This window comes from Exiguobacterium acetylicum (genome assembly GCF_019890935.1).
Classification (GTDB): Bacteria; Bacillota; Bacilli; order Exiguobacteriales; family Exiguobacteriaceae; genus Exiguobacterium_A; species Exiguobacterium_A abrahamii.
In genome coordinates, this window is record NZ_CP082333.1 from 1,585,801 (window position 1) to 2,041,918 (window position 456,118).

The following is a 456,118-nucleotide window of genomic DNA, read 5'->3' on the forward strand; positions in this document are numbered from 1 at the left end:
AAGACTGGGAACGACTGATTTTAATTGGTGAGCGGAGCCAGGCGAGCTATTTGGAACAAGCGTTGAAGGCAAAACCTGATCAAGTCATTCACAAAAACTTATCGCAAGCGAGTGATCAACAGTTACTGCAACATGTATTTTGAACAAAAACTCCCTTAGTGAACCGTTCACTAAGGGAGTTCGTGTATTAACGCCACGTCTGTAATGTATTCGCGAACTGAATGTTCGTCTCCAGTTCACCTGTGATCTCGCTTGCTGTGAAGTCATTGCCAGCGAGCCAGTCGGCAAAGTCGAACGTGACCGGTTCCTGATCACCACCAAGCGCGAACCAGACCTTCAACTCTTCCGGGAAGTAGGCAGACGTATGAATCGTTCCTGCCCACTGTGCATATAAATCAGCGAAGACGCCTTTATCAGTATCGTTGAGCAGTCGGAAAGCGGACTCCGCATCTTGAATCATATGTTGATGCGTCTTTAGCTCCATCATCCGACGTTTCGAGTCATCCAGGTGATAGCGGTTTTCGTGTTGCAGCAAATCGAAGTGATTGGTGCACATGTTCGATTCCCGCACTTGGACGTCGCGTGCCGTCGCCTCGATGACGAACGAACGCGCGGATTTATCATGGACGACGTACGTGAACGATCCGCGATGTGGAATCTCCTTGACGAGTGAGATCGCATCATCGACCGACGTGCACATCTCGAGGATGATCCGCCCGATCATGAAACTGACGAACCCATCGCCCGGGCGGCGACGGTTGATGAAGTTATAGCCCATCGCAAGCCCATGTTCATTCATCCCGTCCATCCGACCGGTCACCCGTGAAGCGGGACCGATAATTGCTGATCCGCCATCATTCGGTTGAAAGACGGAAAATCGACCATCGTATGTCATCGGATGATAGTCGTAATTGCGGACGAGGAAATTATCACCGGTCATGATCGAACAACCACTTTTCGGTCCTTCGACCCGGTAGTGCCCAAAATGCAGTAACGTATCCGGCAGCGATAGTTCAAGTTCGTCTTGAAGTCCGAGTAGCTCGTCCCAAATATGCGGGGCGTAGCGGAGGAACATCTCCTTCGTCTCGACCGGATCGACTTGAAAGCGCGGAACACGGATCTTCCAGTTGTCCTCCCGGTTATGGAGCAACTGGTTTCGTTTGACGTAACGCCCTTGTTCGCGACCGAATTCATAATGACTGCCGCGGAATTGTGTGATTTCATTGGCTACACGTTGCATACGATTCATCCTTTCTTCAACTGCTGTATGCTGATTATATCGAACGCGAGCGAGAAAGTCGTATGGCAAGTCTTTATGAAGCACATCTAAAGTATGGGAATATTGAAAAAATAGTCAACTTTTTCATTCTTGAACCGATAACAAAAACGGGAGGGGATGGAATGAAACACATGTCAGTCAGACGGAAGATACAAGCTTTGATCGCAACAGCCGTCGTTGCGATGCTTTTGATTGCGGGGGCAGGACTCTATTTCTTGAATCAGATGTCGAATGCTTCCCGAGCGATGTATCAGGAAAACTTATTACCGATCCAGGAAGTGGCTCAAATCCGGATTGATACACGCGCGCTCGATTCGTTTTTAGTCGAGATGATGTTAACGAAGGACGAGGCACGGGTCACGGAACTGCAAGCTGACATCGATACGCGTCAGGAACAGATTCGCGCATCCGTCACGAAAATCGAAAAAGCAGGACACTTTAATGCGCAAGAGAAGAAACAGCTCGAAGAATTAAAGGATAATGTCCTCGCCTATGATAATTCGATGACGATCGTCCAGGATGCGGCGACGCGCAACGAAACCGAAGAAGCCTATACGGCATACACGCAAGGTCTAGAACAAGTCCGGGATAACGTCGCAAATTCTGCGAAGTCATTGATGGCTTCGATGACAAAACAAGCAAAGACGCTAGATGCTCAGAATCAAGCAGAAAAACAAACGGCCTTTTACTTAATGCTCGGTATTTTTTTACTCGCGGTCCTCTTGTTTGCAGGACTTGCCATGTACATTACACGTCTCATCACGCGTCCGATTCGTCAATTGCAGGGATGGATGGATCAATCGGGGAACGGGGATTTGACCGTCCGTGGAACATACGACTCAAAAGACGAGCTTGGACAGTTGACGACGTCCTTCAATGAAATGATTGCGTCACAGCAACAAGTCGTGCTTGAACTAACCGGTACGGCTGACCGTGTCGCTGTTGCGTCGGACGAGTTGAGCGTCAATGCGGAATCGACGACGAAAGCGACGGAAATGGTCGCCGTGACGATGGAAGAGATGGCAAGCGGTGCAAGTCAACAATTGCATCAAGTATCGGATGCCTCACGGACGATTGAAGAGTTGACGACGTCGGTCCGTTACGTCGCCGGTAATGCGCAACAAATGACGGAACGCACAGCGGATGCGATGGAAAAAGTCGCACTCGGTGGTCAAGTCGTTGGAACTCTCGGGACCCAAATGGAACGAATTCAAGAAGATGTCTCTCGACTGAGCCGTGTTATTGATGGTCTTGGTAACCGATCGCAGGAAATCGGTCAAATCACGGATTCCATCAAAGGTGTCGCGGCACAAACGAACTTGCTCGCATTAAACGCAGCAATCGAGGCAGCTCGCGCCGGTGAACAAGGGCGCGGATTCGCCGTCGTCGCAGCGGAAGTCAAGACGCTCGCGGAGCAGTCGGCGGTCTCGGCAAAACAGATCGAGTCGTTGATACGGGTCATTCAACAAGAGACGGAAGCATCGGTCGCCTCGATGGAGAAAGTCTCAACCGAGATGACGAGCGGGATTGCCGTTGCCGATCAAGCCGGTGCCTCATTCTCAGAAATCGAGACAGCGATCACCGACGTGACAGGGCACGTCGAAGAAGTGTCTGGTGCCGTACAGGAAATGGCGGCAGCAAGTGAGCAGATTGCCTCTGTCATGCGAACGATTCAAGCAGTGACGGAAGGGACTGCTGCCGGAACACAAAACATCTCCGCTTCGACCGAGGAGCAGATGGCGTCGATGGAAGAAATCTCATCCGCGTCCCAATCACTCGCGACGATGGCAGATGATTTAAAACAAGTCACAGGTAGATTCACTGTGTAAGATATTGAACGACGACCATGTGGGTAATCCATCATGGTCGTTTTTTTTATTTGTGGTAATGAATGGAAAACAAGCAGGGGAGTAAGCGTGTGGCGTCGTATGTACAGGTTAAGTAAGAATGATACAAAGCAGCAGATAGATGTTATGAAAGTGATTGAAGAAACTGTTTGACAGCACGGCGGGACGTCAAATGAATGACCTGTTTATCGGACGTCGCTGTAAGCGTTGAGAGGATATTCGGTCGTTTATCAATCGGAAAACGCCAAATCCATTTCAGAAAATCGAACGATAGTTTCTCCGGGCAGTCTGCTGCCATATCCGGTCGACCGGTTTTGCGGTAGCGCCAGGTCCGTTTCAGCGCCCGGTACAGACAGAGTGTCCGCGGTAAATCAAGGAAAATGATCGTATCCGCGGCATTGATTCGTAAGTCAAGCGTTCCACCGTAGTTGCCGTCAATGATCCACGTGTCGCGCGACGTGAGCGTATGTTGAATCTGGCGTTGCTCCTCACGCGAAACCGCCTCCCAGTTCGGGCGCCATAATAAGGTGTCGAGGTGATCGACGGGATAACCGAGTTTTTTGCCCATCTTGCGGGCAAGCGTCGATTTACCGGATCCACCGGAACCAATCAGGATGATCTTTCGCATGCAATACCTCCTATTTTTTGTCATAGGAATCGATCATACCACGGTTTTCTAGTCGAGGATAGAACGAAAGGAGTGAAAAAGATGGTACCAAATTTCATAATCGAAGGGATGACGATCGTTTTTACACTACTCGTAATCGGTTGCGGCGTGATATTCCTGCCGCAGCGATGGAAGCGGTATGGTTTGATTTTACTTGGTTTGGTGGCAATCGGGTGCAGTTCCTTTTGGTACATCCGACCGACGCTCGTCAATCAACAGATTGCTGAGAATACGAAGCGCGCAAAAGTAGAACTGGCACGCCAGTTTCCAGGTGAAGCATATACGATGAGACCACAGAAGTTTTCATACGAATCGTCAGCAAATCCGTATACGATTGAAGTCGAATTCGCGAATGAACCGAACATGATTTATATGTTGCAATTTCGTGAAAAAGATATCGAGTTAGCGGGTTATGTCATCAAAAATGAAGACATTTCTTATGAACAACAACATCAATTCAAATAAAGACCGGATGTTTTGAGCATCCGGTCTTTTGATTAAGTGGATTTCAATTTTTGTGTTGCGGACATCGTCTTGACGGCGAAGAAAGCAATCAGACCGAATCCTACCTTGTTGATCAAGTCCGCAAAGTTATAGATCAATTCGCGGACGAGCTGCACTTCGATGCCGGGTGCAAACAAGGTGACCGCGTAACCGACTGGATAAATCGCCCATCCAATCAAGATGAACAAGCGCATTTGCAGCAAGGCTTTGCGAATTGGGGCAGGCTTATCTTCAGCGGCTTTCGTGACATTCGTGAACAAGAGATAAATGATATAGAACCATGCGACACAACCGACGACGTATGCCCAAAGACCGAGTTGCGTGAAGCCACCCGCCAGATTAATCGACGACTCGCCGATATACCCACCGATGATCATGATGATGTCGGCGATGACGAGTTTCGTTAGAAGGGAACGTCCTTTTCCACCTTTTAAACCGAGCAACAGCGGAAACTTGATCAGCAAGAGAGGCGTCGTCACAAGCCAGTCGATGTAGCGGATTTCAGTCGGAAAGCCATCGATCTCCGACAACAAACCCGATTCCCCGACAGCTTGCTTCATGAAATAATAATGAATCGCAGCGACGAACGTGACGAGTGCAGCGACTGTTGCGGTCGAGCGGTATTCCGGGGCGAGGGAATTTCGTTCGATGAGAAAATAGAGCGTACCGGCGGCCATTCCGACGAATCCGACCCAGAACATATACTGGGTCGCAAGAACGAGAAGGTTGACGTCTTCCATGTTGTTTCGACTCCTTTTCGTAAGTGGACACGACCTTTCATACTTTTATTTTACTGACGATACAGTCTTCAGACACCATGTCGAAACGCTCTTGATGTGTGGTCTATCAACGGTTTGACAACATTTTGACACACTTGAGGAGGAGTGACGGATGCCGAGTAAACGAATGGATCATATCAGCCTGAACGTCGTGAATTTAGAAGAAGCGATTCACTTTTTTTCGCTTTGTGGTCTCGAAGTACGCGGACGATGGGAGATGAAAGGAGAAATACTCGATCGTTTATTAAATTTAGAGGGAGCGGAGACGGAGTGTGTTGCACTCGGATTACCAGGTGAAGCAATCTGGCTTGAACTCGTTCGATTTAAACACCCGCGTGACACGCCTTCCGTGATCCAATCCGTCCACGCAGGTGGATTGCGTCATCTCTGTTTTGAAGTAACGGCACTCGCCGCGATCGTCGAACGTTTAGCGGACAATGGATATCAGTCGATTGGCGACGTCGCGAATTACGAAAATGAGTATCGCCTATGTTACGTAAGAGGACCAGAAGGCGTGATCATTGAGTTGGCAGAAAAAATCGGACCTGTCTAAGACTGGTCCGATGTATATTGTTAAGAACAACAGGAAGTCGATGATTGTGGCAGGGAAACGTTGCACACACCCGTCTCTGGTAATGATAACTTGACCTGCTTCGCACGTGCCTCGTCTCCGACAAGAAAAGCAACGATTGATCGAACTTGTTCATAACCGGTCGCAAGCAGGAAAGTCGGAGCACGACCGTAACTTTTTGCACCGACTAGATAAAGTCCGAGATCTGGATGACGTAACTCTGCTTCTCCATGTGGACGGACAGTTCCGCAACTATGAAGGTTCGGATCAATCAGAGGAGCAAGTATTCGACTACTCTCGGTGACAGGGTCGATGTCAAGCCGTACTTCCTCGAGGAACGAAAAGTCGGGTCGACTTCCTGCGTTGACGATCAACTGATCGATGTGATGCAGGGACCGGCCATCTTGAGCAGTGATGTCAAACGACTTCCCTTTCGATTCAATGGATTGGGTCTTGAAGCTGGAGTGAACCCTAATCTGATCTCGTTCAACGAGCTGACGGATACGCGAACCGAGTGCTCCGCGACCTTCCAATGCATCCTTGTCTTCTCCGCCGTAGGCTTGAACGGGGTCCGATTTGCGAAGAATCCAATGAATCTCCGTTTCAGGGTGTTGCGCTTTAATGGAAACGAGTTCAAGGAGCGAGTTCAAAGCCGAGTGCCCGCTACCGATGACAGCGACGGATTGATTCGCGAAAACAACAGTATCACGTTTCGCATCTACGATCGAATACCGGACAGATAAGTTCTGCTCGATTTCGACTCGATGTCCGGAACTGATTGCAGGGTTTGGTCGCCCGAGGACGCCAGACGCATCGATGACCGCGCGAGCGAGAATATGTTTACGACCATTCGGCGTATCTATAACTAATTCGAACGGCGTTACTTCACGTGAGGCATTTGTCATCTTGTCTAGGCCTGCCCGTGAAATCGAGAGAATCTTATGTTGGAAATGTAGAGAGGGAGCAATTTCCGGTAATGCAGCAAGTGGGGCAAGGTATTGTTTGATCAATTCAGTTCCGGTCGGCACAGCATCGTTTGCTGGTGCGATCCATTCCGTCAGCTCGAGCAAGTGACGTGCTGCGTCACTAATATTGTATTGCCACGTCGAAAACATCCGGACGTGCTCCCATTGTTTGATATGATGGGCAATCGAAGGACCTTTCTCAAATAGTAAAAACGATTGACCTTCCACTACAAGTTGAGCTGCAGCTGCAAGACCGATCGGACCGGCACCGATAATGACGATGGGGTGGGAAGAAGCGTATGACATGAATAAAACCTCCTTTTTATTTGTAAGTTGCAAGTATTAGAGACATGGTTTACAGCAGACGTCACTCTCGCCCATCTTCGTATTCAGCAAGTCGATTGCCTGGAGGACATGTGCTTTTTCGAAGGAAGTCATTGATGAGAAGATGGAATCAAGATACGTGTTCATCTCTTCGTCAATGGCTTGAGCAACACGTAACCCTTTCTCGGACAGGCGAAGTAGGTGAATTCGCCGATCGTTGATCGCGGGACGCTTTACGAGTAGGTCCCGCTTAATCAATGTTTGCACTTGTCGGCTGAACGTAGTGATATCAAGAGCGAGTTGGTCCGCAATTTCTTGCATTGCGGAGTCAGGATGTTTGGCAACCTGATACAGCAGATGACTTTGAACGAGAGAAATTTCTTCTTCTAGGACGGCACAACAATTCTTATTCAATAATCCGAAGCGCCGGGTGAACGTTTGAAATAATTCACGCGTTTCATTCATGTATAGCTCTCCTTTCGTTATTTTGCTTATGAATCAGTTATACGATATAAAGTTGCAAATTGCAAATAATAAATATATGATTTTCTCATATTCAATTGTAAATCAGGGAGGGGGAATTCGATGCTTGTTCGTTCGATGGAAGAGAAAGATCGTAGCACTGTGATAGCTATCTATCGTCAAGGAGTAGAAGAAGGAAACGCGACGTTCGAAACGATGATTCATGAGCAAGAGTGGTGGACAACGCTGATGCAATCTGAACGATTCGTTCTAGAGCAAGGTGGAAAAGTGATTGGCTGGGCTAAACTGGGATGTGTTTCTGAACGTCATGTCTACCGTGGCGTTCGAGAAGTCAGTATATATCTAGAGCGTTCCGCTCGAGGACTCGGTGGTGGACGATTCTTAATGGAGGCATTGATCACCTATGCGGACGCCAACGGGATATGGACGCTTCAATCACACATGTTCCCAGAAAACATCGCAAGCAGACGGCTGCATGAGCGACTTGGGTTCGAGCTAGTCGGTCGACGACGTGCCATCGCACAGCATCATGGTGTCTGGCGAGACACGTTGTTGTTGGAGCGACGAAATGACCTCCGGTAATGTAGTGATGTTTCCGCGTTTGATTGTTCAATTCAATTTTTCTACCATGACCTACCTTCGCTGAAGCGAGGGTTTTTTAGTTTATCCGTCGATGGAAGAAGGAAAGTACTAAAGACGAATGATGCTACTTAAAATGACGGAGGAGGATGGACGGATGTTGCACGCTTTATTTTTAAACTGCACCTTAAAAGCATCACGTGAACCATCGAATACGGAGGCACTGATCCGTGACGTGATCGCATATTGGAAACAGGAGGACGTCACTTCAGAAATTGTCCGCATCGTCGATCACCAAGTCGCGTTCGGCGTCACGGAAGACGAAGGCAACGGGGATGAATGGCCCGTGATTTTCGAAAAGGTGAAACGAGCGGATATCGTCGTCATCGGAACACCGCTCTGGCTGGGGGAAAAAAGTAGTGTTGCGACGCAAGTCATTGAACGATTATACGGAGGAAGCGGCTTGACGAACGATCTCGGACAAGCGATCTACTACAACAAGGTCGGTGGCGTCATCGTCACGGGGAATGAAGATGGAGCTAAACATGCGTCCGCTTCCATCTTGTACGGTCTGTCGCATATCGGCTTTACGATTCCGCCGAACGTCGATGCTTACTGGGTCGGTGAAGCGGGACCAGGACCATCGTACATCGAAGCAGGACGGAACAACGACTTTACGAAGCGACACGCACAGTTTTTAGCTGCCAACCTATACCATTTTGCGAAGATGTTAAAGGAACATCCGATTCCAGCAGAAGGGAATGTGATGGAATGAAAAAACAACGTTTAACAGGGTACGGTGTCGCGACATTGTTCGCGATGAGTTTAATGCTTGCAGGTTGCGGAAATGACGAAACGTCGACGGACAAGGTCGAAGAAGGATCAACGAATTCGAACACAACCGACGATACGATGCAAGACAAGGATACGGTAACGAAAAATGCCGACACGGATTATGGCTTCAACAGTTTGTCGATTGAAGCGGACGTTGAAGGGGATAACGATGCCATTGATATCAGCTATGATCGGGATAATGACGGAACGGAAGCGGAATATCGCTATAAAGGGGGGCAAAAGCAAGGAGACGACGCGATGGCGGAACTCGACGCAAAGTTCAAGAACTTAAAGATTGATGCGGATACATCTGAAAAAGAGGTCATCAGTGAGGTTGAGCGTGTGTTTGCGATTCAAGATGCTTCCCGCTTAGAGGTTGAAATCGAATTCTCAGACGGAACCGAAAAAGAATATAAAAAATAAGCAACAGGTCTGCGCCCGTAAGGGGTGTAGACCTGTTGTCTTAGTGTAGCGTCACATGAGCGAGGACACCGTAATGATCGCTCGGTACAAGGTGATGCGGCAGTCTATGATTTCCGATCAGCTGGACGTTCTGTAAGGTCACCTGTGAAAGCGAACGCTGACAGAGTAACCAATCATATCGAACGGGGCTTGTGATGCCGTCGTTCTTCCTTGCGTACGGATTCGTCACAGAATCAAGCGTTGCGGCGGCAATTTGTCCTGTACGAGCGGCAAAACTACCGGCGAGATCGACCCATTCCTTAAGCGCGGCGTGATGCAGAGCGGAGTGTGGACCATCATTAAAGTCACCGCCTAAGAACTCGATCGTCGTGTCATCCGTCTGCGAGGCAATCCATTCGTTGACGAATCGAAGTTGATCGAGTCGAATGTCTGAAGCACGCCAGTTGAAATGAATGTTCGTCACGGCAAAACGAACACCCTCAATCGAAAACGGGATCCGAATCGCACAGTGGTGGTTGATGTTTGCTGTCGCAGCGGCACTCGAATCGGTTCGTTCAAACGGTAATTTCGTCAGAATGGCAAGTCCTTCGTCCGGTGAATCCATGTAAGGATCCATCATCATATACGGATAACCGGTCGCCTCTGCGAGGTGCTCAGCGATCGAGACGAATGGTTCATCCGGATGAAACGTCGACATGACTTCTTGCAGGAGGAGAATATCCGGTTGGTGTTGCTTGATCTCCGCGCATAACGCCTCGAACCGTTCTTGTCGTTTGTGCGGGTGATGCCAGATGTTATATGTCGCAATCGATAACGAAAGACTCATAGCTGTAAGCCCATCAGAACCGTATCGTAAAAGCAACCGTCCGATAGTAACCGGTCATGACGCAGTCGTCCTTCTTCTTGAAATCCATGTCGCTGATAGAGACGAATGGCGCCGAGGTTCGTCTCGACGACCTCGAGCTGAATTTTTTGCAGGGATTGCGCTTTTGCCCAAGCAATCATTCGTTCCAGCAGTTGGGTACCGATTCCTTGCCCCCAGTCGGATTGAAGTACACCGAGTCCAAATGATGCCTTGTGCGCGAAACGTTTTAAATGAAAACCACGACATCGGGCGTAGGCGATGAGTCGTCCATCGCGCTCGACGACGAGGATACGATCCGGAACCGAGGAAGCGCGTAACTGATCTGCGAAATCCGTCGCGGTCATCACGTCCTCACCAGGCATTCGGTCGAAGTATTCCGTTTCCGCATCGAGTGTTTGGCGGAGTTCAGCGAGGGCTTCAGCGTCACTGAGTCGAGCCGGTCGAATCTGGTACCGTTGTGTATCGAACGAGTGGTGCATCGTCTGCATATGTAATCCTCCGATCTAAATGGAATATGCTATCATTATGGCAGGAATGGTATCATTTGTAAATTTAAGGAGAGAAGAAATGAAATCAATTAGGGTCAGAACAATACGAAGGAATAACTCAAAAAAGAATGATTCGTCTTTTTGCATTTTTTCTATCGGAGATTCGTGTGACGCGCCATTTTTTACAAAGATAAGGGTGACAGATGATTATTCTGCCACCCTTATCTTTGTAGAGAATAATTTATGAATCACCCTCCATGATGTGTTCAACAAATGTTGTTAACGCCGGACGTGCACGATCCAAGCCGACATGTACGTCAGTGTTCCGATCGATAAGACAAGAGCAATCGCAAAAAACGGAAACGCTGGATACAGTTGAAGTAACGGTTGCTCGAACAAAAAGGCAATCATCAGGACGGGAAGACTGATCATAAAAGCAACGTACGCTGCTCGAGTCGCTTTACCGGTGATCAGTGCCTCACGTTCGTCGGAGTCGGAAAATTCTGCTGTTGCGAACGAACGCGATCGGTCTTCTCGTAAGAAATAGCTGACGATCGAGAGGACAATCGCAATCACTAGCACTGGAAGGACACCCATTACATCTAATTTCAGCGACAATCCCGTACCGGATACAGGATCATCTTGAAATAACTGCAGATTAGCATGAATGACACTAATGAGATAAGCAGCTAAAAAGTAGAGACAACAATTAAGTAAAGATTGAGTGACGACACGTTTCATCGGGATTCCTCCTCTAATTGAAATAGTTCTTCGATCGGGCAATCAAAGACGCGGGCAATCTGCATCGCGAGTAAGAGCGACGGCGTATAGCTCCCTTTTTCAAGCGAGATGACGGTCTGGCGAGTCACACCGATTCGTTCCGCGAACTGCTCTTGTGTCCACTTGTGCTGTTGACGATAGAGGCGGACATGGTTCGTCAGTTTCATCTGACGACCTCCTTTCCAGTTGTTTACATTGTAAAGTCAGTTTTACATTTTGTAAAGTAGACTTTACGTCATGTATGTAAAAAATGGAGCTGACTCAAAAGTCAACTCCAGTCATGTGATGATCATCTAAGTCATTCCAGAGGATCAGTCCTTCGAAGCCTAAGTGAATATTAAAATACGTAAGGTGTCAAAATGACAGCCGTGAGACAAGCGAACGTCGTCCATCCCTGATGATGATGTAAGGATAAGAAAAGCGTGACCAGCCCAGTGATCGTCATACCGGATAAAATCCATCCTAGCCCAAACTCCGTGCTATTCGAAGCAATCGGGATGCTTAATAAGTAAGCTGTCGCGTGTGGAAAGAAACCGATGGTATCTAACAGGATACCGCCAAAGACACCAGTTAGCAGCAAGCCGATCGACAGACGAAATAGTGCGTTGCGTTTAATCATATGCATACTCCTATTCTGTTTGGTTGACGCAAGAAATCCTACTTTGCGCCTATTCAATATGTTTCTACAAAAAGCGATGAATTCCTTTCTGTTATCTATCCCTGAACTTTATCAAAAATCCTCGCTTCTGCACATCAATCGGAATATTCAGATAATTATCGGGTATTCTGTTGAAAACGCCATCGCCGATTCAGTGGAAAGGAGAAGAGAAGATGATGCCTGAACTGATACCGGATGACCGGGAGCTCGAACGAAGGATTCGGATCGTCCATCTATTGCGAAAACTGGGGAAGACGGACGAAGCGATTGCCCGATCCTTGTATGTTTCGATTGAATGGGTTCAATCGATTTATGAAGAAGACGACTGGCAGCAAATGCAATCATCCTAAGGCAAGGACGTCTCGTCCTTGTTTTTTCGCGTGTTCCGGTATACTAAAACAAGCATCTTAAATCGAGAGGATGAAGTGAAATGAACGTTGCCATCATTGGAGCAGGAATCAGTGGTTTGTATCTCGCGACGCGTATGCAGGAGCTTGGACACGACGTGACGATCTATGAAGCACGCGACCGAATCGGCGGGAGAATTGAGACGGTCGATTTCAACTTAGCAGGACAAGCATATGCGTTTGACCTTGGACCGACTTGGTTTTGGCCGGACAGCGAACCACTGATGGTTGATTTGATCCATCGATTCGATTTACCGACACTGGAACAATATACGACGGGTGCGCTTCGACTTGAACGGGCTAACGGCATCGAGGCGCATGTGGTTGCGAATCAACCGACGGCGCTTCGCCTTCGTGACGGAATCCGCTCCGTTGCTACGGCACTTGCTGCACGACTCACACCGGGAACGATTCGACTCAAGTCTCCCGTCAGTCAGATTGATGTCACGAACCGGAGGGTCATCAGTTCAGGAAGGAAGAGTCAACCGTTCGATGAGATCGTTCTCGCACTCCCACCACGTTTAGCGGCAAGACTATCGTATGTGCCAGCTTTACCTGAAGCAGTCCTGGATGAACTCGAAGCATTACCGACCTGGATGGCGCAGCAAGCGAAATGTCTGATTTTTTACGAGAATCCGTTTTGGCGTGATTCGGGCTTGTCCGGTCAGGCAATCAGCTGGACTGGGATGGTGCAAGAGATTCATGACGCTTCCCCACAAGACGGACCGGGAGCGTTGTTCGGTTTTTTCCGGACGCCGGCACGTGAACGACGGTTATTGACCGAGGCGGAAATCAAGGAAACGGTACTCGCGCAGCTGGTTCGTCTGTTCGGTGAACAAGCGCGTCAGTCGATTGGTTGGGCATATAAAGACTGGTCGACGGATAGTTGGACAGCAACACGAGCCGATGCAGCACCGCTCGTGGATTTCCCGGCATATCATGCCGTTAATATCGGAGTGGAGCATGCAGCGATTTCACTGATTGGGACAGAGACCGATCCAAGTTATGGTGGACACTTAGAAGGCGCCTTACGATCCGTTGAACGCTATTTAGAAAAGAGAGGAGCAGAAAAATGATCGAGACGCTACATTATGATGTGTTCACAACGACGCCAGGTAGCGGTAATCCAGCTGGGGTCGTCTTAGACGCCGATCAATTGACTGAGGCGGAAATGCAACGAATCGCTCGTACGAATGGCTTTACCGAGACGACGTTCGTCCTGTCATCCGAGCAAGCGGACTACCGCATGCGCTACTTTGCACCGGAACGGGAAATGGACTTATGCGGACATGGCACGATCGCTGCATTGACGGCACTTGATTCAAAAATCAGTTTATCTACGGCATGTCAGATCGAGACAAAGTCAGGCATCTTGCCAGTGATGCGTTTAGCGAACGGCATGTTACGCTTGCAACAGGGACAACCACGATTACATCAGTTTGACGGTGACATAAAGCACGTTCTAGCCGCGATTGGTCTTGAATTGACACATCTCGATGACCGATGGCCAATCGTATACGGCAGTACTGGGAACTGGACACTGCTCCTCCCGATTCGTCGACTTGAGGACTTCCACCGGATGATACCGGATAACCAAAGCTTTGCCACCGTGTTGACCGATCTCCCACAAGCCTCGATTCATCCGATTTGTTTCGATACATATGACCGACAAGCGACGATCCACGGACGTCACTTCTCGGCAACAGGAGCAGGGAGCATCGAAGATCCGGTTACGGGAACAGCGAGTGGTGTGATGGGTGTCTATTATCGAAAATTCATCCAGCCACTTGAAACGGAAACAGCGATCATCGTCGAACAAGGACACGAGATGGGACGACCCGGACAGGTCGGAATCCGTATTTCTGGCGAAGGTCTTGATCACAGCCAATGGAAAGTCGAGATGGACGGGCAAGCCGTCTTTGTCGACGTCAAGAGAGTGGGAGAGGAAGAGGCAGATGTTGAAACATTTCATTTGGGATTTTGACGGCACCTTGTTTGATACGTATCCGGTGTTAGTCGATGTGTTCGTGGAATTACTCGAGCGAGAGGGGCGAACGGTCGAACGTGAGCAAGTAGCAGAGTTGATGGCGATTTCAGCAAAAACGGCGTATGAGACGTTTGATGTGTCTGAAGCATTCATTCTGAACTACAAGCAACAAAAGATGATGATCGAACAAGAACGATCTGAACCGTTTCCCGGAATTTGTGAACTGCTAGAGGCGTTATCGACGAGAGGTGCGACGCATCATATCGTCACCCATCGCGGAACATCGATTCATGCGTTGCTTGCAAAACACGGGTTGACCCATCATTTTCAAGACGTGTTGACGGCACCGGATGGATTCGCCCGGAAGCCAGATCCGGAAGCTGTCACGTATTTAGTCAATCGGCATCAGATGGCACGAGACGAGACGGTCATGATTGGAGACCGGGAACTCGATGTCTTAGCCGGACATCGTGGCGGTATCAAGACGTGTTTGATAAGCGAACATACGAGTCAGACCGTTGCGACGTATACCGTAACGTCGCCTGGTCGATTAAAGGAATTGTTACTGACATAACGACAGCCCCGCTTCCAGTGATGGAAACGGGGCTGTTTTTTAAGAAGACATTCGATCTGCTTCGGTGGCTTCAGCGCGTGGTGCACGCCAGAAATACGTCAGTAAAATGCCGACTGCGAGCATGACTGTCGCGAAATAGAACGGATAGTTCAAATTGACGTCAAAGAGTAGTCCACCAACGATCGGTCCGAGGATGTTGCCGATGCTCGTAAACATCGAGTTCATTCCGCCGACGAATCCCTGTTCATCTCCGGCAATTTTCGAAAGATAAGTCGTGACAGCGGGGCGCATCAAGTCAAAACCGACGAAGACGACCATCGTCACGAGAATGATCGAGAGATAGTTCGTCACGAACGTCATCAAGACGACGAGCAGTGTCGAACCGATCAAACTGTACCGGATTAAACGAATCTCACCGAACCAGCGTGTCAAACGATCGAACAGTCCCACTTGGACGATGACGCCGACGATCGCACCGAGAGAAATTGCGAGCGCAATGTCCTTCGCTGTGAAGCCGAACTTCCGGTCGACGAACAAGGCGAATAACGACTCGAACGAGGCGAGACCGAACGACGAAATCAACAGGACAAGAAAAGCGATGAAATAGAGCGGACTGAAAACTTTCCGGAAACCGGTCTGCTGTTTGACCGTCGTTGTCTCGTAGTGACGTTTCGGTTCTTTAAGCGTAAAGACGGATAACACCATCGCTGTTAAACCGAACGCAGCAGCAAAGAAGAACGGCGTCCGCGAGCCGAGGTCAGCGAGAAATCCACCAATCCCCGGTCCGATGATGAAACCGGTCGAGATGGCAGCAGACATATACCCGAGCGCTTTCGGACGAGTCTCGTTCGTCGTGATGTCAGCGATGAATGCCGTGACGGCTGGCATGATGAAAGCCGCACTGACACCACCGAGAATCCTTGACGCGAACAGGACTTCGACGCTTTGACCGAGACCGAATAAGAGCTCGGACATGCTGAAGATGAACAAACCGATGATGATCATCGGTTTACGACCGTACTTGTCAACGGCGCGTCCCGCGAGTGGTGAAAGAATCAGTTGCGCAAAGGCGAAGGCGGAAACCATGTAACCGACTGTCGCCCCGGAGATGTTCAACTCGTTCATGATCGTCGGTGTGACGGGAATGACGAGTCCGATACCTAAAAAGGCGATGAATAAGTTGAGCAGGAGTGTACTTAAAATCAATGTATTGTTTTGCATAGTTCACCTCAATAGAATTAAATCGTTTTTGACATACCGCGCCAGACGATCGGCCAGACAGCTTGCTGTCGAGCGTGAAACGCGTCGACACCGTTGTAGACGAGTTCCGTCAGCGTACCTTCCGCAACCGTCAGATAGGCGAGAGCGGCACTTTTGTAATCCGTCGAATAGAGAATCTGTTCCGTTCGGTCTCGTTCGCGTAGTAATCGCGTCAATAGATCGTGCAGTGAATCAAAAAACGGATTGAAACGGTCCGTCATTTCTTGTTCGAGCTTCTCCGGTGGAAAATAGGCAGCCCGAAGGATGAATCGCATCAGGATATCGTCTTGCTGTTCCGAAATGAACCAATCGAAGAAGCCGTGCAGCGATTGCTCGAGCGGCTGCTGCCGCGTACTCGTGAAATACGTCGCAAAGCGGCGCTTTTGTTCTTGCAAGGCATACGTCGTCGCTTGCAGGAACAAGTCGTCCTTCCCTTTATAATGCGCATAGATCGATGGCTTTTTAATACCGACCTCTGTCGCGATCTCTTGCAGTGATGCCCCTTCATAGCCATGCGCGGCAAAATGATGGATGCTCGTCTGTAACAATTGTTGAGCTTTCAGATGAATCACCTTCCTAACGGTCGTTAGGTAACACTGTAACAGTAAATTTCAAATAGAGTCAATCAGATTGTCTTACCGCACAAAAAAACTGACTCCGCGAAGGCGGAATCAGTTAAGGAAGAATCATTATTTATTCATGACACGACCGCGTGTTGCGACGCGTGAGCCGACGATTCCTGCGAATGACGTAAAGATGAGTGTCAGAAGCAGTCCGACGAACGCCCAGATCGAAACTTTTGACGCTGTTTGTGTCGCTTGTTCCGTTTGCTCGCGGACATCTTGGACCGTTTTCTTGAGGTCAGCCGATGTCTCATCAAGCGTTTGTTTGGCGTTTTCGATTTGTTGCGTCGTTTCTTTTGTTGCCGTGTTGAGACCATCGACGATATTTTGTGTCGCTTCTTCCGCTTCAGCACCTGTCAAATCGGTGTTTTTTGCGACTGCATCAGCGATTTTATCTTCATCGACCGATTTCTCGATTTTTTCAGCTCGTGCTGTCAACGAATCACCAAGATCCTGGACGATCGTATCGAAATTTTCTGGTTTCGTGATTGCTTCCTTACCAGCAGCCGTGACGTCTTCTTGTACAGCGTCAAGTTCGTTCTGCAAGTAACCTGGCTGCAATTCTTTGATGTCCGTGTCTTTTAAGATTTCGTCGACGTTTCCTTCAAGTTCTTTCGTATCAACTTGAGACACGTTTTTCGTAATCGAATCGAATCCTTTCGTCGCAGCGTCTTGTGCTGTTGAAGCAACGGATCCGATACCGTTACCAGCCGCACCACCGACTGTCCCGAGTAGTGAGCCGACCGATTGTAACGTATTGACCGTCGTGAACGTCAAGAGAGCGAACAAGAGGATGACGCTCGTCGACCATGTCAAGAAACCGTGGACGAGACCGGCACGTGCCGACGTCACACCGGAGACGAATCCGGCAACGAACAGCGAGATGAGCAATGAAAGGATTGCCCAAATGATCAAGCCCGTTCCAACACCATCGAATGGGTTATTCGACGTGACGTCCGTGACGCCGAGTCCGATCGCTGAACCGATTAAACTAAATAAGATCAATAAAGATAGAAATGATACCACACCTGCAAAAATCGAGCTCCATGAGATGTTACGACCTGCTCCGTCCGCTTCCGCTCGGAAATGCGACGAAAAGCCTCTGTTTGTCTTTTCCATAATAAGCACTACCTCTCCCCAAATTGGTCTTTCAAGTTCGAGATGTTCATGAATGTAAAAGCTTCATCTCAAGTTTCTTACGCGCATAGCTCTTATATAGCCGGTAACTAAATAAGAGAAACCTAGTATTACAGGTACATGATTAATGGTCGTCTGAACTTCAACGAAGTGATATTGGTTGCGTTTGAAGAAAAAGCATCGTACACTCTTATCAAGTGTCACGTTATACTGTACAGTTTAAAATTAAAAGGAGGTGATCCCCCGCTTTTAGGGGGATACAAGTTGGACATCGTCTTAACACTGAATTTGTTGTTGCTCGTCGTATTGATTGGTTTGACCGCGTTTTTCGTCGGTTCGGAATTTGCTGTCGTCAAAGTCCGGATGTCACGTCTCGACCAGATGGTGCAAGAAGGAAAAAAGGGAGCAGTACTTGCGAAGAAGGTCGCAGGAGATCTCGATTATTACTTGTCGGCCTGTCAGCTCGGTATCACGATCACTGCACTTGGTCTGGGTGCACTCGGGAAACCGACGGTCGAGAAATTGTTGACACCGGTCTTTGATGAACTCGGTGTCGCGGTTGCGCTGTCAACGATTCTCTCATACAGTATCGCTTTCATTTTCGTGACGTTTCTCCACGTCGTCATCGGAGAGCTCGCACCGAAGACGCTCGCGATCCAGTATGCGGAACGGATGACGTTACTGCTAGCTCCTTCACTCTATGTATTCGGTAAGATCATGTATCCGTTCATCTGGATCATGAATGGTTCGGCCCGTGTCCTCTTGCGGACGTTCGGTGTGAAACCAGCCGGTCACGAACAAGCCCATTCGGAAGAAGAGTTGAAGATCATCATGGCACAAAGTTTTCAAAGTGGTGAGATCAATCAATCGGAACTCGCTTTGATGCAAAACGTCTTTGCGTTTGATGAGCGTGTTACGCGCGACATCATGGTGCCACGGATGAACATGATGGTCATTTCGGACGAGATGAGTTGGGAAAATCTATTACAGACGATGTCTGACAATCCGTATACGCGTTACCCGGTCAGTGAAGGAACGGATAAGGACCGGATTAGTGGTTATATCAACGTCAAGGAAGTGCTCGCCCATCACGCGGTACAAGACGAACGAGAACTTGCATCGTTCCTTAAACCGTTGCCGGTCGTCTCGGAATTGACACCGCTGCAAGAAACACTCTTGAAGATGAAGCAGACACGGTCACACATCGCTCTCGTCATCGACGAGTATGGTGGGACGTCCGGTTTGATCACGATGGAGGATATTTTGGAGGAAATCGTCGGTGACATCCGCGATGAATTCGATGAAGCGGAGCAAGCCGAAATCGAACAGTTGCCGGACGGCTCGTACCGCTTAGCGGGTACTGTCCTATTAGTTGAAATTGAAGAACGATTTGGTCTTCGGTTCACTGAAGCAGAGGCGGTCGACACGATTGGTGGGTATATTCAATCACGGACGGCTGCTTTTCAAGAGGGAACGATCGTCACAGATGAGGCGTTTACGCTTGAGATCTTGCGTTCTGCTCAATATCAGATTCAGGATGTCAAGTTGACCTTGCCGTCAAGCTAACAGAAAGACCCGTTTTGCTTAGTAGTTCAATCTACTAAGCAGACGGGTCTTCTTTATTGAGCGGAGGGGAGATTGGATTCGGTTGACGGTAACTGTTCCTTCAAATACAGAGAAAAAGCTTCTTCCGATAAAGGACGCGCATAGTAATACCCCTGACCGATGTGACAGCCGACGGATTTAAGATACGAGTGCTGCGCCTCGTTTTCGACACCTTCTGCGATCATCGTCAGACCAATCGTTTGTCCCATTGCGATGATATGTGGGAGTAAAGCAGCTCCACCAGTTGTTTCCGGACAATCGTCGACGAATGATTTATCAATCTTCAGCGCATGAACTGGCAGTTGATGCAGGATGGATAAAGAAGAGAAACCGGTTCCGAAGTCATCGATGGCACAGTGAATTCCCTGATCGCGCAACGAATGTAACATCTTGCTGCTATCTGTGACGTCTTGTAAGACGCTCTCGGTAATTTCGAGTTCCAGATAAGCTGGAGATAAGTTCGTCTCAGACAAGGTCTCTTCAATCATGTTTAGGAAATGTTGATCCTTGAACTGGGGAACGGAGATGTTGACGGCGACGATTAGCGGATAGCCTTGCTCATGCCAGTCAAATGTCCTGCGGCATGCCGTCTTTAGAATCCAGCGTCCAAGAGCGATGATGTGACCGCTCTCTTCAGCGATCGAGATGAATTCGACGGGAGAAATCAAACCAAAGACTGGATGATGCCAGCGAACGAGTGCTTCCATACCGATCGGACGGTTTGTCATCAAATCGACTTTTGGCTGATAGACCAGTTGGAATTGATCGTTCTCGATCGCTGCCGGCAGATCCATTTCTAGCTGGATCTTCCGATTGAACCATTGGTGGAGTCGTTCATCATACCGGACGCAGTGCATCGGTCCTTGTTGTTTCGCTTGAAGAAGTGCCGTATCAAGACAAGGAAGAATGTTCTGGTGCAAGGAAGTGTCTTCGACGAGACAACTACCAGCATGGACGGTGACTTGAATCGAATAACCGCGAATTCGGAACGGGCGCTCGAATTGGTGTATTATAGACTGTTCCAGAGCGGTCAACGAATCGTTTGTCGCGTATGGAAGGATGAGCGCGAACTCGTCCCCACCGACCCGGTAGATCTCCAGGTCATCGTGGCGCAGGAGGCGAAGTCGATTCGCCGTCTCAATCAAGACATGGTCACCCGTCGCATGCCCCATCGTATCATTGACGATCGTCAAACGATGTAAATCCAGCGAGACGGCCGCAAAAGAACGCGGTAAGTCGTTCGTAAGCCGTTCGATGAAGTGTTGCCGATTCGCGAGCTGTGTCAGCGAATCGTGGTAAGCGATGAATGAGACTTCGTTTAGCAAGCGGTTGTTGCTCCGTAACGTAAAGATTTGCCGACCGAGAACAAGAAAGAACAAGAGCAGCCAACCGCTCGATAGAATATTGAGGTACCAGTCATAAGTCGATAAGACGAACCCTGTCAGTAAACCGATGCTGACATAAGGCAAGATGAAATCGCGTTCCGTTACCGTTCGCTGAGAACGAAAGAGCCGTTCTTGTTGCGGATGCTGTCTTCCTTCTAAATGACCACTCCACCCGATGGACAGAAGCGCAATGATCCAGAAAACATCGACGAGATGTTCAAGAAACGGACTATTGTTAAACGTAAAGACGGTAAGTATGACATCGCCGCACACTTGGAACAAAAAACCAACGACGAGAAAACGGTGATGCGGTTTTCCTTGATTATGACGAATATGGTAATACAAAATCGTACTGAAAAAGAGGAGTAACACATCAGCAATGAGAAATCCGAAGGTGGAGATCGTTCGCTCGAGCGAGGGATTCAGGATCTCAAAATAGGGTTGCAATAAATAATAGTCGCTCATGACGAAAGCCGTCGTCATGAACACGACCAAATTGAAGATGTAGTTCTTATTCGTGAAGTTCAATCCGATGCTACGCATCTTCGTGATTAGCGCTAAAACATAGCTGAAATAAGACGAACACCAAAGAATGGTCGAAACAATCGGTGCATCGACCCGTCCGTCTGTCAATTGGAGGAACAGCCATAGACCACTCCCAAGAACGTGTAATAAAAGACCCGCGAACAAAAAACTTAAAAAACGGAGGTGTGGATTGCGCTGTTCAATGCGTGCGCGAATCATCCAATAGGCGGCAATCAGACCCGCCATCATATGAAAGATGTTGATTCCGATCAGGTGTGCCCACTCTTCAGCAGGTCCAAAACGAATCCAACCATAGAAAACGAGGAATACAGGAAAGACGATGAAAGAGAAGTAACGCCACATGAGTTGAACGGACCTCCTTAAGTTAAAAAGCGAGAAGTGTTATATAGGTATCGGTCAAATTTTCCATTTTTTGAAGGGTGCTTATCTAGAAGGCCTGAAGAAATTAAGGAGTGTCGCACATTAAAAATATCAATCATGACGGGATGTTCCACATGAAATTGTTGGATTTTCGATTGATAGCCATTCAAATGTCATTTATAGATGACGATAAAGAGAATGAAGTCCATCTATGAATGAGGGAGAGAAGCATATGAAATGGTTCGCGAAATCAGCATCACCGTCCTTCGATGCGCGCATCGAAGGCGAACGCGCTCATGTCGTGTTGAATGTTCCGACATCCTTACATGAACAATTACGTTTAATCGGTCTAGAAGCAGTCGATTTACAAATTGTCCGGGTCATCCGCGAAGATGTATCCCGTTGGATGCCGAGCATGGTCGACGCGTTCTACGAGGAGCTGGTTCGTGTTCCATCTCTCCGACATTTGATTGAACAGCATTCGACGCTCGAACGATTGAAAGGCACTCTCGCTCGGCACATCCTACAAATGTTCGATGGTCAGGTGACGATGGACTACATCGAAGCCCGGCGTCGGATTGCTGAACGGCATGTTCAAATCGGGTTGCATAATAAATGGTATATCGCTGCCTTCCAGAAAGTCTGGAACGTCCTCAGTGAACAGATTGATAGCAGTGACTGGCCGGAAGTCGAACGTGTCCGGATCATGCGGGCAGCGGGGAAACTCTTCAACCTCGAACAACAGATCGTCATGACGATGTATGAGGATCAAGTCGATGAGGAGCGTCAAGCGATCGCGACAGCCAAACGGCACGTCGGAGATGGCGTTCAAAAATCAACGGAAGAACTTGCCGCGATGAGTGAGGAGTCGTCAGCGAACTTCCAAGAAATCGAACGGCACGCGAAACACGTCTCGACGACGACAGACGCGATTTCGATTCAGTTGACAGAAGCGGTCGGTGAAGCAGAAGCCGGTGTTGTGCTTGTCGAAGAGGAGACACGACGCTTCCAGGAGGTTGTCGCAGATTTATCACGAACGACCGAACAAGTCGCTGAACTGTCTCGTCTGTCGCAGGAAATCGAGCGAATCGCCGGGATGGTGACGACGATTTCTGATCAGACGAACCTTCTTAGTTTGAACGCCTCGATCGAAGCGGCACGTGCCGGGGAGATGGGGCGCGGGTTTACCGTCGTTGCGCAAGAAATTCGGAAACTCGCTGAAGAGAGTAAACAGTCGGCAGCCGAGACGTCGCGGATCGCCCAAGAAATCACGCAAAAGATGCTCGTCGTCTCAGAGCGGATGGGAACGACGGAGACGGCGGTTGTCCGAACGACGACGGAGATGCAACAAGTCGTCCGTGCCTTCTCACGGATTTCGGAACAGACGGATGCGGTCTCGCGGCAAATTCATGAACTATCGACCGATACGAAGGATGTCGCCGGAACGATCGAAGGCATGCGTAAGATTGCAGAAGCGATTGCTGAGACGGCGGATGACTTACAAGAAGTCGCAGCAACCCTATAAGTTATTCCTCCTTTCTACGGGAAAGGAGGAATTTTTTGTCGCTTTATGGAAAAATGAAAGTGGAGGTGTGAATGGTTTATGGTTCAGAGTCTACTACTGATTGTTTTATGTTTTTTCGCATTGATTGGATATTATTTGATGACAGGTGAACTCGCTCCACGTGAGTTGTACGGATTACTCGGTGTAGCAGGCGTCGCTTTCGTGATTGGTGGAGTCGAATGGTGGCAAATCCGGCGTGATTTACGCTATCGCGGACTAGATGAAGGAGTGTCCGTTCGCTTAGCGGACCGGGCGAGCCGAAAGACGAATACGGTCTTTCTCGCGCATGAACGATGGCTAACGTTCTCACGACGTTACGCCACATGGTGGCAGGCAATCCTTGCGCGCTTCGAAAAGTTCGAATCATTTTTTCTCGACGTGACGTTCGAAGGAGACGGGGAACAATTACAAATTAAAGAGACGAAGACGGAGTGGCTCCGTAATACGACACATTTTGTGATTCGCAAAGACGGACGCGATATCGGAACGATTCGCACCGATGCGGCACTGCGTCAACAACTGCAGCTGCAAGAGGTCTTACTCGTCTCGTATGCCGATCAGGAGTATCAGATTCGGTCCTCGACGCTTACGCGAAAAATCGGCGTTTATCAAAACGGCGATTGCATCGCAACAGGGTCACGGCATGGGGCGCAACTCGTCTTTGACTGTGACACGAATGAACGTCTCTTAGCCGTCGCCAGTATGATCGTTTTTCGACTTGTTTATTCGAAGTGATTTTATTTCACTGACCGTATAAATAATTTTATTGTTTACAAACCAAAAATCACTAAGACAGGTCATTTGCCTATTAGATTCTATGGCTACATACAAAAAGCGCGCTGATTCTCTTTTGTAGAGATCCAGCGCGTCTTTTCGTTAACCGGTCTTTCGGATCGATTCGAATAATCGTCCCTTATAGACGTCGGCAATCGTATTAAGGAACGTCTCGCTCAACTTTTTCGGGAAGAACGGTTTTGCATATACATAATGATACGCCTTCTTCAAATCATCCCATTGTGTACACGGTTCCGTTTGACGGAACCGAGCGACGTCGATGATCCGTGTTCCGTTAGCGGTCAAAAGAATATTGCGTAAATGGATGTCTGACGGGTTCAGACCGACGGATCGTGCTTGTGCTAAAGCCGTATCGACTGTCGTTAAGACGGATTCCGGGATGAACGTCCCGCTGACGAGACATTCGAATAACGTTTGACCTTCAATGTATTCGAGCACGATATAATCGGCACCATATTCATAGACTTGCGCGTACGTCGGAAAATCAGTCAGCTGTGCGTAGATGCTCCCTTCGAGATCTGCAAGCGTTCGAAACGACGGGTAAAATTTCTTGATGACGCGATCCGTGCCGCGGATGCGAAAGACGAACGCACTTCGTCCTGTCCCGATTAAGTCAAGTTCACTTGGAAGATGCTCGATCGTACAAACGAAGCCTGTTTCTTTCAATTGGATCAATTGCGCTAACTCAGCGTCAGTTTTCAATGGTGTCACTTCCTTTCCTCCTTCATTTCTTATACCCATTATACGCTCATCTGACAGGAAAAGTTTCAAAAATCGCTTGTGTGTGAAAGTTTTGAACATTATGTGATATGCTAAAAATGCTACACTGTTACATACTTTAAGGGGGTTTTTAATCATGTCAACGACACAACAATGGCGCGACCATTTCGATGGTCTTCGCGCATACGAAGAAGCCGTCGCATTACTTTACTGGGATATGCGGACATACATGCCGGATCAAGGCGCAGCTAACCGTTCCGCGTCGATCGGATTCCTCTCGACGGAGAGCTTCCGTCGTCGGACGGGCGAAACATATCAACAATTACTAGCAGCAATGGAGCAAGAGACGCTGACGGGCATCGAAGCGATCTCGTTCGCAAAAGCAAAAGAAGCATTCGATCGCGACTCGAAGATTCCAGAAGCCGAGTATCAAACGTTCATCACGTTGATCTCTGAAGCAGAGAGCGTCTGGGAAAAAGCGAAGGACGCAAACGATTGGTCGATGTTCGAACCATACCTCGAGAAAATCGTCGCGATGGAGCGCCAGTTCGTCGAGTACTGGGGCTATGACGCGCATCCATATGACGCACTACTCCATGATTATGAACCGGGGATGACGGTCGCGACACTTGATCCGTTGTTCGCAGAACTCCGCCAAGCGATCATCGGTCTGCTCGGTCAACTCGAAGGAAAAGACTTCCCGACGCTTGATTGGTCAGCGGACCGCGAGACACAGATCGCCTTGAACCAAGAATGGCTCCGCGATATCGGGTATGACTTCACGTCTGGTCGTTTAGATGAGACGGTCCATCCGTTCCAGACGACGATCAACCGGAAGGACGCACGCATCACGACGAAATACGATGAGAACGACTACCGAAACTCTGTCTTCGGCACGATGCATGAAGCCGGACACGCGACGTATGAGCAAGGCATCGAACCGGAACTCGATTCACTCGGTCTCGGTGACGGCGCTTCGATGGGGATTCACGAATCACAATCGTTGTTCTTTGAGAACTTCATCGGACGTAACCAAGGTTTCCTCGAAGCACGCTATCATGGCTTACAACAAGCGATCCCATCACTGGCTGACGTTCCGTTCGAACGATTCTATGCCGCGGTCAATGAAGTCAAACCGTCACTGATTCGGATCGAAGCCGATGAATTGACGTATGCGCTTCATATCATCATCCGCTATGAGCTCGAAAAACGCTTGATGACGAAAGAGCTCGAAGTCAAGGATCTCCCGCAAGAATGGAACCGTCTCTATAAAGAGTATCTCGGTGTGGATGTGCCGAGTGACGCAAAAGGCGTCTTACAGGACGTCCATTGGTCAGGTGGCTCGTTCGGTTACTTCCCAAGTTACGCGCTCGGTCTCGTCTATGCGGCACAGCTAAACGAAGCGCTTCGTCGTGACGTCGACAACGTCGATGGTCTGATCGCAGCGGGAACACTTGCCCCAATCAAAGGCTGGCTGAAAGAAAATATCCACCGTCACGGGAAATCGAAGACACCGGCTGAACTGATCGAAGCAGCAACGGGGCAATCGATCTCGGTTGCACCACTCGTCAACTACTTGACGAAGAAATACACGCGTGTCGTCGAGGCACTCTGATGTTGTGGTTCGCACACCGCGGTGTCAGTGACCGTTTTCCGGAGAATACGCTTGAAGCCATCGCTGCTGCGATCGAAGACGACGTCGATGGGGTCGAATTCGATGTCCATTTCTCAAAGGACGGCGTCGGTGTCATCATTCACGATGAGACCGTCAACCGGACGACGAACGGGAAGGGGCGCGTCATCGACATGACGGTTGCCGAATTGCAGGCGCTGGATGCTGGAGCACGATTCAAAGGGGAACCGATCAAGACGAAGATTCCGACGCTTGACGAAGTCCTCGCAATCCTCGCACCAGCGACGCTCCGGCTCAACATCGAGCTGAAGACGGATACGATTCGCTATGACGGGATTGAGGCGTATGTCCTGGAACGTTGCGCTGCACACGGCATCGCGACTGACCGGCTGTTATTCAGTTCGTTCAACCATTATTCGGTTGCCTTGATCCGGAAGCTCGACCCAAGCGTCGAGACGGCGATTCTCTATCCGTATCCGATCTATCATCCGGAAGAACAAGCCCTCCGAATTGGGGCGACCGGTATCCATCCCGATTATCGACGGGTGACGGAAGCGGACGTCGCGTTCGCTCACGCGCAAGATGTCACGGTCCGGGTTTACACTCCGAAGACAGTCGAGGATGTCCGGCAGATGCAGCGGATCGGCGTCGACGCCGTCATCGTTAATGATCCAAAAGGGATGCGCGATACACTCGAAGGATGAGGAGGAGGAAGGGATGCGCAAGGAATACGTATTCGTCATCAGTTTGTCGCTCGTCGCTTTATTCGTCGGACTTCAGCTTGGCTTTGCCCGCTTGCCGGAACCAAAACCGAAGCAAGTGACGACGACACCGATGCGCCCTGCCGATTATCAGGCAGGACTTGCGTCAGCGAAACGGGAACTGAAGCAGATTCAGCGCTTCACCTTGAAAAGCACCCTTCCTGCGGATGGAACGACGGTGACCTGGATTTATGAGACCCCATCCGATGAACGAATTGCGGTCGATTGGTATTACGTCGAGAGTTATCCGGAAGAACAAGTCCAGATGACACGAAACGAGACATCCCGGATCATCTCGTACGAACGCTATTTAATCGTCATCCGACCGATTTACGGAACGGTCGTCGATAGTGAACTGGAACAGTTCGCTCTTCGCTTTACAGGTTACTTCACGACACAACAACAGGGGGAAAACGATGTCAGGTAAAATCATTCTCTTGATTGGTGGATCGGGCAGCGGAAAGTCCTCCCTGATCAAACGTCTGCGGACGGAATACGCGCACGTCCGGTTCATCCCGTCGGTCACGACCCGACCGAAACGACCGACGGAGATTGATGGAGCAAGCTATCATTTCGTCGACGTCAAGACGTTCCAACAATTGATCCAAGACGACGGCTTCATCGAATACGCCCACGTCCACCGAGCGTGGTACGGGACACCGCGTCAAGCGTATGTCGATGTCCTCGAACAGGATCAAATCGTCATCAAGGACATTGATCCGAAAGGGGCGGCGAACTTCAAGCGTTTGTTTGGCGACCAAGTGATCACGATTTTCGTCTCGGTTCCACCCGACTTGATGAAGGAACGACTGTTGATGCGCGGGGATACACCGGAGTTTGAAGCGCGACTCGTCGATTACGAGGAAGCGTGGAAAGACCGCGATCATTATGATTATATGATTGAAAACATCGATTTTGAGACAGCGTATGCCGATCTGCTTGAGATCATTGCTGGCTACATTCCACAGGCATGACGAAGAGGACGCAAGATGCGTCCTCTTTTTGATGTCAGAAAGGAGTCTTCATGCTACCTTTGCATCCCTTACTCACGCACGTTGAGAGCGAAAGAAAGTTATCTGGTCGATCGCGCCAAGCCGTCTGGTCCGTCAAGACGACAACAGCGCACTACATCGTCAAGGTCGTGACGGATCCGTCTAGTCGTCAATTTGAACGAGAAGCCGCTTTAGCGATTCCAAAACAAGCGGGATTGTCTCATGCCTTACCGCTAGCGACCGGCCGGACCTCAACGACTGCTTACGGCATCTATCCGTACCTACCCGGACAAACCGTTCGAAGCGTACTCGAGGAGTCACCGGAATTAGCACCCCGACTCGGTCAGGAGACAGGGCGAGCGTTGAGACGCATTCATGACGTCACCGCACCGAGCGAAATGACGTCTTGGAGCGAACGTTGCCAGGCGAAACATGACCGCTACCGCGCAGCGATTGATGGGTTGCTTGAGCCAACATGGATTGAGCGTCTTGATCGATTCATTAGCGAGCGGATTCCGTTACTTCAGACACGTCCCAACCGGTTGCAACATGATGACGTTCATCTCGATAATCTCCTTGTCGAGGATGGGCATCTTTCCGCCTTCCTTGATTACGGGAACCATGATTATGGCGATCCGTGGCATGACTTCGTCAAATGTGGTCTGTTTCAGGTCGAGACGAGTCCGCTATTTGCTCGTCACATGATTGAAGGGTATTTCGAGAACGAAGTACCGTCCGACTTTTGGCGAATGTATAGTCTTTACATGGCGATGGTCGTCTTTTCAGCACTCGTCTGGGCGAAGTGGTTCGATGTAGACGGAATGCAAGCAATGCAACGACGCGTTCAGCGAATCATGCAGGATCATGCTGGCTTTCAGCGGGACATCCCGCTTTGGTATGAAGGGCAAATTCATGATTAAAAAACAACGGGTTCGTTTCTTTTTAAGAAGAGACGAACCCGTTGTTTTTATCGGTGAATCTTAAGATGAAATTAGAGATTACCACTCGAAGCCTTCTTCACTATACTTGCCGTTCGAATTGAAGAATCGTTCTTCTGTTTTACCGTTTACCGTACTCGTATAAATGACGTAGACGTCGAGATGATCATTCTGATCCGCCATCTTTTTAGCAGCTTTCTTAGCATCGGCTTCATTCGTATAGGTCTCTGACTTGCTTGCCTTGCCGTGTTTTTCTTGTCCTTGTTCTTCGTAACCTTCTACTGTCCATACTTTTTTTGATGACATCCTTAACTTCCTTTCCTGCCAAAAGCGAGTCCGCTTGGCTGTTACATTATGCTGTGCAAAACGAGCACTCGTCAACCGTTGCCGTTCATTCTTTGACGATCTCGTCCAAATGATCGGCATAATAACGGATTGCCCGGTCAAAAGTCTGGATCGAGGCGTCCGACGACGTCGTAGCAAGACTCTTCAGCAACCGACCGACTGCCTGATCGGCTTGACCGAGATTGTACTCCGTCATCGCGAGGAAGGCTTGCAGGGCATGGGCGTCCGGAAACTCACGGAGCGCACGATGAAACACGTCTGATGCTGCCTCGAACTGACCGATGACACGGTACGTACTGCCGAGTCCGATATATGCCTGTAAGCGGTCCTCACCTGCAAGACCGAGCGCTAGGGCTTGTTCGTAATAGGGAACAGCAGCCTGCTCCTCACCGAGACTATCATGACACCACGCCATCTGATAGAGAACGGTCGGGTCGTTAGGTGCCGTCTCGACATACTGATGAACGACAGCCTTCGCTGCTTCATATTGCCCCGTCTGTCGTAACTGTTGCACCGATTCGAAATCAAACATCGTGTTTCCTCCTCCTGAATAAATTAAAAAACGGACCCGGTCGTCCTGACCGGATCCGTTCGATTGAACAGATTAGATTGTTTTTTCAAGCTTCGTCAAGAGCGTCCGGAACAGTTCGAGTTCCTGATCCGAGAAGTCCTCGAAGACGTCTGCGAGGTAATCCATCTTCATCGATTCGAGTTTTTCATAGAGCTCGATGCCTTTTGGAGTGGCGCGGAGTTCGACGACACGACGATCGAGTTCGCTTCGCTCACGCGAGATCAACTCTTTTTTCGTCAATTCGTCTGCTAATGCCGTGATCATGCTCGCTGAGAATTGGAACTCCTGCGAGAGGGCAGAGGCGATTTGCGGACTGTTCGCACAAAGGGACTTCAAGATGAAGAACTCATTGCGTGTCAAGTACGTCGTGAACATGCTACGCACGTCCTTCTTGATCGCGCGGTAGTTCATCCGTAATCCTTTTTCTGTATCAACGATCAACTGATCGCGTTGTGCTACTTCTAGTGTAGTTGCCATGTATCGTTCACTCTTTCTATACCGTAGTTTCTTTCACTCGTGATTTAGTATAGTGAAAAATTTTAGTTTAATCAATATTTTTCTCTTGAATCATCTGTTTCGACGACGCGGGCGACTTGGGCGACGATCTCTTCGACGTTGCGCAGTTCCGGGTAGAAGCGGCGGAAGAAGTAGTCGATTCGGTGTGTATCTTCGCCAGCGATCGTCAGCGCCATGCAGATATAGGCGATGCCGATTCCTTGACGAGGCAGGAACGGATTCGGCATGACCTTCGCACAGCGTAAGGCGAGCGGACTGTGCGTCGTCACAGCTTCAATCAACTCTCCGTACGTCCGGATATCGACATAATGGAACATCCGAATCAGTTCGTTGATCAGTTGTTGATCGGAATCGAGCATCATCTGCGATGTGACGAGTCGTTTATCGAGCTCGTTGATGACCGGGGAGTGATCGATGAAGTAGTTCAAGTTATCTGCCGTGATTCGGACTTGATGGGGGTCAGACAAGATTTGTTGAACGGTCTCGTCTTCAAATTGTTTCAACTGTTTCTTGATGTTAACGAACTCCTGATCGGCGATCTCGAGTAATCCTGCGACCCGACTGAAGCTGCGCCGGACTTCTGCCGGGACACTGTTCGGGTTTTTATATCCAAGATCATGTTCGATCTCCGCCCACGCGTGTTGCAGGATCGAGCGGATCTGGATCTCAGCCGTGTAGTCCTTAAAACGTCCATACTCGCTCAGTGCAAGCCGCTGATCGCTCAGTGAAGCGACGAAGTGGACCGAAAGATAACCGAATTCCGTCGTATCGAGCAAGGTCGACTTATCGACCGATTGATCGCGATCGATCGCGAACTCATTCTCGATGATGCGTGCCGCTTCCCGGACGTCGTCATGGAAATAAGTGACGATCCGGATTCCGGTCAAGTCATGGACGTCCTTGAGTGAACGGTATTTGTTCGGTTGCCGTAAGACTTTTTGATACAGACTCTCGGAGTCCTTCGTCCGGGCGACGATCGAGTGGTATTTGATGCCTGCCGCGTCGAGCAACTCGGACAAGAGCATCTTCAACTTGTCGGCGTAGGCATCATATTCTTCCTTATCGTTGACATATTCGAGCATCATCGTATTTAAATCTTGTGATTGCACCGTTTCGCACCTTCCTCATCCTGTAGTCATCTAGCCATATTGTAGCACTCTGCTTCGTTAAACGCACAGCAAGACCCTGTTTGAAGCAGTACGATTCGTGGGAAAAAGACAAGTAGTACGTGTCCGGGAGGAGATTAATCATGGAAATAGTGGATGCCCGTGCTTTACCCGCCGATCATATGGATGTCTTGCATGTCACCCCATCGTCGATCTATTTTCGACGTCGTCTCGATGACGCCCGTTATCACATCAGCCGGTATGATCTTGAAGATCAAGAACAGGTCGATCTAACGCCAGAAGCCTTGACGGATCACGGACCAACCCGACCGTTCGTGCGGCACGGAAGGGTCTATTGTTTGAATGAACATACGCAAGAGCAGGGCGGGGAGACGGAAGTGCTCGTCATCGATCTCTTGTCCGGTAAACGGGAGCAGATTGCGTCGTTTTATGTCGAAGGGGATTTGACGCTCTACTGGGTGCTCAACGAGAACTATCTCGTATTCTTGCAGACGACGGATACGACGTCCGCGTTTTTGTATGACGTCAAGGATGAATCGCGGCAGACGATTCGCGATCCACGACTCTACGGGATGACGGAGAATTACCGGGAACTCTATTTCTTTCTCGTCACGCTCGAAGACAAGGAATACATCGTCTGTAACGCCCGGCTCGATGAGTTCTCGTTCTATGACGCCCTTGAAAGTGGTGTCATCTCACCGGAAGATCCGATCGACCACTCGGAAAGTCTGTTGATCGCTCCACTGCCGACCTTGATTGAAGAAATCGAACGCGGTGTTGAACACTTATCGTTTGCAACCTTATTGAAGTTAGAAGGGGAAGGGGATACCGTCCAGTATCTCGGGGAACAGGAAGGGCATCTGATCTTTAGTGCCTATACCGATCGTCTAAACGAAGAAATCTTTTACCGGATTGATACGGAAGCGAGTGTCGAAGAGGTTGCCCGGATTCAGTGGAGTGACTATGAACCGCTCGACTTCACGTACGATGACGTTGAGTCGACGATCTTCATCGTCAATGACCGGTCCGAGCACCATCATGAAGTGATCAACTTACGCAACGGTGCCCGATTCCTCGATAAAGAGCCGTTCGAACGTGTCTTACGTGGACGCTTTTATCTACACGAAGCGATCGGAGACGATGCGGAACCGATGGTAACCGTCTATGACGCAGAACACAATGAACGCTATCGGTTCGAGGATGCCTATTATGTCACCGTATCCGGGGAACTCGTCATCTTATCGGTTCATCAACTATGAAAAAAGAGCGGTTGTTCTTTTCGTGAGAGCAACCGTTCATAATCAAGAATAAAATTATTTCAACTACCGAAATTTATTATAAAAAATAAAAACCAGCCAAGAGTAAACCTCAGGCTGGCTAGAAATGCTACACTTATTCTGCGTCAGTCGTACGTGTATAGACGTCGACTTGGATGTTTCCAGCAGTTGCACGCGAGTAAGGGCAGACCGTATGCGCGACTTTCGCGAGTTCAGCTGCCGCTTCTTCCGAGATTCCGCGGACGAGAACATCGAGTTCGACAGAAAGCATGAATCCGTCAGCTGCTTCGTTTAATGTCACGTGTGCTGTGACTTCACTGCCATCATGTTTGATGCCTTGTTTACGTGCGACCATGTTTAAAGCAGAGTCGAAGCAAGCAGAATATCCTGCAGCAAAGAGTTGTTCTGGGTTCGTTGCTTGTTTTTTCGATCCTGGTACCGGCATTGCGAGAGCGACGTCAAGGATTCCGTCCTCCGATACGACGCGTCCGTCGCGACCTCCGACAGCTGTTGCAGATGATGTGAACATTGGTTTCATGTGTGTAACTCCCTTTCGTTGTTAGATTCAAATAAGTAGCTTACAATTAGATTGTATACAATTTAAATCGAAATGCAACTCGTTTGCTCACGATAGGAGGAATTTTTTTATGAACCCATTAGCCTTAGATGAACAACTCTGTTTTCCGTTTTATGCGATATCGCGTGAGATCACGCGTCGTTATCGTCCGTTACTTGAACCACTTGGTCTGACGTATCCGCAATATCTCGTCATGCTCGTCGTCTGGGAAGAGGAGGGACAATCGCTGAAAGCCATCGGTGAACGGCTCCATCTTGATTCGGGAACGTTGACGCCGTTACTGAAGAAACTCGAAGCAGCAGATCTGTTGCGACGCGTCCGTAAGCCGGAAGACGAACGGCACATTCAGATCTTTTTGACGGATGCCGGTCGTGCGTTACGGAAACAAGCAGAGACCGTTCCGCTTGATCTCGTCCGGACACTCGACGTCGACGAAGAAGACTTACGCGTCGTTAAAGCGGCACTGAATCGTCTCGTCATGAAAATGAGCGACCCGGATTAACCGGATCGCTCATTGTCTTATTTACGGCGGAAACCTTCTTCTTCAAGATAGTTCGCTGCTTCCTTATACGAGTTGAATGCACCGTCTAAAAGGTCACCAGCATAGACGAGCCACGTGTCGATGTCTTCATTGAGCAACGTCAATTCAAACTGATTATCGTTGACCCATGTTTCTTCGAGTGTTTCGACCGATTGGACCGTCGAGAGTGCTTTGATTGCATCTTCTAATAAGAGAATTAAAGCAGGCTCTGAGAATTCACGGATGTTGACGAATCCTTTTTCGTCCGTTTCATAACCTGGTAGACCAGCGGCATAGACGAAGCCGTTTCCGTTCGGATGCAAATGATAGACGAGATTCTTCTTCTCATACTGACTGTCCGGGAATTGGAAATTGACGCGCTTTAGCGAGACATCTTTGCGGACGAGCTGTGGGAAAGTCTCGATAATTCGTAGTTTTTCTTCAAAAGTTAACATGGTTCCTCCTTGGTGTTACAGTTCTTCACTTCTATATATGCGATGAAATCAAACAAAATGTCAACCGCTGTCTGAAACCAAGCGACGTTTTTAACCGTAAATGGAAACGAAAGGAAGTGTTTTTGATGTCTACTGTACAATGGCATACATTGCCTGAACGATCGATTCGAGCAGAACGGCTCGGATTGTTGCCGTTACACGGCTTGATCGCCGTCATTTTAATCGGAACGACAATCACCCAAGTCATGTGGCTCGACCTGACACCCTGGTGGATGGGTATCGTCGGTCTGCTTTGGCTGATCTATTTCATTCCCCGTATCGTCTACATACCCGTTCTTCGCTTGAAGTATATGCGTTATCGCATTGATGAGGAATTTCTCGTCGTCCGCAACGGGATCTTTTTCCGCCGCGAAGTCACCGTGCCGCTCGTCAAGGTGCAATTGATCGATAGCCAAACGGGACCGATCCTGCGTCGCTATGATTTGATCACACTGGATATTCGAACGGCATCCGGCTTCGTCACGTTGTCACGACTCGATCGTGCGCAAGGAGACGCGCTACGCACACAAGTCGAACGCTTCGCGAAACTCGAGGAGCGGGAGGAGGAATCGTTATGACCCGGCGTGTTCACCCGCTGTTCATCGTGATGTCGAGTATCTCGATCATCCGCTCGCTCCTGATTCCATTCGCCGCCTTGATTTTTAATGCAATCCGCAAAGGCGAGATCAACACCTATACGTGGATCGGGATCAGTGTCGGGATTGTGTTCGTTCTCTTATACGGGATCGCCTCCTGGTATTTCTATACGTTCACGATTGATGCCGAGACGATCCGGGTCCGCAAAGGGATTTTCCAAAAAAGTGAACGGACGACGCAACGTAAACGGATCGAGTCGATCGGCATCCAGCAAAACGTCATCGAACGACTGTTGCGTCTTGCGACGTTGACCGTTGAGACGTCGTCCGAGAGCGGAACACCGGAAGTCGAACTGAAGGGGATCCGTCTTGATTTTGCGAAAGAACTGAAGTCGTCGATCAAAAACGAAGGACAGCCCGTCGTCGAAGAACAACAGGCGGAAGTCGCCTATACGATCCCGGTCCGCGATTTAGCATTAGCCGGTGCCTTGTCAGGACGCGTCGGACTAGCGCTCGTCGGGATCGGGACCGCCTATCAATTCATCGATCAGTTCATTGAACGTTATGTCGACCGTCTGTTCTCGGAGCTCGCGCATTTATCGTTATTCGTCTTGACGGGGCTTGGCGTAATCGTCTTACTCGTCATCTATATCGGCTCGATCATCGTCTATATCTTGAAATACGGTTCCTACCGTGCTGTCTTGCAACACAACCGATTATTGATCGGGTACGGAATGTTGAACCGGACCGAGGTCGCGTTTCATGCCGATAAGATTCAAGCCCTCGTCATTCAGGAAAGCTGGATTCAGCGGTTGATTGGACGAGCGAGCCTGTCTCTGCACATCATCTCGGCGACTGGAGAAAAGGAGCGACTGTTGCTCCATCCGTTCATCCGGACGAACGAGATTGATCCGTTCCTAGCGACATATCTGCCGCGCTTTCGTCAGTTCCATCCGCAGCACGAAGTCGCACCGATCGGCTTTCGCTACCGGGTTCGTTGGCCGTTACTCGGTTATGCGCTGTTGTTTACGGCACTAAGCAGTGTCGTCATCATCGTCCTTGATTCTTCCTGGCGCTTCTTGATCTTACTTCTGTTCATTTGGTTACCGTTCTATTATCTCGCTGTGCGCAGCGGATACCGAAAGACCCGTTTCGGCACCGGCCACGATCTCTTGATGTTACGCAAACAATGGGTTCAAAAAGAGACCGTCTATACGCCGCGACTGAAAATTGAGGAATTGACCTGGTCCGTCTCCCGCTGGCTCGAAGCAAAGGAGATTGCCCGGATTGAGATTCAACTGCGGGGCAATACTGCCTTTAACGCACTCTATTTTGAACGAACGGATATCGATACCTTACAGCGCTGGTATAAACAATCGTTCCTTTCGACCCCGTTAGCAGGGGAAGTGAAAACCGACGACGAATAAGGAAAGACTCACTGTCGGAAAGGAAGCGAAGCACATGCGCAAATGGGGAATCGGCATCGTGTTGCTCGTCACGTGTCTGCTATTGTTCATCGTCTATGATGGATACCGGATGCAAGAAACATTGATCGGTCAGTCGGACGCTTCTCCGATTCTGAAGACGACAAGAACGGACGGACAGGTGACGAACGACGAGACATGGTTTAAACAAACGAGCGAGACGCAGCAATGGTCGAAGGACGGGATCGTCCGCTTCGGGCGTTATCTACCGGTTGACGGTAGTAAACAAACAGTCCTCCTCGTCCCGGATGAGATGATGTTTTCACAGACCGGTGTTTATGCGCTTGCCCGCTATTACCATGAGGCTGATTTCAATGTCTTACTCATCGAACGGCGTGGGCAGGATCGAAGCGGTGGCGTCCGAAACTACGGTTGGCTCGATCGACTGGATGTCTTGGAATGGACGAAACGCCTGCTTGCTGAAAACGGAGACGATATACGGATCGTCTATCACGGACTTGGTGTCGGCGCAGCGACCGTCTTACTTGCTTCTGGCGAGACCGTACCAACCCAAGTCCGGGCGATCGTCGCTGAAGGAGCTTACGCCCGACTCGACGACTGGTTCAGTCTACTCGCGGACGAACAGATCCGTTACCCGGCACTGCCGTCTCTGACGGTCGCGAGCATGTGGAACAAGGGCGAGCAAGATTTCTTTTATGGCGACGTCTCGGTGACCCGTCAAGCAACGAAGAGTCGGGTTCCGACGATGTTCATTCACGGAATGAAGGACGAACTCGTCCCAATCCGGATGATGTATGAACTGTATCAAGCAAAAACGGGATTAAAACAATTGTATCCGGTTCGTGATGCCGTTCATGACGAGACGTATACGATGGACCCGGATAACTACGAAAAACGATTACGCTTATTCTTGCAACCGTACTTGCGGGAGATGTAAAGAAGGGAAGACTGATGCATGCAGACGACACATCCATCCTACTTCTGGGTCGGATCCGACGAATCATTCGTCGACACGAAGCAGATTGACCAGATTGGTCGGATAACGCTCGGGCGATTCGGAGGCTGCTCAAGAAGCGGTCAATATAAAAACGAAGACGGGGCTGCCATCTTGATCGGCGACGATTGGGAGATGATCGTCGTCTTAGACGCTCATAAGACAGCGGATAGTGCGGCACTTGTCTTACAGCAGTTGGCACAACACGAGTCGCGCATTCGGACTGATCTTGATGCCCCACTTACGGACGCATTCCGACGGATCGAGACGACCGTGCTGGATCTATTTCAAGATCCGGACTTTTTAGCGGCGTGTGCGACGTTGCAAGGGGAGACGGCGTGTCTGATTGCGGTCCGCAAAGGACGGTTCATCTGGTGGTTCTCGGTCGGTGACGTCGTCTTGTATCTGTTTCACCCAGATTTGATGAAGATGGGACAAGCCGCTTTGAACCAGCGGCAGTTTTATGAATGGATTGGACGCGCGAACACCTTTGCGTTACCGGTCCCGAGTTATACGCGTGGCGTCCGCGAGTTGCGACAAGGCGAGAATCAGTTGTTCGTGACGACGGATGGTTTGCTTGAGTGCCCGGGAACCCCATATGCTGACGCGAGACAGTTGGAGGAATCTTTACGATCAGGTGGTGTCAAAGAACTTCTCTCGACAATCGAGGCACAGGGTGTTCGTGACAGCACGACGGTCGTTACATGGACCGTCACGATTGACGAACGCGTCACCCAACCTAGTGATACATGAAATAACCCGCGCTCAAGCATGAGCGCGGGTTATTATTATTATTATTATTCTGTTTCAGGCGTTTGTTCCTGTTGCTGATCGAGTTCGACCGGTTCTTGGTCCACGGGTGGCTTCGCTTCAGCCAATGGGAAGGCGATACCCGCACTTGTCAACAAGGTGATCAAGGCGGCGCTCGTCAATGTTTGACGCATGGTCCGACACGTCCTTTCTGTCTGATTCCGACACTATATTTTAATAATTCTGAACATTCTTCATCGTTTCGTCAAGCAATCTTTTACTTCCACTACGTATTTTTCCCAAAAACCCAGTATACTTAAACATGAAAAAGGGGGAAATCGATTGAAATTAACGAAAGCCAACACACGTCTATTAGAAACCGTTTTACCACGCTTGAATCTGAATGTCGCAGAACCGGACCGGACGGAAATTGAAGACCGTCTGCGGGCAGATATCTATGAAGCCCAGCGGAAACAACGACCGTTCGAAGAGATTCACGGTCTATCCGTCGAAGCACGCCTCGATCAGATGATCGCTGAATTACCACAGCGACACCGGATGGAGACGCAAAAGCGTTGGACGCGAAACTATGTCTCGTCAATCCTGATGTTCATCTTCATCGAAGGGATCGACGGATTGTTCCAATTCGCCCTGATTGATTACTTATTCTTCTCGATCATCGCTCTATTCTTGATCGACGCGATGTCACAAGTCATCACGGCACCGAAGCTTAAACAAGTCAAACCGCGGGTGTGGATTCAATTCGTCATCAGCTTCATTTTGTTTTCAACCTACAAGGCACTGCTCGTGACGGTCTTCCCGGCACCGGACGTCTTGATTCAAGTCAGCGGAACGCCGTCTTATCTCATCGGCATCGCGGGACTCGTTGGTCTTTACATCTACTGGTCAAAGAATCCGTTACGAAAGCGCGGCGCATAATTCGCGAGAGGAGAGGGTTGCGTGGAGTTTACACATTGGAAACGACGGCTGCAAGATCATTTCGAACGAATGGGCTTTTCTCTACTGACGGAACGATTAGCATCGCAGGACATGGTCAAGCTCGAAGCGACACATGGTGCCTTCTTGTTCTTTCCGGTGACGATCCATCTGTATGAGCGGTCCGGCTGGAAGATGATCGCCTTCGAGGCAAAGACGGAGGAGGAGCCGCAACTCGTCGAGCAGCAGATTGCCTCGTTATTCCAACTCTTAATGGTGACGTTTCAAGAAGAAGAGCGCGAGTTCCTGCTCGGATTTCACGCGAATACCGGTCGTTACCTGACGGACCGTAATGCACCCGTTGGCCGGCTCGTCCGTCTGATCGAAGAGTGCTGGTATGACGGTGACGTCCTGCGAGTCGACACATTCGATCCGTTTCCGGGACTGTTCGTCGCGCCACCTTTCGCCCATCAAAGTTATGCCTTCATGCCGGAAGAACGGACGTGGCGCTTATCTGTTGGGCGTACTGGACGTCCGGCGAACGATTATCGATTTGACGGAACGATTTTATCGCCACACCGCTTACCGGAATCGGAATTATTCACCGTGACACCAAAGACGGTCCCGTTAGAGGATGAAGAAACGATCCGAACCTTACTGGAAACGGAACGACGGACGATCACTAAATTCCATGATCGCGCCATGGCGACGATTCGGGCGTACGACCCATCATTTGGTTTTGCTTGGCGCGGTACACAGACGTTTTTCCACGGTGTTCCGGTCAACCCATTCGCACAGCGCCTGTGGCTCGAGAACGGTGTGACGCGATACCGGATTCTACAACAAGGATCGACGAGATTGCTTGCCTCAGGTGAGACTTGTGACGCTGTCATCGAGATGCTCGACGATGCCGTCAGCAGTGAAGAACCGGATGGTCAATCGGTCAGTCCGATTGGTCAACTGATCCTCGGGATTTGGCAACAGATCGAGTCGGACGAAGCGACGTATATCACGAACGTCGATTGCCGCGGCATCTCGCGCACACAAGCCGATAATCGGATTCGTCACGCGCTAGCACGACAAGAGACGATTGAGTGGGTACACCGGGCACCGAACGAAGATGATAGTTGTCGCTTTGCCGGTCTGACGTTGACCTTCCCGCATCGTCCGCCGGGTGTCGTCACGATTGAACGAACGGAAGCAGAATAAAACGAACAGGCACGTCCGCGAGTAAGCAGACGTGCCTGTTCGTTTTTTAGTGCGCGTGCTGTGACAATCGATTAAAGACGACGGATAGACTGTAATAAATCATTGCCGTCAGAGCAGCGATCGTAAAAGAGAGCGGCAGATCAAATGCGTCCTTCGTCGTAAAAAGAATCAGAAGACTCGCAATCACGATGCCGTACACTCCGTAACCGAGGACTGTCGGCACATACGCTAATGTCGTCGATGACCGGTTGATGATCATGCCGATGATGAAGTCGAGTAAGAAGCCGGACAGCAAGATGATGGGTAACGCGAATAAGGTGTAGGAAATGAACGTCGAACCAAGCGATTCATACATCGTATTTGCTTCCCTCTCAGTAATCGGCGTATAGGATATGTATGCTAGGACAGTGCAAACGAGCGTGGTGGTCATAATGACGGCAAGTAATCGTTTCAACATCAAGGTTCCTCCTTTATTTTCCTTTTTGAGTATACCAATCCACACCAAAAAACACACCCTCCTGGAGGATGTGTCAAATGATCTATATTCCGAGCGACGCGATCAACCGTCGCACGTCCTGATCCGCTTGTTTAGGTGTTAAAATCAACAGTTGATCGTCTACGAGGACACGTGTCTGACCACGCGGCGTCAGAATTTCATCTTCACGAATGATTGCAACGACGAGCACATCCTGGGGCATCTCGATATCCTGTAGTGTCTTCCCCGCAATATGACTGTCTTGCGAAACGCGGACCTCGATGATCTCCGCTTGTGGATGGGTGACAGTCATGAATTTCAGGAACGGTTCGACCGTCGTGTCGTGCTGTGTCTCAAGCCCCATTCGCCGGACGATCCACGGCAAGGCCGTTCCTTGCAAAAGGGCAGACGTCATGACGGTGAAGAAGACGATATTGAAAAGAAGCGGCGCTTCCGCGAGACCACTTGAAAGCGGATAGGTCGCGAGAATGATCGGAACGGCGCCCCGTAATCCGGCTGCCGTGATGACACTCTGTTCTTTGATCGTGTATCGAAACGGCAGCAACGACAAGACGACCGCAAGTGGACGAGCGAGCAGGATCAACGTCAAGACGATGACAGCCGATACGAACAATGTCCGGGGATCGAGCAATTGTTTTGGAAAGACGAGCAATCCGAGCATGATGAACATGCCGATCTCTGCTAAATGCGACAAGCTGCCACTAAATCGTTTGAGCGTCTCGCGGTAGACCATGTCATGGTTGTTGATCCAGATTCCGGTCAAGTAAACCGCAAGGAATCCACTCGCATGTAATATCGTCGCGAGACCATACGAGAAGAGCGCTCCACTGAACAGGAGCGTTGGATACAAGGCGGACGATGGCAACTCGATCCGGTTCAGCAGTTGCGTGACGAGATACCCGATCGCAAGACCAACTAGTGTCCCGAGTCCCATCTCGTAGATGAAGGAAAGAATACCCGCACCGATCGAGAACGATTCCGGCGCTAACGCAAACGATGTGAACAAGATCGTCAGGAAGACGGCCATCGGATCATTCGTTCCGGACTCCGCTTCAAGCGTATGTTTGACTTTGGCATCAACCGGTCGTCCACTGAGCAGGGAAAAGACAGCCGCCGCATCAGTCGAGCCGACGAGCGCGCCGATCAACAGCGCGACCGGCCAAGAAAAATCAAGCAATAGATACGCAACGATGGCAATGATTCCGGTCGTTGCAAGGACCCCGACGGTCGCAAGCGACAGGGCAGCGGGGAGAATTTTCCGGAAGTGTGCCCATTTCGTATGCAAGCCACCGTCAAACAGAATCAGAACGAGCGCCATCGTCCCAAAGAGACGGGCTTGTTCAAAATCACCAAAGTTGATCCACCCGGTGACATCTGACCCTGCCACGATCCCGACGACGACGAACAGGATCAACGTCGGTACATTTAACCGGACGGCAAACTTCGTCGTGATGATCGCAATCAATAATAACGTTCCTGCGACGAATAAGATCGTCCCTTCTTCCATCCGACCACCTCTTTCGTGATAACATGTTCTCCTATTAGTATACGTTACTTTTTGAAAATTTCGAAAAATAACGTCAAAACGAGGTGTACAAACGAAAAGAAAAAGGAAAACTAGAAACAGAACTAGTTGCGTTCAAAATGGAACACAAGGAGGAAAAGGGATGAACATCTGTATCGTCACAGGTGCCAACTCCGGTATGGGGATGGTCACGATTCAAGAATTATTGGAGCGGGGAGATCGGGTCATCGCTACCGTCCGTTCGCAAAAAAAAGCGACGGCACTCGTGCAACTACTACGGGAGCATGGTGTATCGCATACGCATCTCGAAATCGAGATCGTTCAACTCGATCAACTGGACTCCGTCCGTCGCTTCGCGGATCGTCTGTTTGATTTAGTCGGTCGGATAGACCGCTTGATTTTAAACGCCGGTGTCATGGTACCGCCGTATCATGTCACGAAGGACGGCTTCGAATCACAATTCCAGGTCAACTACTTGAGTCATTTCTATTTGATCGAGCGCTTATTGCCGTTACTTGAGAAAGGGAACGACCCGCGCGTCATCTCGATTTCGTCACTTGCTGGTGAAGGCGGCTTGATTCGGACCGACGTTGAACTCGAAGCGATTGCCCACGTCAAAAAAGAACACTATAGCCCGATGCGTTCCTACCGCGAATCCAAGCTCCTGCAAATGATTCATATGCGTGAACTGGCTGAAAAACACGGTGACCGGATCACGTTCGTCAGCGTCCACCCAGGGATCGTCAATACGGATCTGTTCTATCGCGGCAAGTACGGGAAAGTGATGAAGACGTTACTCAAGCCAGTCGCGCAAGTCGGATACTGGACCGGAAAACTCTATACACCGGAATACGGCGCAAAGACGGCACTCTATCTCGCAACGACCGAAGATCCGCTCGATAACGGCGGCTACTATGCGGACTCTGCTCCACGACTCAGTAATCCGATCGTCGAAGACGACGAGTACCGGGCGCAAGCACGGAATTTGTCGCGTCGCTGGGTCGAACTCGCCTGAACGACAAAAAACGACCGGCTCGTGGGAAGCCGGTCGTTTATCCGTTGTGACGACTGGGGGTCAGATCACTCCTAAAGGATACGTTACATTGAAATAAAATTGTGGAATATGAAAAAAATCACAAAATAATGGGCAAACGTGAAATCTTGAAGCAAAAAGGTTTTCTTCTCGCTGTACATTCGTTAGGATAGAGAAGAATTTTTTGTAACAGGAGGAATAACATGATACGACAAGCTACATCAAAAGACGTTCGAAACATCGCAACCCTACTTGAGCAAAAAGCGCTCTCCCTCAAAGCCAGTGGCAGTAGCCAGTGGTCTGCTTATCTCAATCAAGACATCGAGCAACTCGTCACGCGAGATTTAGAAGCCGGCCGCTTGTATGTCTTTGAGGATCAGAACGAGCTGCTTGGTTCCGTTGCCCTGCTTCCTTCGCTCGAATGGGATCAATCCTTGTGGGATGATGTAGAAGGTCTGTATATCCATCGAATCGTCGTCAGCGACCGCGCCAAAGGACGTGGTGTCGGTCGGAAACTGCTGGAACACACGATTGCTGTGACAGAGGATGAAGGAGAAATCCTACGACTCGACTGTGTCGCTTCAAACGAGTTTCTCAATGCGTATTACACGTCATTCGGATTCGTCCATCAAGGAACACGAGACGGCTTCTCGATTTATGAGTATGAACGTATCGAAGCGACGGCCTGAAGCGGTTCAATCAAGACAACGGTCGTTTCGTTTGGTATGGTAAGAGAAAAAGAACGGTTCAAGGAGTGATCGGATGCGATTGAATATCGGCTTCATCGGCTTTGGCAAAAGTACGACCCGTTACCATTTACCGTACGTGATGATCGAGGACAACTATCACGTCACCTGGATTTACAATCGGAAGGAAAAACCGGAGCTGTTCGCCTCCTATCAGGATCGACTGCCGGATGCCCGTTTCACGACGGATCTGTCCGAAATGCTTGCTGACCCGGCACTTGATGTCGTTGTCATCAATACACCACCGGCGACACATTTTGAATACGCATTGCTTGCGCTGCAACATCAAAAGCACGTGCTCGTCGAAAAACCATTCACGGTGACGGAAGAGGAGACAAAGCGTCTATTTGCGGAAGCACACGCGCAAGGCGTCAAGATTCTCGCCTATCAAAACCGACGTTACGACAGCGACTTCCAAGTCGTCGCGCAAATCATCCGTTCCGGAAAACTTGGTCGTCTCGTCGAGGTCGTCTCGCAGTTTGATTTATTCCGCCCAGAAGCGGCGTCAGCTGACGCCCGTCACGAAAACGGCGCGCTCTACGGACTCGGCGTCCATACGCTCGACCAAATCATCGCCTTGTTCGGAAAACCGGACAAGGTCGCCTTTGACGTGCGCAGTGTTCGACTGCCGCACAATCCAGACGACGCGTTTGCGATCGATCTCTATTATCCGGAGCTGAAGGTCAGCGTCCGGACGAGTCACGTCGCACTTGCCCCGGCACCACGATGGATGTTACACGGCACGAACGGCACGTTCATTAAGCAACACGTCGACCGGCAAGAGCTCGATTTGAAAGCGAACTACTTCCCAGGTGAAGAGGGGTTCGGTGAGGATTCAGAAGACGATTATGGTCGTTTGATCTATCATGATGAACACGGTCATCTGCAAGACGTCCGGATTCCGAGTCCTGTTGGTGATTATGGTAAAATGTATCGCGCCTTTTACCGCAGTATCGTCGAAGATGCACCGCTTCCAGTGAAAGAAGAGGATACCTTGTTCGTTGCCCACCTGCTCGAACAGGCTTTTGCGCAACCGTCTCCTTATATCTTGACGATCCAAAATTAAATTTTAATTTGATTGCAGGTTGATGACAACTCGACTGTGCCCATAGGCATGTTCGGGTTTTTTTGATATAAAGAACAGGTGCATTCCTTATTTTTCAGATTTTTCTAAAGAAATGTTGATTATTTTTTCAAAAAGTTGGGAATAAGGGAATGTCTCACCAAATCAAATCATAGGGGGTCTATCATGAAACGATTCTTATCCGCATTGCTCGTAGCGGCTGTCGTCGTTGGGGTACTCAGCCCTTCGTTGATCGCTGAGGCCGCGACGAAGTTGACCGTGACGACGGATGTCTTGCGCGTCCGCGAAAAACCGTCGACATCGAGTAAGATTCTCGGTAACGTCTACAAAGGGAATGTCTACACATCAAAGGGAACGTCCGGCAGCTGGTATAAAATCAGCTACAAATCCCGCACAGGCTACATACACAAGAACTACGTCAAATCGTCCTCGTCGAAATACACATCGACTGGGACGAAGTATACGACGGTCGGTACGCTCAACGTCCGGACAGGTGCTGGAACGAAGTATAAAGTCGTAGGGCAGCTGAACAAAGGGGTTGCCGTTTCGACATATGGCACATCAGGGAGCTGGACACGGATTCTTTACAAGGGAAGCTACCGCTATATCTCGACACAATACGTCTCGAAGTCGAAACCATCGACGACGACGAAGAAGCTGAACGTCCCGTACTACAACCAATATTCACTCGGGTATCCATCTGGCTGTGAGTTCGTCTCGTTGAAGATGGCACTTGAATACAAGAAAAAAGCCGTCTCTGCTGCGTCACTCTACAATCAAATGCCGAAAAGCATGAAGAACGCGACGTATAAGAACGGGAAGTATTACTGGGCAGATCCAGAAAAAATGTTCACGGGGAATCCAGCCGGAACGCTTGATTACTACAAGAACTGGGGCATCTATCCGAAAGGGATCTTACCACTTGCGAAAAAATACCGCAGTGGTGCCGTTGATATCTCGAAAATGGGCGTCTCGAAGATTGAACGTGAAATCCGCAGCGGTAACCCGGTCATCGTCTGGGCAACGGTCGATTTCAAGAATCCATATGGCTACTTCTCTTGGATTAAACCGGACGGTAAAACATTCACAGGTTACCGGAACTATCACGTCATGCTCGTGACAGGTGTCTCAAGTGGTTCGTTCTACGTCTCGGACCCATACCGCGGCAAGTACAGTGTCAGTCGCTCGCAGTTCACATCCGTTTTCAATCAAACGGGACAATATGCGTTATCTGTTCGTTAAACTCTTATCCGGTCGCTCCCACGCGACCGGATTTTTGTCATTTTCAGGCATATCGATACGAAATCTACTGTAAAATGAAGGAGTTCACCTGCTAGGTGTGTAAAAGAATGACAATGTATCCATGAAAGGAAGTGAAGAGATGGAAGATCCACGGATCACGCGTCTCGAGCAGGAGATTGCGGCGTTACGACAACGAGTAGCTGCCCTTGAAGGACAGAACACTTCGCCTGTCGCACCTGAACCGAGCGAACCAGAAGTAAGTACAGTCGCTCGCCCAGCTCCGCGCCCTGCTTATACGAAACGAAAGCCGGTTGTTCCTCCACCAACATTTAAAGAAAAACGCTCCCGCGAAGAATGGGAACAGGTCATCGCGACCGTCTGGTTACCTCGGATTGGAGCGATATTCGCTGCACTCGGGGCTTTATTCCTTTTCTCCTACGCCTCGGTTGCCGGTCTGATCAGTCCGCCTGTCCGCATCGGAAGTGGGGTCTTGATTGGTCTGCTCGTCATCGCTCTCGGAGAATACCAGTATGAGAAGAAACGACGTGAGCTCGGGGTCGGACTCGTTGCGACCGGTACGATCGTCGCCTTGGCGGCACTGTTCGCCGGGATGGCCTTATATCAATTCTATCCACCGTCTTTAGCTTTCTTACTTGAGCTCGTCGTCGTCTTCATCGCGTACGGTTTGATGCTCTGGATGCGATCGCAAGCCTTGCTCGTCCTTGTATCCATCACCGGTTTCTTATTACCATATCTACAATTATCAGACGAACCGAACTTACCGCTCTTCTTATTATACGAAGTCGTCCTGTTCGCAGCGATCTTCTTTGCGGTTGACCGACTGAAGGCCAAAAAAGCGTTCGTCTTCGCTTGGGTAATCTTGACGATCGCACTCGCGTTCGGATTGTTGTCATTGACGCTTTCCTGGTACGACTATGACAATGATGCGCGACGACTTGATGAGTGGTCGGTCTTACTTGCGGCACTCTTTGGTTACGGCGCGACGTCGTTCGTCGGACGACGGATTCAGTTCCAGCAGAATGTTCCAAGCTGGCTTGCTGGAGGTGTCGTATTACTGACGTTACTGATTCTCGATTGGTCGTTCGGAGCATTTGCCGCAATTCTATTCGCAGGCATTTCTTATGTGCTTGCTGATCGATTAAAGGATCCCGCTCAAAACGGCGTCGGTCACGTTGCCTTACTCGTCGCCGTTCTCTTGATTCCGGCAGATGCCCTCAGCTGGACCTATCAACTACGTTACTTTTTGATTGCCGGGTTGATCGCCGCATTTTGGTTCGTTCCACAGGCACGCATGCCGCATCAACGGTTGTTTAACGTCGGCTTGTATGTCGTCTTTATCTTTTCAGCCGTCGTTGATTATGAATCTTATCAAAGCCTAGGTCTCTCCTACGCCTTGACGGTGCTCGCGATGGTCATCGCTTCGACGGCATTCGTCTTGCTCCTCGTTCAGACACATCGTGATCCGGTCTGGAAAGGGTCATGGCAACTTGTCCTCGTCTTAGCCGCAATCGGTGTCTTTACGACATACACGTTGATCATCATGGAGTTACCATTCTACCGCGGTCTTGAAGAGACGGCGCGTAGTACGACGTTGTCCGCTGCCTATATCGTCCTCGCACTCGTCCTTGTCGCGATTGGTCGGATGCGGACGTCGTCGACGTGGCGATTATCCGGTTTGTTGCTACTGACGATCAGTGCCGTCAAGCTTTTACTATTCGATTTGTCGTTCCTGAGCTTATTCCAAAAAGCATTCGTCTTCATTGGCTTCGGAATCGTCACGTTCATCATTTCACGGACGTACTTCAAAAAACGCAAAGAACAAGCCTGACACAGCGCTTGAATCGGTTGAAATGAACCGGTTCAAGCTTTTTTATTGCGCAAAAGTTTTTATTGATAACGATTATCATTGTCGTCTATACTATTTAAGGAACTGACTTAATTAGTAACAGGGGGAACCATACATGAAACAAGCATTATTGATGACAGGGGCGCTCGCCGTCGTTTTAGCAGGTTGCAGTGAAGCGAAACAAGCGGAGACACCGGCACCAAAAAAGACGAATTTTGACCAGGTCGTTGCGGATTACCGGACGTACGCGATCAACGAAATTGATACGTTCGTCCGCGAGACAGAAAAATTCACCGATGCCGTACAGGCTGGCAAGCTTGAAGAAGCGAAAGCATTATACGCACCGACACGGATGTATTACGAACGCGCAGAACCAATCGCAGAAGTGTTCGGTGACCTTGATCCGAAGATCGATGCGCGAGCAGGCGACGTTAAAGCGTCGGAGTGGGGTGGCTATCACCGGATCGAGCAAGGGTTATTTGAAAAGGGAACGACAAAAGGTTATGAAGATTACGCGAAACAATTGATGAAGGACGTCCACTTACTGCGGGCAAAGGTCGAGACGGTCGAGGTGACACCGGAATTACTCGTCACGGGGGCGACTGATCTATTGAACGAGGTCTCGACGTCAAAAGTGACAGGGGAAGAAGACCGTTATTCGCATACTGATTTATATGACTTCGCGGCAAACGTCGAAGGGGCTGAAAAAATTTACGAATTGTTGAACCCGGCGCTGAAAAAACAAGATGCGGCGTTATCAAAAGAGATTGCGGCTCGCTTCAAGGATGTCCACGCGTTACTCGATGCGAAGAAACAGGGTGACGGCTATGTCCTCTATACGAGTCTCTCGAAACAAGACGTCAAACAGATGAGTGTCGCCATTAATGAACTCGCGGAACCGCTCTCGAAGATGGGCATCGTACTGGAGGGATAAGCATGAAACCAATCCAAGAAGGTGTCACGCGGCGTGACGTCCTGAAGGTCGCGGGTTTGACGAGTCTCGGAGCTGCCCTTTATGCCAGTGGTCTTGAAAAGTTCCTTCCACGGACATTGACTGTTGAAGCCAGTGACCAAGAGCCGTTCTACGGGACGTATCAAGCGGGAATTCTGACACCCCCACAAAATCATGTCCAAGTCGTGGCGTTTGATATCAAGACGGAGCGACGCGATGAGTTGGTCGATTTATTAAAACGCTGGACGCGGTTATGTGCCAGACTTGCTGCCGGATTACCATACGGTGATTCCGACTCCCGCTACGTCCCACCGGAAGATACGGGGGAAGCGGATGGTCTATCGGCGGGTCACTTGACGTTTACGTTCGGATGCGGTCCAAGTCTGTTTGACGGTCGCTTCGGCATCCGTCATAAACGACCGGATGCTCTTAAAGCGTTACCAACGTTCGATCTCGATCGTCTCGACGAAAAATGGAGCGGAGGCGACCTCGTCGTCCAAGTGTGCGGTGATGATGCCCAAGTCGTCTTCCATGCAATCCGTAACCTCGTCCGTGTCGGACGTGGGACGGTCGCGATGCGTTGGTCCCAAGCTGGTTTCCAGCGCAGTAAAGCAGCAGATGCCTCTGGCGGGACGCCGCGTAATCTATTCGGCTTCAAGGACGGTACGGGGAATCCTGACGTCTCGAAGAAGCAGGTCCGGAAAGAAGCACTCTTTTGTCAGTGGCAAGACGGAACACCATGGTTGACGAACGGCTCGTTCCTCGTCGTCCGTCGCATCCAGATGCACCTTGAAGTCTGGGACCGGACGATTCTAAAAGAGCAAGAACGGACCTTCGGGCGCGAACGCGCTTCCGGGGCTCCGCTTGGTTCAACAGACGAGTTTGCTTCCGTCACACCAGCGAAACGACAAGCTCGTGGCGAAGCCGCCTTACCGGTTGACTCGCATACCGCTGTCGCGCACGGGGACGGGAAGACAGCGATCTTACGCCGTTCCTACTCGTATCAGGATGGTATCGATGAAAAGACAGGTGCCCTTGATGCTGGACTACTCTTTTTATCGTATCAGCGTTCACCGAAACAATTCATCGAGATTCAGCGTCGTCTTGCCGCACAGGACCGATTGAATGAATACATCACGCACCGTGGAAGTGCCGTCTTCGCCTGCTTCGGTGGAATCTCGAAAGGAGGCTACATCGGTGATGCGTTATTTGCGTAATCTCGTCCTTGTACTTGTATTCCTTATAGCCGGTCAACACGCGGTGCCTGTCCATGCTGCATCGACGGATGATCTCTATGTCGCAATCGGACAAGCACTGTCTGCCGTCGCAAGTGAAGATCGCACAGCACTGAATCAAGCGATTGATGAACTAGGACAAGCTGCTCAAGATTTACCTGATCAACAAGCGGCAATCACGAAAGCTGTCAAACAGGTCGATGCGAAACGGGAGGCAACGTTTCCAAAAGTCCGCGAGCAACTGACAGCACTCTCTGCTGCCGTCCGCAAGCAAGAAGAAGCAACGAAACCGAAGACGGATCCGGTCGCGAAAGCAAAGGTGAAACAATTGCTTTCGTTGACGAAAGAGATGCGGCAAGTCAAAGCGAGCGACCGTCCGGCAGCGGAGCAACGGTTGTTGACCGCTTGGGCGACGCACGAGAGTCTTGTTCGTAATGACAGTGTCGGTCACTATGGCAACATCGAGATGGCACTTGCGTCGATCCGAATCGCGGCAGCGCGAAAACCTTCGGATACGAAGGAATGGAAAGCCGCACTTGATCAGTTCGATACGGCTGTCCAGTCCTTCCTCGACGGAAAGCAGGTCCAGGCGAAGAAAACGGGACTGCAGTCACTTCTGACGCCACTTGAAAAGGCGCAAACCGCACTTGCGGCAAATGATTTATCGCAAGCGAAAGAAGCGCTTGAAGCGTTTCTGAAGACTTGGCCACGTGCGGAAGGTGAGGTTCGGACACGTAATGAAGGTCTCTATTCCCAGCTTGAATCCGATGTACCACTGTTACTTGCCCGCCTGAAGCCGGAAACGAGGGAAGAGACGGCAAAAGAACTCCAGTCGTTTGAGAATGCTATCGCACAATTACAAACGAAGACGCATTATACGTTTGTTGATGCAATGCTCGTCATGTTGCGGGAAGGTCTCGAAGCGTTATTAATCGTCAGCGCGCTTGTTGCTTTCGCGCGGAAAAGTCGATCGAAACAAGAAGGAAAGGTTTGGGCAGGCGCTGGGCTTGGTCTGATCGCAAGCGGTCTGTTAGCGCTTATCTTGCAGACGGTCTTTCAGGCCTCGTTCGCAGCGACAGGTCGGGAACAAATTGAAGGATACACGGGCATCGTCGCCGTCGTCGTCATGTTGTTCGTCGGCTACTGGTTGCACTCGAAAAGCGCCGTCGCCAAACGAAAACACTTTTTGTCGACGCTTTCGACGACGTCTTTGTTCTTCGTCAGTTTCTTGACGATCTTCCGAGAAGGCGCCGAGACGTTGTTGTTCTATATCGGAATGGCACCAGCGATGACGAAAACTGCCTTGTTATCCGGAATCGGTCTTGCAATCGTCATCATCGGTCTCGTCTCGTACGCAGTCATTCAGATCGGTGTTCGTTTACCGATCCATCGTCTGTTCCAAGTCGCATCGTGGTTGATCTATCTGATGGCGTTCAAGATTCTTGGTACGAGTCTGCACGCGTTGCAGCTGACGAACATCTTACCGATTCATCCATTAAATGGACTCGGAACTGCCGGGTGGCTTGGCTTTTATCCGACGCTCGAGACGCTTATCCCGCAAGTCGTCCTGATGATTCTAATTGCCTTGTTTACGATCTGGCAAAAGCGGCGTGCGTCTTCAATCCAGACTGCTGCTTAATCCATTTTTCAATTTCAGGTTTCAACTATTATGTTTCGGGTATAACTTCTTATCAGCAGCTTGCTGCATGAAGGAGAGGGATTTTTATGCTTGAAACACGCATCGTACGAAACATGACCGCTGTCGACGCAGAAGTGACGAGCCTCAAATCAAGTGGCTATTCGAATAAACAGATTTACATCTTTGCGAAAGACGAAGAACTCGCGGAACGGATCGCGAATGACACGCAGACGTTACCGTACCGTGTCACGAAGAAGTCGTTCTTCGAGACATTACTGTCAGCCGTCCGGAGCAATCGGAAAGACCGGATCGCTCAGTTGTCCGAGCTCGGCATGACGAAGGATGTCGCCGAGGACTTAGAAGATGAAGTCCGGCACGGTCGGATCGTCATCGTCGGTTCGAAGTCCGATTTACTGAATCCAGCGTTCGCAGCGTCGTACGTGACGGATGAAGCAACCGATTATGGTGCCGGTGTTCCGAAACTCGAAGATGAGGAAACGACGACGACGTTACCAGCGGACCAAAACGTGAAGTTAAAAGATGAATGATACGTAAACCTCCTGTTTCTTAGTTTAGAGACAGGAGGTTTTTGTTTAGCCTTCTCTTGGAAGGGAATGGGAAAGTGGAGAGGAGGAAAGACGATGCAATTCTTATATACCGGCTATTATGACGCAGAACGGATGGATGCCTTATCGAAGGAAGAAATTGACGCCTTAATGTCACGTTGTGATGAATTGATGAACACGTTCAATGAGCGAGTCAACGTCTTATCAGACTGGTATCCCGGTCTTGCAACACAAGCATTCTACTGGCAGGATGGGGTCGTACAGAAGAAAGTAGAGCCGGATCGAACGCATGGAGAACAGATTGGCAGTTTGATCGTCTTTGAAGCACGTGATTTGGATCAAGCGATGGAACTGGCTTCTCTTCATCCGACGACTCAAGTCGCAGAAGGGGAAACATACGGGTGGCGCGCAGAAGTCCGTCCGTTAAGTACTTCTTGATGTACGGATTATGGACGACGTTTACGACTCAATCCGGACAACGCGACAACGTCATTGCCCTGTTACTTGAAGCTGCGGCTTCTTTTGCGACTCATCCGGGTTGTCTGCACTACATCATCAGTAGTTCTGACGAGCCGGATGTGCTACATGTCCGCAAAATTTGGACGGATGCCGCCGCCCATCGTGCATCCTTAACGTTACCGTCGACGAGACAGTTGATTGCTCAAGCGCGCCCGTTGCTCGAGCATGTTGAACGTGTACTCGAAGACCAACCACTTGGTGGCAAAGGGCTCATGTAAACCAAAACCCCTCCTCTAGTCGAGAAGGGGTTACATGCTGTTAAGTTGTTTTCCACTCAATATCGATGACGTCTGACGCTCGTACCATCCGGCGCATACCTGTCGATGTGACGAGTTCGATCGTTCCGCGATCATGAAAAATCGCTTGGATCGAACCGGATACCGTATCGAGTTGTTTCAATCGGACGTGGACCGTCTGTCCGGTCCGGACGGCACGTTCCATGATGTGTTGTAAGGAGAGGCGATCACGAACGATCGTCTCTTCGCGTGATTGATACAGATGCTCAAGATGAAGGATATGCTGGCGTGAAGTCAGTTGTTTCCACTTGCGATTCGATCGTTTTTTAGATGCGAACATGGCTGACCACCTCCTGAATTGAGTCGTACGCTAGATAGTCGTGCGCTCTGCTTCAGTTATTTCCCTTCACGAACAGTGCTTAAACACGTGCTCCTGACATTTTTTCACGAAACGCCGCGATTGCCGCAATCGCTTCTTGATCGTGTTCGACCTCTCCCGGTGCATTCCCTTCGGCAAGAATCGCTGTCTCAAGCGTCGCGCCAAGGAACGATGCGATATGCTCGAACTGCGTGACGAGCGCTTGTCCTTTAACGCGTGGATTATCTCCTCCGACTGCGATCAAGTGGAATCGTTTCCCCGCCATCCGGCTTTTGAAGTCAAGCTCTTCGTCGCGCAGGGACTCGCTGAATCGGTCGATGAATAATTTCATCTTCGTCGACATCGAGTACCAATAAATCGGAGTGATGAACAGGATGTCATCGTGTTCAAGCATTTCTTCGACGATCCGGCGATAGTCATCACCGATCGGCAAAAAGCCTCCATGATGACGGCGGTCTTCAATCGGCTGAATCGAGACGTTTGCCAAATCGACAGCAACATGAGGAATTCCTTTCAATGCTTGTTCCCCGAGCCATTCACTGTTTCCTTTACGTGAGCTACCAAAAATCGTATACATATCGTGCATCTCCTTTTGAATTCGATTGTTCTATTCTATTCCAAACTGCACTGTCAATACACCGATATGCTCACAATTGGTTTTGAATAGGGGTTTTGCGGAAAAAGACAAGAAGACGAAAAACAAATAGGGGAGGAACGGTCGAATGGAGAGAAGCACGCTCATTGCGCTAGAAAAACACTTATATGCCATCCACCTCGAGATGGATGGACTGGCGCGACTCATTACGAAACAATTGATTCATTTGAGCCAAGTGGCTGCATCCGTCGAACATTTTCGACGGATGAGCTTTGATATCTATAAACATCGGACGTCACTCGAACAGATTCCGTCACAAGTCTTGTATGAGACGGCACTCGATTACGAAGACTGGCTCGAGGAAGAGTTTGATGAGATTCCTGCTAGCTGGCAACTGGCAACGAAAGAAGAAGAGGCACTCGAACAGCTGTGGTGGTTCGAATTCTCACGAATTCAAGCGGAGCTCGAAGAATGGCTCAGTCTCTATCTGATTCGCCGGATTCGAGAAGACGTTCGTTACATGCCGCCGGTGATCGAGAAAAATGCCTATGCTTTATCAGAGGATGCCCGCCATGTCTTTTGGCGTCTCTTACAACGTTCCGTCGCGAAACCTTCATCAAAGATCAAAGCGAATCAATTGTCATGTCGAATGGGCATCGCTGAGATTGCCCGCTGTGCCCGACTTAATCAAGACCGGACACGTCGTGCGATTGGTGAACTGACGCGTCGTGGTCTGATTGCAATCGAAGAGGATGATGAGAAGCTAAAAATGCGGCTTCGCCTTCAAGTCATCTGATTGAAGGCGATGAACCGTTCGATCATCCGTTCATCCCGACGCGCGGATGGACCGATCCAAATCAGGTGACCGGGACTTTTCGATTCAATGAACTGCGCGTGAGGAATACTTTGTCGTGCATGTTCCGAATGCTCGAACGGAACAGCACGGTCTGACTTCGAATGGACGATCAAGACGGGACACGTGACGGCTTCAAGCCGTTCTCGTTCGATGTCTTGTGTGATATCAAACAAGACACCTCGCCCAGGACCATTTTGAAGACCAACCTCATATAATAACGACGCATCCGTCTCACTAATGTGGGTACGGATCGTTTCGCGTGGTAAAAGACTCGTCATCTCGACCATCCGAACCGCTGCTTCTTCAGGAAACTTGCGAATCTTATCCTTCACATACGTCCAAAGCCCCCACTGGATGAACTGCAGGGGACGTTGTAAGACCGGTTGGATCAGAAGACGATGATACGGCAGGGAGATCCGGTGCGTCATCGCACATGCTAAGACGAGGGCACGGACGCCTGGATCCATTCCCGCAAGCGCGATTGCCGTCGGTCCGCCGGCAGAGATGCCGTAAACGGTGTACTGTTTAATCTGGCGGGATGCCAGCCAGCCAGCGTAAAACGTCGCAAGCGTCTCTGGACTATCCGCAAGCTGAAGTGGCGTTCTTCCGTATCCCGGACGTGACGGTACGATGACGCGATATCCTGCCGTGATTAACTTCTCGACATGATAGACTTCTCGGTAATCCGACTGCGTGCCATGAATTAAAAGAATGACGGGACCGCTCCCGCTATCCCGGTAATCAAAGCGCTGACCATTCCATTCTGCGATATAATGCATCCAAATTCTCCTATCTCTTAATTTTTACCATTTTATTGTTAATCTCATATTCATTTTCATGTATACTGTAAAGTATAACCAAACCATTGTGACTTAGGAAATGAGGATGCGTAGTGTCTAACGAAAAGTTAACGAACCGTGACCGCTTACTTGCTGTACGAGAAATCTTCGAACGTCAGTCGGATGAAGACCATACGTTGACGCTTGAAGAATTGAGCATGGAACTCTCGAAACGAGGACTGATCGAGAAGCTATCCCGAAAATCGTTGAAGGATGATATTGCGGCACTTGCCAAATCAGGGTTTGACGTCGTGGCGGAAGAGACGAAGAATGGACTTGCCATTCCGTATCATCTCGTCAGTCGTCCCTTTGAGCATCATCAGCTCCGATTGCTCGTCGATGCCATTGCCAGTGCAAAGTTCATCTCGGAAAGTGAGACGACGTCGCTCGTTAAGACGATTCAGTCGTTGACGAGTGATAAGATGGCCGAGTCACTCCAACCGGTGCTACATACTGTCAAAAAACCAAAAGGAATGACGTCGCGCTCGATCGATACGATCCAGAAAGCCATCAGCGATGGTTTCGTCATTAGTTTCCAGTATCAAGGAAAGTTCAATGAACGGACGCGGAAGTTCGAGTTACGGAAGGATGGCGAGCATTATCTCGTTTCTCCGGCTCACCTGTTGATGGATAACGGAAATTACTATTTGATTGGTCGCGATGAGCGGATCAAAGAGATCCGTACTTACCGGGTCGACCGAATCGTCGATTGTAAAGCGTTCGAACCGATGGAAGAACCGGTTCATGTCGAGCCGAGTTACCTAAGTAACATGTTCAACATGTATGGGGGAGAAAACGAGCAATTGACGCTTAAATTTCAGGAGAGTCTGATGCCAACCGTCGTCGACCGGTTCGGAACGGATATCCGTTGCCGTCGCCTCGATGATCTCTGGTTCGAGGTCAAGGTCGATGCGCTCTTTTCCGACGGATTCATGATGTGGCTGATTCAATTCGGCAATCAGGCGGAAATCATCGCGCCTGTCGAACGTCGGGAGACATTCAAGAACAAGGTGGCAGGTCTTGCGACGATGTACCAAATTGAAACACCTGCTCTTTAAGGGCTGAAGCAAGGTTCACTTGACCGTGGATCTTGCTTTTTTTAATTGTCGAGTAAAAAACTTTTTGTCGTTTTTTGTCGGATATTCATATTTGAATATTTTAAGCGAATAGTTCCAGTTACTATTAAGGATATCTGATACTTATGTAGGAGGAACGACATGCAACAGATGCAAAAAAGCCGATCAAACGGGATGCGGAAACTAGGTGCTTTCCTCTTCTTCGTTTGTTTATCCTATACATCTTGGTACTTATTCTCACTTTTTGTCTTTCATCTCGTGTTTCCAGAGGATGTCGTGACATCATTAGATATCGTTGTGTTCGGATTCAGTCCGGTCATCGCTCTTGTGGTCACCATTGGCTCGTTACGCTTGATTGAACGACGCATGAAGCCTAAGTTCACACCACTATTATTCATTGGCTACACGCTCTCGACGAGTATCTTAATCTATTACTCAGTTGCCAACGCGCTTCTGCCCCGACTGTGACTTGCAACTCCTAAGCAATTGGCATATGCTACGCTTATAGCTTGCTAGGTAAGGGGGGATACGATGAACGCACAGTATATCCTCGACTGGATGCCGCTCGTGATTCCTGTCGGTGCCATCGTCTTTATTGTCGTCATTGCACGCAAGGCTTCAAAAATCGATGCTGAAAAGTAAGAAGACTCCAATCAGGGAGTCTTTTTTTATTGGATTCTGTTGATACTTTATTCGCACGATTTCCCTATTGTACAAAAACATAACGTCACCCATTTTTATGGTATAAAGGAACTAGGTGAAAGACCTAATATCAGGAAATCATGGAGGGACAGATGAAACAGAGAACCGTCATGACTTTACTCGCACTCAGTCTATTGCTTACCGTATCTATGATGAAAAAACCGACGTTGACGCCAAAAGCCAGTACCATCGATCTTACCATCGCCGTCGTCGGAACGCCTCCAGTACTTACGCAATCTCCGGACTTCCACTCGATTGATCTGCACGAGATCAAAGGAGATTTACGACGCTACGATGCCGTCATGATCATGCCGGAGTACTTACATCAGGCATCGGGACGCGACTATGCCACCGTCTACCGGAAGGCACATATTCCGTTTTTCTTCATCGGCTCTCAAAAATCCGTCGAACCGTTTCTTGATCCGAGTCTCTCCTATGAGGAAAGCATCTCGGTGCCGAATCCGACGTTTGCGGCTGGTATGCTCTATGACGATACACAAGAGACGACCTGGTTGTTCGGTGAGGGGATCGAACGACCGAATCGGTCAGAGCAACTGCAGATCTATCAATCGATCTTTCAAACGATTGAACAGAGTCGCTTCGCAAAGTAACACTTACATGAAAACAGATCGAAGCGCTCGGAAGTACATCTACTTCCAAACACTTCGATCTGTTTTTTTTCGTCAATCGAGTTGCTTCGTCGGAGCTAAGACGATTTCCCGGATGTTGACATGTTGTGGTTGCTCGAAGGCGAATAAGACGGTATCCGCGACGACTTGCGGATCGAGTCCACCATCAATCGATTGTTTCCATTCGTTGTAGCCGTCCTTGATCGCGTCACTTGTCGTATGACCGAGTAATTCCGTCTCGACGACTCCTGGTGCGATCGTCATGACGCGGACACCGTGAGACGCGACTTCACTTCGGACGTTCTCACTCATCGCGTGGACGGCGAATTTCGTACCGACGTACGCGGCGTGGTCGGCGAACGTCTTTTTACCGGCAATCGAGCTTATGTTGATGATTGTGCCGGTCTTGCGCTCCACCATCGACGGAAGGACGGCTTGCATGCCGTGTAAGACACCGAGCGCGTTGACATCAAACATCTCTTCCCATTCTTCCGCGTCTTGTGTCTCGATTTGACCGAGTAACATCCGTCCTGCATTATTGATGATGGCTTCGACCGGTCCGAACGCTTCCGTCGCGTCTGCTAAAGCAGCATCGAGGGCTGCTCGGTCGGTGGCTGCGACTTGGCGAATCAAGACATCGTCTGAAGCAAGGCTTTCAAGACGGTCAATCCGGCGTCCGAGCAATAAGACGCGGTACCCTTTCTGAATGAACGTTCGCGCAATCGCATGCCCGATTCCTGACGTAGCACCTGTGATGGCAATGAATCCTGTTTTCATGATATCGTCTCCTTATTATTTGGTATGATAGAGTGAAGATAACAGAGGGAAACCAATCCGAGAAGTACGCACTTTTAGGTCAGTCGGTTACCTTTTGGTAAGGGAGGGGACGGTATGCCGTATTTAAATGAGTTCGATGCGACGATGCGTCAGATTCAAGGCAAGTGGAAAGTGATGATCTTGTACGAGCTGCATGAGGAAGGTGCGGTGCGGTTTAATACACTCGAGCGTTATATCCAGGACGTCTCACCGAAGACGCTGACACAGCAATTGAAGCAACTCGAACAAGATGGCTTGATTACGCGGACCATCTACCCAGAGATCCCACCCCGCGTCGAATATGCCTTGAGCGAAAAAGGAATCTCCTTGATTCCCTTACTTGATGCGATTTGCGACTGGGGACTCGCGACGACACCACGCAACCAATTGCTCCGCACATTATGCGACGAGGAAGCCCCCGCTCCATGAGCAGGGGCTTTTCGTTAGCGTTCGATTTGTTCCCGTACTTGACGGCGGAACGTCTGAATGTCGTAAGCCGGTTCACTTGGACTGAACTCGATTCCGTCAATCAGACGCGCGTTTGATGACGCATCCGGGAACTCGATCCGTGTCAGCCATTCAAGCGTCGTCTCTTCATGGCGTCTTGGGAAGGCTTGCTCGAGTTGAGAGGCAATCTTCAGAAACGGATGATGACTATGCCGCTTTGGCACATGCGCCCGTGCCGGCTTGGAGTGCTTGACGGTTTGCTCTCTTTCGATGGCTATGACTTTCCGCTTCCGGATGACATAAAGTGTAACTGCAACTAAGATGACAGTCAGAAGCGTCGTCGCAATCCAAATCCAATCCGGTGTTCCTGCCTGGACCGTTGCTTGCTTCACTTCTTTGACGCCTTTAATGTTTTCAAGTCCCATTGCCCGGTTCGTCATCGTGTCCGCTTCCCGACCAAGTGGCTCCGTCCAAAGGAACAACGAACCAAATGCTTCAAATAGTGGACGAATCGCACTCGTGACGGATCCGATGAGCGCTTCTTTCGTAAGCCGGAAGACGACAGCGATGATCAACCCCGCGCTAAGTACGAGCGCGACCGTCGGGAAGATACGCCGCCATTCTGTCATGTACGTGACGACGAATGGATACGCGACGACGAAGAGCAGAAGTAAAAAGGCGCCAATCGGTGGTGTCACTCCCGGGAACAATACCATTACGACGCCGATGACCATCGCACTCGTAGCGTATCGCCACGCCGAATCGACCGTATCAAGAAACGCGGACCAGGCGACGAAGACGAGCGCTAAGACGCTAGCTACGGGAGAGAGGAAATATAAGGATCCCGCTACGAGTAGCTGTAATCCGATGCGAAGCGAACGATGTGGGACGAAGGCAAGTGCCGGAAGAGCGACCGCGAGATAGAACGGAACCGGTAATAGACTCGCAAGGAATATCCACCAGAGAATCATGCGCTCACTCCTTTCTGCCGGTGACCGAGATGGATCTCCGCCGTCGTCGACGGTACACTACGTTGCAATCGCTTCGTGAAGTACCGGCGTTCGAGCGGTAGATCGTATTCGGAAATCCGAGCAAGGCATTCCATCGTCCGTAGGAATTGATGTTTTCCCGTCCCAGACGGAACATGATACCACTGCCCGGATCGGTTGACCATCGAAATCCAGAGGCTGTAGGAAGCCCCTTGTTTCTCGAGTTCACGGATGATCGTCGCGGCACGCGATAACAGTTTCTCGAAGTCCGCGCGGAGGGCGAGTCCGTCTGCGGACAAGCCATCAACGATGACGGCATAATCATGGTTACGTTTCCGGTCATATTGATACGAGTACAGCTCATTCGTCTTCGCATAAGCGGACCAGTAGATCGACTTCGCATCTCCGGAGTAAGGAACGACGGAGTGGAAACTCGAGCGATCGGTGAACGGACTCGAGCGATCAATCGTCTCACCGGGAATCATCCGCTCATTCCACTCGACCGACGCTGGTGCAAAGTCAGGGAAGACATGACCCAGCTCTTGGATATCAAGCGTCACATAGATTGTGATCAAATGAAACGGATCCGAGATCATGACGTCAAACGACTGAATGCGAATCGTTCCCCGGTGAGCAGCAATGACATCGATTGAAAATGGCACAATCGTCTGTTTGCTGACATATAAGTGTTGACGCCAAAATTGACTACTCGCATCAGGAAGCTTGATCTGATCCCCGAGCAACCCAGAGATCGTGATGCGACCGAGTGGTAACTTCGTTGGGTTCGATAACTCGAACGGTATCTGGATCGTTTCCTCTCGAAAAGCGCGAACGGTCTCAAGGAGGCGGACGCGAAGCCGCTTCGCAACGTATTCGAGATAATACGGCATCACCCAGCCATATAATGTATAGGCGAGTAGTAAAGCCGCGATCCAGACAGGACCATAGAGCCCGACGATGACGCCACTTGCACCTGTCATCGTAAGAATGATGAGGTTAAAGCCTTTTGGTATGATCAATTGCATGATTACACCTCAGTCGGAACAGTGAGTGAATCGAGAACCTGCTCGACGAGACGTTCGTTCGATAGCTTCAGCGTCGCTTCGAGCGTCAAGACGAGACGGTGGGCAAGCAATGGCGGTGCCAAGTGCTTGACGTCCTCTGGTGTGACGTACGTCCGCTCCTGCATCCAGGCCCGTGCTTTTGCTGCTTTTAAGAGTGCGAGCGTCGCTCGTGGACTCGGTCCGATCTCAACGTCACGATGGGCGCGGAGTGCGTCACAGACGTCAAGTAAGTAGTTTTCGACGCTATCGTCGATCGAGACGGCGGTGACTTCCTCTTTCCAGTCATTGAGTTGTTCGAGCGGAATCTGTAATTCGGCTGCTGTTAAGTGTGCTCCACGTAATAATGCTTTTTCTGCTTGACGTGTTAGCGGAGCGAACGACAACTTGAACAAGAAACGGTCGAGTTGGGCATGCGGCAGTGGGAATGTGCCGTGTCCATCAAACGGATTTTGTGTCGCGATGACAAGAAAGTGTTGCGGTAACGTATAAGACGTATCCCCGATTGTCACTTGTCCTTCCGCCATTGCCTCGAGCAATGCTGATTGTGTTCGTGGCGTCGTCCGGTTAATTTCATCGACGAGGACGATATTCGCGAACAGCGGACCAAACCGTTGTTCAAACGATCCTGTCAGCGGGTTGAACAGTTCCATCCCAAGCAGATCGGTCGGTAACGTATCCGCTGTACATTGAATACGTGAGAACTTCGCTTCGAGTGTCTGCGCCAGTGCTTTTGCTAGTGTCGTCTTACCAGTCCCCGGACGGTCTTCGAGCAACACATGGCCTTCCGCGAGCAAGCCCATCAATAAATGATCAATCACATCGTCCTGACCAAGAACAGATTGTTTGAGTGATGTACGTAACGTTTGAAACATAGATGATTCCCCCTTTAAGATGCATCGTATTTCTAAAGTGTACGAAAATTCAGAAAAAACCGCTAGTGATTTTCCAGGAATCACGCATAAAGAAATACGTCTATCTTTTATACTACCAGTTTCATCCAAAAGTTTCGTGAAATATCAAAAAATTTAAAGAAGGATTAGTGAAGTCACTTAGCGAATAAAATATATAAGGTTGTTAAGAGAAGGGGGAATGGACTCATGAAACACCATACTACGGAATCCGCTACTACTCCAATCAATCGACATGACATCGCCCATAGTCCGCTCGATGATTACCAACGTATCGTCGCTGGAGGACCCCCGAATCGCCGAGCCTTTGCCGCGATTCGTCGGCTCCCATTCGGATTACGTTTGCTGACGTATACGATCGGTTCCTTATTCACAGCAGGCATCATCGCTGGACTCGTCATCAGTTTACTGGGTTAAAAAAGACTCCCTCAGCGTACCGAGGGAGTCCCATCATTCTTCAAAGAGGTCATCCATCAATGCGGTGATCTCTTTTTTACGTGCGTTCGTCTCGTCGCGTAAGATCCGAATCGAGCGTCCGGTCCAGTCAAGTCGGTCGCCGATCGTTGCCTGGCGCGGCAAACGACTTTTCGGTAATGTGATCGTCTCACGGTCGTCGGTTTCGCAAATCGCTAGATCGTCTTCAAAATCAGCTAGGGTCAATCGCATCTGATGCACCTCCACGTCTCGTTATTCCGGTCGTAAATCGGTCCGGTTCGATTCCTTGATACCGTCACCGGTCGAGATATACTGAATCGTTCCACTTTGATCGGTTCGGTCAATCGTGATCTGTTCTGCTTTCAGTTCCTGTAAGACGGAGGGACGCGGGTGACGGTAAGCATTATCCTTTCCGGCTGAGATCAACGCTCGCTTCGGATCAACGGCTTGCAGGAAGGGCAGGGAGGACGATGTGTCTGCTCCGTGATGCCCAAGCTTCAAGACATCGGCGCTAAGATCGGCATTTGACTCAAGCAATTGTCGTTCCGTCCGGATCGGTGCGTCGCCCATGAAGAGGAACCGATCCTGTCCATGTTCGACCCGCAGGACGGCACTCCAACTGTTAAGATCCTGTGTCCCGTCCGTTAGGGGTGCAAGGAACGTAAAGCGTGCGGCTTCACTCGGTATCTTAAGACCCGCCTTGACCGACTTGATCGTCACTCCTTCGCGTTTGACGGCTAGAAGGAAATCGCGGTACGTCTCCGTCGTATGCGTGACACGCGGGGCATAGACGCTGTCGACTGGAAAGGCATCGAGGACGGTATCGAGTCCACCGATATGATCGGCGTCCGGATGTGTCGCGATGATCGCTGTTAAGCGTTTAACTCCCAATTCTTGCAGGTAGCGGACGACATCCTCGCCTTTACCGTTATTCCCACCGTCAATCAAGATCGCGTCTTCCTTCGTCCGGATGAACGTGCTATCTCCTTGACCGACGTCAAAACCATAGACCTCCATCTGTCCTGCCGTTGGGGCAGGGGGCTCTTCATCCCGGGTCGTGTAGAAGATGACGATCAGGCAGAGTGCTAACAGAATCGTTGAGCCCCATTTCAGCATGTCGGTTCCTCTTTCTCGAACAGATAGAGCATACCGTTGCGCGGATGACCGAACCGGGGTCCACGATAACCGCGACGCTTCAAGGCAGCCCGCATCAGAATCATCATGCCGCCGTGCCCAACAAGTAAGACCCGTTCGTCATCCTCGAACATCAATTGATTCAACAGGACCTCGATCCGTTCATTCGCATCCTTGATTTCCGCTTGAATCCGTTTGCTGAACGGGGCTGCCAGTCGACCGAGGACCGCCCAGCCAAGAAACGGTAACCGGAGATTCGAGCGAATCGTCGGGAACGGTACTTCCCGCAGTAAATCCGTCACGATGATCTCTTGATCGTAGACGCTCTTCGCCGTCTGGACAGCGCGTGGCATGCTACTGGCATAACAGACCGTCCAGTCGATCTGACCGAGCTCGACCGGTTGAATATCGATGTCTGACGTATCATAGCGTTCAATCCATTTTTCAATATCGCTGGCGCTGATCCAGCCTTTCGTCGGGTATCCTTCCGTCACCCGGTGATGTCTCACTAATCCAATTTGTTTCATACTTCGTGCGACGGTCCAAACCGTCTCCCTCACTTTCATTCATCGTTTAGAATGCGACGCGAATCGCCAGTCCACATAAAATCGCACCTAAGATACTGAGCAAACTCCCGATGATGTAATATTCCGCAAAGCGGCGATCTTCAAACTGTTTAAAACGAGCCAGCGCCTTCAAAGCAATGATGAAGCCGATGGCTCCGGTTGCGTTCGTGACGACGAGCAGGGTGATGATCGCCCGTTCGACGAGACCGATATAACGCCCGATCCCATTCAATTCCGTCGTATAACTGCGGGCAGAATCTTCGACTTCATGTGTGACAGTCCGCGAAACGCCGTCGAGTTGCTCCTTACGTGTCACTTTCCGCTCGAAATGCGCTTCGATCAAGCGTGGAGCGAATGGTGCGAGCATCAAAGCAATCCCGTGACCGAGTAACTCCGTCGTCACTAAACTAAAACATAGAATCCACAGAATTTGTTCCGGTCGCGAGAACGACAACGACCAATCGATCGGAACAAACACCCATGTCAAGGCAATGATGGCAGCGATATGTAACGCTTGATCGATCCAGTACGCCGCTGCTTGCTTGACGCGACGCTTGAGCGGGGAGGCATCGAGTAGGCCGTGAAACACGAGAATGCTCCCTCCAAGCCATCCGGCGATGTCGAGGGTCAACTGTCCTCGGATGACGAAGAACGCAAGGACAAGTAGCATCAGAGCCACATGGACGGCAAGATGTTGGACCAAGATGCGTCGGTGTCGATGTTTCAGTTGCGCCATCCGTCTCGTCTGTAATGGAAAATCAGCAAGTAGGTGGACAAGGATAAGGCTAAGTAAGACAGTCACCGAATCGCCTCCCAGACTTGGAATTGCTCCAGTGCCTGTGCCAAGGCAGCTTCAAGTCGCTTGCGTTGCTTACGCTGCGAGCGAGAGACGAGTTTTGCGACATTCGCGCGGGCATCTTGTTCCTTAAAGCCCATCTTTAGACCAATCTCTTCATACGTATCATCCGGATATTGATCCATCAACCGGTGCAGTTCAATCTGACGGTCCGTCTTTCCAAAATACGCCGGATAAAGCATCTCGAGATAGCCATTTAGCAGGGCGGTCGGTAAGTAGGGCGGTCCAGCAAAGGCGATCCGTGACGGAAGTGTCTTCGCGTGTTCCTGTGCTTCAAAGGCATGAATAATCGCACTACCGTTAGCTTCTTCGGCTTGTGTCGTTGAAATCGTCTCATATTGACCAAATCCGATCCCGATGTAACCCGGCAATTCTTGATTCAATAAGTGCAGCATGACCGGATAACTAACCGGATAATCCGCAAATACCGCTAGTAAGCTATCACCAGATTTGATTTGGAACGGAACGATACTCGTAGGAAATGCCGTATTCAGATCGTTCGCGAGTTCTCGGAGCGCTTGAAGTAATGCTTCTTTGCTCGGATAATCGCGGGAGCCTTTGACATCAAACGACAAGGCAACAGCTTGCATGACGATTCCTCCTGTTTATTTGTTGCCACAATCATGGAAACATTTTATTTGTTACCGATAAAAAGGTAACATTCACGATGTTACTGTTATTAGAGTAACAAAGAATGAAGAGGAAGACCAACAGGACGATAGACCGATTTTTAGATGACAGGGGGATGAATGCATCTAGATAAAATATCATTTTTTTATTCAAGTTAACATAACATATATTATCAATAGTTATAAGATTTTGTCTCATAATCAAGGTAAACTTAAGATAGTGAGACAAAACAAAAAAACACGGGATTAGCCGTGTTTTCGACAATCATACGGACGTGTCCGTTCCAATCGATGAATCAAACGATCCAAGAAAATATGATGGCGGCGTTCGAGTTGCGTGATCCGTTCAAGTGGCAACCACGCGAAATCAAAGAAATCACCGCAATCCTGACCGTCACCAGCCACACAATGCGTCCAGCGGTTCTCTTGGCATTCGATGTGCGCATGGTAGAAATACGTGTAATGGACCCGCATTCGCTCTGGGTACCGCATCTCTTCTTCGCCGATATACTGGACGGATGCTAACGAGAGACCACTTTCCTCAAGCGTCTCACGGACAGCCGCTTCCTTAGCGATTTCAGCATCTTCGATCGTACCTGCGGGGATCTGCCAATCACTCTCAGGAGCCGATTGTGGATGAAAAACAAGTAGTTCCCATCCGTTAGGTTTTTCCCGAGTGATATAGATTGCTACTTTTTCGCGACGTCTGAATTTCATCTTCATCACCTCTCCAAGGTCGGCAGATTGCACAACAAGCAGCTAAAGGGACGGTCCCGTAGCTGCTTGATCAATTGACGCTATAAGCAAAGCTGCGGAGACGCGTGACCCGACGCTTGTTCGTGACGAATCGTGACCTGACTATTTCTTATATTGTAGCCGTTATTGGTCAGTGTTTCAATTTGTAAACGATATTTATAGCGATAAATCTCAAAATTCGGAGCGTTCGTCTCAAAATCACCCTCTCCTGCCCCGCTAGATCTAAAAAAGCTCCCCCGTTATCCGGAGGAGCCTCGTCTTATCGTGTATACCAGTCGAGTAAGGGACCAAATTTCTCTTCATCGTAGGCAAATGAACCGTTCGATAAGCGGTCGAGGAACGATAACGAACCGATTTGGATCGTTTTCTCCTGTTCTTTGCCGCTAAGGACTAATTCTTTCGCCTGCGTGACATCGATCAATGCTGCGACTTGGTGTGGTTTCGATTTCAAATCACGCAGCAACTGTAAGCCACGGAGCGCACGGCTCGAGACTTGGAACTGATCCGCGAGACGCATCTTCTTCAAGGCACCCCGTTGCGTCAAGAGGACGATCTGTGGCGCTTCCTTGAAGCCGATCGCGCCCGCGACGACGTCCTGATCCTTGAGGTTGATCGCTTTAACACCAGCAGCCCGAACACCAACGACCGGAACGTCATCTTCCGTAAACCAGAGCCCGAAACCGTTCTGTGTCGCAAGGAACAGCTCTGTTTGACCCGTTGAGACCTGGGCGTACAAGACTTCATCGTCTGCCTTCAAACGGACACCTTGAAGTGGTTTTGACTTCCGCTGGGCGTTGTAGTCACTCAGTTTCGAGCGTTTGACCATCCCTTGACGAGTCACGAACAAGCAATGGTGCGATTCGTCGAACGAACGAACGATATCTGCGGAGAGGACCCGGTCACCCGGTTCGAGTGGGACGAGGTTCGCGACGTGTTGACCGCCATCCTTCCATTTCGTATCCGGTAATTGGTGGACCGGAATCAGCAAGTAATTCCCGCGAACGGTCCAGACGATCAAGTGGTCGGTCGTCATCGCTTGCCCTTGGAGCAACGGACGATCCTGTTCCTTCAAGTCCGGCAAGTCGTTCGAGGCACCGAATGAACGGAGTGACGAGCGTTTGACGTAACCGTTTTTCGACAGGAAGACCATTGTTTCCTCGACAGCGATCATGACTTCCGTCTTCAGCTTCAGTTCTTCAACTTCCGCTTCGATCGTCGAGCGACGTTTGTCCGCGACTTGTTCCTTCAAGACTGTCAATTCCTTGATGATGAGACGATTCCGTGTCTTTTCATCGTTGAGGATCTTCTCGAGACGCGCGATTTCCTTCTCGAGTTTCGCAGCTTCTTCCTGCAACTCGACGATATCGGTATTCGTTAACCGGTATAGCTGGAGCATGACGACGGCTTCCGCTTGACGGTCCGTGAAGTTGAAACGCGTGATCAGCTTGTCTTTCGCGTCCGCTTTGTTCGACGCAGAACGAATCAAGGCAAGCGTCTCATCGAGGACAGAGATTGCTGTCATCAAGGCAGAAACGACTTCCTGACGGCGTTTCGCTTGTTCGAGGTCAAATGCTGTCCGGCGGATGACGACTTCCTTGACGTGTGCAAGATAGGCATCAAGCAACGTCAAGACGCCCATTTGCCGCGGTGTCCGCTCATGGATCGCGACCATGTTGTAGTTATAAGCAATTTGTAAGTCAGTCTGTTTGAGGTAGAAGTGTAAGACACCTTCTGCGTCCGCTTCCTTCTTCAACTCGATGACGACGCGTAAGCCGTCGCGGTCGGTCTCATCACGAACTTCCGCAACCCCTTCGACCTTTTTATCGAGACGGAGTTCTTCCATCCGTTTGACGAGATTCGCTTTGTTGACCTCATACGGGAGTTCCGTGATGACGATTTGCTGACGACCGCCACGCAGTGTCTCAATCGTTGAACGCGAGCGGATGATGACTTTCCCGCGTCCTGTCTCGAACGCCTTCTTGATGCCATCAAGCCCTTGAACGACACCACCAGTCGGGAAATCCGGACCTTGCATGTGCGTCAATAAGTCATCGACGTTCTGGACCGTCCCTGAGATCCGACCAATCGCAGCATCGAGGACTTCTCCCGCGTGGTGCGGTGGAATCTCGGTTGCGTAACCGGCGGAAATCCCCGTCGAACCGTTCATCAGCAAGTTCGGCAGAAGTGATGGTAAGACGAGTGGTTCCTCTGTCGTATCATCGAAGTTCAGCGTGTAATCGACGGTCTGTTTGTTGATCCCGTCGAGAATCAGACTTGAAACTTTCGATAAACGGGCTTCCGTATACCGCATCGCTGCCGCGCTATCACCGTCGATTGACCCGTTGTTCCCTTGCATATCAATCAGCGGGTAACGAAGCTTCCACTCTTGGCTCAAACGGACCATTGCTTCATAGACCGACGAATCACCGTGTGGGTGATAGTTACCGATGACGACACCGACTGTCTTCGCTGATTTCCGGTAGGCCCGGTCGAACAAGTTGCCTTCCGTATGCATCGCATACAAGATTCGGCGTTGAACCGGTTTCAGACCATCCCGGGCATCCGGTAAGGCACGATCTTGGATGATATATTTCGAATAACGACCAAACCGGTCGCCGACGACTTGCTCGAGCGACAGGTTCAGGATGTTTTGTAGATTAGACATGTTCGTTCACACTCTCTTTCGTCACGTGCTCGTTCTCGATGATCGAGAGGTCTTCCGCGAGACCGAAGGCGACATTGTCCTCGATCCACGTCCGGCGGTGCCCGACGTTATCGCCCATCAGGACTGAAACGCGTTTTTCCGCTACGGCAGCATCGTCGATCGTGACCCGAATCAACGTCCGTGTCTCAGGATCCATCGTCGTTTCCCAGAGCTGTGGTGCATTCATCTCCCCAAGTCCTTTGTAACGCTGGATCATATAACCTTTACCGAATTTCTTCGTCGTTTTCTTGAGTGTTTCTTCGTCCCAGACATATTCGAACTTCTCCGATTTGCCTTTCCCTTTGGAGACACGATAGAGCGGTGGTAAGGCAACGAAGACCTTCCCAGCGTCGATCAACGGGCGCATGTAGCGGAAGAAGAACGTCAACAGCAAGACTTGGATGTGCGCGCCGTCGGTATCGGCATCGGTCATGATGATGACTTTGTCGAAATTACAATCCGACAAGTCGAAATCGGCTCCGACACCGCCACCAATCGCGTGAATGATCGTGTTAATCTCTTCATTCTTCATGATGTCAGCGAGTTTCGCTTTTTCCGTGTTCAAGACCTTCCCACGGAGTGGAAGAATCGCTTGGAACGTCCGGTTTCGTCCTTGTTTCGCAGAACCACCGGCAGAATCACCCTCGACGAGGAACAATTCATTCTTGTCCGCGTTTTTCGAAGCAGCAGGTGTCAGTTTTCCGTTCAAGATGCTCGAACGTTTCTTCTTTTTCCCGTTTCGTGCTTCTTCGCGGGCTTTACGTGCTGCTTCACGCGCTTGTGCTGCGCGAATCGCTTTTTTGATCAACAGCGTCGCCGTTTGTGGGTTCTCTTCCAAGTACATCGAGAGACGACGGCTGATGACAGCATCACAGCTTGTCCGTGCTTCCGGCGAACCGAGTTTCGACTTCGTTTGCCCTTCGAATTGGAGGAACTCTTCCGGAATCCGGATTGAGACGATCATCGTCAACCCTTCGCGGATATCATTTCCGTCAAGGTTCTTATCCTTTTCCTTCAAGAGCGTGTTTTTCCGGGCATATTCATTCATGACCCGTGTCATTGCCGTTTTTGCACCGACTTCGTGTGTTCCACCGTCGCGTGTCCGGACGTTGTTGACGAACGACAGGACGTTTTCCGAGTAGGCATCTGTGAACTGGAAGGCGATATCGACTTCGATCTCGTTTTCCGTACCTTCGAACGCGACCGTCGGATGCAGTGTATCTTTATCGTCGTTCAAGTACTGGACGAATTCACTGACACCGTCTTGGTACTGGAAAATGTCCTGTTTATCGGACCGTTCGTCCGTCAGCGTAATCTTCAGACCTTTCAGCAAGAATGCAGATTCGCGTAAGCGTTCTGCGAGCGTATCGTAGTTGTATGTCAACGTACTGAAGATCGAGCCATCTGGTTTAAAGTAAACGCTCGTTCCTTTTTGACGCGTCGTACCCGTCTCAAGCAACGTCGTCTTCGGCATCCCACCGTTTTCAAACGTTTGCTCATATTGTTTCCCGTCACGGAAGATCGTTACTTTCAGATCCGTTGACAAGGCGTTAACGACCGACGCCCCGACGCCGTGTAAGCCACCGGACGTCTTATAGCCACCTTGACCGAACTTACCGCCAGCGTGAAGGACTGTGAAGATGACTTCAGCAGTCGGTTTTCCAGACGCATGCATCCCCGTTGGCATCCCACGTCCATGGTCACGGACCGTGATTGAATTATCTTTATGGATCGTAACGTCAATTTGTTCCCCGAACCCTGCGAGCGCCTCATCGATCGCGTTATCGACGATCTCGTAGACGAGATGGTGAAGTCCACGGTGATCGGTTGAACCGATATACATACCTGGGCGCTTCCGGACTGCTTCGAGTCCTTCGAGCACCTGTATGGCATCATCATTGTAGTTATTTAAGTCTGTCGCCATTCATTTCACCTCAAAATTCGAAAGTACGACGTCGTTTTTACAAACGTTCGTTCGTTATTTCGAGTAGTCTGTCTCTAATTGTAGGCATCTTCTTGCTTCCTGACAAGCATAACCTGTAAAGCGCATGAAAAAAGACACCTTCACGAACGGGTGAAGATGCCTGAAATCGTGCGATGACTCACAGATATTGATGCTCGATTTTGATGCAACGATTCTCAATATATGGAATACCAGCACCAAGTGCGAGACTTTCTGCTTCGACACTCGAGAGACCAAGCTGATTCCAAATCATCCCGACGTCACCGTGAGCAACAGCATCTTTGGCGACATCCGCTAAAAACTCAGACCGACGGAAGACGTCAACGATATCGATGTGTCCTGGAATGCTCGCGACACTCGGATAGACTTTCTGACCGTTCCACTCATTTAATGTCGGATTGACTGGAATGACTTCGTATCCATGTTGGACTAAGTAATCCGCAATCCAGTTTGCCGTTTTTCCGGAATCACTCGAGACACCGACGACGGCAATCCGTTTCGCATCCTTCAAATATTGACGTGCTTGTTGATCGGTAATCATCTAGAACTCCCCCTTATGAAAATAACTCTTACCTAACACTCTATACCCGAACCGAGATGAAGTATGCGAAATCGAGCACGTTTTCGACGTTTTTCAGAAATCGTCTTGAAATCAAATGAGTCGAACGATGACCCGTCGAACGACTTCTCGATGCAACTGAGAGCGAAATTGAATATTCATTCTTTTTCGATGATTTAGGTGACATAATACTATTATTGTCATTAAAGAGAATGTCGTATCTCAAAAACGATAAAAATAGGTTAAATTCTCACGTGCATCGAGTTGACCAACGACCCGTCTGATGCGTTGTCGATGCAACTGAGCGCTCCCTGTCTGACAATTTATCGTTGCGTGAAATAACTATTTCACGCAAACAAGTGTCTGATGTACCAACGTTTGGTATACTACCACTAGAGGGGTGATTGTCGGATGAGTTTATTTAAAAACCTAGGAAAAACGATACATAAAACGACCGTTTCAGCTACAGCACCAGCGATTCCCGGTTATGAGCGGATGCCACGCTTCATTCAGTCCTATTTGGATCAGTTAGCAGCAAAACATTTCTCATTAGCAACGATGCGCCGCTACGTCTACGACTACGAAGCGTTCTTTCAATTTGTTGCTACAGCGTCAGGTGAAGAAGTGACGGCGCGGGATATTCCGCTCGAAGCATTCGTCGAGATCGATGCAGCGGGGATCGAAGCTTACGCTGAATACCTTGCCTTAACTAAACAAAATGCATCAAGTGTCATCAACCGAAAGTTATCAGCATTACAGTCGTTGTTCCGTTATTTGGTCGATACGGGTCAGTTGTCGGAAAACCCGGTCGCCAAAGTCAATCGACCAAAACAAGCGAAGCGAGAACCCGTTTACCTGACGAAACGCGAATGGGATGAATTGATTCAGTTGTTACCGTCGAACGTTGAGATGAATGCCCGGGAAGCGTCGCATTATGAACGGGACCGTGTCCGCGACGTGACGTTATTCCAACTACTCGGCTATAGCGGGATGCGCCTCAGTGAGATGACTCAACTCGTCTGGAACGATGTCGATTTTCACGAAAACACGCTCCGCGTCATCGGAAAAGGCAACAAAGAGCGGCTGATTCCGCTCGCAAAACCAGCTCGGATTGCCTTACGAAAATATGCGATTCATTATCAGATGCCAACGAGCGGCGCCGTGCCTGTCTTCCAAAAACACGGGAAACCACTCAGTCCACGTGCAGTCCAGCATATTTTGCAGCGGCACACGGAACGATTGAAACCAGTCCTGCCCTTTTTAGAGCGCAAAAAAATTACACCGCATAAATTGCGGCATACGTTTGCAACACGCCTTGCGACCGGTGGGGTCGACGTTCTGACGATCCAGCAGCTACTCGGTCACGAATCCGTCGCGACAACACAAGTCTATGCCCATATCGGTGATTCCGAGAAAAAACGCGCCGTCGATTTATTTGATGGTGAACGATAATCATATTATGTTAACTAAAGGAGGGATAGTATGAATTACGGGCTCAGTGAACGCAAAATCAAACAGATGTCTGATGCTTATGCCTTTCGACGGGGAAAGAAGTATGTCGCCGCCCGTAAGGTCACGTTGCACAATTACCGGATGGGTGACGAACTGATCGAAGCGAGCGTCGACGGTGAGGAACGATTCACGGTCACCGTCCGCGTCAAAGCGCACGGTGTCGACGCTGGATGCAACTGTCCGTCGCTTGCGATGGATACATCGTTTTGTGGACATATCGTCGCTGTTTTACTGGCGATGCATCATGTACAGGCACATGGCACACCGACGCCGCTATCGCCGCAGATCCGTCCGTTCACGGCGATTCAAGTCGATGACGCTGGCGCGCGCCATTATTTACGCAGTCTCACACCAGATCGTCGGGTAGCGATTCATTTCGAACTGACCGGACCCGTCGTGACGCTCAAACGACTGACGGACAATCAACAGCATCAACTGTCTCTGCCCTACTTCGATCGTTTGCTTGGACAGACGGAGTATTTGCAGCGAGTCGCCGATGTTTCGTTCAGTCCTGATTTGCAAGAACGAATCGTTTCCGGGACACCAATCGTCAAGTTGCATCTTGACCGAACGGCTCAGGAAGTCGAAGTCCGCGTGTCGTTTGATTATCAAGGGATTCAGCTGAATCCGCTCGACGAGACGATTTACGCTGGTCGCGATCAAGTAACGGAACAAAGTGTCTTACGCTTCTTACGTGAATTCCAAGCAACGCCACGTGACACGCGCTACATCATCACGCGTGACGCCGCGCAATATGCCTTTCTGCGGAGCCTGCTTGACGAACGGGTCGAGCTCGGTCAACTGGAGTTATTTGCAACACAAGCGATCCGGACGACGTTACCAAAAGGACCGTTTCATCCGCGGATCGAAGTCGACGTGACGGACCGCCTCGACTGGCTCATCTTCAACTTTTCAATGGACGGAATTCCAGAAGATGAGCTGAAACGTGTCCTGAAGTCGCTCGTCTTACAAAAACGGTATCACCGCTTGAAATCCGGACAGTTCGTTTCTTTAGAAACACGAGCTTTCCAGCAGTTGCAACGGGTTCTCGCCCAGATGGAAGCAAGTGAACGCGACTTACGCGATGGACGAATCGTCTTACCTGCCGTCCGGAACATGAAGCATCTGATCGGCGCCTCCGTCCTCCATCTTCACGCTGATTTGCTCGAGAAATGGCTTGAATTAAAATCCGGACAAGGATTCCGGCTCGACTTGCCGAATTCGTTAGAGTCACGACTCTATCCGTATCAACGGACGGGCATCCAGTTTCTGAAGAATCTGGACGCACAAGGATGTCACGGGATCCTAGCCGATGAGATGGGGCTCGGGAAGACGATTCAAGCGATTGGTTATATCGCGACGATTCCTGACCGTCGTGCGCTCATCGTTGCGCCGGCGTCACTGCTCCGCAACTGGGAAGCGGAACTGAAGCGCTTTTTACCCGATCGACCGGTTCATGTCGTCACCGGTTCTCAAACTAGCCGACTCCGCGAACTGGAGCACTTACCTGACGATACGGTAACGATCGTCTCCTATACGACGCTTCGGACCGACGTCCGTCGCCACCCTGTATATGACGTCGTCTTCTTTGATGAAGCACAGCACTTGAAGAATCCGCGGTCGCAAACAGTCAGTCAACTGCGACACCTGCAAGCAAAACGACGGTTCGCCTTATCAGGAACACCGCTCGAGAATCGACCGCGTGATATCTGGTCGATTTTCCATGTCCTGTTTCCGGAATTACTGCCGGATTTAGCGACGTTTGAGAAATGGTCGTTTGATGATATGCAACAGTTCATCCAACCGTTCTTATTACGGCGTGAGAAACAAGATGTCTTACAGGATTTACCGAAGAAACAGATCGAACATCATTATGTCGAGCTCGGTCCGAACCAAAAACGATTATATGCGTCGTATCTTGCCAAACTGCAACTGGAGACGTTGCAACACTTAGACGAGACGAAACGCGAAGATCGTTTGAAGTTACTGGCTGGGTTAACGCGTTTGCGGCAAATTTGCAACGATCCAGGGTTATTCGTTGAGGGATATACAGCGGAAGCAACAAAACGAACGCGTCTACTCACATTGATTGCCGAAAAACGGACCGCCGGAAAGCGGATCTTGATTTTCTCGCAGTATACACAAATGCTCGAACGCATTCGCTCGGATCTCGCGCAACGTCACCTCCCCCACTTCCTGTTGACGGGTGAGACACCACTCGAAGACCGAGTGGCATTATGCGACCGGTTCAATGACGGTGAAGTCGATCTCTTCTTGATTTCCCTGAAAGCCGGCGGAACGGGATTGAATCTCGCAACTGCTGATACCGTCATCCTCTTTGACAGCTGGTGGAATCCGGCCGTCGAACAGCAAGCTACCGATCGTGCCCACCGACTTGGACAACAATCCGACGTTACGGTCATCAAACTGCTGACACGCGGGACGATCGAAGAAAAGATGACGGAATTACAAGATCGAAAAGCCCAGATGGTCGATGCCGTCCTGACGGCTCCAGACAGTGATGCCTTGACCGTCAAAGAACTCGTTCATCTCGTAGAAACAAAGGAGGAACATCGGTGATCCTTGATCTCCTGCTTGGTTACCTTATCGGCAGTATTCTTGGCGGTACGCTCTGGAAGTACGTCAGTCGTACCGATTTGGCTCAGGTCGGTTCCGGAAACATCGGTGCCCGCAACGCCCATCGTGCCGGTGGGCTCCCGGCCTTTTTATTCGTGTATCTGTTTGATGCCGCGAAGACGGTTCTTGCACTACAGATCACAGACGCATTTTATCCCGTTGCTCTTGCCGTGCTCATCGGTCACTTGTTTCCATTGTTTCATCCGCGACGCGGCGGTAAAGGGTATGCCGTATTTTCCGGCATCGTCTTCGCCATCACGCCGTGGGCATATCTTGTCGGACTAGGCATACTCGGTCTGTCTTATCTCGTAACGAAAGATAGCGTCAAAGCGGGGCTGATTCCGGTTGTTCTGCTCCCGTTACTCCCCGTCTACTTTGACGCGGGACCCATCAATATCTTGTGTACCGTTGCCGTAAGTCTACTTGTCCTGTGGGCTCATGATGCACTTCACAAGCCAGTCATTACATAAGGAGGACGTCTCATGATCGACTTTTCCATTGCCACCGCTTCGGACGCGGAAGCAATCCATGAACTGAACTACCTCACCTTCACGGAAGAGATTCCGCAACATCAACCGAATATCGAACGGAAACGGATTGACCGGTTTCATGATCAAAATACCTATCTGATCGGCAAGGAAGACGATCGACTCGTCGCGATGATCGCCATTCGGAAGCATCGCCCTTTTTCACTTGAAGAAAAAGGCGTGACGTTAGATGAGACACTGACGGACCCAGCGGAAATCCGTTTACTCAGCGTTCGTCCCGAATACCGCAATAGTCGTACGTTCATGCAATTGATGCGCTTTCTGATGGTCTACTTGGAGCGGGAAATGATTGATCATGTCTATATCAGTGGTACGACACGGGAAGCTAAACTATATGCGCGGTTCGGCTTCACACCAATCGCAGCAACGCTCGGTAGTGGCGATGCCCAGTTCGTACCGATGTTGTTGTCACGCGCAACATACGAACGATCCGTCATCGCGGACGTTTTACGTCCTCTGCATTTTCTAGCCGGTCCGGTCGAGGTTGCACCAACAGTCCGCCAAGCGGCGCAACAAGCACCGCGCCCGCATCGGACGGCTTCGATGCGACAGCTCGATCAAGATTTACGTGGTCGGATGTGTCAGTTGCTGGATTTGCCACATGTCTCGATGGCTGTCGGTAGTGGCACCCTCGCCAACGATATCGTCGCACAACAACTGAGTGGACATGGGTTGATCCTAAACGGTGGTGAGTTCGGTCAACGCTTGATTGATCACGCGGCACGAGCTGGGAGGTCCTTTGATGTCCACTCGCTTCCACCCGGTCATCCGATCGACTTGGAACAACTCGCGAGTCAACTGCATCAAACGGAATACGACTGGATCTGGTTGACGCACTGTGAGACATCAACGGGCGTCCTCTACGATCTCGATGCGGTAAAAGCGCTGTTAGAACAACGAACCGCACTCATCGTCGATGCGATCAGCGCCGTCGGAACCGGGCGTTTCTCGTATGCCGGCTGCAGATTCGTCACGACCGTCTCCGGAAAAGCAATTGGTGGTTTACCGGGTCTTGCGTTCATCGGTCACATAGATCGCGTCTTACCTTCTCCACGTATTCCACGTTATCTGGATCTCGGACTCTATGCGGAAGGCGTCGCCTTTTCCGGCTCATCAAACTTGTTGCTTGCTTGTCAGGCAGCGCTCGATGCCCTTGATCTCGATCAAGCCGCCATCAAGATGACTTATCTCGAACAGGCCGTTCGCGCGACTGGTTTTAACCTGCTTGCGACGCAAGAAGCACAAGCGCCGGGAATTCTGACGATCGTCCATCCGTCGGCAACCACTTTAGGAGACGCTCTCCGGATCCAGGGCTATCATGTTCAATATGAAAGCGACTATCTCGTCCATCATCAATGGCTCCAAATCTCAACGATGGGACAGACGACGATGCGGCACATCGAACGTCTTATCCGAGTATTAGTCCGTGAAAATCAACGCATTATCATAAAAAAAGAAAAAAATGAAAGACCTCTTAACCCTTGATTTCAAGCGGTTTGGAGGTCTTTCGACTTTAAAAAAATAAAAAAAGAGGTTTAAGGATTTAAAACATAGGGGTATAAACTCACTAGCACCGCATCAAACGGTGACTTACTCACACATGTTTCTCAATATCAGCGTAATGACCTGGGAGAGAAATGCAAAGTCACGAAAGCGTCAGATTTCAAAAGAGTCTGAAACCGATTGTCTTAGCATATTTAAATTGTTCAGGACTTGTCCTGCTCCTACATTCATTACCTTTTGAGGGCTATACCAAATTCAAGGGGGAAATGAACATGTCAGTTAAATTAACAGTCGAAAAACGCGAGGTACGTCCACGCTCACTCCGTAAACAATTACGTCATGAAGGAAAAGCTCTTGGTGTCGTGTATGGTTACAAAGTGGAAAGTACGCCAATCGCATTCGAAGAAAAAGAACTCATCAAGATCATCCGTGAAAACGGTGAAAACGTCTTGATTTCACTAAAATTAGATGGTAAGAACGTTAACGTTCTGATCAACCGTCGTGATATGGATGTCTTCACACCAACAATCGACCACGTCGAATTCATCGCCGTCAAAATGGATGAAGAGACAGAAGTCGAAGCAGACGTCGTACTCGTCGGTGAAGCAGCTGGCGCGAAAGTCGGTGGATTCCTATCACAGACACTCTTTAAAGTAACAGTCGCAGCAACACCAGATAAATTACCAGAGAACGTCGAAGTCGACGTCACGAACCTCGAAATCGGCGATTCGATTTCTGTAGCTGATCTTCCGGAACAAAAAGATTTCCGTATCGTCACAGAAGGCGACATTCAAGTCGCAGCTGTCGTTGAATCAACGCTTGAACAAGAGCTTGAGGAAATCGAAGAAGCAGAAGCTGAGGCACAAGCGCAAGCTGGTGAAGACAACGAAGCGGAAGCTACGGAAGAGTCTTCAGAAGAATCAAAAGAAGAGAACGAAGACAACAAATAAGTCGTTTATCGATACGCCCTTCGTGGCGTATCGTTTTTTTGTGTCTTGACAATAGACAGAAGATTGCCTAAAGTGAACAGCGTATCATCTATTACCATATCCACTAGGGGAGCCCATTGGCTGAGACGATTCACTTCGGACCCTTCGAACCTGATCTAGTTCATACTAGCGTAGGAAAGTGGAGCGATCACATCCAATGACTCCTGCTGCGCGCAGTTTTTCTGAGGACCGCTCTCTTTTTTACGGAGGGCGGTCCTTTTTGGTGTCTCCCCCACTTAAAGGAGGACGAACACGATGCAACACTGGAAAATGAAAGAAATCATGGTCATGATGATGCTCGCCGTCGCTTGCGGCGTCATCTATCTCGGTTGGTCAACACTCTGGTTACCGATGTCTGCAATCTTCGGACCAGTCGGTGCCAACTGGATGTTTGGGATCTGGATCATCGCGAGCCCGCTCGTCGCAGCAATCATTCAAAAACCAGGTGCCGCCCTCATCGCGGAAATCGTCGCGGCAGCTGTCGAGCTGTTCACGGGTAGTCATTTTGGTTTATCGGCTCTACTAATCGGGGTCTGCCAAGGGCTTGGTGCGGAACTCGTCTTTGCGATGACGCGTTATCGCCGCTATGACACCTGGACATTGATGTTATCAGGTGTCGGAGCCGCGATTGGTAGCATCGTCTATAGTCTGATCGCAAACGGATTTGGTTACTATACGACGACGACGTTGCTTGCGACGACTGGCTTACAATTGATCAGTGGTGCATTACTCGGCGGCTTGCTCGCAGCGATTCTTGTCCGTCGACTTGTTGCGACCGGTGTCTTGAACGGATTTGCGGCAGGACGTGCGAAACGGGAAGTCGCATGATTACTGTCGACGATCTCAGCATCCGCTATCCGGGTCAGACGAAATCCTTGCTCGATCATGTATCGCTGACGATCGAGCAAGGAACGACCCTTCTGCTCGGACGAAGCGGGAGTGGCAAGACGACACTGCTTCATGCCCTAGCCGGACTGACACCAGAGACGATTGAAGTCGAACAGACGGGAACCGTTACCCGGTCCGGTTCGGTCGGAGTGCTGTTCCAAAATCCAGAAGAACAGTTCTGCATGGAAACGATCGGACGCGAAATCGCTTTTAGTTTAGAAAACCGGTCGATTCCACGCGCAGAGATGGAGGAACGCATTGAACGCTTACTCACACTTGTTGGTCTCCCTCTCCCCTTCTCGACACCAATCGCGAGTCTATCCGGGGGGATGAAACAACGCCTCGCACTCGCCGCGGTCCTGGCACTTGAGCCGACGATCTTATTACTCGATGAACCAACAGCTCAGATTGACCCGATCGGGCAACACGAGCTGATGGCGTTGATCTTTCGGATTCAGAAAGAACATGATTTAACGATCGTCTTGATCGAACACCAACTCGATGTCTGTTTACCTTACATCGACAAAATCGTCTTACTTGAGAACGGATCGGTGACTGCGACGGCGCATCCGCAGGATTTGTTCCCGCAGGGGTATACGGAGCTTCAATCGAAAGGGATCGCTGTTCCCTCTTTGTATCCGTACACGTTAGAGACGTTACCCATAGATGGACCACAAGCGGCGCGACTTCACGTGCTTCCCTCAGTCGCTACAGCAGGCACTGCCTTGTTACACGTCGCTACATTATCGACGAAAGCACCTTACCCGCTGACCGATGCGACATTTTCCCTAATGACGGGAGAATGGGTGATGCTGCTCGGGGCAAACGGCTCCGGGAAAAGTACGTTGCTTGCAACACTCGGTCGGTTGCTCTCGCATCGTGGAACATATCGGTTCCAGGAACGTCCGGCTCAGCGTTACTCCCGGCGACGCTTTTATGAGCACGTCGGCTATGTCTTCCAACAACCGGATCTGCAGTTTCTCAAACTGACAGTCGAAGCGGAAATCGACTGGAGTCACCGGGCAGCGACGAGTGACGAGCGCATAACATTACTCGAACGGCTGGAACTCGCATCCGTCAAACAGCAGTCACCGCTTGCGCTTAGTACGGGGCAACAACGACGGCTCAGCGTTGCGACGATGCTCGGACAGACGAAGGATTTATTGTTGCTCGATGAACCGACGTTCGGACAGGATGGATTGACGACGCGGCGGCTCATGGAACAGTTGTTGACGGAACAACAAAACGGAACGACACTCGTCATGGCAACACACGATATGGAACTCGTCGCCCGATACGCGGATCGTGTCCTCGTCATGGAGCAAGGGCGGATTGCTTTTGACGGGTGTCCGAACGAGTTGTTTGCTGACATTCCGTTACTCGAACGCTGTCAGCTACAACGTCCACTTTCGTATCAATTCCAGGAGGTGAAGCGCAATGCAGACAAACGCGTCACCGTTCGCTAAACTCAATCCTGTCATCAAGGGGAGCGGATTGTTTTTGATCATGTTTGCCTTAATTGCAACGAATGACTGGATCAAGACGTTGGTGTTCCTGAGTTTTGCCATCGCCTTGCTACTCCTCTCCGGATGGGGTCCCGTCGATTTCTTGAAACGGCTCGCACCTTACAGTCTATTATTCTTATTGACGTTCTGGATGATGGCGGCGTTTGGCAAAGGTACGAACACGCTCTGGTCGTTCGGTTGGTTTCATGTCACGTCGGAAAGTGTCGTACATGGCTGGTTACTTGCCTTACGGATGGCAACGTTCGTCTGCTTAAGTTTCGCTTTCGTCACGACGACCGATGCGACCCGGTTCGTGATGAGCTTGATTCACCAGGCAAAGGTGTCGCCTCGCTTCGCGTATGGGTTCCTTGCCGGGATCCGCTTTCTGCCACAACTGGTCGAAGAAGTCCGCGTCTTGCGGCAAGTACGGATGATTCGAAACGTGCACAGTCGCTTTCCTGGTGATGCGTTCCTATCGATCGGCTTACCGCTCTTCTCGCGATCGATCCAGCGGGCAGAACGGATGGCAATCGCTTTCGAAGCCCGTCATTTTTCAGCAGAGCGGACATATTATGAAGTGCCAGTCGTTCAGCGCCAGGATATTATCTACCTCGTGGTCATCCTCCTGTTCATCAGTCTTGTCTTTTGGCTATGATTACCGCCACCCGTATCCGGGTACATTCTAGCAAGACAGATTGAAGGAGAACGACATGAAACGAATCCTCTTGATTGGTGCAGGACACGCTCACCTGCATTGCATTACACACGGACCAACAGAAGACGTCGAGTGGCTGATTTTAAACGCCTCGACGTACCAATATTACTCGGGCATGTACTCCGGACTTGCTGACGGAACATACGACATTGATGAGATCCGTATTGACGTCGCCGCACTATGTCGCGCCTATGATAAACAATTCATCGAGGAGACCGTCATCAAAATCGACCCCGTTGAAAAAGTCGTCTTCGGTGCATCCGGCAGACACTATACTTATGACGTCGTCTCGACGAATATCGGCTCGTTCGATTGGTCGGAAGATACGATACGATTATCGATCAAACCGAACTACCGGTTACCGGATACATTAAAGCGTCTGCAACAAGCAAAGCGTCCAGTCGTGATTGGAAGCGGTGCAGCGGCCGTCGAGATGGCCGCGTCCTTAAAAGCAGCGGGTGTGCCGATCACACTGATCACGGATCCAGAGTTGCTTTCAGGACACCCCGCAGCGGAAGCCATTAAACGACGCTTACAAGAACTCGATGTTCATTGGATTCGAGAACGACCACTGAATGAGTCGTCTCCTCTTCGCTTTTCACATCACCCACCAATCGAGTCAGATGCCATCATCCGCTTGACGGGTGCGAAAGCACCGGTATTGTTTGCAGACAGTAAGCTCTTCACGGAAGACGGGTTCCTACTCGTCAATGAGCAGTTGCAAGCGCTCAATCATCCAAGTCTGTTTGCTGCGGGTGACGCAGCGACCCTCGTCGCTTATCCCGATATTCCAAAGAACGGCGTCACAGCTGTCCGGCAAGCACCGATCTTACTGGAAAACCTCTTGCGGTACGTCCAGGAAGAGGCACTACAAACGTATCGTCCGCAAACGAACTACTTGACGATTTTATCGATTGGCCCCCGTCATGCGGTTTCCCTGTATGGTAAATCGTACTCAACTAATCGACTTGGTTGGTACCTGAAACGCTGGATCGATCAACGGTTCATGCGGAGGTATCGTCCTTAAAAGTATGCGCCGGCGCATACTTTTTTTGTACACAAAAACAAGCCATGGACAGGTGTCCATGGCTTGTTGGATTAGACGGTTTGATTTCCTTTAACATACGACAGTAACGTTTCGTTGAACTTCTCTTGTTCATCAAGCAACATACCGTGCCCACTCTCTTCGAAGACTTCAAGTCGTGCATGTGGGATTCCCTTTTGCATTTCTTCCGCGAACTCGAACGGACAGACTTGGTCTTTTTTACCGTGGATGATTAACGTATCGACTTTGATGTTCTCGAGTTTTCCACGCAAGTCCTCATCACGTAAGGCAATTGCTGACTGAATCGTACCGTGGGACGAAGCGGCGATACTAAGTCCATGGAACCATTGTTGAAGTGGTTCTGGATGTTCCTTCGCAAAGAAGATTTCCCCGAATCCTTTGAGCATTGACGGACGATCCTGTTTCGTGTCGGCAATCAACGCATCGACTTCTTCTTTTGTCATCCCGTATGGATAGCCGTCGCGTTGTGTAAAGACAGGGGCTGCGGCTCCAGCGAGGACAAGTTTACTGACTTTTGAATCCCCGTATTGCAAGAGATAGGACAAGGCGATTCCTCCTCCCATCGAGAAGCCAAGCAACGTGACGTTCGTTAATTTCAACTGTTCGATGACTTCATTAATGTCGGACGCCATCGTCTTATAATCGTATCCCGTTGCCGGCGCATCTGATTTGCCATAACCGCGATAATCGATCCCGACGTAACGGTACCCTTCTTCGACGAGCAGATTCTTTTGATACTCGAACATGTTGTTGTTTGCCGGCCAGCCGTGTAAAAAGACGACCGGTTGACCCGACCCGACATCCTCGACGTAAATCTTCGTGCCATCAACTGCTTGAATGAATGTACCCATCATAAAACCCCCATAGTAATAGATTGACCGTGCATGCATCTATTATTCCCGAGTCAAGAGATGTCAAACATCTTGATGTTAAAGTGTTATAGAAAATTCTGTCTATTATTGAAATTATGGTAAAATATAGTCATTAAGATGAAGGAGGTTTTTCATGAGACGCTATATACATACCGGTATTCTCGCAGGTGCAGTTCTACTTGCAGGATGTGGTAAAGAACAATACTTAGATCTTACATATGACGCCAATTACTGGGGCGGTATTTCGACTACCTTTGATGGGCAAGAGATACCGGATCTCCCGAAAAAACAAATCGCTGCTTTGTTGAAGGTTTGTCAGCAAAAACCAGATATGAAGCGCTTGCCTGATCGGTATGTGCAACACGAAGGATTTGACTTATACTTCCTGCCCCAGAGTGTTCAAGGACGCGAGTTCCAACACGTCCGTTTCCTGTCAGACGAAAAAAAGGACTATCTGGCCTGTCAGCCGATTCGCCACGCAGATTATACGGTTCATCAGATCAAGCGAAGTGATTATCCATTCGTCGATTGGTCAAAACAACCGGTTAAAGCTAAATCGACAGTCATTCGCTTTAAACCTGTTCCAAAAGAAATCACGGATCAACAAAAACAGGAAAACGAAGATCAGAAAGAATTAAAAACGCTCGGACGTTATCTCTTCCCGTCCTATCAACTGTCCTTACCACCGGAAGGTCAATTCATTATTTTTGGAGAAGAAGACGGAAAAGAACGCACATTCTTCGAGACGACCGAATCGCTGTCCAGATCCGACTTGAATATCTCTTTCCGTCACAGCCCAAAAAACGGGATGCAGTCCGCCATAATTGATCTCACAGTAAGCGGAACACGCGAGGGAAACTCTTCAGTCATTCAAGAGTATGCGCAAGGGCAATCCTACCAGATTGAACGTAAAGAATTACCTGATGTCCTCTCACCCGATCAAATGATTCACTTTGCTACCGTTCAAAAACTAGAAAAAGATAAAGTTGTCCAGGAAACGCCAATCTATATGCGTCTCAATAAGTCATATAAAAAACCTTCAAATTTCAAATATGCTTTTATCAATATAAATCAACCCGGTTATGTCGGTTTCATTCATCAATCACCGAAACAGCTCATTGATAGCGATTATAAGTTCGTCTCGGCAATACCGGATAAACTAGCCAAAAAAATCGCTCAGGAATTAAAAGAGACCGAAGTGATGGAGCCGCAAGGCACAAAACTAAAGCAGAAAAAAATGACGTTGATGCGCGAAGGGAAAAGCCAGATGTTTGAGTTGTATGAACGCAAACGCGCCAAAAAACTTGAAATCTATGTCGTTAAACCAGGATCAAAGAATGGTGCGAAGCTGTCGGGTACGACCAGTGAAGCACTCAGTGAGGTGCTTAATCAATGAACAAACGTTACTGGATCGGACTCACACTCGGTGCAACGCTAGCCTTAAGCGGTTGTCAAAGCGATGCGCCGAATTTCAAATGGGGTTACTTATCGCAAATGTATGACGGAGGGCAATTCAACGAAAAAGAATCTCGCACCTTGTCAGCTAAAGAACGAACTGTCATCCAAAAAACGTGCGCCTCTAAAGTGAGCGATGCACCTACCGATTACGCTGTCGGCGATATCTATTCCGTCATGATGACGAATCCGTTCGAGGATTATGAAGGTCAAACCGTTCGTTACGTGAAAGCTGGAAAAAAGACGTATTTATATTGTCAGACATCGTTTAAAGGCGGGTACTATCCGTTAGCAAAGAAAGACGATGTCTTCAAGAAGACTGCTCTGACTCCACAACGGAAGAACTTTAATGTGAAGCCTACTGTAATAAAAAAAGACGACTGGTTCAATCCTGATGAGAAGATCGCCGATCATTCTGCTCGAACATTAGAACTTCCGGGATCAGGTTACCTCGTCATCGAGGCGACGGATGTCACAAAAAAAGATACACGTACGACGTCTTTCGTATATACGAATTCTCTGACACCGTTCACCCGTGATGTCGATCTCTATCTCGTCTACAATCAACAATTCGGTTCGACATACGACGTTTCGGTTCGAATACCACAGTTGTATGGTGGACGGCGTGCGGAACACCCGATCCATTCAATGAAACATCCAGGAAAGGTCCGGTTCATTCCGGGTGACGGAACACCCGAGCATTATGGAACGGTCATCGCAACGGAGAAAAACGGACGCGAATTCCGCTACGAATTATCGATTCGCCACACGACTGAACAACCAACTGAACTCCAAGAACCGAATCAAACAACAGATGATCTTGTTGTGGATAATGAAGAAATGACGTTGATCCATCAAAGACAGTTCTCACATGTCCGTTTTGAAGAAGATGATCAAGGAAATCGTATTTCGGAGAAAGGTCTCGATTGGGACCATATGATCATGATGACCAGTGATGAATCCGGGAAATTAAAAAAAGCAATCAAGACAAGTGAACAGGCTGACGTACGAGGAAAACGGGCGAAGTGGAAATACTTGACGTTCCGAGATGGAGTGAAAGGACAGCAATACGAAGTTTATCTCGATAAGCGTGTCAAAAAGACCGATGTTTATTTAAAAGATCCGAAGCGTGACGTGTCGATTCACCTATCAGCGACAGGTCGTGACATCCTCCTTCCTTTGTTCGAGCAGTACGAAAAATGACTCACGCCATGAAGACGAGATGTTGCAACAAATAAATCAAGGAACACAAGAAGATGAAAGCAATCCCCTCGCGTAACCACTCTTTACGCGTCAACGGTTCACGTAAGAAGGACACGCAAGCGAATAGTAAGACGAAGAAGTAGAGATAAATGAAGCCACCGCTCGTCAAGAAACCAAAGAGCAGGATCATACCACCGAGGACGGACAGGCTAGAGACGACAGGTTTACGATAGACCATGCGGTGTCACCTCGTTTCATCTAGTTTGTTAAAGTATACCCAGATTACGGAAAAACAATCTATTTTATTGTACTAGACAACACCCCTTGAGAGGCATCCTCCCAAGGGGTGTTGTTGTTTATTCCACGACGGCACTGTGATCAGCGACGATCGCATATTCCGTAACGGTATTCGACGTCACAAGCGGTTTGACTTCGGACGTTCCGTTATCCCGCTTATGGTGCACGCCTTTGTACGCTTGACTCTCTTGCCATGCATGAAATGCTGCTTGATTCGACCATGTCGTCATAATCGTGACGATGTCTTCTTCTTCCTGACTGATATCGACGAGGACTTGCATCCGGTGGAACCCTTCCATCCGTTCAATTCCTTTCGTCGTCTTAAAACGCGCTGCGACCTGATCTGCTGCACCTTTGACGACGTGTAACTGGTTCATGACGATCCACATGTTCTTCTCCCCCTTTTTCGTCTTCAGTATACTAGAAGTCACGGGTCGTAGAAAACACGGATGCGTTGTCGCTTGGTAACGTCAAGCGTTGGATCGTCTCTTTCCCGTCTACGCTCGTCGCGATCATCTCGAAATAGAGCGAATGCGGGAAGGCATCCGGTAACGGTTGGACGGTATGGAAACGTTCCTGATCTGCTACCGGCAATGAGCGTTGCATCGGACGAAGGGGCGCTTCGCCTTCAGCCGTCGTCTTATACGGCTCGAACCGGATCGATTTCATTTGTTTCGAACCATTCATGCCGTAGGCGACAAGGTATCGACCTTCGTCCGTCGTCAACAAACGACCTTCAAACCAATCCGACTCCCTCGTCTGTTTCGAGCGAATGATTCGGTCGATTCGTTGTGACTCATCGGTTTGTTGCAGGAGCAAAAACAAGCGGTCGTGCTTCGCTTCAAGATACGCGACGGCATAATGGTCAGATAGTCGTTCGACGAAGTAGACATCACGTGCTTCGACTGGTGTGCTTGTCATCTCTGTATATAACTGGGCGACTTGCTTCGCCGTAAAGGAAACGGTCTCTTGACGTGGATGCATTCCCGTCAGCGTTCCGAGCACGAGACCGAACAATAAGATGAGGAAAAGACGCCGTTTCATCAGTCAACCTGTTTGACGAGCAGATGATAGCTCATCCCTGGTGGATAGTCATCGATTCGTCCGACTTCGACGAATCCCTGCCGCTCATAAAACGGAAGCGCTTGAAACGAGAACGTCTCGACGCGAATTCGCTGAACATCCGCTGCTCGTGCCCATTCCTCCAGTTGACGGAATAACTGAGTACCGAGCCCACTTCCCCGTTCTTCTTCGACGATGAAGAACCACTCAATATGTAACCAGCCCCAGTACATTTCCCCTGAGATGCCGCCGATCGGTTGATCACTACGCGTCGCAAGTAATGTGACGGCTTGTGTTCCCTCGGAGCGTTTCGTCGCATGAAGCGGTGAACGTTCGACATTATATTGACGCACTTGCTGCCTAAGCCAGTCCTGTCCGTCCTCATTTTCATTGAGTTGAAATTTCAACATTTCCGAATCCCCTTTCTTGTTATAGTAGTAGTGGAGGTGAATCCGATGGAACCTACATTCCAGATTGATTGTACGAAGTGTTTTGGTTTATGTTGTACCGCACTCGCTTTTTCGAAATCCAGTGATTTTGGTCATGACAAACCGGAAGCAACACCGTGTCGTAATCTTGACGCGGATTACAGCTGTCGCATCCATGACCGGTTACGCGATAGCGGCTACAAAGGCTGTACCGTCTATGATTGTTTTGGTGCCGGACAGCATCTGTCACAGCAGACATTCGAAGGCGATGATGCACCTAAGCGACGCCAAGCGATCTATGCTGCCTTCCCGAAGATGGTTCATTTGTTTGAAATGATGTGGTACATAACCGACGGGAAACGTGATGTCACGCGTGACATCCACGATCAACTCGATGAGACGCTTGCCGCACTGACTCGGTACGCGGCATTACCAGCCGATCAATTTGAACGACTTGACTTGATACCGGTTCGTCAAACCGTCCGACCACTCCTTGAAATGATTGCATCGCGTGTTCAAGCTCAGTATAGCGGAAGACGCGACCAGACACCACGCGACTGGGTCGGAAAACAGCTACCAGGACGTAATTTCTCAGGTGCCAGTGTTCAGAATCAGTGGTTGCTCGCGACGAACTTGTCGCACAGTAACCTGCGCGGAGTCAACTTTCTCGGGGCTGATTTGCGAGACTGTAACGTCAAGGACGCCGATCTGACGGACGCGCTCTTTTTGACACAGGCACAAATCAATGCGGCAATCGGTAATGCCGCGACACAGTTACCGCGTCGCTTACTCCGTCCGTCCCATTGGCGTTAAACAAAAGCGAACGATAAGGAGGCACGTTTTCGGTCGATTGATCCGAAAGCGTACCTCCTTTTGCTTGTTATCGTTTACCGAGCGTAAAGCCGTCAAAATAACGCCCGCCGAATGGGGCAAGATAATCATCGACTAACGCGACGACTTCTCGTCGGTCATCTGATTGATAATACGACTCGAATGCCAGCGTATGTCGACTGGCATAGTCTCCGTCAAACTCCGCAAGAGCACGAATCGCCCACTTCCCTTGTCCGATATAGCGACGATTGGCACGAAGGACGAACTCGATGCTCTGTTCATATAAACGTGACGCAATCGCTAAACCTTCCGCGCGGTTCGTCACACTCTCGAAGTCGTTGAGCATATCACTTAAAAAGTAACGTGCGCGCTCTTGTTCCGAAGTCGTCCACGCGATAGGTCCGTCCGCTAGTTGTTGAGCCGCTTCCTGACGGATAGATGCAAGTCGCGGATGATCCTCGATCGTCCAACTGTCAGCAATCATTCGTTGCAGGGACGGGCGACCACGTTCCCGGTCACTCTCGAAAAACGACTGAATCGTCTCAAAGGAATGGACGAATGCTTCGACCGGGACACCATCATGAATGAACGATTCCCGGTATGCCTGACCTCGACTCACTTCAAAGATGATCACATCGACATCTGATTGAGCGGTCGCTTGCTCACGCGTATGACTGCCGGCAAGTAAAATGGCACAGTGATCCGGGTAACGTGACGCAACGAGCGGCATGATCCAGTCGCACCACTCCATGCGTGTCTTAGTCTTCAACTTGTTCACCGATTCCGGAGAAGACGGCCAGTTCGTCACCCGGTACAGCAACGATCGTTGCGTCGGCTCGGTGTGGTGCGAGACCGATATCGATCGCCCACGATTCATAATATGTATCCGATCCGTTCAAGACGAGCGTTTGTCCGTTGCTAAACGTTAGGAATAAGTGGGGTGCCGTCTTTCCGATCCGGACACCGGTGATGCGTTCCGCGTGAAGCGAGACGATCAAGTGTAACATCTCTTCCTTCGTCGCATGGCGGACGACCCAGTCCTGTGTCGTCTCGACATCGCCATAAAACAGACGATCCGTCTCGATCCGAAGTCGTAGTTCAGGCGCAGTCGTATCGAACAAATTGATGAATTCGAGCGTGACGTAGCCTGCGACATGGACCGTCGCTAACTGTGTGCCGATGAAATAGGTCGTCAAAAGCTGACGGGCGAGTTGATGATCTTCTTTGTTCATGATGAGCACCTCATTTAAAAAGAATGAATGGTATCGGGATGAGTCCGAGAAACTTACTTCCACTCAATTTACCACAAATTAGTCGATACGAACATGAGAAGAAAGGCTTGTTTTCGGTTTTCTGCGGCACGGAGGTGAGAATACGGTATACTGATGAGGAACTGACGTCGATCGTGATCGACAGAGAGGAGCTCCATCCATGCAATATTTCTACATGAGACCCTATCCGGATGATCCAGACTGTTCTACGCAACAAGCGGAAGCCGACAAGATGAATGTGACGACACGTGTCATCGAGACGCATGATTCAGCGAAACGACGGACGGAATTAGAACAGATGCTCGAGACCCTTCAGACGGGAGACGAAGTCATCGTCACGCATCTCTACATCTTAGCAGACTCGACGCGGCACTTGATCGAGATGCTCGAGCAGATGGAGACGCGCGGTGCGACGCTGTGGTCACTCCGCGAACAGATTCGGACGAGCGAGCGTGCCTCCTTGTCGTTTCTTGAAACGGCACGCCACCTCGTTCAGCTGCAAAGTGATGTCATCAGCATGTCGACGCGTGCCGGACTCTCAAAAGCAAAAGAACAAGGAAAGCAGACCGGTCGACCGCGGAAGCCGGATGAAAATGTCCGCCGCGCGATCGCGATGTATCAAAGTAAAAATTATTCGCTCGCTGATATCCGCGAACAGACCGGTATTAGTAAAAGTACGTTGTACCGATATCTCGAAAGCGAGACAATCGATGCAACGGATAAAGGCTGACTCCATCATGGAATCAGCCTTTTTTTCAGCTATTTTGCTTTAAGGTGTTGCCGAGCCATTTTTGGAGGGCTTTTCCGCCTTCATAGAATGAGCTGTCTCGTAATTCATACGTATGACCGCCTTGTTCGATCAAGTCGAGGAACGTATTCCCGACGTCCCGGTTTTCCCATTTCCGCTGATCCGTCAAATACTTGAAACCGAAGTTACATTCGACGTTGAAGATGATGTGGAACGGTTCCTTGAACGATTGGACGGCACGAATCATCTCGATCAAGATCATTCGTTTCGGTGATGACGCTTCGAACGTATCGAACAGCGTCGTCCGGCGTCCGTGAAACTCGATGACGCGGATCGCGCGACCGGTATCCGCTTTAAAATCATAACTCGTCCGAATCGAGACGATGATCTCGCGCTGGTCTGGTTGTACTGGCATGGTGTATCGCTTCCTTTCTCTCGGTCGATTATAGCATGGACTTGCTCGATTTTAATAGCTGTCAACGACTCAGTCTCAAGAAGGATTGTCGTAACCTAAAATTTGTCTTATACTAAAATTACCAAATACATAAAGGAGCGTTTTCGTGAAACATCTATTTTCGATACTCCTCTCGGCGAGTCTTTTGTTCACGGGTTGCTACTGCACTCTCGACGAACGGACGGACGAGCCACACTTCAAATCGCGTGCCCGCTCTATCTCCTCGTACCATACCTTCGACATCGAATATGCGAAAGGATTACGGAAGGAGCAAGTCTCGAACCGAACAGTCACCGTGACGGATTCGAACGGTGAGCGGATGCAAACGGAAATTGAAGTCCTTGACGGCAAAGAAATCCGAATCAAACCACCGCGCTCTGGATACAAAAAAGGACGCCGCTACATCATCCACATTCGGGATTCGATCGACGCCCGCAAACAAGTCCATACGAATACGATTCGGGAACGAACCTTCACTGTCGACCGCTGACAGACAAGGTTCGTTTTTCATTTGGATCGAGCCGGAAAAATCGTATAACTCATCGAGATGACCCCATCGATCACGAGGACGAGTCCCCACAATTGTAACGTCCGTAAGAGACTCTTCGTCTGCTCAGCATCTCCCAGCCACAGGATCATGGCACCGAGTAACGCCCCACCAATCAAAAAGGCCAGCACATGCCGATAGAACCCATTTCGCTCTTTGCGCGCCTTTGAAATTCGCTCCCGCGATACTTGTTCTCGCAGGATGAACCGGCGATACCTCTCGTCCGCCCAGGCAATCATCTGCTTGCCGAAGGCAAGTGAGACACCGATATAGATCGCAGCAAGTCCGTGCGCGATCGTTGCAGTACTGCCGCGACTTAAATCAAACACTGTTAAGAGCAGTAAGACGATATCAATGACCGGCGACATCGCCATCAATCGAAAACCGAGTCTTTCTCGCCTGAATCCATAACGCACGATCAGTCCGGCGACGATGAATACCCAAAATAAAATCTCACAACAGACGATTGCCCACGCGACGAGTTGCATATCAATCCTCTCCTTTTTAATACGACTGTATCATAAAGATAACACCTCTCCCATAGTTTGACTAGTCTTTTTAATACATTTGTGCTAAAAAAGATGATATACTCAATGTATGCCAAAACAAGTCAATCACGAAGAACGCAAACGCCTCATCGCGGAAGCGACGTGGCGCACGATTTCTCAAGTCGGTATTGAACAAGCCAGTGTTCGGACGATCGCCAAGGAAGCGGGACTCTCGCTGGGTGCTTTGCGGTATTACTTCACGACCCAGGACGAGTTGCTCCGCTTCTCGATGGACCTCGTTCAAGAGCGAGTCCAAGCACGCATCACAACCATTTTTGAGAAAGGAGGAACTCCGGAAGAAACGTTATGTGACGTCTTACTTGAGGTCTTACCTTATGCACCCGAGCATCAGCTCGAGATGCAGGTCTGGTTTCAATTCATGATGTCCGCGTATACATCGCAAGCGGTGGAAAATCCGGATGATATCTACCATATGGTTCAAATACTGTTGACACAGATCCCGGACGGTACACTCCGAGCAGGTTTAGACATTGAGCTTGAGAGTGAACGGCTCGCAGCACTCGTTGACGGGTTAGCCTTTCATGCTCTGTTTCGACCAGAACGATTACCAAAAGAACGCCTGCGTCATGTGCTCGTCCATCACTTGAACGCCCTCTTCGTCCGTCCTTTAGCGATCGACGACAAATAACCCGCTGTTCCCTTTGCGCGCGAGGGAAACAGCGGGTTTTTCATCGTCTTGCCTCTACGAGAATCAACGAGACGGAGCGAATCAAGAAGAACGTCAAAAACGCTGCCCAGACGCCCTGATTTCCAAAAGTCGGTGTCAGCAGGAGGACGACCGCAAAACCAATGCCTGCTTGAATCATCGAATTTCGGACGGGTGTTGCTTCAACCCGTCCGGCAAAGATGCCTTCATAAATCATCGCCCAACCGGCGAGAAGCGGTAGGATGATGATCCAGAAGTAATAATCGCGCGCTGCGTCTAAGATCGCCTCTTCTGAAGTGAACAACTGAAGGAGCGGTGTTTCAAGGAATAGGAGCACTAGTGACCAGAAGACGACCGAGTAAAATCCGAACGTCCGTGCCAAACGGACACTCGTCCGGTATCCTGCCTGATCTTGATGCCCTCTCGCCCGACCAACGAGAACCGTTGACGCATGACCGAGTCCACCGAACCAGTACGAAATCAAATACTGGATTTGTAGCAGGATCGCGTTGGCTGCGAGGACATCCGGTCCGAATTGTCCTCCAGCACGTGTGAACCAGCCAGTGACGAGTAGAAGGAAAATCGTACGAATGAACAAGTCACGATTGACTTGAAAGAATTGACGGTACGCGTGCCACGCCGTCAAGGCACGCCATTCATCACGCGTCATCGCCAAATGACCACGGATCAGATACAGAGCACAGACGACGATGCTGATCTCCGCGATGACGGTCGCAACCGCAATTCCAGCAACACCGGCATCCAATCCGTAGACGAATCCGATATCGAGAACGACATTGACTCCTGTACTGAACAATTGGACGAACAAGGCGTGCTTGACCTGACCGGTACCAATCAACCAGCCGAGTAACGCATAACCCATCAACACGAACGGTGCGCCGATCATCCGGTATGAGATATACGTTTTGACTGCACCGAGCAAGTCAGCGGGTGGTGCAAGTAAGTACAGTCCGATTTGCTCGAGCGGCTGTCGGAATAACAGGATGAGCAGACCGATACAAGCTGCTAGAAACAGCGGTCGGTAGAGGGACGTCCGTAAGGCGTGCCCGTCATTCGCCCCACTTGCTTGGGCGCTGAATCCTGTCGTACTCACTTTTAAGAAACCGAACAACCAGTAAATCGTATTGAAGAAGACGGCTCCGACGGCGATGCCGCCGATCGCCCGCGGATCACCGGATTGACCGATGACGACGGTATCGGTCACACCAAGCAAGGGTGTCGCAATACTTGAGAGAATCAGCGGATACGCGAGTAACCAGTACGTTTTGTGCGTCGGTTGTGCGTTCACCATGTTCCGGCCTCGACGAATCGTTGGGTATACGCACCACCTGATTCCAATCGATCAATCAAATCAACAGCACGACCGTCACGTAAGACGAGTGTTTCCGAACAGAGACGCCGGATGAAGTCGATATCATGCGAGATCAATACAAGACTGACACCAAGTGTCTGTTGCAAGCGTTCTAGTAGTTCGATGATCTGTGAGCGGGAGACGACATCAAGCCCCGTCGTCGGCTCATCCATCACAATGATGTCGGGTTCAATCGAAATCGCGCGGGCAATCGCGGCACGCTGAATTTGTCCCCCGCTCAATTGATAGGGCAATCGATCGAATAACTGTTCCTCGACCCCGACCGCAAGTGCGAGGGCAGTCATGAGATCCTCTTCTGACGTCGCTGGGAAATGCCGCAAGATCGGACGATGCTGACGAAACGGTTCAAGAATCGATTCCCGCACCGTCCATTCTGGATTAAAGGAAGCGAGAGGATGTTGAAAGACGGCTTGAATAGCTCGTCGCTCGTTTCGTTGCCCACTCGGAAATACCTTTCCATGTAAGGAAATCAAACCATGTGTAGGTTTAAGCAGACCGAGGATCAATCGTCCAAGTGTCGTCTTGCCACTCCCACTTTCCCCGATGATGCCAATTGACGCCTTTTTCCTAATGTGAAACGAGATATTCGACAAGAGGGACTGATCCTTTATCTGATAAGTAAGATCTGTTACGGATAAGACTGGTGACATGAACTCTTCCTTTCTTCCAGTGACGTACGATGTGCTTGCATCAAGGCAAGCGTAAACGGATGACGACTTTGCTCGATCATCTGTGGTGTTCCCGTCTCGATGATTCGTCCATCCTGCATCAAGACGAGTTGCTGACCATAATGTAAGGCAGGTCCTAATTCGTGGGTGACGAACACAATCGTTGCCCCGTACTGGTGTTGGTACTCAGTCAACCAGTCGAGTAAACGACGTGTCAAGACGGGATCGAGTGCCGTCGTTAATTCATCCGCTAAAATCAACCGTGGTTTTAAGGCGACAGCAAACAGAATCGCAAACCGTTGTAATTGCCCACCGCTCAACTCTGCCGGATACCGATCCAACCAGGTCGGGTCCAACTCAAGTGTTCGCAAGACGTCATCGATATAAGGATGATCGATCTTGCGCCCATGTGCGCGATATGTATCCCGTAACATCTGACGCATCGTTAAAAACGGAAGAAACGCATCGGTATACTGCTGCGGTATGTAACCGATATCGAGACCACGTCGCAGGGGTTCGTCCGAAATGACTTCTCCCCTCGACGACATCCCGTCCGGCAATCGATCCAGTAACCGTTTCAGCAAGAGCGTCTTACCACTCCCGCTCGCTCCGACGAGACAAATGAATTGGTGAGATGGTAGCGATAGATTCACGTCATGCAGAAGGACGTGTTTCGCCCGAACGTGTAAGCTCCGAATCTGAATCATTTACGTGTCCTCCTTTTTTCTTCATCCATCGCGTCCATCCCATCGTCGCGACGACGGTCAAGACGATGCACGCACCTGGCAAAAGCATGAGCCGGGGTGCCGAACTGAAATAGGGACGTCCTTCATTCAACATCGCTCCCCACTCTGGCAGTGGTGCTTGGACACCAAGCCCGATATAAGAGAACGCTGATAAGAATAAGATGACTTTGCCGACATCCAAACTCATTAACACGACGACTTGCCGGATGATGGGCGGTAAGATGTGGCGTCGTAAGATCATCCGGTCTGTTAACCCGTTGATGCGTGCCATGCTGATGTATGGCTTTTGCATCGTCTCGGTCACGAGTGTCTCACTTAATCGCGCGTAGGAAATCCATTTGATGAGTAAAATCGCAAAGATCAAACTTTGAGGACTGGCACCAAATAATCCGGCGATGACAAGTGCTAGAACGGTGTCCGGAAAAATCACGAGACCATCTTCTAATCGATGAATCAAGCGCTTAAGACGTCCATCATAAAAACCGGCTAGACAACCAAGACAGGTACCGATGCATGCTGTGAGCAATACCGTAAGTAGGCTGAAACCTAAGGATATCAAACCAGCTAAAAAAAGACGAGCTGCGAAATCTCGTCCTAAACCGTCTGTTCCGAGCCAATATTCGAATGAAACAGGCTCAAGTCTTTTAGCTACGTTTGTATTAAATGGATTAATATATACGGTATATGAAATAAATATCAGTAGACATCCTCCGAAAATGAGCCATTTTTTTTTCATCTCGTTGTTCCTTTCTGCCAATCTGGTCGTAACGCCCGGTTTAACGACCGGATACCTTGATGCAAGACAAGAATGATGCCTGTCGTCAGCAAGATGTAGCCTTGGATCAGTGGGTAATCGCGTTGTAGAATCGCATCGACCATTAATTTTCCGACACCTGGATACGCGAACAGAACTTCGAGGACGACGACACCCCCGGCAAGACTGCCCAGCGTCAGACCGAACACGGACAGGACCGGTGGCACACTGCCACGTAACGCATAACGCCAAAGGATCGTTCGCTCGGATATCCCACGCATCCGTGCCAACTCGATGTACGGTTGGTTCAGTTCACGGCGTAGATTCAGTCGAATCAATGGAATATAAACGCTCGCAAGTGGAAAGCCGAGCGATAGAGCCGGGAGGACGAGTGACGTCATCCCTTCCCGTCCCATCACAGGTAACCACCCGAGACGGATGGCAAACAGATCGACGAGCAACAGACCGATCCAAAAACCGGGCACGGCCGCTCCGCTCATGCTGACAAGGTGCGCGAGACGGACGACGCTTCGGCGCGTCGTCAAGGCGCTACCAATTCCTAGGGGTAAGGCGATCAATAAGGCAACCAAAATACCGCCAAGTGCCAGTTCCGCTGTCACGAGATAACTCTCTAACAACATCTCGATGACCGGTCGCCCCGTCTGTAACGAGTTTCCGAGACGGAAGGTAAGGATGTCTTGTAGCCAACGGACGTACTGGACGAGCATCGGCTGATCGTATCCTAATTCACGGCGCGCGGCCTCGATTTGTTCGGGCGTTGCTGATAATTCATCAATATTCAATAACGTCAAGACCGGATCACCCGGCAGTAACCGTAACAAGACAAAACAACTGAACGTGATGAGTAGAGTGAATAGACTCAGCGATAGCAGTCGTTTGACGATCGAACGCATCAATCGGTCACCTGCAACGTGTTCGTGATCATGTAGTATTCACTCTTTTCCGTTTTCCATCCTTTGACGCGTTTGCTGTCATAGGCGACGAGTGTTGAAGGATAGAGCAAGAAGCTATTATAGCGTTTCTCATCGACATATCGCGCGATTTGCTCCGCAAGCCGTGAACGTTCCTCGATCTGAATCGTTTCATTCAACGTCTCGATCTGTTTCGTCAACTTCGGATCCGCGACACGACTGAAGTTCAGTCCCCCGTTCGGATGATAGGTCGCGTTCAAATAATATCCAGCATCCCCACGCGGAGCTGTCAAATTGCTGTACGTCGCGATATCCCAGTCCCGGTTACTCGCCATGTATTCTTCTGGGACATCGATCTGTTTAATCGTGATCGCGACACCAATCTTTTTCGCGTCATCTTGAATGACTTGAGCGATCAACGGCAGGTCTGGTCGAGCCGCATACGTCAATAACGTCAGCTTTAAAGGACGACCGTCCTTTTGCATCCGTCCGTTTTGTTTTGTATAACCAGCTTGTTTGAGCCATTCCTCAGGCGTCTTCTGCTCTTGTTGCGGATAATTCGGAGCAAATGGGAATGACGATAGGAATGGACCACGTGCTGGCACCGCATATCCTTGGAGGACGTGATCGACGAGTTGCTGTCGATTGATTAAAGCATCCATTGCCTGTCGGACTTCAAGCGATTGCATCGGACCGTTCGCGACATTCATTGTCAACTGATGGACACGGAACGTATCCGTCGCTTGGACTGTCAACCCTTCAGACTTCAACTGCTTGATACTCTCGATTTCCGGTCGATAGACGATGTCCGCCTGTCCGGCACGCAAAGCGTTCGTCCGTGCGCCAGCATCTTCGTTGAAGACAAAATCAACGGAATCAAGTTTCGCTTGTTCTTGCCAATAGGACTTGAAACGTTTTAACTCGACTTTTGTTCCCGGAGCGAACCGCTCGACTTGGAACGGACCGGTTCCCATTGGTTCCTTCGTCACCCCGCTCGCCTTCGTGTCGATGATTGCTGTGTTCGGATTGACGAGTTCCGAGATGAACTCTGGATATGTCGTCTTCGTTTGAATGAGCAGATCCGGTCCGTCCGTTTTAATCGTCTCGATGTTCAAGGCATTCTTGACACCGGGATTTTCGTCAATCGAGCGTTCGAGAGACGATTTGACGGCTGCCGCATCAAGTTTTTTCCCGTTATGGAACGTCACGTCTTCCTGTAAGACGATCCGCCATGTTCGCTTTCCTTCGTACGACCATTTTTTCGCAAGCCACGGTTCGACCGTCAATCGTTCGTCATCAAGACGGACGAGCGTCTCCGTCACGCCTGCTCGAAGCGGAACATAACTGCTGTCGCGATGCGGATCGAGCGATTGTGTCGCGAAGTTATAGACGAACGTCAAATGGTTTTGCTCTTGTGGCGTATCAGAAGCAGCACAACCGGCAAGTGTCAAACCGAGGAAGACACTGCCGATGAGGCTCGCAGTTTTATATGTAGACATTGTTCTCCACCTTTAATTCGGAGTAATTACGTTTTACATCATATCGTAATGATTCCGATTTAACAAGCGTCTTTTCTATTTCTCTATATTGAATTCGCCATCAAAAAAATACCGAATCAACTACAAGCGAACAGCTCGTGTGATCCGGTATCGATGTGTGTCATAAGACATGGACGAATTGTTTTGCCTGACGCTCGAGTTGTTTCGCTGAATCAGCCAATTGATCGAACTCACTGACCGTATGCTCGAGTTGACCCGTACTGTCCTTGACCTTAGACGAAATGCGCTCGATGCTGTGCGAAACATCTTCAATCCGCTCAACGATCCCTTCAATGTTGTTCTTGATCTCCCCGATTGAGTGGGACACTTTGTTCGACAGGTTTCGGACTTCGGTCGCGACGACATCGAACCCGCGCCCATGTTCACCAGCACGTGCCGCCTCGATCGCCGCATTCAAGGCGAGTAGATTCGTCTGCGCCGCAATATCACGGATCGTCTTGACGATATCGGTGATCGAATTCGCATCCTTCCGTAAGGCAACAAGGCTCGACAGATTCTCGACGGACTCCGCCTCGACTTGTTGGACGGTCGCCAGTACGTTTAGACCGTCCTGACGACCACTCTCCGATTTGACCGTCAAGAACGCGGATGTCTCGTTGAGTTCAGCTGCCATCCGTAAGACGTCCTGTTGGCGAATCGTAATGTCCGATGCAATTTTCGAGACACCGACGACCCGGCGCCCGTCATCCGAGTAGATTGGCATATACGTCGCTTCGAGCCATTTTTGTTGCCCATCGGCAGCCCGGCGTTCAATCTTGTCCTGATAGGTGATGCCTTGCATCAATTTGCGCCAAAACAACTCGTAATCTGGACTATTGACGTACGCTGGAAAGCAAAGGTCACGGTGGTATTTACCAATTAGCTCTTCCACTTCATACCCCATCGTCCGGGCAAACAACTCGTTGACATATGCGACTTTCCGTCGATCGTCGAAGCGAATGATTGCCAGATTTTGCTCGATTGCTCGAATGACTTGTGTGTCGGTGACGTGTGCTGCCTGTTCTTGCATCGACATGCCGATTCCTCCCCGGATTCAAACTCAAGGTCATAATGCTCCTATTGTCATATTATCCCTTATATCGACAAGTTCCTGCCATTTTAAACTGTAATCTAGTAAATAGGATATGATTTTTAATACGCACTCCATCCACCATCGGCGACGACGATCGCCCCGTTAATAAAGCTCGCCTCGTCAGACACGAGGAACAATGCCAACTTTGCGATCTCATCCGGCTGACCGGCACGTGGATTGAGTCCCATGCCAAGCATCGCGCGGCCCATCCCGAATTCATTCAGGTTCGTCATTGATTGGCCGATGTTCGTCTCGACGGCTCCAGGTGCGATCCCGTTACAGCGGATTCCCTCTCCGGCGTAAAAGAAGGCGGTATTCTTCGTCAGACCAATGACGGCATGTTTGGAAGCGGTATAGGCTGCTCCTGCCCGGGCACCGTTCAGACCACCGATCGAGATGTTATTCAAAATGACTCCACCTTTTACTTGCTTGAAGTGCTTGACCGCTTCGCGCATCAGACGCATCGTTCCTGTCGTATTGACGGCGAGAACGTGATCCCAGCGCTCATCGGAGATGTCTTCCACTCCCTCCATTCCGTCCATGATACCGGCATTGTTGACGAGAACGTCCAGTTCGCCGTAAGCCTCAAGCGCTTGTTGGACGAGTTCTGTTGCTGCGTTAGGTTTGGCGACATCACTCGCAACAGCGATCGATTCTCCACCCGCTTCCTTGATGTCAGAGACGACCCGTTCGACGGTATCCAACCGAATGTCGGCTGCGACGATCCGTGCGCCTTCTTGTGCAAACAATTTGGCCATGGCTTCACCCATTCCTGAGCCAGCTCCCGTGACGATGATCGTTTTACCTGTTAGTCGCATCTTGAATCATCCTTTCGTTTATCGTGATACTAATCTATTCCCGAAAAAGGCTCTAGTTTAGTCAAACGTCGTGTCGATTCCATGAAAAAAGACCCGACGAGTTCGTCGGATCTTTGGACTTCCTTATTGCAGTTCGCGGCTCTTTTCTTCTTGTTCGTTGTTCGATTTATTTTTCGCTTCAAATTCAGCGCGTGTCATGACGTCCTCGACGTGCATGTTGACCTCGACGACTTCAAGTCCTGTCATATCGCTGATTGATTTTTTGATTTTAGCGACCGTCTCTTGGAAGATCGACGGAATATTTTTACCGTATTCGACGATGACTTTCAAATCGAGTGCGACTTGGCGTTCGCCGACTTCCGCACCAATTCCTTTCGTGATGTCTTCTGAACTCCGGAGACGATCCGTCAGTCCACTCATGAATCCACCACTCATTGACAAGATACCTGTCACTTCATTCGACGCGATCCCTGCGATTTTTTTGATGACTTGATCTTCGAACGTCAATTTATTCTCGCGTACCACTTCGTTTTCAGTTGTTGTGTTTACTTCGTTTGCCATTTGAAATCTCTCCTTTTGAATGTGTAGTTAGATATATATGAATCAGTCCCGTTGAAAGAACTGAATCCACCCTTCGATATCGAGCGCACCATCGCGCCACTTCCCAATCAAGAATCCGATCGCTGCGAAGGCAACGATGAGAATTGTCGGACCAAAGCCAATCGTCAAAAATAAGATGGCGAGGATTAGACCGACAAGTCCTCCGATCAGTCGGAACCGATACGGGTAAAGTGCTTCCCTTGTCTTCATGTTCCCTCTCCTCTCTTAGACGACACGTTCCGATGTTTTTGTTTTCGTGTCACTAATCGTGACCTTCGTACTCGTGACTGGTAACTCGAGTAAGGATTCGACGGCTTGTTTAGTGCGTTCTTGAATATCCTTTGCGATCGTCGGCAGTCCCTCTTGTCCGAAGACCGAGCAGTCGACTTTTAAAGCAACTGTCTCTTTTTTCGAATGGATGTCGGCATGGACACGAGGTGTCCGTACGCCACCAATCCCACGAATCGACTCCAGTGCCGTCCGTTCGATTGTTTCCTTCGAAATCGTGATCGTTCCGTCGCCCGTTTGAATCAACAAACGTTGACCTTTTGAGCGGCTGAATAATCCTGTGAATAATAGAATGACGAATACGAATGCTAAAAATCCTCCGATGGATAGAACGGTATAGCTATACCATTGCTGATCCTGCCACTGCTCGATTAACGAACTGAGCCGTGGAACATCATACACACCGAGCACAAGCAGCCCGACACTGACGAGTCCGAGTATGCCTATGATGACGAGTAAGAATCGATTGAACCCATTCATCTGCACCTCTCCTTTACGATTGTTAGCTTCTTTCACCTAGGTGATTCAACACATGAACTATTATGTGTATGATGTGTTTATTCCCGTTCATTCGAACCCGAAACATTTACATACACTTTTGTTAAAATGTTCATATATTCTGATTATTCGGACTATGATTAACGAAACCAATAGATTATTTACTATATTTAACGAAAAAAGACCTCTTTTAATAAAAGAAGAGGTCAACGATTCATTTATTTATCACTAAACATACATCCTGTCAATATGTTTTTATCTTGCCGTTCATTTCACTTCAATCGGAAAGGCGAAATCGCCAGCACCTTCTTTCCAGTCGGCTGTGATCTGGTAGACGTATCGTCCGGGAGTCGAGGGAACTGTAATCTGCCCAGTCTTCTTATATGTTTTAATTTCTTTTTTATCCTCGACCGACCATAGAACAATCGTGACAGACTTCGGAGTTGGTCCCTCTTCAAAACGAATCGTCAAGCGATCTTCAGGCTTTGCTAGCGTACTCGGATCGTCTTTTACTAAATCGATGGCTTCGGCCTTCGCATCCGCTGTTTCTCCGCGAAACATTCCTGACCAATCGTAGGTACCGATAGACACCTTCACGTCGCGATCCTCGATGGTTACAGTAGGTTCTGGTGGTTGATGCCGAAATGGATCAAGCGATAAAAACCATCCGATTGCCATTGCAATCACGATCAACCCGATCCATACATAGCGTTTCATAAATAAACCTCCTATACGATGTTTTTAAATCAACAAAAGCGGCAATACCTCTCAAGGAGTACGTTATTCAAAAGGAGGAGTTCAGATGATTCAGGATAAAGTCGTCATCATTACAGGTGCATCAAGCGGGATTGGGGAAGCAACCGCTAAAGAACTTGCAAAACAAGGCGCAAAACTTGTTCTTGCTGCACGCCGGGAAGATCGTTTGCAAGAACTCGTCAAAGCCGTTGAAGCAGAAGGTGGTCAAGCCGTCTATCAAGTGACGGACGTGACTGATCGCGAGCAAGTCGATGCACTCGCTAAACTTGCGAAAGACAAGTTCGGCTCAGTTGATGTCATCGTCAATAACGCTGGATTGATGCCACTATCACACCTCCACAAGAATCAACAGGATGAATGGAATACGATGGTCGACGTCAATATCAAAGGTGTTCTCCACGGAATCGGAGCCGTCTTGCCGTACATGCGCGAACAAAAAAGCGGACATGTCATCAACATCTCGTCCGTCGCAGGTCACGAAGTCATGCCGTCGAGCGCTGTCTATAGCGGTACGAAATTCGCCGTTCGCGCGATCACGGAAGGTCTCCGCAAGGAAGAATCGGTCGACAATCACATCCGTGCAACGATCATCTCACCGGGAGCGGTCGATACAGAACTGAAGGACCATATCTCGGATGAAGAAATCAAACAAGGGATTGGTGACTTGAAAGCGATCGATGCGAGCGCGATTGCGCGTGCCATCGCTTACGCCGTCAACGAACCAGAAGATGTCGCGATCAACGAGATCTTGATTCGTCCAACGGCTCAACGTTAATTGAATGTAGAATTTATTAACAGGACCCCTCATTAGCCAAACAGCTAACGAGGGGTCCTGTTCTGTTTAGAGTAGTCGTTCCGCGATGAGCTGGTACGACTGTAATCGTTTTTCTTGATCAAAGGCATTGTTGATCAGTAAAAATTGATCCGTTTGATAACGCGTTGCTAATACCTCTAGCTCACGCTCAACGACATCCGGTGTCCCAACAATTGCTCGTCGGCGATCTTTGCGGATCCGTTCTATTTGCACGTCATTCCAGACCTTTGCTTCTGTCGTCGTAAACGACGGAACGATCGAATTCCCGAGTCGGACGCCTTGAATCCAGGCATCCTGTGTTCGAGCGAGACGTTCTGCTTCTTCTTGTGTCGGAGCACAAATAACGAAAACACAAGCGATGACGTTCTTCCCGCCTGCCTCGCGATATGTCGAGAGCGTCTCTTCCCAACGATCCGGATTGATGAAGTGACCAAACACGAGACCACGATCTTGTTCGGCTGCAATCCGCGCGCTACGTGGTGACAGACCCAGGATCGAAATCGGTGACGGTTTCCTGTCACGTGGTGTCGTCTTGACGATCCGGTATGGGTGTCGATTCGATAGACTGTCTGTTAAGAAGCCCGCCGTTTCATCGACGAGTCGACTAAACTCCGCTGCCCGGTTTTCTTCTCCATCCGTCAACGCAAGTCGTGTCCGTTCGCTCCCGCCCGGCGAATTACCGATCCCGAGTTCGATCCGCCCCGGATAAAACGCATCGAGCGTCGCAAAGCTCTCGGCGACTTTCAGCGGATGATACTGCGGCAACAACACGCCACCTGAACCAAGCTTGATTTTTGACGTCTTCGCACCCATTCGGGCGATGAACAACTCCGGTGCCGCACTGAGCAAACCGTTCGTATTATGATGTTCGGCGAACCAGTACCGTTCGTAACCGAGTCGCTCGGCTTCTAAGACGAGTCGTTCCGTCGCTTCCATCGTCGCTTCGACCGTATCGCCCTCATGTAACGGTACTTGATCCAGTATTCCTAGTCGCATCACGCATTCCTCCTCTACCCTTTCAGTGTAAAGGGTGGAGGAACGGAGTTCAAAAACGAGGCTCAGACACGCACGAGACGATCTTCGATGATGACGCCATCTCGCATCTCGATCGTTCGGTTCGCCCGTTCGGCGAGTGCCGGATCGTGGGTGACGAACAAGACGCCGCAGCCTTTTTCTTCGTTTAATGACCGTAAGAGATTGAAGATGATTTCTCCCGTATCCGTATCGAGGTTCCCTGTCGGCTCATCGGCAAGCAACCATTTCGGTTCATGGACGAGTGCTCGGGCAACGGCGACCCGTTGTTGTTGTCCACCGGAAAGTTGCGACGGCAAACTGCCTGCTTTATCAGCAAGACCGACTTGTGCAAGTAACTGCTCGGCGCGTTCTTTTTTATCATATGGTACTTTTCGACCGAACAAAGGCGCCATGACATTTTCAAGCGCCGTCAGCGTTGGAATCAAATGAAACTGTTGGAAGATGAAGCCGATGTTCTCGAACCGGAAGTCGGATAGTTCTTTGCTGTTTAATTTATTGATTGGTTTTCCGTCGTAATGCAACTCCCCGCTCGTCGGACGATCGAGTGTTCCGATCAAACTGAGTAACGTCGACTTTCCAGAACCTGATGGACCGATGATTGAGATGAAGTCACCTGCTTCAAGCGTCACTTCGATGTCTTGTAACGCATGTGTCTCGACACCGTCTCCCGAAAATGATTTTCCCATCTGTTTGCATTGAAATGTTCCTTCCATATGTAAGCCCTCCATATATTCGTGATAACGTACTATTCAAGAATTTATTGGGAATTCCTTCTAAATAAAAGGAAATAAAAAAACAGCATTCTTGAGGAACAAGAATACTGTCAAGAAACACGTGGTTGAATGGAAACGAAATTTTTACGATAGACGATCTCATACGGTAAAACGAATAATAGACAGGCAAGAGCCGTGAACTGAATCATGCTTCCGGTTGGTGGGAGCGGAGACAGCGATGCATCATGCCACGCTTCATACAAACCAATGAAAAGAAACAGGACGACACTACTCGTCGTCACGTAGATGAGTAAACGAAGGGTCAATGGATAATGACGGACGATCCATAACATCGGTAAACCAAAGATAAAATAGGATAACGTCATCGCAAACGTTCCGAATTGATAGACGATCTCAAAGTCGATCGTCGTCAAGAACGAATATGCTGTGAACGCTAAGAACGAAAGAATCGTCACAACAGCCGCATAACTGATCCAGCGCATACGGTTGGGCTCCTCTCCTAAATGTCGTTCCTGTACGCGCGATCGCAACAGAAACCGGATATGTACAATTAGTGTAGGCAGTCCGATTTCATTTGTCAATTGTCTTCAGATTGACTTATTCAGTCACTAAACGATTGCACTGGAAACGGATTCATTGAATAATGGAAAAAACGAACTAAGAAAGTGAGGTTTTACCGATGGATGAGCAACTCACGATGTTTCGTGATCGTTTTGAAGCTACTTCTGATCGCCACGAGGGTCTTTCGTATGACGAGGTGGAGTCACGACTGACGTCTTCGAAACAAGCAGCCCTCGCTTGGATGGAACAGACAGGCGGAGAGCCGAATGTCGTAGCTCTTAATGGACGACTCGTCATCGTCGATACTGCCAAAGAGAGTCCGTCTGGTCGTCGAAGTGTCTGTTTGGACGAATCCGCTCGACTTGGTCGAAAGAAAAATGCGCCTGCCGCAAGTGTCGAGTCGATGATTGAGGCGCTAGAGGTGCACCTCTTAACACCAGAACAGTATCAAACACTGCAGACGCAGTTTTCGTTTGACGAAAAAACCTCCAGTTGGCTTAAGACGCCGGACGTGATTCGTCAAAAAGGTGGCGCTTTATTCGGAGATCGTCGTTATGAGACGACGTTCATCTATCACAACGGGGCTGATTCTTATTACGCAAGCCGAGGATTTCGTGTCTGCATTGAGCTAGATTAATCCAAAAACACTCTACGATTGAAGTAGAGTGTTTTTTGTAAATTATAGGTAATAAAACCCAATTATGATATGATGGTCGATGAGTAGAGGAGGTGGACGTCATATTTGTATTGGGATTGATTGTAGGTGGTCTTATCATGTTGATCAGTTTCCGGTTATTCCGCCAACAACAGCCGGATACGATCGCACTGTGTAAAGATATCTTCTACGTGTTCGAAGTGCAGCCGGAATATCGGTTTCGTTATATCAGTCCTTCCCTCGATGACCATATGGGGAAAGGCGTGGCAGCAGCCAGCTACATGGATCCGGACGAGTGTTTCGCGCGGATTCATCCGGAAGACATCGAAGTCTTGATGTCGAAGATTTCGGGCGACTGTGACTACGATCAGCCGTTTCGGCAACGCTGGCGGACGAATGACGGAACGTACGTCTGGTTCGAAGAGTATGCGACACCCATTTGCGAAAACGGGCAAATCGTTGCCATTCAAGGGGTGATCCGTAACATTGACGAACAGTTGAAATCACAACAGGCATTGCTCGATCAATACCGGATCGATGCCTTGACTGGTCTAGGGAATCGCCATGCCTTCAACGAGGCTGTCCACACACTCGATCAAGAGAAGACGGCATATGGGGTGATTCTGCTTGACTTGAATGAACTAAAAGAGCTCAACGACCGGTTCGGTCACGCGGTCGGTGATGCCTTGCTTGAACAAACAGGACTTTGCATCCGCCGCTTGACAGACCATGGCTACCGGATCGGTGGTGATGAATTCGTCTTGATCGATGAGAGTCCGTCGATTGAGCTGTTCGAGGGATTCGTCGAACACGTCCGCTCGACGTTCGCGACACACGAAATCGGGCTCGCAATCGGCGCCGTACATACGACAACAGGACGCCGTGTCGACGACGTCCTGCATGAGGCAGATGAGCAGATGTATCAAGAAAAGATGAATGATCGCTTAAGTCGTCAGCATGGATTGATGCGCTTGAAGCAATAAGGCGTTGAAGCGTTCCGGTTGATCGAGATTCGCCGTATGCCCGGCTCCCTCGACCGGTAAAACGATGACGTGTGGCACATGTTCCGCAACGAACGCGGTTGCGTCGACTTCGTATGTTTCATTCGTTCCGTTTAGGATGACGACCGGTAAGGTGATCGACTGCAGCATCGCTTCCGTTAGTGCCGGAAAACGGAACGTCATCAAATCGAGGACTGCCCGCGCCGTCGTTTTCCAGGCAGGACCATGCAACTGTTCGAACTGGTCGGCAATTTCCGGTGCCTGCTGTTCGAGGTCGAGGAAGAACTCTCGTTGCTTGCGCATCAGCGGTTCCATCGCTTTAGGAATGAATGGTGAAAAACCCGTGATACATACCCCTTCGAGTTCGTCCGGTGGGTCGAGTGCCAGTTGCATCGCAAGCGTTGCGCCGAGCGACAACCCGAGGATCCATCCTGGACCTTCCTGTGCCATCCGTTCGCGGATGGCACGTGTTGCTTGTGATAAGTAATCTTCCGTTGCCGGTTCCGTCGTCATTCCGTGACCAGGCAGATCAATCGGAATGAACGTAAAATCATCCGCTAAAGCGGATAGCTGTGGTGCAAAGTGTGTTGCTGCCGTTCCCATTAAACCATGTAGTACATACATACGTGTCATACGGTAAACTCCTTCGATTGATGTAGTGTCAATATCGCGTCTACGATGACGTCCGGACGATCGCGATGCATCAGGTGTGATGTTCCCGGAACGAACGTCACGTTCGCCTGATAGGATAGATTCGCCTGTCGCTGAATCAATTCCTGCCATTTTTCTTCCATCCGCTCCAGTTCGTCTTTTGGAAAACCAGCAGCCATCATCGTTTCGATCGACTGCGCTTTGTCCCGTCCAAGAACGGTCAACGGAACACCGAGATCGCGCATGCGTGGTTGAAGATCTTTCGCATCACTTTTCCACTGCGAGATGATCGCATGCATCGCCAGGTAATACGCCGGGTTCCAATCCGTGCGGTCATCCCCGTCCGGGAAACGGTCACGTAAATCAGTTGCTTTTGATAGTTCTTCGAACCGATCGATCCAGACGGCGTCATCTCCTTCTCGGTCGAGCATCGGTGTATCCAGCTGATCGAGTTCTGCTAAATCAATGGACGTCGCATCCACGAGAACGAGACCGGCGACACGTTCTGGATGATGTAGAGCAAAAGCTTGCGCGACAAGACCACCGTAGGAATGACCTACGAGTGTGACCGGAGTCGCAATATTCGTCGCGTTCAGGAACTGATTGATTTGCCGTAAGATGCCGGTCGTCCCGTCGATGTAATCGTCCGACCATTCGTGTGGATGAAAGCTGACGACGCGATAGTCCGGTGTCAGTTTCGTCAGAATGTCCGCCCAGTCCTGATACATCCCACCGAGCGAGGGTAAGAGTAACAACGGTCGACCTGTCGAACCGTCGTCATAATACGTCACTTGTTTTCCCTGATGTTGCATAATTCGTTCCATTATAATCACTCCTCTATACTTTGAAAGATGGTGTTTACCTTGATTCGTGCTTTATTGTTTGATTTAGACGAGACGTTACATGACCGGTCCGGTTCTCTTCCCTATTTCCTTCGGGATCAGCATCAACGTTTTCGTGAAGTTGCGCCTGTTCCGATCGACGACTATATCACGACGTTCTTGGCGCTTGATCAAGAAGGACGCGTCTGGAAGGACGTCGTCTATACGGAAATGATTCGTCGCTTCGAATTGTCGCTTTCTGTTGAAGTACTGCTACAGGACTACGTGACGCGTTATCCGATCTTCGCACGGAGCTTTCAGGGGGTCGACACCTTTTTTGCGCAATTACCGCCTGAGCTATCCATCGGCTTACTATCGAACGGTCGGACGACGTTCCAACGTGCCGTCTGTGACGCAATCGGACTGTCTCCCTTCTTTACGCAGATTGGGATCTCGGAACAAGAAGGCGTCCGTAAACCGGATCCGATATTTTTCCTTCGCTTAACGGATCGTTTAGGTGTTCGCCCGGACGAAGTCCTTTATGTCGGCGACAATTACGACCACGACATCTTACCGGCACGCGCCCTTGGCATGCAGGCGATTTGGAAGCGCACAGGCGATGTTCCATTGACTGACACGCAATTTTCGGACTGGTGCCAGTTACCTGCCCCACTCCAAGACTTGATACGAAAGGAGAACCAGCCATGACGGAACAGATTCGCCGTTTCCAGCCTGACGATTTTGAGCAGATTCATCAATTGAACGCATTAGAAGGGTGGCAGGATCTCGTCTCTGATCAAGAGCGGACTCGCAACGCGTGGATGAATGCAAATGCCGCTTTCGTCCTTGAGTCTGACGGAGAAATCCTTGCCTATGTCCGCGCTTTAACGGACGGTTCAGTGACGACGTTCGTCTGTGAGCTCCTCGTCAGCCGAAACGCACGCAAGCGTGGGTACGGACAACAGTTACTCGATCACTTGCAACTTACCTATCCGACACGGATCGATCTTCTGGCAACTCGTCAATCTGCTTCTTTTTATGAACAACAAGGATTTCGTGCTTTCCATGGTTTCCGTAAATCACGATGAAGCGAGTGATTTCGAATAACTCGTGCTCGTTACGCTGTAGCCCATCGCATGGTAAAAGTGATGGGCTGCTTCGCGTTCTGGTCGATTACCACTGTTCAGTAAAATGGCAGTTGCTCCTCTTGCCTGCGCCCAGTCTTCCGCTGCTCGGATCAAACGGCGTCCAATTCCCTGCCGACGATGTTTCGCGTTGACGACAAACGCGACGATTCGGACATAGGTCGTATCATGCTCGAACGCTTGCGCCTGAAATAGACCGACGCAGCCGAGAAGCATATCGTCATCTTCTAGCACAAGCAATTCATAATCCGGATGACGGGTGACCCGCGAAAATCGTTCGCGTAACACATGCTCGCTCGCCGGATACCCGAGCTGCGCCATTAAACTGACCAATTGCGGCAAATCGCTAGTTATCCAGGACCGAATGTTCATCTCCCTTTCCCCCCTTTTACTGTTCTGGTGACAGAATCATCACCCGTTCTCGTCCCTCTTCCTCACCAACGACCAGCACGTGCTCAGATACCGGATCGTCCTTGACTTGATAGACGGTAAACGCATCGAGGTTCGACGCAAAATCAGATGTGTCCTGTTCCAGTTCCGTATCGGTCAAGACATCATCCGTGACGCCGAGTCGCTTCCCTTTCAGCTGTTGCCAGTCTAAATTCGTCATCTCTTTTGCAACTTTGTAGAACTGTTCATCATAATACATGCCGACCCTCATCGATTGCGCTGATTGTTCGGGAACGGTCTCTTGCAAGGAACTGAAACCGATGATCGTCAGACCGGCAGCGAGACAAGCAGCTTGTACCGAGCGCCGGCGCCGTTTCGCTTTGCGGATACCTTGGATTGTCCGTTGCCTGACAGATGACGGTACGTCGATCAAGATTTTTGGCTCGTGATTCATAGACTCATCCCCTTCTGTCGTCGTACTTTCTCGAGTGCGCGGTACAACGTGCTTTTGATCGTACTCAGTGGCACATTGAAGGTTTGCGCAATCTCTTGCAATGACAAATCTTCTTCATACCGGAAGTAGACGATCGAGCGCTCGGTCGGCTCGAGGACATCCAGTAAATCGTCCAAGTACAAGCGATCGACGAGACGCTCTTCAAACGACGTCGTTTGACTCGGTTCGATCGCGAGCGGCTGAAACGACGCTCGATGTTGCTGGAAAGCGCAATTCATCGTGATGCGCGTCAACCACGTCTTAAAATACGAAGTATCCCGTAAACTCTTTCGCCCACGCCATGCCCGGTACGCGACCTCTTGGACATTCTCAAGCGCTGCCGCCTCCTCTTTCAGATAAATGAAGGAAATACGGTACACATAGTCTTCTTCTGCGAATAAAGCTGCTTCAAAAGCAGCGTCGGATAATGCTGCACCTGACTTTCGAAACACATCGGCATCCTCCTTTTTCTCAATCACTCCCCTATTAGATACGCGACACGTTTAAAAAGTTTCATTTTTTTCAAATTTTTCTTATAATTCCCTTTTCTTGCATGAATGAATTCGATAGGATGGGAAGCAGAGAGGATGATGAACGTGTACAAGAAACTCATTGCTTTACCGGAGCTTACGCATCTCGAAGGGGCGGTCTCCATCCACCAGCAAGGTGAACAAATCTTTAGCCATGCTGACGGATTCGCACATCGGGGCTACCGCGCATCGAATACAGAAACGACACGATTCGGCATTGCCTCTGGTGCAAAACTCTTCACGGCAATCGCCATCTTACGGTTAGTCGAGGCAGGAAAGGTTGCACTCGACGAACACGTCGCGCCGATTCTACCGGACATAGAAATCGATCTAGACGGTGTGACCATACATCATCTGTTAACCCATACATCAGGCATCGGTGATTATTTTGACGAAGCGACGATGACCGATTTCGAGGAGGTTTTTCAAGATTTCCCGATGTATCGTTTGCGTCGTCCCATCGATTTTTTACCGTTGTTTCAGGATCAAAAAAGACAGTTCACTGCGGGCGAATGTTTTCATTACAACAATGCGGGATACATCCTGCTCGGTCTCGTGATCGAACAATTGACGAAACAACCCTTCGCGGATTACGTGACGAACGAATTATTCGCTCGTGCGCAAATGACACAGTCTGGTTACTTCCGACTCGACTCCCTACCGGCAGATACAGCCACCGGTCATATCGAGAATGAAGACGGAACGTGGCGAACGAATCACTATACGTTACCGATCATTGGCGGACCTGATGGCGGCGCCTTCCTCACAGCATCAGACATGGAACGTTTTTGGCGAAGTCTTCTGACGCATCAGTTGCTGTCTGAATCGATGACTGCGCAACTGTTTCATCCCCACGTCAAAGTCAACGATGTTGCGTCTTATGGTTACGGCGTCTGGCTGAAACGACTCGATGCCTCGCACGAGAAGTGGCACATCATGGGCTATGATCCGGGTGTCAGCTTTCATTCCGCCTATTATCCACAATCGGAAACGATCGTCACCGTCTTATCGAATACGTCTGACGGAGCCTACGCGCTCGTTCAGGCTATCGAACAACTTTTACTTGAGAAAGGAATCCATACATGAACCTTTATATCGCTTCTCGCTTTGATCACACGTTGACCGTCCGCTGGCTCCGAGATGAACTCCGCTTGCGTGGACACGATGTAACATATGACTGGACGATGAATGATCGGGCAGAGGATCCCGAATCATTACGAAAGATTGGTCTTGCTGAATTCGAAGCCGTGCAACAAGCGGACGCCTTCGTCCTCGTGTTACCAGCAGGAAAAAGTAGTCACGTCGAACTCGGGATTGCGCTCGCGACGAATCGCCCGATTTACTTATGCATGCCGGATGCGACCTACTTCACCGGACCATTGGCCAGTACGTTTTATCATATCGGACGGACGACCTCTTGCTTCGGAACGAAAGAAGATTGGCTCGCGCAGATTCTCGCTGATCGCTTACCGGAAGAACAACTGACATCATGAGGACCGTCCTGTTGACGATTGGACCGACCCATGCCGGGAAAACGACCTTCGCACGTCAGCTTGCTCAACGTCTACCAGCAAGCCTTGTCATCGATCAGGATCTTCAAGCTCGCTTTTTGCTCGAACATTATTCGGACCTCGTTCCAACAGAAGGACCGAATCAGATCAAACATGACTTGACGGGATGGTTGATCGACCAGGCAATCACGTCTTCCGTTGAGACAATCATCTTATGTAATGCCAACACCACGCGGATTGGTCGGAAACAATTATTAGATCCATTCTCCCGTTCGACGTTCCGCTCGATCCTCGTCTGGTTCGATTTACCCGAAGCCACTTTTTTAAACCGACTGACTCACTCCAAACGCGATGGACGAGAAATTCGTGGCGACTCGTCGTACTACGACATCTATCAGCGGCAACGAATCGAGCCGCCAGTTACAGGTGAAGCGGACCAAATCGTTCGTCTTCGTTCGACGGAAGACGTTGACACATTCCTCGATCATGTCACGAATCCGACGCTTGATGCACTCTTCGATGCGGTGTCGACTGATTGAAAAACATGACAATCGTGCGTAAAGCACCCGCTTCTGCATCAACGCATGCAAAAAGACTAGCCGATATGTAACCGATTACAAAAGAAAGAAGGAATATTCATGTCTGAAGAACAACGATTGACCGGCGGAAATGTCTCCGCTGTCTATCAAAAAGGTGAGCATGTCTATCGCTTACAAAAGGAGAACAGCAACAACGTCCAACGGTTATTATGCCACTTAGAAGCGAAACGCCTATCCGGTGTTCCGCGTTTCGTCGGCATCGACGAACAAAATCGAGAGATCCTGACCTTCCTCCCTGGCGAAACGGCCGATTATCCGCTAAAAGCATACATGTGGCATGACGACGTATTGGACGATGTTGCGCATCTGATGCGCCAGTATCATGACGCAACAGTCGACTTCGACGTCTCACCGGACTGGGCACCGTTGCTCAATACCCCGACTCCGCACGAAGTCATCTGCCACAACGATTTTGCCGTCTACAATACGATTTTTCAGGATCAAAAACTGAGTGGCGTGATTGACTTTGACCTCGCAGCACCCGGTCCACGTGCTTGGGATATCGTCTACACGCTCTATACGTTCGTTCCGCTTAGCAGCAGACGACAAGCACCTGACGGATCCGTTCTTGCTTATTCACCAGAGCAAGATGACACACGTTTCGCCAAGCGAGTGAGTCGGTTCCTTGATGCGTATGGCTATGAAGGACCGCGTTCCGAACTGCGATCCATGTTATTGTTACGCGTCGAAGCCCTCTATCTATTAATTGATCAAAGAGCTGCGGATGGTGATGCTGCCTTCATCAAGATGAAAGAAGAAGGTCACGACACACATTACCGCGCGGAATACCGTTTCATCGCGGAACATGGGGAGAAGTGGTTCATCGATAAATCTTCGATAACATAATATTCGACAACATCAATCATCACAAAGGAGTAATTTTTTGAAGATTATTGATCTCGATTTTTTACTGACGACTGAAGAATATGATCTCGAACTGGATACAATGTCGTTAAAGGCAAACGACCATTACGCGATTGATTTCTATTTTTATGGCGCTGACGAAACATTCAAGCTTTTGATTGACGATCCTTCGCGCGATTACTTTTTGATGCGTTTCGAAAAGTACGCCGTTTTCCTAGGAACGTTGCAAGAGCATGGCATCATCGACGACAGACTCCGAAATCCGTACCCGGTCGTGAAGTCAAAAGAATCGATCTTGGGAGAGTTCGCTGCGAAGTATATGAAAACGAAGGAAATTTATACGGAACGGGGAGACTTGCACTTATTTGCCATCAGGACGCATGAACAAGATTTTTATATTCTGTCCTACAGTGATCCAATCATCATTGATCATATGGCGAAAGAGGATTAATTGAACAGCAGATGTTGTTACACCTAAAAAAGAGGGGGACGAACGTATCTTGAAAAAATCACTGATATTTTTTTTAACTGCTCCCGTTCTGCTTTTATCCGCTTGTACAGAAGTGCAAAAGACATCACAGCCTACTACTCAACTGATGTCAAAGAGTGAAAAAATACAATCCGAATCAATAAAAATTGATGACGAAAGTAAATTGAACATTGTTTTTCTCTATGAACCGTACAAAAAATATCTACAGGCGTCTTTAAAAAACAATGATCCTGAAATAGATAAAAAGAATTATGCGAAGTATGTCTTAAGCTATATCGACGAAGTCGGGGAAAAGGAGCAGTTCGCGACAGCCGACTTAAAAGGTTCTCTGATGTTGCAATCAACCGTATACGAACAAGAGCTACTCGATAAAATCGAGAACTTGATGAAACAACAGGATAACATTAAAAAAATCATCCAAAAAAAATTCATCGCTTCACATAAGATCCTTCCTAAAAAGAAAAGTACTATTATTGTCGCTCCCATTAACCCTGAATCTTCTCTCGATATCCAGCCGATGAAAGGTGTTACTGGAGCCGCCTATAAAGATGCTTTCATTCTCTACCTGGATCCAAACTACGATCAAGATGTCTTAGCATATACGACGGCACATGAATATCATCACTTAGTCCTCATGGATACACCCGATTTTAGTTTAAATACGACTCTTAATTCCGTCATTGTCGAAGGAAAGGCAGATGCCTTTGCCGAGCGAATCGTCAAAGACGTTTCCACTCCTTGGAATGTGGATATGGATGAAGCAACAAAGAAACATGTCGTGCATCTCGTCAACAGCCATGAAGTATCACAACTCGACTTCGTTGTAGGTAACGAACAAAAAGAGATTCCTCGCTGGAGTAACTACATGTTAGGGCGTGATATCCTCAATCATTATTTTGAGTTGCATCCAGATCAGTCCATTGCTGACTGGACCTATACGAATCAAACAGATATCTTAAAAGGATACAAGTATCAAAAGATTCTTGAACAATGAGGTGCTTTCATGAAATACACATGTCCCGTCTGTGGATATGACCAAATGGACGACGGTGCTTATTATGAAAATGGTGACGCCTCGTTCGAACTTTGTTCTTGTTGTGGCTTTCAGTTCGGAGTAGACGATGATGTCGAAATCGAGGACGGTATCTTCTTATCAAGAAGTGAAGCACACGACTTGTATCGCGCGAACTGGCTCAAGGACGGTGCTAAAATCTTTAGTGAATATTCCTGTACACCTGATCAAGACGCAGGTGACCCTTTGAAAAGAAGGATACTACACAAACAATTACGAAGGATGCATATCAAGCTAGACAACTAAGCAGAATCCACATTGATGACTTACGCAAAAGAAAAGGAGCGCTACACTTCACGATAACATCGTGTATGTCCGCGCTCCTTTTCGTCTGTCATCATTCACGCGTCTCGTGCGCCGTTAACGTAACGGTCACGATTGCGCCTTGCTCCGACTGATTCCTAATCGTTAACTCACCGTCATGTAAATCAATGATTCGTTTAACGATCGATAATCCAAGACCATGTCCTTCATTCGCTCGTGACTGTTCGCCTTGATAAAAGCGATCGAACACGTACGGTAAGTCCGGTTCTGCGATTCCCGGTCCTTCATCGCGGATCGTGACACGAATGTTCTTTCCTTCACTTAAGGTCACTTCTAACACTCCCGATTCCGGCGAAAACCGAATCGCGTTCTCAAGCAGATTGAGCCAGACGTGCTGCATCAGTTCCTCTTCCCACTCGACGAACACTTCTGGTAAATGAAGCTCCAGTCGAAGTGATTTCTCCGTCCACTGTCGTTCCAGTAGTAAAAGACATGTTCGAAGTTGTTCATCAAGGCGATACCATTTCCGCTCGATGATCGTCTGATGATCAAGCCGCGATAAGCGAACGAGATTCGACGTCAAGCGTGATAGACGGGTGCTCTCTTGCTCCATGATCGTCAAGTACTGCTGCCGTTTATCCGAATTTTCTTCTGTCTGTAACAACCTAGAAAATCCTTGAATCGAAGCAATCGGTGTCTTCAGCTCATGCGAGATCGAGGCGACGAGATCTTTTGCGAGATGGTCGTTTCGTCGCAGTGCTTCGGTCATGTGGTTGAAGTTTTCAACGAGGAGTGCGACCTCATCATTTCCACCTTCCTTGATCGAGACATCATAGTTCCCGTTCGTCACTTCAATCGCCGCTTCACTGATGCTACGAATCCGTCGTGTCACGAGCGTGACAGCGAGCCAGGTCAGGATGAAGGCGACGCCGATCGTGATGACGATACCGATCCCAGCTGACGTTCGTAATCCGTCAAGGATGCGTTGTCCGGCAATCGGTGTCGAGACGAGATATCCTGTCTCCGTCTGGCGAATGTATTGCGACGGTTCGAGCCACGTCCCATCGATCGTAATTTCTCCTTTTTGCTGTAACTGGTCACGTTCTGACGACGATAATGATTGTACTTGATTGAGCGACGTGTATTGTGTCGTTTGAATCAAAGACTGATCCATGTACTGACTCGCCTCAGCGAACGACAGATTTTGGTCTTGCATCAATCGTTCAATCTGATCCGTTCGTTGTTGCAATTGATTATTTAGGTCTTGATCGACTTCTTGGAACTGGAACCAGACCGTCATGATGAACGGTAACAGCAGTGGTAGTAACAATAAACCGAAGAGGATGACGAAAAAGCGACCGGAGATCGAGCGGATGAAGCGTTTCACTGGATCACTCCCTTATAACCGAGTCCCCAGACCGTCTCGATCGTAAAATCATCATAGGCGCTGAACTTGTCACGCAACCGCTTGATGTGGACATCGACCGTCCGACTGTCGCTCTCGACATCATATCCCCAAATCTCGTCCATCAACTGCTGACGCGTAAAAATCTGCTTCGGATGTGCGAGCAAGCGATAGAGCAGTTGAAACTCCTTTTGTGGTAACGGTATCTCACCATGAGGCGTTACGACCGTCGCGTCCGTCATCCGTAGTTGCAGGGCACCCACGATTAATTCTTGCGCTGCTACGATCTTTGACCGGCGTAACAACGCTCGGATCCGCAGTAACAGTTCGTCCAAATCAACCGGCTTGACCATATAATCATCAGCACCGGTCGTGAACCCGGCTTCCTTATCCTGAAAGGAATCCAGAACCGTCAGCATCAAGACAGGTTGTTCGTATCCTGATTCACGCAGCAGCTCAACCAGTTCGATCCCTGAAACGTGCGGCATCATCACATCCGTTACGACGAGATCGACGTGTTGTTGATCCAGTTGGTCGAGTGCGTCTTTCCCGTCTCTCGATTCAATCACCGTAAAGCCGGCGGACCGGAGTGTCTCGCCCAATAGTAGACGGACATTCCGGTCATCTTCGGCAATCAAAATCGTTACCATCGTCCTCCTCCTTCACTTAAACATTTCGTAAGGCTTCGATCGGATTCAAACGAGATGCCTTTCGCGCTGGCATATAACCGAACAAGACACCGACACCGATCGAGAATCCGGCGGCAAGCAGAATCGTGCTCACGGAGAGTGTGAACGGTGTACTGATCATCAGACTGACGCCAAATGCGAGCATCGCTCCGACAAGAATGCCGATCACTCCACCCATCAAGGACAGCAGAATCGATTCCAAGAGGAACTGAAGGCGGATCGTACGTGGTTTCGCACCGAGTGCTTTTCGTAAGCCAATCTCTGTCGTTCGTTCCGTGACCGAGACGAGCATCATATTCATGATGCCGATCCCACCGACGATCAAGGAAATCGACGCAATACCCGTCAACAAGAGCGAGAGCATCGTATTGATTTGGTCAATCGAATCGAGGGCTTCATCCAAGCTGACAACGTCATACGTATCGTCGCGTCCGTTATAGAACTGGTACAGCTTTGCCGTGACATCCCGTTTGACGGTCGCGACGTCAGCTGCGTCCGTCTTGAAGATATCCACTTGCTTAACGGCTGTCACCCCAAGCGTCCGTAGGACCGTCGTATAAGGAATGACGATTTGATCGCCATCCGCGTCACTGACACCGACGATCTGGTAATTGAGTCCATCGAGCTGGATCGTCTTACCGATCGCGACCTGACCCGGATAGAGTGTTCGGGCGACGGATGGACTGACGACGGCGACGTGTGTCTGTTGTTTCACATCACTGATGACGATGCCGCGTCCTTGCGGGACATCTTCAGATTCCCGGTAATAGATGTGATTTCGCCCTTCGATCGTCACCTGGTCGAGTATATGATTTTCAACACGGAGGTCCCGGACCGTCGAAACGGTCGGTGAGACACCGCGTGTTCCTTTAATCGTGTTTAACTCTTCCAGTTGTGCAGGTGATAATCCTTCTTTCAACGGCGTCTCTGTCGTTTGGACCGTTAATTTATTGGCACCGAACGACGCGACCTCTTCATTAATTGAGGCCGTCGCGCCGTTGACGATCGAAATCAAGGCGATGATCGATGCGACACCGATGATGACACCAAGCGTCGTCAAGAACGACCGCATCTTATGATGCCAGATATTCGACCATGCCATCCGTAACGTTTCGCGAATCATGTCGTCACCTCCGTCACCTGACCATCTTCGATCCGGATGATCCGGCGGGCTTGCTTAGCAATATTGACATCGTGTGTGATCATGATGATCGTCTTCCCTTCCTCTGAGAGGCTCTCGAACAACTCCATGATTTGTTTCCCTGTCTTTTGATCGAGCGCTCCGGTCGGCTCATCAGCGAGTAAGATCGTCGGTCGCGTCACGAGCGCCCGGGCAATCGCAACCCGTTGTTGTTGACCACCGGACAGTTGACTCGGTAAGGCATCGGCTTTATCTGTTAATCCGACACGTTCCAGGAGCTCAAGCGATCGCGCGCGACGCTCTTTGCGCGAGACGCCGGCATAGATGAGCGGTAATTCGACGTTTTGTAAGACGCTCATGCGCGGTAGCAACTGGAACTGTTGAAAGATGAAGCCAATTTCTTCGTTGCGAATCATTGCTAGCTGATCCTCGGATAGATCGTGGACGAGCTGCTCCTGCAAACGATAGACGCCGTTTGAAGCGACATCGAGGCATCCGATGATATTCATCAGCGTTGATTTTCCTGAACCCGAAGGTCCGAGGATCGTTACATATTCACCAGCCTCGATCGTCAGCGATACTCGATCGAGGACGATGTGACGATTGGTTCCTTCGCCGTAAGCTTTTTGGATTTCTTGCAAGTCAACGACCGGCATCAGGACGCACCTCCTGGTGGAGTCGGAAGAAGACCGGAACCACCGTCTTCACTCGGCAGGAAGACTTCGTCTCCGGCGGACAATCCGTCCTTGATTTCAATATCCTGTCCGTCCGTCACGCCCGTCTCGATGTATTGACGAGTCGTTTCCCCGTTTTTTTTCACATATACATACGGACGATCCGACTTCGAATACGAAATGACATCGAGCGATAAGACAGGTACATCTTGTGCGAGTTGATATGGTAAACGTCCCTCGACCGTCATGCCGGGTAACCAGTTTGACGAGCTCGGTACCGATACCTTTGCATTGAAATACGTACTTCCATTTTCCGTCACAGCTTCCGGACTAATCGATTCGACCTTCCCTTTGATGGTTTTATCAGATGCATCCGTCTGTAGTTCAATCGTATCTTCAACTTCAATCCGTTCGATATCTTGTTCATCAATTTTCAGACGAGCGATCAACTCTTTGTTGTCTGCAACAACGAAGAGGACAGTATTCGGGGCATAAACTTCGCCTTCCGTGACGTCAAGACGAACGAGTTGTCCAGAGCGAGGTGCCTTGAAATCTTCTCCTCCTTCGACGCTGACGATCGTTTGACCCGACTTAACGGTATCTCCTTCTTCAAATCGAACGTCGGTGACACGGACATCACGATCACTGATGACCGTCTGTCGATCTTTCGCTTCAAGCGTGCCCGAGAAGTAGAAGAATGTTTTTAATGTCTTTGACTCGACGACCTCCTTCGTTCCTTGTGCCTCTCCTCGTCCTAAAAAGAGCGTGGAACCGATTAACAGGAGTACCAGGATGACCCCTCCACTGATCCATAACCATTTCTTGCGTGTTCGTTTCATGTTAAATGCCTCCCTTGATTGGTGTTAATCCGATCATAGAGAGAAGTTATGAACCAACTATGAACAAATGTAAAAAAAGTGGTTGGATCAGAAATAAAAACGCAATAGACAAAATTTTCTAAAAATAATACACTAAACATAACCAAATTATGTAAAAGGAGTGGTCATATGGATATTACCTTTCAAGATATTTCGCATACATTTGAACGAAGCGGTGTCCGGACCGATGTCTTGCATCAACTAAACGGTCAGTTTTCGCAAAGTGAGGTGACGGCACTCGTCGGTCCATCCGGGTCTGGAAAATCAACGTTCCTGAGTCTCCTTGGTTCGCTTGATCGTCCGACGTCCGGGCAGATCCTCTATGACGGGCAGGACATCACGTCTTGGAAGAACAAACGGTTATCGCAATTCCGCTCGCAAGAGATCGGCTTCATCTTCCAGCAGTTTCACTTATTACCGGCACTGACGGTGTCCGAGAACTTAAAGGTCGCCTTATTAAAGCAAAAGACCTCTTTCAATCAAGATGATCGGATTCTCGAGCTGCTCGAACGGGTTGGACTCGACGATAAACGGAATGCTTTACCGGCTCAATTATCCGGTGGACAACAACAACGGGTGGCGATCGCCCGTGCCCTGCTTCATCATCCGCAATGGATTCTCGCGGACGAGCCGACCGGTAATCTCGATTCCGTGACCGGTGACGCAATCTTCGAGTTGTTACTAGAGCTGCATCGTGAAGCTAAATGTGGCGTTTTATTTGTCACACACGACCTAGAACTCGCCGAACGTGCCGACCGGATTCTCTTCATGCAGGACGGACGAATCGTTGAAGATCGCCGGAAGCGCACGGTGCAAAGTGTCTAAGTACTGTTTATAGGGAGGTGTTCCACGTTGCACACGTTTCGTGCCAAATTAATCACGAGCTTCATCGGCTCAATTGTCGTTTTTCTGTTGCTATCGGTATCGACGCAGTCCGCGTATGAAGCATTTCAGAATGCGGACTTCTCGGAACAGGAGACGACGATCGTTCGGGGATGTGGAAAAGATACATTATCAAATCTGCTATTTTCAAAATATAATTGCCAAGACGATGGCATAATTGACGAAGATTCTGAAGGTGAGATTTTAGGTATAAGTACAGGTAAAACGGAAAAAGTGGATGGAACAGCACGTGGAAAAGCCAATGCTACCAAGTCGCCAGGCTTTTTGGAATCAGCCGAAGAAAAGGCAGGCTCTAGTTTTTCGATCATCCTTCTCTTGTTGCTTCTTGTCGTAAGTTTCATCATTTATTTTGTAATCAAAAAACGAAAGCGACTCACAGGAAAACATACTTTAGACATTACGGAGACTATGGAAGATCAATCAAATCTTTCTTTCAAGAATAAAACTTCGTCTAAAACAACTCAGTCTATGCCTACTCCTCCTATAGAATCATTACGCCTGATGCTATTTGATTTTAACCAACGATTACCACGTGCCCTTCAGCGACGAAGTCACGAATCGTTGACAGACTGGACAGAGCGCATTCATCTGGTGACGCCACTCTCCCCTTACTTCGTCACCCGCTACGCAGCGCAAGCAGAAGTAGAAGCACTCGATGCACAAGCGATTCACCATTTCGAACAAGATCTTGCGCGTTATTTAAAGACGCAGCTCTCCCAATAACAAGCAAAGGAGACTACATATGTTACGCTTCGTCATCAATCAATGGCGCCGGCAGCGCGGGAAGTTCATCCTGACGCTCGTCGGTGCCCTCATCATCAGTGCCGGACTCAGTTTGATGTTCAATCTTACCGACTCCAGTCAAGGAACGGTCGAACAGACGTTACAAAAAAAATGGTCGTCTGCGTATGACATCGTCGTCCGACCGAAGGGAAGTCAGCTTGCAAGTGAGTCGAACGATTTACTGGAACCGAACTATTTGAATGGAATCGATGGTGGGATTTCCTTCAAACAATACGAAACCATCAAGAAAATGAACGACATTGCCATTGCGGCACCGGTTGCTGTGATGGGTTATGTCAAACTTGGCTTACGCGTTGATGGGCAATGGGACGTTCCCGATAAACCTGGCTTTTACCGTTTGAGAGAAACGCTGACATCACCTAACGGTTTCGGGGAAAAAATCCTAAGCGACGAAGCCGTTTATAGTGTCAATGGCAATCAAAACGCACGAGTTGCTGATATACCAGGAGTCTTTACAACTAAGTCCACGTCGCGAATCATCTATCCTCGAACATTCAGCTTGCTGGTGGCAATTGATCCTGAAGCTGAAGCCAAGTTAGTAGGTCTTGACCGTAGCATCATTCCTATAAAAGGAAATAGTCGCTATTTTACTAAAAATGATAAAGCAACCGAAAAAGCAGATCCAAATACGATACCAATTCTTTTAAATCCAAATTCATTCAATCAAGGGACTTTTCAGTATTCAATCGAACGACTAGATGTTCCATTCGGTACACAAAAACAACAAAATACATTTTATTCAAAGATTCCAAAGGATTTTACACCTGCGTTTGAGATGCTGAATGAGATTCCAAGTAAAACAATCAAAAAATTTACGATCTCTTCAAAAGATGTTGAGCAAAAATTTTTTAACACTTTAACGAATACTTCAACAAAAAATATCCAATCATCACGATTGGATGATGCAACGATTGCTGATTACTTACAACTCGAAATCACAACTGGACCGCTAACGTACCAATCTGAAAAAAGTCCGTATGCCGCGCGTTGGTCAAATGCCTATCAAGTTGAGAGTCAGAAAATTCAAGTCACGAATCCATTTTTAAAGGATATAAACTCTTTACCTAAAACCGGATATCGTTCCACGCATTCGTTAGAAAAAAAAGTAAAAGACACTATGGGTAGCGGGAATGATATTTATTATTCTCCCGGCTTTTCAATGAATGTCATCGGACTTTATGATCCTAACAAAATTCGTGTATCAAAAGATCCACTTAATGAGTTACCGATGGAGACATATCGTCCTTCTTCAGCTGATCTGGTCTTAGATGCAAACAGAAAACCAATCAATCCAGCTAAATCTATCAATACTTCAGGCGACCCAGTCGGATTACTGACTAACTCACCGAATATGTTGACGACTTTAGACAGTGCACAGCAATATCGAGGCAACAAATCGATCTCATCGATTCGTCTAAAAATTAAAGGTGGCGAAACACTCAGCGAAGAGTCCGATCAACTCTTACAACAAATCAAAGCAACCATCGAGAGAGATCCTGGTCTTGTCGCTACGATCACTAAGGGTTCTTCCCCACAACCGGTCGTCACGAAAGTCGTCGAACAAGGCAAAACACTCGGTTGGATCGAACAACCATGGGTTCATATCGGTGCTGCGATGACGATTTTCCGCGAGACGAGCGTCGGGTTCTCCGGTGTCATCTTCGCGATGCTCGCCGTCGCGATCGTCTATGTCCTCGCGACGAGTTATGTTTCGATGCTCGCCCGCCGGAAAGAATTTGCCGTTTTACTCGCACTCGGCTGGCGGACGAAGGATCTCTACAAAATCGTCTTGATTGAGGCGGCGATTCTCGCCGGATTCGTTTCAACAATCGCCCTGATCGTCGAAGGGATCTTCTCATATGTCCGTAACGAAGCGATGAACGGCTGGAGTCTTCTCTGGATCGCGCTGTTCAGTCTCGTCATCTACCTGGCAGGTGCGACGTGGTCAGCGTGGACGATTCGCCGCATCTCACCGTACGAAGCGATCAAGACCGGTGAATACGCGAAAGCGGCTCGTGTCGGACTGAAACTTCGTTCGACCGTGACACTTGCACTAAAGGAACTGATCGGGAAATGGAAGCGCAATAGCCTGTCCGTCCTCTCGATTGCTTTACCGACAGCTCTCTTAACCTTCTTCCTGTTCGTGACATTCCATTTACAAGGTGTCCTCTATACATCGTGGCTCGGACAATTCGTTGCCCTGCAAGTCGGTCCAATGCATTACGTAACGATGGGTGTTGCAATTACGATCGCCATTTTAACGACGGGTGAGATCATGTGGCAAAACGTCACCGATCGCCGTGCTTCACTCGCTGTCTTAAAAGCACTCGGCTGGACGAACGGTGCGATCCGACAGTTGATTGTCCTCGAAGGTTTCCTTGTTGGTCTGATTTCTGGAGTCATTGGGCTGATTGTTGCCTACACGACGATTTATGTCTTATACGACCTTGTTCCATGGAATGAGCCTTTGTTGATTGGCGTATCGCTCGCCTTACCGATTCTGTTCGGTGTCATTGCGGCGTTCATCCCAGCACAACTGGCCGCACGTGTTCAACCGTATCAAGAACTAAAGGACGCAGGATAATTAATTCCTGTTGAGTAATAATTTTTATACGTATGTATAGCTAACCAGTTGAACAATAGGAGGTTCTATATGAAAAAGAGGCTATTAAGAATCGCTACAGAAATTATTGTCGGTATATTAGTTTCTACAGTTCTATTTTCTTTCGTTATCTATTTCGGATATACAGAAGCCTCCGCACGCAATAGTGCAATAACTATCTTCGGATTAGAAATCTTTAATTTTGAAAATGGTACAGAAACTCCTAATTCAAACAATATGATGATACTCGGCAGTGTGTGTTCTTTTCTATTTGTCATTATTGGAGAGTTTTTATTCGGACGAAAGAAAACTGTTTTGAATAGAGCAACATAAAGAATCATTATCGATACTAATGAATGTGAAGGTATCTCTCTAATCATCTTTTCGAAATAATTGAAGACCGTATTATGTCACTTTTTTTAAATGCATTTTAATATTTACCGGAGGGGCAACAGGCGTTGTCCCTCTCTTCACAGGAGGAAGTCTATGTTCCCGACATCGATTTATTCGTTATCAGCAGGAGCGGTCGTCTTGAATGACCAAAACGAGATTCTTTTGATCCAAGGACCGGATCGCGGCTGGGAGTTTCCGGGTGGCATCGTCGAGCCTGGGGAAAGTGCAGCTGACGGTATCATTCGCGAAGTCAAAGAAGAGTCTGGAATTGAGATTGAAATCGTGAAATTTTGCGGCATCTATCAAAACCTCGAGGCGAATGTCTGTGCGACCTGTTGGCTTGCAAAAGCGATTGGTGGTCAACTGCAGACGAGCAGTGAAAGTTTAGCAGTCGGTTTTTTCCCGCTCGAAGAAGTGTTACGACGCGTAACGTGGTCGAACTTCAGCGAACGAATCTTACATATCTTAGATGAACAGTCTCATCCATTTTTCGTAGCCTTTACCCCATAAAAGGAGGAATGACGATGTTCCGTTTTGTCTTAAATCAATGGCGCCGGCAGCGCGGGAAATTCATCCTGACGCTTGTCGGTGCACTGATCATCAGTGCCGGGCTCAGTTTGATGTTCAACTTGACGGACTCCAGTCAAGGAACGGTCGAACAGACGTTACAAAAGAAATGGTCGTCTGCGTATGATATCGTCGTGCGACCGAAAGGCAGTCAGATGACGACCGAGTCGAGTAAGTTACTCGAACCGAATTATCTCAATGGAATCAATGGTGGGATTTCGTTTAAACAATATCAACAAATCAAACAAATGGATGCGATTGATATCGCAGCCCCGGTGGCTGTCATGGGATACGCCAATATTGGCATCTCGATTCCAAATCAAATCCACTTTCCGGATGAGCCTGGTATTTATCGACTGAGTAATTCACATTATGGTGCTGGTGGATTTTCGAAAGAACTCATTGCACAGGATGGTGCCTACTTTTCAACTATGGAAGAGCCGCTCGTTCCTCCGAATACGCGATTGATCCATCTTCAAGATCCGAAAGGTTTTTCATCCATACAACCCTTTACCTATAGTCTTATCGTCGGAATCGATCCGGAGGCGGAAGCGCAACTCGTCGGTTTGGATAAGAGCATCCTCAATCAGAAGAAGTTTCGTTACTTCAACCAGGAGGATGTCCCCTCAGCCAGCAAGAAGAGTTCCAATGAATTCAATATCCCGGTATTGATTAATCCAAAATCCTTCAATACGGGGTATAGTCAATTTAAGTTAGAACAAGTTAACGTCGATCTGAAAACGAAACAAGCACGCGACACATTTTATCAACGACTAGCTCAATCGAACGCTCCTCAACCTCTCGATCAAGAAAAACGAAAGATCATCCAAGACATTAAAGTCGATGCCTCTAAAGTCGAGAGCGCTTTTTTTGATTCCCTACTCGGTCAAAAAACTAAGGTATTTCCGCATTCGGAAGCAAATACTAACGCTCAACTCGTCGCCCAGACAGGCTCATTGACTTATCAAACGGTGAAGAGTCCGTTCCCTACACGATGGGAGAATGCTTATGAAGTACACACAGCACCTACTGCATTCAAAAATGCTATATTACCATCCTCTTATCTTCCGAAGCGTGGCTTCCGGACGGTAGATTCTTATGAAATAAAAATGAAAAAATCGGATGGATCTGCTTTTAAGTCAATGAATCCTTATCTGACGTTTAATGTCGTCGGTTTGTATGATCCGAACAAGATCAATGTCTCCAAAGATCCATTAAACGAATTACCGATGGAGACCTATCGACCATCGGCTGCGAGTATCGTACTTGACTCAAAAAATGAACCGGTCAATCCTGCCCAACCGATCAACACGACCGGGAATCCAATTGGTCTGTTGACGAACTCTCCAAACGTTCTTACGACAGTCGATAGTGTCCAAGAGGTGATGGGCGATCAATCGATTTCATCGATCCGATTGAAAGTAAAGGGGGCTTCTACTGTCGGTGAACAGTCAGATAAAACCTTACAACGTATCAAGTCGGAAATCGAACAAGAGACTGGTCTTATCGCTACGATCACCAAAGGTTCCTCTCCTCAACCCGTCGTCACGAAGGTCGTCGATGACGAGAAGACGCTCGGTTGGATCGAACAACCGTGGATCCACATCGGCGCTGCGATGACGATCTTCCGCGAGACGAGTGTCGGGTTCTCAGGTGTCATCTTCGCGATGCTCGCCGTCGCGATCGTCTATGTCCTCGCGACGAGTTATGTCTCAATGCTCGCGCGCAGAAAAGAATTCGCTGTTTTACTCGCACTCGGCTGGCGGACGAAGGATCTCTATAAAATCGTCTTGATCGAGGCGGCGATCCTCGCCGGATTCGTTTCAACAATCGCCTTGATCGTCGAAGGTATCTTCTCAATCGTTCGGAGAGAAGCGATGAACGGCTGGAGTCTCCTCTGGATCGCACTGTTCAGTCTCGTCATTTACCTGGCTGGCGCAATCTGGTCGGCGTGGACGATTCGACGGATCTCACCGTACGAAGCAATCAAGACCGGTGAATACGCGAAAGCCGCTCGCGTCGGACTGAAACTTCGTTCGACGGTGACACTCGCACTAAAGGAACTGATCGGGAAATGGAAGCGCAATAGCTTATCCGTCCTCTCAATCGCTCTCCCAACGGCACTGCTGACGTTCTTCTTATTCGTGACGTTCCATTTACAAGGAGTGCTTTATACATCGTGGCTTGGTCAATTCGTTGCCCTGCAAGTCGGTCCGATGCATTACGTGACGATGGGTGTTGCGATCACGATCGCTATTTTGACGACGGGAGAGATTATGTGGCAAAACGTCACCGATCGCCGGGCTTCGCTCGCCGTCTTAAAAGCACTCGGCTGGACGAACAAAGCGATTCGTCAGTTGATCGTCCTTGAAGGTTTCTTAATCGGACTCTTTTCCGGTATCGTCGGACTGTTAATCGCTTACACGACAATTTATACACTGTACGATCTTGTTCCGTGGAATGAGCCGTTGTTGATTGGCGTATCGCTCGCCTTACCAATTTTATTCGGTATCATCGCCGCGATCATTCCAGCACAACTGGCAGCACGTGTTCAACCGTATCAAGAACTCAAAGATGCAGCTTAATATTTTATTTTGTAGCGAGGGGCAACAGACGTTGTCCCTCTCTCTTCACGGGAGGAAGGATTATGTTTCGTTTTGTCTTAAACCAGTGGCGCCGGCAACGTGGAAAATTCATTTTGACGCTCGTCGGTGCGCTCATCATCAGCGCTGGACTCAGTCTGATGTTCAACTTGACCGATTCAAGTCAGGGTACGGTCGAACAGACGTTACAAAAGAAATGGTCGTCCGCGTATGATATCGTCGTTCGACCGAAAGGCAGTCAGATGACGACGGAGTCGAGTAAGTTACTCGAACCGAATTATCTTAATGGGATTAACGGTGGGATTTCGTTTAAACAATATCAACAAATCAAACAAATGAATGAGGTTGATATTGCAGCCCCGGTCGCTGTCATGGGGTATGTCATGTCTAATGTTTCCTTTGAAAAAGCGATTAAAATTCCTTCCACACCAGGAATCTATCGTTTTACAGAAACCACTTATATTCAAAACGGCTTCAAGAAAGAGCGACAATCAAAAACTGTGCTTCATCTTGCTCAAGGAACAAAAGTTCAAGTTCCTGAGAACGCTTCATTCATTTCTGAACAAATTGATGGTTTTTCAACGGCTGTCGCTAGAAATCCAGTCCTGATCGTCGGTATTGATCCAAAAGAAGAAGCACGGTTGGTCGGTCTGGACAAGAGTGTACGTACGACGAACAAATCCCGATACTTCAATTCGACCGATCACCATGAGTCAGACGCGGCTAATAATCAAAATATCATCCCGATCTTAGTGAATCCGAATTCTTTTAATAAGGGAAGTTACGACTATGATATCGAACGTCTCGATGCTCCTTATCAAACCGAACAAGACCAGCAAAAACTAATTGATAAGGTCATCAAAACACAACCAAAACGGTCTATTATCAATTCTCCTCTTGCCTCTTATCCCGCTAAGAGTATTCAACACCTTTCCATCCCAACCGCTAAAGTAGAAGAAACCTATCTGCGAACGATGGTTGAAAAAACGAACAGCTTACAAACGGATTCTGAATATGCAGAAGGAGGACAATTGGTTTATCAATCTGGCCCTCTTCAATTCCAATCAACGCTTAGTCCATTTACAAGCCGATGGAGCAACGCTTTCGAAGTATCCGCGACGTCGACACGAATTTCAGGAATCGGTATTGAGAAGGAACTTATTTCAGATAAAGGATATCGCTCCCTCACATCGATGGGACAAAAGGTTAAAAAACCAGAACCAGGCTCATCTAATGTCCGCTTTCCATTTTTACAATTTAAAGTCGTTGGTCTGTACGATCCGAAAAACATCAAGGTCTCAAAAGACCCGCTGAACGAGTTACCAATGGAAACTTATCGTCCTTCGTCTGCCGATCTTGTTTTAGATGCGAAGGGGGAACCTGTCAACCCAGCGAAATCGATTGATACGTCTGGTAATCCCGTCGGACTGTTGACGAGTTCTCCAAACATCCTGACGACGATTGACAGCGCGCGAGCAGTCAATGGTGAACAAGCCATTTCTTCGATTCGCCTTAAAATCAAAGGCGCTTCGACCGTCAGTGAAGCATCGGAGCAACTACTCCAAGACGTGAAAAAGCAAATCGAACAGAAAACTGGATTAATGGTCACAATTACTAAGGGTTCCTCTCCTCAACCCGTCGTCACGAAGGTTGTCGATGACGGTAAGACGCTTGGCTGGATCGAACAACCGTGGATCCACATCGGTGCTGCGATGACAATCTTCCGCGAGACGAGTGTTGGGTTCTCAGGCGTCATCTTCGCGATGCTTGCCGTCGCGATCGTCTATGTCCTCGCGACGAGCTATGTCTCGATGTTAGCGCGTCGGAAAGAATTCGCTGTTTTACTCGCACTCGGATGGCGGACGAAGGATCTCTACAAAATCGTTTTGATCGAGGCGGCGATTCTCGCTGGATTCGTCTCGACGGTCGCCTTGATTGTTGAAGGAATCTTCTCATATGTTCGTAATGAAGCGATGAACGGCTGGAGCCTTCTTTGGATCGCGTTGTTCAGTCTCGTCATCTACCTCGCTGGTGCGACCTGGTCAGCTTGGACGATTCGCCGCATCTCACCGTACGAAGCGATCAAGACCGGTGAATACGCGAAAGCCGCTCGCGTCGGACTGAAACTTCGTTCGACTGCGACACTCGCACTAAAGGAACTGATCGGGAAATGGAAGCGTAATAGCCTGTCCGTTCTCTCAATCGCTTTACCGACGGCACTGCTGACGTTCTTCTTATTCGTGACGTTCCATTTACAAGGTGTTCTTTACACGTCGTGGCTCGGTCAATTCGTCGCCCTGCAAGTCGGTCCGATGCATTACGTTACGATGGGCGTTGCAATCACAATCGCTATTTTGACGACAGGTGAAATCATGTGGCAAAACGTCACCGATCGCCGCGCCTCACTCGCCGTCTTAAAAGCGCTCGGCTGGACGAACAGAGCGATCCGACAGTTGATTGTCCTTGAAGGCTTCCTGGTCGGTCTGATTTCCGGAGTCATTGGACTGATTGTTGCTTATACGACGATTTATGTCTTGTATGACCTCGTACCGTGGAATGAACCGTTGTTGATTGGCGTATCGCTCGCCTTACCGATTTTGTTCGGTGTCATCGCCGCCTTCATCCCAGCTCAACTGGCAGCACGTGTCCAACCGTATCAAGAACTAAAAGATGCTTCGTAAACTAAGGAGTTGTACACATGAATTCTATTCAGGCAATATTTCTTGACCGAGACGGAACGATTGGTGGAGATGCTACCGTCCACTACCCTGGAACGTTTGCGCTATTTCCATACGTTTCTTCGCTAATCGAACGCTTACGTAATCAAGGGATTTTACTGATTGCGTTTACGAATCAACCTGGTATCTCAAAAGGATTGGCGCGTGAAGAGGATTTTCGGACAGAATTACTGAGCTTTGGCTTTGATGATACGCTGATTTGCCCGCATGCCGCGGAAGATTGTTGCACCTGTCGCAAACCATCACCTGAATTATTAAAACAAGCACAAGCAAAACACGATCTCCGACTCGATCAATGTGTCGTCATCGGGGACCGATGGAGTGATATGATGGCAGCTGCGCACGCCGGGTGTATCAAAATTTTAGTCCGAACCGGTGCTGGAGAGAGCTCCATTCGTGATTACGCTGATCGCGTGGAACAAGCAAACGTCGACTATATTGCCGACGACTTAACGGACGCGATCGCTTGGCTCGATACACAAAACTGAACAAACAAAAAGGCGCACTTCCACAACGGAAGTCGCGCCTTTGTTAATGCTTTGAACGTTTTGGTTGAGAAGATGCGTAGACACTGACCGCTAACACAAATAAGATTGAAAACCATGTCCAAAATGACATGTTATCGCCTCCTTTGAATGATGCGTAGGTACTTTAACTATCTTCTTTTCATTACCAATAAACCCCTGCAATCATTTATTAGCGATTTTTCGTAACAGATAAAGCGCGTAGATGATCGATGGAACAGCCATCGCCATGAGGATGAGATGGACACTTCCGAATAACACGTTCACAGCTAGATTAAAATCTGACACTTTTGTTTCCTCCTACAGCTTAATACTACTTCTAGTTACTCTTCTAGAATAATACATTAAATCGTGTTCGACGCCTTACAATTATGTAATAAATTTCAATTCACATTCTTTTTCCAATACTTCACGTTACACTGAACGTATGAGAAAGAGAAAGTACTCATCGATGGTCTTCTCTTTTACTTGAACAATTAGCTGATATTGTACACCTGTTTTTGATCAATCATCATTATGAATCAGCTAATCGTTATTTAAAGGAGTGAACGTAGTGCATATCTTAACTAACCAATTAGTCGAATTCATTATCGAGAAGTATCAGTTAAATGATTACATTCTCTATGAGTCATCTTACGCTCGACACAAACGGAACGACCAAACCGTCTACTCTTTTGAAACGTTTTGGATTCCACGAGATGCATCGGTTATCGAGGAAGAGGATAACACGATGCTTCCTGAAGGAACCGTGCAGATTACAATTGACCCTGTCACGAAACGAACGACGACGTTATCCTTACACGGTTCGACCCCGATTCATTCCGTTCCTGACGATTTACGTGAGCCAACCACTCGGATCGCTTGGATCGAATCAGAGACTGATATGATCCATGGTACGCATTTCATGCTCGAAGAAGAAAACGACACTTTTTTCAGTTATGTGAGTTGTCACGAAGGGATTCGGCTTTCACCCGATTGTTTCATTCACTTGACGTTAACGGAAAACGGTCAACTCGATGAGTTGTTCCTATACGGTCCTCACCCGAGTGATCATCATGTGAATCAGGAACCTTTCGCTTTAACGCTCGAGGACATCGACTCGCTAGCTAAACAACAAATAAAGTGGTTCTCCTATACAAAACCAGGACATCAATACGCGCATACTGTCGTCGAGACGATCGTGACGCAAGAAGGGTCTATCCTTGTGCCTAGTAAACTGGATTTCACGTCATCACTTGATCGAAATGACATCTTAACGTGGGCAAATCCGTCAACTTCAATTCTCAAGCGCCATCCTTTCCAATCAGCAGCAAGCGTGACAGCAGAGGATGTGATCATGCAGACTGAACATCCTGATTTTCATCCAATCCAGCAAGAGACAGTGAATGCCTGTCGAATTGCGGTTCAAGAAATCGTCCAAAACGTCTACCCCAGTGAATCCGGACAATGGGCGATTCGGTACATCTACCGGCAACATCCCTACCTTGCTGTCAAATTGTCACGCGCGTATCCGACGTCATATGTTGATCAGCAAAGACGCGTCACAATTCTCCTTGACGAAAAGACGCTTAACTGGATTAGCTTGACCGACGATCAGGAACTCCATACCGCGCTCGCATCCGTTACTGCACCAAAGCTCGAGGATGATCAGCAAGACATCATCTTCAATGCATTACGTCCGTACCTTTTGCTCACGCCGCGTTATGTGTTCGATATCTCAAAAGGTCAATACGTTCTTTGTGGCAAGCTTGACTCGAACCATGCCTACTTACCAGCAACAAATGAGGTCGTTTTAATACGTGATCTATAAAGTGAAGATAGATATAAAGGAGTGAACGAGTTGCATCCATTAACGAAAGATTTAATCTCCCATATCCAAGACAAATATCAACTGAACGATTATGTCTTACATGAAACCTTCTATCGCCGTGAAAAAATTCATGGTGAAACGCAATATTCGCTTGAGACGTGTTGGTTACCCATCAATCACGGCCCTTGGTCTGAAGATGAGAGTTATCCAGACGGTACGATAGAGATCCAAGTCGATACGGCTACAAAACGAACGACTGCGATCCACAAAAATGGCGCTGTCGCGATTCATTCAGTTCCAGAGGATTTACGTGATTCAGACATACGGATTGCTTGGCTTGAGCAAGAATTAGGAATGACGTTCGAGAAGCAGTTCATGTTCCTTACGCATCAAGATTCTCTGTATCAGTACGTCAACTGTCATCACGGGATTCGCCTCTCCCCTGGTCTGTTCATATCGCTTGAGCTAACGAATGAAGGAGCGCTCGATTCTTTCAGTGTCTATGGAACCCCCGCGCTGAGTAACAAGTATTCGACTGAACCGTTCACATTGTCACCTATACAAATCGCACCGATCATATCAGAACAAATACGGTTCTTTTTTGCACCTGATGACCAACAACCAATACAAGCGCATGCAATTGAAGAAATCTTTGTTTCTCAAGACGGCTTGCGCACGTATCTTCTAAGTAATCCCGAAACTTCGTCCGTTGCCATGAACGAGATCGTGACATGGGACAAACCGTCCACCTTCTCCTATACGCGCAAATTGATTAAGCGGCGAGACGCTGTCACGGCACTCGATGCCGAAGCTCAAACGCCACATCCGGATTACCGACCGTTGACTGACGAGATGCTGGAAACATGTCAGTCGATTGCTGTAGATCTCATCGCTGCCGAATATCCGGAGGAGTCCGGAGCGTGGACGATTCAAGAAATCCATCGGGATTTTCCATTCATTAACGTAGTAGTACGCCGGACTCTTGACGACATAAATCTCGCTTACAAACGTCGTTTAACGATTCTTTTGATCGAAGATACTTTTGAAGTCAGCCTAATCGTTGATAATGAAGCATTTATTGACCTCTATCATGACTCGACACAAGGATTGCCTGATAGCGTTCCGGAAGAAGTCATACGTCACGCACTCATGCCTTACCTGACATTGAAACCGTATTATGTTTTCGACCGGGCACTTGACCACTATGTTCTCTGTGGTTTGCTTGACTCGAACCACGCTTACTTACCGGCAACAAATGAGGTCGTCTTACTCGAAGACCTGTATGTCATTTCAGCCACTGATTGATTCGTTTCTTTACTATTTGCGGAAGAACGAGGCTTCTCAGCTGTTCGAGACGCTTACGGTCGACTTCCTGTTTCGTAAATACGTCTTCAATCATCGTGACCTTTTGTTCCCGCCCCGGAATCAGTTGATAGATGACGTACCAATCGACGAGTGCCATGAACGGAAGTCCAACTGAATCGATCGATTGTTCAGCAAACGGATAGACGAACACGCCCTCGTCATGGCGAACCTGTAGTCCGCTCATCAGATCGAGATCGATTCCTTCGATCATAAATTCTTGGAACACTTCCGTCGCGTAAAGTGACGTCTCGTCTTGTTCAACGACAGTTCCCATCTCAGATAACAATAGGACTGCCCGTTCGGCGTCCGCTAACGCGACGACGAGATCGATGTCGCGCGGAGTGACAGGCAGTCCATGATGGTGTAACAATAATGAACCACCGATGCCAAACTGAATCCGTTCTTGCTGCAAACACGCGACGACTTTTTCTAAGACTTGCTCAAGACTCATCGTCGGAACCCCGCTGCTCGAAACGGCCCTTCCATCGAAATCGTAAAGATGATTCGAGCAATCTCTTCCGGTGATGTCTCGTTTGAATGGCTCAACCAGGATTCGATGACACCGAGATGGGCGGCTGAGAGATAGGCAATGAGATAATTTTCTGGAACGAGCCGTTCTCCTTGTTCCGGTAGTCCTGAAAACAGAATCTGTTGCATGTAATCACGGACCCGGTTCCGAAACATCCCGTCACTCGTCGGACTGAGTAGGATTCGCATCAGCGTCCGGTGTTCATAAAGAAACGTCAGAAACGGAATAATTCGTCGGTACGGTGAGTCCTCCTTTTGGTTGATTAAGACAAAGGGAATCTCGCGTTCAAACGTCGCTTCAATCTTTTCAAAAATCTCATTCGTCATCCGCTCGAGTAGTTCGTATTTATCCGCGTAATGATGATAGAACGTCCCGCGGTTGACTTCCGCCCGATCTGTCAACAACTTGATCGTCACGGCATCAAAACCAACTTCGTCGATCAGCTGAAGGAACGTCTCACGAATCCTCCGGTCAGTCCGGATAACGCGTAAATCCTGTTTTTTCATTGAAATCGCCTCTTTCTTCAACATTTTAGAAGGATGTGTCGCTTAAGCGACAGATGGACGTCAACTGGTCATTGCTCCCAGTTTCTCTCCCTTTTATAATGAAATTAATCAACACGTTGTTCAATAATTATTTTATAAAAAGGAGGGAGAATACGATGGATTTACGACTGAACGGTGTATCAAAATCGTTTCATCAACAGAACGTCCTCCAACAGATTGATCTTTTGATTCCGTCCGGTGAGATTTGTGGCTTGCTCGGTCCGTCAGGTTCTGGTAAGACGACACTGATTCGTTTGATGATTGGTGCGATCCAGGCAGACGCAGGTTCGATTCAGATTGGTGACACTTCGATGCCAAGCTTCAAGATGTTATCGCAGATTGGTTTCATGCCACAAAACGATGCTTTGTATGAGGATTTATCGGGGCTTGCGAACCTGCAATTTTTCGGTTCCTTATACAACATGTCCCGTCAGGATTTAGCAAAACGCATCGAGGAGGTCTTGACACTCGTCGATTTAACGAATGATCAAAAAAAGCTCGTTCGCCATTATTCCGGCGGGATGAAGAAACGATTGTCCCTCGCCATCTCAATCTTGCATCGTCCGACCGTCTTATTCCTGGATGAGCCGACCGTCGGGATTGATCCCGTGTTACGCCGCCAGATTTGGAATCAATTCCAAGCGATTCGTGCGCAAGGTACGACGATTGTCGTCTCGACCCACGTCATGGATGAAATCAATGAATGTGACCGGGCAGCATTGATCTATAACGGTCGGATCATCGCCTACGATCCGCTCGACCGTTTGCTCGCACAGACTGAAAACGGTCAGGTCGAGGAACTGTTCCTGCTCGCTGGAAAGGACGTGACGTGATGTGGCAACTCGCACGACGGGTCATCCGTCAAACGTTGAACGATAAACGAAGCGTCGGACTGATTTTGCTTGCTCCGTTATTAATCTTCACCTTGATCTATTTCCTACTTGGAAACGATGATTACACGCCTGTCGTCGCCATCAGTCAAGATGTACCGGCACCGGTCTCACAAGCGATCGAAAAACAGGATCTGTCGCTTAAAACGTATAACGGCAGCGATGCGGACGCCTACCTCAAGGACCATGAAACGGTCGACGTCGTGTTAGACATGAAAGATAACCAGCTAGCATTGAACCTCCGCGAACCTTCAACGAAAAGTTCAAAGGCACTACGCGAGATTCAAGCTGGACTGGCATCGCTGCAACCGACGATGCAACTCGAGACGAACTATCTGTACGGAGATGTCGATCAATCAACGTTTGATGCGCTCGGTTTCGTTTTTTTATCGCTGTTCTCGTTCTTCTTCGTCTTCATCTTATCAGCAATGGCTCTCGTCAAGGAACGCAGTGGTGGCACGCTCGAGCGGTTGATGATGACACCGATTCGCCAAACCGACGTCATCTTCGGCTATACGCTCGGTTATAGCGTCTTCGCCTCCATCCAGGCGATTCTTGTGGTCCTGTATGCAACGACCGTTCTTGACTTACCGTCTGAAGGTTCGATCATCTGGGTCTTCCTGACGATGCTTGGACTTGCCGTCGTCGCGGTCTTGTTCGGCGCAACGATTTCGATTTTCGCCCAGTCTGAATTACAAGTCGTCCAATTGATTCCTTTTACGATCATTCCGCAGATTTTCTTCTCGGGATTGATTCCGCTTGATTTGATTCCATACGGACTCGGTAACATCGGATACATCACCCCGATTTTCTACGGAGCGAGTGCGATCAAAGAGGTACTTGTCTACGGCAACGGTTGGTCGAGCATCTGGCCGTACTGGCTCGGACTATTTCTTTATGGTGCAGCACTGTTCCTCTTAAATATGCTCGCCCTTAACAAGTATCGCGGACACCAAAAAAGACACGGCTGATTACACGAGCCGTGTCTGATTTTGCTTAAGCTGTTCGAGGAAAGCAGTCCGTTGAGAGGGATCGAGTGTCTGTTCTGCTACGTCGGCATAGCGAACGAGCTGATAGATTTCATGCGGGACTGTGACTTCTAAGCGTATTAACCACTCCGTCAGCGTTTCATATGTCCGCCGTTGCTGCGCTGGAGCAAGTGATTGATTGAACGCGCGCACCGCTTCACGAATTTTTGAATCAAGCATACTGTCTTCTAAGGAGAGCTGGACTTCAGGGGTTAGCGGAAGCGATAGAGCGGTTCGTTTCGGTTGATGCTTTGATGGGAATGACCACTGCATGCGGTTGAATCGTTGTCGACGATACAGATAGATGATCATCACTAGAGCGACAATCCAAGAAGCCACGCGAGTGATTTGATTGATTGCATCCGTCCATGATCCCTTTCCCACTTCAACAACAGGTTTCTTATCCGGCTCTTTCCGATATCCTTTGTGCCCATTTTTTGAAGAGTTCAGTGCCTTTGTGATCAAATCTTTTTTCGCATAAATGACTTTTTTAGTCGGTAAAATTGTGCTCGGGACATGTACCCAGTTTCCTGTCGATTGATCAATCGGAGGATCAATCAATGCCTGATACGACATTTTTACGCCCACGACGCCTAAAAATAGCACTAGGCACGTCAAAAAAGTCATTCCAATGATTCGATATCTCATTTCATCCTGCACCTCCAAACCGAATTGAAATCCGTGACACAAGACCTTTTCCCATATGTTACCATGAAAGGAGGCGATTCAGATGAGTTACGAAAAAGTATTTCAAATGCCAATGTTGCAGCTGTATCAGGTATACCGTCAAAAAGTCGAGCGTAAGCAACGGACACAAGACGAACTCGATGACGTGCTGTTCTGGTTGACCGGACACACGCAATCCACTCTTGAACAAGCCATACAAACCCAAAACGTCGCAGCCTTTTTCGAGCACGCACCTGCCCTGAATGAACGTCGTTTTTTAGTCACTGGCGTCATCTGCGGGATTCGTGTGGAACATCTAACGGATCCGCTCATTCGTAACATCCGGATTCTCGACAAACTCGTCGACGAACTGGCGAAAGGAAAAGCGTTATCTAAAATCCTACGATAAGGAGGAATGCTGATGTCTACTTTACTCAGTACACTGGCGATCCTCGTCATGGTGACCAGTGTGATTTATTTCATCGTCTATCAAGTTAAACGAAATAAAGGAACCCATCGTTCCCCCGTTTATCGACTTGTCTTTGGTGGTCTGTTGGTCGGCTTGATGGTCAGTTATTTTTTGTTGACGTGAGTCGTGATTTTCAGTTTTTAAATTAAACAATAAAATCATTAATACAGTATTTGAAATAATGAAGGAGGTATACGCTTGAAACTTCGAAAATGGTTCCTTCCACTTGTATTGCTCACCTGTCTCGCCTCTCCGAATGCTGCGACGTCGTATGTGAAATGGACGGTCACTCCAACAGGTCACTATCTCGAACGTCTGCAAGCGGCTGACATTCCTTATAAAGTCCGCCAACACACGCTTTACATTCAAGAAAAGGATCTGCGCCGCGTCACGTCGTGTTGTACATGACAACGATAGAAAACCCCCTCATTTCGCTGAAATGAGGGGGTTTTCTGATCAATCACGATTTAGCGGATTGTTTTTAATGCTGTTGCCCACGGAATGACTTGATCGAGCATTTGGTTGACCGATGTTTCTTGAACGGCTGCCGCTTTTAAGACCGATCCGTTCTCGAAATCCGTGAACAAGGATAACGCCGGATGCACCCGGACATCGGCAATCAATAACTCACCGAGGATGCCGCGCAAGTGTTCTGCTGCCCGCGCTCCACCGACAGAACCGTAAGAGACGATCCCTGCCGCTTTATTGTTCCATTCGACTCGTAAATAATCGAGCGCATTCTTGAGTGACGCTGCAATCGAGTGGTTGTATTCCTGGACGATGAAGACGAATCCGTCTTGCGCTGCGACATCCTTCGACCAATCAGCAGCACCCGACGAATCCCCATCCTTTTCACCTAGAAGCGGTAATTTGTAGTCGGCGATATCAAGAATCGTGTAGTTTGCATCCCCCCGTTGATCGGCGAGTTGTTTGACCCAGTTCCCGACTTGTGGGCTGAGACGTCCTTCACGTGTGGATCCTAAGATGATACCAATGTTTAATTTCTCCATTTTCATTTCCTCCTCTTGTTTAGATGCGGTTGGCTACGTTATCGTTACGTTCTCTTAAAGGTATTCTTTTTCGATCTTGCGCGTACTCCGGACCGTATCGATTGGACGGACCATTTGTTCGATCTGTGCTCGTTGCGGCTCGAGGAACGGTGGTAACGACAATTTCTCCCCGACCGTTTCGTATGGCTCATCCCCCATGAAACCAGGACCATCCGTTGCCCACTCGAACAAGACACCGCGCGCGACACGGGCATAAAGGGACTCGAAGAAAAAGCGATCGACGTAACCGGACGTGTTGAAGCGTAGCTGTTGCATCCGCTCGATCCATTCTTGTAAGGCAGCCGTATCTTCAACGCGGAAAGCGACGTGGTGGACCGTTCCGAATCCTTGACGTCCGCTTGGTAGAACGACGTTGTGCTCAACGATGACTTGGGCACCATTTCCGCCTTCGCCCATCTCGAACAAGTGCAGGGAACCCGCTTGATCGACTTCGCGCATCAACATCGCTTGTTCAAGTACCGCTTTTAAATTGTCGAATTCCGCGATCCGGATGTGAATTGGACCGAGTCCCGTGATCGCGAACTCGAGGGGTACCGGACCGTTTTGCCACGGTGTGCCGGAAGCGACACCTTGATTATGCTCGTCAGAGATCAACATGTATTGTTGCTCATCAAAATCGACGAACGAGAGCGTCTGCTTGCCGAATTGTTCTTTGATACCACGGTGCTTGACGTCGTATTTGTCAAAGCGTTTAATCCAGTATTCGAGTGCCGCATCCGTTGGAACACGGAACGCTGTCTTAAAGATTTCATTCGTTCCGTGTGACCCTTTTTGAATACCAGGGAAATCAAAGAACGTCATATCTGTGCCGGCAGATCCTTTATCATCGGCGAAGAATAAGTGATACGTCTGGATGTCATCCTGATTGACGGTCTTCTTGACCAATCGCATCCCTAGGACGTTCGTAAAGAAGTCATAGTTTTTCTCGGCACTGCTTGTAATCGCCGTCACGTGGTGGATTCCTTTTAATTCATTCATGAAAAATCGCTCCTTTAATGGTTATTATCTCGAATTCGAGATATCAGTCTAAAAAATTTTTATTGTTTTTTTGCTTGATAGCCGATCGTTTTGGCTGTCTCGATGAATGCTTCGAGGTCTGACGGGGCTATTCCTTGAAATACTTGATTGATTGCTTGCTCGTGCTCCGGAAAAATCGTTTCCATCAATTGTTGCCCTTCAGGTGTCAGTTCCGCAAATGTCACACGCCGATCCTCTGGACATGCTTTGCGGACAACGTAATTCTTCTTTTCAAGCTTATCGATGACGTATGTGATGCTACTGCTCGTGATCAAGACTTTTTTCCCAATCAATTGAATCGGTTGCCTGCCCCTGTGAAACAGCAACTCAAGAACTGAAAAATCCGTTGGGTTCAACCCCCATTGCGCAACGTCCTTCTTGATGACTTCATGTAACGCATCGACTGCACGCACCATGACCGTTAATGCTTTCAAGTTCGGATTCGATGGAGTCATTTCGTTCACCTCTATTGTATCTTCAATTCATATATCTTTAATTCGAGATAAATATACCATCTTGATTTTTGTTCGTCAACTGTTTTGATGATTATTTATATGACCATGATGCCTAGTAAACAAAAAACTGAGCCGAAGAAAAATTTCGGCTCAGATGGGATGAATCACATAGTTTTTAAAATAGCTTGAATATTAGACCCAATCAACGAGATCAGCGATGGCTTGACGCGTTTGCGCATGCGCCGGTGCTGCATTTCGGTAACCGAACGCTGCCATGACCGCGACATTCAGATTGTCCGTCAAATGTCCTTCTTCACGTAACAGCTGTTCGACAGCTTGTTGGTCGAACCCTTCGATTGGACACGAATCAATCCCGATTTGTGCCGCGCTGGTCATCATGTTACCGAGCGCAATGTATGTTTGTTTTGCCGACCAATCCCGCATGGCACGCTTTGATGACACAAGATCGAAGTCGGATTCTTGGAACTGACGATAAAATGAATGACGACCTTTCTGTGCTTCAGGCGTTAATCCGATCACGTCCTGCATCATATGGTTGATGTAAGGCGCGTCAAAATGCATGTCCTGTTCATTTCGAGCCAAGAGGATGACGAAGTGGCTCGCTGTCTCAAGTTGTCCAGCAGCGCCCCACGCAAACGGTGCAAGACGCGCACGAAGTGACTCATCTTGAATGACGAGAAAGCGCCACGGTTCGTAGCCAAACGATGACGGTGAAAGACGCCCCGTTTCAAGAATGAAAGCAAAATCATCTTCCGGAATCTGTTTGTCCGCAAATCGTTTTGTCGCGTGACGGAAGGCGAATGCCTCGAGAATCTGTTGTTTTCGTAAATCGGTAGTCGTTTTAGTTAACATGTTCTAGCCTCATTTCGTATGATAGTGACATCTGAAGTGTATGCCGCTTCCTAGCAAGCGACAAGTACGCACTTTGAAGTGACATACTATCAATCATGTAACTAAAGGAGACGATCCACATGCAAAACGAAGAAAGTTGTGTCTTTCTAAATATCTATTCTTGCGCGACGGCAGCGACGGTTGAAGTGATCGGTGGAAAATGGAAAGCCATCCTGATCCATCAATTGCTTGACGGTCCGCTTCGCTTTTCAGAACTATTGAAGACCTCCGAATCCATTAGTCCGCGTATCTTGACCTTACAATTACGAGAACTCGAGTACGATGGGCTGATCCAACGTGTGACATACGCAGAAGTGCCACCTCGGGTCGAGTATTCGCTTACCCCACTCGGTGAGACCCTTCGTCCACTCGTCCTGATGATGAAACAATGGGCGACCGAACACATGTCTAGCGTGCTCGAACATCGTGCTACAGGAGAACTCGTTCGATGACGTTCTCACTATATGAAGCGCATCTACCGGTAACTGATTTACATCGATCGATTGTATTTTACGAATCACTCGGATTGACCTTTGATCATACCGTTGACGATCGAATCGCATTCTTATGGATTGAACCCGGGAAAAGCTGGATTGGCCTTTGGCTTAGCGAGCACGCGAACACGCCGTATCATCCTTCCATCCGACACATCGCTTTAACTGTCGATATCGACTTTTTACGGAATGCTCCGAATTGGTTGCGCGAGCGTCAAATCGAACCACGCGCTGCATTTGGATTTGGACCAGATGAGCCCTTCGTGATGACACATAAGGATTACGCCCATGCCAAACTGCATTTCAATGATCCAGATGGCAATAGTCTTGAATTCATCTGTCATTTATCGAATCCGAAACGACTATCGAAGAAGATGACACTCCTAGAGTTCGAGACGCTAACGTTCACATAATCTAACGCCCATACAACGCGTGCCCTTCTCCTACTCGATAGTGATCTGTCCCGGAAAGAATATACGCCGTATCATCAGGTAATCCGATGGCATGATTCATTTGAGGCAGATGTTCCTGAAAACGGGTTTCCCGTTTTTCCTGGTTCAAGTGCGGACAAAGACAGCCGCTCAGCCAGCCTTGCCCCGTATCCAGACAATAGTCCGTTCCGTCCTCACTCGTACGGATTCCGTATTCCATCGCATAGATCGCTCCAGCACTGACACCGACGTACCATGTTCCACGCTTAACGGCTTGTTCAAGCAATACATCCATGCCTTTTAGAGCAAGCGTCTGAACGAGTAACGGATAATTGCCACCCCCGACATAAAGAATGTCGGCACTATCTATTAATCGTCGTTGCGTCGCCATGGATTGTTTGTCGTCAAACAGCGTGACGATCGAGACGATCGCGCCAAGTGCTTCATATGTATTTCGAAATTGGTGTTGGTATAACGATTCATCCCGACTTGCCGTCGGCAGGAAGACGATATGTGGCGCGTGTTTCGTCAGTTGAACGACATGCCGATTGATGAATTGATGAGATGGAGCAACCAGTTGACCGCCTCCGATTAGCATGAGGTTCATCTCTTTTCTCCTTTGCAACGACTTTTTAGAAAAAGGAATACAGTCCGTGTTCGTAATAATCAAATTCTCGTGTAGTCAATCGCTCGAAACGGTAGCCTTCGTAAAAGGCATCGAGGGCTCGCGGATCATCGATGATCGGACTGATCGCAAGAGCGATGTCATACCGCCGATCGCCCGGTCTCATTGCACCGACATCAATGAACGACAGCGTTCCGTCCGTCGCGACCAACAGATTGTCCGTCGTACAGTCGCCATGAATCCAACTGGCAGTTATCGCCTTCGGACAGGAGGACTTTAATCGTTTCAGTAAATCCATCGTACCAGACGTCCAAGCAGATGCGACATAACGTTCCGCTGTCATAAGTCGTTCCGTTAGCCACTCCTGTGACGTTCCCCCTGTCGTGCGTTGATGAAACTGGAAAAGATACGTTCCGAACGCTTGCCACAGCTGAATCCGCTGCTCGCTTGTCGCCTGTCTTAAGGCTGTCGACAACGTCATCCCGTCTCGCCACTGCATCAAGAGATGGCTTTGCTGTTCCGTCTTAAAAAAACCAACGTACTCCGGTAGGAACCCTGGTTCTCGTTGCATCCATTCTTCTAAGACAATCGCTTCTTCTGCGAGCCATTCTTGGTATCTCGCTTCCGTAGCAGTCTTTAGTAAGTAACTCCCTTTTTTTGCTTCAATCCGGTACACAATCGAAGTGCCCCCTTGCTCACCAAGCTTTTCGACGTGCCCGATATCCCCCGTCAGTTGTTCGATCCGTACACGTGTCGCTTCCGTCATACCGTATATCCCGTGAACGGCACTGGCGTCGACAGTCGAATCCAGGTCGACGGTTTGCCGTAGACCGATGCGTCATCAAGAAAATGTTCCAGTGTTGTAACGGACGCCGTTTGCAACTTGACCATGAAGTTATAGCTACCGGTCAGGCGGTGACACTCGACGACTTCTGGATGTCCTTTACAAAATTCAATCAAGCCTGCGCAGCGTGTCTCTTCGAACATGACGATCGCGAGTAACCCTTGCGCGAGTGCTTCCGGATTTATGACAGCGCGGAATCCTTCGATGATTCCCGCGTCCTCCATTTTTCGGACTCGTTCGATGACGGCAGGTGCCGATAACCCAATCTGTCGTCCGAGTTCCGACCACGGAATCCGGGCATCGTCTTGCAGAATCCGGACAATCTGTTGATCAATTTGGTCCATTTTTCATCTCCCTTTCGAATTAAAACCACTTTCTTCAAATTACCACGGAATCAAAGGAAAATATAGCCTTTCCCTATGTTCTCCTACTGTGCTCCTCAAAGTGCTTTTCTTATACTAATTACAGGAGGTGATACATATGGAATCAACCTGTGTCCGGTGTCAAGAAACGATTGAAACGACGGTCTATCAGTGCTCGCACGCTTGTACGTTTTGCGAACCGTGTACGAAAACGCTCGATCATATTTGCCAAAACTGCGGGGAGATGCTCGAACCCGTCACGCCAGTCGCGACATAAAAAGACGGATGCCTCGGCACCCGTCTTTTGTCTATTTAGATCGTCTCTTGTGATTGCCGCTCGGCTAAGCGCCCTTTTGCTTGTTCTTGATGCGGCTTGATCGCCGACTCCCCGAGTGCTTTCGCTAGACCTCGTGTTGGAAGATTGACATACATCGACTCATAATTGCTGACTTCGAACGTCTCATGAAAGATCCCGACCGCTTCTGTTGTCCGTGCCTTCTGATTGAATCGTTTCCACGCCGTCAAATGACGGGAACCATGGGCATATGCCATCAATTCTTCCGTCGAACGCCAATATTGAATCAACGTCACGGAACGCCAACCGACAAGTGACTCATGCGAAATCAGACCGACATCGTTTGCATAACACTCTTGTAGCATCGGTCCCATCGCCTGGACCGTCGGCAACCATTGCCGGACGGAACGCAGACGATTGATCCGTAAACCGATGATGAACACGACGACGTCTTTGTTCGGAGTCGCAATGATCCGTTTCATGTCAATTTCCTCCTCCAAGGGTCTCAAGGGAAGCGTCACACCAATCGAGTAACGCCCGTGTCTTCCGAATGCCATAATCAAGCGTCAATAACCAATAGACGGCATCATTCGAGTCCGGATAAGAACGAATCATCGCATCGATTGCTTGATACGTCTCAAGCCGTTCTTCAAGCAATCGCGCGTGCTCCTGAATTTTCTGCAAGGTAACCTCTTTTGAAGCATGTCGAGCGAAGTACAGCTTCAACAACAGGTCGTTCCGTTGCACCGGCAGCTCGACGGACGGTTCAGCGACCCATCGCGCAAGCTCCGCATGCCCGTTTTCCGTCAGGGCGAATTGTTTCCGTTCCCCATCCGTGACCTCTTCAACGATCAACCCTTCCGCCTCTAACCGTTTCAGCGTTGGATAGACTTGTCCGAAGCTAATTTTCCAAAAGTGATTCAAACTCGTATCGATCGTGTGTTTCATCTCATAACCAGACGTACACCCGCTTGCAAGAAGTCCGAGAATCGCATAACGGGTCATGTTTTCTTTTGGCATCGGTCCCTCCTATATCTAAAAGATAGTATCTTTTAGATATAGTTCCCGTTCATTCAAATGCCAAACAGGAAATTTACTGGATGAAGCAGGAATTTACGTTTTAAGTCCGAATTCTTGTTCACATACTTAATTAAAAGGAGTTCTCATATGACATACGCTAAAGCTTCTATCTTCTTTAGTTTGCTCGGTCTGCTCATCGCCTATATGATTTTCCCACCGCTCAACTGGTCGTTCGGACCGAACTCGATGCTGACGATCCCAATCGGACTTGTCATTTATCTGTTTGGAATCGGACTTGGGATCGTCGCCATCAAACGACGCGAATCGGGAATCCTCAAATACGTCAGTCTCGCCTGTGCCGTTCCGCTTGGTGTGTTACTACTGCTCTTTCTCGGTTTCATCTTCAGTGGGCAGATTTAATCATTTTACAATAGTTGTTCATGAGACGTTTTCCCGCCTGCATCGAATGTCAGCTGATGGATTGTTGGACTCCCCATCGCGCCCAGCCACTCATTTGCCGGTCGTTCAGTGTAGTGTTCGAGCACTAAAGCCAACACGAGACCATGCGTCGCGACGACCACTCGGTGGTGCGGGTGGGTTTTAAGTAGCTGATCGATGACTGTTAGAGCACGATTACGTGCTATTTGATTCGACTCTCCACCACTTTGCGCGTAATCATCATTTTGAAATGATCGCTTCAACAGTTCTTCTAGCCGTTCAGGCGATAAACGTTCGTCTGTTTCCTGAAAACGCCGTTCCTGAAACGCTGCCTCGTAGATTCGCAAACCTCGTTGCTCAGCAAGCGGGCGAACGGAGTCCATCGCTCGTTGCATCGGACTCGAGTAGATGGCGTCAATCGGTATCTCTTTAAAGAACGCTACGAGTTCCTGTGCTTGTTCTTGACCTGCATCCGTTAATCCCCGCCCTTGATCACTGCCTGTTTTGATCGATTCGCAATGGCGAATGAAATAGATCGTCCTCATCGCAACTGGACCCACTTTCCTTCAGAAATCACGTCTACGTTCGAACCGATAACACGAATCGCTGTCGCGTCGTCGATTGCGTAAGCTGGATTCGTCAATGTCTCAGCCCATGATTCGGCAGCTTGTAAGTGATTATCTGGTAACTGCGGATGATCGAGGTGTGGAAAAATTGAAAAGTCAAAGAGACCTAATGTTGCGTCCGATTGCTCCGGCGTCTTTTTCCATCCAACGAAATCTGTTCCGATTCGTGGCGTCAGAACCATGCTACCGGCGCTCATCCCGACATAAACACCGGTCAGTTGCGGTAATAGTCGATCGAAGCCCGATTCGACAAACCAGTGATGTAGAAAGAGTGGATCACCACCATTAACGAGAATGACATCCGCTTGTTCGACCGCTGGTTGCCAAATTGCTGGATCAATTACCGAGACCGCTGATAATTCCAACAGACCGACTGATTTCCATCCTAAATCGACCATCGGTGCCTCATCTTTTCCTTGAATGAAGTTGACAGCGAGGTCCGTTCCTCTGCCTAATGCGTAGGAAGCTGTCGTGATTGCAATGGCACGGCATTCTTCAATCGGTTTTCCGAGCATCTCGCGTAACGCGTTATGAATCGAGAGATTCTGTACCCCACCGGACGTTAATAAATAGTCCATCGTGACACCTCCTGTTCTTTGCTTCAGTTTACAATATTTGTGCGTTTCTGGTATTCTTACTTTTATTAACAACTTACTTCATCAGGAACTTTTCTCCATTTTCTTTCGTATCAAAACATACAGGCTCATATTTTGACCAATTTTTGTGAACAGGAGGCACATATGTATTCGATTCCTAGCTACTTCATACTCTACTTAAAAATCATGCTGACGGATAAGATTCCGGTCTTTTGGTCGTTGATTTTCCCGTTGATTCTCGCCTTTGTCTTCGGGTCACGACTTGACTTCACCGAGAACAGTTTCCTCTCGTTCCTTGCGCTCTTTTGGGGCTATATCTTGCTCTCGATTTACGTGAACAGTATCGGACTCCAACTTGCCCGGATGCGGGAGCATGGTTTGATGAAGACGTATATCATGATTTCCGGTAGTAAGATTGGTTGTATTCTCGCACTCGTACTCGTTCAGCTCGTGTTTGCAGCCGTTAGTTTGACGGTCTTTACGACGATCCTGATGCTCGTATTCGGTTACTTCTCACCTTTGACGTTGTTACTCGCTTATCTCGTCTTGTTGCTCAGCATCCCGCTTGCTTTTGCAAGCATTGCCTTGACGATGCTTCCAGCAAAGATTTCGAGTATGTCGACATTAATCAACATCGTCATGTATCCCCTGTTCTTGTTCGCAAATAGCCAACCGGATCGCTTGTACAGTTACTTGAATCCTTTTTATGTCATGAAAACACTTGGTCTCGCCGTCTCTGAGCACGTTACGGGAGCATCGTTACTGATCTTGACCGTCGTACTCGTCGTTTATCTGTTACTTGGTCTATTCTCTGTCAAACGCTTTAATCTGATGTCATTACTGACCCGATAGGAGGATTCAGATGCACGTTCAACACGTACGCTTCAACTATCCGAAATCACCTGATCTGTTACACGATGTCTCCTTTTCGCTTGTTCCCGGGAAACTGAACGTCTTGATCGGGATGAACGGTGCCGGGAAAACGACACTGTTTGATTGCATGACCGGTGCTTTACCGATCACGTCCGGAGAACTGGACTTACCCGATATCTCGGACATCCTCTATTTGACGCAATTCATCTATTACTCGGATGAATTAAAGGGTAAGGATGTCGCCGTTTTCGTCGGTCGGCTCGCTCGTTTGAAAGCATATCGCAAGCAAGAGACCTATACGCGTCATCTGAAACAGCCGCGAGAGCTCGATTTATTCGCTCATCTGTGGGAGATGAAAATCGGTAAGATGTCCGCTGGCGAAAAGAAATGGTTGTTCGTGACCCTGTTGACGACAGTACCACGTTCGCTCTACATCTTTGACGAGCCGACGAGCGGAGTCGACCCGGCAACACGGCTTCATATCATGCGACGCTTCGAGCAGATGACAGCAAACGGTCAAACATGCCTCTTCTCGACGCATCAATTACACGATCTATTGCATACCGATGCCCATGTCATCTTCCTTCATCAAGGTCGTATTTTGTACGAAGGTGACTTCAAGGATTGGTTGAACCGATTCGAGACGACGGATCCGGACGTCGCGTTCGTCCAAATGCTAGAACTAGCAGGGTAACGTTAACCACCTCTCTTTTGGAGGTGGTTTTTTGTAATATTTGAAATATAGGTTTTCGAAAAACATGTACTGGATATACACATTATAAGAAAGGAGGTCGTCCGATGAACTTCATTTCCGGTCAAGCATTTATCACAATGATGGATTCACTTTTTAGCGAAGAGGAATGGAATCGACACGTCTTATACATCACTGCGAATTCAGCAGCGATCCACTTACAAAAACGATCTACCACCATTCTCTCGCAGCCTTTGGAATGTCAGATTTCGTTTCTCGTGCATTTACCAACGCTAGAAAAACGACTGATCGTCAAAACGAATCAACAGGAGACGCGTCAATTTTTCTTTGATTCAATGGCTTCCATCGATTGTATGTGCACTAGTTTGATGCCATGGACGAATCCAGGGCGATTCAATAAGGAGGAAAACGTTCATGTCCACCAACACTCTTGAACAACGCATGAATGCCGTCCTCGATTGTTTGGCGGCCGCAAAGGACTACCAACGCATCGCCGGACGGCATGATGTGTCGTATCAACAATTGTATAACTGGGTCCGGCGCTATGAGAGCGGCGGTATTCCTGCCCTGACGGATCGCCGTGGTCGGAAGTTACGAAGCGAACGATTTACTTCGACTCAGCATACGCCTTGAACCGATCAAGGATCGCCTGCCAGCCCGCTTGTTGCATCTCAGGCGGGTTGCTTGTTTCGGCATCAAACGATTCGACGACTTCGGTCTGTTGCCCGTTCCGAGAGAAGTCGATCGTCACCTGGCGACCATCTTCGAGGACATACGCAATGTGTTCGTAAGGAATGATTGTCTCGTATGTACCCGTGAAATCAAATCCCATGCTACCGTCTTTTGCTTCCATTCGATTCGTGAATTGACCACCGACCGTCAAATCATTCGTTGACGCCGTCGTATGCCAGTCGTCAGACGCTGCGTTCCAGCGTTTGATGTCTTCTGGTGCGTTCCAGATCTCCCACACGGTCTCGACTGGACGGTCAATCACGGCTTGAATCGTTAGTTTCGTCATCTTTTTTCCTCCTTACTAATTGAAGTTCCCTCCCTATTTCGAGGATGATTAAATGAATTCCTTGTTATTTTCGATTAATTCAGGTGTTAATTTGAACGCTTTGTTTTCCATACCATGAACAATAGAATCGCCGGAATGAGACAGATGATTGCATCGGTAACGGTCGGCAGTCGTAACGCGGGACTTGTTAAAAAACGAACGCCTTCCACCGTCCAAATCGTTAACATACAGGCGGTCAACGCTGCAAGCCGCCAGCGTCTTGGAATCCGAATCCAGAAAGCGAGGAGTCGCTCCGATAACTTCATCTTCCTTCCACCTTTCGGACCGCTTTCAGAAAGCTTCGTTCCGTTTTATAGGAGGCGTCGCGCCACATGAAACGTTTTGTATGCTTGAACGTATTTTTTTCAAACTGATTTCCAGAACTCGTCTTGAAGTAATGGGCGACACTTAACGAACCATCGAATGTGTTCCCGATGATCTTGTTGTCTTGGACATCATGCTGGACGAGCAATTGACCACCCTCGAGCCCTTTCGTATCATTCCCGATCAGCTGATTTTGCTCGATCCGGACACGTTTTGTACCGCCCCGCTTCGTGTCATACCCACCAATCGCAATTCCGGTGTAGACATTTTGCCGTACCTCATTCTGGCGGACGATGATATCTTCTGCGTACCGTCCGGCATGTTCACTCGTCACTTCAATCCCGATATCACTCGCTTCGACGAGATTCTTCTCAATCGTCAAATTCTTCCCACCATCGACATAGATACCGGCTGCGCTGTATTCCTTCCCGTAAGCAGGATTGCCGTAGCTCGACGTCCGGTAGACACGATTTTCCGACACGACGCCCTCACGGACGTAGTCGTCTTTTTTAGACTGAGCAATCCCTTCGTGTCCGATCAAATCAATGCCGATGTTGTCGTTATCCCGTACGACGTTCTTCGTCACCCGGAAATGTTTGACGTTTCCGTTTAAGACGAGGGCTTCGCTGAAACCGAGACGATTTTGCTCGACTCGGTTGCCGGAAATCGTCAGGTGACGAATCGCTCCCGTTCCGTAAACGGCGATGCCGTGTGCATTCCCATCTTTCGCGAGCGTCTTGATGTCGCGAACCGTATTGTTCTTCAACGTGATGTAGGATCCTGATCCCGTGACCAAAATGCCAATCGGTGTCGCGTCCGTTCGTTTCGACTGAACGGCTTCGATCGTCAGTCCTTGGATTGTCACATATTTTCGATCCTTAATCTGTATGATCGGTAAGGTTGCGTCTCGATCTTTAATGTTTTCCCCATTTAAGACGACTCGTTCTTGTTTATAATTCCGAAAGACGATTGGATGTTGTTTCGTTCCACTTTGTCTAACGTCCAGCTTCTCGTGATACGTTCCTTTTCGCAAGTAGACCGTCGTACCCGCAGTCGCTTTTAGTGTCGCTTGCCGGATTGTTTTAAACGGGTGCTTCAACGTGCCTGTATTTTTATCACTGCCGTTCGGTGCGACGTATAACGATTTTGCCGTCGATTCGGCCTCTTCACTTGTCGAGGCACAACCGACGAGCAGGACGGTTGCTAATAACCATTTGCCTTTCATGATTTCCTCCTTTATTTAGCAAGAACATTGTTGGTATAATCTAGGTATCATTTCTAATTTTTTGAATATTTCAATTTCATCCCGATTCACCATGACTACGGAAAAGAGGAACACGTCATGAAATATGCTCTCTTATTCACCCTAACCTTCTTGCTTGCTGGTTGCACAACGGAAGCAACCGTCCTTCCAAAAGAAACCGTCAAGATCAAGAAGTCTTCCTTTTCGATTACACCCTCTACCGCAAAGGACGCGTCGCAGCAACAGCGGACATTTTTCTTAACTGGTACACTCGATCGCCCGCTCCAGCTCAAGGCGGTCCAATTTGACGATACAGAACCACCAGAGGTGCTGATCGACAAATCGATTCCTGCCGGTACATATGATCGCACACCGTTCCAGTTGACGTATGATTTGAACCTACTCAACGATTCGCATGCCTTCACCTATTCGCTTGATGCGAAGAATGGTATTCCTGAGACGAAAACGGCCTATACCTTACCTCAAAACGTCCAGACTGACAGCGGTCAATTCAATGATCAAAAACAGACGAATGTTTCGTTCTATCCCTTACTCCTCAAACGCTATACGACAGGAGAATCGATCATCGGTCGCTCAATCGACACGTTATCCACTCCTCACCTAAAGGTCAGAAAACAAGAAGGCGCAATTTTGATTTATTTGACGAAATCACGATAAGGAGAACGGCGGACCGAGAAAAAGTCCGCCGTTTTTTTAGTCTGCTATGACATGCGACATGTCAGCTTCTAATCGAATCACGGCTTCCCCATCCCTGTATTCAACGATCGTCAAACTCGTTCCATGAATGAACGGCGGATCCCATAATGTCGCGAACGGCTTTCGTTGAAGATATGTCAGCAAGATGTTAAGGAAGATGCCGTGGGTGACGATTAAGATGTTTTCGTCTTCTTCATGATCTGCCAGTCGTTCCAAAAATGATAGAATGCGCTCCCGGACCGCGTCAAAGGATTCTCCACTCTCTGGTATGTAGGTATGCGGCGTTTGCCAAAACGCAGCATGAGCAAGCGGGTGTGCGACTTCAATTTCCGCCGCCGTCCGCCCTTCCCAGGTCCCCATGTGCATTTCACGCAATCGATCGTCGATGGTGACCGGAATCGCTGGATCGAGATCCAACATTCGAACTGTTTCTCGGACGCGACCAATCGGACTGATGTAGAGGTGATCCAGATGAACTTTACGTAAGCGGTGACCAAGGTCCCGCGCATTTTGCCTGCCCTTTGCTGTCAAGGGAGAGTCTTCCCAGCCTTGCATTCGTTTTTCTAAGTTCCATTCCGTCTCGCCATGACGCGTAATGTAAAGTGTTGGCATCTGTTCCATCCTTTCGATTTCTAGTTTCTTTCAAAAGTGTATCAAACTCTGGCTGCTTTTTCCTTCAACTAGAGAAAACGAATCCAGAAGAGCAATTCACCAATCCGTTCGGTATGATGAAGATAGACCTAAAGGAGGAATTCGATGAATCGCCAAGAGATGATTGACCTTGCCAAACAAATCCGCTCGGATGAGGAACGACCTCAAGTCACACCTCCTCATCCACCGCAAGCGACCACGACTACGCTACACGTGCCGACTTCAGTCGGAGATGTCCGAGTGTTGTGTCACTCACCGATTGATGCAGCAGAACCGCTACCTGGATTCATCAGTTTCCATGGCGGCGGTTTCATCACCGGAACGCCAGAGATGGATGAACCATGGAATCTGTTTCTCGCTGAGACCGCCAACTGTCATGTTCTCAATGTCGAGTACCCGTTAGCGCCGGAGCATCCGTTTCCTGTTCCGGTCCACGTCGCCTATGAAGTCGTTCAATGGATTTTCCAACATGCTGAGACGCTACATCTCGATGCGGCGCGCATTGCGATTGGAGGGCATAGTGCCGGTGGGAATCTTGCGACTGCCATATCGTTATGGAACGCCGAGCAGACGTATCCGGTTCCGCTCATCGCTCAAATCCTTGATTATCCTCCGCTCGATCTCGCGACGGATCCCGCGGACAAACCGTTCTTCGAAGAAGCGATACCAGCTGAACAGGCACGTCAGTTCAATGCGATGTACATCGCACGACCGGAAGACGCGTACCATCATCTCGCTTCACCACTTTATGCGGCTCAACTCGAAGCATTACCACAGACGCTCGTCCTGACGGCGGAGCTCGACTCGCTGGCGCAGGAAGCGCGGCAGTATGCGAAACGTCTTCAAGCGGCAGGTGTCGCTGTTGAGCACCAGGAATTCGCCGGTCAAGCTCATGCCTTTACACACCACGGGGACATCGACGCGGCGCTTCAGGCGTGGCAACGGATTGCTGATTTTCTTCGGCATGCCTTTCAAGCTACTGAACGTTCGTAATGTCGCATTATGAAGTACAACAGTCCCTCACTCCATCGAGTAAGGGACTGTTTGGTTTGCCGTTATTCGTTTTTGTTATCTTCTTTCCACCACAGGGCATCTTCTGGATTTTTTGCAATTTCATGGACTTCCTGTTCCGAAGCAACGGTCGGATGTGATCCTTTTAGCGCCTTCCCTGCCGTGTTCTCAAAGAAAAAGAAGAACGTGATGAAGCCGATGACGCTGACGGCTGTCAGGTAGTACGCAGGCGCAAGAGGGTCCTGCGTCGTATGCACGAGCCAGGTCGAGACGAGTGGGGTCGTCCCTCCGAAGATCGACACCGCAATGTTAAACGTGACGGAAAGCGTCCGGTACCGCACATCGGAATAAAAAATACTTGGCAACAAACTTGGCATCGTTCCCTCAAAGATTGACAAGAAGAAACCAAGGATGAAGATTCCGAGACCGACGTATAGCAACCAGTCTTGACCGATTAGGAAAAATGACAGGATTGATGTGAAGGATAATCCCGTCAATCCTAGCAAGACTAGTCGGCGATTGCCGCGCCGATCGCTCAGGCGACCAAACGAGAAAGCGAGCGGAATCATGACGATCATGACACCTGTGATCAACATCGTACTCGTCGCACTCGGTAGACCAATGATTTCGTCCAGATAAGACGGCATATAGGATAACAACATATAGTTCGTGATGTTATAAAAGGCAACGGCGATGAAGCAGACGATGATATCTTTCCGGTGTTCTTGAACGATCGTTCGAAACGTCGCCTGTTCCTGCTTACTTTCATTGATCTCATTCTCGAAAATCGGTGACTCATCCAGGTGACGCCGGAGATACAGACCAAATAATCCGAGCGGTGCGCCTAAGATGAAGGGAATCCGCCATCCCCAAGATGACATTTGATCGTCTGACAAAGAGACGAACAAAATCGTCGCTAGCACGGAAGCCAGAATGTACCCGGCTAATGTTCCGATTTCAAGACCACTGCCATACGCACTCCGGTGTTTATCGGGTGAAGATTCGGCGATATAGACCATCGCCCCAGCATATTCACCACCGGTTGAAAAACCTTGCAAGACTCGTGCCAAGAGTAAAAGAATTGGTGCCCAAACACCGATTTGATCATACGTCGGCAGCAATCCAATCAATAAGGTCGAAAATGCCATCATGACGATCGTTGTCGTCAAAACGACTTTTCGTCCCAGACGGTCACCCATACGCCCAAAAATTACGCCTCCGAGTGGTCGCATCAAAAAGGCAATCGCAAACGTCGCGAACGTAAAGACGAGTTTCAGTTCATCATTTTCCACACCACTAAAGAAGTTTTGACTGATGATGACGGCGAGGTAGGAGTACAGTCCAAAGTCAAACCACTCCATCGCATTGCCGATTCCGGTCGCATAGACACTCTTTTTCGTTTGCGCCGGATCGACGACGTTGACGCGTTCCCTTTTGAATCGCATGAAATTCTCACTTCCTTTACTATGAATGCGTTACGGTTAACATCTCACCTCACCTTTTTGATCATCGATCACTTTCATTATTTTCAACATATGATTGCATGAATAAGATTCCCCCTATGCATGACCGATAAACGCTTCTTGACCTCAACCATATACAATTTCTCGTAGGGTTACGGAAAATAAAAAAAGACCCACCGAGGCGGATCTAAAAGTCATCGGATAGTTCCGAAATCGGACTGTCAGGAGATGCCGTTATGAGCCGGAGCAGGACTTGTTCCGGTCGATCACTGACGATCCACATCACGTCCGTTCCGTTTTGGTAGGCAAGATTGAGCTGTTTCCCTTGCTTTTGAACGTGTACCTTCAATCCGTTAACGGTACGTATCCGTTTTCCAAATTGTGCCGGAATCTGCTCACTTTTCAGTCGTGTCTCAATCACCGTGTAATGACGATTCGTGACAATTTTCGTCGTCATTTTTTTCTTGTTTCCTTCCCACGCTAGACTCCCTTCGATCGACTCGCCTTTCGTGGATTGATCCCGAATGAGATCCATCGAACTGCTTAACATCCAGTTCGACTTCTTTTCATAAATCATTAGCGAATCATATCGTCCATCGATGACGCTTGCTAGCAGTAAATTATAGTCATCGAATCGCGCGTCCACTTGGAAATCGTCTTGCTTTAACGTATAGGTGGACTTGTCACTCAAGTCATACTTAAACTGATGCTCGGCCGTCTCTATAGCAGTCGGGTAGGACCCACTGTCGAACAAACTCGTACCATCAACTTGAATCTTTTCCTTCACCTCGTTCTTTTCCGGTGCGCATCCGCTGATACAGAGGAGTCCTACTAGTAGAAGCGGTATCGTTTTTTTATAACTGATTCGTTTCATCACATACGCTCCTTCTTGTTTCATGTACATATTTGTAGACCCGGGTCGTCTTGCCATCCTTTTTCGATCACCCGTCGCTGAAAAATCGAATGACGCGCGGTACCGACTTGAAAAGATGGCGTCGGTCGAATGATCCGATCCATAAAGTCATCTGCTCCATATGGAAGGTAAAGTTCAAAATCTGGTCGTCTCGTCACGCCGATTGCTGTGACGGTCTCAGGAAACTGTGAAATCGCATCCGTTGCGGACTGATAAGGTGGTAATCCATTGACGAGATGCATTCGCGTTTGATTTTTAACAGACCACGGCAAATCCAATAATTTTCGTAACTGTTCTTCATGACGTTTTTCCGTGGCTTCCGAAAGATCAGTAGGATCGAAATAGACGATATCGATGTCCGATGTCGCCTGTCGTTCGACGTTCCAAATTTTCGAACGTAAGACACCGGCACAGATCCACCAATCAGGCAAGTGGAGTGTCGCTACCAACGCTAGCATCTTTTGTAACTCATGATCGTTTCGTAATCGCTGTTCAATTTCTTTATGATCCACACTCATCTCCTCCGATTCGTAGAACTATTTTCCCTTGATACTGTCGGGATTCCATCAACTGATGTGCCTCTTGCACTTCTGATAGTTGAAACTCGTGAATCATCGGCATCTTCAATTTCTTATTTTCGAGTAGAAGCAGGATATGGGATGCAGCCCGTTTAATCCGATTTGGATCCAATTGACGCGTCGTTCCAAGGCTAAATCCACGAATCGTCCGGCAACTGGCGTGGACATCAGTCGTCGAGAGCTCACCTGCTGATCCGCTACTGTTACCAAATTGTACGAGTGTCCCGTAATTAGCGAGACAATCAAGACTTTTTCGCGTTACGTGACCTGCGACAGAATCAAAAATGACATCTGCTCCCTTCCCATTCGTCAACAAAAGGACGTTTTCGGCAAAATCATCATATGTGAATACATGTTCCACACCAAACGATTGTACGTATTTTATTTTCTCAAGATTTCCTACTGTTGCGATGAGTTGCTTCACACCTCTATGTAACGCAAGCTGAATCAATGCAGTTCCTACTCCACCTGCTGCACTATGGATAATGATTGTGTCGGTCGGCTTCACTTGACCAATTTCAGTCAGTAACATCTCGCTCAGAATTCCTACCGTAGTAAATAAGGTTGCTTCGCGCAACGAGATCGATAGTGGGACTCGATATACGAGTCGCTCGTCCGCTCGAACGATTTCGGCATATGATCCGGTTTTTGCAAATGCCATGACACGATCGCCTATTTGAAATGCCGAATTTGGGTTAGAAGCTATTACAATGCCGGTTACGTCTAAACCAAGTACGAACGGAAACGTACCCGTTGCTTTTCCTCCTCGGCGTTGTTTAATATCAGCAAAATTCACACCCGCCCAAGCAACTCGAATCAAGACCTCTCCAGGGTTAAGTACTGGATCCAAACATTCATCTTGTTGAAGCACGTTAGCCTCTCCGTATGTATGTTGTATGATACGTCTCATCTTATTCCTCCTTATCATCCTTTCATTTTACCTCATATTTCCATTTAAAAGCATAAAAATAGACATCTGCAACCGACGGATTGCAGATGTCTTTGATTTACAGCCGAATCAATACGATACCACCAAGCATGATGAGCAAGCTGACGATTTGCACCCCTGTGACTGGTTGTTTTTTTGCACCGAACCAACCGAAACGATCAATCAATAGGCTGCCAGTCAGAAGACCGATCGTCACGATGACGACAGCGAGTCCTGTACCGACGAGCGGAACGATGAAGGCATTCCCGGCAACGAACAACGCACCGATCAATCCACCGATCCAAATCCAGGCAGGTAAGGATTGCGACCGATCGATGTGCCACTTCGTTCGGAGGATCAGATTCAGCAATAGCAAGCTAATCGTACCGATGACAAATGAAATCAAGGCGCCTTTGACGGCTGACCCGAGAACACTTCCGAGATGACCATTGATCGCCGTCTGGGCAGCACTCATCATTCCGGTTAGAATTCCGAGCAGACGCCAGACAAACAACGAGTTTTCTGTTGATCCCACCTGCTGTTTACGACGGCGTGCGAAATAATCACCGAGGGCGACCGTCCCAACGACACCGAGTAACACTAGCACTGCACCGATGACCCGTGTCAACGAAAGTGTCGTGACGTTCGCTTCAAACAATCCAAAATGATCGATCAACAGTCCCATGATGACTTGACCGAAAATTGGCATGATGACCGTTTGGACACCACCGAGTCGCGGAAACAGCAAGATGTTTCCGGTCAAATAGATGACGCCGAGCAACCCTCCACCCCAAATCCAGAACGGTTCATCGGCGGTAGCTGAGAGACCTGTAAAATCCCCATCGACGAGCAAGACGAGAAGCAGTAAGAAGAGTGAGCCGATCGAAAAGGAAATCAGCGAAGCGAGGAACGGTGAACCGACGACACCCCGTAATCGTGTATTGACACTCGTTTGAACCGGTACGAGCAGACCGATGATGAATCCAATGATGATCGCAAGCATACGAGGACCTCCTTCTTCATGTGCCTTTCCATCATACGGCAGTCTCGCACGCGGAAGCGACCGGAATGCTCAAAAAGGAGCCGGTTCATCGACCGGCTCCACGAATTAGATCTTTTTCCACGACTTCGGATACGTCCTTAACTCCTTCTTCGTCGGATGCTCGGCATCGAGACGTTTTCCGTTTCGTTCAAGTAGCATATCGGACACGAGCAAAACAATCGCAAGGACGACATAGACGGCAAAACTGAGGAAGAATGGCAAGTCGAATACGATGATCAGTGGGAAAAATAATCCCATTAAGATCACGAACAAAAAATCAGTCACATACTGCCATTGAATGATTTTTTTCATCTGTGGTTTTACCGTTAATGCCATATCACGTTCGACTTCTTGCGAGTGAATCCGCGCAATCCAGACCAATGCTACAAGTAAAAAGAACAATGGCCAGTACACGTCCCGATTGGCGACGACTAATAAAATACTGACGCCGTACAGCAACGAGCTGTACAAACGTGGTTTGACGAGTTGACGCTTTTCTTCTTGAATGAACGCGATGCGTTCTGCTTTTGTTTTCATTTAAATCCCCCAACTGATGTGACGTATCTTTTTAATCTGATCGAACCGTCCGTGATCGACCGATGTACTCGACTTTATTTTGAAGTACACGATACATCCGGTATTCTCCCGTCGGTGCCGACTTCAGCTGAACGGCAATCTGATGACGTCGTGATTTCGATGATTCCGACGCTACGAAGTACGGTTTGACCGATGCGATATCATCACGTCCGAACTGCTTCGTCACGTGTCGAACGACTTGCACTTCAACAATCTGCTCATAGGTCGCATCCCGTTCACCTGCGATCATCCACCAACCGACACCGCTAATTACTACGAGTAATAGAATCGCCCCGATCGTTTTTCGCATTTCGATCCCCCCGGTTCACTTGCCCTTACTTACTGTTTCAATTCGTGAACGAGGTTTTCCTGCTTTCGTCGGGTGACGAACCAAGCGATGCCTATGACAAGCACTATCAAACCGGCACTGGTTCCGGCAATCGTCGGTACATTGAAGTAAAATGATCCCGTATCATCGATCCGTGTCATGAAGAAGGTCGCACCAAGACCACTGATCAGTCCAAAGGTGATGCCACTCCCAATGAATAAGAGCATTTGAATGAGTGTCAGCTGACGAAGCTTGTTCTGTGTCAACGCAATCGTTCGTAGCAAGGCGTATTCGCCTCGTTTTCCACTCACGAAACTGAGTAAGGCGTTCGCAAGTCCGAACCAGACGGATCCACTCATGACGACGAGCGCAATCAAGAAGACGAACCAGCGTTCCGTCGTTTGTTGCTCTGCATCGCGAAGCGCGTCAGATAGTCGATTCACTTGCAATGTCGGATAACTTTCTGTGATCTCTGATAATGTTGTGGTCATTTGCGCCTTCGATAATTCGGACGGAACGTCGATAAAGACATTCAATATCTGATCGTTCGGTTGCCGCAGCTGCTCGTTCCGCCAATCCACGAGGATGTCTGGTGCCATCTTCTTTTCGATTCCAACGATTCGGAATTGACCGACCGAAACGCTTCGTTCTTGTTCCCCGTCCCACCGCCCGAGCGGCAACGTATCGCCTTTTTCGAGACTGTGTTTTTTAGCAAAGGTCCGTGAGACGATGATTCCTTCTGTGTCACTCGTCTGTTCTCCCGCTAAGACGTCAAGACGACGATAGTCCGTCAATTCGTATTCAATCGAGACATCTTCTTGAGGCGACTGGTATTCGAGTGAATTTCGAGACGACAGGAAGGTCGCTTTTGCGCCAGGTAGTTCCGTTTCAATTTGTCGAATCAATTGCAGCGGGTTTCCTTGCGATCCTTCATCTAAACGACTCTTTAAGACGACCTCCGTCGGATATTGGCTGATGATGTACTTCCGCTCATTTTGTTGTACCGTCTCAAGGAACGTCGAGCCGATGACGACGATGATCATCAAGACTTGAACGATCAGCATCAACCAGGCATTTTTCCGAAGTTGCGGTAATACGCCCCGGAAGGCGACGAAACTTGTCGGTCCCGCTAACCGACGAACGATCGGTTCCGCTCGCTGGAGCACTCCCTTCAAGAGGAGTGGCGTCACAAGATACATCGTCAGTAAAAAGGCGACAGTCGCACCGAGCCAGGCGATTGCCCGTGACCCTTCCGTACTGGCAATCACTTCAGCGAATAACACCAAACTGACGGTCAATCCACTACTGAACAGGACGAGACGTTTTCGCCGGGTCGGTCGCGACGCCGTTTTCAGATTTTCTCGCAAGACGTGGAGTGGTAACACATCCCGTTTTCGGTAAGCCGTACTCGCGAGCAACAGCAGAATTAACAAAGCACTACCGAACGTTACGAGCATCAAGAACGCTCCCTGTTCGATCATGAGGGAGACGATCATTTTACCCTCTGTCGGCCATACGAGTTGACCGAGTAACGGGAAGAAAATACTGCCTAGAATCGTAAGCATCGTGCCCGCTAAGACAATCAATCCAGATTGAACGAAGAACAGCTGAAACAGTTGCCGTGTCGTCGCCCCAAGCGTCCGCATGATCGCAAATTGGACGGCATATTTACGTAAATACAAGTCAAAATTCGCCATCAAGATGAAGCCGGACACGACAAGGATCAATACTGACAAGATTCCGATGTAGCCGTTCAGCGCCGGTGAGAGCGCTTGCCCTTCCGAAAGTTCAATCCGGAGCTCCGGATTCGCTTTGACGAGTGTATCGGCATAGTGGACGAGATCCGCCTCTTTTTTTAGATTGAGCAAGACGGCTTTCGTTTCGATCGGATGATACTTCTTCAGATCAGCATACGAAAGCAAGACTTGATCGTGCGAGACTCCCAGTGTTTTTGAATTTGGTAAAATCTCACGGATTCGATACGTCGCTTCTCCGACGCGAAGCGTTTGCCCGACACTACGATCAAGCGACGTCGCGAGTCGATCTGACACGATCACTTCTCCCTGTTTCAATTCGTTCGTGAAATGATACCGACTTTTCGTCAGGGCATCCGAATGAACTCCTATCGTCTCCACGTCGGCCATCGCTTGACCAGCGACGCGCGCTGTCGTCTGTAAGATCGACTCTGCGCCCAAGACATCGTGATCCTTTTTAAGTTGCTCAAACACGGACTGATCCGTCCGCTCGTCTTCAGGTGTATATTTGACCGTCAGATCGACTTGACCATATCTTTGTACACGATCTGTCTCGATAGCGGCTTGATTATGTAGTAAAAAAATGACCATCGTTAAGACAAGACCAATCGAAATCATGACGCTTCCGATTGAGGTCACTAAAATCATCGGACTTTTACGGTACAGTCGGTGGGAAAGACGAAAGAGATGTTGTCGTTTCATACAGCCCCCACGAACTGCTCGTATGTCTCTAAGATCGGCGCCACGTCTCCGGTTGACAGCTGATCGGCAACGATCTGTCCGTCATGGAAATACAGCACCCGTTTCGCATGAGCAGCTACGGTCGCATCATGGGTCACGAGCAGGATGCTCGTTAATTGTTCGCGATTGAGTTCTTGAAGCAACTGCATGATTTCAGCAGATGTCTTGAAATCGAGGTTTCCCGTCGGCTCATCCGCTAAGATGATCGGTGGTCGACTGATCAAGGCACGTGCGATTGCGACACGTTGTTGTTGCCCACCCGACAGCTCTTGCGGTCGATGATTGTTCCACTTCGTCAGTCCGACTCGTTTGAGCCAAGTGTCCACCTCTTGATTGATCGTTTTATCATCCATCCCCTTCAGCATCAATGGTAAAGCGACATTCTCCTGAACCGTCAAATCATCGAGCAGATGAAACGATTGAAAGATGAACCCGATGTGCTGTTGTCGGTATAACGTCGCAGCAGGTTCAGTGAAGATGTCGCGTTGCCGTTTTTCCTTTAAGGTCAACGTACCGCCGGTTGGCGCATCAAGCGCTCCCAGGATATTCAACAGTGTACTTTTCCCGGAGCCACTCGTGCCCATGATGGCGATGAATCCTCCTTCCTCTAACGTAAAGCTGACTTGTTTTAATGCATGGATTGTCTCCGTTCCACGTATGTAGGTTTTTGATAACCGTTCGACTTCTAATAAAGCTGACACGCATATCCCTCCTTAGTTATTCCGTCTTTATCATAACCATAATAAGGATGATTTAGAAGTAAATGCAAAAAAACTCCTCATTCAAACGACGAGGAGTTACTGGTTATTGTCGGACATATTTTAATGGAATCAAATCTGCAATCCGGACTTTCGTCAACTGATCGTCGATCGTTAAGAGGACAAATGCGTCCGGTGCATAGTCGGAAATCAATTCGCGACACATGCCGCACGGACTGACGACGCGGATCGTTCGGTCAGCCTCATCCGAATAGGGATGTCGGACGGCGACGATCGTCTCAAAATCCGTCAATCCATCCGTGATGGCGGAACCGATCGTGATGGCTTCCGCGCACACCGTCACCCGTCCGACATAGGCTTCGACATGAACCCCCGTTTTTATTGCGCCATCTTTTGTCCGCAACGCAGCTGCGACGTGATGTTTATCGTCAGCGTAACGGCTTTGAATCGTTTCAGTTGCTCGTTCGACCAGTTGCAGGTCGGCTTCAGTAATCGGATAAGTCTGCATAACGTGCTCCTTACGTGTCTTTTTTCTTATAGGTCAAACCGATGAATTGTGCTTTTTCATTGAACAGTCGACGGTAGGATAGAAAACCAACGAGGACCGATGCCATCGCCGCCGTCGTCAAAATCAGGAATAGAATCAATAGTTGATAAAGGACCGCTTCCATTGGATCGGCGCCACCGATGATCAACCCACTCATCATCCCTGGCAGTTGGACGAGCCCCATCGTTTTTTGCGCTTCGATCGTTGGAATCATACTTGTCCGGATCGCGCCTTTTAAGCTCGTATCAATCGCTGTCTTCGCATCTCCACCAAGTGAAAGAATCAGTTCGATGACCTCGTCGCTTCGTTCGACCTCGTCCTTGAACTTATTGAGAAACAATAAGGACAAGATCATACAGTTTCCGATGACCATCCCGCTGATCGGAATGACTTGCTGGGCTTCGAACGGAATGATTTGTAACCCGAGCAAAATGCCCATCGTCAATGCTTCGACCGCAATCAGTGTGAACAAGATGATCCACTGGATCCCGGGAATCCCGTCCCCTTTACGGATGACGTTCAGTGTCGCTGCACCGATCATCAACAGAATCATCAGTAACATAAAAATTGGACTGCCGCTTTCAAAGACGAACGTCAGAATATAACCGATGATCAAGAGTTGAACGATTGATCGAACGGTTGCGATGAGGATGTCCTTCTCTAGACCAAGCCGTAACGTCCGCGCTAAAACGAGGGGGATCAAAATGAAGATGAGTGAAGTTGCCAGTTGGAGGTAACTCATACCGATTCCCCCTTCAAGAAAGCTTGTGTCTCTGCTTGACCACTTGAAACGAGTTCCTTGAATGCACCAGACTCAATCAATCGACCGTCTTTTAAAAACCAGACGTCGTCGCTGACCCGCTTGGCTTGCTCTAAGTCATGCGTAATCCAAATAATTGTCGTCTGTAACTCCTGCTGTAAATCAAGAATTAACTTCTCAATCTCCTGTACCATCCGGTAATCGAGACTTGCCGTGATTTCGTCAAGCAGCAGGACGTCCGGTCGATTGACGAGTGTCCGCGCGATTCCGAGTCGGCTTCGTTCGCCACCGGACAAATCTTTGACCGGTCGCTCAAGTTCGACGGATAGGTCAACTTGTTGTAGCAAACGTTCCGCTTCTTCGCGCGGTAACGATTCACCGAAGATCGATTTCGGCAAATTGATATTATCGTAGACAGTACCCGGAATCATCGGCGCGCTTTGGAACGCCATCCCGATCCGTTTGCGGACGTCGAGCAGATTCATCTGCTCTAGTCGTTCGCCTCGAAAACGAATTTCGCCGCGATCGGGAGAAATTAGTCCATTGATGTGTTTCAATGTCGTCGATTTCCCGGCACCACTTGGTCCGACGAGCGTTGTAATGACACCTTCGCGGAACTCACCTGTTATTTCGTGTAAGATGTGTTGATAGCTGACTTCGTGAAACGTAAGAATCGACATACCGTGTGTTCACCTGACTTTCTACAAGTTTCGGGTAATGCTCCTGTAGTGTTGTACCCGAAAATCCGTCACGTTAGTACGTCAAGCGACACTTCCTTAAACGTGGATGATTTCTCCAGCAAAGTCATACGGTACCGTTCGACCAGCAAAGAGCGATTCTTTTGATGCTTCCGGTAAATTGAGGTGTTTGAACGCTTCTTCACGGTCCATCCAGACGAGTCCGGAAATTTCTTCTGGAACATTCGTCTTTAATTGACCGGAGGTGATTTTTCCCGCGAAGAAGAAAAAGAGACAATGTTCCCCCGCTTGCGGGAAGAATGCTTCTGCCAGATGGACGATGTCACCTGGTATGATTGTAAATCCTGTCTCTTCCAGAACTTCACGCGTGATTGCCGTATGTAGCGTTTCGTCGCGCTCGACTGTCCCACCGGGCAATGTATAGTAGTCACCATGATCGCCACGATTCTCGACCATCAATAATTGATCGCCGGTTTCATTAAATAATGTCGCATAGACGATGTTTTTGCGGATATTCATGTTCGTCCTCCTATCGTTTTGTACATCTGCTGTTTCTGATTAAAACGTGTTGTTTTTAATATGCCTTTTCTAACTCATTTGTCCAAACTTCAATTTGACCTTCTAGGAACGCCATCAACTCCTTCAGTTCCGCATCACTTGGTAAGAAGGATACGCCAGCTCTCGCATAGACGTCTTGGATCGAATGGGTTTGACTAAGCGCCAAGGCTGCGATGAAATCTTTCAGCGTTTGGTCAGGGTCTTTCGTGAAACGGTGATAAACCTGGAGAGCGGCGATTTGAGCAATCGCGTACTCGATGTAATAAAAAGGTGTCTCAAAGAGATGGATGACACTCATCCATGCGTGACCTTTCCAATCGGGTGTTTCCGACCAATCGATGACGTCCGTATCGTATGACTCTCGGAGATCAGCATAATAGGCATGTCGTTCTTTTGGATCATGACCCGGGTAAGCATAGAGCCATGATTGAAAACGATCGACGATGATCGTCTCGGGTAAGAACTCGACAATGGAACGAATCTGTTCCAGTTTTGCCCGGGCAACGTCTTTTTTATCCGAAATCACCTGATGCCATTCGTTCATCGTCAACAACTCGAGCGACATGGCAGCGAACTCCCCTACTTCAAGCGGAATTGGTTGTAGTCCGTCGTACGTTTCTTTCATCGCATCATGATGGACGGCATGGCCGATCTCATGCATAAAGATGACGAGATCATCGAAGGTATCGATGCGATTCATGAATAAGAACGATTGTTGTTCGACCGGTAAATACTCACAAAACCCTCCGCCCGCTTTGTTCGACCGGGCACCGATATCGAGATGATTCATCAGTCGCATGTCTTTTAATACGTCAGCAAAATAGGGGTGAACGCTCTCGAGGATGGCTTGAGTCTGATCTAAGAATGAAGTATCAGAACCGCTCACGTGATGATCAATCTGTGTATAGGCCGATTGCCGGACATCCCACGGATGGAGCGCCTGTTTGCCGAGAAACGTTTGTTGTTCGCGCTGAAATCGCCGTTTGACCGGTAGAAAGTCGGATTGAATGATGGTGGCGTAATGATCGACATCTTGACTCGTATAATCAACGCGTCCGAGTTCTACAAAAGCTAGTTCCTCGAATCCGATCTTACCACTTGCAGTGGCACGCGCTTGTCGTAACTCAACGAGTCGTGAAAACAACGGTTGAATGACGGATTCCTTCATGCGGAACGCTTCCTCAATCGATAAGAGCGCTTGTTTTCGAGTGGATTCATCCGCGTCAAATAAAACAGCATAGAGATCCGAAACCGGCTCTCCCGACTTTGTCAGCATCGTCGCCTCAATTCGGAGATAGTCTTGAATAAGACTAGCTTCCTCTTCTGTCACACTTGTTGCTCTGAGTGATTGTTCAAAACGTGCTCTCGTTCGAAGTGTGACGTCATCACGCGAGACGATATCCATTTTTACGGAACGTCTCAACGTATCGAGCTTATCCGATAGCTGCTGACGCCCTTGTTCGTATTCAGAAATGGTACCGGGGTCTGTGACGTCCTGGAGATACGCATTTTTTTGTTTGAGCAATGTCTCTTCCATTTGGAGAATCGAATGAATCCGACTCTCCATGTTCTGATCGTACAAGACATCATATGTATGAAATTGAGATTCTTTCAAAATTGTTCACATCTCCTTTCATCTTATTCTAGTATACAGTTTATTCCATTAATTTGATTCATTTATCGTTAAAAAGGAGCATCCAGTCAATCGACTGGGTGCTCCTTTAGATGCTTTCAAAAATCACGATGATTTTGTTGCTGATGGACATCATGTTGGTTCAGTGTGTACTCCTGATCGTCGAGCGAGCGATGTTTCGATTGACTCCGCGCTGAAATGAACCAGACGACTCCACCAACGGCGAGAAAGATAGCAATGAAGATCATAGACACCCTCCTTTAGATTCCTTTTTTACTTTATTCTTCCAACTCCCTGGTTTTTCCTTTACGATAAGATAGAAGATATTAATTTATAGGGGGCGTTAGGATGTTCGGCAAAGAACCGACATGTATGCATTGCGGCAAAACGATTGAAGGAAACGAAAAAGTCTACATCCAGATGCGCTATCCGAAACATCGCGGGATGACGGAAGTCAAAGCATACCTAAAAAGCGAAGGACGTTTCATTTGTGAGCAATGTTTTGCTGAAAAGACAGAGTCAAAGGGGTAAGCACTTATGAACCTGAAAGAGAGTACGATTTTAATTACAGGAATGACCGGGACGCTTGGCTCTCGTGTTGCGCGACGTTTTCTAGAAGAAGCGCGTGAAGTGCGCGGTTTGTATCGCTCTAAGGAACAAGCGGATCAATACGCTTTCAAAGATGTCCACGCAGTCATCGGTGAGCTCGGTGATCCGGATTCGCTTCTTACAGCACTTCAAGGCGTCGATCTGTTGATTCACTGTGCTGCCTATCTCGGAGACGATCCCGATTTAGCACAGGAAGCAAATGTCACAGGTGTACAACATCTCGCGGATGCTGCGACAAAAGCTCGTGTCAAGCGCATCGTTCACATCTCGACGACTTCCGTGTACGGCGAAGTCGTGAGTGGACATTTTATGGAACCGTCACCACTCCTACCGTCCGAACACGTCTACATTCATACAAAACAGGAATCCGAACGCCTGTTACAGGAAAATACACCCGATTCCGATTTAATCATCTTACGTCCAGGATCAATTTGTGCCGAGGAGCAGTCCTACTGGGGGGATCGTCAAGTCGAGCGGATGAAGGAGGCGGATGTGATTACCTGGGTGCATCCGGATGATGTCGTTCCGTGGGTCCATACGGATAATTTAGTCGAAATGATCGTCATCGCCGCAAAAAATGCGCATAATGGGGACATCTTTAATGCGATCGATGCGAATCTACCTGAGACGGATTTCCGGATGAAGTTGATCACAGCAAGTGACAAGCCGTACCAAACACCGAATCGTCCGGCGGAATGCGCTACTTTCTCGAACGAACGAATCAAACGACTCGGATATATTCCATTACGAACGCCGCAAGAGACGATTGAACAGTTGGTCAAATCGTTTTAATAACGAAATAGGCATCGAATTCGAGTGATTCGGTGCCTATTTTTATGCTTATCTTACGGATATCCACCTGATCCAGCGATTCCGGTCGTGCGCTCGTAATTCTTCTATCGTTAAAAGGACTTGCTTCGTTCCAAGTACTCGTTCCGCCTCAGGGATTCCACTTTTCCCAAGTGAGCGATTGAGATTAAAATTCAGCCAGTCGAGCTTTCCTTGAACACTGCTATCGATGACGTGCGTCCAGTCGACATCAGGCAAACGTTGGTTTGTCGCGTAACCATCAAGAAATGCGTTAAATCGAACGCGGTCAAACGTATCGTTTTCCTGCTTCGACCAATAACAGGCTGTCTCGAACACGTCGACCGCTCGATGGATCAGACCCGCAGACTCCCAGTCAATCAAGACTGGACCCATTGGTGTCCAGAGGACGTTCTTTGGATCGAGATCACGATGACTGACGATCCAGTCTATTGGCAGTTGCTTCTGTGCTTCCTGTGCTAGTCTTTCTATTCGTTGCAGCTGTTCCTGCTTTTCCATGAATAGTTGCAGCCACTTTGCTCGCTGCCGTTTTCCTTCTTCTACATGACCGTCCCAATCGATTGAAGTACTTGAGGTATCCGGCTTTACAAAGCCAGTCGTCGCTATAGAAAGACCGTGCAACCGTCCTAATTGAACTCCGATTTGTCGTGCATGTGCCGGTCGAAGTTGATCGGTTGATAACGTCTTGCCATCGATCCAATCAAATAAAAGGTAATCCGAGCCGTCAATCGTTTGTACCGCTTGGTCTTTGATGCGACGTGCTGGTAATGCTGCTAAGTGAAATGACGCTTGCATGGCGACCTCTTCAGACATTTTAAAATTATTTCGTGCTTCAGGGCGTCGCATGATGTCGGGATTCAATCGTTTTAAAACGTAAGATCCAGTCGTCGTATGTAGTCGCCATGTCTCATGCAAGAGTCCGCCTGTCAATCGTACAGGTTCGCTAATCATTTGCCCTAATAAAAAACGTTCACAAATCAAATTCATCGTTTGTTGCATCCTATTCTCCATTTCGTTCGTTCCAACCGATCCGTGAAATGCTACACTAGTTTTGCATGATTTCATTGAACACGAAGGAAGGTTTTAGTATGAAACAAATTCATCACATCTGTATTCAGACGACGGACTACGCTGCGTCTAAACAATTTTATGAACAGCTTGGGTTCTCCCTCGTTCAAGAGTCACCTGGTTTTCACGACCGCGCCTTTAACAGCTGGTTACGACTCGGTGATTTCTATATCGAATTGCAAACACCCAAATCGGGTCAGCCGTTCACCGATTATACGAAACAAGCAGCGGGTCCCGTCCATTTCGCACTTTACGTTGACGACTTGCAAGAAGAAGTAGCACGCTTGGAACGACTTGGGATGCCTTTCCTACCGAAACACGGCGGAAACATCTACTTCGTCGTCGATGGTCATCTTAGCAAATTAAAAGCACCCGAAGGAACAATCATCGAATTACGGGATACGTTTGCGATTCATGGTTGAATATTGAAAATACCTTCATTGATGATTTTTTATGAAAGAATCTAATAATAATTAAAAAGCTAACGATTTGTAATCTAAACATTTCTAGATCAAAATCGTTAGCTATACCTTTATTTGATTTTAATATGTTTTTGATTTTCTATAAAGGCACCATTTGATGCAATTACTTTTTTATACCAATCAAATGACGCCTTTTTTTGTCTTCGATTCGTTCCACTGCCATCATCATGACAATCTACATAAATATAGCCATACCGTTTTGCATATTCTCCGGAAGAAGCACTAACGAGGTCAATACAGCCCCAACTCGTGTAACCGATAAGTTCTACACCGTCTTGTATCGATTCGTACATTGCGCGTATGTGATCTGTTAAATAAGCAATTCGATAGTCATCTTGAATGTTTCCTTCACCATCCAATTTATCAAATGCCCCTAAGCCATTTTCGACGATGAATAACGGGAGTTGATAACGGTCATATAACTGATTCGCCGTTAAACGGAGTCCTTTCGGATCAATCGTCCATCCCCATTCCGATTGATTCAAATATGGATTTTTAACAGTCGGGAACACATTCCCCGCTGTCATCTTATCCAATATTTCTGGATCAGTACTGATACAGCGACTCGAATAATAACTAAAACCAATAAAGTCCACTGTGTGGTTGCGTAATAGTTCAATATCACCTGGTTCCATCTGAATTTCAATTCCAGCATCTTTCAATTGTCTTAATGCATAACCAGGATAGGCACCGCGAGCTTGTACATCAATGAAGAAGAAATTCTCACGATCACGTTCCATCGCTTTTTCGACGTCATCTGGGTTACAGGTATAAGGATATGTCATGGCTGCTGCCAACATACACCCAACCTGAAGATCCGGTTTAATCGTATGAGCAATTTCCACGGCACGCGCACTCGCTACCAATTGATGATGTGCTGCTTGATACTGAATTTGTTGCCGATTCTCTCCTTCAGCGAATACTAATCCAGCTCCCATATAAGGAAGATGGAACAACATATTTATTTCATTAAAAGTCATCCAATAACGAACTTTTGAATGATAACGGGATACGATCGTCTTCACATATTGTTCAAAGAATGTAACCATCTTTCGATTGCGCCAACTTCCGTAATGCTCTACTAAATGAACGGGGACATCAAAATGCGCCATCGTAACAACCGGTTCAATTCCATATTTCAATAATTCATCGAACACATCATCGTAAAACTTCAATCCTTGTTCGTTTGGTTGTTCTTCATCACCATTTGGAAAGATACGCGCCCATGAAATCGATAGACGAAGTGCTTTAAATCCCATTTCAGCGAATAACGCAATATCTTCCTTGTAGCGATGATAAAAATCAATCGCATCATGGGATGGATAAGTTAGTTCTGGGAGCGGCTCATAATGAGATAAGTCTCCTTTCATGACGGCTCTTCGAGTCGACCCATTAGGAATTAAATCAACGGAAGATAATCCCTTTCCATCGGATAAATAGGCACCTTCTGCTTGATTAGCAGCAATAGCGCCACCCCATAAAAAGTTTTTTGGAAATTGCATCGTCTCATCCTTTCTTATGCAAAAGCAGGTTTATTGTATTCACTTACTGAAATTTGATCTTGGTCAATCGTAATTTGTCGTTCTTCTGATAAATTCGTGAAAATCACAGGTGTGATGATGTCATAACCTTCCGCTTGAATCGATTCCATATCAAAAGTGATTAATACATCCCCTGGTTCGATTTTCTGGTCTTGTGTGACGTGTAATTCGAAGTGAGTTCCATCTAAGCGTACCGTATCAATCCCAACATGGATGAGGATCTCCATTCCGTCCTCTGACCGAATACCAATCGCATGTTTGCTTGCAAATATAGCAGTTACTTGTCCTGACACTGGAGCGATCACTTTTCCTTCAGTCGGAACGACTGCGAAACCTTGTCCCATCGCTCCACTCGCAAACACACTATCCGAAACTTTTTCGAGAGACACGATTTGACCTGACACTGGGCTTGGAATCGTCATCTCTGTTGATGGACGAACATTTTTTCCCACTTCTTTTTCGATCGGATCATCTTCAAATCCAAGGATGTATGTTAAGACCATTGATAAAAAGAAGGAGACACCGACACCAATTAACAACCCGTAAAACGCTGTCATACTATCTCCAATGAAGACTGGTAACGTCAATAATCCCGGAGGACCAGAAGCAACTGCTACACTTCCAAAATGTCCTACGATTCCTCCACCTACTGCTGCACTAATGACTGCTGCAATAAAAGGACGCTTTAAGCGTAACGTGACTCCATATACGGCAGGCTCTGTAATACCAAATAATGCGGTAATTCCCGTAGAACCTGCTAATGTTTTTAACTTTTTATTTTTTGATCGAAGCATGACACCAAATGATGCTCCTGCCTGTGCAAAAATTGCTGGTGCAGTTGCCGGTTTGATATAGTCATATCCTTTAGTCGCAATGTTATTGATGAAAATCGGAACAACTCCCCAGTGAATACCGAAAATGACGAGGATTTGCCATACACCGGCAATGAACGCCCCTGCTAAAATCGGATTAAATGCTAGTACCTTTAAAATAAAAGCTGCAATCAAGTCACCTGACGTAACGCCGATTGGTCCAAACACGATTAATGTCAATGGAACGATTGTAACGAGAGCAATCAAAGGAGTAACAAAGTTTTTAACACTCTCATGCACATATCGATTGAAAAATTTCTCAACATAACTCATAACCCAAACGGCAAGAATGATCGGAATGACTGTAGATGTATAGGACATCATCATCACGGGTATACCGAAGAATGTCGTCGCGACTGCTTCCGTCTTCAGTTGAATGATTGTCGGATAGATCAAGGCACCTGCTACTGTCATGGCAACAAATTGATTCGCACCAAACTTCCGCGCTGATGTAACCGCTAACAAAATAGGTAAGAAGTAAAAGAGACTATCCGCTGTAGCATTTAAGATGATATACGTTGTTTCAGTAGGAACTAACCAACCTGCATTCGTCGCAATCGCAAGTAACCCCTTTAAGATACCAGCTCCCGCCATGACACCAAGCAACGGCGTAAAGATACTTGAAATAATATCGATTGCTCGACCAAAAATATTTCCTTTTTCATTTGTTTCCCTAGATTCTGTTGACTCTTCCATCAGCTTTGTTTGTTTCCCAATTGCTTGATATACCTCAGGTACTGTATTCCCGACAACGACCTGAAACTGCCCTCCGCTCTCTTTTACAGCAATGACACCTTCTAATTTTTCAAGTTTTAATTTATCTGCCTTTGCTTTGTCTTTAAGTACGAAACGTAGTCGGGTCGCGCAATGAACAAGTGAACTAACGTTTTGTTCGCCTCCGACAGATTCAATGATTTCTTTTGCCAATTGATCGTATTTCATAAGACACCTCCATAGTTGATAGACACAAAAAGAAACCCAGATGAGAACAAGTTACGTATTTCATAGAAATACGCATTGCTTCACCTAGGTTTCGCCTGCTTGACCAGTAACAACCCTATTAGATAAATATATATTTATTAACCATATAATAACAACAATACATTAATATGTCAATCTTTCTTTTTTTCTTTAATCAATCTTGTAATATGAACCGTTAGGTATAATTTCTCTTCATCCGTCAACCGATAATCATACTTTGTCTGAATAAAGGAACCGATTTTTTCAGTGCAGACATAGGATTTTGGATATTGCATTTTCACTAGATCAAAAAGTGCACTCTCATCTCCTTCGTATTCAGTACGTGTCACGAGTCGTTGCGCAAAAAATTTTAAATGAGTAACAAAACGATGATAAGCGAGAGCATTCTCATCCCATTCTAGTGCAAAGTGATATTTTACAAGATTCAATACTTCTTGAATGACTTTTGTCATTGAAACGATGTTCGGCATTTCTTCATTTAATTCAGCATTCACGATATGAAGAGCTATATAGGCTGCTTCGTCTTCAGGTAGTACGATATTAAATTTTTCTTCAACCAGTTCAAGCGCTTGCAAACCAACATTAAACTCATCTTGGTATAAACGTTTAATCTCCCAAAGCAATACATTTTTGATCTCTAAACCTTTTTCATGACGTTCTAATGCAAAATGTAAATGGTCGGCAAGAGCGATATAGACAAGTTCATTGAGTTTTTTTCCAAGCGTCAATTTAGCAATCGTTACGATATCATCAGTCAAGACGATGATTTCTTCAGGAATTTCTTGAAGTAGTAATTTAAATCGTTCATGATTGCCAGCATCATCGAGATAAAAGACTTTTTCAACATCGGAGGCTAATATCGTCTGCCCTGAATTCCGCTTAAATCCGATCCCCTTCCCCATGACGACTCGCTCACGCCCTGCTTCGTCAAAAACACTGATGACATTGTTGTTGAAAATTTGGTGAATGATCATCGGTGACCTCCTTTCAAATCAGAAAAATAGAAAAACCCAAATCAAACGTCACTCACGGTTCCAGTGATCGCTGATTTGGGTTTCGCCTGCTTGACCAGTAACAATCCCTATTCCATTATATTCTATACCATTGTTGATAACGGTTACAAGTATCATTTTTATAAACATTCACTTCTTCACATCTTTCGATTCACATATAGCAATGTGAGTGGGAAGAGTAAAACTTGTCCTCCAAATGCTAATAACATCGCAAACTGAATGTCTTGAATGATAGACAGATTAACGAGAACCAAAATTACGAAAAGATAACCGATACTAATTAAATAGGCGATATGCCCACTACGTATTTTGACCTCGTATTGCCGCTCATCATGCGGTTCGTCCGGTGAGAAACTCACCGCTGTGATGCGTGAGGAAACACCTGCTAAAATCAGTACGATTCCAGTCATTTTCATTTCTGGTATCTCCATCGTCATGTATATCCCCATTCCAATTAAAGCAAGATCCAACAATATATTTAATCGCTTCATTCTATTCCCTCCTCGTTCGTTCGATTCGGTGTAAAGATGTCTTCGATTCGCCGTTCAAACAGATCAGCTAGTGAAAACGCGAGGTCGAGTGACGGATTATACCGCTCTTTTTCGATGGAAATGACCGTCTGACGCGACACGTTCAATCGTTTTGCCAGTTCGCCTTGCGACCAACCTCGTTCTTCGCGCATCTCCTTGACCTTATTTTTCATGATTTCACCTCGTAGTCCCACTATATGTAAATAACACACTACCTGTCAAGTTTCCTTTACACCTTCTTCATACGCTCCCACATGATATACCGATCGTCTCTCCCGACCTGAATCAATCCTGCTTTTTCGAGTACTCGGATTGATGCTTGATTTGTCGACTCCGTCTTCGCAAGTACCCCTGTCACTTCCGTTTGTTCAAACGCCCATTCAATCAATGCTTGAACTGCTTCCGTCGCAAACCCTTGATTGAGATACGCTGGTAACAGACCATAACCGATTTCGACCGCTTGTCGTATGTCCGGCTTCCCCTTGAATCCGATATCCCCGATTACTTGACCATCCTTTGTCACGACGAGCCAGTTGCCCCAGTATAATAGCGAGGGATCTGACGCTATTGACATCAAATGATGCTGAACTTCCGGTCCGTTATCGTAGTGCTGTTGTTGTAAACGCGGTAGATCCTTCGCTGTACATGGATGAATCGTCAATCGCTTTTATCATTACTTTGTCTCCTTTTTTAGGTTTGCCACCACTGTTGTAGGTGACGTTGGATATACCAACAAGCAATAAAAAAGCTCGTCGCACCGAGTATACTGTAAAAAATAGGAATACCTAAGCGAATCAATCCATATAAGACGGCAAGCAATAAGAACGTCGCTGGTAATCCGAGTAACACACTCTTTAAGAATGTACTCAGTTCTGCCCGTTCACTTCCCTGTTTAACGAGCCAGGCAAAGCTGATCAGACTGACGACGGGCAATGCAGACAACACACCACCCAGTGACGGTGAACGCCGGGCGACTTCCGTGACAAGACCGATGACCAGTGCGCTCGACAGCACCTTAACGAGAAAAGCAGTCATCTGCCGCCTCCCGCAACAATCGAAACGCCTGTTCAATCGCCTGTTGGTCTGTTTTTGACATCGTAGCAAGGACTTGATTCAACCGTTCAGGATCGAGTTCCGTATGACGACGAACGATTGTATCTCCTAAGTCTGTCAAACCAATCGTCACTTGGCGTTGGTCTTCTGGATTCCGTTTTTTTTCGATATAGCCTAATCCCTCCAACTTTTTGACGTGCTCAGACGTCGTATTATGTGAGAGGCGAAATGCCTCGGCAATCTGCTTGATCGTCGGATTCACCGCAAATTGAATGTATTGCAAAATACGCACACTTTGGTGAGACAGGTTTTCTTCGAACCGTGGATGTAGTTGATAATAAATTTTTGCAAAATCAGCTGAAATCATAATGCTCCCCCCTTATATCGTATAATCCGAATATATCGTAAAACACGATATATTAATAGAGAAAGAGGTGTGTTTCATGAAAAAAACGGTAGCTACTATCGTATTGGTCATTCTTTTTCTCAGTGGATGCTTAGCGGAGACGACGATGACAACGACGGACCTCATCGCGGCGGAAGCCATTAAACAAGCTCAAGACGTCATCCGCTTGAACGATCGCGTGTATCGACTAGATCAGGTCGTAACCGTCTCCGATCTATCCTTGACTCCTGGTCCACGTGTTCAAAAAATAGCATCCGAAAAGACGCTCGAGGACGGCATGGCAACTCATCTTAAGAGCGGTACGGTCATCTATCAAGAAAAAGATGATACGATGTTTATATATGTGCAGCGAAACAAGAAGTGGTATCGCTATCAATCCATCCCTGAAGGATGAGGAGGAAAACAGATGCAGTATCCAACGACATTGGGCACGAAAAATGGCTACATCCATAATCCAACTTCCGCTGAAGCGATTCCTGTCCGTTATCGTGCCGTGATTCAGGACGTCGTCGCCTATGTACAAACCTTATCCGCGTTTCATGGCGTGTACTTGTATGGTAGCGTTGCCAAAGGAACGGCGCGTCCCTTTGAATCCGATCTCGATTTTACACTGATTTTGACAGAACCGTTGACGGAAGAAGAACACATGCGGTTAGATGAACGCACGGAAGACTGGTTGAAGGACTATTCATTCGTCACCAAAATCGATTATGACATCGGTCTGCTTGGCGACGTCATACGGGATGACGAAGTTCTTCGCTGGGGTGTCTGGTTGAAATCCGTCAACTTGTTTTTGGCAGGCGAAAATCTCCAAAGCCGATTTCCATCCCTTCGCCCGACACGCTCTCTTGGCTTCGCGTTAAACAATGGAGTATGTGAGCAGTTGAAAACGGATTTATTTCTCCTAGAAACAGGTCAGGTCGCTTTGCTTTATTCCGATTCGATCGTGAAACGGATTGTTCGGAGTGCCTATCACCTTATTCTAGAAGACGATCAAAGCTTCGTGCATGACCTAGAGACACTCCGTCCGATCTTGCTTCATTATTTCCCTGACGAACCGCGCTTTTTGTCACTGTTCGCCGCATACGATACACATCAAATCGTTTCGCTAGAATATGTCCACTACTTTGTGGACTGGTTCGCGTCTCGAATGCCGGACGAATCAATCCTTTAATCGAAACAGACCAGTCCACAGTCCAGCATGACCAAATAATTCCTCCGGATTGTCGACGGGTTTCATTTCCGTTAGTTCGATGACGTCGAATGCATCGAAGATGGAGAGTAATCGCTCTTTCGTGTATCCGAGTCCACCTTGAAGACTATTTTCTTGATAGACCTCCCAGTCCGTCAACGTCGCCCCGCCAAGCGGACCGCCCGCAACAAAACACGTCAATCCGAAATATCCTCCTGGGCGCAACATCTCCTTCAGTCGCGTCACATAAGTCACACGTCGATGTGGCGCCATATGATGAAAACAGCCGGAATCGTAAATGAAATCATATGTATTCTGTTCGGTCGTCGCTAGAAAATCTTGCTTTCGAAACGCAACATGTGCCCCAGTCTGTTGCGCTTGTTCCGTTGCCCAGTCTAACGCGGTTGCTGAAAGATCCAGTCCCGTCACCGAGAAACCATGTGTTGCGAGATAAATCGCATTTCGACCCGGTCCTGTTCCGAGATCTAATGCGTCACCAGGCGAGAGCCAGCCCTCTTCGACGTAGCGAACTAAGTTCTCGTCCGGAATGTTCTTAAAAAACGGGACCGGTTTCGACCGATCTTCATAAAACTTGCCCCAAAACGGTTCTGGTTCACGTAATCGTGCGTCGAGCATCTTTAAAATATCCTCCATCGTATCAATCGTCTGTGTTTCTGTCATTGATCAGTTCCCCCTCTTTTCTTCTATAATATTGTATTCGTGTTTCAGCTCTGATTTCCCTGTATTTCCTGGATAGAAATGCACTATTTTTCTTACCTTACGATATTGTTAGTATGTTCTCGCAATCCCTCATGCTACACTAGCCTGTAATTGGAACAACCATTCAAAAGGGAGATATCTTGCATGCGTCAACATCCGACTTCCACTTCCACCTTAGCAACGGATGAGAAGATCATCCGCTTGATTCAAGGTCTTCATCAAATGCACCATTCACCTATGAAAGCTACCCATTATCAAAAGTTAGCAGCCCAACTTCCTTATCCTTCTCTTGAAGAGATCAACGCCCGATTCGGTTCGTGGGCGCACCTGTTAGAACGAGCTGGAATCGTCAAGGCTTCCCATTTATCGACGAAAGACCGCATGACGCTGAACCGTCCCGCTGCGGTCAAGCGAACGAAGCGGTGGTCGATCGAAGAAAGCGTCGCTTTTTATGTCGCTCAAAAAGGAACGAACATGACGATCCGCTCCTACACGGAATTGCGAGATCTACACCCCGAGATGCTGAGTGCGAATACGATCATTCGTCGGTTCGGCACCTGGAAAAAGGCCTTGGCACACTTCGATCTTACCTCGAACGGCTTCTTCACAGATCAAGACTGCTTAGACGCTCTTCAACAAGCTGCAGCCACACATGGACCGCTTCTGACGAGTCAACAATATGCCAAGTGGGCGCGTGCGCACCAAGCACCTTCACTGACGTTGTTGATTGAACGCTTCTCCAGTTGGCGCGAAGCCTTGCGTCGTCTCGACAGCGAATAAAAAGGATCGTGCCCGCTGATTGATTCGACGGGACACGATCCTTTTTGATTATTGTTTTGGCAATCGTAAGAGCTCATGATCCGCCCCTTCAGCGCATTGGCGTAACGTATAGACCGACTGTTCCTTCTCGCTTGTCTTGACGAGTCGCTTACAGACTTCGTTTTTACGATCATCGTCTGTCGTGCCGAATTGATCACGCGATGAATCAGACGTGTATTGATACGACTTGCCATCATACTTGACATCATACAATACCGGGTCTCCTTCAGTCGTAAATGCCGTGATGCGGATCTGATCTGATTTGCCTTGCGTTGACTTTTTTAAAAAGGATTCAAATCGGTCGCTGTTCGTAACATCATTCTGGACGATGATGTCGCCATTCTCCTTCGCCTCTTCCATCGTATATTTTCCACAACCGGCTAAACAAAGCAGACATACTATAAGACCAAGCTTCCGCATCCCTCACCGACTCCTTCTCAACGTTTTGCTAATAATCGATCAAGGCAATACAGTTGCGACGTAAAGCCTTCCTTCATCCCCATACTGAGTACTTCTTGCACGGCTGCTTCTGTCTCATAGGTTGACTCGAAGACAATCAACGTCGTCTCCCCGTGGTCGAGGAATGTCGTGACATTCTCGCTTCCTGGCAAATGTTCAGAGATCGCTCCTGACGCGTCCGAGAAATAATCGGCATGACTATACGTGTTCGGAGCATCGATGTGTCTGAAAATCGCTTTTCCCCACGATTCCATGCCGTAAAAGTCACCTTGCGCCGGATCAACACAGCGCATGCAATAATGCCATACACCACCCGGTTGAAACTCAAACGTCTTGATCGTCGTCTCCCAGCCTTCCGGTCCCCACCACGCTTCGAGCTGCTCTTTTTCCGTGAATGCGGCAAAGACGCTATCTCGTGGTGCCTCGCACGTCCATTCCATTCGTAGCGTCTTTCCCTCAATCGAAGTCTTCAATTTCTTTTTCATTCGTCCCGTCTCCCTTCACGTTCGGCTGAATCTGCTTCAAATGTGCGTCTAGACGATGCATGCGGGCTTCCATTTGTGTAAGCGAGTTGCTCCACATGACGAGCTCTCGAAACGCTTCCGGGCGAAGGCTATACAAGCGACGATTCGCCTGCCGTTCGACAGTGATTAGTTCCGCGTCAAGCAACAGCTTCAAATGCTTCGAGGTTTGCGGTTGGCGTAAGTGTAGTTGTTCAGCTAACTCATTGACGGAGCGAGGACCATCTCGTAACGCTTCGATGAGTTGAATCCGTGTCGCGTCTCCGAGAGCTGAGAATCGTATTGGTATCCGATCATTCATATCCGTTCACCTCTTTATTTTATATATCCCCAATTTAGAATATTCCAAACTAAGAATATAAAAATGCAAAATGATTGTCAGATGCATTCAAATGGCGTACGTTCTAAACAACCTGTATGAAAAGAGCGTGAACCAATGAAGACAGAATGGATGGAAGCATTCCTCGTCACCGCGGAGACCGGTAGCCTGACGAAAGCAAGCGAAGTACTGCATATGACGCAACCGGCGTTAAGTAAACAAATCAAAAGTCTTGAGAGTGCACTCGACGTCTCGTTGTTACACCGTTCGGCACATGGTGTCACGTTGACGACAGCTGGCGAAATTGTCTTTGAAGAGAGTCGTGAACTGCTTGACCGGATCGATCAGATGAAACGACGGATCGGTACGATCGACGAACGGACGACGTTGACACTCGGATCATGGCCAAGCGTCGCGATGACGTATCTCCCGCGTCACGTCTCGCGTCAAGCGACGGCCCCGGATCTCAAATTGAAGACAGCGCATACGACGATCGATTTGATGCAAGGTCTTGAAGAACGCCGATACGATGCTGTCTTACTCGACGATCGTCACCATGTCCATCCGTATCATACGACGCATTTGTATACGGAGAACTTTTTGCTTTATGTGCATCAAGACGACGAACGATTTATAGGCTGTACGTCTGTGGCGTTTGAGCAAATTCGTGACGCCTCTTTCTTATCGCTTCCGATCGATTGCGATTCGACGAACATCCTAAAGGACGCGTTCATCGAGCGGGGGGCCGTCTATCAAGCAGAAAACGAGATGGAATTCGGATCGAGCGTCCTCGGTTTCATCCGTGCAGGACTTGGTATCGCTCTATTGCCGGAGATTTTCCAAGATGGACTGTCACCTGAAATCAAGACGTTACCGGTCGACGGGTTTGATGTCGTCCGCGAATTGTCACTCGTCTCACGAGACGCTTCCCATCATGCGATCCTGCTTGATTTACTCGGTCAGTCGCGCTGAAGGTGCACTTGTAGTTCATGTCTTAGATCATCGACCTGATTTTGTGAAATCGCCGAGTCCGGTGTCTCACCGTACCGGACGAGATGATAGATTGATGGATCGAGCGTGACATCAATCCGCTGTAACCATTCGCCGACCGTCTCTTCGGAGCGGCGGCGTTTTTGTCGTGTCAGTTGCCGATCGAACGTTTGTAACAGACGGCGAATCTCTGACTCTGATTCTTCACCAACAAGTGTTTGTCGTATCGAACGATTTGGGGAAAACACCGGCGGCGGGTCCATTAAATCGTCGATTACCTTCTCTCGTCTGCGTCGTTTTCGCAATCGCTTCAAGAGGTAACGTACACTGAAGATGACAATCAGTAGTATGACAAGACTGACGACACCGTAAAATGTAGCAACACCTAAAGTATCCCCATCCTCCCCGCTGCTCTGTATCTCATTTTTCGGTTTTTTCTCTACTTTTGGTTTAATGTTCGTTTCTTCACCATCGTTCGTCATAAAGCGCATTTCATAAGATGCCGGTTCATAAAAGAAATAACGGTAAACTTCCGTACCGACCAATTGAATCGCAGCAAGGCTTACGAGTGCTATACATAATGTCACAATTAACCCACGCTTCATCCTATCCCTCCTTTTCAATATTTTACCATCTCCATTCTACCTCGGAGTGATTTTTCTTTCTTTTCAGTCAATTTTTCATTAGAGTAAGTGGTGACTCTCAATAAAAGGACGTGACATCATGTATCTTCCAAGTTTTTCGTTAACCGATCAGACGTTTCTTATCACTGGAGCTGGACGAGGCATCGGACGCGCGCTCGCCATCGGGATGGCTGAAGCCGGTGCTAACATCATTCTCGTCGCCCGGACGGAACGGGATTTGAAGGAGACGGCACAAGAAATCGAACGACTCGGTCGAACGGCTTACATCTTCCCGTGCGACATCACTGACCGAAAACAAGTCGTCGAGACGGTAGCTCGTGCCTACGAACAAGTACCGCAGATTGATGGGCTCGTTAACAACGCTGGAATGAACATTCGCTCGAAGGCACTTGATGTAACAGAAGACGAGTGGGAAACGATTCAACAGACAAATTTGAAATCCGCCTTCTTCTTCGCTCAAGAAATTGGGAAACGGATGCAGGAGACAGGTGGAAGCATTCTGAACATCGCCTCGGTTGCTGGTCACGTCGCCTTACGGACCGGCGTCGTGTATGCGACGACGAAAGCAGCAATGATTCAGATGACCAAAGTATTGGCGCTTGAATGGGGACCACGAAACATTCGTGTCAATGCGATCGGACCGTGGTATTTTAAGACACCATTAACGGAACCATTGCTGAAAGATCCTACATACCTGCAAGAGATCGTTGACGTGACACCGCTCGGTCGGGTTGGTGAATTAGAAGAACTGGTTGGACCAGCTGTCTTCTTATCGTCTGCTGCAGCCCGTTACGTGACCGGACAAACGCTTTATGTCGATGGTGGGATGACGATTAAAGGTTTTTAAAGACAGAAGAAGACGGATGCGCATCTGCTCATCCGTCTTCTCGTATCTGAAAGGAGTTTCATCATGTCAAAACGAATTGCACTCGTCGCTGGCGCCTCGCGTGGTGCCGGACGTGGCATCGCTTATGCCTTGGGTGACGCTGGAACGATCGTCTACGTCACGGGACGGAGTACGAATGAACAGACAACGGACAACCGTAGAGAGACGATCGAAGAGACAGCTGCTGGTGTCACAGCACGCGGCGGACTTGGCATTCCCGTCGTTTGTGACCATACAAATCAAATGGACATCGATCGTCTGATTCAGCAGATTCAGCACCAACATGGTCGAATCGATCTCCTCGTCAATTGTGTGTTCGGTGGTTCGGAAAGCCACTTACCGTCTGGAACTGGACGACGGTTTTGGGAGCGACCACCGGAACATTGGGACGCGATGATGTCTGCCGGACCAAAAGCGTATTTGTGGACGATTCGGGCTGCGATGCCCTTGCTACAACAAAGTCCAGCTGCGCTCGTCATCAATTTGACGTCATTCACTCCAGATCAGGTGGCCGGAAACCTCTATTATGATTTGGCGATGCAAACGATTAATCGAATGACACACGTCATGGCGCAGGAGTTAGCTCAGACGACCATTTCTGTCATCGCGCTCTGCCCCGGTTTCATGCGAACGGAACGGGTCGTTGATGCTGGTTTCGCGAGTGCTGCGACTGAATCGACGACTTATATCGGACGAGCCGTTACAGCGCTGATGGCGGATGACGCCGTTAGCCATTATTCTGGACAAGCCGTCTTCGTTGCCGATCTCGCGAAGACCTATCACTTTACGGATCAGGACGGGACGCAGCCACTACCGTTTTGAGCTATACCGTTTGAGGAGCGTGAACTATGTGTCCTGAAGATAATCAATTGATTTCGATCGCTCTATCACGATTTGGGATTTCATATGATTCTGCTATTGATCATTCAATCTCTTTATCGACTTTCGGAATTCATGGTGACAAACATTATCGAATAATCTGTAATAGTAACGCTTATTCTTTACGCCTTCTTGCGGATGATCGATATAGTTCTGAGACAGAACTTGCCTCTGCATCTGATTTGAATCAGCAATTATACGCAACTGATAGAATACGTGCACACGGACTCCCCTTCATGAAACGCGTTCAACCGACAACTGACTCAAATACATTTTCAATGATTCAGGATGATGCTGGTCAAGCATGGCGCTGTGTCCTCTTTGATTGGATAGACGGCACACATATTACTGCACAAACTAAATCATCAGCGTCAAAAATGGGTGCGTTGCTCAGGCAGCTACATGATATACCGGTCGATTCACAATTTTCTTTTCCGGTCGTTGACCATACCGTCGCCTACCAAAAATGGCATCATGATTTATCAAAGGTGGATACTGTCATCACCTCAATAGACCAACAAAGGTTAGGTAACTATCTCGATCTCGTCCAGTTCCATATCTATCAGGCACAACGCAGATCGAAGAACGATGTGCTACCTGTTTTATCAACAGACCTCAATGCACTAAATATATTATGGAAGAACGATCATATCGTCGGAATCGTTGATCACGAACATATCGGTTACTCTGATCGTATACAAGACATCGCATGGATCCTTAAATGGTATGCACGGAATGAAGGGATTCATTCTTTTAGCGTGTCCCCTGAACTAGCGCAAACGATTTTAGGAAACTATGACATGAATATTTTTGATCACGATGATTTTGTTCGACTTAAATCGTTACTCTGGCTTTCGGGTTGTTTCAATTTCCATTTCGTCCAACAAACATTCAACCTTTTATCTGATTCTTTCGTTTCAAATGAGGAATTGAGCAATCACCTAGAACGTTACCGTCAAAGAGGAGATGCTCTCCTCTCACTCCTAGCAAAATGATCTATGGAACGGTTCACTTCCGTTCCGGTCGTACTGAATCAAAGACCTCTTTCGCATTAAAGAATGGATCGAGTACGCTCGTCTTTCCAGCAACGGCTTGACGTAAACGAATCCCATCAACGTTGATCCGGGCTTGGCGGAAGTAGTCGGGTCCAACTTGTTTCCACGCATGTTGACTCGCATCAACATTAAAGAAATAACGGAAACCGCTATCGATGAGCAAACGATATTTCTCACCCGAATACTCATGCCAATCCCCGACATCACTGCCATATGGATAAATCAGTTGCGTCGTTTTTCCGATCAGCGGAGCAACGTCCTGTTTGTAGCGTTTAAGATCCGCGCGGATCGTCGCGACTGATTCTTTTCCGACCCAAATATGTCCGTACGTATGACTCGCGAACTGCCAGCCGTCCTCTTTTAATGCGATGGCGGTCTGTTTCGCTTGTTTTCGTGCCGTTTCGACCTTTTTATTGTGTCCATATTGATTGTAGGAGGAACGATACCCGAGCACCCCGTTATAACCTGTGATACCGAGCAACCCTTTTGCTCCTTTATAGGAAAAGTCAGGATGCGACTGGACGAACGCATCGACGATTGGTACGAGATCATAGGCACCATCCGGCTTTCCAACCATCGCGTTGACGATTTTGCCGTCCTTCACTTTTAAATTCTTCGCAAATCCATCGCCTTTCATGTATTCGTAATAATTGACGTCATCTTGCGAGAGCACGAGCGGGTGTTTTCCTTTGGGTAAACGGACAGGTGTTTCAACGATCTTCCCGTTCATCTCTTTTGCTAAGTCTGTTGGTCGGACGAGTACGTAGTTGTTTTTGTACAACGCATCCAAGATCCGTTCGAACTCCTGTTGCGTCACCATGTAATCATCGTACCCCGCTTCCTTCCGGTCGCCGTCAAATGCTTGTTTTGGATCAGCAATCAATGAATGGAAGAAGAGATGCGGCACAGGTTTTTTCACAGGCAGGAGCGCCTGCTTTTTCTGTTCATATTCTTCCGTTTTCTGTTTCGTCTCTTTTGTGCGCACGGGTTTTAACACCTTAATCGCCCGGTCATAATCGTACTGAGCAGCGTAACGATCCGCACGCTGCAGCGTCTTTTCTATGTATGCTTGTTGCGAAGCTTGTCTTTTTTGCTGTGTCTCGCGTGGTTTGTCCGACTTTTTATCAACGACTTCTTTTTCCCCACATCCACTTAGCAGTAGGCTCAGCGTCACACCGCCAATGATCCAGTACCGTTTCATTTCTTTCGACCCCTTTATCAATTTTGACATTTTGATTCCCCATATATTGTAACTGTTCCCGATTATTCAGTCGATTAACTATTTTGTTGAGCTATTCCGTTTCGTTATGACGGTCCATCCAAAGCGGAACTTCCGCTCACTCGTTTTGAAGTGTTTAATGGAGGACGTAATGAAATTCACGGAGGTGCAACAAGATGATTGAAAAGAACTTAATTAATGGTGAATGGTACGATACAACAGAAACGATTCCGGTCTACGACCCAGCAACGAAAGCATTGCTCGGACATGTTCCAGCAAGTTCAGCGGAAGACGCACAACGTTCCGTTGATGCAGCGAGCGAAGCATTCGTCAAGTGGTCAAACGAAACTGCAGACACACGTGCAAATTTAGTCGACGCCTGGTATCGCTTGATCAATGAACACCGTGAGGAACTCGCCCGGATCATGACAACAGAACAAGGGAAACCGTATGTCGAAGCACTCGGCGAAGTCGATTACGGCAATCAATACGTCCGTTGGTACGCTGAAGAAGCACGCCGGATTTACGGTGAAACGATTCCGGCTTCTGTTCCAGGAAAACGACTCTTCGTCGAAAAAGAACCAGTCGGTGTCGTCGCAGCGATCACACCATGGAACTTCCCGGCAGCGATGATCACACGCAAACTTGCTCCTGCTCTTGCAGCGGGTTGTACGATTGTCCTTAAACCATCGGAAGAAACACCGTTTACGGCACTTCGCCTCGTTGAACTAGCAGAAGAAGCTGGTATCCCTAAAGGAGTCATCAACGTCCTAACAGGTGATGCAGCAACAATCAGTGGCGTATGGCAAGCCGATTCCCGTGTCCGGAAGATCACGTTCACAGGTTCAACAGCCGTCGGGAAATTGATCATGCGTCAAGCAGCCGATACGATGAAAAAACTATCACTTGAACTCGGTGGTCACGCACCCTTCATCGTCACGGAAAATGCGGATCTCGATAAAGCTGTCGAAGGGGCAATGCGCTCAAAATTCCGGAACGGTGGACAAGCGTGTGTCGCGACGAACCGCTTCTATGTGCAAGCATCTGTCCTTGATGCATTCACGGAAAAATTCACAGCAGCCGTCAAACAACTGCAAGTCGGTAACGGGATGGACGCTGACTCGACAGTTGGTCCATTGATCAATGAGAAAGCCGTCGCAAAAGTCAAAGCACACATCGATGACGCTGTCGCAAAAGGAGCAACGATCTTGACTGGTGGTACGATTGACGAATCTGTCGGCTACTTTGTCACTCCAACCGTGCTTGCGAATGTCACTGAAGATATGCTCTGCATGCAGGAAGAGACGTTTGGTCCGCTCGCACCGATCTCTGTCTTTGAGACGCTTGATGAAGTCATCGAACGGGCGAACAATACACCTTACGGACTGGCAGCTTACGCGTTCTCTGAACGCATCGATGAAGCATTGATGCTCGGGAAACGACTCGAATACGGGATTGTCGGTCTGAACGATGGCGCACCATCTGCTGCACAAGCTCCATTTGGTGGCTATAAAGAGAGTGGTCTTGGCCGTGAAGGTGGCGTCTACGGCATCGAAGATTATCTCGAAGTCAAATACTTGTCGCTCGGTTAATCCATCAGACATTTCGTTTGAAACGAACGATCATTATTCATAGGTAACCCCTCATTTCTTGAGCGAAATGAGGGGTTTTTATATGACGCATGCTTACATACCAATTTGTAAGGTATGATTGAATTCAAATGATTATACGAAAAGGAGTGATTAAACAATGGATGTTATCACCTTCGGGCAGAGAGAACAGAACCAACACTACATCACGAGACCTGCTGTTTATGCGGTCATGCGTGACTCTCAAACAGGTAAAATCGCCGTCATTCAAAAAAGGGACGGTAAGTTGTTTCTTCCAGGTGGCGGTATTGAGGACTATGAGACGCATGAAGACTGTCTTAAAAGAGAGGTACTAGAAGAAACAGGGATGGACGTCGAAATCGGTGATTTCATCGGACGAGCCAATCAACATTTCTATTCACAAAATGAAACGGCATATTATTTGAACGAAGGGCAGTTCTATCGTTGCGATGCTGGGCAGAAAGTACAAGATCCGATCGAGGATGATCATGTCTTACGATGGATCGACCTGGCTGATGCAATCAAACACCTATTTCATGAACATCAAAGATGGGGTGTTCAGAATGCACTAAAGAAAAAATATGAAAGTGTGTAGAAAAAAGTAAAATCAGGGACTATCAATTGGCTGTAAATTCATGATAGCTCCGTAGTATTGAGATGCTGTGCAAAAAGTAATGAATGCACATAACTCACTGATTTCTGGAATAGTAAATGTTTCATTCATGAGTAAAAATATTGAATCAGGGATATTTCCTTTCACCTTTATAAAAAGATCTGCAAATCCAGTTGCTAAAATCATTTTCTCATCCATCATGTTTTTCTTTGGCTTTCCTTTGGCCTTGCAATATGCACATCCATTGGATTGTGCTAATGTTCTTCTAACTTGTTCTTTCACATCCAAACTTAAGGTTCCCTCTTCAATCAAATCTCTTTCTAACATCGTCCAACTGTTTAAGATTTTAGGGTTATGACCTAGTAATTTTTGAAATGGTGTTTCTCCTATTTGGGATAAAGGTATTTTTGTCATTTTATTCACTCCTTCTACAATAATTTTATATAATGATTAAAAATTATCACATTTTATTTGAAACAAATATTGAACTAATACTTTATAGTCAATAACTTATTTTGAAGGAGGGTTTACATTTGAAAATTGATTTGATTGATCGACAAATATTAAATGAACTGGCTCTAGATAGTCGACTGTCGATGCGTTCAGTCGCAAAACGTGTTAATTTATCAGCTCCTTCAGTAACAGAAAGAGTCCGCCAAATAGAATCTTATGGACTCATAAAACGATATGGTTTAACAATAAATTACGAAAAGTTAGGTTCCCCTATTGAATGCTTAGTAGAAGCAACCATTAAAGAAGGGCGCTATGATAGATTCAAAAAGTACATACAGCAACTTTCGAACGTTGACTTTTGCTATCGAATTTCTGGTGATTCTTGCTTCATGCTAAAGTTACATTTCCAAACGTTCCAAGAGGCGGAATTTTTTATTGAACAAATCCATCCATATGCCCATACGGTTACTCGCTTTATTTTTTCAGAAGTAGACACTCGAGTCACTTTATAAAAAAGACAAGAAGAGCATTCAAAGATTGCTCATCTTGTCTTTTGATAAACATTATTCAACGTATTCGTAGAGGACGACACTCTCGATGTAGTGAATGAAGCGGCGTAGTTCCTTCTCCTCTTCGTTCGAGAGATCGCCTTCTTTTGACATATTAGCGATTTCAAGACGCTGAACTTCGATCGCTTTCAAGCAAAGTTCTTCTTTTTGCTGATCGACGTCCTTCCCGCCAATCGGTGACGACCAGCGCGTATGTTTGAAGCGAAGTCGTTTATAGAACTCCAACACGCTTTGAACGACGTCTGGCGGATACGATGAACGGCAATTCTCGAGACGTTCGATGACTGTGCCCATCACCTTTTCATATAGTTCATGCTCGACTTGCGTCATTTGAATCAACGCGTCAGACGACATATTCGATCGTTTCCGTTTCCACCAAAGTTTACGAATCGGTTGGACGATCTGGAAGCGCGAATCCTTCCCGATCGCCTTACGACGGTTTTCGATTGAGCGGAAGACATCCTTCTTCAATAAATCCGGTACCTTGTGTTCAGCAACGAAGCGTTTCGATTCTTCCTTCTCCCACTGAACGGCTTCAAGACGTAGGGCTTTTAATTGATCATTGAACTGGTTTAGTTCTTCCTGACTTTTCTCCTGCGCTCGCAGTAATCGAAGCATGACATGATATTCATTGAGAAGATCAAACGCAACGACTGCATTGTCTTCGTCCGTCACTTGTTTGATCTCTGAGATCGCCCGGCGAATCATTCGTTGTTTTTGGGCGTTCAAGTCGAGTGCAATCGGTGTTGACGCTTCGCCCCGGTTTAAAACCGGTAAGAGAATCGTCGCAAGAACGAGCGTATAGATGATGACACCCGCTGCAAGGAAGATGATCAACGAGCGTTCAGGGAAGGCTTCACCGGACTCCGTCAGGAATGGTAATGATAACACCCCGACCATCGTGATCGTTCCGCGAACACCGACCAGTGTCGTAATCAAATCTTGCTTAAAGGACGGTCGACGGTGTTCCCGGTCCTCTTTTTTGAAGAACCGATGATCAAACCAATTGAAGAACATCGTCCAGACGAGACGGATCGCGAGAATGAATGATCCAATCTCGATGACATATAACATGAGACGCCAGTTGTTGATCGCGTCATCTGCGAAAATCTCGCGTGTCGCTTCTGGCAACGTCAAACCAAGCAATAAGAAAATGATCCCGTTTAGCGTATACGCAATCATCGTCCAGATGTTATCTGTCAACGTCTGCTCTTGCGCAAAGAACGTTTCTGTTCGTTCTTTGATCAAGGCATGCAAGATACCACCCGTGACGACGGCGATGACGCCTGAAGCATGAAATCCTTCTTCAGCAACGAAGAAAATGATAAATGGTGTCAGGATTTGCAGCAAGGCATAAAAGACGACGTCTTCAATACCCGCCCGGCGCAAGCGAACCTTGAGAAAGTTCATCGCGAGCGAAATTAACAATCCAATCAACGCTCCAACGAAGAACATATAAAAGAATTCTGTCGTCGCACTCTGAATCGAGAAATAACCCGTGACGACAGCAGCAACCGCATAACTAAACGCAACGAGTCCCGATGCGTCATTAATCAACGATTCTCCGCGAACGAGCGTCAGAATCTGTTCTGGAATCTGGACACGTTTCGCGATCCCGTTGACGGCAATCGGATCCGTCGGCGATAAAATCGCAGCCAAAGCAAACGCAGCAGCGACTGGAATGACCGGAATCAACCAGTTGATGAAGTACCCTCCGACGATCGTCGTCAACAAGACGAGGATGATTGCGTTCCCGAAGATCGCTGTCCGCATCCGCCATAAATCTTCTCGTGGGAAGTGAGAGCTATCGTTATAAAGTAACGGTGCGATGAATAAGAGGAGGAACCACTCGGATTCGACCTCGATCGTCAAACCACTCATTAGGAGAGCGGCGACGGTTCCGGCAATGATTTGAATCAAAGCCGTTGGGATGAAACGGATGTAATGTCCGATGACTTGCGTCAATAAAATAAGAGCAAGCATCAATAAAATCAATGATAGTGTTTCCATGGAAGACCCCTTCCTCTATTGTTTCTTTCTACCTATATCCTAACATAGTTTTTTAATCAATCCTGTCCGAGTGCCTTATCGGATCGTTGCACAGCAATCATTTCTTCTGCTTGCTGAATCAACTGCTCCCGGAGTTCGAGTGGTTCAAGCACTCGCACTTCCGGACCCAGTCGCATCAATTGGCGTCCGAGATACGACAGTTCGGTTTCCGGAACCAACCATGTTCGTTCCGACTTAATCGGTAAAATCCCCTCTAGTAACCGTTCGCCTAATGGTGATACTTCCAGTTTCACCGTCGTCATCGGTAGACGTGTCATATCTTGTTCCAAATCTGAAAAAGTTAACTCCGTTGCTGGCAACTCATGAAGCGTCACGTCTTTGATCCGATCAACACGGAACTGGCGATACCCTCGATTCGTCTGTCCATAGAAGTACCAGCGATTCTGTTCGAACGATAAACCAATCGGATCTACGACGATCATGCGTCGTCCTTTTGTCGTCTCATAGAGAATATTCCCCATCCGTCCGCTCTCTAACAAGTCGAGTAACGCAGGATTTTGCGGCGACGGTGGTGTATCAACCGCTTGAAAGCGAAAGCGGTCTTTCCATTTTACGATCTGTTGCTCCGTCATTTTCGGTAACTCGTTCGCATAGCGTTCAGCGACTTCCTGACGAATCGTTCCGAATGGAAAATCAGGAATCTGACTAATCCATTCCAGAAGGATGAAGAAGACAATCGTCTCTTCATCCGTCAAAACGAGTGGCGGCATGTTCCGATGTGGCAACATCCGGTACCCCCCTGCTACGCCAGGTTCGCTGTAGATTGGATAACCATTTGCTTCAAGTACCGTCATGTCTCGTTGAATTGTCCGGATCGACACCTGACATTCTTCCGCGAGCATCCTTGCAGAGAAGTGTTCGCCCCGGTTTAACAAGCGTACTAAACGCCATTGTCTCGTATTCATACAGTTCCTCCTATAATGACGACATCTTTTGTCGTCATTATACGCTAAGATGAAGTCACACGATGCAAAAGGAGGAATTATGGATGTCACAACCTACGACCGTTCTTTATATCGCTTGTAGTCTTGACGGGAAAATTGCCAGACTCGATGGTTCACTTGATTGGTTATTTGCCGTTGCCGGAGACGGGGATAATGGTTATCAAGCGTTCTATGATCAAGTCGGTGCCGTCATCATGGGACGAAAAACATATGATGAGGTCCTGCAACTCAGCGAGACATACCCTTACGCAGATATTCCGAGTTATATCTATAGCCGGACGCAACGAACGTCTGAGACGGTCACCTATACGGATGAACCGCTCGATCAACTGCTTGACCGGATTTCGCCAACGATCGAAGGTAACGTTTGGCTGATCGGTGGTGGCGAGTTGATTCAAGAAGCGTTGCGCTTAAAGCGCATCCGCTCGATTGAACTGGCGATCGCCCCTGTCATCCTTGGAACAGGTATCCCGCTGTTTCCGGAAGGGACGAATGAAACGAATCTTCGTTTGACAGCGAGTCGCCATTCGGGACAATTCCTGATGGCGACGTATGAAGTCTTGACTTAAAACAACAACAACCGGTTCGGGAAAGCGAACCGGTTGTTCGTTTATATCAGTCAGGCATTTTTCTTCGTCTTTTTCTCTTTTGGTTCCGTCCACTTGAAGATTTTATTCATGACGTTGTAAATCCGTTTTGATTCCTTCGTCATCAACGGTCCGAGGATGGCGAGAATCAAGACGTACAAGGCTGAGAATGGTGACAAGATGTCCATCAACCCACCAGCGATTCCGAGATTCGCGACGATGATCGAGAATTCCCCACGCGAGACGATCGTCAAGCCGATGTTCGAGGATGCTTTGTGTGACAAACCTGCTTTACGTCCCGCAATCATACCAGCCACATAGTTCCCGATGATCGTGATGACGACGGCACCAAGTGCGAGCCAGACGGCGTCAAGTAACATCGTCGGATCGATGCTCAATCCGAAACTGAAGAAGAAGATCGCACCGAAGAAATCACGGAATGGTACGACGAGATGTTCAATCCGCTCTCCTTGATCGGTTTCCGAGAAGACGAGACCGAGTAACAACGCCCCGATCGCTTCTGCAACATGAATCGTTTCCGAGAATCCGGCGATGAAGAACAAGGCAGCAAAGACGACGATGATGAAAACTTCATCCGAGGCGATCTTTAGCATCTTATTCAAAAGCGGTGTTGCCTTCCGAGCGACGATGAAGAACAGCAACATATAGCCGAGGGCGATCAAGATTGAGGTAAGGGACGCAAGTAACGTCGTCCCACCGCCGAGAAGCAGTCCCGATAAGACCGACAAGTAGACCGCGAGGAAAATGTCCTCGAACATGATGATTCCAAGAATCAATTCCGTCTCCGTGTTACCGGTCCGGCGGAGATCAACGAGGACTTTCGCCACGATCGCACTCGAGGAGATCGTAATGATTCCGGCGATGACGAGTACTTCATAGAGTGGGAATCCGGCGATGAATCCGTATAAGAGACCACCGGTAAAGTTAATCGATAAATAAATCGTTCCACTCGTGACAATCGATTTTCCGGACCGGATCAACTTACCGATCGAAAACTCGAGCCCGAGATAGAATAAGAGGAACAGGACACCGATTCGTCCGAGGAAACTGATGAATTCAGCACTTTCAATGAACTTGAAGTCTAGTATCCCGATTGTCGGAGCGTGCGGTCCAACAATCATCCCGAGAATGATTAGAAACGGGATGATCGAGAAATTGAGTCTGTTCGCGAGCACTGCCGCGATCGCCACTAAGATAAGCGCGGTACCGACTTCAAATATGAGATGATCCATATATTATCCGCCTCCTTCGATTGAGAATAATGCTTTCGTGATGTGACGGACGTTTTGACGTTCTCCTGACAGGACAATCGTATCTCCCGCTTCAAGTCGCGTTTCTGGTCCAGGATTTAACGATTTCGAACGGTCATGTTTAAGCACTGCAATGATCGAGATGTCATATTGGTTACGGACATCGAGTTCACCAATCGTTCGATTGTTGACCTTTGAATCCTGACCGACTTTGAACCACTCGATGACGAGATCATCAAACGCCAGTTCAATTTTTTCAAGATCCTTTGGCTTATAAGATAATCCTCCGAGAATCCCTGCCATCTGACGAGCTTCTGCATCATTGAACGTCACGCTCGAGATGCTCTCATCAAAATCATCGTCATCGTAGTGATGCATCTCGCGTCGTCCGTCGTCATGGACGATGACGACCACCTTATCTCCTCGTGTCGTGATGCCTTCGAACTTCCGTCCGATTCCTGGTAAATCTACTTCTCGCATATCCATCTGTTATTTCCTCCTTTTTTGTTTTTACAAATGATGATTCGCTTTGTGGATGAGCGTCTTGAACGTCTCATCGCTCAATATATCTTGAAGGTCATGCAGCTGTTTCAAATCCGCTTTCGCCATGATGACAAACCCGTCCTCCTCAATGAATGCCACGCGATCTCCTTCCTCCACTTGCAAGGCCTGCCGAATTTTTTTAGGGATGGTGATCTGTCCTTTTGACGTTAACTTTGATAGCTCCATCACGAACTTCCTTCTTTCTGTGTTTTTTCTTGTATTCCTTACTTCCTTACTTTTCTTATTTCCAATATAGCATACATTTAAACTTATTCCGAGTATTTTGCTTTGAATTAAAATTAAAAAATCGATTTTCTTTTTGTTCAACCATATTCATACGATTATTTTCAAGACATCTTACAATAAACATAGAAAAACGCATCCTAGTCTAAATGGATGCGTTCTTCGTCTTATTGTTATTCGGAGGTGATTTTATGTCGCAATTATTTTTAATTGCGTTTGTAATCTATATTTTATCGTTGAATGTGGCAGCGATCTATCTTATCTACAAACGACTTATTTCTTCTATTCTCGCTGGTTTAGCAATTTTTTTCTTCATTCTTTCTGTCAGTTCGACCGTTATCGTATTTTTTCTATTTCTCACACCATTTACGGACTGGTTCACAGGTATAGGAAATTTATTAAGTATCATTTGGATTGGTCTGTTGAACGGATGCTGCTACATCTTATTCGGAATCGTTAGATGGATCAATTCAATGATTCGGAGATGATTCTTTGGCTGGATTAATCTTTAGCCCTTTTTCACCTAGGTGATGGATGGACCGTTCAATCGCTGTTTCGATGTATCCGTCCAATTGATGAGGCAACAAGATATCATATTCTTGTGGCAAAACGGTTCGTCGATCTTCCTCTACTTCTCTAATGAAATGCGGAAGTGCTTTCCATCTCGACTGCACACTCACTTCATGAAGCGCTCCGTTGATCGCTTGTTCATTCCAGTTCACGAACGGAGCGATGCGTGTATTGTACCGCCTAAAATCATCATGATATCTTGAACCGATCGAGGCGTCGGATATGATCGCTTGCCGCAACCAGGTCATATAAAAGCCGCGTAACCAAATATCGTCCGCTATCAGATGGACGTAATAGCCACTTCGAAAAGATGGATCCCAAGACGTCGAGTCTCTCCAAAATGCTTCGTAGTCAATTGCTCGTGTCCCGTTCGCTAATTCACCCGTATAATAGTGGGCTTGCTCCTTCTCGTCATAGCGCGCATCAGGAGCGATCGTACCAAGAAGAAATCCAGCGGGGTCTAGTTCCGGAAGTAACGTAATCAATCGTTGTCCGATGTAGGCATGCATCAGTCGTGAACCCATCGCTTACTTCCCTTCGTAATCGCTACGCGTGATCGCGTAAATTTTTAAGTCCCAGAAACGCTCTTTAACGAATAAAGCACTCCGCGAGATCCCTTCAAACGTCATACCGATCTTTTCCATGACACGAGCGGACCCATCATTCGCAACAAAACAACGTGCTTGAATGCGCTCGAGTCCGAGTGTCTCAAAACCGTACTGTACAAGACGCGCTGCTGCTTCCGGCATCAAACCCTTCCCCCAGTACTCGCGCGACAACGCATAACCGAGTTCTGCTTGCTGTTGTTCAAACGAGACTTTGATGAAATCAATCGTCCCGATGACTCGTCCGCTCGTTTTGTCTTCGATTGCCCATGGTGCCGGATTTCCTTGTTCGTATTGGCGAAGGATGTGATCGACGAATTGCTCAGAGTCCGTGAGGCTTTGATGCGCATGCCAGCTGACATAACGCGCCGTCTCTTCATCTTTCGTATAGGCATAGATATCTGCTGCATCTTCTGTGCGAACCGGTCGCAAACGGAGTCGTTCCGTTTCAAGTACAGGCAAAGCTTGATATAAATCGATGGTCGTTAACATGATCGAACCCTTCTTCCTTTGATTTTTTCCAAGTATACCCACTCTTCCATAAAAAGTATAGAGATATACGAAAACGTTATCAGAATTTTCTGGTATACTATTGGAAAATGATGTAAGAAAGGGTGTTGTCATGTCTTCTCGGGAACGAACGCTCTTAAGTGCGCTCGGTATTTCACAGTTTGGTGACTTCATTTATCTCGTTGCGATCAACGTATATATCTATCGCTTGACCAGCTCAGCGTCAGCCGTTGCTGCGCTGTGGATCATCAGTCCGGTCGTCTCTCTCGTCATCAAGTCGTTCGCAGGAAGTTGGGTCGACCGATCCGACTTACGTCGACTGTTGATTCAGACTGATTTGTTGCGTGCTTTCTTAATCGGTATCATGCCATTTTTACCACTATCGTTGCTTTACATCGACTTGATCGCCTTAGCCATTATCAAAGCGGTCGTTGAACCGGCAACGTTGACCTACATCACGACGCTTGTTCCGCAAAACGACAGGACGTCGTTTAATGCCTATCGTAGTCTGATCACGTCAGGTGCCTTTTTGATTGGTCCTGCTCTCGCTGGAGGACTGCTCTATGTTGCTTCTGCCGACGTTGCCATTTGGCTCAACGCTGTCTCGTTTCTCGGATCAGCTGTCCTGCTGATGCGCTTGCCGCGTTTTACCGCTTCGGTCGAACGAGGGATGCGGCTGCAAGACATTATATCCGATTGGCGGCTTGTCTATCAGTTCAGCAAAAGTGCACGTTACGTGACCGGATTATACATCCTCGCGATGCTGATGATGATCGCGACACTTGCACTTGATACGCAAGAAGTCGTCTTTTTACAGCGAAGCATCGGCTTATCGGAAACTGATTATGGTTTACTAATGAGTCTGACTGGGATCGGTTCCGTCGCCGGCAGCTGGGTCGTCGCCCGCTACGCCAAAACACTCTCCGTTCGGATGATGCTGACGATCGGCTATGTGTTCGTCGCGGTCGGTTACATGCTCTATGCGAGTGCGAATTCGTTTTCAATCGTCTGTACCGGTTTCTTGTTACTCGGTTGTTTCCACGCATTTGCGGGGACCGGTTTCCTAACGTTCCAACAGACGAATATCCCACTTCACTTAATGGGACGCTTTACGAGTCTATACGGAGTCGGCGTCAGTCTGCTACAGATTCTAGCAATCGTCAGCATCGGTCTGATTGGTGATATCTGGTCGATTCGCTTCAGTACGATTCTATTTGCCTGCCTCCTCGTGATCGTGACGATCTGTTTTCTCGGATTGATTCTCCTCCCGCGCAAGCAACGGTACTTTACGACAAACGAAGTTAAAGCAGAGCGACACGCCTAAAAAACAGGGAACCCCGTCAACGCGGTGTTCCCTGTTTAAGTTGCTGTTCTAACCGTTTTTTCATTACTTCGGCATGTGCGACGAGATGAAAAGATCCATCTTGTAGTTGTTTTTGCAGTCGCTTCGCTTCTACCCAAGCGAGCGCATATTCCGCTTCTGAGACAATCCCTTGCTCACGTGCTGCTTCCAGTTCGTCTGTGTCGACTAACAAAACTTGTTCCGATGGCAAGGCGATCAGATCGAGAAACAAATCCTCCCAGTAAATACGTTCGTCCTCCACTCCAGTACGAAGACAGATATCGATATAGGTTTGTACCAACTGACCTGTGGCGTCAAACATCGAGGTCACGGCATGGTGAGCATCACTTGGGAATTGTTGTACCCAAACGTAACCAGCGTCAGCGATTCGAATCGTTTCGTCACCATAACGGACATCTAACGGTGAAGCGACTTCAATCAGTTGAAGAAGTGTCACATGTCCTTTGAACACTTCGTTTTCTACCTGTTCATGAACATAGTGTCGTTGTGTGATGCGACGCCAGTCATGTCGATCGGCATAGCGTTTTTTGATCATTTACCGGTCCCCCGTTTTTTCCTTAGTGTGCCACACCCCTCTTCTTTTTCATTCTAATTCTTTAAAAAAAGAGGCAACGGATTTTTCCGTTACCCCTTACTTCATCATTTGGCCGTCTCTGAACCGTGTAACGCAGCACCGTTTGTCTCGATAACGTGACGGTACCAATCGAACGAGTCTTTTTTCATCCGTTCCATTGATCCGTTGCCCTCGTTATCCCGGTCAACATAGATCATGCCGTAGCGTTTTTTCATTTCACCAGTCGTAAAGGAGACGATGTCGATGACGCCCCACGGCGTGTAGCCAATCAATTCGACGCCATCTTCGAGTACGGCGGCTTTGAACGCTTCGATATGCGCACGCAAGTAATCGATTCGTGCCGTATCGTGAATCTGACCATCCTCGATTGTATCGATTGCACCAAAACCGTTCTCGACGATGAACAACGGAATCTGGTAGCGATCGTATAGACGATTCATCGCATAGCGCAGACCAACCGGATCAATCGCCCAGCCCCAGTCGCTCGACTGGATGTATGGGTTCTCGACACCATTCGCGAGACCACCGTTGACGATGTTACCTGTATTATTGACGACAGCATCATGTTTGACGGTCGTCGACATGTAGTAACTGAATCCAAGATAGTCGACCGTTCCGTTTCGCAAGATTTCTGCGTCACCGTCTAGGATCGGAATATCATACCCTTCCCGTTTGAACTCATTCAACGCATAAGACGGGTAGTAGCCGCGGACTTGGACGTCCGGGAAGAAATAGCGCTGACGCATCGATGTCTCAGCGAGCAGAATGTCTTCCGGATGCGATGAGTACGGATAGATCGGTACGTGCGAGACCATCGCTCCAATCTGGAAGTCCGGATTGATCGCTTTCCCTTTTGCGACGGCAAGTGCACTCGCGAGTAACTCATGGTGTCCCGTTTGATACATGACTTCCATCGCGTTCTCTTTCGGATCGAGGAGGACACCGGAATTCGTCCAGAGGAATAATGGATTGCTGACGTCCATCTTGTTGTTAATCTCATTGAACGTCATCCAGTACTTAACCTTGTCTTTGTAACGCGTGAAACAGACTTCCGCAAATTTTTCGAAGAACAGCGCTACTTTCCGGTTGCGGAATCCACCGTATTCACGTGCGAGATGGAGTGGCATCTCAAAGTGCGACAGCGTGATGATCGGTTCGATGCCGTATTTCAATAATTCGTCGAAGACGTCATCATAAAACTTCAGTCCTTCTTCGTTCGGTTCCGCTTCGTCTCCGTTTGGGAAAATCCGACTCCAACCGATTGACGTCCGGAGACATTTCAGTCCCATCTCAGCGAACAGGGCAATATCTTCTTTATAACGGTGATAGAAATCAATCGCCTCGTGGTTCGGATAAAATTCATTCTCCTCTACTTGATCCGTGATGCGTCGTGCGACGCCGTGTGCTCCTGCCGTCAATACATCAACGACGCTCGGTCCTTTCCCACCAGCATTCCAGCCACCTTCGAATTGATGCGCCGCTAACGCACCACCCCATAAGAAATCGTTTGGTAATGTCTTCATCTTCATGTCCTCCTTCTTTTTCTCTTTTCTCTTACTTGATGATCGTCAAAATCTGTGTATTTGCCGTCGTGACCGTCTCGTCCGTCGGTAAGATTTGCGCATAACTCTGCGTGTTCGTAATGATGATTGGTGTGATCGTCTCGAGTCCATGCGTCTCAATCTCTGTCGCATCAAACGTCACGAGGAGATCACCTGTCGTCACCGCCTCACCTTCTTTGACGTGAAGTGTAAACGGTTTGCCGTCGAGCGTCACCGTCTCAAGACCGACATGAATCAAGACTTCAACACCACTCGTCGACCGTAATCCGATCGCATGACCTGACGGAGCGACCATGACGACGGTCCCGTCAAACGGGGCCGTGACCCGGTTGTTCGTCGGACGAATCGCTATCCCTTGTCCCATCGCACCGGATGCAAAGACAGGATCCGGTACATCCGATAAGGCAACGATTTTTCCTTCAAGTGGTGCGCGAAGCACCTCTTCGTTTGTCAGCGTAGCGCTGACTTCTTGTTTTGCAACTGGTGTCGCTGTACTTGCAGGTGCTACGACCGGAGCAGCCTGCTCCCCGAAGCCGAACACTTGAATCAAGACGATCGGTAGAATCAAGGCAATTACCGTTCCGATCAATAAGCCGATGATCGACGATGGATAGTCGGAGTCGATGCCGTTGACGAGCGTCAATGGTCCCGGTAATCCAGCATAGGCAAAGTAATATGGTTTAAAGAAACTTGCCGTGACAGCACCGATTGCTCCGGAGATACAGCCATAGATGAACGGTTTCTTAAAGCGGAGCGTCACCCCATAGATAGCCGGTTCCGTGATACCGAAGATACCTGTCAGACCGGCCGAGACCCCCACTTTTTTCGTTTCTTTGTTGCGTGCTTTCAAGATGACTCCGATGACGGCACCGATTTGGGCGATGACGGCAATCGTTTGGTAGGCCTGGAACGAGTCGCGTCCATATTGCTCGAAGTTCGCGAGCACCATCGGCGTGACACCCCAGTGGACACCGAAGATGACGATGACTTGCCAGAAGCCACCGATGATGAGACCAGCAATCGCAGGAGCATTCTCTGCTAAATAGTTATACCCGTTTGCGATCCCCTCTGCACCCAGTGTCGTGATCGGTCCGATCAAGAGAATCGTAAGCGGCACCATCAACACCATGCTGAAGAACGGGACGAACAACGGACGGACGACTTCATGGATCGTCTTGTTCAAGAATCGCTCGACATAAGACAGAATCCAGACGAGGAATAATGGCGGTAAGACCGATGACGTATACGTCGTCCCGGATAATGCGATTCCTAAAAACGTGATGGATTCACCAGCCGTGATGCGTGCTGCGATATCTGACCATGTTGGACTGACCAGTGCCGCACTACAAGCGACCGCGATGAAGGCGTTGACCTTAAAATGATTCGCTGCCGTGATAGCAATGAAGATCGGCAAGAACGTAAACGGTGCCCATGAGATGAAGCTGAAGACTTCATAAGTACCCGTCTTCGCAAATGCTGGAAAAGCGAGCGTCGTCAAAATCAAAGTTCCCTGCAGAATCCCCGCTGCAGCTAAGATGTAGACGAACGGTGCAAAGACCGCTGACATCGTCGCAATGATTCGGTTGAGGACCGTCCCTTTCGGCGCCTCTTCCGTTTCCGATTGTTCCAAATCGACGAGCTTCAAAAATTCTTGATGGACTTCCCCGACGTGTTGACCAATGACGACTTGAAACTGCCCGCCAGACTCAACGACCGTAATGACGCCAGGTAATGCACTGACTGTTTCCTTAGCTGACGAATCCGATCGTTTCAAAACAAGACGAAGTCGTGTGGCACATCGGACGGCGCTGATGACGTTGTCTTCTCCCCCGACAGCTTCTAAAATCGAATGCGCCAATTGTTGATAATCGCGAACCTTGCCCATATCGTGTACCTCCCCTGAATATGACGATTGAATACCCTTTCATTTTAATTGTACATGCACAATTAATCAATACATAAATAATTGAATTTAACATGTTATTAATCAAGAGAAGGCTTATGCTATACTGAAGAAAGAAAAAAGTTCGCAAGAAAAGAAGGTGTCCTATGCTGAAATACCAACAGACAGCCGATGAAATCGAACGGTACATAGAACAACATGAGTTGAAACAAGGGGACAAACTACCGATTCTCGAAGAGTTGATCCGGCAGTTCGCCGTCAGTAAGACGACGATGACAAAATCACTTGAGTTACTTGAACGAAAAGGAATCATCTTTCAAGTCCGTGGAAGCGGGATTTTTGTCCGGAAGACGAATCGCACTGGCTACATTCGCCTGTTCTCGACCCAAGGATTCAAGCAGAATCTCGTCGGTCATACGATCGAGTCGACTGTTCTCGCACTTGAATCAATTGCTGCAACCGATAACATCGCGAAGAATCTCGGGATCGAGGAAGGTGAGACGATTTATTACGTCAAGCGAATCCGCTACATCGACGGCAAGATCCTCTGTCTCGAAGAGTCTTACTATCGTCAATCGATCGTTCCGTACTTAAATCGTGAAATCGTCGAGCAGTCGATCTTCGAATACTTAGAGACGGCACTCCAATTGAATATTGGGTTCTCGGATATGTATATGCACGTCGGGAAGTTAAGCGCTGAGTCGGCTCGTCATCTGGGTCTCACCGAGGGCGATCCTGGATTAACGATTGAGACAGTATTTCATTTGACGAACGGTCGTCCGTTCGACTATTCCGTCATCACATACCACTATGAACATTCGCATTTCGTCGTTCAGGCAAATGGGCTATATTTATGAGGAACGGAGCTAAATCAAATGAATCGTGAACTCATTCTGTATTATGGAATGCTTATACTCGGAATCATTACACTTTTTGGTGGTATCTTCTTTACGATTGATACATGGAAAGACTCGACAGAAACATTTAAAGACAAACTTCAGTTCATCTTTATCACGTTACTTGGAGTTGGACTACTTTACTGGACGGTCCCTAGCCTATCGCAAATCGTCTTCAAGGACTACGCTGTCATCAAAGGTGACTGTTATGTAGAGGAAAACTCAGGCAAGACACAATCCATGTCTATTATTTTCGACGCAACCGAGGATTATGAGGATTTTACCTTTCAAGATTATCCGGAATTAGGAGCGTACGGAGAAGACGTGCCCTATTTCTGTCGCGTCATTTCAACAAAGAACCATCGATTTCCGATTTCCTATAAAATCTACGATTTTAAGACACATAAACAACTCTCCTCTTCCGAAGATGATTAAAACAAAAAGGATTGCATGGGCAGATGCCCATGCAATCCTTTTGAAGTTCTTACAATAATGAGACAAGCCAATCGTTGTCTCATTTCATTGTGTTATAACCGAATTTCTTCTTTACTCGAATTTTCGAGATACAGTTCCCCATCAAACGTCGTCAAGGCAATCACTTTCCCGTCTTTTTCATACCACGCCGTTGCGCCTTCACGATCGAGTTCTTTCCAACCGGCTTGGCGAATCCGCGTTCCATAGAGTAGACCCGGTCCATCGGTTTCCGAGACAAGACGCGTTTTGATTTTCCACTCACCTTGTTTTTCAACTGCCGTAGCAAATCGTGGCACCGGAAAACCTGATACCTTCGATTCTTGAAATCCAGCATACCAACCACCGACGACTACAATGAGCCCAAGACATATAATGGCGATCCATTTCTTTTTCATAAGCATTCTCCTTTTACTTTCCACCCTCATTTTAAAATTACCAAAATATAGTCTTCTTTCCCTCATCCTAAAGGCCAATTACTAATTTTTTCGTCGTGAAAACACATGAAAATTGTCTCGAATTTATGAAAACATCCAAAAAATTTTCAATTTTTTTCATAAAAAATGCACACCTTTGTTCGTCCTTAGAGTCGCAACGGTTTGACAACTCTAGGCACAGAGCCATTTTCAGTCATTTTCAAGTGGTTAAGCACATTAGCAACTTGACTTCATTTCCTGCTATGGTACGATACGAACTTATTAAAGGGAGTGAACAGAACTTATGAAATTCAGAAAAGAAAAAGTCAATGTCGTTGACATGAAGCAAACCAAAAAAAGTGTCTACGCGACCGGAATTGGGAATGCGATGGAATGGTTCGATTTTGGTCTTTATTCCTATCTCGCAATCATCATCAGTCAAAACTTCTTTAGCGCTGTTGAAAATGATGAACTGAAGCTCGTCTTTACGTTTGCGACCTTTGCGATCGCTTTTTTAATGCGACCAATTGGCGGAATCGTCTTTGGACGCATCGGAGACCGACTCGGGCGGAAGGTCGTCTTAACGACGACGATCGTCATGATGGCTGGTTCGACGCTCATCATTGGACTATTACCGACCTATGATCAAATCGGAATTTGGGCACCGATTCTGTTATTGTTAGCCCGTATTTTACAAGGATTCTCGACTGGCGGTGAATACGCCGGTGCAATGGTCTACATCGCTGAGTCATCACCAGATAACAAACGAAGTGCTCTCGGAAGTGGACTTGAAATCGGTACACTCGGTGGATATATTCTCGCCTCATTACTTGCTACAACACTTTTCGTCACCTTATCGGATGATCAAATGGCATCTTGGGGATGGCGAATTCCCTTCATTCTTGGGGCACCACTCGGTTTATTTGGTCTCTATTTACGTCGTCACTTGGATGAATCACCGATTTTCGAAAATGAGATCAATGAAAATACAGAAGAACCCGCGACATTCCGCGAAATCCTGCGTGACCACAAACGTGATATCATCGTTTGTTTCATCGCTGTCGCCTTCTTCAACATTACGAACTATATGCTCTTGTCCTACATGCCATCGTACCTCGATGAAGTCATCGGTATGTCAAGTTCGACAAGTACGATTCTCATCACCGGTGTCATGGTGATCATGATTCCGCTCGCTTACTTCTTCGGGAAGCTAAGTGACAAAAAAGGCAATCGCAATATCGTTCTTTTCGCGTTAGCCGGACTATCGTTGCTTTCAATCCTGTCGTTCTTCTTGATTGGTCTTAAACCTCTCTTGTTCGTCGGAATCGGAATCTTCATCCTCGGCTTCTTCTTGGCGATCTTTGAAGGAACGATGCCAAGTCTTCTACCGAGTATCTTCTATACGGATGTCCGTTACCGGACGCTATCCGTGACGTTCAACGTCTCGGTCTCAATCTTCGGTGGAACGACGCCACTCGTTTCGACATGGCTCGTTCATACGACACAAAACCCGCTCGCTCCTGCTTTCTATCTAACAGCAGTCAGCGTCATCGGCTTCGTCACGTTCTTCTTCTTCTTTAAGAATACAGCTGGTAAGGCACTCAAAGGATCGCATCCGACTGTATCGAGTGAAAAAGAAGTCGCGTCGATCGCGAAGAAACCAGACGACGCCCTCTGGTGGGCAGAATAATTGCTATAAGTAAAAGGGAGGACAGATCATCGATCTTTCCTCCCTTATCTCGTAATAAAAAAATGACGCGTCACACGCCACTCCTACAGGAAAAACGCATTTATGCGTTGTCAGAGACGAACAAGACCCGCTTTCCTGCTTCAACAAAGCAGGAAAACTGGCTTGTGTCTCGCCTGAGGAAAGGGCGTGAAAAGACGCGTCATTCTTTTTTTTGGAGTCAGCCCCCTTTTTTAGTAGACAGCACTCAACTCTTTTACGACGCGGTCTGCGACTGCAAGTTCCTGCTCTTGTGCAAAATCGAACTGACAACCGATTGCTAACAGTCCGTTCGCATGCGCCGCTTTGAAATCAGATATGCGGTCACCGACAACGTAGCCTGACGAGATGTCGTGCGTCTTACAAATCTCTCGTACGAGTGCCGATTTATCACCGGAACGTATGTCTTCAATACTATAGACATGATCGATATAGGCTTCGAGTCCATACGTCGTCACGATCGCTGACAAGTAGGATGGCCACCCATTACTGGCGATATAGACGGAGTGATCCGCTTGTTTCAAACGACTTAGCAACTCGACCGATCCTGGATATAGGCAACCGTGCCCCGCCTTGACTGCCTGCTCTATGCTACGGCGAAACTTTTGATCCGCAGCCTGTTGGTCTGTGGCTGAAAAGTCCGGCAACAACGTCTGCCAGACTTCCGGTAACGAGACGCCCATGATCCGCTGATAGAGTGCGACTGGTGTCTCTCCTTCCCAGCGCCCCGTCTGACGCAACTCACGAAAGACATCTTCTAGCGCATGCGCAAGCACAGCATTCGTTTGAAACAACGTTCCATCCATGTCAAAAATGTAATGTGTCATTCGCTCTCCCCCATCTGCTCTTGTTTTATCATTCGAATCACGGATTCTATCGATCTATCCTCAGCAATCAGACGATCCGTCGAGCGGTGATCTTGATCAATCCACCAACGTTTCATATCTGTCTCAGAAAACTCCGTCGGCTGGCGCATTGCATGGCGACGAATGGTTTCTTCGAAGGAGACGTCAAAATAATACGCCGCGTACCGTGACGTAAAGCGACGTTCTAACCGGTCAATCATCTCACCGTACCAATCCTGTGCAAGAATCCCTTCCAGGAGAATCGTCGCGTGGCGTCCGTCAGCAAGTCCGACCAACTCCTCGATCCAGCGAATCGCCGGATTTCCTGGTCCATCTTTTACGTTCAACATCTCCCTGCGGATGACATCTTGCGAGAGCAAGATGCTATTCGGCAAGACCGATTGTAACGCTTTAGCAAGCGTCGTTTTTCCACTACCAGAATTCCCGCGGATGACGATCAATCGCGACTTCATGTCGTGAACCAATCCCCGTTCAAGGCAGCAATGTACCGCTCTGCAGAGCGCGCCACTGCTTGAGACGCACCGGTTTCGATTTTCCGATGAAAGGCGTCATATAATTTTTCAAAGTGAAGCGGACGTAACGTTTCTGCCATTCGCGCGACCGTCTTTGCCGGAAGCGGAATCACATTCGGATAGCTGTACATGAAACTGACCCAAGCCCGATCGGCAACGATCCGAATGATGTCCCCTGTCAACAATAGCCCCGCTGATGCGTCTTTTCGTTCACAGATGACTGCTCCTTTGAAGTGACCACCGATGCGATGTAACATCACATCTTCCGCCAACTCCAAGCGTTCACCACTCCAGAAGACAATGTGTTCGCTTGGTCGCGTCACGAACGACGCATCATCTTCATGAATATAGATTGGTACGTCAAAAGTCTCCGCCCATTCGACCTGTGTCGCGTAATAATGCGGATGTGATAAAGCAATCGCCTGAATCCCGCCTAATTCGTCAAGTTGCTTTTTTGTTGTTGAATCAAGATATGTAATGCAGTCCCATAACAGGTTAAACGATTTTCCTTGGACAAGATATGCCGTCTGACCGATCCCGAACGCTGGTGTCGTCTGAATCGCATAGACGCCTGCTCCGTCGTCACTAATGACGTTTTGATACGTTCCTGACGTTTGCATGGCAACGAGCGTCGTCCACGTTTGACCAGTGGGATTGACATACTGTCGTTCCTCTAAGCAAATCGGACACGTTTCGCGATGCGGATTGATTTGTTCGACACCACACGTCGTACAGATGATGGTTTCCATATCATCATTCCTTTCCAATTCGTAAATGATTTTCCTGATATATCATACCATATTCCATTTATAGGGATTGAAGGAATTAAGAGGCGTTTATCGAAAGGAACATGATATGAAAAAAGGAGGAGATTCTCATGTCAATTTCGACCCATCTCATTGCGCCTCGCTTGAATGCTGTCTTTTTGCATGTTCAGGATGTGAAGCGTTCCGCTGCATGGTATCACCAGTTACTACAGTTGCCGTTTGATGCGTCGCATGTCTCGTCACCTGTTTACAACCTCCCACTCGAAGGTCCAACGAGTTTGACGCTCGACGATCATACGAATGACGCAACGTACCAACATCACCCTTCCCCTCATGCCTTGTTTAATTTTTATACGACAGATATTGATGCATCTTATCAGTTCGTGTTGTCGTTACAGGCACCCATCATCCGCGACATCGAGCGTTTCGATGATTTTGCTTACTTTACGTTTGCGGATCCTGACGGTAATGTCTTAATGCTCTGTACCGGATAAGACAAAAGCAGGTCGAACCACTACTGTGGCTCGACCTGCTTCGTTTATGACACCGCTTTGACAGCTTCAGGTGGTAATTTCAATCAACTCGTGTTGGTGCCATTAGATCAATCAACGTGTAAGCACTTAACGTTTCTTTGAAGGACGAAAACGCCCGATCGAATGCACGACGCGTATTTTGTAAACTGCTATCGTCATGTGTTACAGACACGTTTTCCAGATAAGATACTTCTTCAAATAAGTGAACGACTTCTCCCAGTGTGATCGTGTCCGGTGATTTTGCTAATCTAAAGCCACCATTACGACCTTGTACAGAAATGATGAGACCAAACTTGCTCAATGCATGGACGATCTTCATTAAATGGTTCTTAGAAATATCATAATGCGTTGCCACTTCTTGAATTTGTACGAGACGGTTCGGACGCGACGCTGCAAAAATCAGCACGCGAATGGCATAGTCCGTAGAGCGAGTCATCTTCATTCATTTCACCTTCTTTTCTGATCCTTCATATTAAAGATTAAGAACTCATTCTTCTCAAGAGTCTTCAAATGAGCCCCTATCCAATTCGGGCGTGCATCTGCACATATATATCGATTATCTTAAAGGATAGGAAGGACTGAAATCTATAATTTTTTTCAGAAATAGGTAGAATGATATTTTAATTATCCTAATCTGTATGCTAAACGAGAAAAAATCCATGTACTTAATAAAACCGCGACCAAATTCGTCGCGGTTTTTCATCTTTAGTCGTGAAATCGAGCTCGCGTCTCTGGAGACGGCAGCGCGCACTGCTGCTTTTGTCCAAACCAGCGATGACGATTGTTCGCAATGAAATCATAGACGCGATCCCGAAGTGAACGTGGAACAATCTGAAGCACACTCAACAGACGCCATCCACCTCGTAAATGACGGGCAATCCGTAATGCAGCATCGGATTTAATATAGGGTACACCTCTGTCAATCACGACGACACTATCAATTGTTTCTGGGAGATGATGACGCCGGACTAACTCTTGCCCCGTCTCCCCTTGCAACGAAGCAAAATCATGATATCCTTTGTCTCGTTTCAAAATGAACTGGACACTCGCGTCACAGAGATTACATTCTCCGTCGAATAAGACGATTGCTTTCATGATCGATTCATCCTTCCCCACCTGTTTAACGAATAATTTCGTACACTTTTCTTTACCACATTTCAAGTCAAAACATGCATTTAATCAGTATGTTAAATCATGATAACGCTTCCGTTCATTGTCTTTCTTACGCTATACTGTTTTTGTAAACATTTGGAACCATTCATTTATTTGAATGTATCTATGTAAAGGAGCGTACATATGACGAAACGACCGATTGCCATCGTGACCGGTGCCAGTCAGACACGCGACATCGGAGCTGCGATTTGCCGCCAGCTTGCCTCGTCTGGACATGACCTGGTCTTTACTTATTTTAAAGCAACAGCGGATTGGGCGGCTAGTTTTACGACCGAACTTGAAAATCAAGGTGCCCGCGTCCTTGCGATCGAACTTGATTTAGGTCAAGCAAATGCCGCTGATGATTTATTCGATCAGGTAGAAGACTTTGGAACACCAAGTATCCTGATCAATAACGCTGCCCATTCGACGATGACGGATTGGCGAACACTTGATGCAGCAAGTCTTGATCAACACTATGCCGTCAATCTCCGGGCACCGTTGTTGCTCGCGACACGTTTTACGAAACGATTCGTTGAAGCACACCTAACGTCCGGTCGTATCATACAACTGACGTCCGGACAGGATCTCGGTCCGATGCCTGACGAGATTGCTTACGCTACGACAAAAGGTGCCTTGTCGACGTTTACGAAGACATACGCGGCAGCCGTGGCACCGCTTGGCATCACCGTCAATGCGGTCAATCCGGGTCCGACAGATTCGACCTGGATGGATGAAGCAACACGGACGGCGCTTAAACCTAGTTTTCCGTTCGGACGAATCGGTGCGCCGGAAGACGTCGCACGATTGATCCAATTCCTCGTCAGTCCTGACGGTGGCTGGGTGACAGGGCAAGTCATCCATTCCGAGGGTGGCTTTGAACGCTGAATATGTCGTATGTAAAAACATCCCTCTGACGTTAAAATCAGAAGGATGTTTTGTGTTATCGAAAGACTGGACCCGGTTCCGTCAAAAAATCGTTCCAGGCGGTTTGATGCAGTTCACTATAGAGTTTTGGCATTTGGTATCTTTCAAAAAAAGCAACATCGAGTGATTCATCGGCATCAATCGTCAATTGTCCCTCATTGATTCGGCAAACGAAAAAATGGACGATCGGTTGGGCGACATCCCCGTTTGGATACATCTCTTCGTATTTCGAATAGACACCACTCAAACGTTCGATCCTGACATGAAAACCGGTCTCTTCCAAAATCTCACGCTTTACGGCTTCAACGAGCGACTCTCCTAGTTCCAGTGCCCCGCCGGGAAAGCCCCATGCTTGTTGCTCCCGCCGTTTTTGAAGAAGAATGCGCCCCTCCTTGTCAAAGACAATCCCACCGGCAAAGTTCAACATCACTTTTTCCTGACCAACCTTACTGCGAAGAAAACGTATGTAGTCCATCTGTCGCTCCTTGAAGTTTGACGTGCTTCAGCCAGGCAATCAGTTGCTCGATCATGGTATCAGTCACGGTATGATTGACACCTGGAAAAACGTCTAATATGGTCGTTTGCGCCATACCTGCTTGTACAGCGGTTGCGTGATAGAACTGCTGGATCGATAGTGGAATGATATCATCGGCATCCCCGTGCAGGAGCAACCGTGGACGCTCATCCATCACACTGATTGGATCGAGCTTCCATGGTACATCTTCCTTTTTGATGGCAGGTCGCCCGTCGCGAACGCGGAATTGACGTTCCGCTTCAAGATAGGCACCGCCCCCATTGATCGCAACGAGTGCTTTAATCGGCTGACGCGACATAATTCCGTGGGCAATGAACCCACCCATCGAAACGCCGATCGCCATCACGTCTGAAACATGCCAGCCTGAATGTTCGATGATAGCTGCCGCTTCCGTAATCGATTGTTCGACGATGGACCAAAAATAGGTCATCGTTATTTCTGGATCAAATGGATGATCAAGCGGATCACGTTGATCATGTCGAAGAAGTTCCGGGATGAAGACATCGTACCCTTCTTCAGATAATTGTCGCGCAAACTCTAGATAAGAAACAGCCGTTCCGCCCCAACCATGATAAAGCAGAATGGCTCCTATTGGTCGAGAGGCACGAACACTATGGACATGAAATTCAAGCTTCATTTTTTAGCTTCTCCTGGTTCAAGCGGACGATCGTTCTCGCGAAGTCATCTTCCGGTAATCGTTGTCCGTTCTCAAGAAACGGTTTCCAGTACGGTCGAATCTTAAATAGCGAGACCGTATCACGATAGACTGTTCGGCGGACGATTTGTTTTGTCGTCAACGGCAATCCGTTCTCACTTTCAACCTGAATGCCGCAAATCCGACCACCAATCGTTTTTCCGTTCAACAATTTTAATTGCGCGACTTCACCTAGAAAACTGATCGTCGGTTGTGTCACGACGGCGTGAACGACTTCTGACTTCACACGTCGCAACACCGTTTTTTCGATGACGAAGGAAAGTCCGAAATAAACAGCTTGGTTGATGATATACGCACCGATTCGTCGTTTTGTCGTTGAATGCATAAGTGGTCCTCCTTATACGTTGAAATAGACGACAGCGCCAAGTCCACTGACAGCAATCAAATAAAAGACGATTGCGAGTCGTTTGTTTGCGGCAGAAATATCCTTTCGGACGAGGATCTTACTATACCGATACGTCAAAAATGCAAACACAAGCAATGCCAAAATCAATAATGGTTCCATTTGATTACCTCCTTTTCTTTTTTATTCTACATCATTTCTAGTTTCGAATTGTTATATTTTACAAGTGAAGTGGTATATGCTTGATCCATATGTCATCAATCCAACAATGAAATGAGGTTTACATATTGAACACTACAACAATTTGCTGTCTTGTTGAGTCGAAGACACCTGGTTATCTTGTTCGGGAACTGCCGCCGCTTGGCATCCATGACGTCCACGTCCGCACTCTAGCCGGTGCCATCAGTATCGGTGCCGAACTTCCGCAATGGCTGGAACAAGATATGACCGAAACCAGCTATGACTATCCGCTCGAGACAGGATATGAAAATTATGGCGAAGTGCTTGCAGTTGGTGACGCCGTCCAAATCGTCAAGCCCGGTGATCGGGTTGTCAGCTTCTACGGTCATCAAGATCAGGCGATCGTTCCTGAATCGAAGGTCATCCCGGTTCCTGCTCACGTCTCACCACGTGAAGCCTTACTACTGATTCTGTCTTGTGACGCGGCAAAAGGCGTTCGTAAGCTGACATTGACATCCGACACAAGTGTCTTAGTTTCTGGAATGGGTACGATCGGTTTGCTGACAGTGCATTACTTGCGACATTATGTCAATGTTCATCAGATTAATATCCTCGAGCCGCTTACGTCCCGAGCGGAGTTAGCGCGTCAATTAGGTGCACGTGTCGTCACATCGGGTTCAAGTATGTATGACGCCGCCATCGAATGTTCCGGACGCCAAGCGGCCTTTGCCGAGCTTCAGTCTGCTGTTCGTCCTCATGGTGCAATCTGCGTCTTATCGGACGGCAACCGGGAAGCCTTGACGTTGACGCCCGCGTTTCACGCGAAAGAACTTCAGATTATTGCATCGAGTGACGGCTGGGACTACCGCAAGCATGCAGACTGGCTCTTTTCAGACGATCGTCACGCGACATTGCCCGCATTGTTCGAACACGAGACTTCGTTTTCGGAGCTTGCCAGTTGCTTCGCTAGCTTAATGAAAACACCAGATCTCCCGATCAAAGTATTCGTTGATTATGAGCAGACGAGCTGAACACCATTCGGATCCGTACCTACGAGCGATACGTCGGAAAAGACTGCTTCTTGTAAGACGGTCTTCTCCCCACGGACGGTTTGGATTTGTGAAATCGGTCGATCGAACAGTTTCGCTAAATCTGCCTCTAATCCTTCGCGCGGCGTCGCTAGGATCAGACGCTCGAGTGTCGTTCCATCCGTATCCGCAATCGCATCTTCATGGACTTGCAGTTCAACCCGTAATCCGTATGGTGTCTGCAAGAACGTCCGCCGCTCGTTCGCTTGAACCGTGAACGATAATGTTTCTGCGCGATCAAGAATCGTTTGCACGTCACCAGGCTGAATCAAAAATCCGATGTGATCGAAGCGAACCGTTTTTCCGAATCCGATCGTCACATTGACCGCTCCCCGTTTCATTTCAATGATTCGGAATAAAATTTGATCTGCTCGAAAATCATCCCATGATAGAGGTGGATTAAACGACGAAAATTCTCCGTCCTTTTTCCCAATCCGCTGAGAAACGTGAAACCCGCGTGCCGTATACCAGGCTTCTGTTTCTTCCAAATGTGGTGTCCAAATATGGTAGTGAAATAGCATTTACATACACTCCTTTTCGTTGTTCCAATCGTTCCACGTCATCACTTCGACTTGGTTCGATTCATTCAAATATTGTCGTAATAACGGGAGGTGCCCAGCACCGTACAAACAGACGATTCGTTTGTTCGCCTGAGCGAGGTGCAGTAAACGATTTGCAATCTTTTGATTACGGACTCGCCAGTAGCGTTCAACCCAAATCCGCCCGCTCTCCAGTCGTTCGATTTGATCATAGACCTTAGCCGACGCCGCAATCGTTTCTTCAGCGTGCAATCGATCGAGCCATTCGGAAAAAGACAACTGCTCCATCGCGTGCTCTAACTGTTCTGTCCGCTTCATCTCAGCAGCGACGATCGTCTCAAAGGCTTCCGGATGATGTGAACGGACGATTCCTAAATCCGGTACGCCGGGTACGATTTCGTTCCAATCGACCCCATGGAGATCTGCTACTCCTGCCATCCGGGCTAAGCGAAAGCCGATTTGTTGTCGTTCATTTTCGGTTAAATCGCTCTCGTGTTGATAGGTTTCATATGTATGTTGCAGGTCACTCATGCTTTCAGGTGCCGTCTCAAGGGCAACGCCTGTCGGTCGAAATGCATTCAATCGAGCAACGACTTCTTGGATTTCTCGTTGCCTTCTCTCTGACGCGACATCAAAAATTGCTGGACGAATCATGTCACCATTGGTCGGGCGATCGAGATGGAACATGCCTAACAGTAAAATCTGAGGTTTCATCTATCCCCCTCCTTTTCCTGATTTTACCTTATACTTGGTAAAGGAAGCGACTTTTACTTATCAGGAATTTACGTTATTATTCAACAATTACTCATATAAGGAGGTTCCGATGAAAAAGATAATCGTCATTGTGTTCATTGGATTTTTATTCGGATGCAGTCAAACCGGTACAGAGGACGAAGCTAGTCATGCCATGATCGTCATTGTGAATAACAAAGAGTATAGTGGAACAGAAGCAGATGTGGATGCATTTAAGCAACAAGGAGAAAAAATGAGTACGATATTAAAGAAAACAAAAGCATATGAAATGCCCCAAGCGAACAGCCAATCGAATCTTTTTTCAGTCGGCTCCACCATCTATTCTGTTAAAGGAACAGAAGATTTTATCATCGTAAAAGACAAAGAAAATAAAAAATGGCTTTTAAAAAAGGTAAGAGATATTAAAAACAATTTGAATCAATGAGGCACTTTAACACTTTTAACGTGGTACCTCTTTAGAAGTACCGACAGCAGAGATGTTTTGTACTTTTACACGAGGTATGGTGAAAAGTAATTAAAAGGGGCTGACTCAAAAAAGAATGACGCGTCTTTTCACGCCCTTTCCTCAGGCGAGACACAAGCCAGTTTTCCTGCTTCATTCAAGCAGGAAAGCGGGTCTTGTTCGTCTCTGACAGCGCATAAATGCGCTTGTTCCTGTAGGAGTGGCGTGTGACGCGTCATTCTTTTTGTTACGAGATAAGGATGGCAGATCATCATTCTGCCACCCTTATCTTTGTAGAGACTGACTTTTGAGTCAGCCCTTTTTTTATCCTGTTAAACTTGATTTAACGAGTAAAATTTTCCCGCTTTCCTCGGCATCGATATAAGAAACGGCTTGTACATCGAGATGGATATCACGACCGAATAAACGGTACAGCCGTTCCATCAGAATTCGTTCGTCTGATTGACTGAACCGCTCTGCGTCCGGAACATAGTAGATCGATACGCTATCTGTCGTCATTTGAACATATTGAATACGCTCGATACTGTTTGGCAAATGTTTGACGAGACTCGACAGTTGCGCTTCAAAAATCTTTTGACCATCCGGTTTTTGGATGAATGCCCGCCCCCTGCCGTCAATCGATTCGATGATTGGTCCCGGGTGACCACAGGAACAGGTGCGCTGACTGAGCGTCATACGATCTCCGACCCGGTAGCGAATGAGGGGGGTTCCGTGTGTATCAAAACTCGTCACAAGAATCTCCCCGTCTGAATCGAGTTCGATGATCCCCATCTCATGGTGCAGATGTTTTTGACCAAACCGGCATTCAGAAACGATAGGTGCCCCTTCAGACGATGCATATTGATCAAAGACTGGTCCGTGAAACACTTCTTCGATGACTTGGCGCTCTTCCGCGTCGATCCGTTCTGCCGTCGGGAAAATCGCAACCGGTTGACACGTCAAGCGGATCCCTTCTCGCTTCGCGAACCGGGCGAGCTCAATCATCGCTGACGGAAGACCATCAATCGTTTCTGGTTGAAAACGTTCGATGGCTTCAAGATACGCTGCCATCGTCCGTGGGGATAATCGTTTCACCGTGAACAAGAGTTGATTCGCCGCTCGATTCATCCGCCAGTAGACGTCCACCTGTTGACGCTCGGGTACGAGATCCTGTGCCGTAAAGCTGATTCGTCGCATGCCACGGTAGACACCGTGGGTCGCCTTGAAATAATCCAGATGGGCCATGCGAATTTGCATATCCGGTATCGTATATCGTACTTGCAGTGACGTGCCTGTCGTTCCACCCGTTTTCCCTATGATTGGCGCAGCGACATCTGTTTGAATGTCCTCCATGTGTGTTCGTAATATTTCTTTTGATAGTACAGGAATATGTTTTAGTTCGGATAAGTCCGTTAATGGCAGGCGAATGCCGTGTGAAGTGAAGAGCTGACGGTAATAGGGACTGTGTTCAGTACAGAAGCGAAGGAAGTCATTTAAACGATCAAGTTGTTCCGCTTTGACGTCGATCGTCGTATGTTCTCGTTCGAGGAGCATCCGGAACCGTTCTTGATAGACCGGTCCATAACGTTCGCGATGCAATTGATACCCATAGAGGGTTGTGAAGAGGTGCTGGAGAAATAGAGGAGAGCGATTGTAGATCTGCTCTTTGATACCCATGTCATCACGTCCTTTCGCAAGGGAAGTAACGGTTTCGATGTCTCTACAATAGCCTATGTACCTGACAGGAATATGACAAAAATAAGGGAACATGCCTCCTGACAAATTGCTATCACCTTGGACAGGTTCAACGATCATCGCTCTACTATACTGAAAACAAGGAGGTGACAAGATGTGGCTCGAATCGATTCAACGCGTTATTGACTATATCGAAGATCATTTAGAAGACTCGCTCGATCTCAACGTTTTGACAAAAGTCGCTCAGATGCAGGCTTATCCTTTACAACGGGCGTTTTCGTTACTTGCGATGATGACGTTACCGGAATACATCCGAGGACGACGTCTGACGCTCGCAGCGCAACAATTGACACAGACGGACGAAAAAATCATCGATCTCGCCTTACGTTTTGGTTACGAGACGCCGGAAGCTTTCACAAAAGCTTTCAAACGTCAGCATGGTTGTTCGCCGACGTTGATGCGAAACGAGCGACGTCCGATTCACGCCTATAACCGCCTGAGCATTCAGGTGACCTTGAAGGGACTGGAGCAAATGGATTACCAACTCATTGAACGACCGGCTTTACTGATTTCAGGATGGCGAAAACATTTCTCGACGCAAGATGGTGCCCAAAAACAGCTGATTCCGTTGTTTTGGAATGATGTAAATCATTCTGGTCAAGATGCTACTTTGTTCAAACAAAATGACGGTCAGATTGAAGGTGTGATTGGTGTCTGCTCCAATTTCACCGAAACATCGATGGATTATTGGATCGCGACGACGACAACAGAAATCCTTCCCGGTCAGGAAACGATGACGATTCCGGCGAGTCTTTGGGCGACGTTTCCGGTCGTTGGTCCAATGCCGCATGCCATTCAAGAGATGTGGCAGCGTATCTATCAAGAGTGGCTCCCATCGCATGGATATGATCCTCTCCCTCACGCTGAACTCGAAGTTTATTCGGCAGGCGACCCATCTGCCGCCGATTATCAATCTGCCATCTGGATTCCGGTGCGCCCGCGCGACTGATGGTTTCAAGACACACGAAAAAGCGAGATCATCAGTGATCTCGCTTTTTCGTGTGTCATGCATACTGTTGTTTAATCAGTAGTGTCTTTCCACTGATTTCTTTCGGAATTTCCGGTACCGCGCGCATGACGACATTCAATTGTCCGTCAAACAGTCGGTCCAGAACAAAAAAGAGTTTCTTCTCATGTTCTTTCTCGAAGCATCGTTCATCCGGAACATATAATAAAACAACCTCGTCCCGCGTCTCTTGAATGTATTGTACGCGTTCGATACAGTTCGGGAACGCTCGAACGATTCCCGCAAGTTCGCCTTCAAAGACACGGTGTCCGTTTCTGAGTTGAATGAAGCTTCTCCCCCGTCCGTCGATTGAAGCGATGATCGGACCTTGATGACCACAAGGGCACGTTTCCTGACTGAGCGTCATCCGATCACCAACGCGGTAACGGACGAGAGGTGTTCCGTGCGTATCGAAGCTCGTTACAAGAATTTCGCCGTCCTCATCGCGTTCAATGATTCCCATCTCATAATGTAGATGTTTTTTCCCATACGGACATTCAGCGACGATCGGCGCCCCTTCTGACGACGCATACTGGTCATAGATCGGTGCATGGAAGACGTCTTCGACGAGTGCTCGTTCTTCTGCCGTCATCATCTCAGCCGTCGGGAAAATCGCTTTTGGTCGAAACGTACAGGTCATGCCATATTTTTTAGCATATCGTGCGACTTCAATCATTCCTGAAGGCAAACCATCAATCGATTCCGGCTGAAACCGATTCAGTTGTTCAATGTATGCAGCAGCGGTTTTCGGGTTGATGTTTTTAATCGAGAACAACATCTGATTGATGACTTTATTCATTCGCCAATAAACCGGTGCCTTTTGATTCGTCGAAGCAAGGGTTTGACCGGTAAAACTTGCACGGCGCATCCCTTGTTCAACTCCATGGGTCCACTTGAAGAAATCAAGGTGTGCCATCCGGACTTGCATATCTTCCTTCGTATAGTGCACTTGAATCGATTTCCCAGTCGTACCGCCCGTTTTTCCGAGAATCGGGGCATGGACGTGCGCATGGACGTCCTCATTTTGTTGGCGTAAGATTTCTTTCGTCAAAGGGGGAATCTGTTTTAGTTCGTCAATCGATTGTAGCGGGAGCTCTAGTGCAATGGTAGAAAACAATTCCTGATAATATGGACTATGTGTTTGGCAAAAAGAAAGGAAGTCGTTTAATCGATGCAATTGTTCTGCTCGAACGTCAATCGGTCGTCCTAACTTCTGTTTCAGTTCTTGTAAACGTTGCTGATAGGCGGGACCGTATCGTTCATGGAACAGGCGACGTCCTTGTAAAGTCGTCAACAAGTTTTGGATGAAAATCGGTGAGTGAAAGTAGATCGATTCTTTGAGCTGCATGATGTCACTCCTTCCATAGTTAGACCACCTTTTACTGATACTTTCATCTTATTTCCAGTCGCCGCCCATCTCAATTAGTTCTTCGTGAATAAACTTAGCTTTTATTTTCATGGCGATTTATTTTAATGAACTCTGATTCACGAACATCTTCTTACCGATTCTTGAACTTACAACTTTTCTTCCCTCACAAAAAATCCGATCGACGAAGAGAAGTTTCTTCATCAATCGGATTCATACTAGTGTCATTACGTTTTCGCACCTTTTTGTAACATTTGACATCCGTAAGCCCGCAATTTAATCGCTTCGAGTACGAGCGACATCTGTTGCTCATCCAATCGTTCAATCAGCTCTATGATCGTGATCGTCGTTCGTCCATTATACAATTGGACGATCAAGTGGATGATCGCTTCTAACGCTGGACTCGGATAGGGTTCAGCTAGAAATTCACGATCAAAAAACTCACCGCTATCCGGAAAGAAGTAATCCGAGAACCGTTCGAGCACTTGTGGCTGTCCTGTCGCAAGGTACAGCATCGAGACCATCGCTGCATCTTCTCGTTGTTTCGGCTTTAAACGTCTCCACAACAGATCGAATCGTCGTTCATGTCCCTCTTGCATGAATTGTATCGTCTGCATGGTTGAAGCCCCCTTTGTTTTCATTCTTCCTGTTGGTTCTTATCCATATGTTACTATTCCCTATTCCATTCAACTGAATCGTCTCAACATATCCTCTTGCGATTGAACCGACTCGATTGGGGGTACATTACAACAGATATAAGAGAGGAGTTTACATCCATGCCAACGCGCTTAGCTTTAGCCGGAGCCACCGGATACATTGGTCACAATTTATTGAACGAACTAAAGAAAAAATATGACGTCATCGCCCTTTCACGAAATGGTGACGACAAGGACAATGAGGAACGCGTCGAATGGCGATCGTGCGATCTCTTTTCTCTAGACGATACGATCGAAGGTATGAAAGGAGCGGACATCGCTGTCTACCTCGTCCATTCGATGATGCCTTCTGCTAAATTGACACAAGGATCGTTTGAGAATATGGACTTATTGTTAGCCGATAATTTCGCCCGTGCCGCAAAAGAAAACGGCATCCGGCAAATCATCTACTTAAGTGGTATCATCCCCGAGGAAACAGAAAATCTATCGCGTCACTTAAAGAGTCGACTTGAAGTCGAACGCGTTCTCGGTGCATACGAAACACCGGTGACGACGATTCGGGCTGCGTTAATCGTTGGTCCGAAAGGTTCATCGTTCCCAATCTTATCAAAACTCGTCAAACGCCTCCCCGTCATGGCACTCCCACGATGGACACGTAACAAGACTCATCCTGTCGCCTTACCCGACGTCATTCATGCTCTTGGCGAAAGTGTCGACCGTGATGACGTCAAAGACCGAGCCATCGATATCGGTGGACCGGAAGCGATGACCTATAAGGAGATGATCCTTAAAACAGCCGACATCATGGGTAAACGACAACCGACGATCGATATTCCTTTATTGACCGTGAAGTTATCCCGTCTCTGGGTGACACTCGTGTCCGGAGAACCAAAAGAAACCGTCTATCCACTCGTTGAAAGCATGGTCCATGAGATGGTCGCAGATCCAGAAAAAATGGTTCCCGGCATCAGTGACGGTAAAATCACATTCGAACAATCGGTTCGAGATGCGTTAAAAGAGGAGGAGACACAACAAGAATCTTCTTCCTCGTCGTCTTCGACACCAGACGTCCTTGACGTCCGATCTGTCCAACGTGTTCTTTTGCCGAAGGATCGCGATGCCGACTGGGCAGCCGACGATTATATGAACTGGTTGTCATCATTTGCCCGCCCCTTCCTATCGTCAACCGTGCAGGATCAAGTCGTCGGAATCCACATTCCGTTTTACGAACAACCGCTGCTTGAATTGACGAAGGAAGCGATTCACGATCGACACATGGCGACGTACCGGATTACCGGTGGATTGTTTGCAAAAGTCGAGCAAGATAGCCGTGGTCGGATTGAATTCCGGCAAATTCCCGATACGCAGGAATGTATCATCGCCATCCATGAATTCGTCCCTGCCTTACCGTGGATACTCTACAAGGCAACACAGGCGAACGTTCACTTGCTTGTGATGTACCTCTTTAAATTACACTTGTTGCGTCGGATCCATTCGACGGAACAAGAATCGACACGCGCGGACGAAATCGTTCCGTCATCTTGATCCCGATCAAAACGATTCGCCTCTTCCTTGGCGAATCGTTTTTTGACGTTTGCAGAAGGATGACGAAACGGAAAAAATCGTGATACACTGGACGATGACTGAAAGAAAGGGGTTTCATTGCATGCGCTCATTTGAGGAACGATTATCGAACCAACTCGAGGCGACGGCTTCACTCGCCACATTGATTCAACCTTCAACGGATCAACTCCGTTTAGATAAACTAGATAAATTCGCTACAAAACTATTAAAACGAGAGTTCACGATTGCGTTTGCCGGTCACTTTTCTGCTGGAAAATCGAGCATGATCAACGCCTTGACGGGTGAATCGGTCTTACCGACGAGTCCGATTCCGACGAGTGCGAACATCGTGACCCTTCAGCAAGGTGAGATGGATTCAGCAATCGTTCACTTTCATGAACAGCCGTCTGTTCGTCTGACAGCAATAGAGCAAGAGGAGCATCTTCAATCGCTTGGGAAAAGTGGTGATGTCCGACAAATCGATTTGACGCATGCCGCGTCCGCGCTGCCTCCTGGTCTCGTCTTGATGGATACACCGGGCGTCGACTCGGTTGATGATGCCCACCGTGTCTCAACGGAGTCTGCCCTTCACTTGGCTGACATCTTGTTTTACGTCATGGATTACAATCATGTTCAATCCGAATTGAACTTCATGGTGACGGATAAATTACAAGCTGCCGTGCCGGAATTATATTTAATCGTCAATCAAATCGATAAACATCGTGACGATGAACTCTCATTCGATGCCTTCCGTCGTTCGGTTCATGCGTCCTTCGCCGAACACGGTGTCGTACCGAAAGGGATTTTCTTTACGAGCCTACGGGACCCCGCCCATCCGCATAACGATTTCACGGAAGTCGAACAACTCGTCAAACAAAGCATTCGCGACGCTCAACCGAAGTTGTTGACTTCTGCCGCTCTGACACTTGAAAGTCTTCACCAGGAGCATACACGTTATCTCACACGTCTCGTCTCAGAATCTCACGAGACGATGGCTGAGCAATTGAATGACGCTGAACGACGGGATCCGGCGAAAATCGAAACTGAATTAGCGCATGTCTTGCAACAGTTAGAAGCACGTCAACCGGACCGCTGGGTACAGACGTTTTCGCTGCATCGGGATCAACTTTTGAAAAATGCGACATTGATGCCGTTCGAGTTACGCGAGAAGATGCGTCGCTTCCTCGAGTCACGTCAGCGTGATTTTAAGGTTGGATTATTCCGTAGCGCGAAAAAAACGGAAGCGGCTCAAGCGGAAATCGCACAAGACGTGCTCCGTGCCTATCAGACAGTGACTGCTTCCGAAATTTCGCTTCATTTACGTAACTTGATGAAACAATCGTTACGTGACCTTGATCTCCTGCAGGATAAGCATATCGTCGCAATCGATCAGCTCTCACTCGACCCACCGCTTTCCGTACTCGAAAGTGCCTTGCCAACCGGTATTACGATCACAGGTGAATCAGTGCTCCAGTTCACGAATCGTGTCGCCGAACAGACACAAGCATGGTTCGTCAAGGAAACGAACGCGTGGCGTGAGCTTATTCGTCAAGAGTTGACGGTAACTTTCCCGAAAGAGCAAGCTGAGCTATTGCAGCAACAGACGACACTCCAGCATAAATGGAATAGCGTTCAGGCATGGCAACAGGCTACCGTATCACTCGAACGATATGAGCATGGCGTTGCGAGTCCCTCCGACCAACAACTCGAACAGGCTCGGACGCAAGTTTCCGTCTGGGAGGAGCAATTGATTCAGCAAGAAGCGGCGATCGTTTCCTTTACCGGGTACGAATCAGTGATAGAAACTACTGCGTTTGAAATTGCGACGACGATCAGTGAGCAACAAGCCGTCCGTTATGCACCGGAAGACGTCGCTCAAATCCGTCAGCATCTGAATGGTCTTCAAGGTTTTGAAGATGCCGTCGCTTATTTGAATGACAAATTGGACCGACTGACACACCAATCGTTCACGATTGCCTTATTCGGTGCCTTCAGTGCCGGAAAATCATCGTTTTGCAATGCCTTACTCGGAGATAAGGTCCTCCCAGTCTCTCCGAATCCGACGACCGCATCGATCAACCGGATTCACCCGGTTGACGCTGCACACCCGCACGGCGTGGCAGAAGTCACGTTCAAGTCGGAAGCAGCGATGCTCGAGGACTTAAATGAAGCGATGGTCGAAACGATGACGTTCGAGTCAACGAAACAGGCATACGATACGCTCTTACCACGTACCGCGTCACTGACGGATCCGTTCTTACGTGCTTTCTTGAAAGGATTCCCTGCCGTTCAATCCTTCATCGGTACCGTTCAGACGGTCGATCAAGACGCTTTTAAACAGTATGTCGCGCAGGAAGAACGAAGCTGTTTCGTAGATGTCATCGATTTCTATTACGATAGCCCGCTAACACGTCTCGGCGTGACGCTCGTCGATACACCGGGAGCAGATTCAATCAATGCCCGTCATACTGATGTCGCTTTTGATTACATCAAGAACGCGGATGCGATTTTATTCGTCACGTACTTCAATCATGCCTTCGCCCGCGCTGACCGTGAATTCTTGATTCAACTCGGTCGTGTCAAAGACGCATTCGAACTCGATAAGATGTTCTTCCTCGTCAACGCGATTGATCTCGCTGCGTCTGATAGCGAACGTCAAGATGTCTTGAACTATGTCGCGACGGAATTGCAACGCTTCGGGATTCGATCGCCTCGACTGTATGGCGTCTCGAGCTTACAAGGACTCATCGAAAAGCAACAAGAACGATCGGATTCAACTTCCGGTTTACCTGAATTCGAGGAGGCATTTCATCACTTCCTAGCAGAGGATTTGACCGGTCTCGCCAAAGTATCGTTGTCTGAGCAGACGGAAAAGACCGTCCAGCGACTCGAACGATTTATCGCTGCGACTGAAGCGAATCTGTTGCGAAAAGAAGAACGGTTGGCTGAGCTGTCTGCTTTAGAACAGCAGGTCACGGATCGTTTCGAAGACAATCGCGCCGCTTTGATCGAACCTGCACTCAAAGCAGAGATCCATGAGCTGTTGCACCATGTCGTACAACGCATTTATTACCGTTTCCCTGACTTTTTCAAGGAAGCCTATAATCCTGTTCGTTTTGCTCAAACTAGCAAAGGAGTGGCATTACAGGATGCGTTAACGGAACTGTTGACGTTCCTTCGGTTCGATTTTGAACAAGAGCTCCGGGTCACACATTTCCGTGTCGACCAATGGCTCGAAGCGGCCTTGATCCGGCGTCAACAAGAGGAGCAACAGTTGCTAGAGCAATGGAACGAATCCTTCCAGCTCGCGCCTGTCACGGTCTCTCGATTAAACGAAATGACGTTTGACGGACCCTTCGAAGATGCAACGCCTTATGTCGGCGTCAAACGCCACTTCCGGAATGCGAAAGCCTTCTTTGAGAAAAATGAGAAGGAGCAGTTGAAGGAGGAGCTTGCGACATTAACTAAACAAGAAGCGCTCGCGTATACTGCCACTCAAGAAGAACGCTTGCTTGCAGTTGCGGCGACACATCTGGACGTTTCTTTGACAGCCGTTTCAGAGCACCTGTTACGCCAAACACTCGAGCAACTTGAAAGTGAACGCGCAACGTTACAGGCACAAGAGACGCTGACCCCTTATAAACAAGCAGCGAAGCAGATTCGCAGTCTGACGCAACACGTCACTTCATAAAATACAATCGTTCAACACAAAAGACCGGAGCGCGATGCGTTCCGGTCTTTTTTCTTCATCGCGCAGGTGTCGGCCAGTACGACTGAAAATAGTGGACGATGTATTGATGAACGTGTCGGACGACAGGACGTAATTCCGTCCCGACGAGTCGGTTCAACGAGACATCCCATAACATCGGTGGGTCGAACGGGATGATTTTAATGTCATCCGCATGATGAAACCGTAGTATCGGTTCCGGTAGGATCGAGATGACGTCAAGTTCTTGGACCATCCCGATCAACAAGTCCCATGCCCCTGACATGAAGAAGATATTCGGTTCTTGCTGCACTTTACGAAACTCCGATAGTATTTGATGATGCAACATGAATCGGTCGTTCAAGATGACGAGTGGTTCATTTCCGATATCACGATACGATAGCGCTTCTTTTGCTTGAAACGGGTGATTCGGACGCACGGCGACGACGACCTCATCTTCGATTAATCGAAAACGTTCGATACCATAGGATTCGCCTGGTTCAATCAAAATCGCCAAGTCGAGTTCTTCAAGTAACAGTCGACGCTTGAGTTCAAACGCCCCCTCTTCGATGATTTCGAGTTCAATGCCAGGGTGTTCCGCCATGAACTTCGGAATCAACTGCGAAAATAAGACAGGGAGGATGACGGGGGGAATTCCGAGACGAACTTTCCCTCGGACGACGTTCGAGCGTTCACGCAGATGTCCCATCAATGCTTGATGACGTGTCAAAACGATCTTCGCATCCTCATACAATTGACGTCCCGTTTCCGATAATCCTGTCAATCGTCCGTGCTTTCGAATGAACAGTTCTACTTGCTCCAGCTGTTCGAAATCGCGGATCATCTGACTAAGCGCCGGTTGTGAGATCGACAAGTGCTTCGAAGCACGCGTTAAATTATAGCCTTGCTCGACGATCGTCGTAAAAAAGAGCAATTGTCGAATATCCACTTACATCCCCCCTTATTCATCAAACCAGCGATTTTTTTTGAAGAACAGAATCATCCCTAAAGCGAGGAGTCCCATTGCCCCTAACGTCACAAAATAACCATACCGGGTCGTCAGTTCTGGCATATGTTCAAAGTTCATCCCATATATACCGGCGATGAACGTCAACGGCATGAAAATCGTCGTGAAGATCGTCAATGTCTTCATGATACTATTCATCCGGTACGAGTTGAGGGAGATGAAATTATCCCGAAACTCAGACGTCATCAATCGGTTGTATTCAATCATTTCCGATAACTTCAATAAGTGATCGTAAAGATCGCGAAAGAATGCCTGTTTCTTCGGATGAATCGATAACCGCTTCGATTCAACGACACGATACAATAAGTCCCGCATCGGCATGACCGTCCGCGAGATTCGAAGTAACCGCGCGCGTAGTTCGAAAATCTCCTCCATCAACCGACGATCGTTTCCACGCGTCCGGTAGCGTTCCTCAAGCGCAAACAATTCATCTTCCGTCGCATGAACGATCGGAAAATAACCATCGACGATCTTGTCCATGATTTTATGAACGAGGTCGACCGTTTCTTGTTTATCGAGGCGTTGGCTACACTGTTCAAACACGATATCAATTTCTGGCGAAGATTGCTCATGGTAGCTGACGAGATGCCGGTCGCTTGCGAACAAATTGATTTCGCGACTCTTCAACGTTCCTTCATCGAGCGCATGAAGGACAAAAAAGCTATGTTCTGTATAATATTCAAGCTTCGGGCGTTGTAAGTAATGGAAACAATCTTCAATTGCTAGCGGATGAAAATCAAAGACCTCAATCAATTTTTGCTTTTCTGCATCTGTCGGTTGATCGAAATCAACGAAATAACGTGTGATGCCCGATTCCTGTATCCGACTTACATCATCGCTCAAAATGATTGTGTCATTCGCATCGATCAGTATACAACGAATCAACTTTTTCTCCCCCTTTTCCTATGTAAGCGTACTACATTTTTTCACATGCAACAAAAAAAGGATTCCTCTGAAGAGAAATCCTTTTCATATAGCAATCAACCATGTTCAATATAGAAACCGCTCCAATAGACCTGACGATACGTAAATTCTTTACCGCTTTTCGTCGTCACAAGCATTTCATCTTCTGCCATGACGGCAATTTTAATGGGTACTTCACCGTGATCAGTCAAATAATTGAGGATTTCAAGATGCCGATTTAACCAAAGACGACGGCGGAACCAACGAAAACGACTGAATGCCGCACTGAAGTGGAGTAAGGCGAGCGCAAGGATAATTAAAGCAAACGGAAGTGGAATATCGAACAACGCAATCAAATATACATCTGCAATCAGCAAGGATAACGAGAGACCCATTTCCGTCATCTCCATGAAAGATGCTTTATAGGTCGCGAAGTAGGTCATCACACGAAATAGGAAGATGACCGTGAGGTACGGTACGAAGTACATTTGAAACACATGGTCCGTGCCGCTGTTGACGAACATGAGCAGTGGCAGGAAGAATAGCAATTTCCAGATTAGGATGGCGGAATAAAATAAAGTATGATCCGTGTAGCGTCTGCGTACGATGGCTTGACTCATATTCATTGCCTTCCCCTCCTTCATGATGGACCGTTTCAAAGTCGATGATGACAGGACATGATGCCTATAAGGGTATGTTTCCGAATTCAACTGTTTCTAATCGTCAAATTCACAGTTTTTAGAAACTGTATATTTAGTATACGTCATGACGCGCCAAATGGTTCACTTTCCCCATCATTTCCCATCATTCGATGTGCTGCTAATCCGATACCTACTCTCGCTAGTCGCCTGGATCTTCTACTGCTACAATTAAAGATATTCCAATTGAACAGAATCGAGTTGAATCTTTCATGTACACCCATATCATCATCGGCGCCGGAATTCTCGGTGCCTCGACGGCCTATCATTTATCGAAGGCTGGTGAACGCGTCTTACTCGTCGATCGGAAAGAACCCGGTCGAGCCTCTCATGCGGCAGCCGGTATTATCTGTCCATGGATGACACAGCGACGAAATAAGGCATGGTACCAATTAGCGAATAACGGCGCTCATTTTTACAAAACATTGATTCCTGAACTGGAAGCACTCGGTGAGACCAGTACGGGTTATCAGCAAGTTGGCACAATCGCCTTACACGAAACATCAAAAATCGAAAAGATGGAGACGATTGCGCAAAACCGTTTTCCGGAAGCTCCTGCCATCGAACGTATCGAACGACTGGACCAAGATCGTGTCAAAACGCTCTTTCCACTCGTCGAACAGATCGAGGATGCCTTATTCGTTTCCGGTGGTGCACGCGTTGACGGACGTGCCTTGTGTGCTGCACTGATTCGTGGTGCTGTCGAACTCGGTGCGACCGTCCTAGAAGGAGATGCTTCTCTTGTCGTAGACAAGGGAGTCGTCACTGGTATAACTATGGAAAATGAACAGTACTCGGCAGAACAGTTCATTTTAACGGCGGGCGTCTGGTTAAATGATCTTCTCCGCCCGCTTGAGCTTAAAATCGATTTGCATCCGGAGAAAGGACAGATCCTACAACTCGATTTGACGGACTCTACATCAACGACATGGCCCGTCGTCATGGGACAACGTGGATTATATCTCGTCTCCATCCACGAAGGGAAACTGATCGTCGGTTCAACACACGAAAAGCAGACCGACTATGACTTGAAACCGACCGTCAAGGGGATGCATGCCTTATTGAATCGCGCCTTACCTGTCTTACCGCGTCTCGAGGAAACAACGATTGACGAACTGCGCATCGGATTACGTCCTTATACGAAAAATTCGTTACCTGTCATCGGTCCCCTTCAAGATCATCCAAACGTGTTCTTAGCGAACGGACTCGGTGCATCCGGTTTGACGATCGGACCTTATCTCGGTAGCCAATTAGCGAAGCTTGCACGTCATCAAACACCTGATATTGAATGGACGACTTATGAGCCGACCTACGTCTCTCTCGACTCCTGACCCACTCTATACTTCACTTTGAAAGGAAGTACACCATTGTCCATGAAACCAATCGTTCCTCTTGAATTATTCGATGCTTTAGATATCCGTGTTGGTACAATCCAGTCGATTTCACATCGTACAGACGGCTCGATTCAGCTTGAACTACAATTCGACGGCTTTACGCGTTCTTTTTCACTCGCTTGGGAATCACTACGACCGGATGTCCATGAATTGCTTGGAAAACAAGCGATTGCCGTGTTGAATGTACCTGGTCGTACGCCTGAAGAGTCGGGGCGGTTGCTTGAGATCGGACGTTCGGAACAATGGATGCCGATCCTCGTCGTACCGGAACATCCGATTCCGGAAGGCGCTCGAATCGAATAAACGCTTTCACCCACAAAAATACTCCCCTGCATCGCTTCTACACAGAAGCTTACAAGCGGGAGTATTTTTAGTTTTTTCGCTGTTACATTTTTTCTAAATAATGTACGCTGAATCGTTCATTGTCATCGATCCAGCAATTGACTGAATGAAAACCGCTTTGACGGGCAAGTGTCTCAAACTCTTCTTTACTGTACTTATAGGAGTTTTCCGTATGAATCGTTTCCCCTTGTTTAAACGGAACCGTCACATCTCCAACTTGCACGAGTTGATCGAGTTGACTCCGAAGATGCATTTCGATTCGTCCTTTTTCTTTATTATAAAAAGCATGATGTTCGAATCGTGTCACATCAAACGTTCCCTCGAGCATCTGATTCAAATGCGTCAACATGTTCAAATTGAATGCCGCCGTGACGCCGGCTGCATCGTTATAAGCCCGTTCAAGCACATCAACAGACTTTTTCAAATCAACACCAATCAAGAATCCATCTCCCGTTTCAAGAATTCGTGAGGAATGACGTAAGAAGCGCATCGCTTCCTCCGGTTCAAAGTTACCGATCGTCGATCCCGGGAAAAAGATGACTCGTTTTTGAGACTCCTCGACCGGTAAAGAAATCGATTGTGAGTAATCCCCACAGACCGCTTTAATATGCAGCGCAGGATACCGTTCCGACAATTGGCGTGCAGATTCCATCAGGAAGTCTTTTGAAATATCAATTGGCATATACGTGTCGAGATGTGTAAATGTCTCCAGTAACATCTGGATTTTTCGACTGCTGCCACTTCCATATTCAATCAGTGTATGCACATCGCCGATACTTCGTGCGATCTCCGCACGATGCTGCTCCAAGATGGCGAGTTCTGTCCGTGTCGGATAATATTCCGGTTGTTGCGTAATCTGTTCGAACAATTGGGATCCGATATGATCATAAAAATATTTTGCCGGTAAGACCTTTTGTTCTCGCATCAGGCCTTCGATGACTTCTAAACGCATGTTTTGTTGCGGCGTATATAAATCGTAGCCAATGACTGTCTCTCGCATCACATGTCACCTGCCAATCGGAAGCCGCCAAATAACCAACGTTTATCAGGCGGGAAGAAGTTGCGGTATGTCTCGCGAATGTGATCGTCAGGCGTCACGCACGCTCCTCCACGCAGTACCATTTGATTACACATGAACTTCGCATTGTATTCCCCGAGTGCTCCTTCGAGCGGTTTACTGCCTGGATATGAACTATAAGCGCTCGACGTCCACTCCCATACGTTTCCGAACATGCTCGCAAGCGTCGTCTCTGACTCTTCAACGGCTACCGGATGGAAGGCTCCGCTTCCCATCATATTACGCTTCGTGACAGAATCGACTTGGCGAGATGCCCATTCCCATTCCGCTTCTGTCGGCAAGCGTTTCCCTATAAAGCGACTATAAGCGTCCGCCTCATAAAAACTGACATGACAGACCGGTTCATCGAGACGAAGTGGTTCGACACCGTTCATCGTAAAGATCGTCCACTCTCCCGCGTCATCCTTCATCCAATATAACGGGGCTTTCCAGCCTTCTTTTTGCACCGTCGCAAAGCCGTCAGATAACCAATACTCTGATTTTTCATAGCCCCCTGCTTCAATGAACGCCAAATACTCACCGTTCGTGACAGGACGCGTCGCGAGTTCAAATGGATGCAGCCACGTTTTATGACGTGGACTTTCGTTGTCGAACGCAAATCCGTCTCCTGTATGACCAATCTCGACGAGTCCTTCCTCGAATTGGATAAACGATGTTTCCTTGACTGCATTTTCAGGCACATCTGATGCCAACGACTTTGATTGATAAGCAGGTAACAGTGGATTCGTGAAAAAGTTATACTTCACGTCCATCAAGATCAATTCCTGGTGTTGTTGTTCGTGTTGTAGTCCCATCTCGACTAACGCTTCGATTTTCCGTTGGTCTTCTGGAGTCCGTTCTTCCTTCAAGAACTCGACCATTTGTCCATCAACATATGCCCGGTAAGCAATGATGTCCTCGACGGTCGGACGTGACAACATCCCTCGTTGTTGACGAGGCTGGTAAGGACCGATCGAGTTGTAGTATGAATTGAACAGATAATTGTACTTCGGATGGAAAACGCGATAGTCTTCACTATATTCCTGTAGTATCATCCGTTCAAAAAACCAGGTCGTATGAGCGATGTGCCATTTCGGCGGACTCACGTCTGAATTCGCTTGAATGATGAAGTCTTCTGCTTCGAGCGGTTCAATCAAGGCAATTGATTGGTTACGAACAGTGGCAAATTTTTCGATTAAGTACGATGTCGTTTCAAATAGCATGTCAATCACTCCCTATCCAAAATATTCCGAATCTTTTGGTCCATTTGATGTATACCCCTCCTATGGAAGAGTTATGCTAAAGAAACAAAAAAAGTCCGCCCCGTTAAGAGCGAACTGATCATTTTAATATACTTTATCGCCGTTGAAGATCGAGTTCTTGACGACGACGTAGTCGACCGTCCGAATCGCCTGCAATTTGTTCCCGCCAGCATACGAAATTGCCGATTGTAAATCTTGCTCCATCTCGATCAACGTATCCACAAGACTCCCTTTATGCTCGACGAACATCTTCTTTCCTTCAACGTTCTTGCGTTCCCCTTTTTGGAACTCAGAAGCAGAACCGAAATATTCCTTGACGAGCACTCCGTCCACCTCATGTGTCTCACCAGGCGATTCTTCATGCCCTGCGAAGAGTGAACCGATCATGACCATCGACGCACCGAACCGGACTGACTTCGCGATATCGCCATGCGTCCGAATCCCACCATCCGCAATAATCGGTTTACTTGCTGCTTTTGCACACCAACGAAGTGCCGCGAGTTGCCAACCACCTGTACCGAATCCTGTCTTAATCTTCGTGATACACACTTTACCTGGTCCGATCCCGACTTTTGTTGCATCGGCTCCCGCATTCTCAAGTTCACGCACCGCTTCCGGTGTCCCGACGTTACCAGCGATGACGAAACTTGCTGGTAGAAGCGACTTGATGTGGCGAATCATCTGAATGACGGCTTCCGAATGACCGTGTGCGATATCGATCGTGATGTATTCCGGAGTCAGCCCTTCTGCTGCGAGCTGTTCGATCAGCTGATATTCCTCTTCCTTGACACCGACGCTAATTGAAGCGAACAGTTGACGTTCTTGCATCATGCGAACGAATGCCAAACGACGAGCCGGCTCGAATCGATGCATGATATAGAAATAATCGCCTTCCGCTAAGAACAAAGCGATCGATTCATCAATGATCGTTTGCATGTTTGCCGGTACGACCGGAAGCTTGAAACGACGACCACCGAACTCGACTGACGTATCACATTCCGAACGACTACCAACGATTGATTTTGCTGGAATTAATTGAATATCTTCATAATCGAATACTACATCCATGAATAACACCTCTAATTACGAATATTTTTTAATATATTGGCGATAATCATTCGCCCCTTGACTACTATAACGAACTGTCCTCATAGTGTCAAAGAAATTTTCGCATTTTTAAGGTTTTTCAAGAACTTTATTCAGATATCACCAGTTAAATGTTCGGATTTTACTGATTTTGACGTTGTAAATCTGTCAACCAATGTTCTTCCCAGTCAAAATAGCTTGTTGCTTCGGATGCTTCAAACACATGATCAGGATAAGGCAGTGCTAGAGGAGGACGCTCCTGTTTTGGAAAATATGCCAGTTGTTTCGATTCTCCATCGATCGCTTCGAGCGTTCCCCCGACAACCTCACACTCGAATACCGTCGCTACGTATTCAACTTCGTTTCCATCTGGGTACGTCAAACGAAACGACTCTCCACCGAAGGTCGCAATCAGACGAACCGGTCGGACGAATAGACCCGTTTCTTCATAGACTTCGCGAATGACTGCTTGCGCAGGAGATTCTCCCAGTTCGATCGCTCCAGCAGGCAAACTCCAAAACGGACCTCCTGGATCCTGAAAGAGGATGTGACCTGCTTCGTTTCGAATGATTGCTGCGACGCATGGTGTAAAAAGACGTTGCGTTCCGACAAGTTGGCGTAAATTAGCATAGTAATCAGAGATTGGCATGTTTTGACTCCTCTCGATCTTCTTTTAATAGGGCAAACAAAATAAAGTCTTCCCAGGCATCGTTGATGAAAAGATTTTGTTTCGCGATTCCTTCTTTACGAAATCCAACTTTCTCAAGGACACGGATCGAGCCGATATTCTCCGGCATGACTTCAGCACGGATCCGGTGGAACTGGTGGACATCAAATAAATGATCGACGAACAATCCGACTGCTTGCGCCATATATCCTCGTCCTGAAAAGGCCGCATCCAGTTGATAGCCGATCATGCACGTCTCCGCTGGTCCACGTTGAACGAACATCGCCGAAACATCCCCAATCAACTGGTCCGTCTCGGATAAAAAGACCCCATACGCATAATAAGCATCTTGACGCATCAACTCTTGGTGACGATGAATCCGTTCTCGTTGCCCTTCGATCGTGTATTGTTCTGGTGAAGGCTTGATTGGCATCCAGTATTCAAAGTGATCACGATTTCGTAAGTTCACCTCAAGGACCGCCGCTGCATCTTCCAAGATGTACGGACGAATGTATACAGGAAACATATAACGCTCCTCCATTTCCATTATTATCTTTAGTTCAAGAAGTTTGCGTGTTTCATAATTCATGTAGCGGGAATCTACATAATAGTTTCATTACATTACAGTGACAGCATACTATAGAGAAAACTGTCGAAGAAGGAGTGACTTATGTATTCAGACACTGATTTGCTCAATCAAATCAAACAACGCGACCCTGTCGCGTTAGAACGATTATACGATCGTTACGAAAAAACACTCTTTCTTCTGTTCCGTCGCACACAAGTGGAAGATGCACTCATTCATTCCGCGATGACGCAACTATTCAGAACTGTTTGGGAACAACCGACACGTTATCCGAACTTTCAAGGATTCATTTTGCATACATTACGACAACTCAGTAGTAAAAGAGAACATATTCCGACTCGTTGAAAGAATCAGTTATTCTCTTTCGACATGAGCAGAATGAACCCTTTAATTGTATGCTTTATTCAGAGAAGAACAGCTTCGTTTGTTCTTTTTTTGTTTTGTCCTTTCTTTTTCGATACAGGCATGCTATATTATTAAGTAATTATTGTTGTTCGGTGGAGATACGAAGTGTTTCACTTTATATTCGATGAAATTGATCACGGTAGTAATAATCAGTGTGCCAGTCACACGCAGGAGGCAATACACATGGAACAAGGTAAAGTAAAATGGTTTAACGCAGAAAAAGGATTCGGCTTCATCGAGCGCGAAAGCGGAGACGACGTATTCGTACACTTCTCAGCAATCCAATCTGAAGGTTTCAAATCACTTGACGAAGGTCAAGAGGTTTCTTTCGAAGTTGAAGAAGGTCAACGCGGACCACAAGCAACTAACGTTGTAAAACTTTAATTTCCTTTAGACCCTGCTCACGCAGGGTCTTTTTTGTGTTTATATATGCTACACTAGCGATTCAGGAAGAAAGGAGATGTAATATGACACTTGAACAAACCATGCAACACCTTCAAGAGGCTATGCTAAAAGGAGATTTATCACAAGTCTCGCCTCTATTATCTCCCGAATTTACGTTCATCGATGCGTTAGGGCGGTCTTTCGATGCCGAGACCTACCTCGATCATTACGTGGATCCTGCAAACATCCGCTGGTTATCCCGGACCGATGATTTTTCATACATTGATCATTTCGAAGATACGGCAATCCAGTATAGTTTGACAGAAGACCGATTTGAATACGGGACAACTCAATACGTTGGTCGTTTCCGGATCGTATCCATCTATCGTGCTACGTCAGATGGTTGGAAATGGCACTTTGGTCAATTGACATCTCTTGATCCGGCGTAACGGATTCAAGGGATGTTTTTGTTTTCATGTTCCATTCATCGTCAGTTGGAATTGCTTCTCATTTTTCATTCCGTTACACTTGAGTGGTACATATTTTCTGAAAATTCAAGAAGGAGTGTTCCTCATGACGGTTTATAACTTCTCTGCCGGTCCTGCAGTCCTTCCTGCCCCGGTCTTATTGAAGGCTCAATCCGAGTTACTCGATTATGAAAATTCAGGACAATCCGTTCTTGAAATGAGTCACCGTTCGCCGATTTTTGAATCGATTCGGGATGCGGCTGAACAATCCTTACGGAGACTGATGTCGATTCCCGATACGTACTCCGTCTTGTTTCTTCAAGGGGGAGCTACACTTCAGTTCGCGATGTTACCGCAAAATCTAGCAACGAAGACCGGACGGGTTGATTTCATCGATACCGGTGGTTGGTCGACAAAGGCGATGGCAGATGCCAAACGGTACGCCTCGGTCAATGTGCTCGCCTCATCCGCTGATCACGGATATCGCTTCATCCCAGAAGGTCCGTTCACGTCAACGGCCGACTATCTGCATATTACTTGGAACAATACACTTGAAGGGACAACGTATCAGACACCGCCTCTCGTTGATGTGCCACTCGTCGCAGACGTCTCTTCTTCGATTTTGTCTGAACCATTGCCAATCGAGTCATTCGATGTGTTGTATGCTGGTGCTCAAAAAAACCTTGGCGTCGCTGGTTTGACGGTCGTCATCGTGAAGAACGCGTTGCTAGATTGTGTTCCTGACACGATCGGCGCCTACTTACGGTATGACATCCATGCCAAACAGCGGTCTCTGTACAACACGCCGCCGACATTCAGTCTTTATATGACGAAATTAGTGCTCGAATGGATTGAAGAGACCGGACTCGAGACGATCGCGGCACGAAACGTCTCACAAGCACACATGTTATATGAAGCAATCGATCAATCCAATCTCTTTCATAACCATGTAGCCGTCAAGGATCGAAGCCGGATGAACATTCCGTTCTCGACCGGAAGTGAGTCGGAGGATGCTGCGTTCTTGAACTTTGCTGCGCGTCACGATTTAATCAACCTTGCCGGTCACCGCTCGATTGGTGGAATGCGCGCGAGTCTTTACAATGCGATGCCGACCGAAGGAGTTACGGCACTGATTCACATCATGCACCGTTTTGAACAGGGGGAACGTTAAATGTATCAAATTCAACTATGGAATGATTTATCGGACAAAGGATTAAAACGATTCACAGATGACTATCACGTTCAGCGAGAAACGGAACAACCAGACGCTTTTCTCGTCCGCAGCAAGGATTTACATGACATGCGCTTTCCAGATAGTCTTAAAGCCGTCGCCCGAGCCGGCGTCGGTGTCAATACGATTCCACTTGATCAACTCGCAAACCGCGGGATTCCCGTCTTTTCGACGCCAGGCGCTAACGCGAATGCCGTCAAGGAACTCGTCATCGGTAGTTTATTCCTGACGGCGCGAAAGCTCGTGCCGAGTCTGCTTTGGACGAACAACTTACGCGGACCGGATATTCCGGAGCGGATCGAAGCGAACAAAAAACAATTCGTCGGAACCGAGTTACTCGGGAAACGAATCGGAATCGTTGGACTTGGGGCGATCGGGGCAAACTTAGCCAACACTCTCCACGAGCTTGGCATGACCGTCACAGGCTATGATCCACACATGTCCGTCGAGTCCGCTTGGCGCGTCTCGAATCAGATTCAGCGGGCGACACAGCTTGAGGATCTTCTCGCGACAAGTGACTATATCACGTTGCACCTGCCGCTCGTTGACGCAACGACAGGTTTACTCGATGCATCACTCTTCTCGAAGATGAAACATGGCGCGACCCTACTCAACTTCTCGCGTGGCGAACTTGTCGATGAACAAGCGTTAGCAGACGTACTCCGGTCCGGTCGACTGGCGAACTATGTGACGGATTTCCCGAACGCCTTCATCTTGTCCCTCCCCCGAGTCATTGCCTTACCACATATCGGGGCATCGACAAGTGAAGCGGAGGAAAACTGTGCCATCATGGCGGTCGATCAACTGCGTCTGTTCCTTGAGACAGGAAACATCCGCAATGCTGTCAATTTTCCAGCCGTCGAGTTACCGTTCACTGGAAAACGACGGATTACGATTGCGCACCATAACATTCCGAACATGGTCGGTCAAATCGCTTCGGTGTTAGCACAAGAGTCGATCAATATCGCGAATATGATCAATGGTAGTAAAGATGCAATTGCCTATACGATCATCGATATCGATAACCATGCGGATGAATCAATCTCGCTCGACCGACTGAATCAGATTCCTGGCGTCTTGAAAACACGTCTACTTTAAAAGGAGTGAACTCCATGCCAACTTTCGAACCTTTTGCGGCGTTACGACCGGACTCAAAATATGCGGCAGAATTTGCCGCCTTACCGTATGATGTTTATTCGCGCGAAGAAGCACGTTCTGAGATTCGACGTCATCCGCTGTCTTTTTTGCGGATCGATAAAGCAGAAGCCACCCTTCCGTCATTGATCGCTGAAGATGATCCACGCGTTTATCAGCAAGCGGCGCTTGCCTTCGAAGAGAGTCAAACAAACGGCATTTTACAGCTCGACACGGACGAGACGTATTATATCTATCAATTGTCAGACGGGACACATACACAATCCGGTTTCGTCGGATGTGTTGCCGTCAGTGATTACGAGACGAATCAAATTCGTAAACATGAATTCACACGTCCGGATAAAGAGCGCGACCGTGTCCGACACGTCGAACAGTTGCAAGCACATACGGGACCAATTTTACTGGCGCACCAGACGGATGCACAACTCGAAGCAATCGTCACGACCGTCACTGCTGGCGATTCCCTATATGATTTCACCGTCGATGGAGTGACGCATCGAATTTTTAAAATCACTGATCGTAATCATTTGTTGACGATCGGGAGCCAGTTCGCCCGTCATGATGCTCTCTATATCGCTGATGGTCACCATCGCGCTGCAGCAGCAGCCATCGCTGCCAGTCGGACGGACCAGGAGGAAGCCCAACGTTTTCTTGGCGTCTCTTTCCCGCAGGATCAATTACGGATTCTCGGATACCATCGCGTCGTTGAAGATTTGTACGGTCAATCGGTCGTTGACTTCCTCGAACGATTAGCCCATCGCTTTACGATTACAAAAGGACGTGCCGAACAAACGAAGCCTCACCAAATCGAGATGTATCTCAATCGACAATGGTATACCCTTTCGTACGATTCTGAACGAATCGGGACGAAAGCGAATCTCGACGTCTCGATTTTACAAGAAGAGTTGTTGACACCGTTACTCGGTATCGAAGATCCACGGACGGACGCACGAATCCAGTTCGTCGGTGGTCATAAGGGGTATGCCGGTCTTGAGCAGATCGTGGACTCTGGGCATGCCGCTGTCGCCTTCCACTTACATCCGACTTCGATCGAAGATTTAATGGCTGTGGCTGATGCCGGAGAGGTAATGCCGCCGAAATCGACTTGGTTCGAACCGAAACTTCGGAGCGGTTTACTGATCCATCCGTTTGATTCGTAATGCACACCAAAAAAGCAAGTCGCGGATGCGATATCCACGACTTGCTTTTCTTATACGTGTCGCAAAAGAAGAGCCGACACAGGTTCTACTTGAATAGTGCCCGACAACGTCGTTGTATCCAACAGACTTTCATACGTTCCTTCAAGCGAAAGAGATTGCGCCTCTTCACTGACGTTGACGACGAGCAAGTAAACCTGTTCGCCCTGACGTCGCTCGACAATAAATGTCTGTTTTGTATCATCGATCCTTTGGAAATGATACGTTCCGGCATTTGCTAAAACCGGATGCTGTTTTCGAAGGGCGATCAACTGCGCAACGTGATCGAACAACTCACGGTTTTGTTTCGTCTCGTCCCACTCCATACACGCACGGTTGGCCGGGTCTTGCCCACCCATCATTCCAATCTCATCACCATAATAGATGACGGGTGTACCCGGAAACGTCAACAGTGTGGCGAAGAGTAACTTCATCCGATCAATGTTTCCTTTCGCACGTGTTAATGCACGCGGCGTATCATGCGAGTCAATCAAATTGAACATGACCTCGTTAACATTTTGAGAATGCCAGTTTAAATTTCGGCTGACTGCATGTGAGAAATCACGAACGCTCGTCTCGCCCGTCGCAAAACAAGTCAAAAAGCTCTCGGTCAAACCGTAATTCATGACGGCATCAAATTGATCGCCGAGGAGCCACGGTTGCGAATCCGTCCAGCATTCACCGACGATATAACATGTTCCGTTCGCAGCCCGGACTTCCTTGCGAAACTCACGCCAAAATGCATGATCGACTTCACTTGCGACATCCAGACGCCAGCCGTCGATTCCGAATTCCTCGACCCAGTAACGTCCGACGTGAAGCAAATAGTCTTTGACGTCCGGATGGGCAGTATTTAACTTCGGCATGTTCCGTTCAAACGCAAACACTTCATAGTTCGGAATCGATGGATCGACTGGGAAGGAACCAATCGTAAACCAATTGGCGTATTTTGAATCTTGCCCCTTTTCTAAGACATCCTGAAAGGCGGGGTGGTCTTCACTAATATGGTTGAAGACGGCATCGAGTAATACGCGGATACCGTTCTCATGTAGCACATCGATCATCTTGCGGAACGTTTTCTCGTCACCAAATGCAGGATCAAGCTTCAGATAATCAAGGGTATCGTATTTATGATTCGATGGTGCCTCAAAGACTGGGCAGAAGTAGACACCCGTGACACCAAGACGTTGTAAATGATCGACGTGATCGATGACCCCTTGAAAATCTCCACCAAAGAAATTCTGAAAAGCCGGTGCTTCACTTCCCCACTCCTTCGTTCCCGCTGGATCATTTGCTGAGTCACCATTCGCGAATCGTTCCGGGAAAATTTGATACCAGACCGTATCCTTCACCCACTCCGGTGTATCAAAGACATCCGTTGCATGAACATATGGCACAGAAAAATAATAGCCCGGATGATCGAGTGGCGCTTCGTCATACCAGCCACGCTCGGTTAAAACGGCTGTCGTATCGCCATGAACCTCAAACCCATATCGTACCCGCTTCCGTTCTGGACGGATTGCAACGAACCAATAGTCATACGTCGCATCACTTCCATTGTGTTGCATCGGCATCCGCTCTACTTTCCATGATTTTTCTTTCTCCGGATCAAAATTCCAATCTCGGTCTTCTTCTTTTTCCGCTTCCCATTCGTACGGATCACCATATATCAATTCAACTTTTTCAATATCGTCTTTAGCCGTCATGAGTCGGACATGGACCGTCTCTTGATCGTAAGCATAAACGAACGGTGATAATGCGCGATGAACTATCCCAGCCTGGTTCAAATTCTGCCACTCTCCCTTAAATTGATATTTCTCTATCGGTAAAGTTCCTTTCTTCCACATCGCTTAAACGTGTTTAATAGAAATTCAACGGTTCCACCGACATTTTAGTTCAGTCTGTCAGGTAGTTTAAGGTATACTGATAACGCATAGGAAATCACGGATTTCTGACATTACGGAAAGAGAGTGGATACGAAATGGGTCGTAAATGGAATAACATTAAGGAAAAAAAAGCATCAAAAGACAAAAATACGAGTCGGATTTACGCAAAGTTCGGTCGTGAGATTTATGTAGCGGCTAAACAAGGTGAACCCGATCCAGAATCAAACCAAGCATTAAAGGTCGTTCTCGAACGAGCGAAGACATACAACGTGCCACGTGCCATCGTCGATCGGGCGATTGAAAAAGCAAAAGGTGGAGCGGAAGAAAACTACGATGTCTTGCGTTATGAAGGGTTCGGTCCAAGCGGTTCAATGGTCATCGTCGAAACGTTGACGAACAACGTTAACCGGACGGCTTCTGACGTTCGTGCTGCGTTCGGAAAAAATGGCGGAAACATGGGCGTTAGCGGATCCGTCGCTTATATGTTCGATGCGACGGCAATCTTTGCCTTTGAAGGTAAAACTGCGGATGACGTTCTTGAATTGATGATGGAAGCGGATATTGATGTGCGCGATATCCTCGAAGAAGACGAATCTGTCATCATCTACGCTGAGCCGGAACAATTCCATGCTGTACAAGAAGCGTTGAAAGCTGCAGGCATTACTGAGTTCTCACTTGCCGAACTCGTCATGCTCGCCCAAAACGAAGTCGCGTTGTCTGAAGACGACGTCGCCCAATTCGAAAAAATGATCGATGCACTGGAAGATCTTGAGGATGTGCAACAGGTCTACCATAACGTAGAACTATAATCAAAAAGACAAGGGGATGGTCACGACCATCCCCTTGTCTTTTTGATTATAGTTTCTCTATCGGTTAACGCCCGGAATCGGTCACGCACCGTCTATATGTATCATAAAGTATGAAACGCGTTTCATAACAAGAACAAAAAAAGATTCATTTGTGATGTTTATTTCTTGAATTTAATGGGAATAGTAATATTCGGAGTTGATTATAACTTATTTTGCTTTGAAGAAATAAAAGGAGGAACGAACGATGACATATTCTTTAATTGAAACATTCAAACACATCGTAAGCGAGGCAACTAGCTTTAAGCGCGTTGATTTCGGAGGTTACGATATTTATATGCAGACAACAGATGGACGAACGATTACGGCACACATCCGTTATGATGGTGGTGGTACGGACTTCAATGAAGCTTATTTAATGCTTGAATCGAGTACCGGTCAACGTCGCACAGCGACCTTAACGCTTTATCAATTCGAACATCTCTCTTCTTATACTGCACACAGTGAACGGACACGTGCCCTAGTCACAACAAGTGCTTAATGACCATAAAACACGCCTCTCATTCGAGAGACGTGCTTTTTTAATTTTCTTCTCGCTCGAGGCGTTCGAGTTCTGCGTGTGTTTGTGGGAATCCATTCGCTTGCCAATCTGCCCGATGAATGGAATCCAGTTGTGTCAGTCCGACTTCAGCCGGATCGCGTTTCGCGTCGACACTTGGACGATGGTCAATATCATCTGAAGTCGATTTTCGTTGTTGGTATTGTTGATAGGCGATTGTCGCAATCGCTGCTAGACCACCTAAAATAACACCTGTCTTGAATGTTGCTCGCATGAAAGTTCCCCCTCTATGATCATTAGTTGTGCTCTAGATAAATGTACCCGCGTTCCTTGAGTTTGAATCATTCTTCTCATGGATCCACGTGTTTTTTGAAAAAAATCAAAAAAAATTTCAGCCTATTTCTGCCGTGTTCCTACATATTTAATAATCAAGAGAGAAAATGGCTCTATCCCTTATGCTTCAACGCTTCACGTCATGCAAGAAGGAAAAAAGTACGCTATACTTGTTTCAGAAACATCTTCGACGAACAAAATGAATCGTGTCTTCTACTGGACAGTTCCGAGCTTCGACAGCTTGCGTTCGCGTCCCTTTTTCATTTTTGGTCGTCGATGTCACAAAGGAGGGAATTTCGTGTCCGTGATGCACGGGGCTATTTTACTGCCCATATTGATCAGTCTTTTCATTCCGCTTCTAGCGAAACGCCTTCCGAACATTCATACCGGTTGGTTCGTACTTGTCGTACCAGTACTGCTCGTTTCGTATTTCAGCCGCTTTCTCCCTGGTACGATGTCAGGTGAGACCTTTACGGCACGCATGCCGTGGATACCATCGCTCGGTATCGACTTCGTCACATATCTTGACGGACTCGGCTTATTGTTCGCACTATTGATCACAGGAATCGGCTCACTCGTCGTTCTTTATTCGATTTTTTATTTAGATGCGAAAAAAGAATCCCTCGGAACATTTTATGTCTATCTGTTGATGTTCATGACCGCCATGCTTGGGGTCGTGCTGTCAGATAACATGATCGTCCTCTATCTGTTCTGGGAATTAACGTCGATTTCGTCATTCTTATTGATTGCTTACTGGTACGAGCGGGAACGTTCTCGTTACGGCGCTCAAAAATCGATGCTGATCACCGTCTTCGGTGGACTAGCGATGCTTGGGGGAATCGCGATTCTCTCTACACTCAGTGGATCATTAAGTATTCGTGAGACGTATGCTTCACTTGAATCGATTCAAGGTGAACCCTTCTTTATGGTCGCTCTTGTTTTATTCTTGCTAGCTGCCTTCACGAAATCGGCTCAATTTCCGTTCCACATCTGGTTACCGGATGCGATGGAAGCACCGACTCCTGTCAGTGCCTACTTGCACTCGGCAACGATGGTCAAGGCAGGATTGTATCTTGTCGCTCGTTTTAGTCCGATTTTTGCGGATGAGTCGCTATGGTTCTATCTCGTCTCATCTGTCGGAATATTCACCTTATTCTGGGGTTCACTCAATGCGGTGAAACAACATGATTTGAAAGGAATCCTTGCTTACTCGACGATTTCTCAGCTTGGATTGATCATGTCCTTACTTGGACTCGGAGCTGCCGCCTTACACGTCGACGCGTTAGATGACGGATTATATACGATCGCGACAGTTGCTGCGATCTTCCACCTGATCAACCACGCGACGTTTAAAGGCAGTCTCTTCATGATGGCGGGAATCGTCGATCACGAAACTGGTACTCGTGATATTCGGAAGCTCGGTGGCCTTGCGCAACTCATGCCGATTTCGATGACGATTGCGATGATCGGGACCCTTTCGATGGCAGGGATTCCACCGTTCAACGGGTTCTTAAGTAAAGAGATGTTCTTGACAGGTGTACTTGAAGTTTCAGGATCTGACTTGTTCCACTTATCATCTTACGGTTGGATCATTCCTGTACTCGCCGTCGTCGGAAGTATCTTTACGTTCGTCTACAGCATCCTGATCGTCCGCAGAACGTTCTTCGGTAAGCGGCAAGACGACAAATTGCCGAAAACACCACACGAGGCACCGATTGGCATGTTGATTCCACCACTCGTCCTCGTCTCGCTCGTCGTCATCATCGGACTCTTCCCGAATCTATTATCGGATACGTTGATTCGACCGGCAGTCGAAGCGATCTTACCGCAAGTCGTTGATGCCGGTGGCAAGATTGATGTGCACATTACGATGTGGCATGGATTCAAACCAGAATTTTTCCTGACGTTACTCATCTTTACCGTCGGGTTCATCTTGTATAAGACACTGCCACGTTGGCAATCCCTCTACAATCGGATGCCTCGTGCCGTCTCCTTGAATCATCAATATGACGCTTTGTTACGTCGTGGTGAACAGACATCGACACGGATCCATGATACGGTCATGACCGGCTACATGCGGTCGTATCTCGTCTACATCTTCGGATTCATCGTTATCTTGATCTTGACGGCACTATACGGGTTTGATGCCTTCCGCTTCGCGGTTGATCCAATCAGCTCAATTCATGCGTACGAGATCATCCTTACACTCGTTCTCGTTTCGAGTGCACTCTCGATCACCTTTGCGCGTTCACGACTGACATCGATTATCTTGCTCGGTGTGACAGGTTATACGGTCGCTCTGTTCTTCGTCTTGTTCCGAGCGCCAGACCTTGCCTTGACGCAACTCGTCATCGAGACAGTATCGGTCGCTCTGTTCCTGCTCGTTTTCTATCGTTTACCGGAAATCAGCCGGAAAGAAGAGCGCATTCCGTTCAAGCTCGGCAACGCCTTGATTTCGGCACTTGTCGGATTGACGGTGACACTCGTCGCACTTGCTTCTCTCAGCCAACGATCGTTTACTTCAATCGCCAAATATTACATCGATAATGTCGCTGATCTGGCTGCTGGCGGTAATATGGTCAACGTCATTCTCGTCGACTTCCGTGGCTTCGATACGTTGTTTGAGATTGCCGTTCTCGCACTTGCCGGAATCGGAATTTACACGATGATTAAATTCAGACGAACAGGAGGGATGGATAAATGAAAAAGCAGACAAAAAAGCATACGAATGACGTCATCTTAGAGTCCGCGACTTCCTTTATCACGTTCATCATCTTCCTGTTTGCTGTCTACTTGTTCTTTGCTGGACACTATACGCCAGGTGGCGGTTTCATTGGTGGTCTTGTGACGGCGTCTGCTCTTGTCTTGATTTTACTTGCTTACGACATCAAGACGTTGCGCCGGATTTTGCCATTCGACTATAAATGGATCACGGCTCTTGGTATGTTGATTGCCGTACTGACGGCTTCGGGAGCGCTTGTCTTTAACGTCCCGTTCTTCACACATGCACATGACTATTTCAACCTACCGTTATTCGGTAAGACATCACTTCATACGGCGATGTTATTTGATCTTGGTGTTTATCTTGTCGTCGTCGGTGTGACGATGACGATTATTCAAACGATTGGGGAGAGTGATTAATATGGAAATCATCATGGCGATCGCCGCAGGCATCCTGACGATGTGTGCCATTTATCTCATTCTTTCGAAAAGTATTCTTCGCATTATCATCGGAACAGGGTTGCTCAGCCACGCTGCCCATCTACTCGTCATGACGATGGGTGGATTAAAACGAGGCGCGGCTCCGGTTTTAAAGGATGGCGTGACTTCCTATACGGATCCACTACCGCAAGCACTCGTCTTGACCGCCATCGTCATCAGTTTTGGTGTCACTGCCTTTTTCTTGGTACTCGCTTACCGTGCTTATCAAGAACTCGGAACCGATAATATCGAAGAGATGAAAGGAACCGATTCGAATGATTAACTTACCGCTTCTACCAATCATCATCCCTTTGTTGACGGGTGTCATCTTGATGTTTTTCCCGCGACACCTCAAAGGACAACGGATCGTTTCCCTCTTTTCGACGATTTTGACTGTCTGTGTCTCCATCTATCTTGTGCTGACTGTCCGGTCAAACGGCATCTTAACAGTCACACTCGGTAGTTGGCCAGCACCTTTTGGTATCACGCTCGTCTCTGACATGCTATCCGCTTTACTCGTCACGACGACGAGCATTCTTGTTCTTTGTATCATCTGGTATGCCATTGTCTACTTGAGCGTTTCCTATCAACGATACTACTATTTCATCGCCGTTCAATTCCTGCTCGTTGGTGTCAATGGTGCCTTTACGACAGGTGATATCTTTAACATGTTCGTCTTCTTCGAAGTCTTCCTGATTTCGTCTTATGTCTTAATCGTTCTCGGCGGGAAACCGGCACAATTACGAGAGTCGCTGAAATATCTTTTGATTAACGTCATCTCGTCCGCGTTATTCGTCATGACGGTTGCCTTCTTGTACGGAATCATTGGATCACTGAGCATGGCGGATATCAGTCAAAAGATTTCAGAGGTCGGACAGCCGGCAATCCTCAACGTCATCGCCTTGTTATTCCTGATCGTCTTCGGATTAAAAGGTGCGATCTTCCCGCTCTACTTCTGGTTACCTGGTTCTTATCAAGTACCACCGACGCCTGTTCTAGCTCTGTTCGGTGCCTTGCTGACGAAGGTCGGGGTCTACGGGATTTTACGGACGTATAGTTTGTTCTTCTCAAATGAGATTGGAACGATTCATCAAATCTTAAGTATCCTTGCGCTCAGTACGATCGTCATCGGGGTGATCGGTGCGCTCGCGACACGGGATGCGAAGCAAATCATCATCTACAACATCATCGTCGCAGTCGGGGTCATCTTGTACGGGGTTTCCCTCATGACACCGCAAGCACTAGAAGGTGCGATTTTCTATCTTCTTCATGATATGTTGATTAAAGCTGCTTTGTTCCTACTCGTTGGAATCATGGTCGGAATTGCCGGATCGAGTAAGCTGAAAGATATGGGCGGGATGATCAAAGCCTATCCTGTATTAGGTTGGACGTTCTTCATCGCGGCGTTATCACTTGCCGGGATTCCACCGCTCAGCGGATTCATTGGGAAATTCCTGATCGTTCGTGGTGGTATTGAAGCCGGTGAGTTGATTGGACCAATCATCGTTCTACTATCGAGTCTGCTCGTCTTGTATTCGGTCGTTCAATTGTTCATGCGTGCCTTTTGGGGAACACCGAAGACCTACTCTGGTGATAAACAAGCGCTTGTTCCAAAGCTGCTAGTTCCTACGATTGCCTTAGTTGCGCTCAGCGTTCTCTATGGAGTAGGTGCTGAGGCGATGCGTCCACTGATTCAACAAGCCGTCGAACCGTTGACGAATCCAACGCTCTATATCGATGCCGTACTAAAAGGAGGTCGTTAATTCATGCCATTTCAAGTCTTGCTCAACTTATTTCTTGCATTCTTGTGGATGTTTCTCTCCAACAATTTCTCGGCCTCCGGTTTCGTCATCGGTTACGCGCTAGGGTTGATTGCGATGTTCGCTTTCCGTCGCGGCTTCAAAGGACGCTTTTATCTCGGACCTGTCGTCGCACTCGTCCTATTGTTTTTCCGCTTTCTCTACGAGCTTGTCGTCGCGAACATCGATGTCTTGAAAATCATCTTAAAGCCGAAGTTAGATATTCAGCCTGGTATCTTCGCTTATGAGACCGAACTCGATCAACCGTGGCAAATCACGTTGCTGTCGATGTTGATCACATTGACACCGGGAACGCTCGTCGTTGATATCTCGGATGATAATAAGACACTCTACATTCATGCACTCCACATGCCAGAGGTTGATGAAGCAGTCGCTTCGATTCGTGAAAGTTTTGAGAAAGCCATTCTGGAGGTGAGTCGGTAATGTTCGATATTTTAATCTATATCGCACTCGGGGGTGTCTTTCTCTCGATGCTCGGTCTGTTTTACCGGGTCATCAAAGGACCAAGTGTGGCGGATCGTGTCATTGCTCTTGATTCGATTGGTATCAGCTTGATTTCAATCGTTGGCCTTGTCTCGATCATCTTACGGACGAGCGACTACCTCGAAGTCATCCTGTTGATTGGTATACTCGCCTTCATCGGTACGGTTGCCTTTTCAAAATATATCGAGAAAGGAGAGATCATCGAACGTGATCGCAATCAATGAATTGATCGTCGCGGTCTTCGCCTTGCTCGGTATGGGATTTAGTCTCGTCACCGCGCTTGGTCTGATCCGCTTACCGGATGTCTATACGCGTGCTCACGCTGCATCTAAAAGCGCGACATTAGGTGTCATGTCGATTTTAATCGGCGTCATCATCTATTTCGTCACTGAAGATGGATTCTTCTCCTCTCGTGTCGTTCTCGGTATCCTGTTCGTGCTCATTACAGCACCGATTGGAGGACATCTGATCGCTCGTGCTGCATATTACAGCAATGTGCCGTTATGGAAATCGTCTGTTCGTGACGACTTGTCTCAGAACAAAGAACATGTGGAACCAAAGAAACGCCAAGATGATGTATAAGTATCACCATGACAAAACCCTCACTTCCATTCATGGAAGCGAGGGTTTTTGATTAAGAACGCTGTAAAGGTGAGGCAGCAAACAAGAGTGCCAACTCATCACGATTATCCAGCAATTCTTCTAATGTATGCTGTTCCAGTTCCCGGATAAAAGCTCGAAGCGCTCGTCCGAGTACACCTTTTAGACGACATCCTGGTTCGATGACACAATGACCGTTGCTTCCAAAACACTCGACGATATCCATCGGTTCCATCTCCCGAACGACTTTCCCGATGTTGATATCTTTTGGATCACGAATCAAACGGAGTCCGCCTGACCGACCTCTGGTTGATTCGACATAGCCAAGTTTCGCTAACTGTTGTGTCACCTTCATTAAATGGTTGGATGAGATGCCATAATGATTTGCAATCTGCGGCATTGGTGTGATGACATCCCGGTGCACCCCGAGGTACATCAACACACGTAATCCATAATCCGTATACTGTGTAATTCTCACGATCCTCACTCCATTCCTTCCCAAAACTGCACTGTTATCGTACCATGAAATACGAAACTGACTACATTGTTTTGTCTCATGATTCGAAATTCTGATAAACCTCTATAGGGTTTACGTATGGAATGAAATATTGGATTTAATATACGAGTTTTAAAAACAAAAAAACTATTCCTCCTTTCCTGTTCGAAAGAAGAAATAGTGCTATTTCCTTTTTACCTTATTTTTTGTACAGTCCTTTCACGACATCATTAAAACGGTCGGCATAGTTCGTAAAGACTCCCGTGACACCATAATCAAGCATACGAACCATATCCGCTTTTTCATTCACTGTGTACGGGTGAAGTAACAAATCATGCGCCCGAATTGCTGCGACGTTCTCACGTGTCAATGCTTTGAAGGAAGGACCGACACCGACCGCATACTGGCGGATTGCTGTTAATCGATCATCCGTCAATGCCTTGACTTCATTTGCTTCCATCAACTGAACCAATGGAACGTTCGGGTCGATGGCTCTGACTTTTTGAAGACTTGCTTCACTAAACGACTGAATCAAGACTTGTCCTGATTTGACCTTGTTACTCGATAATCCGTTCTGCTTTAGTACGTCGAGCAATTTCTGTTCCATTCCCGGGTACACTTCCGGTGATTTCGTCTCGATGTAATAATTCGCATGCTTCCCATACTTACTCAAGACTTCTTGAAGCGTCGGAACTTTCAGACCGACATACGATTTTTTCGCAAGGGTCGGGTTCGCTTCATTGAACCAGCTACCGGCATCAAGTTTCTTGATTTCAGCAAGCGTTTTATCTTTGACGGCACCCGTTCCGTTCGTCGTCCGATCAACCGTTTCATCGTGCATTGCAATCAATTGACCGTCTTTTGTCATCTGTAAATCAATTTCGATGTAATCTGCTTTAAATGCCTTATGTCCCATTTCATAAGCTGGCATCGTATGCTCTGGCGCGTATCCCGAAGCTCCGCGGTGAGCAACACTGATGATGCGATTTGGATCGAGTAACGATTTTCCTTTTGAATGTGCGCTGACATCTTCTGTCGGAAGACCTGTGCTTAATACGGCTCCTGCTACCATCGTCAATCCAATTTGTTTCAACATAATCAATTCCCCCTTGAAATATTCTTACAACACTTATCCTAAATCGTATGTATGAAGCTGATATAGAGATGATGTAAATGTCGTTTCGTATTTTGATGACAAAGTGATATCAACAAAAAAGTGCAATCCTTCTCGTTAGAGAAAAATTGCACTTTGTCTTCAGTCTCAAAGACCCGCATCTAAAATGGGTTTTTTTATGATTACGCTTCGAAAATCAATGACTCTGGATCTTCGAGGAGATCTTTAATGTGTTTCAGGAACGTAACCGCTTCTTTTCCATCAACGATTCGGTGATCGTAGGAGAGTGCGACATACATCATCGGACGGTTTTCCATGCGTTCAGCATCGATTGCTACAGGGCGCAAGTTGATTGCGTGCATCCCGAGAATTGCGACTTGTGGACCGTTTAAGATCGGTGTCGACATGAGTGAACCGAATGTACCACCGTTCGTGATCGTGAACGTACCACCCGTCAAATCAGATAGACCGAGTTTGTTATCGCGCGCCTTGACCGCTAATTGAATGATGTCTTTTTCAATCTCAGCAAAGTTCTTTTTGTCCGCATCACGAACGACTGGAACGACGAGACCATCTGGTGCTGAAACGGCAATACCGATATCGTAGAATTTCTTCAGGACGATTTCGTCGCCTTGAATCTCAGCATTCAAGTATGGCATTTTTTTAAGTGCTGCGACTGCTGCTTTTGTAAAGAATGACATGAAGCCGAGTTTGACTTCGTTTTCCTTCACGAATTTTTCTTGGCGACGTTTACGTAGTGCCATGACCGCTGACATATCGATCTCATTGAATGTCGTCAACATCGCTGCCGTTTGCTGGACTTCAACGAGTCGGTTCGCAATCGTCTTACGACGGCGTGACATCTTGATTCGCTCTTCCGGTTTCCCAGGAGCGGCTGCAGGTGCTGGTGCCGGTGTAGCGGGTTTCGTAGGAGCCGGTTTTGCTTGCTCACGTGGTGCTACTTCAAACGTCGCGACGTCTTGGACGCGGATGCGACCAAGTGGATCTTGCGTCGCCACTTGTGCTAAATCGATTCCTTTTTCACGAGCCAGTTTACGGGCAGCAGGTGAAGCAATCGGACGATCCGCAACAGACGTACTTTCAGTCGCTGCTACTGCCACTGGTTGTTCCGCTTTTTCTTCTGCTTTTGGTGTCTCTTTTGGAGTTTCTTGTACTGGTTCTGCCGCAGCCGGTTTTGGAGCCTCGCCACCAGCAGAGATGACAGCAATCGTTTCCCCGACGCGAACTGTATCTCCTTCAGCAGCCATCACTTCCGTCAACGTACCTGCTTCATCTGACGGTACTTCGATGTTGACTTTATCTGTCTCGAGCTCAACGATGGCTTCCCCTTTTTCCACGTAATCACCTGGTTGTTTTAACCAAGACGCCACCGTTCCTTCTGTAATTGATTCGGCAAGTTCTGGTACTTTGATTTCCATCGTATTCTCCCCCTATGACTCGATTCTATCTTAAGTTATGATGTGTGATTCGATACGTGTGATGGTGCTGTTGGAGTAGAAGCAGTCGCTGTGAGTGCATCATTGATGATACGTGCCTGCTCTACTTTATGACCTGACGGGTCACCTTCCGCTGTACTCGAACGGCGACGACGACCGATGTAACGGACGGTTTGAATGCCGTTCGGTGCAACTGTCTCAAGACGCGGTTCCATGAAGGACCACGCACCCATGTTTTTCGGTTCTTCTTGCACCCAGACCATCTCTTCGACGGCTTCATAGCGCGCGATGACTTCTTGTAAGGCTTTCGCCGGGAACGGATACAACTCCTCGACCCGGACGATCTGTAGCCAATCGAGATTCTCATCTGATTTCGAAACGGCTTCCGCTAGATCGATTGCCATCTTACCAGAACAGAACACAAGACGTTTAACACGATCTGGTGCTTCTCCGAGCCCTGATTGTTCGATGACACGTTGGAAACTACCTTCCGTCAACTCAGAAACATCGGATGTCGCAAGCGGATGACGCAAGAGACTCTTCGGTGTCATGACGACGAGCGGTCGGACTTCCTCTTTTCCGAGAATCGCTGCTTGTCGGCGCAATAAGTGGAAGTACTGGGCTGCGCTCGATACGTTCGCGACCGTCCAGTTTTTCTCACCCGATAACGTCAAGAAGCGTTCTAAACGACCACTCGAGTGTTCTGGTCCTTGCCCCTCATAACCATGCGGAAGCAACATGACGAGACCTGACGTTTGTCCCCATTTCGCGCGGCTAGCTGAGATGAACTGGTCGAAGATGACTTGACCTGAGTTCGCAAAGTCCCCATATTGCGCTTCCCATAATACGAGTGTTTCCGGAGCGAAGACGTTATAACCGTATTCAAAACCAAGTACACCTGCTTCAGACAACGGACTGTTGTAGACCGAGAATGATGCAGTTGCCGTTGACAAGGCATGGAGTGGCGAGAAGCCTTCTCCTGTTTTCACATCATGAAGATTAATGTTCCGTTGTGCGAACGTTCCCCGTTCAGAATCTTGACCGCTCAAGCGGATGGGTGTTCCATCTGAGAGGATCGAAGCGAACGCCAACGTTTCGGCATGTCCCCAGTCAATTCCGTTCTTCGTCGAGAACGCATCCGTCCGGCGCTTCAGGACTTTCTCAAGTTTATGGAACACTTGGAAGCCATCCGGCCACTGTAATAATTCTTCATTGTACGCCGTCAATGTTTCGATCGAGACCCCTGTCTCGATTGTCGGAACGCCTTTAAAGACGACGTCCGGCATGACCCCACCATACTCTTTCTCGACGTTCGGTACTTTTTCGCGCGCCGCTTTCATTTGGTCATTGATTGATGTTTCAATCGATTGAATTTCGTCAGCTGTCGCATCCCCGTTCGCGACAAGTGTTTTCCCGTACAAGACACGAATTGGGTCATGTTTATGAATCAAATCGTATAAGACCGGGTTCGTATTCATCGGTTCATCCATTTCGTTATGACCAAAACGACGGTATCCGATCAAATCAATCATGACATCCTTCTTGAACGTTGCCCGGTATTCGCTCGCGAGCAACGCGACAGCAAGACAGCTTTCCGGCTCATCCGCGTTGACGTGGAAAACTGGGATCTCATACCCTTTGGCAAGATCACTCGAGTAACGCGTCGAACGGGAGTCCGTCGGCTCCGTCGTGAAGCCGATCGTGTTGTTCGCGATGATGTGAATCGTTCCGCCGGTGTTATATCCTTTGAGATTCGCTAAATTTAATGTTTCAGCCACGATTCCTTGGCCTGGGAACGCTGCATCACCGTGGATCAGGATTGCAGCAGCAGCCGCTTGATCTTGGCGTGGCGCACCTTTTTGTGAGCGATCATCTTGTGCCGCACGTGTGAAGCCTTCGACGACTGGATCAACGAACTCAAGGTGCGACGGGTTGTTCGCAAGCGTCATCCGCACGTTACGTGTCTCTTGCTCGAGTTTTCGGTTTAAACCGAGGTGATATTTCACGTCGCCCGTCCAACCGTACGTGATCCCAATCGAGCCTTCAGATGGTACGAGGTCGTGGTTCGGTGCATGTTGGAACTCAGCAAAGATCATTTCATATGGCTTCCCGAGTACGTGCGCCAAAACGTTCAACCGTCCACGGTGTGCCATTCCGATATTGATCGTCTCCGACCCGTTCGAGATGAGGTGTCCGACGATCGTGTCGAGCAATGGCACCATCGCATCTAGTCCTTCAATCGAGAAGCGTTTTTGACCGACATATGTTTTATGCAAGTATTTTTCGAAGAGGTCCGTTTCAGCTAAGCGTTTGAACAACTGTTTCTTTTGTTCAACATCTAGCGTCGCTGTCAAAGCACCTTGCTCGATTTTCTGACGGAGCCATTTCTTTTCATCGAGATCATCGACATGCTGAAACTCAACTGCGGCTGCTCCCGTGTACTGCGCTTTTAAATGTTCGATGCCTTCAAACGCGTCCTGTACACCAGTTGGTGGTTCAGGGCAAACGAGTGACACTGGCATTTTACGAAGATCTGCCTCTGTCAATCCGTACTGACTCAATTCGAATAACCCTGTTTCTCGCGGATGGTCCTTCAGCGGATAGATATCCGCCGCAAGATGTCCTTTTGCACGAATTTGTTCCGCTAAACGATTCGCCGCAAGATATTTTTCGAAATCTCCTGTCTCGACTTGCATCGGTACGACTGGTTCCGTCACGGGTGCACCATGCTCTTCGAAATAAGCACGTGTCTCCTCATCAACGGATGTCTTGTCTTCTAAAAAACGCTCGTACAATTCAATGATGTAGCCAAGGTTTGGTCCATAAAATGCTTGTTGATCTTGCTCGTGGCCTGCCATGTACGGTTCCCCCCGTTTCTATATTTCTCCCCACACATCCAGTGGATACTAAATGTGTTTCCAGCCCTCTACCTGTTAGCGCTTTCAAAAGGAATTGCATGGATGAAACGCTGAACGTCATGAGAAGGAATGATCGTGTCATTCTTCTATGAAAGTGCCTTCGTTACTATATTACTACTCTTTTCCTGTGTGTGCATTTCGAATTCCCAAATTCTCACGCTTAAATGTATAAGTTTTTCTTATGAGCGCTTAGCCAGTTATTTATGATTCGCCAAAAAACCGGCGTATCCGCATTTAGATACGCCGGTTCAATCATAAGACTTTACTGAGGAACGATTGCGTCCGTTCGTGTTGTGGAGAATCAAACAATGCTTGTGGTACGTTCTCTTCGACGATATAACCACCATCCATGAATAAGACGCGATCTCCGACCTCACGAGCAAATCCCATCTCATGGGTCACGACGACCATCGTCATGCCTTCAAGAGCAAGTTGTTTCATGACGGCAAGCACGTCACCGACCATTTCTGGGTCAAGTGCTGACGTTGGCTCATCGAATAACATGATTTTCGGATTCATTGCAAGCGCGCGGGCAATTGCGACCCGCTGTTTTTGCCCCCCAGATAATTCACCTGGATAATTATCGGCTTTTTCCCGTAATCCGACTTTATCGAGGAGTTCAAGCGCCCGCTGTTTCGCCTGTTCTTTATCCGATTTGCGCACTTTGATCGGTGCAAGCGTGACGTTTTCTAGTACGGTCTTATGCGGGAAGAGATTAAAATGTTGAAAGACCATCCCGACTTCTTCCCGGACCTTGTTGATATCGACTTTTGGACTCGTGATGTCGAAATTATCGACGATGACGGTACCACCTGTAATCTCTTCCAATCGATTCAAACAGCGTAGAAACGTACTTTTCCCAGATCCCGACGGACCGATGACACAAACGACTTCTTTTTCGGCAATCGAGACGTTGATGTCTTTTAAGACTTCATTCGAACCGAATGATTTCTTTAGATTCTTTACTTCAATGATACTCATCGTAATGTAAACCTCCGTTCCAAGAACTTCGCCACTAAGGACAAGAGATAAATGATGACGAAGTACATCAATCCGACGACGGACCAGACGATGAATGGTTCAAACGTCGTTGACTGCTGCACTTGACCTTGTTGCGTCAAGTCAGCGATGCCGATAATCGACAACAACGAGGTATCTTTTAAGCTGATGATCGATTGGTTCGTAATCGTTGGTAACATCCGACGAAATGCTTGCGGTAGGATGATCTGTACCATCGTTTGACGCCCTGTCATTCCGAGTGAACGTGCAGCTTCTGTTTGTCCTTTATCAATCGACTGGATACCAGCTCGAATGATTTCCGCAAAATAAGCACCGGCATTGATTGCGACCGTCAGTATCCCTGCATACATCCGGTCCATCGATAACCATTCGAGCGAATTGAGTCCAAAGTAGATGAAGAATAATTGAACGATGAACGGCGTTCCGCGAATGACATCGATGTAGACGATCGCGATCCCGTTTAAGATTTTTAATGGTGATAATCGCATCAATGCGACGACTAAGCCAATCAGAAAGCCGACGATGACCGCGATGATGAAAATATACAATGTGACTTGAAGCCCTTCCAAGAAAAATGGAAATGCGGTTTTGACCACTTCCATTGGTTATCCCACTCCCTTATCGCCTTGCGACTTATTTCAGATACGTGTCAACGATTTTATCGTATTCACCGTTTTCTTTCAGATTCGCAAGTCCTTTGTTGATTTTCTTCATCAGATCCTCGTTCTCACCTTTTAAGACAGCGATTCCGTAGTTGTCCCCGTTGAGACGGTCTCCGACAAGTTTCAATCCAAGGTTTTGTTGTTTGTTGGCATATGAGATGACAGGATAATCTTCAATCAAAGCAGCAGCGTTACCGTTCTTCACTTCTTGGAACATCGCTGGGCTGTCATTGAACTGTGTGACTGTGAAGCCAAGCTTATCTGCGTTATCCGTTGCATATTTCGCACCAGTCGTTCCCTTTTTGACGGCCACTTTTTTCCCTTTTAAATCGTTGACGGATTTAATACCATTCTCATCTTCTTTGACGACTAGAATAAGACCAGCTTTGAAGTATGGATCTGAGAATGTGACGACTTTCTTCCGTTCTGGCGTAATACTCATACCGGCAATGGCAACGTCCAATTGATTTGCTTGAAGTGCTGGAATGATGCCGCTAAAGTCCATCGCTTCAAATTGAATCTTGAAGTTCTGATCCTTCGCGATTGCTTTCATGAGATCGATATCGATTCCCTTGTACGTATCTCCGTCTTTATATTCGAATGGTGGATACGTGACGTCAATGCCAACCTTGTACGTCTTTCCTTCTGACGACTCTTCCTCTTTCGAACCGATGCTACACGCACCAAGCACGAGAACACAGCTCATCAAGAGCGCTAACAAGATACTCCCTTTTTTCATCTTTGTTTCCCCTCTCCTATGTGTTAAAGATTGTTAACTCTACTTAGTACTTTCCCTGAAGAGTACCCTCTTTAAAACGTATTTTACCAGAAAAGTTCTAAAAAGATAAACTTTTCTGAATTTTTATTCGTTGTAACCGTTTTCTATTCAGCAACAAAAAAGGAGGCAACCCCTTGTTGGGATTGCCTCCTTCAATCATTTATGCCGCCGAGAGGACTTGAACCTCCACGGTGTTGCCACCACTAGATTCTGAGTCTAGCGCGTCTACCAGTTCCGCCACGACGACGTTGATTTATGATATTAATATAGCGGGTAACGAACTGAGTTGTCAATCATTTCGCAAGATGTTGCGAACGAACTTCTCGACGACATCATCATACAATGCCGGATCCTCGAAATAGGCCATCGCATGAGCGGCATTCGGAATGACGACGAGTTCTTTTTCCGTTGGACAAGCTTCATACAGCTCATATACCATGTCTGTCGGTACGAACGTATCCGCCCCACCATGGATGAACAAAATCGGCACCTGTGCTTTTTTGACTTGTTTCAGCGCTGATGCTTCACGGAACGTATAACCTGCCTTTAGCTTCGTCAATACACTCGTCATCCCTAAGAACGGGAAGTGTGGTAGTCGGTACATCCGCTTCATCTGATACGCAAGGACAGCATTGACGGACGTATAGGCACAATCAGAAATGATTCCTTTGATTTGTGGTGGGAGTTGCTCGCCACTTGTCATCAATACGGTCGCCCCTCCCATCGACACTCCATGCAAGAACAGTTTCGCATCCAGTCCGATCCGTTCGATCAGATAGTTCGACCAACTGAGACAATCTTCCCGGTCATGCCATCCGAATCCGATATAGTGACCATCACTCATCCCGTGTCCACGATTATCGGGCATCATGACATGGAAACCGGCTTGATGGTACAGATAGGCGAATCCGGCTAAATCCGTTCCGACGCCTCCGTACCCGTGCACGAGAATGACGATCCGATCTGACGGAACAGGTGACGGAAGGAAATGACCGCGTAACGTTAAGCCGTCTTTCGCTTCAATCTCGATCCGCTCAAGCGGTTGCTCCTTGATCCACGTCTGACCAGGTTGCATCAATCGGACCATCTCGTCACTCAAATCTCGATTATTCGATAAGAATGGCTTTGGATTCGTAGCGATTGCCATCTCATAAAAATAATAACTCGCTGCTACTAATCCGGATCCGATGACTCCGATTCCAATTTTTGTTCTGCGACGCATCTGCCCCACTCCTTCTTTCCGTTATAGCTCGATCTTCAGTTGAGCAGCATGGTCATCCTCTTCATCCTGCAAGACTTGTTGACGTAATCGTTGTTCTTGTTGCTGACGCCGGTAGGCAAACTCTTGAATGAGCTCTGTACCCGTGAATCCATCTTCTACGAGTTCGCTCAATAAATCCGTTTCTGTCTCGACGACCTCGCCCGGACGTCGCATGACGAGAACATCTCCGACTTGTGCAATCAGCAATTCATCTTCTAGACGAAGTGCATCGTAAAATGGTTCCGGTAACGTCATCCGACGGGTCTCCGGGTTGATATGGACGCGTTTATAAACGCCTAATGCTTGAAACTTACGACGTGCCATTGCGTGCTCTCCTTTTTAGTTGAACGTCAGATCGATTCGTGAATCTTTTCCTTGAATACGAACCGTACCCGTCGCTCCATTGATTAACGTCAACTGTGGCGGCTGATGACCGATGTCAAGATCGTATAAGACTGGTAAGCCCGTCTCATCCGCTAGATATTGATACACGTCTAGCCATGTCAGGTCTTCTGTAATCCTTGCAGACGTGCGCCCGAATAAAAAGCCAGCCGCATGGTCGAACCACCCAGCATACGCCATTTGTCGCAGTGTCCGGTGCACCTCTGCAGAATTCGCTTCAGACACCTCGAAGTACCAGAGAATCGGTTCTCCGTTGATCTCTTCATGCTGGAAACGTTGCACATCTCCATACGGTGTCCCAATCAGATGGCGAATCGTCTCCAAACACCCACCAAGTAAACGTCCTGTTACCTCGGTTCGCTCATCAAGTGCTTTCCATTCCGTCGCTTCCGATAGCTGAAATAAAGAACCTGCTGGACGTTCTTCATCAGTCCACTCGGATTGATAACGATCGGAAGCCCACTGTGTAACGGTTCCTCCAGTTGGCGTCGCGAGCACCCGTCGCCAGGCACTTGTCGTCTCATCCCATTCTTCACTTCGAAGCTCAACGAAATTCGGACCATGTGCTGTTGCAATTCCCGTCTGCAGCGTCAGACTGAGCAATAACGTACTGATATCAGAATAACCAAGCAACCATTTTGTTTGGTAAGTAGCTAGCGTCAACTCGGGTAAAAGATCAATGGCACGTTCTCCACCAAATGGCGGGATGACGGCATCAATCGTCTCATCCGTCATCATGTGATTCAATTCCTCCGCCCGTTGTTTGACCGGTGCACTCTCAGCAAGTTGATGCGACCAAATCGTTTCACCTAAACGGACGTTCATTTGCCGTGCTTGTACCTGTTCAACTGCTCGTTCGACCCATTCCTGTTGCTGTTCACGTAATCCGGAGGAGGGCGCCGTCACTCCGATCGTTTGACCTGTCCAACCTAAAAATGGATATTTCATGGTGACCCCCTATAATGTCATTGTGTGAAACTATCTTCTCGTCAAAATATGAGTTCATTATACCGTTCTTATGCCGCATTACCAACTTTTATCCTGTTCGAACGTCATGATACGAACAAAAAAACACGATTCCGTACGAGCGACCTGAATGATCAAGTCACCTCGACGAAACCGTGTTTGATTTTTCATTAGCTTGACGCTGATAGTTCAGCGTATTCCTCTTGCGTGAACGCACGGGAGCGTGTCAAAAAACGTTTCCCTTCGACACCTTCAAGAGAAAACATTCCGCCTCGACCATCCACGACATCAATGATGAGTTGCGTATGTTTCCAGTACTCATATTGATCTTCATGAATATAAAACGGACAACCACCAATCTCTCCCAGTTTTTTATCCTGATCTCCTAGGAATAGATCACCCTGCGCAAAACACATCGGGGAACTGCCATCGCAACAACCACCAGATTGATGAAACATCAACGGACCGTGTTTTTCTCTCAACTGGTCGATTAACTCTAGACAAGCTACCGTCGCCTGAACACGTTCCACCATTTGCATCCACGTCCTTTCCGACTTAGAAGAAACCGAGTTTATTCGGGTTATAGCTAACGAGTAGGTTTTTCGTCCGTTGGTAATGGTTGAGCATCATCTTATGGTTTTCACGTCCGATACCTGACATTTTGTAACCACCAAACGCCGCGTGAGCTGGATATTGGTGATAACAGTTCGTCCAGACGCGTCCTGCTTCGATCGCACGTCCAAATCGATAAGCACGGTTCATGTCACGTGTCCAGACGCCGGCACCAAGACCATATAACGTATCATTCGCGATTTCGAGTGCTTCTTCTTCCGTCTTGAATGTCGTGACCGACAGAACCGGTCCGAAAATTTCTTCTTGGAAGATTCGCATCTTATTGTGTCCTTTGAAGATCGTTGGTTGGATGTAATATCCTTCTGCGAGATCTCCTTCGAGCATGTTGCGCTCTCCACCAATAAGACATTCTGCGCCTTCCGACTTACCGATTTCCAGATATGAAAGGATTTTCTCCATCTGTTCGTTTGAAGCTTGAGCACCCATCATGACGTCCGAATCAAGAGGATTTCCAATCTTGATGGCTTTGACGCGCTCTAGAACACGTTCCATGAACGGCTCGTAAATTGATTCTTGAATCAAGGCACGCGACGGACACGTACAGACTTCTCCTTGGTTCAACGCAAACATCAGTAATCCTTCGATTGCTTTATCGAAGAAAGCATCATCTGCCTGCATGATATCCTCAAAGAAGATGTTCGGTGATTTCCCGCCAAGCTCGAGTGTGACCGGAATCAAGTTTTGTGATGCGTACTGCATGATCAAACGTCCTGTCGTCGTCTCACCCGTAAAGGCGATTTTGGCGATTCGTTTGCTTGAAGCGAGTGGTTTCCCTGCCTCGAGACCAAATCCATTGACGATGTTCACGACTCCAGGTGGCAATAAATCCTCGACAAGTTCCATGAGCACCATGATGCTCGCTGGTGTTTGTTCTGCTGGTTTTAAGACGACACAGTTTCCTGCTGCGAGAGCCGGTGCCAGTTTCCAGACAGCCATCAGGAGTGGGAAGTTCCACGGAATGATTTGACCAACGACGCCAAGTGGCTCATGGAAGTGATACGCTACCGTGTCTTGATCGAGTTCGCCGACCGAACCTTCTTGGGCACGGATGACGCCGGCGAAATAACGGAAGTGATCGATCGCGAGCGGTAGATCGGCGTTGAGTGTCTCGCGGACCGCTTTCCCGTTCTCAAGTGTCTCTGCATAAGCAAGCATCTCGAGGTTTTCTTCCATTCGATTCGCGATTTTATTTAAAATGTTTGAGCGTTCCGTTACAGACGTTTTCCCCCATGCTTCTTTTGCCGCGTGTGCTGCGTCAAGAGCCAGTTCGATGTCTTCCTTACCGGATCGAGCGACTTGGCACAATACTTTACCAGTGACCGGTGTGACATTATCAAAATATTCTCCCCCGACAGGTGCCGTCCACTTTCCATTGATGTAATTTTCATACCGTTCCTTGTACTGTACCTTTGACCCTTGCTTGTTCGGAATGTCATAAATCATGCGTTATTTCCTCCCTCAACTAAAATGGTCAAGCAGTGAGACGGATGCTTGTATGCGCTTACATTTTAATATAGGCTAAACAGCCCCCTCGATACCATCGTACCAAAATTATATGAAAAGTCAAAAAATTCCGGTAAATATTTGCGGTTTTTTTCGAGAAAAAAACATCTCCATTTTCGGGAGATGTTTTGCCGGTCAAGACCGTGTCGGGTCAATTCCGTCTTCTTGGTCAGACGGTGTATCGGAACTACCGAAATCACTCACTTTCGAGAATCCATCCGTATCACCGTCGATGTCTTTCCCGCGGGCTGTGACAGATGGGTCCAGTACATCTTCTTCACTTGGTCGCGAATTCGGATCGTTCTCGTTTTGTTCTGCCTCTTCTTTTGCATGCTTGATACATAATAGCGTTTCCGGAATGATATCAAGACGTTCAATCTCAATCTCTTTTCCACAGACTTCGCAAATACCGTACGTCCCGTCCTCGATCGCTTTTAGGGCACGATCCACATCAGAGAGCATATCCTCTTGCATGTCCGTGATCGCTTGATCGCGTTCGCGCAAGAACAATTCATCGCCGGAATCGGCAGGGTGATTATCGTAACTCGACAATTCACCTTCATCGTAATCCGTATCGCGTTGTTCGATGTTTGATGTCGTCTTTTCTTTTTCCTTTAATAATCGTTGCTTGAATTCTTCCGTCTGTTGTTTAGATAACATGATTGTTCGACTCCCCTTCGTTAGAACCTCTGTTAAGAATGTAGCCTATTCGAAGAAGAGTTAAACCATCACGAACACTTATAAGAACGAATTGATCCATGAAGATCACAGATGACCGTCATGCATTCATTCCCATCGTTAAAACAAATCTGATGTGATCGTCCGTTCTTGGATGTCGTGATGTCATCAATCCACAGTTGCGAAGCATCTGCCGAAGACAGCATCGCAATTTTGTCACGAATCATGAATAAATCAAACGGTAACAGATTCAAGGATTGAATCGTCAAACCATGTTTACGGAAGAGTGGATCAAGCTGATATTGCGAAAGACTATACAAACACTTCTCGGCCCCACCAATCAACAACTGAATCGAATGGGAAGGTTCATGACTATCGATGCGCTCTTTATGCAGGATGATTCGCCCTCGAACTCCAGACTCATTGAAAATTCGTTGCGTATCCTCTTGTGACAGGCGTGGTCCGCCTTCCTTGACCTTTAAGACGATGTGAGCGAATTCCGCGAAATCCGGTTTTCCGATTTCAAGCGCTGGGATATGACGGACTTCTTCACGTTCAATGATTTCAATCAAGTCACGCTCGACTTGGACACTGACCGTATCTGTTGAAAAGACACGGACGTCGATCACGAATTGATCAAGTACCGCATTTACTTCGATCGTATACGTCAAATCAAGATTTTTTTCTTGTTCAACCAACAAACGATTCAAGATGAGTTGATGCAATAAATGGACTGGTGTACGTGAAGAAAACTGACTCGAATAAATCAAATGTTTTGGTCCGGTTCCTTTTGTTGCTTTCGGTCGTGCTCCGTTTAATCTATATACGTTCACTTTATAATTCAACATATGATCACCTTCTCTTACCTGAAAAATCGGAATAGAGATGTTCCGTTCATATAGCGTACAATGTATTTTAATCGTTAAATATTCGTTTTCGAATATTCCAAATTTAATATACAAATTGTAATCAAATTATGATAGAAGAATTTCAAAAACTGGTTATTTCGATGACGATGCGCTACATGTTATTTGAAATACAAAACCACCCTTCACGTGACGTGAAAGGTGGTGCGCACACTTATTCTCAAGCAATCGAATTGACTTGTTGTTGCATTGCTTCATAATGTTCAATGATTCGAGATCCAAGTGGATCCGTTGCTGACAGTTTTAGGTATGCGTTTAACGCATCTTCAATTCCATGTTTCGTGATATACGCATTCAATTCAAAAGATTCTGAATCATTCGGATCGAAATAGGTTAGAGCTGCTGCGATCCCACGTGCTAATCCATCTGCTTCAATCCCACGCTCCATCAATTCCTTCGCTGGTTTGACGAGTCGGTCACTTGGACTCAGTTTACGAATCGGTGAGCGAGCGACACGTATGATTTCATCATGAATCCGCGGGTTTTCAAAGCGTTTCATATTCTTTTGGATATACGCACTATGGTCGACCGGATTAAAGCCGTACTTTTCAAGTAACAACCACCCTGTTTCGTAAAGTGCTGTCTGGACACCACGACGGATGCGTGGATCCGTTAGACTTTCAGCAATCGTCTCTTTACGGAACAGTGCTCCGAGGTACGAAGCAATCGCATGTCCCGTGTTGACGGTAAACAGCTTTCGCTCAATGAACGGTTCGATGTTCTCGACATAGGTGACACCTTCGATCCGTGGATAGGCTTCCGGTAGTCCAGTCGTCTCAATCACCCATTCAAAGAATTCTTCCACTTCGACGTACAACGGGTCTTCGTGATGTTGAAGCGGTACGATCCGGTCAACCGCTGCATTCGGGAAATACCAGTTCTCCGCTACGGGGTGATGTTTCGCTACCTCTGCTTGTAAGTGTTTTGACCCACCGATCATGTTCTCACACGCAATGACGTAGACAGGTGTCTGTTGATCACGTTGACGTAACCCTTCCGCGATCAAAGGAGCTACTTTCGACAACAAGCTCGGGCCAACAGCTGTTGTAATCACATCTGCATCGCGAATCGCTGCAATGACTTGATCCGGTTCAGATAAACTGTTGAGTGCTGTCACGCCGTTGACCCGTTCACGTCCTCCTTGTTCAGAGGCATAACCTACTTCGTAGGTTTGTCTCGTTTTTAATGCATCGACGACCGTCGTATTGACATCTACGAAACAGACTTCGTAACCCGTCTTGACGAGTTGTAACCCGATGAACCCACGTCCGATGTTACCGGCACCAAAATGGATGGCTTTCATGGTTACACCTCCGCTGTCAATAAGGCGATGATTTCTTCTTTTGACGTCGCTGCCACGATACGCTCGACGTTCTCCTCATCGGAGCAAATGACCGCGATATTCGATAGCAACTCGAGGTGTTCGTCCCCAACGCCAGCGATGCCGATGACGAGTCGTGCTTGTTCCGTTCCGAACGCTACGCCTTGCGGTACTTGTAGAATCGATAGTCCTGTTTTCTTGACCTGCGATTTAGCCGACTCTGTTCCGTGTGGAATCGCGACATGGTTGCCGATGTAGACCGTTGATAAAGCGTGACGCTCCTGCATTGAATCGATATAACCCGCTTCGACATATCCGTGATCGACGAGGAGTTGACCGGCAGCCGTAATGGCTGCCGTCTCGTCTGCGAATTGTTGATCCAGTAGTACAAGTTCCGGTGAAAGGTTCATTGTCGTTGTCATGTTTATTCCTCCTTGAGTATCTCTATCTTTATTTTTAAGAAATCTTATTCCGTGCTGTTTCGATCTCATGGACAAGTTGATCATAATATCCGGCATTCAGGAAATTATCGACTGATCGGTGTTCTGCCGTTGGGACCTGCTCCATTGCTCGCTCCGTCAAATCACGATGCGTGATGATCAGTTCAGCGTTTTGCGGCAATTGACTGATCGACGTATTCGTCACTTTGATCGGTAAGCCCGCTTTGTTGATTTTATTGCGAAGGACGGATGCCCCCATCGCACTCGATCCCATACCAGCGTCACAAGCGAAAATGATATGTTCGACTTCTGCAAGTGGTTTAGCATCAGCTGAAACGAGTGTCGAGGCAATCGATTGTTTGCCTTTCATCGCACTGACGTTCGCGCTTGCTTCTTCAAGCGATGTCTCTTTTGCTTTGCTTGTTTTCAATAAGACAGTCGAGACAACGAATGTCACAGATGCTGAAACAAGGACACCAGCGATCAATCCGGCATAAGAGCCGCGGGATGCCATCGCAAGGACAGCGATGATACTACCTGGTGAAGCAGGTGCAACTAAACCGACATCAAATAGGACGAATGTGAGGATCCCACTCATACCACCTGCGATCATCGCAAGCAATAAGACCGGCTTCATCAAGACATATGGGAAGTAAATTTCGTGAATCCCACCGATGAACTGAATGAACGCAGCACCCGGTGCTGTTTTCTTTGCTGCACCAGAACCGAAGAAAGAGTAAGCGAGTAACAATCCGAGACCCGGACCTGGGTTGGCTTCGAGTAGGAACAGTACCGATTTTCCTGCTTCATTCACTTGATCGAGACCAAGAGGGCTTAAGATGCCGTGGTTGATGGCGTTATTTAAGAATAAAATTTTCGCTGGTTCGATGAACAAACTAGCAAGCGGTAATAAGTGAGCACTGACGATCGCACCAACTGCTGCAGCCATGATGTCGTCAAGACCTGTCATGAGTGGTCCGAATAACTTGAACCCGCCGAGCATCAACAAACCACCAATGATTCCGACCGAGAAATTGTTGACGAGCATCTCGAGACCCGGTTTGACTTTTCCTTCGATCAACTGATCGAACTTTTTGATGACGTATCCGCCAAGTGGTCCCATGATCATGGCACCGAGGAACATCGGAATCTCTGTTCCGACGATGACCCCCATCGTCGCGAGCGTCCCGACGACGCCCCCTCTGACGTCATGCATTAATTTCCCGCCTGTGTATCCGATTAGCAACGGTAAGAGATAGGTGATCGTCGGACCGACGAGTTCACCGAGTTCCTTATTTGGTGCCCATCCAGTTGGGATGAACAGTGCAGTGATGATCCCCCAGGCGATGAATGCACCGATGTTCGGCATGACCATACCGCTTAAAAAGCTTCCGAACCGTTGAACTTGTACACGGATGCCCCGTGCTCCATTTTGAGCTGTCGCCATTGCGTTAGCCTCCATTTCGTGTATGAATTGATAAGATGATTGCTTTGCTATGCCCTTATTGTAAGAGCATTGCAAGCGCTTACTCAATCTTTCCTAGTTCAGTCTTTGTCCAAGAAGTTGGACATACTGGAAAGAAGCCTGCCTGACCTAAAAAATCCCTGTCACTTCAGGAATGGAGTGACAGGGATTTTTCAAGTGTGACCTAGGAATTGATCAATGACCGTTCGAAACGTTCGATTCAAAAGCAGACGTATCGTCTGTTCCTCCCCGAACTCGAATTGATCCATTTGTTCGGGACTCTCGATGATCGCAGCACTGATCGAACTGAGTAATTCAAGTAGTTCATTCGAGGTCTCTTCCGGTGCGACCAAGACAAGGAGCCGTTCGACGGATTGTAACTGTTGATCCATCCCGAGTAAGTCGATCGGTTCAGGTAATTCAAAGATAAGAAATCCCCCTCGTTGAATCGTCGCATCGCGTCCGTGAAATAGCGCAAGCCGCGTTCCGGGAATACCGAGACCTGACATCTCATGACGACGTAACAATTGTCCAGAGAGCGAAATAGCTGATTTCGCTAATCCTTGCTCAACCATACGTGTACTGATCTCAAACAAGAGCGATTCAATCCCATCTCCCACCCGCTCTAACCGTTCCATTCGGAATCCGTCCGATACTTGAATGGACGATGCAACGAGCCGATGCAATTGCTCAAGATCGAGCCATTCCGTTTTCGTCTTTCGCGGTGCCGGTTGAAAGGATTTAGGCAATGCGAGAATTAATTTCCGAATCCGTTCGACCTCATCCTGAGGAAGCAACGGGTTGACGAGAAGATGTGGTGGGCGAATGTCAGGCAACGGCACAGTCGACAAAACGAAGTCGTACGAGTCGATTGGTAACCGTTCGATGCCAAACAGGGACGAGTTATCGATGTGCTCGAGTTCAGCGAATTCTTGCCGTAACCGGTTCATCAACAACTTCGAGGAACCGAGTCCAGCAGAGCAGACGACTAGAACACGATACGGGAGTTTTGGTGTCGGTTTGCTGAGAACGGCACCGAAATGCATGACCCAAAATGCTAAATCTACGTCTTCAAATGTCGCATCGGTGAAGATCGACAGTGCTGCTTGTTTGACCGCATCAAACAAGCGCGGATATTCCCGTTCAATTTGTTTGATGACATAGGACGGATTGACGCTATTTTGACGGGTGTACGATTGAATATGCGAGACGAGTCCGCGTTCTAGCGCATGATCCTTCGTAAAGTTCGTTCCATATAGTAAGGAGACATGCTCAATCAATCGTTTTACACGAAGGCGCGTGACGAGTTCTTCCGTATCTCCTGCGTCCGATTGAAAGAAAGCACGCAATTCTTCTGATAACCATTGGCGTTCGGCAATCGACAACGTGTCAGGTAATCGCTCTTCGACGCGTTCCACCCATTTGAGGATTTCGACCGGATACGCTTTTAACTCGTAACGCATCGGAAACTGCTCTTTGCGTAACGCTTGTAAAGCTAAGCTGAGTGTCGCACGCATGATTTGTCGGTCATTGAGACGCCCTTCTTTCGTCAATGGCGCTATGACCGCGTACGCTTGATTGATCATCTCAAGCCAGGATGTTCGATTCATGCGTAACAGATGAGGTAATTGCCCAGCGTCGCCTTGTAACAACCGATAGAAAGCGAGAACATCCCATTGCGTAAAGATCAATGAAATCAGTAAACGGCGTTTGTTGATTTCTTCGCCGATGACTTCGGCACCAATCCCTTTTTTGCGCTTGATTTCAAGGTCATATTGTAGAAACCACTCATCAATCCGCTCTAAATCCTGGCTAACCGTGCTCGGAGCCACATACATCGCATGGGCGATTGCCTGTAATTTGACCATCCCTTCTTCTTGTAGTAGCCGATACGCTAACTCGACTTGGCGATCTTCAGCGTTCGGTAATTGTTTATGTGACAACAAGAGTTGGTCCCGTAATGCATGTTTGGCTTCGTCCGTTCCCTCAATTAAGAGACCTCTGCCGCGAACATATGTCAAACGCAAATCATGATCTTCTAAAGACTGGGCAAGACGATCGCGTTCACGTTGAATCGTTCGTTCCGATGTCTCGAGCGTTTCCGCAATCTCTTGTATTTGAACAGGTTCCTCGCGTGATAAGAGGAAAAATAAGATATCATGTTCCCGTGGTGTAAATTCAGTCATGCAGCCTCACTCTTTTCTGCCAAGATTCGAGGATGACGTCATATGCAGTCGGATCAAGAATCCGCTCGACGGCATGAACAGTACAATGCGCTTTCCATACGTGTCGATGGACGAGTTGTGCCTCTCCAACGATAAAAGATGCCTGATTAGGAAGGTCTACGATTCGACATGTCTTGACGTCCGTCGTAATCCCGCAACCAAGTAAGCGCTTTCTTAAAATCGTAGCTCCCATGACACTACTTGCCATTCCACTCTCGCATACGAAATAGATGATTTCTGGATTCATCCGTCATACCTCCTCTTCATTTTATAAGAATAGCAGAAATATTTTCGGTGTTTCACCTTGAAACAAAATCAATAGTTATTTTCGAACTGGCAGATTTCTTTGCCAAACACAAAAAAGCCTGGATTTCCGATGTTGCCAGAAAATCCAGACGATGTGATTTAGCCGGTTTGTTGCATTGCTTTTAAATATTGTCCAACGGCTTCTGCTACTTCACGACCTTCGCGAATCGCCCAGACGATCAATGATTGACCACGTCTTGCGTCACCTGCGGCAAATACGCCTGGTCGGTTCGTCGCGTAACGTGTCGTCTTGATTTTCCCGCGTTCCGAGGCGACTGCTAAATGTTCGAGTACATTCTCTTCGACACCACTGAATCCGATGGCGATCCAGACTTGATCGACCGGGAAGTAACGATCGCTCCCTTCGATCTCCTCGAAGATCACTGCTCCCGATTCATTTTTTGTTTTCGTCGTCTGAATCGTCCAGACACCAGTGACTTGCCCGGATTCACTTGTCGTGAATCGCTTGATCGCGATCAAATATTCACGAGGATCCCGACCGAATTGTTGCAATGCTTCTGCGTACCCATAATCGATGGAGTAGAGTGACGGTGTATCGGGCCACATGTTTCCTGCTGCACGCGTCGTTCCCGGTTGTTCATGTTTACCGAATTGGACGACGGAACGACAACGTTGACGGAGTGCTGTTGCCACACAGTCTGCTCCGGTATCGCCTCCACCGATGACGAGAATATCTTTATCTTTTGCGTCATGATCAGCAGACAACGGTTCTTGCGAGAGCACGTGACGTGTCACCCCTGTCAAATAATCCATCGCATAACCAACTCCACGCGTTGGCGCGTCCATCAATTTGCGTGGTTCCGTCGCGCCGACACATAAGATGACGGCGTCATACTCCGCTTCAAGTGTCTCGAGAGTGATATCTGCGCCGATTGTGACGTTCGTCCGGAAGTGGATCCCTTCTGCTTCCAGCAAATCAACACGGCGCTGTACGACCTCTTTATCGAGTTTCATGGCTGGTATACCGTACGTGAGTAAACCGCCAATCCGATCTTCCCGCTCGTAGACCGTCACTTGGTGACCGACTTGATTCAGCTGATCGGCAGCCGCAAGACCAGCAGGACCAGATCCAACGATGGCAATCGAACGTGTCGATCGTATTGCTGGAATACGGGGCACGACCCATCCTTTTTCAAAGCCGATGTCGATGATCGTCCGTTCGATATCTTTGATCGCGACCGCAGGTTCATGAATCGACAACGTACACGATCCTTCACATGGCGCCGGGCAGACGCGACCCGTGAATTCTGGGAAATTGTTCGTCTCAAGCAATCGATCGAGTGCCTCTTGAAAACGTCCTTCTTCTACGAGCAAGTTCCATTCTGGAATCAAGTTATAGACTGGACAACCAATTTTCACTTGATCAAATACTTCCCCCACATGGCAAAACGGAGTGCCACAATCCATACATCGACTAGCTTGTTGACTCGCTTCTGCTTCCGTCAAAGCCGTCTTATATTCCTTAAAATCTCCCACTCGTTCGCTTGGATGTCGTTCCGTCCCACCCGAACGAGCAACTGTCATGAATTGATCGCGTCGTTTCATCGTACCCCTCCTGTTCTGCGCCCTAGATGTGTCTCAAATGCGAGCAACATCGCTTCTTCGGTGTTGTGTCCTTGTTTTGCGAAATCAGCCATCAACGTCGTCACTTTCTCATACGTTGAAGGAATGACGCGGATGAACGAATGAATGACATGATCCCAGTTCGCTAGAATCGCATCTCCCTGCTCACTTCCGGTCCGTGCGACGTGACGTTCGATGAACGTCTTCAGTCGCGCAATCTCTTCGACATGCGTGACAGGTCCCGTCGAAACGAGTTCGCGGTTGACGCGCTGTAAAAATTGTTCAGGATGACGCGGCAAGACATAGGCGACACCACCTGACATACCGGCAGCAAAGTTTTTTCCGACATCGCCAAGGATGACGACGGATCCACCGGTCATATACTCGAGTCCATGGTTGCCGATTCCTTCGACGACGGCGACGGCTCCACTGTTTCGAACCGCAAATCGCTCACCTGCCTGACCGTTGACATAGAGCTCTCCACTGGTCGCCCCGTAAAGTGCGACATTACCGATGATCGACTGATCGGACGAGACGAACGAAATCGAACGTGGAGGATGAACGGCGATGATTCCTCCGGACAATCCTTTCCCGACGTAATCATTCGCTTCTCCCGTGACATCAAGCGTTACGCCGCGTGGTAAATACGCACCTAAACTTTGTCCGGCAGATCCATTCAGTTCAAGTTTCAATCGATCCGTTGGCAGACCGAGAGCCCCAAACCGTCTTGTCAGCATGGCACCGGTCTGTGTTCCGATCGCACGGTCTGTATTTTGAATCGTTAAACGTAGTGTCTGAGGCTGACTGAAGTCTGCCGCCTCCAAATACGGCGAGATTTCACGCGCGTCAAAGGAACGCTCGACATGATGCTGTTGTTGTTCAGCCGGACCGTGTGTCACATGGACGAGGAGACGCGAAAAATCAAGACTCTTCGCTTTCCAATGCGTCCGTTGACGTTCTGACGGTTCGAGTAAATCCGTACGCCCTACGAGATCTTGTAGTCGGCTTACACCGAGCTTTGCTAAATGTTCTCGTACTTCCTTTGCGATGAACGTCATGAAATGAACGACGTCATCGGCAGATCCCGTGAATTTCTTACGGAGCTCTGGATCTTGCGTCGCGACACCAACAGGACACGTATCGAGATGACACGCACGCATCATGATACATCCGACGGCGATGAGCGGAGCTGTCGCAAACCCATACTCATTCGCTCCGAGCATTGCGGCGAGGATGACGTCGCGACCAGTCAATAGCTTTCCGTCGGTTTCAAGGACGACACGCTCGCGCAACCCGTTTAATGTCAACGTTTGGTGCGTCTCAGCAAGACCAAGTTCCCATGGCAGTCCGGCATGTTGAATACTCGTCTTCGGCGAGGCACCCGTACCGCCGTCATGACCACTGATGACGATAACGTCCGCAAGCCCCTTCGCAACTCCAGCTGCGATCGTTCCAACGCCACCTTTTGCGACAAGTTTGACGCTAATCCGGGCTTGATCGTTCGCGCGTTTTAAGTCATGAATCAACTGCGCCAAATCTTCAATCGAATAGATATCATGGTGTGGAGGAGGGGAAATCAATCCAACACCCGGTGTCGATGCACGCACCCGAGCAATCCACGGATAGACTTTTTCACCAGGCAATTGACCACCTTCACCAGGCTTCGCACCTTGTGCCACCTTGATTTGTAATTCGTCCGCGTGAACGAGGTAATGACTCGTCACCCCAAAACGACCAGAAGCGATCTGTTTGATTCGACTCATCCGGAAGTCACCATTTTCATCGCGTTCGTAACGTTCCTCCTCTTCACCGCCTTCACCACTATTACTCTTACCACCTAATCGGTTCATTGCGATCGCAAGCGTCTCGTGCGCTTCTTTTGATAACGATCCGTATGACATCGCACCCGTCTTGAAGTATTTGACGATTTCGCTGACAGGCTCAACTTCTTCAATTGGGATCGCCTTCGTCTCCTTGAACGTCAACAGATGTCGTAGCACCGTTGCCGGTTCCTCCTGAATGCGTTGAGCATACTTTTGATAAAGCCGGTAATCATTCGTCCGGCATGCGTGTTGCAACAAATGAATCGTTGCTGGGTTAAAGGCATGATGTTCTCCTGCTTGACGGTACCGGAAGACACTACCGGACTCTAAATAAATCCGTTCATCTGCAACCTGTTGTGCTCGTCGGACTTCTTCTTCCATCAGTTCAAGCGTCATCCCGCTCAATTGAGAAACCGTACCAGTGAAATGCTGGTCGATGACGGCGTGGTCGATTCCGACTGCTTCAAAGATTTGCGCACCACGGTAGCTGAAGACCGTCGAAATGCCCATCTTCGACATGACTTTGACGACGCCTTCCGTGACTGCTTTTTGGTAACGTTTGTCGACATCCGTAAAACGATCCCCTACCGCTTCTTCAAGCGTCGCATATGCCAGGTACGGATAAATCGCATCCGCACCATATCCGAGCAACGTCGCGACATGGTGGACTTCACGAATCTCTCCCCCTTCAACGATCAAGCTGAGATTTGTACGTAATCCCTTGCGGATCAGCGCATGATGAATCGCACTCGTCACTAAGAGGATTGGCATCGGCAATGTGCCGGGGCGTACGAGACGATCCGATAACGTCAATAATTCATAACCGTTTCGTGCAGCGGTCACAGCCTCATCAACGATCATGTCAAGCGCTTCTGCAAGCGAGTCGGTGAACGTCGTCGAAATCGTTTTTTGCTTGAGCCCACTTTGTTTGAGCGCATGGGCTTCGTCTGGTCGTAGAATCGGTGTCTCTAAGCGAACACGACGACAGTTCGCGCGGTTCGGCGTCAACAGCTCCCCTTGTCGACCAAGCCATGTCAGCGTCGAGGTGACGATCTCTTCGCGTAACGCGTCAATTGGTGGATTCGTGACTTGTGCGAACAGTTGCTTGAAATATCGGAACAAGGATTGAGGGCGTTCACTTAAGACCGCTAGCGGTATATCCGTCCCCATCGCACCTAACGGATCCTTTTGTTCTTCAACGAGGGGGATCAAGTATTGATCGATATCTTCACGCGTATATCCGAAGTGTCGTTGTTTCGTTCCAAGTTCAACGAGTGTTTCCTTGAAGTCGTTACTTGAAAGGGAAACGACTTCTTGCGCGAGCCACTCCGCGTAGGGATGACGTGTCGCGAGTTCCCGTTTGATCTCTTCATCTGCAATCAACTGACCGGACGCAAAGTCGAGTAAAAGCAGTTCACCCGGTGCTAATCGTTTTTTGTACAGGATGTCTTGTTCACGAAGAGGGAGTACTCCTGCTTCTGACGACAACATGAAGTGTCCATCGCGTAACAGCACATATCGCGCTGGGCGTAAACCGTTTCGATCGAGCGTCGCACCAATCTGCTTCCCGTTCGTAAAGACGATGGCAGACGGACCATCCCATGGTTCCATCATGCTACTATGGTACTCATAATACGCGCGCTTCGCCGGTCTGATCTCAGCGTGTTCGAATGGTTCCGGTACGAGCATCAGTGCTGTCTCAGCGAGCGAGAGTCCGGACAGATGAAGAAACTCAAACGCATTATCAAGCATCGACGAGTCACTACCTGTCTCATCTAGAATCGGTAACACTTCCTCTGCCCGATTACCATACGTCGTCTCAGCAAGTCGACGTTCTCGACCGCGCATCGCCCGAATATTTCCTTGCAACGTATTGATTTCGCCGTTGTGAATCAAATAACGGTTCGGATGGGCACGTTTCCAACTGGGGAACGTATTCGTACTAAAACGCGAATGCACGATACCAAATCCTGATTGATAACGCTCGTCTCGTAAGTCATCGAAGTACGCGCGCAATTGATCCGTCGTCACGAGTCCTTTGTAAACGATTGTTTCACTCGAGCTACTCAAGACGTATTGTTCAAGACCGAGTTGCTCCGATTCACGTTCAAATGCGCGACGAATCAAAAAGAGTGTTCGTTCAAATGTCAATCCTTCCATCGCTTGTGCACCAATGAAACATTGACGAATGACTGGCTCCGTGCGGCGGGCACCCGACCCAAGCACTTCGGACTGAACAGGTACGGTACGCCATCCTAAGACGTCTTGTCCTTCCGTCAAGATGATGGATTCTAACGTTCGTTCGAGTCGCATCCGTTCCCGTTCCTCACGTGGTAAGAACATCATGAAAACGCCATAATCCCCTTTTTTAGGGAAGGAAATGTGACGAACCGTTTCACGAAATAAACGATCTGGTAATTGCGTTAAAATACCCGCCCCGTCTCCCGTCTTCGCATCGCTTCCTTGTCCACCACGGTGTTCCATTTGACAAAGCATGGCCAATGCATGTTCAACGATTTCATGACTCGCTCGTCCTGTTTGATGTGCGTAAACCCCGATCCCGCACGCATCATGTTCCATACGAGGGTCGTATAATCCCTGCTGTTCAGGGTATTGATGAAATGTCATAGTAGCACTCTCCTTGCCTTCTTAATTTTCTGTATATTCAGTTAAATTATACTTTACACCCTTTTATGTTTATTCGCTACTATGCATAATCACCATTTCGTTCAACCTTTGAAGGTAGAATTACCATATATCAACATTGATAACGCTTACATAAACTTGGATATTCATTCAATATTTTTTTTGGTTGAATTCTACACTTTGTGCGCGTATTACTTTGCCCGAACATATGATTCCGTGGTATTTTTAACTATGAAAAGAGTTATTGATCATGGAAATAAAGAGAGGAATAATACAATGAAAAAAACAATGCAATTTACGGGTCTCTTGATCGCAGGAAGCTCGATCTTATTAAGCGCATGTGGTCAGCAAGAGGAGAAGGCAACCGCATATGACAAGATTCAAAAAGAAGGAACGATCGTCGTCGCGACGGCTGGTACACTTTATCCGACATCTTATCATGAAGAGAAAAACAATAAGTTGACTGGATTTGATGTCGAAGTCGTCAAAGAAGTAGCAAAACGTCTTGATTTGAAAGTGAAATTCAAAGAGATGTCATTTGACGGTATGTTGACAAGCGTCAATACAGGTCAAGTCGATCTTGCCGCTAACGACATTACAATTACCGATGATCGTAAAGAAAAATTCGCGTTCTCTAAACCATATAAATATACGTATGGTACGGCAATCGTCCGTAAAAGTGACTTATCAGGCATCAAGTCTCTTGAAGACTTGAAAGGGAAAAAAGCTGCCGGAGAAGCTACAACGACATATATGCAGATTGCTAAAAAATACGGTGCAAAAGAAGTCACGTACGATAACGCGACGAACGATCAATATCTTCGAGATGTCTCAAATGGTCGAACAGACGTCATCTTGAATGATTACTACTTGCAAACACTCGCTGTCGATTTCTTCAAGGACTTCGATATTACGATTCATCCTGATATCGCTTATAATCCAAGTCAAGTTGGTTTAATCATGGATTTAGATAACAAGGAACTTCAATCCAACATTAACGAACAACTCGATAAAATGAAGGAAGATGGCACGTTAAAGGAAATTTCGAAGCAATTCTATGCCGGAAAAGATGTTTCCCAAATGCCTGACGTCAAAACGACGATCGTCGATGTGAATTAACGATGTCTTCGATTGATTGGCGGTCCGTCTTCAATCCGGAATTGGCGGTCGAATCGTTTCCTTATATTTTAAGTGGACTGGGACAGACGCTATGGATTTCCTTGCTCAGTATGACCATTGGTCTCGGAATCGGGTTAATCCTTGCCCTTTGCCGTCTGTCTCGTTTTCGTGTATTGCGTATTGGAGCGAGCGCCTACATCTCGTTCATGCGAGGTGTTCCGATTCTCGTGTTGCTGTTCATGTTGTATTTTGGACTGCCGGTCATCAATATTCAACTTGACGCGTTAACAGCAGCCATCACCGGTTTTAGTTTGAACAGTGCGGCGTACATGGCGGAGATCATTCGCTCCTCCTTGTTGTCGATTGATCGTGGTCAAGAAGAGGCGGCAGCGTCACTCGGTTTATCTAAGTATCGGACGTTTGTCGGCATCATTTTGCCACAAGCGATCCGGATTGCCATCCCACCACTCTCAAACGTTTTGCTTGATTTGGTTAAAGCTTCATCGCTTGCTGCCATGATTACAGTTCCTGAGATTTTTCAAAAAGCAAAAATTGTCGGTGGGCGCGAATTCGATTATATGACCGTTTATTTTGTCGTTGCGTTCATTTACTGGGGAATCTGTTCTTGTATCGCAGTCATTCAAGAGGTTCTCGAACGTCGTTTTGCGAGGTATCTGTGATTCATTGATATACAGTTATACAAACAGGCGATGGACTATGTCCATCGCCTGTTTACTTTCTTTTTTTGATATATCATATCGTCAACCTTCTCGATACATCGTTAAAAAGTGTTCTAATTGTCTTGGTTGTAACGGGCGATGGAAGAGATATCCTTGCAACGTATGACATCCCAGTCGCTCGAGCAATGCCGCCTCTTCTTCTAGTTCAATCCCTTCAGCTACGATTGTCATATCTAATCGCTTCCCTAACTGAATGATCGTCTCGATCATCGCTCGTTTCTTCTCTGAATGAATGGCTTCTTGAACGATTTCTTTTGGAATCTTCAATTGATCGAACGGTAACTCCACTAATGATTGCATTGATGAAAAGCCTGTTCCGAAGTCATCGAGCGCAATCCGGATCCCGTATAAATGGAGGGCATTTAATGTCTCGATGATTTGCTCTGTGCCTTCAATGAAGATATGTTCTGTCATCTCGATTTCAAGTAATGACGGAGGGAAGCCAGACTGTTTTAAGATTGCCAATACGCGATCCATAAAATCAGATTGACGTAATTCCCACGGTGAGACATTCACGGAAATCGTTAACGGCTCCTTCCCCTCTTCCAACCATGCTTTTCCTTGGAAACAAGCTTGACGCATGACCCAAACGCCTAATGTCTCAATGAAACGTGTCCGCTCCGCAAGTGGAATGAACTCATTTGGCGGAACGAGACCATATTCCGGATGATTCCAACGAATTAATGCTTCGACTCCTGTAATTTGACGCGTTTTTGCATTGACCTGAGGTTGAAATAAAATAAAAAAGTCTCGATCCAGCTCTGCATCGTACAAGTCGCGTGTTAATTGAAGCGCCCGTTTTCGTTCATTTTGTGTCGCTAAATCTGTAATGGCATACGTATTTTTCCGATTGGATTTAGCTGTGAACAAGGCAATCTCCGCATCATTAATGACATGGTCCGTCGTTTCGTCATTTACATAGGAAACACCGATACTTGCAGTGACGTTAATCTGTTTAAAGTCAATTTGAACGCGCTCTGATACACTCGATAAAATATCGTCACAAAGTGTTCGTGCATCATAATGGTTTGGAGCATGCAGTAAAAAAGCACTTCCACTCGCTTTCGCAATCGTACAATCCGGAAAGCGATTCATTAACCGACGACCAATGATGTGCAAAGTGCGGTCACCTGTCCGGTAACCAAAAGCATCATTGACGGTTTTAAAATCATCCAGATCAACAAGACAAATCATGTCGCCTTCTCGTTTTTTCTTGTCCACTTCTATGACAAAAGAAGAACGGTTCGACAAACCTGTCACAGTATCCGTAAATGCTTGTTCTTGTAAACGTGCTAAGTAGTCAATATTACGTTCAAGACGGGTGACGTATTGATTGTGGATCAATAAACTGATGATCGTCGCAATTAAGATAAGTCCAATTCGTGCGATATGATCAGATGCAAACATCGTAACGTTTTCTAATGAAGGGGTTTGATACCAAATATAGAGCAGGGAGATCGTCGTGATGCTCGTTGCGTATAACAACATCGTTCGGTTAATAACAACAAGGGACGCTAAAATGAAAAGTAGCGCGCATGCCCAAACCGTCTGGACTCCCCGATCGATGAATGGATAATAAATATAAGGAATCAATAAAAAAATACTCGACATCATATGAGGTTTTAAACGATCTGACAACGAACTTTTACCGATGAAATACTGCACGATTCCAGCACTTGCAATGACGAGTGCACGTGTCCAATCCTCCCCGTTCAGACCAGAACGACTAAATACGTTGGCAACGATATATAAAACGGCACCACAACTCGTCAATACAAAAATGATCATCCCGAACAATTGATAATTTGCTCGAATCTCTCGATGATATTGAAGACTATTGGAAGAACGTCGCTGTGTATTCACCGCCATCCCCTCTTTCTAGTTCCTGTCGTTTATTTTCCTTATCAGAACCAAAATAAAACCTGAATTTTCTAAAAATAATAAAATATTGGGAAGTCATGATTTTGAGTAGAATGGGAATAGAGAGGTATAGAAAGGAGTAATGATTATGTCACATTTACTATTCATCGAAGCGAACGATAGCACACATCAAAAAAAAGGCATTAGCTCTGAATTGAACGATGCCTTTTTGAACGCGTATCGTGAAACACATCCGGATGATACAGTTACGGTTTTAAATTTATTTGAAGAACGTCTTCCCTTCTTCGATTTGAAACTGGCGAGCGCGGCAGGTCGCCTCTTTAAAGGCGAGGAATTAACTGGAGAGGATGCGACACATGCACAGCGACTTCAGGAGTATTTAAACGGTTTCTTAGATGCCGATAAGGTCGTCTTCTCATTTCCGATGTGGAACTTGACGGTTCCGGCACCGCTGCACAATTATATGGATTACCTTGCTCAAGCTGGTCAAACATTTCGTTATACGGCCGAAGGTTCGATTGGACTTGTTGAAGACAAACAAGTGCTGTTGATTCATTCACGCGGTGGTGATTACTCGACGAAAGAGAAAGCACCGAGTGAACACGCTGTTCGCTACATGCTAGATCTATTGGCATTTTTCGGTATTGAGGATGTATCGACTGTCATTCTCGAGGGACATCAGCAATATCCGGAACGTGCCTCTGAATTAATCGAACAAGCGCTTCAAGAGTGCCGACAATTCGGTCGTAAGTTTTAAGTGGGGAAGAGAACGTACTCTGCATGTTCTTCCAGAAGCAGCTTTTCATGAAGTGGCATATCAAATGCTCGAAAGACGGAATAGGCCATCGTAAAATCGCGTTGGATAGCTGAAAGATCGCCATTCAGTTGTTGAGTGAAATATCCTCGCTGATAATAAAAGTGACCTAAGAAATGACCATCTTCTATTTGAAGACTCTCTTGAATACCTTGTTCGGTGATTTTTAGACCGGCAAGGTATTTTTTTTGCCTAGAAAGTTGTTGTCCATAGTTATATAAAATCTTGATGCGAACCTTTTTCAATTCGATGGATGGATAATTCGATTGAATCAATACCTGGAAGATACCCTCCGCTAAATCGAAGTCACCGTGTTCAACATACAAATTCGCTATCGCCATCTGAATTCTTATATACAGAATAGCTGATTCAAACCAAAGGTGTTCTTTATTAACTAATCGTTCGAGCAATTGAATGGCTTTTAAGTAGTGAAGTTGACTACTTTTTTCCTGAACGATGACTTGATAATATGCTGCCAAATCACGAACTTCCTCAAAATCTACCGTTGAAAGAACATGTTCGATCATCTTTAAGGCATCAACGTATTGGTTAGTCCGCAATAGTTCTGCTAATTGCTCGTCATACGTTTGAAAAACATCACTTCGTAAATGATCTTGAAACAACATCGACAATGGTACCTTTAATCGTTTTGCGACTTGTTGTAGCAAATCGATGGTGGGTGAATTCTTACCATTTTCGATTTTACTGATTTCAGCTTGGCTACAAATGCCTTCACACAATTCTGCTTGTGTAATCTTTTTTTCTTTTCGAATTCGCTTGATTTCATAACCAATCGAGACGGGTAAGTGATCCATTATATCGTCCTTTCTTTCACTTCCGTCCTCACATTTGAAAGTGGAGAAATTGTTTTTTTCCTTTTAAGACTAACGCGGCATGATTATCATTGCCAAAGGCAGTAAATAGGGAATAGGCAAGAGTAAACGCATCATGAATATCACACTTTGGATAATTCAATTCTTCATAGAAACATCCTCTTTGATAAAAGAAATGTCCTAACATCGCTGTATCTTTTCGTTCGATGGATAAACAAATTCCTTGTTCAGTAACCTGTAGCCCTGTTTTAAAGTCATTTTGAAAATACAACTGTTGCGCATGATTATATATAATTTTACACTGTAATTTTTTGAGTGCGTATGTCGAATACTCATACGTTAATAAATCTTCGTAGATTTTTCGTGCATATGGATATTGACCGTTCAAATAATAATAATTCGCGACCGACATTCGAATACGTAAATAAAGAACAGGATACTCTATTTCCATTTGGTGTTCATCCGATAAGCGAAGCAATTGGGAGATACATGTCCGGTAATCGATATCTTTTTTACCTTCGCGAGCGACCCATTCAAAATATTGAATCAATAATTGAACGGAAGGAGGAAGACTAGTCGGTAAACGTTTCATAAATTCTAGCATCTCATCATAACGACGTTGCCTAGAAAAGTCCGACAGTTGTACGTCATAGTCCTGAAATAGCTTTACTTCATTTGAATCGATAAAGATTTGATCCATTGAAATATATAATTTTTGAGACAAACGTTGAACAAGATCGATCGTTGGCATTATTTTTCCATTTTCAATCTTACTTAATTCCGCTTGACTACATACACCCTTTGCTAATTCTTTTTGTGTTAAATTTTTCTCGATTCGTAGTTGTTTTATCTGTTTACCAAATGACTCGATACGCAATCTTCCTCCTCCTTTCTTATATTTTTTGTAGTCATCTTAGTCCAGTACAGATTGTAAATAAGAACCTTTTGTCTTTAGAACGATAGTAGCGTATTGTTTCATCTGAAAAGCAGAGAATAATTCATACGCCATCGTATAATCATGTTTCATCTGCATGACGTCCGTATCCATCCGTTCATAAAACTCACCACGTTGATAATACAAGTGCGCTAAATAGGAAATCTGTTTCAATTGTCGACTGAGATGTATGCCTTCCTCGATGATACGAAGACCCTTTTGAGGCTGATCCATTTTATATAATAATTTTGCATAGTTATAAAGAATCTTTAGTCGTTCACTCTTTAGACCGCTGATTTCTGTAGTAATGCGTAATACTTCATCATATATTTTTTCTGCTTGTTGGTACTGTCCGCATTCCGCATATAAAATGGATAATGCCATCTTGATTCGAAAGTAAAGCACCGGATCTTTCACCCATAAATCCTCTTGGTCCATCCATCGCGTAAATAAAACGGAGGTCGTTCGATAATCAACTTGTTTTTTTCGATATGCAATCACAATTTCATAGTAGGTCATTAATCGTTTTATTTCATCAGAAGATTCACTTACTGAGATTTTTTTCATTTCATGAAAACATTCATCGAAAGCATTTTCGCGTAGTAAGGTACTAAGTTTTTGATCAAAAATATTCACCTGCTCCAATTGATGTTCAGAATTACTCTTTAATAATTCTGATATAGGAACACGAAGTACTGTTGCAAGTTGTTGTAATAATTCCACAGTCGGCATCGTCTTCCCGTTCTCAATCTTACTAATTTCAGCTTGACTACAAATCCCTGCACTCAGTTCCTTTTGCGATAACCCATTCAATTTTCGAAAAAATTTGAGTTTCTTACCAATTGGATGTTCGTCCTTCATCTAATCACCTCATTGAAATAAACGAATTGCACTTTTCATGAAAAAACCTCCTTGTTTACCAAGAAGGTCACGTATCCTTTTTATTAATTCTCAAAAGTGAACAACATATACGACTCCTTCATGCGAAGAATCATCTTCTTTCGAACGTCGTGCTCAAACGCATGAAACAGTGCATAGGCGACTGAATATTGTTTTTGGAGTGACTTCTCATCCTCACCTAAGTATTCATCATAGTGAGCGAGTTGATAATAAAAATGACCGAATAGAAATGTATGATTATGTTTCAAACATAACTCATATCCTTTTTTGGCAATGACGATACTTTCCTCAGACTTCCCTTGGTACTCAAGAATCTGACAATGATTGAAGTAAATTTTCAATAGTGCATTTAGATAGGTATTGGACTGAAGAACTTCGATTTCATTTTCTAATTCCTGATACACGGATTCCGTTAAATGAAATAAGTCCTGCTCTGAATACATATTCGCAATTGCCATTTTGATTCGAATGTACAATTGAATGGACTGAGACCAGACTTCTTTTTCAATCAACAAGTTGCTAAGTAGGCTTGCTGCTGTCCGAAAATCGATTCGATTTTGCTTTAGGTCAATGATCGTCTTGATATAGCTTTTTAAAATGTAGACTTCGACGATGCTATCCTTTTCTTGCTGGTGAATTCGCTCTAACGCCTCTTTATATTTCTCTTCTCGAAGCAAATCGGATAAGAATCGATCTAGTTGAAAGAACTTTTCCTCATCGGTATGTTCTCGAAACAACAAAGAGATGGGAACTTGCAACCTTACAGCAAGTTGTTGTAATAAATCAACAGTCGGAGAATTTAAGCCGTTTTCAATTTTACTAATTTCAGCTTGACTACATAAATCAGCACATAGTTCTTTTTGAGAATACCCCTTTTGAATACGAAATCGTTTTAAGTTTTCTCCAATTGGATTAGCTTTAACCATTCTATCAAATCCTCCAAATATCTTAAAACGTCTCACTGTGTTTTGAATCATGCTTCGTATTTAAAGGTAGACTCAAAAGAAAACAATAAATGTTCTTTCTTTAGGTCAACGACTAATTGTTTCGTCGTTTGAAATTCAAATGCGTGTAACAATGTATAAGCTATCGTATATGTCTTTTGAAATAAAGCGTTACCGGCAGCTTCTTGATAATTTCCTAATTGAAAATAAAAATGCCCTAACAGAAAAGTCTGTTGAGAATCTAAGCATAAATTAATTCCTTTTTGAATAAACACGTTCGCTTCTTCAAATAAATCTTGATATAAAAGAATTTGAGCATGATTAAAATAGATTTTTATCAAAGAAGTGATATATTGGGAACTTTTGAGTTGCTCTAATAGCGTTTCAATATCGGAATAAGTACCCGTAGTTAAATGATATAACTCATGTTCAGCATATATATTTGCAATTGCCGTCTTAATCCGAATGAATAACGAAATGGATTCGTTCCAAACATCATACTCGTTTAAAAGGTTACTTAATAAGGAAGTGGCTGTTCTAAAATCAAATCGATTTTGTTTCATCTCTACGATGATCTTAAAGTAAGCACTTAATATGATTAAATTCATATTCTCTTTGTAATCATACTTTGAAATGAATTGTATGACTTGATCAAAATTCTCTTCTCGAAGTTGATCTGAAATAAATTTATCAAAAAAATCTATTTCTTCATTAGCTTGAGGATTCTCGAATAAAAGTGCAATCGGACTATTTAAACGAGCGGCAATTTTTTGCAATAATTCTACGGTTGGTGAATTTAAGCCGTTCTCGATTTTACTAATCTCAGCTTGACTACAAATACCCTCACATAGTGCTTGTTGAGTCAATTGCTTTTCGATGCGCAATTGTTTTATTTTTGCACCGATTGATGAAGTTAAATCATCCATCTTTATCTTTCCTCACTCACTTTCATCTACAGGAAATAGCAATAGATCTGATAAATGTGTTTCAAGAATTTTTCGGTATGCGTGATTATTCGTCGCAGTGAAAAATGAGTAAGCAATTGTATACGCTTCTTTAATACTTTTCTCGGAAGCGTTTAACGCTTCTAAAAAGAAGCCCTTTTGATAATAAAAGTGACCAATGTATGTTAAATCTTCTAGCTCTTTGGTTTCTTTTATCGCGTGTTCAACTTCTTTTAACCCTTCCTCGAATCGCTTTAACCGATATAAGTTACGTAAGTAATTATATATGATTTTCATTTTAATTTTTTTATACTCGCGTGTACGGTAAGGTAGTTTTAATAGCGCCTCATAAATTTGATGAGAATGCGTGTAATCATCATGATTCGTATATAAAACAGCAATTGCCATCTGAATTCTGGTATAGAGAAGAAATGACTTTTCAACTAAACTTTCTTCAATGACTAATTTTAATAACGCAGAAATACATGTTCTAAAATCGATGTTTCCTTTTTCATGTAATAACAGCTTTTGATGATATCGAATTAACACTTGAATTTCAAATTCAGTATTTGCTTTTGCATATTCTTCTAAATCCTTCTCCATAGCTGAGTAAGTTTTCTCTCTCATATGGCGCAACATTCTTTGGTCTATTTCATTTAACTTTTGTGAGACGATCTCATCTTCAAAAAACAATGAAATCGGGATGCGTAGTCTTCGACAAATCTGCTGTAACAAATCAATCGTTGGAGAATTTCGACCATTTTCGATTTTACTGATTTCAGCCTGACTACAAATTCCTTCACAAAGTGCTTTTTGTGTCATTCCTTGTTTTTTTCGTTCTTGTTTGATTTTATCACCAACAGAATGAATGACTGGATGCATAGAGGTCACTCCTCAAATCAAAAATATCGAACTCATGAAAAAAGTCTTCCGTTTCAAGTATATATCACTTGAGACGGAAGACGTATCTATGCTTCCGGCGAGAATCGAACTCGCACTGCAGCATTACCATTGCTGAGGTCTGCCATTAACCTACGGAAGCTTGCAAAACCTGATTCTAGTATAACTTATAAAAAAAGACAAAACAAGAAGTCGATGCTTTTCAGATCAACTTCTTGTCACTAATTTACAATGTAGTTTTCGTTAGCGAGTTATCATAGACGACTAAAACTGAATAATGTTCATCCGCTTTAGACGCAACGAATGTTGAAAATTTTAATGTAATGATGGCGTTCGATCCGACCCCATTATTTTCAAAAAATTCATTTAGTCTCTCCTCTAATTCCTCAGGCGATCGCCCAACGACTACTTTAGAATGCAACATGATCATCACTCCGTTTCGTTATGGTAGGTTCGAGTTTAGTAATTACCTGATCGTATAAATGTTAAACCTCTATTTTTTTCGACTTGCCCCACACTCTCTCTATCCGCTATGGTGAAATGGAGTCATTCAACTATTGAAGAACAGGAGTGAAGTCTGATGGAACAAATCAATTTTGATGAAACGATCGAGAAACGAAATACAGGATCCGTTAAGTGGGACGGGCTCCCTTCGCTATATGGATCAGATGAGCTGATTCCGATGTGGGTCGCCGACATGGACGTACGTCCACCACACCATTTGACAGAACGATTGACTAGACGTGTTGCTACAGGTCATTTCGGTTACTCGATGTTTGAAGACGAAGCAAAACGAGCGATTCAACACTGGTTTCAAAAGCGATATGATGTCACAATCACTACTGATTCCATTCTCTACTCGAGCGGTGTCGTTCCAGGACTTGCGCATACCGTCCTCGCATTGACGGAACCGAGTGATGAAATCATCATTCAGACACCGGTCTATCCTCCATTTCATCAAATCATTCAGTCTAATCAACGACAACTCATTGAAAATCCGCTTCTTTTAGACGGTGAGACGTATCAGACAGACTTTCCACTTCTCGAACGGCAAATGCGAACAGCACGTATGATGATTCTCTGTAGTCCGCATAATCCAAGCGGTAAAGTCTATCCGAGAGAAGAATTACAACAAATCGTCGAACTCGCGAAGCAACATGATGTTTATCTTGTATCCGATGAGATTCATGCGGACCTTGTCTATACAGGTTCCGTTCACACCCCTATTCTCGGTTTGGATTATGAAAAACTCATTTTAGTGAGTGCGCCATCCAAAACGTTCAATATTCCGGGTCTATATGCGTCTTATTTGATCGTACCTGACATCTCGATTCGTCAACAGATCGAGCGTATCCAGCAACGTCATTTCGTTCACCCGAATGCATTAGCTTCGACTGCGATTACAACAGCATATGGTGATGTTGCGAGTGAGCAATGGCTGTCACAATTACTTATGTATTTAGAAGGCAATCGTGACCATGCCATCCGTCGGATTCGCCAAGAGATGCCAAAATTAGACGTTGTCATTCCAGAAGCAACTTTCCTGTTGTGGATCGACTTCAAAGCACTCGAACTAGACAGTAAAACACGATCAGATTGGCTCGTCAAGGAGGCAAAAATCGCTCTAACGCATGGTTCTTCGTTCGGATCTGGTGGCGAAACGTTTGAACGTTTAAACATCGGTTGTCCTCGTGCACAATTAGATCAGGCACTAGACCGTTTAAGCGCCGCATACCAACGGTTTTGGACGAATTAATGTGACATAAATGATCCTAATTTATTAGGGTCATTTATGTTTTATTTTATTATTCTGAATATTTGGATTAGTAGAACTTCAACAGGGACTAAAACCGTCCCAACCCCTTAAGGCACTAGGCGTGGCGGCACTTTTCATGAAAATGAAGTGACTTGCAAAGTCGTTTTATCCCCTGTAAGGTGGGGAACATATCATTTGGCGAACAAGTCAATACATGCTTGATCGCTGAAAAAACTATTGCATTTGGAGGATTTAACTTTATGACGCAAGAATGGATTTCGATCATCCTGTATCTTGTTCTCATGTTGGCAATCGGTTATTTTGCCTACAAGCGAACGACGAATACAGAAGATTACATGTTAGGCGGACGCGATCTCGGTCCAGGTGTCACAGCACTCTCTGCTGGTGCATCGGATATGAGTGGATGGATGCTCATGGGACTTCCCGGCGCCATGTATGCAACAGGTGTATCAGCCCTTTGGCTCGCACTCGGTTTATTGATTGGATGTTACGTAAACTACATCGTACTCGCACCACGTTTCCGTCTCTATACAGAAATGGCAAACGACTCAATTACGATCCCTGATTTCTTAGAGAATCGTTTTGAAGACAAATCACGCGTGCTTCGTACTGTATCAGCACTCGTTATCATCATTTTCTTCACGTTCTACACATCAGCCGGAATCGTATCTGGCGGAAAATTGTTCGTCAGCTCATTTGGATTTGATTACCACTATGGTATGCTCTTGACGATTGCGGTCGTAATCGCCTACACACTTTTCGGCGGTTTTCTCGCAGTTAGTTGGACCGATTTCGTCCAGGGCTGTATCATGTTCATCGCACTCGTTCTTGTACCGGTCGTCGCATTGACAGACGTCGGTGGAATCGATGGTGCGTATAATTACGCTGAAAAATTAGACCCTTCGTTATTTGACCCATTCAAAGGGACAACCATTTTAGGAATCATCGGTTTCCTTGCTTGGGGACTTGGTTACTTCGGTCAACCCCATATCATCGTCCGCTTTATGGCGATTCGTTCTGTTAAAGATTTAAAAAGTGCCCGTCGTATCGGGATCGGCTGGATGTTCGTCTCAATCATCGGTGCCATGATGACAGGACTTGTCGGAATTGCTTATTTTGAAGGACAAGGAAATGGACTCGGTGACCCGGAAACAGTATTCATCCGTTTCTCGGATGTACTATTCCACCCGTATATCACAGGATTCCTAATGGCTGCGATTCTTGCAGCAATCATGTCGACGATTTCATCACAATTGCTCGTTACTTCGAGTGCGTTGACAGAAGACTTTTATAAAACGTTCTTGAAAAAAGACGCATCGGATAAAGAACTCGTCCTGACAGGTCGAATCGCCGTTCTTGTCGTTGCCGTCATCGCAAGTATTCTCGCGTGGAACCCATCAGCGACGATTCTTGCACTTGTCGGTTATGCATGGGCTGGATTCGGTTCTGCCTTTGGTCCGATCATCTTGCTTTCTCTCTACTGGAAACGGATGACGAAACAAGGCGCACTAGCTGGTATTATCTCAGGTGCCTTGACTGTCATCATCTGGGTTCAACTTGGACTTAGTACGACGCTTTATGAAATGGTACCTGGATTCTTCACAAGCTTGATCTTTACGGTCGTTGTCAGCTTGATGACGAAACAACCGGTCAATGCCGTTCAGGAAACGTTTGAAGAGATGGAAGACGAATTAAAAGACGCAGTTCAATAATCAGCGAATAGCAAGTAAGACCTCTGCCGAAACATCGGCAGAGGTCTTTTTTTGACTTACAGTTCAATCACGCCATAATGCAACTTCGACGTCTTCCGCTTTGTTCGTTCGAACCCAAACCGTTCAAACAAGGGACTCTCATAATGTGCTTTTAACACGATGCGCTGACGTGCCACACGCTTCGCCTCCACCATCGCTTCCTCGGATAAGGCTTCATAATTCGCAAGCGTTCGTAAAGCGTCGAGATGCGTCGATTCTTCGACAGTCTGTTCGAACATAGGATCAAAGTAGATGACATCAAAGGAATTATCCGGACATTCTTTTAAATAGGCGAGATGGTGTTTGACTCTCACTTCAATTCGTCGCATCGCTTGATTGATCGGTTCGTAGGACTCTTCCCACCGTTTTAATCCGTTCTTGACGACAAATGCTGTCTCAACCCGGCTTTCTAACCCGATGATCCGCCCCCGCTCTCCGATGGCATGACTCATGACGATGGCATCTGCTCCAAGACCAAGTGTGCAGTCAAGCACACGCATCCCTTCCGATAAGCGTCCGATCGCAATGAGAGGATCGCCTCCTCCTGCATCAATTTGTTTGATGCGAAACACAGCACTCGAAGGATGGAAAAAGAACGATGTCGCCTCGCCTAGTGGATATAAATCAAGCCGTTGTTTATCGACGACAAGCACCGGTAATCCTGTCTCCTGTTGCAAGTGTTCTATGCTTTTTTTCTGACGCACGACGTAGATAAAATGTATCGTTTCATCCGCTAACAACTGTTTCACACGATGATGCACGTCGTCAGTCGGACGAAGACATGTCGTCAGTCCAATGGTTGGTTTCATAACGTGTTCCTCCATAAAAAAATAAGCTAGCAGGAGCTAGCTCATTTCTTTTTCTTCAATAATCCTTCGATATCTTCAATCAATGCTTTTTTCGAAATCAGGTCTTCTTGCTTTTCCTGCTCGACTTTTGCATCGACCGTCGTCCGCTTCATGAGTGCCTGAAGCGTCTCATCGATGCTTGACTTCAAATGATCTCGGTCTTCTTTATTAAGGGAAAGATCATGTTGAACTTCATCCCCTTGTTCATCTAATTGGCGTAAGCGTTCCGTCAATTGTTTCGCTTCACGATTCAAGTCCGAATACAATCGTTCGATTTGCTCTAGACGCAATTTGATTCCGTCACGTTCTGTGAACACGTTTTCCAGCCCCTTCCAGTATGCAGTTGTCTACATCATTACTTTACCATATTCCGAGGTAATTAAAACAATCACAAGATGATTACAGAATGACTTTTTTTAGATTTCTTCCTACGGATCGATTCCAGTTAATTTTTGCAATTGCATGAAGGGTATCGCTATAATGTAAACGAAGCATCAATTGGGATGAGGGAGGATTTTGTGATGGAATTGAGACGTCGAACATTACGTCATGTCGATCAAGCTGAGTATGATCATTTCTTGAAGTATGGCGAGCAAGCATATGGACTGACTCCGCAAGAAATCAAAGGGTATGACCATGAGCTTGGAGAAGAGCGGGCTTTTGATTCCGTCGAGCACAGTTATCCTGAAGATTATTACTTTGATATCGTTGAAGCGGATACGATCGTGGGGCGGGTTCTGCTCTTAAAAATGGGTCACTACTTCCAACTCGACTTCATGGTGTTTGATCCCTACACGCGTCGGGGTCTAGCTACTCAAGCAGTTGCTGAAGCATTGACGTATTCTGGGGTACTAGATCGTCACGAAGTACGCGCGCGCGTCCTTGATCAATCACCGCACGCTTCGTTTGCAAAACGTATTTTAGAAGCGAATGATTTTACATCGACAGAAAACTATTTCGTCAAAGGAAGACGTCGTCGGTATTCGCTGCAACGAATGAGCTAAAGACCGTCCGAAAGACCATGAAACTCATGGTCTTTTTTTAATGTCCTCATCGCTTCATCACCTTTGACAGTTGATCGATTTCAGCGTACAATTTTCATCTGTATGAACAGAAAGGAGTACATCTCATGAACGAATGGTTATGGATCCCTTCCATTTTTTTAACGATGGGATTATTGATTTTCAGTTATTATTTATTTGGTAAGACAGGATTGTTGATGTGGATTGCCATCGCAACAATCATTGCAAACATCCAAGTCACACAAACCGTCGATATTTTTGGTTTCGTCTTTACGTTAGGGAATGTCGTATATGGCAGTTGTTATCTAGCGACAGATATCCTCAATGAAAAATACGGAAAGCAGGTCGCTCGTAAAGGCGTCTATATGGGGTTCTTCTCCTTGATCACGACAACCGTCCTGATGCAGTTCAGTCTCTTATATACACCACTTGCTGATAAAGCTGCACTCGAAACATCCGATTCCTTGCATTTATTGTTTGGACTCTTACCATGGATTGCTATTGGTAGTCTTGCCGCTTATCTTGTCTCGCAACTATTCGATGTCTTTATTTATTCAAAGATCCGTCAGAAGACAGGCGAACGGAAGCTTTGGTTACGGACGACAGGGTCAACTGTATTAAGTCAATTGCTTGATACGTTGACGTTTTGTGCGATCGCCTTTCACGATATGCCCTTCTCCATCTGGTGGCAAATCTTCATTACGACGTATCTCGCGAAATTCGTCGTCGCTTGGTTTGCGACACCATTCATGTATTTAGCAAAACGCATCCATCCGACGAAACAATCGACAGACGCTGCTGCATGACCTAAAAAAAACTAGAAGCCTTGACGAAATTGTCGGATAATGGGAGTGGAGGTGCCTACATGAAAATCAAACGGAATGAACCATTTCGATATACGCTGAAAAAACCAATAACAGGTGAATTTCATTTATTGAAAAATGACCAGCGTACTCCTAATGGATTGATGAAAATCCATAATATCTCACCGAACGGACTAGCAATCAGCACAGAACTAAAACTTCCACTCCTCAAATCAATGAAAATCGTTGTTGAGTTCTCATTGATCGAGGGTCAAGAACCTTTGTGCATCGAAGGTCAGTTATTGCATGAGAAGCCAGTGGGTCCCGAAAGACTGTATGGCATCCGCCTCAATCCGTCACCGACAGATCGTGATACGATCATCGCTCAGGTTAAACAAGTCGCTCAATTGGAGCGATAATTTATAAGGAAAGGGTGGCAGATCATCATTCTGCCACCCTTTCCTTATAAAAAATGACGCGTCACACGCAACTTCTATAGGAACAGCGCATTTATGCGCTTCAAAGACAACCAAGACCCGCTTTCCTGCTTCATTCAAGCAGGAAAGCGGGTCTTGTGTCTCGCCTGAGAAAGCGGCGTGAAAAGACGCGTCATTCTTTTTTTGAGTCAGCCCTCTGTTTTATGCTTAGATGAATCACCCTTCAAACGTACGGAAGACGACGGCTTCATAAGGTCGAAGCGTGAGTTCATCGGTAACAACGGACTCCTCATAGTTTCCGATGACCCGGTCTGACGTATCATGCGTAGACGGAATATTCACATCATGATCCGCAAACGAACAGTAGACATACCATGTCTCCCCTTCAAGCGTTCGTGAGTAGGCGTAAACTTCTGGATGATCTTCGAGTAAGAGTTCATAGCGACCATAGACGACGAGCTCATGGTCATGTCGTAGACGAATCAACTGTTGATAGTAATAAAAGATGGATTGCTCATCTGCAAGCGCCTGTTCGACGTTAATTTCCGGATAGTTCGGATTGACCTTCAACCATGGTGTTCCCGTTGAGAAACCAGCGTTCTTCGACGCATCCCACTGCATCGGTGTCCGCGCATTGTCACGTCCTTTGACATGGATGGAACGTAGTAGTTCAGCCGGTGAAGCTCCTTGTTCCGTACGTTCTTTCCACATGTTCCGAATTTCGATATCTTCATAGTCCGCAATGTCTTCAAAAGCGACGTTCGTCATGCCGATTTCCTCGCCTTGATAGATATATGGCGTCCCTTTTAACAAATGCAATAATGTAGCAAGCATTTTAGCTGACTCGACGCGGTACGTCGTGTCATTTCCGAATCGACTGACGACGCGGGGTTGATCGTGGTTGTTCCAATAGAGCGAGTTCCAGCCCGTCTCATGTAAGGCCGTCTGCCATTTGGTGAAGTTTTGCTTGAGTTTAAGTAAATCAAACGGAATGACGTCCCATTTCCCATTCGGACCTGAATCAAGATCCATATGTTCGAACGTAAAGACCATGTTGACCTCTTTACGTGCTGGATCCGTGTAAAGAATGGCATCATCCGTCGTCGCTCCTGGCATCTCACCGACTGTCAGGACATCGTATTTACCGAAGGAAGCTTCATTCATCTCGTGTAAAAATTCATGGACACGTGGTCCATTGATATAATGTTCCCCACCATCTCCATACAGTGCTCCTGGATGGACCGTCGCATCTGGTAAGCCGGGTGTCTTCGAAATCAAGTTGATGACGTCCATTCGGAAACCATCAATCCCTCGATCCAACCAACGACGAATCATCCCGTACACATCGTGACGCATCTGCTCATTTTCCCAGTTCAAGTCAGGCTGCTTCTTCGAGAATAAGTGAAGATAGTACTCATTTGTTGTTTCATCATATTCCCAGGCAGGTCCAGAGAAAATCGATCCCCAGTTGTTTGGTAGAGAACCGTCTGGATTTGCCGGGCGCCACATATAATAATCCCGATATGGATTGTCCTTGCTTTGACGCGATTCCGCGAACCACTGATGTTCATCTGACGAATGATTGATGACGAGGTCCATGACGATTTTGATATCTCGTGCATGTGCCTCATCTAAAAGACGATCAAAATCATCCATCGTTCCGAATTCCTTCATGATGGCTTCATAATCACGAATATCATAGCCATTATCGTCATTCGGTGAATCATAGACAGGACTTAGCCAAATGACGTCGATACCAAGTGTCTTCAAATAATCCAACTTTTCGATGATTCCGTTCAAATCACCGATTCCATCCCCATTCGAATCATTATAACTACGTGGGTAAATTTGATAAACGACACTATCATGCCACCATTTACGTTCCATCCTCAACACTCTCCTCTTTTATGTACGTAACGTGCTACATATTGAGCAAACGATTGCATCAATTTTTAAAAGCGCTTTCAATTATCACAACGTCATCTTAACATGTCCATGAGAGGTGCTCAAGCAAGAACCTTAACATATTTGATATCATGAAATATGAAATCCAAGTGTTTACTGCATCCAATATGATGGGAAAGAAAGGTATGAGAAAGGAGTGTGGACAAATGTATCGTCGATATTTGCTCTTCCTTGTCTGGGCGATTGCCATTGTCTTCATCTTATTATTTGGAAATAATCGTGTCTTTCCAGAAGGTTTCTTAATTTCGTTTTTACGTTTCGACCAAAGTCAATTTGATACATCCGCGTTAAGTTTATTTGCCTTACTCGGTATTTATCCGTTCGCTTTCTTTTTACTATTTCTAGATGAGAAACGATTCATGCGCCCCGGACCGCTCGTCGCAAGTATTGGATCGTTCTTCTTAGGTGCCTTCGTGTTGATGCCTTATGTCGCCCTCGCTATTCCAAGGAAAACGTTTCTTCCTTTTCGTCGTCGCGGGTGGATTCCGACCGTCGTCGCCTTACTTAGCGTCGTGACGACATTATTGCTTTGGATTGCTCTTGCTCGATCGGATTGGAGTATATTCCGCATCTACTTTGAGACCAATCAATTCGTTCGAACGATGACCGTCGATTTGTTATTATTCTACATTCTGCAAGTCTATCTGCTCCGGCGCATTCGTCTTCGGAATGCACAATCATTAGAGTGGCAAGACGTGATTCCACTCTTTGGCTTATTTCGTTATCTATTCGCAAGACATTTACCGACATCCTCAAAATCTTAATTTATGGTACAATGAAATTTGGATTTTTCGAAAAGGAGATGTCATCCGATGGAACAATATCATGCACTTTGCGAACACATTTTGGAACACGGAACAAAAAAGGAAGACCGGACGGGAACGGGAACACTCAGCGTGTTTGGTCACCAAATGCGCTTCTCCCTTCAAGATGGTTTTCCTCTCATTACGACGAAAAAGTTACATATGAAGTCGATCATCCATGAGTTGATTTGGTTCATCTCGGGTGATACGAATATTCGTTATCTACAGGAAAATGGTGTGCGGATTTGGAACGAATGGGCCGATGAGAACGGAGATTTAGGTCCTGTTTACGGGGCACAATGGCGCTCTTTTCCACGTCCAGATGGCACGACGGTCGATCAGCTGGCACAAGTCATTGAACAGATCAAAACGAATCCGGATTCTCGTCGTTTGATCGTCAGTGCTTGGAATCCTGGACAAGTCGATGAGATGGCTTTACCACCTTGTCATCTCTTGTTCCAATTTTATGTCGCTGACGGAAAACTATCATGCCAATTGTATCAACGTTCAGCTGATGTTTTCCTAGGCGTACCATTTAATATTGCATCTTATGCGTTACTGACACATATGATTGCTCATGTGTGTGGACTTGAGGTTGGTGACTTCGTTCATACGCTCGGTGACGCTCATATCTATTCAAATCATATTGAACAAGTTAATCTTCAGTTGACGCGTACCCCGAAAAAATTACCGACGCTGCGCTTCGCTCGAACAGTCGATCGTATCGAAGACTTCCGCTTCGAAGACATCATCATTGAAGGCTATGATCCTGATCCGCACATTAAAGGTGTGGTAGCCGTATGATCACACATATCGTAGCGTATACGAAAAATCATGTCATCGGTCGTGACAATGCGATGCCTTGGCACCTTCCAGCTGATTTGGCTCACTTCAAGCGTACGACGATTGGCAAACCGATCATCATGGGACGAAAGACGTTCGAATCCATCGGACGACCGTTGCCCGGTCGAGAGAACATCGTCATTACGCGCGATCAGACGTTTGCAGCCGAAGGTGTAACGGTATGGCATGATCTATCTGCTTTACAACCATACGTCGATTCAGAAGAAGAAGTCTTTTTGATTGGTGGTGGAGAATTGTTTGCTCAAACGCTTCCTCTTGCTCGCCGCCTGTATGTCACTGAAATTGATACGGTTCTTTCTGGAGATGTACATTATCCCGAAATCCCATCTTCATTTCAGATTACTTCCGAAACACATTATGATGCGGTCGAGGGCAACGATTATCCGTTCATCATTCGTCGATATGATCAGTAACCAAAAAACAGCCACATTGCTCCGTATAACGGACGAATGTGGCTGTTTTTTTAAGGAATTTGCATGATCCATTCAGCAATCCATTCCTCCATATCAGAATCGATCTGTGAGGTCATGATATAGTCTGTCGCACCGCATGATAGCGCCTTGGCTAAACGATCGTCTTCTTGATCCGTCACGACCAAAGAATCAATGATTGATTCCCGTTGTTGTCTCCACTCCTCTAATCGTACAAAGTTCTCGCTTGCTAACTGATCAAGTGAAAGAATCGCCAATTGTATTGGCGACGTCCGTTGATCATCTAACGAAATCACCTCAATATGGTATTTCGGATGATCCGGCATATCAAGCGTATGTACCTGTTTAAGGAGTCCTTGCTCGACACGGATATAGACCGGTATTTTTTCGATCGATATCGCTGTCGAATAGGACACCACTTGATTACGACCGTTACGTTTCGCTTGATACAGAGCTTCATCTGCCTCCGCTGTTGCTTGCGCCAGAGATGTGTGGAGATCAAAAGCAAAGGAGAGACCAATCGAAACCGTTACTTTTAATCCGTTCGCAAAAATATGACGCTCGACACGTTCGCGAATTTTATTTATACTCGCAACGGCTTGCGGTACTGTTTCTGCTGAAAACAATAAGATGAATTCTTCACCACCGAAACGAATGAATTCATCGTCGAGACGAGCAGCTTGTTGAACGACGGTAGCTAGTTCGGAGAGGACCAAATCCCCCGTTGGATGTCCATGTAAATCATTGATCCGCTTAAAATGATCGATATCAAAAATCGCTAACCCAAATGTCCGCTGTTCACGCTCGAGACGTGCTACGCGACGATCAAAAGCATTTTGGAGGTATTTCCGGTTGTAAGCTCCCGTCAGTTCATCGACCAGAATCGTCGAAGATACGACCCTTAATTTTCGTAAGAGTCTCGCTAGACGAACATGTCGTTCTTCATTCGTCACTGTCTCATCCCAGTAGTCATCGGCTCCCATCTCAAAGCTGTTTTGACGAATGTCAGACCGGTTCGGACCTACGATGATGACGGGAACGAATGCTGACTCCATTTGTTTGATCAGTTTTTGAGTCAACTCTAAGGATTCCGCGATAGATGCATGGTCGATGATGACAGCATCCATAGCAATATCATGTGATATCGACATCGTGTCTTCCACCGAACTGAAGAATCGTGACATATAGCGCTCCTGTTCGAGCGATTTCTTCCATTTGATATTCTCAAGAAAACGTCTTGTCACAGTGACGACCAATTCTTTTCGGATCCGATTGGCGCGTGAGCGTTCAGACAACTGATCGACGATTGGCCGCAGTAATTCTTTAACGATCGGCTGAGTGATGACCGCATTCATTTGCTCCCACGTCGCTTTTTCCCGACTCACTTGATCGGCAAGTCCTTTAAACAGTTCCTCTCTCCCGAGCCCTTCAAGCCAGCTTGCTAATGCGAGCAATTCTGTCCGTGGCACGGTCGGCATCCGAAGTAACGTCTCCACCATGATGATCGTCTGTTGTAATTGTTTTTCTATCCGTTTTCGACTCCGTTCCATCCAATCCCCTCTCTTTCTATACATCCGAAGAACCGTCCTCGGATAAAGAGAAAGCGAGGGAATTCCCCCGCTTTTTCAACTCACGCTTTTAAATTCGGACGGACCATATCTGCTGGTACGATCCATTGATCATATTGTTCTTCTGTTAGTAGACCAGTCGCAAGTGCTGCTTCTTTTAAGGTTGACCCGGATTGATGCGCTGCCTTTGCAATTTTCGCTGCATTCTCATATCCGATGTGCGGATTGAGTGCAGTGACGAGCATCAACGAACGTTCGACGTTCTCAGCGATGACGGATTGTTCTGGTTCGATTCCGATCGCACAGTGGTCATTGAACGAATGCAAGGCGTCTGTCAGTAAACGAACTGATTGTATGAAGTTATACATGATGACCGGCTTGAAGACGTTTAGTTCGAAGTTTCCTTGACTTGCAGCAAAACCAATCGTCGCATCGTTTCCAAGGACTTGCGCAGCGACCATCGTCAACGCTTCACTTTGAGTCGGATTGACTTTCCCCGGCATGATTGAGCTTCCCGGCTCATTTTCTGGAATCGTGATTTCGCCGATTCCTGCTCGTGGACCTGATGCGAGCCAGCGAACGTCGTTTGCGATCTTCATCGCGTCCATCGCTAACGCTTTGACCGCACCATGCGTAAAGACGAGTTGATCGTGGCTTGTTAGGGCGTGGAATTTGTTTTCCGCGCTCGTGAATTCATATCCCGTTTCTTCACTCATCTTTTGCGCAGCCAAATCACCAAACTCAGGATGTGCGTTGATGCCCGTCCCGACTGCCGTACCGCCGATTGCTAATTCCGTTAACGGATCAAGCGTCCGCTCGATCATCTGCTTCGAAAGTGCAAGCATCCGGACCCAACCGCTGATTTCTTGACCGAGTGTGATCGGTGTAGCATCTTGCAAGTGTGTCCGTCCGATCTTGACGATATCTGCAAACGCGTTTGCTTTTTCGTCAAGTGTCGCATGCAACGCATCGATTGCTGGGAATAGTGATTCTAGCAAAACTGTCTTCGCCGCTAAATGCATCGCTGTCGGATATGTATCATTTGAACTTTGTGATTTGTTGACGTCATCATTCGGATGAATCGTCGTCTCACTGCCTTGTTCTTTTAACTTGCGTGTCGCGACCCGAGCGATCACTTCGTTGACGTTCATATTGGACTGTGTACCTGAACCCGTTTGCCAAACGACAAGCGGAAACTCATCATCGAATTTCCCCGCGATGATCTCGTCACACACTTCAGCGATGACAACCGCTTTTTCTGCCTCGAGCACGCCCAAGTCGCGGTTCGCAAGCGCCGCTCCTTTTTTCAGGACTGCAAAGGCACGAATGACTTCAATCGGCATTTTTTCCGTTCCGATCTTAAAGTTCTCCAGACTACGTTGCGTTTGTGCGCCCCATTCCTGCGCTTCTGGTACACGAATTTCCCCCATCGTGTCACGTTCTACACGGTATTCCATAAACAAATTCCCCCTTTTGATTATTTCTCTTTTAGTTTAACGCAAAAGTAGACGGAATGGGAATGAGAGAGACAGTTTTGGGGAATAGTTTATTATCGAAAAAGGAGTGAAGATTTCATGTGGTTGATTAACTTAACGATTGTACTGCTTTTGATTCTAGCAAACGGTATTTTTGCGATGACTGAACTCGCTTTACTTTCCTCAAAACGGTCGAAATTAGAGAAAGCAGCGAATGATGGCAAAAAGTCAGCCCATGTTGCGTTAGAGTTACTCGATCGACCAACCGATCTGTTATCGACTGTTCAAGTCGGCATCACGTTAATCGGCATCGTCAATGGTGCATTTGGAGGTGCTGCTCTCTCAGGACCGGTCATCAATTGGCTGGCTCAATTCGCCTGGCTCGCCCCTTATGCCAGTACGATCGGCTATATTCTCGTCGTGACGATCATTACCTATATTTCGCTCGTCATCGGTGAACTCGTTCCTAAGCGTGTCGCCCTTGTCAGTCCAGAACGGGTCACGATGTGGCTTGCCCCTCCGATGCGCTTTTTCTCAATCATTCTTCGACCGTTCATTTGGGTTCTAAGTAAGTCGACCAGTTCCATCTTCCGTTTGATTGGTCTGGATCGACTGCAAACAGAAGACGAGACGGAAGACGAAGTTCGGCAATTACTGATTCGTGGTACGCAAGAAGGAACTTTCAATCGGTCAGAAGCGGAGCAAGTCTCTCGTGTGTTTGATTTTCATGATTTGTATGCGTACGAACTGATGGAGCCGCGTACCGTTACCGAATGGATTGACTTAGCGGATGACTCCGATACGATCTTACAAGAGCTCCGGCAAGCGCGACATCGAAACTTACCGGTTGGTCATGGTGATTTGGATCACTTCGTCGGTTTCATCGATGCGAAAGAGGTGCTATCAACGGAACGACCTGTTCAAGAACTTGAACGGCTGATTCAATCACCGCTGATCGTTCCCCGTCAATTAAAAGCAACTGTCTTGCTTGAACGGATGCGCAAAGAGACGGTATCCATCGCCTTTGTTCTTGATGAATACGGTGGTTTCCTCGGCATGATCACCTTATTCGACATCCTCGAAGCATTCGTTGGCGAAATTTCAAGCGTTGAGGAAGAACCGGAACTCGTCATGCGAAAGGATGGCTCCTTCCTCGCGGATGGTCTATTGCACATCGATGACTTGAAACGGACACTTGGCTATACAGAAGATTTACCCGGTGAACAGTTAAACGCCTATCATACGGTTGCTGGTTTAATCCTATATACGTTAGGTGATGTCCCCTCCCGTGGGAGTACTGTCGAAATTGGACCGTACCGGTTTGAAGTCGTTGATTTAGACGGACGACGCGTCGACCAAATTTTAATTGAGCGCATCGAACATGAACAAACACCCCTATCGTGAGGATAGGGGTGTTTGTCGTCAATCATGCTTCATATAATCGTAACGCCTCTCGTGCGACACGATCTGCTTTGTTCTCCGACCGTGGAATCCACTTCACGAAAGCGAGTGGTAAGAGTTGATAACGCGCAAAGGCAGGATCAAAGATCGTCTGCGTTCGTTTGTTCTTGACGAATTCACGTTCGACCGCGAGTGCAACTGCTTCTGAATCCGTCCGAAATGAAATGACGCTCTCGCCTTGTGCGATCAGTTCGTGCGCCCACTCAACGGCTTTTGCAAAAGCAATAAATTCTGCTTCATGATTGTTGATCGCTTGAATTTGATACATTTTTTCCGTGACTTCGCCCTCGGAATTTTTACTAAACAGTCCAACCGCCGCTTCATCATTTGAAGGACGGACCGTACCGTCAAAATATAGTTCAACCATGTTCAATTGCCGCCTCGATTCCTTTTCGTATCGCTTGTTCATCCAGCCCTTTCCCAATGAAGACGAGCGTCGTCTTTGGTTGTTCGCTAAATGCCTCTCTGATTGCTGTTCCATAAATCATGCCAGTACCTTGTAAAATGACCTTTCGATCCGTATCTGCAAAATGAATGATCCCTTTATAGCGATAGAGGTCTTCCGCGTACGCTTCTAACACCTCACGTAGGACCATGCCGAATCGATTTCGGTTCAAGGGTCGTTCCTCGACGATCGTCAATGCCGTGAAATCCTCAACCGATTGATGAATCTGATCCGTTTGTTGACTGAGTCGTACTTGCTCTTCTTTTGGAAAATGGAACGTTTCAAACAGTCGATCCGACTCAAGTTGAGCCTGTTCCGTTTCAATGATAGCTGCAGAAGGATTTCGTTCGCGCAGTAAAGCGGACAACGTTTCGCGCTTTGACTCGTCGATCAAATCCATTTTATTCAAGATCAGGACGTCAGCAAAGCCGATTTGTTTCACATTTTCTTGGAACATCAGTTGACGTTCCAAGTGATACGCATCGATGACCGTAACGACACTGGAAATCTGATAGGACTGTTCAACAGCCGGCTCAAAGTAGAATGTCTGTAGAATCGGTCCTGGATCCGCAACGCCTGTCGTCTCAATCAATAATCGATCAAACGATAACTCTCCATCTCGACGGCGTTTTGCAATCCGTAGCAACGCATCTCGTAAATCACCGCGAATCGAACAACAAATGCAACCATTCGTCAATTCGATCATCTCTTCGTCACTTCGTTCAATCAATGCTTCATCAATATGAACAGAACCTACTTCATTGACGAGCAAGGCAAACTTTTCTGTCGGTTGAGAAACGAGATGATTGAGTAGCGTAGTTTTACCGGCACCTAAAAAACCAGTAATGACGGTCGTACGTATTTTGTCTTGCATGATTTCACTCCTTAGCGTCCTTGTTGCTGACGCCATTTTTCTTTTCGTGCATCGAGTAGATCAATCGCATGAAGATACCAAGCATCTGTCGTTTGCGGCGTAACACTTGATCCCCACTCGCGTTTACCATGGTGTGATAATACCATATGCATGAGACGGTGATAAACAGCACGCGGTAATCGGATATCTTCTTCTCGAAGTGTTTGTTCGAGAACAAAACAACCATATGGCATATGACCCATCAATACACCGTCCGGATCAAGCGCAATACCTGCCAGTTCTTCCTCTTCCTCTGTTACTTGCAACAGTCTTGAAAAACGATCTGTCGATGCACCAGCATGCGTATACTCCCATAGCTTTCCGATGTCGTGCAGTAAAATACCGAGCAACAACTCATTCGGATTCGGTCGTTGATCTAACAGAGCAATCCCTTTTGCTGCTTGATAGAGAGCATCAAAACTGTCATCCCAAGAAAATTGACGTATCTCTCGTTCAGCTGCTTGGAATAGTTCATTTTTATGATCGGCTTCTGCTTCTTGAATACATTTGAGTAGCGTCAAGTATGGTTGTTCACTATCACAGATTCCTCGACCAATCGTCATCATACAAGCAGTATGTTTCAGCAACCCGCCGATATAGGCATGATGATGAAACAGAGCAGCCGGTCGTGTCGAAAAGTCCGCCCAGTACTGTCGCAGAATCGAGAGCGCGATTTCTTGGTAAGGAGAATCAAGTTGACCGACTAGTCCAAGCAACTGATCACGATACGTTTCAAGCGATTCATCTGCTGGTAACTGTGGTAGGAACTGCATCGGTGAGGCATCATGGATCGGAGTGACGCGCTGAACGGTCAATGACTTGTTTCCGGATTGCGGCGGATATTCCTCTACCTTTGCCTCGACCCGAACGATTCGTGTTTCGAGATATGGACGAAGTGCTTCTTCTGCCGTTCCTTGATTGATCCACTGTTTTCCCTTACAAGATCCAGCAGGTGAGTTGAATGTGAACTGCAGCCACTCTCGTCCGGTTTGACCTGTGCGGATTTCACCCGAGGCAACGAGTAACACTTCTTCAATTCGTTCACCCGAAGCAAGCGTCTCTATCGAAAGTCCAATCGGTTGATTCGATTGATGGATGGAAAAAGTATCATTTCCATAAGAAGGCATTTTCACTTCCGGAAGTGCTTTGAATAATTGAATCACGTCATCTCACTCCTTTTTCTTCACTCATATCATAGCAGACACGATTTCATCACGACTACTAGCAAACAGATATTGTAAGCGTTTTCTAAATGAATTATGATGAAACTGGAAGTCCATTTTATGTTTAAGGAGGAGAAACGATGATTCGACCACTTACTCAACTATACAGTGAAGCTGTTGGCACACTCGATCAATGGACGGTATCCGAAATCGTGACCCGCGATCAAATTCGGCAAGCTGTCCAGTTGTACGATCCATATCAAATGCATACGTCATATGCTTTGGAACATTTGTTGATTCATGAATTGCGTGAGGCTTGTCATTATGTCCAAGAACAAGGGCTAACGTTGGCTGATGCGCAAACAGAGCTTCTCATCCTCTCTGCTTTCCAAAGTGATGCCGGCTATCAAGCAGAAGAAATTCAAGATATGTCTCCCACTGCAATCAAACGGCACTTGTCTTCGCTAGACGCCGCCTTTAACCGACTATTACATCAACTGTTTTTACATCAATCGCAACCAGACATCCTCTGTCAGCGATTCATGACGATCCTTTCAGGTGCGGTCGCCACAAAATGTGCAATCCGTGCTAAACGCTTCAAAGAATCGACACTTGTTCATCCATAAAAAAAATCCTGACTCATGTGAGTCAGGATTTTTCATTCAACGACCTGGCATTCCAGCTCCTTGATTGATTTTGTATGAAAATGCGGCGTTCCGCTTCGTCATATTCTATAGTCATCATCCCAAACTATTCAAGCCCTGTCAATTCTTTTCTAAAAAAAAGTGGACCGATTTTCGATTGAAAATCAGTCCGAATGGAAGAGTGAATAATTACCATGGCAATGCTTGATTTCATCATACAATGCTATGGAAGCGTTTACAACCCTTTTTCGTTAAATTTTTTCAAGAAAATATTCGTTTGCGAGTGGCAAGTGGATGACTTCGATTCCACTCTGTCGCATGAGATTCAATCCGTCCCCGTATTCATACCCTGTCGAATAAACGACACGATCGATTTTAGAAGCGATGAGCGCTAAACTACACGCATGACACGGACTATGTGTGACATAAGCTGTTGCATGACGCGCGCTCGTCGAATCGGCTGCTAGCTTACCGAGCGCGTTGATTTCAGCATGAATCTCGTGTTGCTTCGACCATTCATGGTGTTCTTCCTGATTTTCGCACCGATAGAAGAGAATCCCGTTTCGTTCAACCGATTCTTCAACAATCGGGTGGTCAGGACGTGATGTATAGAGAATACCATCTTGCTTTAAGTAAATTTCGTTGCAATTTACATGCTGACTAGGTGTTCCGTTTATTCCGATCGAAATCGGCTTTTCATCTTTGACGATGACACAGGCAACGGATTTTGAGGCACATTTTGAATGACGGTCTGCCATCATCCGTGCGAATAATAACCATGTCGTATCCCATTTCAACTGCTTCTCTTCGTTATTCATTCAAAATCTCCTTTCATGAAGGAAAGGAACACGAAATGTCGTGTTCCTTAGTATGGTCGATTCGGTAATTCTCTGCTTTTTGAGGCGACTTCGATGACTTTTTGTTTCAATTCATTCTCCATTCGCTCTAGTTCATGCTCTGCGTCGCGGCGCTTTTGTTTTCCTTCTTGTTGGATGCGTAATGTCTCATCCAGTGTCTCGATCAAGTTTTGGTGCGCCACTTTTAACGATTCAACGGATACGATGCCTTTCTCGTTTTCTTCTGCAATTTCGATTGAAGATTCCTTCAGCAACTTCGAATTTTGCTCAAGTAACTGGTTCGTCGTATTGGTGACATCCTTCTGCATTTCAAGCGCTGCCTTTTGACGCGACAGACTCAAAGATAGAACAACTTGGTTCTTCCAAAGTGGAATCGTATTGACGACTGCTGATTCAATTTTTTCCGCTAGAATTTGGTTATTTTGTTGAATGACACGAATTTGCGGTGCCATCTGCAAGCTAATCGTTCGGGATAATTTTAAATCATGGATTTTCTTTTCAAAACGATCCGTCAATTGAATCAAGTCATTCAATTCCTGTAATTTTGTTTGATCCCGCGATACCTCGACTTCCGTTCGTAGCGGTTCGATTTCATGTTGACGAACGTGAGCGATTTTCGTCTCGCCAGCTGCAATATAGACGTTTAATTCTTCAAAATAACGCTTATTCTTTTGATACATTTGATCGAGTAACGTGATGTCTTTCATCAATCCAAATTTTGATCGATCAAGATTGTGTACGACTTCTTCGAGATAAGCGCTCATTTTCTCGTATTGTAAGAAATACGTTTCCGCTTTTTTCTTCGCCCGACCAATGACCGGCACGTTCGACCAGAAGCTCTTTTTTTCTTGAAGCGTATCTGGATCCATTTGGCGGACACGCTGCATTAAGTCACTCAGTAATTTCCCTGCTTCTCCGCCGTCCTTCATCTTCACTTCACTTAAGACTTGATCAGAGAATTGGGATAGTTCACGCTGGACGGGCGCCCCGAATTGCATGACGGCATCCGTTTTTTGTAGATCGATCACCTGCAGTAGACGTTCGATCTTTTGTCGTTGTTCTGCCGGAACATCCGAAGGAATCATTTCTTCGACAGGGCGAGCCGGCATTTTGGGCGGTGTCTCCGCTACGTTTAAGTCGACCGACGGATCAGAAATTGTCGGTTGATCTTGCTCATCAGGCCATTGTTGCCATGTATCTTTATCAGAATGGGTCATGTCGGTAACTCTCCTCCTGTTTTCGTTGTTCAGTCTCTTGCGTCAACACCTTTTCAATCGTTAAGAGTTCCCGTTCTAAATCAACGGTATCCCCTTCAAGCAACAAGGTTTGTTGTTGCTTTAATTTTTGTCCGATCATTTTCAAGTTCGAAATCAATTGATTTTTCGTATCCAATTGAACTTGAGCGCCACGGCGTTCCAAATCGGCATATTTTTCTGAAATCGACAATAAGGAATCCAGATAAAACGTAAAGAAGTCCCGAACTTTTTTGACGTCGCGTGGACTTTCATATAACTCCTCGAACAAGACATGTGCTTCCCGTGAGACGATCCGCATCTCACTTCTGATTTCACCATCTCGAATCGAGGGAACGATTTGATCGTACGTCTGGATTTTTGTGAATCCTTCTTCGATCGTCCGTTGCAATACTTGAAGTTCTAAATCATCCGTCTCTTCAAATCGGCGTGTCGCCCGTTCCGGTTTTAAAATGACACTTCCGACGAACTCATCTTCGTCATCAAGTAGTAATTTCTTTTTCACATTTTTTCGCTTGATTTCGGTCGATTTCCGTTCTGTCCGATATCGTCGACCTGGTTTTGTTCGATAACCGCTCCAAATGAACCACAAACCAAGAGCGATGAAGATTCCCGAGAAGTTGAACGTATCGGCCAATTGTAGAAATACGAACATCATACCGATGGAACCAAATATCCACCATGAAGACTTCATGTCATCCCCTCTTCCTTCGTACTGATTCTTCTATCAGGTTTACGTGTCTTTATTTTAACATTACGTAACGTCTAACAAAAAGTTTCCCGTTTTTCCGAAATGTTACGCCTCGTGTATTTATATTTCAACATACTTTTAAAAATATCGCATCAGACCGAAGAATGAGCTGTCCGTTCTTTCTTTCGGATGATTCTTTTGACAACAAATAAGGTAGCCAACAAAATTGTCGACTACCTTAAAAAGTGATCTATTATCCGAACAATGGCCATACAAGGATGATCAAAATCGCGATTGGACTCAAGTAACAAACACTCACACGCCACACAGGCACAATTTTTTTCATGAATGGACTCGTCACGAGTTCCTGTTCGACAAGAGCTCGATCGAGCTTGTACCCAGCAAAAATCGAAATCAGTAAAGCACCAATCGGCATTAAAATATTCGAGACAAGAAAATCAACGCTGTCAAAGAACGTTTTCCCCATGAATTGAGCATCACTCAACATACCGAACGAGAGTGCGGACGGAATTCCGACGATCGCAATCGCAAGTGTCGCGAACCATGTCGTCCGCTTTTTATCACGCGATGTCGCATTCTCCTTACGATCCGTTAATGAAGCAACAACGACCTCAAGCATAGCGATCGATGACGTGATCGATGCGAAAGCAAATAGAAGGAAGAACAGTGTTAAGAACAACGAGCCAAACTGGATCTGACTGAAGACAGTCGGCAATACGATGAAAAGCAATGCCGGTCCTTCTGCAGGGTCAAGACCCGAAGCAAAAACAGCTGGGAAAATCGCGAATCCAGCTAATAATGAGACGGCGACATTCATCGCGACGATCCATGCGGCGGAACGATTAATCTCGCCACGTTCCTTCATGTAGGAAGCATACGTCAGCATCGCCGATACACCGAGCGATAAGGAGAAGAACGCTTGACCAAGCGCACTCAGGACAGAAGTTCGGTTGAGGGCAGAAAAATCAGGCTGTATGAAGAATTTAACACCTTCCATTACACCATCAAGTGTCAATGATCGAACAACAAGGATGATGAAGCACACGAATAATAATGGCATCATGATTTTACTCATTTTTTCAATACCGGATTGAACACCACGTAAGACGATCCAACATGTCAAAGCGAGGAAAATCAATTGCCCTGAAATGACATATAAGGGTGAGGCGGAAATCGTTCCGAACAATTCACCAAGCGCACCACTGTCCATCGTCGTTAGGCGACCTGTGAAACCAAGAATGGTATAAATCAAGACCCATCCTCCGATGACGCTGTAGAAAGAGAGCAACAAGAAACAGGCGATGACACCCAGTACACCAATGAATGTGAACTTCTTATGACCAAGTGCCGAGAACGCTTGAAGTGCTGTTTTTCCACTCGTACGACCGATTAAAAACTCGGCAATTAAAACGGGCAGTCCAAGTAATAGGGTAAACACGAGGAACAAGAGTAAAAACGCGCCTCCTCCGTTCGTTCCAGTCGTGTACGGGAATTTCCAGATGGCCCCCAGACCAATGGCGGATCCCGCTGCTGCTAAAATAAATCCAACTTTTGAAGCCCATGCGTTTCCTTTCATGGTGCTCCACCTCCTTTTCAAAATACTTTTTCATTGTACAGAAAGAACCATTGAAAGTCATCCTTTATCAAATATTTTCTTTAAAGCGTCAAAGCATAACCGCATATATGTACTGAAAGATAAAAAAGAAGACCGTTTTTTTATAACGACCTTCTTTTCATTCAATACTTTATTATTGTGTGCCTCCATACATACGCAGATACTCCGGCAATACTTTAACTGTAACCGGTGTATGGATGGCTTTCTCACCATCTGTATCGATCACTTTTGCGTCTTTTGTTTTCAACTGAAACCCACTCGTCAAGATATGTGTAAAGGAAGGATCATTGGCAAGACCGATTTTTTGAAGAATCACATCTCGAATGGTTGTCAAGTTTACTTCATCGACGATCACTAAATCAAGTTTCCCGTCATTATAGGCTCCATCTGATAAGTTCGTCTCGATTCCACCGAGCGATTCTCCGTTTGCCGCAAGAATGAGAACCGCTTCGCCGGTCATGTGACGACCTTCATCTAAAATCAGTTCATACTCGAAGGGTTGTGCTTCTAGACTTGAGCGAATCGTTGATAGATAATATCCCATCTTCCCGAGGCGTGCTTTTTCTTCTGTATCGATGCCAATCGATGCCTCTGCGACAAGACCGACACCAAGGAAATTCAAGAAATAGCTATTTTCGACTTGTCCGAGATCGACCTGAACAACGTGTTGCATCGCGATCGCTTCTGCAGCAAGGCGAGGAGCCATCGGTAAGCCAAGCGTTCGAGCGAAGTCGTTACAGGTCCCTCCAGGAATGATGCCGAGTATCGGGCGATCATCCAGTTTTGCGATCCCGTTGATTGTCTCAAACACCGTTCCATCTCCACCGATGACGACGACCGCATCAAATGCGGACGAATCTTCCGCAAATTGCATCGCATCTCCAGCTTGCTTCGTATTCTTGATGACGATTTCATCGAATAATGTACTTAATGGTTCGATGACTTCTCCAAGTAAACCCGTGCCGTTCGTCCCAGCTGTCGGGTTACTGATCAGTAAAAGTTTCATTGAATGACGCCTTCCTTCTTCAGGTAATCACGGGCGACCTCATTCGCCGTCTTCCCGCCGTATGCGACAGCTTCATTCATTTTTGACATCTCTTCATCTGAAATTTTACCTGACAATTGCTCAAGTGCTTGTTTTACTTCTGGATACTCCTCGATCGTCTCTTGTCGCAGAAGAGGAGCTCCTTCATATGGAGGGAATAGTTGCTGATCGTCTTTTAAAACGACCATGTCGTATTTCGCAATCTCCGGATCTGTCGAGTAAGCATCAATGACATCGATCTCACCTGACTCAATTGCTTTATAGCGCAATTTTGGTTCCATCGTGACTACTTTCTGGAAATTGACATCATATTTATCTTGAATCCCTTTATACCCATCCTGTCGATCCTTAAATTCTAACGTGAATCCAGCCGTCAACTGATTCGCGACCTGTTTTAAATCAGAGATCGTCTTCAAATCGTAACGGTCTGCTAATTTCTTTGGAACAGCTACAGCATAGGTATTGTTATAGTTCATAGGTGGTAGCAAGGCTAAATCTTGTTTTTCAAGACCGGCTTTTGCCTGTTCATACACTTCTTTTGCATCATTCGACTTCGGTTTTTCATTCGTCAAACTAGCGAGCACCGTTCCTGTAAACTCTGGATACGCATCGATATCACCTGATTCGAGTGCCTTATAGACGAAGGTCGTCTTCCCGAAGTTCGGTTTGACCTGTACCGTCAAATCCGTTTCATCTTCAATGACGATCTTATACATGTTCATTAAAATTTCCGGTTCTACACCTAGTTTTCCAGCGACGACGAGATCTGGTCGTTCACTGCGACCGAAGGCAAAAGGTGCGACGACGATCGCAACCATCAAGACGACTGCCGTCACGAGACGTGCTGTTTGTCGTTTACGTGTCGCTACTTCCGTTTGACGTAATAAGCCATCAAATAAAAGCGCGAGCAGGGCTGCCGGAATCGCACCGAGCAATAATAGATAGTTATCGTTACGGTCAATCCCGAGGAGAATGATCGAGCCCAATCCTCCAGCACCGATCAGGGCGGCAATCGTCGCTGTACCAATGATCAGTACCATCGCGGTTCGAATCCCGGCCATCATGATAGGTAAAGCTAGCGGGAGCTCGACTTTCCAAAGGCTCTGCATCGGAGTCATCCCACATGCGCGTGCCGCTTCCTTAATCGAAGGATCGACTTCGGCAAGCCCTGTATAAGTGTTTCGAACGATCGGTAATAAAGAATACAAGACAAGTGCAATGATCGACGGTACTGTACCGATCCCGACAAGCGGTATCATCAAGCCGAGTAATGCGAGTGATGGAATCGTTTGGATGACTGAGGTCACACCAATCGACCACTCACTCAAACGTTTGTTACGTGATAAGTAAATCCCAAGCGGAATAGCGATCACACAGGCAATGAGCAAGGAGATGACAGATAATTGGATATGTTCGATCAACGCTTGAAGCAGTTCGCTTTTTCGGTCTTGATACGTCTCCAGTAATCCGTTCATTCGATATTCCCCCTGACTTGACGCATGAATTCTTGAACGAACGGATCGTTACTTGCTAGTACCTCGTCCTTCGTACCGATGAAAGCAATCTCTCCAGCGTTCATCAAACAGATGCGACTGCCTAGTTTCAACGCTTCGTTCATGTCATGCGTGACGAACAAAATTGTTTTGCCAAGCTCTTCGTTTAGATGCAATAAATCATTTTGTAATTGTTCCCGTGAAATGGGATCAAGCGCAGAAAATGGTTCGTCCATCAAGATGACGTCTTGTTCTGCTGCGAGTGCCCGCATGACCCCAACCCGTTGTTGCTGTCCACCAGAGAGTTCACTTGGATATTTTTTCTTAAGTGAGGTATTTAACCCAGTCAAACGAAATAATTCATCGACCCGTTGTGCTACTTTCTCCTTATTCCACTTCAATAACTCAGGCACGACGCTGACGTTCTCCTCAATCGTCATATGTGGAAAGAGGGCAATCTGTTGTAAGACATAGCCAATTCGCCGACGGAGTTCATGTTCATTGATCGACATGATCGGTTCACCATCGATCCAAATTTGTCCTTCCGTATGATCAATCAATCGATTGACCATTTTCATCGTCGTAGTTTTACCGCATCCTGAAGGACCGATCAAACAAAAAATCTCACCTTGTTCAACCGTAAAATTCACGTGTTGCACTGCCTTTGTTCCGTCTGCATACGTTTTGCCGACATCCTTGAATTCAATCACGAACCATCCCTCGTTTCCCGGTTTATTATCTTTGTAAAATTCCCCTTTCTTAGACATTCTAAAACCTATTCCATCCACTCTTTCCCCTGTTTTCTAAATCCTTCATCGAACAGATCGTTCTTTTATTCTTCCTCAAAACAAAAAAGACGATGGAAACTATCCATCGCCTAACCATATACTGCTCTTATTCGAACGTCACCGTAACTTGGCGGCGACCCCATTCTAAAGCTTCTTGTTTTGAACCGACAAGAAGATCCATGATTTTCCCGCGGATCGCACCACCTGTATCGAGCGCAATCGCATCGCCGAAACCTTCTACGTGTACCTTAGTTCCGAGCGGTACGACCGATGGATCGACAGCAACGATGCGACGTCCTTCGTATGTAATCGTATTCGTGACGTCATAACCCGATGCCGTTAAGGCACGACCATTATACAAACGACTTCCATTGTTTTCTGGATTCGTCGTATATGCTGTCGTCTCAAACGTTTCCGTACGCTTTGTGGAACGGTCAGCGTTTGCTTGTGTTCGACTTTGTTTCTTTACCTGTCGTGCTTCCTTTTTGGCTTCTTGTACTGCTTTTGCTTTTTGCTCTGCTTTTGCTTTTTGCTCTGCTTCTACTTTTTGCTTAGCTAAGGCTTTTAGACGCGCTTGTTTTTTCGCCTCTGCTTGTTCACGCTTCTCTTGAGCAGCTTGACGCTTCATCTCTAATGGATTTTGTACAATCGTTTTCTCCGTACCGATCCCGATTTGTGCTGCCGACGCTTCATGATGTGGCAAAAGAATAAATATGAATCCCGCTAAACAAAGGGATAAAAGGAATGATGTTCGTTTCATGTTGATGCCAACCTTTCTCGCCGTTTTACGACCCGCACAACGTATCACGGTGACAAATAGTTTGAAAAGCGAACACTATGAATTGAAATATATCTGTCAAAAAGTAACGAAATGGTTACACGCTTACAAAAAACGCTCTCAATCGTTGTGTATCAACGTTTTTATATTTTGTAACCGTTCTGTTACGAATTAACTCTTGTTACTCTTTTGTAATAAATGTATCTTTTCGATGTTTTCAGTCATTTTGTCCAATTCTTCAAAAATCAAAAGAATGTAGGATTTCATTATTATTCAGTTCGCTGGATGAACATAAAAAAACACACCAATTATATGGTGTGCTGAGTTTGCAAACAAGATGGTCCTGCGGAACCAGTTGTTCCAATATGATGGTGATCTCTCTTACCCATCATTGAAAGTCCTCCTCCTTCTTCGTTTCTACTTTTTTATACCGAAAGAAAGAGGAGAGAAGCGTTTTGTTCACTCGAAATCGCTTCCTAGGGAAAAACAAGCAGGAGCGATCCTGCAACGAAGTGAAGCGGCGCGATGCTTGTCCCAGGAAAACGATTCGAGATGAACAAAAAAAGCGCAGTCTTTCTCGTTAAGAGAAAAATTACGCTTTGTCTTAAGTCTGAGCAAACCAATTATGTGGTGTGCTTCCATGTATTATTTTGTTTTACGTTCTAACAATTCGATCTCTGACTTTAATAAGACTTGTTTTTCAAACTCTAAGCCGAGTGCCTCAAAGTTTTTCGTGTGGGATACATCACCAACGACCGTATTTGTCAATACTGCCGTTACTTCCGCTACCCAGCCTTCTTTCGTTTTTACCATATCGCCAACGATATAATCGAATAACTCTTCTGTTTCTTCCATTTGACTCATCTCCTGACACGTTCAATTACAGTTAATCATATAAAATAACGACCGAAAAAGCTAGTCACGCGTCAATTGAGCTAAGAACTGGCGCAAGATTTTAGCGGTTAATCCCCAAATCAGATAATCCCCGTGCTCATAAAAGTGCTCCGTGACTGTATACGTACGATCCAGATAGGCTTCTCGATTCGCCATGCGTTCGGTCGGCACTTCCTTACCGGGGCGAATCCGCCACTCCATATCTCCTTTGATTGGCTTCGAAGTCATCAATTCCGTTAATGACACGAGAAAGACATGATCGACTTCGGCCGGAGAAGGATTAAAGTCTGTCGCATGGAGAATACCAAGATACGGGTAAATGATCGACCGGTTCGGTGTCACGAGTGGTTCAAGCGTTCCAATCACTTCGATCTCAGAAGCACTGACATTTAATTCTTCGACCGTTTCGCGGACAGCTGCTGCTTTCGGTAATTCACCGCCATCGATCCTACCACCCGGAAAAGCGATTTCACCTGGTTGCGAACGTAATGTCTTGGCTCTCACTTGAAATAACAAATAGACTTCGCCATCCTGCTCGACTAACGGAACGAGTACAGCCGCCGCATGACGAGGTAATCGTTCTTCAGAATCTACGTAATGCTTTCGGATATCGGCTAAGTTCACCTGTTTCATCGCCCTTCTTGTGCAACATGTTGGTACGCTTCTTCCAGATGGCGCATACGGACGATAAGATCCGCATTTTTAGCAATCCGGTCCGATAAAATCGATCCTGCTACCGTCTTGTAATAGGCGTTTAACGCATGTCGTTTCGTCAGATGTGCCTCATTCTGACGGATATATTCTTTAAAATTCGCAATCAATCGTTCTGTCGTAAAAAGTTGTTCGTTCACAAGTTTCATCCTTTCACACGTCTAGCGTGTCATCAATAGTTTAATGGTAACGAGTTTTGGCTAAGATGTAAATTAAGGGGGGTTATCCGTGAATAAAAAATTAGATGTCCTCATTATCGGTGCCGGACCAACCGGTTTAACACTCGCACTCGCACTCTCGCGCTATGGATTATCCTTTCGCATCGTCGAACGTGCAAGCGGACCATCCGTCGTCTCAAAAGCGATCGGGATTCAAGCGCGTTCTCTCGAGTTGTTCGCAAGACTGGGTGTTGCAGAAGACTTGATGGAGAATGCAATCAAAATCAATCAAGGAAACCTCTATGTCAATGGTGCATGGCAGGCAAAACTTGATTTTACGGATTTGAATACACCTTTTCCGTTCGTCACGCTGTTGCCTCAAAGTGAGACGGAACGGATTCTTGAAGCGCAACTCGCCACATATGGACACGTAGTCGAGCGCGAAACAGAATTAACAGGGTTTGCTCAATTTCCAACATTCGTTACAGCATCCTTACAACATAAAGGAGAAACAGAGACGGTCGACGCTTCCTTCATCATCGGAGCAGATGGTGCAAACAGTTTCGTCCGTCGTGAGCTCGGGCTTCCGTTCAGCGGGAAGTCGTTCAAAGAATCGTGGGCACTAGCTGACATCGAGGTCGACTGGCCGCTCTCTTCTGAGGAAGTTCATATTTTTTTCTCTGATCATGGCGTCATCGAGTCATTTCCTCTCCAATCGAACTTGTTCCGGATTACCGGCAATCTAACGAGCGGACCTGTTCCGACCGACCATAAAGCGATTGATGACTTTTTACAAAATCGAGCAAAAGTACCGTTTGAGCTCAAAAAAGTCCATTGGTATTCGATGTTTCGTGTCCATAATCGGATCATCGAGAAATTCGGTCACCACCGGATTTATTTGATCGGGGATGCAGCACACATCAATTCACCCGTCGGTGGTCAAGGAATGAATACCGGAATTGCTGATGCGATGAACCTCGCTTGGAAACTATGGTGTGTCCATCAGTTCAAGGCGAGTTTTCCGTTACTTGATTCTTACAGCGTCGAACGTCGGGAAGCGGCACAAGGGATCTTACGATCAACCAATCTTGCGACGGAACTTTTGCAAATCAATATTCCTTTTTTATTGCCCTTGCAGGAAAAAGTCATTCGAAATAGTCTTAAGATCGCACCCTTACATCATTTCGTGACGAACCGAATTGCACAGCTCAACAGCCACTACCCAGCGAGTTCGACCTTCGTCACACAAGGACACTTTAGTCCATTGACACCAAAACCAGGCGAACCGATGCCTTACAGTGAAGTCGTTCACCCGCGGACGAAAAAGAACGAACTATTGTTACGTCGTGCCGATCGGAATTTCTTATTACTACTGTTCTTACCAAAAAATGCAACCGATGATCTTCTTGAGCCATTCAAGGAACTCGCCTATACCTATCCCGATCTATTTGAGACAGTACCGATCCATCAATCCCTGAAAGAGGATGGTGTCGTCGATCAAGGCGGTGAACTGGCACGACGCTTTGGCATCAAGCAATCCGGATTATATTTAATTCGCCCTGACGGTTATATCGCGTATCGCCAACAAGGTTTGAAAAGTAAATCGTTCGCCCGCTATGTTGAACGTTTACTTTATGCGCGTTAACTCGGTATGATAGTAGGTGAGGTGAAGGCAAAGATGGATATACAGCTAGTTCGAACGGTTTTAATCATTCTTTTAGTCATTGCATTTCTCGTCATCGTCAGCAGACGAACGAAGGAAAACCTTCGATGGTCACTGATCGGGGAAGCATTTGGTGAAAAAGGAGAAGATTTATTAAAGGACGCTGCGCGACTCGAAGCAGCTGACTTAGAGATTCGAGTCGAACGCGGCGTCAAAACTTCGTTTTTATTCCGACGTTTCAGTAAAGACTTGGATGATCGCGTAGCGGTGTATGTCTTGAAAGAAGACTTGGATCAAGCTGAAGACATTCTTGCTTCTCGACCAAGACGATGAATTCAAACGAAAAGGCAGTGAAGCGAGCGCTTCACTGCCTTTGTTCATTCCTGTTGTTGCGCGAGATAAAACGCAACTTGTTTTCGTTCTTGCTCTTGAACAGGAGAGGATTTCTTTGAGACGATGAACGCCCGCACATCTTTAAAGCTGTGCCCCGTCGGGAATTTAATTCGTTCCGTCCGCATCTGTGGTGCATTCGGAAAAAGTGTGATGCCATGAATCGGAATGATGATCCCTTGTTCTTTTAGCGTTTTTCGAACCGCTTGAACGATTTGTTTCGACCGATGGATGGGATGAGGTGCAAACACTTTTCTTCCATGCTCAGCATCCGTGACATGGCAAGATTCCTCCGTCATCCATTCTACGACCGCATCGTTTTGTAACACGAGGAACAATCCTTTTGGTCCGATTAGCGCAAAAGGAATGACAATCGTGTCAGAAAGACGAATCCGATCAAACAACATCCAATCAAAACGACAAACATGACGGATTTCATTACAGAGTGCATCCGTTTCACTCGTCGTCGTACTCACTTGTTTGCTTGCAAAAAAACGACGGCGCGGTGGTTCAGGAACAGAAGCAGTCATGACTTGTAACATGGCTCATCATCCTTTGTAGTATGTATTATTAGTTATCTTAACACCGTTTTCATTCAGATGACGATTCTTTCAAAAAGAAGGAAATAAAAAAAGACACTTCTGATCTGACAGAAATGTCTTTTTTGATGCGTCAATCTTGGTGTGGACGTCCGAAAACGGCCTTCTCTAGATTTGAAATACGACGTAACATGTCATAGTTCGATGAACTTGATACTTGTGGCTCCGCTTGCTCGACGCGGCGCTCTTCACGTTTTACCGGTTGTGCGGGTGCTTGTTTTAACGCCTCGTTCTCTTTCTTCAGACGTTCGATTTCACGTTCGAATCCTTCATAATCTTTAATGATTTGATCCAAGTATCCATCGACATCCTCGATGACATAGCCACGGAGGCCGGTTTTGAATTCCTTTTTGTAAATATCGTCCGCTGTCAACAATGGCTTATACATCCTCTTCACTCCCACTGATCATTGTATTGTAATTCTTGTTCGAGCCAAGATAAATCATCTTGTGTAATTAAAAACAACTGATAATCGGATTGTTCCATTTCTATTCTAGCACGCTCTACTAAAAATTTCGCTGATCCTCCATGTTCTTCATCAAAAACCGACAATAATCCTTGGCTTTTTTGAATCATGAACTCGGTTTTATTACGTAACTGCGATGGATCCGTATACGGTTTCTGGCTGATTGCTTCGACGAAGTCAGCTTGTTCAAGAATGGAAAGGTACTGCGCTTGAACGGGCTCTTTCCAGCGTGCTTCCTGTTCCAAGAACGGTAACAGAATACCGAGACGAATATGAGGATACTCTTCCTTTAATTCAAGTACGACCTCGCATGCCCAGATTTCGCAACCCGGTGAGGCATTCGTGATAAACCACTCTGTACCTCGATCCTCAATTAAACGAATGATTCGCTCTCGATAGGCTGCCTTTAAGACCCGGATACCAGGGTGTTTTTGATCAAAGATACCTAGTTCATTGGGTTTGTATCCTGTGATAGCGACAACTTTCACGCGTCACACTTCCTTTTCAACCGACGTCCTCGATGATCCAGCTCTGCTAAGATTCGTTCTTTTTTAGTAATCAACCAATGATGTCGCTCGACATGTTGTCGTGCTCGTTCCGTATAATCATAAGCAAGCACCGGGTCTTTTGCAATGTGCTCTGCCCACTTCGCAAGCTCAACATACCCTAAATAACTATCGCTCTTCAAGAAACAATCTCGAGCTTGTTCGTGGTTCTTCATTTTTTTATGCAAATAACCTTGCCGCAACCATCCTTCTGCTGATAGTTCTTTGACTTGCTGAAAATGAGCATGTGATCCTTCATGAATTCCGAGATCTGCCAGCCAAATCGCGATGTTTTCTTGAATCGGGGAAGGCGCCTCTGCTCGATGTGTGACGAGTCGGTTGCACGCATCATAGAGTCCGACAAGCGTCAGACAATCATCCAGATGATGTTGCAAGACCCCTGTCATGATATCCGGATGCTGGTGTTCGACGTACTGAAAGTAATGCATCGGTGCCAAAAATCCAGGTAAATCCCCTTCCCGTTCAAATCCGATTCGCTCTTCCATCGCTGTCAATCGATAGGAATCATACATTCCTTTAAAGATTCGTCGCGCGACATGAAGTAAATCGAGATGACCGACTTTCGGCAAACGCGGAACACGTTCCCGAACGAAGACATGACGTGTCTTGATTTGCGGCCAATCAAAACTTTTCCCGTTATAGGTCACAAAGCGGACATCATCTCCGATATCGTGCAGGAAGTGATGGTAAAAGGCAGCTTCAAAGTGCGGATGTGGTAAGAAATATTGTCGCATCAGCAATCCGCCCTGCTCAAAGCGCGCGAATCCGAGTAAAAAGATCGTCGTTCCGGTTCCTCGTAATCCGGTCGTCTCTGTATCAAAGAAAATGACCTGCTCGAGCGGGACATCTAACGCAAGCGGCGGATGCGGCAATTGTAAGGACTCATACACTTCAGCAAAGCTTCGGTCTCCATGTCGATCTGTTAATGCATATCGCTTGTCGATCCTGACGATCCACTCTTCCTCAAACGTCAAGATATCGGCCCCACGATCAATCCAGGCTTGCTGTTCGTCAGTCCATCCGATTGGTGTCTTTAGCGTTTCCACTTCAGGTGCGGAAGACACTTGATCCTCCGGTGCGGCGTCTGATGTAGATTTCAGCATACGTCTAAGACGATTTTTCATGATAATTCCTTCTCCATTTCTGCCAACAACTGAATCGTTCGTTCTTTTTCGTCTGCTACGCCAACCAGACCGATACAAGCTGGACAACCGTCCTGACAGGGGCATGTGACGATCGAATCACGGGCGGCACGCAACATGACACCACGTTGCTTATAAATCGACTCCGCGAGACCGACACCTCCAGGGTAACGATCATATAGATATACAGTCGGCTGTTGCGTGTGTGTCGCCTTGACTTGCGGCACGACGAAGACGTCACTTGCATCACACATCAAATAAAGCGGTGCGACACGTCTGAGACTATTCGCGACTCCTTCTAACACTTGTTCGAGCTCTGTCGAAGAGCGTGCGTGATCGGGTAACGTGAACCAGACACCTGTCGTATGAATTTCTCGTTCCGGTAGGTGAATCGGACCTGACCCGATGTTCTCATGCGTACCGAACTTAATCTTCTTGAACATCGTCGCCATCCCCCGGACGCTGACATCGCCGCGCGCAACACTATATTCTCCCTCTGCATACTGTTCATCTTCTTCGAGTACGGAAAGGTCGACTGAAAAATTAGCATCCGTATAATAATCGACGTCCACGGCACGGACGAACGCTTTTTTCTCTTCGAAATCCAAATGCTCCACTTGGTATTGATCGGCTCCGTGAAGATAGATGGCCTCGTCATGTAACAACGTCATCGCACTAAAGGTATCCATTTCACCGATGACTCGATTCGGTACCTCGGTCTGATCGACGATGATGACGTTCTCTTGATCACTCGACCGAAGCGATATTCCATGAGCCGGAAACGCATCGTTCATCCAATAAAATCGATCGCCACGTTCGTGCAGGACACGCTCTTCGACTAAGTATTCGAGGATATCTTCCGTCTCGAGCGTTCCAAATGATTCTCCTTTCGTAAAAGGCAGTTCAAACGCTGCACATTTGACGTGATCGACGGCAATGATCAAATTATCTGGATCGAGTCGGGCTGCTTCCGGGGATTGATTCAAGAACAACTCTGGTCGTTCTGCGACATATTGATCGAGCATACCGGATGAGGCGACGAGAATGATTAGTGCATCATCTTGACGGCGCCCTGCACGCCCTGCTTGTTGCCAAAGCGAAGCAATCGTTCCCGGATAACCATTCATGATACAGACTTGTAGTTGACCGATGTCGACACCAAGTTCGAGAGCGTTCGTCGAGACGATACCGGTGATCTCTCCTTGACGTAACCGTCGTTCGATATCCCGTCGCTCACTCGGCAAATAACCGCCCCGGTATCCTTCAATCGATCGCGGACCAAGCTCATGCGGATAGATGCTTCGTAGATACGTCAGCAAGACTTCAACGCGGACGCGGGAGCGCGCAAAGACGATTGTTTGGAACTTTTTCTTGATGAAGCGCATCGCCAGTTGTTTCGTCTCAAGCGTCGCAGAACGCCGAATGCCGAGTTGTGCGTTGACGATTGGTGGTTGATAGACAAGAAAATGTTTACGTCCTGTTGGCGCACCGTTGTCATCAATCAAACCGACTGTTTTTTCCGCCAGACGTTCTGCTAGTTCCTGCGGATTAGCAATCGTCGCACTCGTCATGATGAAGACGGGATCACTACCATAATACCGACAAATCCGTCGTAAGCGACGAATGACATTGGCGACATGACTACCAAACACGCCACGATAGGTGTGAAGCTCATCGATGACGATATACTTCAAGTTCTCGAACAGTTCGATCCATTTCGTATGGTGTGGTAGGATGCCGGAATGTAGCATATCCGGATTCGTGATGACGATATTACCGGCTTTTCGTACTTTTGTTCGAATCGTCGGTGACGTATCTCCGTCATAGGTAAAACATCGGATCGGCGCCTCTAATTGATCAATCAGTTCAAGTAATTCACTATTTTGATCCTGTGCGAGGGCCTTTGTCGGATAGAGATATAATGCCCGCGCGTTCGGATGCTCGAGCAGGTGCGATAAGACCGGTAAGTTAAAACAATAGGTCTTTCCAGAGGCAGTCGGCGTGACGATGACTGTCGACTCTCCCGCTTGTACACGTTCAAACGCTAACCCTTGGTGACGGTACAATTGTGTGATCCCACGTGTGCGAAGGGCTTGTCGTAAACGCTCCGGGAGTCGTTCTGGAAAATCGACATAACGCCCAGTTGTCGCTTCCATCGTTTTCATATACGTAATCCGCTCCATGAACGAGCGGTCCTGTTTCAATTCTTCGAGAAATGCAACGAGCGTTTGTTTCGCTTGCATGCCTTCACTTCCTTCCACTTCTCATTATACAAAAAAAGAGGCAAGACCAAAGAACGAACTACTCGTCTTTGGTCTTGTCTTTCTTTAAAAGTCGTGCTTATGGTGTTGTAGAATTCGTAGCGTCGTTTCCACGACCATTATTTCCATTATTATTCGAATTGTTTCGTTCCGTCGAACCATTCGAATTGTTTTGCGCGTTTGCTCCATCATTCGAATTTGGTGCATCTGTTGCTGGTTCGTCCGTCGTTGGTTCATCCGTCGTCGGCTCGTCCGTTGCCGGTTCATCCGTTGTCGGTTCGTCTGTTGTCGGTTCATCCGTCGTCGGTTCATCCGTCGATGGTTCATCCGTCGTCGGTTCATCCGTCGATGGTTCATCCGTTGCCGGCTCGTCCGTTGTCGGTTCATCTGTCGATGGTTCGTCCGTCGCCGGTTCATCCGTCGATGGTTCATCCGTCGTCGGTTCTTCTGCTTCAGGATCGGTAACGGTTACCGTCGTCGAGACCGGACCTGATTCCTCGCCAGACGCTTTCGCTACGACTTGGAACGTTGACCGTCCTGGTTTTAAACCATTGATGGCAATTCGATTCGTAGTGCTCGTACCAATCGTTGATGTTTCACCGTCAGCATCTGTCATCGTCACTTCAAACGATACATCGTCATACCCATTGGCACGAAGCGCAGCGTCATTATAGTTCCATGTCAGTTCACCGCTCTTTGTGTCTTCATCGTAAGATGCTTGTAATCCAGTCGGAGCGGGTACTGTCTTTTTTTCAACGACAGGTTCCTTCGTCCCTTTCACGTACAATTCGTTTCCGATACTGAGGACAGAACTAGGTTGTTCAAATGGTGCTGGCGTACGATCACGTGTCTTCGTGATGAAGTCTTTCCAGATTTGCTGTGCCATCGTACTGTTGTACGGACCGCTAAGTCCGGCTCCATTGTTGTTTCCAGATTTCGTTGTCCCAGTCCAGACACTGATTGAGACATCCGATGTATATCCTGCGAACCAGACATCTTTATAGGCATTCGTCGTTCCTGTCTTACCGGCTGCATCAAATGACAATCCAGCACTCGGGAACGTACCACCTGGTTTTAAGACGTCACGCAACATGTCCGTCAACATATACGCTGTATAGTCTTCCATTGCCTTTTTCGATTTGATTGGTGATTTGATTTTCGATCCATCACTATACTCAATCGATTTGATGACGTGTGGCTTGATATAATCGCCACCATTACCAAGTGTGGCGTACGCTCCTGCCATCTGTGTCGTATTGAAACCGTGTTTCATCCCACCAATCGCATACGCAGGCGAAATCGACTCATCGTCTTTCATCTTTAAGCCAGATTTTTCAGCGAACGCCTCGACTGAATCACCGCCGATTTCTTGATACGTTTGGATGGCCGGTGTGTTTGCCGAGATTTTTAACCAGTGGCGGATCGTATTCGTGCCACGGTATCCATCATAATAGTTACCAATCTCTTTTCCGTTGACTTCTGTCGGTTTATCCGTCAATTGTTTTGCAGTCGACCACTTATCATTTTCGATCGCTGGTCCGTAAGCGAAGAATGGTTTTGCGGACGATCCCGGTTGATGCGGCTCATTCGCAAAGTTTCGTCGCGCCGTTCCTTTACCTGGATTTTTACCATCAACGACCGCAAGGATTTCTCCGGTTTGCGTGTTGACCGCTGTCGCAGCTGTTTCCGCATATTCCGGTAACTGAACGATTTGGTCTTTCTTGATTGCTTCATTCATATAGTCATGCATCGGTTTATCGATCGATGTATAGATCTTCAACCCTTGACCATAAATGTCTTTTCCTTCTAAACCAAAATCATCTTCTAACTCTTTTGATACCATATCGAAGATGACGCTGTCGTACGATTCATCCTTCGTCGATTTCGGCGCTGGATTGATTAATTTTGAAATTGGTTGTTTGACTGCCTTGTCTCGTTGCGCTTGTGAGATGACGCCTGTCGTCAACATCGCATCAAGAACTTGTGTTTGACGCCATTTCGTCAGTTTTGGATCTCCTTTAATTGGATCGTATGCCGTCGGACGTTGTGGAAGTCCTGCGAGCATCGCGGCTTCCGCATAATTCAACTTATCAACTGATTTGTTGAAGTAAGCTTTTGAAGCCGTCTGAATCCCAAACGAGTTTTGACCATAGTAGTTTTTGTTCAAGTACATCTCTAAAATTTGATCTTTTGTGTAGTCCTGCTCTAACCGGATTGCGAGCCATTGTTCTTGGACTTTCCGCGTGACCGTTTTATCGAAGCTAAGGAATGATTGTTTGACGACCTGTTGTGTGATCGTCGACGCTCCTTCCGATCCGAAACCATCCGTCACGTTCGCGATGATGGCTCCGCCCAGACGACGGAAATCGATTCCGTTGTGCTGATAGAAACGACGGTCCTCGATCGAGATGAATGCGTCTTTAACGACTTCCGGTACTTCATCGATTGACACGTATTCTCGACTCGTTCCGCCTTTCGTAATCTCTTCCTTATTGCTCGCATAGATTTTCAATGGCAAAGCATCTCGAAGTTCTGTCTCATCGAGCTCAGGTGCCGTAGCAATCGCGTAAGCAGCAAATCCGCCTCCGACTAACATCATGACGATGAATAATCCGGTAGCGATCAGCAATAATTTTTTCCAAAGTGGACCTTTCCCACCGGAACCTCCACCTGACTTTTTCTTTTGGGGACGTTTCGTCCGTTTCATCTTTTTCTCAGATGACTTCGTCTCTTCACGACGTGCGACACGACTTCTTTCCATATGCTATCCTTCTCCTTCAATCAAAAAGTGTCTGAATTGAAATATAGTTCGTCCACTGCCTTTAAATAATCGATGGCAGGGTACGCGCCAGTCTCGACTTTGATACCGTCTCGTTCAATGACCGTCAGCGGAATTGATTTTCGTCCGCTTTCTAGTTGATCCCACCAGGGGAACACGTGCTCGACTGAAAGCACATATTGCACATTATACAGACTGAAACGAATGATGACAAAACAAATTCCTCCATGTTCGACACATTGGCGCATGTGTGCGATTTGATGGGGGTGAAAATTTTTTATCGGGAAGGATGTTTTATTCGTCGTCTCCTTCGCTTCGAAATCAATATATTTTCCGCGATAAACACCGTTATAGTCCGTCGTCGACGGTTGCTTGAAATAGGCTTCCTTGACGACCGCTGCCGATCGTTTCGGATAATCGACTTGGACAATTTGTAACGGAGTGGGTTTCTTGTGAATGATTGCCCGATTATGAGTCAGATAAAACGTATTACTTTCATTCAATAATTTTTCGAGCGTCATCCCTCGATTCGAAAAGGTGGAATCGGTTGATCGCGCCTTCTTGATTCGGGATCCATGCGACTCGAGTGGCTTTTGAAATTTTTTCCCATTCGGGTAATTCAAAACGATTCCCCTCCTATCGCGTTTATTGTACCATGATATGTGATTGTACCGTATCGGCCGAGAGGAGTAGTTAAAAACCAATGACAATTGAACCGTTATTACAAGAGATTGAACGTATTTATCAAGAAGGACGTGCCGGAACCGAATATGACTTCAATCGAGACGTTGTACCGTTCGTTGAACGAGCGGATCAACTGATTGCACAGTGGCAAACGAATGCCCAAGATAGTCCTTACTTACGACCTAGCATGGTCGAAAGCGCCGTGGATCAACTGAAGCAAATTTCCGTTCAAGCATTTCAACCGAAAACGAGTCTGAAACGCTTCAATGAAACGATTAAATCCGTTCGTTATATCGATCGCTTGATGAATGGTGAAGAATAACGATTAAAAAACAGGAATTATCTTCCTTAAGTCGAACACCTAATCATACGAGAGAATGTTTCTACGGTTTCACTTATCAGGCTATAGCTTTTCAGCCGCCTAGCGTGTAAAGTGGCATCAAGAGCATTTCTTTCGAAAAGACTGTGTAATTATTGTGCAATTGGAGGAGATTCATTTGAACAAACGGGTACAATCGAACGTCAAAGGCGTTGACGTCAAAGGATTTCCTAAGAATTCAACCCCTGCCCCGAAGAAATACATCATGTTCGTTGATGAAACTGGGACACCAAAAGGGAATACACAATTCAACTTAACGGGTGTCTTGATGGAATATAAATATGCCATCGATTCGGACGAGACCGGTGAACCAAGTCCGCTTCGTCAACGTTTGATGGATTTTAAGGCAAAAGTTTTTGAAGATCCGCATATTCCTCTTCATTTGAAGGAGATTTTAAAAGCTGAGCATCCGTATGGTAAAGAAGATGGCATCACGATTGATATGTTACGACATTTCTGGATCGCCTTGCCGGAATTTTTAGTTGATATCGATTGTACGATCGTCAGCGTCGAAGTCGATAAACAGAAGCTACAAGACTTCTTCTCGACACCGAAGGATCCGTATGTCGTTGCCTTCGCCCATCTGATGAAGTCGTTTTATTCCTTCCTCGATGAGACAGAAGCAACGAGTGCGCGTGTCGTTCTTGAAAGCCGTGATGATTATCAGAACTTGCTTATTCAAAAGGCGTTCTTCGATATCTTCAATTCGGGAACGGTCCATCTCGACGTCGAAAAAAGTCGTCAAAAAATCAAAGGCTTCATCTTTGCTGAAAAAGACAGCGACCTCTACCAATCTGGTCTTGAGATTGCCGACTTGGTCTGCTTACCTTTATCTCGCGTCCGTCGTGGTGTCATCGAGGTAAAACCGCGGTTTGTCCATTATGGGGACGAAAACCGGATTTTTAAAGCCATCAAAGATAAGATTTACATTCGACGCGATAGTCCGGACCAAGATTTCCGAAACTGGGGCTTCAAAAAAGTACCGATCACGAAAAAGCGTCGTGAATGGTCCGATACTCCTTGGAATGGATGATATGCAAAAAAAGTGGATCCGGTCTCGGATCCACTTTTTTTATGGTGTAGCTATTCCTTTTGTCCGTTTTTTCCCCTCTCGACACATGTCGAGTAACGGGCACGCTTCACAGTTCGGACGTTGTGCCTTGCAGTGATAACGTCCAAAGAAGATGAATTGGTGATGGAGCTTTGACCACCGCTCCCGTTTGAAGCGACGCATCAGTGTCGCTTCGACCTGCGTGACATTATCCTTCCAGCGACAGATCCCAAGGCGTTTCGAGACACGTTCGACATGTGTATCAACCGCAAATGCCGGTACATCGAAAGCAACAGACAGGACGACGTTTGCCGTCTTGCGTCCAACGCCAGGTAAGGCTTCGAGCCCGGCGCGTTCCGACGGGACTTCTCCGTCGTGTTTCGCAAGGAGTTGTGCCGCAAGCGCTTTGATGTTTTTGGCTTTATTTCGGTACAATCCAAGTCGTTTGATTTTGTCCTCGATTTCCTCGACGGGTGCCGCAGCAAGCGAATCAGGATCCGGATACGCTGCGAACAACCTAGGTGTCACCTGATTGACAAGTACATCGGTCGCTTGTGCACTGAGTGCAACCGCTACGACCAACTCAAACGGGTTACGATGAATCAACTCACAAAATGCATCCGGAAACATCTCTTCTAACGTTGCTTCAATCCGATCGATTTCTGCCTTTCGTAACATCTCCTTAACCTCCCCGCCCTGCGAGATCCTCAAGCGTCTTGATCCCTTCACGTTCCCACGTCCGTAAAATTTGATTGATATAGGTCATTTTGCGGACATTATGATAGACCGCTTCTCGAAGTGCGGCAAGCACCAGTTCCTCCGAAATGTTCTCGATCGTCAGCCACTGAATGATCTGCTCCATCTGAAACGGTGACATCATCCCGAGTTCACGCTCGAATTGTTGGAAGACGGACGGATTGATCGTATCAAAGTTCGGTGCTTCCTGTTCCGGTGGTGCCATCAGTTTTTCGTAAAGCGGAACAAGCGAATAACGTTCAGAACCATTAACGTTCTCCATTGCCAGTAATCCTTTTTGTAATAAACCGAGTGTCGTTTCGATCGTTTCCGTCTCGGATAGTCCAAGTCGATTACTTAACTCTTCCGGTGACGGCATCTCCATACCTTCTGCCCGGCAAGCAAACAATTGACCAATTAACGTGAACTCGACAAAACTGATGCCTAACCGTTTTGCCTCGGTGAACAATCGTTTCGGTAAGACGACCGTCCCTTCCTCGAATAATTGCACTAAATTATGATTCATCGTATTTCCTCGATTCTCTAGTCTAAACAAGAAATCGACCCGTCGAGACGATGGGTCGATGTTTTTCCTTACTGCTTATGGATAGAGGCGGTTTAGCAAACGTGGGAACGGAATTGTTTCCCGAACGTGCTCGACACCTGTGATCCAAGCGACTGTCCGCTCTAAACCAAGACCGAAGCCACTGTGTGGAACAGAACCGTATTGACGTGTTTCGAGATACCATTTATAAGCACCTGTCTCGTCAAGACCATGTTTCTTCATCTCAGCGAGGAGTTTTTCATGATCTTCTTCACGTTGTGAACCACCGACGATTTCCCCGTATCCTTCAGGTGCAATCAAATCATCACACAAGACGAAGTCTGGGTTTTCCGGATCTTCTTTCATGTAGAACGGTTTGATTGCTTTTGGCCAGTGCGTGATGAAGACAGGACGTGCGAAGCTGTTTGCGATTGCTGTCTCGTGTGGTGCACCAAAGTCATCGCCGAATTCGATATCGTCGAATCCTTGCTCCTTGAGCATGTCGATTGCTTCCGTGTACTTGACGCGTGGAAACGGTGCTTTAATGTTTTCAAGGACCGTCAAGTCACGTCCAAGCAACTCAAGTTCCGCACGACAGTTTTTCAGTGCCGATTGTACAAGGTGCGAAACATAGTTTTCTTGGACTTCGAGGTTCATCTCGTGATCGTGGAATGCCATCTCAGGCTCCATCATCCAGAATTCGATCAAGTGACGACGTGTTTTTGATTTTTCAGCACGGAACGTTGGACCGAACGAGAAGACCTTTCCAAGTGCCATTGCTGCCGCTTCCATGTAAAGCTGACCCGATTGTGAAAGGTACGCATCTTCATCGAAATATTTCGTATGGAACAATTCTGTTGTTCCTTCTGGGGCGCTACCTGTCAAGATTGGCGGATCCACTTTGATGAATCCTTCTTGGTTAAAGAATTCGTACGTCGCACGAATCAATTCGTTCCGAACGACCATGACCGCATGTTGGCGCTTTGAACGCAACCAGAGGTGACGGTTGTCCATCAAGAAGTCCGTTCCATGTGCTTTTGGTGTGATCGGATAATCGATCGCTTCATGGATGACTTCGATTTTTGAAATTTCCATTTCATGACCGATCGCTGTCCGACCGCCATCTGATTTGATGACACCTGTCACCCATAGTGATGATTCCTGCGTTAAGCCTTTTGCTTGCTTGAATAAGTCTTCGCCGACTGTTTCTTTGACGACGACACCCTGCATGAATCCAGAGCCATCCCGAAGTTGGAGGAAGGCGATTTTACCGCTTGAGCGTTTGTTTGCTAACCAACACCCGATCGTCACTTCTTCTCCTACAAATTTATTTACATCTCGAATCATTGCTTTCAACAGTCAACATCCTCTCTCTATTAAACGGCTGTATGTGCCGTGATGAATCCTTCAATCCGGTCGAGTGCCTCTAGGACACGTGCCGGATCCGTCGCGTAAGATAGGCGGACATAGTCCGGTGCACCAAATCCTGAACCTGGAATCAAGGCGACCTTCGCTTCAGATAAAACAGCTGTACACCAGTCATCGACATTATCGAATCCACACATCTCGGCAGCTTGCTTTGCATGTGGGAACAAGTAGAATGCCCCTTCTGGCTTCAGACACGTTAATCCTTCGATCTCGATGAGTCGTGCATAGATTTTTTCAAGTCGTTCCTCAAAGATGACACGCATCGCTTCGACCGGTGCATCACCTTCTGCATACGCAGCAACCGATGCCGCTTGCGCAATCGATGTCGGGTTCGACGTCGAATGGCTCGCTAAGTTCGTCATCGCTGAGATGATTTCCTTCGGTCCGATTGCATACCCGATCCGCCAGCCTGTCATCGCATGGGACTTCGAGACACCATTGATGATGACCGTCCGTTCGCGCATCTCTGGCAAGGACGCGATCGAGATATGTGTTGCACCGTTATAGAGCAACTTTTCATAAATCTCGTCACTGATGACGAGTAGATCGTGCTTGATCGCAACATCGGCTACCATCTCGAGCTCTTCTTTCGAATAGACCATTCCTGTCGGATTCGATGGTGAATTCAAGACGAGTGCTTTCGTTTTTGGGGTAATGTGTTGCTCGAGCAATTCCCGTGTCACTTTGAAGCGAGACGATTCGTCCGTTTCTAAAATGACCGGTACGCCGTCACTGAGTTTAATTTGCTCTGGATAACTGACCCAGTATGGTGCCGGGACGATGACTTCATCGCCTGGATCGAGAATCGCTTGGAACAACGTTGATAGTGCATGCTTTGCTCCTGAAGCGACCATGACTTCTGAGCGTTCGTATGGCATCCATAAGTCACGGCGTGTCTTTTCGATGATTGCATCCTTCAAGGCGACCGTTCCGCCGGACGGCGTATACTTCGTATCGCCCGCTTCTGCTGCCTCGAATGCTGCTTGGATGATGAATTCCGGTGTATTGAAGTCGGGCTCTCCCGCACCTAAACCGATGATGTCTTGACCTTCTTCACGTAGTGCCTTGGCTTTCGCTGTGATGGCTAGCGTCGTAGATGGTGTCAATTGTCGTACGCGTTTCGATAACATGTCGCCCACTCCCTTTACTTAATTCGTAATCGTTTGATGAAAGAACCTTCTTGATACGTGTAATACGAATAATCATAGCCTGTCGTCGTCTTTGAAACGATCTCGATGACGGCACGATCCTCAAAGCCGTACTTAGCAGACACGATGTCTCCTAGTTCCGGATGATCTGCGATGACCGTTTTGATGGCAATACCATCAGCAACTGGTCGTGTCTCAATCGTTCCTTTTTTCGGTACGAACGCCCGTACCGCCTGTCCGTTCTGCTTCATCTTAAAAACGACATATTGACGTTTCCCGTTAAAGACAGATTCGAACCGGACGTCCGTCGGTTTGAGTTCTTTTTTCAGACGCGCCTCTGCTTGTTCGGCGACGCTCTGTTCCCGGTCTTTTGCCTCAGCGATCGTCACCTGATAAACGGCGGTGCCAAGTACAGTCAAAAGGATGAGTGCACTTAGCAGACCAAGCGTGATTTTCCACTTCATGTGCGGTAGATGGTAAAGACCATCTGCTCCTTGTCTTTTTCATCGAGAGCAAGACCGAACATTAAATCTTCCGTTTTCAGTGTCCGATTCAACAAGTCGACGATTTTATACGTATCGTCATGGCGGTTCACTTTGACGGTCGCAAGTGTTTCAATTTTTGAATCCATCTGTATGTCCTCCCTCATTTTTCTCTATCTATTATAATGCGATAGGGTTTATCTGAATAGACTCAATCGCCATCATTCAAGAACAATTCTAGTTCTGCTGTCAGTTCATCAAGCGGTTTTGATAAAACAGGCACTTTCGGCAGACTCGTGACGAACCGTTTTCCATAACGCGTTGTCTCAATCCGCCGATCGAGCACGAAGACAACACCTCGGTCGTTCGTCGTCCGGATCAAGCGACCAAAGCCTTGCTTAAAGCGAATGATTGCTTGCGGTAAGCTGTATTCGAAAAATGATGATTTCCCGAGTTTTTCGATCCGTTCCGAGCGTGCCTGAACGATTGGTTGGTCCGGTGGCGCGAACGGTAGTCGGACGATGACAAGACAACTGAGATCATCTCCTGGGATATCGACTCCTTCCCAAAAGCTAGCCGTCCCGAACAAGATACAGGCGTCAAGTTGCTTAAACTGTTTCATCAGTCGTTGCCGTGAACCTTGCGTGACCCCTTGCGAGAGTAACGTAAATCGGTCAGGTAACAACGGTTTCGTCGCTTCATGCGTCAGTCGAAGTAAATCATTTGAGGTAAATAAGACGAGCATCCGTCCTTCCGTCACCTCTGCAATTTGTAAGATGGCTTCCGCAATCGTCTCTGCAAATTCCGGCAATGGTACATCCTGTAGGAGTGGAAGATCCGTCGGAATCATCAATCGCACGTTATCGGCATATCCGAACGGCGACGGAACGACGAAACGACGTGTCTCAAACGCATCGAGCCCTAAACGGTTCTCAATGAACTGGAACTTGTTCGAGACAGTCAGCGTCGCAGACGTCAGGATACACGTCCGTTTCGAAAAGACGTCCCGTCGCAGTCGCTCTGAAATGTCGATTGGTTGTGTGTAGACCCGCGTCAGTTTTCGATTCTTAACAGACGTCTCGATCCAAGATACTGTCTCATCGTGCGGGGCAAGCATCGTCTCGAAGATGGCGAGCTCCGCTTCTTCGATTTGTGACGTGATCGCTTTTAAATCTGCGACGAGTGAACGTTCGCGATAACTCATCTGCTCCCGGTGTTCATGGAACAGTTTATGGATCGCCCGGATTGCTTGACGCAAACGCCGCAACACCAATTCAACCCGCTTGGCACTTTCCTGAACGGCACGCATCGAACGGTCGAGTCGCTTGAAGCGAATGCTGACCATTCCTTCCCGTCGTGCTTTGCGGGAAGCCAGTTCAAGCCCGTATGCTTGAATGATCATCAATAGACCGTCTGCCTCTTCGAGCAACGTCGTCAACGCCTCATCGACCGTCTCACTATGGGCTTCGACCATCTCGGCGATGTCCCATTCTTCCGACAGATCAAGCAAGCGGTGTAATAATTTTTTATCGGACGAATACCCGAGTTGTCGGAACAGACGATCAAACGTATGTCCATCAAAGACGAGACCAAAATGATGGCTCGCGACTTCTTCGATTTGGTGTGCCTCGTCAAGAATCAATGGACTTCCTTTCGGCAAGACCCCTGCTTCGAACTGCAGGTCACTAAACAACAAGGCATGGTTCGTGACGATGATCGTCGCATCCTTTGCTTGGCGAATCGCATGTTGGAAAAAATCTCGGCTGTACCACGGATCAAATCGTCCGAGCTGCGATTGGCTATCAGACTGGATCAACTGTTTGATGCCGATATTGCCTTGCGCTGCACCGCCTGGTAAGCTGACTTCTTCTAAATCTCCTGTTTCCGTCTCCGTCAACCAGACGAGCAGAATCGCTTTTGCGAGCGTGAAGTTATAAGCATCCTCTTGATCATTCAAGAAAAATTCGAACTTCCGTAAATCAATATAGTTACTTCGTCCCTTAAGCAATGCAATCTGGACCGGCGCATCGAACAGCTGACGCAAGAGCGGTAAATCACGCGCGAACAGTTGCTCCTGTAATTGAATCGTGTGCGTACTGACGACAATCGGGACTTCATGTTCGAGCGCGTAATGCGCTGCCGGAACAAGATAACCGAGCGATTTCCCGGTTCCCGTTCCCGCTTCGACGAGTAACGGGGTTTCTTGATCGAGCGATTGATAGACATGACGCATCATCTCGAGCTGCCCACGTCGCTCTTCATATCCTTCGAATAGACGAGGGAACGTCACGGCATTCAATTCATCAACGAATGGTCCGAACGGTTCTAGAACGGGCGGATGTGTTAAGCGTTCGATCGTCTGACGCTTTTTCAAAGCGATTTTTCGAAAACGATCAAACTGTGAATCCTCCTCGATGCCGACTAAACGAATCGCATGGTCGATTTCCTCTTCGATGGCACTGAACAGGCGCGGTGATAACCGTCTTAAGTGCTTCAATGTCTCAAGCGGCAACGTATGTAGTCGTTTGAGTAGTTCAAGCAACAATTCAGCCGTCGCCGAAGCGTCACTCCCTGCCCGGTGCGCTTCTTGATGGGCGAGGTGTAATGACTCTGACAGATGCGACAGCGCGTGGCTTTCTGCTGTCGGAAGCAAGATTCGTGCGAGTTCGACTGTATCAATGACAGGACCTGTGTATGGCAAGTATCCTTCCTCTTCTAACGCATCGTTTAAGAAGTTTAAATCGAACTGCACATTATGTGCGACGAAGACACCACCGTCGAGCAATGATAAGACACGCGGTGCGATGACATCGAATGTCTCGGCCTCTTTGACATCCTCATCCGTGATGCCCGTCAACTGGGAAATGAATGGAGGAATCGGTTGGGTCGGACGCACGAAGGCAGACAATTGTTCTGTCAACTGTCCATCTTCAATGACCGCCATGCCGATCTCAATCATCTCATCGCCAGCCTTTATGGAATGACCTGTCGTTTCCAGGTCGACTACGACGTACTTTTTCTTCAACACTGATCCTCCACCTTTTATCCATCCTCTCCATGACCGGATGGCATCTCATTCTTCATCTTAACAAAAAAAGAGACCCGCTGACATGATCGGGTCTCTAAAATTTCATAAGATCGTGTGGGCGATTTCTTGAGACAACATTTGTTTGATGTCGTTCTGTTCATTTAGAACAGCCACTTTTGGAACATGTGTCGCGATTTCTTCCGTCGATAGTTGCGCGTACGCCATGATGATGACCTCATCTCCGACTTGGAAATGGCGAGCTGCCGCACCATTCAAACAGATGACACCTGAACCGCGAGCACCTTTAATCGCATACGTTTCAATCCGTGCACCGTTCTGATTGTTCGTTACTTGGACTTTTTCATTTTCAAGAATCCCGACAGCATCGAGTAAATCTTCATCGATCGTAATCGAACCAACATAGTGTAAGTTTGCCTCGGTGACCCGGGCTTTGTGTAGTTTAGCGTGCATGAATGTGCGTAACATCGTCATGCTCCTCTCGTATATAGTAAATTATCGATCAAGCGTGCCGATGCAAACTGCACGGCGACAGCTAAGAGAATCGTCGTCGTTTGTTCCGTAACGGGTCCTAGTGATGGATAGTCGACAGCTTCGACGTAATCGATCGTCGTCCCTTCGAATTGAAGTGCTTCGCGCGTCCGATCGAGAACCGTTTCAACAGGCACCCCTTGATCGAGTGCTTGTTTCGCTTGTTGCAACGCCTGCTGGATTCCCGGTGCTTGCGCCCGCTCTGTTTCCGATAGATAGACATTACGTGACGATTTCGCTAGACCATTCGCTTCGCGAATGATCGGGCAACGGACGATCTCAACCGGAACAAAGTAATCAGCGACATACGCTTCAATCAATGCGAGCTGTTGTGCATCCTTTAAACCGAAATATGCACGGGTTGGACGGACGACGTTCAATAGTTTGCTGACGACCGTCAAGACTCCATCAAAATGTCCTGGTCGTGATGCGCCGCATAAGACATCATCACCAGAGCGGACCGTAACACGGGCCATATCCAGCGGATACATCGTCTCGTTCGTCGGATAGAACAGGTAATCGACCCCTTCTGCCTCCGCAATCTTCTGATCTCGTTCCGCGTCTCGTGGATAACGATCCAAATCTTCGTTTGGTCCGAATTGTGTCGGGTTGACGAAAATACTCAAGACGACGACATCATTGTCTTGTCGTGCTTGTTTGAGCAAGGAGGCATGCCCTTCATGCAAGAATCCCATCGTCGGTACAAAACCGATTGAACCGACTCCCGCTAAACATTCGCGTAACGTCTGGACGTCCTGGATGATTTTCATTCTTTAGTCCCTCCATAAAGCGCACCAATCAATTCTTCGTCCATCTGGAACGAATGTGCTAGTTCAGGGAAGGCACCGGCTTTGACGTCTTTGACGTAAGTAGCGATTGCTTCCGTTCCTGAAGTATTCCAATCCGTATACGCTTTAACGAACTTCGGTAAACGACCGACACCATACGTCAAGATGTCATGATAGACAAGTACTTGGCCGGCGACGTCTGCACCGGCACCGATGCCGATGACCGGAATCGAGAGGAGCTCTTGAATGCGTTTCGCGAGCGGATGCGGCACACATTCGAGGACGAGCATCTTCGCTCCGGCACGCTCTGCTTCCAAACTGTCTGCAATCAGTTGTTCGGCTGCTTCTAGTGATTTCCCCTGGACTTTAAATCCTTCAAGGACACCGACGGATTGTGGTGTTAATCCGAGATGCGCGACACAAGGCATCCCAGCGTCCGTCAAACGACGAATCGTCTTTAAAATCTCCCCTGCCCCTTCCAGCTTCAAGGCATCTGCCTGCGATTCTTGGAAGATACGCGCTGCTGATTCAAGCGTGCGATCAAATGAACCGTGATAGCTTGCGAACGGCATATCGACGATCATGAACGTCTGTGGTGCGCCGCGGCGTACCGCTCGCGCATGATGAACCATGTCGTCGACCGTGACAGCAATCGTTGAGTCATAGCCGAGGATGACGTTCCCGAGGGAATCGCCGACGAGCAACATATCAACTCCTGCTGCCTCTGATAGTTTTGCTGAAGGATAATCATACGCCGTCAACATGACGAGCTTCTCTCCAGCTTGTTGTTTTTTGAGTAATGGACTCATTGTGTGCATCGTGTTCTCTCCTTACGTGTGTAGGGAGGACAAAAGGAAAACGCCTTCTTCTCCAAAATAAATGCATGCGGAAAAGAAGGCGGAATAATTGAATATCGTCCTTCTGTCCCTGTCCGTTAAGATCAAGGCAGTTGAAACAGCTAAAACTGGCACCTGTCAATTCGGTATGGTTCCGGCAAGCGGATACCATCCGTGGCTTTATTATACATGACGGGAAAAGCTCTCTGCAAACCGTCTGATTCAAACCCTCATTCTTTTTCCCAGTAAATCAGCTCTGCCGAATGGAAACGGGTCTCCCCCGTTTCCGTCTCAATCCGAATCGTGCCCGTCTCGTCAATACCAAGCAATGTTCCGGAAGCGGTCATCTGACGTGTCCGTAGCGTCACTTGTTCATGTAAGCGATCTGCGAGTGTTTCCCACTCGGAGACGAAAGCTCCGAACCCTAGCTCGAGCCACTGTGTGTATAGTCGTTCAAATCGATTCAAAAAAGTCGCGACGACCTCCGCACGTCGGAAAGTTCTTCCTGATTCTCGGACGAGCGAGGTAGCACGATCTTTGATCCCTTCCGGAAACTGCTCGTGATGCACATTGATCCCGATGCCAATGATGACTGAACTGATTCGGTCCGCCTCGGTCTGCATTTCCGTCAAAATGCCTGCCACCTTACGACCGTTGATCAAGATATCGTTCGGCCATTTAATGGTAACCGGAACATCGAATGTCCGGAGAGACTGGGCAAGTGCAATACCTGCTACGAGCGTTAATTGACCTGCTTGGTGCATCGGTACATCCGGTCGGACGAGTAGACTCATTGCGATGCCTTCATTTTTCGCTTCATGCCACGTTCTCCCTAGCTGTCCGCGTCCATTCGTCTGGTGATCGCATACGACGAGTGTTCCTTCCTGCGCTTGCTGTTGCGCTTGCTCATGTGCAATCCGCTGCGTCGTGTCCAGTTCTTCGAAATGAAGGATGTGGCGACCAAGACGCGCTGTCGTTAACCATTGTTCAATGGCAATCGGCGTCAGCAAATCGCCTTCATCGACTAATTGATAGCCTTGTTTTTTATTCGAGATGATTTGGTATCCTTCTTCCTTTAAGGTTTGCATATGTTTCCAAATAGCGGTACGTGAAATATTTAATGTCTCTGCTAATTCCTGTCCGGAGTACCACGTCCGCTGACGAAGTGCGATCAAGATTTGTTCTCGGACTGAGTGCGCCATCGCTCTACCTCCCTCAGTAATGTCACGCGGTCGTTTGGGCAAGCACGCGTGACGACACTGTATTCCAAATGCAAAAGTGCTTCCTTGATCTGTTGTTTTTGAAGACCGAGGCGGATCATGTCTTTTCCGTCGACAGCGAGCTCTTTACGACTGCGAATCGGTAAGTCTGATCGATCTGGATAATCCGTTCCGGTCATTTCCCGAAGGATCATCAGTTCCTCGTCCGACAACTGATAACGATCCCAGTCTTGTAATGGTCGGTATAACAGAGGTGTTAAACGCGTTGCGAGCTGCACTTGATGTTTCGATCGTTTCCAGCGCGTCAATTGATCTTTCGCAAGACCGGCATCGAGTACGAGTGTCCAGACGGCATCTTTTGAGACACCCTGAAACGACTGCTGCGCGAGTCCTTTGACGATTTCTGAAGTCATACCGGGGAGGTAGCGTTCGATTCCTGTCCGGAGCATCGCCTGTAACGCCTGCTGTTTTCCAGGACCAAGTAAGAGCTTCTCGAACTCGATTGCGATCCGCTCAATCGCAACGGCCGCTAGATGCGGAGCGAGTTTAACGATTGCTTGTTCAGTTGCCTCGTCAAGCGAGAAATCCAGTTGGCTCATGAAGCGGAACGCCCGCATCATCCGAAGCGCATCTTCATTAAAACGTTCAGCTGGTTCGCCGACCGTCCGGATGATTCGCTCTTCAATGTCATGCGCTCCTCCGAACAGATCGACGCGACCCGTTGGTCTGAGTGCCATCGCGTTGATTGTAAAGTCACGCCGTGTTAAATCCTCTTCTAAACTAACGCCAAGCGTCACCGCATCCGGTCTCCGGCGATCGCTGTACGTTGCTTCTGAGCGGAACGTCGTGATCTCGTACGGCACGTGGTTAAGAACGACCGTCACGGTTCCATGCTCGAGTCCTGTCGGAATGACGACAGGGAATAAGTTGATGATCTGTTCCGGTAACATCGAGCTCGCTAAATCATAGTCTCCCGGTGTCCGATCGAGCAACATATCACGAACGGCACCACCGACGATATACGCTTCACCACCGGCCTCCTCGATTGTCTGGATGATATGATGTGCCCCTTCAAGCAAGTTCATGACGCGCACACACCCGTTCATAGACTTGTTCATAACGACGAACGATCTCATTCGAATCAAAACGTCGACGCGTGTCGCGAATGCCCTCTTCTGCCATCCGTTCCCGTAACATCGGATCATCTGCGAGTTCACCGATTCGTGCCGCAGCCATTTTGACATCGTAAGTTGGAACGATATATCCGGTGACACCGTCCTGTATGACTTCCGGTAAGCCACCTGCTGTCGAGACGACACTCGGGACCCCAATTGCCATCGCCTCAAGGACGACGAGCCCGAACGCTTCTTTTTCTGACAACAGGACATGAATATCACTAATGGCGAGCAATTGCGCGACGTGTTCCTGTTTACCGGCAAAGATCACTTTGTCGTAAATGCCGAGTTCCTTTGCGCGACGTCTCGTTTGTCCCATCTCTGGACCATCCCCGACGAGCAACAGACGCATCTTCCGGTCTTTCGCTGCAATAGCGAACGCTGCAAGCGTATCATCGATTCGTTTGACCGGTCGGAAGTTCGAGATATGAATGACGACGACTTCGTCTGCTTCGATGCCGTAATGCCGCTTTAAGCGTTCATCCCGCATCGGATAATAGACACTCTCATCAATCGAGTTCGCAATGACATCGATGTCGTAGTGTGCATTGAGCGTCGCATTCGTCTCAAGCGCTAGACTCTCGGAGACGGCCGTGACCGCGTCTGATCGTTCGATGCCGTACCGAATGGCCGGTTGCATCTCTAAGTCTTGCCCGATGACGGTGATGTCCGTTCCGTGTAACGTCGTCACGACGGCGACGCCTTTTTTCTTAGCCATGTTTCGCCCGAGATCTGCACAGACCGCGTGCGGAACGGCGTAATGGGCATGGATGACATCAAGATCAAATAAATCGATGATTTCTGCGACTTTTGACGCTAACGTAATGTCGTATGGTGGATATTTAAAAACGGAATACTGGTTGACTTCAACCAAGTGGACCGTGATGTTTGGCCGATATTCCGTCAGACGAAACGGCATGCTCGACGTAATGAAATGGACGTCATGGCCACGGTCCGCAAGTTTCATACCGAGTTCCGTCGCGACGACCCCACTCCCGCCGACGGATGGATAACAAAGAATCCCAATTGCTTTTTTCATGATAAAACCACACTCTCTTTATGACTTCTATTCGTCTCTATTCTAAGCAATATCAATCGGAATGACCATACTGATCACTTTTTGACTGATTTTCATAGGAAAAGCTAGTCTTTTTCCGACCGTGCCGTTACCCTAGAGAAAGAGTCTTGATTTGAAAGGAGCATACGGAAATGGCACCTCCATTCCAATTCCCGATTCGGATCCAGAACATCCTCTGGATTTTAGTCGGATCGTTCATCTTTGCTTTTGGTATTTATCATTTTAACGTTCAAAATGAGTTAGCAGAAGGCGGTTTCACCGGAATCACGCTGATTCTAAAAGGCCTGTTCGGGTTATCTCCATCGATCACGAACTTAGTATTGAATGTCCCACTTTTTTTCGTCAGTTATAAAATTCTTGGTCGGACGACCTTCGTCTACACGTTGATCGGTACATTCAGTTTTTCCTTCTGGTATGGATTGATTGCCAAATATTCACCACTCGTCATCGACCTGCGTGACGATATGGTGCTTGCGGCGCTCTTTGCCGGTGTATTCATCGGCGTTGGTCTTGGTATCATCTTCAACAATGGTGGTACGACTGGTGGCGTCGATATCATCGCGCGTTTGACGAAACGCTACTTCGGTTGGTCGATTGGTCGAACATTCTTGATCTTCGATTTCTTCGTCATCGTCGCATCCTTGACGTATCTCGACTACAAGCAAGCGATGTATACGTTACTTGCCGTATACGTCGGTGCCCGCGTTATCGATTGGATGCAAGAGGGCACGTATGCTGGTAAAGCAGCGATGATCATCAGTGATCACCGGACAGAGATTGCCGACGGTATTCATGCGACGATGAATCGTGGTACGACCCGTCTAATCGCAAAAGGCGGTTACTCCGGACGAGATCTCGAAGTATTGTACGTCGTCGTCGCTCGCAATGAAATCAACCGCTTGAAGACGCTCGTTAAAAGTGTCGACCAGCACGCCTTCATCACATTGCATGATGTCTATGAAGTAACGGGAGAAGGATTCACGTTCGACGAAAATCGAGTCCCGATCAAAGAAACGTAAAAAAAAACACGGATTGCTCGTTTGAGCGATCCGTGTTTTTCGTTTTAGTCATCACTTGACGGGTTGAAGACGAGCAGTGCGAGACGAAGGAACTCGGCGACAGCAACGAGTGTTGCTGCGACGTACGTCCAAGCCGCTGCGTTTAAGACACGACGTGAACCACGTTCTTCTTCGGCATCAATGATACCATGCTCCGTCAACTGCGACATCGCTCGATTCGAGGCATCAAACTCAACCGGTAACGTGACGAGTTGGAAGATGACGGCACCGAGCATCAAGACGACACCAAGCATCGCAAGACCACTGAAACCGGCAAATAGACCAATCAACAACAGTGGGAACGATAAGTTCGACGTAATCGACGCGACAGGTGCGATCCGGTGACGGACACGCATCATATTGTAATCCGTCGCATCTTGAATGACGTGACCGATTTCGTGCGCTGCAATCGAAACGGCTGAGACCGTCGAACCGTAATAGACGTCTTCCGACAAACGAACGACTTTGTTCGTCGGGTCATAATGGTCGGACATCGTTCCACCGATCGGCTCGAGACGGACGTTCGTGATCCCGTTCTGCTTCATGATGAAGTCTGCGACCTGTGCCCCTGTCACCCCACTCTGAATCGGAACATCTTGATATTTTTTATAGGTGCTCCGCACCCGCATCTGAGCCCAGATCGGGACGATGATGATGATCGCGAGATAGATCAAATAGTTTGCCACGAGACATCGTTCCTTTCTTTTTTTGATTATAGGTCTATTTTATGTTCAAGTGATCTTATTGTCAATTGAATCGCGCGCGACGAGCAGATATCCCATCAAAAGACATAATCCGGTCAACCAGAAGGAGCCGTAGCCGATCCACTGGATATGCTCCGCAAGCGCTGGGTAACGCGGCCACTGTCCAAGGACGTAATCGACGACATCGTTGTGAATGACCCAGATGGCGACGAGGACGAGTTCCTTGACGCGAAACGTCATCAGCGGACTGTATAACAACGCCTGGAACGCCATCGCTCCATGCGATACCATCAACATCAGTGCCATCGCCGTTAAGAACGAATCCTCCGTTCCGAGTTGATTCAACATCAACGCATTCATGACGACTGCCCAGACGCCATATTTAATCAATGTCACGAACGCGAGCGCTTCAAATAGTCGGGAACGTCGTCCGAAAATCCAGAGAAAGACAATAATCGTAAAGAAGAGGGATGCTGTCGGGCTATCCGGAATGAACGGATAGTAATACCACTTCGACGTCGAAAGTTGTGGTTCATACCAGTAATAACCGTATAAAGTACCTGCTAAGTTGATTAAACCAACGATCCAGAGTACTGCTTTATGTCGGAGTAATGTCAAAATACCTTGCAATCGTTTCACCTCATCATCGACAAAAGCCGGAGGATTGCTCCCCCGGCTTTTGGCTTATTTATTGTTTTCGCCGCCTTCACCGTATGAAGCGATGAATTTCGCGAGTTCTTTATGATCGGCATCTGATCCTTTGAACTGACCAGCAGGCATCGAACCGATACCTTTGACTGCGATATCATAAATTTCTTTTTCTGTCTTTTTCGTACCAACGAGTGCCGGAGCTGCTGCGCCACCCTCGAGGTTCTTACCGTGACAGTTGACACATGACTGATTCGAATAAATTTCAAATCCTTTAGCCGATGTATCAATTTTTGGTCCTTCGTTCATCGTCAATTCACCTTGTTTATGGATTGTATCCCAGTGAGTCGTTTGAACAGATTCCCAAGTCAAGAAGACGATCGAGACGACTGCGAGGAGCATCATGCTGACTGCGATCGGACGTTTCGCAGGACGACGTTCAAGACCTTGGTCGAGCCATGGCGCGACGAGAAGTGCTGTGAACGCAAGACCTGGGAGGATGACCGTTCCCATCAAGATGTATGGACCTGCAGCGAATTGGTATTTCAAGAGCTGATAGAGGAATAGGAAGTACCAGTCCGGAAGTGGAATGTACGACGTATTCGTCGGATCGGCAATGTTTTGAAGTGGTGCTGCTTCTACGATTGTCAATGTCATGAAGCCGATCAAGAAGACCGCTCCAACCATCCATTCGCGAAGTAAGAAGTTTGGCCAGAACGCTTCCGTTCGACCTGGATATTCCGAGTAGTCTTTCGACTTGTTCGGCATCCGGTTGTTGATCGACACCCGTGAATCGGTGACGAATTTCATTCCTTTACCACGATGCATCGTGTTCTCCCCCTTTTTTGTTGTCTAGATGATAGTCGGTTTAAAGTGGTCCAGAGATCCCTTGTTTACGGATCATCATGAAGTGGGCCCCGAGCAAGACGAACAATGCTGCAGGAAGGAAGAAGACGTGAATCGCAAAGAATCGAGCGATTGTACTTGCGCCGACGATTTCTCCACCCGCAAGGAGGGTCTTCGCGATACCACCGATGACCGGAATACTTTCAGCAATCTGAATCGTAACTTTTGTCGCGAACAACGCTTTCATGTCCCAAGGCAATAGGTATCCTGTCAGACCGAGAGCTAAGACGACGAAGAACAAGAGAACTCCGACGACCCAGTTCAATTCACGTGGTTTCTTGTATGAACCAGTGAAGAACACACGTAATGTATGTAGGAACAACATTACGATAACGACCGACGCACCCCAGTGGTGCATACCACGAACGATTTGTCCGTGTGCGACTTCATTTTGAAGATAGTAGACGGACGCGTGTGCGTTGATGATGTCCGGTACGTAATACATCGTCAAGAACATCCCCGAAAGAATCTGGATGACGATCGTAAAGAACGTCAATCCGCCAAAACAATAAACGAAAGCTGAAAAGTTATGTGCCGGGTTGACGTGCTCCGGTACTTCATGATCGGCGATATCTCGCCAAAGCGGCGTAATGTCAACGCGCTCATCGATCCAATCATAGATTTTTTGCATCATCGCTTACGCACCTCTTTCGACTGGTTTACCAAGGTAGAGGTAACCATCTTTCTGTTGCATTTCATACTCATCGAGTGGTTTCGTCGGAGGCGTACCAGGTACGTTCGTGCCATCCTTCGTATACCGTCCGAAGTGACATGGGCAATAGAATTGCTCCGGGTGCGTCGGATCTGCGCCGAAGCTGACTTGGCAACCTAAGTGTTTACAAATTGGTGAGAGGGCTAAAATTTCTCCCTTATCATCTTTGAACACCCAAGCAGACAATGTTTCTTCGAACTCATACCACGCATCTTGCGTTTGTTTCTTGAAGTCGACCCGTTTTGGTTCTGTCGTGATATCCGACAACTTCATTACTTTTACTTTATCGCCTGCTCCTGATTTCTTCAGGACTGGATCAACTGCGAAGTTGACCATCGGCATGACCATTGTCGCAGCCATGAAACCGCCGACGCCTGTCAATGTATACGTCAAGAACTGACGACGTGTTACGTTAGACCCGTTTTGAGCCATCTCGATCCCCCCTTGTGATGTACGCTGTGCCCCAAGACGACAGTACTTCACACAAATTTCTCACATGGTAATAGTATCTTAATAAAATCATTGCGTCAACCGCTTCATAGCGCGGTCCAACGGTTTCCTAACTGTTCGAGAACTTGTCCTACAAAATTCCCGACCATCTGACCTTGTTGGTCACGACTCATCGTCTCAAGAGCTAGACGTGGCACGTAGATAATCTCTTCGGCGGCAGTCTCCTTCCACCTTAAATCAGCCGTGATGAAGGTGATGAAACGGAATTGCCCGGAAGCAGCCGCTTGACGCCATCCTTCCAACTGTTCGATCGACGGTGCATCGATGTAGGTCAGAGCAGGAACAAGCAACGCCCGTCCGGATAGCTGGCGTTCGACTTCGGACGCCACCGTCAATGTCATGTCTGCGCATTCCGCGTAAGCATGCATCGCCTCATCGAAACCGACCGGAAGCAAAGGCACGATCAGCGTATCGATGTACGCTTGCTCGCTTCGTGTCCGCTGTACGTCGGATGGTTTGAAACGCAAGTCATTTCCCCCTTTCTTCGTACTTACAATTCGTCACATTTAATGTATCATATCCGCATTTCCTCCTACTCTCTTAATGTGAACGTTTTATGAAATTCCACTCTATTTTTCTTCATATTTTGCACAAATCTTCACATACGAAAGGACCCTACTGCCTGTGCTGGGCAATAGAGTCCTTTTGTTAAGGAAGTTGACTTCGAACGAGCCGTAACTGTTCAGAAAGAGAGTGGAAGCGATGTTGATCGCGTGCATCCAGTGCTTCATCAATCAAGCGGACTAAACGTTCTTCTTCCTGCCGATTGACCGTGACCGCGATGAAATGTGTCGCTTCATCCGCTAAGCGCGGTTCAACAGCAACTTCTGGGCGAAACGGGTTTTCTTCGAGTAATGACAAATACTCGTCATCCATCATCATACCTTGGAAGTTCAACTCGATATAGATATCTTCCGAGGTCAGGCGGATGTCATGATACGCTTTTTCTGGATCTAACGTCGTGACATCCCCTTTTTTGAAGAGAAACGGTTCCGCATCGAATCCGTATGTCGTCATGATGATTGCCTTCGGAGCGAATGTTGCATTTTGGACGAAGTGTACTTGCTCGAGTTTTGCCTCATTACGCAGCCAATAATCGATGATCCATTTCGCTTCCCGTCGCTTTAACGTGTAATAGGTTAAGATGCGGCGTAAGAATCGCTGCTTTCTCTCTATCATCTCAATCCTACTCCCTTCTCCCGTGAAGTCATCCATCCATTCGTTCAACATAGTCGACGAGTTCGTTATCTTCTGGTGTCAACTTAGCAGCGCGACGGAGAAGACGTTGTCCCTCTTCACGCCGTCCTTCCTCGACGAGTGCGAATCCATACTCTTTCAAGAAGAGCGCATCTTCTGTGAATGCACCTTCGACTATCGCATAATTCTCCATCGCTTGAGTGTATTCCTCTAAGGCATACAAAGCGCGTGCCCGGTACCATGTTAGAATCGGAGCCGTGACGTGTTCTTCGATGGCAGAGATCGTCTCGATCATCGCTTCGTGGTCCTCGTCTTCCGCAAGTAACGAGAGCAAACGTTCCGCTGCGACGATTGATTCCGGATTCAAGGCAAGCGCCTCACGCAGCGCTTGGACGCTTCCAGCGCGATCGCCGAGTTTTAGAAGGAACAAGGCTTCCATCGTCCGCAACTCATCATTGTAATCGTCGCGCTCCATTCCTTGTTTGATGACGTTCAGCGCTTCTTTTGTCAAACCAAGTTCGGCTTGGCTTTCCGCGTATGGTACGTACGCCGACGTATAGTCCGGATCCTGTGCAATCAATTGCTGGAATGTCTCGACCGCTTTTTGGTGTTGACCGACACGGTGAGCCGTCATCGCAAGACCAAACAAGGTATGCAAGTCGGAGCGTTCTGCGACAGCACGTTCGTACAGTGGAATCGCATCTTCAAATTGTCCTGTCATCGCGAGTGATTCCGCGTAAAGGGCATCGAGCGGCAATTCAGCACGTAACTCTGGTCGCTCCGCGATTTCGGCGAATAACGGTACCGCCTGATCAAACGCACCGAGCGTCATGTAGAGCTCAGCCAAACCGTATGCCAGTAACGGTTCGTCCGGTGCAAGATTACGCGCTTCCTTCAGCTTCGCTAACGCTACTTCGTCAAGACCTTGCGACTGATAGAGGTCAGCGAGTAATACGAGAGAACGTGGACCATATTCCGTGTCCGTTGTGTCGACCTGCTCGAGGACGGAGATCGCTTCTTCTTCGCGATCCAAATCGATATAACACTCTGCTAGTAACAAGGCGACTCCCGCATTACCCGCATATTCGACGTAAAGTGGCGCCAAGAGATCGACCGCCCGGTCAGACAATCCGAGTTCGATATACAGATCGGCAACGGCGAGGCGGTCCTCATCCGTTCCTGTCTTTTCGAGTTTTTCTAATGCTGCTAACGCTTCTGAGGTGTGACCATGTTCCAATTCTTCGATGATGCCATTCAATAGTTGTTCATTCAAGGCAAACGCCCCACTTTCTGTCATCCGCCTATTGCTTACTTAGATTGGTCGGATTGAAGTTTCTTTAAATCATCATAGAACGTTGGGTAGCTGACTTCAACTACTTCGCGTCCATGAACCATAATTTCTGGATTGATCGTCGCCGCGATCGTCAACATCATCGCGAGCCGGTGATCACCTGCACTGTCGACTTCCGCTGCTTGCAAAGGTGTCGGTCCTTCGATGATCATGCCGTCATCCGTTGCCTCGATGTTCGCTCCAAGGCGCTGTAATGCCGTCACGACTGTGTCGATCCGGTCCGTTTCCTTGACACGAAGCTCTTGTGCATCGCGAATGATCGTTCGTCCTTCCGCTTGCGTCGCAAGCAAAGCGAGTAGCGGGATCTCATCAATCAAGGATGGAATCTGGTCACCTTCGACCGTGATTGATTGTAACGATGTCGTCTCGACGGTCACATCTGCCGTCTCCTCTCCACCGTCTTCTGAGCGATGATTGATTTCGACACTTGCACCCATCTGGCGTAACGTCTGTAAAAAACCAATCCGTGTCGGATTCATCAAGACGTGGGTCGTCGTGATGCGACTATCCTGCCCGATTGCTGCTGCCGTCCACCAAAACGCTGCTGACGATGGATCGCCTGGAATGTCGAGTGACGTTGCTTGTAAGCGTACAGGACCTTGAACACGAATGTGCCGACCATCCTCGCGTTCATCAATCGCTACGTCAACACCGAACTGCGGCAACATCCGTTCCGTATGGTCGCGTGACAGGATCGGCTCGATGACTGTCGTCTCACCCGTCGCATGCAGACCTGCGAGCAACACGGCACTTTTCACTTGTGCACTTGCGACTGGCAACGTATACGTCGTTCCGACAAGCGGCGTTCCTGTGATGTGAAGCGGCGCCGTCTCACCTGTGATGTTCGCTCCGAATAAGGCAAGCGGTTCCGTGATTCGTTTCATTGGACGTCTGCGCAAGGAAGCGTCGCCATCGAGCGCATATGTCGCTTGACCGCCTGCTAGGATACCGCTCAAGAGACGAATCGTCGTCCCCGAGTTTCCACAATCGATCGTCGCTTCTTGGAACGTATCCGTTCCGGTGATCCGAATTTCCTCTGATGTTCGATCGATTTGTGCACCGAGCGCCTGCATCGCTTCTAGTGAAGCAAGACAATCGGCTCCTTCAAGTGCGTTTCTGACACGTGTCGTTCCCTCGGCGATTCCGCCGAACAGGAAAGCACGATGCGTCATTGATTTATCGCCAGGTACTTGTACTGTTCCTCTTAAGCCCATTCTAGACACCTCACTGTTTGATTGAATGCTTGACGCAATCGTTCTTCGCTGATCGCTTCTAAAATGAAGCGTCCTTCTTTTTCAAGGACGAATCGAATCGTTGCTTGGTGGTTCTTCTTGTCGCGACGCATCAGTTCAAGGTAGGTCTTAAACGATTGTCGATCCGGTAATTCCGTTCCAAGACGATGGAGCAATTGCCCGAGTTGCTTCGCCTGTCCGTCATTTCCTTCTAAGAACTTGACGAAGACGAGTCCGATCCCTACGGCCTCGCCATGCGACAGACCAGGACTCGCATATTCAACGGCATGACCGAATGTATGTCCATAATTCAGAAAGGCACGCATCCCTTGCTCCGTCTCATCTTGTTCGACGATATCCCGTTTCACATTGATCCCCCGTGCGAGCCAGTCTTCTAAGTCGAGTCCTTTGACAGCATCCAGCGAAATATCGAGTAGCGAATCCGCAAATGATGGTCGTGAAAGGAACCCATGCTTGACTAACTCAAAGAAGCCACTTCGCCATTCCCGGTCTGGTAATGTCTGAAGGAGCGTTAAATCATATACGACACCACTTGGCTGATAAAATGCACCGACTAAGTTTTTACCGAGGGAGAGGTTGAGACCAACCTTTCCACCAACACTTGAATCGTGCGCTAACAGTGTCGTCGGAATTTGAAGGAACGGGATGCCGCGCAAAAAGGTTGCCGCGACGAATCCCGCTAAATCACCAATCATTCCACCACCGAACGCAAGGATCAGACTATGACGTGTCATCCCATACCGAACCCCTTCTTCGAGTAGAGCGCCATAAACGGCAAGCGACTTACTGTTCTCCCCAGGCGCAACGGTGCTGATATGAACATCGATCGACGGCGATACATCCGCTAATGCAGCCTGCAATCGATCCATTTGCAAGTGATGTACCGTTTCATCCGTGATGACCCAGATGCGGTCCGCCTCGTTCAGCGCTGAAAGATGCGATAACCGGGCTAATGCCCCATTTCCGATAAGTACTGGATATGACGTGTTCAACCGGATATCAAATTCGATCAAAACGTCCGAACCTCCTCTTTGTAAGCAGCGACGGCTGCCTGAAGACGATCGAGTGTCGATGTCCCGAACATTTCAAGGATAGCGACCGCAATCTCAAATGCGACGACGGCTTCTAGAACAACCGATGCGGCCGGAACGGCACAGGCATCACTTCGCTCGATTTGTGCCGTGAATGCTTCCTTCGTCTCGATATCGACTGATTGCAGTGGACGATAGAGCGTCGGAATCGGCTTCATTGCAATTTGGACGCGAATCGGCATGCCTGTCGACATCCCGCCTTCGATTCCACCTAGATGGTTCGTCCGCCGATGATAGCCGGATGCATCATGGACGATTTCATCTTGGACAGTACTCCCCTTGCGACGACCAAGTTCATATCCGTCACCAAAACCGACTGATTTCATCGCATTGACGCTGATGACAGCTTGCGCAATCCGGCTGTCGAGCTTTAGATCGTTTTGGGTGAAGGACCCGACGCCTGGCATCATGCCTGTCACGACGACTTCGATTTCACCGCCGAGTGTATCCCCTTCTTTTTTGGCCGCATCAATTTCATCCATCATCCGTTGTCCTGCTTGTTCGTCAGCACATCGAACGGGTGAAGCGTCAATCGTTTCCTGATGTTCGACGGGATCCTTCCACGGTGCATCGATGCCACCGATCGATCGTACGTGCGAGAACACTTCAATCCCGAGTTCATTTAGTAATTGTTTAGCGAAGGCGCCGACGGCAACACGTGCTGCCGTCTCACGAGCGGAAGAACGTTCTAGTACATCGCGTAAATCGCGATGACCGTACTTCAATCCACCAACGAGATCCGCATGTCCAGGACGTGGACGCGTCAACGTCCGCGGGCGCTCCAACTGTTCTTCGAGCGGTTCCGCTTGCATGACTTGTGTCCAGTGCGTATGATCCTTATTCTCGATGAACAAACTGATTGGTGATCCCGTCGTATATCCATGACGGATCCCGCCACGTGCATCGATTTGATCTTGTTCGATTTGCATGCGTCGTCCGCGTCCGTATCCGCCTTGGCGACGTGTCATTTCACGCTGGATGGCTTCAAAATCAATCGTGAGTCCTGCTGGCATCCCATCGATGATGACGGTCAACCCTTTTCCGTGTGATTCTCCTGCTGTCATGTAACGCATTCGCTTCATCCCTTCCTGTTCAACCAATTTTTTCGTAAAAGAAGCTCTGTTTCATCTTTAATCCAAACCGTTCGGGTTGGAAAATTTGTTCCGTTCCACCAACGAATAGGATTCCGCCTGGCTTTAAGGCCTCGACGAACGAACGATAGACGTGCGCTTTTGCTTCTTCTGTAAAATAAATCAGCACGTTGCGGCAGATGATTAAATCAAACCCCGTATCGTACCGGTCTCCTAACAGATTATGTTTACTGAAACGAACGAGTCGTTTGATTTCTGGAACGACTTCGAACGTTTGCTCTTGCTCGATGAAGTATTTCTTTTTACGCGCTTCGACGACTTCATTCAATGCAGAAGCTCCGTATCGACCAAGCTTGGCTTTTTCAAGGACGAGTTCGTCCAAATCCGTTGCTTGAATCGTAAAGGCGGATGGATCGAGCCGTTCACTTAAAATCATCGCGAGAGAGTATGGTTCTTCTCCGGTCGAACAAGCTGCGCTCCACGTCCGGATTCGTCCATGTGCTCGCGACTCTAGGATCGGTAAGATATCTTGTTCCAATTGTTGCCAACGAATCGGGTTACGGAAAAATTCACTGACATTGATCGTCATCCGGTCTAAAAACTCGTCGTATAACGATGTGTCCTTATCCATTGCCTGCATATAAGAAGCAAATGTACTATATCCTTTTTTGTCACGTAACGCCGTCAATCGCCGTTTCATCTGTGCTTCTTTATACTGACCGAGATCAATCCCTGATTTGGTCTTGAATCGTTGAATAAAAAGTTCATAATCTTCCAATTGGCACACCTCGCTCACTCTCGATATCGAATGGTCATTTCCATGACCGGTTCAACTTATTTTCTATAGTAGCATAAAGCTATAGGCATTCCAAAAAGCAATTAGGCAATTGGGTCATTCCGTTTTACAAGAACACGACAAAAGGGATTCGATCAAATCGAATCCCTTCCCCGTTGTCTTTCTATTCACGTATTACGCGTTGACTGGCTGTCCTTGAAACCAGAGGGCAAGCTCACGCTCCGCACTCTCGACACTATCTGAACCATGGATGACGTTCTCGCTCATCGTGTTCGCGAAATCACCACGGATCGTTCCAGGTGCTGCTTCAAGTGGTTTTGTTTTTCCGATCATCAAACGCGAGACTGCGACGACGTCTGCACCCTCGACACGAAGTGCAACGACAGGACCCGATGTGAGGAAAGTGACCAACTCTCCAAAGAACGGTTTCTCCGCATGCTCTTCGTAATGTGCTTTTGCTAGCTCTTCTGTGACGTTCATCATTTTCATTTCACGAATGATGAATCCTTTGCGTTCGATCCGTCCAATGATTTCCCCAATCAATCCACGTTCTACGCCATCCGGTTTGACCATCAAAAATGTCTGTTCCATCTCTAGTTCCCCCTATGAAATGCTTTTAGAAAAGCGCTTACATAGTCAGTTTACTGGCTTTTAAGAAGAACAGCAAGAAATTTTTGACAATCTTTATCCTTTTCGTTTTCCAACGTAGCGCGCGACTTCTTCAAGCGATCGCTTAGCAGAGGATTTAGGTAATGGTTCGAGACGTTTGATGGCACGATGGATATAATGATCGACTGTTTGTTGCGTTCGTTCGAGAGCACCCGAAGTTTGAAGAAACGACAATAAGGGTGCGACTTCTTCATGTGTTGGCATACTCTCGATTTTTGAAAGACGTTCATAAAAGACAGCATCTTCTGCACCATAAAAGACAGGTAACGTTTTGTGTCCATGACGCAAATCTTCTGCTACGGGCTTACCAAGTTCTGTGCGATTCGCTGTGAAATCAAGCAAATCGTCAGCAATTTGAAAAGCAAGGCCGATATCTCGTCCAAACAACCGTAACGCTTTCGTATCGGCTGCAGAACAGTTCGCAACAATGGCACCCAGGTGACAACTCGCTTCGATGAGAATAGCTGTTTTTCGTTCAATCCGTTTGATGTAGCGTTTAATTGACTGTTCCCAATCATATTGGTCATAGATTTGTTCAATCTCACCTTCGCAAATTTCACGCATCGTATGGACCATCACTTGGACAAGTTCCGGCTTTCCGACTTCACCAATCAATCGAATCGCCTCTCCAAACAGATAGTTCCCGGAATACAGTGCTACTTCTTCATCAAAGTATTGCATGACGGTCGGTTTCCCTCGTCGTAGTTCCGCGTCATCAATGACATCGTCATGAACAAGTGACGCCATATGGACAAGTTCAAGACTGGCTGCCACACGAATCAGCTCATCCCGATCTGCTTCACCGAATTTAGACGCTAACAATACGAACGCCGGTCGAATCCGCTTTCCACCAGCCTTCAACAGTTGCTTTCCAGCTGCATCGATCGTTGGTTCCTCAGAAGCGATATGACTGATCAGAAAACGATCGACTAAATTAACTTCCTTCGTGACATCACGGTATATGGAATGCAGTGACATCTCACCACTTCTTCCCAAGGTGCATCGCAGCAGCCCCACCCGCGAATGCCTTGACTTCCACTTGCATGAAGCCTGCCTGTTCGAAGAGTTGTTTCAGTTCGACGCGGTCGAGGAACACTTCCGTCGATTCTTGTAGCCAGTTGTATTGATCGTATGATTTCGCAAGCAATCGTCCGACTTGTGGCATGATTTTTCCGAAATACAATGAATATGCCTCGCGGAAAATCGGTGCCGTCGGTTGACTCGTCTCGAGACAGACGACCGTTCCACCTGGTTTTAAGACACGATGCATCTCTTTGATGACCTGTAGATAATCCGGTACGTTTCGTAGACCAAACCCGATCGTCACATAATCGAACGAGTTATCACCGAACGGTAGATCCATCGCATTTCCGTGAATCAATTCGATATTTTTCATATCGAGCGCTTCTACCTTCTCCACGCCGACTCTTAGCATGTTTTCTGAAAAATCAAGTCCTTTGATGACACCTGTCGGACCAGCTGCTTTCGCTAGTTGAATCGTCCAGTCTGCTGTTCCACAACAAAGATCGAGACATTTAGCGCCCGGGAAGACTTGCATCCGGCGCATCGTCTCGCGTCTCCATAGTTTATGCAGTCGGAAGCTGATGACTGAATTCATTTGATCATAGTTCGTTGATATCGATTGAAACACTTCATATACTTTTTTTTCTTTATCTTTTGCCTGCACACCGCTCACCCTTTCCAAGATCTCATGCTACCGCCATCTGCTCGAGATGCGATAACAGTAATTTCTGTGCGACCAGATCCAATTGTTCTGCCTGTTGTTGAATGATCTGCCGCCCCTGTCGTGTCAGCCATTCTCGTTTCGTGATTGCCGCGAGTCCTTGCATTAATCCGAACTCTGCTGTTAACCATAAGAGAACTCGTTCTTCCGTCGATGCATAATTCATTTCGTGAAGGGCACACTTTGCCTCGTTGACCCGTTGAATCGTCCGTCCGAGTGAAACGAGAATCTCTTTTGGTAACCCAGCTAGCTGTTCGAAAAAGTAGCTCGAGAATAAATCCCCTGCTAATACAAGCAACTGTCGCTCCTTCGAACCGCGTAGCGTTTCATTGACACGCTCATGCAGACGTAGCGCTACTTGTGCGAAATGAATCGCTTTGACGAGTGCTTCCGTATCCAGCGTGTCATGTTGAGCGACATCAATCAACCAACTGATCTGTTCACGATCGATGGAAGGGAAATCCACATGTCGAGCCAATCGTGTCGTTTGTTTAGTGGTGAGTGCAGTGATGATTTCATCCACGCGCAGCTCATGTTGTTCCATGCTTTTACCCCCCGATCTCCAGTGCCATCTCGTTGATGGACGTTCTTCTTTTTTAATATACCATAATCGGCGGGCTTTCACGCTTCTGAATGTCCACAAAAAAGCCGCCCGAGAAAATCTCGGGCGACTATGTAGCCGGATTACTTCACAGCATCTTTCAATGCTTTACCTGGTTTGAAGGCAGGTACTTTGCTTGCTGGAATCTCGATATCTTCTTTCGTACGTGGGTTGCGACCTTTACGGGCTGCACGCTCACGGACTTCGAAGTTACCAAATCCAATCAATTGGACTTTCTCTCCAGACTGAAGTGTCTCAGTGATCGATTCGAATGTTGATTCAACAACTTTCGTCACGTCTTTTTTTGTAAGACCTGATTTTTCGACGACTGCTTGAATGAGTTCAGTTTTGTTCATTACTTTCACCCCCTCCCAATCACTTCTTCGAGGGTAATCATACCCCATAAACGTTGCTATTACAACATTTTCGTGTAAATAACGTTCAATTTTCAGATTCTTCGATCGATTCCTCTGAAAACACAGGTTCGCCTTTTTCGTTTATCGTGTAGCTTTGAGAATAGGCAGGAACAAAAGGTTGATCTTCATAGAGCAAATACCGAATATCTTGACCGACTTTCGGCTTTTTCTTCGCAGTTTGAACAGCTTTCTTCAACTCAGGTAAATAGTTGATGAAGAGGCGTCCTTGACCATCGACATAGATCGACAACTTTTCATCTGAATACGGACTTGGGACAGTCGGTTCTTTTTTGATGAATAGTTTTTTATAGTCAAGCGTAAACTGGTTTTTTCCGAACGATCCTTTAAACGGATACTTTTCGTTCTTCTTCCGATACGCATCAATCCGAACTTGGAGCTTCTGTAACTCTTCTGCAACAAGTAAATCCATCAACTTAACAGTCGGTTTCGTGTCGACATCGACTAACAGATAGATGAATGTTCCGCCACCTTCAAAACTGTTCGATGGTGGATCACTCATATAACGCGGAATGAGCCGCCCTAATTCGATTTGATAACGCTCCATGAGCGGAGTATCTGCTTCCATCGTCTTGATGGGCAAAACACCCGTGTCTTTTTGATACGCATCGACAGCATCCTGTACGGTACGCAACTGTTGTGGATACGGTACGCGGTTCGACGGTTTCTGACTGTCTGGAAATAGACAACCCGATAACAACGTCACCGGAATGAGCATGAGGATCACGAACCACTTCTTCATGCGCTTGGCCCCGCCATGACGATGAATACCATGATGATCGACGCAACGATGAAACATACGAATGCCAATGTCGATACGAGAACCTGCCATATCCCCTTCAACTTCGTCCGACTGACCGTGACCAGCAAGACACTGATCGCAAAGAGTCCAATGCCAGCGAACGAGATCCACATTTTTATTAATCCTGGACTCAAGGTTTCCACCCCACTCCGTTAATCTTTCGTCGTGAAGAGATGCTCGATCTCATTTTTCTGTGGTCGTTGCATCAACTTTTTGACTTCTTCTTCCGGTGTATGACCGTCAAAGAGAACATGGTAGAGAGCGGAAGTGATTGGGAGTTCACACTGTTTCGTCTCCGCCAAATCATATGCCGCTTGGGTCGCGCGAACACCTTCGACGACCATTCCCATGTTTTCTAGCACCGTCTCTAATTTTTCACCGCGACCGATGGCATTCCCCGCACGCCAATTTCGACTATGAACCGATGTACAAGTAACGATCAAGTCACCCATTCCTGTCAATCCAGTGAACGTCATCGGGTTAGCTCCAAGCATCGTACCGAGACGTGCGATTTCGACCATTCCACGCGTAATCAATGCTGCTTTGGCATTATCCCCGTAACCGAGACCATCCGTCATACCTGCGGCAAGCGCAATGATATTTTTGAGCGCCCCACCGAGCTCAGCTCCAATGATATCCGCATTCAGATAGACGCGGAAGTTTTCATTCGTAAACAGCTCCTGTACACGACCAGCCTCTTCTAAATCATCCGATGCGATGGTCACTGTCGTTGGTTTACGTAACGCGACCTCTTCGGCATGCGATGGACCCGTCAAGACACAAACCGCCTTGCGTTTCGCAGGATCGACCTCTGCTTCGATTAATTCTGACAACCGAAGATGGGTCTTTGGCTCGATTCCTTTTGACGCATGAATCAGAACGACTGGTTCCGTCAACAATTCATTCAATTGTCGGGAAACCGAACGAATCGCAGAGGATGGTGTGACGATCAAGATATGTGTTGCGCCTTCAACCGCCACTTTAAGATCCGTCGTCGCCTTCAATGATTGTGGTAACATGACACCCGGCAAAAATTGCGCGTTTTCATGATGTTCATTGATGCGGTCGACAGTTGTTTGTTCACGACCGTAAAGCATGACTTCCTGATCATTATCGGCTAGGACGAGCGAGAGCGCCGTTCCCCAGCTTCCCGCTCCGATGACAGCGATTTTGGTCATACTGACTCACCCCATTATTGTTTTTGACGAGCTAAAATCCGGATTGGTGTACCTGTAAAATCAAACGCTTCCCGAATCCGATTCTCAAGATATCGTTTATAAGAGAAGTGCAGCAATTCTGGATCATTGACGAACAAGACGAACGTTGGCGGACGTGACGCGACTTGAGTCGCATAGTTGATCCGAAGACGAACTCCTTTATCCGTCGGCGCTGGATTCATCGCGACAGCGTCAACGATGACATCGTTCAAGACGCTAGTCTGAATCCGTTGTGCATGGCTGTGCGCTGCTTGTTGAATGACCGGTAGCAACGTCTGCAAACGACGTTTTGTTTTCGCTGAGACGAAGACGATCGGTGCATAGTCAAGGAAACGGAATTCTTCCCGAATCTCTTCTTGCATCTTTTTCATCGTCTTATCGTCTTTTTCGACAGCATCCCATTTATTGACGACGATGATGACGGCGCGACCTGCTTCGTGCGCATATCCCGCCACTTTTTTATCTTGCTCGATGATGCCTTCTTCGCCATCAAGCACGACACAGACGACATCTGCCCGTTCGATTGCTTTTTGAGCACGCATGACGCTGAAACGTTCTGTTGATTCATAGACTTTCCCGCGTTTTCGCATCCCGGCCGTATCGATGATGACGTATTCTTGATCATCCCGCGTAAACGGTGTATCGATCGCATCGCGTGTCGTACCAGCGATGTTTGAGACGATGACGCGTTCTTCACCGAGAATCGAGTTCGTCATACTTGATTTCCCGACGTTCGGACGACCAATCAAGGCAAACTTGATCGTGCTTTCGTCATATTCTAATTCTTCTTTATCTGGTGCGAGTTCAAGGACACGGTCGAGTAAGTCACCGAGACCAAGACCATGTGTACCAGAAATCGGGAACAAGTCTCCGAATCCAAGGGAGTAAAATTCATACATTAAATCACGCATTTCAAAGTTATCGACTTTGTTGACAGCTACGACGACTGGTTTGTTCGAACGGAATAACATGTTCGCGACTTCCTCATCCGCTGCTGTGATTCCTTCGCGTCCGTTCACCATGAAAATGATGACATCCGCTTCATCAATGGCGAGCTCCGCCTGATGACGCATCATTTGAAGTAGGGGCTCATCCCCGACTTCGATTCCACCTGTATCAATCAAATGAAAATGACGATTCAGCCATTCTCCAGTTCCGTAAATACGGTCGCGGGTAACGCCTGGCTTGTCTTCTACGATTGAAACCCGATCTCCAATCACCCGGTTAAAAATCGTCGACTTTCCGATATTTGGGCGACCTACGATCGCCACGACTGGAATTGCCATCCCAACACCTTCTTTCTCTTCTCTCGCTTCATAGCCGTTCTATTGTATCAAATCAAACTGTCATATACCATAACAAACCGCATATAAAAAGCGGACACGCTTGTGTCCGCTTTGTGTCATTGCTTATTCTTTCTGATCAGAATCGTCCTCAGTCAAGTCAGCGACCGAGAATCCTTCTGATTGATTCGTATAATCCGAGTAATCGTCAGCGGACGATTCTTCTTCTTCAAGGACACGTGTTGATAGCGAAATCTTATGCTCATCAAGACGTACTTCGAGTACTTTCGCCTCGATTTCCTGTCCTTCTTCAAGTACTTCCGAAGGTGAACCGATATGACGGTTCGCGATTTGCGAAATGTGCAAAAGTCCTTCTACTTGCGGCGCAAGTTCGATGAAGGCTCCGAACTGGACGAGACGACGTACACGTCCTTTGACGATATCGCCAGCTTCGATCTTCCCTTCCATCTGTTGCCATGGACCAGGTTGTGTTTCCTTGATCGACAACTTGACCTTTTCCGTATCACGGTCGACACCAAGTACTTTAACTTCGACTTTTTGACCTTCCGTGACGATATCCGAAGGACGCTCGACACGGTGGTGTGCCATCTCCGAGATATGAACGAGACCGTCGACGCCACCGATATCAACGAAAGCACCAAAGTCCGTTAAACGTTGGACTGTACCTTCGAGGATTTGACCTACTTCTAAGTTTTCGAGTGTCTCTTTTTTCTTCGCGTTCAATTCGCCTTCAACGACAGCTTTGTGCGAGAGAATGACACGGTTCTTCTCTTGATCGAGTTCAACGACCTTGACTTCGATCGAACGACCGATGTAATCCGAGAAATCCTCGACATAATGCCGTTCGACGAGTGACGCTGGAATGAATCCGCGGACACCGATATCAACGACGAGTCCACCTTTGACGATGTCCTTGACGACAACTTCAAAGATTTCACCTGATTTATACTTCTCTTCTACTTGCTCCCACGCTTTGAGCGCGTCGATTTCTCGTTTCGAGACGACGACCTCTTCATCCGTGATTTTCTTGACCTTCACTTGTAGTTCATCTCCGACGTTCAGCACGCCGCGAATATCATCGAGATGAAGACTCGATACTTCGCTGATCGGTAAGATGGCTTCTGTTTTATATCCGATATCAATGAGTGCTTGCTTGTCTTCAATTTTCACGACCATTCCGGTAACTACCTGGTCCCGATGAATTTCAAAATCAGGCATATCTTTCATTTCTTCGACCATTCCAAAACAACCTCCTCACGATGAGTACAAGAAACGCCTGACACGTGTCAATGCGTTTATCCTGCTTCTAACTTCTTACAATTCTGACTATTTGTCAAGGTATTAAGCGTGATTGAAGTAGACGGATTTGATTTCGTCCATGATTCGGTCAGAAATCGATTTCGCTGCGCCCCGCTGGTCACGTAAATCCGAAATATCAACCGGTTTTCCGACCGCGACGTGCATTCGTTTGAACGGGCGGTATGATCCGATGATTGCAATCGGTAAAATCTGCGCATTCGATCGTAACGCAAAGAACCCGACTCCTGGTTGTGCTGCTGTAAATTCACCTGGTGCGGAACGTGTTCCTTCTGGGAAAATACCGACCGTCTCATCTGAATTTAATAGTTCAATCGTCCGTTTCAAAGCTTGACGATCTCCTTGACCGCGACCGACAGGATATGTTCCTGCCGCAATCATTAATTGTTTTAAGGCAGGAACTTTGAACAGTTCTTCTTTTGCCATGTAACGCACCGCGCGGTTTGGCGGAATCGCACTGACGAGGAAAACCGGGTCCCAGTTCGAACTGTGATTGGCACAGACAAGTAAGGAACCGTCTTTCGGAATGTTCTCTTGTCCTGTCACTTTCAATCGGAAGACTGTTTTCGCAATGACCCAGACGACAAACCGGGCAATCCGGTAAATGGTATCTTGACGTTTCATTTTAGGACACCCTCTGCTAGCTCCATCAATCGGACGACGACTTCATCGATCGTCATCTCTGTCGTATCGAGATATAGTGCATCGTCAGCTTGGCGCAATGGCGAGACTTCACGCTCACTGTCGCGCTTATCACGCAGTGCGATTTCTTCTTGAAGAATCGCGATGTCACTGTTCATCCCACGCGCGATGTTTTCACGGTGTCTTCGAGCTGCACGCTCTTCCACAGTTGCCGTCAAAAAGACTTTTAATTCTGCATCCGGCAATACGACTGTGCCGATATCACGTCCATCCATGACGATCCCGCCGTGTTCAGCTAATTTCCGCTGTGCCGTGACGAGTGCAACCCGGACTTCTTTTTGACGAGCGACGAACGAGACATTATTCGTGATTTCGATGGAACGGATCGCATCCGTCACTTCGCGATCACCAATAAAGACACGTTGCCCGTTTTCGCCTGGTGTTAAACGAATATCAAGCGATTTCATTAATTCTCCGAGCACTTCCCCATTGTTGAGATCAAGGGATTGTTCAAGTGCTGCCAGCGTCACGGCCCGATACATGGCTCCTGTATCGATGTATACATAGTCAAGGCGCGCTGCCAATTGTTTTGCGATCGTACTTTTCCCAGCACCCGCTGGTCCATCTAAAGCGATTTGAATCTTTTTCATCATCCATCCTGTCCTTCCATCTTCCCTATGATTGATAGGGATTCATTCTTCCGAACGTTATCATAGCAAAAAAATGCGGTCAGGTGAATGGATTCATGCCCCTTCTTGAACTTTTCATTTGCATTTGATAACAGTGACGCAATACAAGTTCGCGACTTCTGTCGGGAATCATCGTAAATTGGAATGCTAGTTCATATCGTTCTTCACGCCGATCAATTCGAACGAGTTCAGCGATGACATCTAACGTACTCGATATGCCCTCACCTGTAGGCAAAATGAATGTCATTTCCACCTCTTCCTCTTTTTGAACCGGTAATTGATCCGACAAGATCATCATCCCTCCAGCCGATAGATCGAGCGTCACCGTCGTAAACGGCTCGAAATGCGTTTTATGAGGGTGTACAGCGACATCGAGTATTTGCGGTACTCGAACGAACTGACGTCGTTGGATGCGTTCGATTTGATCATCCTTCGGTCGTTTCAAAGCATATCGTTGACCACGAAGTGGATCATTTTGTCGTTCGACGACGACCGTATCAAATCCAAATAATTTGCCCTTTTCCTTAAAGAAATAAAATGAAACTTCTTCTTGCTCTGACAAGATGAATGTTTTGAGTGTCGCGACCTCACTCGGTGCTTCAATCCAAATCAATCGATTCGTCACGGCCGTCACCTTTGAGCGACCTTGTCGATCCTCACTATTTGAAAGCATTACCAAATCCCCGATTTCCATCATACTACTTCGCTCCTACTCTCTATTCGATGCCATCTGAATGTTGTTTTTTTCGTTTGAATCGCCGATTTAAACGATTGGCACCTCGTACTTGAAATAATCCAATCGTCCATAAGATGACCATGAAGACGATTGGTAAAAAAGATATACCACCATTTTCCAATATTAACAAATTAAATAAGATATGCGCAAATACCGGAAGCGCAATCGAGAGGGACAACCAGCGATAAGGATGAGGCGAGAATTTCGCCATCCCCATGAAGAATCCCATGATGACCGCAAACAAAGCATGACCAGATACGGGTAAGAGTGCCCGAAACAGCATATGTTCGACTGTTCCATTCACCATCAGATATAAAATATTTTCAAGCGTTGCGAATCCAAGTGAACAGGCTACCGCGTAGATGATTCCGTCGTAATAATCATTAAACCGTTGATGAATATAGACCGTATAAAAGACGACGAACCATTTGGCGAATTCTTCCGTAACGGCTGTTCGAATCAATTGCACCTCTTCACGCCCACCAAATTCGGTCTGGACGATATAGTCGATGAACATCAAGGGAAAGACCAGTAAAATACCGAAAATGAAACTTCGAAGGATATAGCCGACTGGCTCCGACTCATGTTCGTGACGGAGATAAAAATAAGTTAGGAGTGCGATGCCTGGGGCAACTCCGGAGAAAACGATTTGAACCACGCTTCCTCTCCCCCTTTCTTCCTCATTTATAAGAATAAAGGTTTCTTGGAAAAAAGAAAACGTCCTCGTTGTTTCAAGAGGGAAAAAGGTTACAATATGGGAGAACGAATCGAATCCGTCATAGAAAGTAGGTGAAGGTCTTCTGTCTGTAGACAAGGACCCTTTAGCATGAAATCATTATTACTCATTCATACAGGTGGAACGATCGCCATGGCACAGGATCATGCTGGTCATGTCCTACCAAACGATATCAATCCACTCGACGCCTCACTCCCGCGTGCAACAGATATTGCCAACATTACGACGCGTCACTTCGCAAACTTACCTTCTCCGCATATGACACCTGACATCATGTTACGTCTAGCCCATTTCATCGAGAGTGAGCTCAAGAAGGAACATTACGACGGCGTCGTCATCACTCACGGAACGGACACACTGGAAGAGACGGCTTATTTCTTACATTTGACGCTTGGTGCACCTGTTCCGATCGTTTTGACAGGAGCCATGCGTTCTTCCAATGAGGTCGGATCCGATGGTGAGTTTAATCTGATTACGGCACTTCGTGTCGCTGTCAGTGAAGCTGCGCGCGGAAAAGGTGTCCTCGTCGTCTTCAACGGAGAAATCCATTCGGCATTCAACGTCACAAAAACGCATACGTCATCCGTCGATACATTCAAATCCGTTCATTTCGGAAATCTTGGGATGGTAACGAAGGATCATGTCTACTTATTCAATACACCGCTCTTGAAACAAACACATATGGTGACTTCGCTTTCAAAACGGGTCGCTGTTCTTAAAGTCTATGCCGGTATGGAGCCCGACCTATTACTTGCTGTGAAACAACTTGGCTATGATGGGCTCGTTCTTGAAGTTCTTGGTCAAGGGAATGTACCACCAAGCCTCGTGGATGCCATCGCTGAATTGATTTCCGTCATGCCGATCGTCATCGTCAGCCGTTGTTTCAACGGAATCGTTCAAGACGTCTACGGATATACGGGTGGCGGACAACAATTAAAAGAACTCGGCGTCATTTTCTCGAATGGACTGAATTCACAAAAAGCGCGGCTTAAACTGATGGTCGAACTCGAAATCGATGCCTCACAACTAGAACTCGAAGAATCATTCCGCGTTGAATAAATGAAAAAAACCTCTTGATTCGGAAATTCATCTTCCAAATCAAGAGGTTTTGTTTAGGCTTGTATCGATGCACCACGTAGCCGTTCAACGAGATGGTTGGCAATGCTTGCACCGTGAAAACGTCCATTTTCAATAAATATTTTATTGGCATCATATCCTGCTGCAACGACACCTGCGATGTAGATGCCCGAGACATTCGACTCCATCGTCTCTTCGTCGTGACTTGGAATACCTGTTTTACGATCAATCGTAATGCCTGTGTCAGCGAACAATCCGACATCGGGTGTGTAACCTGTCATCGCAAAAACAAAATCAGCACGGACGGTCTGTTTATCTCCATCTATTTGATAAACGACCTCTTGCTCCGTAATTTCTTCGATTGACGCCCCAAAAATCATCTTGACCTTTTCCGAACGAACGAGAGATTCGAAGTTCGGCAACACCCATGGTTTGATGGATGGACTATACTCCGGTCCACGGTAAAGGACGGTCACACGTGCTCCCGCTTTTTCAAGTTCAATCGCTGCATCAACGCTCGAGTTTTTCCCACCGATAACGACGACATCTTGATCAAAATACGGATGTCCTTCCGTAAAGTAGTGCGAGACATGAGGTAATTCCTCTCCAGGAACATCCATTCGGTTTGGTAAACCATAATAACCTGTCGCAAGCACGACGGAGCGAGCTTCTCGGCTTCTTTTTTCCCCAGAACGCTCCGAGTGGATGATAAAATGATCCGCTTGACGTTCAATCCGCTCGACCGTCTCAAACGGACGAATCGTCAATTGTTTTCGTTTGACGACTTCTCGATAATAGACGAGCGCGTCGAGACGTCGCGGTTTTAATTCTTTATTGATGAACGGTACACCACCAATTTCTAACTTCTCACTACTTGAAAAGAACGTTTGATGCGTCGGATAACGATAGATCGCTTCGACGATATTTCCCTTTTCGAGCACTTCGACGTCCAGTCCCCGATCTTGCATTTCGATCGCTGCCGATAACCCACACGGTCCTGCACCGATTACGATACAATCTAACATTCGAATATCTCCTCTTCCGGTTGCTTTTTTTATATCTTAGCAAATCTCTACCATAGACGAAAGAAATTGCAATGCAAAACGCCCGCTCTTCGCAAAGAAGAAGCGGACGTTCATTATCATATTAGACCCAACCACGGAAACGAGATGCTTCCGCCATCTTCCGGACACCTACCATATAAGCGGCAAGTCGCATGTCGACATTACGCGTCTGCGCTGTCTGATAGACTTGGTTGAACGAGTTCACGAGTACTTTTTCAAGTTTCTCGTGTACTTCCTCTTCCGTCCAGTAATACCCTTGGTTGTTTTGGACCCATTCGAAGTAAGAAACCGTTACGCCACCGCTCGAAGCAAGAACATCCGGAACGATCAGGATGTCACGTTCAGCAAGAATTTTCGTCGCTTCGTTCGTCGTCGGACCGTTAGCCGCTTCAACGACGATCGCTGCTTTGATATCGTGCGCATTGTCTTCTGTAATTTGATTCTCGATTGCTGCCGGGACAAGAATATCACATTCAAGTTCAAGCAACTCTTTATTCGAGATCGTATTTTTGAACAATGTCGTCACGGTACCGAACGAGTCACGACGATCGAGTAGATATGGAATATCGAGACCGTTTGGATCATGGAGTGCTCCGTACGCATCGCTGATCGCGATGACTTTTGCACCTAAATCATACATGAATTTCGATAAGAAACTTCCGGCGTTGCCGAATCCTTGAACGACGACACGTGCGCCTTCGAGCGAGATACCCTTTTTAGCAGCCGCTTCCCGAATCATGATTGCGACACCTTTCGCCGTCGCTGTCTCACGACCGTGTGAGCCACCGAGGACGAGCGGTTTCCCTGTAATGAAACCAGGTGAGTTGAATTCATCGATTCGACTGTATTCGTCCATCATCCATGCCATGATTTGCGAGTTCGTGAAGACGTCAGGTGCTGGAATATCCTTCGTCGGTCCAACGATTTGACTGATCGCACGGACATATCCACGGCTGAGACGTTCGATTTCACGGAAGCTCATTTCACGTGGATCACAGATGATTCCGCCTTTACCGCCGCCGTATGGTAAGTCAACGATACCTGCCTTTAGACTCATCCAGACGGATAATGCTTTGACTTCAACTTCCGTCACGTTCGGGTGGAAGCGAATTCCACCTTTCGTTGGTCCAACGGCATCGTTATGTTGCGCACGATATCCTGTGAAGATTTTTGTCGAACCATCATCCATCCGTACCGGAATCCGGACTGTCAACATCCGGAGTGGTTCTTTAAGTAATTCGTACATCTCGTCTGGATAACCAAGTTTCCCTAGTGCCTCCTTGACGATTTCTTGTGTCGCTTCCAGTACGTTCTTGCGGTGATTCGCATGTTGTTGGTCAGTGATCATTCCAACGTTCCTCCCCATAAGTGGCATCCCCTATGCCGTTTCCTTGTTCGGATAAAGTATACTCTTTTCTCGAACGTAATGAAAGGGGTTACGCCTATATTTGTAAGCGCTTTCTCACTTCTTTTCCTAGGATATCATTGATTTTGTTGTTTTGTTTGACGATGTCGTTCGATCGCCAGTTCCATGAAATATTCGACCAATTCCGGATATTCGATTCCCACTGCTCGTGCACCGTCCGGGAATAAACTTGTCGAAGTCATACCAGGAAGTGTATTCGTTTCCAAGATGACTGGATTTCCGGATTCCGGCACGAGGAAATCAGATCGCGAGTATCCTGCACAGCCAAGTACTTGATGCGCTTTAACAGCCCATTCTTGAAGTTTTTCTGTCGTTGCTTCATCCAGCTCAGCAGGACAAATATGCTCCGAACCTCCGATGGCATATTTGGATTCATAGTCATAAAAGGCGTTCTTCGGAATGATCTCGATAACAGGTAGTGCTTTTTCTGCCCCTTTATGACCGACGACAGGGACTGTCACTTCACGTCCTTTAATGAACTGTTCGACAAGCACTGCATCGTCCGCTTCAAAGGCTTTCGCGATTCCTTCACGTAACATCGTCTCATCTTGAGCAATCGTCAATCCGTTTGATGAGCCTTCTTGTGCTGGTTTGACGACACAAGGAAATTGACCATTCCACTCTGCGATTTTTGCTTCGATATCATCTCCACGCTCTAACAGCACATCACGGGCGATTGTAATGCCTGCTTTATCAAAGTGAACTTTCGAACGTGCCTTATCCATCGCAAGCGCTGACGCTAAAACACCTGAACCTGTATATGGAATGTCTGCCAGTTCAAGCAATGCTTGTACGCGTCCATCTTCACCAATTTTCCCGTGAAGAGCGATGACAGCCACATCTACATCCAGCTGGAAGAGTTCATGCGCTTGATCAGGGTGGAAATCAACAGCCGTGACCTCATGCCCTTTACTGTTTAATGCTTCCATGATCGACTTTCCACTGTTTAATGAAACCTCCCGTTCTCCTGAAGTCCCACCGTATAATACTGCCACTTTCATCCTACTTCACTCCTTCTTCTTACGTTCAATGATTATCATACCATCCTTCTGACGATGAAAAAATACAAAATGGTGCCACTTCCAGCAGAAGACAAAAGGTGCGGCATCCCCCTATGAGGGAATGTCGCACCTGATGTTTTACATATTAAACTGTTCAGCTATCGTTGCGACGGCATGTTCGGCCTGAATTGTTTTCCCATACTCCGCCATGACAAGTGGACTTTTGGGGCTCGGTTCACCGTATTCAGACAAAATCGTCGTCACCGTCTGCTCGAGCGCCTCATTCATTCGTTCTTGGAAATAGAGATAATAGCTTCCCTCGAAGAAGTAGAGGCTACCACCTGTCTCTGTCCGAGGCATATGTCGCAATAATCCATGACTCGCTTGAATGACGTCTTCTAGCGATTGTAGAGCATATAAGACGTGATGGACGATATCAACTGTCATACGGATTTCGACTTGATCGAACTCCTCGTTCACCTCTTCTGGCAAATCGCCTTCACGACGTACATCAACGAGCATCCCGTCATTCGGAAAGAATGTAACGAAAAATTCGAGTGTTCCCGCTGCTTGAAAACCAAAATTCGATTCGGCTTCTTCTAATAGATTACGCAATAAAGCTTGTCCCTTCCCGACAGCCAACGTTTCTGGTCGAACGTCGTGAAGCGATAACTCCTGCTTTGTGATGAAGACACGAAGGTGTCCTTGTTTCATTTGTTCAAACCTCATATAGACTCCTCCAGTCAAAACCGGAAACCTGATGTCTCCGTTCGCTATGAATCATACTATACACCAGTTGTCGGAGTGAGTCGACTTAACCAACTTTTCCAAGATTGATCGTCTGCACCAAGTAAATGTGGACCATACCGTTCCGGCAGCTGATCGACCGCATAACCTCCAAGACCAATCTCAAGATCCGGAAAATCAGCCATCAAACGTGCCAGCGCTTCATCGAGCAACGGTAAATGATCCGATAACGTGCAGGAAAGAATAACGGCTTTCGGTTGTAGCTGGTGTGTGACCGTCACTAAGTCCTGAACCGGTATACCGGAACCGAGGAAAATGACATCAAATCCAGATTGACGTAAGTAAAGCGTGAAGAAAAGTAGTCCGAGTTCGTGTTCTTCTTCCGGCGCGCAGACACAGACGATTCGCGGTAAAAATGGATTGATCGGCATCTGTAACGACAGTGTCGAGAGACGGGCTCTCAGAAATGCCGTCGCAAAATGCTCATGCGCAATCGTGATCTCACCCGACTCCCACTTTACTCCGATTTCATGCAAAAGTGGACCGACGATGTCCTGAATGACTTTATCGAAGCTAAACATCGAGAATGCTTTATTCATGATGTCATGCGCATGTCGTTCTTCAAAGTTCGTCAATGCCTGGAACAACTGATCTCGCAGTTCGACTCCGTAATCGTGCGGTACCTCAGCCCGATTAACAGGCATCTCATACAACTGGATTGCTTTAGAGACAGACAATCCCTCTTTTTGTTTATCGACGATCCAGCGTAATTTCGCGACGTCGTTATCACTATAGATGCGATGTCCGGATTCACTTCGATCCGGATCAAGCACCTGATATCTCCGCTCCCAAGCACGAATGGTCGTCGGGTTGAGTCCCACTAACGCAGCGACTGCTTTGATATTATATTTCCCACGATCCATGCATCGTGCCTCCTTCCCCTTCCTTTCTAGTATACGCTGAAAGGAAAAAAATCTCCGTTCACAATGTGCCCTTACATCATGAAACCGATGGAGACGAAGGCGATGATGATCGTGATCATGAGCACCGTCAGCGTGATCGCTAGCGGATTTTTTCGAAATGGTTGTTTTAATCGCTCATTTCGAACGTGTTCGATACGCGAAGAACGCGGTGGCAATGACTGATCCTCTTCGTTCTGATGCAACCGTCTCTGATCTTGTTTACTCAATGTTCATCACCTTTTCTTGAAAAATATAACGATATTGTCTAGTTTACACCGAATCTGGTGATGAAAAAAAGACTTGTTCTAGACGCAATTTCCAATCTACCGGTTGATGCGTTCTTCTCTGCACTGGACTTTCCCACTCAATCGTTCCACATACATCACAACAACGCGGTTGTATGATTGCCTGCTCATCAAAATGATGCAATAACATTGAACGGCGACATTCGTTCCGGTGAACGTAGTCCATCATCTGGTTGACCTCTTGTCGTTTCAATTGTTTACGTTCCGTTTGCCACTGGATGATTCGTTCTTTCGACCACCCATTCTCGAGTTGTGATTTGAGTAAGCGGTATGCCGGATCTTCCGGATTAAGACGAAGACGACTTTCCATCTTGACATAGGATTCGCCTTGATTCATTCCTTGTTGCAATTGATCGATCCACAAGACGGGGGCATATTGCGTGTCAATCAAGTACGTCTTTAATTGTTCATCTTGAGCAGCGTAAAGTAAGATCGCAGTCGCCTCTTTACCGTCACGTCCGGCACGTCCGACTTCCTGCATATAGGCTTCAATCGTCGCAGGCATCGTATAGTGAATGACCGTCCGAACGTTGCCTTTATCGACACCCATTCCGAATGCACTCGTACACACGAGACAATCAATCTCATCATGAAGAAACTGCTGTTGAACAAGCTGGCGATCTTCTATCGTCAACCCAGCATGATAATAGGTCGCGCCGTCAATGATTTCAGCAATTCGTTCCGCTTCTTTACGAGTCGTCGTATAGATGACGCATGGGCGAACAATGCGTTTCATCCACCGATTGACTGCCGTATCCTTTTCTTCTCGATCAACGCGATCGACAACATATTGGATTTCTGGTCGGTTGACAGAACGACGGATGATTTGTGGATCGTGCATACGCAATTGTGTTCGAATATCTTGCTCAACAGCACGCGTCGCTGTCGCCGTTAAGGCAAGACATGGCGGAAGGCCAAGTTCTTGTCGAATGTGACCAAGTCTTGCATACTCCGGTCGAAATTCGTGTCCCCATTGGGAGATACAATGCGCTTCATCGACGACGAAGAGCGCGATCTTGACCTGTTTTAGCCGAGCCCGAATCTGCGGCAGCGCCAGTTGCTCCGGTGATAAGTAAAGATATCGTAGATGTTCGAGTACAGATAAAATCTGTTCCTTTTCTTCTCGTGTCTCGACAGAAGTTAATTTAGCGACAGATCGCTCTCCTCTGCGCTTGATTTGCATGACCTGGTCTTCAATCAACGAGAGTAACGGAGACAAAATCAACGTCAGCCCTTCATTTTGTACATACGAAGGAAATTGATAACAAACAGACTTTCCTCCACCTGTCGGCAAAATTGCTAGTGTATCTGTTCTGTTTAGGATGGAATCGATGATTTGGCGTTGTCCAGGTCGAAATGCTTCGTAGCCAAAATAACGATGCAATAACGCTTCCATTAAATCCCCTCCCATTTACTACGTGCTAACACCAATCGAATTTGAAAATAAGATATCTCGGATTGCATCTCACTCTTGATCCGTTTCAGCGCGTAGGTTCTAAGTCGCTGTGCAATCTGTCGTACCTCTTCTTGCTGAGATGGCATGACAAAATAATCCAGTGGAAACGAAGGAGCATACATCGCAATCTCAACGAGATGGTCTTCCATCGTACTATTTTTTAATCGTCTTCGGATCGCAACCGCTTCAACAGATAATCCCTGTTGTAATAACTCCCATGTCGTTTGCGCAGACTGCGTCATTTTTGACGTGTGTAGATCAGCGCCTATTTGCTTTAGAAGTGGTGTCTTTTCTAAGTCATCGATGCAGTTTCGCCAAGCGATCGTAAATTCATATTGGACACTCTCCACGTCCGTTTTCATCATTTGAGCTAATTGCGGATAAGACCATCCTGCTTGCACGCCAGACAAGCGGTAACTAATCAATGTCGCATCTCGCTCTGATAAGCGCTCAAGGAGAAAAATCAACTCTTGCTGCATATGACGTAACCATTCCGCTCGATTCGAGATGGTCGGAAGAACACTTTTTACCCATTCGCGAACGATGGTTTCCTGTTGCACAGGTATGAACGGTTGTTTTGCTTCCAAACAAACCATCGTTTGAACCAAAAGGCTGAGACGTTTCCACATCACCTCAGCATAACCGCGAAGTTCACCACCTAGTTGATCAATGATCGCACGATCCGTTTGCTCTACTAGTCGCGCACCTTCGTGCGTCAGTCGCAGTGTCTCTTGCCGCTCAATCCAATTCTTCTGCGCAAGTTCAGCCAAGATTGTTTCGAATCGCTGTTTACTGACTAATACAGTACCGAATACCGACTCTAAATCATAAAAATGAGCATCTTGCAGAGAAGTCGCTGATTTCTTTCCTTGAAAAACATGATAAAGACTCCGGTCTGATCGTTCATTTCGAAGGCGCTGAATCGATTCCAGAAAAATACGCTCGAGTAAAGAAATTTCCATATGTCACGCTCCCTCCTGTTGATGTCGTTTGCCAAATCAAAGATGATATTCCATTCCTGTTTCATCGTTACGTTTTAGAGAGGCCGTTTGCGGGCATGTGATGATATATACATTTTCTGCTGTCACTTGTGCTTCGTCATTGAAATGCAACGATGAGTCCGATACAATGACATATAGATGAGAACAGCGTGTTTCAATAATGTTTTCGTATAGAGAGGAGACCGTTCAATGGCTAAATTTACGATTGTCGACAAAGATACTTGCATCGCTTGTGGTGCTTGTGGAGCAGCGGCACCAGATATCTATGATTATGATGATGAGGGTTTGGCGTATGTCATTCTTGATGATAACAATGGTACTGCCGAAATTCCAGAAGCATTATTCGACGATATGATTGATGCATTCGAAGGTTGCCCAACGGATTCAATCAAAGTAGCAGATGAATCGTTCGATGGCGATGCGTTAAAATTCGAATAAGTGCATAAAAAAAGATGTTTCCTCGCGAAGCATCTTTTTTTATTGGACTTTTTCTCATTCAATCTATCAATCATCTAAAAAAAAACCGGACATCGCCAATTGGCAACATCCGGTCTATGATTAGTAAAAATTTAGCGTTTTCCTTTGATATATGGTACACCGACAGCTTTTGGTGCATCCGCCCGACCAACGACACCAGCAAGTGCTAAGATCGTCAATAAATACGGCGCAATCAACAGATACACTTGTGGAATTTGATCGAGTAACGGCAATTGCTGACCGATGATCGAAATCGCTTGAGCGAACCCGAAGAAGAGGGCTGCCCCCATGGCACCGAGTGGATTCCATTTTCCGAAGATCATCGCCGCAATCGCGAGGAAGCCTTGACCGAGAATCGTCGTCACACTGAAGTTCAATGAAATCGACGTCGCGTAGACAGCACCAGCAAGACCGCCGAAACCACCAGAGATCATGACGCCGATGAAACGCATCTTCGTGACGTTGATTCCCATCGTGTCCGCTGCCATCGGGTGTTCTCCGACAGAACGTAAACGAAGACCGAATGGTGTCTTGAAGATGATGTACCATGCGACGAACGCGAGAACGATCGCGATATACGATGTGTAGTAGACGTTCGCGAAGAACATCTTCAAGACAGGAATATCGGACAAGAATGGCACGTTCTCTTTTGAAATCCGGTTTGGAATCGAATCCGTTTGTCCTTTATTGTAAAGCGCCCGGACGAGGAAGATCGCAAGACCGACTGCAAGCAAGTTGATTGCTACTCCAAGGACCGTTTGATCAGCCCGGAAAAGAATTGCTGGAATTGCAAGGAACAGTGAGAAAACTGCTCCGACGACGATCGCGATGAGCATAGCAAGCCAAGGACTCGCAGCACCCAAGCCCATTTTTGATAGAGTCAATGCCGTGACGACACCTGTGAAGGCACCCATGACCATTAATCCTTCTAACGCGATGTTGACGACGCCAGAACGCTCACTGAAAATGCCGCCAAGTGCTGCAATGATTAACGGAGCCGAATAGGCGAGTGCGATTGGCACGATGATATAAAGTACTTCAAGAAAGCCCATTATTGACCGGCTCCTTTCGCTTTTTTAGATTCTTTCTTAACCGTGAACTTCTCGATGACGAGACGAATCGCGTAACCTGAAGCCACGAAGATGATGATGAATGCGATGATGATTTTGATCAGTTCAGGCGGAATACCGATCTGTTGCATCGACAGACCACCGATGTTAAGTCCCGCAAACAGTAACGCCGCAAGAACGACACCGATCGGGTTATTCGCCCCTAACAAGGCAACCGCGATTCCGTCGAACCCTACCCCAGTGAAGGACGCATTCAATGTCATGTTTTGGAACGTTCCAAGACCTTCCATCGCTCCAGCGAGACCTGCAAACACACCTGAGATAACGAACGATAGGATGATGTTTCGGTTAACGCCCATACCTGCATACTCTGCAGCATTTTTGTTAAATCCAACTGCTCGGAGTTCATAACCAAGCGTTGTTTTCCACAAAATGAACCAGAAGACGAGAGCAGCGATGACAGCGATGAAAATCCCGTTATGCAAACGTGAAAAATCCGTCATCTCTTGTAAGAACGGTGACGCAAGGGATGCTGATTCCTTGACTGACTCCGTCCGCTCGTTCGTAATTCCGATGACGTGACGTAAAATATCATTCGTCACATACAATGCGATATAGTTCATCATGATTGACGTGATGACTTCATGCACATGGAACTTCGCTTTTAAGATACCAGGAATCGATGCCCAAAGTGCACCTGCCAAACCTGCTCCAATTAGAGCAAGCGGTAAATGAATCGCTGTCGGTAGATCAAACTCGATCCCGATCCAAACTGCGACCATCCACCCGACGAGAACCTGACCTTCGACCCCGATGTTAAAGAGTCCAGTCCGGAAAGCAAACGCGACCGCGAGACCGGCAAAGATCAAAGGTGCTGCTGCTCGTAATGTTTCACCGATGCTATATGGTTCGCCAAAAATACCATAGAATAACTGATCAAAACCGGCAATTGGATCGTACCCACCGATGAGCATGACGATCGCCCCAACGACCATTCCAAGGATGATGGAAAGAATCGGAATGAGGATGCCGTAAAAACGCTCTAACTTCATGAATGACCTACCTCCTCTTTCTTACCGCCGGCCATCAAGAAGCCAAGCTCGATCTCATTCGTTTCTTTTGGATCCAAGAAGGCAACTGTTTTTCCTTCGTAAAGAACGGCAATCCGGTCTGATACTTGAAGAATTTCTTCGAGTTCGAATGAAATCAACAAGACAGCGCGACCTTTTTCGCGTTCGAGAACCAATTGTTCATGAATGAACTCGATTGCTCCGACATCAAGACCACGTGTCGGCTGTGCTGCAATCAATAGGTCTGGTGAACGATCGACTTCACGCGCAATGATCGCTTTCTGTTGGTTACCACCTGACAAGGCACGAGCAAACGTCTCTGGACTTGGAGTTCGGACGTCGAACTTCTCGATGAGCGTTTTCGCTTTTTCCATGACTTGTTTATAGTTCATGATGCCTGCTTTTGAATACGGTTGTTTGTAGTACGTTTGTAAGACCATGTTATGTCCGATTGAATAATCGAGAACAAGTCCATGTTTATGACGGTCTTGCGGAATATGACCGACACCTGATTCCGTCACTTTACGTGGCTTCAAGTTTTTGATCGACTTATTGTTGAGGAAGATTTCACCACTATCCGCTTTACGAAGACCAGTAATGGCTTCGATCAATTCTGTTTGCCCGTTTCCGTCGATTCCGGCAATTCCGACGATCTCTCCAGCACGAATGTCGAGATTTAAGCCATCGACGGCTTTGATACCGCGACTGTCCTTGACGACTAGATCCTTGATGTCGAGAACCAGTTCTTGTGGAGTTGCCTTGGAATACTCCGCATTAAAGTTGACTTCACGACCTACCATCATTTCAGCAAGACGCGACTGTGTCATCGTCTCATCGATATCGACCGTTCCGATATACTTACCACGGCGAATCGTCGTACAGCGATCAGCTACTTCCATGATTTCCTTCAGTTTGTGCGTGATGAGGATGATTGATTTTCCTTCTGCAATCAAGCGATTCATGATTTGAATCAATTCCTTGATCTCTTGTGGTGTCAAGACAGCAGATGGTTCATCGAAGATCAAGATGTCTGCACCACGGTACAACGTCTTTAAAATTTCAACACGCTGTTGCATTCCAACTGAGATATCCTCGATTTTTGCATCAGGATCAACAGCAAGACCATACTGTTCAGAAATCTGGCGTACCTTCTCACGTGCAGTTGCACGGTCGATCTTAATTCCGGCACGTGGCTCTGCACCTAAAATGATGTTTTCAGTAACAGTGAAATTTTGAACGAGCATGAAGTGTTGGTGCACCATACCGATTCCAAGATCGTTCGCGACGTTCGGACTCGTAATATTGACTTTTTCACCACGTACACGAATTTCTCCAGCCTCAGGCTGATACAAACCAAATAAGACGTTCATCAGCGTCGATTTTCCGGCACCGTTTTCACCAAGTAAAGCGTGAATCTCACCTTTCCGAAGCTGGAGCGTGATGTTATCATTTGCGACGAAACTGCCAAACTCTTTTCTGATGTTTAGCATCTCAATGACGTATTCCAAGAAAATCCACTCCCATGTTTAGTTTAAAAGGGGGAGCCGCAATGCTAGCGACCCCCGCTTTCATTATTATTTCAGTGACGCTTCGTATTCTTTGTACTCGTCGTCTGTCGCTGGGACTTTGATGTCGCCATCGATGATTTGTTTTTTGTACTCTTCGACTTTGTCGAGCGCTTCTTTCGAAACGTTGTCTTTTGAAGGTGCGATATCAACACCGCCGTCTTTTAGACCGAATACAACTTCTTTACCAGCTGGGAAGTTGCCGTCTTTCGTATCTTTAGCGACTTGCTCAACTGCTGTATCAACACGTTTGACCATCGATGTCAATGTGACGTTCTCTGGCATACCTTCTTCGACTTGGTCACGGTCTACACCGATGACCCAAACATCTTCACCGTTTTTCTTACGGTTTTTCGCTTCTGTGAATACCCCTTGTCCTGTACCACCAGCTGCGTGATAGATGACGTCGACTTTTTTACCGTACATTCCTGAAGCGATCGCTTGTCCTTTTTCAGCAGCGTTGAAGTCTTCTGCATATTGAACTTCGATGTCAGCATCTGGATTGACTGCTTTAACACCTGCTTTGAATCCACTCTCGAACTTCTTGATCAAGTCAGAGTTAACGCCGCCGACGAATCCGACTTTATCTGATTTCGTCGTCAAACCAGCAACGACACCAACGAGGAATGAACCTTCATTTTCTTTGAAGACGATTGACGCGACATTTTTTTTGTCAACGACTTGGTCAACGATTGCGAAGTTATTATCTTTGAACTGATCCGCTACTTTACCGATATCTTCAGCCATCAAGAATCCGATACCGAGAATCAGGTCGTATTTCGCACGTGCTAATTGCTGAAGGTTCGGTTGGTAATCCGATTGTTTTGCAGATTGAAGATATTTGTAGCCAGTACCTTCTTTTAAGTCGTTTTCTTTTCCGAACTTTTGGATACCTTCCCAAGCAGATTGGTTGAATGATTTATCATCCACGCCGCCTGTATCTGTAACCATACCTACTTTAAAGCCGTCTGATTTGCTGTCGCTACCTGAATCTTTCGAATCGTCGTTGCCACCACATGCTGCAAGGACCGAACTCATTGCTAAACCTGTTGCTGCTAATGCGAGAAGTGACTTCTTTTTCATCTGGAAAAATCCCCTTTCGAATATGGTCATACAAAGTTCAAGACTACGTCTAGCACCCGAGGCTGGCGATGAGGAGCGTTACGTAGGTTATGACGGAAAGCGCTTTCAGTATTTATCCTAAAACAATGGCTCACACACGTTTACGGATGACGTGGAAATCAAACTTATCTGCTCGGAAATAGTTCGCTGAAAAAAGAACGGAACGGTCGAGCTCATCATAATGCGTTTGACGCAAAGCGAGCAAAGGTTGGTCCGTATGTAATTGTTCAGCGATTTTCGGATCAATACGTGGCTCGATATGCGTCACAGCATGCGTGACACGTCGTCCAAGTTCTTTTTCTAAAGCATCAAATAATGATGTCGAAGAGGTGAACTGCTCTTCATTTTTAATATAATGGCTTGGAATCTTATCGATACAATAGACGACAGGAACATCTCCTGCGAGTCGGATTCGTTCGATTCGATAAACCAATTCATCCGGACCAAGTTGAAAACGCTCTCGGTCGCGCTCAGTCGGTTGGACCATCTCGGATGATAACACTTCTGATGTCGGAACCATACCTGCGCGCGCAATCATTTCTGTTACGCTGTACAATTCTTCGATCCCAGAAGTAAACGGTGGTCTTGCATTGATAAACGTACCGACACCGTGTTTACGGATGACGATGTTCTCATCTTCAAGAATTCGTAATGCCTCTCGAAGAGTAGCTCGACTGACGCCAAGTTGCTTTGAAAGTTCAAACTCTGAAGGGAGCTTCTCGCCTTCCTTGTAAACGCCGTCATCGATGTCAGACTTGATCTTTTCAATCACACGTAAATAAAGCAAACGATGATCTAATTTAATCGACATGACGCATCTCCATCCTCTATCTAGTTGTAACCAGTGCTCAGACTTCTGACGTATGAGAACTCCAGCCAAGATAAGTATATGACGCCCAACACAATCCTGCAATCATTTTGTAACAGGTTAGAAGTCTGACTTCTGGCGCTTTTGTAACCCTTTTCATAACGCAATCAATAATGGAAGAAAATAGGGCATTCTACCTAAGAATGCCCCTTCTTTTTTCAACGCTTATTGCTCAGGTACTTCGATTTTTCCAGAAACGACATCTGTTTTTGCTTTCTCAAGCGCAGTCAACGTCTTCTTCGAAATTTTTTCAGATGGTACGATATCAACGCCATCTTCTTTCAGACCATAACGAATCGTTTTGCCGCCCTCGAGTTTACCATCCTTCGCTGCGTTTGCTGTATCTTCGACTGCACGGTCGACACGTTTGATGACAGAAGTTAATGTAACATCTTCCGGCATACCCTCTTCTTTTTGGTCTCGGTCGACACCGATGACTGAGACATTTTCACCGTTTTTCTTGCGGTTCTTCGCTTCTGTGAAGACACCGTTTCCTGTACCACCTGCTGCTGGGAAGATGATATCTGCGCCTTTACCATACATTCCAGCTGCGATCGCTTGACCTTTTTCTGGTGCTGCGAAGTCCTCCGCATATTGGACATCGATTTTAATCTTCGGATTGACGGATTTAGCACCTGCTTCGAAACCGGCACGGAAACGCTCGATGACGTCCATCTTCATCCCACCAACGAAACCGATGTGATCTTTTTTCGTCTCCATTGCAGCAACGATCCCTGCAAGATATGCTCCTTCATTTTCCTTGAATGTGATCGACGTGACATTTTTTCCTTCAACGACGTTATCAATGATTGCGAATTGTGTGTCTTTGAATTGATCAGCAACTGTTTTGATATCTTCGTTGAACGTGTTCCCGATTCCGAAAACTAAATCTTCTCCTCCACGAGCAAGACGCGATAGATTCGGTTGATAATCTTGTTGCGATTTAGATTGTAGATAAGAGAACCCTTCATTCTTTTGAAGTTTATTGTCTTTACCGTACGCTTGCAGACCTTCCCAAGCGGATTGGTTGAACGATTTATCATCGATCCCACCCTTGTCGGCTACCATCGCAACAGAGAATTGATCTTTTTGATCGGCTTTCTCACCTGAACCACCACAAGCAGCAAGACCAACTGTCGCTACTGACATCATCGATACGATTACCTGTTTCTTCTTCATTTCATCCATCTCCTCTGCAATTATGAGAGCGCTTTCATTATCTATTTGTGAAAAAGTCGCTCCCAGCCCTCGTATTGAAGGTCGGTCACTCATATGACTGAGTATGCCAAAAACACTACTGAAAATCAACAGACGTCTGACAACTATTTTCATGAAAGCGATTTTATTTTTGATGCACTCATTAATTTTCCCAGTCATTTCTATTTATACAAAATCATCATGTCTTTTTTTCATGTGTCTTTTCTTTTTTTCGAGACACCAGTTCTTATCTATACATTTTTTTAGAAAAGAAAAGGAAGCCATGGAATATTCCATGACTTCCTTTCTACTCGATTAACGTCCCATGACGCGACGTGGTTTAGATCCTTCAGATGGACCAATCAGACCGTTTTCTTCTAACGCATCAATAAGACGGGCAGCTCGGTTGTAACCGATGCGGTACTTTCGTTGAATCATCGACGTTGATGCCGTCTCTTGCGTCAGAATGAACTGGACGACCTCATCATAAAGTGGATCGTCGACTTCTGTTTCGCCCTCTGGTACATCTTTTGGAATCATCGCTTCAACATACTGTGCCTTTTGCTGACTGATGACATGATTGACGACCTTCTCGACTTCTTCATCCGATAAAAAGGCTCCTTGTACGCGGACCGGTTTGTTCATGCCGTTACCAAGTAACAACATATCTCCTCGTCCGAGCAATTTATCAGCGCCTCCCGTATCAAGAATCGTCCGCGAGTCGGTCGCACTCGATACACTGAATGCGATCCGCGACGGGATATTCGCCTTGATGACACCGGTGATGATGTCAACACTCGGACGCTGCGTTGCGATGACCATATGAATTCCTGCTGCTCGTGCCATTTGTGCAAGTCGCATGATTGCATCTTCGACTTCGTTTGACGCGACCATCATCAAGTCAGCTAACTCATCGACGATGACGACGATGTACGGTAATCGTTGATGCACTTTCTCCTCTGCGTTCATCTTATCGATCAGTGCATTGTAGCCTTCGATGTTGCGCGCTCCATTTTGACTGAAGATCTCATAACGACGTTCCATTTCCGAGACGACCTGCTTTAATGCCTGTGCCGCTTTTTTAGGATCGGTGACGACAGGTGCTAAGAGGTGCGGAATGCCGTTGTAGACGTTCAATTCGACCATTTTCGGGTCAATCATCATCAAACGGACTTCATCCGGTCGTGCCCGCATCAATATCGAGACAATCATCCCGTTGATACAGACTGATTTACCGGAACCCGTCGAGCCGGCAACTAAGACGTGTGGCATCTTATTCAACTTCGCTGTCACTGTCTCACCAGAAATGCTCCGTCCGAGTGCGACGAGCAAACGATCGCTGTCGGATTGGACGCTCTCCGCTCCTAGTACTTCTCGAAGTGATACCATGGCGACTTCACGGTTCGGCACCTCGATGCCAACAGCCGCTTTACCTGGAATCGGTGCTTCGATCCGGATATCTTTTGCGGCTAATGCTAGCGCTAAGTCATCGGCAAGTCCCGTGATTCGACTAAGCTTGATTCCTTGTTTGGGTTCAATCTCGTACTTCGTGACACTAGGTCCGAGATGAATCTTTAAGACTTTTGCTCCGATCCCGAACGACTTTAAGGTCGCAATCAATTTCGTCGCATTATCCTTCAGTCGTTTGTTCTCACCGGACAAATCTTTTGATGTCGGTTCTGCTAACAAATCAAGCGACGGCAATTGATAACCGTCGGGTGTCTCTGTCATCGTCAACGGTCCTTGTGTCTCCGCTGCTTGCGGTTCAACGTGATCCGTGAAACCGATGATTGGAACGTCTTGAATGTTAACGGACGGATCTTCTGCTTCTTGTTCCGTTTCGATCGGTTCCTCGACAGTTGCTGGTCGCAACGTCTTCGGTTTTTTCTCACGAACCGGTTTCGATTTCAACTCTTTTTCAACACGAGGACGAGGTTCCCGTTCACGATTGCGAAATTCTTCCACTCGTTCCCGTAATCCAAGCCACAGCTCTCCATAAAACGATGGGCGTAGGATATGAACGGCCGTTCCGATGAAGAACAGACCAATCAAGAAGGCACCCGCGCTCGAAATATAATAAGCTGCGTTTTGATAGAGCCATCCATTGAGAATACCACGCGGTGCTCCGAGCAATAGATCAATCCAGACGACTGAACCCATCAGTAACATCGACCATGCCCATTTCTGAGCACGCGACGCATTCGAGAGGAGTAAAAGTAGCACGGCACCGATTCCACCATATAATAAGGAACCGAACTGACCAATTAACCGCTCTCCTCCATCAGCTAGCGTCAGTCCGACTTTCCCGAACTCGCCGAAAGCGAGAACGAAAGCTAGTAATGAGACGATTGCGATGATGGTCGCATATGTACGATACGCAATCGGCTGACGTTGTTTCTTCGCTGCCGGTCGTTTCCGTGGCGGCGTTTTTTTTCGTACAGGTTTTCGTTTCGTCGTCGCCATACGTCATCCCTCCTGATAAAAAAACGGCTCAGTGGACCAGGTATTGGTCAATCTGAGCCGCTCGTTTGTTAAATCTCCATGATGATTGGAAGAATCATCGGGCGGCGTTTCGTCTGTTCATAGAGATAAGCACTCAGTTTATCTCGAATCAACGACTTCATCTCCGTCCAATCCAATTCTCCGTTTAATTTACCTTGTAGTTGTTTCGCAACGATTCGGTTTGCTTCGTTGATCATATCCTCTGATTCACGCATGTAGACGAATCCGCGAGAGATGATTTCCGGTCCCGATACGATCGTTTTGTTTTTCCGGCTGATCGTAATGACACAAAGGACGACACCGTCTTGCGACAACAAGCGACGATCACGAAGGACGATGTTTCCGACATCACCCACACCGATTCCGTCGATCAAGACGTTCCCGGCGTTCACTTTGCGTGACATCCGTGCTTTGCGCTTCTCGAACTCAACGACATCCCCATTCTCGATGATGAAGATGTTGTTCGCATTAACGCCAACCGTCTGTGCGAGACGACTGTGTGCCTTTTGCATCCGGAATTCTCCGTGAATCGGTAGGAAGAATTTCGGTTTGATCAAGTTGAGCATCAGCTTCAGATCTTCTGCATGACCGTGACCGGACACGTGTACTTTCCGTTGGTTGTAAATGACATTCGCACCAGCACGGAATAAGAGATCGATTGTTTTCGAAACCGACTTTTCGTTACCTGGAATCGGCGAAGCCGCAACGACGACCGTATCGTTCAAGCGAATATTGACTTGCTTATGTGCGTTACGCGCCATTCGTGTCAAGGCTGCCATCGGCTCACCTTGCGATCCTGTCGTCAAGATGACAACTTGGTTATCGTCGAGGCGGTTGATGTCAGATAGATCAATCAATGTTTTCTGTTTGAAGCGTAAGTAATTCAGACGCTGTGCCACTTCGACGTTATTGACCATGCTACGACCAACGACCGCTACTTTTCGATTGTTCGCTTCTGCTGCCGCAAACACTTGTTGTAGACGATGAATGTTCGAAGCGAATGAAGCGACGATGACACGACCTGGTGCCTCATAGATGACGTCGTTCAGTTCAGAACCGACGATCGATTCTGATCCAGACATCCCTGGTCGCTCTGCATTCGTTGAGTCAGACAGTAAGCATAGCACTCCCCGTTGACCAATTGCTGCAATCTTCCCGAAATCCGCCTGTTTTCCATCAACTGGTGTGTAATCGAACTTGAAATCCCCTGTATGGACGATCGCACCTTGAGATGTTTGAATACATACCCCGACTGCATCCGGAATCGAGTGGTTGACCCGGAAGAACGTAATAAAATGACCTGCAACGGTTAATTTCGTCTTGGCATCAATTGGACGAAGATCTGCCTTTTTCAATAAACCGGCTTCTTTTAATTTGTGTTCAATCAAACCGAGCGTCAAACGTGTTCCGTAAACCGGTACTTTTAAGTCACGCAAGACGTAACTGAGTGCTCCGATATGATCCTCGTGACCATGGGTAATGAAAATCCCTTGAATCCGCTCTTTGTTTTCTTTTAAATAACTGATGTCTGGAATGACTTTATCGATTCCAAGCATCTCGTCTCCTGGGAACATTAATCCGGCATCGATGACGAAGATGTCCTCGTCGAGTTCGACGACGTACATGTTCTTCCCGATCTCACCGGCGCCACCAAGAGCAAAGACGCTTACTTTTTCCGTCTTCTTCTTTGACACAACATGACCTCCTATAATTCATATTCACTTTTCGTGAGCCGTCCACTTATCACTATCACTATTCTAGCCGAATTTTCACAATCTGCCAACAATCGGACTAGGAAATCTAAAAAAAACGTCATTCCTGCCACATTACTCCAGGAATGACGTTGATCACGTATTCAACAAATCTTCGACTTCTTCCGTTCGTTTTGCTTTTTCCGAACGACTTGGACGTTCACCAGCCTTTAGTTCGTCGAGCGAATACCCAAACGTCATCTCAAAATGAGGATAGTCGACGAATCGTTTCCAATCGCCTCCCCATTCGAAACCGAGCGCTTTTCCGATGTCCGCGACTTCGCGCCAATCACTTTTCCCTGACCGATTCCCGTCATACTCAAGGTCATACGAAATCTGTCCATTCACGAGCTGAACGAAATCGACAGCGAGTCCATAATTGTGCATCGATTCACCACCTCGTGCATTCGTGACGACTTCCCCTGCCTCAGAACGTCCCTGTTCATAAAGCGCATTCTGTTGCTGAATCGAGCGGTATCCTTGCGTAATCTTGATATCGATATTGTAGCAAGAATGCGCCACACGGATCAGATCCTTTGCCCCTGCTTCAACAGCTGGGTGGAGACGCTTCAGGTTCGTCTCGCTTGCATTAATCAAACGATTTTCTCCCGCTACGTCCCGTGGACAACTATCAATCCCGAGCTCCGGTTGATCCATTAAAATCGTCGGCATCCGATTCATGGATGCCGCAAGAAACAATCCAATCGCAAACATCGTCAATAAAAATACGATCCAACCGAAGATTGTTCCCCGTTTCATCAGCGGCGAAGCTTCTTCCGAAGTTTTTGTAGAATCGGTAACCCAGTCTCAAGCAACAGATAGAGCGGACGATTGAGTACATAATCGAACTCACCGATTTTTTCAATCATCCGGCTGCCCCAACCAGATTTAAAGGCGTAGAGTCCCGCGTAATGATCATCCGGGTCTGTCGAACCACTGACTCCACCGAAGTCATAAGAGAGCGCGCCATGTTCTTTCGCATATTGCATCATCGTCCATTGCATCAAGTGGTTCGGCATGAACTCCCGATATTCGTTCGATGAAGCGCCATATAAGTAATACGAGCGACGACCAGCAAGCGTCAAAAGACCACCAGACAGGATGACACCGTTTGGATGTTTAGCAGCAATCGTCATCAGTTCTGTCTTCGACTTCTCTGCTTTTTCGATTTGTGCTGTCGTCTGCTCCAAGCGATTGTTTAAGCTTTTTAGCTTCTTCTCGGCCGTCTCTTTCTCGAGCTGACGATGAATTTTCGAGAGTTCCTTGTCAGCTTGAAGTAATAAGGCTTCTGTATTCTCAAGCGCACGAACGACATCGAGTTTCGTCAAAAACAAGACCGCATCCCCTTTTGGGTGAAGATGATCGTACAGATTTTCGAAATAATCCAGACCACGGATCGAAAAACCATCCCGTTCGCCCGTCTCGACCATCAGCTTCGCGAATGTCTTTAGCCCTTCGCGATCTGCTTGTTCACATACGATCCCTTTACGTTCAGCAAGGCGGACGTTGTAACGGAACTTCGAATGGAAACCGTCGAAGATCTCTTTTTCTGTCCCTACAAGACTCGTCTCCATCGTAAAGCGTGGTTGCGCATAGTCAAAACCGCCACCGAAGCCATTATGTTTGAAGCCAAGTCCTTGCATGTCTTGTAACAGACCAGGATATTCTTCCCGCTCGACGTTCGGATCAAATTTAATCGCAATCGCCTTCTGTTGTTTTGCGACACGAATCGCTTCGTCACGAAGGGCGCGAAGCGCGTCCGTATCCGTATAGTCGACGACGAAACCGCGCGGTGCATAACAAAGCGTGAACGGTAGCTTCGGTACTTTCTTGAACAAAAGAAGACCAACTCCGGCAATCTCACCGGAAGCCGTTCCGACCGCAATCCGTTCATGTGTCCACCCTGTCGCGCTTTTGACTTCTCCCCATGCCGGAAGCTGGAGTAAATCACCTTTTGGATGTGTTTTTACGAATGTTTCAAATTGATCTATGGTTACAACGATTGGTTGATAAGTCACTTCTGTTCCTCCATTTGCCGTATCATCTCTTTGACGATGATTTCCTCATCGAGCGGGAATTTCTCATCCCCAATGATTTGATATTTTTCATGACCCTTACCGGCTAAGATAACGATATTATCTGGTCGTGCGAGTCGTGCTGCGTAACGCACGGCCTCTTCTCGATCACCGATTTCAACGAACTGATCATGGGTCATCCCTTTGGCGATGCCGGATGTAATCGACTCATACGCTTCATATCGTGGATCATCCGTTGTGATGACGACGGTTCCTGCGTAGGTCGAAGCGAGTTCGCCCATTTTTGGTCGTTTCGTCACATCGCGATTTCCACCTGTCCCGATCAGGAAGACGATCTTTTCCTTTGGTACGTCAACGAGTGCTTTCAGACACTGTTCGATACCGTCTGGCGTATGCGCATAGTCGACATACACGTTATATCCTTCAATCGGCAAGCGTTGCATCCGACCTTTTGCCGGACGGATTGCTGAAATCGCGCCAGCAATCGTCGCTAGATCGTATCCGCAAGATAAGAGGATCCCTGTTGCAAGCAACAGATTGTAGACGTTAAAGCGACCAATGAAATTCGCCGTGACATCGACTTGTTCTTCCTTGTACAGCATCGTAAACGTCGTTTGTTGAAGCGACTGTTCAATCGCTGTTGCTCGGAGGTCAGCTGCGTTGTCGATGCCGTATGTCATGACACGAGCACCTGTCATCATCTCATACAGCTCGCTCGTCGGATCATCCGCATTCAAGACTGCGACTTTCTCTGTCGACAGCCGTTGACCGAGTTGTGCGAATAACAATCCTTTGGCACGCGCATAGTTTTCAAATGTTTTGTGAAAATCAAGGTGATCATGCGTCAGATTCGTAAATCCCGCAACGTCGTAATCGACACCTGTTACCCGACCAAGCTCTAATCCATGTGAAGAGACTTCCATGATGACATCTTGGACATCTTCTTCATGCATCTGATGCAGAAATGCTTGTAACTCGGAGCTTTGTGGTGTCGTATTGCGACTTGGCACGACGCGGTCACCAATCTTGACTTCGACCGTACCGATGATCCCCGTCTTCCGACCGAGGTGCGCTAATATATCACGAACGATCGTCGTCGTCGTCGTTTTCCCATTCGTTCCCGTAATACCAATCATCCGCATCTTTTCAGAAGGATAATCATAGAATTTGCCAGCCAACTCGGCAATGGCACGTGATGTACTACGAACAAGAATGACAGGAATCGACACATCGACCGGTTGTTCCGCGACGATTGCGACCGCTCCTTGTGCTTCTGCCTGTTTAGCATAGTCGTGTCCATCAACAGTATATCCTTTGATGGCGACGAACAATGTCCCCGGTTTAACATCCCGTGAATCGGTCGTGATGGACGTAACGTCCACCTCTACCATTCGTTCGATTTTTTGCGTCTGTATGACTTGAATCAATTCAGCTAAATTCAACGGTATTCCTTCTTTCTCGACATCGTCATTTCATATGTTTCATCTATTCCGTTCTGCTATCATGCTTCCTCTTCTTCGTCTGCCGGAAGAATATAGGCCTTTGCCGGTTCCTCCGAAAAGATGTGCTCAATCAGCCCTTCGATGTCCGATGAACGAATCCGTTCGACATCCGCTAACACTTCTTCAAGTGATGGGTGGCGATGCAGATGCAACTCATTTCGGGCGTTTCGATTCATGTGGCTCGATGTGCCTTCGTTCCCTAAAATCAGAGAACCTTTCAGCTGTTCAATCCCATCTTCGAGTTCCTTCTTCGATAATCCATCCCGCTTCAAGCGATCGATTTCAGCAGCGAGGACCTTTTCGACCTCTTCGACCGATTCCGGAGACGTGCCGACATAGATCGTGAACGTTCCATGATCATCAAACGTCGTGTAATAGGAAAAGACAGAATAGGCAAGACCGCGTTCCTCTCGGATGGATTGGAATAAACGACTCGACATCGTCGCACCGAATGCATTATTGAGTAAGGCGAGGGCAGGCAAACGTGGATCAGCAGAAGGAATCGCACGGAAATTATAACAAATATGAGCCTGTTCCGTATCCTTTTCCTTGCGAATCACACCATTTTGTAACCTTGGTTCTGTCGTCTCGCGTGTCTTCGATCGTGATTCGAGAATCGACATCCGCTCTTGAATCTGCGCAATCAACTCGTCTGAGACATTTCCGGCAACGGAAATGACGATTTGATCCGGAGCATACGCTTCTTCGAGATATCGTCCGATCATCGTTCGATCAATCCGAAGCACACTCTCTTCCGTTCCAAGAATCGGTCGAGCCATGACATCTTCTCCGTAAGCCGCAACAGCTAATAACTCATGGACGAGATCATCTGGTGTGTCATCGTACATTTTAATCTCTTCAATGACGACCTTTTTCTCTTTTTCCAGTTCATCCGCGTCAAACGTCGATTCGAGGAACATGTCCGCCAATACGTGAAAGGCTTCTCCTGCATGTTCATCTAATGTCTTGACGTAATAACACGTTTGATCCTTACTCGTGAACGCATTAATATTTCCACCAAGTCGGTCAAAGTAAACCGCAATCTCTTTTGCCGTATGGCGTTTTGTTCCTTTAAACATCATATGCTCGATGAGATGACTGATACCATGCTCCTCGATTTGTTCCGTCCGACTTCCTGCTTGAATGAAGATTCCGGTCGCGACACTGCGTGCTTCCGGCATCCGTTCGACGATCAGTCGAACTCCGTTTTCTAGTTGTATCCGTTCGATCATAGTAATTCCTCCAAATATAGGAAACAAGGTGGCTCTCGTTGCATTCTCTGCACCGTCGAGCCACCTTGGATTCATTAGTTACGACGTGGTGGACGTTGTCCGTCACGTGGTGGGCGTGAACCCTGATCCCGGCGTGGCGGGCGGTTCTCACGCTCTGTCTTTTTCTTTTCTTCATACGCTGCACGATCTTCTTCACTTAAGCCTTCGACGAGCAGGACTTTGTGCGAAGCGTTGACGCGTCCCTTGTCATCGATTTCTGTGACACGGACTTTTAGCTTATCTCCAAGTTTGACGACATCTTCCGTATGACCAACACGGTTAAGTGCGAGTTCCGAAATGTGGACGAGTGCGTCTTTTCCTTTGAACAATTCGACGAATGCACCGAATTTCTCAACACGACGAACTGTTCCATCGAACTCTTCACCGACGACGACTTCACGGACGATATCTTCGACCAATTGACGGGCACGATCGATGCCGGCTTGATCCGTCGAAGCGATAAAGACGGTTCCGTCTTGATCGATGTCGATCTTGACGCCTGTCTCATCGATGATACCGTTGATGACTTTACCACCAGGTCCGATGACATCACGGATTTTATCTGGATTGATTTTGAGCGTGACGATTTTTGGCGCGTATTGCGACAATTCGACACGTGGTTCAGCGATGACCGTTTGCATATGCTCAAGAATGTGCAGACGACCAAGACGTGCTTGTTCGAGTGCTTCTTCGAGGATTTGACGCGTGATTCCGCCAATTTTCATATCCATTTGCAGAGCTGTGACACCTTCGTGAGTTCCAGCGACTTTAAAGTCCATATCGCCGAGATGATCTTCCATCCCTTGGATATCTGTCAAGATCGAGTAATTGTCGCCTTCCATGATCAAGCCCATCGCGATACCAGCGACGGGTGCTTTAAGTGGAACACCTGCATCCATCATGGCAAGGATCGAACCACAGATTGAAGCCTGTGATGAAGAACCGTTCGACTCAAGAACTTCCGACACGAGACGAATCGTGTACGGGAAATCAACTTCATTCGGGAGAACTGGTAAGAGTGCGCGTTCTCCAAGTGCCCCGTGACCAATTTCACGACGACCTGGCGCACGCATCGGACGTGCTTCCCCAACTGAGAATGGTGGGAAGTTGTAGTGGTGCATGAAACGCTTCTCTTCCTTCAGACCCAGTCCATCGATGATTTGAGCGTCACCCGCAACACCGAGTGTCGCAACAGACAAGACTTGTGTCTGACCGCGTGTGAACAAACCTGAACCGTGCGCACGTGGTAAGAGACCGACTTCTGAATCAAGTGGACGGATCTCAGCAAGACCACGACCATCTGGACGAACTTTGTCTTCCGTGATGAGGCGACGGACTTCGTCTTTGACGAACTTGTTGAGAACGCCTGATACTTCTGCCAATTGTTCTGCTGTGACTGACTCGTCAGCTGCATACAACTCGATGTATTTTGCGATGACTTCGTTGATAGCAACGTCACGTGCTTGTTTTTCTTCGACTTGAACTGCTTGTGTGACTTCTGCCAATGCTTCTGCTTTCAGGCGATTGACGATTGTCTCATCGAAGCTTGATACCGTATATTCGAACTTCTCTTTACCGACTTGTGCGACGATTTCTTCTTGGAACGCGATCATTTCCTTGATGACATCATGTCCGAGCAAGATCGCTTCAAGCATTGCTTGTTCCGATACTTCCTTCGCACCTGCTTCAACCATGTTGACGGCATGTTTTGTTCCGGCAACTTGAAGGTCGATGTCGCTGACTTCCATTTGCGCTGAAGTTGGGTTCACAACGAATTCTCCGTCAACGCGACCAATCGTCACGCCTGCGATTGGACCGTCAAATGGAATATCCGAGATCGAAAGCGCAATCGAAGCTCCGATCATCGCAGCGACTTCTGGTGAATTGTCAGTATCTGACGAAAGGACCGTCGTCGCCACTTGAACGTCGTGACGGAAACCATCCGGGAATAATGGACGGATTGGACGGTCGATCAGACGCGAAGTCAAGATCGCACTCTCTCCAGGACGTCCTTCACGTTTGAGGAATCCACCTGGGATTTTACCTGCCGCATATAATTTTTCTTCATAGTTCACTGTTAATGGGAAGAAATCTAAGTCCTTCGGTTGTTTTGATGCAACGACCGTAGCAAGAACGGCTGTATCGCCGTAACGAATCAATGCTGCTCCGTTCGCTTGTTTTGCTAATTGACCGATTTCAATCGTTAATGGACGTCCACCGAGTTCGGTCGAAAACGTCTGTTTTGTTTGTGACATGCACAAATCTCCTCTCACTGCTATCCGTTTTTTCATTCAAATCTAATTATGTAGGTTCTTGCGCAAAAAGTCCATGAATCGGCAAAAAAAAGAAACAGGAGACGATGCTCCTGCTTCCCTACCTCGTTCTCGTCGGGATTAGCGACGGAGACCAAGACGCTCGATCAACGAACGGTAACGTGCAACATCCTTGTTACGAAGGTATGTGAGCAAGTTACGGCGACGACCGACCATTTTCAAGAGACCACGACGTGAGTGGTGATCCTTTTTGTGTGTACGTAAGTGATCGTTCAAAGTTGTGATCTGTTCAGTTAAAACAGCAACTTGTACTTCCGGCGAACCAGTATCGCCTTGTTTCGTAGCATATGCTTCGATGATTTCGTTTTTACGTTCTTTTGTGAGTGCCATTGTCACTCCACCTCCATCTTATGAATGACCGTATTCCCGAGCATCGGATGGTGAGACCAGATGCCAAGTGAATCGGCTGTACGTGATCGTACTGACCTATCATAACGAACCCTGTCCGTACTGTCAAACGCTTAATCGTGTATTTGCCTCTTCGCGGTCCCGTGCCAATTGTTCCTTTAGTTGATCGATACCGTTGAAGGCTTTTTCATCACGTAAATAAGCGATCCATTCAAGCGTCAATTCTTGACCATAAAGATCCTCATCAAAGTCAAGAAGATGTGTCTCGATACTGACGTCTCCTGTCTCATAGAACGTCGGGCGTCTTCCGACGTTCGTCATCGCTTTGAACCGACGACCGTCCGCTAAACGAACGAATGTCGCATACACACCAAGTTTCGGTATGACGTAGGCGAATTCTGGTCGCATGTTGGCTGTCGGGAAGCCAATTTGTCGACCGCGTGCGTCACCGTGAATGATCGTACCTTTGATTTGGTAGGGTTCACCGAGTAAACGTGCAGCCGGTTCGACTTCTCCTGCAGCAAGTAAACGACGAATCCGGGTTGAGCTGATTTTTTCTGCTTCTTCTTGGAACTCTGCTACAACGGTGTGCGTGAACGTGCTCCGACTATGAAAATCAAGCGTCGTCATTTTTCCGGCTCCGAAGCGACCGTAGGAATAATCAAATCCAGCGACGACGTGCTCTGCTCCAGACGCAATCAGATATTCATCGACGAAAGCTTGCGGTGACAATTCCGAGAAAGGAATCGTGAACTCAATGACGTAAACACGATCGACACCAAGGCGTTCGATTTTCTCTAATTTCCGTTCAAGCGGCGTGATGTAGCGGACCGGTTCATCCCCTTTACCAAGTACTTGTTTCGGATGTGGATCAAAGGTCATGACAGCCAAAGGAAGGCGACGAGCCTCCGCTTCTTTCCGTGCTGCTGCGATGACTTGCTGATGTCCGAGATGTACACCGTCAAAAAAGCCGAGCGCGATGACAGCAGGGTCTTTTTGAGGCTGTTCCGGATATGTCAAATGTATGATGTCCATGATGCTCTCTCCGATCTTAATCGATTTGTAGCATGACCTCGACGCGTGCTACCTGTTCTTCTGGAAGACGTCGATATAACGCTAAAGGTACGTCTTCTTCATTATAGACAGTAAACAGCTCGAATTCGACTGGAATGCTCGTCAGCTTAGCTCCGTTCAAGACACGCTGCGCTGTTGCTGCGTCAACCGTCAATCGTGGCCATTTTTGGATGACGTGTTCGATCGGTAGGACGTGTTGCATCCGTTCTTCGACTGTCTCGTACGACTCGAGCGTCTCAAGTGTGACGGTGTCCGTCTCAGCAATCGCCCCAGAACCTGTCCGGCGTAAGTCGCTCATGTGTGCGGCATAACCGAGTCGTTCTCCGATTTCGACTGCTAGTGTCCGGATATAGGTCCCTTTTCCACATGCGATATCGAGGCGGAAGCGACAAAGACCATCTTCGAATACGAGGTCCGATGTCCGTTCCAATCGATCGATACGGACGATCCGTGTCGGTCGCTCGACTTCAATCCCTTTTCGTGCATATTCGTATAGTTTCTTCCCGTTCACTTTGACTGCTGAATAATACGGTGGCGTCTGTTCGATTTCTCCTGTCAAGGCGCTCAGAATATCAGCGATCGCCTCTTCAGTAATACTTTCGGGTTCGACCGGTGTTTCACGAACGATCTCTCCGTGTGCATCTTCTGTCGTCGTTGCAAAACCGATCGTCACTTCCGCCGCGTAACGTTTTCCTTCATCCGTGATGAAACGGGCAAGTTTCGTCGCTCGACCGAGACAAATCGGTAAGACACCTGTTACTTCTGGGTCAAGCGTCCCTGTATGTCCGACTTTTTTCGTCTGAAACAAGCGACGTAGACGAAAGACACAATCATGACTCGTCATGCCGGCTGGTTTATCTAGTGGTAATACTCCGATGGGTTCCACGTGATGTCCTCCTTGAAAAAAGGCAACCACATGCGTGGTTGCCTTAGGTGTTAATCTTTGTTCAAATTCCGAAGCAACTCATCAATGCGTGATCCGTATTCGACAGAAGAATCGACCTCGAACAATAGTTCAGGTGTTTTCCGCAGACGAATCCGCGATCCGATTTCCTTACGCATGAAGCCTTTTGATTTTTCAAGACCGATGCGCGCATCCTCACGTGCTTTTTCGTCACCGAGGACTGAATAGAAGATCGTCGCTTGTTGCAAGTCTCCTGTCACTTCGACACCTGTGACGGTAATCGGCTTGACGCGTGGATCCTTGACATCTTTGATGAGCAGTTGCGTAATTTCCTTACGCACCTGTTCGGCGACACGATTCGAGCGTAAACTCATGTTTGTTCCCTCCAGTTCGGAAGAATGGATTCCGTTCTGTTACTTCCGTTTGACTTCTTCCATGATGAACGCTTCGATGACATCATCGACTTTTACGTCATCATATTTTTCAATCTTAATACCACACTCGTAACCAGCAGCGACTTCTTTGACATCATCTTTGAAGCGGCGAAGTGTATCGAGTTTTCCTTCGTAGATGACAATGCTGTCACGAACGACACGAACACCTGCATCACGTGTCAACTTACCTTCCGTGACATATCCACCTGCGATCGTACCGACTTTCGACACTTTGATGACATCTCGGACTTCAGCTTGACCGATGATTTTCTCGACGAATTCAGGATCAAGGAGACCTTTCATCGCTTGCTCGATTTCTTCAATCGCATTGTAGATGATCCGGTGAAGACGAATTTCGACTTTTTCCTGATCTGCCATTGATTTTGCGTTACCATCCGGACGAACGTTGAATCCGATGATGATCGCATTTGCTGCTGAGGCGAGGATGACGTCACCTTCTGTGATCGCACCAACACCTGAGTGTACGATGTTAATTTTAACACCTTCGACATCAATTTTCTTCAATGAACCGGCTAAGGCTTCAACTGAACCTTGAACATCACCTTTGATGATGATATTGAGGTCCTTGACTTCGCCTTCTTTGATGCGGTCGAAGAGATCTTCTAAGCTAACTTTCGCTGAATCGCGACGTTGTGCTTCGATTTCACGTTGGTAACGTGCTTCACCGATTTGGCGTGCTTTTTTCTCATCTTCGAATGCGAAGAATTGATCGCCCGCTTTCGGGACATCGTTTAAACCTGTAATTTCGATTGGCGTCGATGGTCCGACTTCTTTGACACGACGACCGATATCGTTGACCATTGCCCGGATACGACCGAACGTGTGACCGACGACGATCGGGTCACCAACGCGAAGTGTTCCGTGTTGAACGAGAAGTGTAGCGACTGGACCGCGTCCTTTATCGAGTTTCGCCTCGATAACTGTTCCGCGACCGTTCATGTCTGGTGTTGATTTGTATTCTTGAACTTCTGAGACGAGAAGGATCATCTCGAGCAATTCGTCGATGCCGTCTCCTTTAAGAGCTGAAACCGGTACGAAGATTGTATCGCCGCCCCAGTCCTCTGCAACAAGTTCGAACTCTGTCAATTCTTGTTTGACACGGTCAGGGTTTGCGCCCTCTTTATCCATCTTGTTGACCGCGACGATGATTGGGACGCCAGCTGCTTTCGCGTGGCTGATCGCTTCTTCTGTCTGCGGCATGACACCGTCATCTGCTGCAACGACGATGATTGCGATATCCGTGACATCTGCTCCACGTGCACGCATCGTCGTGAACGCCGCGTGACCTGGTGTATCAAGGAACGTGATCTTCTTGCCGTCGATCTCAACTTGGTAAGCACCGATGTGCTGCGTGATCCCGCCGGCTTCGCCTGCAGTGACCTTCGTGTTACGGATCGAGTCGAGCAATGTCGTTTTACCGTGGTCGACGTGTCCCATGATCGTAACGACCGGTGGACGCTCAGACAATTCGTACTGGTCAAGGTTCAATTCGTATTGATCAAAGTCCGTCTCATCGACTTGGACAGTCTTTTCGACTTCAAAACCAAACTCTGTCGCGAGCAGTTCGACTGTCTCGTCATCAAGATCTTGGTTGATCGTCGCCATAACACCGAGACCCATCAATTTCATGATCAGTTCATTCGGTTTTTTCGCCATTTTTTCAGCGAGTTCACCGACTGTCAAGTTGTCAGAGTATTGAACGACGTTTGCCATCGCCTCTTCTTGCGCCCGGCGAGCTGCTTTCCGTTGACTCGACTTCGAGTTCGGATCCGCTACTTCAAGTTTGCGTGGTTCTGCTTTCTTTTGGTTCGGACGACGTTTGCCGCCACGGTTGTTACGGTTGCCGAATTCTGGGCGTCCGCCTTTGCTGTTACGTGATTGGTTACCTGCTGGTTTGTTTGTACTTCCTGGTCGGTTCGGTTTATTATCTGATTTCACTTGTTTTGGAGCCTCCGTCTTTTGAGCCCGATATTTTTCGGGATTAAATACTTGATCGAGTTGCTGTACTGTCTGTTCATCTAATACTGCCATATGATTCTTGACTGGTTTCTCCAGCTTTTCGAGCTGGGTGATGACCTGCTTACTTGTTACGTTTTGTTCCTTGGCGAATTCGTATACACGCTTACCCAAAGGATCCACCTCCAATTAGTCGTTCGAGAGGAGTTCAGTTAGCTTTTTCGCAAATCCGGCTTCATTGACTGACACGACAACACGCGCATCCTTTCCTAATGCTTGACCGAGAATCGTCCGGTCGGCGACTTCTAGGTAAGGAACCTGATAACTCGTACATTTATCTGTGACTTTCTTACGCGTGGCAGCCCCCGCATCTGCTGCTAAAAGAACAAGCTTCGCTTGTCCTCCTCGTACTTCTTTCAGTACGAGTTCTTCTCCCGTCGTCACTTTTCTAGCTCGATTCGCGAGACCGAGAAGGGATTCCCATTTACTCATTTGTACCTCCCGCGATTTCAAGCAATTCATCGTATAAGGCATCTGTCGTCTTGACCTTCAAATGATGATCAAGCGTCCGTTTTTTCTTCGCCGTCGCAATGACTGCCGCATCTTTCGATAAATAGGCACCTCGCCCATTCATCTTACCATTTAAATCGATGACGACCTCTTGTTCAGGTGTCCGGACGACACGAATTAATTCTTTTTTCGGTTTCATTTCTTGTGTGATGACACACTTACGTAATGGTACCTTTTTTTGCACGAATTATTCCTCGCCTTCGACTTGGACCGCTTCTACTGCCGGCTCTTCCGTCGCGAAGACATCTTCGAGATCCATTGCTTCCGCTTCAGACTCGCTCTTGATGTCGATTTTCCATCCTGTCAATTTCGCTGCGAGACGCGCGTTTTGACCACGTTTCCCGATGGCAAGCGACAATTGGAAATCTGGAACGACGACGATTGTCGCTTTCGCTGGTTCGTTGACATAGACCGCAACGACTTGAGCTGGGCTGAGCGCGTTCGCGACATATTCTTTCGGATCATCCGAGTAACGGACGATATCGATTTTTTCCCCGTTTAAATCATTAACGATGCGTTGAACACGCGCCCCTTTTTGTCCGACACATGCACCGACTGGATCGATGTCGTCCGCTGCGACTGCGATTTTCGAACGGTCGCCCGCTTCACGCGCTACAGACTTGACTTCGACTTCGCCACTTGAAATCTCTGGTACTTCGATTTCAAAGAGACGTTTTAAGAGACCTGGATGTGTCCGTGATACGAGAATCGATGCCCCTGATCCCTTGACCATCGGATCAACCTTCGTGACGTACACCTTGATGCGATCACGAATTCCGAAACGCTCGTTCGGCATTTGCTCGTGTGTCGTCAAGACAGCTTCGATCCCTTCTAGGTTGACGTACAAGTTGCGTGCATCTTGACGCTCGACGATACCTGTCATGATCTCGTCTTCACGATCCGCGAAGTGATTGTAGATGCGTTCGCGTTCTGCTTCACGCATTTTTTGTGTGACGATCTGTTTCGCCGTTTGTGCTGCAACACGACCGAAGTCGCCTGGCGTCACTTCGACTTTATGGAAATCGCCGAGTTCATATGTCGGATCGATCTCGTGCGCTTCTTCAAGCGAAAGTTGCTCTTCTGGTTGTGTCAATCGTTCGACGACTTCCTTAAGCGCGAAGACACGGATGTCTCCTGTCTGCTGGTCGAATTCGACCTTTACAGCCTCCGATTCTTTTCCGAAGTTGCGTCGGTACGCTGAAATCAATGCCTGTTCGAGCGCATCGATGATGATGTTCTTGTCAATTTCCTTCTCTTTCGCGATTTGATTGATCGCCTCGAGTAACTGTGGTCCCATCGTTCTCTTCCTTTCCGTCAGAACATTACCGCAAGTCGCGCAAGTGAAATCTTGTCGACCGGTATCTCAATTTTCAATTTTCTTGTTTTGACACGCACTTCGATTTCAAGCATCTCAGGTGTGTACGCGAGCAACGTTCCTTCGAATTCAACCGCATTCTTTACTGGATCGTGCGTTTTGATGTACACATGTTTCCCAATCGCCTTTTCGAAGTCCTCGTCTTTCTTCAGTGGACGTTCCGCTCCTGGACTAGCGACGTCGAGGTAATACGGCTCGTCGATCGGATCATTGTCATTCAATGCTTCCGATAACTGTTCATTGATTTTGACGCAGTCTTCAAGATCTACGCCACCCTCTTTGTCGATGGAGACACGTAGGAACCAATCCGCCCCTTCTTTGACGAATTCAACGTCGACTAGCTCCATCCCCTCTCGTTCGACGATTGGTTTTGCGAGCGCTTCGACCTTTTCCGTTACGTTCGTCATCTTCATCCTCCTTCAAAAAACAAACAAGAAAGGAGCAGGTCCCCCTACTCCTTCCAAGTCGTAGTATAAAAAACATTTCCTCACTCAATATAGCATAGGAAAGCGCTCAAAGCAAGTGTTCCTAAGGGCTTACAAGTCGAACAAGGAGAGCTGATTCTCGTCTGGTAACCCTTCGAGACAGCCTAGGTTATCGAGCGTCTCGATGATCGATTTCGACAATTTAGCGCGTTTTTGGAGGTCTTCCTTTGAGAGGAATTCGCCGCCTTTACGTGCTTCGACGATTTGCTTCGCAGCATTCGTCCCGAGACCTGTCACGGCATTAAACGGTGGTAACAACGTATCCCCATCAATGAGGAATTCCGTTGCACTTGAGCGATAGAGATCGACTTTTTGGAACGTAAAGCCGCGTTCGATCATCTCAAGCGCGATTTCAAGAACCGTGTACAATCCCTTATCCTTCGCCGTCGCTTCGAAACCTTTGTCCTTGATGTCTTGCAAGACTTTCCGAACGGCAGCAGATCCCTTATTCATCGCGCCGATATCAAAGTCACCCGCACGTACCGTAAAGTACGAAGCGTAGTAATACATCGGATGATGGACTTTATAATAGGCAATCCGGACAGCCATCAAGACGTAGGCAGCAGCATGGGCTTTCGGGAACATGTACTTGATTTTCTTACAAGAATCGATATACCAGAGTGGCACATCGTTCTCGATCATCGCCTCTTCCATGTCAATCGAGAGTCCTTTCCCTTTACGGACTGACTCCATGATTTTAAAGGCAAGTGACGGTTCAAGACCGGCGTAGATCAAGTAGACCATGATGTCATCTCGACAACCGATGACATCTTTTAGTTCACACGTTCCGTTGTAGATCAATTCGCTGGCGTTTCCAAGCCAGACATCCGTTCCGTGCGAGAGTCCTGAAATCTGAACGAGCTCTGAAAACGTCGTCGGTTTCGTCTCTTCTAACATTTGGCGGACGAACTTTGTCCCGAACTCCGGAATGCCAAGCGTTCCTGTTTTTGAGTCAATCTGTTCCGGCGTTACACCAATCGATTCCGTCGAACTGAAGATTTTCATGACTTCCGGGTCATCGACCGGAATCGTCTTCGGATCTCGTCCTGACAGATCTTGTAGCATCCGGATCATCGTCGGGTCATCGTGACCGAGGATATCGAGTTTGAGTAAGTTATCGTGAATCGAGTGGAAGTCAAAGTGTGTCGTCTTCCATTCAGAACCCATATCGTCTGCCGGATACTGAATCGGACTGATATCGTAAATATCCATATAGTCTGGTACGACGATGATCCCACCCGGGTGTTGTCCGGTCGTCCGTTTGACACCGGTGACACCACTGACGAGACGATCGACTTCCGCATTCCGATACGTCAGCTCATTCTCCGACTGATACCCTTTGACGTAGCCATACGCCGTCTTCTCGGCGATTGTTCCGATTGTTCCGGCACGGTAGACGTAATCGTCACCGAACAGGACTTTCGTATAGGCGTGTGCCTGTGGCTGGTATTCTCCACTAAAGTTCAAATCGATATCCGGTACTTTATCCCCTTTAAATCCGAGGAACGTCTCGAACGGAATATCATGACCATCCTTAAACAATGGGACATCACACTTCGAACAAGACTTATCCGGTAAATCGAATCCCGAACCAACGGAACCGTCATCGAAGAACTCCGATTCCTTACAATTCGGACAGACATAATGCGGTGGTAATGGATTAACTTCCGTGATCTCGGTCATCGTCGCAACGAGACTTGATCCGACCGATCCCCGTGAACCGACTAAATAGCCGTCGTCGAGCGACTTTTTAACGAGTTTGTGGGAAATCAGATAGATGACGGCGAATCCGTGACCGATGATCGACTTCAACTCTTTTTCGAGGCGGGCTTCGACGATCTCCGGTAACGTGTCGCCGTAAATCCGGTGCGCCATATCGTACGACAAGTTCCGAACTTCTTCATCCGCCCCTTCGATCTTCGGTGTATAGAGATCCTTTGGAATGATGTCGATATTCTCGAACTGTTCCGCGACAGCTTGACTGTTCGTGATGACGAGACGTTCCGACACATCCGGTCCGAGGAACTTGAAGTCGTCCATCATTTCCTTCGTCGTCCGGAAGTGTGCCGGTGGCAGTTGTTTTCGCATGTTCAGCATGTTCGCTCCACCTTGCGTCCGGATCAAAATCTCCCGGTACGTCGCGTCATGTTGATCGAGGTAATGCACGTTCCCTGTCGCGACTGGTAAAATATCGTGTTCTTCCGCGACACGGATGATCTTTTTGATCAGTTCGCGCAATTCAAGTTCACTCTGAACGATTTCCCGTTCGATCAAATGACCATACATCGCGGGTGGTTGAATCTCGATGAAATCATAGAACTGCATCACTTTCGCTAAATCTTCGTCCGACTTGTTCAATGCGGCATCAAACACTTCGCCATTATCGCAAGCTGAGCCGATGATCAATCCATCCCGATGCGCGACGAGTTGCGAGCGTGGTGTGCGGACGACACGATGCACGTGTTTTGTATGAGCAATCGAAATCAATTGATATAGGTTCTTCAAGCCCGTCCGGTTCTTCGCATAGACCGTCGCATGGTATGGTCGTGCCCGCGAGATATCTTTCCCCATCTCCCGGTTAAGTGAGGCGTGTGTCTTCATGTCGAACATCTCATCCGCCATTTGCAGCAACTTGACCATCAAGTAGCCTGTCGCTTCCGCGTCATAGATGGCGCGGTGATGCTGCGTCAATTCGATGTCAAATCGTTTCGCGAGTGTGTTCAATCGGTGGTTTTTTAGCGTCGGCATCAAGACACGGGCTAGCTCAAGCGTATCAATGACTGGCAAGACCGATTCATCGTGTCCACCGGATCGTAGTGTTGCATTCAAGAATCCGATATCGAATGAGGCATTATGGGCAACGAGAATCGAGTCGCCGACCCAGTCCATGAATTCCTTGACGACTTGTTCCGGGTCTGGTTTTCCGCGGACCATATCATCGGTGATTCCTGTCAAATCAATCGTCGTCGCCGACAATAGATGCTTCGGATCCGCGAATGCTTCGAACTTATCGATGATATCACCGTCGTGGATCTTGACAGCTGCCAGTTCGATGATCTTGTTGTACATCGCGGATAAACCAGTCGTCTCGACGTCAAAGACAACGAATGTCGCGTCATCTAAGTTACGTTCCGCGGGATGATAGGCGACTTGCACCCCGTCATCGACGACATTCGCTTCGATTCCATACAATACCTTGATATCGTTTTTCTTTCCGGCATAGTAGGCATCCGGGAAACTTTGGGCACCCGCGTGATCCGTGATCGCAACAGCAGGATGACCCCATTTCGCCGCGCGTTCAACGTATTTCGTCACGTTCATGACCGCATCCATCTGACTCATTTGCGAGTGCGCATGTAACTCGACACGCTTTTCGCCTGCCCAAGGGTCAGCCGGTGCTTCCATCTTCACTTCTGACAGTTGGGCAATCATCATACAAAGATCGCGCAGGAATGTATCGAACTCAACGCGGCCAGCCGCTTGGATCCACATCCCTTTTTTGATCGCAGAGAGAATCTTGACGTCTGTTTCGTCACGCGCAAACATCTTGACGACAAGGGAGTCCGTATAATCCGTCATCTTAAACGTAAAGATTGTCTTTCCGCTTCGTAATTCACGACTTTCAGCTGAGAAAACGAGACCTCGGATCGCGATCCGTCGTTCCTCATCTTGGATCGTCTTGATTGGGACAATCTCATCTTGAATCGGTTTCCCGATTCGGATCTCGACTGGTCCTTCATCGTCATCCCGCGATTGTTCCCGTTTGAATTGCAACTCGAGCATCCGCTTTGCTTCTTCCATGTCTTCCTGTTTCACCTGATTGCGCAACGCTTCTTGTTTCGATTCGTTGATTTGAACAATCGGTTCACAGTTGAATTTCGGGAATCCGTAAGCACTGTAGAGTAACTGCAATTCCCCACATAAGCTACTTTTTAAGAATCCTGCTTCCGGTTCACTCCGGACCGGAATGAATAATTTCTGTTCTTTGAACTCCGGTAAGACACGTCCCAGTTGTGTCCGCATCGCCGATGAGACGTCTGCGAGATCTTGCACGACATATGGCCAGTAATCATGATACAGGCGTTCGTCTGGTCGACTATCCGCATATAGGATGACTTTGACTTCGGCGAATTGCTGGTACCGACTTATCAAACGACTCGTAAAGAGTTGATAGACGTTTTGGGGCAAAACGTGTGGCAATCGGATTTCAAATGTCCAGGTTGCTTTTGCTTTATTGACACGAAGCTTCTCAAGAACTGCTTCGTTAAAGTATTCTTCAATGATACCGTTCGGTAATTCCAAGTCACTCAGCAACAGTGACATGCGTTGTTGTGTATCCACTCGCAATTGTGCTGTCTGATCGCTTCACACCGTGACAGCAACTCCTCCTCCTCTTGCGGATTGCCCAAGGGGCGAATGGGTGTGAGACAAGAAAACAGTCACTTTATGAAAAGTGACCGTCTCCATTCTTTATTCTAAACCTTCATAGAGTGAACGAACAGCCTCAACGACTTGTTCTTGTCCAATTTCTTCTGCATCGCCACCGCGACGGGCTTTTAATTCGACGATTCCTTCTGTCGCTTTTTTGCCGACGTTTAAACGAACCGGTAGACCAATCAAATCCGCATCGGCGAATTTGACGCCTGCTCGTTCTTTTCGGTCGTCAAGCAAGACACTGAATCCTGCAGCTGTCAACTCCCGGTATAGTGTTTCTCCGAGTTCAAGCTGTTCTGCATTTTTACCATTGACGACGATCAAATGGACATCGTATGGTGCGATCGCTTTTGGCCAAATGATTCCACGCTCATCATAATGTTGTTCGACGACTGCCGACAATGTCCGCGAGACACCGATGCCGTAACATCCCATGATGAGTGGTTGTGCTTTACCGCCTTCATCGAGGAACGTCGCTCCCATTCCTTCAGAGTAACGTGTTCCGACTTTGAAGACTTGACCGACTTCGATGCCACGTGCGAATTTAACGTTTCCGTTGCCGTCTGGTGACGCTTCACCTTCTTCGACGAAACGTAAATCCGTGTAGTCCGCTTCGAAATCACGGCTTGGGTCAACATGGATGTAGTGCGTTTCTGCTTTGTTTGCACCACAGACAGCGTTCGTCAAGGCACGTACCGCGTAATCGGCGACGATCTTCATGTCTGCCCCGATCGGTCCGAGTGTTCCAGGCGTTGAGTGAAGCGCTGCTTCAATCTCTTCGTCGCTCGCCATCGTGATGTCGAGTGCCCCCAGATAGTTTTTCAATTTGATATCGTTGACTTCGTGATCGCCCCGGACGAGAGCCATGACAAGTCCTTGTTCCGTTTTGAAGATGACAGTTTTGATCGATTCGTTTGCTGGTAAATTCAAATGTGCGCTGACCGCTTCGATTGTCTTCGCATCTGCCGTATGCACTTCTTCCAGTGCTTCTGGTGCTTTGTCTTGCTTCGGATAGGCATCGATCGACTCTGCCATCTCTAAGTTCGCTGCATAATCCGATTGGTCCGAGTAGACGATTGTATCTTCACCGATTGCTGCTAACGCATGGAACTCATGTGTTCCACTGCCACCGATCGCACCGGAGTCAGCGACGACTGGACGGAACTCAAGACCAACACGTGTGAAGATCCGCGAATACGTATCAAACATGTTTTGATACTCTTCGTCTAAGCTCTCTTGTGAAGAATGGAACGAATAAGCGTCCTTCATGATGAACTCACGACCACGTAATAAACCGAAACGTGGACGACGTTCGTCACGGTACTTCATTTGAATCTGGAAGAGATTGACCGGTAACTTTTTGTACGAGTTCAATTCATCACGAACGATTGAAGTGATCAGTTCCTCGTGCGTCGCTCCGAGCGCAAACCGGCGATCATGACGATCCGTCAAACGCATTAATTCAGGTCCATAGATATCCCAGCGTCCTGTTTCTTCCCATAGTTCAGCTGGTTGAATCGCTGGCATCAGTAATTCTTGCGCACCCGCTGCCTCTAATTCCTCGCGGATGATTGTCTCGATGTTTGCGAGAACGCGTTTTGCAAGTGGAAGATACGAATAGATCCCAGCGGCATTTTGACGCATGAATCCTGCACGAAGCAAGAGTTGGTGACTGATGGCTTCTGCATCAGATGGTACTTCACGCAACGTTGGCATGAATAGTTTTGATTGTTTCATAATGATTCACGAACTCCTTTGACTGAGTGATTAATTAAAAGAATTTTTGAATGTCGTTCCAAGTAACGACAAGCATGAGTAGCATCAAAAGCGCAAAACCGACGAAGTGAACCAATCCTTCTTTTTGAGGATCAACTGGTTTTCCGCGTAAGGCTTCAAGGAAGAGGAACAACAAGCGTCCTCCGTCAAGTGCTGGAAGTGGCAATAAGTTGAAGACGGCTAAGTTAACGGACAACAATGCCGTCCATGTCAATAGCATCGAGAACCCACTATCTGCGACCTGATCGGTCATCTTGACGATCCCGACTGGTCCTGATAATTGATCGACGCCAACAACACCGGTCACGAGATCTCCAACAGCTCCGACGATGAGCGTCGACATCCGCCATGTTTCTGAAACGCCCGTTTGTAGTGCTGTTCCGAATGATTTTTCTGTCTCATTCGTAACACCGATGATGCCGACCTTCTGTTCTCCTTGCTGTTGCACTTTTGGCGTGATTTCAGTTGTCGTCTCTTTCCCATCACGCTCATATTTTACTTCTGTCGCTTTCCCAGCACGATCTTGGAATCCAGCACGTAAATCAGTCCATTTGGCTGTATCCTGTCCGTTGACTGAGATGATCCGATCACCTTCAACAAGTCCTGCTTGATCGGCAGGTGAACCTTTTTGTACTGTTCCGATGACGCTGTCCCCTGTCGGAGAGCCATTATATAAGGCAAGACCGAATAAAATGACGAACGCGAGGACAAAGTTCATGAACGGTCCTGCAGCAATCGCAAGGACACGTTTCCAAACGGATTTCGAACCAAATGTGCGATCATACGGCGCAATTTGTGTCCGTGTCTGACCTTCGACAAGAAATGCTGTCGGTGAAACAGGATAGCGAACCGATGTCTCGTCTTGTAACCCAACGAGTTCGAGTTGACGCAACAAGTCAATCCGCTCGACAGTAACGACTTGATCAACTTGTGGCTGATCTGCATCGAAATAAATCGTCTCGATGACACCGTCCTTTAACTGTAATCCGACGGTTTGACCTGATTTGATCTCTACGAGTTCAGGTTCTTCACCCGCCATCTTGACGTAACCGCCAATCGGCAACAGGCGCACCGTATACAACGTCTCATTCTTAAACACTGAAAAGATCTTCGGTCCAAATCCAATCGCAAATTCCCGACAGAGAATACCTGCCCGCTTCGCCATTACGAGATGACCCCATTCATGGACGGCGACGAGTACACCGAACATCAGCACGATTGAAATAAAGGTCGTCATTACTTATCCCATCCTTAGTTAGCGAATGTAAGAGACGATACGAACTCACGCGCCCATCGATCAGCTTCAAGGATTTGATCCAAGGAAGGCTCGTCGATAAGCTCATGAGCTTGAAGCGCCGCCTCGACGCTCGCTTCGATTTCTAAAAAGCGAATGTCCCCTTTTAAGAAACGGTCCACCGCTTGTTCGTTCGCAGCATTGAGTACTGATGGCATCGATCCACCCGCTTGACCCGCTTCAAAAGCAAGTCGTAACAAGGGATAACGATCAAATGATGCATCAGCAAAGTGTAAGCGTCCGATTTCCTTTAAGTTTAACCGTTCTCCCCCTTGGATTTCAAGGCGGGACGGATATGTAAGAGCGTACTGAATCGGTTCTCGCATGTCGGGCATACCAAGCTGAGCCATGACAGCTCCATCATTGAATTCGACCATCGAGTGAATGATGGATTCACGATGAATGACGACATCGATATCCGCATAGTCGACATCAAATAACCAGTGCGCTTCAATGACTTCGAACCCTTTGTTCATCATCGTCGCCGAATCAATCGTGATTTTTGCTCCCATCGACCAGTTCGGATGCGCCAGTGCTTGTTCGACCGTCACGTCTGCCAGTTCTTCCCGTGATTGATCACGGAAGCTTCCGCCTGATGCCGTCAAGATGATTTGACGCACATCTTCTCGCCGCTCCCCATTCAAGCATTGGAAAATTGCTGCATGTTCACTATCGACTGGTAAAATCGTCACGTTTTTTTCACGCGCGAGCTTCATGACAAGGTGCCCTGCCGTGACGAGTGTTTCTTTGTTCGCAAGACCAATCGTCTTACCCGCCTCAATCGCAGCAAGTGTTGGACGTAAGCCAACAGCTCCGACGACCGCTGTAATGACCGTATCGACTTCAGGATGCGTCACGACATCAAGCAATCCTTCTTCACCGATGACGATCGTCGGCTGATAGGTCAACTGTTGCTCGAGTTCTTGACGTGTTGTCTCATCTTGGACTCCGACAAGCATCGGTTGCAAACGATTCAACCACGGTACAGCAACCGTCGTGTTGCGACCAAATGCAAAACTCGTCAATTCAAAAAGCTCTGGATTAGCCGCAATGACATCAAGCGTCTGCGTACCAATCGATCCCGTTCCACCGATGATACTGATTTTCTTCATAATGAAGTGCCTCCTCAAGCAAAGATATCGAGTACGACGAGGACCGTAAAGACGATCATCATGCTGTCGAACCGATCTAGAATACCACCATGACCCGGTAGCAATGTTCCAGAATCCTTCACACCATAATGGCGTTTGTAAGCGGACTGGACCAAGTCACCAAGTTGCCCAACGACGGCAACGATGATGGCAAGGACAATGACTTTCCCAAAACCGACTGTCGGTTCAATACTTTCGAACACGACACCGAGTAAGATGGCAAGTAACACGCCACCAACTGCCCCTTCAATCGTTTTGTTCGGGCTGATTGACGGCCACAGCTTATTCTTACCAAATCGCTTCCCGACGAAGTACGCCCCTGAATCCGTAAACCAGATCAAGAGAATGATCAAGAGCGACCACGTTAATCCATGTTCGAGTAAGCGGATGTAGGCGAACGATGCAAAACCGACACCGACATAAACCGCAGTCAGCAGTAAAAAGGCGACATCATCGAACGTAAAGACATTTTTCGAAAACACGTTCCAAAAGAGACCGATTAATAAAATGATCATTGCCCAAGCGATTGGTGAAAGTCCGATTGGGAGTGTCCGATCGACTGCCTCTTCATAGATACCGACGAATGGTAATAATGTGCCGATTCCGAATAAAATCCGTGGAATGCGCGAGCCGCTCCATTGTCGCATCCGGACAAGCTCGGTATAACCGAGAATCGTTAGTACTGCCATAAACGCTAAAAAGGGAAGTCCACCGATGTACAAAAGCGCCAAAAAGATGGCGCCTGCCCATATCCCTGTGATAATCCGAGTTTTCATAAGCTAGTTCCTCATTTAATCAGACGCCGCCAAATCGGCGTGTCCGTTGATTGTAATCTTCAATTGCTGCCAAGAAAGCATCCCGACGAAACTCTGGCCACAAGACATCTGTAAAATAAAACTCTGCGTACGCCGCTTGCCAAAGTAAAAAGTTCGATAACCGTTGTTCGCCACTCGTTCGAATCACGAAATCGACATCGGTTACGGATCCTGTCATTAGCTCGCGCTCGATCGTCTCCGGTGTAATCGCATCCGGTGACAATGTTCCTGCCTGAACCTGTGCGCCCAGTTTTTGCATGACTTGCACGAGTTCATCGCGTCCTCCATAATTCAGAGCGAAAATCAGACGAAGTCCTGTATTGTGTTGCGTATCCAGTTTCGCTTGTTCCACTGCCTCACGTGTGAAATGAGGGAGGCGTGACACTTCTCCTGCTACCTCGACTTTGACATTTTGCGCGTCTAACTCTTTTAAATCCGACTCTAAAAATTGTGCCGGTAGCTTCATGAGAAAACTCACTTCTTCTTCCGGACGCGTCCAATTCTCCGTCGAGAAGGCGTATAATGTCAGACTCTTAACGCCGAGTTCATTTGCAACCCGAACGACCTCACGAATCGATTTCATGCCTTCGCGATGTCCCATGATACGCGGAAGTCCGCGTTTTTGTGCCCATCTACCGTTTCCATCCATGATGATAGCGACGTGCTCAGGCACCCGGTCATAGGTTTCGGTTTCTTTCGTCTGATTCAACCATTGAAACATCCGTACTTCCTCCTCTCTCAATTATGAAGAAAGGGACTCTTCGTGTGACAAAGAGTCCCCCCCATGACGATCCGTCGCGTCATACTTCCATGATTTCTTGTTCTTTTTCCGTTGCTGTCTGATCAAGTTGTTTAACGAACTTGTCTGTCAACGTTTGAACATCTTCTGTGTATCCACGCAAATCATCTTCTGTCAATGCACCATCTTTTTCCTGTTTCTTTAACTGCTCGTTCGTATCACGACGAATGTTACGGAGGGCAACCTTACCTTCTTCCGTATACTTCTTGACGAGTTTGACGAGTTCCTTCCGGCGCTCTTCCGTTAGTGGTGGAATCGCAAGACGGATGACCGTACCATCAGATGATGGCGCAAGACCAAGATCAGCACGTTGAATCGCTTTTTCAATCTCGCTGACCATTGATTTATCCCATGGAGTGATCAAGATCAGACGTGCTTCTGGTGTGTTGACGTTCGCTACTTGATTGAGCGGTGTCGGTGCACCGTAGTATTCGACTTGAACGGGATCTAAAATCGCAACGTTCGCACGACCGGCGCGGAGTGTCGCAAGTTCTTTCTTAAGTGAAAGATGTGCTTTTTCCATCCGTTCTTCGGCTTGTTTTAAGATTTCTTTTGACATATTATTTCCCCCTTACGATTGTCCCGATTTCGTCACCGATGACGACACGTTTGATGTTACCTTCTTCCATCAACGAGAAGACGATGAGCGGGATGTCATTGTCCATACAAAGTGAAGTTGCTGTAGAATCCATGACTTGAAGTCCATCCTTTAAGACATCCAAGTAAGAGAGCGTCTCGAATTTCTTCGCTTCTGGATCAACATTCGGGTCAGCTGAGTAGACACCATCGACGTTGTTTTTCGCCATCAAGATGACCTCTGCTTCAATTTCAGCTGCACGAAGAGCAGCTGTCGTATCTGTTGAGAAGTACGGGTTCCCTGTACCTGCTGCAAAGATGACAACGCGTCCTTTTTCGAGGTGACGCATCGCACGGCGGCGAATGTACGGTTCTGCTACTTGGCGCATCTCGATTGATGTTTGAACACGTGTTTCAACACCTACGTCTTCTAAGCTGTCTTGAAGCGCAAGCGAGTTCATGACTGTCGCTAACATCCCCATATAATCGGCGTTGGCCCGGTCCATCCCAAGTTCTGCACCTGTTTTGCCACGCCAAATGTTTCCAGCTCCGACAACGACCGCTACTTCAACGTTCAATTCAACTAATTCGCGAATCTGTTCCGAGATAGATTTGACGATGACAGGATTGATCCCAAACCCTTGATCTCCTGCGAGCGCTTCTCCGCTCAATTTTAACACAATCCGGTTATATTTCGGTTGCATGACTATGTCCCCCTTGCTAAATTCCGTAAAAAAGGAACACGAACCACTTCCACACGAAAGTGGATTGAAGCATACGTGTTCCTTCTCTTGTCATCAGGATCATCCCGATTCTTATTTTTTAAGTTGGTTCATAACTTCTTCAGCGAAGTTCTCTTCGCGTTTTTCCATACCTTCTCCAACTTCGAAGCGTACGAATGACACGACTTTACCGCCTTTAGATTCTACATATTTACCAACTTTGAAGTCTGGATCCTTGACGAACGTTTGATCGACGAGGCAGATTTCCTCGAAGAACTTGTTCATACGACCAACGATCATTTTTTCAACGATGTTAGCTGGTTTTCCTTCGTTCAATGCTTGCTCAGTAAGGACTTTTTCTTCACGTGCTTTTTCTTCTTCTGTGACAGAAGTACGGTCAACGTAAAGTGGACGTGCTGCTGCAATGTGCATTGCAACGTCTTTTGCAACTGTTTCGTCTGTCGTACCTTCGATGACGACGACTGAACCGATGCGTCCACCCATGTGGAGGTAAGAACCGAAGACTGCATCATCTGCTTTTGTGAAGAGCGCTACGCGACGGAGTGAGATTTTCTCTCCGATTGTTGAAGCTTCTTCAGAGATGTATGTGTCGATTGTTTTACCTGCTTCGTATTCAGAAGCAAGAGCAGCTTCTGCTGTCTCAGAACCGTTACGGAGAACAGCGTCTGCGATGTTTTGAACGAGTGTTTGGAAACGTTCGTTTTTCGCAACGAAGTCTGTTTCTGAGTTGATTTCGACGAGTGCCGCTTTGTTGCCGTCAACTGCAACTGCAGTCAACCCTTCAGCTGCAATACGATCGCCTTTTGCTGCTGCTTTAGCGATCCCTTTTTCACGCAAGAAATCTACTGCTGCGTTCATGTCACCGTCAGTTTCAACGAGTGCTTTTTTGCAGTCGAGCATACCTGCACCTGTTTTTTCACGAAGTTCTTTAACCATTGCTGCTGTAATAGCCATTCGATATTCCTCCTTATAACATCCTTAGTTTCAAAAAAAAGGTGATAAAAGGTCGATTCCCTTTATCACCTGGCATCACGAATTACTCAGCGTCTGCTACTACTTCTTCAGTAGTTTCAGGTGCTACGTTATCTTCGCCTTGTTTAACTTCGAGGATTGCGTCAGCCATTTTACCAGTGAGCAATTTGACTGCACGGATCGCATCGTCGTTCGCTGGGATGACGTAGTCGATTTCGTCTGGATCACAGTTAGTATCAACAATCGCAACGATTGGGATGTTGAGTTTGTGTGCTTCTGCAATCGCGATACGCTCTTTGCGTGGGTCAACGATGAAGAGTGCATCCGGAACGCCTGGCATATCTTTGATACCGCCGAGGAATTTCTCAAGACGAGTCATTTCTTTTTTAAGAATGATGACTTCTTTTTTAGGAAGAACTTCGAATGTACCGTTCTCTTCCATTTTTTCGAGTTGTTTCAAACGGTTGATACGTTTTTTGATTGTAGAGAAGTTCGTGAGAGTTCCACCCAACCAACGTTCGTTGATGAAGTATTGACCTGCACGGATCGCTTCTTCTTTCACAGTGTCTTGAGCTTGTTTTTTCGTACCAACGAAAAGAACATTTCCGCCTTCTGACGCTACTTCACGGATGAAGTTGTATGCTTCGTCTACTTTTTTGACCGTTTTTTGAAGGTCGATGATGTAGATTCCGTTCCGTTCTGTGAAGATGTATTTTGCCATTTTTGGGTTCCAACGGCGTGTTTGGTGACCGAAGTGTACACCAGCTTCTAACAATTGTTTCATCGAGATTACTGCCATGATGAATTCCTCCTTTTGGGTTTTGGATGTCCTCCGCGATGATCGTCTGTCCAGCTAACCTATTAAAGGCACCGCAGCTGGCGATACATGCGTGCGTAATTAACACCGTAGACTAATATAGCATAAAGATTACCGAGGGGCAACCTTCGTTTGATGAGAAAGTTTAGCAATCAAAGCAACCTCGCCCGTTCCCCGATTCAAAGACCGTGCAAGCGTCTCAAGATCCGTTCCTTCTCGTAGTGCCTGCTTGACATCCGTTAATGGTGGTTCTTTTGAAATGGATCGCTCGATTTCGACGGTTTCCGAGTTCTCGTATGTAGCCGCCTCCACCATCTGTGGAGACGCGTCCGGTACTTGATCAACCTGTTCGTTCGCTACATTTATGGATGTCTCCGTCATGGCGTTGACGTTCTCCATGAAATGTAATAGTACTTGTTCTGTCTCATTCTTTTCACGTTCCAACCGTGTAATTCGGTCTTTAAGCGCTGCCTGCTGGCGAAATAATACCAGCAGCGCATAACACACTAAAGCAGCTAATAAAATATAAACGACAGTCATAATTCTTCCTTTCACATGGCGACACGATCTGCTAAGTAGGCACTTCCGAGCGCATTCTTCAACTTACGAAGCGCTTTTGAATGGATTTGTGAAATACGGGAAGTCGAGAGCCCAAGGACTTCACCAATTTCAGTAAGCGTCAATTCTTCATAATAAAACAACGAGACGACAAGTTGTTCTTTTTCGGATAACCCTTCGACTTCCTCTGCCAGTTTAGCAATCAACTCCCGCATTAATAACATATCTTCCGGTGTAGCAGTATCTGGATCTAAATAGGAGACGGTCATCGCCTTCCCCTCATCCTGTAGCGTGACTGCTTCATCGATCGATAATACATTCGCAAAATAGCTTTCTGCTAAAGCACCCTTGACCTCGTCCGGTGTCATGTCGACGATGGAAGAGACTTCGTCTAGTGTCGGCGTCCGTTGCAAAGATTGTTCAAGGATCTCGACGGCTGCCTCGACCCGTTTTGCTTTTTCCCGTAAGGAACGTGGTAACCAATCGATTTTACGAAGCCCATCTAAAATAGCTCCTCGAATCCGAAAGGCGGCATACGTGTCGAATTTATTATTATGATTTTGATCGAATTTTTGAAGCGCATCGTACAATCCCATCATACCTAAACTTTTTAACTCGTCTCGATCGACACTTTTAGGCAACGTCGCACTTAAACGCTGAACGTGGTATTGAACAAGTGGTTCATAATTGTGAAGTAACAGGTCTGCCACCGCAATATCGCGTGTGGTCAGCCATCGATCCCAAAGTTGTTGTAATTCCTCACGCATGACCATTCCTCCTCTAGATTTCCAGCGTCCCGACATTCACCGTCCGGATGACGAGACGCCCTGATTGTGAGTGGAACTCGATCGTTCGTCCATTCGTGCCGCCAACATCTTCGGCAACGAGTGGAATTTTGACTTGTTGAAGCATTGCTTTGACCGCAGCGATGTTTCGCTCGCCAATCCGCATTGATTCATGTTCATATTTAAATTGAAACATCTGAGCCCCACCCGCAATCTTCGCACGTAATCGGATGGCTCCACTTGCTCGTAATTCGCGGGCTACCTCTAGAATTGCCGTATCCGCGAACTTTCCGACTTCAAGCTCCCGATTCCGACTGATCGCTGAATCAGGCAACATGACATGCGCCATACTCGATAACCCTCGTTCCTGGTCATAGATGACGACGCCTACGCACGATCCAAGACCCGCTGTCCGTAAAATGACGGGGCGTTTACTGATGGCGTACTCCGCAATGCCAATCCGTACGATTTCATCCATTCAAGTCCACACCCAATCGTTCGAAGACCGTCTGAAAGGCGTTCGCTTCAGGCAACAAAAGTAAATGTCCGGTCAAATCGTTTCCTGCACTAGACAAGTGCGTGTCGATATAGACAGCCATATTTCCTGGAGTCGTAGATTCAAGTAAGGCTACTTCAAGTAACGCACCAACCATATCAAACGCTGATGCAGGAACACTGACATGTAACGATAAATCGAGCCAATCGGAGATAGCCCGAGCATATGCTCCTATTAAAATATTCCCAATTTCTTCCCAAGCAGAAACCCCCATTTCGTGGGAATCGGAAAAAAAGTGGAATTCCGTCTGCATCAATTGGCTAACGAGCTTCTCTGCATCACGAAGTGGCATCAAAAAAAGTAACGTTGCTTGAATATCGCCAGAAAAACGTAGCAATGCACCAGCGGTATACGTTTCCGCCCCACCACTTCGCTCGATGATCGTCGTGAAATCCTCAAGCTCAGCGGAAGGTACTTCGATCTCAATCGGTTGTCCAAGTAAGGTCGAAAGTGCTGTCGCTGCGTGACCAGCTCCAATGTTGCCGACTTCCCGTAAAATGTCCCGTTCGTTTGGGTTAAGCATGAACGATGTCCTCAAATAAGCGATTCGGTTCAATCAGTGAGAACAATTGCTGATCACCTTTAGCGACCGCAGTCAAATAGGAGGCATCCTCCTGCTTTTGTTCACTGAGCGGCTCGATGCGAACATCCGTTGATTCGACGACTTCATTTGCCCGGTCGACGATGAATCCAGCATCTCCATGCTCTAAAGTGGCGATGATGATGCGTGTCTCTTCTGTCTCTTCTGTTAACTCGAATCCAAGACGGGCGCGCAAATCAATCACGGGTGTGACGACACCACGCAAATTGATGACTCCTTTGACATAAGATGCAGCGTTCGGAATCCGTGTGATCGGGATGAGTCGTTCGATTGAACGAACAGACTGTACATCAATACCGTATGCATTATCTTCTAATTGAAAAACAACCCATTTTTGTTCCATCTTCGTTCCCCTCACTTCCGTAATAGTGCATTGCTGTCAATGATCAACGCGACTTGTCCGTCTCCAAGAATCGTCGCGCCAGAAATGGCACGGATACCTTCTAGATAACTACCGAGTGGCTTCATGACGATTTCTTGTTGACCGATCAATTCGGATACGATCAACCCTGCTAATTTTTCGCCACTCCGAACGACGACGACCGAATAGGCTTCTGCTTCATGCTGCGGCAATCCATACACTTCATTCAGCGAAATAAGTGGAACCAATTGTCCACGGAAATCAAATACTTTCTCCCGGTGCGCTTGCAGGATCGCTGATTTACGTAAGGATGTCGTCTCGATGATGGCAGTGAGCGGAATCGCATACGTCTCTTGTCCGAGCTCAACGAGCATGGCTGAGATGATCGAAAGCGTTAATGGTAAACTGATACGGAAAATCGTTCCTTCTCCGCGGCGCGTCTCAACGAATACTTCTCCGCCTAATGATTCGATCTTCGATTTGACGACGTCGAGACCAACACCACGACCAGACAAGTCCGTGACTTCTTCTGCCGTCGAGAAACCAGGTGCGAACAACAGCATCGAAGCCTCTTCGATCGTTAATTGCATCGCTTCTTCTTCCGTGATCAATCCTTTTTCAATCGCAATCCGTGTGACACGTTCGTGATTGATACCTGCTCCATCATCTTCAATCTCGATGAAGACTCGGTTTCCTGAATGATAGGCACGAAGCGAAAGATTTCCTTCGACCGGTTTATTCGCTAAAATCCGTTCCGCTTTGTTTTCAATTCCATGATCGATCGCATTACGGATCAAGTGGACGAGTGGATCACCAATCTCATCGATGACTGTCCGATCAAGTTCCGTCTCAGCACCTGTAATGTGTAGTTTGATATGTTTTCCGACATCCTTCGAAACGGAACGCACCATCCGCGGGAAGCGATTGAACACTTGTTCGATCGGCATCATCCGTAACGTTAAAACGAGTGATTGTAATTCGTTCGTACCTCGTTTGATTCGTTCGACCGTATCTGTCAATTCCGGTGAGCTGACTTCTGCTGCAATGCGCTCCAATCGACCGCGGTCGATGATGAACTCTTCGAACAGGTTCATCAAACGATCGATTCGCTCGAGATTGACACGAATCGTTTTCGAAGCGACAGGTGCAGATAGATCCGTCTGCTCTGGTGCTTCGGGTGAAGCTGTTGGTGCAGGTACTGATGTCGCAACCGGCACTTCCTGTGGAAGGGTGGATGTCGCTACCTCTGCTTCCGGTGTTGCTTCGAACACGTCCATCGTGACTGTTGCGACTTCTGATACAGAAGCAATCGCTTCTTGAATCGTCATCTGATCTTGTTGCGTCACGAACAGGACTGAGAACGTCGTCTCGAAATGCTCTTGCTCCAGTTCATCCGAGGTCGGATTCGACAAGATGACATCTCCGAGTTGCTGTAAACGATCAAACACCATGTAGACGCGTGCCGCTTTTAAGATGACATCCGCTGAAAGTTCGACTTTTACGATATACGCCTGATAACCGGAAGCAATGGATTGTTTGACGACTGCTTCCGAGTAGACATCACATTCGAATTTTTGCTCGGAAGATGAAGACGCAACTGGAATGATTCCGTCTTGATCGGGCCGAATGAACTGCTGTAATCGTCTTACTGTTTCCGTGACATCGAGTTTTCCTTTTCCACCGCGACTGATGTCTTCTACCATCGTCTCCAGTTGTTCGGCAGCAACGAAGAGGACATCGATCAATTCAGCTGTAGCAGGCTGTTTCTTCGATCTGACTAAATCAAGAGCGCTCTCCATCTCATGCGTTAAATCAGCAATCGCATCATATCCCATCGTTCCTGCCATCCCTTTTAGCGTATGGGCAGAACGGAAAATTTGATCGATGACCGCTTCATCGTCTAATCGTTCTTCAAAAACCAATAAACTTGTGTTAATCGCTTGTAAATGCTCCATCGACTCATCGAGGAACAACCCTACGTATTCATTTAAGTCCATGACTGATACCCTCCTTTAATCTTAACGGACATGATCTTTTCGCTTTTTCAGACGATGTAACAATCGATCTAAAAACTTCCGCTCCTTGACTTGTACACCTGTCAAGGATGTCGTGATGTGATCGAGTCGCCAACTGACGTCGCTCGTTCGATCCATCAAGTAAAATGGCATCTGTGCCTTGACTGCTTTAACGACTGTCGGATCTTCTGGTAAAAAACCGGTAAAGCGAAGGGGTTTTTGCAAGAATTGTTGGCTGACGAGCGCCAGTCGATCAAACGTTTCAAGCGCTTCTCCACCATTCGTCGCCCGATTAACGACGACGGAAATCGGGAGATCCGTTGCATGATGATGTGCCAGTTTGACGAACGCATAACCGTCCATGATTGAAGTCGGCTCCGGCGTGACGATCAACCATGCTTCGTCTGCACTACTGATAAAATCAAATGTCTGATGGTTCGCACCGGCTCCTAGATCGAGTAACACATAATCATATTCATAGAAAAATTGGAATTCCCGCAGCAGGAAGACGATATCCTCATCTGTAAAATTCGTCAGTTCCGTAAATCCACTCCCGCCATGAATGAAATGAAGAGAAGGAGACTGTTCGACGATTGCATGCTGGAGTGATTCTCGTCGTTTGACGCATTCCATCAAGGATGACTTCGATGATTGCCCAAATAGAATGCCGATATTCGCCATTCCAATATCAAGATCAATCAAGAGTACTCGCTTGTCTTGCAACGATAATGCTACACCTAGATTCACCGCGACATTCGTTTTTCCGACACCGCCTTTTCCACTCACGATGGCAATCGTCTTCGTTTCCTTGACGGTCACTTTTGACCGTAAGACACGTGCTTGATCTTCTCGCATCATCTCATCCCTCTTTCGACGATCATTCGGGATAACTCATCCGCAGTAGCGAACGTGATGTCTTCTGGTACTTCTTGACCAGTTGTTACGCAATAGATCGGTAAGTTTGTCTCTGTCACAAGTCCGAACATCGACCAGAGTTCGCTTGTCTCATCTGCTTTAGAGAACACGACACCCGATAGAGGAATCTTGTCGAAACGATCATGGATTTGTAATAAATCTCGGTACTTCGAAGTCAAACTAAGAACTAAGAAAACATCCGTATCTTTAAAGTCGTGTCGATTTCGTAACTGCTCTACATATGCTTCGTCAAGGAAATTCCGCCCCGCTGTATCGACAAGTACGATGTCACATGATGCTAGCGCTAGCTTTGCTCGTTCAAAATCTTCCAAGTCGTATGCAACATGAATCGGTATACCTAATATATCGGCATATGTTTTCAGTTGCTCAATCGCCGAGATTCGGTATGTATCGGTTGTGATGAGACCGACTCGTTGATTTTTAATGAGCGTATGGTGTGCAGCCAGTTTAGCGATGGTCGTCGTCTTACCGACACCAGTCGGTCCTGTCAGCATGACATAACGCGCAGTCGACGTTGTTACACGTAATGCCGTTTTTACTTCTTCAGTTAAGAGATCCGTTAATTCCGTTTGTTGCGTCTGATAATACGCAGTCAGTAATCGCTCATGTAATCGTTCAGATACTTGCTGTAACGCTGGTTCTGTCAACAACGGCACATAATGCTGCAATTCTCGCGGTAACGGCCGTTCACCGACTGTAACGATCGTCGGACGTACTGGAATCGGTTGGATCGTTTCCACAATGTCCTTCCGACTCGTTGCTTGCTTCGAGACGATCGGTTCATTCGACACATGTTCATCCACCGATGCAACCAGTTCCACTTTTTTCTTCGCAAACAAACCAAAGAATCCACCCACTTTGATATGTCGAGTATTCAATATGATGGCATCTTGACCAAGTTCGCGTTTTATTTGTTTCATTGCTTCGCCAATAGAATCCGCTGTGACTTTTTTGACTATCATCGCTTAAATCACCCCAATACTCTTGACTTCAATCGTTGGCATCAACTCGTTATAAGATAGAATCGGAACCTCAGGGAAATAGCGTTCCGTCAATTGACGAACGAACATCCGGATACTTGGAGACGTCAGAATGATCGGATGTGCGCCATATCGTTCAAATTCCATTGCTCGTTCTTGCAACGTCTCGATGAAACGTGTCGCTTTTTCGGGATCAAGCGCTAAATAATTTCCGAACTCTGTCTTTTGGATGGCTGACTGGATATCCAGTTCCATCTCACTCGAGACGGTCACGACATGCAAGACATCTCCTTGCATGACCTGTTCTGTAATTTGACGCGATAAGGATTGACGGACATATTCAGCGAGTAGTTCGCTGTCTTTCGTCACCGCCGCATAGTCTGCGAGCGTTTCGAAAATCAATGGTAGATTTCGAATCGAGACTTTTTCTTTTAATAATTGAACGAATACTTTTTGAAGTTCCCCGATTGATAACAGTTGTGGTGTTACTTCTTCGACCAAAATCGGATGCGATTCCTTCAAATGATCAACCAACTGTTTCGTCTCTTCTCGTCCGAGTAACTCAGCGGCATGTTTCTTCAAGAGCTCCGTTAAATGCGTCGCGACGACGGATGGTGGATCAACGACCGTATAGCCTGACATCTCTGCTCGGCTCCGTGTCTGTTCATCGATCCAGAGCGCCGGCATACCGAAGGCTGGCTCAACCGTCTCAATACCTCGAATTTCTGGATCATCGACACCCGGGCTCATCGCTAAATAATGATCCAGTAATAGCTCACCACTTGCCATCTCACTTCCGCGAATCTTGATCCGGTACTGGTTCGGTGATAACTGCAGATGATCACGAATCCGAACGGTCGGTAGAACGAATCCAAGTTCGAGTGCTAGCTGCCGACGAATCATGACGACACGATCGAGTAAATCGCCACCTTGCGCTTCATCAGCGAGTGGAATCAAACCGTAACCGAATTCAAATTCAATTGTATCGACATTCAGTAAGGAAATGACCGATTCACTTGAACGTAAGTTTTCGCTTGGGGCTTCTTCAACAGCGACCTCTTCTTGCATCGTCTTCGTCGTCTGCTTCATTCGCCAAGCGAAGAAGCCGAACAACGCTGCAATCGGCATCGTGACGTAGTCAGGAATCGCTGTGAATAGTCCGAGTAAGAAGATTGCTCCAGCCGCGATTCCGACGAGTAATGGTGTCCGTGCCAATTGACCGATGACATCCTCACCAAGGTTCCCATCAGATGTCGAGCGTGTAACGATGATCCCGGTCGCAACCGAAATCAAAAGTGCTGGAATCTGACTGACAAGCCCGTCCCCGACCGTCAGTAACGTATACAGTTCGACTGAATCCGCTATCGGTAAGCCTTGCTGAACGACACCGATGATCATTCCGAAAATCAAGTTGATGATGACGATGATGATACCAGCGATTGCATCTCCTTTAACGAACTTCGAGGCACCGTCCATCGCACCATAAAAATCTGCTTCCGATTGGATTTTTTGACGACGAGTCCGAGCTTGTAATTCGTCGATCATACCGGAGTTCAGATCGGCGTCGATTGCCATCTGTTTCCCTGGCATCGCATCAAGCGTAAAACGTGCCGATACTTCCGAGACTCGTTCTGAACCTTTCGTGATGACGAGAAACTGGATCAAGACGAGAATCAAGAAGACGACGAAACCGACGAGCGGCTTACCACCGACGACAAAATTCCCAAAAGCCTCGATGACTTCGCCACCATTTCCGTTTGATAGGATCGCCCTTGTCGTCGAGACGTTAAGTGCCAGACGAAACAAAGTGACGATCAATAACAACGTCGGAAAGACAGAAAATTCAAGTGCCTCTTTGGCATTCATCGCAACGAGTAATACCATCAAAGCAATTAAGATATTGATGATGATTAAAAAATCGAGCATGATAGCGGGCAGTGGAATGACGAGCATGAAGACGATCATGATGACGCCTAGCAGAACCGTTAAATCTCGTGTTGATATACTCATGATGCTTCATCCTTTCATTTTGCTTGTTTCAGTTGATAGACAAAGGCGAGTGTTTCAGCGAGCGCCTGATAGAACGTTTCATCCACTGCCATACCAATCTCTGTTTGAGCGAACAACGCCCGCGCCAGCGGACGATTTTCAACAATCGGGACGTCAGCTGCTGTCGCCTTCTCCCGAATCCGGAACGCGACAGCATCTACGCCTTTTGCAACGACGATCGGTGCCATATGTTTTCCGTCATCGTATTGAATTGCTACCGCATAATGGGTCGGGTTCGTGATGACGACGTCGGCATTCGGTATTTCTTGCATCATCCGCCGCATCGCCATCTCCCGTTGTTGTTGTTTGATCTTTCCTTTGATTTGAGGGTCACCTTCCGTGTTCTTATGCTCATCCTTTAAATCCTGTTTACTCATTCGAATCGACTTTTCGAAATCAAATTTTTGATAAGCGAAGTCAAGAATGGCTAACGCGATCAAGGCGATACTGACCGACAAACCGAGTAAAAATGTTAAATGACCAATGATAGCTAACGCATCGCCGATTGGTTCCGAGGTCAGCCTCGAAATCTCGACTTTATTATTCCAAAGAACCGTGCCACTCGTGACACCGATGACTAACAGTTTAAAAACGGATTTCAAAAATTCGACGAGTGCTTTGACGCTAACGATCCGTTTAACGCCTTGAAGTGGATTGATTCGGTCCAACTTCGGCTGAATCGCCTCACCACTTAAGAGCACACCAATCTGAACGAAATTGCCAAGGATCCCGATGACGACCGCTGTTAAAAAGAACGGTGCGACTAAAATCCCCATTTGAATCAGCATCTCGACTAAAATCTGTTCGATTCGTCCCTCTTCGACGGCTTGCAGAACTTGACTTGCACTGAGACCATCTTGTAGGACGAGCACGAATCGCCGTCCTAGAAACGGACCAAAAAAATAGAGAACAAGGAACATCGCGAATAACATGATACTACTCGTTAAATCTGCTGATTTTGCGACCTGTCCCTTCTTGCGGGAGTCATCCCGCTTTCGAGGTGTCGCCTTTTCCGTCTTCTCACCAGCGAAGTACTGAAGATCAAGGCGTAATCGGTATGTATGCATGTCCTTAACCTCCTAGTAATCGAATGGCGTCTGCAAGTACATCTTGCAACAATGGAACGAATCGACCGATTCCTGTGATCGTCGCGCCTGCTAATAAAAACAGAATCGCGTATCCCATTAACAGTTTGACGGAAAAACCAATCGCAAAAATATTGAACTGGGGTGCCGTTTTCGCTAAGAAACCGAGTGCGAGATCCACTAAAAAGAGTGAAACGACAAGTGGCATCGCCATTTGTAAGGCAGTCAACATCGCAAGACCAACGACACGGATGACAAGACTCATTCCAGCGTCCCCTGATACCGCAATCAGACTGCCCGGCGGAAAGATTTGAAAGCTCGTGTAGATGCCGTCCAGTAAAATGAGATGCATATCAGAAGCGAGTAGAACGAGTAACGTCAGCATGTAATAAAATCGTCCGACGATGGGTGACTGCCCGCCAAACATCGGATCATAAGCGGAAGCCATCGCAAGACCCATCTGCAAGTCGATGATCGAGCCCGCGATTTGTGGGGCATATAATAAAAAACTAGCAAGTAAGCCAAGAGCTAGCCCCACTAAGACTTCCGTTCCCATCCGAAAGAAAAAATCGAAGTCTTCTACACGAACATCTGTCTTCACGGCGTAGCTCGCAAAGTAAGCAAGTCCCGCAGCGAGCGCTAATTTATGTTGCGCTGGTAATTGCTTTGATGAAAACAAAGGCGCCGCGACAAGAAAACCAACGATCCGTCCAAAGACGAGCAGGAAAACACTCAGGAAAGAAAGTAACGTCATTTTCGGGAAACCTCAGCGATTTGTTTGAATAGATCGATCGTAAAGGTTTGTAGCTCCTGCATGATCCAAGGTCCAAAGAAGACAAGTGCTAAAAATACGGCAACGATCTTCGGAACGAACGATAATGTCTGTTCCTGAATCTGTGTCGTCGCCTGCAATATACTGACGAGCAGACCAACGACGAGCGAGACGAGTAGCAAGGGAGCCGATACCTTGAGTAATGTCCAGACAGCAGAGCTTGCCAACTGAATAATCATTTCTTGAGTCATCTTTTCTCCCCCCTAACGCATACTGACAAGTAGTGATTCAACGATCAGGTGCCAGCCGTCAACTAGAATAAATAACAATAGCTTAAACGGTAACGCAATCATGACCGGTGGTAACATCATCATCCCCATCGACATCAAAACACTCGAGACGACCATGTCGATGACAAGGAAAGGTATGAAGATCATGAAACCGATTTGAAAGGCCGTCTTCAGTTCACTAATCGCATATGCTGGAACGAGTGCGACGAGTGGGATATCTTCAATTTTTTCCGGTTTTTCATAATTACCGTATTTTAAGAATAATTCTAAATCATTCGTTCGCGTGTGCTTCGACATGAAGCGTTTCATCGTATCTCCCGCTTTATCAAACGCTTCATCTTGACTGATTTTATCGGCCATGTATGGTTTTAAGGCCGTCGTATTTAATTCCGATAAGACGGGCGACATGACGAACAGCGTAATGAACAAAGCCAGTCCGACGAGCAACTGGTTTGGTGGCGTTTGTTGTGTTCCGAGAGCCGAACGGACGAACGACAACACGACGACGACACGTGTGAAACAGGTCATTAGAATAAGTAATGAAGGCGCCAGCGACAACAACGTCAGTAATACAAGCAGTTTGATCGATGTCGCTGTCCCTGACGGAGTATCAAGTGAGATCAGATTTTCAATCGTATTCATGAGCGCCCTCGATTCTTCTGTAGTTGCTCGAGTTGTTGTTTGAACGTCTCAAGGAATGGTGAAGGTGCTGATTTCGAAGATGACTCTTCAAGATCCGTCGGTTCGTATCCCTCTAAATCGTCCAGCGTGTCTAAGAGTTGCACGTTCTCACCAACACCGACGACATAAATCTTATCCTGCACTTTCACTAACTGAACCGATCGATCCTTACCAAGTGGTACACCACCTAGATGAGTCAATCGACCAGAGTGTCTGACGCCTCGTGTCCGTTCATGAATGAATCGCGTCACGACGATGAATCCACCGATCAAGACGACGAGAACGACGACTCCTTTGAAGATAGTCAACGCCATGGAAGGACTCTCATCGACTTGCTGAGTCGTCGGTGCATCGTTCTTGGTTGGATTTAATTTTTCTTCAACCGTTTCCGCCTGTACAGGAAGTGTCAGCAGAAACAGAAGACAAATCAGCAAAGTCACTTTTTTCATGACGAGACAGTTTTCGAGACCGCTTCAAGCACACGATCCGCTTGGAACGGTTTGACGATGAAATCTTTCGCACCTGCTTGAATCGCATCGATGACCATCGACTGTTGCCCCATCGCCGAACACATGATGACCTTAGCCGCAGGATTGAATGCTTTGATTTCTTTAAGCGCAGAGATCCCGTCCATCTCAGGCATCGTAATGTCTAACGTGACGAGGTCTGGTGTCAATTCCTTATACTTCGAGACCGCTTCGCGTCCATTTTCTGCTTCACCGACGACATCATAGCCGTTCTTCGATAGGATTTCCTTGATCATCATCCGCATGAAAGCGGCATCGTCTACGATTAATACTTTTGCACTCATAATAGTTCCTCCTTAGAACATCCGAAGACGTTCTTTTGTATTTACGATTTCTGTAATACGTACACCGAAATTCTCTTCGATGACGACCACTTCACCCGTTGCGATCAATGTATTGTTGACGAGAACGTCAACTGGTTCCCCTGCCAGTTTATCCAGCTCGATGACAGAACCTTGTGTTAATTCCAATATGTCACGAACGGAGCGGCGTGTCCGTCCTAACTCAACCGTGACGTTCAACGGAACATCATATAACATTCCGATATTTCCTGGCGTGCCCTCTACTTCCATCTCACCTAACTGACTAAATTGAACTGGACTGACACCGACTGGCGTTGCTTTCGGTTCAGGTGGTGGGACGACCGTTCGTTGCTCCATCGCTGGTGCTGGTGTCGGTTGTGCTTGTGGTTGTTCTGGTTGCGCTTGTGCCGTTGTTTGCGGTGCAGGTTCTGCTTGTTGGGTCGTACTCGCGCTAAAGAGTTTTTGAATCAATTGCTTCGAAAAATCCAACGGTGCTAATTGAACGATTTTTGAATCAATCATCGTGCCAATCTTCAGATCAAACTCGATGATGACCATGTTCTCCCAAAGAGAAAAGCTATCGACGATACTCTTATCTTGTGAAAAGTCGAAGATTTCTACTGCAGGCGGTGAGATATCGATTCGCATGGAGAACACGGTCGACATCGATGTCGCAGCAGCTCCCATCATCTGATTCATCGCTTCCTGTACAGCAGAAAGAGCAATCGGATCCATTTCGATTGATTCATCAATGACGCCATCGCCTCCCATCATCAGATTCGCAATGACGGAAGCGTCTCGCTGTGTCAGGATCAGGACGTTTTCTCCTTTAAATCCTTCCGTATAGCCGACGCGCAACGCGACATGAGGAATCGGATAACGACTTCGTAATTCTTCCATCGAAATCATCCGGACGTGCGGTGTCGTAATTTCTACTTTTTGATTCAACAATGCCGATAAGGCCGTTGCTGAATTCCCAAGTGAGATGTTTCCGACTTCCCCTAGTGCATCGATTTCCATATCATCTAGTATTTCGTCTGCGTCCGTATCTTGCGGTTCATCGTTTGATGGCGTTCCGCGTAACAACGCATCGATTTCATCTTGCGAAAGCATATCGCTCATGTTATTCCTCCTCAATTCGTTGTAAGACTTGCAAAGCGAGGTGTTTCCCGTTTAGTCCCGGTCGAGCTTTAAACATCTTCCGGTCATCGACGAATACATCGACGGCATCTGAGGCTCGCGTCTTCAGGGATAAACAATCGCCTACTTCGAGGTGTAACAATTCACCAAACGATAGCTCTGTTTGGCCGAGCACTGCTTTTAAATCGACGACGGAACTCATCAACTGCGTTTGCATGTGTTCAGACTCTTGATTATCTGCTGTCGTTCGCTTTTCTTGTTGCATCCAATAATGACTTGATAATTTCGGAAGAACGGATTCAAGGGTCACGAACGGCAGACAGACATTCAATGTACCACTCACTTCTCCGACGGTTACGTAAATCGAGACGAGGATGACCGTCTCATTCGGAGAAACGAGCTGTAAAAACTGCGGATTGATCTCCAAATCGTCGTACTCCGCCTCAACTTCCGTCACCGACTCCCAAGCAGCTCCGTACTGGACGAAGGCACGTTTGAATAATTGCGTCAGAATACGCGTCTCAATCTCCGTTAAATTTTCAATCTTATTCATCCCTTCACCCGGTCCTCCAAGCAATCGATCGAGCATCGCATAGGCGATATTCGGATTGACTTCGAACAGGACTTTACCATCAAGCGGATGAAGATTGACTAGATTGATCAATGTCATGTTCGGAATAGAATGAATGAATTCATCATAAGGGAGTTGCTCGACTGTGTTGACTGTGAACTGGACGTACGTCCGTAGTTGTGCGGAAAAATGCGTCGTCAAGACTCGGGCGAACTGTTCATGGATCCGCGTCAAATTCCGTAATTGATCTTTTGAGAAGCGAAGCGCTCGTTTGAAGTCATAGACTTTGACACGGCGCTGCTCCTCTTGGCTTCGGATTTCCTCGACTTCCATATCTCCGCTTGAAATGGCTGATAGCAAGGCATCGATTTCATGTTGGGATAATACTTCGCTCATGCTGCCACCTCACTGGATGATTTTTTTCGTCGTATAGACACGCTGGACATCACCTTCTTGGATGAGCTTCTTGAACTGCATCCGCAACCGTTCTTCAAGCTTTTCCATATCCGCTTTTGAATCTAAATCCGACTTTTTCATCGCCGAAAGGTCACCCAAGATGATGTTATTGATTTGGAATTTTCGTAATTCTAAATCATCACGTGTTGCTTGATCGTCTGTAACGATCGTGAATTGGACATTCAAGAACCGTTCGTCAGCGATATTTGTCGTCAAGTCGTCTGTCTGAAGACTTCGTGCATCAAGTTCTTCACCTGTCGGCTGTTCGACTTTTGCTTCTGTCGTATCATTAGCCAAAAAGTAATTCATGATCATATACCCTGCCCCAACCATCAATGCTGCGACAATGATCATGATCAAAGGGATTTTCATTTTACTCTTCTTCTTTTCCTCGGCCATCTTCGAGCCTCCTTACGCTGTTCAAGCCCGCTAATCCGATTTGTTGATAAAAAGCGATTGCGATGGCTTTGACCTCTTCCATTGATTCCTTCACGACATAAATCTGTCCACCGACGAGTTGAATTGTCGTATCCGGTGTGGAGCGGACAGATTCAATTAATATGGCGTTCAGTACGAGTGGTGCATTACGTAATGTCGTTAACGTAATCATCGTTTCAGATTGACCAGTTCCTCGAGAACTTGGTCAGACGTCGTAATGATTCGCGTGTTCGCTTGGAAACCACGTTGGGCAATGATCATTTCCGTGAACTCTTCTGATAAGTCGACGTTTGACATCTCGAGTGTTCCAGAAGTCAACTGCCCCATACCGGCAACGTTTGGTGTTCCAAGTACCGCTCCTCCTGAGTTTTGTGACGCAGCGAAGACATTGACACCTGATTTTTCTAAACCACCCGGGTTAGCAAAGTTCGCCATTGTGATATATCCGACATTTTGCAACGCGCCTGTCGTATCCACGTAAGTGACGAGACCGTCCTTCCCGATCGATAGGTTACGTGCATCTGATGGGATTTTCATTTTTTTAGCTCCAGCTACATTTGCTCCCCATTCAGTAAGTGGAACAGTTGGAGCAACAGTCGTAGTACCCTGCGTCCCGGTACCGACCACGTAGTTTCCGTCGCCGGTAACCAAGTTTCCATCAAGATCCGTATAGAAGTTACCTGAACGCGTATAACGAATCCCTTCCGCCGTGACGACTTGGAAGAACCCTTCACCAGAAATCCCGACATCGAGTACACGTCCCGTATTTTGAAGTGCTCCTTGGTTATAGACGTTATCTACTGTTGACATCGATGCTCCAAGACCGACCTGTTTTGGGTTCGTCCCACCGACATTACCACCAGCACCTGATGATGAACCAACTGATTGGCTGACGAGATCCTTAAACGTCACCCGTCCTTTTTTATAACCGAACGTGTTGACGTTCGCGATGTTGTTCCCGACGACATCCAGTTTCGTCTGGAAGTTCTTAAGCCCACTGATTCCTGAATACATTGAACGTAACATTATTTTTCCTCCTTTGATTGAATCTGCGTCAGTTCATACACACTGATCTGTTTTCCGTTCGATAGTTCAGCCATGATATCCAGTCCATCCCGTTTTACGCTAACGACACTGGCTGTCTCTTCGACGGTCGTCGTCTGCTCTGCTCCTGAGGCATCAGTCGTCTTCGACTCCGCATCATAACTAACTTTTTTACCAATTAGATTACTGTAAGATAGTAACGCTGTCGCATGCTGGTTCAAAACCATCGTGTCCATCGTCTTGCCGATTGCTTGCATCTGTTCAAGTGAAGAAAACTGTGCCATCTGAGCAATGAAATCCTTGTCTTCCATCGGAGCTGTCGGGTCCTGATTCGACAGCTGGGCAATCAGAATCTTCATGAACATATCCTTGTCCATCGCTTTATTCGTCGGTACTTGTGACTTTTCAGGAAGCTGGTATGAAGTACCATCTGTTTTGATTGCATCAGTCATCGTCTTCCTCCTCTTCTTCCTCTACTGGAGTGGGTGTTTCTTGATAAGGAGACTCATGCTCCTGCTGATCACGTGTGAACGACTGTTGAAACTCCCGTGCACTAGAAGCAATCATCCCCGTCTCGATCTTCACGACCGGCGTCTGCTGGTGTAAAGCTGTCTGCAATTTCCCAAGTTGTTGCTCGATCGATTGTTTCGCTTGCTCAGTGCTTGCAAACAGTTTGACGGTCAGTGCCCCCTCCTTACGATCGAGTTGAACGACGACCTCTCCAAGCTGCTCTGGATAAAGACGAATCGACAATCGAGTTGACCCGTCAGCACCTTTTAAGAACGGTGCTTGCTGAAGTGCGGCTTCGATTCGTTGTTGAATCTGTTCTGGAATAGGTAGCGGCACCGGACGAATCGTTTGCAACGGGATACCTTTGTAAATCGGCATGTTCATCGGAGGCGGCGTGGCTTTTCCTTCGGGATCAACGGGCATGGTCGCTTTTCGCATGAGTGAAGCGAATGCCAACGGAAGTGGTGTCTTTCCTTTCCCTTGCTCAGCTACAGCTACAGTGTCCGACTTGAGCGTCTCGACAATAGTAGGACCAGTTTGAGGGAGCGTCTGTTTCACAGGCAACGCGGAAATGTCTCCTTCAATCGTAGGAAGTGATGGTTGTTTCAAGTTGTTCGTATGATGATCTTTCATTTTGACCGTATCGTTCGTCACTGTCTGTAAGACGACTTGTTGAAGCAATGGTGGCAATTGATCGAACTGATTTTTTGCCTGCTCGACATTTCCTTCAAGTAATTGTTTAACGAATGCTAGTAGTTGTTCCATTTTCTTCGGTTCTTGTTTTAACGCCTCTACTTCCGGTTGTTTCAGTAAAGAGAGAAGCTCGTCCGGTTGATCTACGAGTTCTTGTATCCAATCCGGTAATGTTGGTGTCTCCACTTTTGTCTCGAGTGCAGTCAAATCAGCTGAGACTGGTGACGGTGACATTGTTGGTAACTTCGTTAGATAATCCAGTAACGAAGCAAATTGACCCCCAACCGTTGTAATCTCTCCTTTTTTCCCTGTTCCAGTATTCAAGTTCGGGGAGGATGATTGTATTACTTCCGTCATGTTCATCAGGCTTCCCTCCTTACTTCGTCGCGAGTAGCTGTGTTAAGGCCGCTGCTTTTTTAGCGTCCATCTTGGCAATGATTGCTGCCTGTTGTTCCGCATCGATGTCTTCGATGATCGGTACGACTTCTGTCGGACTGAGTTCGTTTAAGATGAGCGCAGCATCCTTTGGTGCCATTTCAGCATATACATCTGTCACAGATGCAGCTTTTTTCTTCGTCGTCTTCGTTTGATCCGTCGTCGCGGGCGCCGGTGTTTGTTTCAAACGATCCCGTTCTGCAATCAAACGTTCGACTTCCTGTTCTTTCGCTTTTAAAGTATCCGATTGTTCCTTGCTTTGATTGCGTAGTTTCTTGATTTCTTGATTCGCTACTTTCAGACGACGTTCAAGTTCTGCTGACGGATTCACTTGATTCGTAGTCGTTTTTTCGGTTGCGAACGGTAAGGATAGCAGTGGACGTCCATTCGCATAATTTAATACGAAATAAGCCGTCAGCAAGATTAAAATCAAAGGGATGATCAATAAAGGTAAGATCCATCCTTTTGACGTTTTATTTTCACTCATATCATCCGTCCTCTTCCAAACTGTAACAATGCCAGTTCATCTAATTGATTTTGTTCCGTCAATGCCTCAATTCGTTTCGTTTCAACCGTATGATTCTCTTGCAGACGACTAAACTTCTTCTCTTCGATCAACGCTCGTTCGAGTGCTTCCTGTGCGCGTTCATAGCGATTTTTCGATTGTGTCACGTACAGTTGTTGCCGTTCGATTTCTTGTTTTACGACATCTCGAGCCCGTTCTCGATATTGCGAAGACGTTAATTCGACGATGCCAATCTCATCTTGCGCTTTCAGAAAGGACTCATAACGGACGAGCAGATGGTATAGTTTTTCGACTTCAATCTCATATTGCTTTTTATGAAGGCTCAATTCTTTTGCGACGCGATCTTTCTCTGCTTCAGCTAAAGGAATGATTCGTTCATAAATCGTCTTCATCTTCCGTCCTCCTTACTGAATCGTTGTCATGAGCTGCTGACAAGCTTTCTCGAAGTCACTGTCTTCATGGATTTGTTGTTTTAAGAAACGGATCAGCTCCGGATATTTATCGACGGCACGATCAATTTCCGGATTCGTCCCTTTTTTGTAGGCGCCGATATTGATTAAGTCTTCCGAATCAAGATACGTCGATAACAGCTGTCGAAATGCTACGGCAGCTGTCTTTTGTTCAGCAGTCGTGATTTGATTCATGACACGACTGATGGATCGTAAGACATGAATCGCTGGAAACTGTCCTTTGTTCGCAAGATTACGATCAAGAACGAAATGACCATCTAAGATTCCTCGTACAGCATCAGCAATCGGTTCATTCATATCGTCTCCATCGACGAGTACGGTATAAAAAGCCGTGATCGAGCCGTCTTGTGTCTTCCCGCTACGTTCAAGCAATTGAGGAAGAAGAGCAAATACGCTTGGCGTATATCCTTTTGACGCAGGTGGTTCGCCTGTCGCAAGACCGATTTCTCGCTGTGCCATCGCAAACCGTGTGACGGAATCCATCATCAAGACCACATTCTTTCCTTGATCTCGAAAGTATTCAGCGATGGCTGTTGCCGTATAGGCTCCTTTTAAACGAACAAGTGGCGGTTGATCACTCGTCGCTACGACTAAGATGGAGCGTTTCATCCCCTCTTCGCCAAGCTCAGCCTCTACGAATTCCTTCACTTCACGTCCGCGTTCACCAATCAAGGCGATGACGTTGATGTCTGCTGTCGATCGTTTTGCAATCATACCGAGTAATGTCGACTTCCCAACACCAGATCCTGCAAACAAACCAACACGTTGTCCTTGACCGACCGTTAGTAGCCCATCGATGGCACGAATGCCCGTCGAGAGAACATCACTGATACGAGGACGCTCTAACGGACTTGGTGGTTTGCGAACAATTGATGTCGTACGGAAATTTTCTAATGACTCTCCGTCAAGCGGTCTCCCTAGACCATCAAGCACCTTACCAATCAGTTCATCGCCTACAGGAACATGGAGTGGTTTTCCTGTTGCAAGAACAATCGAGCCTGGAGCAATCGATGTCGTCTCACCGTACGGCATGAGTAGGACGTGACCCTCTCTAAAACCGACGACTTCCGCTTCAATCGTCTGCCGTTGTTGAATTTGGATCAAACAACGCTCGCCGATTGCGACAGCCGTTGGTCCGCGTGATTCAATCATCAATCCAATCACTTGTACGACCTTTCCGGAATGCTGAACGAGTTCTTCCGGACGAATTTCTCGCACGGCGGCTTGAATCGCATTTACGTTAAACATGATGTAAAGCCTCTTTTATTTTGGTTTGTAGGGCTTCAAAGCCACTTGTCAAACCACCTGTGATCGCTCCGTTCTCCGAGTCGATCCGATAATCGCGTGCTTTTAGCGCTGGATCAAATCGTAATTGAATCGTTGCGTTAGCACCTAAAACACCTTGGAGCTGCTCTTCAAGCAGAACGACTCGTTCAAAGTCCACTGGTGAAGCGTAGATAATGATCTTTTCACGATCTCGGAACTGAATGATCAACTGATGTAATAATTGGTATAATGCCTCTTCTTCTTCATCATGTAACTGCTCTAGAAACTGATGCGTCACCTGGAGTCCAAGAACGCACAACTCATGTTCCAATCGCATCAATCGCTCTTGATTTTGCTCTTCGATTCGTGCAATAAACGTATTCGTCGTTGCGATTTGCTCTTCGAACGTTGCTTGTCCTTCCGTACGTCCTGTTTCAAATCCAGCTTGGTATCCTTCTTCATATCCTCGTTGACGTGCTTCTTCTAATGCCTGAAGACGTTCGTGTTCAAACTCACGCTGACGATGTTCAAACTCTAAAACCATCGCCTGGCGAAGACGTTCTAGTTCAGCGTGACCTTCTGCCATCCGCTCTTCATAGAACGTATCTGGAACGATTGCCGGTTCTTCCTGAGCAGTTCGGACTTGCACGAGTGTTCGTTCCTGTCGTTCAATCACAGCTTGTCTTTTGATGACGTTAGACAACAATATCATCTCCTCCACCACGAGCCACGACGATCTCACCCATGTCTTCTAAGCGGCGGATGATTCCGACGATTCGACTTTGTGCTTCTTCGACGTCTCGGAGACGAACAGGACCCATGAATTCCATATCCTCTTTGAACGATTCGACCATCCGTTGTGACATGTTGCGGTAGACCATATCCTTGACGTCGTCTGACGAAACTTTGAGTGCCAACAGTAAATCTTCGTTCGATACTTCGCGGATGATACGCTGAATCGCCCGTGCATCGAGCGTGACGATATCTTCGAAGACGAACATCCGTTTTTTGATTTCTTCTGCGAGTTCTGGATCCTGAATCTCGAGCGTATCGAGAATCGTTCGTTCCGTCGTCCGGTCTACCCCGTTCAATACTTGAACGACTGCTTCGATACCGCCAGACTGTGCAAAATCTTGCATGCCTGCTTGTGACAGATTCCGTTCGAGAATTTGCTCTACTTCGCTAATGATCTCCGGGTTCATTCTGTCCATCGTCGCAATCCGCCGTGCTACATCGGATTGTGCTTCTGCCGGTAGCTCCGAGAGAATCTGTCCTGATTTAGCAGGATCAAGATGAGCAAGAACAAGTGCAATTGTTTGCGGATGTTCATTTTGAATGAAGTTCAATAGCTGTTTTGGGTCTGCCTTTCGTGCAAACTCAAACGGTCGGACTTGTAACGTCGACGTCAGGCGATAGATGAGTTCCATCGCCTTTTCTTCACCAAGCGCTTTCTCAAGAACCGATTTAGCAAACCCAATTCCACCTTGAGTAATATAGTTTTGCGCCATCGCTAATTCATGGAACTCATCAAGGACGACTAACTTATCTTCTGGATCAATACGTTTCATGCTCGAGATTTGTAGGGTTAACCATTCCATCTCTTCTTCCGATAAATGTTTATATACACTGGCCGCGACTTCAGGACCTAACGAAATCATGAGAACCGCTGCCTTTTCACGACTGTTCATTTCCAGCTTCTTCATCTCATCAATCCTCCGCTAACCAAGTACGTAATAATTTCGCAAACTCATCTGGATTGGACGCAGCGAGTTTTTCAAGCTGTTTCCGTTTAACTGCACCATCGCTCGTATCTTCTGTTGATAGTTCCGGAATTTCCGTCTCAATCGGTGTCCATTCCTCGAGTTCTTCGATTTCATTCGCTCTCCGTCGACGCATGAGGAGGATGACTGCTCCAATGACGAGGATTGCTGCTCCACCAAGTGCGAACCATACCCACATTGGTGTTGCCGTCGTCGTTTTCGTCGCTGTCGTCGTTTCCGCAAATGGTCGAGACATGACAACGACCTTATTGGCTAGCTCTGCATCCGTCAGTGTTGCTTTCGCATCTGTCTTCGTTAATGATGTCCGGATGATTGAGTACATCATCGTCTGTAAGTCCGTTTGTAGTTGTGGATCGATTTGATTCTGACCTTTTGGTGGCTCGACGATGATTTGAATTCCTAAATCACGAATTTCGTAAGGAGCTCCTGTGATTTGTTTCGTGATTCGATTGACTTCATAGTTGATGATATCGTGTGTTTTTTCACTCGTATCACCCGTTGTTCCAGTACCCGCTGGGAAATTCGTCGTTTCATTTTGTCCGGTACCTGCTGTACCAGCATTTGCAGAGCCTGTGTACGCTTCTGCTACTTTTTCAGCTGACGTGACGATCCCTTCGATTTTATCGGGATCTACTGGCTCAACAAGCTTTTGTTCTTCCTGACGTTTCGTCACATCGACATCTGCCGTAACGGATACGAGTGCTTTTTGTGGACCAAGAACGACAGACAGCATCTGCTGAATCTGCTTGCGTAAATCGTTTTCCGTCGTTTTCTTCAGCGCCATCGGATCGGTTCCACCCGCTGTTTGCGTAGCAGAGCCCGGCTCGTAATACGTGAAATACTGATCCATGATCGTAATGTTTTCTTCTTTAAGGTTCGGAATACTCTTTGCAATCAAATGATACAGCCCTTGAACCGTTTGATTGTTAAGATTACTCCCTGCGCTAGAAGTCAAGACGACAGAAACCGTTGAAGATTCCTTTTCATCAGATAGAAAAACACTCTTCTCAGGGAGAGTGATCATGACTTTTGCTGACTCAATCCCGTTAACTTGTGTGATCAAGTTTTCAAGTTCCGTCTGCATCGTATCGCGTTCAAGAATATTCATCTCTTTATCCGTAGTTCCGAATCCAGCATTTTCACTAAAGAAGGAATAATCGATTTGACCGGATTTCGGTATACCAGCCGTCGCTAATTCGACTTTTAAGTTTTCGACATTTGCTTCTGGAACAAGAATCGTCACACCATTCGCTTCAGTGACGACTTCCGATGCGATTCCATCTTCATTTAGCTTTTCTGTCACTTGCCCTGCTTCTTGAGGGGATAACTTTGAATAAAGAGGCGTCATCGTTGGTTTAGATAACCAGATGATGGCGACAATCAACGCCGCTAAAACGACGACGATGATTCCTAAAATCGTCGCCTTCTTCGCAAGTGACCATTCTTTCCATGTCATATTCATAGCTCCTAATCGAGCTTTTATTCGTTCGTTCATTCAACATCTCCCACGCTTTCCTTAACAGTCACAGTTGCATACGCATCATTTCTTGGTATGCTTCGATGCCTTTGTTGCGGACTTCAAGGGCGAGTTGCATAGAAAGCGATGCCTCTTCTGTTTTAATCATGATGTTATGTAGATCCGTCGTCTTTCCTGTCGCGAGGTCGACGCGCGCTTGAGATGAGGCGTGTTGCGTTGCATTCAGTCCGTTCATCGCCTCGCTGAGCACCTCACTAAAATCACTTGGTGTCGTCTTAGCGACCGTCTGCGTGGGTAGTACCATCTGCATGTTTTGAATTGGTTGAATTGCCATCCCGTCATCTCCTCTACTTATTTACCGATCTCCATCGCTTTGACGAGCATCGCTTTTGTCGCGTTCAAGGCCGTTACATTCGCTTCGTAAGAGCGTGTCGCGCCCATCATGTCGACCATTTCTTTTAAGATATCGACATTAGGCATCTTGACGTACCCGAGCTCATCCGCATCTGGATGCGTCGGATTATATTCTAATTTGAATGGTTCTGGATCTTTCTTCAATTCACTGACCGTGACACCATTGGCAGTCTCTTTCAACACAGCGAGTTTTCTCGCGTACGGTTGCCACTGTCCATTAACGAGTTCACCTCGTGTCGTTTGAGCATTCGCGATGTTTGCTGAGACCGTATCAAGCCGCAAACGCTGGGCAGTCAACCCAGATGCAGACGTATGGAATCCGTTGAACATACTCATCGATTACTTTCCTCCTCGGATGACAGACTGAATACCTGAGAATTTACGATTCAGCTGTTCGACCAACGCCTCATACTCAATTTGGTTGCGTGATAATTCAGACATCTCAAGATCGATATCGACACCGTTTCCATCGTTACGCATCGTATTTGGTCGATCAACGATGCTGCCAGAAGTTCCGATTGTTGCATGTCGCTTTAAACTCATTTTCATCTCTGAATCGAGAACATCTCCAAACGTGACACGCTTTGCTTTATACCCAGGCGTATCGACATTCGCGATGTTTTTAGCGATGACTTCCTGTGCCATGACCGTTCGATTGACGGCTTGTGTCATTACGTTATAGTCAGATCCTAACCAATTCATCTTCTTTCCTCCACTCGTGGCAACTATATTTAAATTCATGAAAAAAGTAAGTCGTTAGTAACATATCTGAAATAATTGAAACAAATAGGTCAATGTTTGAAAAGAAGTTTTTTGAACAAGAGGGTAATGAGATGTTAATATTCTGTTTTTTATTCCCTTTTCTTATAAAAATGATAAATAATACCTAGTCAAACAAAAAAGACCTAGTGCTTAACTAGGTCTTCTCTGTATTAGCAGCATTTTCCTTTTTTTAGTTCGATTTAATTCGCTCTAGTTCATAAAGGAAGTTGTCGTTTAAGATTTTGATGTATGTTCCCTTCATTCCGAGTGAACGTGACTCGATGACGCCTGCACTTTCGAGTTTACGAAGCGCGTTGACGATGACGGAACGCGTGATACCGACGCGATCGGCAATCTTTGAAGCGACGAGTAGTCCTTCATTTCCTTCCAGCTCTTCGAAGATATGCTCAATCGCTTCAAGTTCCGAATAAGACAATGAATTGATCGCCATCTGAACGACCGCTTTCTTGCGTGCTTTATCTTCCGCCTCATGAGCCTTTTCACGAAGAATCTCCATCCCGACGACTGTTGCGCCGTACTCCGCAAGTACAAGGTCTTCTTCGTTAAAGTCTTCGACCATACGACCGAGGACAAGCGTACCAAGGCGCTCGCCACCACCAATGATTGGCACGATCGTCGTTTTCGACGTTTCGAACGTATCGCGGTTGTCGACCGGGAATGCCGTGTGTTCACTATCGATGGCAATGTTTGCCGTCGTTTCCGTAACGTTAAATAGTTTTTTCGTATAATCTTCCGGGAATTGACGTTCTTCTAAGAAACCACGGACCCGGTCATTTTCGATTTGTTGCTTGATTGCGATACCTAGTAACTTACCGCGCCGACTTACGATGAATGTGTTCGATTCCATGACTTCGCTGAGTCGATCAGCCATGACCTTGAAATCAACATGTGTGCTCGCTTCTTGTTGTAACATCGTATTCAGCTTCCGCGTTTTCGCCAATAAATTCATTTTTTCTTCCTCCACTTTATAAGATGAACTGACTTAAGTCTCGATCATCTGCTACTTTTCCAACTCGTTCCGTCACGTATTGTGGCGTAATCGTCACATCCGTCTCTGGCATGTCTGCTGCTTCGAAGGATAATTCTTCAAGGACGCGCTCCATGATCGTATACAAGCGTCGTGCTCCAATATTATCCGTCTCATCGTTTACCTGTGCAGCAATCCGTGCGATTTCACGAATGGCTTCTTCTGTAAAGGTGACATGAACGTGCTCTGCCCCTAATAATGCTTTATATTGTTTGAGTAATGCTTGATTCGGTTCAGTTAAAATCTTAACAAAGTCATCTTCTGTCAAACTGTCGAGTTCGACACGGATCGGAAAACGACCTTGGAGTTCAGGAATCAGATCAGATGGTTTCGCCATATGGAATGCACCCGCAGCGATGAACAAGATGTGATCCGTCTTGACTGGACCATATTTAGTAACGATCGTCGATCCTTCAACGATTGGTAAGATGTCTCGTTGAACACCCTCTCGTGAAACACCAGCTGAATCATGTCCTTTTGTCGCAATCTTATCGATCTCATCGACGAAGATGATACCCATCTGTTCTGCGCGACGGACCGCTTCGTCATGGACTTCGTTCAAGTCGAGCAACCGTTCCGCTTCTTCCGCTGTCAAAATCGGACGCGCCTCCTTGACTGTGAGCTGACGCTTCTTCGTTTTCTTCGGCATGACTTGTCCGAGCATATCCTGAAGATTCGCGAGCCCCTCCATACCTTGTTGTCCAGAGAATAAATCCACTTGACGTTCTTCGACATCAACCTCAATCATTCGATCCTCGAGTTGCCCTGTCAGTAATTGCTGACGAAGTAACGAACGGTCGGCTGTCGCTTCCGATGTATCCGGCTCTTGTTGCTTCTGGTTCCCGCCGAACAACATCTCAAACGGATTCGTTCCACCACCGAGACCAGATGACGCTTTTTTACCAGACAACGCATCAACGATTCGTTCGTTTGCCACTGCTTCCGCTCGATCTTTGAGCGCTTCCTTTTTCTCATCTTTGACAAGACGTAGAGACGCTTCCACAAGATCCCGCACCATTGACTCCACATCACGACCGACGTACCCTACTTCCGTGAACTTCGTCGCTTCGATTTTGACGAACGGCGCACGGACGAGTTTCGCAAGACGTCGCGCAATCTCTGTTTTTCCGACCCCGGTAGGTCCGATCATCAGGATGTTCTTCGGTGTGACTTCATCCCGCATCGATGCATCGAGTAATTGTCGACGGTACCGATTACGTAAAGCAATCGCCACCGCACGTTTAGCATCCGCTTGTCCGATGACATGTTCATTTAACTTCTCGACGATTTGTCTTGGCGTCAATTCATGCATGGTCATTGCCTCCGATCGTTTCTAGGATGATTTGATCGTTCGTAAAGACACAGAGTTCACCAGCCGTCTCAAGAGCTGCGCGGGCGATCTCCTCTGCTGTGAGATGACTTGCATGTCGAGCTAACGCGCGACCTGCTGCAAGCGCATAATTACCACCTGAACCGATTGCGAGAATGCCGTCATCCGGTTCGATGACTTCCCCGTTTCCGGATACAAGTAAGAGATGTGTTCCATCCATGACGAGTAAGAGTGCTTCTAGTTGACGCAACATCTTATCGCCTCGCCATTCCTTCGCCAGCTCAACTGCTGCCCGTTGTAAGTTCCCGTTATACATTTCAAGCTTCGCTTCGAATTTTTCAAAGAGTGTGAACGCATCCGCGACACTTCCAGCAAATCCGGCAATGACTTTGCCACCATAGAGGCGCCGTACTTTTTTCGCACTTTTCTTCATGATGACTTGGTTTCCGAAAGTCACCTGTCCGTCTCCGCTCATCGCGGATTGTCCGTTATGTTGAATCGCAAAAATCGTCGTTGCATGAAACATCAATGTTTCCTCCCTTAGGCACGAGGATGTGCTTGTTGATAAACATGTCGTAATCGTTCCGTCGTTACGTGTGTATACTGACCAGTCGTCGACAGAGATGCGTGTCCAAGTAACTCCTGGACCGCTCGCAAATCGGCGCCTCTTTCCAGTAAATCTGTCGCGAAACTATGACGAAGCGCATGTGGTGTCACATGTTTCCCAACGAGTTGTTCCCCTTTTTTCATGATTTTCCGAATCGCATCCGTCGTCAATCGACGCCCTGAATGAGACAAGAACAACGCTTGCTCATGACCTGCGATTGGATCTCGTGATGGTAAGTACAGTTCTAATGCATCTTTAGCAAAGGTTCCGATTGGTGAGATGCGTTCCTTCCCACCTTTTCCATACACATGAACGTAGGAGTGATCAGTCGCGAGATCACGAAGATCTAGTTGAACGACCTCGCTGACCCGCATACCCGTCGCATATAAAAGTTCTACTAACGCCACATTCCGGTTACCAAGCGTATCACTCGATCGAAAGGCATCGAGGAAACGTTCATATTCCGTTGGGACGAGGAATGTCGGAAGTCCTTGTTGTCGTTTTGGTGCTTTTAATCCATCGAAGGGATTAGGCTCATCGGTGTCACGTGTCAAAAAACGACCAAATTGTTTGAGGCAGGAAACTTTTTGTGCAATCGTCGCCCGCGCCAGCTCCTGATCGTAAAGAGCATACAAATAACGCCGTGCACTTGCCAATTCAATCGATCGTAGCTGATGATCGCGGCAAAAAGCGGCGTATTGTCGAAGTGTTTGATCATAAGAGCGACCTGTATTCGGAGATAATTGACGTTCAATATGAACATACCGCATGAAATCTTCTAGCAGTCGCTCAAAAGCAGTGTCTATCCCCATGAATGCGCCCCCTTCTGACCATTTCATTCTCGAATCGCCCTTAGCATAGCACAGACCAAGTAGTCTGACAATAGACCAAAAACCGAAAAATTAACGAAATTATCACGCTTTTATGACAAATTAAGAAATGGGGAGAAAGAGCGCTAAATCACGCCTTTCTCCCCATCAAAAATCACATATCCGTGAAATCTTTGATTGCTTCAAGTGCTCGCTCTGCGTAGAGCGCATACTTCTCAGGTTTTTTCATCCGAACCGGATGACCGACGAGTGCTGGTACCAATCCGAAGTTGGCATTCATTGGCTGGAAGTTCTTCCCTTCCGTCGTCGTGATATAGTGCGACATCGCGCCCATCATCGTTTCCTGCGGGAACGTTACCGGTTCCGCCTCATTGACGAGACGTGCCGCATTGATTCCTGCCGTCAAACCGGACGCTGCTGACTCGACGTATCCTTCGACACCTGTCATTTGACCAGCAAAGAACAAGTCGTCACGTGTACGTGTCTGATACGTTGGCTTTAACAAATTCGGCGAGTTGACGAACGTGTTACGGTGCATGACACCATAACGGACGATTTCTGCATTCTCAAGACCAGGAATCAAGCGAATGATCCGCTTTTGTTCGCCCCATTTCAAATGTGTCTGGAAGCCGACAAGGTTGAACAATGTTCCAGCTGAGTTGTCCTGACGCAATTGAACGACAGCATATGGTCGTTTGCCTGTTTTCGGATCTTCCAGTCCGACTGGCTTCATTGGTCCGAACAAGAGTGTTTTCGGTCCGCGAGAAGCGAGAACTTCAAATGGCATACAGCCCTCGAAGTAAATCTCTTTTTCAAATTCCTTCAGTGGAACGACTTCCGCATTGATCAGCTCATCATAGAAGAGCTGGAATTCTTCTTCCGTCATTGGACAATTCAAGTAGGCCGCTTCACCTTTATCATATCGTGATTTCAGGTAAACCTTCTCACGATCGATCGTGTCTCCATCGAGAATCGGTGCCGCTGCATCGAAGAAGTATAGGTAATCTTCACCTGTGAATTGTTTAAGTGATTCCGATAATGCCGCACTCGTCAACGGACCCGTCGCGACGATCGTCGGACCATCTGGAATCGCTTCGATTTCTTCATGATGGACGGTAACGTTCGGGTGGTTTTTCAACGTTTCCGTCACATATCCTGCGAAGTCATGCCGATCGACAGCAAGTGCTCCACCTGCTGGAACGCTCGCTAGGTCTGCTGCTTTCATGATCAAGGAATCGAGCTGACGCATCTCTTCTTTTAAAACACCGACTGCGTTCGTTAACTGGTTCGCTCGAAGTGAGTTCGAACAGACGAGTTCAGCAAATTGGTCTGTATGGTGCGCGGGTGTCTGTTTGACAGGCCGCATTTCATATAAATCTACTTGTACGCCGCGTTTTGCAAGTTGCCATGCTGCTTCAGAACCTGCAAGTCCCGCGCCGATTACCGTTACACGTTTCAACGGTCATTCCTCCTCTTGCTCCTGATCGATGCGTGTTTCATGATGTCCACAAGATGTACATTCTACTTTCACACCGTTCTTGATTTTCTTTTGTACCATCATACTACTACATACCGGACATGGTTCTTCGACCGGTTTATCCCATGAGACGAACTCACACTCCGGATAGTTCGAACAACCGTAGAACAAACGTCCTTTTTTACTACGACGTTCGACGATGTCGCCCGTTCCACATGTCGGACACTTCACACCGATCTCGACTTGGATCGGTTTCGTGTTACGACACTCTGGGAAGTTCGAGCACGCCATGAACTTGCCATAACGCCCCATCTTGATGACCATCGGATGACCACAGACTTCACAATCTTCTCCAGCCGGTTCATCTTTGATTTCAATCTTCTCGATTTCTGCTTCTGCTCGTGTCAGACGCTTTGCAAAGGACTTATAGATTGGATCGACGACTTCTGTCCACTGCATGTCACCTTTTTCGATCGCATCGAGTAAAGCTTCCATGTCTGCCGTGAACTGGACAGTGATGAACTCTTGGAAATAGTCGCTGATCATATCGATGACGAGTTCACCGAGTTCCGTTGGTAAAAATTTCTTCTCTTCAAGCGTCACGTAACCCCGTTTTTGAATCGTATCGAGCGTCGGCGCATACGTCGACGGACGACCGATACCGAGCTCTTCCATCGCCCGGACGAGACGTGCTTCCGTATAACGTGGCGGTGGTTGTGTGAAGTGTTGTTTCGGTTCGATTGCTGATTGTTTCAACTCTTCCCCTTCATCGAGTGGAGGAAGTAGTCCTTCCTTGACGTCTGAAACCGCCTCATCGTCCGTATCTTCGATGTAGACCTTCATGAAGCCCGGGAATTTAACGGTCGACCCGTTCGCACGGAACGTGACGTCGTTCGAGACGAGATCGATCTTGACAGTATCGAGAATCGCTGGCGCCATCTGGCTTGCGACGAACCGTTCCCAAATTAGTTTATATAAGCGGAACTGATCACGCGATAAATACGATTTGACGAGTTGCGGCTCGCGCATCGTCGAAGTCGGACGAACCGCTTCGTGTGCGTCTTGTGAGTTCGCTGATTTCTTTTCTTTACGTTTCTCGCTTGCGATGTATTCTTTTCCGTACGCCTGCTCAATGAACCCGTGTGCTTCGAGGTTCGCCGAATCTGACGTCCGTGTCGAATCGGTACGCATATACGTGATTAAACCGACTGTACCTTCTTTTCCAATTTCGATTCCTTCGTATAGCTGTTGCGCAATCATCATCGTCTTCTTCGCTCGGAAGTTCAGCTTACGTGCTGCTTCCTGTTGCAAAGAACTCGTCGTAAACGGTAACGCTGGATTCCGTTTCCGCTCTTTTTTCGTGACGGAATCAACTGTGAAGTCTTCTGAGAGTTGATTCAAGATTTGATCGACTTCTTCTTGCGAATGAAGTTCACGCTTCTTGCCATCGACTCCGTAGAAGTTCGCTTCGAGCTTTTCACCGTTTGCATCGAGTTCGAGTTTGATCGTCCAGTATTCTTCAGGCATGAACGCATTGATTTCTTGTTCACGATCGATGATCATCTTGACGGCAACGGATTGAACGCGTCCCGCAGATAACCCTTTTTTAATCTTCTTCCATAATAACGGACTCATGCTGTAACCAACAAGGCGGTCCAAGATACGACGGGCTTGCTGCGCATCGACAAGATCATAGTTGAGCTTGCGTGGTCGCTTGAACGAATCCTTGATGGCATCTTTCGTGATTTCATTGAAGACGACGCGGCACTCCGTTGATTCATCAACGCCTAATGCTTTAGCTAAATGCCATGCGATCGCTTCCCCTTCACGGTCGGGGTCGGCTGCGAGATAGATTTTTTGTGCTTTTTTCGCAGCTGTCTTGAGTTCTTTTAAGACCGGACCTTTACCACGGATCGTGATATATTTCGGTTCATAGTCATGTTCGACGTCGACTCCCATTTGGCTTTTCGGCAAGTCAATGACGTGCCCCATCGACGCTTTCACGGTATAGTTGGATCCGAGATAACGTTTAATGGTTTTTGCCTTAGCGGGTGACTCGACGATTACTAGATATTTTGCCATTGCAATCGCTCCCTATTAGAGGCGTACTCGTATTTTAATCTCACTTATCATAGTAGTCTCGATTCCCATTTGTCAACGTTCAGCCGAATACTTTTTGAAACTTCTTCCGGATCAAGGAGTGGAATCGCTCCTTCTGCGATCAATTGATTCGTTCCGGTAAAGAACGATTCCGTGGGACAACCCGGCAAACAATAGACATCTTTTCCTTGGTCAAGCGCATGACTGGCAGTATTCATCGTACCGCTTCGTTTCGCCGCTTCGACGATGATCAATGATGAGGACAATCCAGCAATGATTCGATTCCGTTCTAGAAATTGAAATTTTTGAATAGGAGTTCCGGATGGATATTCGGAGAGAAGAAGACCGTGTGAGAGGATACGTTCAAAAAGACTGGAGTGAGAAGTAGGATACAGACGGTCAAGTCCTCCTGCGAGAACCGCAATCGTTGTCTGCTGGTGTTTTAAGGATAAGCGATGGACGAGGGCATCAATACCATAGGCACCTCCGGAAACGGTGGCGAGATCTGGGTGAAAGAAGGATTGCAGGAAACGCATGCGGGAAAGATGTTGCGGTGAGGGGGTTCGACTACCGATGATACTGACGCGTGGAAGTGTTAGACGGGACGGATCACCGCGGTAAAAGAGGGCATAGACCGGTTGAGGGATCGTCAGTAACACAGTCGGAAACAGTGGATCTCCTTTGACTAGAATCGACTCTTCGATCCAATCAAGCTGTAGTGCTTGTTCATACCGTTTTCGAAGACGCGTCGAAACGGGTAATTCATGACTGGGAACGATTCCGAATTGCTCAATCAATCGGACGATCGTGTACGGTACCTGACACATGGCGAAGCGGACATACAATTCACGTTTCATGAGATCAACGCTCCTTATTTAAGCTTCTTATTTATATAGAAGAAAGCCGTCCTGATTTGATCAGGACAGCTTCTTTTTTGATTTATTTGACTGTGCTGTTCGTCACGCACTCGTCATAGATCCCTGCTTCTTTGATGACACGGATTAACGTCTCACCAATGACAGCTGGTGTTTCTGCCACTTCGATTCCGTTTGCACGGAGTGTCTTGATTTTTTCAGCAGCTGTTCCTTTACCGCCAGAGATGATCGCACCTGCGTGACCCATCCGTTTGCCGGCAGGAGCTGTTTGACCACCGATGAAACCAATGACTGGTTTCGTCATGTTCGCTTTGACCCACTCAGCCGCTTCTTCTTCAGCTGTTCCACCGATTTCCCCTAACATGATGACGGCTTTTGTTTCTGGATCTTCATTGAATGCTTTGAGCGTATCGATGAAGTCCGTTCCATTGACCGGGTCGCCCCCGATACCAACAGCTGTCGATTGACCGATGCCAGCCGTCGTTAATTGATGGACAGCTTCATACGTCAAAGTCCCAGAACGTGAGACGATACCGACATGACCTGGTGTATGGATGTATCCTGGCATGATACCAAGTTTCGCGACACCTGGAGTGATGACGCCCGGGCAGTTCGGTCCGATGAGGCGGACTGGTTTGCCTTCGAGGTAACGTTTTACTTTGACCATATCAAGAACTGGAATACCTTCCGTGATACAGATGATCAACGCAATGTTTGCATCTGCTGCTTCCATGATTGCATCCGCTGCGAATGCTGGTGGTACGTAGATGATCGATGCGTTCGCACCCGTTTTTTCGACCGCTTGCGCGACCGTATCAAAAACAGGAACACCACCGAGTACTTCCGTACCTCCTTTTCCTGGTGTGACACCGCCTACGAGGTTTGTGCCGTAGTCGATCATCTGTTCACCATGGAACATCCCTTGGTTACCAGTAATCCCTTGAATAATGACTTTCGTCGATTCGTTCACCCAAATACTCATCTTTAGCTCCCCCTTACTTCACGAGCGCAGCGATTTTTTCTGCGCCGTCTGCCATTGATGTAGCTGCTGTAATCGCTAGACCTGAATCTTTGAGAATTTGTTTCCCTGCATCAACGTTCGTCCCTTCAAGACGAACGACGAGTGGCAATTCGAGACCGACTTCTTTTGTCGCCGCAACGATACCTTCTGCGATGACGTCACATTTCATGATTCCACCGAAGATGTTGACGAAAATCCCTTTGACGTTCTCATCCGATAAGATCAGTTTGAAGGCTTCTGTTACTTTTTCCTTCGTCGCACCACCACCGACATCGAGGAAGTTCGCAGGATCACCACTGAAGTGTTTGATGATATCCATCGTTGCCATGGCAAGACCAGCACCATTGACGAGGCAACCGATGTTTCCATCGAGCGCGATGTAGTTCAAATCACTCTTTGATGCTTCGACTTCGCGTGGATCTTCTTCTGTTTCATCACGTAACGCCACGATGTCCGCATGACGATACAATGCATTTGAGTCGAAGTTCAACTTCGCATCGAGTGCGAGGACTTCGCCATCCTTCGTCGTAACGAGTGGGTTGATTTCTGCGATCGAACAATCCTTGTCGACGAAGAAATTGTAGAGTTTCGTGACCATACCGACGAACTTGTTGACGAGCTTCACAGGAACACCCATTGCGAACGCAAGTTTACGCGCTTGGAATCCTTGAAGACCAACTGCAGGATCGACGACTTCCTTGATGATTTTTTCTGGTGTCTCTTCCGCCACCTCTTCGATGTCCATACCACCTTCGCTTGATCCCATGATGACGACACGGCCTGTCACACGATCAAGTACGATTCCAAGATAGTATTCTTTGTCAATCGCACACCCTTCTTCGACGAGAAGACGTTGAACGACTTTTCCTTCTGGACCTGTTTGGTGCGTGACGAGCGTTTTGCCGAGTAACTCCGTCGCATATTCCTTCACTTCTTCTTGCGATTTCGCAAGCTTGACGCCACCTGCTTTACCGCGTCCCCCCGCGTGAATTTGAGCTTTGACGACTTTAATCGGGCCCGACAATTGTTCTGATGCATCGACCGCCTCTTCGACGGTGAAGGCTGCGATTCCGTTTGGTACGGGTACACCGTACGAACGAAGTAATTCTTTTGCCTGATACTCATGTACATTCATGAAAAAATCCCCCTTAACCCCTTTAGTTTCGGCTCTTTCATTGTAGTTAAAATTGGAAGCGCTGTCTATCGTTATCGACCGAAAGCTTTATTTTTTCAGAATTTCATCTTGATCGAGACGATATAAAAAGGCGAATAACTCAGCGATGACACCGTATAATTCTTCTGGAATCTGTTCTGATACTTGAACAGCATCTAGTAACGTCACCAACGTTTCGTCCTGCCGGATCGGAATATCATGTTTTAATGCCTCTTCTAAAATCCGTTCTGCGATGTGTTCCGATCCCTTAGCAACGACCTTTGGGGCATGCATCTGTTCTTCGTATGATAGAGCTATTGCTTTTTTCATATATGAAGATCCACCCTTCCGTTACGCGTTGAGATATCATGCGGTACGCGTTCTTTCATCTGTTCGACCCAATCGAATCGCGTCAATGCATAGCCTTGTTCCTCAAGACGAGTCTGGATTTGCGGTGTGTAGGCTTGCATGAACGTATTGACGTGCGCGTTCGGATGAAAGACGGAAATCGAAACATTCCGGTCTGCGATCAAGACGTCAACAGCGACCTCACCGAGCGTCGGTAATTGAAGATACAAGACGACGCGGGCATGATTTGGATCAAACGTCCGTTCAAACGGTGCTTCCATCATGAGATCAACATCTTCGAATGGTCCAAATTGAGGTAATTGAAATAAATAGACTCCTTTCCCTGCTTCGTTCGTTGCTTGGACGAGTTGTTGCGCTAAAATCTGATCACTCGTCTTTCGATCAAGCGTTCGACCCGTCTCGTCACCCTTTGCCAGTTGAACGAGTTCGGTAAGGGCATGCTTTAACTGCTTCGCTTCTCCTTCCGTCACCGGTTGACCAATTTGCCTTAGAAGTTCCCGTGTTTCCGCAGTCGGTACCGCCTGACGTTGTAAAAAGGAGTCGAGTAACTGAGGTAGAGCCGACTTTTGCGGAACAGACTCGGTCGAGATGATTTTTAAGACTGGTTGTCCCTCTGCTGAAACGACTTGAAAGCGATACATGTTCCCTTCTTTTAGTTCAGCCGTCGTTCCTGCCGTCAAGACACGTTGACCGACTTGGAGTTCCATCAATCCGTCCGGCAACAGCTTTAATACTTTACCGACGATGTTTGCGCCTTCCCGTAACGGTAGGTTCGCATGATCGATGATTTTAAATGGAAGTAAGGCGCGATGTTCGATTTGCATGCTCGATTCCTCCTAAAGACGTTCTTTGACAGGACGGAATGTTTTCCGGTGAATCGGTGTGACGCCCAGTGTATCGAGCGCTTGTAAATGTATCGGTGTTCCGTAACCTGCGTGTGTTTCAAATCCATATCCCGGATACTCGATCGCATATTGTTCCATCATCGCATCTCGTGTCTCTTTCGCAACGACACTTGCAGCAGCAATCGAGACACTCCGCGCATCTCCTTTGATAAGAGAGAGTTGTGGTGTATCGTCGTCGAGTGTCATCGCATCGACAAGTAAGGCATCCGGTTGCAATTGGTGTACTGCGTCTTGCATCGCCCGTTTCGATGCTTGATAGATATTGATTTCGTCGATTTCAGCCGGTTCGATGATGCCGATCGCAATCTCAGCCACTTCTTGCAGATGCTTAAGTGCCGCTTGCCGCTGTACTTTACTCATCTGTTTGGAATCCGTTAGTCCTGGATGATAAAAACCGTCTGGTAAGATGACAGCTGCTGCGACGACAGGACCAGCTAGTGGACCTCGTCCGACTTCGTCCACTCCCGCAATTCGAACGTACCCTTGCTGACGATACTCGTCTTCAAATGCGAGTCGCTCCTTGAAATCGATCCGTTGCTGCTCTTCGAGTGCAAATCGTCGTTCTGTCTGACGAAACAGCGTATGCACCCCTTTTCGCGTATCTGAAGCCAGTTCCTGCTTCAATTGAATAAATTCTTCTAGTGTCGCTTTTTGCAATCGTTCTTTTACTTCTGCTATCTTCATACATCCTGCTCCTTTGAAAAAAACTTGGACATCAAAGGATGTCCAAGTCCGTTATGCATGCGTTTCCCATTCTTCGACTGTTTCAAGCGTCACCCGACCGAGCTTTTCCGTTCGTAGCTCATGCAGGAGCATTTCGCTCGTCCGCTCGAAATCGACATAGCCACCTGAGACGAAACCACGTTTTTTACCGATTGCTTCGAGTACATCAACCGCTTCTCCCGATACTTCGTCGAGTCGATAGCGCTCACGTAACTGCTCCGGATACCGTGTCTTTAGCTCACGAAGGGCAAATAGCGCAATATCGTCGATGTTTAAGATGTCATCCTTGATCGCTCCCGTCGCTGCTAACCGATATCCGACGACTTGATCGTCGAACTTCGGCCAGAGGATACCTGGTGTATCAAGTAATTCCATCTCACCTGTCTTCATCTTGATCCACTGCTGGCGTTTCGTCACACCTGGACGGTCACCCGTGATGGCAATATTTCGGCCAGCAAGTCGATTGATGAGCGTCGATTTCCCGACGTTCGGAATGCCGATGATCAAGGCACGGATCGCACTCGGATTCCGCCCTTTCTCCCGCATCCGTGCATGTTTTTCTTTCATTAGTCGTAACGCACCTTCATGGATTTGATTCAATCCTTTATTGTGCTTCGCGTCAACCGCAACGACATCAACACCATCTGCTCGTAATGCCTGCATCCATTGCTCCGTCACTCGTTTGTCCGCCATATCCGCCTTGTTGAGGACAATCAGTCGCGGCTTACCTGCCGTGATCTGTTCGACCATCGGGTTGCGGCTCGACATCGGAAGACGGGCATCGACGAGTTCGATCACCACATCGATCAACTTTAGTTTTTCTGTGACTTCCCGACGTGCTTTGGCCATGTGACCGGGGAACCATTGAATCGTCATATCCTTCACCTCGTTCATATATTCCTGGACTTCTTGCTGATCATACGATACATGAAAAAACATCCACTCCCTAGTATACGCAACTTCAGACAAGAAAAGAAGATGAGCTGCTTACTTTTAACGGCAAGCGTCTCATCTTCGTTCGTTTTAATCGACAGAGCGTACATCATTGAAGGGATAGAAGACGAAGTTCGTCGTTCCGACGATTTGATCTTCATCCACAAAACCGATATCACGACTATCTTTTGAATTTTGACGATTATCTCCCATGACGAATATTTTTCCTTTTGGAACAATCGTCTCTCCTGTTCGCTCTTCAAGCGTGAAGTCTTCCGTCAATGGCACACCACTCATCTGGGCTTTGTATTCTTTCAAATACGGTTCGGCGACTTTCTTATCGTTGACATACAATGTATCGTCTTTGTAATACATCGTATCTCCCGGAACAGCGATGACCCGTTTGATGTAATCTCGCGTTTCCGTTGCATGGAAGACGACGATATCGCCTCTTTCTGGCTCGTTAAAATAATATGGGATCTTATTGACGATCATTCGATCCGCATTGTGTAAGGTCGGCATCATCGATTCCCCATCAACAATCACAGGTACGAACAGGAACGTTCGAATGATGAACGCGATGACGAGTGCTACGACAAGCGCCTTTACCCAACTGAATAACTCCTTCACGAATTCCACTCCCTTGATAAACACAATTTCTTCCTAAGGACTAGTATACGCATAAACAGCAAAAAAAAGAAGCTTGTCCGGAGACAAGCCACTTTTTCACATGATTAACGACGAATTTCTTTAATACGCGCCGCTTTACCACGAAGGTTACGGAGGTAGTAAAGTTTCGCACGACGGACTTTACCGTAGCGAACGACTTCGATTTGTGCAACACGTGGTGAGTGGAGCGGGAAAGCACGCTCAACGCCAACTCCGTAAGAAATTTTACGGACTGTGAATGTTTCACTGATGCCGCCACCGTGACGTTTGATGACTACGCCTTCGAAGAGCTGAATACGCTCACGCGTACCCTCGACGACTTTAACGTGTACACGGACTGTATCCCCAGGACGGAACGCAGGGACGTCTGACTTGATTTGTTCTTGTGTAAGTTCACGGAACAATTGTTGTGTGTTCATGAATGATTTCTCCTTTTTTCACCAATGTTCTTATCTTCATTTGCTTCAAGCATCCGACAGCGGAACATCGTTAATGGGTGGCTTTTGCCACATGTTTTAACTTATCATAGATTCAGTCGTTTGACAATCCTGAAATCGAGTCTAAATAACGCTGATCTTCATCCGTTAACGGTGCATCCACGAGAAGATCAGGGCGCCGCTCATATGTCCGCTTCAGCGACTGTTCCCGTCGCCATTTTTCAATCCGAGCATGGTTGCCTGATAACAAAACATCGGGTACTCGGTACCCTTTATATTCTGCCGGACGTGTATAGTGCGGGTATTCAAGAAGTCCCGTCGAGAACGAATCATCTTCGTGACTCGCAGACGCACCGAGGACGTCTGGTAAGAGGCGGACGACGGCGTCGATCATCGTCATCGCAGCGAGTTCTCCTCCCGTCAAGACGAAGTCTCCGAGCGAGACCTCATCCGTCACCAACTGATCATGGATTCGCTGATCAAACCCCTCATAGTGACCACATAAGAAGACCAGTTCTTCTTCGTTTGCCCACTCTTCCGCCATTCGTTGCGAAAACCGTTTACCGGTCGGTGTCATGACGATGATTCGTCGTTTTCGTTCCGGTAGACTTGCCATCGCATCGAAGACGGGTTGAGGTGTCAACAGCATGCCCGCTCCTCCGCCATACGGATAATCATCGACCTTACCATGTCGATTCGTTGAAAAGTCTCGAAAATTGATGGTTTCGAGTATGACGTGTTGATCGTCTTGCGCTCGCTTGACAATCGAATAATCAAGCGCTGAAAACATCTCTGGAAACAGCGTCAATACACGGATATTCATTCTTCGATCAGTCCCGGAAGCGGCGTGATCTGAATGCGTTTCTGTTCGACGTCGACGGAAGCAACGACCTGCTCGATATACGGAATCAGGACATCTTTTTTCCCGTCGCGTTTGATCGTCCAGACGTCATTTGCGCCCGTTTCGAGAATGTCGGATACGACTCCGATTTTCGTCTCACCGTCATAAACCGTACAACCGATGATCTCATGATAGTAAAATTCATGCTCGTCTAAGTCCTGTAAGTCTTCTGCGTGGACATAGAGTTTCAATCCTTTGTACTTCTCGACGTCATTGATATGATGCATCCCTTTGAACGTCACCATGATGAATTGTTTATGCTTCCGGTAGCCACTGATCGTTACCGGTGTATACGTGCCTTCAGAGCCGAGAAAAACTTCTTTTCCGACCTTAAAGCGTTCTTCCGGGAAATCCGTGCTTGCGAGTAACTTCAATTCCCCTTTTAGACCGTGCGTGTTGGCGATTTTCGCAATTTCCAACCATTCCATTCGTTTCACTTCCTTTCTTAAATTAAAAAAAGGAGGTAAGCTTTCGCTCACCTCCTAACGTCTTACTTCGCGAGTTTCGCGTTGTGGAATTTCTCCATGATACCAGCTTGTGAGAAGAGGTTACGAACTGTGTCCGAAGGTTTAGCACCTTCAGAGAGCCATTTAAGAGCTAGCTCTTCGTTGATTTTAACTTCTGCTTCTGGTTTAGCAACTGGATTGTAGTATCCGATTTGCTCGATGAAACGACCATCACGTGGTGCACGTGAGTCTGCTACTACCACACGGTAGAAAGGTGATTTTTTTGCGCCCATGCGCTTAAGACGAATTTTAACTGCCATTCGTAAGTCCCTCCAAATAATAAATGATTTTTTCGTTTAGTCAAATTGACAACTTCATTAGTATACAACGTTACAGCAAAAGAGAAAAGACTTTTAAAAGAATGGAAGGCCAAAGCCTTTCTTTTTCCCTTTGCCCATCTGTCCGGAAAATTGTTTCATCATTTTCCGCATGTCTTCGAACTGTTTAATGAGGCGGTTGACTTCTTGGATACTGCGTCCACTACCGCGGGCAATCCGCTTCCGACGGCTCGCATTCAAGATTTCAGGTTCAGTCCGCTCTCGTTTTGTCATCGATTGGATGATCGCTTCGACATACACGAGTTGCTTCTCATCGATTTGGGCGTTTTTCAACCCCTTCATCTTCCCTTTACCTGCCCCAGGGATCATTCCCAACAGTTCGTCGAGTGGACCCATCTGTTTCACTTGCTGCAACTGCTCGATGAAATCATCGAATGTAAACGATGCATCGCGCATTTTGCTTTCTAACTCTTTGGCACGCGTAGCGTCCATTTGTGACTCTGCTTTTTCAATCAGTGTCAGCATGTCTCCCATGCCTAGAATCCGAGACGCCATCCGCTCGGGATAGAATGGTTCGATGGCATCGAGCTTCTCTCCAAGACCGACGAACTTAATCGGTGCTCCGGTGACTGCCTTGATGGAGAGTGCTGCACCACCTCGCGTATCTCCGTCGAGCTTCGTCAGAACGACTCCCGTTACGCCAAGCTTCTCGTTGAAGCTCTCTGCGACGTTGACGGCATCCTGACCCGTCATCGAATCGACGACAAGGAAGATTTCATGCGGTTTGGCGATCTCCTTGACATCAACGAGTTCCTGCATCAGTTCCTCATCGACGTGTAAGCGACCTGCCGTATCGATCAACACGATATCGTGATGATGCTCTTTTGCATAATCGAGTGCACCGGTAACGATTTCTTGTGGACTAACCTGATCTCCCATCGAGAAGACCGGCAACTCCAATTGTTTACCAAGTGTCTCTAATTGTTTGATTGCTGCCGGACGATAAATATCCGCCGCAACAAGCAAAGGACTACGATTATGTTTTTTACGTAAATGATTGGCAAGTTTACCCGTTGTCGTTGTTTTACCTGCCCCTTGCAGACCGGTCATCATGATGACGGTCGGGGGACGGTTCGCAAGCGTCAACGGTGACACTTCTGCACCCATCAGATTCGTCAATTCATCGTGGACGATTTTGACGACTTGTTGCCCTGGCGTCAATGACGTCATGACATCTTGACCGACGGCGCGTTCCTTTACATCATTTACGAATTGTTTGACGACCTTGAAGTTGACGTCGGCTTCGAGTAGCGCTAAGCGAACTTCGCGCATCATCTCTTTGACGTCTGCTTCAGAAATCTTACCTTTACCTCGCATTTTAGCGAGACTGGCTTGAAGCCGTTCCGATAATCCTTCGAATGCCATTAAGAATGCCTCCTACTCTAATTGCTCCAATGTCTCAATGATCACTAGGGCTTCACCCGGAAGGTCGCATTGCTTCAGCTGATCGAGTAACTGCTTTCGCCGTTCGTGTTTCTTGAACAGCGATAGTCGTTCTTCATACTGCTCGAGCATGGCTTCCGTGCGTTTTATGTTGTCGTAGACTGCTTGTCGGCTGACTTCAAACTCATCGGCGATTTCACCTAAGGAAAAGTCATCTAAGTAATAGAGTGACATGTAATTCCGTTGTTTTGGCGTCAAAAGCTCCTGATAAAAGTCAATCAGATAATTCATCCGGTTCGTTTTATCAAGTGTCATTCGAGCACCTCCGCAATGTTAAGTGAAATTCCTTTACAGATAGTATAGTACAGCCCTCACAGTGTGTTGTCAAGTTTTTTTCTTTACATGAAACGTCGCTTATTCCGCGCTTTCTTCCGTGTCGACGTTTTCTTTTTCTTCAAAGACATCGCCGAACAGTCCATATACGAATTGTTCTGCGTCAAACGGTTGTAAATCATCGATTTTTTCACCGAGACCCACGAACTTCACCGGTAGATTCAGCTCGTTCTTGATCGCAAGAACAATCCCACCTTTTGCTGTGCCGTCAAGTTTCGTCAAGACGATTCCGCTAACGTTCGTCGCTTGTTTGAAGGCTTTTGCCTGCACCATCGCGTTTTGCCCTGTTGTTGCGTCAAGTGCTAGTAACACTTCATGGGGTGCGCCTGGAATCTCACGTTCAATGACGCGTTTGACCTTTTCGAGCTCGTTCATCAAATTGACCTTGTTTTGTAGGCGTCCTGCCGTATCACAAATCAGGACGTCGACCTTACGTGCTTTCGCTGCTTGGACGGCGTCATAGACGACAGCAGCCGGATCGGAGCCTTCGCCTTGACGAATGACCGGTACACCGGAGCGTTCGCCCCAGACTTGCAGTTGATCGATCGCACCAGCCCGGAACGTATCTCCCGCTGCTAACATGACGCTCTTACCTTCTTGTTTTAATCGGTTCGCAAGTTTCCCGATCGTTGTCGTCTTACCGACCCCGTTGACACCAACGAAGAGGATGACATTCAGCTCATGATCAAGATCAAGGGCTGTCTCTTCTTCTTCGACTAACATGTTCGCGACGACTTCAACGAGGACATCCCGGACTTGTTTTGGATCCTTGACGTTACGTCGTTTGACTTCTGTCTTTAATTCTTCGACCAAATCCATCGTT

502 protein-coding genes, 2 tRNA genes and 1 riboswitch (2 of these 505 running past the window's edge) are annotated in these 456,118 nt (G+C 47.4%); of the genes, 158 read left to right on the forward strand and 346 right to left on the reverse strand.

The window, feature by feature from the left end:
- Window positions 1-143: the end of a VLRF1 family aeRF1-type release factor gene (locus tag K7G97_RS08225; RefSeq protein WP_223041945.1), read on the forward strand. Its footprint begins 607 nt before the window's first position; 143 of the gene's 750 nt are visible here — the last part of the coding sequence; its start codon lies off the left edge, out of view; its stop codon occupies window positions 141-143.
- Between the two features lie 44 nt (window positions 144-187).
- On the opposite strand, the gene K7G97_RS08230 is transcribed toward K7G97_RS08225, so the two are convergent.
- Window positions 188-1,240: a C45 family autoproteolytic acyltransferase/hydrolase gene (locus tag K7G97_RS08230; protein WP_023468255.1), complete on the reverse strand. Its 1,053-nt coding sequence runs from the start codon at window positions 1,238-1,240 to the stop codon at window positions 188-190.
- Between the two features lie 161 nt (window positions 1,241-1,401).
- On the opposite strand from K7G97_RS08230, the gene K7G97_RS08235 reads away from it, so the two are divergent.
- Entirely contained in the window at window positions 1,402-3,108 is a 1,707-nt protein-coding gene (locus K7G97_RS08235) for a methyl-accepting chemotaxis protein (protein WP_223041946.1), read from the forward strand.
- Between the two features lie 142 nt (window positions 3,109-3,250).
- Here K7G97_RS08235 and K7G97_RS08240 read toward each other — a convergent pair whose 3' ends face one another.
- A complete protein-coding gene (locus K7G97_RS08240; protein WP_223041947.1) occupies window positions 3,251-3,754 on the reverse strand; it encodes a DNA topology modulation protein in 504 nt (167 codons plus the stop codon).
- A gap of 81 nt (window positions 3,755-3,835) precedes the next feature.
- Here K7G97_RS08240 and K7G97_RS08245 point away from each other — a divergent pair, with 81 nt between their 5' ends.
- Window positions 3,836-4,258, forward strand: a complete 423-nt coding sequence (locus tag K7G97_RS08245) for a hypothetical protein (protein ID WP_223041948.1) — start codon at window positions 3,836-3,838, stop codon at window positions 4,256-4,258.
- Between the two features lie 32 nt (window positions 4,259-4,290).
- Here K7G97_RS08245 and K7G97_RS08250 read toward each other — a convergent pair whose 3' ends face one another.
- Window positions 4,291-5,037 carry a bacteriorhodopsin gene (locus tag K7G97_RS08250; protein WP_223041949.1) on the reverse strand — a complete coding sequence of 249 codons (747 nt, stop codon included), beginning with the start codon at window positions 5,035-5,037 and terminating at the stop codon, window positions 4,291-4,293.
- A 151-nt stretch (window positions 5,038-5,188) separates the two neighbouring features.
- Between K7G97_RS08250 and K7G97_RS08255 the strand changes: the two genes are divergently transcribed.
- Window positions 5,189-5,629, forward strand: coding sequence for a VOC family protein (locus tag K7G97_RS08255; protein ID WP_223041950.1), 441 nt, complete (start codon window positions 5,189-5,191; stop codon window positions 5,627-5,629).
- Window positions 5,630-5,649: 20 nt separating this feature from the next.
- Here K7G97_RS08255 and K7G97_RS08260 read toward each other — a convergent pair whose 3' ends face one another.
- Window positions 5,650-6,918 carry an NAD(P)-binding domain-containing protein gene (locus K7G97_RS08260; RefSeq protein WP_223041951.1) on the reverse strand — a complete coding sequence of 423 codons (1,269 nt, stop codon included), beginning with the start codon at window positions 6,916-6,918 and terminating at the stop codon, window positions 5,650-5,652.
- 36 nt (window positions 6,919-6,954) lie between these two features.
- Window positions 6,955-7,401, reverse strand: coding sequence for a MarR family winged helix-turn-helix transcriptional regulator (locus K7G97_RS08265; RefSeq protein WP_055968020.1), 447 nt, complete (start codon window positions 7,399-7,401; stop codon window positions 6,955-6,957).
- A gap of 120 nt (window positions 7,402-7,521) precedes the next feature.
- Here K7G97_RS08265 and K7G97_RS08270 point away from each other — a divergent pair, with 120 nt between their 5' ends.
- The 3 genes from K7G97_RS08270 to K7G97_RS08280 all read left to right on the forward strand — a co-directional run bounded on the left by K7G97_RS08270 (window position 7,522) and on the right by K7G97_RS08280 (window position 9,255).
- On the forward strand, window positions 7,522-8,001 hold the full coding sequence (locus K7G97_RS08270) for a GNAT family N-acetyltransferase (protein ID WP_223041952.1): 480 nt from the start codon (window positions 7,522-7,524) through the stop codon (window positions 7,999-8,001).
- 118 nt (window positions 8,002-8,119) lie between these two features.
- Window positions 8,120-8,773: a flavodoxin family protein gene (locus tag K7G97_RS08275; RefSeq protein ID WP_316499934.1), complete on the forward strand. Its 654-nt coding sequence runs from the start codon at window positions 8,120-8,122 to the stop codon at window positions 8,771-8,773.
- Window positions 8,770-9,255 carry a YusW family protein gene (locus K7G97_RS08280; RefSeq protein WP_262415823.1) on the forward strand — a complete coding sequence of 162 codons (486 nt, stop codon included), beginning with the start codon at window positions 8,770-8,772 and terminating at the stop codon, window positions 9,253-9,255. The genes K7G97_RS08275 and K7G97_RS08280 overlap by 4 nt, the downstream gene beginning before the upstream one ends.
- Before the next feature lie 40 nt (window positions 9,256-9,295).
- Here the strand turns inward: K7G97_RS08280 and K7G97_RS08285 are convergent, their stop codons facing one another.
- The 5 genes from K7G97_RS08285 to K7G97_RS08305 form a co-directional block, all read right to left on the reverse strand.
- Window positions 9,296-10,081, reverse strand: a complete 786-nt coding sequence (locus tag K7G97_RS08285) for an endonuclease/exonuclease/phosphatase family protein (protein WP_223041953.1) — start codon at window positions 10,079-10,081, stop codon at window positions 9,296-9,298.
- A complete protein-coding gene (locus K7G97_RS08290; protein WP_223041954.1) occupies window positions 10,078-10,608 on the reverse strand; it encodes a GNAT family N-acetyltransferase in 531 nt (176 codons plus the stop codon). The genes K7G97_RS08285 and K7G97_RS08290 overlap by 4 nt, the downstream gene beginning before the upstream one ends.
- A gap of 279 nt (window positions 10,609-10,887) precedes the next feature.
- The gene (locus tag K7G97_RS08295; RefSeq protein WP_223041955.1) at window positions 10,888-11,349 is read right to left on the reverse strand and encodes a DUF2178 domain-containing protein; all 462 of its coding nucleotides are present in this window, start codon (window positions 11,347-11,349) and stop codon (window positions 10,888-10,890) included.
- Window positions 11,346-11,555, reverse strand: a complete 210-nt coding sequence (locus K7G97_RS08300; protein ID WP_223041956.1) for a helix-turn-helix transcriptional regulator — start codon at window positions 11,553-11,555, stop codon at window positions 11,346-11,348. The genes K7G97_RS08295 and K7G97_RS08300 overlap by 4 nt, the downstream gene beginning before the upstream one ends.
- A 170-nt stretch (window positions 11,556-11,725) precedes the next feature.
- Complete coding sequence (locus K7G97_RS08305; protein WP_223041957.1) at window positions 11,726-12,007, reverse strand: hypothetical protein; 282 nt, start codon at window positions 12,005-12,007, stop codon at window positions 11,726-11,728.
- A gap of 212 nt (window positions 12,008-12,219) precedes the next feature.
- Between K7G97_RS08305 and K7G97_RS08310 the strand changes: the two genes are divergently transcribed.
- The 4 genes from K7G97_RS08310 to K7G97_RS08325 all read left to right on the forward strand — a co-directional run bounded on the left by K7G97_RS08310 (window position 12,220) and on the right by K7G97_RS08325 (window position 15,014).
- Window positions 12,220-12,396, forward strand: a complete 177-nt coding sequence (locus K7G97_RS08310; RefSeq protein WP_169738094.1) for a hypothetical protein — start codon at window positions 12,220-12,222, stop codon at window positions 12,394-12,396.
- Window positions 12,397-12,476: 80 nt separating this feature from the next.
- Window positions 12,477-13,529 carry a flavin monoamine oxidase family protein gene (locus K7G97_RS08315; protein ID WP_223041958.1) on the forward strand — a complete coding sequence of 351 codons (1,053 nt, stop codon included), beginning with the start codon at window positions 12,477-12,479 and terminating at the stop codon, window positions 13,527-13,529.
- Window positions 13,526-14,437 (forward strand): PhzF family phenazine biosynthesis protein, encoded by a 912-nt coding sequence (locus K7G97_RS08320; RefSeq protein ID WP_223041959.1) that lies wholly within the window; start codon window positions 13,526-13,528, stop codon window positions 14,435-14,437. Before K7G97_RS08315 ends, K7G97_RS08320 begins: the two co-directional genes overlap by 4 nt.
- A complete protein-coding gene (locus tag K7G97_RS08325) occupies window positions 14,409-15,014 on the forward strand; it encodes an HAD-IA family hydrolase (protein WP_223041960.1) in 606 nt (201 codons plus the stop codon). Before K7G97_RS08320 ends, K7G97_RS08325 begins: the two co-directional genes overlap by 29 nt.
- 39 nt (window positions 15,015-15,053) lie before the next feature.
- Here the strand turns inward: K7G97_RS08325 and K7G97_RS08330 are convergent, their stop codons facing one another.
- The 3 genes from K7G97_RS08330 to K7G97_RS08340 all read right to left on the reverse strand — a co-directional run bounded on the left by K7G97_RS08330 (window position 15,054) and on the right by K7G97_RS08340 (window position 18,016).
- Window positions 15,054-16,235: an MFS transporter gene (locus tag K7G97_RS08330; protein ID WP_223041961.1), complete on the reverse strand. Its 1,182-nt coding sequence runs from the start codon at window positions 16,233-16,235 to the stop codon at window positions 15,054-15,056.
- Window positions 16,236-16,252: 17 nt separating this feature from the next.
- Entirely contained in the window at window positions 16,253-16,846 is a 594-nt protein-coding gene (locus tag K7G97_RS08335) for a TetR/AcrR family transcriptional regulator (protein WP_023468277.1), read from the reverse strand.
- A 117-nt stretch (window positions 16,847-16,963) separates the two neighbouring features.
- Window positions 16,964-18,016 (reverse strand): YrzE family protein, encoded by a 1,053-nt coding sequence (locus tag K7G97_RS08340; RefSeq protein ID WP_035397417.1) that lies wholly within the window; start codon window positions 18,014-18,016, stop codon window positions 16,964-16,966.
- Window positions 18,017-18,298: 282 nt separating this feature from the next.
- Between K7G97_RS08340 and K7G97_RS08345 the strand changes: the two genes are divergently transcribed.
- Window positions 18,299-19,600, forward strand: a complete 1,302-nt coding sequence (locus K7G97_RS08345; RefSeq protein WP_223041962.1) for a hemolysin family protein — start codon at window positions 18,299-18,301, stop codon at window positions 19,598-19,600.
- Between the two features lie 53 nt (window positions 19,601-19,653).
- Here K7G97_RS08345 and K7G97_RS08350 read toward each other — a convergent pair whose 3' ends face one another.
- Window positions 19,654-21,912 carry a putative bifunctional diguanylate cyclase/phosphodiesterase gene (locus tag K7G97_RS08350; protein ID WP_223040277.1) on the reverse strand — a complete coding sequence of 753 codons (2,259 nt, stop codon included), beginning with the start codon at window positions 21,910-21,912 and terminating at the stop codon, window positions 19,654-19,656.
- 250 nt (window positions 21,913-22,162) lie between these two features.
- On the opposite strand from K7G97_RS08350, the gene K7G97_RS08355 reads away from it, so the two are divergent.
- The gene (locus tag K7G97_RS08355) at window positions 22,163-23,455 is read left to right on the forward strand and encodes a globin-coupled sensor protein (protein ID WP_223040278.1); all 1,293 of its coding nucleotides are present in this window, start codon (window positions 22,163-22,165) and stop codon (window positions 23,453-23,455) included.
- Between the two features lie 78 nt (window positions 23,456-23,533).
- Complete coding sequence (locus tag K7G97_RS08360; RefSeq protein WP_223040279.1) at window positions 23,534-24,229, forward strand: hypothetical protein; 696 nt, start codon at window positions 23,534-23,536, stop codon at window positions 24,227-24,229.
- A 141-nt stretch (window positions 24,230-24,370) separates the two neighbouring features.
- On the opposite strand, the gene K7G97_RS08365 is transcribed toward K7G97_RS08360, so the two are convergent.
- Window positions 24,371-25,000 carry a Lipopolysaccharide core heptose (II) kinase gene (locus K7G97_RS08365; RefSeq protein ID WP_023468282.1) on the reverse strand — a complete coding sequence of 210 codons (630 nt, stop codon included), beginning with the start codon at window positions 24,998-25,000 and terminating at the stop codon, window positions 24,371-24,373.
- Between the two features lie 145 nt (window positions 25,001-25,145).
- Here K7G97_RS08365 and K7G97_RS08370 point away from each other — a divergent pair, with 145 nt between their 5' ends.
- Genes K7G97_RS08370 through K7G97_RS08390 form a run of 5 tightly spaced genes read left to right on the forward strand, consistent with a single transcriptional unit; the run spans window position 25,146 to window position 29,315 of the window.
- Window positions 25,146-26,624, forward strand: a complete 1,479-nt coding sequence (locus tag K7G97_RS08370; protein ID WP_195865074.1) for a carboxypeptidase M32 — start codon at window positions 25,146-25,148, stop codon at window positions 26,622-26,624.
- Window positions 26,624-27,346 (forward strand): glycerophosphodiester phosphodiesterase, encoded by a 723-nt coding sequence (locus K7G97_RS08375; RefSeq protein WP_251139631.1) that lies wholly within the window; start codon window positions 26,624-26,626, stop codon window positions 27,344-27,346. The genes K7G97_RS08370 and K7G97_RS08375 overlap by 1 nt, the downstream gene beginning before the upstream one ends.
- Before the next feature lie 13 nt (window positions 27,347-27,359).
- The gene (locus tag K7G97_RS08380) at window positions 27,360-27,830 is read left to right on the forward strand and encodes a hypothetical protein (protein ID WP_023468285.1); all 471 of its coding nucleotides are present in this window, start codon (window positions 27,360-27,362) and stop codon (window positions 27,828-27,830) included.
- A complete protein-coding gene (locus tag K7G97_RS08385) occupies window positions 27,820-28,377 on the forward strand; it encodes a guanylate kinase (protein ID WP_029341679.1) in 558 nt (185 codons plus the stop codon). The genes K7G97_RS08380 and K7G97_RS08385 overlap by 11 nt, the downstream gene beginning before the upstream one ends.
- Window positions 28,378-28,427: 50 nt before the next feature.
- Window positions 28,428-29,315 carry a phosphotransferase family protein gene (locus tag K7G97_RS08390; protein ID WP_223040280.1) on the forward strand — a complete coding sequence of 296 codons (888 nt, stop codon included), beginning with the start codon at window positions 28,428-28,430 and terminating at the stop codon, window positions 29,313-29,315.
- 78 nt (window positions 29,316-29,393) lie between these two features.
- On the opposite strand, the gene K7G97_RS08395 is transcribed toward K7G97_RS08390, so the two are convergent.
- The 4 genes from K7G97_RS08395 to K7G97_RS08410 form a co-directional block, all read right to left on the reverse strand.
- Window positions 29,394-29,639, reverse strand: a complete 246-nt coding sequence (locus K7G97_RS08395; RefSeq protein WP_023468288.1) for a hypothetical protein — start codon at window positions 29,637-29,639, stop codon at window positions 29,394-29,396.
- A gap of 85 nt (window positions 29,640-29,724) precedes the next feature.
- Window positions 29,725-30,210, reverse strand: coding sequence for a tetratricopeptide repeat protein (locus tag K7G97_RS08400; protein ID WP_223040281.1), 486 nt, complete (start codon window positions 30,208-30,210; stop codon window positions 29,725-29,727).
- Window positions 30,211-30,282: 72 nt separating this feature from the next.
- Window positions 30,283-30,726, reverse strand: a complete 444-nt coding sequence (locus K7G97_RS08405) for a MarR family winged helix-turn-helix transcriptional regulator (protein WP_023468290.1) — start codon at window positions 30,724-30,726, stop codon at window positions 30,283-30,285.
- Between the two features lie 71 nt (window positions 30,727-30,797).
- A complete protein-coding gene (locus tag K7G97_RS08410; protein ID WP_231681756.1) occupies window positions 30,798-31,874 on the reverse strand; it encodes a GTP pyrophosphokinase in 1,077 nt (358 codons plus the stop codon).
- Between the two features lie 140 nt (window positions 31,875-32,014).
- Between K7G97_RS08410 and K7G97_RS08415 the strand changes: the two genes are divergently transcribed.
- On the forward strand, window positions 32,015-33,151 hold the full coding sequence (locus K7G97_RS08415; RefSeq protein ID WP_050677919.1) for a hypothetical protein: 1,137 nt from the start codon (window positions 32,015-32,017) through the stop codon (window positions 33,149-33,151).
- A gap of 133 nt (window positions 33,152-33,284) precedes the next feature.
- Here K7G97_RS08415 and K7G97_RS08420 read toward each other — a convergent pair whose 3' ends face one another.
- Window positions 33,285-33,707, reverse strand: coding sequence for an organic hydroperoxide resistance protein (locus K7G97_RS08420; RefSeq protein WP_023468292.1), 423 nt, complete (start codon window positions 33,705-33,707; stop codon window positions 33,285-33,287).
- Between the two features lie 109 nt (window positions 33,708-33,816).
- On the opposite strand from K7G97_RS08420, the gene K7G97_RS08425 reads away from it, so the two are divergent.
- Entirely contained in the window at window positions 33,817-34,248 is a 432-nt protein-coding gene (locus K7G97_RS08425) for a MarR family winged helix-turn-helix transcriptional regulator (protein WP_029341686.1), read from the forward strand.
- 17 nt (window positions 34,249-34,265) lie between these two features.
- On the opposite strand, the gene K7G97_RS08430 is transcribed toward K7G97_RS08425, so the two are convergent.
- Window positions 34,266-34,721: a hypothetical protein gene (locus K7G97_RS08430; protein ID WP_023468294.1), complete on the reverse strand. Its 456-nt coding sequence runs from the start codon at window positions 34,719-34,721 to the stop codon at window positions 34,266-34,268.
- 125 nt (window positions 34,722-34,846) lie between these two features.
- On the opposite strand from K7G97_RS08430, the gene K7G97_RS08435 reads away from it, so the two are divergent.
- Genes K7G97_RS08435 through K7G97_RS08450 form a run of 4 tightly spaced genes read left to right on the forward strand, consistent with a single transcriptional unit; the run spans window position 34,847 to window position 38,548 of the window.
- A complete protein-coding gene (locus K7G97_RS08435) occupies window positions 34,847-35,338 on the forward strand; it encodes a PH domain-containing protein (protein WP_035408021.1) in 492 nt (163 codons plus the stop codon).
- Window positions 35,335-36,783 carry a PH domain-containing protein gene (locus tag K7G97_RS08440; RefSeq protein ID WP_223040282.1) on the forward strand — a complete coding sequence of 483 codons (1,449 nt, stop codon included), beginning with the start codon at window positions 35,335-35,337 and terminating at the stop codon, window positions 36,781-36,783. Before K7G97_RS08435 ends, K7G97_RS08440 begins: the two co-directional genes overlap by 4 nt.
- A gap of 34 nt (window positions 36,784-36,817) precedes the next feature.
- Complete coding sequence (locus K7G97_RS08445) at window positions 36,818-37,738, forward strand: alpha/beta hydrolase (protein ID WP_223040283.1); 921 nt, start codon at window positions 36,818-36,820, stop codon at window positions 37,736-37,738.
- A gap of 18 nt (window positions 37,739-37,756) precedes the next feature.
- Window positions 37,757-38,548, forward strand: a complete 792-nt coding sequence (locus K7G97_RS08450; protein WP_223040284.1) for a PP2C family serine/threonine-protein phosphatase — start codon at window positions 37,757-37,759, stop codon at window positions 38,546-38,548.
- 44 nt (window positions 38,549-38,592) lie between these two features.
- On the opposite strand, the gene K7G97_RS08455 is transcribed toward K7G97_RS08450, so the two are convergent.
- Window positions 38,593-38,739 carry a hypothetical protein gene (locus K7G97_RS08455; protein ID WP_023468299.1) on the reverse strand — a complete coding sequence of 49 codons (147 nt, stop codon included), beginning with the start codon at window positions 38,737-38,739 and terminating at the stop codon, window positions 38,593-38,595.
- A gap of 148 nt (window positions 38,740-38,887) precedes the next feature.
- Between K7G97_RS08455 and K7G97_RS08460 the strand changes: the two genes are divergently transcribed.
- On the forward strand, window positions 38,888-39,484 hold the full coding sequence (locus K7G97_RS08460; RefSeq protein ID WP_023468300.1) for a hypothetical protein: 597 nt from the start codon (window positions 38,888-38,890) through the stop codon (window positions 39,482-39,484).
- A 21-nt stretch (window positions 39,485-39,505) separates the two neighbouring features.
- Window positions 39,506-40,690 (forward strand): hypothetical protein, encoded by a 1,185-nt coding sequence (locus K7G97_RS08465; RefSeq protein WP_223040285.1) that lies wholly within the window; start codon window positions 39,506-39,508, stop codon window positions 40,688-40,690.
- Window positions 40,691-40,736: 46 nt separating this feature from the next.
- Here K7G97_RS08465 and K7G97_RS08470 read toward each other — a convergent pair whose 3' ends face one another.
- A complete protein-coding gene (locus tag K7G97_RS08470) occupies window positions 40,737-41,147 on the reverse strand; it encodes a hypothetical protein (RefSeq protein ID WP_223040286.1) in 411 nt (136 codons plus the stop codon).
- Window positions 41,148-41,229: 82 nt separating this feature from the next.
- On the reverse strand, window positions 41,230-42,693 hold the full coding sequence (locus K7G97_RS08475) for a potassium/proton antiporter (RefSeq protein ID WP_223040287.1): 1,464 nt from the start codon (window positions 42,691-42,693) through the stop codon (window positions 41,230-41,232).
- Window positions 42,694-42,853: 160 nt separating this feature from the next.
- Here K7G97_RS08475 and K7G97_RS08480 point away from each other — a divergent pair, with 160 nt between their 5' ends.
- The 11 genes from K7G97_RS08480 to K7G97_RS08530 all read left to right on the forward strand — a co-directional run bounded on the left by K7G97_RS08480 (window position 42,854) and on the right by K7G97_RS08530 (window position 53,812).
- Window positions 42,854-43,726 carry an SDR family NAD(P)-dependent oxidoreductase gene (locus tag K7G97_RS08480; RefSeq protein WP_223040288.1) on the forward strand — a complete coding sequence of 291 codons (873 nt, stop codon included), beginning with the start codon at window positions 42,854-42,856 and terminating at the stop codon, window positions 43,724-43,726.
- 221 nt (window positions 43,727-43,947) lie between these two features.
- Window positions 43,948-44,433, forward strand: a complete 486-nt coding sequence (locus K7G97_RS08485; RefSeq protein ID WP_223040289.1) for a GNAT family N-acetyltransferase — start codon at window positions 43,948-43,950, stop codon at window positions 44,431-44,433.
- A 73-nt stretch (window positions 44,434-44,506) separates the two neighbouring features.
- The gene (locus K7G97_RS08490) at window positions 44,507-45,556 is read left to right on the forward strand and encodes an oxidoreductase (protein WP_050677930.1); all 1,050 of its coding nucleotides are present in this window, start codon (window positions 44,507-44,509) and stop codon (window positions 45,554-45,556) included.
- A 183-nt stretch (window positions 45,557-45,739) separates the two neighbouring features.
- A complete protein-coding gene (locus K7G97_RS08495; RefSeq protein ID WP_223040290.1) occupies window positions 45,740-46,816 on the forward strand; it encodes a C39 family peptidase in 1,077 nt (358 codons plus the stop codon).
- A 139-nt stretch (window positions 46,817-46,955) separates the two neighbouring features.
- On the forward strand, window positions 46,956-48,665 hold the full coding sequence (locus K7G97_RS08500) for a DUF2339 domain-containing protein (RefSeq protein WP_223040291.1): 1,710 nt from the start codon (window positions 46,956-46,958) through the stop codon (window positions 48,663-48,665).
- A 133-nt stretch (window positions 48,666-48,798) separates the two neighbouring features.
- Window positions 48,799-49,617: an iron uptake system protein EfeO gene (gene efeO / locus K7G97_RS08505; protein WP_223040292.1), complete on the forward strand. Its 819-nt coding sequence runs from the start codon at window positions 48,799-48,801 to the stop codon at window positions 49,615-49,617.
- Between the two features lie 2 nt (window positions 49,618-49,619).
- The gene (gene efeB, locus K7G97_RS08510) at window positions 49,620-50,852 is read left to right on the forward strand and encodes an iron uptake transporter deferrochelatase/peroxidase subunit (protein ID WP_396133830.1); all 1,233 of its coding nucleotides are present in this window, start codon (window positions 49,620-49,622) and stop codon (window positions 50,850-50,852) included.
- Window positions 50,836-52,509 carry an FTR1 family protein gene (locus tag K7G97_RS08515; RefSeq protein WP_223042013.1) on the forward strand — a complete coding sequence of 558 codons (1,674 nt, stop codon included), beginning with the start codon at window positions 50,836-50,838 and terminating at the stop codon, window positions 52,507-52,509. Before efeB ends, K7G97_RS08515 begins: the two co-directional genes overlap by 17 nt.
- A gap of 86 nt (window positions 52,510-52,595) precedes the next feature.
- Entirely contained in the window at window positions 52,596-53,057 is a 462-nt protein-coding gene (locus tag K7G97_RS08520; RefSeq protein WP_064299887.1) for a YflT domain-containing protein, read from the forward strand.
- Window positions 53,058-53,150: 93 nt separating this feature from the next.
- On the forward strand, window positions 53,151-53,513 hold the full coding sequence (locus tag K7G97_RS08525) for a YciI family protein (RefSeq protein ID WP_223040293.1): 363 nt from the start codon (window positions 53,151-53,153) through the stop codon (window positions 53,511-53,513).
- Window positions 53,513-53,812: a putative quinol monooxygenase gene (locus K7G97_RS08530; RefSeq protein ID WP_262415722.1), complete on the forward strand. Its 300-nt coding sequence runs from the start codon at window positions 53,513-53,515 to the stop codon at window positions 53,810-53,812. Before K7G97_RS08525 ends, K7G97_RS08530 begins: the two co-directional genes overlap by 1 nt.
- Window positions 53,813-53,852: 40 nt before the next feature.
- Here K7G97_RS08530 and K7G97_RS08535 read toward each other — a convergent pair whose 3' ends face one another.
- The gene (locus tag K7G97_RS08535) at window positions 53,853-54,170 is read right to left on the reverse strand and encodes a hypothetical protein (protein WP_050677938.1); all 318 of its coding nucleotides are present in this window, start codon (window positions 54,168-54,170) and stop codon (window positions 53,853-53,855) included.
- 79 nt (window positions 54,171-54,249) lie between these two features.
- Window positions 54,250-54,786: a flavodoxin family protein gene (locus K7G97_RS08540; RefSeq protein ID WP_223040294.1), complete on the reverse strand. Its 537-nt coding sequence runs from the start codon at window positions 54,784-54,786 to the stop codon at window positions 54,250-54,252.
- A 145-nt stretch (window positions 54,787-54,931) separates the two neighbouring features.
- Between K7G97_RS08540 and K7G97_RS08545 the strand changes: the two genes are divergently transcribed.
- A complete protein-coding gene (locus tag K7G97_RS08545) occupies window positions 54,932-55,600 on the forward strand; it encodes a hypothetical protein (protein WP_029341707.1) in 669 nt (222 codons plus the stop codon).
- On the opposite strand, the gene K7G97_RS08550 is transcribed toward K7G97_RS08545, so the two are convergent.
- Window positions 55,588-56,439 (reverse strand): alpha/beta fold hydrolase, encoded by an 852-nt coding sequence (locus tag K7G97_RS08550; protein ID WP_223040295.1) that lies wholly within the window; start codon window positions 56,437-56,439, stop codon window positions 55,588-55,590. The genes K7G97_RS08545 and K7G97_RS08550 overlap by 13 nt on opposite strands.
- Before the next feature lie 113 nt (window positions 56,440-56,552).
- Between K7G97_RS08550 and K7G97_RS08555 the strand changes: the two genes are divergently transcribed.
- The 3 genes from K7G97_RS08555 (at window position 56,553) to K7G97_RS08565 (ending at window position 58,888) form a co-directional block, all read left to right on the forward strand.
- Window positions 56,553-57,557: a helix-turn-helix transcriptional regulator gene (locus K7G97_RS08555; protein WP_223040296.1), complete on the forward strand. Its 1,005-nt coding sequence runs from the start codon at window positions 56,553-56,555 to the stop codon at window positions 57,555-57,557.
- Window positions 57,558-57,716: 159 nt separating this feature from the next.
- Window positions 57,717-58,043: a hypothetical protein gene (locus tag K7G97_RS08560; RefSeq protein WP_223040297.1), complete on the forward strand. Its 327-nt coding sequence runs from the start codon at window positions 57,717-57,719 to the stop codon at window positions 58,041-58,043.
- A gap of 326 nt (window positions 58,044-58,369) precedes the next feature.
- Window positions 58,370-58,888 carry a hypothetical protein gene (locus K7G97_RS08565; RefSeq protein ID WP_223040298.1) on the forward strand — a complete coding sequence of 173 codons (519 nt, stop codon included), beginning with the start codon at window positions 58,370-58,372 and terminating at the stop codon, window positions 58,886-58,888.
- Between the two features lie 72 nt (window positions 58,889-58,960).
- Here the strand turns inward: K7G97_RS08565 and K7G97_RS08570 are convergent, their stop codons facing one another.
- Window positions 58,961-59,683, reverse strand: coding sequence for an SDR family oxidoreductase (locus K7G97_RS08570; RefSeq protein ID WP_223040299.1), 723 nt, complete (start codon window positions 59,681-59,683; stop codon window positions 58,961-58,963).
- A 114-nt stretch (window positions 59,684-59,797) separates the two neighbouring features.
- Between K7G97_RS08570 and K7G97_RS08575 the strand changes: the two genes are divergently transcribed.
- A complete protein-coding gene (locus K7G97_RS08575) occupies window positions 59,798-60,151 on the forward strand; it encodes a winged helix-turn-helix transcriptional regulator (RefSeq protein ID WP_223040300.1) in 354 nt (117 codons plus the stop codon).
- Window positions 60,152-60,165: 14 nt separating this feature from the next.
- Here K7G97_RS08575 and K7G97_RS08580 read toward each other — a convergent pair whose 3' ends face one another.
- Genes K7G97_RS08580 through K7G97_RS08590 form a run of 3 tightly spaced genes read right to left on the reverse strand, consistent with a single transcriptional unit; the run spans window position 60,166 to window position 63,094 of the window.
- On the reverse strand, window positions 60,166-61,140 hold the full coding sequence (locus tag K7G97_RS08580; protein ID WP_223040301.1) for a hypothetical protein: 975 nt from the start codon (window positions 61,138-61,140) through the stop codon (window positions 60,166-60,168).
- On the reverse strand, window positions 61,137-62,183 hold the full coding sequence (locus K7G97_RS08585; protein WP_223040302.1) for a DUF58 domain-containing protein: 1,047 nt from the start codon (window positions 62,181-62,183) through the stop codon (window positions 61,137-61,139). Before K7G97_RS08585 ends, K7G97_RS08580 begins: the two co-directional genes overlap by 4 nt.
- 2 nt (window positions 62,184-62,185) lie before the next feature.
- Window positions 62,186-63,094, reverse strand: coding sequence for an AAA family ATPase (locus K7G97_RS08590; RefSeq protein ID WP_223040303.1), 909 nt, complete (start codon window positions 63,092-63,094; stop codon window positions 62,186-62,188).
- A gap of 225 nt (window positions 63,095-63,319) precedes the next feature.
- On the opposite strand from K7G97_RS08590, the gene K7G97_RS08595 reads away from it, so the two are divergent.
- Window positions 63,320-63,547, forward strand: coding sequence for a hypothetical protein (locus K7G97_RS08595; RefSeq protein ID WP_223040304.1), 228 nt, complete (start codon window positions 63,320-63,322; stop codon window positions 63,545-63,547).
- 33 nt (window positions 63,548-63,580) lie between these two features.
- On the opposite strand, the gene K7G97_RS08600 is transcribed toward K7G97_RS08595, so the two are convergent.
- From K7G97_RS08600 to K7G97_RS08640, 9 genes are all read right to left on the reverse strand, one after another.
- On the reverse strand, window positions 63,581-63,796 hold the full coding sequence (locus tag K7G97_RS08600) for a DUF3006 domain-containing protein (protein ID WP_223040305.1): 216 nt from the start codon (window positions 63,794-63,796) through the stop codon (window positions 63,581-63,583).
- Window positions 63,797-63,817: 21 nt separating this feature from the next.
- The gene (locus K7G97_RS08605; protein ID WP_223042015.1) at window positions 63,818-64,678 is read right to left on the reverse strand and encodes a ComEC/Rec2 family competence protein; all 861 of its coding nucleotides are present in this window, start codon (window positions 64,676-64,678) and stop codon (window positions 63,818-63,820) included.
- On the reverse strand, window positions 64,675-65,226 hold the full coding sequence (locus tag K7G97_RS08610) for a histidine phosphatase family protein (RefSeq protein WP_195865045.1): 552 nt from the start codon (window positions 65,224-65,226) through the stop codon (window positions 64,675-64,677). Before K7G97_RS08610 ends, K7G97_RS08605 begins: the two co-directional genes overlap by 4 nt.
- Window positions 65,227-65,272: 46 nt before the next feature.
- Window positions 65,273-66,067: a DUF3307 domain-containing protein gene (locus K7G97_RS08615; protein WP_223040306.1), complete on the reverse strand. Its 795-nt coding sequence runs from the start codon at window positions 66,065-66,067 to the stop codon at window positions 65,273-65,275.
- The gene (locus tag K7G97_RS08620) at window positions 66,064-66,711 is read right to left on the reverse strand and encodes a hypothetical protein (RefSeq protein ID WP_223040307.1); all 648 of its coding nucleotides are present in this window, start codon (window positions 66,709-66,711) and stop codon (window positions 66,064-66,066) included. Before K7G97_RS08620 ends, K7G97_RS08615 begins: the two co-directional genes overlap by 4 nt.
- Window positions 66,712-66,996: 285 nt before the next feature.
- Window positions 66,997-67,467 (reverse strand): NUDIX domain-containing protein, encoded by a 471-nt coding sequence (locus tag K7G97_RS08625; protein WP_230088538.1) that lies wholly within the window; start codon window positions 67,465-67,467, stop codon window positions 66,997-66,999.
- A 298-nt stretch (window positions 67,468-67,765) separates the two neighbouring features.
- A complete protein-coding gene (gene parC, locus K7G97_RS08630) occupies window positions 67,766-70,171 on the reverse strand; it encodes a DNA topoisomerase IV subunit A (RefSeq protein ID WP_223040308.1) in 2,406 nt (801 codons plus the stop codon).
- On the reverse strand, window positions 70,164-72,134 hold the full coding sequence (gene parE / locus K7G97_RS08635) for a DNA topoisomerase IV subunit B (protein ID WP_223040309.1): 1,971 nt from the start codon (window positions 72,132-72,134) through the stop codon (window positions 70,164-70,166). The genes parC and parE overlap by 8 nt, the downstream gene beginning before the upstream one ends.
- A gap of 178 nt (window positions 72,135-72,312) precedes the next feature.
- Window positions 72,313-72,714 carry a CoA-binding protein gene (locus tag K7G97_RS08640; protein WP_023468336.1) on the reverse strand — a complete coding sequence of 134 codons (402 nt, stop codon included), beginning with the start codon at window positions 72,712-72,714 and terminating at the stop codon, window positions 72,313-72,315.
- A 429-nt stretch (window positions 72,715-73,143) separates the two neighbouring features.
- Between K7G97_RS08640 and K7G97_RS08645 the strand changes: the two genes are divergently transcribed.
- The 9 genes from K7G97_RS08645 (at window position 73,144) to K7G97_RS08685 (ending at window position 84,056) form a co-directional block, all read left to right on the forward strand.
- Window positions 73,144-74,184 carry a tyrosine-type recombinase/integrase gene (locus K7G97_RS08645; protein WP_223040310.1) on the forward strand — a complete coding sequence of 347 codons (1,041 nt, stop codon included), beginning with the start codon at window positions 73,144-73,146 and terminating at the stop codon, window positions 74,182-74,184.
- A 30-nt stretch (window positions 74,185-74,214) separates the two neighbouring features.
- Window positions 74,215-76,824 (forward strand): DEAD/DEAH box helicase, encoded by a 2,610-nt coding sequence (locus K7G97_RS08650; protein ID WP_223040311.1) that lies wholly within the window; start codon window positions 74,215-74,217, stop codon window positions 76,822-76,824.
- Window positions 76,821-77,351, forward strand: a complete 531-nt coding sequence (locus K7G97_RS08655; protein WP_223040312.1) for a glycerol-3-phosphate acyltransferase — start codon at window positions 76,821-76,823, stop codon at window positions 77,349-77,351. The genes K7G97_RS08650 and K7G97_RS08655 overlap by 4 nt, the downstream gene beginning before the upstream one ends.
- A 12-nt stretch (window positions 77,352-77,363) precedes the next feature.
- Entirely contained in the window at window positions 77,364-78,914 is a 1,551-nt protein-coding gene (locus K7G97_RS08660; protein ID WP_223040313.1) for a GNAT family N-acetyltransferase, read from the forward strand.
- A gap of 290 nt (window positions 78,915-79,204) precedes the next feature.
- On the forward strand, window positions 79,205-79,882 hold the full coding sequence (locus K7G97_RS08665; protein ID WP_223040314.1) for a 50S ribosomal protein L25/general stress protein Ctc: 678 nt from the start codon (window positions 79,205-79,207) through the stop codon (window positions 79,880-79,882).
- A gap of 95 nt (window positions 79,883-79,977) precedes the next feature.
- A riboswitch (TPP riboswitch) is annotated at window positions 79,978-80,076 on the forward strand.
- Window positions 80,077-80,176: 100 nt separating this feature from the next.
- Complete coding sequence (locus K7G97_RS08670) at window positions 80,177-80,749, forward strand: ECF transporter S component (RefSeq protein ID WP_047390306.1); 573 nt, start codon at window positions 80,177-80,179, stop codon at window positions 80,747-80,749.
- On the forward strand, window positions 80,746-82,275 hold the full coding sequence (locus tag K7G97_RS08675; protein ID WP_262415724.1) for an ABC transporter ATP-binding protein: 1,530 nt from the start codon (window positions 80,746-80,748) through the stop codon (window positions 82,273-82,275). Before K7G97_RS08670 ends, K7G97_RS08675 begins: the two co-directional genes overlap by 4 nt.
- On the forward strand, window positions 82,247-82,969 hold the full coding sequence (locus K7G97_RS08680) for an energy-coupling factor transporter transmembrane component T family protein (RefSeq protein WP_223040315.1): 723 nt from the start codon (window positions 82,247-82,249) through the stop codon (window positions 82,967-82,969). The genes K7G97_RS08675 and K7G97_RS08680 overlap by 29 nt, the downstream gene beginning before the upstream one ends.
- Window positions 82,970-83,024: 55 nt before the next feature.
- Window positions 83,025-84,056 carry an NAD(P)/FAD-dependent oxidoreductase gene (locus tag K7G97_RS08685; RefSeq protein ID WP_223040316.1) on the forward strand — a complete coding sequence of 344 codons (1,032 nt, stop codon included), beginning with the start codon at window positions 83,025-83,027 and terminating at the stop codon, window positions 84,054-84,056.
- Window positions 84,057-84,127: 71 nt separating this feature from the next.
- Here K7G97_RS08685 and K7G97_RS08690 read toward each other — a convergent pair whose 3' ends face one another.
- A complete protein-coding gene (locus K7G97_RS08690) occupies window positions 84,128-84,946 on the reverse strand; it encodes an alpha/beta fold hydrolase (protein WP_064299866.1) in 819 nt (272 codons plus the stop codon).
- A gap of 154 nt (window positions 84,947-85,100) precedes the next feature.
- Here K7G97_RS08690 and K7G97_RS08695 point away from each other — a divergent pair, with 154 nt between their 5' ends.
- Window positions 85,101-86,363 carry a hypothetical protein gene (locus K7G97_RS08695; protein WP_223040317.1) on the forward strand — a complete coding sequence of 421 codons (1,263 nt, stop codon included), beginning with the start codon at window positions 85,101-85,103 and terminating at the stop codon, window positions 86,361-86,363.
- Complete coding sequence (locus tag K7G97_RS08700; protein ID WP_223040318.1) at window positions 86,360-87,625, forward strand: hypothetical protein; 1,266 nt, start codon at window positions 86,360-86,362, stop codon at window positions 87,623-87,625. The genes K7G97_RS08695 and K7G97_RS08700 overlap by 4 nt, the downstream gene beginning before the upstream one ends.
- Window position 87,626: 1 nt before the next feature.
- Here K7G97_RS08700 and K7G97_RS08705 read toward each other — a convergent pair whose 3' ends face one another.
- The 4 genes from K7G97_RS08705 to K7G97_RS08720 form a co-directional block, all read right to left on the reverse strand.
- Window positions 87,627-87,863 carry a hypothetical protein gene (locus K7G97_RS08705; protein ID WP_223040319.1) on the reverse strand — a complete coding sequence of 79 codons (237 nt, stop codon included), beginning with the start codon at window positions 87,861-87,863 and terminating at the stop codon, window positions 87,627-87,629.
- A 118-nt stretch (window positions 87,864-87,981) separates the two neighbouring features.
- Window positions 87,982-88,311 (reverse strand): antibiotic biosynthesis monooxygenase, encoded by a 330-nt coding sequence (locus tag K7G97_RS08710; protein ID WP_058703391.1) that lies wholly within the window; start codon window positions 88,309-88,311, stop codon window positions 87,982-87,984.
- 31 nt (window positions 88,312-88,342) lie between these two features.
- On the reverse strand, window positions 88,343-88,966 hold the full coding sequence (locus tag K7G97_RS08715) for a hypothetical protein (RefSeq protein WP_223040320.1): 624 nt from the start codon (window positions 88,964-88,966) through the stop codon (window positions 88,343-88,345).
- Window positions 88,966-89,394, reverse strand: a complete 429-nt coding sequence (locus tag K7G97_RS08720) for a GNAT family N-acetyltransferase (RefSeq protein WP_223040321.1) — start codon at window positions 89,392-89,394, stop codon at window positions 88,966-88,968. Before K7G97_RS08720 ends, K7G97_RS08715 begins: the two co-directional genes overlap by 1 nt.
- A gap of 45 nt (window positions 89,395-89,439) precedes the next feature.
- Here K7G97_RS08720 and K7G97_RS08725 point away from each other — a divergent pair, with 45 nt between their 5' ends.
- Complete coding sequence (locus tag K7G97_RS08725; RefSeq protein ID WP_223040322.1) at window positions 89,440-90,225, forward strand: pentapeptide repeat-containing protein; 786 nt, start codon at window positions 89,440-89,442, stop codon at window positions 90,223-90,225.
- Window positions 90,226-90,292: 67 nt separating this feature from the next.
- Here the strand turns inward: K7G97_RS08725 and K7G97_RS08730 are convergent, their stop codons facing one another.
- Together K7G97_RS08730 and K7G97_RS08735 are read right to left on the reverse strand one after the other, a co-directional pair.
- The gene (locus K7G97_RS08730) at window positions 90,293-91,120 is read right to left on the reverse strand and encodes a nucleotidyltransferase domain-containing protein (RefSeq protein WP_262415725.1); all 828 of its coding nucleotides are present in this window, start codon (window positions 91,118-91,120) and stop codon (window positions 90,293-90,295) included.
- On the reverse strand, window positions 91,002-91,475 hold the full coding sequence (locus K7G97_RS08735; RefSeq protein ID WP_029341746.1) for a hypothetical protein: 474 nt from the start codon (window positions 91,473-91,475) through the stop codon (window positions 91,002-91,004). Before K7G97_RS08735 ends, K7G97_RS08730 begins: the two co-directional genes overlap by 119 nt.
- A gap of 199 nt (window positions 91,476-91,674) precedes the next feature.
- Between K7G97_RS08735 and K7G97_RS08740 the strand changes: the two genes are divergently transcribed.
- Window positions 91,675-92,244, forward strand: coding sequence for a recombinase family protein (locus K7G97_RS08740; protein ID WP_223040323.1), 570 nt, complete (start codon window positions 91,675-91,677; stop codon window positions 92,242-92,244).
- A gap of 25 nt (window positions 92,245-92,269) precedes the next feature.
- On the opposite strand, the gene K7G97_RS08745 is transcribed toward K7G97_RS08740, so the two are convergent.
- Window positions 92,270-92,677, reverse strand: a complete 408-nt coding sequence (locus K7G97_RS08745; protein WP_023468357.1) for a hypothetical protein — start codon at window positions 92,675-92,677, stop codon at window positions 92,270-92,272.
- 145 nt (window positions 92,678-92,822) lie between these two features.
- On the opposite strand from K7G97_RS08745, the gene K7G97_RS08750 reads away from it, so the two are divergent.
- Complete coding sequence (locus tag K7G97_RS08750; protein WP_029341748.1) at window positions 92,823-93,206, forward strand: hypothetical protein; 384 nt, start codon at window positions 92,823-92,825, stop codon at window positions 93,204-93,206.
- Between the two features lie 17 nt (window positions 93,207-93,223).
- On the opposite strand, the gene K7G97_RS08755 is transcribed toward K7G97_RS08750, so the two are convergent.
- Complete coding sequence (locus K7G97_RS08755; RefSeq protein ID WP_223040324.1) at window positions 93,224-93,751, reverse strand: hypothetical protein; 528 nt, start codon at window positions 93,749-93,751, stop codon at window positions 93,224-93,226.
- A 109-nt stretch (window positions 93,752-93,860) separates the two neighbouring features.
- On the opposite strand from K7G97_RS08755, the gene K7G97_RS08760 reads away from it, so the two are divergent.
- Entirely contained in the window at window positions 93,861-94,460 is a 600-nt protein-coding gene (locus K7G97_RS08760) for a TetR/AcrR family transcriptional regulator (RefSeq protein ID WP_223040325.1), read from the forward strand.
- Window positions 94,461-94,500: 40 nt separating this feature from the next.
- Here the strand turns inward: K7G97_RS08760 and K7G97_RS08765 are convergent, their stop codons facing one another.
- The 12 genes from K7G97_RS08765 to K7G97_RS08820 all read right to left on the reverse strand — a co-directional run bounded on the left by K7G97_RS08765 (window position 94,501) and on the right by K7G97_RS08820 (window position 104,523).
- The gene (locus K7G97_RS08765; protein WP_223040326.1) at window positions 94,501-95,790 is read right to left on the reverse strand and encodes an MATE family efflux transporter; all 1,290 of its coding nucleotides are present in this window, start codon (window positions 95,788-95,790) and stop codon (window positions 94,501-94,503) included.
- Complete coding sequence (locus K7G97_RS08770) at window positions 95,784-96,521, reverse strand: ABC transporter ATP-binding protein (protein WP_223040327.1); 738 nt, start codon at window positions 96,519-96,521, stop codon at window positions 95,784-95,786. The genes K7G97_RS08765 and K7G97_RS08770 overlap by 7 nt, the downstream gene beginning before the upstream one ends.
- Window positions 96,500-97,246, reverse strand: coding sequence for an ATP-binding cassette domain-containing protein (locus K7G97_RS08775; RefSeq protein ID WP_223040328.1), 747 nt, complete (start codon window positions 97,244-97,246; stop codon window positions 96,500-96,502). Before K7G97_RS08775 ends, K7G97_RS08770 begins: the two co-directional genes overlap by 22 nt.
- A complete protein-coding gene (locus tag K7G97_RS08780; RefSeq protein ID WP_262415726.1) occupies window positions 97,194-98,021 on the reverse strand; it encodes an ABC transporter permease in 828 nt (275 codons plus the stop codon). Before K7G97_RS08780 ends, K7G97_RS08775 begins: the two co-directional genes overlap by 53 nt.
- Window positions 98,018-98,953 carry an ABC transporter permease gene (locus K7G97_RS08785; RefSeq protein ID WP_223040330.1) on the reverse strand — a complete coding sequence of 312 codons (936 nt, stop codon included), beginning with the start codon at window positions 98,951-98,953 and terminating at the stop codon, window positions 98,018-98,020. Before K7G97_RS08785 ends, K7G97_RS08780 begins: the two co-directional genes overlap by 4 nt.
- Complete coding sequence (nikA, locus tag K7G97_RS08790) at window positions 98,953-100,470, reverse strand: nickel ABC transporter substrate-binding protein (RefSeq protein WP_223040331.1); 1,518 nt, start codon at window positions 100,468-100,470, stop codon at window positions 98,953-98,955. The genes K7G97_RS08785 and nikA overlap by 1 nt, the downstream gene beginning before the upstream one ends.
- Before the next feature lie 160 nt (window positions 100,471-100,630).
- Window positions 100,631-101,545, reverse strand: a complete 915-nt coding sequence (locus K7G97_RS08795; RefSeq protein WP_251133484.1) for a methyl-accepting chemotaxis protein — start codon at window positions 101,543-101,545, stop codon at window positions 100,631-100,633.
- 116 nt (window positions 101,546-101,661) lie between these two features.
- Window positions 101,662-102,420, reverse strand: a complete 759-nt coding sequence (locus tag K7G97_RS08800) for an SDR family oxidoreductase (RefSeq protein WP_223040332.1) — start codon at window positions 102,418-102,420, stop codon at window positions 101,662-101,664.
- Between the two features lie 123 nt (window positions 102,421-102,543).
- Entirely contained in the window at window positions 102,544-102,981 is a 438-nt protein-coding gene (locus tag K7G97_RS08805; protein ID WP_023468370.1) for an Asp23/Gls24 family envelope stress response protein, read from the reverse strand.
- 42 nt (window positions 102,982-103,023) lie between these two features.
- Window positions 103,024-103,230, reverse strand: a complete 207-nt coding sequence (locus tag K7G97_RS08810) for a DUF2273 domain-containing protein (protein WP_035397250.1) — start codon at window positions 103,228-103,230, stop codon at window positions 103,024-103,026.
- Between the two features lie 15 nt (window positions 103,231-103,245).
- Window positions 103,246-103,788: an alkaline shock response membrane anchor protein AmaP gene (gene amaP / locus K7G97_RS08815; protein WP_223040333.1), complete on the reverse strand. Its 543-nt coding sequence runs from the start codon at window positions 103,786-103,788 to the stop codon at window positions 103,246-103,248.
- 285 nt (window positions 103,789-104,073) lie between these two features.
- Window positions 104,074-104,523 (reverse strand): hypothetical protein, encoded by a 450-nt coding sequence (locus K7G97_RS08820; protein ID WP_223040334.1) that lies wholly within the window; start codon window positions 104,521-104,523, stop codon window positions 104,074-104,076.
- 85 nt (window positions 104,524-104,608) lie between these two features.
- Here K7G97_RS08820 and K7G97_RS08825 point away from each other — a divergent pair, with 85 nt between their 5' ends.
- Entirely contained in the window at window positions 104,609-105,337 is a 729-nt protein-coding gene (locus K7G97_RS08825; RefSeq protein ID WP_058264994.1) for an SDR family oxidoreductase, read from the forward strand.
- Between the two features lie 66 nt (window positions 105,338-105,403).
- Here the strand turns inward: K7G97_RS08825 and K7G97_RS08830 are convergent, their stop codons facing one another.
- The 3 genes from K7G97_RS08830 to K7G97_RS08840 form a co-directional block, all read right to left on the reverse strand.
- On the reverse strand, window positions 105,404-106,372 hold the full coding sequence (locus tag K7G97_RS08830; RefSeq protein WP_223040335.1) for an LLM class flavin-dependent oxidoreductase: 969 nt from the start codon (window positions 106,370-106,372) through the stop codon (window positions 105,404-105,406).
- A 62-nt stretch (window positions 106,373-106,434) separates the two neighbouring features.
- Window positions 106,435-107,124: an ABC transporter ATP-binding protein gene (locus K7G97_RS08835; protein WP_023468376.1), complete on the reverse strand. Its 690-nt coding sequence runs from the start codon at window positions 107,122-107,124 to the stop codon at window positions 106,435-106,437.
- Window positions 107,125-107,234: 110 nt separating this feature from the next.
- Window positions 107,235-107,627, reverse strand: coding sequence for a hypothetical protein (locus tag K7G97_RS08840; protein ID WP_023468377.1), 393 nt, complete (start codon window positions 107,625-107,627; stop codon window positions 107,235-107,237).
- 197 nt (window positions 107,628-107,824) lie between these two features.
- Here K7G97_RS08840 and K7G97_RS08845 point away from each other — a divergent pair, with 197 nt between their 5' ends.
- Entirely contained in the window at window positions 107,825-108,343 is a 519-nt protein-coding gene (locus K7G97_RS08845; RefSeq protein WP_223040336.1) for a DUF4256 domain-containing protein, read from the forward strand.
- 137 nt (window positions 108,344-108,480) lie between these two features.
- Complete coding sequence (locus tag K7G97_RS08850; RefSeq protein ID WP_023468378.1) at window positions 108,481-109,344, forward strand: sensor domain-containing diguanylate cyclase; 864 nt, start codon at window positions 108,481-108,483, stop codon at window positions 109,342-109,344.
- Here K7G97_RS08850 and K7G97_RS08855 read toward each other — a convergent pair.
- Both K7G97_RS08855 and K7G97_RS08860 read right to left on the reverse strand, forming a co-directional pair.
- A complete protein-coding gene (locus K7G97_RS08855) occupies window positions 109,306-109,995 on the reverse strand; it encodes an alpha/beta fold hydrolase (RefSeq protein ID WP_223040337.1) in 690 nt (229 codons plus the stop codon). The genes K7G97_RS08850 and K7G97_RS08855 overlap by 39 nt on opposite strands.
- Window positions 109,992-110,837, reverse strand: coding sequence for an alpha/beta fold hydrolase (locus K7G97_RS08860; RefSeq protein ID WP_223040338.1), 846 nt, complete (start codon window positions 110,835-110,837; stop codon window positions 109,992-109,994). The genes K7G97_RS08855 and K7G97_RS08860 overlap by 4 nt, the downstream gene beginning before the upstream one ends.
- 39 nt (window positions 110,838-110,876) lie before the next feature.
- Here K7G97_RS08860 and K7G97_RS08865 point away from each other — a divergent pair, with 39 nt between their 5' ends.
- Both K7G97_RS08865 and K7G97_RS08870 read left to right on the forward strand, forming a co-directional pair.
- Window positions 110,877-111,542, forward strand: a complete 666-nt coding sequence (locus K7G97_RS08865; protein WP_223040339.1) for an HAD family hydrolase — start codon at window positions 110,877-110,879, stop codon at window positions 111,540-111,542.
- Window positions 111,539-111,922: a GNAT family N-acetyltransferase gene (locus K7G97_RS08870; protein WP_223040340.1), complete on the forward strand. Its 384-nt coding sequence runs from the start codon at window positions 111,539-111,541 to the stop codon at window positions 111,920-111,922. Before K7G97_RS08865 ends, K7G97_RS08870 begins: the two co-directional genes overlap by 4 nt.
- Here K7G97_RS08870 and K7G97_RS08875 read toward each other — a convergent pair.
- The 3 genes from K7G97_RS08875 to K7G97_RS08885 are packed head-to-tail and all read right to left on the reverse strand — an operon-like array spanning window position 111,914 to window position 113,314.
- Window positions 111,914-112,351 carry a GNAT family N-acetyltransferase gene (locus K7G97_RS08875; RefSeq protein WP_223040341.1) on the reverse strand — a complete coding sequence of 146 codons (438 nt, stop codon included), beginning with the start codon at window positions 112,349-112,351 and terminating at the stop codon, window positions 111,914-111,916. The genes K7G97_RS08870 and K7G97_RS08875 overlap by 9 nt on opposite strands.
- A 16-nt stretch (window positions 112,352-112,367) precedes the next feature.
- Window positions 112,368-112,823: a hypothetical protein gene (locus K7G97_RS08880; protein ID WP_223040342.1), complete on the reverse strand. Its 456-nt coding sequence runs from the start codon at window positions 112,821-112,823 to the stop codon at window positions 112,368-112,370.
- The gene (locus K7G97_RS08885; RefSeq protein WP_223040343.1) at window positions 112,820-113,314 is read right to left on the reverse strand and encodes an RNA polymerase sigma factor; all 495 of its coding nucleotides are present in this window, start codon (window positions 113,312-113,314) and stop codon (window positions 112,820-112,822) included. Before K7G97_RS08885 ends, K7G97_RS08880 begins: the two co-directional genes overlap by 4 nt.
- A gap of 144 nt (window positions 113,315-113,458) precedes the next feature.
- On the opposite strand from K7G97_RS08885, the gene K7G97_RS08890 reads away from it, so the two are divergent.
- From K7G97_RS08890 to K7G97_RS08920, 7 genes are all read left to right on the forward strand, one after another.
- A complete protein-coding gene (locus K7G97_RS08890) occupies window positions 113,459-114,478 on the forward strand; it encodes a serine hydrolase domain-containing protein (RefSeq protein WP_262415727.1) in 1,020 nt (339 codons plus the stop codon).
- Window positions 114,475-114,885: a nucleoside 2-deoxyribosyltransferase domain-containing protein gene (locus K7G97_RS08895; RefSeq protein WP_223040345.1), complete on the forward strand. Its 411-nt coding sequence runs from the start codon at window positions 114,475-114,477 to the stop codon at window positions 114,883-114,885. Before K7G97_RS08890 ends, K7G97_RS08895 begins: the two co-directional genes overlap by 4 nt.
- Window positions 114,882-115,442: a P-loop nucleotide/nucleoside kinase family protein gene (locus tag K7G97_RS08900; RefSeq protein WP_223040346.1), complete on the forward strand. Its 561-nt coding sequence runs from the start codon at window positions 114,882-114,884 to the stop codon at window positions 115,440-115,442. The genes K7G97_RS08895 and K7G97_RS08900 overlap by 4 nt, the downstream gene beginning before the upstream one ends.
- A 99-nt stretch (window positions 115,443-115,541) precedes the next feature.
- Window positions 115,542-116,348 (forward strand): phosphotransferase, encoded by an 807-nt coding sequence (locus K7G97_RS08905; protein ID WP_223040347.1) that lies wholly within the window; start codon window positions 115,542-115,544, stop codon window positions 116,346-116,348.
- 37 nt (window positions 116,349-116,385) lie between these two features.
- Window positions 116,386-116,817 (forward strand): hypothetical protein, encoded by a 432-nt coding sequence (locus K7G97_RS08910; RefSeq protein ID WP_214729460.1) that lies wholly within the window; start codon window positions 116,386-116,388, stop codon window positions 116,815-116,817.
- A 49-nt stretch (window positions 116,818-116,866) separates the two neighbouring features.
- Complete coding sequence (locus K7G97_RS08915; protein ID WP_262415728.1) at window positions 116,867-117,850, forward strand: DUF2268 domain-containing putative Zn-dependent protease; 984 nt, start codon at window positions 116,867-116,869, stop codon at window positions 117,848-117,850.
- Between the two features lie 9 nt (window positions 117,851-117,859).
- Window positions 117,860-118,174, forward strand: a complete 315-nt coding sequence (locus K7G97_RS08920) for a hypothetical protein (protein ID WP_223040348.1) — start codon at window positions 117,860-117,862, stop codon at window positions 118,172-118,174.
- Window positions 118,175-118,265: 91 nt separating this feature from the next.
- Here K7G97_RS08920 and K7G97_RS08925 read toward each other — a convergent pair whose 3' ends face one another.
- Genes K7G97_RS08925 through K7G97_RS08945 form a run of 5 tightly spaced genes read right to left on the reverse strand, consistent with a single transcriptional unit; the run spans window position 118,266 to window position 122,940 of the window.
- Window positions 118,266-119,579 (reverse strand): HAMP domain-containing sensor histidine kinase, encoded by a 1,314-nt coding sequence (locus tag K7G97_RS08925; protein ID WP_223040349.1) that lies wholly within the window; start codon window positions 119,577-119,579, stop codon window positions 118,266-118,268.
- A complete protein-coding gene (locus K7G97_RS08930) occupies window positions 119,576-120,247 on the reverse strand; it encodes a response regulator transcription factor (RefSeq protein ID WP_023468396.1) in 672 nt (223 codons plus the stop codon). The genes K7G97_RS08925 and K7G97_RS08930 overlap by 4 nt, the downstream gene beginning before the upstream one ends.
- Window positions 120,248-120,263: 16 nt before the next feature.
- Window positions 120,264-121,409, reverse strand: coding sequence for an ABC transporter permease (locus tag K7G97_RS08935; RefSeq protein ID WP_223040350.1), 1,146 nt, complete (start codon window positions 121,407-121,409; stop codon window positions 120,264-120,266).
- The gene (locus K7G97_RS08940; protein WP_223040351.1) at window positions 121,406-122,083 is read right to left on the reverse strand and encodes an ABC transporter ATP-binding protein; all 678 of its coding nucleotides are present in this window, start codon (window positions 122,081-122,083) and stop codon (window positions 121,406-121,408) included. Before K7G97_RS08940 ends, K7G97_RS08935 begins: the two co-directional genes overlap by 4 nt.
- The gene (locus tag K7G97_RS08945; RefSeq protein ID WP_223040352.1) at window positions 122,083-122,940 is read right to left on the reverse strand and encodes an efflux RND transporter periplasmic adaptor subunit; all 858 of its coding nucleotides are present in this window, start codon (window positions 122,938-122,940) and stop codon (window positions 122,083-122,085) included. The genes K7G97_RS08940 and K7G97_RS08945 overlap by 1 nt, the downstream gene beginning before the upstream one ends.
- Before the next feature lie 168 nt (window positions 122,941-123,108).
- Here K7G97_RS08945 and K7G97_RS08950 point away from each other — a divergent pair, with 168 nt between their 5' ends.
- From K7G97_RS08950 to K7G97_RS08985, 8 genes are all read left to right on the forward strand, one after another.
- The gene (locus tag K7G97_RS08950) at window positions 123,109-123,804 is read left to right on the forward strand and encodes an ABC transporter ATP-binding protein (protein ID WP_223040353.1); all 696 of its coding nucleotides are present in this window, start codon (window positions 123,109-123,111) and stop codon (window positions 123,802-123,804) included.
- 27 nt (window positions 123,805-123,831) lie between these two features.
- On the forward strand, window positions 123,832-124,605 hold the full coding sequence (locus K7G97_RS08955) for a hypothetical protein (RefSeq protein ID WP_223040354.1): 774 nt from the start codon (window positions 123,832-123,834) through the stop codon (window positions 124,603-124,605).
- 19 nt (window positions 124,606-124,624) lie between these two features.
- Entirely contained in the window at window positions 124,625-127,270 is a 2,646-nt protein-coding gene (locus tag K7G97_RS08960) for an ABC transporter permease (RefSeq protein ID WP_223040355.1), read from the forward strand.
- A gap of 69 nt (window positions 127,271-127,339) precedes the next feature.
- Entirely contained in the window at window positions 127,340-127,621 is a 282-nt protein-coding gene (locus tag K7G97_RS08965; protein WP_223040356.1) for an LlsX family protein, read from the forward strand.
- Window positions 127,622-127,774: 153 nt separating this feature from the next.
- A complete protein-coding gene (locus tag K7G97_RS08970) occupies window positions 127,775-128,191 on the forward strand; it encodes an NUDIX hydrolase (protein WP_223040357.1) in 417 nt (138 codons plus the stop codon).
- A gap of 14 nt (window positions 128,192-128,205) precedes the next feature.
- Window positions 128,206-130,833, forward strand: coding sequence for an ABC transporter permease (locus K7G97_RS08975; RefSeq protein WP_223040358.1), 2,628 nt, complete (start codon window positions 128,206-128,208; stop codon window positions 130,831-130,833).
- 62 nt (window positions 130,834-130,895) lie between these two features.
- Window positions 130,896-133,532 carry an ABC transporter permease gene (locus tag K7G97_RS08980; RefSeq protein ID WP_223040359.1) on the forward strand — a complete coding sequence of 879 codons (2,637 nt, stop codon included), beginning with the start codon at window positions 130,896-130,898 and terminating at the stop codon, window positions 133,530-133,532.
- A gap of 17 nt (window positions 133,533-133,549) precedes the next feature.
- Window positions 133,550-134,077 (forward strand): HAD-IIIA family hydrolase, encoded by a 528-nt coding sequence (locus K7G97_RS08985; RefSeq protein ID WP_223040360.1) that lies wholly within the window; start codon window positions 133,550-133,552, stop codon window positions 134,075-134,077.
- 201 nt (window positions 134,078-134,278) lie between these two features.
- Here K7G97_RS08985 and K7G97_RS17485 read toward each other — a convergent pair whose 3' ends face one another.
- Complete coding sequence (locus K7G97_RS17485; protein WP_256443265.1) at window positions 134,279-134,401, reverse strand: hypothetical protein; 123 nt, start codon at window positions 134,399-134,401, stop codon at window positions 134,279-134,281.
- A gap of 265 nt (window positions 134,402-134,666) precedes the next feature.
- Between K7G97_RS17485 and K7G97_RS08990 the strand changes: the two genes are divergently transcribed.
- Together K7G97_RS08990 and K7G97_RS08995 are read left to right on the forward strand one after the other, a co-directional pair.
- Window positions 134,667-135,923, forward strand: a complete 1,257-nt coding sequence (locus tag K7G97_RS08990; protein ID WP_223040361.1) for a hypothetical protein — start codon at window positions 134,667-134,669, stop codon at window positions 135,921-135,923.
- A 30-nt stretch (window positions 135,924-135,953) separates the two neighbouring features.
- Window positions 135,954-137,228: a hypothetical protein gene (locus tag K7G97_RS08995; RefSeq protein WP_223040362.1), complete on the forward strand. Its 1,275-nt coding sequence runs from the start codon at window positions 135,954-135,956 to the stop codon at window positions 137,226-137,228.
- Here K7G97_RS08995 and K7G97_RS09000 read toward each other — a convergent pair.
- Both K7G97_RS09000 and K7G97_RS09005 read right to left on the reverse strand, forming a co-directional pair.
- Window positions 137,209-137,739, reverse strand: coding sequence for a nucleotidyltransferase family protein (locus K7G97_RS09000; protein WP_223040363.1), 531 nt, complete (start codon window positions 137,737-137,739; stop codon window positions 137,209-137,211). The genes K7G97_RS08995 and K7G97_RS09000 overlap by 20 nt on opposite strands.
- Entirely contained in the window at window positions 137,736-138,323 is a 588-nt protein-coding gene (locus K7G97_RS09005; RefSeq protein WP_223040364.1) for a TetR/AcrR family transcriptional regulator, read from the reverse strand. Before K7G97_RS09005 ends, K7G97_RS09000 begins: the two co-directional genes overlap by 4 nt.
- 155 nt (window positions 138,324-138,478) lie before the next feature.
- Here K7G97_RS09005 and K7G97_RS09010 point away from each other — a divergent pair, with 155 nt between their 5' ends.
- Window positions 138,479-139,195 (forward strand): ABC transporter ATP-binding protein, encoded by a 717-nt coding sequence (locus K7G97_RS09010; protein ID WP_223040365.1) that lies wholly within the window; start codon window positions 138,479-138,481, stop codon window positions 139,193-139,195.
- Window positions 139,195-140,223, forward strand: coding sequence for an ABC transporter permease (locus K7G97_RS09015; RefSeq protein WP_223040366.1), 1,029 nt, complete (start codon window positions 139,195-139,197; stop codon window positions 140,221-140,223). The genes K7G97_RS09010 and K7G97_RS09015 overlap by 1 nt, the downstream gene beginning before the upstream one ends.
- On the opposite strand, the gene K7G97_RS09020 is transcribed toward K7G97_RS09015, so the two are convergent.
- Window positions 140,224-140,928 carry a hypothetical protein gene (locus K7G97_RS09020; RefSeq protein ID WP_223040367.1) on the reverse strand — a complete coding sequence of 235 codons (705 nt, stop codon included), beginning with the start codon at window positions 140,926-140,928 and terminating at the stop codon, window positions 140,224-140,226.
- Between the two features lie 82 nt (window positions 140,929-141,010).
- Between K7G97_RS09020 and K7G97_RS09025 the strand changes: the two genes are divergently transcribed.
- The 3 genes from K7G97_RS09025 to K7G97_RS09035 all read left to right on the forward strand — a co-directional run bounded on the left by K7G97_RS09025 (window position 141,011) and on the right by K7G97_RS09035 (window position 141,823).
- Entirely contained in the window at window positions 141,011-141,355 is a 345-nt protein-coding gene (locus K7G97_RS09025) for a DUF2200 domain-containing protein (RefSeq protein ID WP_223040368.1), read from the forward strand.
- Window positions 141,356-141,367: 12 nt separating this feature from the next.
- Window positions 141,368-141,538: a hypothetical protein gene (locus K7G97_RS09030; RefSeq protein ID WP_223040369.1), complete on the forward strand. Its 171-nt coding sequence runs from the start codon at window positions 141,368-141,370 to the stop codon at window positions 141,536-141,538.
- 75 nt (window positions 141,539-141,613) lie between these two features.
- Window positions 141,614-141,823: a hypothetical protein gene (locus tag K7G97_RS09035; RefSeq protein WP_223040370.1), complete on the forward strand. Its 210-nt coding sequence runs from the start codon at window positions 141,614-141,616 to the stop codon at window positions 141,821-141,823.
- 59 nt (window positions 141,824-141,882) lie between these two features.
- Here K7G97_RS09035 and K7G97_RS09040 read toward each other — a convergent pair whose 3' ends face one another.
- From K7G97_RS09040 to K7G97_RS09055, 4 genes are all read right to left on the reverse strand, one after another.
- A complete protein-coding gene (locus K7G97_RS09040) occupies window positions 141,883-142,425 on the reverse strand; it encodes an NADPH-dependent FMN reductase (RefSeq protein ID WP_223040371.1) in 543 nt (180 codons plus the stop codon).
- A 54-nt stretch (window positions 142,426-142,479) separates the two neighbouring features.
- Window positions 142,480-143,463 carry a ring-cleaving dioxygenase gene (locus K7G97_RS09045; protein WP_035397186.1) on the reverse strand — a complete coding sequence of 328 codons (984 nt, stop codon included), beginning with the start codon at window positions 143,461-143,463 and terminating at the stop codon, window positions 142,480-142,482.
- Between the two features lie 59 nt (window positions 143,464-143,522).
- Window positions 143,523-143,957, reverse strand: coding sequence for a MarR family winged helix-turn-helix transcriptional regulator (locus K7G97_RS09050; RefSeq protein WP_223040372.1), 435 nt, complete (start codon window positions 143,955-143,957; stop codon window positions 143,523-143,525).
- 192 nt (window positions 143,958-144,149) lie between these two features.
- Window positions 144,150-144,830 carry an NAD(P)H-dependent oxidoreductase gene (locus K7G97_RS09055; protein ID WP_223040373.1) on the reverse strand — a complete coding sequence of 227 codons (681 nt, stop codon included), beginning with the start codon at window positions 144,828-144,830 and terminating at the stop codon, window positions 144,150-144,152.
- A gap of 119 nt (window positions 144,831-144,949) precedes the next feature.
- On the opposite strand from K7G97_RS09055, the gene K7G97_RS09060 reads away from it, so the two are divergent.
- Complete coding sequence (locus K7G97_RS09060) at window positions 144,950-145,321, forward strand: winged helix-turn-helix transcriptional regulator (protein ID WP_223040374.1); 372 nt, start codon at window positions 144,950-144,952, stop codon at window positions 145,319-145,321.
- The gene (locus K7G97_RS09065) at window positions 145,318-145,776 is read left to right on the forward strand and encodes a VOC family protein (RefSeq protein ID WP_223040375.1); all 459 of its coding nucleotides are present in this window, start codon (window positions 145,318-145,320) and stop codon (window positions 145,774-145,776) included. Before K7G97_RS09060 ends, K7G97_RS09065 begins: the two co-directional genes overlap by 4 nt.
- Before the next feature lies 1 nt (window position 145,777).
- Here K7G97_RS09065 and K7G97_RS09070 read toward each other — a convergent pair whose 3' ends face one another.
- Genes K7G97_RS09070 through K7G97_RS09080 form a run of 3 tightly spaced genes read right to left on the reverse strand, consistent with a single transcriptional unit; the run spans window position 145,778 to window position 147,607 of the window.
- Window positions 145,778-146,401, reverse strand: a complete 624-nt coding sequence (locus tag K7G97_RS09070; RefSeq protein WP_223040376.1) for a Type 1 glutamine amidotransferase-like domain-containing protein — start codon at window positions 146,399-146,401, stop codon at window positions 145,778-145,780.
- Window positions 146,402-146,426: 25 nt separating this feature from the next.
- On the reverse strand, window positions 146,427-147,185 hold the full coding sequence (locus K7G97_RS09075) for an aminoglycoside phosphotransferase family protein (protein WP_223040377.1): 759 nt from the start codon (window positions 147,183-147,185) through the stop codon (window positions 146,427-146,429).
- Window positions 147,182-147,607 (reverse strand): Lrp/AsnC family transcriptional regulator, encoded by a 426-nt coding sequence (locus K7G97_RS09080; protein WP_223040378.1) that lies wholly within the window; start codon window positions 147,605-147,607, stop codon window positions 147,182-147,184. The genes K7G97_RS09075 and K7G97_RS09080 overlap by 4 nt, the downstream gene beginning before the upstream one ends.
- A gap of 136 nt (window positions 147,608-147,743) precedes the next feature.
- Here K7G97_RS09080 and K7G97_RS09085 point away from each other — a divergent pair, with 136 nt between their 5' ends.
- Entirely contained in the window at window positions 147,744-147,902 is a 159-nt protein-coding gene (locus K7G97_RS09085; RefSeq protein WP_075642401.1) for a DUF1272 domain-containing protein, read from the forward strand.
- A gap of 35 nt (window positions 147,903-147,937) precedes the next feature.
- On the opposite strand, the gene K7G97_RS09090 is transcribed toward K7G97_RS09085, so the two are convergent.
- On the reverse strand, window positions 147,938-148,402 hold the full coding sequence (locus K7G97_RS09090; protein WP_055968284.1) for a DUF4188 domain-containing protein: 465 nt from the start codon (window positions 148,400-148,402) through the stop codon (window positions 147,938-147,940).
- Window position 148,403: 1 nt separating this feature from the next.
- The gene (locus K7G97_RS09095; protein ID WP_223040379.1) at window positions 148,404-148,940 is read right to left on the reverse strand and encodes a PadR family transcriptional regulator; all 537 of its coding nucleotides are present in this window, start codon (window positions 148,938-148,940) and stop codon (window positions 148,404-148,406) included.
- A gap of 147 nt (window positions 148,941-149,087) precedes the next feature.
- On the opposite strand from K7G97_RS09095, the gene K7G97_RS09100 reads away from it, so the two are divergent.
- On the forward strand, window positions 149,088-149,360 hold the full coding sequence (locus tag K7G97_RS09100) for a hypothetical protein (RefSeq protein ID WP_223040380.1): 273 nt from the start codon (window positions 149,088-149,090) through the stop codon (window positions 149,358-149,360).
- Window positions 149,361-149,365: 5 nt separating this feature from the next.
- Here K7G97_RS09100 and K7G97_RS09105 read toward each other — a convergent pair whose 3' ends face one another.
- A complete protein-coding gene (locus K7G97_RS09105) occupies window positions 149,366-149,923 on the reverse strand; it encodes a histidine phosphatase family protein (protein ID WP_223040381.1) in 558 nt (185 codons plus the stop codon).
- Window positions 149,920-150,582 carry a Type 1 glutamine amidotransferase-like domain-containing protein gene (locus tag K7G97_RS09110; protein WP_223040382.1) on the reverse strand — a complete coding sequence of 221 codons (663 nt, stop codon included), beginning with the start codon at window positions 150,580-150,582 and terminating at the stop codon, window positions 149,920-149,922. Before K7G97_RS09110 ends, K7G97_RS09105 begins: the two co-directional genes overlap by 4 nt.
- 162 nt (window positions 150,583-150,744) lie before the next feature.
- Here K7G97_RS09110 and K7G97_RS09115 point away from each other — a divergent pair, with 162 nt between their 5' ends.
- From K7G97_RS09115 to K7G97_RS09130, 4 genes are all read left to right on the forward strand, one after another.
- Window positions 150,745-151,452, forward strand: coding sequence for a hypothetical protein (locus K7G97_RS09115; protein WP_223040383.1), 708 nt, complete (start codon window positions 150,745-150,747; stop codon window positions 151,450-151,452).
- 10 nt (window positions 151,453-151,462) lie between these two features.
- Window positions 151,463-152,167 carry an AAA family ATPase gene (locus K7G97_RS09120; RefSeq protein ID WP_023468433.1) on the forward strand — a complete coding sequence of 235 codons (705 nt, stop codon included), beginning with the start codon at window positions 151,463-151,465 and terminating at the stop codon, window positions 152,165-152,167.
- Window positions 152,168-152,271: 104 nt separating this feature from the next.
- Window positions 152,272-152,619: a hypothetical protein gene (locus K7G97_RS09125; protein WP_223040384.1), complete on the forward strand. Its 348-nt coding sequence runs from the start codon at window positions 152,272-152,274 to the stop codon at window positions 152,617-152,619.
- Entirely contained in the window at window positions 152,600-152,818 is a 219-nt protein-coding gene (locus K7G97_RS09130; RefSeq protein WP_223040385.1) for a helix-turn-helix domain-containing protein, read from the forward strand. Before K7G97_RS09125 ends, K7G97_RS09130 begins: the two co-directional genes overlap by 20 nt.
- Here the strand turns inward: K7G97_RS09130 and K7G97_RS09135 are convergent.
- The 3 genes from K7G97_RS09135 to K7G97_RS09145 all read right to left on the reverse strand — a co-directional run bounded on the left by K7G97_RS09135 (window position 152,793) and on the right by K7G97_RS09145 (window position 154,791).
- Window positions 152,793-153,203, reverse strand: coding sequence for an SRPBCC family protein (locus K7G97_RS09135; RefSeq protein WP_223040386.1), 411 nt, complete (start codon window positions 153,201-153,203; stop codon window positions 152,793-152,795). The genes K7G97_RS09130 and K7G97_RS09135 overlap by 26 nt on opposite strands.
- Before the next feature lie 86 nt (window positions 153,204-153,289).
- Window positions 153,290-153,508: a hypothetical protein gene (locus K7G97_RS09140; protein ID WP_223040387.1), complete on the reverse strand. Its 219-nt coding sequence runs from the start codon at window positions 153,506-153,508 to the stop codon at window positions 153,290-153,292.
- Window positions 153,505-154,791 carry a right-handed parallel beta-helix repeat-containing protein gene (locus K7G97_RS09145; protein WP_223040388.1) on the reverse strand — a complete coding sequence of 429 codons (1,287 nt, stop codon included), beginning with the start codon at window positions 154,789-154,791 and terminating at the stop codon, window positions 153,505-153,507. The genes K7G97_RS09140 and K7G97_RS09145 overlap by 4 nt, the downstream gene beginning before the upstream one ends.
- Before the next feature lie 117 nt (window positions 154,792-154,908).
- On the opposite strand from K7G97_RS09145, the gene K7G97_RS09150 reads away from it, so the two are divergent.
- Complete coding sequence (locus K7G97_RS09150; RefSeq protein WP_223040389.1) at window positions 154,909-155,487, forward strand: hypothetical protein; 579 nt, start codon at window positions 154,909-154,911, stop codon at window positions 155,485-155,487.
- A 36-nt stretch (window positions 155,488-155,523) separates the two neighbouring features.
- Here K7G97_RS09150 and K7G97_RS09155 read toward each other — a convergent pair whose 3' ends face one another.
- The gene (locus tag K7G97_RS09155) at window positions 155,524-156,138 is read right to left on the reverse strand and encodes a histidine phosphatase family protein (RefSeq protein ID WP_223040390.1); all 615 of its coding nucleotides are present in this window, start codon (window positions 156,136-156,138) and stop codon (window positions 155,524-155,526) included.
- Window positions 156,139-156,282: 144 nt separating this feature from the next.
- On the opposite strand from K7G97_RS09155, the gene K7G97_RS09160 reads away from it, so the two are divergent.
- On the forward strand, window positions 156,283-157,170 hold the full coding sequence (locus tag K7G97_RS09160) for an alpha/beta hydrolase (RefSeq protein WP_223040391.1): 888 nt from the start codon (window positions 156,283-156,285) through the stop codon (window positions 157,168-157,170).
- 62 nt (window positions 157,171-157,232) lie between these two features.
- Here the strand turns inward: K7G97_RS09160 and K7G97_RS09165 are convergent, their stop codons facing one another.
- The 15 genes from K7G97_RS09165 to K7G97_RS09235 all read right to left on the reverse strand — a co-directional run bounded on the left by K7G97_RS09165 (window position 157,233) and on the right by K7G97_RS09235 (window position 170,674).
- Complete coding sequence (locus K7G97_RS09165; protein WP_223040392.1) at window positions 157,233-158,633, reverse strand: MFS transporter; 1,401 nt, start codon at window positions 158,631-158,633, stop codon at window positions 157,233-157,235.
- 205 nt (window positions 158,634-158,838) lie between these two features.
- Window positions 158,839-159,549, reverse strand: coding sequence for a hypothetical protein (locus tag K7G97_RS09170; RefSeq protein WP_223040393.1), 711 nt, complete (start codon window positions 159,547-159,549; stop codon window positions 158,839-158,841).
- Window positions 159,546-160,076 (reverse strand): nucleotidyltransferase family protein, encoded by a 531-nt coding sequence (locus K7G97_RS09175; protein WP_262415729.1) that lies wholly within the window; start codon window positions 160,074-160,076, stop codon window positions 159,546-159,548. Before K7G97_RS09175 ends, K7G97_RS09170 begins: the two co-directional genes overlap by 4 nt.
- Window positions 160,066-161,052 carry a quinone oxidoreductase family protein gene (locus K7G97_RS09180; protein ID WP_223040395.1) on the reverse strand — a complete coding sequence of 329 codons (987 nt, stop codon included), beginning with the start codon at window positions 161,050-161,052 and terminating at the stop codon, window positions 160,066-160,068. The genes K7G97_RS09175 and K7G97_RS09180 overlap by 11 nt, the downstream gene beginning before the upstream one ends.
- A 97-nt stretch (window positions 161,053-161,149) precedes the next feature.
- Complete coding sequence (locus tag K7G97_RS09185) at window positions 161,150-162,073, reverse strand: DMT family transporter (RefSeq protein WP_223040396.1); 924 nt, start codon at window positions 162,071-162,073, stop codon at window positions 161,150-161,152.
- A gap of 105 nt (window positions 162,074-162,178) precedes the next feature.
- Window positions 162,179-162,649 (reverse strand): hypothetical protein, encoded by a 471-nt coding sequence (locus tag K7G97_RS09190; protein WP_023468446.1) that lies wholly within the window; start codon window positions 162,647-162,649, stop codon window positions 162,179-162,181.
- A 31-nt stretch (window positions 162,650-162,680) separates the two neighbouring features.
- A complete protein-coding gene (locus K7G97_RS09195) occupies window positions 162,681-162,998 on the reverse strand; it encodes a hypothetical protein (RefSeq protein WP_195864945.1) in 318 nt (105 codons plus the stop codon).
- A 29-nt stretch (window positions 162,999-163,027) separates the two neighbouring features.
- A complete protein-coding gene (locus tag K7G97_RS09200) occupies window positions 163,028-165,472 on the reverse strand; it encodes an ABC transporter permease (protein ID WP_223040397.1) in 2,445 nt (814 codons plus the stop codon).
- Window positions 165,469-166,218, reverse strand: coding sequence for an ABC transporter ATP-binding protein (locus tag K7G97_RS09205; protein WP_396133876.1), 750 nt, complete (start codon window positions 166,216-166,218; stop codon window positions 165,469-165,471). The genes K7G97_RS09200 and K7G97_RS09205 overlap by 4 nt, the downstream gene beginning before the upstream one ends.
- Before the next feature lie 97 nt (window positions 166,219-166,315).
- Window positions 166,316-166,738 carry a cytidine deaminase gene (locus K7G97_RS09210; protein WP_223040399.1) on the reverse strand — a complete coding sequence of 141 codons (423 nt, stop codon included), beginning with the start codon at window positions 166,736-166,738 and terminating at the stop codon, window positions 166,316-166,318.
- Between the two features lie 10 nt (window positions 166,739-166,748).
- Window positions 166,749-167,519 (reverse strand): ABC transporter permease, encoded by a 771-nt coding sequence (locus K7G97_RS09215; protein ID WP_053453490.1) that lies wholly within the window; start codon window positions 167,517-167,519, stop codon window positions 166,749-166,751.
- On the reverse strand, window positions 167,516-168,217 hold the full coding sequence (locus K7G97_RS09220; protein WP_223040400.1) for an ABC transporter ATP-binding protein: 702 nt from the start codon (window positions 168,215-168,217) through the stop codon (window positions 167,516-167,518). The genes K7G97_RS09215 and K7G97_RS09220 overlap by 4 nt, the downstream gene beginning before the upstream one ends.
- 96 nt (window positions 168,218-168,313) lie before the next feature.
- Window positions 168,314-168,754: an NUDIX domain-containing protein gene (locus tag K7G97_RS09225; protein WP_223040401.1), complete on the reverse strand. Its 441-nt coding sequence runs from the start codon at window positions 168,752-168,754 to the stop codon at window positions 168,314-168,316.
- A gap of 55 nt (window positions 168,755-168,809) precedes the next feature.
- Window positions 168,810-170,408 carry a M3 family metallopeptidase gene (locus tag K7G97_RS09230; RefSeq protein ID WP_223040402.1) on the reverse strand — a complete coding sequence of 533 codons (1,599 nt, stop codon included), beginning with the start codon at window positions 170,406-170,408 and terminating at the stop codon, window positions 168,810-168,812.
- Window positions 170,409-170,524: 116 nt separating this feature from the next.
- A complete protein-coding gene (locus tag K7G97_RS09235) occupies window positions 170,525-170,674 on the reverse strand; it encodes a hypothetical protein (RefSeq protein ID WP_023468457.1) in 150 nt (49 codons plus the stop codon).
- A 100-nt stretch (window positions 170,675-170,774) separates the two neighbouring features.
- On the opposite strand from K7G97_RS09235, the gene K7G97_RS09240 reads away from it, so the two are divergent.
- Together K7G97_RS09240 and K7G97_RS09245 are read left to right on the forward strand one after the other, a co-directional pair.
- Window positions 170,775-170,957 (forward strand): hypothetical protein, encoded by a 183-nt coding sequence (locus tag K7G97_RS09240; RefSeq protein ID WP_023468458.1) that lies wholly within the window; start codon window positions 170,775-170,777, stop codon window positions 170,955-170,957.
- A 6-nt stretch (window positions 170,958-170,963) separates the two neighbouring features.
- Window positions 170,964-171,827 carry an NAD-dependent epimerase/dehydratase family protein gene (locus K7G97_RS09245; RefSeq protein WP_223040403.1) on the forward strand — a complete coding sequence of 288 codons (864 nt, stop codon included), beginning with the start codon at window positions 170,964-170,966 and terminating at the stop codon, window positions 171,825-171,827.
- A 48-nt stretch (window positions 171,828-171,875) separates the two neighbouring features.
- On the opposite strand, the gene K7G97_RS09250 is transcribed toward K7G97_RS09245, so the two are convergent.
- The gene (locus K7G97_RS09250; protein WP_223040404.1) at window positions 171,876-172,862 is read right to left on the reverse strand and encodes a phosphotransferase; all 987 of its coding nucleotides are present in this window, start codon (window positions 172,860-172,862) and stop codon (window positions 171,876-171,878) included.
- Between the two features lie 89 nt (window positions 172,863-172,951).
- Between K7G97_RS09250 and K7G97_RS09255 the strand changes: the two genes are divergently transcribed.
- The gene (locus K7G97_RS09255) at window positions 172,952-173,353 is read left to right on the forward strand and encodes a VOC family protein (RefSeq protein ID WP_029341837.1); all 402 of its coding nucleotides are present in this window, start codon (window positions 172,952-172,954) and stop codon (window positions 173,351-173,353) included.
- Window positions 173,354-173,463: 110 nt separating this feature from the next.
- Here the strand turns inward: K7G97_RS09255 and K7G97_RS09260 are convergent, their stop codons facing one another.
- The 8 genes from K7G97_RS09260 to K7G97_RS09295 form a co-directional block, all read right to left on the reverse strand.
- Entirely contained in the window at window positions 173,464-174,915 is a 1,452-nt protein-coding gene (locus K7G97_RS09260) for a 6-phospho-beta-glucosidase (protein WP_223040405.1), read from the reverse strand.
- 14 nt (window positions 174,916-174,929) lie between these two features.
- Window positions 174,930-176,768 (reverse strand): beta-glucoside-specific PTS transporter subunit IIABC, encoded by a 1,839-nt coding sequence (locus K7G97_RS09265; protein ID WP_223040406.1) that lies wholly within the window; start codon window positions 176,766-176,768, stop codon window positions 174,930-174,932.
- Window positions 176,769-176,938: 170 nt separating this feature from the next.
- Window positions 176,939-177,781 carry a BglG family transcription antiterminator LicT gene (gene licT / locus K7G97_RS09270; protein WP_223040407.1) on the reverse strand — a complete coding sequence of 281 codons (843 nt, stop codon included), beginning with the start codon at window positions 177,779-177,781 and terminating at the stop codon, window positions 176,939-176,941.
- A gap of 176 nt (window positions 177,782-177,957) precedes the next feature.
- Window positions 177,958-178,311, reverse strand: coding sequence for a DUF2178 domain-containing protein (locus tag K7G97_RS09275; protein ID WP_223040408.1), 354 nt, complete (start codon window positions 178,309-178,311; stop codon window positions 177,958-177,960).
- Window positions 178,308-178,523: a helix-turn-helix transcriptional regulator gene (locus tag K7G97_RS09280; RefSeq protein ID WP_023468465.1), complete on the reverse strand. Its 216-nt coding sequence runs from the start codon at window positions 178,521-178,523 to the stop codon at window positions 178,308-178,310. The genes K7G97_RS09275 and K7G97_RS09280 overlap by 4 nt, the downstream gene beginning before the upstream one ends.
- Window positions 178,524-178,579: 56 nt before the next feature.
- On the reverse strand, window positions 178,580-179,011 hold the full coding sequence (locus K7G97_RS09285) for a GNAT family N-acetyltransferase (RefSeq protein WP_262415730.1): 432 nt from the start codon (window positions 179,009-179,011) through the stop codon (window positions 178,580-178,582).
- A gap of 29 nt (window positions 179,012-179,040) precedes the next feature.
- On the reverse strand, window positions 179,041-179,385 hold the full coding sequence (locus K7G97_RS09290; protein WP_244290034.1) for a DUF3147 family protein: 345 nt from the start codon (window positions 179,383-179,385) through the stop codon (window positions 179,041-179,043).
- Window positions 179,366-179,770 carry a MarR family winged helix-turn-helix transcriptional regulator gene (locus tag K7G97_RS09295; RefSeq protein ID WP_223040409.1) on the reverse strand — a complete coding sequence of 135 codons (405 nt, stop codon included), beginning with the start codon at window positions 179,768-179,770 and terminating at the stop codon, window positions 179,366-179,368. Before K7G97_RS09295 ends, K7G97_RS09290 begins: the two co-directional genes overlap by 20 nt.
- Before the next feature lie 76 nt (window positions 179,771-179,846).
- Between K7G97_RS09295 and K7G97_RS09300 the strand changes: the two genes are divergently transcribed.
- Together K7G97_RS09300 and K7G97_RS09305 are read left to right on the forward strand one after the other, a co-directional pair.
- On the forward strand, window positions 179,847-180,203 hold the full coding sequence (locus K7G97_RS09300; RefSeq protein ID WP_223040410.1) for a hypothetical protein: 357 nt from the start codon (window positions 179,847-179,849) through the stop codon (window positions 180,201-180,203).
- Window positions 180,204-180,215: 12 nt separating this feature from the next.
- Window positions 180,216-180,983, forward strand: a complete 768-nt coding sequence (locus tag K7G97_RS09305; RefSeq protein ID WP_223040411.1) for a nucleotidyltransferase domain-containing protein — start codon at window positions 180,216-180,218, stop codon at window positions 180,981-180,983.
- On the opposite strand, the gene K7G97_RS09310 is transcribed toward K7G97_RS09305, so the two are convergent.
- On the reverse strand, window positions 180,972-181,682 hold the full coding sequence (locus K7G97_RS09310) for an SAM-dependent methyltransferase (RefSeq protein ID WP_223040412.1): 711 nt from the start codon (window positions 181,680-181,682) through the stop codon (window positions 180,972-180,974). The two genes, K7G97_RS09305 and K7G97_RS09310, sit on opposite strands and share 12 nt — an antisense overlap.
- A gap of 183 nt (window positions 181,683-181,865) precedes the next feature.
- On the opposite strand from K7G97_RS09310, the gene K7G97_RS09315 reads away from it, so the two are divergent.
- Window positions 181,866-182,501: a homing endonuclease associated repeat-containing protein gene (locus tag K7G97_RS09315; protein ID WP_223040413.1), complete on the forward strand. Its 636-nt coding sequence runs from the start codon at window positions 181,866-181,868 to the stop codon at window positions 182,499-182,501.
- Window positions 182,502-182,549: 48 nt separating this feature from the next.
- Here the strand turns inward: K7G97_RS09315 and K7G97_RS09320 are convergent, their stop codons facing one another.
- From K7G97_RS09320 to K7G97_RS09330, 3 genes are read right to left on the reverse strand one after another with little or no spacing between them, the layout of a single operon-like run.
- Window positions 182,550-182,960 carry a DUF4362 domain-containing protein gene (locus K7G97_RS09320; RefSeq protein WP_214860012.1) on the reverse strand — a complete coding sequence of 137 codons (411 nt, stop codon included), beginning with the start codon at window positions 182,958-182,960 and terminating at the stop codon, window positions 182,550-182,552.
- 17 nt (window positions 182,961-182,977) lie between these two features.
- On the reverse strand, window positions 182,978-183,484 hold the full coding sequence (locus tag K7G97_RS09325; RefSeq protein ID WP_223040414.1) for an SRPBCC family protein: 507 nt from the start codon (window positions 183,482-183,484) through the stop codon (window positions 182,978-182,980).
- Entirely contained in the window at window positions 183,456-183,821 is a 366-nt protein-coding gene (locus tag K7G97_RS09330) for an ArsR/SmtB family transcription factor (RefSeq protein WP_223040415.1), read from the reverse strand. The genes K7G97_RS09325 and K7G97_RS09330 overlap by 29 nt, the downstream gene beginning before the upstream one ends.
- 135 nt (window positions 183,822-183,956) lie before the next feature.
- Between K7G97_RS09330 and K7G97_RS09335 the strand changes: the two genes are divergently transcribed.
- Window positions 183,957-184,811, forward strand: a complete 855-nt coding sequence (locus tag K7G97_RS09335) for a LysR family transcriptional regulator (RefSeq protein ID WP_214860004.1) — start codon at window positions 183,957-183,959, stop codon at window positions 184,809-184,811.
- On the opposite strand, the gene K7G97_RS09340 is transcribed toward K7G97_RS09335, so the two are convergent.
- Window positions 184,799-185,434, reverse strand: a complete 636-nt coding sequence (locus K7G97_RS09340; RefSeq protein ID WP_223040416.1) for a hypothetical protein — start codon at window positions 185,432-185,434, stop codon at window positions 184,799-184,801. The genes K7G97_RS09335 and K7G97_RS09340 overlap by 13 nt on opposite strands.
- A gap of 118 nt (window positions 185,435-185,552) precedes the next feature.
- Between K7G97_RS09340 and K7G97_RS09345 the strand changes: the two genes are divergently transcribed.
- From K7G97_RS09345 to K7G97_RS09355, 3 genes are all read left to right on the forward strand, one after another.
- Entirely contained in the window at window positions 185,553-186,320 is a 768-nt protein-coding gene (locus K7G97_RS09345; RefSeq protein WP_195864918.1) for an SDR family NAD(P)-dependent oxidoreductase, read from the forward strand.
- A gap of 63 nt (window positions 186,321-186,383) precedes the next feature.
- Complete coding sequence (locus tag K7G97_RS09350; RefSeq protein ID WP_223040417.1) at window positions 186,384-187,181, forward strand: SDR family NAD(P)-dependent oxidoreductase; 798 nt, start codon at window positions 186,384-186,386, stop codon at window positions 187,179-187,181.
- Between the two features lie 26 nt (window positions 187,182-187,207).
- A complete protein-coding gene (locus K7G97_RS09355) occupies window positions 187,208-188,233 on the forward strand; it encodes a phosphotransferase (RefSeq protein ID WP_223040418.1) in 1,026 nt (341 codons plus the stop codon).
- 13 nt (window positions 188,234-188,246) lie between these two features.
- Here K7G97_RS09355 and K7G97_RS09360 read toward each other — a convergent pair whose 3' ends face one another.
- The gene (locus K7G97_RS09360) at window positions 188,247-189,494 is read right to left on the reverse strand and encodes a polysaccharide deacetylase family protein (RefSeq protein ID WP_223040419.1); all 1,248 of its coding nucleotides are present in this window, start codon (window positions 189,492-189,494) and stop codon (window positions 188,247-188,249) included.
- Window positions 189,495-189,688: 194 nt separating this feature from the next.
- On the opposite strand from K7G97_RS09360, the gene K7G97_RS09365 reads away from it, so the two are divergent.
- Both K7G97_RS09365 and K7G97_RS09370 read left to right on the forward strand, forming a co-directional pair.
- Window positions 189,689-191,104, forward strand: a complete 1,416-nt coding sequence (locus K7G97_RS09365; protein WP_223040420.1) for an NAD-dependent succinate-semialdehyde dehydrogenase — start codon at window positions 189,689-189,691, stop codon at window positions 191,102-191,104.
- A gap of 157 nt (window positions 191,105-191,261) precedes the next feature.
- Window positions 191,262-191,717, forward strand: coding sequence for an NUDIX hydrolase (locus K7G97_RS09370; protein WP_223040421.1), 456 nt, complete (start codon window positions 191,262-191,264; stop codon window positions 191,715-191,717).
- A gap of 12 nt (window positions 191,718-191,729) precedes the next feature.
- On the opposite strand, the gene K7G97_RS09375 is transcribed toward K7G97_RS09370, so the two are convergent.
- Window positions 191,730-192,149, reverse strand: coding sequence for a carboxymuconolactone decarboxylase family protein (locus K7G97_RS09375; RefSeq protein WP_223040422.1), 420 nt, complete (start codon window positions 192,147-192,149; stop codon window positions 191,730-191,732).
- Between the two features lie 119 nt (window positions 192,150-192,268).
- Here K7G97_RS09375 and K7G97_RS09380 point away from each other — a divergent pair, with 119 nt between their 5' ends.
- Window positions 192,269-192,700: an Lrp/AsnC family transcriptional regulator gene (locus tag K7G97_RS09380; protein WP_223040423.1), complete on the forward strand. Its 432-nt coding sequence runs from the start codon at window positions 192,269-192,271 to the stop codon at window positions 192,698-192,700.
- Window positions 192,701-192,751: 51 nt separating this feature from the next.
- Here K7G97_RS09380 and K7G97_RS09385 read toward each other — a convergent pair whose 3' ends face one another.
- The gene (locus K7G97_RS09385) at window positions 192,752-194,767 is read right to left on the reverse strand and encodes a Na+/H+ antiporter (protein ID WP_223040424.1); all 2,016 of its coding nucleotides are present in this window, start codon (window positions 194,765-194,767) and stop codon (window positions 192,752-192,754) included.
- A 56-nt stretch (window positions 194,768-194,823) separates the two neighbouring features.
- Window positions 194,824-195,732: a helix-turn-helix transcriptional regulator gene (locus K7G97_RS09390; RefSeq protein WP_223040425.1), complete on the reverse strand. Its 909-nt coding sequence runs from the start codon at window positions 195,730-195,732 to the stop codon at window positions 194,824-194,826.
- An 83-nt stretch (window positions 195,733-195,815) separates the two neighbouring features.
- On the opposite strand from K7G97_RS09390, the gene K7G97_RS09395 reads away from it, so the two are divergent.
- On the forward strand, window positions 195,816-196,340 hold the full coding sequence (locus K7G97_RS09395) for a dihydrofolate reductase family protein (protein WP_075642452.1): 525 nt from the start codon (window positions 195,816-195,818) through the stop codon (window positions 196,338-196,340).
- Window positions 196,341-196,390: 50 nt separating this feature from the next.
- Here the strand turns inward: K7G97_RS09395 and K7G97_RS09400 are convergent, their stop codons facing one another.
- The 5 genes from K7G97_RS09400 to K7G97_RS09420 form a co-directional block, all read right to left on the reverse strand.
- Window positions 196,391-197,611 (reverse strand): cation:proton antiporter, encoded by a 1,221-nt coding sequence (locus K7G97_RS09400; RefSeq protein ID WP_035397077.1) that lies wholly within the window; start codon window positions 197,609-197,611, stop codon window positions 196,391-196,393.
- Between the two features lie 3 nt (window positions 197,612-197,614).
- Entirely contained in the window at window positions 197,615-198,115 is a 501-nt protein-coding gene (locus tag K7G97_RS09405) for a cation:proton antiporter regulatory subunit (protein WP_023468484.1), read from the reverse strand.
- A gap of 24 nt (window positions 198,116-198,139) precedes the next feature.
- Window positions 198,140-198,358 carry an AbrB/MazE/SpoVT family DNA-binding domain-containing protein gene (locus tag K7G97_RS09410; RefSeq protein WP_023468485.1) on the reverse strand — a complete coding sequence of 73 codons (219 nt, stop codon included), beginning with the start codon at window positions 198,356-198,358 and terminating at the stop codon, window positions 198,140-198,142.
- Window positions 198,359-198,885: 527 nt separating this feature from the next.
- Complete coding sequence (locus K7G97_RS09415; protein ID WP_223040426.1) at window positions 198,886-199,509, reverse strand: zinc dependent phospholipase C family protein; 624 nt, start codon at window positions 199,507-199,509, stop codon at window positions 198,886-198,888.
- 3 nt (window positions 199,510-199,512) lie between these two features.
- Window positions 199,513-200,082, reverse strand: a complete 570-nt coding sequence (locus K7G97_RS09420; protein WP_223040427.1) for a GNAT family N-acetyltransferase — start codon at window positions 200,080-200,082, stop codon at window positions 199,513-199,515.
- Between the two features lie 130 nt (window positions 200,083-200,212).
- On the opposite strand from K7G97_RS09420, the gene K7G97_RS09425 reads away from it, so the two are divergent.
- Window positions 200,213-201,424: an MFS transporter gene (locus K7G97_RS09425; RefSeq protein WP_223040428.1), complete on the forward strand. Its 1,212-nt coding sequence runs from the start codon at window positions 200,213-200,215 to the stop codon at window positions 201,422-201,424.
- Between the two features lie 16 nt (window positions 201,425-201,440).
- Here the strand turns inward: K7G97_RS09425 and K7G97_RS09430 are convergent, their stop codons facing one another.
- From K7G97_RS09430 to K7G97_RS09440, 3 genes are all read right to left on the reverse strand, one after another.
- On the reverse strand, window positions 201,441-201,998 hold the full coding sequence (locus K7G97_RS09430) for a ribonuclease FAU-1 family protein (RefSeq protein WP_223040429.1): 558 nt from the start codon (window positions 201,996-201,998) through the stop codon (window positions 201,441-201,443).
- A 104-nt stretch (window positions 201,999-202,102) separates the two neighbouring features.
- Window positions 202,103-203,560 (reverse strand): 6-phospho-beta-glucosidase BglA, encoded by a 1,458-nt coding sequence (gene bglA, locus K7G97_RS09435; protein ID WP_223040430.1) that lies wholly within the window; start codon window positions 203,558-203,560, stop codon window positions 202,103-202,105.
- Between the two features lie 31 nt (window positions 203,561-203,591).
- The gene (locus tag K7G97_RS09440; RefSeq protein WP_223040431.1) at window positions 203,592-205,484 is read right to left on the reverse strand and encodes a beta-glucoside-specific PTS transporter subunit IIABC; all 1,893 of its coding nucleotides are present in this window, start codon (window positions 205,482-205,484) and stop codon (window positions 203,592-203,594) included.
- Between the two features lie 164 nt (window positions 205,485-205,648).
- On the opposite strand from K7G97_RS09440, the gene K7G97_RS09445 reads away from it, so the two are divergent.
- Window positions 205,649-206,359 carry a GntR family transcriptional regulator gene (locus tag K7G97_RS09445; protein ID WP_223040432.1) on the forward strand — a complete coding sequence of 237 codons (711 nt, stop codon included), beginning with the start codon at window positions 205,649-205,651 and terminating at the stop codon, window positions 206,357-206,359.
- A gap of 18 nt (window positions 206,360-206,377) precedes the next feature.
- Window positions 206,378-206,833 (forward strand): hypothetical protein, encoded by a 456-nt coding sequence (locus K7G97_RS09450; protein ID WP_223040433.1) that lies wholly within the window; start codon window positions 206,378-206,380, stop codon window positions 206,831-206,833.
- Between the two features lie 92 nt (window positions 206,834-206,925).
- Here the strand turns inward: K7G97_RS09450 and K7G97_RS09455 are convergent, their stop codons facing one another.
- On the reverse strand, window positions 206,926-207,267 hold the full coding sequence (locus tag K7G97_RS09455) for a hypothetical protein (protein WP_223040434.1): 342 nt from the start codon (window positions 207,265-207,267) through the stop codon (window positions 206,926-206,928).
- 322 nt (window positions 207,268-207,589) lie between these two features.
- Between K7G97_RS09455 and K7G97_RS09460 the strand changes: the two genes are divergently transcribed.
- Window positions 207,590-208,975, forward strand: a complete 1,386-nt coding sequence (locus K7G97_RS09460; RefSeq protein ID WP_058713244.1) for an MFS transporter — start codon at window positions 207,590-207,592, stop codon at window positions 208,973-208,975.
- Between the two features lie 230 nt (window positions 208,976-209,205).
- Here the strand turns inward: K7G97_RS09460 and K7G97_RS09465 are convergent, their stop codons facing one another.
- The 3 genes from K7G97_RS09465 to K7G97_RS09475 are packed head-to-tail and all read right to left on the reverse strand — an operon-like array spanning window position 209,206 to window position 211,138.
- Window positions 209,206-209,838 (reverse strand): HAD hydrolase-like protein, encoded by a 633-nt coding sequence (locus tag K7G97_RS09465; RefSeq protein WP_223040435.1) that lies wholly within the window; start codon window positions 209,836-209,838, stop codon window positions 209,206-209,208.
- On the reverse strand, window positions 209,835-210,329 hold the full coding sequence (locus K7G97_RS09470) for an AAA family ATPase (protein ID WP_223040436.1): 495 nt from the start codon (window positions 210,327-210,329) through the stop codon (window positions 209,835-209,837). Before K7G97_RS09470 ends, K7G97_RS09465 begins: the two co-directional genes overlap by 4 nt.
- Window positions 210,326-211,138 carry an MBL fold metallo-hydrolase gene (locus K7G97_RS09475; protein ID WP_223040437.1) on the reverse strand — a complete coding sequence of 271 codons (813 nt, stop codon included), beginning with the start codon at window positions 211,136-211,138 and terminating at the stop codon, window positions 210,326-210,328. Before K7G97_RS09475 ends, K7G97_RS09470 begins: the two co-directional genes overlap by 4 nt.
- A gap of 128 nt (window positions 211,139-211,266) precedes the next feature.
- Between K7G97_RS09475 and K7G97_RS09480 the strand changes: the two genes are divergently transcribed.
- A complete protein-coding gene (locus K7G97_RS09480) occupies window positions 211,267-211,650 on the forward strand; it encodes a VOC family protein (protein WP_223040438.1) in 384 nt (127 codons plus the stop codon).
- A 79-nt stretch (window positions 211,651-211,729) separates the two neighbouring features.
- Here K7G97_RS09480 and K7G97_RS09485 read toward each other — a convergent pair whose 3' ends face one another.
- Both K7G97_RS09485 and K7G97_RS09490 read right to left on the reverse strand, forming a co-directional pair.
- A complete protein-coding gene (locus tag K7G97_RS09485) occupies window positions 211,730-212,125 on the reverse strand; it encodes an RrF2 family transcriptional regulator (RefSeq protein ID WP_262415731.1) in 396 nt (131 codons plus the stop codon).
- 269 nt (window positions 212,126-212,394) lie between these two features.
- The gene (locus K7G97_RS09490; protein WP_223040440.1) at window positions 212,395-212,784 is read right to left on the reverse strand and encodes a thiol-disulfide oxidoreductase DCC family protein; all 390 of its coding nucleotides are present in this window, start codon (window positions 212,782-212,784) and stop codon (window positions 212,395-212,397) included.
- 201 nt (window positions 212,785-212,985) lie between these two features.
- Between K7G97_RS09490 and K7G97_RS09495 the strand changes: the two genes are divergently transcribed.
- On the forward strand, window positions 212,986-213,729 hold the full coding sequence (locus K7G97_RS09495; RefSeq protein WP_223040441.1) for an SDR family oxidoreductase: 744 nt from the start codon (window positions 212,986-212,988) through the stop codon (window positions 213,727-213,729).
- A gap of 55 nt (window positions 213,730-213,784) precedes the next feature.
- On the opposite strand, the gene K7G97_RS09500 is transcribed toward K7G97_RS09495, so the two are convergent.
- The 4 genes from K7G97_RS09500 to K7G97_RS09515 are packed head-to-tail and all read right to left on the reverse strand — an operon-like array spanning window position 213,785 to window position 215,523.
- Window positions 213,785-214,243 carry an NUDIX hydrolase gene (locus K7G97_RS09500; protein ID WP_223040442.1) on the reverse strand — a complete coding sequence of 153 codons (459 nt, stop codon included), beginning with the start codon at window positions 214,241-214,243 and terminating at the stop codon, window positions 213,785-213,787.
- Entirely contained in the window at window positions 214,215-214,940 is a 726-nt protein-coding gene (locus tag K7G97_RS09505) for an alpha/beta fold hydrolase (protein WP_223040443.1), read from the reverse strand. Before K7G97_RS09505 ends, K7G97_RS09500 begins: the two co-directional genes overlap by 29 nt.
- The gene (locus tag K7G97_RS09510; protein ID WP_223040444.1) at window positions 214,930-215,343 is read right to left on the reverse strand and encodes an RDD family protein; all 414 of its coding nucleotides are present in this window, start codon (window positions 215,341-215,343) and stop codon (window positions 214,930-214,932) included. Before K7G97_RS09510 ends, K7G97_RS09505 begins: the two co-directional genes overlap by 11 nt.
- 12 nt (window positions 215,344-215,355) lie before the next feature.
- Window positions 215,356-215,523, reverse strand: coding sequence for a hypothetical protein (locus K7G97_RS09515; protein WP_023468507.1), 168 nt, complete (start codon window positions 215,521-215,523; stop codon window positions 215,356-215,358).
- A gap of 125 nt (window positions 215,524-215,648) precedes the next feature.
- Here K7G97_RS09515 and K7G97_RS09520 point away from each other — a divergent pair, with 125 nt between their 5' ends.
- On the forward strand, window positions 215,649-216,572 hold the full coding sequence (locus K7G97_RS09520) for a zinc-dependent alcohol dehydrogenase (protein WP_223040445.1): 924 nt from the start codon (window positions 215,649-215,651) through the stop codon (window positions 216,570-216,572).
- Here the strand turns inward: K7G97_RS09520 and K7G97_RS09525 are convergent.
- Both K7G97_RS09525 and K7G97_RS09530 read right to left on the reverse strand, forming a co-directional pair.
- On the reverse strand, window positions 216,554-217,150 hold the full coding sequence (locus K7G97_RS09525) for a hypothetical protein (RefSeq protein WP_223040446.1): 597 nt from the start codon (window positions 217,148-217,150) through the stop codon (window positions 216,554-216,556). The two genes, K7G97_RS09520 and K7G97_RS09525, sit on opposite strands and share 19 nt — an antisense overlap.
- The gene (locus K7G97_RS09530) at window positions 217,151-217,882 is read right to left on the reverse strand and encodes a DUF5694 domain-containing protein (RefSeq protein ID WP_223040447.1); all 732 of its coding nucleotides are present in this window, start codon (window positions 217,880-217,882) and stop codon (window positions 217,151-217,153) included.
- Window positions 217,883-217,991: 109 nt separating this feature from the next.
- Between K7G97_RS09530 and K7G97_RS09535 the strand changes: the two genes are divergently transcribed.
- On the forward strand, window positions 217,992-218,345 hold the full coding sequence (locus tag K7G97_RS09535; protein WP_223040448.1) for a hypothetical protein: 354 nt from the start codon (window positions 217,992-217,994) through the stop codon (window positions 218,343-218,345).
- Window positions 218,346-218,687: 342 nt separating this feature from the next.
- Here K7G97_RS09535 and K7G97_RS09540 read toward each other — a convergent pair whose 3' ends face one another.
- A complete protein-coding gene (locus K7G97_RS09540) occupies window positions 218,688-220,040 on the reverse strand; it encodes a phenylacetate--CoA ligase family protein (RefSeq protein ID WP_223040449.1) in 1,353 nt (450 codons plus the stop codon).
- A 172-nt stretch (window positions 220,041-220,212) separates the two neighbouring features.
- On the opposite strand from K7G97_RS09540, the gene K7G97_RS09545 reads away from it, so the two are divergent.
- On the forward strand, window positions 220,213-221,067 hold the full coding sequence (locus K7G97_RS09545; protein WP_223040450.1) for an AraC family transcriptional regulator: 855 nt from the start codon (window positions 220,213-220,215) through the stop codon (window positions 221,065-221,067).
- A gap of 55 nt (window positions 221,068-221,122) precedes the next feature.
- On the opposite strand, the gene K7G97_RS09550 is transcribed toward K7G97_RS09545, so the two are convergent.
- Both K7G97_RS09550 and K7G97_RS09555 read right to left on the reverse strand, forming a co-directional pair.
- A complete protein-coding gene (locus K7G97_RS09550) occupies window positions 221,123-222,472 on the reverse strand; it encodes a phenylacetate--CoA ligase family protein (RefSeq protein ID WP_223040451.1) in 1,350 nt (449 codons plus the stop codon).
- Window positions 222,473-222,717: 245 nt separating this feature from the next.
- The gene (locus K7G97_RS09555) at window positions 222,718-223,107 is read right to left on the reverse strand and encodes a hypothetical protein (protein ID WP_223040452.1); all 390 of its coding nucleotides are present in this window, start codon (window positions 223,105-223,107) and stop codon (window positions 222,718-222,720) included.
- Between the two features lie 159 nt (window positions 223,108-223,266).
- On the opposite strand from K7G97_RS09555, the gene K7G97_RS09560 reads away from it, so the two are divergent.
- Window positions 223,267-224,691, forward strand: coding sequence for an NAD(P)H-binding protein (locus tag K7G97_RS09560; RefSeq protein WP_223040453.1), 1,425 nt, complete (start codon window positions 223,267-223,269; stop codon window positions 224,689-224,691).
- Between the two features lie 121 nt (window positions 224,692-224,812).
- Window positions 224,813-228,400: a dynamin family protein gene (locus tag K7G97_RS09565; protein ID WP_223040454.1), complete on the forward strand. Its 3,588-nt coding sequence runs from the start codon at window positions 224,813-224,815 to the stop codon at window positions 228,398-228,400.
- Between the two features lie 55 nt (window positions 228,401-228,455).
- Here K7G97_RS09565 and K7G97_RS09570 read toward each other — a convergent pair whose 3' ends face one another.
- From K7G97_RS09570 to K7G97_RS09580, 3 genes are all read right to left on the reverse strand, one after another.
- On the reverse strand, window positions 228,456-229,364 hold the full coding sequence (locus K7G97_RS09570; RefSeq protein WP_023468518.1) for a LysR family transcriptional regulator: 909 nt from the start codon (window positions 229,362-229,364) through the stop codon (window positions 228,456-228,458).
- A gap of 12 nt (window positions 229,365-229,376) precedes the next feature.
- Entirely contained in the window at window positions 229,377-230,327 is a 951-nt protein-coding gene (gene corA / locus K7G97_RS09575) for a magnesium/cobalt transporter CorA (protein ID WP_223040455.1), read from the reverse strand.
- Between the two features lie 95 nt (window positions 230,328-230,422).
- A complete protein-coding gene (locus K7G97_RS09580; RefSeq protein WP_023468520.1) occupies window positions 230,423-230,971 on the reverse strand; it encodes a hypothetical protein in 549 nt (182 codons plus the stop codon).
- A 284-nt stretch (window positions 230,972-231,255) separates the two neighbouring features.
- Between K7G97_RS09580 and K7G97_RS09585 the strand changes: the two genes are divergently transcribed.
- A complete protein-coding gene (locus tag K7G97_RS09585; protein ID WP_223040456.1) occupies window positions 231,256-232,374 on the forward strand; it encodes an NAD(P)/FAD-dependent oxidoreductase in 1,119 nt (372 codons plus the stop codon).
- A gap of 42 nt (window positions 232,375-232,416) precedes the next feature.
- Window positions 232,417-232,740: a hypothetical protein gene (locus tag K7G97_RS09590; protein ID WP_223040457.1), complete on the forward strand. Its 324-nt coding sequence runs from the start codon at window positions 232,417-232,419 to the stop codon at window positions 232,738-232,740.
- 82 nt (window positions 232,741-232,822) lie between these two features.
- Here the strand turns inward: K7G97_RS09590 and egtD are convergent, their stop codons facing one another.
- From egtD to K7G97_RS09615, 5 genes are all read right to left on the reverse strand, one after another.
- Complete coding sequence (gene egtD / locus K7G97_RS09595; protein ID WP_223040458.1) at window positions 232,823-233,779, reverse strand: L-histidine N(alpha)-methyltransferase; 957 nt, start codon at window positions 233,777-233,779, stop codon at window positions 232,823-232,825.
- Complete coding sequence (egtB, locus tag K7G97_RS09600; RefSeq protein WP_223040459.1) at window positions 233,779-235,059, reverse strand: ergothioneine biosynthesis protein EgtB; 1,281 nt, start codon at window positions 235,057-235,059, stop codon at window positions 233,779-233,781. Before egtB ends, egtD begins: the two co-directional genes overlap by 1 nt.
- Before the next feature lie 123 nt (window positions 235,060-235,182).
- Window positions 235,183-236,166 (reverse strand): GMP reductase, encoded by a 984-nt coding sequence (gene guaC, locus K7G97_RS09605; protein WP_195864874.1) that lies wholly within the window; start codon window positions 236,164-236,166, stop codon window positions 235,183-235,185.
- 160 nt (window positions 236,167-236,326) lie between these two features.
- Entirely contained in the window at window positions 236,327-236,833 is a 507-nt protein-coding gene (locus K7G97_RS09610) for an NUDIX domain-containing protein (protein WP_223040460.1), read from the reverse strand.
- Window positions 236,820-237,377 carry a GNAT family N-acetyltransferase gene (locus K7G97_RS09615; protein ID WP_055968428.1) on the reverse strand — a complete coding sequence of 186 codons (558 nt, stop codon included), beginning with the start codon at window positions 237,375-237,377 and terminating at the stop codon, window positions 236,820-236,822. The genes K7G97_RS09610 and K7G97_RS09615 overlap by 14 nt, the downstream gene beginning before the upstream one ends.
- A gap of 144 nt (window positions 237,378-237,521) precedes the next feature.
- Here K7G97_RS09615 and K7G97_RS09620 point away from each other — a divergent pair, with 144 nt between their 5' ends.
- From K7G97_RS09620 to K7G97_RS09645, 6 genes are all read left to right on the forward strand, one after another.
- A complete protein-coding gene (locus K7G97_RS09620; RefSeq protein ID WP_055968430.1) occupies window positions 237,522-237,782 on the forward strand; it encodes an RNA polymerase sigma factor in 261 nt (86 codons plus the stop codon).
- A 243-nt stretch (window positions 237,783-238,025) separates the two neighbouring features.
- The gene (locus K7G97_RS09625; RefSeq protein WP_023468529.1) at window positions 238,026-238,226 is read left to right on the forward strand and encodes a cold-shock protein; all 201 of its coding nucleotides are present in this window, start codon (window positions 238,026-238,028) and stop codon (window positions 238,224-238,226) included.
- An 83-nt stretch (window positions 238,227-238,309) separates the two neighbouring features.
- Window positions 238,310-238,675, forward strand: a complete 366-nt coding sequence (locus K7G97_RS09630) for a nuclear transport factor 2 family protein (protein WP_223040461.1) — start codon at window positions 238,310-238,312, stop codon at window positions 238,673-238,675.
- Window positions 238,676-238,799: 124 nt separating this feature from the next.
- Entirely contained in the window at window positions 238,800-239,864 is a 1,065-nt protein-coding gene (gene serC / locus K7G97_RS09635; RefSeq protein WP_223040462.1) for a 3-phosphoserine/phosphohydroxythreonine transaminase, read from the forward strand.
- Window positions 239,865-241,022 carry a phosphoglycerate dehydrogenase gene (locus K7G97_RS09640; protein WP_223040463.1) on the forward strand — a complete coding sequence of 386 codons (1,158 nt, stop codon included), beginning with the start codon at window positions 239,865-239,867 and terminating at the stop codon, window positions 241,020-241,022. It abuts the gene before it with no gap.
- Between the two features lie 14 nt (window positions 241,023-241,036).
- A complete protein-coding gene (locus K7G97_RS09645; RefSeq protein WP_223040464.1) occupies window positions 241,037-242,239 on the forward strand; it encodes a DUF1015 domain-containing protein in 1,203 nt (400 codons plus the stop codon).
- Window positions 242,240-242,289: 50 nt separating this feature from the next.
- Here the strand turns inward: K7G97_RS09645 and K7G97_RS09650 are convergent, their stop codons facing one another.
- Window positions 242,290-244,122, reverse strand: coding sequence for a glycoside hydrolase family 13 protein (locus K7G97_RS09650; protein WP_262415732.1), 1,833 nt, complete (start codon window positions 244,120-244,122; stop codon window positions 242,290-242,292).
- Between the two features lie 134 nt (window positions 244,123-244,256).
- Here K7G97_RS09650 and K7G97_RS09655 point away from each other — a divergent pair, with 134 nt between their 5' ends.
- Window positions 244,257-244,970 carry a YebC/PmpR family DNA-binding transcriptional regulator gene (locus K7G97_RS09655; protein ID WP_023468535.1) on the forward strand — a complete coding sequence of 238 codons (714 nt, stop codon included), beginning with the start codon at window positions 244,257-244,259 and terminating at the stop codon, window positions 244,968-244,970.
- Window positions 244,971-245,214: 244 nt separating this feature from the next.
- A complete protein-coding gene (locus K7G97_RS09660) occupies window positions 245,215-245,508 on the forward strand; it encodes a hypothetical protein (protein WP_023468536.1) in 294 nt (97 codons plus the stop codon).
- Window positions 245,509-245,548: 40 nt separating this feature from the next.
- Here the strand turns inward: K7G97_RS09660 and K7G97_RS09665 are convergent, their stop codons facing one another.
- The gene (locus K7G97_RS09665) at window positions 245,549-245,800 is read right to left on the reverse strand and encodes a hypothetical protein (RefSeq protein WP_029341919.1); all 252 of its coding nucleotides are present in this window, start codon (window positions 245,798-245,800) and stop codon (window positions 245,549-245,551) included.
- A 357-nt stretch (window positions 245,801-246,157) separates the two neighbouring features.
- On the opposite strand from K7G97_RS09665, the gene K7G97_RS09670 reads away from it, so the two are divergent.
- Genes K7G97_RS09670 through mnhG form a run of 7 tightly spaced genes read left to right on the forward strand, consistent with a single transcriptional unit; the run spans window position 246,158 to window position 251,945 of the window.
- A complete protein-coding gene (locus K7G97_RS09670) occupies window positions 246,158-248,563 on the forward strand; it encodes a Na+/H+ antiporter subunit A (protein WP_223040465.1) in 2,406 nt (801 codons plus the stop codon).
- On the forward strand, window positions 248,560-249,000 hold the full coding sequence (locus K7G97_RS09675) for a Na(+)/H(+) antiporter subunit B (RefSeq protein ID WP_023468539.1): 441 nt from the start codon (window positions 248,560-248,562) through the stop codon (window positions 248,998-249,000). Before K7G97_RS09670 ends, K7G97_RS09675 begins: the two co-directional genes overlap by 4 nt.
- A gap of 1 nt (window position 249,001) precedes the next feature.
- Complete coding sequence (locus K7G97_RS09680; protein ID WP_023468540.1) at window positions 249,002-249,343, forward strand: Na(+)/H(+) antiporter subunit C; 342 nt, start codon at window positions 249,002-249,004, stop codon at window positions 249,341-249,343.
- The gene (locus K7G97_RS09685) at window positions 249,336-250,823 is read left to right on the forward strand and encodes a Na+/H+ antiporter subunit D (RefSeq protein ID WP_223040466.1); all 1,488 of its coding nucleotides are present in this window, start codon (window positions 249,336-249,338) and stop codon (window positions 250,821-250,823) included. Before K7G97_RS09680 ends, K7G97_RS09685 begins: the two co-directional genes overlap by 8 nt.
- A 3-nt stretch (window positions 250,824-250,826) precedes the next feature.
- On the forward strand, window positions 250,827-251,303 hold the full coding sequence (locus K7G97_RS09690; protein WP_223040467.1) for a Na+/H+ antiporter subunit E: 477 nt from the start codon (window positions 250,827-250,829) through the stop codon (window positions 251,301-251,303).
- 47 nt (window positions 251,304-251,350) lie between these two features.
- Complete coding sequence (locus K7G97_RS09695) at window positions 251,351-251,587, forward strand: Na(+)/H(+) antiporter subunit F1 (protein ID WP_369792030.1); 237 nt, start codon at window positions 251,351-251,353, stop codon at window positions 251,585-251,587.
- Window positions 251,571-251,945, forward strand: coding sequence for a monovalent cation/H(+) antiporter subunit G (mnhG, locus tag K7G97_RS09700; protein ID WP_047395592.1), 375 nt, complete (start codon window positions 251,571-251,573; stop codon window positions 251,943-251,945). The genes K7G97_RS09695 and mnhG overlap by 17 nt, the downstream gene beginning before the upstream one ends.
- Before the next feature lie 52 nt (window positions 251,946-251,997).
- On the opposite strand, the gene K7G97_RS09705 is transcribed toward mnhG, so the two are convergent.
- The 22 genes from K7G97_RS09705 to gltB all read right to left on the reverse strand — a co-directional run bounded on the left by K7G97_RS09705 (window position 251,998) and on the right by gltB (window position 278,569).
- Window positions 251,998-252,441, reverse strand: a complete 444-nt coding sequence (locus K7G97_RS09705; RefSeq protein WP_050678277.1) for an Rrf2 family transcriptional regulator — start codon at window positions 252,439-252,441, stop codon at window positions 251,998-252,000.
- A 217-nt stretch (window positions 252,442-252,658) separates the two neighbouring features.
- On the reverse strand, window positions 252,659-253,555 hold the full coding sequence (locus tag K7G97_RS09710) for a glycerophosphodiester phosphodiesterase (RefSeq protein ID WP_223040468.1): 897 nt from the start codon (window positions 253,553-253,555) through the stop codon (window positions 252,659-252,661).
- Window positions 253,556-253,755: 200 nt separating this feature from the next.
- On the reverse strand, window positions 253,756-255,012 hold the full coding sequence (gene odhB, locus K7G97_RS09715; protein WP_223040469.1) for a 2-oxoglutarate dehydrogenase complex dihydrolipoyllysine-residue succinyltransferase: 1,257 nt from the start codon (window positions 255,010-255,012) through the stop codon (window positions 253,756-253,758).
- Window positions 255,013-255,047: 35 nt separating this feature from the next.
- A complete protein-coding gene (locus tag K7G97_RS09720) occupies window positions 255,048-257,888 on the reverse strand; it encodes a 2-oxoglutarate dehydrogenase E1 component (protein WP_223040470.1) in 2,841 nt (946 codons plus the stop codon).
- A 312-nt stretch (window positions 257,889-258,200) separates the two neighbouring features.
- Window positions 258,201-258,929 carry an amino acid ABC transporter ATP-binding protein gene (locus K7G97_RS09725; RefSeq protein ID WP_251133480.1) on the reverse strand — a complete coding sequence of 243 codons (729 nt, stop codon included), beginning with the start codon at window positions 258,927-258,929 and terminating at the stop codon, window positions 258,201-258,203.
- A complete protein-coding gene (locus K7G97_RS09730) occupies window positions 258,926-259,570 on the reverse strand; it encodes an amino acid ABC transporter permease (protein ID WP_223040471.1) in 645 nt (214 codons plus the stop codon). The genes K7G97_RS09725 and K7G97_RS09730 overlap by 4 nt, the downstream gene beginning before the upstream one ends.
- Window positions 259,571-259,601: 31 nt before the next feature.
- Window positions 259,602-260,369, reverse strand: a complete 768-nt coding sequence (locus K7G97_RS09735; RefSeq protein ID WP_023468551.1) for a transporter substrate-binding domain-containing protein — start codon at window positions 260,367-260,369, stop codon at window positions 259,602-259,604.
- Between the two features lie 202 nt (window positions 260,370-260,571).
- Window positions 260,572-260,655, reverse strand: a tRNA-Leu gene (locus K7G97_RS09740).
- 42 nt (window positions 260,656-260,697) lie between these two features.
- Window positions 260,698-261,630 carry an alpha/beta hydrolase gene (locus K7G97_RS09745; RefSeq protein ID WP_223040472.1) on the reverse strand — a complete coding sequence of 311 codons (933 nt, stop codon included), beginning with the start codon at window positions 261,628-261,630 and terminating at the stop codon, window positions 260,698-260,700.
- A 21-nt stretch (window positions 261,631-261,651) separates the two neighbouring features.
- Window positions 261,652-261,993 carry a hypothetical protein gene (locus tag K7G97_RS09750; protein ID WP_223040473.1) on the reverse strand — a complete coding sequence of 114 codons (342 nt, stop codon included), beginning with the start codon at window positions 261,991-261,993 and terminating at the stop codon, window positions 261,652-261,654.
- Window positions 261,994-262,008: 15 nt separating this feature from the next.
- On the reverse strand, window positions 262,009-263,019 hold the full coding sequence (locus K7G97_RS09755) for a S66 family peptidase (protein ID WP_223040474.1): 1,011 nt from the start codon (window positions 263,017-263,019) through the stop codon (window positions 262,009-262,011).
- A 188-nt stretch (window positions 263,020-263,207) separates the two neighbouring features.
- Window positions 263,208-263,570: a DUF779 domain-containing protein gene (locus K7G97_RS09760; RefSeq protein WP_058705350.1), complete on the reverse strand. Its 363-nt coding sequence runs from the start codon at window positions 263,568-263,570 to the stop codon at window positions 263,208-263,210.
- A 22-nt stretch (window positions 263,571-263,592) separates the two neighbouring features.
- Window positions 263,593-265,113 carry an aldehyde dehydrogenase gene (gene adh / locus K7G97_RS09765; RefSeq protein WP_055968451.1) on the reverse strand — a complete coding sequence of 507 codons (1,521 nt, stop codon included), beginning with the start codon at window positions 265,111-265,113 and terminating at the stop codon, window positions 263,593-263,595.
- A 195-nt stretch (window positions 265,114-265,308) separates the two neighbouring features.
- A complete protein-coding gene (locus K7G97_RS09770; RefSeq protein ID WP_223040475.1) occupies window positions 265,309-265,833 on the reverse strand; it encodes a TraR/DksA C4-type zinc finger protein in 525 nt (174 codons plus the stop codon).
- Window positions 265,834-265,901: 68 nt separating this feature from the next.
- Entirely contained in the window at window positions 265,902-266,699 is a 798-nt protein-coding gene (locus tag K7G97_RS09775) for a hypothetical protein (protein WP_214728301.1), read from the reverse strand.
- Window positions 266,700-266,937: 238 nt separating this feature from the next.
- Window positions 266,938-268,080: a mannitol-1-phosphate 5-dehydrogenase gene (locus K7G97_RS09780; protein WP_223040476.1), complete on the reverse strand. Its 1,143-nt coding sequence runs from the start codon at window positions 268,078-268,080 to the stop codon at window positions 266,938-266,940.
- A gap of 2 nt (window positions 268,081-268,082) precedes the next feature.
- Window positions 268,083-268,520, reverse strand: coding sequence for a PTS mannitol transporter subunit IIA (locus tag K7G97_RS09785; protein ID WP_200934376.1), 438 nt, complete (start codon window positions 268,518-268,520; stop codon window positions 268,083-268,085).
- A gap of 34 nt (window positions 268,521-268,554) precedes the next feature.
- On the reverse strand, window positions 268,555-269,985 hold the full coding sequence (locus K7G97_RS09790) for a PTS mannitol transporter subunit IIBC (protein ID WP_223040477.1): 1,431 nt from the start codon (window positions 269,983-269,985) through the stop codon (window positions 268,555-268,557).
- A 191-nt stretch (window positions 269,986-270,176) separates the two neighbouring features.
- Window positions 270,177-272,189: a BglG family transcription antiterminator gene (locus K7G97_RS09795; protein ID WP_223040478.1), complete on the reverse strand. Its 2,013-nt coding sequence runs from the start codon at window positions 272,187-272,189 to the stop codon at window positions 270,177-270,179.
- On the reverse strand, window positions 272,182-272,475 hold the full coding sequence (locus K7G97_RS09800; RefSeq protein WP_223040479.1) for a PTS sugar transporter subunit IIB: 294 nt from the start codon (window positions 272,473-272,475) through the stop codon (window positions 272,182-272,184). Before K7G97_RS09800 ends, K7G97_RS09795 begins: the two co-directional genes overlap by 8 nt.
- Before the next feature lie 158 nt (window positions 272,476-272,633).
- Complete coding sequence (locus K7G97_RS09805) at window positions 272,634-274,100, reverse strand: glutamate synthase subunit beta (protein ID WP_223040480.1); 1,467 nt, start codon at window positions 274,098-274,100, stop codon at window positions 272,634-272,636.
- Complete coding sequence (gltB, locus tag K7G97_RS09810) at window positions 274,097-278,569, reverse strand: glutamate synthase large subunit (RefSeq protein WP_223040481.1); 4,473 nt, start codon at window positions 278,567-278,569, stop codon at window positions 274,097-274,099. Before gltB ends, K7G97_RS09805 begins: the two co-directional genes overlap by 4 nt.
- A 294-nt stretch (window positions 278,570-278,863) precedes the next feature.
- Between gltB and K7G97_RS09815 the strand changes: the two genes are divergently transcribed.
- Both K7G97_RS09815 and K7G97_RS09820 read left to right on the forward strand, forming a co-directional pair.
- Window positions 278,864-279,706: a transporter substrate-binding domain-containing protein gene (locus K7G97_RS09815; protein ID WP_058705360.1), complete on the forward strand. Its 843-nt coding sequence runs from the start codon at window positions 278,864-278,866 to the stop codon at window positions 279,704-279,706.
- Window positions 279,707-279,708: 2 nt separating this feature from the next.
- A complete protein-coding gene (locus K7G97_RS09820; protein ID WP_223040482.1) occupies window positions 279,709-280,386 on the forward strand; it encodes an amino acid ABC transporter permease in 678 nt (225 codons plus the stop codon).
- A gap of 81 nt (window positions 280,387-280,467) precedes the next feature.
- Here K7G97_RS09820 and K7G97_RS09825 read toward each other — a convergent pair whose 3' ends face one another.
- Window positions 280,468-282,309, reverse strand: coding sequence for a putative bifunctional diguanylate cyclase/phosphodiesterase (locus K7G97_RS09825; protein WP_396133832.1), 1,842 nt, complete (start codon window positions 282,307-282,309; stop codon window positions 280,468-280,470).
- A 145-nt stretch (window positions 282,310-282,454) separates the two neighbouring features.
- On the opposite strand from K7G97_RS09825, the gene K7G97_RS09830 reads away from it, so the two are divergent.
- Entirely contained in the window at window positions 282,455-283,084 is a 630-nt protein-coding gene (locus K7G97_RS09830; RefSeq protein ID WP_223040484.1) for an FMN-dependent NADH-azoreductase, read from the forward strand.
- Here the strand turns inward: K7G97_RS09830 and K7G97_RS09835 are convergent.
- The 7 genes from K7G97_RS09835 to K7G97_RS09865 all read right to left on the reverse strand — a co-directional run bounded on the left by K7G97_RS09835 (window position 283,081) and on the right by K7G97_RS09865 (window position 288,738).
- Window positions 283,081-283,956 (reverse strand): helix-turn-helix domain-containing protein, encoded by an 876-nt coding sequence (locus K7G97_RS09835; RefSeq protein ID WP_223040485.1) that lies wholly within the window; start codon window positions 283,954-283,956, stop codon window positions 283,081-283,083. The two genes, K7G97_RS09830 and K7G97_RS09835, sit on opposite strands and share 4 nt — an antisense overlap.
- Window positions 283,957-283,984: 28 nt before the next feature.
- Window positions 283,985-284,851, reverse strand: coding sequence for a helix-turn-helix domain-containing protein (locus tag K7G97_RS09840; RefSeq protein WP_223040486.1), 867 nt, complete (start codon window positions 284,849-284,851; stop codon window positions 283,985-283,987).
- 36 nt (window positions 284,852-284,887) lie between these two features.
- The gene (locus tag K7G97_RS09845) at window positions 284,888-285,769 is read right to left on the reverse strand and encodes a helix-turn-helix domain-containing protein (protein WP_223040487.1); all 882 of its coding nucleotides are present in this window, start codon (window positions 285,767-285,769) and stop codon (window positions 284,888-284,890) included.
- Between the two features lie 83 nt (window positions 285,770-285,852).
- Entirely contained in the window at window positions 285,853-286,734 is an 882-nt protein-coding gene (locus tag K7G97_RS09850) for a helix-turn-helix domain-containing protein (RefSeq protein ID WP_223040488.1), read from the reverse strand.
- A gap of 47 nt (window positions 286,735-286,781) precedes the next feature.
- Window positions 286,782-287,678 (reverse strand): helix-turn-helix domain-containing protein, encoded by an 897-nt coding sequence (locus tag K7G97_RS09855; RefSeq protein WP_223040489.1) that lies wholly within the window; start codon window positions 287,676-287,678, stop codon window positions 286,782-286,784.
- 12 nt (window positions 287,679-287,690) lie between these two features.
- Window positions 287,691-288,578, reverse strand: a complete 888-nt coding sequence (locus tag K7G97_RS09860) for a helix-turn-helix domain-containing protein (RefSeq protein ID WP_064299698.1) — start codon at window positions 288,576-288,578, stop codon at window positions 287,691-287,693.
- Window positions 288,579-288,667: 89 nt separating this feature from the next.
- Window positions 288,668-288,738, reverse strand: a tRNA-Thr gene (locus K7G97_RS09865).
- Window positions 288,739-289,176: 438 nt separating this feature from the next.
- Here K7G97_RS09865 and K7G97_RS09870 point away from each other — a divergent pair.
- Window positions 289,177-290,352, forward strand: a complete 1,176-nt coding sequence (locus tag K7G97_RS09870) for a MalY/PatB family protein (RefSeq protein ID WP_223040490.1) — start codon at window positions 289,177-289,179, stop codon at window positions 290,350-290,352.
- 260 nt (window positions 290,353-290,612) lie between these two features.
- The gene (gene putP / locus K7G97_RS09875; protein ID WP_223040491.1) at window positions 290,613-292,085 is read left to right on the forward strand and encodes a sodium/proline symporter PutP; all 1,473 of its coding nucleotides are present in this window, start codon (window positions 290,613-290,615) and stop codon (window positions 292,083-292,085) included.
- 56 nt (window positions 292,086-292,141) lie between these two features.
- Here the strand turns inward: putP and K7G97_RS09880 are convergent, their stop codons facing one another.
- Window positions 292,142-292,933, reverse strand: a complete 792-nt coding sequence (locus tag K7G97_RS09880; protein ID WP_262415733.1) for a class I SAM-dependent methyltransferase — start codon at window positions 292,931-292,933, stop codon at window positions 292,142-292,144.
- A gap of 41 nt (window positions 292,934-292,974) precedes the next feature.
- Window positions 292,975-293,289: a hypothetical protein gene (locus K7G97_RS09885; RefSeq protein WP_023468579.1), complete on the reverse strand. Its 315-nt coding sequence runs from the start codon at window positions 293,287-293,289 to the stop codon at window positions 292,975-292,977.
- Window positions 293,290-293,493: 204 nt separating this feature from the next.
- On the opposite strand from K7G97_RS09885, the gene K7G97_RS09890 reads away from it, so the two are divergent.
- The 3 genes from K7G97_RS09890 to K7G97_RS09900 all read left to right on the forward strand — a co-directional run bounded on the left by K7G97_RS09890 (window position 293,494) and on the right by K7G97_RS09900 (window position 295,216).
- On the forward strand, window positions 293,494-293,976 hold the full coding sequence (locus K7G97_RS09890; RefSeq protein ID WP_223040493.1) for a GNAT family N-acetyltransferase: 483 nt from the start codon (window positions 293,494-293,496) through the stop codon (window positions 293,974-293,976).
- A 125-nt stretch (window positions 293,977-294,101) separates the two neighbouring features.
- A complete protein-coding gene (locus K7G97_RS09895; protein ID WP_223040494.1) occupies window positions 294,102-294,800 on the forward strand; it encodes a queuosine precursor transporter in 699 nt (232 codons plus the stop codon).
- 59 nt (window positions 294,801-294,859) lie between these two features.
- On the forward strand, window positions 294,860-295,216 hold the full coding sequence (locus K7G97_RS09900; protein WP_223040495.1) for a PilZ domain-containing protein: 357 nt from the start codon (window positions 294,860-294,862) through the stop codon (window positions 295,214-295,216).
- Between the two features lie 234 nt (window positions 295,217-295,450).
- On the opposite strand, the gene K7G97_RS09905 is transcribed toward K7G97_RS09900, so the two are convergent.
- Window positions 295,451-297,121: a glycoside hydrolase family 13 protein gene (locus tag K7G97_RS09905; protein ID WP_223040496.1), complete on the reverse strand. Its 1,671-nt coding sequence runs from the start codon at window positions 297,119-297,121 to the stop codon at window positions 295,451-295,453.
- Between the two features lie 224 nt (window positions 297,122-297,345).
- On the opposite strand from K7G97_RS09905, the gene K7G97_RS09910 reads away from it, so the two are divergent.
- From K7G97_RS09910 to K7G97_RS09920, 3 genes are read left to right on the forward strand one after another with little or no spacing between them, the layout of a single operon-like run.
- A complete protein-coding gene (locus K7G97_RS09910) occupies window positions 297,346-297,963 on the forward strand; it encodes a hypothetical protein (protein WP_223040497.1) in 618 nt (205 codons plus the stop codon).
- A gap of 48 nt (window positions 297,964-298,011) precedes the next feature.
- The gene (locus tag K7G97_RS09915; RefSeq protein ID WP_055968468.1) at window positions 298,012-298,806 is read left to right on the forward strand and encodes a thymidylate synthase; all 795 of its coding nucleotides are present in this window, start codon (window positions 298,012-298,014) and stop codon (window positions 298,804-298,806) included.
- Window positions 298,803-299,279: a dihydrofolate reductase gene (locus K7G97_RS09920; protein ID WP_064299692.1), complete on the forward strand. Its 477-nt coding sequence runs from the start codon at window positions 298,803-298,805 to the stop codon at window positions 299,277-299,279. The genes K7G97_RS09915 and K7G97_RS09920 overlap by 4 nt, the downstream gene beginning before the upstream one ends.
- 50 nt (window positions 299,280-299,329) lie before the next feature.
- Here the strand turns inward: K7G97_RS09920 and K7G97_RS09925 are convergent, their stop codons facing one another.
- Both K7G97_RS09925 and fumC read right to left on the reverse strand, forming a co-directional pair.
- Window positions 299,330-300,847, reverse strand: coding sequence for a GGDEF domain-containing protein (locus K7G97_RS09925; protein ID WP_223040498.1), 1,518 nt, complete (start codon window positions 300,845-300,847; stop codon window positions 299,330-299,332).
- A gap of 80 nt (window positions 300,848-300,927) precedes the next feature.
- On the reverse strand, window positions 300,928-302,322 hold the full coding sequence (gene fumC, locus K7G97_RS09930) for a class II fumarate hydratase (protein WP_223040499.1): 1,395 nt from the start codon (window positions 302,320-302,322) through the stop codon (window positions 300,928-300,930).
- 117 nt (window positions 302,323-302,439) lie between these two features.
- On the opposite strand from fumC, the gene K7G97_RS09935 reads away from it, so the two are divergent.
- Complete coding sequence (locus K7G97_RS09935; RefSeq protein ID WP_223040500.1) at window positions 302,440-303,744, forward strand: hemolysin family protein; 1,305 nt, start codon at window positions 302,440-302,442, stop codon at window positions 303,742-303,744.
- A gap of 22 nt (window positions 303,745-303,766) precedes the next feature.
- On the opposite strand, the gene K7G97_RS09940 is transcribed toward K7G97_RS09935, so the two are convergent.
- Genes K7G97_RS09940 through K7G97_RS09950 form a run of 3 tightly spaced genes read right to left on the reverse strand, consistent with a single transcriptional unit; the run spans window position 303,767 to window position 306,322 of the window.
- Window positions 303,767-304,168, reverse strand: a complete 402-nt coding sequence (locus K7G97_RS09940; RefSeq protein WP_064299690.1) for a reverse transcriptase-like protein — start codon at window positions 304,166-304,168, stop codon at window positions 303,767-303,769.
- Window positions 304,161-305,120, reverse strand: a complete 960-nt coding sequence (locus K7G97_RS09945; RefSeq protein ID WP_223040501.1) for a CobW family GTP-binding protein — start codon at window positions 305,118-305,120, stop codon at window positions 304,161-304,163. The genes K7G97_RS09940 and K7G97_RS09945 overlap by 8 nt, the downstream gene beginning before the upstream one ends.
- Before the next feature lie 11 nt (window positions 305,121-305,131).
- Window positions 305,132-306,322 (reverse strand): HD domain-containing protein, encoded by a 1,191-nt coding sequence (locus K7G97_RS09950; RefSeq protein WP_223040502.1) that lies wholly within the window; start codon window positions 306,320-306,322, stop codon window positions 305,132-305,134.
- A 140-nt stretch (window positions 306,323-306,462) separates the two neighbouring features.
- Here K7G97_RS09950 and K7G97_RS09955 point away from each other — a divergent pair, with 140 nt between their 5' ends.
- The gene (locus K7G97_RS09955) at window positions 306,463-306,948 is read left to right on the forward strand and encodes a hypothetical protein (RefSeq protein WP_223040503.1); all 486 of its coding nucleotides are present in this window, start codon (window positions 306,463-306,465) and stop codon (window positions 306,946-306,948) included.
- A gap of 269 nt (window positions 306,949-307,217) precedes the next feature.
- On the opposite strand, the gene K7G97_RS09960 is transcribed toward K7G97_RS09955, so the two are convergent.
- The 11 genes from K7G97_RS09960 to yvfG all read right to left on the reverse strand — a co-directional run bounded on the left by K7G97_RS09960 (window position 307,218) and on the right by yvfG (window position 317,252).
- Complete coding sequence (locus tag K7G97_RS09960) at window positions 307,218-307,784, reverse strand: deoxycytidylate deaminase (RefSeq protein ID WP_195864829.1); 567 nt, start codon at window positions 307,782-307,784, stop codon at window positions 307,218-307,220.
- Window positions 307,785-307,831: 47 nt separating this feature from the next.
- Window positions 307,832-309,040, reverse strand: a complete 1,209-nt coding sequence (locus tag K7G97_RS09965; RefSeq protein ID WP_023468594.1) for a toxic anion resistance protein — start codon at window positions 309,038-309,040, stop codon at window positions 307,832-307,834.
- The gene (locus K7G97_RS09970; RefSeq protein ID WP_050677413.1) at window positions 309,027-309,770 is read right to left on the reverse strand and encodes a 5-bromo-4-chloroindolyl phosphate hydrolysis family protein; all 744 of its coding nucleotides are present in this window, start codon (window positions 309,768-309,770) and stop codon (window positions 309,027-309,029) included. The genes K7G97_RS09965 and K7G97_RS09970 overlap by 14 nt, the downstream gene beginning before the upstream one ends.
- Before the next feature lie 250 nt (window positions 309,771-310,020).
- Window positions 310,021-311,364, reverse strand: a complete 1,344-nt coding sequence (locus tag K7G97_RS09975; protein ID WP_223040504.1) for a sodium-dependent transporter — start codon at window positions 311,362-311,364, stop codon at window positions 310,021-310,023.
- A 172-nt stretch (window positions 311,365-311,536) separates the two neighbouring features.
- Window positions 311,537-312,409 carry a diacylglycerol/lipid kinase family protein gene (locus tag K7G97_RS09980; RefSeq protein ID WP_195864827.1) on the reverse strand — a complete coding sequence of 291 codons (873 nt, stop codon included), beginning with the start codon at window positions 312,407-312,409 and terminating at the stop codon, window positions 311,537-311,539.
- Window positions 312,406-313,923 (reverse strand): ABC transporter permease/substrate-binding protein, encoded by a 1,518-nt coding sequence (locus tag K7G97_RS09985; protein WP_223040505.1) that lies wholly within the window; start codon window positions 313,921-313,923, stop codon window positions 312,406-312,408. Before K7G97_RS09985 ends, K7G97_RS09980 begins: the two co-directional genes overlap by 4 nt.
- The gene (locus K7G97_RS09990) at window positions 313,920-314,651 is read right to left on the reverse strand and encodes an ABC transporter ATP-binding protein (RefSeq protein ID WP_223040506.1); all 732 of its coding nucleotides are present in this window, start codon (window positions 314,649-314,651) and stop codon (window positions 313,920-313,922) included. Before K7G97_RS09990 ends, K7G97_RS09985 begins: the two co-directional genes overlap by 4 nt.
- Before the next feature lie 184 nt (window positions 314,652-314,835).
- The gene (locus tag K7G97_RS17585; protein ID WP_223040507.1) at window positions 314,836-315,489 is read right to left on the reverse strand and encodes a 3D domain-containing protein; all 654 of its coding nucleotides are present in this window, start codon (window positions 315,487-315,489) and stop codon (window positions 314,836-314,838) included.
- Window positions 315,490-316,152: 663 nt separating this feature from the next.
- Entirely contained in the window at window positions 316,153-316,362 is a 210-nt protein-coding gene (locus K7G97_RS10000) for a hypothetical protein (protein WP_023468601.1), read from the reverse strand.
- 60 nt (window positions 316,363-316,422) lie between these two features.
- Window positions 316,423-317,034 carry an NUDIX hydrolase gene (locus K7G97_RS10005; RefSeq protein WP_023468602.1) on the reverse strand — a complete coding sequence of 204 codons (612 nt, stop codon included), beginning with the start codon at window positions 317,032-317,034 and terminating at the stop codon, window positions 316,423-316,425.
- A complete protein-coding gene (gene yvfG, locus K7G97_RS10010) occupies window positions 317,031-317,252 on the reverse strand; it encodes a protein YvfG (RefSeq protein ID WP_023468603.1) in 222 nt (73 codons plus the stop codon). The genes K7G97_RS10005 and yvfG overlap by 4 nt, the downstream gene beginning before the upstream one ends.
- An 88-nt stretch (window positions 317,253-317,340) precedes the next feature.
- Here yvfG and K7G97_RS10015 point away from each other — a divergent pair, with 88 nt between their 5' ends.
- Both K7G97_RS10015 and K7G97_RS10020 read left to right on the forward strand, forming a co-directional pair.
- Entirely contained in the window at window positions 317,341-318,915 is a 1,575-nt protein-coding gene (locus K7G97_RS10015; protein ID WP_058712938.1) for an FAD-dependent monooxygenase, read from the forward strand.
- 33 nt (window positions 318,916-318,948) lie between these two features.
- On the forward strand, window positions 318,949-319,266 hold the full coding sequence (locus K7G97_RS10020; RefSeq protein WP_023468605.1) for a hypothetical protein: 318 nt from the start codon (window positions 318,949-318,951) through the stop codon (window positions 319,264-319,266).
- Window positions 319,267-319,310: 44 nt separating this feature from the next.
- Here K7G97_RS10020 and K7G97_RS10025 read toward each other — a convergent pair whose 3' ends face one another.
- From K7G97_RS10025 to recU, 7 genes are all read right to left on the reverse strand, one after another.
- The gene (locus K7G97_RS10025; RefSeq protein WP_223040508.1) at window positions 319,311-319,865 is read right to left on the reverse strand and encodes a hypothetical protein; all 555 of its coding nucleotides are present in this window, start codon (window positions 319,863-319,865) and stop codon (window positions 319,311-319,313) included.
- A gap of 130 nt (window positions 319,866-319,995) precedes the next feature.
- Window positions 319,996-320,310 (reverse strand): cell division regulator GpsB, encoded by a 315-nt coding sequence (gene gpsB, locus K7G97_RS10030; protein ID WP_023468607.1) that lies wholly within the window; start codon window positions 320,308-320,310, stop codon window positions 319,996-319,998.
- Window positions 320,311-320,315: 5 nt separating this feature from the next.
- Window positions 320,316-320,876, reverse strand: coding sequence for an SLOG family protein (locus K7G97_RS10035; protein ID WP_035396855.1), 561 nt, complete (start codon window positions 320,874-320,876; stop codon window positions 320,316-320,318).
- Window positions 320,873-322,057: a ribonuclease H-like domain-containing protein gene (locus K7G97_RS10040; protein ID WP_262415734.1), complete on the reverse strand. Its 1,185-nt coding sequence runs from the start codon at window positions 322,055-322,057 to the stop codon at window positions 320,873-320,875. The genes K7G97_RS10035 and K7G97_RS10040 overlap by 4 nt, the downstream gene beginning before the upstream one ends.
- Before the next feature lie 17 nt (window positions 322,058-322,074).
- Window positions 322,075-324,339, reverse strand: a complete 2,265-nt coding sequence (locus tag K7G97_RS10045) for a DEAD/DEAH box helicase (protein ID WP_223040509.1) — start codon at window positions 324,337-324,339, stop codon at window positions 322,075-322,077.
- Between the two features lie 97 nt (window positions 324,340-324,436).
- Window positions 324,437-327,118 carry a PBP1A family penicillin-binding protein gene (locus K7G97_RS10050; RefSeq protein ID WP_223040510.1) on the reverse strand — a complete coding sequence of 894 codons (2,682 nt, stop codon included), beginning with the start codon at window positions 327,116-327,118 and terminating at the stop codon, window positions 324,437-324,439.
- 20 nt (window positions 327,119-327,138) lie between these two features.
- Window positions 327,139-327,765, reverse strand: a complete 627-nt coding sequence (gene recU / locus K7G97_RS10055; protein ID WP_223042021.1) for a Holliday junction resolvase RecU — start codon at window positions 327,763-327,765, stop codon at window positions 327,139-327,141.
- A gap of 74 nt (window positions 327,766-327,839) precedes the next feature.
- On the opposite strand from recU, the gene K7G97_RS10060 reads away from it, so the two are divergent.
- Entirely contained in the window at window positions 327,840-328,142 is a 303-nt protein-coding gene (locus tag K7G97_RS10060; RefSeq protein WP_023468613.1) for a DUF1798 family protein, read from the forward strand.
- A 175-nt stretch (window positions 328,143-328,317) separates the two neighbouring features.
- Complete coding sequence (locus K7G97_RS10065; protein WP_023468614.1) at window positions 328,318-329,232, forward strand: DUF3800 domain-containing protein; 915 nt, start codon at window positions 328,318-328,320, stop codon at window positions 329,230-329,232.
- Window positions 329,233-329,271: 39 nt separating this feature from the next.
- On the opposite strand, the gene nth is transcribed toward K7G97_RS10065, so the two are convergent.
- From nth to bshA, 13 genes are all read right to left on the reverse strand, one after another.
- The gene (gene nth, locus K7G97_RS10070) at window positions 329,272-329,928 is read right to left on the reverse strand and encodes an endonuclease III (RefSeq protein ID WP_223040511.1); all 657 of its coding nucleotides are present in this window, start codon (window positions 329,926-329,928) and stop codon (window positions 329,272-329,274) included.
- Window positions 329,929-329,932: 4 nt separating this feature from the next.
- Window positions 329,933-330,511, reverse strand: a complete 579-nt coding sequence (locus tag K7G97_RS10075) for a DnaD domain-containing protein (RefSeq protein ID WP_023468616.1) — start codon at window positions 330,509-330,511, stop codon at window positions 329,933-329,935.
- A 75-nt stretch (window positions 330,512-330,586) separates the two neighbouring features.
- Window positions 330,587-331,876 (reverse strand): asparagine--tRNA ligase, encoded by a 1,290-nt coding sequence (asnS, locus tag K7G97_RS10080; RefSeq protein ID WP_195864819.1) that lies wholly within the window; start codon window positions 331,874-331,876, stop codon window positions 330,587-330,589.
- A gap of 29 nt (window positions 331,877-331,905) precedes the next feature.
- The gene (locus K7G97_RS10085) at window positions 331,906-333,087 is read right to left on the reverse strand and encodes a pyridoxal phosphate-dependent aminotransferase (RefSeq protein ID WP_214854399.1); all 1,182 of its coding nucleotides are present in this window, start codon (window positions 333,085-333,087) and stop codon (window positions 331,906-331,908) included.
- 14 nt (window positions 333,088-333,101) lie between these two features.
- Window positions 333,102-333,569 carry a hypothetical protein gene (locus K7G97_RS10090; RefSeq protein ID WP_195864817.1) on the reverse strand — a complete coding sequence of 156 codons (468 nt, stop codon included), beginning with the start codon at window positions 333,567-333,569 and terminating at the stop codon, window positions 333,102-333,104.
- Window positions 333,566-333,736: a YpmA family protein gene (locus K7G97_RS10095; protein ID WP_012370646.1), complete on the reverse strand. Its 171-nt coding sequence runs from the start codon at window positions 333,734-333,736 to the stop codon at window positions 333,566-333,568. Before K7G97_RS10095 ends, K7G97_RS10090 begins: the two co-directional genes overlap by 4 nt.
- Before the next feature lie 62 nt (window positions 333,737-333,798).
- Complete coding sequence (dinG, locus tag K7G97_RS10100; protein WP_149427575.1) at window positions 333,799-336,612, reverse strand: ATP-dependent DNA helicase DinG; 2,814 nt, start codon at window positions 336,610-336,612, stop codon at window positions 333,799-333,801.
- Between the two features lie 105 nt (window positions 336,613-336,717).
- The gene (gene panD, locus K7G97_RS10105; RefSeq protein WP_029341994.1) at window positions 336,718-337,101 is read right to left on the reverse strand and encodes an aspartate 1-decarboxylase; all 384 of its coding nucleotides are present in this window, start codon (window positions 337,099-337,101) and stop codon (window positions 336,718-336,720) included.
- Between the two features lie 2 nt (window positions 337,102-337,103).
- Window positions 337,104-337,934, reverse strand: coding sequence for a pantoate--beta-alanine ligase (gene panC / locus K7G97_RS10110; protein WP_223040512.1), 831 nt, complete (start codon window positions 337,932-337,934; stop codon window positions 337,104-337,106).
- Window positions 337,931-338,770, reverse strand: a complete 840-nt coding sequence (gene panB, locus K7G97_RS10115; RefSeq protein WP_223040513.1) for a 3-methyl-2-oxobutanoate hydroxymethyltransferase — start codon at window positions 338,768-338,770, stop codon at window positions 337,931-337,933. Before panB ends, panC begins: the two co-directional genes overlap by 4 nt.
- Window positions 338,771-339,018: 248 nt before the next feature.
- The gene (locus K7G97_RS10120) at window positions 339,019-339,990 is read right to left on the reverse strand and encodes a biotin--[acetyl-CoA-carboxylase] ligase (RefSeq protein ID WP_223040514.1); all 972 of its coding nucleotides are present in this window, start codon (window positions 339,988-339,990) and stop codon (window positions 339,019-339,021) included.
- Window positions 339,960-341,093, reverse strand: a complete 1,134-nt coding sequence (locus K7G97_RS10125; RefSeq protein ID WP_262415735.1) for a CCA tRNA nucleotidyltransferase — start codon at window positions 341,091-341,093, stop codon at window positions 339,960-339,962. The genes K7G97_RS10120 and K7G97_RS10125 overlap by 31 nt, the downstream gene beginning before the upstream one ends.
- Entirely contained in the window at window positions 341,080-342,222 is a 1,143-nt protein-coding gene (gene bshA / locus K7G97_RS10130) for an N-acetyl-alpha-D-glucosaminyl L-malate synthase BshA (RefSeq protein ID WP_195864814.1), read from the reverse strand. The genes K7G97_RS10125 and bshA overlap by 14 nt, the downstream gene beginning before the upstream one ends.
- Before the next feature lie 170 nt (window positions 342,223-342,392).
- Here bshA and K7G97_RS10135 point away from each other — a divergent pair, with 170 nt between their 5' ends.
- Window positions 342,393-343,280 (forward strand): YitT family protein, encoded by an 888-nt coding sequence (locus K7G97_RS10135; RefSeq protein WP_035396836.1) that lies wholly within the window; start codon window positions 342,393-342,395, stop codon window positions 343,278-343,280.
- A gap of 44 nt (window positions 343,281-343,324) precedes the next feature.
- Here the strand turns inward: K7G97_RS10135 and K7G97_RS10140 are convergent, their stop codons facing one another.
- From K7G97_RS10140 to prsW, 26 genes are all read right to left on the reverse strand, one after another.
- Window positions 343,325-344,005: a zinc metallopeptidase gene (locus K7G97_RS10140; protein WP_223040515.1), complete on the reverse strand. Its 681-nt coding sequence runs from the start codon at window positions 344,003-344,005 to the stop codon at window positions 343,325-343,327.
- Between the two features lie 45 nt (window positions 344,006-344,050).
- Window positions 344,051-344,662, reverse strand: a complete 612-nt coding sequence (locus tag K7G97_RS10145) for a DUF1405 domain-containing protein (protein WP_262415736.1) — start codon at window positions 344,660-344,662, stop codon at window positions 344,051-344,053.
- A 45-nt stretch (window positions 344,663-344,707) separates the two neighbouring features.
- Window positions 344,708-345,499, reverse strand: a complete 792-nt coding sequence (locus K7G97_RS10150; protein ID WP_055968607.1) for a menaquinol-cytochrome c reductase cytochrome b/c subunit — start codon at window positions 345,497-345,499, stop codon at window positions 344,708-344,710.
- A gap of 40 nt (window positions 345,500-345,539) precedes the next feature.
- Window positions 345,540-346,211 carry a menaquinol-cytochrome c reductase cytochrome b subunit gene (qcrB, locus tag K7G97_RS10155; RefSeq protein ID WP_012370658.1) on the reverse strand — a complete coding sequence of 224 codons (672 nt, stop codon included), beginning with the start codon at window positions 346,209-346,211 and terminating at the stop codon, window positions 345,540-345,542.
- A 3-nt stretch (window positions 346,212-346,214) separates the two neighbouring features.
- The gene (locus K7G97_RS10160) at window positions 346,215-346,721 is read right to left on the reverse strand and encodes a ubiquinol-cytochrome c reductase iron-sulfur subunit (protein ID WP_035396830.1); all 507 of its coding nucleotides are present in this window, start codon (window positions 346,719-346,721) and stop codon (window positions 346,215-346,217) included.
- A 104-nt stretch (window positions 346,722-346,825) separates the two neighbouring features.
- Window positions 346,826-347,266, reverse strand: coding sequence for a DUF2487 family protein (locus K7G97_RS10165; RefSeq protein WP_023468632.1), 441 nt, complete (start codon window positions 347,264-347,266; stop codon window positions 346,826-346,828).
- Between the two features lie 181 nt (window positions 347,267-347,447).
- The gene (locus tag K7G97_RS10170) at window positions 347,448-347,978 is read right to left on the reverse strand and encodes a ReoY family proteolytic degradation factor (protein ID WP_029342003.1); all 531 of its coding nucleotides are present in this window, start codon (window positions 347,976-347,978) and stop codon (window positions 347,448-347,450) included.
- Between the two features lie 28 nt (window positions 347,979-348,006).
- A complete protein-coding gene (locus K7G97_RS10175) occupies window positions 348,007-349,269 on the reverse strand; it encodes a tetratricopeptide repeat protein (RefSeq protein WP_223040516.1) in 1,263 nt (420 codons plus the stop codon).
- 35 nt (window positions 349,270-349,304) lie between these two features.
- Window positions 349,305-350,561 carry a 3-phosphoshikimate 1-carboxyvinyltransferase gene (aroA, locus tag K7G97_RS10180; RefSeq protein ID WP_223040517.1) on the reverse strand — a complete coding sequence of 419 codons (1,257 nt, stop codon included), beginning with the start codon at window positions 350,559-350,561 and terminating at the stop codon, window positions 349,305-349,307.
- On the reverse strand, window positions 350,552-351,613 hold the full coding sequence (gene aroB / locus K7G97_RS10185; RefSeq protein ID WP_223040518.1) for a 3-dehydroquinate synthase: 1,062 nt from the start codon (window positions 351,611-351,613) through the stop codon (window positions 350,552-350,554). Before aroB ends, aroA begins: the two co-directional genes overlap by 10 nt.
- The gene (gene aroC, locus K7G97_RS10190) at window positions 351,610-352,764 is read right to left on the reverse strand and encodes a chorismate synthase (protein WP_223040519.1); all 1,155 of its coding nucleotides are present in this window, start codon (window positions 352,762-352,764) and stop codon (window positions 351,610-351,612) included. The genes aroB and aroC overlap by 4 nt, the downstream gene beginning before the upstream one ends.
- Before the next feature lie 19 nt (window positions 352,765-352,783).
- Window positions 352,784-353,560 (reverse strand): CheR family methyltransferase, encoded by a 777-nt coding sequence (locus tag K7G97_RS10195; RefSeq protein WP_023468638.1) that lies wholly within the window; start codon window positions 353,558-353,560, stop codon window positions 352,784-352,786.
- A gap of 192 nt (window positions 353,561-353,752) precedes the next feature.
- Window positions 353,753-354,169, reverse strand: coding sequence for a nucleoside-diphosphate kinase (ndk, locus tag K7G97_RS10200; RefSeq protein WP_023468639.1), 417 nt, complete (start codon window positions 354,167-354,169; stop codon window positions 353,753-353,755).
- A gap of 93 nt (window positions 354,170-354,262) precedes the next feature.
- A complete protein-coding gene (locus K7G97_RS10205; RefSeq protein WP_023468640.1) occupies window positions 354,263-355,225 on the reverse strand; it encodes a polyprenyl synthetase family protein in 963 nt (320 codons plus the stop codon).
- Window position 355,226: 1 nt separating this feature from the next.
- Entirely contained in the window at window positions 355,227-355,934 is a 708-nt protein-coding gene (locus tag K7G97_RS10210; protein ID WP_023468641.1) for a demethylmenaquinone methyltransferase, read from the reverse strand.
- 22 nt (window positions 355,935-355,956) lie between these two features.
- Window positions 355,957-356,535 carry a heptaprenyl diphosphate synthase component 1 gene (locus tag K7G97_RS10215; RefSeq protein WP_023468642.1) on the reverse strand — a complete coding sequence of 193 codons (579 nt, stop codon included), beginning with the start codon at window positions 356,533-356,535 and terminating at the stop codon, window positions 355,957-355,959.
- A gap of 140 nt (window positions 356,536-356,675) precedes the next feature.
- Window positions 356,676-356,948, reverse strand: a complete 273-nt coding sequence (locus K7G97_RS10220; protein WP_012370671.1) for an HU family DNA-binding protein — start codon at window positions 356,946-356,948, stop codon at window positions 356,676-356,678.
- Window positions 356,949-357,033: 85 nt separating this feature from the next.
- The gene (locus tag K7G97_RS10225; protein ID WP_223040520.1) at window positions 357,034-357,768 is read right to left on the reverse strand and encodes a hypothetical protein; all 735 of its coding nucleotides are present in this window, start codon (window positions 357,766-357,768) and stop codon (window positions 357,034-357,036) included.
- Window positions 357,765-357,941 carry a DUF2768 domain-containing protein gene (locus K7G97_RS10230; RefSeq protein WP_034786022.1) on the reverse strand — a complete coding sequence of 59 codons (177 nt, stop codon included), beginning with the start codon at window positions 357,939-357,941 and terminating at the stop codon, window positions 357,765-357,767. Before K7G97_RS10230 ends, K7G97_RS10225 begins: the two co-directional genes overlap by 4 nt.
- 39 nt (window positions 357,942-357,980) lie before the next feature.
- Entirely contained in the window at window positions 357,981-359,006 is a 1,026-nt protein-coding gene (locus K7G97_RS10235; protein ID WP_058704888.1) for an NAD(P)H-dependent glycerol-3-phosphate dehydrogenase, read from the reverse strand.
- A gap of 14 nt (window positions 359,007-359,020) precedes the next feature.
- The gene (gene der, locus K7G97_RS10240) at window positions 359,021-360,331 is read right to left on the reverse strand and encodes a ribosome biogenesis GTPase Der (RefSeq protein WP_023468646.1); all 1,311 of its coding nucleotides are present in this window, start codon (window positions 360,329-360,331) and stop codon (window positions 359,021-359,023) included.
- A 123-nt stretch (window positions 360,332-360,454) separates the two neighbouring features.
- Window positions 360,455-361,588 carry a 30S ribosomal protein S1 gene (gene rpsA, locus K7G97_RS10245; RefSeq protein ID WP_023468647.1) on the reverse strand — a complete coding sequence of 378 codons (1,134 nt, stop codon included), beginning with the start codon at window positions 361,586-361,588 and terminating at the stop codon, window positions 360,455-360,457.
- 102 nt (window positions 361,589-361,690) lie between these two features.
- Window positions 361,691-362,290: a lysophospholipid acyltransferase family protein gene (locus tag K7G97_RS10250; RefSeq protein ID WP_214859824.1), complete on the reverse strand. Its 600-nt coding sequence runs from the start codon at window positions 362,288-362,290 to the stop codon at window positions 361,691-361,693.
- Complete coding sequence (gene cmk / locus K7G97_RS10255) at window positions 362,287-362,961, reverse strand: (d)CMP kinase (RefSeq protein ID WP_223040521.1); 675 nt, start codon at window positions 362,959-362,961, stop codon at window positions 362,287-362,289. The genes K7G97_RS10250 and cmk overlap by 4 nt, the downstream gene beginning before the upstream one ends.
- A gap of 76 nt (window positions 362,962-363,037) precedes the next feature.
- The gene (locus K7G97_RS10260) at window positions 363,038-363,694 is read right to left on the reverse strand and encodes a flagellar brake protein (RefSeq protein WP_050677445.1); all 657 of its coding nucleotides are present in this window, start codon (window positions 363,692-363,694) and stop codon (window positions 363,038-363,040) included.
- Window positions 363,695-363,713: 19 nt separating this feature from the next.
- Window positions 363,714-364,391, reverse strand: a complete 678-nt coding sequence (gene prsW, locus K7G97_RS10265; RefSeq protein WP_023468651.1) for a glutamic-type intramembrane protease PrsW — start codon at window positions 364,389-364,391, stop codon at window positions 363,714-363,716.
- Window positions 364,392-364,559: 168 nt separating this feature from the next.
- Between prsW and K7G97_RS10270 the strand changes: the two genes are divergently transcribed.
- The gene (locus tag K7G97_RS10270; RefSeq protein ID WP_223040522.1) at window positions 364,560-365,528 is read left to right on the forward strand and encodes an asparaginase; all 969 of its coding nucleotides are present in this window, start codon (window positions 364,560-364,562) and stop codon (window positions 365,526-365,528) included.
- A gap of 53 nt (window positions 365,529-365,581) precedes the next feature.
- Here K7G97_RS10270 and K7G97_RS10275 read toward each other — a convergent pair whose 3' ends face one another.
- From K7G97_RS10275 to K7G97_RS10310, 8 genes are all read right to left on the reverse strand, one after another.
- On the reverse strand, window positions 365,582-366,571 hold the full coding sequence (locus tag K7G97_RS10275) for a YpdA family putative bacillithiol disulfide reductase (RefSeq protein ID WP_223040523.1): 990 nt from the start codon (window positions 366,569-366,571) through the stop codon (window positions 365,582-365,584).
- Window positions 366,572-366,692: 121 nt separating this feature from the next.
- Window positions 366,693-367,958 (reverse strand): Glu/Leu/Phe/Val family dehydrogenase, encoded by a 1,266-nt coding sequence (locus tag K7G97_RS10280; RefSeq protein WP_023468654.1) that lies wholly within the window; start codon window positions 367,956-367,958, stop codon window positions 366,693-366,695.
- Window positions 367,959-368,092: 134 nt separating this feature from the next.
- Window positions 368,093-369,037, reverse strand: a complete 945-nt coding sequence (locus K7G97_RS10285) for a D-alanine--D-alanine ligase (protein WP_223040524.1) — start codon at window positions 369,035-369,037, stop codon at window positions 368,093-368,095.
- A 138-nt stretch (window positions 369,038-369,175) separates the two neighbouring features.
- Window positions 369,176-369,766, reverse strand: coding sequence for an adaptor protein MecA (locus K7G97_RS10290; RefSeq protein WP_223040525.1), 591 nt, complete (start codon window positions 369,764-369,766; stop codon window positions 369,176-369,178).
- 56 nt (window positions 369,767-369,822) lie between these two features.
- Window positions 369,823-370,707 carry a MerR family transcriptional regulator gene (locus tag K7G97_RS10295; protein WP_195864802.1) on the reverse strand — a complete coding sequence of 295 codons (885 nt, stop codon included), beginning with the start codon at window positions 370,705-370,707 and terminating at the stop codon, window positions 369,823-369,825.
- 71 nt (window positions 370,708-370,778) lie between these two features.
- Window positions 370,779-370,973 carry a hypothetical protein gene (locus K7G97_RS10300; RefSeq protein WP_023468658.1) on the reverse strand — a complete coding sequence of 65 codons (195 nt, stop codon included), beginning with the start codon at window positions 370,971-370,973 and terminating at the stop codon, window positions 370,779-370,781.
- Between the two features lie 43 nt (window positions 370,974-371,016).
- Complete coding sequence (locus K7G97_RS10305; RefSeq protein WP_262415737.1) at window positions 371,017-372,447, reverse strand: RecQ family ATP-dependent DNA helicase; 1,431 nt, start codon at window positions 372,445-372,447, stop codon at window positions 371,017-371,019.
- Complete coding sequence (locus K7G97_RS10310; protein WP_223040527.1) at window positions 372,447-373,469, reverse strand: YpbB family protein; 1,023 nt, start codon at window positions 373,467-373,469, stop codon at window positions 372,447-372,449. The genes K7G97_RS10305 and K7G97_RS10310 overlap by 1 nt, the downstream gene beginning before the upstream one ends.
- A 228-nt stretch (window positions 373,470-373,697) precedes the next feature.
- Between K7G97_RS10310 and K7G97_RS10315 the strand changes: the two genes are divergently transcribed.
- The gene (locus K7G97_RS10315; protein WP_023468661.1) at window positions 373,698-373,946 is read left to right on the forward strand and encodes a ferredoxin; all 249 of its coding nucleotides are present in this window, start codon (window positions 373,698-373,700) and stop codon (window positions 373,944-373,946) included.
- Between the two features lie 131 nt (window positions 373,947-374,077).
- Here the strand turns inward: K7G97_RS10315 and K7G97_RS10320 are convergent, their stop codons facing one another.
- From K7G97_RS10320 to ftsY, 84 genes are all read right to left on the reverse strand, one after another.
- Entirely contained in the window at window positions 374,078-375,037 is a 960-nt protein-coding gene (locus K7G97_RS10320; protein WP_223040528.1) for an ABC transporter permease, read from the reverse strand.
- Window positions 375,037-376,107, reverse strand: a complete 1,071-nt coding sequence (locus K7G97_RS10325) for an ABC transporter permease (RefSeq protein WP_223040529.1) — start codon at window positions 376,105-376,107, stop codon at window positions 375,037-375,039. Before K7G97_RS10325 ends, K7G97_RS10320 begins: the two co-directional genes overlap by 1 nt.
- Window positions 376,104-377,633, reverse strand: a complete 1,530-nt coding sequence (locus tag K7G97_RS10330) for an ABC transporter ATP-binding protein (protein WP_023468664.1) — start codon at window positions 377,631-377,633, stop codon at window positions 376,104-376,106. The genes K7G97_RS10325 and K7G97_RS10330 overlap by 4 nt, the downstream gene beginning before the upstream one ends.
- 66 nt (window positions 377,634-377,699) lie before the next feature.
- Window positions 377,700-378,773 carry a BMP family lipoprotein gene (locus tag K7G97_RS10335; protein ID WP_195864798.1) on the reverse strand — a complete coding sequence of 358 codons (1,074 nt, stop codon included), beginning with the start codon at window positions 378,771-378,773 and terminating at the stop codon, window positions 377,700-377,702.
- A gap of 130 nt (window positions 378,774-378,903) precedes the next feature.
- Complete coding sequence (locus K7G97_RS10340; protein WP_023468666.1) at window positions 378,904-379,623, reverse strand: GntR family transcriptional regulator; 720 nt, start codon at window positions 379,621-379,623, stop codon at window positions 378,904-378,906.
- Window positions 379,624-379,845: 222 nt separating this feature from the next.
- Window positions 379,846-380,859 carry a BMP family lipoprotein gene (locus tag K7G97_RS10345; protein WP_050677452.1) on the reverse strand — a complete coding sequence of 338 codons (1,014 nt, stop codon included), beginning with the start codon at window positions 380,857-380,859 and terminating at the stop codon, window positions 379,846-379,848.
- A 333-nt stretch (window positions 380,860-381,192) separates the two neighbouring features.
- Complete coding sequence (locus K7G97_RS10350) at window positions 381,193-383,340, reverse strand: DNA translocase FtsK (protein ID WP_223040530.1); 2,148 nt, start codon at window positions 383,338-383,340, stop codon at window positions 381,193-381,195.
- Window positions 383,341-383,408: 68 nt separating this feature from the next.
- Window positions 383,409-385,073, reverse strand: coding sequence for a ribonuclease J (locus K7G97_RS10355; protein WP_023468670.1), 1,665 nt, complete (start codon window positions 385,071-385,073; stop codon window positions 383,409-383,411).
- A gap of 153 nt (window positions 385,074-385,226) precedes the next feature.
- Window positions 385,227-385,889 (reverse strand): M15 family metallopeptidase, encoded by a 663-nt coding sequence (locus tag K7G97_RS10360; protein ID WP_230088526.1) that lies wholly within the window; start codon window positions 385,887-385,889, stop codon window positions 385,227-385,229.
- The gene (locus K7G97_RS10365; protein ID WP_223040531.1) at window positions 385,889-387,148 is read right to left on the reverse strand and encodes a lipid II:glycine glycyltransferase FemX; all 1,260 of its coding nucleotides are present in this window, start codon (window positions 387,146-387,148) and stop codon (window positions 385,889-385,891) included. Before K7G97_RS10365 ends, K7G97_RS10360 begins: the two co-directional genes overlap by 1 nt.
- Entirely contained in the window at window positions 387,145-388,608 is a 1,464-nt protein-coding gene (locus tag K7G97_RS10370) for a UDP-N-acetylmuramoyl-L-alanyl-D-glutamate--2,6-diaminopimelate ligase (protein ID WP_075642534.1), read from the reverse strand. The genes K7G97_RS10365 and K7G97_RS10370 overlap by 4 nt, the downstream gene beginning before the upstream one ends.
- 59 nt (window positions 388,609-388,667) lie before the next feature.
- Window positions 388,668-389,900: a M16 family metallopeptidase gene (locus tag K7G97_RS10375; RefSeq protein WP_223040532.1), complete on the reverse strand. Its 1,233-nt coding sequence runs from the start codon at window positions 389,898-389,900 to the stop codon at window positions 388,668-388,670.
- A gap of 74 nt (window positions 389,901-389,974) precedes the next feature.
- On the reverse strand, window positions 389,975-392,194 hold the full coding sequence (pnp, locus tag K7G97_RS10380; protein WP_223040533.1) for a polyribonucleotide nucleotidyltransferase: 2,220 nt from the start codon (window positions 392,192-392,194) through the stop codon (window positions 389,975-389,977).
- A 138-nt stretch (window positions 392,195-392,332) separates the two neighbouring features.
- On the reverse strand, window positions 392,333-392,602 hold the full coding sequence (gene rpsO, locus K7G97_RS10385) for a 30S ribosomal protein S15 (RefSeq protein ID WP_023468676.1): 270 nt from the start codon (window positions 392,600-392,602) through the stop codon (window positions 392,333-392,335).
- A 123-nt stretch (window positions 392,603-392,725) separates the two neighbouring features.
- Entirely contained in the window at window positions 392,726-393,655 is a 930-nt protein-coding gene (locus K7G97_RS10390) for a bifunctional riboflavin kinase/FAD synthetase (RefSeq protein WP_223040534.1), read from the reverse strand.
- Window positions 393,656-393,671: 16 nt separating this feature from the next.
- Window positions 393,672-394,580 carry a tRNA pseudouridine(55) synthase TruB gene (gene truB, locus K7G97_RS10395; RefSeq protein WP_023468678.1) on the reverse strand — a complete coding sequence of 303 codons (909 nt, stop codon included), beginning with the start codon at window positions 394,578-394,580 and terminating at the stop codon, window positions 393,672-393,674.
- A 50-nt stretch (window positions 394,581-394,630) separates the two neighbouring features.
- Entirely contained in the window at window positions 394,631-394,972 is a 342-nt protein-coding gene (rbfA, locus tag K7G97_RS10400) for a 30S ribosome-binding factor RbfA (protein WP_023468679.1), read from the reverse strand.
- Window positions 394,973-395,011: 39 nt separating this feature from the next.
- On the reverse strand, window positions 395,012-397,183 hold the full coding sequence (gene infB / locus K7G97_RS10405) for a translation initiation factor IF-2 (protein WP_214746286.1): 2,172 nt from the start codon (window positions 397,181-397,183) through the stop codon (window positions 395,012-395,014).
- 15 nt (window positions 397,184-397,198) lie between these two features.
- The gene (locus tag K7G97_RS10415) at window positions 397,199-397,501 is read right to left on the reverse strand and encodes a YlxQ family RNA-binding protein (protein ID WP_023468681.1); all 303 of its coding nucleotides are present in this window, start codon (window positions 397,499-397,501) and stop codon (window positions 397,199-397,201) included.
- Complete coding sequence (gene rnpM / locus K7G97_RS10420; protein ID WP_023468682.1) at window positions 397,494-397,763, reverse strand: RNase P modulator RnpM; 270 nt, start codon at window positions 397,761-397,763, stop codon at window positions 397,494-397,496. Before rnpM ends, K7G97_RS10415 begins: the two co-directional genes overlap by 8 nt.
- 3 nt (window positions 397,764-397,766) lie before the next feature.
- Window positions 397,767-398,876 carry a transcription termination factor NusA gene (gene nusA, locus K7G97_RS10425; RefSeq protein ID WP_023468683.1) on the reverse strand — a complete coding sequence of 370 codons (1,110 nt, stop codon included), beginning with the start codon at window positions 398,874-398,876 and terminating at the stop codon, window positions 397,767-397,769.
- A 17-nt stretch (window positions 398,877-398,893) separates the two neighbouring features.
- Window positions 398,894-399,361, reverse strand: a complete 468-nt coding sequence (gene rimP, locus K7G97_RS10430; RefSeq protein WP_023468684.1) for a ribosome maturation factor RimP — start codon at window positions 399,359-399,361, stop codon at window positions 398,894-398,896.
- 129 nt (window positions 399,362-399,490) lie between these two features.
- On the reverse strand, window positions 399,491-403,762 hold the full coding sequence (locus K7G97_RS10435) for a PolC-type DNA polymerase III (RefSeq protein ID WP_223042024.1): 4,272 nt from the start codon (window positions 403,760-403,762) through the stop codon (window positions 399,491-399,493).
- A 147-nt stretch (window positions 403,763-403,909) separates the two neighbouring features.
- Complete coding sequence (locus tag K7G97_RS10440) at window positions 403,910-405,610, reverse strand: proline--tRNA ligase (RefSeq protein ID WP_223040535.1); 1,701 nt, start codon at window positions 405,608-405,610, stop codon at window positions 403,910-403,912.
- A 34-nt stretch (window positions 405,611-405,644) separates the two neighbouring features.
- Window positions 405,645-406,886, reverse strand: a complete 1,242-nt coding sequence (gene rseP / locus K7G97_RS10445; protein ID WP_223040536.1) for an RIP metalloprotease RseP — start codon at window positions 406,884-406,886, stop codon at window positions 405,645-405,647.
- A gap of 14 nt (window positions 406,887-406,900) precedes the next feature.
- A complete protein-coding gene (locus K7G97_RS10450; RefSeq protein ID WP_223040537.1) occupies window positions 406,901-408,055 on the reverse strand; it encodes a 1-deoxy-D-xylulose-5-phosphate reductoisomerase in 1,155 nt (384 codons plus the stop codon).
- A 14-nt stretch (window positions 408,056-408,069) separates the two neighbouring features.
- The gene (locus tag K7G97_RS10455) at window positions 408,070-408,870 is read right to left on the reverse strand and encodes a phosphatidate cytidylyltransferase (protein ID WP_023468689.1); all 801 of its coding nucleotides are present in this window, start codon (window positions 408,868-408,870) and stop codon (window positions 408,070-408,072) included.
- A 19-nt stretch (window positions 408,871-408,889) separates the two neighbouring features.
- Complete coding sequence (locus tag K7G97_RS10460; RefSeq protein ID WP_029342046.1) at window positions 408,890-409,630, reverse strand: undecaprenyl pyrophosphate synthase; 741 nt, start codon at window positions 409,628-409,630, stop codon at window positions 408,890-408,892.
- A gap of 79 nt (window positions 409,631-409,709) precedes the next feature.
- A complete protein-coding gene (gene frr, locus K7G97_RS10465; RefSeq protein ID WP_058704863.1) occupies window positions 409,710-410,267 on the reverse strand; it encodes a ribosome recycling factor in 558 nt (185 codons plus the stop codon).
- Window position 410,268: 1 nt separating this feature from the next.
- On the reverse strand, window positions 410,269-410,988 hold the full coding sequence (gene pyrH / locus K7G97_RS10470; RefSeq protein ID WP_029342047.1) for a UMP kinase: 720 nt from the start codon (window positions 410,986-410,988) through the stop codon (window positions 410,269-410,271).
- A 111-nt stretch (window positions 410,989-411,099) separates the two neighbouring features.
- Complete coding sequence (tsf, locus tag K7G97_RS10475; RefSeq protein ID WP_023468693.1) at window positions 411,100-411,981, reverse strand: translation elongation factor Ts; 882 nt, start codon at window positions 411,979-411,981, stop codon at window positions 411,100-411,102.
- A gap of 82 nt (window positions 411,982-412,063) precedes the next feature.
- Entirely contained in the window at window positions 412,064-412,798 is a 735-nt protein-coding gene (gene rpsB, locus K7G97_RS10480) for a 30S ribosomal protein S2 (RefSeq protein WP_012370721.1), read from the reverse strand.
- Window positions 412,799-412,927: 129 nt separating this feature from the next.
- Complete coding sequence (locus tag K7G97_RS10485; protein WP_223040538.1) at window positions 412,928-413,371, reverse strand: hypothetical protein; 444 nt, start codon at window positions 413,369-413,371, stop codon at window positions 412,928-412,930.
- Window positions 413,368-414,141, reverse strand: coding sequence for a FliA/WhiG family RNA polymerase sigma factor (locus K7G97_RS10490; protein ID WP_047393832.1), 774 nt, complete (start codon window positions 414,139-414,141; stop codon window positions 413,368-413,370). The genes K7G97_RS10485 and K7G97_RS10490 overlap by 4 nt, the downstream gene beginning before the upstream one ends.
- Before the next feature lie 13 nt (window positions 414,142-414,154).
- Window positions 414,155-414,637 (reverse strand): chemotaxis protein CheD, encoded by a 483-nt coding sequence (locus K7G97_RS10495; RefSeq protein ID WP_029342052.1) that lies wholly within the window; start codon window positions 414,635-414,637, stop codon window positions 414,155-414,157.
- Window positions 414,630-415,238 (reverse strand): chemotaxis protein CheC, encoded by a 609-nt coding sequence (locus tag K7G97_RS10500; protein WP_029342053.1) that lies wholly within the window; start codon window positions 415,236-415,238, stop codon window positions 414,630-414,632. Before K7G97_RS10500 ends, K7G97_RS10495 begins: the two co-directional genes overlap by 8 nt.
- Complete coding sequence (locus K7G97_RS10505; RefSeq protein WP_195864787.1) at window positions 415,231-415,659, reverse strand: chemotaxis protein CheW; 429 nt, start codon at window positions 415,657-415,659, stop codon at window positions 415,231-415,233. Before K7G97_RS10505 ends, K7G97_RS10500 begins: the two co-directional genes overlap by 8 nt.
- 11 nt (window positions 415,660-415,670) lie before the next feature.
- Window positions 415,671-417,674, reverse strand: a complete 2,004-nt coding sequence (locus K7G97_RS10510) for a chemotaxis protein CheA (protein ID WP_223040539.1) — start codon at window positions 417,672-417,674, stop codon at window positions 415,671-415,673.
- A gap of 21 nt (window positions 417,675-417,695) precedes the next feature.
- Window positions 417,696-418,550 carry a MinD/ParA family protein gene (locus K7G97_RS10515; RefSeq protein WP_223040540.1) on the reverse strand — a complete coding sequence of 285 codons (855 nt, stop codon included), beginning with the start codon at window positions 418,548-418,550 and terminating at the stop codon, window positions 417,696-417,698.
- On the reverse strand, window positions 418,547-419,590 hold the full coding sequence (locus tag K7G97_RS10520) for a flagellar biosynthesis protein FlhF (protein WP_223040541.1): 1,044 nt from the start codon (window positions 419,588-419,590) through the stop codon (window positions 418,547-418,549). Before K7G97_RS10520 ends, K7G97_RS10515 begins: the two co-directional genes overlap by 4 nt.
- Before the next feature lie 3 nt (window positions 419,591-419,593).
- Complete coding sequence (gene flhA / locus K7G97_RS10525) at window positions 419,594-421,618, reverse strand: flagellar biosynthesis protein FlhA (protein WP_223040542.1); 2,025 nt, start codon at window positions 421,616-421,618, stop codon at window positions 419,594-419,596.
- Window positions 421,619-421,632: 14 nt separating this feature from the next.
- Window positions 421,633-422,724 carry a flagellar biosynthesis protein FlhB gene (gene flhB, locus K7G97_RS10530; protein WP_223040543.1) on the reverse strand — a complete coding sequence of 364 codons (1,092 nt, stop codon included), beginning with the start codon at window positions 422,722-422,724 and terminating at the stop codon, window positions 421,633-421,635.
- 4 nt (window positions 422,725-422,728) lie between these two features.
- Window positions 422,729-423,496: a flagellar biosynthetic protein FliR gene (gene fliR, locus K7G97_RS10535; protein ID WP_195864781.1), complete on the reverse strand. Its 768-nt coding sequence runs from the start codon at window positions 423,494-423,496 to the stop codon at window positions 422,729-422,731.
- Window positions 423,493-423,765: a flagellar biosynthesis protein FliQ gene (fliQ, locus tag K7G97_RS10540; RefSeq protein WP_023468705.1), complete on the reverse strand. Its 273-nt coding sequence runs from the start codon at window positions 423,763-423,765 to the stop codon at window positions 423,493-423,495. Before fliQ ends, fliR begins: the two co-directional genes overlap by 4 nt.
- Before the next feature lie 12 nt (window positions 423,766-423,777).
- Window positions 423,778-424,446 carry a flagellar type III secretion system pore protein FliP gene (fliP, locus tag K7G97_RS10545; protein WP_023468706.1) on the reverse strand — a complete coding sequence of 223 codons (669 nt, stop codon included), beginning with the start codon at window positions 424,444-424,446 and terminating at the stop codon, window positions 423,778-423,780.
- Window positions 424,443-424,934, reverse strand: coding sequence for a flagellar biosynthetic protein FliO (locus K7G97_RS10550; RefSeq protein ID WP_223040544.1), 492 nt, complete (start codon window positions 424,932-424,934; stop codon window positions 424,443-424,445). The genes fliP and K7G97_RS10550 overlap by 4 nt, the downstream gene beginning before the upstream one ends.
- Window positions 424,931-425,296 (reverse strand): response regulator, encoded by a 366-nt coding sequence (locus K7G97_RS10555; protein WP_035407009.1) that lies wholly within the window; start codon window positions 425,294-425,296, stop codon window positions 424,931-424,933. Before K7G97_RS10555 ends, K7G97_RS10550 begins: the two co-directional genes overlap by 4 nt.
- A 12-nt stretch (window positions 425,297-425,308) precedes the next feature.
- Window positions 425,309-426,436 carry a flagellar motor switch phosphatase FliY gene (gene fliY, locus K7G97_RS10560; protein ID WP_223040545.1) on the reverse strand — a complete coding sequence of 376 codons (1,128 nt, stop codon included), beginning with the start codon at window positions 426,434-426,436 and terminating at the stop codon, window positions 425,309-425,311.
- Window position 426,437: 1 nt separating this feature from the next.
- A complete protein-coding gene (fliM, locus tag K7G97_RS10565) occupies window positions 426,438-427,421 on the reverse strand; it encodes a flagellar motor switch protein FliM (RefSeq protein WP_029342065.1) in 984 nt (327 codons plus the stop codon).
- A 9-nt stretch (window positions 427,422-427,430) separates the two neighbouring features.
- On the reverse strand, window positions 427,431-427,835 hold the full coding sequence (locus K7G97_RS10570; protein WP_231681733.1) for a flagellar basal body-associated FliL family protein: 405 nt from the start codon (window positions 427,833-427,835) through the stop codon (window positions 427,431-427,433).
- Between the two features lie 19 nt (window positions 427,836-427,854).
- Window positions 427,855-428,091: a flagellar FlbD family protein gene (locus K7G97_RS10575; RefSeq protein ID WP_223040547.1), complete on the reverse strand. Its 237-nt coding sequence runs from the start codon at window positions 428,089-428,091 to the stop codon at window positions 427,855-427,857.
- The gene (flgG, locus tag K7G97_RS10580) at window positions 428,088-428,945 is read right to left on the reverse strand and encodes a flagellar basal body rod protein FlgG (RefSeq protein WP_223040548.1); all 858 of its coding nucleotides are present in this window, start codon (window positions 428,943-428,945) and stop codon (window positions 428,088-428,090) included. The genes K7G97_RS10575 and flgG overlap by 4 nt, the downstream gene beginning before the upstream one ends.
- The gene (locus K7G97_RS10585) at window positions 428,945-429,415 is read right to left on the reverse strand and encodes a flagellar hook capping FlgD N-terminal domain-containing protein (protein ID WP_223040549.1); all 471 of its coding nucleotides are present in this window, start codon (window positions 429,413-429,415) and stop codon (window positions 428,945-428,947) included. Before K7G97_RS10585 ends, flgG begins: the two co-directional genes overlap by 1 nt.
- Window positions 429,408-430,529: a flagellar hook-length control protein FliK gene (locus K7G97_RS10590; RefSeq protein ID WP_223040550.1), complete on the reverse strand. Its 1,122-nt coding sequence runs from the start codon at window positions 430,527-430,529 to the stop codon at window positions 429,408-429,410. Before K7G97_RS10590 ends, K7G97_RS10585 begins: the two co-directional genes overlap by 8 nt.
- Before the next feature lie 13 nt (window positions 430,530-430,542).
- The gene (locus tag K7G97_RS10595) at window positions 430,543-431,088 is read right to left on the reverse strand and encodes a MotE family protein (RefSeq protein ID WP_223040551.1); all 546 of its coding nucleotides are present in this window, start codon (window positions 431,086-431,088) and stop codon (window positions 430,543-430,545) included.
- Window positions 431,085-431,519, reverse strand: a complete 435-nt coding sequence (locus K7G97_RS10600) for a flagellar export protein FliJ (RefSeq protein ID WP_029342072.1) — start codon at window positions 431,517-431,519, stop codon at window positions 431,085-431,087. The genes K7G97_RS10595 and K7G97_RS10600 overlap by 4 nt, the downstream gene beginning before the upstream one ends.
- 12 nt (window positions 431,520-431,531) lie before the next feature.
- On the reverse strand, window positions 431,532-432,845 hold the full coding sequence (gene fliI, locus K7G97_RS10605) for a flagellar protein export ATPase FliI (RefSeq protein ID WP_223040552.1): 1,314 nt from the start codon (window positions 432,843-432,845) through the stop codon (window positions 431,532-431,534).
- Window positions 432,838-433,575, reverse strand: a complete 738-nt coding sequence (locus K7G97_RS10610) for a FliH/SctL family protein (RefSeq protein ID WP_223040553.1) — start codon at window positions 433,573-433,575, stop codon at window positions 432,838-432,840. Before K7G97_RS10610 ends, fliI begins: the two co-directional genes overlap by 8 nt.
- The gene (fliG, locus tag K7G97_RS10615; RefSeq protein WP_223040554.1) at window positions 433,559-434,566 is read right to left on the reverse strand and encodes a flagellar motor switch protein FliG; all 1,008 of its coding nucleotides are present in this window, start codon (window positions 434,564-434,566) and stop codon (window positions 433,559-433,561) included. Before fliG ends, K7G97_RS10610 begins: the two co-directional genes overlap by 17 nt.
- Before the next feature lie 4 nt (window positions 434,567-434,570).
- Window positions 434,571-436,100, reverse strand: coding sequence for a flagellar basal-body MS-ring/collar protein FliF (fliF, locus tag K7G97_RS10620; RefSeq protein WP_262415738.1), 1,530 nt, complete (start codon window positions 436,098-436,100; stop codon window positions 434,571-434,573).
- Window positions 436,101-436,167: 67 nt separating this feature from the next.
- The gene (gene fliE, locus K7G97_RS10625) at window positions 436,168-436,455 is read right to left on the reverse strand and encodes a flagellar hook-basal body complex protein FliE (RefSeq protein WP_029342077.1); all 288 of its coding nucleotides are present in this window, start codon (window positions 436,453-436,455) and stop codon (window positions 436,168-436,170) included.
- Between the two features lie 17 nt (window positions 436,456-436,472).
- A complete protein-coding gene (gene flgC, locus K7G97_RS10630; RefSeq protein ID WP_029342078.1) occupies window positions 436,473-436,871 on the reverse strand; it encodes a flagellar basal body rod protein FlgC in 399 nt (132 codons plus the stop codon).
- Window positions 436,872-436,874: 3 nt separating this feature from the next.
- Window positions 436,875-437,237, reverse strand: coding sequence for a flagellar basal body rod protein FlgB (gene flgB, locus K7G97_RS10635; protein WP_058704849.1), 363 nt, complete (start codon window positions 437,235-437,237; stop codon window positions 436,875-436,877).
- Between the two features lie 250 nt (window positions 437,238-437,487).
- The gene (codY, locus tag K7G97_RS10640) at window positions 437,488-438,267 is read right to left on the reverse strand and encodes a GTP-sensing pleiotropic transcriptional regulator CodY (RefSeq protein ID WP_023468725.1); all 780 of its coding nucleotides are present in this window, start codon (window positions 438,265-438,267) and stop codon (window positions 437,488-437,490) included.
- 16 nt (window positions 438,268-438,283) lie between these two features.
- Window positions 438,284-439,657 carry an ATP-dependent protease ATPase subunit HslU gene (gene hslU, locus K7G97_RS10645; protein WP_023468726.1) on the reverse strand — a complete coding sequence of 458 codons (1,374 nt, stop codon included), beginning with the start codon at window positions 439,655-439,657 and terminating at the stop codon, window positions 438,284-438,286.
- Window positions 439,650-440,201 carry an ATP-dependent protease subunit HslV gene (gene hslV, locus K7G97_RS10650; protein WP_023468727.1) on the reverse strand — a complete coding sequence of 184 codons (552 nt, stop codon included), beginning with the start codon at window positions 440,199-440,201 and terminating at the stop codon, window positions 439,650-439,652. The genes hslU and hslV overlap by 8 nt, the downstream gene beginning before the upstream one ends.
- Before the next feature lie 14 nt (window positions 440,202-440,215).
- Window positions 440,216-441,121 (reverse strand): tyrosine recombinase XerC, encoded by a 906-nt coding sequence (locus tag K7G97_RS10655; RefSeq protein WP_262415739.1) that lies wholly within the window; start codon window positions 441,119-441,121, stop codon window positions 440,216-440,218.
- Window positions 441,122-441,266: 145 nt separating this feature from the next.
- Entirely contained in the window at window positions 441,267-442,571 is a 1,305-nt protein-coding gene (trmFO, locus tag K7G97_RS10660; RefSeq protein ID WP_023468729.1) for an FADH(2)-oxidizing methylenetetrahydrofolate--tRNA-(uracil(54)-C(5))-methyltransferase TrmFO, read from the reverse strand.
- A 3-nt stretch (window positions 442,572-442,574) separates the two neighbouring features.
- The gene (gene topA / locus K7G97_RS10665) at window positions 442,575-444,671 is read right to left on the reverse strand and encodes a type I DNA topoisomerase (RefSeq protein WP_029342082.1); all 2,097 of its coding nucleotides are present in this window, start codon (window positions 444,669-444,671) and stop codon (window positions 442,575-442,577) included.
- 47 nt (window positions 444,672-444,718) lie between these two features.
- Window positions 444,719-445,546, reverse strand: coding sequence for a DNA-processing protein DprA (gene dprA / locus K7G97_RS10670; RefSeq protein WP_223040556.1), 828 nt, complete (start codon window positions 445,544-445,546; stop codon window positions 444,719-444,721).
- A gap of 82 nt (window positions 445,547-445,628) precedes the next feature.
- On the reverse strand, window positions 445,629-446,546 hold the full coding sequence (sucD, locus tag K7G97_RS10675) for a succinate--CoA ligase subunit alpha (RefSeq protein ID WP_023468731.1): 918 nt from the start codon (window positions 446,544-446,546) through the stop codon (window positions 445,629-445,631).
- Between the two features lie 13 nt (window positions 446,547-446,559).
- The gene (gene sucC / locus K7G97_RS10680) at window positions 446,560-447,720 is read right to left on the reverse strand and encodes an ADP-forming succinate--CoA ligase subunit beta (protein ID WP_223040557.1); all 1,161 of its coding nucleotides are present in this window, start codon (window positions 447,718-447,720) and stop codon (window positions 446,560-446,562) included.
- Between the two features lie 87 nt (window positions 447,721-447,807).
- Window positions 447,808-448,068 (reverse strand): EscU/YscU/HrcU family type III secretion system export apparatus switch protein, encoded by a 261-nt coding sequence (locus tag K7G97_RS10685; RefSeq protein ID WP_223040558.1) that lies wholly within the window; start codon window positions 448,066-448,068, stop codon window positions 447,808-447,810.
- Window positions 448,065-448,931: a flagellar hook-length control protein FliK gene (locus tag K7G97_RS10690; RefSeq protein WP_223040559.1), complete on the reverse strand. Its 867-nt coding sequence runs from the start codon at window positions 448,929-448,931 to the stop codon at window positions 448,065-448,067. Before K7G97_RS10690 ends, K7G97_RS10685 begins: the two co-directional genes overlap by 4 nt.
- Before the next feature lie 12 nt (window positions 448,932-448,943).
- Window positions 448,944-449,696, reverse strand: coding sequence for a ribonuclease HII (locus tag K7G97_RS10695; RefSeq protein WP_223040560.1), 753 nt, complete (start codon window positions 449,694-449,696; stop codon window positions 448,944-448,946).
- 51 nt (window positions 449,697-449,747) lie between these two features.
- Window positions 449,748-450,611: a ribosome biogenesis GTPase YlqF gene (gene ylqF, locus K7G97_RS10700; protein WP_035396901.1), complete on the reverse strand. Its 864-nt coding sequence runs from the start codon at window positions 450,609-450,611 to the stop codon at window positions 449,748-449,750.
- A gap of 147 nt (window positions 450,612-450,758) precedes the next feature.
- A complete protein-coding gene (gene lepB, locus K7G97_RS10705) occupies window positions 450,759-451,298 on the reverse strand; it encodes a signal peptidase I (RefSeq protein ID WP_223042026.1) in 540 nt (179 codons plus the stop codon).
- A 104-nt stretch (window positions 451,299-451,402) separates the two neighbouring features.
- Complete coding sequence (gene rplS / locus K7G97_RS10710) at window positions 451,403-451,756, reverse strand: 50S ribosomal protein L19 (protein ID WP_023468738.1); 354 nt, start codon at window positions 451,754-451,756, stop codon at window positions 451,403-451,405.
- A gap of 112 nt (window positions 451,757-451,868) precedes the next feature.
- Window positions 451,869-452,597, reverse strand: a complete 729-nt coding sequence (trmD, locus tag K7G97_RS10715) for a tRNA (guanosine(37)-N1)-methyltransferase TrmD (RefSeq protein ID WP_223040561.1) — start codon at window positions 452,595-452,597, stop codon at window positions 451,869-451,871.
- Entirely contained in the window at window positions 452,594-453,103 is a 510-nt protein-coding gene (gene rimM / locus K7G97_RS10720; RefSeq protein WP_023468740.1) for a ribosome maturation factor RimM, read from the reverse strand. The genes trmD and rimM overlap by 4 nt, the downstream gene beginning before the upstream one ends.
- Before the next feature lie 62 nt (window positions 453,104-453,165).
- Window positions 453,166-453,441: a 30S ribosomal protein S16 gene (rpsP, locus tag K7G97_RS10725; RefSeq protein WP_023468741.1), complete on the reverse strand. Its 276-nt coding sequence runs from the start codon at window positions 453,439-453,441 to the stop codon at window positions 453,166-453,168.
- Between the two features lie 93 nt (window positions 453,442-453,534).
- Window positions 453,535-454,884, reverse strand: coding sequence for a signal recognition particle protein (gene ffh, locus K7G97_RS10730; RefSeq protein ID WP_023468742.1), 1,350 nt, complete (start codon window positions 454,882-454,884; stop codon window positions 453,535-453,537).
- Between the two features lie 12 nt (window positions 454,885-454,896).
- A complete protein-coding gene (locus K7G97_RS10735; RefSeq protein ID WP_023468743.1) occupies window positions 454,897-455,217 on the reverse strand; it encodes a putative DNA-binding protein in 321 nt (106 codons plus the stop codon).
- A 99-nt stretch (window positions 455,218-455,316) separates the two neighbouring features.
- Window positions 455,317-456,118 carry the 3' portion of a signal recognition particle-docking protein FtsY gene (gene ftsY / locus K7G97_RS10740; RefSeq protein WP_023468744.1) on the reverse strand. It continues 203 nt past the right edge of the window, so 802 of the gene's 1,005 nt are visible here — the last part of the coding sequence; the start codon falls outside the window, past its right edge; the stop codon is at window positions 455,317-455,319.

Excerpts from the sequence above, each read along its gene's own strand:
- K7G97_RS10075 (WP_023468616.1), bottom strand. The coding sequence starts at position 330,511 with ATGAATCATAATTTAGTGCAATTATTCGAGGAAGGGACGGTCGTCTTA.
- K7G97_RS09535 (WP_223040448.1), top strand. The coding sequence starts at position 217,992 with ATGAAAAAGATAATCGTCATTGTGTTCATTGGATTTTTATTCGGATGC.
- K7G97_RS09290 (WP_244290034.1), bottom strand. The coding sequence starts at position 179,385 with ATGACTGCTTTTCTCGTTAAGGTGCTGTCGAGCGCACTGGTCATCGGT.
- K7G97_RS10490 (WP_047393832.1), bottom strand. The coding sequence starts at position 414,141 with ATGCGTGAGGAATTACAACAACTTTGGGATCGATGGCTGACCACACGC.
- K7G97_RS10575 (WP_223040547.1), bottom strand. The coding sequence starts at position 428,091 with ATGATTACGTTAACGACATTACGTAATGCACCACTCGTACTGAACGCC.
- K7G97_RS08770 (WP_223040327.1), bottom strand. The coding sequence starts at position 96,521 with ATGTCACCAGTCTTATCCGTAACAGATCTTACTTATCAGATAAAGGAT.
- K7G97_RS09850 (WP_223040488.1), bottom strand. The coding sequence starts at position 286,734 with ATGGTTAAAGCTAATCCAATTGGAGAAAACTTAAAACGATTTCGTATT.
- K7G97_RS08470 (WP_223040286.1), bottom strand. The coding sequence starts at position 41,147 with ATGTTGAAACGATTACTTGCCGTCATTATGACCACCACGCTCGTTTGC.
- K7G97_RS08585 (WP_223040302.1), bottom strand. The coding sequence starts at position 62,183 with ATGCAATTGATCATACCAAAAGGCTTTAACCTCATCATTCTTACGATG.
- K7G97_RS08570 (WP_223040299.1), bottom strand. The coding sequence starts at position 59,683 with ATGAAAACAGGATTCATTGCCATCACAGGTGCTACGTCAGGAATCGGG.
- K7G97_RS08625 (WP_230088538.1), bottom strand. The coding sequence starts at position 67,467 with ATGAAATTCAGACGTCGCGAAAAAGTAGCAATCTATATCACTCGGGAA.
- K7G97_RS10235 (WP_058704888.1), bottom strand. The coding sequence starts at position 359,006 with ATGACCAAAATCGCTGTCATCGGAGCGGGAAGCTGGGGAACGGCGCTC.
- K7G97_RS09260 (WP_223040405.1), bottom strand. The coding sequence starts at position 174,915 with ATGCAATTTCCAAAAAACTTTTTATGGGGTGGCGCTATTGCTGCTAAT.
- ylqF (WP_035396901.1), bottom strand. The coding sequence starts at position 450,611 with ATGACGATTCAATGGTTCCCCGGTCACATGGCCAAAGCACGTCGGGAA.
- K7G97_RS09430 (WP_223040429.1), bottom strand. The coding sequence starts at position 201,998 with ATGATCAAAAAACGCTATGCCGATCGACATGACTGGCGTCGCATCACA.
- K7G97_RS08920 (WP_223040348.1), top strand. The coding sequence starts at position 117,860 with ATGAAATACACATGTCCCGTCTGTGGATATGACCAAATGGACGACGGT.
- K7G97_RS09300 (WP_223040410.1), top strand. The coding sequence starts at position 179,847 with ATGAAAAAAACGGTAGCTACTATCGTATTGGTCATTCTTTTTCTCAGT.
- K7G97_RS10005 (WP_023468602.1), bottom strand. The coding sequence starts at position 317,034 with ATGAAACAGGTGAACTTAGCCGATATCCGAAAGCATTACGTAGATTCT.
- K7G97_RS08720 (WP_223040321.1), bottom strand. The coding sequence starts at position 89,394 with ATGTTGAAATTTCAACTCAATGAAAATGAGGACGGACAGGACTGGCTT.
- K7G97_RS10230 (WP_034786022.1), bottom strand. The coding sequence starts at position 357,941 with ATGTGGATCTCGTTCGCTGGCATTGGACTCTTTGCGATCAGTGTCTTG.
- K7G97_RS10045 (WP_223040509.1), bottom strand. The coding sequence starts at position 324,339 with ATGCAAGCGAAACAAACGCTCGTTGCATTTCTCGAAGAATTGAAACAG.
- K7G97_RS09855 (WP_223040489.1), bottom strand. The coding sequence starts at position 287,678 with ATGGATGATTTAACTTCATCAATCGGTGCAAAAATAAAACAATTGCGC.
- K7G97_RS09085 (WP_075642401.1), top strand. The coding sequence starts at position 147,744 with ATGGAATCAACCTGTGTCCGGTGTCAAGAAACGATTGAAACGACGGTC.
- K7G97_RS08285 (WP_223041953.1), bottom strand. The coding sequence starts at position 10,081 with ATGAGTCTTTCGTTATCGATTGCGACATATAACATCTGGCATCACCCG.
- K7G97_RS08230 (WP_023468255.1), bottom strand. The coding sequence starts at position 1,240 with ATGCAACGTGTAGCCAATGAAATCACACAATTCCGCGGCAGTCATTAT.
- K7G97_RS10585 (WP_223040549.1), bottom strand. The coding sequence starts at position 429,415 with ATGACTGATGCAATCAAAACAGATGGTACTTCATACCAGCTTCCTGAA.
- K7G97_RS08540 (WP_223040294.1), bottom strand. The coding sequence starts at position 54,786 with ATGTATACGATTTTTGGTAGCTCACGTAAAGGAAACAGTGAATGGCTC.
- rimP (WP_023468684.1), bottom strand. The coding sequence starts at position 399,361 with ATGACGAACGTAACGGAAAAGGTCGAAGCGCTCGCAAAACCAATCGTC.
- K7G97_RS09055 (WP_223040373.1), bottom strand. The coding sequence starts at position 144,830 with ATGTTAACTAAAACGACTACCGATTTACGAAAACAACAGATTCTCGAG.
- flgB (WP_058704849.1), bottom strand. The coding sequence starts at position 437,237 with ATGAATTGGTTAGGATCTGACTATAACGTAATGACACAAGCCGTCAAT.
- K7G97_RS09365 (WP_223040420.1), top strand. The coding sequence starts at position 189,689 with ATGATTGAAAAGAACTTAATTAATGGTGAATGGTACGATACAACAGAA.
- rimM (WP_023468740.1), bottom strand. The coding sequence starts at position 453,103 with ATGGAATGGTTGGAAATTGCGAAAATCGCCAACACGCACGGTCTAAAA.
- K7G97_RS09405 (WP_023468484.1), bottom strand. The coding sequence starts at position 198,115 with ATGGATATGCGAGAAGTAGATTTACCAGGAATCGGACGGAAGTTCGAA.
- K7G97_RS09265 (WP_223040406.1), bottom strand. The coding sequence starts at position 176,768 with ATGAAATACGATCAATTGGCAAAAGAAATCATTGAATCTGTCGGAGGC.
- K7G97_RS09180 (WP_223040395.1), bottom strand. The coding sequence starts at position 161,052 with ATGAGACGTATCATACAACATACATACGGAGAGGCTAACGTGCTTCAA.
- K7G97_RS08495 (WP_223040290.1), top strand. The coding sequence starts at position 45,740 with ATGAAACGATTCTTATCCGCATTGCTCGTAGCGGCTGTCGTCGTTGGG.
- K7G97_RS08375 (WP_251139631.1), top strand. The coding sequence starts at position 26,624 with ATGTTGTGGTTCGCACACCGCGGTGTCAGTGACCGTTTTCCGGAGAAT.
- K7G97_RS08735 (WP_029341746.1), bottom strand. The coding sequence starts at position 91,475 with ATGAACAAAGAAGATCATCAACTCGCCCGTCAGCTTTTGACGACCTAT.
- K7G97_RS09665 (WP_029341919.1), bottom strand. The coding sequence starts at position 245,800 with ATGCGAGCAACATTCAAGACAGGTGTTATTTTAGGTGGTCTAGCAGCG.
- K7G97_RS08455 (WP_023468299.1), bottom strand. The coding sequence starts at position 38,739 with ATGCGTCAAACATTGACGAGCGCCGCCTTGATCACCTTGTTGACAAGT.
- K7G97_RS08490 (WP_050677930.1), top strand. The coding sequence starts at position 44,507 with ATGCGATTGAATATCGGCTTCATCGGCTTTGGCAAAAGTACGACCCGT.
- flgC (WP_029342078.1), bottom strand. The coding sequence starts at position 436,871 with ATGAGTATGTTCAACGGATTCCATACGTCTGCATCTGGGTTGACTGCC.
- hslV (WP_023468727.1), bottom strand. The coding sequence starts at position 440,201 with ATGTTTCATGCAACGACGATTTTTGCGATTCAACATAACGGACAATCC.
- fliI (WP_223040552.1), bottom strand. The coding sequence starts at position 432,845 with ATGTTTAACGTAAATGCGATTCAAGCCGCCGTGCGAGAAATTCGTCCG.
- K7G97_RS08845 (WP_223040336.1), top strand. The coding sequence starts at position 107,825 with ATGGATGAGCAACTCACGATGTTTCGTGATCGTTTTGAAGCTACTTCT.
- der (WP_023468646.1), bottom strand. The coding sequence starts at position 360,331 with ATGGCAATTCCAGTCGTGGCGATCGTAGGTCGCCCAAATATCGGAAAG.
- K7G97_RS09515 (WP_023468507.1), bottom strand. The coding sequence starts at position 215,523 with ATGGAACCATTATTGATTTTGGCATTGCTTGTGTTTGCATTTTTGACG.
- fumC (WP_223040499.1), bottom strand. The coding sequence starts at position 302,322 with ATGGAATACCGTGTAGAACGTGACACGATGGGGGAAATTCGTGTACCA.
- K7G97_RS08400 (WP_223040281.1), bottom strand. The coding sequence starts at position 30,210 with ATGTTTGATTTCGAATCGGTGCAACAGTTACGACAGACGGGGCAATAT.
- K7G97_RS08645 (WP_223040310.1), top strand. The coding sequence starts at position 73,144 with ATGAGTTTATTTAAAAACCTAGGAAAAACGATACATAAAACGACCGTT.
- K7G97_RS10515 (WP_223040540.1), bottom strand. The coding sequence starts at position 418,550 with ATGATGCGAGAAGATCAAGCACGTGTCTTACGGTCAAAAGTGACCGTC.
- K7G97_RS09710 (WP_223040468.1), bottom strand. The coding sequence starts at position 253,555 with ATGTTGAAACAAATTGGATTGACGATGGTAGCAGGAGCCGTATTAAGC.
- K7G97_RS08320 (WP_223041959.1), top strand. The coding sequence starts at position 13,526 with ATGATCGAGACGCTACATTATGATGTGTTCACAACGACGCCAGGTAGC.
- K7G97_RS08715 (WP_223040320.1), bottom strand. The coding sequence starts at position 88,966 with ATGAAACGGCGTCTTTTCCTCATCTTATTGTTCGGTCTCGTGCTCGGA.
- K7G97_RS08420 (WP_023468292.1), bottom strand. The coding sequence starts at position 33,707 with ATGAAACCAATGTTCACATCATCTGCAACAGCTGTCGGAGGTCGCGAC.
- K7G97_RS09695 (WP_369792030.1), top strand. The coding sequence starts at position 251,351 with ATGCTCGGTCTGTTTTACCGGGTCATCAAAGGACCAAGTGTGGCGGAT.
- K7G97_RS09005 (WP_223040364.1), bottom strand. The coding sequence starts at position 138,323 with ATGAAAAAACAGGATTTACGCGTTATCCGGACTGACCGGAGGATTCGT.
- K7G97_RS10250 (WP_214859824.1), bottom strand. The coding sequence starts at position 362,290 with ATGAAACGTCAAGATACCATTTACCGGATTGCCCGGTTTGTCGTCTGG.
- bshA (WP_195864814.1), bottom strand. The coding sequence starts at position 342,222 with ATGAAAAAAGCAATTGGGATTCTTTGTTATCCATCCGTCGGCGGGAGT.
- adh (WP_055968451.1), bottom strand. The coding sequence starts at position 265,113 with ATGATTTATGACATTCCGAACAAGCAAGGGTCAAAGGTACAGTACAAG.
- K7G97_RS08450 (WP_223040284.1), top strand. The coding sequence starts at position 37,757 with ATGCAGACGACACATCCATCCTACTTCTGGGTCGGATCCGACGAATCA.
- K7G97_RS08295 (WP_223041955.1), bottom strand. The coding sequence starts at position 11,349 with ATGAAACGTGTCGTCACTCAATCTTTACTTAATTGTTGTCTCTACTTT.
- K7G97_RS09440 (WP_223040431.1), bottom strand. The coding sequence starts at position 205,484 with ATGGGCAAGGTTCGCGATTATCAACAATTGGCGCATTCGATTTTAGAA.
- K7G97_RS10050 (WP_223040510.1), bottom strand. The coding sequence starts at position 327,118 with ATGGAAAGAAGTCGTGTCGCACGTCGTGAAGAGACGAAGTCATCTGAG.
- K7G97_RS10270 (WP_223040522.1), top strand. The coding sequence starts at position 364,560 with ATGAAATCATTATTACTCATTCATACAGGTGGAACGATCGCCATGGCA.
- K7G97_RS10120 (WP_223040514.1), bottom strand. The coding sequence starts at position 339,990 with ATGGCGCACTCAGTCCGAGAACAAATCTTGATCGCACTTCGTCAGCGG.
- K7G97_RS09620 (WP_055968430.1), top strand. The coding sequence starts at position 237,522 with ATGTATTCAGACACTGATTTGCTCAATCAAATCAAACAACGCGACCCT.
- K7G97_RS09040 (WP_223040371.1), bottom strand. The coding sequence starts at position 142,425 with ATGGAGAAATTAAACATTGGTATCATCTTAGGATCCACACGTGAAGGA.
- K7G97_RS09020 (WP_223040367.1), bottom strand. The coding sequence starts at position 140,928 with ATGAGATATCGAATCATTGGAATGACTTTTTTGACGTGCCTAGTGCTA.
- K7G97_RS09355 (WP_223040418.1), top strand. The coding sequence starts at position 187,208 with ATGTGTCCTGAAGATAATCAATTGATTTCGATCGCTCTATCACGATTT.
- flhA (WP_223040542.1), bottom strand. The coding sequence starts at position 421,618 with ATGAGTATATCAACACGAGATTTAACGGTTCTGCTAGGCGTCATCATG.
- K7G97_RS09400 (WP_035397077.1), bottom strand. The coding sequence starts at position 197,611 with ATGGATCATCTCATATTTGAAGTCGGTACCGCGCTTATCTTAGTGGCG.
- K7G97_RS08795 (WP_251133484.1), bottom strand. The coding sequence starts at position 101,545 with ATGTCGATGCAAGAACAGGCAGCACACGTCACCGACACACAAGTCATT.
- K7G97_RS09960 (WP_195864829.1), bottom strand. The coding sequence starts at position 307,784 with ATGAATAACGAAGAGAAGCAGTTGAAATGGGATACGACATGGTTATTA.
- K7G97_RS10555 (WP_035407009.1), bottom strand. The coding sequence starts at position 425,296 with ATGAGTGCAAAAGTATTAATCGTAGACGATGCCGCTTTCATGCGGATG.
- putP (WP_223040491.1), top strand. The coding sequence starts at position 290,613 with ATGACGCAAGAATGGATTTCGATCATCCTGTATCTTGTTCTCATGTTG.
- K7G97_RS09800 (WP_223040479.1), bottom strand. The coding sequence starts at position 272,475 with ATGAATCCAGAAATCATCTATTTCGTATGCGAGAGTGGAATGGCAAGT.
- K7G97_RS09860 (WP_064299698.1), bottom strand. The coding sequence starts at position 288,578 with ATGCATCCAGTCATTCATTCTGTTGGTGATAAAATCAAACAAGAACGA.
- K7G97_RS09295 (WP_223040409.1), bottom strand. The coding sequence starts at position 179,770 with ATGATTTCAGCTGATTTTGCAAAAATTTATTATCAACTACATCCACGG.
- K7G97_RS09240 (WP_023468458.1), top strand. The coding sequence starts at position 170,775 with ATGTTCGGCAAAGAACCGACATGTATGCATTGCGGCAAAACGATTGAA.
- K7G97_RS09880 (WP_262415733.1), bottom strand. The coding sequence starts at position 292,933 with ATGAAACCAACCATTGGACTGACGACATGTCTTCGTCCGACTGACGAC.
- K7G97_RS09320 (WP_214860012.1), bottom strand. The coding sequence starts at position 182,960 with ATGCGGAAGCTTGGTCTTATAGTATGTCTGCTTTGTTTAGCCGGTTGT.
- K7G97_RS08560 (WP_223040297.1), top strand. The coding sequence starts at position 57,717 with ATGCAACAGATGCAAAAAAGCCGATCAAACGGGATGCGGAAACTAGGT.
- K7G97_RS08975 (WP_223040358.1), top strand. The coding sequence starts at position 128,206 with ATGTTCCGTTTTGTCTTAAATCAATGGCGCCGGCAGCGCGGGAAATTC.
- K7G97_RS08575 (WP_223040300.1), top strand. The coding sequence starts at position 59,798 with ATGCCGTATTTAAATGAGTTCGATGCGACGATGCGTCAGATTCAAGGC.
- K7G97_RS08270 (WP_223041952.1), top strand. The coding sequence starts at position 7,522 with ATGCTTGTTCGTTCGATGGAAGAGAAAGATCGTAGCACTGTGATAGCT.
- K7G97_RS10495 (WP_029342052.1), bottom strand. The coding sequence starts at position 414,637 with ATGGATGAAATCGTACGGATTGGCATTGCGGAGTACGCCATCAGTAAA.
- K7G97_RS09450 (WP_223040433.1), top strand. The coding sequence starts at position 206,378 with ATGAATCGTGAACTCATTCTGTATTATGGAATGCTTATACTCGGAATC.
- K7G97_RS09475 (WP_223040437.1), bottom strand. The coding sequence starts at position 211,138 with ATGGAAACCATCATCTGTACGACGTGTGGTGTCGAACAAATCAATCCG.
- K7G97_RS09940 (WP_064299690.1), bottom strand. The coding sequence starts at position 304,168 with ATGGTTGAACTATATTTTGACGGTACGGTCCGTCCTTCAAATGATGAA.
- K7G97_RS08820 (WP_223040334.1), bottom strand. The coding sequence starts at position 104,523 with ATGAAACGCTATGTATGGATCGGGTTGATCGTGATTGCAATGGCAATC.
- aroA (WP_223040517.1), bottom strand. The coding sequence starts at position 350,561 with ATGGGCTTAAGAGGAACAGTACAAGTACCTGGCGATAAATCAATGACG.
- K7G97_RS09790 (WP_223040477.1), bottom strand. The coding sequence starts at position 269,985 with ATGGCGACAGCTCAAAATGGAGCACGGGGCATCCGTGTACAAGTTCAA.
- K7G97_RS10280 (WP_023468654.1), bottom strand. The coding sequence starts at position 367,958 with ATGATCACTGACCAACAACATGCGAATCACCGCAAGAACGTACTGGAA.
- K7G97_RS10305 (WP_262415737.1), bottom strand. The coding sequence starts at position 372,447 with ATGGAAGCGTTATTGCATCGTTATTTTGGCTACGAAGCATTTCGACCT.
- fliM (WP_029342065.1), bottom strand. The coding sequence starts at position 427,421 with ATGAGCGAAGTATTATCCCAACATGAAATCGATGCCTTGCTATCAGCC.
- K7G97_RS09720 (WP_223040470.1), bottom strand. The coding sequence starts at position 257,888 with ATGGCAGGCCACGAGCAAGATCAACAAGCATTTTATGGACCAAACCTT.
- K7G97_RS08260 (WP_223041951.1), bottom strand. The coding sequence starts at position 6,918 with ATGTCATACGCTTCTTCCCACCCCATCGTCATTATCGGTGCCGGTCCG.
- K7G97_RS10315 (WP_023468661.1), top strand. The coding sequence starts at position 373,698 with ATGGCTAAATTTACGATTGTCGACAAAGATACTTGCATCGCTTGTGGT.
- K7G97_RS10095 (WP_012370646.1), bottom strand. The coding sequence starts at position 333,736 with ATGGATTCAAAAATTGAAACACTTGCGACCGTCAAAGTGAACCGCCAT.
- K7G97_RS10325 (WP_223040529.1), bottom strand. The coding sequence starts at position 376,107 with ATGAAGTTAGAGCGTTTTTACGGCATCCTCATTCCGATTCTTTCCATC.
- nusA (WP_023468683.1), bottom strand. The coding sequence starts at position 398,876 with ATGGGACCACAGTTACTCGAGGCGATCAATCAAATCGCGAAAGAGAAG.
- K7G97_RS10040 (WP_262415734.1), bottom strand. The coding sequence starts at position 322,057 with ATGCTGAAATCTACATCAGACGCCGCACCGGAGGATCAAGTGTCTTCC.
- K7G97_RS09610 (WP_223040460.1), bottom strand. The coding sequence starts at position 236,833 with ATGCCAATCTCTGATTACTATGCTAATTTACGCCAACTTGTCGGAACG.
- K7G97_RS09160 (WP_223040391.1), top strand. The coding sequence starts at position 156,283 with ATGAATCGCCAAGAGATGATTGACCTTGCCAAACAAATCCGCTCGGAT.
- K7G97_RS08880 (WP_223040342.1), bottom strand. The coding sequence starts at position 112,823 with ATGAATCACGAGCCAAAAATCTTGATCGACGTACCGTCATCTGTCAGG.
- K7G97_RS09000 (WP_223040363.1), bottom strand. The coding sequence starts at position 137,739 with ATGAGTCTTGAGCAAGTCTTAGAAAAAGTCGTCGCGTGTTTGCAGCAA.
- K7G97_RS10375 (WP_223040532.1), bottom strand. The coding sequence starts at position 389,900 with ATGATCGAACGGATACAACTAGAAAACGGAGTTCGACTGATCGTCGAA.
- K7G97_RS10685 (WP_223040558.1), bottom strand. The coding sequence starts at position 448,068 with ATGAAAAAAGCAATAGCTCTATCATACGAAGAACAGATGCATGCCCCA.
- K7G97_RS10415 (WP_023468681.1), bottom strand. The coding sequence starts at position 397,501 with ATGAGTAAATGGGAATCCCTTCTCGGTCTCGCGAATCGAGCTAGAAAA.
- K7G97_RS10340 (WP_023468666.1), bottom strand. The coding sequence starts at position 379,623 with ATGTCGATTAAATTAGATCATCGTTTGCTTTATTTACGTGTGATTGAA.
- K7G97_RS09655 (WP_023468535.1), top strand. The coding sequence starts at position 244,257 with ATGGGTCGTAAATGGAATAACATTAAGGAAAAAAAAGCATCAAAAGAC.
- K7G97_RS17585 (WP_223040507.1), bottom strand. The coding sequence starts at position 315,489 with ATGAAACGAACATCATTCCTTTTATCCCTTTGTTTAGCGGGATTCATA.
- K7G97_RS09780 (WP_223040476.1), bottom strand. The coding sequence starts at position 268,080 with ATGAAAGCCATCCATTTTGGTGCCGGTAACATCGGACGTGGGTTCATC.
- guaC (WP_195864874.1), bottom strand. The coding sequence starts at position 236,166 with ATGGATGTAGTATTCGATTATGAAGATATTCAATTAATTCCAGCAAAA.
- K7G97_RS10655 (WP_262415739.1), bottom strand. The coding sequence starts at position 441,121 with ATGAAATGGTCAGAAGGGGGCGCATTCATGGGGATAGACACTGCTTTT.
- K7G97_RS08740 (WP_223040323.1), top strand. The coding sequence starts at position 91,675 with ATGCAATATTTCTACATGAGACCCTATCCGGATGATCCAGACTGTTCT.
- K7G97_RS09420 (WP_223040427.1), bottom strand. The coding sequence starts at position 200,082 with ATGTTAACGACCATCGATTTATATCAAGCTTTGCCTGTACTTGAAACG.
- K7G97_RS09080 (WP_223040378.1), bottom strand. The coding sequence starts at position 147,607 with ATGGACCAAATTGATCAACAGATTGTCCGGATTCTGCAAGACGATGCC.
- K7G97_RS08430 (WP_023468294.1), bottom strand. The coding sequence starts at position 34,721 with ATGTTAACTTTTGAAGAAAAACTACGAATTATCGAGACTTTCCCACAG.
- K7G97_RS09690 (WP_223040467.1), top strand. The coding sequence starts at position 250,827 with ATGCCATTTCAAGTCTTGCTCAACTTATTTCTTGCATTCTTGTGGATG.
- K7G97_RS10000 (WP_023468601.1), bottom strand. The coding sequence starts at position 316,362 with ATGGAAGAAACAGAAGAGTTATTCGATTATATCGTTGGCGATATGGTA.
- K7G97_RS08425 (WP_029341686.1), top strand. The coding sequence starts at position 33,817 with ATGAACCCATTAGCCTTAGATGAACAACTCTGTTTTCCGTTTTATGCG.
- K7G97_RS08480 (WP_223040288.1), top strand. The coding sequence starts at position 42,854 with ATGAACATCTGTATCGTCACAGGTGCCAACTCCGGTATGGGGATGGTC.
- K7G97_RS08600 (WP_223040305.1), bottom strand. The coding sequence starts at position 63,796 with ATGCGATTGACCCTAGCTGATTTTGAAGACGATCTAGCGATTTGCGAA.
- rplS (WP_023468738.1), bottom strand. The coding sequence starts at position 451,756 with ATGAACACACAACAATTGTTCCGTGAACTTACACAAGAACAAATCAAG.
- K7G97_RS08275 (WP_316499934.1), top strand. The coding sequence starts at position 8,120 with ATGATGCTACTTAAAATGACGGAGGAGGATGGACGGATGTTGCACGCT.
- K7G97_RS08930 (WP_023468396.1), bottom strand. The coding sequence starts at position 120,247 with ATGGTAACGATTTTGATTGCCGAAGATGACCGGAATGTCCGTCTACTA.
- sucD (WP_023468731.1), bottom strand. The coding sequence starts at position 446,546 with ATGAGTATTTGGGTGAACGAATCGACGAAAGTCATTATTCAAGGGATT.
- nikA (WP_223040331.1), bottom strand. The coding sequence starts at position 100,470 with ATGTCTACATATAAAACTGCGAGCCTCATCGGCAGTGTCTTCCTCGGT.
- K7G97_RS09550 (WP_223040451.1), bottom strand. The coding sequence starts at position 222,472 with ATGCAGCTCAAAGAATCGATCTACTTTCACTCACCGATTTTCATCCAA.
- fliY (WP_223040545.1), bottom strand. The coding sequence starts at position 426,436 with ATGAGCGATATGCTTTCGCAAGATGAAATCGATGCGTTGTTACGCGGA.
- K7G97_RS08280 (WP_262415823.1), top strand. The coding sequence starts at position 8,770 with ATGAAAAAACAACGTTTAACAGGGTACGGTGTCGCGACATTGTTCGCG.
- K7G97_RS09585 (WP_223040456.1), top strand. The coding sequence starts at position 231,256 with ATGTACACCCATATCATCATCGGCGCCGGAATTCTCGGTGCCTCGACG.
- K7G97_RS08390 (WP_223040280.1), top strand. The coding sequence starts at position 28,428 with ATGCTACCTTTGCATCCCTTACTCACGCACGTTGAGAGCGAAAGAAAG.
- K7G97_RS09065 (WP_223040375.1), top strand. The coding sequence starts at position 145,318 with ATGACGTTCTCACTATATGAAGCGCATCTACCGGTAACTGATTTACAT.
- K7G97_RS08855 (WP_223040337.1), bottom strand. The coding sequence starts at position 109,995 with ATGACACGTATGTATGTACTACATGGTTTAATGGGAACGGCAGCAACA.
- K7G97_RS09370 (WP_223040421.1), top strand. The coding sequence starts at position 191,262 with ATGGATGTTATCACCTTCGGGCAGAGAGAACAGAACCAACACTACATC.
- K7G97_RS09145 (WP_223040388.1), bottom strand. The coding sequence starts at position 154,791 with ATGAAAGGCAAATGGTTATTAGCAACCGTCCTGCTCGTCGGTTGTGCC.
- K7G97_RS10450 (WP_223040537.1), bottom strand. The coding sequence starts at position 408,055 with ATGAAGAAAATCAGTATCATCGGTGGAACGGGATCGATTGGTACGCAG.
- K7G97_RS08610 (WP_195865045.1), bottom strand. The coding sequence starts at position 65,226 with ATGAAACAAATTGGATTAGTGAGACATCACCGGGTGACGGAAGGATAC.
- K7G97_RS09325 (WP_223040414.1), bottom strand. The coding sequence starts at position 183,484 with ATGAAAAAGAAATTGAAGACTTCGATTGAGGGAAAGACGCTACGAATG.
- nth (WP_223040511.1), bottom strand. The coding sequence starts at position 329,928 with ATGTTACGAAAGGCAGAAATCGATCGGATTGAAGCAACGTTAGAAGAG.
- K7G97_RS09590 (WP_223040457.1), top strand. The coding sequence starts at position 232,417 with ATGAAACCAATCGTTCCTCTTGAATTATTCGATGCTTTAGATATCCGT.
- K7G97_RS08520 (WP_064299887.1), top strand. The coding sequence starts at position 52,596 with ATGCTTGAAACACGCATCGTACGAAACATGACCGCTGTCGACGCAGAA.
- egtB (WP_223040459.1), bottom strand. The coding sequence starts at position 235,059 with ATGCTATTTGAAACGACATCGTACTTAATCGAAAAATTTGCCACTGTT.
- K7G97_RS09465 (WP_223040435.1), bottom strand. The coding sequence starts at position 209,838 with ATGACACATTACATTTTTGACATGGATGGAACGTTGTTTCAAACGAAT.
- K7G97_RS08500 (WP_223040291.1), top strand. The coding sequence starts at position 46,956 with ATGGAAGATCCACGGATCACGCGTCTCGAGCAGGAGATTGCGGCGTTA.
- K7G97_RS09345 (WP_195864918.1), top strand. The coding sequence starts at position 185,553 with ATGTATCTTCCAAGTTTTTCGTTAACCGATCAGACGTTTCTTATCACT.
- K7G97_RS09645 (WP_223040464.1), top strand. The coding sequence starts at position 241,037 with ATGCCAACTTTCGAACCTTTTGCGGCGTTACGACCGGACTCAAAATAT.
- K7G97_RS08895 (WP_223040345.1), top strand. The coding sequence starts at position 114,475 with ATGAACCTTTATATCGCTTCTCGCTTTGATCACACGTTGACCGTCCGC.
- K7G97_RS09555 (WP_223040452.1), bottom strand. The coding sequence starts at position 223,107 with ATGCAGACGATACAATTCATGCAAGAGGGACATGAACGACGATTCGAT.
- K7G97_RS09335 (WP_214860004.1), top strand. The coding sequence starts at position 183,957 with ATGAAGACAGAATGGATGGAAGCATTCCTCGTCACCGCGGAGACCGGT.
- K7G97_RS09155 (WP_223040390.1), bottom strand. The coding sequence starts at position 156,138 with ATGCCAACACTTTACATTACGCGTCATGGCGAGACGGAATGGAACTTA.
- K7G97_RS09360 (WP_223040419.1), bottom strand. The coding sequence starts at position 189,494 with ATGAAACGGTACTGGATCATTGGCGGTGTGACGCTGAGCCTACTGCTA.
- K7G97_RS08435 (WP_035408021.1), top strand. The coding sequence starts at position 34,847 with ATGTCTACTGTACAATGGCATACATTGCCTGAACGATCGATTCGAGCA.
- K7G97_RS09415 (WP_223040426.1), bottom strand. The coding sequence starts at position 199,509 with ATGGGTTCACGACTGATGCATGCCTACATCGGACAACGATTGATTACG.
- K7G97_RS10025 (WP_223040508.1), bottom strand. The coding sequence starts at position 319,865 with ATGTTACAAGTCATGACTGCTTCTGTTCCTGAACCACCGCGCCGTCGT.
- K7G97_RS09445 (WP_223040432.1), top strand. The coding sequence starts at position 205,649 with ATGCTGAAATACCAACAGACAGCCGATGAAATCGAACGGTACATAGAA.
- K7G97_RS08690 (WP_064299866.1), bottom strand. The coding sequence starts at position 84,946 with ATGGGTACATTCATTCAAGCAGTTGATGGCACGAAGATTTACGTCGAG.
- K7G97_RS08710 (WP_058703391.1), bottom strand. The coding sequence starts at position 88,311 with ATGTGGATCGTCATGAACCAGTTACACGTCGTCAAAGGTGCAGCAGAT.
- K7G97_RS10570 (WP_231681733.1), bottom strand. The coding sequence starts at position 427,835 with ATGATCATTGTCGCAGCATTGATGGTTGGGGCAGGGTATATGATCATG.
- K7G97_RS09245 (WP_223040403.1), top strand. The coding sequence starts at position 170,964 with ATGAACCTGAAAGAGAGTACGATTTTAATTACAGGAATGACCGGGACG.
- K7G97_RS08825 (WP_058264994.1), top strand. The coding sequence starts at position 104,609 with ATGATTCAGGATAAAGTCGTCATCATTACAGGTGCATCAAGCGGGATT.
- K7G97_RS08765 (WP_223040326.1), bottom strand. The coding sequence starts at position 95,790 with ATGGTGAACGCACAACCGACGCACAAAACGTACTGGTTACTCGCGTAT.
- K7G97_RS10020 (WP_023468605.1), top strand. The coding sequence starts at position 318,949 with ATGGATATACAGCTAGTTCGAACGGTTTTAATCATTCTTTTAGTCATT.
- K7G97_RS09250 (WP_223040404.1), bottom strand. The coding sequence starts at position 172,862 with ATGCAACAAACGATGAATTTGATTTGTGAACGTTTTTTATTAGGGCAA.
- K7G97_RS10285 (WP_223040524.1), bottom strand. The coding sequence starts at position 369,037 with ATGAAAGTGGCAGTATTATACGGTGGGACTTCAGGAGAACGGGAGGTT.
- K7G97_RS08705 (WP_223040319.1), bottom strand. The coding sequence starts at position 87,863 with ATGGTCTATCGTAAACCTGTCGTCTCTAGCCTGTCCGTCCTCGGTGGT.
- K7G97_RS10215 (WP_023468642.1), bottom strand. The coding sequence starts at position 356,535 with ATGGAACAACATGAGCTGCGCGTGGATGAAATCATCACTGCACTCACC.
- K7G97_RS09395 (WP_075642452.1), top strand. The coding sequence starts at position 195,816 with ATGTCACAACCTACGACCGTTCTTTATATCGCTTGTAGTCTTGACGGG.
- K7G97_RS08525 (WP_223040293.1), top strand. The coding sequence starts at position 53,151 with ATGCAATTCTTATATACCGGCTATTATGACGCAGAACGGATGGATGCC.
- K7G97_RS08785 (WP_223040330.1), bottom strand. The coding sequence starts at position 98,953 with ATGCGTTCGATCGTCAAACGACTGCTATCGCTGAGTCTATTCACTCTA.
- K7G97_RS10550 (WP_223040544.1), bottom strand. The coding sequence starts at position 424,934 with ATGAAAAAAGTGACTTTGCTGATTTGTCTTCTGTTTCTGCTGACACTT.
- K7G97_RS09075 (WP_223040377.1), bottom strand. The coding sequence starts at position 147,185 with ATGACGGAAGCGACACGTGTACGGATCGAACAACTGACGGGGGATATC.
- K7G97_RS10695 (WP_223040560.1), bottom strand. The coding sequence starts at position 449,696 with ATGAAGATAGCAGAAGTAAAAGAACGATTGCAAAAAGCGACACTAGAA.
- K7G97_RS09200 (WP_223040397.1), bottom strand. The coding sequence starts at position 165,472 with ATGAAACGACAACATCTCTTTCGTCTTTCCCACCGACTGTACCGTAAA.
- K7G97_RS08385 (WP_029341679.1), top strand. The coding sequence starts at position 27,820 with ATGTCAGGTAAAATCATTCTCTTGATTGGTGGATCGGGCAGCGGAAAG.
- K7G97_RS09640 (WP_223040463.1), top strand. The coding sequence starts at position 239,865 with ATGTATCAAATTCAACTATGGAATGATTTATCGGACAAAGGATTAAAA.
- K7G97_RS09280 (WP_023468465.1), bottom strand. The coding sequence starts at position 178,523 with ATGAAAAATAAGGTCAAGGAGATGCGCGAAGAACGAGGTTGGTCGCAA.
- K7G97_RS09905 (WP_223040496.1), bottom strand. The coding sequence starts at position 297,121 with ATGGAACGTAAATGGTGGCATGATAGTGTCGTTTATCAAATTTACCCA.
- K7G97_RS10455 (WP_023468689.1), bottom strand. The coding sequence starts at position 408,870 with ATGAAAACTCGGATTATCACAGGGATATGGGCAGGCGCCATCTTTTTG.
- topA (WP_029342082.1), bottom strand. The coding sequence starts at position 444,671 with ATGGCAAAATATCTAGTAATCGTCGAGTCACCCGCTAAGGCAAAAACC.
- K7G97_RS09745 (WP_223040472.1), bottom strand. The coding sequence starts at position 261,630 with ATGCGTCGCAGAACAAAAATTGGAATCGGAGTCATCGGATCCGGATTA.
- K7G97_RS09410 (WP_023468485.1), bottom strand. The coding sequence starts at position 198,358 with ATGGAGCTATCAAAGTTAACGTCAAAAGGACAGATCACCATCCCTAAA.
- ffh (WP_023468742.1), bottom strand. The coding sequence starts at position 454,884 with ATGGCATTCGAAGGATTATCGGAACGGCTTCAAGCCAGTCTCGCTAAA.
- frr (WP_058704863.1), bottom strand. The coding sequence starts at position 410,267 with ATGTCAAAAGAAATCTTAAAACAAGCCGAAGAACGGATGGAAAAAGCA.
- fliE (WP_029342077.1), bottom strand. The coding sequence starts at position 436,455 with ATGGCAATTCAACCAATTCAAAACATGCAGATGGTACTACCCACGCAG.
- K7G97_RS08235 (WP_223041946.1), top strand. The coding sequence starts at position 1,402 with ATGAAACACATGTCAGTCAGACGGAAGATACAAGCTTTGATCGCAACA.
- K7G97_RS09350 (WP_223040417.1), top strand. The coding sequence starts at position 186,384 with ATGTCAAAACGAATTGCACTCGTCGCTGGCGCCTCGCGTGGTGCCGGA.
- K7G97_RS08580 (WP_223040301.1), bottom strand. The coding sequence starts at position 61,140 with ATGATTCTCTGGTGGATATTCCTTGCGAGTCTATTACCGGTTCCGTTC.
- K7G97_RS09120 (WP_023468433.1), top strand. The coding sequence starts at position 151,463 with ATGCACGTTCAACACGTACGCTTCAACTATCCGAAATCACCTGATCTG.
- dprA (WP_223040556.1), bottom strand. The coding sequence starts at position 445,546 with ATGAAACGTGAATTGTATGTCCGCTTCGCCATGTGTCAGGTACCGTAC.
- K7G97_RS09900 (WP_223040495.1), top strand. The coding sequence starts at position 294,860 with ATGAAAATCAAACGGAATGAACCATTTCGATATACGCTGAAAAAACCA.
- K7G97_RS10390 (WP_223040534.1), bottom strand. The coding sequence starts at position 393,655 with ATGGACATCATACATTTGACATATCCGGAACAGCCTCAAAAAGACCCT.
- aroC (WP_223040519.1), bottom strand. The coding sequence starts at position 352,764 with ATGCGTTACATGACAGCAGGAGAATCACACGGAAAAGGGTTGACCGTC.
- K7G97_RS10260 (WP_050677445.1), bottom strand. The coding sequence starts at position 363,694 with ATGATGGAAATCGGGGATTTGGTAATGCTTTCAAATAGTGAGGATCGA.
- K7G97_RS09920 (WP_064299692.1), top strand. The coding sequence starts at position 298,803 with ATGATCACACATATCGTAGCGTATACGAAAAATCATGTCATCGGTCGT.
- K7G97_RS08780 (WP_262415726.1), bottom strand. The coding sequence starts at position 98,021 with ATGAAAAAAAAATGGCTCATTTTCGGAGGATGTCTACTGATATTTATT.
- K7G97_RS09820 (WP_223040482.1), top strand. The coding sequence starts at position 279,709 with ATGTCTTCGATTGATTGGCGGTCCGTCTTCAATCCGGAATTGGCGGTC.
- trmD (WP_223040561.1), bottom strand. The coding sequence starts at position 452,597 with ATGAATATCCGTGTATTGACGCTGTTTCCAGAGATGTTTTCAGCGCTT.
- K7G97_RS08545 (WP_029341707.1), top strand. The coding sequence starts at position 54,932 with ATGGAGAGAAGCACGCTCATTGCGCTAGAAAAACACTTATATGCCATC.
- K7G97_RS09630 (WP_223040461.1), top strand. The coding sequence starts at position 238,310 with ATGACACTTGAACAAACCATGCAACACCTTCAAGAGGCTATGCTAAAA.
- K7G97_RS08755 (WP_223040324.1), bottom strand. The coding sequence starts at position 93,751 with ATGCAACTCGTCGCGTGGGCAATCGTCTGTTGTGAGATTTTATTTTGG.
- rpsB (WP_012370721.1), bottom strand. The coding sequence starts at position 412,798 with ATGGCAGTAATCTCGATGAAACAATTGTTAGAAGCTGGTGTACACTTC.
- K7G97_RS09735 (WP_023468551.1), bottom strand. The coding sequence starts at position 260,369 with ATGAAAAAAGGGAGTATCTTGTTAGCGCTCTTGATGAGCTGTGTTCTC.
- K7G97_RS08330 (WP_223041961.1), bottom strand. The coding sequence starts at position 16,235 with ATGCAAAACAATACATTGATTTTAAGTACACTCCTGCTCAACTTATTC.
- K7G97_RS09460 (WP_058713244.1), top strand. The coding sequence starts at position 207,590 with ATGAAATTCAGAAAAGAAAAAGTCAATGTCGTTGACATGAAGCAAACC.
- K7G97_RS09925 (WP_223040498.1), bottom strand. The coding sequence starts at position 300,847 with ATGGAACGGAGTCGAAAACGGATAGAAAAACAATTACAACAGACGATC.
- K7G97_RS09760 (WP_058705350.1), bottom strand. The coding sequence starts at position 263,570 with ATGGTGGAACGTGTTCAGGCGACGGTAGCTTGTCTAGAGTTAATCGAC.
- K7G97_RS09625 (WP_023468529.1), top strand. The coding sequence starts at position 238,026 with ATGGAACAAGGTAAAGTAAAATGGTTTAACGCAGAAAAAGGATTCGGC.
- K7G97_RS08985 (WP_223040360.1), top strand. The coding sequence starts at position 133,550 with ATGAATTCTATTCAGGCAATATTTCTTGACCGAGACGGAACGATTGGT.
- K7G97_RS08265 (WP_055968020.1), bottom strand. The coding sequence starts at position 7,401 with ATGAATGAAACGCGTGAATTATTTCAAACGTTCACCCGGCGCTTCGGA.
- K7G97_RS09980 (WP_195864827.1), bottom strand. The coding sequence starts at position 312,409 with ATGAAACTTTTACTGATCAGTAACCCGACAGCTGGGACGAACGGCACG.
- K7G97_RS08315 (WP_223041958.1), top strand. The coding sequence starts at position 12,477 with ATGAACGTTGCCATCATTGGAGCAGGAATCAGTGGTTTGTATCTCGCG.
- serC (WP_223040462.1), top strand. The coding sequence starts at position 238,800 with ATGACGGTTTATAACTTCTCTGCCGGTCCTGCAGTCCTTCCTGCCCCG.
- efeO (WP_223040292.1), top strand. The coding sequence starts at position 48,799 with ATGAAACAAGCATTATTGATGACAGGGGCGCTCGCCGTCGTTTTAGCA.
- K7G97_RS10350 (WP_223040530.1), bottom strand. The coding sequence starts at position 383,340 with ATGGCGACGACGAAACGAAAACCTGTACGAAAAAAAACGCCGCCACGG.
- K7G97_RS10170 (WP_029342003.1), bottom strand. The coding sequence starts at position 347,978 with ATGATAGAGAGAAAGCAGCGATTCTTACGCCGCATCTTAACCTATTAC.
- flgG (WP_223040548.1), bottom strand. The coding sequence starts at position 428,945 with ATGTTACGTTCAATGTATTCAGGAATCAGTGGGCTTAAGAACTTCCAG.
- K7G97_RS08565 (WP_223040298.1), top strand. The coding sequence starts at position 58,370 with ATGAAACAGAGAACCGTCATGACTTTACTCGCACTCAGTCTATTGCTT.
- K7G97_RS08675 (WP_262415724.1), top strand. The coding sequence starts at position 80,746 with ATGATTACTGTCGACGATCTCAGCATCCGCTATCCGGGTCAGACGAAA.
- K7G97_RS10610 (WP_223040553.1), bottom strand. The coding sequence starts at position 433,575 with ATGATATTGTTGTCTAACGTCATCAAAAGACAAGCTGTGATTGAACGA.
- K7G97_RS10590 (WP_223040550.1), bottom strand. The coding sequence starts at position 430,529 with ATGAACATGACGGAAGTAATACAATCATCCTCCCCGAACTTGAATACT.
- flhB (WP_223040543.1), bottom strand. The coding sequence starts at position 422,724 with ATGCATACATACCGATTACGCCTTGATCTTCAGTACTTCGCTGGTGAG.
- fliQ (WP_023468705.1), bottom strand. The coding sequence starts at position 423,765 with ATGACTCAAGAAATGATTATTCAGTTGGCAAGCTCTGCTGTCTGGACA.
- K7G97_RS09945 (WP_223040501.1), bottom strand. The coding sequence starts at position 305,120 with ATGCAAGACAAAATACGTACGACCGTCATTACTGGTTTTTTAGGTGCC.
- K7G97_RS08250 (WP_223041949.1), bottom strand. The coding sequence starts at position 5,037 with ATGGAAGACGTCAACCTTCTCGTTCTTGCGACCCAGTATATGTTCTGG.
- K7G97_RS09140 (WP_223040387.1), bottom strand. The coding sequence starts at position 153,508 with ATGAAGTTATCGGAGCGACTCCTCGCTTTCTGGATTCGGATTCCAAGA.
- K7G97_RS09935 (WP_223040500.1), top strand. The coding sequence starts at position 302,440 with ATGTGGTTGATTAACTTAACGATTGTACTGCTTTTGATTCTAGCAAAC.
- fliF (WP_262415738.1), bottom strand. The coding sequence starts at position 436,100 with ATGACATGGAAAGAATGGTCACTTGCGAAGAAGGCGACGATTTTAGGA.
- K7G97_RS10600 (WP_029342072.1), bottom strand. The coding sequence starts at position 431,519 with ATGAAGACGATTTATGAACGAATCATTCCTTTAGCTGAAGCAGAGAAA.
- K7G97_RS08550 (WP_223040295.1), bottom strand. The coding sequence starts at position 56,439 with ATGCATTATATCGCAGAATGGAATGGTCAGCGCTTTGATTACCGGGAT.
- K7G97_RS09015 (WP_223040366.1), top strand. The coding sequence starts at position 139,195 with ATGTGGCAACTCGCACGACGGGTCATCCGTCAAACGTTGAACGATAAA.
- K7G97_RS10150 (WP_055968607.1), bottom strand. The coding sequence starts at position 345,499 with ATGCATCGTGGTAAAGGAATGAAATTCGTCACCGATTCACGGGTGTCG.
- K7G97_RS09985 (WP_223040505.1), bottom strand. The coding sequence starts at position 313,923 with ATGAACGGATTACTGGAGACGTATCAAGACCGAAAAAGCGAACTGCTT.
- K7G97_RS09970 (WP_050677413.1), bottom strand. The coding sequence starts at position 309,770 with ATGAAGTCTTCATGGTGGATATTTGGTTCCATCGGTATGATGTTCGTA.
- K7G97_RS08835 (WP_023468376.1), bottom strand. The coding sequence starts at position 107,124 with ATGGAAGGAACATTTCAATGCAAACAGATGGGAAAATCATTTTCGGGA.
- panB (WP_223040513.1), bottom strand. The coding sequence starts at position 338,770 with ATGCACACAATGAGTCCATTACTCAAAAAACAACAAGCTGGAGAGAAG.
- K7G97_RS09835 (WP_223040485.1), bottom strand. The coding sequence starts at position 283,956 with ATGGATCACTTACCCGTCTCGATTGGTTATGAAATCAAGCGAATTCGA.
- K7G97_RS09455 (WP_223040434.1), bottom strand. The coding sequence starts at position 207,267 with ATGAAAAAGAAATGGATCGCCATTATATGTCTTGGGCTCATTGTAGTC.
- rpsA (WP_023468647.1), bottom strand. The coding sequence starts at position 361,588 with ATGGTCGAAGAAATGAAAGATATGCCTGATTTTGAAATTCATCGGGAC.
- K7G97_RS09195 (WP_195864945.1), bottom strand. The coding sequence starts at position 162,998 with ATGCGAAAAACGATCGGGGCGATTCTATTACTCGTAGTAATTAGCGGT.
- K7G97_RS09210 (WP_223040399.1), bottom strand. The coding sequence starts at position 166,738 with ATGCAGACTTATCCGATTACTGAAGCCGACCTGCAACTGGTCGAACGA.
- K7G97_RS08875 (WP_223040341.1), bottom strand. The coding sequence starts at position 112,351 with ATGAACATTCGGTCCTGGATAACTAGCGATTTGCCGCAATTGGTCAGT.
- K7G97_RS10205 (WP_023468640.1), bottom strand. The coding sequence starts at position 355,225 with ATGTCACTGCATTCCATATACCGTGATGTCACGAAGGAAGTTAATTTA.
- gpsB (WP_023468607.1), bottom strand. The coding sequence starts at position 320,310 with ATGTATAAGCCATTGTTGACAGCGGACGATATTTACAAAAAGGAATTC.
- K7G97_RS08620 (WP_223040307.1), bottom strand. The coding sequence starts at position 66,711 with ATGCAAGCTGTTGCCTTGTCGTTTGATGTCAAAGGCTCCCGCGATTAT.
- K7G97_RS08305 (WP_223041957.1), bottom strand. The coding sequence starts at position 12,007 with ATGATTAAACGCAACGCACTATTTCGTCTGTCGATCGGCTTGCTGCTA.
- K7G97_RS08805 (WP_023468370.1), bottom strand. The coding sequence starts at position 102,981 with ATGGCAAACGAAGTAAACACAACAACTGAAAACGAAGTGGTACGCGAG.
- odhB (WP_223040469.1), bottom strand. The coding sequence starts at position 255,012 with ATGGAAATCAAAGTACCAGAACTTGCCGAATCAATTACAGAAGGAACG.
- K7G97_RS10220 (WP_012370671.1), bottom strand. The coding sequence starts at position 356,948 with ATGAACAAAACTGAACTCATTCAAGCAGTCGTCGAAAAATCAGGTCTT.
- K7G97_RS08905 (WP_223040347.1), top strand. The coding sequence starts at position 115,542 with ATGTCTGAAGAACAACGATTGACCGGCGGAAATGTCTCCGCTGTCTAT.
- K7G97_RS09130 (WP_223040385.1), top strand. The coding sequence starts at position 152,600 with ATGTCCACCAACACTCTTGAACAACGCATGAATGCCGTCCTCGATTGT.
- K7G97_RS08475 (WP_223040287.1), bottom strand. The coding sequence starts at position 42,693 with ATGGAAGAAGGGACGATCTTATTCGTCGCAGGAACGTTATTATTGATT.
- K7G97_RS08830 (WP_223040335.1), bottom strand. The coding sequence starts at position 106,372 with ATGCGACTAGGAATACTGGATCAAGTACCGTTACATGAGGGCGATACG.
- K7G97_RS08245 (WP_223041948.1), top strand. The coding sequence starts at position 3,836 with ATGGTACCAAATTTCATAATCGAAGGGATGACGATCGTTTTTACACTA.
- K7G97_RS09100 (WP_223040380.1), top strand. The coding sequence starts at position 149,088 with ATGACATACGCTAAAGCTTCTATCTTCTTTAGTTTGCTCGGTCTGCTC.
- K7G97_RS08775 (WP_223040328.1), bottom strand. The coding sequence starts at position 97,246 with ATGATTCAGATTCGGAGCTTACACGTTCGGGCGAAACACGTCCTTCTG.
- K7G97_RS10310 (WP_223040527.1), bottom strand. The coding sequence starts at position 373,469 with ATGGAAATTTCTTTACTCGAGCGTATTTTTCTGGAATCGATTCAGCGC.
- K7G97_RS10510 (WP_223040539.1), bottom strand. The coding sequence starts at position 417,674 with ATGGACTTAAATGAATACGTAGGGTTGTTCCTCGATGAGTCGATGGAG.
- K7G97_RS09305 (WP_223040411.1), top strand. The coding sequence starts at position 180,216 with ATGCAGTATCCAACGACATTGGGCACGAAAAATGGCTACATCCATAAT.
- K7G97_RS08840 (WP_023468377.1), bottom strand. The coding sequence starts at position 107,627 with ATGCGCTGGATCAGTTATGCGGCTGTTGTGACGATTCTTTCGTTCTTA.
- K7G97_RS09895 (WP_223040494.1), top strand. The coding sequence starts at position 294,102 with ATGAACGAATGGTTATGGATCCCTTCCATTTTTTTAACGATGGGATTA.
- K7G97_RS09090 (WP_055968284.1), bottom strand. The coding sequence starts at position 148,402 with ATGAAACGGATCATTGCGACTCCGAACAAAGACGTCGTCGTGTTCATC.
- K7G97_RS09725 (WP_251133480.1), bottom strand. The coding sequence starts at position 258,929 with ATGAGTATCATTGAAGTAAAGAATCTAAAGAAATCATTCGGTTCGAAT.
- K7G97_RS08380 (WP_023468285.1), top strand. The coding sequence starts at position 27,360 with ATGCGCAAGGAATACGTATTCGTCATCAGTTTGTCGCTCGTCGCTTTA.
- K7G97_RS09025 (WP_223040368.1), top strand. The coding sequence starts at position 141,011 with ATGAGTTACGAAAAAGTATTTCAAATGCCAATGTTGCAGCTGTATCAG.
- K7G97_RS09615 (WP_055968428.1), bottom strand. The coding sequence starts at position 237,377 with ATGTTTCCTGTATACATTCGTCCGTACATCTTGGAAGATGCAGCGGCG.
- K7G97_RS09565 (WP_223040454.1), top strand. The coding sequence starts at position 224,813 with ATGCGCTCATTTGAGGAACGATTATCGAACCAACTCGAGGCGACGGCT.
- efeB (WP_396133830.1), top strand. The coding sequence starts at position 49,620 with ATGAAACCAATCCAAGAAGGTGTCACGCGGCGTGACGTCCTGAAGGTC.
- K7G97_RS10125 (WP_262415735.1), bottom strand. The coding sequence starts at position 341,093 with ATGAACTTGCTTGAAGGGGCACATCATATCATCCAGACAATCGAGGAG.
- K7G97_RS09050 (WP_223040372.1), bottom strand. The coding sequence starts at position 143,957 with ATGACTCCATCGAATCCGAACTTGAAAGCATTAACGGTCATGGTGCGT.
- parE (WP_223040309.1), bottom strand. The coding sequence starts at position 72,134 with ATGGCGACAGACTTAAATAACTACAATGATGATGCCATACAGGTGCTC.
- K7G97_RS08725 (WP_223040322.1), top strand. The coding sequence starts at position 89,440 with ATGGAACCTACATTCCAGATTGATTGTACGAAGTGTTTTGGTTTATGT.
- K7G97_RS09730 (WP_223040471.1), bottom strand. The coding sequence starts at position 259,570 with ATGGAAGTGGTCAAAACCGCATTTCCATTTTTCTTGGAAGGGCTTCAA.
- K7G97_RS08355 (WP_223040278.1), top strand. The coding sequence starts at position 22,163 with ATGAAATGGTTCGCGAAATCAGCATCACCGTCCTTCGATGCGCGCATC.
- K7G97_RS09785 (WP_200934376.1), bottom strand. The coding sequence starts at position 268,520 with ATGACAACGACAATGAACCTTTCACCGGAACTTGTACTACTGGATCAA.
- hslU (WP_023468726.1), bottom strand. The coding sequence starts at position 439,657 with ATGCATGAATTGACGCCAAGACAAATCGTCGAGAAGTTAAATGAACAT.
- K7G97_RS09215 (WP_053453490.1), bottom strand. The coding sequence starts at position 167,519 with ATGAGTTACCTCCAACTGGCAACTTCACTCATCTTCATTTTGATCCCC.
- K7G97_RS08415 (WP_050677919.1), top strand. The coding sequence starts at position 32,015 with ATGGAAATAGTGGATGCCCGTGCTTTACCCGCCGATCATATGGATGTC.
- K7G97_RS08440 (WP_223040282.1), top strand. The coding sequence starts at position 35,335 with ATGACCCGGCGTGTTCACCCGCTGTTCATCGTGATGTCGAGTATCTCG.
- K7G97_RS09870 (WP_223040490.1), top strand. The coding sequence starts at position 289,177 with ATGGAACAAATCAATTTTGATGAAACGATCGAGAAACGAAATACAGGA.
- K7G97_RS09915 (WP_055968468.1), top strand. The coding sequence starts at position 298,012 with ATGGAACAATATCATGCACTTTGCGAACACATTTTGGAACACGGAACA.
- K7G97_RS08950 (WP_223040353.1), top strand. The coding sequence starts at position 123,109 with ATGGATATTACCTTTCAAGATATTTCGCATACATTTGAACGAAGCGGT.
- K7G97_RS09385 (WP_223040424.1), bottom strand. The coding sequence starts at position 194,767 with ATGGAAACACTATCATTGATTTTATTGATGCTTGCTCTTATTTTATTG.
- K7G97_RS09480 (WP_223040438.1), top strand. The coding sequence starts at position 211,267 with ATGTCAATTTCGACCCATCTCATTGCGCCTCGCTTGAATGCTGTCTTT.
- K7G97_RS10135 (WP_035396836.1), top strand. The coding sequence starts at position 342,393 with ATGGCACCTCCATTCCAATTCCCGATTCGGATCCAGAACATCCTCTGG.
- K7G97_RS08760 (WP_223040325.1), top strand. The coding sequence starts at position 93,861 with ATGCCAAAACAAGTCAATCACGAAGAACGCAAACGCCTCATCGCGGAA.
- K7G97_RS09890 (WP_223040493.1), top strand. The coding sequence starts at position 293,494 with ATGGAATTGAGACGTCGAACATTACGTCATGTCGATCAAGCTGAGTAT.
- fliG (WP_223040554.1), bottom strand. The coding sequence starts at position 434,566 with ATGAAGAAGCTGGAAATGAACAGTCGTGAAAAGGCAGCGGTTCTCATG.
- K7G97_RS09815 (WP_058705360.1), top strand. The coding sequence starts at position 278,864 with ATGAAAAAAACAATGCAATTTACGGGTCTCTTGATCGCAGGAAGCTCG.
- K7G97_RS09010 (WP_223040365.1), top strand. The coding sequence starts at position 138,479 with ATGGATTTACGACTGAACGGTGTATCAAAATCGTTTCATCAACAGAAC.
- K7G97_RS09505 (WP_223040443.1), bottom strand. The coding sequence starts at position 214,940 with ATGAAGCTTGAATTTCATGTCCATAGTGTTCGTGCCTCTCGACCAATA.
- K7G97_RS08650 (WP_223040311.1), top strand. The coding sequence starts at position 74,215 with ATGAATTACGGGCTCAGTGAACGCAAAATCAAACAGATGTCTGATGCT.
- K7G97_RS08960 (WP_223040355.1), top strand. The coding sequence starts at position 124,625 with ATGTTACGCTTCGTCATCAATCAATGGCGCCGGCAGCGCGGGAAGTTC.
- K7G97_RS10275 (WP_223040523.1), bottom strand. The coding sequence starts at position 366,571 with ATGTTAGATTGTATCGTAATCGGTGCAGGACCGTGTGGGTTATCGGCA.
- sucC (WP_223040557.1), bottom strand. The coding sequence starts at position 447,720 with ATGAATGTACATGAGTATCAGGCAAAAGAATTACTTCGTTCGTACGGT.
- K7G97_RS08660 (WP_223040313.1), top strand. The coding sequence starts at position 77,364 with ATGATCGACTTTTCCATTGCCACCGCTTCGGACGCGGAAGCAATCCAT.
- K7G97_RS09185 (WP_223040396.1), bottom strand. The coding sequence starts at position 162,073 with ATGCTTGCGATCATCATTGGATTCATCATCGGTCTGCTCGTACCGGTT.
- K7G97_RS10085 (WP_214854399.1), bottom strand. The coding sequence starts at position 333,087 with ATGTTATCGAAACGCGTACGACAATTGACACCATCTACGACGCTAGCC.
- K7G97_RS09530 (WP_223040447.1), bottom strand. The coding sequence starts at position 217,882 with ATGAAACCTCAGATTTTACTGTTAGGCATGTTCCATCTCGATCGCCCG.
- licT (WP_223040407.1), bottom strand. The coding sequence starts at position 177,781 with ATGATCATTCACCAAATTTTCAACAACAATGTCATCAGTGTTTTTGAC.
- K7G97_RS10290 (WP_223040525.1), bottom strand. The coding sequence starts at position 369,766 with ATGAGGTTTGAACAAATGAAACAAGGACACCTTCGTGTCTTCATCACA.
- K7G97_RS08695 (WP_223040317.1), top strand. The coding sequence starts at position 85,101 with ATGAGACGCTATATACATACCGGTATTCTCGCAGGTGCAGTTCTACTT.
- K7G97_RS08595 (WP_223040304.1), top strand. The coding sequence starts at position 63,320 with ATGAAACACCATACTACGGAATCCGCTACTACTCCAATCAATCGACAT.
- K7G97_RS09755 (WP_223040474.1), bottom strand. The coding sequence starts at position 263,019 with ATGAAATATCCATTTTTAGGTTGGACAGGTCAAACGATCGGAGTGACG.
- K7G97_RS09105 (WP_223040381.1), bottom strand. The coding sequence starts at position 149,923 with ATGAGGACGATCTATTTCATTCGCCATTGCGAATCGATCAAAACAGGC.
- K7G97_RS09485 (WP_262415731.1), bottom strand. The coding sequence starts at position 212,125 with ATGACTCGCTCTACGGACTATGCCATTCGCGTGCTGATTTTTGCAGCG.
- K7G97_RS09750 (WP_223040473.1), bottom strand. The coding sequence starts at position 261,993 with ATGGCACGTCGTAAGTTTCAAGCATTAGGCGTTTATAAACGCGTCCAT.
- pnp (WP_223040533.1), bottom strand. The coding sequence starts at position 392,194 with ATGTCACAAACAAAACAGACGTTTTCGACCGAACTCGGTGGACGTCCA.
- codY (WP_023468725.1), bottom strand. The coding sequence starts at position 438,267 with ATGAATTTATTGGCGAAAACGCGGAAGCTGAATACGATGTTACAACAA.
- K7G97_RS09545 (WP_223040450.1), top strand. The coding sequence starts at position 220,213 with ATGTGGCTCGAATCGATTCAACGCGTTATTGACTATATCGAAGATCAT.
- K7G97_RS10435 (WP_223042024.1), bottom strand. The coding sequence starts at position 403,762 with ATGTCACTGTTGCTGAGTGACTTGGAATTACCGAACGGTATCATTGAA.
- asnS (WP_195864819.1), bottom strand. The coding sequence starts at position 331,876 with ATGATTCGAGATGTAAATAAATTTGTAGGAGAAGAAGTGACGATCGGG.
- cmk (WP_223040521.1), bottom strand. The coding sequence starts at position 362,961 with ATGATGAAAAAGATTCAAATCGCTTTAGATGGACCAGCGGGTGCTGGG.
- K7G97_RS08290 (WP_223041954.1), bottom strand. The coding sequence starts at position 10,608 with ATGCAGACGATGCACCACTCGTTCGATACACAACGGTACCAGATTCGA.
- fliP (WP_023468706.1), bottom strand. The coding sequence starts at position 424,446 with ATGAATACGATTGAAAATCTGATCTCACTTGATACTCCGTCAGGGACA.
- K7G97_RS08395 (WP_023468288.1), bottom strand. The coding sequence starts at position 29,639 with ATGTCATCAAAAAAAGTATGGACAGTAGAAGGTTACGAAGAACAAGGA.
- K7G97_RS08640 (WP_023468336.1), bottom strand. The coding sequence starts at position 72,714 with ATGATTACCGATCAACAAGCACGTCAATATTTGAAGGATGCGAAACGG.
- panD (WP_029341994.1), bottom strand. The coding sequence starts at position 337,101 with ATGTTACGCACATTCATGCACGCTAAACTACACAAAGCCCGGGTCACC.
- K7G97_RS08300 (WP_223041956.1), bottom strand. The coding sequence starts at position 11,555 with ATGAAACTGACGAACCATGTCCGCCTCTATCGTCAACAGCACAAGTGG.
- rpsO (WP_023468676.1), bottom strand. The coding sequence starts at position 392,602 with ATGGCACTCACAAAAGAACGTAAAAACGAAATCATCGAAGCATATGCT.
- K7G97_RS09150 (WP_223040389.1), top strand. The coding sequence starts at position 154,909 with ATGAAATATGCTCTCTTATTCACCCTAACCTTCTTGCTTGCTGGTTGC.
- K7G97_RS09910 (WP_223040497.1), top strand. The coding sequence starts at position 297,346 with ATGTATCGTCGATATTTGCTCTTCCTTGTCTGGGCGATTGCCATTGTC.
- K7G97_RS09660 (WP_023468536.1), top strand. The coding sequence starts at position 245,215 with ATGACATATTCTTTAATTGAAACATTCAAACACATCGTAAGCGAGGCA.
- K7G97_RS09965 (WP_023468594.1), bottom strand. The coding sequence starts at position 309,040 with ATGACCCATTCTGATAAAGATACATGGCAACAATGGCCTGATGAGCAA.
- K7G97_RS08980 (WP_223040359.1), top strand. The coding sequence starts at position 130,896 with ATGTTTCGTTTTGTCTTAAACCAGTGGCGCCGGCAACGTGGAAAATTC.
- K7G97_RS09490 (WP_223040440.1), bottom strand. The coding sequence starts at position 212,784 with ATGAAAGCAATCGTCTTATTCGACGGAGAATGTAATCTCTGTGACGCG.
- rpsP (WP_023468741.1), bottom strand. The coding sequence starts at position 453,441 with ATGGCAGTTAAAATTCGTCTTAAGCGCATGGGCGCAAAAAAATCACCT.
- K7G97_RS08515 (WP_223042013.1), top strand. The coding sequence starts at position 50,836 with ATGCGTTATTTGCGTAATCTCGTCCTTGTACTTGTATTCCTTATAGCC.
- K7G97_RS08405 (WP_023468290.1), bottom strand. The coding sequence starts at position 30,726 with ATGGCAACTACACTAGAAGTAGCACAACGCGATCAGTTGATCGTTGAT.
- K7G97_RS09135 (WP_223040386.1), bottom strand. The coding sequence starts at position 153,203 with ATGACGAAACTAACGATTCAAGCCGTGATTGACCGTCCAGTCGAGACC.
- K7G97_RS08860 (WP_223040338.1), bottom strand. The coding sequence starts at position 110,837 with ATGGAACGAATTATGCAACATCAGGGAAAACAAGTGACGTATTATGAC.
- K7G97_RS09975 (WP_223040504.1), bottom strand. The coding sequence starts at position 311,364 with ATGAAAGGAAACGCATGGGCTTCAAAAGTTGGATTTATTTTAGCAGCA.
- K7G97_RS09795 (WP_223040478.1), bottom strand. The coding sequence starts at position 272,189 with ATGACTGAATTTACACCACGGGAACATGATATCTTATTTTTCCTCTTA.
- gltB (WP_223040481.1), bottom strand. The coding sequence starts at position 278,569 with ATGACATTTCATCAATACCCTGAACAGCAGGGATTATACGACCCTCGT.
- K7G97_RS08870 (WP_223040340.1), top strand. The coding sequence starts at position 111,539 with ATGACGGAACAGATTCGCCGTTTCCAGCCTGACGATTTTGAGCAGATT.
- K7G97_RS09115 (WP_223040383.1), top strand. The coding sequence starts at position 150,745 with ATGTATTCGATTCCTAGCTACTTCATACTCTACTTAAAAATCATGCTG.
- K7G97_RS08970 (WP_223040357.1), top strand. The coding sequence starts at position 127,775 with ATGTTCCCGACATCGATTTATTCGTTATCAGCAGGAGCGGTCGTCTTG.
- K7G97_RS09495 (WP_223040441.1), top strand. The coding sequence starts at position 212,986 with ATGACGAAACGACCGATTGCCATCGTGACCGGTGCCAGTCAGACACGC.
- K7G97_RS09030 (WP_223040369.1), top strand. The coding sequence starts at position 141,368 with ATGTCTACTTTACTCAGTACACTGGCGATCCTCGTCATGGTGACCAGT.
- K7G97_RS08360 (WP_223040279.1), top strand. The coding sequence starts at position 23,534 with ATGGTTCAGAGTCTACTACTGATTGTTTTATGTTTTTTCGCATTGATT.
- fliR (WP_195864781.1), bottom strand. The coding sequence starts at position 423,496 with ATGACGTTACTTTCTTTCCTGAGTGTTTTCCTGCTCGTCTTTGGACGG.
- K7G97_RS09095 (WP_223040379.1), bottom strand. The coding sequence starts at position 148,940 with ATGCCAAAAGAAAACATGACCCGTTATGCGATTCTCGGACTTCTTGCA.
- K7G97_RS09675 (WP_023468539.1), top strand. The coding sequence starts at position 248,560 with ATGAAAAAGCAGACAAAAAAGCATACGAATGACGTCATCTTAGAGTCC.
- ndk (WP_023468639.1), bottom strand. The coding sequence starts at position 354,169 with ATGGAACAGACATTTTTGATGGTCAAACCGGATGGCGTAGAACGTGGA.
- K7G97_RS10520 (WP_223040541.1), bottom strand. The coding sequence starts at position 419,590 with ATGATAGTCAAAAAAGTCACAGCGGATTCTATTGGCGAAGCAATGAAA.
- K7G97_RS08965 (WP_223040356.1), top strand. The coding sequence starts at position 127,340 with ATGAAAAAGAGGCTATTAAGAATCGCTACAGAAATTATTGTCGGTATA.
- K7G97_RS09845 (WP_223040487.1), bottom strand. The coding sequence starts at position 285,769 with ATGAAGGACGAACATCCAATTGGTAAGAAACTCAAATTTTTTCGAAAA.
- K7G97_RS08680 (WP_223040315.1), top strand. The coding sequence starts at position 82,247 with ATGCAGACAAACGCGTCACCGTTCGCTAAACTCAATCCTGTCATCAAG.
- qcrB (WP_012370658.1), bottom strand. The coding sequence starts at position 346,211 with ATGATGCAAAAAATCTATGATTGGATCGATGAGCGCGTTGACATTACG.
- K7G97_RS09560 (WP_223040453.1), top strand. The coding sequence starts at position 223,267 with ATGCCAACGCGCTTAGCTTTAGCCGGAGCCACCGGATACATTGGTCAC.
- panC (WP_223040512.1), bottom strand. The coding sequence starts at position 337,934 with ATGAAAATCATCCAGGACGTCCAGACGTTACGCGAATGTTTAGCGGGA.
- K7G97_RS09275 (WP_223040408.1), bottom strand. The coding sequence starts at position 178,311 with ATGAAGCGATTAAATATATTGTTGGATCTTGCTTTAATTGGAATGGGG.
- K7G97_RS09340 (WP_223040416.1), bottom strand. The coding sequence starts at position 185,434 with ATGAAGCGTGGGTTAATTGTGACATTATGTATAGCACTCGTAAGCCTT.
- amaP (WP_223040333.1), bottom strand. The coding sequence starts at position 103,788 with ATGAATGGGTTCAATCGATTCTTACTCGTCATCATAGGCATACTCGGA.
- K7G97_RS09225 (WP_223040401.1), bottom strand. The coding sequence starts at position 168,754 with ATGAATATCCGCAAAAACATCGTCTATGCGACATTATTTAATGAAACC.
- K7G97_RS08310 (WP_169738094.1), top strand. The coding sequence starts at position 12,220 with ATGATGCCTGAACTGATACCGGATGACCGGGAGCTCGAACGAAGGATT.
- K7G97_RS10360 (WP_230088526.1), bottom strand. The coding sequence starts at position 385,889 with ATGAAACGGGGAACAATCTTCGGTTGGATCGTATTTTTATTGACGATG.
- K7G97_RS09375 (WP_223040422.1), bottom strand. The coding sequence starts at position 192,149 with ATGACAAAAATACCTTTATCCCAAATAGGAGAAACACCATTTCAAAAA.
- bglA (WP_223040430.1), bottom strand. The coding sequence starts at position 203,560 with ATGAAGACATTACCAAACGATTTCTTATGGGGTGGTGCGTTAGCGGCG.
- K7G97_RS09470 (WP_223040436.1), bottom strand. The coding sequence starts at position 210,329 with ATGAAGTCGCGATTGATCGTCATCCGCGGGAATTCTGGTAGTGGAAAA.
- K7G97_RS08900 (WP_223040346.1), top strand. The coding sequence starts at position 114,882 with ATGAGGACCGTCCTGTTGACGATTGGACCGACCCATGCCGGGAAAACG.
- K7G97_RS10500 (WP_029342053.1), bottom strand. The coding sequence starts at position 415,238 with ATGCTTAACCCAAACGAACGGGACATTTTACGGGAAGTCGGCAACATT.
- K7G97_RS08535 (WP_050677938.1), bottom strand. The coding sequence starts at position 54,170 with ATGTTCGCATCTAAAAAACGATCGAATCGCAAGTGGAAACAACTGACT.
- K7G97_RS09165 (WP_223040392.1), bottom strand. The coding sequence starts at position 158,633 with ATGCGATTCAAAAGGGAACGCGTCAACGTCGTCGATCCGGCGCAAACG.
- K7G97_RS09235 (WP_023468457.1), bottom strand. The coding sequence starts at position 170,674 with ATGATCTTCATTGCTATCTTTCTCGCCGTTGGTGGAGTCGTCTGGTTC.
- K7G97_RS08730 (WP_262415725.1), bottom strand. The coding sequence starts at position 91,120 with ATGAATCGTGGGCGATCGATATCGGTCTCGCACCACACCGAGCCGACG.
- K7G97_RS08850 (WP_023468378.1), top strand. The coding sequence starts at position 108,481 with ATGTTGATCAGTTTCCGGTTATTCCGCCAACAACAGCCGGATACGATC.
- K7G97_RS09330 (WP_223040415.1), bottom strand. The coding sequence starts at position 183,821 with ATGAATGATCGGATACCAATACGATTCTCAGCTCTCGGAGACGCGACA.
- K7G97_RS10090 (WP_195864817.1), bottom strand. The coding sequence starts at position 333,569 with ATGAAGTGGAAAATCACGCTTGGTCTGCTAAGTGCACTCATCCTTTTG.
- K7G97_RS09580 (WP_023468520.1), bottom strand. The coding sequence starts at position 230,971 with ATGAATATGAGTCAAGCCATCGTACGCAGACGCTACACGGATCATACT.
- K7G97_RS09680 (WP_023468540.1), top strand. The coding sequence starts at position 249,002 with ATGGAAATCATCATGGCGATCGCCGCAGGCATCCTGACGATGTGTGCC.
- K7G97_RS09125 (WP_223040384.1), top strand. The coding sequence starts at position 152,272 with ATGAACTTCATTTCCGGTCAAGCATTTATCACAATGATGGATTCACTT.
- K7G97_RS08485 (WP_223040289.1), top strand. The coding sequence starts at position 43,948 with ATGATACGACAAGCTACATCAAAAGACGTTCGAAACATCGCAACCCTA.
- K7G97_RS08325 (WP_223041960.1), top strand. The coding sequence starts at position 14,409 with ATGTTGAAACATTTCATTTGGGATTTTGACGGCACCTTGTTTGATACG.
- K7G97_RS08685 (WP_223040316.1), top strand. The coding sequence starts at position 83,025 with ATGAAACGAATCCTCTTGATTGGTGCAGGACACGCTCACCTGCATTGC.
- K7G97_RS08240 (WP_223041947.1), bottom strand. The coding sequence starts at position 3,754 with ATGCGAAAGATCATCCTGATTGGTTCCGGTGGATCCGGTAAATCGACG.
- K7G97_RS08530 (WP_262415722.1), top strand. The coding sequence starts at position 53,513 with ATGTACGGATTATGGACGACGTTTACGACTCAATCCGGACAACGCGAC.
- K7G97_RS09170 (WP_223040393.1), bottom strand. The coding sequence starts at position 159,549 with ATGAAACAAGAAGGAGCGTATGTGATGAAACGAATCAGTTATAAAAAA.
- K7G97_RS09650 (WP_262415732.1), bottom strand. The coding sequence starts at position 244,122 with ATGTGGAAGAAAGGAACTTTACCGATAGAGAAATATCAATTTAAGGGA.
- K7G97_RS09770 (WP_223040475.1), bottom strand. The coding sequence starts at position 265,833 with ATGTTATCTAAACAACAGACGGAAGAATTCAAGCAACGATTATTAAAG.
- rseP (WP_223040536.1), bottom strand. The coding sequence starts at position 406,886 with ATGACGACCTTTATTTCAATCGTGCTGATGTTCGGTGTACTCGTCGCC.
- K7G97_RS08945 (WP_223040352.1), bottom strand. The coding sequence starts at position 122,940 with ATGAAACGAACACGCAAGAAATGGTTATGGATCAGTGGAGGGGTCATC.
- K7G97_RS09190 (WP_023468446.1), bottom strand. The coding sequence starts at position 162,649 with ATGAAAACAAAAGCAGAACGCATCGCGTTCATTCAAGAAGAAAAGCGT.
- egtD (WP_223040458.1), bottom strand. The coding sequence starts at position 233,779 with ATGCGAGAGACAGTCATTGGCTACGATTTATATACGCCGCAACAAAAC.
- K7G97_RS08370 (WP_195865074.1), top strand. The coding sequence starts at position 25,146 with ATGTCAACGACACAACAATGGCGCGACCATTTCGATGGTCTTCGCGCA.
- K7G97_RS08340 (WP_035397417.1), bottom strand. The coding sequence starts at position 18,016 with ATGGAAAAGACAAACAGAGGCTTTTCGTCGCATTTCCGAGCGGAAGCG.
- K7G97_RS09070 (WP_223040376.1), bottom strand. The coding sequence starts at position 146,401 with ATGAACCTCATGCTAATCGGAGGCGGTCAACTGGTTGCTCCATCTCAT.
- K7G97_RS10160 (WP_035396830.1), bottom strand. The coding sequence starts at position 346,721 with ATGGCTCAAAACGGGTCTAACGTAACACGTCGTCAGTTCTTGACGTAT.
- K7G97_RS09425 (WP_223040428.1), top strand. The coding sequence starts at position 200,213 with ATGTCTTCTCGGGAACGAACGCTCTTAAGTGCGCTCGGTATTTCACAG.
- K7G97_RS08940 (WP_223040351.1), bottom strand. The coding sequence starts at position 122,083 with ATGCCGGTCGTTGACTTGCAAGAAATCCAAAAAGCTTACGGCGAAGGA.
- K7G97_RS09315 (WP_223040413.1), top strand. The coding sequence starts at position 181,866 with ATGCGTCAACATCCGACTTCCACTTCCACCTTAGCAACGGATGAGAAG.
- K7G97_RS08745 (WP_023468357.1), bottom strand. The coding sequence starts at position 92,677 with ATGCCAGTACAACCAGACCAGCGCGAGATCATCGTCTCGATTCGGACG.
- parC (WP_223040308.1), bottom strand. The coding sequence starts at position 70,171 with ATGTCTAATCTACAAAACATCCTGAACCTGTCGCTCGAGCAAGTCGTC.
- K7G97_RS08590 (WP_223040303.1), bottom strand. The coding sequence starts at position 63,094 with ATGTTTCAAACGTTACGTACATCACTCAAACAATCTGTTCTTGGTCAG.
- K7G97_RS09045 (WP_035397186.1), bottom strand. The coding sequence starts at position 143,463 with ATGAATGAATTAAAAGGAATCCACCACGTGACGGCGATTACAAGCAGT.
- K7G97_RS09685 (WP_223040466.1), top strand. The coding sequence starts at position 249,336 with ATGATTAACTTACCGCTTCTACCAATCATCATCCCTTTGTTGACGGGT.
- K7G97_RS10345 (WP_050677452.1), bottom strand. The coding sequence starts at position 380,859 with ATGAAGAAGAAACAGGTAATCGTATCGATGATGTCAGTAGCGACAGTT.
- K7G97_RS09310 (WP_223040412.1), bottom strand. The coding sequence starts at position 181,682 with ATGACAGAAACACAGACGATTGATACGATGGAGGATATTTTAAAGATG.
- K7G97_RS10440 (WP_223040535.1), bottom strand. The coding sequence starts at position 405,610 with ATGAAACAATCAAAACTATTCATGCCAACGTTGCGTGAAGTACCATCT.
- K7G97_RS09510 (WP_223040444.1), bottom strand. The coding sequence starts at position 215,343 with ATGCATTCAACGACAAAACGACGAATCGGTGCGTATATCATCAACCAA.
- tsf (WP_023468693.1), bottom strand. The coding sequence starts at position 411,981 with ATGGCTATTACAGCAGCAATGGTTAAAGAACTTCGTGAAAAAACAGGT.
- K7G97_RS09540 (WP_223040449.1), bottom strand. The coding sequence starts at position 220,040 with ATGGGTATCAAAGAGCAGATCTACAATCGCTCTCCTCTATTTCTCCAG.
- K7G97_RS09060 (WP_223040374.1), top strand. The coding sequence starts at position 144,950 with ATGCAAAACGAAGAAAGTTGTGTCTTTCTAAATATCTATTCTTGCGCG.
- K7G97_RS10295 (WP_195864802.1), bottom strand. The coding sequence starts at position 370,707 with ATGGATCGTGGGAAATATAATATCAAAGCAGTCGCTGCGTTAGTGGGA.
- K7G97_RS10225 (WP_223040520.1), bottom strand. The coding sequence starts at position 357,768 with ATGAAGAAGTGGTTCGTGATCCTCATGCTCATTCCGGTGACGTTGTTA.
- K7G97_RS09110 (WP_223040382.1), bottom strand. The coding sequence starts at position 150,582 with ATGGACTATTTATTAACGTCCGGTGGGGTACAGAATCTCTCGATTCAT.
- K7G97_RS08810 (WP_035397250.1), bottom strand. The coding sequence starts at position 103,230 with ATGAAGACAAGGGAAGCACTTTACCCGTATCGGTTCCGACTGATCGGA.
- K7G97_RS08935 (WP_223040350.1), bottom strand. The coding sequence starts at position 121,409 with ATGATTCGCGAAACGTTACGGATGGCATGGTCGAATATCTGGCATCAT.
- K7G97_RS10335 (WP_195864798.1), bottom strand. The coding sequence starts at position 378,773 with ATGAAAAAGAAGTCACTTCTCGCATTAGCAGCAACAGGTTTAGCAATG.
- K7G97_RS10320 (WP_223040528.1), bottom strand. The coding sequence starts at position 375,037 with ATGGGCTTTCTTGAAGTACTTTATATCATCGTGCCAATCGCACTCGCC.
- K7G97_RS08350 (WP_223040277.1), bottom strand. The coding sequence starts at position 21,912 with ATGTGGCGTTACTTCTCTTTCATCGTCTTTCCTGTATTCCTCGTTTTC.
- K7G97_RS10735 (WP_023468743.1), bottom strand. The coding sequence starts at position 455,217 with ATGACACTTGATAAAACGAACCGGATGAATTATCTGATTGACTTTTAT.
- K7G97_RS09805 (WP_223040480.1), bottom strand. The coding sequence starts at position 274,100 with ATGAAACGACGCGATCAATTCATGACAGTTGCTCGTTCGGGTGGGACG.
- K7G97_RS09955 (WP_223040503.1), top strand. The coding sequence starts at position 306,463 with ATGATTCGACCACTTACTCAACTATACAGTGAAGCTGTTGGCACACTC.
- K7G97_RS09255 (WP_029341837.1), top strand. The coding sequence starts at position 172,952 with ATGAAACAAATTCATCACATCTGTATTCAGACGACGGACTACGCTGCG.
- K7G97_RS10060 (WP_023468613.1), top strand. The coding sequence starts at position 327,840 with ATGACAATTGAACCGTTATTACAAGAGATTGAACGTATTTATCAAGAA.
- K7G97_RS08665 (WP_223040314.1), top strand. The coding sequence starts at position 79,205 with ATGTCAGTTAAATTAACAGTCGAAAAACGCGAGGTACGTCCACGCTCA.
- K7G97_RS09775 (WP_214728301.1), bottom strand. The coding sequence starts at position 266,699 with ATGTTGAATTATAAAGTGAACGTATATAGATTAAACGGAGCACGACCG.
- K7G97_RS10505 (WP_195864787.1), bottom strand. The coding sequence starts at position 415,659 with ATGGAACAAAAATGGGTTGTTTTTCAATTAGAAGATAATGCATACGGT.
- K7G97_RS10595 (WP_223040551.1), bottom strand. The coding sequence starts at position 431,088 with ATGAGTGAAAATAAAACGTCAAAAGGATGGATCTTACCTTTATTGATC.
- K7G97_RS10690 (WP_223040559.1), bottom strand. The coding sequence starts at position 448,931 with ATGCAAATCGAACATCGCGCCTTACTTCCATTTAAAATCATCGATCAT.
- K7G97_RS09500 (WP_223040442.1), bottom strand. The coding sequence starts at position 214,243 with ATGGACTACATACGTTTTCTTCGCAGTAAGGTTGGTCAGGAAAAAGTG.
- K7G97_RS09390 (WP_223040425.1), bottom strand. The coding sequence starts at position 195,732 with ATGAATACGAGACAATGGCGTTTAGTACGCTTGTTAAACCGGGGCGAA.
- K7G97_RS09830 (WP_223040484.1), top strand. The coding sequence starts at position 282,455 with ATGTCACATTTACTATTCATCGAAGCGAACGATAGCACACATCAAAAA.
- K7G97_RS08445 (WP_223040283.1), top strand. The coding sequence starts at position 36,818 with ATGCGCAAATGGGGAATCGGCATCGTGTTGCTCGTCACGTGTCTGCTA.
- pyrH (WP_029342047.1), bottom strand. The coding sequence starts at position 410,988 with ATGCAACCGAAATATAACCGGATTGTGTTAAAATTGAGCGGAGAAGCG.
- K7G97_RS08670 (WP_047390306.1), top strand. The coding sequence starts at position 80,177 with ATGCAACACTGGAAAATGAAAGAAATCATGGTCATGATGATGCTCGCC.
- K7G97_RS08800 (WP_223040332.1), bottom strand. The coding sequence starts at position 102,420 with ATGCGACTAACAGGTAAAACGATCATCGTCACGGGAGCTGGCTCAGGA.
- K7G97_RS10460 (WP_029342046.1), bottom strand. The coding sequence starts at position 409,630 with ATGTTTCAATGGTTGAATCAGACGAAAGAAACCGAAACCTATGACCGG.
- rbfA (WP_023468679.1), bottom strand. The coding sequence starts at position 394,972 with ATGAGTTTACGCTCGAATCGTGTCGCCGAACAGGTGCGTAAGGAAATT.
- K7G97_RS09220 (WP_223040400.1), bottom strand. The coding sequence starts at position 168,217 with ATGTCGATTCTTACGTTTCACGAAGTCAGCTATCAACACATCTTACAC.
- K7G97_RS08700 (WP_223040318.1), top strand. The coding sequence starts at position 86,360 with ATGAACAAACGTTACTGGATCGGACTCACACTCGGTGCAACGCTAGCC.
- K7G97_RS08255 (WP_223041950.1), top strand. The coding sequence starts at position 5,189 with ATGCCGAGTAAACGAATGGATCATATCAGCCTGAACGTCGTGAATTTA.
- K7G97_RS09525 (WP_223040446.1), bottom strand. The coding sequence starts at position 217,150 with ATGCTATTTCACTACCATATTTGGACACCACATTTGGAAGAAACAGAA.